Origin of the sequence: Ralstonia sp. 1138 (assembly GCF_040544795.1) — a bacterium.
Taxonomy (GTDB): domain Bacteria; phylum Pseudomonadota; class Gammaproteobacteria; order Burkholderiales; family Burkholderiaceae; genus Ralstonia; species Ralstonia flatus.
Genome location: NZ_JBEPKQ010000001.1, coordinates 968,860 through 1,428,986 on the forward strand (window position 1 = coordinate 968,860; position 460,127 = coordinate 1,428,986).

General features: G+C 65.0%; 406 protein-coding genes and 1 tRNA gene (1 of these 407 running past the window's edge). 170 read left to right on the plus strand and 237 right to left on the minus strand.

The window, feature by feature from the left end; translation table 11 throughout:
• The 7 genes from ABIC76_RS04205 to ABIC76_RS04235 all read right to left on the minus strand — a co-directional run.
• Positions 1-171 carry the 5' portion of a collagen-like triple helix repeat-containing protein gene (locus tag ABIC76_RS04205; RefSeq protein WP_354533079.1) on the minus strand. The gene continues 975 nt to the left of window position 1, outside the view, so 171 of the gene's 1,146 nt are visible here — the first part of the coding sequence; its start codon is at positions 169-171; the stop codon falls past the left edge of the window.
• Between the two features lie 302 nt (positions 172-473).
• On the minus strand, positions 474-2,045 hold the full coding sequence (locus ABIC76_RS04210) for a SulP family inorganic anion transporter (RefSeq protein WP_354533080.1): 1,572 nt from the start codon (positions 2,043-2,045) through the stop codon (positions 474-476).
• A 126-nt stretch (positions 2,046-2,171) separates the two neighbouring features.
• Positions 2,172-2,816 (minus strand): carbonic anhydrase, encoded by a 645-nt coding sequence (locus tag ABIC76_RS04215; protein ID WP_102065763.1) that lies wholly within the window; start codon positions 2,814-2,816, stop codon positions 2,172-2,174.
• Positions 2,817-3,200: 384 nt separating this feature from the next.
• On the minus strand, positions 3,201-5,237 hold the full coding sequence (locus ABIC76_RS04220; RefSeq protein ID WP_354533081.1) for a transglutaminase TgpA family protein: 2,037 nt from the start codon (positions 5,235-5,237) through the stop codon (positions 3,201-3,203).
• Positions 5,234-6,310, minus strand: coding sequence for a DUF58 domain-containing protein (locus tag ABIC76_RS04225; protein WP_354533082.1), 1,077 nt, complete (start codon positions 6,308-6,310; stop codon positions 5,234-5,236). Before ABIC76_RS04225 ends, ABIC76_RS04220 begins: the two co-directional genes overlap by 4 nt.
• 12 nt (positions 6,311-6,322) lie before the next feature.
• Entirely contained in the window at positions 6,323-7,285 is a 963-nt protein-coding gene (locus ABIC76_RS04230) for an AAA family ATPase (RefSeq protein ID WP_354533083.1), read from the minus strand.
• 93 nt (positions 7,286-7,378) lie between these two features.
• A complete protein-coding gene (locus ABIC76_RS04235; protein WP_354533084.1) occupies positions 7,379-8,056 on the minus strand; it encodes a TetR/AcrR family transcriptional regulator in 678 nt (225 codons plus the stop codon).
• Between the two features lie 185 nt (positions 8,057-8,241).
• Here ABIC76_RS04235 and ABIC76_RS04240 point away from each other — a divergent pair, with 185 nt between their 5' ends.
• A complete protein-coding gene (locus tag ABIC76_RS04240; RefSeq protein ID WP_027679547.1) occupies positions 8,242-9,540 on the plus strand; it encodes an MFS transporter in 1,299 nt (432 codons plus the stop codon).
• 4 nt (positions 9,541-9,544) lie between these two features.
• Here ABIC76_RS04240 and modA read toward each other — a convergent pair whose 3' ends face one another.
• The 4 genes from modA to ABIC76_RS04260 all read right to left on the minus strand — a co-directional run bounded on the left by modA (position 9,545) and on the right by ABIC76_RS04260 (position 12,606).
• Positions 9,545-10,318 carry a molybdate ABC transporter substrate-binding protein gene (gene modA, locus ABIC76_RS04245; protein WP_102065758.1) on the minus strand — a complete coding sequence of 258 codons (774 nt, stop codon included), beginning with the start codon at positions 10,316-10,318 and terminating at the stop codon, positions 9,545-9,547.
• 104 nt (positions 10,319-10,422) lie between these two features.
• Entirely contained in the window at positions 10,423-11,301 is an 879-nt protein-coding gene (locus ABIC76_RS04250; protein ID WP_354533085.1) for a LysR family transcriptional regulator, read from the minus strand.
• A 50-nt stretch (positions 11,302-11,351) separates the two neighbouring features.
• Positions 11,352-11,786 carry a VOC family protein gene (locus ABIC76_RS04255; protein ID WP_009240267.1) on the minus strand — a complete coding sequence of 145 codons (435 nt, stop codon included), beginning with the start codon at positions 11,784-11,786 and terminating at the stop codon, positions 11,352-11,354.
• A gap of 241 nt (positions 11,787-12,027) precedes the next feature.
• Positions 12,028-12,606 carry a GNAT family N-acetyltransferase gene (locus ABIC76_RS04260; RefSeq protein ID WP_102065756.1) on the minus strand — a complete coding sequence of 193 codons (579 nt, stop codon included), beginning with the start codon at positions 12,604-12,606 and terminating at the stop codon, positions 12,028-12,030.
• A gap of 134 nt (positions 12,607-12,740) precedes the next feature.
• Here ABIC76_RS04260 and ABIC76_RS04265 point away from each other — a divergent pair, with 134 nt between their 5' ends.
• The 6 genes from ABIC76_RS04265 (at position 12,741) to ABIC76_RS04290 (ending at position 17,767) form a co-directional block, all read left to right on the plus strand.
• Positions 12,741-13,283, plus strand: coding sequence for a winged helix-turn-helix transcriptional regulator (locus ABIC76_RS04265; protein ID WP_102065755.1), 543 nt, complete (start codon positions 12,741-12,743; stop codon positions 13,281-13,283).
• A gap of 170 nt (positions 13,284-13,453) precedes the next feature.
• The gene (locus tag ABIC76_RS04270) at positions 13,454-14,290 is read left to right on the plus strand and encodes a GntR family transcriptional regulator (RefSeq protein ID WP_102065754.1); all 837 of its coding nucleotides are present in this window, start codon (positions 13,454-13,456) and stop codon (positions 14,288-14,290) included.
• A 100-nt stretch (positions 14,291-14,390) separates the two neighbouring features.
• The gene (locus ABIC76_RS04275) at positions 14,391-15,605 is read left to right on the plus strand and encodes an MFS transporter (RefSeq protein WP_102065753.1); all 1,215 of its coding nucleotides are present in this window, start codon (positions 14,391-14,393) and stop codon (positions 15,603-15,605) included.
• A 79-nt stretch (positions 15,606-15,684) separates the two neighbouring features.
• Positions 15,685-15,984 (plus strand): type II toxin-antitoxin system RelE/ParE family toxin, encoded by a 300-nt coding sequence (locus tag ABIC76_RS04280; RefSeq protein WP_027679555.1) that lies wholly within the window; start codon positions 15,685-15,687, stop codon positions 15,982-15,984.
• A 2-nt stretch (positions 15,985-15,986) separates the two neighbouring features.
• Positions 15,987-16,289: an addiction module antidote protein gene (locus ABIC76_RS04285; RefSeq protein WP_037026632.1), complete on the plus strand. Its 303-nt coding sequence runs from the start codon at positions 15,987-15,989 to the stop codon at positions 16,287-16,289.
• A 173-nt stretch (positions 16,290-16,462) separates the two neighbouring features.
• Positions 16,463-17,767 carry an MFS family transporter gene (locus ABIC76_RS04290; RefSeq protein WP_354533086.1) on the plus strand — a complete coding sequence of 435 codons (1,305 nt, stop codon included), beginning with the start codon at positions 16,463-16,465 and terminating at the stop codon, positions 17,765-17,767.
• 91 nt (positions 17,768-17,858) lie between these two features.
• On the opposite strand, the gene ABIC76_RS04295 is transcribed toward ABIC76_RS04290, so the two are convergent.
• The 3 genes from ABIC76_RS04295 to ABIC76_RS04305 form a co-directional block, all read right to left on the minus strand.
• Positions 17,859-20,453, minus strand: coding sequence for a 2-oxoglutarate dehydrogenase E1 component (locus ABIC76_RS04295; protein WP_502947833.1), 2,595 nt, complete (start codon positions 20,451-20,453; stop codon positions 17,859-17,861).
• Between the two features lie 259 nt (positions 20,454-20,712).
• Positions 20,713-22,332: a methyl-accepting chemotaxis protein gene (locus tag ABIC76_RS04300; RefSeq protein ID WP_354533087.1), complete on the minus strand. Its 1,620-nt coding sequence runs from the start codon at positions 22,330-22,332 to the stop codon at positions 20,713-20,715.
• A 25-nt stretch (positions 22,333-22,357) separates the two neighbouring features.
• Positions 22,358-22,531 (minus strand): hypothetical protein, encoded by a 174-nt coding sequence (locus tag ABIC76_RS04305; RefSeq protein ID WP_354533088.1) that lies wholly within the window; start codon positions 22,529-22,531, stop codon positions 22,358-22,360.
• A gap of 649 nt (positions 22,532-23,180) precedes the next feature.
• Between ABIC76_RS04305 and ABIC76_RS04310 the strand changes: the two genes are divergently transcribed.
• Entirely contained in the window at positions 23,181-23,918 is a 738-nt protein-coding gene (locus ABIC76_RS04310; protein ID WP_354533089.1) for a response regulator transcription factor, read from the plus strand.
• Between the two features lie 308 nt (positions 23,919-24,226).
• Here ABIC76_RS04310 and ABIC76_RS04315 read toward each other — a convergent pair whose 3' ends face one another.
• The 3 genes from ABIC76_RS04315 to ABIC76_RS04325 form a co-directional block, all read right to left on the minus strand.
• The gene (locus tag ABIC76_RS04315) at positions 24,227-24,595 is read right to left on the minus strand and encodes a hypothetical protein (RefSeq protein ID WP_354533090.1); all 369 of its coding nucleotides are present in this window, start codon (positions 24,593-24,595) and stop codon (positions 24,227-24,229) included.
• A gap of 589 nt (positions 24,596-25,184) precedes the next feature.
• Positions 25,185-26,012 (minus strand): phosphate/phosphite/phosphonate ABC transporter substrate-binding protein, encoded by an 828-nt coding sequence (locus ABIC76_RS04320; RefSeq protein ID WP_354533091.1) that lies wholly within the window; start codon positions 26,010-26,012, stop codon positions 25,185-25,187.
• A complete protein-coding gene (locus ABIC76_RS04325) occupies positions 25,999-26,973 on the minus strand; it encodes a fatty acid desaturase (protein ID WP_354533092.1) in 975 nt (324 codons plus the stop codon). Before ABIC76_RS04325 ends, ABIC76_RS04320 begins: the two co-directional genes overlap by 14 nt.
• 303 nt (positions 26,974-27,276) lie before the next feature.
• Here ABIC76_RS04325 and ABIC76_RS04330 point away from each other — a divergent pair, with 303 nt between their 5' ends.
• Genes ABIC76_RS04330 through ABIC76_RS04355 form a run of 6 tightly spaced genes read left to right on the plus strand, consistent with a single transcriptional unit; the run spans position 27,277 to position 33,432 of the window.
• Entirely contained in the window at positions 27,277-28,446 is a 1,170-nt protein-coding gene (locus ABIC76_RS04330; protein ID WP_502947834.1) for an ABC transporter substrate-binding protein, read from the plus strand.
• A gap of 19 nt (positions 28,447-28,465) precedes the next feature.
• Positions 28,466-30,304, plus strand: coding sequence for an ABC transporter permease (locus tag ABIC76_RS04335; protein ID WP_354533093.1), 1,839 nt, complete (start codon positions 28,466-28,468; stop codon positions 30,302-30,304).
• Between the two features lie 53 nt (positions 30,305-30,357).
• A complete protein-coding gene (locus tag ABIC76_RS04340) occupies positions 30,358-30,948 on the plus strand; it encodes an OsmC family protein (RefSeq protein WP_343547923.1) in 591 nt (196 codons plus the stop codon).
• Positions 30,932-31,786: an ABC transporter ATP-binding protein gene (locus tag ABIC76_RS04345; RefSeq protein WP_354533094.1), complete on the plus strand. Its 855-nt coding sequence runs from the start codon at positions 30,932-30,934 to the stop codon at positions 31,784-31,786. Before ABIC76_RS04340 ends, ABIC76_RS04345 begins: the two co-directional genes overlap by 17 nt.
• A gap of 2 nt (positions 31,787-31,788) precedes the next feature.
• On the plus strand, positions 31,789-32,541 hold the full coding sequence (locus ABIC76_RS04350) for an ABC transporter ATP-binding protein (protein ID WP_354533095.1): 753 nt from the start codon (positions 31,789-31,791) through the stop codon (positions 32,539-32,541).
• A gap of 39 nt (positions 32,542-32,580) precedes the next feature.
• Positions 32,581-33,432 carry a VOC family protein gene (locus ABIC76_RS04355; RefSeq protein WP_354533096.1) on the plus strand — a complete coding sequence of 284 codons (852 nt, stop codon included), beginning with the start codon at positions 32,581-32,583 and terminating at the stop codon, positions 33,430-33,432.
• A 106-nt stretch (positions 33,433-33,538) separates the two neighbouring features.
• On the opposite strand, the gene ABIC76_RS04360 is transcribed toward ABIC76_RS04355, so the two are convergent.
• The 5 genes from ABIC76_RS04360 to ABIC76_RS04380 form a co-directional block, all read right to left on the minus strand.
• Complete coding sequence (locus ABIC76_RS04360; RefSeq protein WP_354533097.1) at positions 33,539-34,513, minus strand: hydroxymethylglutaryl-CoA lyase; 975 nt, start codon at positions 34,511-34,513, stop codon at positions 33,539-33,541.
• Positions 34,510-35,742, minus strand: a complete 1,233-nt coding sequence (locus ABIC76_RS04365) for a CaiB/BaiF CoA transferase family protein (RefSeq protein ID WP_354533098.1) — start codon at positions 35,740-35,742, stop codon at positions 34,510-34,512. The genes ABIC76_RS04360 and ABIC76_RS04365 overlap by 4 nt, the downstream gene beginning before the upstream one ends.
• Before the next feature lie 9 nt (positions 35,743-35,751).
• Positions 35,752-37,056: an MFS transporter gene (locus ABIC76_RS04370; protein ID WP_354533540.1), complete on the minus strand. Its 1,305-nt coding sequence runs from the start codon at positions 37,054-37,056 to the stop codon at positions 35,752-35,754.
• A 199-nt stretch (positions 37,057-37,255) separates the two neighbouring features.
• The gene (locus tag ABIC76_RS04375) at positions 37,256-38,155 is read right to left on the minus strand and encodes a LysR substrate-binding domain-containing protein (protein WP_354533541.1); all 900 of its coding nucleotides are present in this window, start codon (positions 38,153-38,155) and stop codon (positions 37,256-37,258) included.
• 356 nt (positions 38,156-38,511) lie between these two features.
• The gene (locus ABIC76_RS04380; RefSeq protein ID WP_354533099.1) at positions 38,512-40,185 is read right to left on the minus strand and encodes a GMC family oxidoreductase; all 1,674 of its coding nucleotides are present in this window, start codon (positions 40,183-40,185) and stop codon (positions 38,512-38,514) included.
• A gap of 433 nt (positions 40,186-40,618) precedes the next feature.
• On the opposite strand from ABIC76_RS04380, the gene ABIC76_RS04385 reads away from it, so the two are divergent.
• From ABIC76_RS04385 to ABIC76_RS04395, 3 genes are all read left to right on the plus strand, one after another.
• The gene (locus ABIC76_RS04385) at positions 40,619-41,143 is read left to right on the plus strand and encodes a VOC family protein (protein ID WP_316898975.1); all 525 of its coding nucleotides are present in this window, start codon (positions 40,619-40,621) and stop codon (positions 41,141-41,143) included.
• Between the two features lie 67 nt (positions 41,144-41,210).
• Positions 41,211-41,987, plus strand: a complete 777-nt coding sequence (locus ABIC76_RS04390) for a class II aldolase/adducin family protein (protein ID WP_354533100.1) — start codon at positions 41,211-41,213, stop codon at positions 41,985-41,987.
• Positions 41,988-42,014: 27 nt separating this feature from the next.
• Complete coding sequence (locus tag ABIC76_RS04395; protein WP_502947847.1) at positions 42,015-43,559, plus strand: acetolactate synthase large subunit; 1,545 nt, start codon at positions 42,015-42,017, stop codon at positions 43,557-43,559.
• Here ABIC76_RS04395 and ABIC76_RS04400 read toward each other — a convergent pair.
• From ABIC76_RS04400 to ABIC76_RS04415, 4 genes are all read right to left on the minus strand, one after another.
• The gene (locus ABIC76_RS04400; RefSeq protein ID WP_392397947.1) at positions 43,512-43,913 is read right to left on the minus strand and encodes a serine dehydratase beta chain; all 402 of its coding nucleotides are present in this window, start codon (positions 43,911-43,913) and stop codon (positions 43,512-43,514) included. The two genes, ABIC76_RS04395 and ABIC76_RS04400, sit on opposite strands and share 48 nt — an antisense overlap.
• Positions 43,914-44,031: 118 nt before the next feature.
• Complete coding sequence (gene dsdA, locus ABIC76_RS04405; protein ID WP_260772871.1) at positions 44,032-45,390, minus strand: D-serine ammonia-lyase; 1,359 nt, start codon at positions 45,388-45,390, stop codon at positions 44,032-44,034.
• Positions 45,391-45,450: 60 nt separating this feature from the next.
• Entirely contained in the window at positions 45,451-46,821 is a 1,371-nt protein-coding gene (locus ABIC76_RS04410; protein WP_147214798.1) for an MFS transporter, read from the minus strand.
• A 189-nt stretch (positions 46,822-47,010) separates the two neighbouring features.
• Positions 47,011-47,886, minus strand: a complete 876-nt coding sequence (locus ABIC76_RS04415; RefSeq protein WP_147214797.1) for an alpha/beta fold hydrolase — start codon at positions 47,884-47,886, stop codon at positions 47,011-47,013.
• A 151-nt stretch (positions 47,887-48,037) separates the two neighbouring features.
• On the opposite strand from ABIC76_RS04415, the gene ABIC76_RS04420 reads away from it, so the two are divergent.
• Both ABIC76_RS04420 and ABIC76_RS04425 read left to right on the plus strand, forming a co-directional pair.
• Entirely contained in the window at positions 48,038-49,342 is a 1,305-nt protein-coding gene (locus tag ABIC76_RS04420; protein WP_186829269.1) for a protoporphyrinogen/coproporphyrinogen oxidase, read from the plus strand.
• Between the two features lie 50 nt (positions 49,343-49,392).
• The gene (locus ABIC76_RS04425; protein ID WP_222614253.1) at positions 49,393-50,130 is read left to right on the plus strand and encodes a TetR/AcrR family transcriptional regulator; all 738 of its coding nucleotides are present in this window, start codon (positions 49,393-49,395) and stop codon (positions 50,128-50,130) included.
• 147 nt (positions 50,131-50,277) lie between these two features.
• Here ABIC76_RS04425 and ABIC76_RS04430 read toward each other — a convergent pair whose 3' ends face one another.
• The 14 genes from ABIC76_RS04430 to ABIC76_RS04495 all read right to left on the minus strand — a co-directional run bounded on the left by ABIC76_RS04430 (position 50,278) and on the right by ABIC76_RS04495 (position 67,895).
• On the minus strand, positions 50,278-51,732 hold the full coding sequence (locus tag ABIC76_RS04430) for an aldehyde dehydrogenase family protein (RefSeq protein WP_354533102.1): 1,455 nt from the start codon (positions 51,730-51,732) through the stop codon (positions 50,278-50,280).
• A 28-nt stretch (positions 51,733-51,760) separates the two neighbouring features.
• Positions 51,761-52,762: a WD40/YVTN/BNR-like repeat-containing protein gene (locus ABIC76_RS04435; RefSeq protein WP_147214794.1), complete on the minus strand. Its 1,002-nt coding sequence runs from the start codon at positions 52,760-52,762 to the stop codon at positions 51,761-51,763.
• Positions 52,763-52,778: 16 nt separating this feature from the next.
• Positions 52,779-55,178 carry an efflux RND transporter permease subunit gene (locus ABIC76_RS04440; RefSeq protein ID WP_392397908.1) on the minus strand — a complete coding sequence of 800 codons (2,400 nt, stop codon included), beginning with the start codon at positions 55,176-55,178 and terminating at the stop codon, positions 52,779-52,781.
• Between the two features lie 7 nt (positions 55,179-55,185).
• Positions 55,186-56,892 carry a DUF1302 domain-containing protein gene (locus ABIC76_RS04445; protein ID WP_354533103.1) on the minus strand — a complete coding sequence of 569 codons (1,707 nt, stop codon included), beginning with the start codon at positions 56,890-56,892 and terminating at the stop codon, positions 55,186-55,188.
• 17 nt (positions 56,893-56,909) lie between these two features.
• Entirely contained in the window at positions 56,910-58,256 is a 1,347-nt protein-coding gene (locus ABIC76_RS04450) for a DUF1329 domain-containing protein (RefSeq protein ID WP_354533542.1), read from the minus strand.
• A gap of 1,001 nt (positions 58,257-59,257) precedes the next feature.
• Complete coding sequence (locus tag ABIC76_RS04455; RefSeq protein WP_354533104.1) at positions 59,258-60,157, minus strand: alpha/beta fold hydrolase; 900 nt, start codon at positions 60,155-60,157, stop codon at positions 59,258-59,260.
• 70 nt (positions 60,158-60,227) lie between these two features.
• Complete coding sequence (locus ABIC76_RS04460) at positions 60,228-61,109, minus strand: alpha/beta fold hydrolase (RefSeq protein WP_260800691.1); 882 nt, start codon at positions 61,107-61,109, stop codon at positions 60,228-60,230.
• A 109-nt stretch (positions 61,110-61,218) separates the two neighbouring features.
• On the minus strand, positions 61,219-62,016 hold the full coding sequence (locus ABIC76_RS04465; RefSeq protein ID WP_354533105.1) for a substrate-binding domain-containing protein: 798 nt from the start codon (positions 62,014-62,016) through the stop codon (positions 61,219-61,221).
• Positions 62,017-62,062: 46 nt separating this feature from the next.
• On the minus strand, positions 62,063-63,004 hold the full coding sequence (locus ABIC76_RS04470) for an SMP-30/gluconolactonase/LRE family protein (RefSeq protein WP_147214790.1): 942 nt from the start codon (positions 63,002-63,004) through the stop codon (positions 62,063-62,065).
• On the minus strand, positions 63,001-64,302 hold the full coding sequence (locus ABIC76_RS04475; protein ID WP_354533106.1) for an MFS transporter: 1,302 nt from the start codon (positions 64,300-64,302) through the stop codon (positions 63,001-63,003). The genes ABIC76_RS04470 and ABIC76_RS04475 overlap by 4 nt, the downstream gene beginning before the upstream one ends.
• A gap of 9 nt (positions 64,303-64,311) precedes the next feature.
• Complete coding sequence (locus tag ABIC76_RS04480) at positions 64,312-65,133, minus strand: amidohydrolase family protein (RefSeq protein ID WP_354533107.1); 822 nt, start codon at positions 65,131-65,133, stop codon at positions 64,312-64,314.
• A gap of 2 nt (positions 65,134-65,135) precedes the next feature.
• On the minus strand, positions 65,136-65,969 hold the full coding sequence (locus ABIC76_RS04485; protein WP_354533108.1) for an SDR family NAD(P)-dependent oxidoreductase: 834 nt from the start codon (positions 65,967-65,969) through the stop codon (positions 65,136-65,138).
• Between the two features lie 26 nt (positions 65,970-65,995).
• Positions 65,996-66,559, minus strand: coding sequence for a carboxymuconolactone decarboxylase family protein (locus tag ABIC76_RS04490; RefSeq protein ID WP_354533109.1), 564 nt, complete (start codon positions 66,557-66,559; stop codon positions 65,996-65,998).
• 19 nt (positions 66,560-66,578) lie between these two features.
• The gene (locus ABIC76_RS04495) at positions 66,579-67,895 is read right to left on the minus strand and encodes a cation:dicarboxylate symporter family transporter (RefSeq protein ID WP_316898996.1); all 1,317 of its coding nucleotides are present in this window, start codon (positions 67,893-67,895) and stop codon (positions 66,579-66,581) included.
• A gap of 248 nt (positions 67,896-68,143) precedes the next feature.
• On the opposite strand from ABIC76_RS04495, the gene ABIC76_RS04500 reads away from it, so the two are divergent.
• A complete protein-coding gene (locus ABIC76_RS04500) occupies positions 68,144-69,085 on the plus strand; it encodes a LysR family transcriptional regulator (RefSeq protein WP_147214784.1) in 942 nt (313 codons plus the stop codon).
• Positions 69,086-69,446: 361 nt separating this feature from the next.
• Here the strand turns inward: ABIC76_RS04500 and ABIC76_RS04505 are convergent, their stop codons facing one another.
• The 10 genes from ABIC76_RS04505 to ABIC76_RS04550 all read right to left on the minus strand — a co-directional run bounded on the left by ABIC76_RS04505 (position 69,447) and on the right by ABIC76_RS04550 (position 79,163).
• A complete protein-coding gene (locus ABIC76_RS04505) occupies positions 69,447-69,839 on the minus strand; it encodes a RidA family protein (RefSeq protein ID WP_147214783.1) in 393 nt (130 codons plus the stop codon).
• Between the two features lie 22 nt (positions 69,840-69,861).
• Complete coding sequence (locus tag ABIC76_RS04510) at positions 69,862-70,287, minus strand: acyl-CoA thioesterase (RefSeq protein WP_316898998.1); 426 nt, start codon at positions 70,285-70,287, stop codon at positions 69,862-69,864.
• Positions 70,284-71,900, minus strand: coding sequence for an AMP-binding protein (locus ABIC76_RS04515; RefSeq protein ID WP_354533110.1), 1,617 nt, complete (start codon positions 71,898-71,900; stop codon positions 70,284-70,286). The genes ABIC76_RS04510 and ABIC76_RS04515 overlap by 4 nt, the downstream gene beginning before the upstream one ends.
• 31 nt (positions 71,901-71,931) lie before the next feature.
• A complete protein-coding gene (locus tag ABIC76_RS04520; RefSeq protein ID WP_354533111.1) occupies positions 71,932-73,107 on the minus strand; it encodes an acyl-CoA dehydrogenase family protein in 1,176 nt (391 codons plus the stop codon).
• A 1-nt stretch (position 73,108) separates the two neighbouring features.
• On the minus strand, positions 73,109-73,969 hold the full coding sequence (locus tag ABIC76_RS04525) for an enoyl-CoA hydratase family protein (RefSeq protein WP_316890955.1): 861 nt from the start codon (positions 73,967-73,969) through the stop codon (positions 73,109-73,111).
• A 17-nt stretch (positions 73,970-73,986) separates the two neighbouring features.
• Positions 73,987-74,571, minus strand: coding sequence for a MarR family winged helix-turn-helix transcriptional regulator (locus ABIC76_RS04530; protein WP_316890379.1), 585 nt, complete (start codon positions 74,569-74,571; stop codon positions 73,987-73,989).
• Positions 74,568-75,350, minus strand: a complete 783-nt coding sequence (locus ABIC76_RS04535; protein WP_354533112.1) for an SDR family NAD(P)-dependent oxidoreductase — start codon at positions 75,348-75,350, stop codon at positions 74,568-74,570. The genes ABIC76_RS04530 and ABIC76_RS04535 overlap by 4 nt, the downstream gene beginning before the upstream one ends.
• Before the next feature lies 1 nt (position 75,351).
• Positions 75,352-77,730 carry a bifunctional salicylyl-CoA 5-hydroxylase/oxidoreductase gene (locus ABIC76_RS04540; protein WP_354533113.1) on the minus strand — a complete coding sequence of 793 codons (2,379 nt, stop codon included), beginning with the start codon at positions 77,728-77,730 and terminating at the stop codon, positions 75,352-75,354.
• A 137-nt stretch (positions 77,731-77,867) separates the two neighbouring features.
• The gene (locus ABIC76_RS04545; protein WP_354533114.1) at positions 77,868-78,683 is read right to left on the minus strand and encodes a dienelactone hydrolase family protein; all 816 of its coding nucleotides are present in this window, start codon (positions 78,681-78,683) and stop codon (positions 77,868-77,870) included.
• A gap of 27 nt (positions 78,684-78,710) precedes the next feature.
• Complete coding sequence (locus tag ABIC76_RS04550; RefSeq protein WP_354533115.1) at positions 78,711-79,163, minus strand: tautomerase family protein; 453 nt, start codon at positions 79,161-79,163, stop codon at positions 78,711-78,713.
• Between the two features lie 97 nt (positions 79,164-79,260).
• On the opposite strand from ABIC76_RS04550, the gene ABIC76_RS04555 reads away from it, so the two are divergent.
• A complete protein-coding gene (locus ABIC76_RS04555) occupies positions 79,261-80,232 on the plus strand; it encodes a GlxA family transcriptional regulator (RefSeq protein ID WP_354533116.1) in 972 nt (323 codons plus the stop codon).
• Between the two features lie 110 nt (positions 80,233-80,342).
• Positions 80,343-81,032, plus strand: coding sequence for a DUF2076 domain-containing protein (locus ABIC76_RS04560; RefSeq protein WP_354533117.1), 690 nt, complete (start codon positions 80,343-80,345; stop codon positions 81,030-81,032).
• A gap of 667 nt (positions 81,033-81,699) precedes the next feature.
• Here ABIC76_RS04560 and ABIC76_RS04565 read toward each other — a convergent pair.
• The gene (locus tag ABIC76_RS04565) at positions 81,700-84,087 is read right to left on the minus strand and encodes a hybrid sensor histidine kinase/response regulator (protein WP_354533118.1); all 2,388 of its coding nucleotides are present in this window, start codon (positions 84,085-84,087) and stop codon (positions 81,700-81,702) included.
• A gap of 262 nt (positions 84,088-84,349) precedes the next feature.
• Between ABIC76_RS04565 and ABIC76_RS04570 the strand changes: the two genes are divergently transcribed.
• Positions 84,350-85,471 carry an ATP-binding protein gene (locus ABIC76_RS04570; protein ID WP_354533543.1) on the plus strand — a complete coding sequence of 374 codons (1,122 nt, stop codon included), beginning with the start codon at positions 84,350-84,352 and terminating at the stop codon, positions 85,469-85,471.
• 94 nt (positions 85,472-85,565) lie between these two features.
• On the opposite strand, the gene mctP is transcribed toward ABIC76_RS04570, so the two are convergent.
• From mctP to ABIC76_RS04590, 4 genes are all read right to left on the minus strand, one after another.
• Positions 85,566-87,074 carry a monocarboxylate uptake permease MctP gene (gene mctP, locus ABIC76_RS04575; protein ID WP_354533544.1) on the minus strand — a complete coding sequence of 503 codons (1,509 nt, stop codon included), beginning with the start codon at positions 87,072-87,074 and terminating at the stop codon, positions 85,566-85,568.
• The gene (locus ABIC76_RS04580; RefSeq protein ID WP_027679584.1) at positions 87,074-87,253 is read right to left on the minus strand and encodes a DUF3311 domain-containing protein; all 180 of its coding nucleotides are present in this window, start codon (positions 87,251-87,253) and stop codon (positions 87,074-87,076) included. The genes mctP and ABIC76_RS04580 overlap by 1 nt, the downstream gene beginning before the upstream one ends.
• Positions 87,254-87,678: 425 nt before the next feature.
• Positions 87,679-90,792 (minus strand): autotransporter family protein, encoded by a 3,114-nt coding sequence (locus tag ABIC76_RS04585; RefSeq protein ID WP_354533119.1) that lies wholly within the window; start codon positions 90,790-90,792, stop codon positions 87,679-87,681.
• An 817-nt stretch (positions 90,793-91,609) separates the two neighbouring features.
• On the minus strand, positions 91,610-92,971 hold the full coding sequence (locus ABIC76_RS04590) for an MFS transporter (RefSeq protein WP_354533120.1): 1,362 nt from the start codon (positions 92,969-92,971) through the stop codon (positions 91,610-91,612).
• Between the two features lie 149 nt (positions 92,972-93,120).
• On the opposite strand from ABIC76_RS04590, the gene ABIC76_RS04595 reads away from it, so the two are divergent.
• Positions 93,121-93,846 (plus strand): ArsR/SmtB family transcription factor, encoded by a 726-nt coding sequence (locus ABIC76_RS04595; RefSeq protein WP_354533121.1) that lies wholly within the window; start codon positions 93,121-93,123, stop codon positions 93,844-93,846.
• A gap of 13 nt (positions 93,847-93,859) precedes the next feature.
• Here the strand turns inward: ABIC76_RS04595 and blaOXA are convergent, their stop codons facing one another.
• Positions 93,860-94,687 (minus strand): OXA-22 family class D beta-lactamase, encoded by an 828-nt coding sequence (blaOXA, locus tag ABIC76_RS04600; protein WP_354533122.1) that lies wholly within the window; start codon positions 94,685-94,687, stop codon positions 93,860-93,862.
• 178 nt (positions 94,688-94,865) lie between these two features.
• Between blaOXA and ABIC76_RS04605 the strand changes: the two genes are divergently transcribed.
• Positions 94,866-94,950, plus strand: a tRNA-Leu gene (locus ABIC76_RS04605).
• 135 nt (positions 94,951-95,085) lie between these two features.
• Here ABIC76_RS04605 and ABIC76_RS04610 read toward each other — a convergent pair.
• On the minus strand, positions 95,086-96,678 hold the full coding sequence (locus ABIC76_RS04610; RefSeq protein ID WP_502947835.1) for a sensor domain-containing diguanylate cyclase: 1,593 nt from the start codon (positions 96,676-96,678) through the stop codon (positions 95,086-95,088).
• A 398-nt stretch (positions 96,679-97,076) separates the two neighbouring features.
• Here ABIC76_RS04610 and ABIC76_RS04615 point away from each other — a divergent pair, with 398 nt between their 5' ends.
• On the plus strand, positions 97,077-97,964 hold the full coding sequence (locus ABIC76_RS04615) for a glycosyl hydrolase family 18 protein (protein WP_354533123.1): 888 nt from the start codon (positions 97,077-97,079) through the stop codon (positions 97,962-97,964).
• An 82-nt stretch (positions 97,965-98,046) separates the two neighbouring features.
• Here ABIC76_RS04615 and ABIC76_RS04620 read toward each other — a convergent pair whose 3' ends face one another.
• From ABIC76_RS04620 to ABIC76_RS04640, 5 genes are all read right to left on the minus strand, one after another.
• The gene (locus ABIC76_RS04620; protein ID WP_354533124.1) at positions 98,047-99,321 is read right to left on the minus strand and encodes a glycosyltransferase family 2 protein; all 1,275 of its coding nucleotides are present in this window, start codon (positions 99,319-99,321) and stop codon (positions 98,047-98,049) included.
• A complete protein-coding gene (locus tag ABIC76_RS04625; RefSeq protein ID WP_354533125.1) occupies positions 99,315-100,022 on the minus strand; it encodes a glycoside hydrolase family 16 protein in 708 nt (235 codons plus the stop codon). The genes ABIC76_RS04620 and ABIC76_RS04625 overlap by 7 nt, the downstream gene beginning before the upstream one ends.
• Before the next feature lie 58 nt (positions 100,023-100,080).
• A complete protein-coding gene (locus ABIC76_RS04630) occupies positions 100,081-101,154 on the minus strand; it encodes a hypothetical protein (RefSeq protein ID WP_354533126.1) in 1,074 nt (357 codons plus the stop codon).
• Positions 101,155-101,223: 69 nt separating this feature from the next.
• Complete coding sequence (locus tag ABIC76_RS04635) at positions 101,224-102,282, minus strand: hypothetical protein (protein WP_354533127.1); 1,059 nt, start codon at positions 102,280-102,282, stop codon at positions 101,224-101,226.
• Between the two features lie 69 nt (positions 102,283-102,351).
• A complete protein-coding gene (locus tag ABIC76_RS04640) occupies positions 102,352-103,722 on the minus strand; it encodes a nucleotide sugar dehydrogenase (protein WP_354533128.1) in 1,371 nt (456 codons plus the stop codon).
• A gap of 415 nt (positions 103,723-104,137) precedes the next feature.
• Between ABIC76_RS04640 and ABIC76_RS04645 the strand changes: the two genes are divergently transcribed.
• Positions 104,138-104,845: a response regulator transcription factor gene (locus tag ABIC76_RS04645; protein WP_354533129.1), complete on the plus strand. Its 708-nt coding sequence runs from the start codon at positions 104,138-104,140 to the stop codon at positions 104,843-104,845.
• A 130-nt stretch (positions 104,846-104,975) separates the two neighbouring features.
• Positions 104,976-106,907 carry a sensor histidine kinase gene (locus tag ABIC76_RS04650; RefSeq protein ID WP_354533130.1) on the plus strand — a complete coding sequence of 644 codons (1,932 nt, stop codon included), beginning with the start codon at positions 104,976-104,978 and terminating at the stop codon, positions 106,905-106,907.
• Between the two features lie 173 nt (positions 106,908-107,080).
• On the opposite strand, the gene cysC is transcribed toward ABIC76_RS04650, so the two are convergent.
• The 5 genes from cysC to pip all read right to left on the minus strand — a co-directional run bounded on the left by cysC (position 107,081) and on the right by pip (position 111,715).
• Complete coding sequence (gene cysC / locus ABIC76_RS04655; RefSeq protein ID WP_354533131.1) at positions 107,081-107,620, minus strand: adenylyl-sulfate kinase; 540 nt, start codon at positions 107,618-107,620, stop codon at positions 107,081-107,083.
• A gap of 301 nt (positions 107,621-107,921) precedes the next feature.
• Positions 107,922-109,070 (minus strand): DSD1 family PLP-dependent enzyme, encoded by a 1,149-nt coding sequence (locus ABIC76_RS04660; protein WP_354533132.1) that lies wholly within the window; start codon positions 109,068-109,070, stop codon positions 107,922-107,924.
• Positions 109,071-109,080: 10 nt separating this feature from the next.
• A complete protein-coding gene (locus tag ABIC76_RS04665; RefSeq protein ID WP_502947836.1) occupies positions 109,081-109,776 on the minus strand; it encodes an HAD family hydrolase in 696 nt (231 codons plus the stop codon).
• A 76-nt stretch (positions 109,777-109,852) separates the two neighbouring features.
• On the minus strand, positions 109,853-110,758 hold the full coding sequence (locus ABIC76_RS04670; protein ID WP_354533133.1) for a LysR family transcriptional regulator: 906 nt from the start codon (positions 110,756-110,758) through the stop codon (positions 109,853-109,855).
• A 3-nt stretch (positions 110,759-110,761) separates the two neighbouring features.
• Entirely contained in the window at positions 110,762-111,715 is a 954-nt protein-coding gene (pip, locus tag ABIC76_RS04675) for a prolyl aminopeptidase (RefSeq protein ID WP_354533134.1), read from the minus strand.
• Positions 111,716-111,834: 119 nt separating this feature from the next.
• Between pip and ABIC76_RS04680 the strand changes: the two genes are divergently transcribed.
• From ABIC76_RS04680 to ABIC76_RS04690, 3 genes are all read left to right on the plus strand, one after another.
• A complete protein-coding gene (locus tag ABIC76_RS04680; RefSeq protein ID WP_354533135.1) occupies positions 111,835-112,464 on the plus strand; it encodes a TetR/AcrR family transcriptional regulator in 630 nt (209 codons plus the stop codon).
• A complete protein-coding gene (locus ABIC76_RS04685) occupies positions 112,464-114,992 on the plus strand; it encodes a PEP/pyruvate-binding domain-containing protein (RefSeq protein WP_354533136.1) in 2,529 nt (842 codons plus the stop codon). Before ABIC76_RS04680 ends, ABIC76_RS04685 begins: the two co-directional genes overlap by 1 nt.
• 123 nt (positions 114,993-115,115) lie before the next feature.
• Positions 115,116-115,262 (plus strand): hypothetical protein, encoded by a 147-nt coding sequence (locus ABIC76_RS04690; protein WP_180815217.1) that lies wholly within the window; start codon positions 115,116-115,118, stop codon positions 115,260-115,262.
• An 84-nt stretch (positions 115,263-115,346) separates the two neighbouring features.
• Here ABIC76_RS04690 and ABIC76_RS04695 read toward each other — a convergent pair whose 3' ends face one another.
• The 5 genes from ABIC76_RS04695 to ABIC76_RS04715 form a co-directional block, all read right to left on the minus strand.
• A complete protein-coding gene (locus ABIC76_RS04695) occupies positions 115,347-116,033 on the minus strand; it encodes a Fe2+-dependent dioxygenase (protein WP_027679602.1) in 687 nt (228 codons plus the stop codon).
• Positions 116,034-116,081: 48 nt separating this feature from the next.
• Positions 116,082-118,310 carry a TonB-dependent receptor gene (locus ABIC76_RS04700; protein WP_343547862.1) on the minus strand — a complete coding sequence of 743 codons (2,229 nt, stop codon included), beginning with the start codon at positions 118,308-118,310 and terminating at the stop codon, positions 116,082-116,084.
• 284 nt (positions 118,311-118,594) lie between these two features.
• The gene (locus ABIC76_RS04705) at positions 118,595-119,998 is read right to left on the minus strand and encodes a ClcB-like voltage-gated chloride channel protein (protein WP_354533137.1); all 1,404 of its coding nucleotides are present in this window, start codon (positions 119,996-119,998) and stop codon (positions 118,595-118,597) included.
• A 52-nt stretch (positions 119,999-120,050) separates the two neighbouring features.
• The gene (locus ABIC76_RS04710) at positions 120,051-120,368 is read right to left on the minus strand and encodes a YciI family protein (RefSeq protein WP_027679605.1); all 318 of its coding nucleotides are present in this window, start codon (positions 120,366-120,368) and stop codon (positions 120,051-120,053) included.
• Between the two features lie 127 nt (positions 120,369-120,495).
• Positions 120,496-121,494 (minus strand): quinone oxidoreductase family protein, encoded by a 999-nt coding sequence (locus ABIC76_RS04715; RefSeq protein WP_354533138.1) that lies wholly within the window; start codon positions 121,492-121,494, stop codon positions 120,496-120,498.
• A 204-nt stretch (positions 121,495-121,698) separates the two neighbouring features.
• On the opposite strand from ABIC76_RS04715, the gene ABIC76_RS04720 reads away from it, so the two are divergent.
• Complete coding sequence (locus ABIC76_RS04720) at positions 121,699-122,571, plus strand: LysR family transcriptional regulator (RefSeq protein WP_343547931.1); 873 nt, start codon at positions 121,699-121,701, stop codon at positions 122,569-122,571.
• Between the two features lie 108 nt (positions 122,572-122,679).
• Here the strand turns inward: ABIC76_RS04720 and ABIC76_RS04725 are convergent, their stop codons facing one another.
• From ABIC76_RS04725 to ABIC76_RS04755, 7 genes are all read right to left on the minus strand, one after another.
• A complete protein-coding gene (locus ABIC76_RS04725; RefSeq protein WP_004632384.1) occupies positions 122,680-123,405 on the minus strand; it encodes an ABC transporter ATP-binding protein in 726 nt (241 codons plus the stop codon).
• On the minus strand, positions 123,402-124,181 hold the full coding sequence (locus tag ABIC76_RS04730) for an ABC transporter ATP-binding protein (RefSeq protein ID WP_354533139.1): 780 nt from the start codon (positions 124,179-124,181) through the stop codon (positions 123,402-123,404). The genes ABIC76_RS04725 and ABIC76_RS04730 overlap by 4 nt, the downstream gene beginning before the upstream one ends.
• A gap of 7 nt (positions 124,182-124,188) precedes the next feature.
• Entirely contained in the window at positions 124,189-125,097 is a 909-nt protein-coding gene (locus ABIC76_RS04735; RefSeq protein ID WP_009240221.1) for a branched-chain amino acid ABC transporter permease, read from the minus strand.
• Between the two features lie 10 nt (positions 125,098-125,107).
• Positions 125,108-125,989: a branched-chain amino acid ABC transporter permease gene (locus tag ABIC76_RS04740; RefSeq protein WP_065859402.1), complete on the minus strand. Its 882-nt coding sequence runs from the start codon at positions 125,987-125,989 to the stop codon at positions 125,108-125,110.
• A gap of 130 nt (positions 125,990-126,119) precedes the next feature.
• A complete protein-coding gene (locus ABIC76_RS04745) occupies positions 126,120-127,280 on the minus strand; it encodes an ABC transporter substrate-binding protein (RefSeq protein WP_027679611.1) in 1,161 nt (386 codons plus the stop codon).
• A 445-nt stretch (positions 127,281-127,725) separates the two neighbouring features.
• Entirely contained in the window at positions 127,726-130,407 is a 2,682-nt protein-coding gene (locus ABIC76_RS04750) for a PAS domain-containing protein (RefSeq protein WP_354533140.1), read from the minus strand.
• Positions 130,408-130,515: 108 nt separating this feature from the next.
• Positions 130,516-130,956, minus strand: a complete 441-nt coding sequence (locus ABIC76_RS04755; RefSeq protein ID WP_354533141.1) for a surface-adhesin E family protein — start codon at positions 130,954-130,956, stop codon at positions 130,516-130,518.
• 123 nt (positions 130,957-131,079) lie between these two features.
• Here ABIC76_RS04755 and ABIC76_RS04760 point away from each other — a divergent pair, with 123 nt between their 5' ends.
• Complete coding sequence (locus ABIC76_RS04760; RefSeq protein WP_354533142.1) at positions 131,080-131,880, plus strand: YhfC family intramembrane metalloprotease; 801 nt, start codon at positions 131,080-131,082, stop codon at positions 131,878-131,880.
• Here the strand turns inward: ABIC76_RS04760 and ABIC76_RS04765 are convergent.
• The 7 genes from ABIC76_RS04765 to ABIC76_RS04795 form a co-directional block, all read right to left on the minus strand.
• Positions 131,877-133,235 (minus strand): sigma-54-dependent transcriptional regulator, encoded by a 1,359-nt coding sequence (locus ABIC76_RS04765; RefSeq protein ID WP_354533143.1) that lies wholly within the window; start codon positions 133,233-133,235, stop codon positions 131,877-131,879. The two genes, ABIC76_RS04760 and ABIC76_RS04765, sit on opposite strands and share 4 nt — an antisense overlap.
• On the minus strand, positions 133,232-135,148 hold the full coding sequence (locus tag ABIC76_RS04770; protein ID WP_354533144.1) for a sensor histidine kinase: 1,917 nt from the start codon (positions 135,146-135,148) through the stop codon (positions 133,232-133,234). The genes ABIC76_RS04765 and ABIC76_RS04770 overlap by 4 nt, the downstream gene beginning before the upstream one ends.
• A 3-nt stretch (positions 135,149-135,151) precedes the next feature.
• A complete protein-coding gene (locus ABIC76_RS04775; protein WP_354533145.1) occupies positions 135,152-136,492 on the minus strand; it encodes an MFS transporter in 1,341 nt (446 codons plus the stop codon).
• A 291-nt stretch (positions 136,493-136,783) separates the two neighbouring features.
• On the minus strand, positions 136,784-137,734 hold the full coding sequence (galU, locus tag ABIC76_RS04780; protein WP_354533146.1) for a UTP--glucose-1-phosphate uridylyltransferase GalU: 951 nt from the start codon (positions 137,732-137,734) through the stop codon (positions 136,784-136,786).
• 267 nt (positions 137,735-138,001) lie between these two features.
• Entirely contained in the window at positions 138,002-138,820 is an 819-nt protein-coding gene (locus tag ABIC76_RS04785; RefSeq protein ID WP_354533147.1) for a DNA-binding protein, read from the minus strand.
• 316 nt (positions 138,821-139,136) lie between these two features.
• Positions 139,137-140,147, minus strand: a complete 1,011-nt coding sequence (locus tag ABIC76_RS04790; RefSeq protein WP_102065654.1) for a ParB/RepB/Spo0J family partition protein — start codon at positions 140,145-140,147, stop codon at positions 139,137-139,139.
• The gene (locus tag ABIC76_RS04795; protein WP_027679620.1) at positions 140,144-140,812 is read right to left on the minus strand and encodes an AAA family ATPase; all 669 of its coding nucleotides are present in this window, start codon (positions 140,810-140,812) and stop codon (positions 140,144-140,146) included. The genes ABIC76_RS04790 and ABIC76_RS04795 overlap by 4 nt, the downstream gene beginning before the upstream one ends.
• A gap of 415 nt (positions 140,813-141,227) precedes the next feature.
• Here ABIC76_RS04795 and ABIC76_RS04800 point away from each other — a divergent pair, with 415 nt between their 5' ends.
• Positions 141,228-141,431 (plus strand): cold-shock protein, encoded by a 204-nt coding sequence (locus ABIC76_RS04800; RefSeq protein WP_004632415.1) that lies wholly within the window; start codon positions 141,228-141,230, stop codon positions 141,429-141,431.
• A gap of 78 nt (positions 141,432-141,509) precedes the next feature.
• Here the strand turns inward: ABIC76_RS04800 and ABIC76_RS04805 are convergent, their stop codons facing one another.
• On the minus strand, positions 141,510-142,586 hold the full coding sequence (locus ABIC76_RS04805; protein WP_009240208.1) for a replication protein RepA: 1,077 nt from the start codon (positions 142,584-142,586) through the stop codon (positions 141,510-141,512).
• A gap of 1,438 nt (positions 142,587-144,024) precedes the next feature.
• Here ABIC76_RS04805 and ABIC76_RS04810 point away from each other — a divergent pair.
• Positions 144,025-145,329: an NCS2 family permease gene (locus ABIC76_RS04810; RefSeq protein WP_027679621.1), complete on the plus strand. Its 1,305-nt coding sequence runs from the start codon at positions 144,025-144,027 to the stop codon at positions 145,327-145,329.
• Positions 145,330-145,621: 292 nt separating this feature from the next.
• On the opposite strand, the gene ABIC76_RS04815 is transcribed toward ABIC76_RS04810, so the two are convergent.
• Positions 145,622-146,884, minus strand: coding sequence for a site-specific integrase (locus ABIC76_RS04815; protein ID WP_354533148.1), 1,263 nt, complete (start codon positions 146,882-146,884; stop codon positions 145,622-145,624).
• Positions 146,885-147,180: 296 nt separating this feature from the next.
• On the opposite strand from ABIC76_RS04815, the gene ABIC76_RS04820 reads away from it, so the two are divergent.
• From ABIC76_RS04820 to ABIC76_RS04830, 3 genes are all read left to right on the plus strand, one after another.
• Positions 147,181-147,963 (plus strand): DUF4397 domain-containing protein, encoded by a 783-nt coding sequence (locus ABIC76_RS04820; protein WP_102065653.1) that lies wholly within the window; start codon positions 147,181-147,183, stop codon positions 147,961-147,963.
• A gap of 89 nt (positions 147,964-148,052) precedes the next feature.
• Entirely contained in the window at positions 148,053-150,470 is a 2,418-nt protein-coding gene (locus ABIC76_RS04825) for a hybrid sensor histidine kinase/response regulator (protein WP_354533149.1), read from the plus strand.
• A gap of 53 nt (positions 150,471-150,523) precedes the next feature.
• A complete protein-coding gene (locus ABIC76_RS04830; protein ID WP_354533150.1) occupies positions 150,524-151,780 on the plus strand; it encodes an AI-2E family transporter in 1,257 nt (418 codons plus the stop codon).
• 62 nt (positions 151,781-151,842) lie between these two features.
• On the opposite strand, the gene ABIC76_RS04835 is transcribed toward ABIC76_RS04830, so the two are convergent.
• Positions 151,843-152,007: a hypothetical protein gene (locus tag ABIC76_RS04835; protein WP_354533151.1), complete on the minus strand. Its 165-nt coding sequence runs from the start codon at positions 152,005-152,007 to the stop codon at positions 151,843-151,845.
• On the opposite strand from ABIC76_RS04835, the gene ABIC76_RS04840 reads away from it, so the two are divergent.
• Genes ABIC76_RS04840 through ABIC76_RS04850 form a run of 3 tightly spaced genes read left to right on the plus strand, consistent with a single transcriptional unit; the run spans position 152,006 to position 154,131 of the window.
• Positions 152,006-152,437: a hypothetical protein gene (locus tag ABIC76_RS04840; RefSeq protein ID WP_354533152.1), complete on the plus strand. Its 432-nt coding sequence runs from the start codon at positions 152,006-152,008 to the stop codon at positions 152,435-152,437. The two genes, ABIC76_RS04835 and ABIC76_RS04840, sit on opposite strands and share 2 nt — an antisense overlap.
• A gap of 7 nt (positions 152,438-152,444) precedes the next feature.
• Positions 152,445-153,617 carry a glycosyltransferase family 4 protein gene (locus ABIC76_RS04845; RefSeq protein WP_354533154.1) on the plus strand — a complete coding sequence of 391 codons (1,173 nt, stop codon included), beginning with the start codon at positions 152,445-152,447 and terminating at the stop codon, positions 153,615-153,617.
• Complete coding sequence (locus ABIC76_RS04850; protein WP_027679628.1) at positions 153,595-154,131, plus strand: phosphatase PAP2 family protein; 537 nt, start codon at positions 153,595-153,597, stop codon at positions 154,129-154,131. The genes ABIC76_RS04845 and ABIC76_RS04850 overlap by 23 nt, the downstream gene beginning before the upstream one ends.
• Before the next feature lie 9 nt (positions 154,132-154,140).
• On the opposite strand, the gene ABIC76_RS04855 is transcribed toward ABIC76_RS04850, so the two are convergent.
• From ABIC76_RS04855 to ABIC76_RS04865, 3 genes are read right to left on the minus strand one after another with little or no spacing between them, the layout of a single operon-like run.
• Positions 154,141-154,935, minus strand: coding sequence for a DUF2334 domain-containing protein (locus ABIC76_RS04855; RefSeq protein ID WP_316882527.1), 795 nt, complete (start codon positions 154,933-154,935; stop codon positions 154,141-154,143).
• A gap of 20 nt (positions 154,936-154,955) precedes the next feature.
• Positions 154,956-156,170 carry a glycosyltransferase gene (locus tag ABIC76_RS04860; RefSeq protein WP_354533155.1) on the minus strand — a complete coding sequence of 405 codons (1,215 nt, stop codon included), beginning with the start codon at positions 156,168-156,170 and terminating at the stop codon, positions 154,956-154,958.
• A 5-nt stretch (positions 156,171-156,175) separates the two neighbouring features.
• Positions 156,176-157,678, minus strand: a complete 1,503-nt coding sequence (locus ABIC76_RS04865) for an RNA polymerase factor sigma-54 (RefSeq protein WP_102065646.1) — start codon at positions 157,676-157,678, stop codon at positions 156,176-156,178.
• Positions 157,679-157,999: 321 nt separating this feature from the next.
• On the opposite strand from ABIC76_RS04865, the gene ABIC76_RS04870 reads away from it, so the two are divergent.
• Together ABIC76_RS04870 and ABIC76_RS04875 are read left to right on the plus strand one after the other, a co-directional pair.
• Positions 158,000-158,398, plus strand: coding sequence for a hypothetical protein (locus tag ABIC76_RS04870; protein ID WP_354533156.1), 399 nt, complete (start codon positions 158,000-158,002; stop codon positions 158,396-158,398).
• Between the two features lie 22 nt (positions 158,399-158,420).
• Positions 158,421-158,567, plus strand: a complete 147-nt coding sequence (locus ABIC76_RS04875) for a hypothetical protein (RefSeq protein WP_180815215.1) — start codon at positions 158,421-158,423, stop codon at positions 158,565-158,567.
• A gap of 60 nt (positions 158,568-158,627) precedes the next feature.
• Here ABIC76_RS04875 and ABIC76_RS04880 read toward each other — a convergent pair whose 3' ends face one another.
• Positions 158,628-159,731: a sigma-54 interaction domain-containing protein gene (locus tag ABIC76_RS04880; RefSeq protein ID WP_354533157.1), complete on the minus strand. Its 1,104-nt coding sequence runs from the start codon at positions 159,729-159,731 to the stop codon at positions 158,628-158,630.
• A gap of 536 nt (positions 159,732-160,267) precedes the next feature.
• Between ABIC76_RS04880 and ABIC76_RS04885 the strand changes: the two genes are divergently transcribed.
• From ABIC76_RS04885 to ABIC76_RS04900, 4 genes are all read left to right on the plus strand, one after another.
• Positions 160,268-161,674, plus strand: a complete 1,407-nt coding sequence (locus tag ABIC76_RS04885; protein WP_027679633.1) for a sigma-54-dependent transcriptional regulator — start codon at positions 160,268-160,270, stop codon at positions 161,672-161,674.
• Between the two features lie 90 nt (positions 161,675-161,764).
• Entirely contained in the window at positions 161,765-161,932 is a 168-nt protein-coding gene (locus tag ABIC76_RS04890) for a DUF1328 domain-containing protein (RefSeq protein WP_004632450.1), read from the plus strand.
• A 69-nt stretch (positions 161,933-162,001) separates the two neighbouring features.
• A complete protein-coding gene (locus ABIC76_RS04895) occupies positions 162,002-162,307 on the plus strand; it encodes a hypothetical protein (protein WP_027679634.1) in 306 nt (101 codons plus the stop codon).
• 120 nt (positions 162,308-162,427) lie between these two features.
• Positions 162,428-163,438, plus strand: a complete 1,011-nt coding sequence (locus ABIC76_RS04900; RefSeq protein ID WP_354533158.1) for a YihY/virulence factor BrkB family protein — start codon at positions 162,428-162,430, stop codon at positions 163,436-163,438.
• A gap of 10 nt (positions 163,439-163,448) precedes the next feature.
• Here the strand turns inward: ABIC76_RS04900 and ABIC76_RS04905 are convergent, their stop codons facing one another.
• Both ABIC76_RS04905 and ABIC76_RS04910 read right to left on the minus strand, forming a co-directional pair.
• Entirely contained in the window at positions 163,449-163,772 is a 324-nt protein-coding gene (locus ABIC76_RS04905; protein ID WP_102065640.1) for a hypothetical protein, read from the minus strand.
• A gap of 134 nt (positions 163,773-163,906) precedes the next feature.
• Positions 163,907-164,134, minus strand: a complete 228-nt coding sequence (locus ABIC76_RS04910) for a hypothetical protein (RefSeq protein WP_102065639.1) — start codon at positions 164,132-164,134, stop codon at positions 163,907-163,909.
• A gap of 373 nt (positions 164,135-164,507) precedes the next feature.
• On the opposite strand from ABIC76_RS04910, the gene ABIC76_RS04915 reads away from it, so the two are divergent.
• Positions 164,508-166,103 (plus strand): peptide chain release factor 3, encoded by a 1,596-nt coding sequence (locus ABIC76_RS04915; RefSeq protein WP_004632461.1) that lies wholly within the window; start codon positions 164,508-164,510, stop codon positions 166,101-166,103.
• Between the two features lie 42 nt (positions 166,104-166,145).
• On the opposite strand, the gene ABIC76_RS04920 is transcribed toward ABIC76_RS04915, so the two are convergent.
• From ABIC76_RS04920 to mdcA, 10 genes are all read right to left on the minus strand, one after another.
• Entirely contained in the window at positions 166,146-166,640 is a 495-nt protein-coding gene (locus tag ABIC76_RS04920) for a hypothetical protein (RefSeq protein ID WP_354533159.1), read from the minus strand.
• A gap of 79 nt (positions 166,641-166,719) precedes the next feature.
• Positions 166,720-167,655, minus strand: a complete 936-nt coding sequence (gene mdcH / locus ABIC76_RS04925) for a malonate decarboxylase subunit epsilon (RefSeq protein WP_354533160.1) — start codon at positions 167,653-167,655, stop codon at positions 166,720-166,722.
• The gene (locus tag ABIC76_RS04930; RefSeq protein ID WP_354533161.1) at positions 167,652-168,287 is read right to left on the minus strand and encodes a malonate decarboxylase holo-ACP synthase; all 636 of its coding nucleotides are present in this window, start codon (positions 168,285-168,287) and stop codon (positions 167,652-167,654) included. Before ABIC76_RS04930 ends, mdcH begins: the two co-directional genes overlap by 4 nt.
• Entirely contained in the window at positions 168,284-169,048 is a 765-nt protein-coding gene (madM, locus tag ABIC76_RS04935) for a malonate transporter subunit MadM (protein ID WP_354533162.1), read from the minus strand. Before madM ends, ABIC76_RS04930 begins: the two co-directional genes overlap by 4 nt.
• 11 nt (positions 169,049-169,059) lie before the next feature.
• Positions 169,060-169,467, minus strand: a complete 408-nt coding sequence (madL, locus tag ABIC76_RS04940) for a malonate transporter subunit MadL (protein ID WP_354533163.1) — start codon at positions 169,465-169,467, stop codon at positions 169,060-169,062.
• Between the two features lie 369 nt (positions 169,468-169,836).
• Entirely contained in the window at positions 169,837-170,667 is an 831-nt protein-coding gene (gene mdcE / locus ABIC76_RS04945; RefSeq protein WP_354533164.1) for a biotin-independent malonate decarboxylase subunit gamma, read from the minus strand.
• Positions 170,664-171,509 carry a biotin-independent malonate decarboxylase subunit beta gene (locus tag ABIC76_RS04950; RefSeq protein WP_206273831.1) on the minus strand — a complete coding sequence of 282 codons (846 nt, stop codon included), beginning with the start codon at positions 171,507-171,509 and terminating at the stop codon, positions 170,664-170,666. Before ABIC76_RS04950 ends, mdcE begins: the two co-directional genes overlap by 4 nt.
• Before the next feature lie 9 nt (positions 171,510-171,518).
• Complete coding sequence (locus ABIC76_RS04955; RefSeq protein ID WP_354533165.1) at positions 171,519-171,824, minus strand: malonate decarboxylase subunit delta; 306 nt, start codon at positions 171,822-171,824, stop codon at positions 171,519-171,521.
• A complete protein-coding gene (locus ABIC76_RS04960) occupies positions 171,811-172,740 on the minus strand; it encodes a triphosphoribosyl-dephospho-CoA synthase (protein ID WP_354533166.1) in 930 nt (309 codons plus the stop codon). The genes ABIC76_RS04955 and ABIC76_RS04960 overlap by 14 nt, the downstream gene beginning before the upstream one ends.
• The gene (gene mdcA, locus ABIC76_RS04965; RefSeq protein ID WP_354533167.1) at positions 172,740-174,428 is read right to left on the minus strand and encodes a malonate decarboxylase subunit alpha; all 1,689 of its coding nucleotides are present in this window, start codon (positions 174,426-174,428) and stop codon (positions 172,740-172,742) included. Before mdcA ends, ABIC76_RS04960 begins: the two co-directional genes overlap by 1 nt.
• Before the next feature lie 165 nt (positions 174,429-174,593).
• Here mdcA and ABIC76_RS04970 point away from each other — a divergent pair, with 165 nt between their 5' ends.
• Positions 174,594-175,499, plus strand: coding sequence for a LysR substrate-binding domain-containing protein (locus tag ABIC76_RS04970; protein WP_102065627.1), 906 nt, complete (start codon positions 174,594-174,596; stop codon positions 175,497-175,499).
• A 566-nt stretch (positions 175,500-176,065) separates the two neighbouring features.
• Here the strand turns inward: ABIC76_RS04970 and ABIC76_RS04975 are convergent.
• Positions 176,066-176,662 carry a J domain-containing protein gene (locus tag ABIC76_RS04975; RefSeq protein WP_354533547.1) on the minus strand — a complete coding sequence of 199 codons (597 nt, stop codon included), beginning with the start codon at positions 176,660-176,662 and terminating at the stop codon, positions 176,066-176,068.
• Between the two features lie 136 nt (positions 176,663-176,798).
• Here ABIC76_RS04975 and ABIC76_RS04980 point away from each other — a divergent pair, with 136 nt between their 5' ends.
• Positions 176,799-177,143 carry an ArsR/SmtB family transcription factor gene (locus ABIC76_RS04980; RefSeq protein WP_102065625.1) on the plus strand — a complete coding sequence of 115 codons (345 nt, stop codon included), beginning with the start codon at positions 176,799-176,801 and terminating at the stop codon, positions 177,141-177,143.
• Complete coding sequence (locus tag ABIC76_RS04985; protein WP_102065624.1) at positions 177,133-177,651, plus strand: SRPBCC family protein; 519 nt, start codon at positions 177,133-177,135, stop codon at positions 177,649-177,651. The genes ABIC76_RS04980 and ABIC76_RS04985 overlap by 11 nt, the downstream gene beginning before the upstream one ends.
• Positions 177,652-177,721: 70 nt before the next feature.
• Here the strand turns inward: ABIC76_RS04985 and ABIC76_RS04990 are convergent, their stop codons facing one another.
• Positions 177,722-178,099, minus strand: coding sequence for a cupredoxin domain-containing protein (locus ABIC76_RS04990; RefSeq protein ID WP_102065623.1), 378 nt, complete (start codon positions 178,097-178,099; stop codon positions 177,722-177,724).
• Position 178,100: 1 nt separating this feature from the next.
• Positions 178,101-179,060 carry a metallophosphoesterase family protein gene (locus ABIC76_RS04995; RefSeq protein ID WP_354533168.1) on the minus strand — a complete coding sequence of 320 codons (960 nt, stop codon included), beginning with the start codon at positions 179,058-179,060 and terminating at the stop codon, positions 178,101-178,103.
• Positions 179,061-179,273: 213 nt separating this feature from the next.
• Here ABIC76_RS04995 and ABIC76_RS05000 point away from each other — a divergent pair, with 213 nt between their 5' ends.
• From ABIC76_RS05000 to ABIC76_RS05040, 9 genes are all read left to right on the plus strand, one after another.
• Complete coding sequence (locus ABIC76_RS05000) at positions 179,274-179,909, plus strand: RNA polymerase sigma factor (protein WP_027679655.1); 636 nt, start codon at positions 179,274-179,276, stop codon at positions 179,907-179,909.
• Positions 179,899-180,714, plus strand: coding sequence for an anti-sigma factor family protein (locus ABIC76_RS05005; protein ID WP_354533169.1), 816 nt, complete (start codon positions 179,899-179,901; stop codon positions 180,712-180,714). The genes ABIC76_RS05000 and ABIC76_RS05005 overlap by 11 nt, the downstream gene beginning before the upstream one ends.
• A gap of 228 nt (positions 180,715-180,942) precedes the next feature.
• Positions 180,943-182,619 carry a methyl-accepting chemotaxis protein gene (locus ABIC76_RS05010; protein WP_354533170.1) on the plus strand — a complete coding sequence of 559 codons (1,677 nt, stop codon included), beginning with the start codon at positions 180,943-180,945 and terminating at the stop codon, positions 182,617-182,619.
• 48 nt (positions 182,620-182,667) lie between these two features.
• A complete protein-coding gene (locus ABIC76_RS05015; protein ID WP_102065619.1) occupies positions 182,668-183,132 on the plus strand; it encodes a chemotaxis protein CheW in 465 nt (154 codons plus the stop codon).
• Positions 183,133-183,137: 5 nt separating this feature from the next.
• Entirely contained in the window at positions 183,138-184,592 is a 1,455-nt protein-coding gene (locus ABIC76_RS05020) for a CheR family methyltransferase (protein WP_354533171.1), read from the plus strand.
• Entirely contained in the window at positions 184,573-185,274 is a 702-nt protein-coding gene (locus ABIC76_RS05025) for a chemotaxis protein CheW (RefSeq protein ID WP_354533172.1), read from the plus strand. The genes ABIC76_RS05020 and ABIC76_RS05025 overlap by 20 nt, the downstream gene beginning before the upstream one ends.
• Entirely contained in the window at positions 185,271-187,601 is a 2,331-nt protein-coding gene (locus tag ABIC76_RS05030) for a hybrid sensor histidine kinase/response regulator (RefSeq protein WP_354533173.1), read from the plus strand. The genes ABIC76_RS05025 and ABIC76_RS05030 overlap by 4 nt, the downstream gene beginning before the upstream one ends.
• Positions 187,598-188,602 carry a chemotaxis response regulator protein-glutamate methylesterase gene (locus tag ABIC76_RS05035; protein ID WP_354533174.1) on the plus strand — a complete coding sequence of 335 codons (1,005 nt, stop codon included), beginning with the start codon at positions 187,598-187,600 and terminating at the stop codon, positions 188,600-188,602. The genes ABIC76_RS05030 and ABIC76_RS05035 overlap by 4 nt, the downstream gene beginning before the upstream one ends.
• 49 nt (positions 188,603-188,651) lie before the next feature.
• Positions 188,652-189,767 carry a diguanylate cyclase domain-containing protein gene (locus ABIC76_RS05040; RefSeq protein WP_354533175.1) on the plus strand — a complete coding sequence of 372 codons (1,116 nt, stop codon included), beginning with the start codon at positions 188,652-188,654 and terminating at the stop codon, positions 189,765-189,767.
• Positions 189,768-189,829: 62 nt separating this feature from the next.
• Here the strand turns inward: ABIC76_RS05040 and ABIC76_RS05045 are convergent, their stop codons facing one another.
• The 4 genes from ABIC76_RS05045 to ABIC76_RS05060 all read right to left on the minus strand — a co-directional run bounded on the left by ABIC76_RS05045 (position 189,830) and on the right by ABIC76_RS05060 (position 197,272).
• Positions 189,830-192,499, minus strand: coding sequence for a bifunctional diguanylate cyclase/phosphodiesterase (locus tag ABIC76_RS05045; RefSeq protein WP_354533176.1), 2,670 nt, complete (start codon positions 192,497-192,499; stop codon positions 189,830-189,832).
• 257 nt (positions 192,500-192,756) lie between these two features.
• Positions 192,757-194,883, minus strand: a complete 2,127-nt coding sequence (locus tag ABIC76_RS05050) for a 3-hydroxyacyl-CoA dehydrogenase NAD-binding domain-containing protein (protein ID WP_354533177.1) — start codon at positions 194,881-194,883, stop codon at positions 192,757-192,759.
• A 13-nt stretch (positions 194,884-194,896) separates the two neighbouring features.
• Positions 194,897-196,102: an acetyl-CoA C-acetyltransferase gene (locus ABIC76_RS05055; RefSeq protein ID WP_354533178.1), complete on the minus strand. Its 1,206-nt coding sequence runs from the start codon at positions 196,100-196,102 to the stop codon at positions 194,897-194,899.
• Positions 196,103-196,129: 27 nt separating this feature from the next.
• Entirely contained in the window at positions 196,130-197,272 is a 1,143-nt protein-coding gene (locus ABIC76_RS05060) for an acyl-CoA dehydrogenase family protein (protein ID WP_343548803.1), read from the minus strand.
• Positions 197,273-197,360: 88 nt separating this feature from the next.
• On the opposite strand from ABIC76_RS05060, the gene ABIC76_RS05065 reads away from it, so the two are divergent.
• On the plus strand, positions 197,361-198,380 hold the full coding sequence (locus tag ABIC76_RS05065; protein WP_354533548.1) for a GlxA family transcriptional regulator: 1,020 nt from the start codon (positions 197,361-197,363) through the stop codon (positions 198,378-198,380).
• A 4-nt stretch (positions 198,381-198,384) separates the two neighbouring features.
• On the opposite strand, the gene ABIC76_RS05070 is transcribed toward ABIC76_RS05065, so the two are convergent.
• The 9 genes from ABIC76_RS05070 to ABIC76_RS05110 all read right to left on the minus strand — a co-directional run bounded on the left by ABIC76_RS05070 (position 198,385) and on the right by ABIC76_RS05110 (position 206,035).
• Positions 198,385-198,519: a hypothetical protein gene (locus ABIC76_RS05070; protein WP_004632518.1), complete on the minus strand. Its 135-nt coding sequence runs from the start codon at positions 198,517-198,519 to the stop codon at positions 198,385-198,387.
• A gap of 47 nt (positions 198,520-198,566) precedes the next feature.
• Positions 198,567-198,959, minus strand: coding sequence for a tautomerase family protein (locus ABIC76_RS05075; protein ID WP_102065609.1), 393 nt, complete (start codon positions 198,957-198,959; stop codon positions 198,567-198,569).
• A 55-nt stretch (positions 198,960-199,014) separates the two neighbouring features.
• Positions 199,015-199,431 carry a MarR family winged helix-turn-helix transcriptional regulator gene (locus tag ABIC76_RS05080; RefSeq protein ID WP_027679670.1) on the minus strand — a complete coding sequence of 139 codons (417 nt, stop codon included), beginning with the start codon at positions 199,429-199,431 and terminating at the stop codon, positions 199,015-199,017.
• Positions 199,432-200,039: 608 nt separating this feature from the next.
• Entirely contained in the window at positions 200,040-202,226 is a 2,187-nt protein-coding gene (locus ABIC76_RS05085) for a TonB-dependent siderophore receptor (RefSeq protein ID WP_354533179.1), read from the minus strand.
• A gap of 117 nt (positions 202,227-202,343) precedes the next feature.
• Positions 202,344-203,966: a PepSY-associated TM helix domain-containing protein gene (locus tag ABIC76_RS05090; RefSeq protein ID WP_354533180.1), complete on the minus strand. Its 1,623-nt coding sequence runs from the start codon at positions 203,964-203,966 to the stop codon at positions 202,344-202,346.
• Between the two features lie 7 nt (positions 203,967-203,973).
• The gene (locus ABIC76_RS05095) at positions 203,974-204,240 is read right to left on the minus strand and encodes a hypothetical protein (RefSeq protein WP_102065605.1); all 267 of its coding nucleotides are present in this window, start codon (positions 204,238-204,240) and stop codon (positions 203,974-203,976) included.
• Positions 204,237-204,521: a hypothetical protein gene (locus ABIC76_RS05100; RefSeq protein ID WP_354533182.1), complete on the minus strand. Its 285-nt coding sequence runs from the start codon at positions 204,519-204,521 to the stop codon at positions 204,237-204,239. Before ABIC76_RS05100 ends, ABIC76_RS05095 begins: the two co-directional genes overlap by 4 nt.
• Positions 204,522-204,656: 135 nt before the next feature.
• The gene (locus ABIC76_RS05105) at positions 204,657-205,244 is read right to left on the minus strand and encodes a 2-hydroxychromene-2-carboxylate isomerase (RefSeq protein WP_354533183.1); all 588 of its coding nucleotides are present in this window, start codon (positions 205,242-205,244) and stop codon (positions 204,657-204,659) included.
• 56 nt (positions 205,245-205,300) lie between these two features.
• On the minus strand, positions 205,301-206,035 hold the full coding sequence (locus tag ABIC76_RS05110; RefSeq protein ID WP_354533184.1) for an SDR family oxidoreductase: 735 nt from the start codon (positions 206,033-206,035) through the stop codon (positions 205,301-205,303).
• Positions 206,036-206,126: 91 nt separating this feature from the next.
• Here ABIC76_RS05110 and ABIC76_RS05115 point away from each other — a divergent pair, with 91 nt between their 5' ends.
• Positions 206,127-206,702, plus strand: a complete 576-nt coding sequence (locus ABIC76_RS05115) for a TetR/AcrR family transcriptional regulator (protein ID WP_354533185.1) — start codon at positions 206,127-206,129, stop codon at positions 206,700-206,702.
• 13 nt (positions 206,703-206,715) lie between these two features.
• Here ABIC76_RS05115 and ABIC76_RS05120 read toward each other — a convergent pair whose 3' ends face one another.
• Both ABIC76_RS05120 and ABIC76_RS05125 read right to left on the minus strand, forming a co-directional pair.
• Positions 206,716-207,225: a hypothetical protein gene (locus ABIC76_RS05120; RefSeq protein ID WP_257878128.1), complete on the minus strand. Its 510-nt coding sequence runs from the start codon at positions 207,223-207,225 to the stop codon at positions 206,716-206,718.
• Positions 207,222-207,755, minus strand: a complete 534-nt coding sequence (locus ABIC76_RS05125; protein WP_428984909.1) for a hypothetical protein — start codon at positions 207,753-207,755, stop codon at positions 207,222-207,224. The genes ABIC76_RS05120 and ABIC76_RS05125 overlap by 4 nt, the downstream gene beginning before the upstream one ends.
• 214 nt (positions 207,756-207,969) lie before the next feature.
• On the opposite strand from ABIC76_RS05125, the gene ABIC76_RS05130 reads away from it, so the two are divergent.
• The gene (locus tag ABIC76_RS05130) at positions 207,970-208,395 is read left to right on the plus strand and encodes a MarR family winged helix-turn-helix transcriptional regulator (RefSeq protein ID WP_354533549.1); all 426 of its coding nucleotides are present in this window, start codon (positions 207,970-207,972) and stop codon (positions 208,393-208,395) included.
• A gap of 66 nt (positions 208,396-208,461) precedes the next feature.
• Positions 208,462-209,160 carry an SDR family oxidoreductase gene (locus tag ABIC76_RS05135; protein ID WP_354533186.1) on the plus strand — a complete coding sequence of 233 codons (699 nt, stop codon included), beginning with the start codon at positions 208,462-208,464 and terminating at the stop codon, positions 209,158-209,160.
• Here the strand turns inward: ABIC76_RS05135 and ABIC76_RS05140 are convergent.
• Positions 209,145-209,984, minus strand: coding sequence for an AraC family transcriptional regulator (locus ABIC76_RS05140; protein WP_354533187.1), 840 nt, complete (start codon positions 209,982-209,984; stop codon positions 209,145-209,147). The genes ABIC76_RS05135 and ABIC76_RS05140 overlap by 16 nt on opposite strands.
• Before the next feature lie 98 nt (positions 209,985-210,082).
• On the opposite strand from ABIC76_RS05140, the gene ABIC76_RS05145 reads away from it, so the two are divergent.
• From ABIC76_RS05145 to ABIC76_RS05155, 3 genes are all read left to right on the plus strand, one after another.
• Positions 210,083-210,976: a DMT family transporter gene (locus ABIC76_RS05145; protein WP_354533188.1), complete on the plus strand. Its 894-nt coding sequence runs from the start codon at positions 210,083-210,085 to the stop codon at positions 210,974-210,976.
• A gap of 113 nt (positions 210,977-211,089) precedes the next feature.
• On the plus strand, positions 211,090-212,130 hold the full coding sequence (locus ABIC76_RS05150; RefSeq protein WP_354533189.1) for a LacI family DNA-binding transcriptional regulator: 1,041 nt from the start codon (positions 211,090-211,092) through the stop codon (positions 212,128-212,130).
• A gap of 434 nt (positions 212,131-212,564) precedes the next feature.
• Complete coding sequence (locus ABIC76_RS05155; protein WP_354533190.1) at positions 212,565-213,806, plus strand: GumC domain-containing protein; 1,242 nt, start codon at positions 212,565-212,567, stop codon at positions 213,804-213,806.
• Positions 213,807-213,862: 56 nt separating this feature from the next.
• Here the strand turns inward: ABIC76_RS05155 and ABIC76_RS05160 are convergent, their stop codons facing one another.
• The 5 genes from ABIC76_RS05160 to ABIC76_RS05180 all read right to left on the minus strand — a co-directional run bounded on the left by ABIC76_RS05160 (position 213,863) and on the right by ABIC76_RS05180 (position 220,124).
• Positions 213,863-214,789 carry an NAD-dependent epimerase/dehydratase family protein gene (locus ABIC76_RS05160; protein ID WP_354533191.1) on the minus strand — a complete coding sequence of 309 codons (927 nt, stop codon included), beginning with the start codon at positions 214,787-214,789 and terminating at the stop codon, positions 213,863-213,865.
• A gap of 138 nt (positions 214,790-214,927) precedes the next feature.
• Positions 214,928-216,130, minus strand: a complete 1,203-nt coding sequence (locus ABIC76_RS05165) for a sugar ABC transporter permease (RefSeq protein WP_102065595.1) — start codon at positions 216,128-216,130, stop codon at positions 214,928-214,930.
• 6 nt (positions 216,131-216,136) lie between these two features.
• Positions 216,137-217,684 carry a xylose ABC transporter ATP-binding protein gene (locus tag ABIC76_RS05170; RefSeq protein WP_354533192.1) on the minus strand — a complete coding sequence of 516 codons (1,548 nt, stop codon included), beginning with the start codon at positions 217,682-217,684 and terminating at the stop codon, positions 216,137-216,139.
• 42 nt (positions 217,685-217,726) lie between these two features.
• The gene (xylF, locus tag ABIC76_RS05175) at positions 217,727-218,737 is read right to left on the minus strand and encodes a D-xylose ABC transporter substrate-binding protein (RefSeq protein WP_102065594.1); all 1,011 of its coding nucleotides are present in this window, start codon (positions 218,735-218,737) and stop codon (positions 217,727-217,729) included.
• 31 nt (positions 218,738-218,768) lie between these two features.
• Complete coding sequence (locus tag ABIC76_RS05180; protein WP_027679690.1) at positions 218,769-220,124, minus strand: carbohydrate porin; 1,356 nt, start codon at positions 220,122-220,124, stop codon at positions 218,769-218,771.
• 298 nt (positions 220,125-220,422) lie between these two features.
• On the opposite strand from ABIC76_RS05180, the gene cynS reads away from it, so the two are divergent.
• Positions 220,423-220,866 (plus strand): cyanase, encoded by a 444-nt coding sequence (gene cynS / locus ABIC76_RS05185; protein WP_027679691.1) that lies wholly within the window; start codon positions 220,423-220,425, stop codon positions 220,864-220,866.
• 4 nt (positions 220,867-220,870) lie between these two features.
• Here the strand turns inward: cynS and ABIC76_RS05190 are convergent, their stop codons facing one another.
• Complete coding sequence (locus tag ABIC76_RS05190; protein ID WP_102065592.1) at positions 220,871-221,728, minus strand: FadR/GntR family transcriptional regulator; 858 nt, start codon at positions 221,726-221,728, stop codon at positions 220,871-220,873.
• 192 nt (positions 221,729-221,920) lie between these two features.
• On the opposite strand from ABIC76_RS05190, the gene ABIC76_RS05195 reads away from it, so the two are divergent.
• From ABIC76_RS05195 to ABIC76_RS05230, 8 genes are all read left to right on the plus strand, one after another.
• The gene (locus ABIC76_RS05195) at positions 221,921-222,073 is read left to right on the plus strand and encodes a hypothetical protein (RefSeq protein WP_304540374.1); all 153 of its coding nucleotides are present in this window, start codon (positions 221,921-221,923) and stop codon (positions 222,071-222,073) included.
• A 10-nt stretch (positions 222,074-222,083) separates the two neighbouring features.
• Positions 222,084-223,283 (plus strand): ABC transporter substrate-binding protein, encoded by a 1,200-nt coding sequence (locus ABIC76_RS05200; protein WP_102065591.1) that lies wholly within the window; start codon positions 222,084-222,086, stop codon positions 223,281-223,283.
• Positions 223,284-223,367: 84 nt separating this feature from the next.
• Complete coding sequence (locus ABIC76_RS05205) at positions 223,368-224,225, plus strand: branched-chain amino acid ABC transporter permease (protein WP_009240143.1); 858 nt, start codon at positions 223,368-223,370, stop codon at positions 224,223-224,225.
• Positions 224,225-225,193, plus strand: a complete 969-nt coding sequence (locus tag ABIC76_RS05210) for a branched-chain amino acid ABC transporter permease (RefSeq protein ID WP_045218988.1) — start codon at positions 224,225-224,227, stop codon at positions 225,191-225,193. The genes ABIC76_RS05205 and ABIC76_RS05210 overlap by 1 nt, the downstream gene beginning before the upstream one ends.
• A complete protein-coding gene (locus tag ABIC76_RS05215) occupies positions 225,190-225,960 on the plus strand; it encodes an ABC transporter ATP-binding protein (RefSeq protein WP_354533193.1) in 771 nt (256 codons plus the stop codon). Before ABIC76_RS05210 ends, ABIC76_RS05215 begins: the two co-directional genes overlap by 4 nt.
• Positions 225,957-226,673: an ABC transporter ATP-binding protein gene (locus ABIC76_RS05220; RefSeq protein WP_045218983.1), complete on the plus strand. Its 717-nt coding sequence runs from the start codon at positions 225,957-225,959 to the stop codon at positions 226,671-226,673. Before ABIC76_RS05215 ends, ABIC76_RS05220 begins: the two co-directional genes overlap by 4 nt.
• Positions 226,674-226,684: 11 nt before the next feature.
• The gene (locus ABIC76_RS05225; protein ID WP_354533194.1) at positions 226,685-227,938 is read left to right on the plus strand and encodes a Zn-dependent hydrolase; all 1,254 of its coding nucleotides are present in this window, start codon (positions 226,685-226,687) and stop codon (positions 227,936-227,938) included.
• A gap of 19 nt (positions 227,939-227,957) precedes the next feature.
• On the plus strand, positions 227,958-229,433 hold the full coding sequence (locus ABIC76_RS05230) for a M81 family metallopeptidase (RefSeq protein ID WP_354533196.1): 1,476 nt from the start codon (positions 227,958-227,960) through the stop codon (positions 229,431-229,433).
• Here the strand turns inward: ABIC76_RS05230 and ABIC76_RS05235 are convergent.
• Both ABIC76_RS05235 and ABIC76_RS05240 read right to left on the minus strand, forming a co-directional pair.
• Complete coding sequence (locus ABIC76_RS05235; protein ID WP_354533197.1) at positions 229,364-230,563, minus strand: cupin domain-containing protein; 1,200 nt, start codon at positions 230,561-230,563, stop codon at positions 229,364-229,366. The genes ABIC76_RS05230 and ABIC76_RS05235 overlap by 70 nt on opposite strands.
• A gap of 89 nt (positions 230,564-230,652) precedes the next feature.
• Positions 230,653-232,008: a polyhydroxyalkanoate depolymerase gene (locus ABIC76_RS05240; protein WP_354533198.1), complete on the minus strand. Its 1,356-nt coding sequence runs from the start codon at positions 232,006-232,008 to the stop codon at positions 230,653-230,655.
• A gap of 256 nt (positions 232,009-232,264) precedes the next feature.
• On the opposite strand from ABIC76_RS05240, the gene ABIC76_RS05245 reads away from it, so the two are divergent.
• Positions 232,265-232,924: a glutathione S-transferase family protein gene (locus ABIC76_RS05245; protein ID WP_354533199.1), complete on the plus strand. Its 660-nt coding sequence runs from the start codon at positions 232,265-232,267 to the stop codon at positions 232,922-232,924.
• Between the two features lie 49 nt (positions 232,925-232,973).
• On the opposite strand, the gene ABIC76_RS05250 is transcribed toward ABIC76_RS05245, so the two are convergent.
• From ABIC76_RS05250 to ABIC76_RS05260, 3 genes are all read right to left on the minus strand, one after another.
• A complete protein-coding gene (locus tag ABIC76_RS05250) occupies positions 232,974-234,227 on the minus strand; it encodes an NAD(P)/FAD-dependent oxidoreductase (RefSeq protein ID WP_354533200.1) in 1,254 nt (417 codons plus the stop codon).
• Between the two features lie 13 nt (positions 234,228-234,240).
• Entirely contained in the window at positions 234,241-234,597 is a 357-nt protein-coding gene (locus ABIC76_RS05255; RefSeq protein WP_343548831.1) for a RidA family protein, read from the minus strand.
• Between the two features lie 61 nt (positions 234,598-234,658).
• Positions 234,659-236,251, minus strand: coding sequence for an N-acyl-D-amino-acid deacylase family protein (locus ABIC76_RS05260; protein ID WP_354533201.1), 1,593 nt, complete (start codon positions 236,249-236,251; stop codon positions 234,659-234,661).
• Positions 236,252-236,595: 344 nt separating this feature from the next.
• On the opposite strand from ABIC76_RS05260, the gene ABIC76_RS05265 reads away from it, so the two are divergent.
• Entirely contained in the window at positions 236,596-237,525 is a 930-nt protein-coding gene (locus ABIC76_RS05265; protein ID WP_354533203.1) for a hypothetical protein, read from the plus strand.
• Between the two features lie 3 nt (positions 237,526-237,528).
• Here ABIC76_RS05265 and ABIC76_RS05270 read toward each other — a convergent pair whose 3' ends face one another.
• From ABIC76_RS05270 to ABIC76_RS05285, 4 genes are all read right to left on the minus strand, one after another.
• Positions 237,529-238,992 carry an efflux transporter outer membrane subunit gene (locus ABIC76_RS05270; RefSeq protein ID WP_354533550.1) on the minus strand — a complete coding sequence of 488 codons (1,464 nt, stop codon included), beginning with the start codon at positions 238,990-238,992 and terminating at the stop codon, positions 237,529-237,531.
• Entirely contained in the window at positions 238,992-240,311 is a 1,320-nt protein-coding gene (locus tag ABIC76_RS05275; RefSeq protein ID WP_354533204.1) for an efflux RND transporter periplasmic adaptor subunit, read from the minus strand. The genes ABIC76_RS05270 and ABIC76_RS05275 overlap by 1 nt, the downstream gene beginning before the upstream one ends.
• The gene (locus ABIC76_RS05280; RefSeq protein ID WP_102065579.1) at positions 240,304-243,510 is read right to left on the minus strand and encodes an efflux RND transporter permease subunit; all 3,207 of its coding nucleotides are present in this window, start codon (positions 243,508-243,510) and stop codon (positions 240,304-240,306) included. The genes ABIC76_RS05275 and ABIC76_RS05280 overlap by 8 nt, the downstream gene beginning before the upstream one ends.
• 171 nt (positions 243,511-243,681) lie before the next feature.
• Positions 243,682-244,155, minus strand: a complete 474-nt coding sequence (locus ABIC76_RS05285; protein ID WP_102065578.1) for a MarR family winged helix-turn-helix transcriptional regulator — start codon at positions 244,153-244,155, stop codon at positions 243,682-243,684.
• Positions 244,156-244,342: 187 nt separating this feature from the next.
• Here ABIC76_RS05285 and ABIC76_RS05290 point away from each other — a divergent pair, with 187 nt between their 5' ends.
• The 6 genes from ABIC76_RS05290 (at position 244,343) to ABIC76_RS05315 (ending at position 252,974) form a co-directional block, all read left to right on the plus strand.
• Positions 244,343-245,176, plus strand: coding sequence for a p-hydroxycinnamoyl CoA hydratase/lyase (locus tag ABIC76_RS05290; RefSeq protein ID WP_027679713.1), 834 nt, complete (start codon positions 244,343-244,345; stop codon positions 245,174-245,176).
• Positions 245,177-245,214: 38 nt separating this feature from the next.
• Positions 245,215-246,678, plus strand: coding sequence for an aldehyde dehydrogenase (locus ABIC76_RS05295; RefSeq protein WP_354533205.1), 1,464 nt, complete (start codon positions 245,215-245,217; stop codon positions 246,676-246,678).
• A gap of 81 nt (positions 246,679-246,759) precedes the next feature.
• Positions 246,760-248,664, plus strand: coding sequence for a feruloyl-CoA synthase (locus ABIC76_RS05300; RefSeq protein ID WP_354533551.1), 1,905 nt, complete (start codon positions 246,760-246,762; stop codon positions 248,662-248,664).
• Between the two features lie 60 nt (positions 248,665-248,724).
• Entirely contained in the window at positions 248,725-250,473 is a 1,749-nt protein-coding gene (locus ABIC76_RS05305; protein ID WP_354533206.1) for a tannase/feruloyl esterase family alpha/beta hydrolase, read from the plus strand.
• 29 nt (positions 250,474-250,502) lie between these two features.
• Positions 250,503-251,723: a 3-(3-hydroxy-phenyl)propionate transporter MhpT gene (gene mhpT, locus ABIC76_RS05310; protein ID WP_354533207.1), complete on the plus strand. Its 1,221-nt coding sequence runs from the start codon at positions 250,503-250,505 to the stop codon at positions 251,721-251,723.
• A gap of 114 nt (positions 251,724-251,837) precedes the next feature.
• Positions 251,838-252,974, plus strand: coding sequence for a porin (locus ABIC76_RS05315; RefSeq protein WP_354533208.1), 1,137 nt, complete (start codon positions 251,838-251,840; stop codon positions 252,972-252,974).
• A gap of 21 nt (positions 252,975-252,995) precedes the next feature.
• Here the strand turns inward: ABIC76_RS05315 and ABIC76_RS05320 are convergent, their stop codons facing one another.
• Positions 252,996-253,856 carry an SDR family oxidoreductase gene (locus ABIC76_RS05320; protein WP_354533209.1) on the minus strand — a complete coding sequence of 287 codons (861 nt, stop codon included), beginning with the start codon at positions 253,854-253,856 and terminating at the stop codon, positions 252,996-252,998.
• Positions 253,857-254,013: 157 nt separating this feature from the next.
• Between ABIC76_RS05320 and ABIC76_RS05325 the strand changes: the two genes are divergently transcribed.
• From ABIC76_RS05325 to ABIC76_RS05350, 6 genes are all read left to right on the plus strand, one after another.
• Entirely contained in the window at positions 254,014-254,505 is a 492-nt protein-coding gene (locus ABIC76_RS05325; protein WP_027679720.1) for a DUF421 domain-containing protein, read from the plus strand.
• Between the two features lie 34 nt (positions 254,506-254,539).
• Positions 254,540-254,806 carry a hypothetical protein gene (locus ABIC76_RS05330; RefSeq protein ID WP_354533210.1) on the plus strand — a complete coding sequence of 89 codons (267 nt, stop codon included), beginning with the start codon at positions 254,540-254,542 and terminating at the stop codon, positions 254,804-254,806.
• Between the two features lie 7 nt (positions 254,807-254,813).
• Entirely contained in the window at positions 254,814-256,085 is a 1,272-nt protein-coding gene (locus ABIC76_RS05335; RefSeq protein WP_102065570.1) for an Nramp family divalent metal transporter, read from the plus strand.
• A 96-nt stretch (positions 256,086-256,181) separates the two neighbouring features.
• Entirely contained in the window at positions 256,182-257,453 is a 1,272-nt protein-coding gene (locus ABIC76_RS05340) for a zinc-dependent alcohol dehydrogenase (RefSeq protein ID WP_354533211.1), read from the plus strand.
• A complete protein-coding gene (locus ABIC76_RS05345) occupies positions 257,450-258,172 on the plus strand; it encodes a PIG-L deacetylase family protein (RefSeq protein ID WP_354533212.1) in 723 nt (240 codons plus the stop codon). Before ABIC76_RS05340 ends, ABIC76_RS05345 begins: the two co-directional genes overlap by 4 nt.
• Positions 258,156-259,079, plus strand: coding sequence for a glycosyltransferase family 2 protein (locus ABIC76_RS05350; RefSeq protein ID WP_354533213.1), 924 nt, complete (start codon positions 258,156-258,158; stop codon positions 259,077-259,079). The genes ABIC76_RS05345 and ABIC76_RS05350 overlap by 17 nt, the downstream gene beginning before the upstream one ends.
• A gap of 39 nt (positions 259,080-259,118) precedes the next feature.
• On the opposite strand, the gene ABIC76_RS05355 is transcribed toward ABIC76_RS05350, so the two are convergent.
• The 11 genes from ABIC76_RS05355 to ABIC76_RS05405 all read right to left on the minus strand — a co-directional run bounded on the left by ABIC76_RS05355 (position 259,119) and on the right by ABIC76_RS05405 (position 273,022).
• Positions 259,119-260,141: a UDP-glucuronic acid decarboxylase family protein gene (locus tag ABIC76_RS05355; protein WP_027679725.1), complete on the minus strand. Its 1,023-nt coding sequence runs from the start codon at positions 260,139-260,141 to the stop codon at positions 259,119-259,121.
• On the minus strand, positions 260,138-261,130 hold the full coding sequence (locus tag ABIC76_RS05360; protein ID WP_354533214.1) for a glycosyltransferase: 993 nt from the start codon (positions 261,128-261,130) through the stop codon (positions 260,138-260,140). The genes ABIC76_RS05355 and ABIC76_RS05360 overlap by 4 nt, the downstream gene beginning before the upstream one ends.
• Positions 261,127-262,272, minus strand: a complete 1,146-nt coding sequence (locus tag ABIC76_RS05365; RefSeq protein ID WP_354533215.1) for a glycosyltransferase family 9 protein — start codon at positions 262,270-262,272, stop codon at positions 261,127-261,129. Before ABIC76_RS05365 ends, ABIC76_RS05360 begins: the two co-directional genes overlap by 4 nt.
• The gene (locus tag ABIC76_RS05370) at positions 262,269-263,321 is read right to left on the minus strand and encodes a glycosyltransferase family 2 protein (protein WP_354533216.1); all 1,053 of its coding nucleotides are present in this window, start codon (positions 263,319-263,321) and stop codon (positions 262,269-262,271) included. Before ABIC76_RS05370 ends, ABIC76_RS05365 begins: the two co-directional genes overlap by 4 nt.
• Positions 263,318-265,144 carry a carbamoyltransferase family protein gene (locus ABIC76_RS05375; RefSeq protein WP_354533217.1) on the minus strand — a complete coding sequence of 609 codons (1,827 nt, stop codon included), beginning with the start codon at positions 265,142-265,144 and terminating at the stop codon, positions 263,318-263,320. The genes ABIC76_RS05370 and ABIC76_RS05375 overlap by 4 nt, the downstream gene beginning before the upstream one ends.
• A 52-nt stretch (positions 265,145-265,196) precedes the next feature.
• On the minus strand, positions 265,197-266,408 hold the full coding sequence (waaF, locus tag ABIC76_RS05380) for a lipopolysaccharide heptosyltransferase II (RefSeq protein ID WP_354533218.1): 1,212 nt from the start codon (positions 266,406-266,408) through the stop codon (positions 265,197-265,199).
• Positions 266,405-267,082, minus strand: a complete 678-nt coding sequence (locus ABIC76_RS05385; RefSeq protein WP_354533219.1) for a D-glycero-alpha-D-manno-heptose-1,7-bisphosphate 7-phosphatase — start codon at positions 267,080-267,082, stop codon at positions 266,405-266,407. Before ABIC76_RS05385 ends, waaF begins: the two co-directional genes overlap by 4 nt.
• Complete coding sequence (locus ABIC76_RS05390) at positions 267,073-267,834, minus strand: SDR family oxidoreductase (protein ID WP_354533220.1); 762 nt, start codon at positions 267,832-267,834, stop codon at positions 267,073-267,075. Before ABIC76_RS05390 ends, ABIC76_RS05385 begins: the two co-directional genes overlap by 10 nt.
• Positions 267,835-267,872: 38 nt before the next feature.
• On the minus strand, positions 267,873-269,186 hold the full coding sequence (locus ABIC76_RS05395) for a glycosyltransferase (RefSeq protein ID WP_354533221.1): 1,314 nt from the start codon (positions 269,184-269,186) through the stop codon (positions 267,873-267,875).
• Between the two features lie 345 nt (positions 269,187-269,531).
• Positions 269,532-270,101 (minus strand): hypothetical protein, encoded by a 570-nt coding sequence (locus ABIC76_RS05400; protein WP_502947837.1) that lies wholly within the window; start codon positions 270,099-270,101, stop codon positions 269,532-269,534.
• Between the two features lie 2 nt (positions 270,102-270,103).
• Complete coding sequence (locus tag ABIC76_RS05405) at positions 270,104-273,022, minus strand: ABC transporter transmembrane domain-containing protein (protein WP_354533222.1); 2,919 nt, start codon at positions 273,020-273,022, stop codon at positions 270,104-270,106.
• A gap of 230 nt (positions 273,023-273,252) precedes the next feature.
• On the opposite strand from ABIC76_RS05405, the gene ABIC76_RS05410 reads away from it, so the two are divergent.
• Complete coding sequence (locus ABIC76_RS05410; protein ID WP_354533223.1) at positions 273,253-274,488, plus strand: cystathionine gamma-synthase family protein; 1,236 nt, start codon at positions 273,253-273,255, stop codon at positions 274,486-274,488.
• Between the two features lie 18 nt (positions 274,489-274,506).
• Here ABIC76_RS05410 and ABIC76_RS05415 read toward each other — a convergent pair whose 3' ends face one another.
• The 7 genes from ABIC76_RS05415 to ABIC76_RS05445 all read right to left on the minus strand — a co-directional run bounded on the left by ABIC76_RS05415 (position 274,507) and on the right by ABIC76_RS05445 (position 280,415).
• Entirely contained in the window at positions 274,507-274,833 is a 327-nt protein-coding gene (locus ABIC76_RS05415) for a cytochrome C oxidase subunit IV family protein (RefSeq protein ID WP_102065557.1), read from the minus strand.
• Positions 274,834-274,841: 8 nt separating this feature from the next.
• Positions 274,842-275,540 (minus strand): heme-copper oxidase subunit III family protein, encoded by a 699-nt coding sequence (locus ABIC76_RS05420; RefSeq protein ID WP_354533224.1) that lies wholly within the window; start codon positions 275,538-275,540, stop codon positions 274,842-274,844.
• The gene (locus ABIC76_RS05425; protein WP_354533225.1) at positions 275,537-276,148 is read right to left on the minus strand and encodes a cytochrome c oxidase subunit 3; all 612 of its coding nucleotides are present in this window, start codon (positions 276,146-276,148) and stop codon (positions 275,537-275,539) included. Before ABIC76_RS05425 ends, ABIC76_RS05420 begins: the two co-directional genes overlap by 4 nt.
• Positions 276,145-277,941: a cytochrome c oxidase subunit I gene (gene ctaD / locus ABIC76_RS05430; protein ID WP_354533226.1), complete on the minus strand. Its 1,797-nt coding sequence runs from the start codon at positions 277,939-277,941 to the stop codon at positions 276,145-276,147. Before ctaD ends, ABIC76_RS05425 begins: the two co-directional genes overlap by 4 nt.
• 12 nt (positions 277,942-277,953) lie before the next feature.
• Positions 277,954-279,111, minus strand: coding sequence for a cytochrome c oxidase subunit II (locus ABIC76_RS05435; RefSeq protein WP_354533227.1), 1,158 nt, complete (start codon positions 279,109-279,111; stop codon positions 277,954-277,956).
• A gap of 234 nt (positions 279,112-279,345) precedes the next feature.
• On the minus strand, positions 279,346-279,858 hold the full coding sequence (locus ABIC76_RS05440; protein WP_102065552.1) for a hypothetical protein: 513 nt from the start codon (positions 279,856-279,858) through the stop codon (positions 279,346-279,348).
• Positions 279,859-279,956: 98 nt separating this feature from the next.
• Positions 279,957-280,415: a DUF3293 domain-containing protein gene (locus ABIC76_RS05445; RefSeq protein WP_102065551.1), complete on the minus strand. Its 459-nt coding sequence runs from the start codon at positions 280,413-280,415 to the stop codon at positions 279,957-279,959.
• Positions 280,416-280,552: 137 nt separating this feature from the next.
• Here ABIC76_RS05445 and ABIC76_RS05450 point away from each other — a divergent pair, with 137 nt between their 5' ends.
• Positions 280,553-281,008 carry a universal stress protein gene (locus ABIC76_RS05450; RefSeq protein ID WP_102065550.1) on the plus strand — a complete coding sequence of 152 codons (456 nt, stop codon included), beginning with the start codon at positions 280,553-280,555 and terminating at the stop codon, positions 281,006-281,008.
• 105 nt (positions 281,009-281,113) lie between these two features.
• On the plus strand, positions 281,114-281,812 hold the full coding sequence (locus ABIC76_RS05455) for a YceH family protein (RefSeq protein ID WP_354533228.1): 699 nt from the start codon (positions 281,114-281,116) through the stop codon (positions 281,810-281,812).
• A gap of 48 nt (positions 281,813-281,860) precedes the next feature.
• Here the strand turns inward: ABIC76_RS05455 and edd are convergent, their stop codons facing one another.
• Positions 281,861-283,690, minus strand: a complete 1,830-nt coding sequence (edd, locus tag ABIC76_RS05460) for a phosphogluconate dehydratase (protein ID WP_102065548.1) — start codon at positions 283,688-283,690, stop codon at positions 281,861-281,863.
• 321 nt (positions 283,691-284,011) lie between these two features.
• On the opposite strand from edd, the gene zwf reads away from it, so the two are divergent.
• From zwf to ABIC76_RS05475, 3 genes are read left to right on the plus strand one after another with little or no spacing between them, the layout of a single operon-like run.
• Positions 284,012-285,481, plus strand: coding sequence for a glucose-6-phosphate dehydrogenase (zwf, locus tag ABIC76_RS05465; RefSeq protein WP_332395415.1), 1,470 nt, complete (start codon positions 284,012-284,014; stop codon positions 285,479-285,481).
• Entirely contained in the window at positions 285,481-286,185 is a 705-nt protein-coding gene (gene pgl, locus ABIC76_RS05470; RefSeq protein WP_354533229.1) for a 6-phosphogluconolactonase, read from the plus strand. Before zwf ends, pgl begins: the two co-directional genes overlap by 1 nt.
• Positions 286,166-287,230: a glucokinase gene (locus ABIC76_RS05475; protein WP_354533230.1), complete on the plus strand. Its 1,065-nt coding sequence runs from the start codon at positions 286,166-286,168 to the stop codon at positions 287,228-287,230. The genes pgl and ABIC76_RS05475 overlap by 20 nt, the downstream gene beginning before the upstream one ends.
• A 25-nt stretch (positions 287,231-287,255) precedes the next feature.
• On the opposite strand, the gene ABIC76_RS05480 is transcribed toward ABIC76_RS05475, so the two are convergent.
• A complete protein-coding gene (locus tag ABIC76_RS05480) occupies positions 287,256-288,089 on the minus strand; it encodes a MurR/RpiR family transcriptional regulator (RefSeq protein WP_354533231.1) in 834 nt (277 codons plus the stop codon).
• Positions 288,090-288,304: 215 nt separating this feature from the next.
• Between ABIC76_RS05480 and ABIC76_RS05485 the strand changes: the two genes are divergently transcribed.
• The 4 genes from ABIC76_RS05485 (at position 288,305) to ABIC76_RS05500 (ending at position 293,808) form a co-directional block, all read left to right on the plus strand.
• A complete protein-coding gene (locus ABIC76_RS05485; RefSeq protein WP_502947838.1) occupies positions 288,305-290,029 on the plus strand; it encodes a S53 family peptidase in 1,725 nt (574 codons plus the stop codon).
• Between the two features lie 95 nt (positions 290,030-290,124).
• Entirely contained in the window at positions 290,125-290,859 is a 735-nt protein-coding gene (locus ABIC76_RS05490; RefSeq protein WP_354533232.1) for a response regulator transcription factor, read from the plus strand.
• Positions 290,860-290,862: 3 nt separating this feature from the next.
• Positions 290,863-292,179 carry a sensor histidine kinase gene (locus ABIC76_RS05495; RefSeq protein ID WP_354533233.1) on the plus strand — a complete coding sequence of 439 codons (1,317 nt, stop codon included), beginning with the start codon at positions 290,863-290,865 and terminating at the stop codon, positions 292,177-292,179.
• A 147-nt stretch (positions 292,180-292,326) separates the two neighbouring features.
• The gene (locus ABIC76_RS05500) at positions 292,327-293,808 is read left to right on the plus strand and encodes a DegQ family serine endoprotease (protein WP_102065542.1); all 1,482 of its coding nucleotides are present in this window, start codon (positions 292,327-292,329) and stop codon (positions 293,806-293,808) included.
• Positions 293,809-293,825: 17 nt separating this feature from the next.
• Here the strand turns inward: ABIC76_RS05500 and ABIC76_RS05505 are convergent, their stop codons facing one another.
• From ABIC76_RS05505 to ABIC76_RS05515, 3 genes are read right to left on the minus strand one after another with little or no spacing between them, the layout of a single operon-like run.
• A complete protein-coding gene (locus ABIC76_RS05505; protein ID WP_354533234.1) occupies positions 293,826-295,061 on the minus strand; it encodes an L-dopachrome tautomerase-related protein in 1,236 nt (411 codons plus the stop codon).
• Between the two features lie 35 nt (positions 295,062-295,096).
• Positions 295,097-295,891 (minus strand): SDR family NAD(P)-dependent oxidoreductase, encoded by a 795-nt coding sequence (locus tag ABIC76_RS05510; RefSeq protein ID WP_354533235.1) that lies wholly within the window; start codon positions 295,889-295,891, stop codon positions 295,097-295,099.
• 42 nt (positions 295,892-295,933) lie between these two features.
• A complete protein-coding gene (locus tag ABIC76_RS05515; protein WP_354533236.1) occupies positions 295,934-296,644 on the minus strand; it encodes a type 1 glutamine amidotransferase domain-containing protein in 711 nt (236 codons plus the stop codon).
• A 101-nt stretch (positions 296,645-296,745) separates the two neighbouring features.
• On the opposite strand from ABIC76_RS05515, the gene ABIC76_RS05520 reads away from it, so the two are divergent.
• Complete coding sequence (locus tag ABIC76_RS05520; protein ID WP_096746320.1) at positions 296,746-297,660, plus strand: LysR family transcriptional regulator; 915 nt, start codon at positions 296,746-296,748, stop codon at positions 297,658-297,660.
• Positions 297,661-297,691: 31 nt separating this feature from the next.
• Here the strand turns inward: ABIC76_RS05520 and ABIC76_RS05525 are convergent, their stop codons facing one another.
• Positions 297,692-298,270 (minus strand): chorismate mutase, encoded by a 579-nt coding sequence (locus ABIC76_RS05525; RefSeq protein WP_502947839.1) that lies wholly within the window; start codon positions 298,268-298,270, stop codon positions 297,692-297,694.
• 208 nt (positions 298,271-298,478) lie between these two features.
• On the opposite strand from ABIC76_RS05525, the gene ABIC76_RS05530 reads away from it, so the two are divergent.
• Positions 298,479-298,829, plus strand: coding sequence for a hypothetical protein (locus ABIC76_RS05530; protein ID WP_027679755.1), 351 nt, complete (start codon positions 298,479-298,481; stop codon positions 298,827-298,829).
• Positions 298,830-298,899: 70 nt separating this feature from the next.
• Positions 298,900-299,226, plus strand: coding sequence for a hypothetical protein (locus tag ABIC76_RS05535; RefSeq protein ID WP_354533237.1), 327 nt, complete (start codon positions 298,900-298,902; stop codon positions 299,224-299,226).
• A gap of 64 nt (positions 299,227-299,290) precedes the next feature.
• Here ABIC76_RS05535 and ABIC76_RS05540 read toward each other — a convergent pair whose 3' ends face one another.
• The gene (locus tag ABIC76_RS05540) at positions 299,291-299,908 is read right to left on the minus strand and encodes an HAD hydrolase-like protein (RefSeq protein ID WP_354533238.1); all 618 of its coding nucleotides are present in this window, start codon (positions 299,906-299,908) and stop codon (positions 299,291-299,293) included.
• A 151-nt stretch (positions 299,909-300,059) separates the two neighbouring features.
• Here ABIC76_RS05540 and ABIC76_RS05545 point away from each other — a divergent pair, with 151 nt between their 5' ends.
• The 5 genes from ABIC76_RS05545 (at position 300,060) to ABIC76_RS05565 (ending at position 303,859) form a co-directional block, all read left to right on the plus strand.
• Positions 300,060-300,620: a dihydrofolate reductase family protein gene (locus tag ABIC76_RS05545; RefSeq protein ID WP_354533239.1), complete on the plus strand. Its 561-nt coding sequence runs from the start codon at positions 300,060-300,062 to the stop codon at positions 300,618-300,620.
• A 199-nt stretch (positions 300,621-300,819) separates the two neighbouring features.
• Entirely contained in the window at positions 300,820-302,433 is a 1,614-nt protein-coding gene (treA, locus tag ABIC76_RS05550) for an alpha,alpha-trehalase TreA (protein ID WP_354533240.1), read from the plus strand.
• 35 nt (positions 302,434-302,468) lie between these two features.
• A complete protein-coding gene (locus ABIC76_RS05555) occupies positions 302,469-302,732 on the plus strand; it encodes a DUF2164 domain-containing protein (protein WP_102065536.1) in 264 nt (87 codons plus the stop codon).
• Between the two features lie 45 nt (positions 302,733-302,777).
• Positions 302,778-303,173, plus strand: coding sequence for a 2OG-Fe(II) oxygenase (locus tag ABIC76_RS05560; RefSeq protein WP_354533241.1), 396 nt, complete (start codon positions 302,778-302,780; stop codon positions 303,171-303,173).
• A complete protein-coding gene (locus tag ABIC76_RS05565) occupies positions 303,170-303,859 on the plus strand; it encodes a Crp/Fnr family transcriptional regulator (RefSeq protein WP_354533242.1) in 690 nt (229 codons plus the stop codon). The genes ABIC76_RS05560 and ABIC76_RS05565 overlap by 4 nt, the downstream gene beginning before the upstream one ends.
• Here the strand turns inward: ABIC76_RS05565 and ABIC76_RS05570 are convergent.
• The 3 genes from ABIC76_RS05570 to ABIC76_RS05580 form a co-directional block, all read right to left on the minus strand.
• Complete coding sequence (locus ABIC76_RS05570; RefSeq protein WP_354533243.1) at positions 303,856-304,869, minus strand: 2-dehydropantoate 2-reductase; 1,014 nt, start codon at positions 304,867-304,869, stop codon at positions 303,856-303,858. The two genes, ABIC76_RS05565 and ABIC76_RS05570, sit on opposite strands and share 4 nt — an antisense overlap.
• 27 nt (positions 304,870-304,896) lie before the next feature.
• Positions 304,897-306,522: an alkaline phosphatase D family protein gene (locus ABIC76_RS05575; protein WP_354533244.1), complete on the minus strand. Its 1,626-nt coding sequence runs from the start codon at positions 306,520-306,522 to the stop codon at positions 304,897-304,899.
• Between the two features lie 238 nt (positions 306,523-306,760).
• Positions 306,761-308,179 (minus strand): discoidin domain-containing protein, encoded by a 1,419-nt coding sequence (locus ABIC76_RS05580; RefSeq protein ID WP_354533245.1) that lies wholly within the window; start codon positions 308,177-308,179, stop codon positions 306,761-306,763.
• Between the two features lie 942 nt (positions 308,180-309,121).
• Here ABIC76_RS05580 and ABIC76_RS05585 point away from each other — a divergent pair.
• Complete coding sequence (locus ABIC76_RS05585) at positions 309,122-309,874, plus strand: autoinducer binding domain-containing protein (protein WP_354533246.1); 753 nt, start codon at positions 309,122-309,124, stop codon at positions 309,872-309,874.
• 16 nt (positions 309,875-309,890) lie between these two features.
• Here ABIC76_RS05585 and ABIC76_RS05590 read toward each other — a convergent pair whose 3' ends face one another.
• Positions 309,891-311,675, minus strand: a complete 1,785-nt coding sequence (locus tag ABIC76_RS05590) for a phosphodiesterase (RefSeq protein ID WP_354533247.1) — start codon at positions 311,673-311,675, stop codon at positions 309,891-309,893.
• Positions 311,676-311,932: 257 nt separating this feature from the next.
• Here ABIC76_RS05590 and ABIC76_RS05595 point away from each other — a divergent pair, with 257 nt between their 5' ends.
• On the plus strand, positions 311,933-312,961 hold the full coding sequence (locus ABIC76_RS05595; RefSeq protein ID WP_354533248.1) for a MerR family transcriptional regulator: 1,029 nt from the start codon (positions 311,933-311,935) through the stop codon (positions 312,959-312,961).
• A gap of 99 nt (positions 312,962-313,060) precedes the next feature.
• Here the strand turns inward: ABIC76_RS05595 and ABIC76_RS05600 are convergent, their stop codons facing one another.
• From ABIC76_RS05600 to urtA, 8 genes are all read right to left on the minus strand, one after another.
• Positions 313,061-313,360, minus strand: a complete 300-nt coding sequence (locus ABIC76_RS05600) for an FmdB family zinc ribbon protein (RefSeq protein ID WP_092970957.1) — start codon at positions 313,358-313,360, stop codon at positions 313,061-313,063.
• 66 nt (positions 313,361-313,426) lie between these two features.
• A complete protein-coding gene (fmdA, locus tag ABIC76_RS05605; RefSeq protein WP_027679769.1) occupies positions 313,427-314,608 on the minus strand; it encodes a formamidase in 1,182 nt (393 codons plus the stop codon).
• A 26-nt stretch (positions 314,609-314,634) separates the two neighbouring features.
• Complete coding sequence (locus tag ABIC76_RS05610; RefSeq protein ID WP_092970959.1) at positions 314,635-315,657, minus strand: aliphatic amidase; 1,023 nt, start codon at positions 315,655-315,657, stop codon at positions 314,635-314,637.
• A 25-nt stretch (positions 315,658-315,682) separates the two neighbouring features.
• A complete protein-coding gene (urtE, locus tag ABIC76_RS05615; RefSeq protein ID WP_027679771.1) occupies positions 315,683-316,372 on the minus strand; it encodes an urea ABC transporter ATP-binding subunit UrtE in 690 nt (229 codons plus the stop codon).
• 15 nt (positions 316,373-316,387) lie between these two features.
• Positions 316,388-317,149: an urea ABC transporter ATP-binding protein UrtD gene (urtD, locus tag ABIC76_RS05620; protein ID WP_027679772.1), complete on the minus strand. Its 762-nt coding sequence runs from the start codon at positions 317,147-317,149 to the stop codon at positions 316,388-316,390.
• A 14-nt stretch (positions 317,150-317,163) separates the two neighbouring features.
• Complete coding sequence (gene urtC / locus ABIC76_RS05625; RefSeq protein WP_354533249.1) at positions 317,164-318,300, minus strand: urea ABC transporter permease subunit UrtC; 1,137 nt, start codon at positions 318,298-318,300, stop codon at positions 317,164-317,166.
• 10 nt (positions 318,301-318,310) lie between these two features.
• Positions 318,311-319,228, minus strand: coding sequence for an urea ABC transporter permease subunit UrtB (gene urtB / locus ABIC76_RS05630; RefSeq protein WP_027679773.1), 918 nt, complete (start codon positions 319,226-319,228; stop codon positions 318,311-318,313).
• Between the two features lie 87 nt (positions 319,229-319,315).
• Complete coding sequence (gene urtA / locus ABIC76_RS05635) at positions 319,316-320,551, minus strand: urea ABC transporter substrate-binding protein (protein ID WP_027679774.1); 1,236 nt, start codon at positions 320,549-320,551, stop codon at positions 319,316-319,318.
• A 263-nt stretch (positions 320,552-320,814) separates the two neighbouring features.
• Between urtA and ABIC76_RS05640 the strand changes: the two genes are divergently transcribed.
• Positions 320,815-324,213: a hybrid sensor histidine kinase/response regulator gene (locus tag ABIC76_RS05640; RefSeq protein ID WP_354533250.1), complete on the plus strand. Its 3,399-nt coding sequence runs from the start codon at positions 320,815-320,817 to the stop codon at positions 324,211-324,213.
• Positions 324,194-325,180 carry a response regulator gene (locus ABIC76_RS05645; protein WP_354533251.1) on the plus strand — a complete coding sequence of 329 codons (987 nt, stop codon included), beginning with the start codon at positions 324,194-324,196 and terminating at the stop codon, positions 325,178-325,180. The genes ABIC76_RS05640 and ABIC76_RS05645 overlap by 20 nt, the downstream gene beginning before the upstream one ends.
• 46 nt (positions 325,181-325,226) lie before the next feature.
• Here the strand turns inward: ABIC76_RS05645 and ABIC76_RS05650 are convergent, their stop codons facing one another.
• The 5 genes from ABIC76_RS05650 to ABIC76_RS05670 all read right to left on the minus strand — a co-directional run bounded on the left by ABIC76_RS05650 (position 325,227) and on the right by ABIC76_RS05670 (position 330,544).
• Positions 325,227-326,120: an MBL fold metallo-hydrolase gene (locus ABIC76_RS05650; RefSeq protein ID WP_354533252.1), complete on the minus strand. Its 894-nt coding sequence runs from the start codon at positions 326,118-326,120 to the stop codon at positions 325,227-325,229.
• Between the two features lie 16 nt (positions 326,121-326,136).
• Positions 326,137-327,498: an MFS transporter gene (locus ABIC76_RS05655; protein WP_354533253.1), complete on the minus strand. Its 1,362-nt coding sequence runs from the start codon at positions 327,496-327,498 to the stop codon at positions 326,137-326,139.
• 49 nt (positions 327,499-327,547) lie between these two features.
• Positions 327,548-328,564, minus strand: coding sequence for a succinylglutamate desuccinylase/aspartoacylase family protein (locus tag ABIC76_RS05660; protein ID WP_354533254.1), 1,017 nt, complete (start codon positions 328,562-328,564; stop codon positions 327,548-327,550).
• A gap of 118 nt (positions 328,565-328,682) precedes the next feature.
• Positions 328,683-329,558 (minus strand): LysR family transcriptional regulator, encoded by an 876-nt coding sequence (locus ABIC76_RS05665; RefSeq protein ID WP_354533255.1) that lies wholly within the window; start codon positions 329,556-329,558, stop codon positions 328,683-328,685.
• A gap of 101 nt (positions 329,559-329,659) precedes the next feature.
• Positions 329,660-330,544, minus strand: a complete 885-nt coding sequence (locus tag ABIC76_RS05670) for an aldo/keto reductase family oxidoreductase (protein WP_354533256.1) — start codon at positions 330,542-330,544, stop codon at positions 329,660-329,662.
• 116 nt (positions 330,545-330,660) lie between these two features.
• Between ABIC76_RS05670 and ABIC76_RS05675 the strand changes: the two genes are divergently transcribed.
• The 3 genes from ABIC76_RS05675 to ABIC76_RS05685 all read left to right on the plus strand — a co-directional run bounded on the left by ABIC76_RS05675 (position 330,661) and on the right by ABIC76_RS05685 (position 333,867).
• Positions 330,661-331,563: a LysR family transcriptional regulator gene (locus tag ABIC76_RS05675; RefSeq protein ID WP_354533257.1), complete on the plus strand. Its 903-nt coding sequence runs from the start codon at positions 330,661-330,663 to the stop codon at positions 331,561-331,563.
• Positions 331,564-331,759: 196 nt separating this feature from the next.
• Positions 331,760-332,740 carry an ABC transporter substrate-binding protein gene (locus ABIC76_RS05680; RefSeq protein WP_354533258.1) on the plus strand — a complete coding sequence of 327 codons (981 nt, stop codon included), beginning with the start codon at positions 331,760-331,762 and terminating at the stop codon, positions 332,738-332,740.
• Between the two features lie 116 nt (positions 332,741-332,856).
• Positions 332,857-333,867, plus strand: a complete 1,011-nt coding sequence (locus tag ABIC76_RS05685) for a VOC family protein (protein WP_354533259.1) — start codon at positions 332,857-332,859, stop codon at positions 333,865-333,867.
• Between the two features lie 16 nt (positions 333,868-333,883).
• On the opposite strand, the gene ABIC76_RS05690 is transcribed toward ABIC76_RS05685, so the two are convergent.
• Positions 333,884-334,723: a DUF4349 domain-containing protein gene (locus tag ABIC76_RS05690; RefSeq protein WP_180815210.1), complete on the minus strand. Its 840-nt coding sequence runs from the start codon at positions 334,721-334,723 to the stop codon at positions 333,884-333,886.
• A 157-nt stretch (positions 334,724-334,880) separates the two neighbouring features.
• Positions 334,881-336,527: an APC family permease gene (locus tag ABIC76_RS05695; protein ID WP_354533260.1), complete on the minus strand. Its 1,647-nt coding sequence runs from the start codon at positions 336,525-336,527 to the stop codon at positions 334,881-334,883.
• A 361-nt stretch (positions 336,528-336,888) separates the two neighbouring features.
• Between ABIC76_RS05695 and ABIC76_RS05700 the strand changes: the two genes are divergently transcribed.
• Positions 336,889-338,229 (plus strand): MATE family efflux transporter, encoded by a 1,341-nt coding sequence (locus ABIC76_RS05700; protein ID WP_354533261.1) that lies wholly within the window; start codon positions 336,889-336,891, stop codon positions 338,227-338,229.
• A 63-nt stretch (positions 338,230-338,292) separates the two neighbouring features.
• On the opposite strand, the gene ABIC76_RS05705 is transcribed toward ABIC76_RS05700, so the two are convergent.
• The 3 genes from ABIC76_RS05705 to ABIC76_RS05715 all read right to left on the minus strand — a co-directional run bounded on the left by ABIC76_RS05705 (position 338,293) and on the right by ABIC76_RS05715 (position 339,596).
• A complete protein-coding gene (locus ABIC76_RS05705; RefSeq protein ID WP_102065511.1) occupies positions 338,293-338,580 on the minus strand; it encodes a helix-turn-helix domain-containing protein in 288 nt (95 codons plus the stop codon).
• Entirely contained in the window at positions 338,567-338,899 is a 333-nt protein-coding gene (locus ABIC76_RS05710; RefSeq protein ID WP_354533263.1) for a type II toxin-antitoxin system RelE/ParE family toxin, read from the minus strand. The genes ABIC76_RS05705 and ABIC76_RS05710 overlap by 14 nt, the downstream gene beginning before the upstream one ends.
• A gap of 100 nt (positions 338,900-338,999) precedes the next feature.
• On the minus strand, positions 339,000-339,596 hold the full coding sequence (locus tag ABIC76_RS05715; RefSeq protein ID WP_009240078.1) for a helix-turn-helix domain-containing protein: 597 nt from the start codon (positions 339,594-339,596) through the stop codon (positions 339,000-339,002).
• 87 nt (positions 339,597-339,683) lie between these two features.
• Here ABIC76_RS05715 and kbl point away from each other — a divergent pair, with 87 nt between their 5' ends.
• From kbl to ABIC76_RS05765, 10 genes are all read left to right on the plus strand, one after another.
• Positions 339,684-340,928, plus strand: a complete 1,245-nt coding sequence (kbl, locus tag ABIC76_RS05720) for a glycine C-acetyltransferase (RefSeq protein WP_354533264.1) — start codon at positions 339,684-339,686, stop codon at positions 340,926-340,928.
• A complete protein-coding gene (locus tag ABIC76_RS05725) occupies positions 340,928-341,911 on the plus strand; it encodes an NAD-dependent epimerase/dehydratase family protein (protein WP_354533265.1) in 984 nt (327 codons plus the stop codon). The genes kbl and ABIC76_RS05725 overlap by 1 nt, the downstream gene beginning before the upstream one ends.
• Positions 341,912-341,993: 82 nt before the next feature.
• Positions 341,994-342,263 (plus strand): hypothetical protein, encoded by a 270-nt coding sequence (locus tag ABIC76_RS05730; RefSeq protein ID WP_316882683.1) that lies wholly within the window; start codon positions 341,994-341,996, stop codon positions 342,261-342,263.
• 587 nt (positions 342,264-342,850) lie between these two features.
• Positions 342,851-343,861 carry a LuxR C-terminal-related transcriptional regulator gene (locus ABIC76_RS05735; RefSeq protein WP_102065507.1) on the plus strand — a complete coding sequence of 337 codons (1,011 nt, stop codon included), beginning with the start codon at positions 342,851-342,853 and terminating at the stop codon, positions 343,859-343,861.
• 73 nt (positions 343,862-343,934) lie between these two features.
• Positions 343,935-346,400 (plus strand): poly-beta-1,6 N-acetyl-D-glucosamine export porin PgaA, encoded by a 2,466-nt coding sequence (gene pgaA, locus ABIC76_RS05740; RefSeq protein ID WP_354533266.1) that lies wholly within the window; start codon positions 343,935-343,937, stop codon positions 346,398-346,400.
• Positions 346,401-346,450: 50 nt separating this feature from the next.
• Positions 346,451-348,601: a poly-beta-1,6-N-acetyl-D-glucosamine N-deacetylase PgaB gene (gene pgaB, locus ABIC76_RS05745; protein WP_354533556.1), complete on the plus strand. Its 2,151-nt coding sequence runs from the start codon at positions 346,451-346,453 to the stop codon at positions 348,599-348,601.
• A 1-nt stretch (position 348,602) separates the two neighbouring features.
• Complete coding sequence (pgaC, locus tag ABIC76_RS05750) at positions 348,603-349,889, plus strand: poly-beta-1,6-N-acetyl-D-glucosamine synthase (protein WP_037026670.1); 1,287 nt, start codon at positions 348,603-348,605, stop codon at positions 349,887-349,889.
• A complete protein-coding gene (locus ABIC76_RS05755) occupies positions 349,886-350,893 on the plus strand; it encodes a PgaD family protein (RefSeq protein WP_102065505.1) in 1,008 nt (335 codons plus the stop codon). Before pgaC ends, ABIC76_RS05755 begins: the two co-directional genes overlap by 4 nt.
• 381 nt (positions 350,894-351,274) lie before the next feature.
• Positions 351,275-351,505 carry a hypothetical protein gene (locus ABIC76_RS05760; RefSeq protein WP_027679794.1) on the plus strand — a complete coding sequence of 77 codons (231 nt, stop codon included), beginning with the start codon at positions 351,275-351,277 and terminating at the stop codon, positions 351,503-351,505.
• A 238-nt stretch (positions 351,506-351,743) separates the two neighbouring features.
• The gene (locus tag ABIC76_RS05765) at positions 351,744-352,028 is read left to right on the plus strand and encodes a hypothetical protein (protein ID WP_354533267.1); all 285 of its coding nucleotides are present in this window, start codon (positions 351,744-351,746) and stop codon (positions 352,026-352,028) included.
• A gap of 108 nt (positions 352,029-352,136) precedes the next feature.
• On the opposite strand, the gene ABIC76_RS05770 is transcribed toward ABIC76_RS05765, so the two are convergent.
• Entirely contained in the window at positions 352,137-352,331 is a 195-nt protein-coding gene (locus ABIC76_RS05770; protein ID WP_027679796.1) for a hypothetical protein, read from the minus strand.
• 184 nt (positions 352,332-352,515) lie between these two features.
• Here ABIC76_RS05770 and ABIC76_RS05775 point away from each other — a divergent pair, with 184 nt between their 5' ends.
• Positions 352,516-353,499 carry an SDR family oxidoreductase gene (locus ABIC76_RS05775; protein WP_502947848.1) on the plus strand — a complete coding sequence of 328 codons (984 nt, stop codon included), beginning with the start codon at positions 352,516-352,518 and terminating at the stop codon, positions 353,497-353,499.
• Positions 353,500-353,517: 18 nt separating this feature from the next.
• On the opposite strand, the gene ABIC76_RS05780 is transcribed toward ABIC76_RS05775, so the two are convergent.
• The gene (locus ABIC76_RS05780; protein ID WP_354533269.1) at positions 353,518-353,901 is read right to left on the minus strand and encodes a hypothetical protein; all 384 of its coding nucleotides are present in this window, start codon (positions 353,899-353,901) and stop codon (positions 353,518-353,520) included.
• A 58-nt stretch (positions 353,902-353,959) separates the two neighbouring features.
• On the minus strand, positions 353,960-354,592 hold the full coding sequence (locus ABIC76_RS05785; protein ID WP_354533271.1) for a UdgX family uracil-DNA binding protein: 633 nt from the start codon (positions 354,590-354,592) through the stop codon (positions 353,960-353,962).
• A 127-nt stretch (positions 354,593-354,719) separates the two neighbouring features.
• Between ABIC76_RS05785 and ABIC76_RS05790 the strand changes: the two genes are divergently transcribed.
• Together ABIC76_RS05790 and ABIC76_RS05795 are read left to right on the plus strand one after the other, a co-directional pair.
• Positions 354,720-355,295 (plus strand): diguanylate cyclase, encoded by a 576-nt coding sequence (locus ABIC76_RS05790; RefSeq protein ID WP_354533272.1) that lies wholly within the window; start codon positions 354,720-354,722, stop codon positions 355,293-355,295.
• A 17-nt stretch (positions 355,296-355,312) separates the two neighbouring features.
• On the plus strand, positions 355,313-356,563 hold the full coding sequence (locus ABIC76_RS05795) for a phosphatidylserine decarboxylase family protein (protein WP_354533274.1): 1,251 nt from the start codon (positions 355,313-355,315) through the stop codon (positions 356,561-356,563).
• Positions 356,564-356,572: 9 nt separating this feature from the next.
• On the opposite strand, the gene ABIC76_RS05800 is transcribed toward ABIC76_RS05795, so the two are convergent.
• The 3 genes from ABIC76_RS05800 to ABIC76_RS05810 form a co-directional block, all read right to left on the minus strand.
• Entirely contained in the window at positions 356,573-361,495 is a 4,923-nt protein-coding gene (locus ABIC76_RS05800; protein WP_354533276.1) for an NAD-glutamate dehydrogenase, read from the minus strand.
• 159 nt (positions 361,496-361,654) lie between these two features.
• Entirely contained in the window at positions 361,655-361,984 is a 330-nt protein-coding gene (locus ABIC76_RS05805) for a DUF2322 family protein (protein ID WP_102065499.1), read from the minus strand.
• Between the two features lie 77 nt (positions 361,985-362,061).
• Positions 362,062-362,454 (minus strand): DUF1801 domain-containing protein, encoded by a 393-nt coding sequence (locus ABIC76_RS05810; RefSeq protein WP_354533277.1) that lies wholly within the window; start codon positions 362,452-362,454, stop codon positions 362,062-362,064.
• A 473-nt stretch (positions 362,455-362,927) separates the two neighbouring features.
• Here ABIC76_RS05810 and ABIC76_RS05815 point away from each other — a divergent pair, with 473 nt between their 5' ends.
• From ABIC76_RS05815 to ABIC76_RS05835, 5 genes are all read left to right on the plus strand, one after another.
• Positions 362,928-365,312: an ATP-binding protein gene (locus ABIC76_RS05815; protein ID WP_354533278.1), complete on the plus strand. Its 2,385-nt coding sequence runs from the start codon at positions 362,928-362,930 to the stop codon at positions 365,310-365,312.
• Positions 365,312-366,028 (plus strand): methyl-accepting chemotaxis protein, encoded by a 717-nt coding sequence (locus ABIC76_RS05820; protein WP_354533279.1) that lies wholly within the window; start codon positions 365,312-365,314, stop codon positions 366,026-366,028. Before ABIC76_RS05815 ends, ABIC76_RS05820 begins: the two co-directional genes overlap by 1 nt.
• Positions 366,029-366,039: 11 nt before the next feature.
• Positions 366,040-366,573 carry a hypothetical protein gene (locus tag ABIC76_RS05825; RefSeq protein ID WP_354533280.1) on the plus strand — a complete coding sequence of 178 codons (534 nt, stop codon included), beginning with the start codon at positions 366,040-366,042 and terminating at the stop codon, positions 366,571-366,573.
• Between the two features lie 32 nt (positions 366,574-366,605).
• Positions 366,606-366,971 carry a response regulator gene (locus ABIC76_RS05830; RefSeq protein ID WP_004631346.1) on the plus strand — a complete coding sequence of 122 codons (366 nt, stop codon included), beginning with the start codon at positions 366,606-366,608 and terminating at the stop codon, positions 366,969-366,971.
• A gap of 117 nt (positions 366,972-367,088) precedes the next feature.
• Complete coding sequence (locus tag ABIC76_RS05835) at positions 367,089-367,421, plus strand: hypothetical protein (RefSeq protein ID WP_027679808.1); 333 nt, start codon at positions 367,089-367,091, stop codon at positions 367,419-367,421.
• Between the two features lie 12 nt (positions 367,422-367,433).
• On the opposite strand, the gene ABIC76_RS05840 is transcribed toward ABIC76_RS05835, so the two are convergent.
• From ABIC76_RS05840 to ABIC76_RS05850, 3 genes are all read right to left on the minus strand, one after another.
• Complete coding sequence (locus ABIC76_RS05840; RefSeq protein WP_354533281.1) at positions 367,434-368,294, minus strand: class I SAM-dependent methyltransferase; 861 nt, start codon at positions 368,292-368,294, stop codon at positions 367,434-367,436.
• Positions 368,295-368,330: 36 nt separating this feature from the next.
• Positions 368,331-368,996, minus strand: a complete 666-nt coding sequence (locus ABIC76_RS05845; RefSeq protein ID WP_354533282.1) for a glutathione S-transferase — start codon at positions 368,994-368,996, stop codon at positions 368,331-368,333.
• Between the two features lie 64 nt (positions 368,997-369,060).
• On the minus strand, positions 369,061-370,023 hold the full coding sequence (locus tag ABIC76_RS05850; protein WP_102065493.1) for a GlxA family transcriptional regulator: 963 nt from the start codon (positions 370,021-370,023) through the stop codon (positions 369,061-369,063).
• A gap of 89 nt (positions 370,024-370,112) precedes the next feature.
• On the opposite strand from ABIC76_RS05850, the gene ABIC76_RS05855 reads away from it, so the two are divergent.
• The 5 genes from ABIC76_RS05855 to ABIC76_RS05875 all read left to right on the plus strand — a co-directional run bounded on the left by ABIC76_RS05855 (position 370,113) and on the right by ABIC76_RS05875 (position 376,722).
• Positions 370,113-371,372 (plus strand): MFS transporter, encoded by a 1,260-nt coding sequence (locus ABIC76_RS05855; protein WP_354533283.1) that lies wholly within the window; start codon positions 370,113-370,115, stop codon positions 371,370-371,372.
• A 105-nt stretch (positions 371,373-371,477) separates the two neighbouring features.
• The gene (locus ABIC76_RS05860; protein ID WP_354533284.1) at positions 371,478-372,884 is read left to right on the plus strand and encodes an alkaline phosphatase family protein; all 1,407 of its coding nucleotides are present in this window, start codon (positions 371,478-371,480) and stop codon (positions 372,882-372,884) included.
• The gene (locus ABIC76_RS05865) at positions 372,881-373,393 is read left to right on the plus strand and encodes a GNAT family N-acetyltransferase (RefSeq protein WP_354533285.1); all 513 of its coding nucleotides are present in this window, start codon (positions 372,881-372,883) and stop codon (positions 373,391-373,393) included. The genes ABIC76_RS05860 and ABIC76_RS05865 overlap by 4 nt, the downstream gene beginning before the upstream one ends.
• 154 nt (positions 373,394-373,547) lie before the next feature.
• The gene (locus ABIC76_RS05870) at positions 373,548-375,095 is read left to right on the plus strand and encodes a methyl-accepting chemotaxis protein (protein ID WP_354533286.1); all 1,548 of its coding nucleotides are present in this window, start codon (positions 373,548-373,550) and stop codon (positions 375,093-375,095) included.
• A gap of 190 nt (positions 375,096-375,285) precedes the next feature.
• On the plus strand, positions 375,286-376,722 hold the full coding sequence (locus tag ABIC76_RS05875; RefSeq protein WP_354533287.1) for a M20/M25/M40 family metallo-hydrolase: 1,437 nt from the start codon (positions 375,286-375,288) through the stop codon (positions 376,720-376,722).
• 328 nt (positions 376,723-377,050) lie between these two features.
• Here the strand turns inward: ABIC76_RS05875 and ABIC76_RS05880 are convergent, their stop codons facing one another.
• Together ABIC76_RS05880 and ABIC76_RS05885 are read right to left on the minus strand one after the other, a co-directional pair.
• Positions 377,051-377,824, minus strand: a complete 774-nt coding sequence (locus tag ABIC76_RS05880; protein ID WP_354533288.1) for an SDR family NAD(P)-dependent oxidoreductase — start codon at positions 377,822-377,824, stop codon at positions 377,051-377,053.
• Between the two features lie 117 nt (positions 377,825-377,941).
• The gene (locus tag ABIC76_RS05885) at positions 377,942-378,523 is read right to left on the minus strand and encodes a CGNR zinc finger domain-containing protein (protein ID WP_354533289.1); all 582 of its coding nucleotides are present in this window, start codon (positions 378,521-378,523) and stop codon (positions 377,942-377,944) included.
• A gap of 148 nt (positions 378,524-378,671) precedes the next feature.
• On the opposite strand from ABIC76_RS05885, the gene ABIC76_RS05890 reads away from it, so the two are divergent.
• Together ABIC76_RS05890 and ABIC76_RS05895 are read left to right on the plus strand one after the other, a co-directional pair.
• Positions 378,672-379,742, plus strand: coding sequence for an NAD(P)H-dependent flavin oxidoreductase (locus tag ABIC76_RS05890; protein WP_354533290.1), 1,071 nt, complete (start codon positions 378,672-378,674; stop codon positions 379,740-379,742).
• Positions 379,743-379,915: 173 nt separating this feature from the next.
• Positions 379,916-380,824 carry an alpha/beta fold hydrolase gene (locus ABIC76_RS05895; protein WP_354533291.1) on the plus strand — a complete coding sequence of 303 codons (909 nt, stop codon included), beginning with the start codon at positions 379,916-379,918 and terminating at the stop codon, positions 380,822-380,824.
• A gap of 9 nt (positions 380,825-380,833) precedes the next feature.
• Here ABIC76_RS05895 and ABIC76_RS05900 read toward each other — a convergent pair whose 3' ends face one another.
• Positions 380,834-381,751, minus strand: coding sequence for a LysR substrate-binding domain-containing protein (locus tag ABIC76_RS05900; protein ID WP_354533292.1), 918 nt, complete (start codon positions 381,749-381,751; stop codon positions 380,834-380,836).
• Positions 381,752-381,875: 124 nt separating this feature from the next.
• Here ABIC76_RS05900 and ABIC76_RS05905 point away from each other — a divergent pair, with 124 nt between their 5' ends.
• Complete coding sequence (locus ABIC76_RS05905) at positions 381,876-383,141, plus strand: serine hydrolase domain-containing protein (protein WP_354533293.1); 1,266 nt, start codon at positions 381,876-381,878, stop codon at positions 383,139-383,141.
• Between the two features lie 60 nt (positions 383,142-383,201).
• Here ABIC76_RS05905 and amaB read toward each other — a convergent pair whose 3' ends face one another.
• The 8 genes from amaB to ABIC76_RS05945 all read right to left on the minus strand — a co-directional run bounded on the left by amaB (position 383,202) and on the right by ABIC76_RS05945 (position 391,512).
• Positions 383,202-384,734, minus strand: coding sequence for an L-piperidine-6-carboxylate dehydrogenase (gene amaB / locus ABIC76_RS05910; protein ID WP_354533294.1), 1,533 nt, complete (start codon positions 384,732-384,734; stop codon positions 383,202-383,204).
• A gap of 67 nt (positions 384,735-384,801) precedes the next feature.
• Positions 384,802-385,866 carry an ABC transporter substrate-binding protein gene (locus ABIC76_RS05915; protein WP_051530925.1) on the minus strand — a complete coding sequence of 355 codons (1,065 nt, stop codon included), beginning with the start codon at positions 385,864-385,866 and terminating at the stop codon, positions 384,802-384,804.
• A 26-nt stretch (positions 385,867-385,892) separates the two neighbouring features.
• Complete coding sequence (locus tag ABIC76_RS05920) at positions 385,893-387,026, minus strand: NAD(P)/FAD-dependent oxidoreductase (protein WP_354533295.1); 1,134 nt, start codon at positions 387,024-387,026, stop codon at positions 385,893-385,895.
• Positions 387,019-388,449: an FAD/NAD(P)-dependent oxidoreductase gene (locus ABIC76_RS05925; RefSeq protein ID WP_354533296.1), complete on the minus strand. Its 1,431-nt coding sequence runs from the start codon at positions 388,447-388,449 to the stop codon at positions 387,019-387,021. The genes ABIC76_RS05920 and ABIC76_RS05925 overlap by 8 nt, the downstream gene beginning before the upstream one ends.
• Complete coding sequence (locus tag ABIC76_RS05930) at positions 388,449-388,775, minus strand: (2Fe-2S)-binding protein (RefSeq protein ID WP_102065479.1); 327 nt, start codon at positions 388,773-388,775, stop codon at positions 388,449-388,451. Before ABIC76_RS05930 ends, ABIC76_RS05925 begins: the two co-directional genes overlap by 1 nt.
• Before the next feature lie 13 nt (positions 388,776-388,788).
• Positions 388,789-389,583: an ABC transporter permease gene (locus tag ABIC76_RS05935; RefSeq protein ID WP_027679828.1), complete on the minus strand. Its 795-nt coding sequence runs from the start codon at positions 389,581-389,583 to the stop codon at positions 388,789-388,791.
• Between the two features lie 10 nt (positions 389,584-389,593).
• On the minus strand, positions 389,594-390,451 hold the full coding sequence (locus ABIC76_RS05940) for an ABC transporter permease (RefSeq protein WP_354533297.1): 858 nt from the start codon (positions 390,449-390,451) through the stop codon (positions 389,594-389,596).
• Positions 390,448-391,512 carry an ABC transporter ATP-binding protein gene (locus ABIC76_RS05945; RefSeq protein ID WP_354533298.1) on the minus strand — a complete coding sequence of 355 codons (1,065 nt, stop codon included), beginning with the start codon at positions 391,510-391,512 and terminating at the stop codon, positions 390,448-390,450. Before ABIC76_RS05945 ends, ABIC76_RS05940 begins: the two co-directional genes overlap by 4 nt.
• Before the next feature lie 187 nt (positions 391,513-391,699).
• Between ABIC76_RS05945 and ABIC76_RS05950 the strand changes: the two genes are divergently transcribed.
• Positions 391,700-392,542 (plus strand): IclR family transcriptional regulator, encoded by an 843-nt coding sequence (locus ABIC76_RS05950; RefSeq protein ID WP_354533299.1) that lies wholly within the window; start codon positions 391,700-391,702, stop codon positions 392,540-392,542.
• Here ABIC76_RS05950 and ABIC76_RS05955 read toward each other — a convergent pair.
• The 3 genes from ABIC76_RS05955 to hglS are packed head-to-tail and all read right to left on the minus strand — an operon-like array spanning position 392,527 to position 396,661.
• Positions 392,527-393,966: an FAD-binding oxidoreductase gene (locus ABIC76_RS05955; RefSeq protein ID WP_354533300.1), complete on the minus strand. Its 1,440-nt coding sequence runs from the start codon at positions 393,964-393,966 to the stop codon at positions 392,527-392,529. The genes ABIC76_RS05950 and ABIC76_RS05955 overlap by 16 nt on opposite strands.
• 38 nt (positions 393,967-394,004) lie before the next feature.
• The gene (locus ABIC76_RS05960; protein WP_354533301.1) at positions 394,005-395,255 is read right to left on the minus strand and encodes an aminotransferase-like domain-containing protein; all 1,251 of its coding nucleotides are present in this window, start codon (positions 395,253-395,255) and stop codon (positions 394,005-394,007) included.
• Positions 395,252-396,661, minus strand: coding sequence for a 2-oxoadipate dioxygenase/decarboxylase HglS (gene hglS / locus ABIC76_RS05965; RefSeq protein WP_354533302.1), 1,410 nt, complete (start codon positions 396,659-396,661; stop codon positions 395,252-395,254). The genes ABIC76_RS05960 and hglS overlap by 4 nt, the downstream gene beginning before the upstream one ends.
• A gap of 134 nt (positions 396,662-396,795) precedes the next feature.
• Here hglS and gcvA point away from each other — a divergent pair, with 134 nt between their 5' ends.
• The gene (gene gcvA, locus ABIC76_RS05970; protein ID WP_354533303.1) at positions 396,796-397,716 is read left to right on the plus strand and encodes a transcriptional regulator GcvA; all 921 of its coding nucleotides are present in this window, start codon (positions 396,796-396,798) and stop codon (positions 397,714-397,716) included.
• A gap of 136 nt (positions 397,717-397,852) precedes the next feature.
• Here gcvA and ABIC76_RS05975 read toward each other — a convergent pair whose 3' ends face one another.
• Positions 397,853-398,755: a LysR family transcriptional regulator gene (locus ABIC76_RS05975; protein ID WP_354533304.1), complete on the minus strand. Its 903-nt coding sequence runs from the start codon at positions 398,753-398,755 to the stop codon at positions 397,853-397,855.
• A 179-nt stretch (positions 398,756-398,934) separates the two neighbouring features.
• Here ABIC76_RS05975 and ABIC76_RS05980 point away from each other — a divergent pair, with 179 nt between their 5' ends.
• Positions 398,935-399,486 carry a carboxymuconolactone decarboxylase family protein gene (locus tag ABIC76_RS05980; RefSeq protein WP_354533305.1) on the plus strand — a complete coding sequence of 184 codons (552 nt, stop codon included), beginning with the start codon at positions 398,935-398,937 and terminating at the stop codon, positions 399,484-399,486.
• 70 nt (positions 399,487-399,556) lie between these two features.
• Positions 399,557-400,189, plus strand: coding sequence for a pyridoxamine 5'-phosphate oxidase family protein (locus tag ABIC76_RS05985; protein ID WP_354533306.1), 633 nt, complete (start codon positions 399,557-399,559; stop codon positions 400,187-400,189).
• A gap of 27 nt (positions 400,190-400,216) precedes the next feature.
• Here the strand turns inward: ABIC76_RS05985 and ABIC76_RS05990 are convergent, their stop codons facing one another.
• The 3 genes from ABIC76_RS05990 to ABIC76_RS06000 form a co-directional block, all read right to left on the minus strand.
• On the minus strand, positions 400,217-401,692 hold the full coding sequence (locus tag ABIC76_RS05990; RefSeq protein WP_354533307.1) for an MFS transporter: 1,476 nt from the start codon (positions 401,690-401,692) through the stop codon (positions 400,217-400,219).
• A 48-nt stretch (positions 401,693-401,740) separates the two neighbouring features.
• A complete protein-coding gene (locus ABIC76_RS05995; protein WP_354533308.1) occupies positions 401,741-402,337 on the minus strand; it encodes a TetR/AcrR family transcriptional regulator in 597 nt (198 codons plus the stop codon).
• 88 nt (positions 402,338-402,425) lie between these two features.
• Complete coding sequence (locus ABIC76_RS06000; RefSeq protein WP_354533309.1) at positions 402,426-402,737, minus strand: GNAT family N-acetyltransferase; 312 nt, start codon at positions 402,735-402,737, stop codon at positions 402,426-402,428.
• Between the two features lie 43 nt (positions 402,738-402,780).
• On the opposite strand from ABIC76_RS06000, the gene ABIC76_RS06005 reads away from it, so the two are divergent.
• Together ABIC76_RS06005 and ABIC76_RS06010 are read left to right on the plus strand one after the other, a co-directional pair.
• Positions 402,781-403,005, plus strand: coding sequence for a hypothetical protein (locus ABIC76_RS06005; protein WP_354533310.1), 225 nt, complete (start codon positions 402,781-402,783; stop codon positions 403,003-403,005).
• Positions 403,006-403,103: 98 nt separating this feature from the next.
• Positions 403,104-403,640 carry a PadR family transcriptional regulator gene (locus tag ABIC76_RS06010; protein WP_354533311.1) on the plus strand — a complete coding sequence of 179 codons (537 nt, stop codon included), beginning with the start codon at positions 403,104-403,106 and terminating at the stop codon, positions 403,638-403,640.
• A 3-nt stretch (positions 403,641-403,643) separates the two neighbouring features.
• Here the strand turns inward: ABIC76_RS06010 and ABIC76_RS06015 are convergent, their stop codons facing one another.
• The 7 genes from ABIC76_RS06015 to ABIC76_RS06045 all read right to left on the minus strand — a co-directional run bounded on the left by ABIC76_RS06015 (position 403,644) and on the right by ABIC76_RS06045 (position 409,722).
• On the minus strand, positions 403,644-404,648 hold the full coding sequence (locus tag ABIC76_RS06015; protein WP_354533312.1) for an NAD(P)H-dependent flavin oxidoreductase: 1,005 nt from the start codon (positions 404,646-404,648) through the stop codon (positions 403,644-403,646).
• A 48-nt stretch (positions 404,649-404,696) separates the two neighbouring features.
• Positions 404,697-405,140: a nuclear transport factor 2 family protein gene (locus tag ABIC76_RS06020; RefSeq protein ID WP_354533313.1), complete on the minus strand. Its 444-nt coding sequence runs from the start codon at positions 405,138-405,140 to the stop codon at positions 404,697-404,699.
• Positions 405,141-405,255: 115 nt separating this feature from the next.
• Complete coding sequence (locus ABIC76_RS06025; RefSeq protein ID WP_354533315.1) at positions 405,256-405,723, minus strand: universal stress protein; 468 nt, start codon at positions 405,721-405,723, stop codon at positions 405,256-405,258.
• Positions 405,724-405,815: 92 nt separating this feature from the next.
• On the minus strand, positions 405,816-406,715 hold the full coding sequence (locus tag ABIC76_RS06030; protein WP_027679839.1) for a LysR family transcriptional regulator: 900 nt from the start codon (positions 406,713-406,715) through the stop codon (positions 405,816-405,818).
• A gap of 26 nt (positions 406,716-406,741) precedes the next feature.
• On the minus strand, positions 406,742-407,062 hold the full coding sequence (locus ABIC76_RS06035; RefSeq protein WP_354533316.1) for an AtuA-related protein: 321 nt from the start codon (positions 407,060-407,062) through the stop codon (positions 406,742-406,744).
• A 1-nt stretch (position 407,063) separates the two neighbouring features.
• Positions 407,064-408,419 (minus strand): acyclic terpene utilization AtuA family protein, encoded by a 1,356-nt coding sequence (locus ABIC76_RS06040; RefSeq protein ID WP_354533317.1) that lies wholly within the window; start codon positions 408,417-408,419, stop codon positions 407,064-407,066.
• 4 nt (positions 408,420-408,423) lie between these two features.
• Positions 408,424-409,722 carry a CitMHS family transporter gene (locus ABIC76_RS06045; RefSeq protein ID WP_354533318.1) on the minus strand — a complete coding sequence of 433 codons (1,299 nt, stop codon included), beginning with the start codon at positions 409,720-409,722 and terminating at the stop codon, positions 408,424-408,426.
• A 196-nt stretch (positions 409,723-409,918) separates the two neighbouring features.
• On the opposite strand from ABIC76_RS06045, the gene ABIC76_RS06050 reads away from it, so the two are divergent.
• A complete protein-coding gene (locus ABIC76_RS06050; RefSeq protein ID WP_354533320.1) occupies positions 409,919-410,467 on the plus strand; it encodes an RBBP9/YdeN family alpha/beta hydrolase in 549 nt (182 codons plus the stop codon).
• A gap of 56 nt (positions 410,468-410,523) precedes the next feature.
• Positions 410,524-412,911, plus strand: a complete 2,388-nt coding sequence (locus ABIC76_RS06055) for a heavy metal translocating P-type ATPase (protein ID WP_354533321.1) — start codon at positions 410,524-410,526, stop codon at positions 412,909-412,911.
• Positions 412,912-412,941: 30 nt separating this feature from the next.
• Here ABIC76_RS06055 and ABIC76_RS06060 read toward each other — a convergent pair whose 3' ends face one another.
• The 4 genes from ABIC76_RS06060 to leuA form a co-directional block, all read right to left on the minus strand.
• A complete protein-coding gene (locus ABIC76_RS06060) occupies positions 412,942-414,570 on the minus strand; it encodes a mucoidy inhibitor MuiA family protein (protein WP_354533322.1) in 1,629 nt (542 codons plus the stop codon).
• Positions 414,571-414,658: 88 nt separating this feature from the next.
• Positions 414,659-415,135 carry a Cd(II)/Pb(II)-responsive transcriptional regulator gene (cadR, locus tag ABIC76_RS06065; protein WP_102065455.1) on the minus strand — a complete coding sequence of 159 codons (477 nt, stop codon included), beginning with the start codon at positions 415,133-415,135 and terminating at the stop codon, positions 414,659-414,661.
• Positions 415,136-415,151: 16 nt separating this feature from the next.
• Positions 415,152-415,538, minus strand: coding sequence for a four-helix bundle copper-binding protein (locus tag ABIC76_RS06070; protein WP_354533323.1), 387 nt, complete (start codon positions 415,536-415,538; stop codon positions 415,152-415,154).
• A gap of 127 nt (positions 415,539-415,665) precedes the next feature.
• Positions 415,666-417,378 carry a 2-isopropylmalate synthase gene (gene leuA, locus ABIC76_RS06075; RefSeq protein ID WP_354533324.1) on the minus strand — a complete coding sequence of 571 codons (1,713 nt, stop codon included), beginning with the start codon at positions 417,376-417,378 and terminating at the stop codon, positions 415,666-415,668.
• Positions 417,379-418,005: 627 nt separating this feature from the next.
• Between leuA and ABIC76_RS06080 the strand changes: the two genes are divergently transcribed.
• The 6 genes from ABIC76_RS06080 to ABIC76_RS06105 all read left to right on the plus strand — a co-directional run bounded on the left by ABIC76_RS06080 (position 418,006) and on the right by ABIC76_RS06105 (position 424,103).
• Positions 418,006-418,464, plus strand: coding sequence for a (2Fe-2S)-binding protein (locus ABIC76_RS06080; protein WP_004631388.1), 459 nt, complete (start codon positions 418,006-418,008; stop codon positions 418,462-418,464).
• 20 nt (positions 418,465-418,484) lie between these two features.
• Positions 418,485-420,728 (plus strand): xanthine dehydrogenase family protein molybdopterin-binding subunit, encoded by a 2,244-nt coding sequence (locus tag ABIC76_RS06085; protein WP_354533325.1) that lies wholly within the window; start codon positions 418,485-418,487, stop codon positions 420,726-420,728.
• 142 nt (positions 420,729-420,870) lie between these two features.
• On the plus strand, positions 420,871-421,305 hold the full coding sequence (locus tag ABIC76_RS06090) for an organic hydroperoxide resistance protein (protein ID WP_027679850.1): 435 nt from the start codon (positions 420,871-420,873) through the stop codon (positions 421,303-421,305).
• Positions 421,305-421,901, plus strand: coding sequence for a nucleotidyltransferase family protein (locus tag ABIC76_RS06095; RefSeq protein WP_354533326.1), 597 nt, complete (start codon positions 421,305-421,307; stop codon positions 421,899-421,901). Before ABIC76_RS06090 ends, ABIC76_RS06095 begins: the two co-directional genes overlap by 1 nt.
• A gap of 152 nt (positions 421,902-422,053) precedes the next feature.
• Positions 422,054-422,950, plus strand: coding sequence for a LysR family transcriptional regulator (locus tag ABIC76_RS06100; RefSeq protein ID WP_354533327.1), 897 nt, complete (start codon positions 422,054-422,056; stop codon positions 422,948-422,950).
• Positions 422,951-423,110: 160 nt separating this feature from the next.
• Positions 423,111-424,103, plus strand: a complete 993-nt coding sequence (locus ABIC76_RS06105) for an AI-2E family transporter (protein ID WP_502947849.1) — start codon at positions 423,111-423,113, stop codon at positions 424,101-424,103.
• A gap of 33 nt (positions 424,104-424,136) precedes the next feature.
• Here the strand turns inward: ABIC76_RS06105 and ABIC76_RS06110 are convergent, their stop codons facing one another.
• Positions 424,137-424,853: a TetR/AcrR family transcriptional regulator gene (locus ABIC76_RS06110; RefSeq protein ID WP_354533329.1), complete on the minus strand. Its 717-nt coding sequence runs from the start codon at positions 424,851-424,853 to the stop codon at positions 424,137-424,139.
• Positions 424,854-425,215: 362 nt separating this feature from the next.
• Here ABIC76_RS06110 and ABIC76_RS06115 point away from each other — a divergent pair, with 362 nt between their 5' ends.
• From ABIC76_RS06115 to ABIC76_RS06140, 6 genes are all read left to right on the plus strand, one after another.
• Positions 425,216-426,382, plus strand: a complete 1,167-nt coding sequence (locus ABIC76_RS06115; RefSeq protein WP_354533330.1) for an efflux RND transporter periplasmic adaptor subunit — start codon at positions 425,216-425,218, stop codon at positions 426,380-426,382.
• On the plus strand, positions 426,379-429,546 hold the full coding sequence (locus tag ABIC76_RS06120; protein ID WP_354533331.1) for an efflux RND transporter permease subunit: 3,168 nt from the start codon (positions 426,379-426,381) through the stop codon (positions 429,544-429,546). Before ABIC76_RS06115 ends, ABIC76_RS06120 begins: the two co-directional genes overlap by 4 nt.
• 2 nt (positions 429,547-429,548) lie before the next feature.
• Positions 429,549-431,012 (plus strand): efflux transporter outer membrane subunit, encoded by a 1,464-nt coding sequence (locus ABIC76_RS06125; protein WP_354533332.1) that lies wholly within the window; start codon positions 429,549-429,551, stop codon positions 431,010-431,012.
• An 87-nt stretch (positions 431,013-431,099) separates the two neighbouring features.
• Entirely contained in the window at positions 431,100-432,428 is a 1,329-nt protein-coding gene (locus ABIC76_RS06130; protein ID WP_354533333.1) for a paraquat-inducible protein A, read from the plus strand.
• A 47-nt stretch (positions 432,429-432,475) separates the two neighbouring features.
• On the plus strand, positions 432,476-434,071 hold the full coding sequence (locus ABIC76_RS06135) for a PqiB family protein (RefSeq protein ID WP_354533334.1): 1,596 nt from the start codon (positions 432,476-432,478) through the stop codon (positions 434,069-434,071).
• Positions 434,072-434,166: 95 nt separating this feature from the next.
• Positions 434,167-434,742, plus strand: a complete 576-nt coding sequence (locus tag ABIC76_RS06140) for a PqiC family protein (protein WP_354533335.1) — start codon at positions 434,167-434,169, stop codon at positions 434,740-434,742.
• Between the two features lie 43 nt (positions 434,743-434,785).
• Here ABIC76_RS06140 and ABIC76_RS06145 read toward each other — a convergent pair whose 3' ends face one another.
• Positions 434,786-435,541, minus strand: a complete 756-nt coding sequence (locus ABIC76_RS06145; protein WP_354533336.1) for a TetR/AcrR family transcriptional regulator — start codon at positions 435,539-435,541, stop codon at positions 434,786-434,788.
• A 78-nt stretch (positions 435,542-435,619) separates the two neighbouring features.
• Between ABIC76_RS06145 and ABIC76_RS06150 the strand changes: the two genes are divergently transcribed.
• From ABIC76_RS06150 to ABIC76_RS06170, 5 genes are all read left to right on the plus strand, one after another.
• Positions 435,620-437,380, plus strand: coding sequence for a bifunctional 3-(3-hydroxy-phenyl)propionate/3-hydroxycinnamic acid hydroxylase (locus ABIC76_RS06150; RefSeq protein ID WP_354533337.1), 1,761 nt, complete (start codon positions 435,620-435,622; stop codon positions 437,378-437,380).
• A gap of 9 nt (positions 437,381-437,389) precedes the next feature.
• Positions 437,390-438,460: a VOC family protein gene (locus ABIC76_RS06155; RefSeq protein WP_354533338.1), complete on the plus strand. Its 1,071-nt coding sequence runs from the start codon at positions 437,390-437,392 to the stop codon at positions 438,458-438,460.
• A 48-nt stretch (positions 438,461-438,508) separates the two neighbouring features.
• Positions 438,509-439,462: a fumarylacetoacetate hydrolase family protein gene (locus tag ABIC76_RS06160; RefSeq protein ID WP_354533339.1), complete on the plus strand. Its 954-nt coding sequence runs from the start codon at positions 438,509-438,511 to the stop codon at positions 439,460-439,462.
• A 5-nt stretch (positions 439,463-439,467) separates the two neighbouring features.
• The gene (locus tag ABIC76_RS06165; protein ID WP_354533340.1) at positions 439,468-441,408 is read left to right on the plus strand and encodes an acyl-CoA synthetase; all 1,941 of its coding nucleotides are present in this window, start codon (positions 439,468-439,470) and stop codon (positions 441,406-441,408) included.
• A gap of 165 nt (positions 441,409-441,573) precedes the next feature.
• On the plus strand, positions 441,574-442,299 hold the full coding sequence (locus ABIC76_RS06170) for an OmpW/AlkL family protein (RefSeq protein WP_354533341.1): 726 nt from the start codon (positions 441,574-441,576) through the stop codon (positions 442,297-442,299).
• Between the two features lie 159 nt (positions 442,300-442,458).
• Here ABIC76_RS06170 and ABIC76_RS06175 read toward each other — a convergent pair whose 3' ends face one another.
• From ABIC76_RS06175 to ABIC76_RS06215, 9 genes are all read right to left on the minus strand, one after another.
• Positions 442,459-443,196 carry a response regulator transcription factor gene (locus ABIC76_RS06175; RefSeq protein ID WP_102065438.1) on the minus strand — a complete coding sequence of 246 codons (738 nt, stop codon included), beginning with the start codon at positions 443,194-443,196 and terminating at the stop codon, positions 442,459-442,461.
• 88 nt (positions 443,197-443,284) lie between these two features.
• Positions 443,285-444,070, minus strand: coding sequence for a winged helix-turn-helix domain-containing protein (locus ABIC76_RS06180; protein WP_354533342.1), 786 nt, complete (start codon positions 444,068-444,070; stop codon positions 443,285-443,287).
• 145 nt (positions 444,071-444,215) lie between these two features.
• Positions 444,216-445,232: a fimbrial protein gene (locus tag ABIC76_RS06185; RefSeq protein ID WP_354533343.1), complete on the minus strand. Its 1,017-nt coding sequence runs from the start codon at positions 445,230-445,232 to the stop codon at positions 444,216-444,218.
• The gene (locus ABIC76_RS06190; protein ID WP_354533557.1) at positions 445,229-445,912 is read right to left on the minus strand and encodes a fimbrial biogenesis chaperone; all 684 of its coding nucleotides are present in this window, start codon (positions 445,910-445,912) and stop codon (positions 445,229-445,231) included. Before ABIC76_RS06190 ends, ABIC76_RS06185 begins: the two co-directional genes overlap by 4 nt.
• A 50-nt stretch (positions 445,913-445,962) precedes the next feature.
• A complete protein-coding gene (locus tag ABIC76_RS06195) occupies positions 445,963-448,404 on the minus strand; it encodes a fimbria/pilus outer membrane usher protein (protein WP_354533344.1) in 2,442 nt (813 codons plus the stop codon).
• A 136-nt stretch (positions 448,405-448,540) separates the two neighbouring features.
• Positions 448,541-449,059, minus strand: a complete 519-nt coding sequence (locus tag ABIC76_RS06200; protein ID WP_102065434.1) for a fimbrial protein — start codon at positions 449,057-449,059, stop codon at positions 448,541-448,543.
• Positions 449,060-449,193: 134 nt separating this feature from the next.
• Complete coding sequence (locus ABIC76_RS06205) at positions 449,194-449,937, minus strand: response regulator (protein ID WP_354533345.1); 744 nt, start codon at positions 449,935-449,937, stop codon at positions 449,194-449,196.
• Between the two features lie 62 nt (positions 449,938-449,999).
• Positions 450,000-453,140: a YadA-like family protein gene (locus tag ABIC76_RS06210; RefSeq protein WP_354533346.1), complete on the minus strand. Its 3,141-nt coding sequence runs from the start codon at positions 453,138-453,140 to the stop codon at positions 450,000-450,002.
• A 157-nt stretch (positions 453,141-453,297) separates the two neighbouring features.
• On the minus strand, positions 453,298-453,975 hold the full coding sequence (locus ABIC76_RS06215; protein ID WP_354533348.1) for a response regulator: 678 nt from the start codon (positions 453,973-453,975) through the stop codon (positions 453,298-453,300).
• A gap of 426 nt (positions 453,976-454,401) precedes the next feature.
• On the opposite strand from ABIC76_RS06215, the gene ABIC76_RS06220 reads away from it, so the two are divergent.
• A complete protein-coding gene (locus tag ABIC76_RS06220) occupies positions 454,402-457,776 on the plus strand; it encodes a hybrid sensor histidine kinase/response regulator (RefSeq protein ID WP_354533349.1) in 3,375 nt (1,124 codons plus the stop codon).
• A gap of 94 nt (positions 457,777-457,870) precedes the next feature.
• On the opposite strand, the gene ABIC76_RS06225 is transcribed toward ABIC76_RS06220, so the two are convergent.
• A complete protein-coding gene (locus ABIC76_RS06225) occupies positions 457,871-459,034 on the minus strand; it encodes a GGDEF domain-containing protein (protein ID WP_354533350.1) in 1,164 nt (387 codons plus the stop codon).
• Between the two features lie 350 nt (positions 459,035-459,384).
• Between ABIC76_RS06225 and ABIC76_RS06230 the strand changes: the two genes are divergently transcribed.
• Together ABIC76_RS06230 and ABIC76_RS06235 are read left to right on the plus strand one after the other, a co-directional pair.
• Positions 459,385-459,666, plus strand: a complete 282-nt coding sequence (locus ABIC76_RS06230) for a hypothetical protein (RefSeq protein WP_354533351.1) — start codon at positions 459,385-459,387, stop codon at positions 459,664-459,666.
• A 248-nt stretch (positions 459,667-459,914) separates the two neighbouring features.
• Positions 459,915-460,118, plus strand: coding sequence for a YMGG-like glycine zipper-containing protein (locus ABIC76_RS06235; RefSeq protein ID WP_027679852.1), 204 nt, complete (start codon positions 459,915-459,917; stop codon positions 460,116-460,118).
• Positions 460,119-460,127 lie beyond the last annotated feature (9 nt).

Genomic DNA, 460,127 nt, shown 5'->3' on the forward strand with positions numbered 1-460,127 from the left:
CGTGCCGCCCGAGCCGTTGGATCCGGAGCCACCGCCGCCGTTGTTGGCCGAACTGCCGCCGCTGCCGGTCGTGCCGCTCATGTCGCCCGAGCCCGAGCTGGCGCAGCCGCCCAGCACAAGCAGGCCGGCCAAGGCCGCCGAAACCAGGGTCCCTCGTTGCAATGTCTTCATGTCTGCCTCCCGTTTCAAATATGCGCTTGATAATGCGCGGCCTTGCCCTACTCGGTGTTTATCGGTGTGCCTGCCGATTAACTGGATAGCACGTTCAAATTAAGTCTATTAACGGAAGCAGTGTCAATTGCAAACATTGTCAAACGCCAAAATCCCGCATGATGACGCGAATCTGCGTCAAGAGATTGCCGCAGCAGGAAGCGCCACACAGGCGCAAACGTTCGCGCGTTGAAAAATTTTCCGATTATGTTTTGAAGCCTTGCTCCAAATTACCCAAAATGAGTTAAATCCATGGGCTGGCGTTATCTTGCGGCCGTTCTTAAAAATGGCAGACGCGGCATTGAAAGACCGGGGGTGCGCTGCGGCACGGTCGCATCAAAGTGATGGCGTTCGATGACGATGCCGCGAGCGGGCGCTGCCTCGATGAAGTGCTCGACCATCTCGCGCACGTCAGGGTCGATGTAATCCGCGCGGGCGGCGTCGACGATGAGCGTGGCGTGATCGGGCACCTGCGCCAGATAGCGCTTGAGCGGCACCTTGCCCATGAACGACACATCCTTGCGGAAGGTCAGCAGGAAGTGGTCGTGATGGCGCGCCATGACAATCGTGCGGCGCAGGTTGGCGCGAATCGCCAGCGCGATGCTCAGCGCAATGCCGATCACGATGCCGAACAGCAAGTCCGTCAGCAGCACGCCGACGATGGTGGCGATGAACGGCGCAAAGCGGTCCCAGCCCTGCCGCGCCACCGCCACGAAGAGCGACGGCTTGGCCAGCTTGTAGCCGGTGAAGATGAGGATGGTGGCCAGGCACGCCAGCGGAATCAGGTTGACAATGGCGGTCAGCGCAAACACGCTCGCCAGCAGCAGCGCGCCATGCACGACGGCCGACCAGCGGCTCTGCGCGCCCGCGTGCACGTTGGCGGAACTGCGCACGATGACGGAGGTGATAGGCAGCCCGCCCAGCAGGCCCGCCACCAGGTTGCCCACGCCTTGCGCCTTCAGCTCGCGGTCCGGCGATGCAGCCCGCTTCTTCGGGTCGATCTGCTCAACGGCCTCCAGGCATAGCAGCGTCTCGAGGCTGGCCACGATGGCCAATGCCACGGCCACACGCCAGACATCCGGATTGCCCAGCGCCCCGAGCGTTGGCGACTCCAGCGCATCGAGGAACGCCCCGAACGACGCGAGCGACGGCAGATCGACGCGATGTTCGGCCGGCACGGCGATGCCGGGCGCCACGCCTTCCAGGAGCAATGTCACGCCAATGCCAAGTGCCACCACGACGAGCGGTGAAGGCAGCGCGCGGACCACTGTGAAACGCCGCAGCATCGGGGTGTCCCACCCGATGAGCACGGCTGCCGACAGCAGCGCCACCAACAGTGCCGCCACGGACATCGGGCCTACCGGCGTGGCGATCATGCCCGCACCCGTCGCGCTGGCCGCGCCGTCGGCCCCTGCCAGCCCGAGCGCGAGCGGCACCTGCTTGATGATCAGCAGCAGCCCGATCGCCGCCAGCATGCCCTTGATGACCGACGACGGCACATACGCCGCAAAGCGCCCGGCGCGCAGCATGCCGAACACAAACTGCAGCGCGCCCGCCAGCGCCACGGCGACCAGAAACGCCGAGAAGCCGCCCAGCTTGGCAATGCCATCCACGACGATCACGACGAGGCCGGCCGCCGGGCCGCTCACGCTCAGTTGCGAGCCACTGAGCAGCGCCACCACCAGGCCGCCGATCATGCCGGAAAGCAGCCCCGCGAGCGGGTCGACGCCCGACGCATTGGCAATGCCCAGGCACAGCGGCAGGGCAACAAAGAACACGATGAGCCCGGCGAGCAGGTCGCGCGGGAAGAAAGCCGGTGAAGTTGGTGTCTGCATGGTCATTGGAGTTGTATGCACTGCGCACGCGCGAACGCCTGCCTGCGGGCGGGGGCACCGCCGGCATGCGTGAGGAGAGAAAACGTCGGGAAACGGCGGCGGCCGGAAGGGCTACCGCCGATTGGGTTAAGCGATGGCCTCGGCCGGCATCAGAATGTCGCCGCGGGTGGCGTGTTCTGCGTCGGGGTCGCCCGAAGCCAGTACGCGGATATGCCCGTCGGCCAGGCCGAAGATCCATCCGTGCACGCGCGGCGGTCGCTCGGCCTCGCGGACGATGGGGCTCTCGCGCAGACAGCGCACCTGTTCGAGCACGTTGAGTTCGGCCAGGCGATTGACGCGCGCGTCCAGATCGGGCACGGCATCGAGTTCTGCACGGTGGTGCCCCGCCAGCGCGCACAGCGGCGCAATGCGGCGCGCCACGTGCGGCAGTCCGTCGGGCGGCGGCAGCAGCGATGCACGGACGCCGCCGCAGCCGTCATGCCCGCATACGATCACGTGCGCGACCTTTAGCACGCGCACCGCATATTCCAGCACGCTCATCGTGTTGTCGTCCGCCGGGCAAACGAGATTGGCGATATTGCGATGAACGAATAAATCGCCCGGATTGGAATGGGTAATGGTTTCAGCGGGCACGCGGCTATCTGCGCAGCCGATCCATAACACTTGCGGTTGCTGGCCTTGGGCCAAACGCGAAAAGAATTCCGGGTCGCGTGCAGCGGTTTCATGCGCCCACGCGACATTCTCGACAAGCATGCGTTTCGGTCGATGCATTGGTATGGCTCCTGCGGAATCTGCGAAGCCGCTGCAAGCCGGAAACCCAGTTGGGATTGGCGTTTTCGGCAACGTTGCAGTGCAGCGGAAACGTTACGAAAACCATCGTATGAGAAAGGTTCCCGCAGTGCCAGTGCGGGCATCCGCGTTAAACCGGATCGAATATGCACCGATAATGCGCATGCCCTGCGTAATTGTGTCGCACCGATTATCTTCAATCGGGAAAGTGCGTGCAGTTATTGCATGGGCCGAGTTATCTATCCGAAATATTTAAACCTCGGATCGGAAAATATTCCATCACAGGTGAATGACCGACGCGCTCGATAAACCGCCGGGGCGCCCGCTTTTGGGGCACGTTCTTTAAGCCGATTAACAGCTTGGCGTTCAGCTCAGCCGAACTTGCGCAACGGCTTCGCGCCATTGCGTGAACCGCCGGGCACGCGCCTGTGCGTCGCCGTCGTCGCGGCCGTAACGCAAGGCGACATAGCCGGCGGCGGCATTGCGCAATGCCTGCGCCGCTTGTGGAAACTGCGCGGCAGCGCGCTCGGCGTAGGCCATCGGCCCCTCCGCCGGCCCACGCGTGCACCCATGCCGCGCGAGCCGATCACACAGGCGCTGCCACTGGGCTTGCACCGGGTCCGGCTTGGGCTTGCGCTGCTGCCACAGAAGCGGCAGCGCAGCGAGCAGGAACAGACCCGACACGCCCCACAGCACCGCGCGGGGGTCCGCTGCGTCCAGCCCCAGCCACGCGAACAGGCGTGCCTGGCGGTTGCGGTCGTAGCCGAGCACCCAGCTGTTCCAGCCACTGACAAGGCCATCCAGCCCCCAACGCACGCTGCGCAGCCAGCTGGGTTCTTCGGCACGGCGCGAACGGAATTCACTGGCAGGCACCGCGGCGGCCAGGCCGCGTTCAACGCGTTGCGGCGCGACGGCTGCAGTCGGGTCTACACGCACCCAGCCGCGTCCGTCGAGCCATACCTCGGCCCAGGCATGCGCATCGGACTGGCGCACGATGATGTCGCCGCTGACGGCATTCACCTCGCCGCCGAGGTAGCCCACCACCACACGCGCCGGCACGCCCGCCGCGCGCATCAGGAAGACGAAGCTGCCCGCGTAGTGTTCGCAGAAGCCGCGGTGCGTGCGGAAGAGGAAATCGTCGATCTGCTGATCCCGCAGCGGCTCGGGTTCAAGCGTGTAGGCAAACGGTGCGCGGCCGAACAGCTTGAGCGCAGCCGATACGCGCTCAGGCGGCGGCAGCGCTGCCCATTGCGCCGCCAGTGCGCGCGCCTGAGGGTTGCCCGCCGGCAATGCCAGCGCCATCTGCTGCGTCAGCGGATCGAGCGTGGCCGCGTCGTCCGCGCGATTGCGCCCAGGCAACCGCGAGCGCGCGTGATAGCGCACGCGCTGGTCGAGCGGTTGCGTGCTGATGAACTCGCCGTCGACGCTGCGGCCGGTGCCGTCGCGTGCCTCGATCGACTGGCCGCGATCGAGCGCAAACAGCCAGCGCTGGCGCGTCGGTTCTAGCGTGATGTTGTAGTCGAACACACCGGGCGCACCGCCGATTGCGTCCGCAGAATTGGGTACGCTTTCCGGCGCGGGACGTTGCCGCATCGATGCAGCCGTCCACGTCTGGCCATCGAAACGCCACAGCACCATGCCGCGCCAGTAGAGCGTGTCGACCGGTGGCGGCGCGCCGACAAAATCGACGCGGAAGGCCAGATCGTCCGAGAGGATCAACTGGCCGACGGAGCCGGGCGCCATGCGGTCGGACAGGCCGCTGACGGCGGTGTCAGCGGTTTGCGGCAGGCGCCATAGCGGATGATCCAGACGCGGAAACAACAGGAACAACACCGCCGCGCACGGCAAACCCATGAGCACCAGGCGCGCCAGCACACGCGCCGGCGACACCCGCGCACGCGCCTGCGGGTGCAGCAGCAACAGCCAGTTGCGCAGCAGCAGCGCCACGGTCCCCAGCATGGTCGCGGCCAGCCAGGGCGGCTGGTCAAACAGCACCTGCGAGAGCAACAGGAAACAGCACAGCTGCGTAACCAACACACCGTTGCGCACCGTGTGCGATTCCATCAGCTTGAGCACGAGAAACGCGCCCAGCAGCGCCACCGACAAGTCCCGCCCGATGTTTCCGCCGGTACGCATGGCGAGTGCCAGCGTCACGACAAGCGTGGCCACGCCCGTCAGCCCCAACACCCACTTGCCGGGCAACGGCGCACGCCGCACCCACAACAGCGCGCGCCAGAGCAGCAGCACGCCAAACACGGCACACGTGACAAGCGGCAGCGCACGCAGCAGCGGCGCGAGCACGACGGCAAGCTGCGCAATCAGCCAGCCGTGTTCGCGATGAGTCAGCGCGCGGGCGGAGCCGAAGGCGGCTGCTTCGGTACCGATGGTGCCGATCGTCGTCATGCGGCTTCGCCTTCCGGCATCGCAGGCTTGCCCCACAACGCCAACGCACGCAGACACGCATCCCGATGCGCGACACCGCGCGCCGGGCCAATGACAACGCCTGGCAGGCTCAGCGTGTATTCGGGCTCATCGCCGGCGCGCGCGTGCTCGGCGGCCAGCACCCAGGCGCACAGCCGCGACAGGCGTTGTTCCACGTTCATCGACGGCGGCAGCGCTTCCCACGCGAGCACGCATTGCGCGTGACGCACTTGCTGGCCGGTGCGGCTCATCCAGGTGTCCAGCCGTGCGCTGTGTTTCCAGGCAATGCTGCGCAGCGCGTCGCCGGGGCGATAGGTGCGCAGCTGGTCTGCAGCTTCTTCGACATGGGTGCGCGCGGCGCGCGTGTCGTCTTCGTCGCCAGGGTCGGGCGCAAAGCTCGCGGGCAGCGGCGGCGCTGACGGTTCCGGCGCGGGATAGACGAGCACGGTCAGCGGCGCATCGGCATAGCTCCACGCGCGAAACAGGCCGAGCGGAAAACGCGTCGACACCGTCAGGCGCGGCAGCTTGAACCAGCCGCGCGGCTGATCGGCGAAAGACAGCGCGGCCACGATGGCGTCCTGCGCGTCGAGCGAGGTTTCCACGGCAGCGGCTTGCGCGGCGCTCACATCCAACCCCACGCGTGCCCACGGGGTGACGTTGGCCAACGCCACACCCACATTCAACGCATGCCCGGCAAACACGGCTTCGCCCGCCGCGCCGCGCACTTCCAGATCGACGAGGTTGCGATGCGTCTGCCACATGGCGGACGCCGCCACACCGGCCAGCACGAACGTCAGCAGAAAACCCAGGCTCACGTTGTAGTTGAGCGAAGTCAGCAGCATCACGACCAGCAGCAGCGCAAAGCCGCCGCCGGCCGCGGTGGGGAGGATGTAGACGTGATTGCGGTCCAGGCGGATGCGGCCTTCGCGTGGGGTACGCGGCCGCTGCAGAAAGCGTTGCACGCGCGCCCCCACAAAGCGCACGCCGGGAAGCACCGCCAGCCCAGCGCCGAGCAGACGCAACGGCGCGAGCAGCAGAGAACGCAATCGCGCCATGGCGCCGCCTACTTAGGGAATGGCGACCGTATCGAGCAGCCGCTGCGCCAGCGCGGTCGCCGACAGCGTGCCGCCCGTCGGCAGCAGGCGATGCGACGCCACGGCCTTGAACACGGCTTGCACGTCTTCGGGCAACACGGCATCGCGGCCGTCGATGAGCGCCCAGGCGCGCGCCGCAGCCAGCAACGCCAACCCCGCACGCGGCGACAGGCCCATCTGCACCTGCGCATCGGTGCGGGTGGCGTTCACGAGCGCGAGCACGTAGTCGACCAGCGCCGGCGCCACGTGGACGGCATCGGCGGCCGTCTGCAGCGCAACGACTTGCGCAGCGGTCAGCACGGCTTCGATGTCCTGCGGCGCACCGCCGCCCAGATACAGCGCGCGCTCCGAGCTTTGGTCGGGATAGCCCAGCGACAGCCGCATCGTAAAGCGGTCCAGCTGCGACTCGGGCAGCGGATGCGTGCCGATCTGGTTCAGCGGGTTCTGCGTGGCGATCACGAAGAACGGCTCGGGCAGCGGATACGTCGCCCCATCATGCGTGACCTGCCCTTCGGCCATCGCTTCGAGCAGCGCGCTTTGCGCCTTGGGCGTGGCGCGGTTGATTTCATCCGCCAGCACGACCTGCGCGAACAGCGGCCCCGGGTGGAATTCGAAGGCACCCTTTTCCTTCACGTAGATCGACACGCCGATCAGGTCGGTCGGCAGCAAGTCGCTCGTGAACTGCACGCGCTGATATTGCAGGCCGAGCGTGCGGGCCAGCGCATGCGCGAGCGTGGTCTTGCCTACGCCCGGCAGGTCTTCCAGCAGCAGATGGCCGCGTGCCAGCAGACACGCCAGCGCCAAACGGATCTGCAGCGGCTTGCCCAGCACGATGCGATCGAGCGCGCGCTGCGCCTGCGACAACGCGGCGGGCAAGGTCAGCGGCGTGGCGGGCGCCGTACGAACGGGAGAAAGCGGGACTTGGTTGGGCGTCATCGAGGTGCAGCCGAGGCAACAATGCCAGCGAGTGTAGCGGCATCGCACGACACCCGCGCGCCCATGTCTTGTCTGCGTGAGCGCGCTACAACATCAGTCCGGTTTGCGCGCGGGGATAGCCGCATCGAGCAACACGCGTGCCGTGCGCGGCAGACTCCTGATGAGGCGCGGTGCATCGGCGCCAAAGGTCTGGCTGGCCGTATAGCCGCCTTCGATCAGGAAAGCGAGATCGTCGGCCAGCGCATCGGGGTCGGTCGCGCCGGCGGCCTGGGCGCGGTCCCGCAGGCGGGCGAGCAGCAGCGCCTTGTTGCGCTGGACAAACTGCCGCGCCGGATGCGTCATGTCCGGAAACTCCGCCGCCACATTCACAAACGGGCAGCCCCGGTAGCCGGGGCGTGAGGCGCGTTCGGATACGTCGATGAAGAACTGCAGCAGTTGCGCGCGCGCATCGTCGGGATGCTTGGCCACGCTGGCGTTGAAGTAACCCCAGAAGCTCTCGTCGCTGCGCTCCAGGTACGCGATGACGAGATCGTCCTTCGACTTGAACTGCCGGTACAGGCTCATCTTGTTGACGCCGGCCTTCTCCACCACGGCTTCTACGCCAACAGCCCGCACGCCTTCGTAGTAAAACAGTTGACGGGCCGCCTCGAGCAGGCTGGCGTGCGCGTCCTCACCGCTGATGCGGCGCGGTGTCGGCTTGGGTTGATCAACGGTGTCAGCGGTGGAGACGGTGGAAAGTGCGCGGGGTCCGCGACGGGCAGCGGTGGCCATGGTGATACTCCTGCAGGCGCGGCCGGAGGCAAACCCCCAGCCACGCCGGTGTCATTCGAATGCTGCTTGACATGTTACCGAGCGGTACCTACTATCGCAACCACGTTGTTACCGACCGGTAACGAATGCGATATTGTTGCCCCCACAAGAATCGAATCGAACGAATCGAACGAATCGGACACCTCATGCAGCGACTTGCCCGCCTCATCGCCCCACGTTTCCACTACAGCTGGCTTGCGCTCGCGGTGGTGTTCCTGATCCTGCTGTGCGCCGCCGGCACGCGCGCCACGCCCAGCGTGATGATGCTGCCGCTCGAGCACGAATTCGGCTGGAGCCGCAGCACGATCTCGCTGGCCATCTCGATCGGTATTGCGCTGTATGGGCTGACCGGGCCGTTCGCGGCGGCATCGATGCAGTATTTCGGCATCCGCCCGACGGTGCTCGGCGCGCTGGCGGTGCTGGTGGCGGGCACGGCACTGTCGGCGATGATGCATGAGCCGTGGCAGATGGTGCTCCTGTGGGGCGTGATGGTGGGCGGCGGCACGGGCGTGGCGGCCATCACCCTGGGCGCGACGGTGGTCAACCGCTGGTTCACGTCGCATCGCGGCCTGGCCATGGGCATCCTGACGGCCAGCTCGGCCACGGGGCAGCTCGTGTTCCTGCCGATGATGGCGGCGGTGGTCGAGCATTACGGCTGGCGCCCGGTGGTGCTGATCGTGGCCAGCGTACTCGCGCTGCTGCTGCCGGTCGTATGGCTGCTGCTGCCGGAATCGCCCAAGAGCGTGGGCCTGCGCACGTATGGCGAACCCGCCGATGCGCCGGAAGCCGATCACGGCCCGCGCGCGAACCCGATCACCCTGGCCATGCAGACACTGGTGCAGGCAGCCCGCAAGCGCGATTTCTGGCTGCTGTTTGCGAGCTTCTTCATCTGCGGCGCGAGCACCAACGGCTACATCGGCACGCACTTCATCGCCATGTGCGCAGACCACGGGTTCTCTGAAGTGAAGGGCGCAAGCCTGCTTGCTGCAATGGGGATCTTCGATCTGGTCGGCACCACGCTGTCGGGCTGGCTGTCCGACCGCTACAACAGCCGTGTGCTGCTGTTCTGGTACTACGGCCTGCGCGGGCTGTCGCTGATCTACCTGCCGTATGCGTTCGGCTTCGAGTTCTTCGGCCTGCCGGTGTTCGCCGTCTTCTACGGCCTGGATTGGATTGCCACCGTGCCGCCCACCGTGCGCCTGACCAACGACGTGTTCGGCAAGGCCGCCGCGCCCATCGTGTTTGGATGGATCGTCGCGGGGCACCAATTGGGCGCGGCATTCGCCACGCTGGGTGCGGGCATGATGCGCGCCTCGCTGGGCAACTACACGCTTGCCTCGATGATCTCGGGTGGGCTGTGCGTGGCCGGCGCCTTCCTGGTGCTGCGCATTCACCGCACGCCCAAGAAGGACGCCGAGCGCGCTGGCCAACCCGCCACGGCGTGAGTGATTACGGCTTCAGGAAACCGTATTTACCCAGCACCGCCTGGCCCGCCGGCGACAGCACGTAGGCCACAAAGTCAGCCGCCTGCTGCGGCTGCTTCGTGCCGGACGTCACGGCGATCGGGTAGGTGAGCGGCACGTTCAGCGGCACGGGGCTCGCCACCTTCACCTTGTCGGCGGCGATGGCGGCATCGGTGGAGAACACCAGGCCGGCCTCGACCTCGCCGCGCGACACATAATCCAGCGCCTGGCGCACGTTCTGCGCCAGCACCGCCTTGGCCTCCACCGGCTCCCACAGCTTGGCCGCTTCCAGCGCACGCTTGGCATAGCGGCCCACCGGCACCGACGCCGGATTGCCGATCGCCACGCGCTTCACATCTGGCCTCGTCAGATCGCCCAGCGCATGTACGGGCACCGTACCGGCGGCCGGCACGATCAGCACCAGCTGGTTGGCGACAAAGTCGTGGCGCGTCTCCGTCTTGATGACTTTCTCCGCTGCGGCCTTGTTCATCGCTTCCTGGTCGGCGGAGGCAAACACGTCAGCCGGGGCGCCCTTCACGATCTGCTGCATCAGCACATCCGACGCGCCGAAGTTGAGCACGACCTTGGTGTCCGGATGCAGCGCTTCGTACTGCTGGGCGATGGTTTTGAATGCGTTGGTCAGGCTGGCGGCAGCGGAGACAACGAGGTCCGCCGCCCGTGCTGGCGCTGCAAAACCCAGCGACAACGCAGCGACCAAGCCAATGGCGCGCACGTGCGCACGAACCGAGAAACGTTGCATGAAAGACCCGGAAGTGGATGAATGACCGGGCGTAATATACGAGTCGATATAACGCTTGGTCAACGCGCAACGTGAATGCCGGATATCACGCACTGACCATGGCTTCAGGTGCGTTCGGCGCGTGCGGCTTCGTCAATGCAGTCGGCAAGCCGCCCCGCAATGGGCTGGCGGCTATGGCGGGGGCGCTCGATCAGACCGATCTCGCGGTAGAACGTGGCGTCACCGAGGCTGACGGCGCGCGTGCCGGGTGGCCAGGCGGCTTGTGCGGTGGTCTGCGGGGCCAATGCCACGCCCTGCCCGCGCGCCACGAGTTGCGTCATGCCTTGCAGCTCGTCGAGTTCGATTACGTCGTGCGGGGTGATGCGCTGGTCGCGCAGGAACTGGTCGACGCGGCGGCCGCCGAACGAGCGGCGGTCATAGCGGATGAACGGTTGATGGGCGAGCAGCGCGCGCCAGTCGTCACCGGGCACGGCGGCAGGCACGAGCAGCACGAAGGGCTCGGCCACCAGCGTGCGCCATTCCAGATCGGCCGGTACCGCAAACGGCGGACGGATCAGCACCGCGAGGTCGATCTCGCCGGCATCCACCAAGCCGAGCAGATCCAGCGAGACACCCGGCACGATGCGCGCACGGCAGTGCGGGAATTCGCTGCGAAACTGCACCAGCGCATCCACCAGGAACGACGTCTGCACTGAGGCAATCGCGCCGATGCGCACCAGGCCGCGCTGCTCGTTGCCGCCGGCCTGGTCGCCCAGACGGTCATACAGCGTGACGATGTGTTCGGCCAAGGCCAACGTATCGCGCCCGGCGGCATTGAGCGTGGCCGAGCGGCCCGTGCGATCGAAGAGTTGAAAGCCGAGCGATGCTTCCAGCCGCTGGATCTGCGCGCTCACCGCCGACTGCGTGAGGCCGATGCGCTCGCCCGCGCCCGCAAACGTGCCATGCCGGGCGACGGCAATGAAAGTCTTGAGTTCTCGAAGCATGGGGCGCGCGGGTCCGTGAAGAAGCGCAAGGATACGCGCGCCGCGCCGCCTTACTTGGCAAACAGCGATGCCATGTTGGCAAACGCCTTGATCTCCATGGCGTTGCCCGACGGATCAAGGAAGAACATCGTGGCCTGCTCGCCCACTTCGCCCTTGAAGCGGATATGCGGCTCGATGATGAACTCGATGCCGGCGGCGCGCAGCTTGTCGGCAGCGGCTTCCCACTCGGGCATGGAGAGCACCACGCCGAAGTGGCGCACGGGCACGTTGTCGCCGTCGACGGCGCTGGTCTTGCGGTGGCCGATTTCATCGGGCGCGAGATGGGCGACGATCTGGTGGCCGTAGAAATTGAAATCCACCCAATCCGGCGAGCTGCGGCCTTCAGGGCAGCCGAGGATGCCGCCGTAAAAGGCGCGGGCCGCGGCGATGTCGTGCACGGGAAAGGCGAGGTGGAACGGGGCAAGCACAGGCGTGACGTTGCTCATGTGGGGGCGCGGGCTGGGATGAGTTGGAAGCAGGCAGCACCGGCACGCAGCGGGGGGGCCGCTTACGCACCGGGCCACGCGAATGAGTCTATGCGCATCCACTCATGCACAAAAGCGATGTTTTTTTGCGCTGAGCAACATTAAATTTGATGAATCCGGCAAAAAAGAAGCCGCCCAACGGCGGCGAAAGAGACACACGGTAAGCGCACCTGCATCGCGTGCAGGCGCGCGAAGACGGATATCAGGCGAAGGCGAACGGCGTCACGGCCATTTCGGCCTGGGCGAGCGGCAGGCGCACGGTGCAGACCGTGGCGTCGCCCGGCACATTGGCCACGCGGAAACCCGCGTCGCGCGCCAGGCTGATCATGCGGCGGTTGATGGACAACACCTCGCCGAAGACCTCTCGCGCGCCGGACACCCGCGCTGCGCGGATCAGCGTGGCAAACAGGCGTCGCCCGACGCCCTTGCCCTGCCACGCGTCGGCCACCAGGATGGCGAACTCGGCCACGCCGTCTTCCACGACGAAGCGGCCGTCGGCGATCAGGTCTTCGCCGGTGCCGTCGGGGCGCGCAACGCTCACGACCAGGGCCATGTGGTTCACGTAATCGATCTGGGTATAGGCGGCGAGCATCTCGTCGGTCAGCCGGCCGCCGCCCACGAGGAAGCGCGCATAGCGCGACTCGGACGACAGTCCCTCGACCAGGGCGGCCTCAAGCGGGGCGTCTTGCGGCAGAATCGGGCGCACGGTGGCGATGGAGCCGTCGTGCATGGTCCAGCGGTCGATCCATTCGGCGGGGTAACGGTGGATGGTGTAAAGCATGGGGATCTCCTCACGCGATGGATCGTTGTTATCGGCCGCCAGCACGGGATCGCCGTCTGACTTTCTAATTTGAAGCTAGATTAGCAGAAACCCTGACTTTTGCAAGTAAAGTCAGAATTGACTATGCTTTTGTCATGAGAATTCCGGAACCCTTCCCCGTCCCAGCTGCATCCGAGGTCGTGACATCGATGGAAGAGCCCTGCTCGATTGCGGCGGCCGTATCGATCGTCGGCGAGAAATGGACGCTGCTCGTGCTGCGCGAGGCGTTTTCGGGCGTGACGCGGTTTGATGAGTTTTTGCGCCGCACGGGGTGCTCGTCGGCGATCCTGTCGTCGCGGCTCAAGGCGCTGGTGGCGTACGGCATCCTGCGGCGCGTGCCGTACCAGGAGCCGGGCGACCGCGTGCGCGACGCCTATCGGCTGACACGGGCGGGCGTCGACCTGCTGCCCGCCATCGTTGCGCTCATGCAATGGGGCGACCGCTACCTCACGCCCGATGGCGAAGGCCCCATGTTGTTGCGCGACCGGGAAAGCGGCACGCCGATCCACGTCGCGCTGGTCAATGCGCTGGGCGAGCCGGTTGCGCCCAAGAACTCGATGCGCGAGCGCAATCCGCGTTATGGCCAGGGGCAAAAGCCCGCCGCCACGGCCACGGATACGCCGCCGGCCAACGGGTAACACACAACTTTACAGGCCCGGCAAAACCCCCTATCGTCGCGGATGAATGGGCAAACGGCCGCGTACGACCCGGCTTTCCGACGCATCCGCGCCTATGTGCCATCGCCTGATGGCCGCCCCTCCCGACTTCGCCCTCGACCACGCTGCTCACGCCCGGAACCACGACTGCCATGCCTGATGCCGTGGTACCGCTCTACCACCAGATCTACGTCGTCCTGCGCCAACAGATTCTTGAGGGCCGGTTCAGCGACGGCCCGATGCCGGGCGAGATCGAGCTGGCTCGCCAATTCGGCGCCTCGCGGGTCACGATGCGGCGCGTGTTCGACTACCTCGTCAAGGAAGGTCTGGTGCGCCGCCATCGCGGCATGGGCACGTTTGTCGTCAAACCCGATGACCCGGTGACGATGGGCGGCGGCGCCCAGACGCTGCTGCAGAACATCATCGACGTGGGCGAGCGCACCTCCGCCGTCGTCGTCGAATTTGAAGACGTGCTGGCCCCGCCCGAGGAGGCCAAATGCCTGGAAATCCCGCCCGGCACGCCAATCAAGAAACTCGTGCGTGTGCGCCACCTGGAAGACACGCCCATGGCACTCATCACCACATGGCTGCCGCTGGACGTGACGAGCAAGCTCACGCTCGACCGCCTGGCGAACCAGTCGCTGCTGCGGCTGATCGAGGGCTCGGGCGTGCGGATCGATCGTGCATCGCAGGTGGTGTCTGCACGGTTGGCCGATGTGGCGACCGCGCAGTATCTGGATGTGTCGGTGGGGGCGCCGCTGCTGTCCGTCCAGCGCATCGTGCGTGAGATGAGCGGGCGCCCCGTGCAGCTGCTGCAGGGTCTCTACCGGCCCGACCGTTACGAATACCGCATGGAGCTGTCGCGCGTGGGCGAAGATCGCGCCCGCCTGTGGATCGACAACGCCGGCCACGATGTACAGGGCGGTCACAGCGAAGACGTGGAAGAGGCGCCCACCTCGGCCGCATCCCCGGCCGGCCAGCGCGCCTGACACCACCCACAGCAAGGTTATTGGCCCTCAGCAGGCGCAGAGGAAAGTTGTTAGCATCGCCGCTTCGCTGCGATGCAGCAATCTCCTCCATGAGGTTCCCATGTCGACCTCGCCTGCGTCTCAAACGCCCGCCACTGCCACCGCCGCACCTGACACCAAAGGGCTGATCCGCCTGCTGACCGCCGGTGCAGGCATCAGCGTGGCGTGCATCTACCTGAACCACCCGCTCCTGGGCCTGATCGGCCGCGACCTCGCCATCGCACCGCACGCATTGGGCGTGCTGCCCACGCTGACGGCGGCGGGCTATGCCAGCGGCATCTTTTTCTTCGGCCCGCTGGGCGACCGCTACGACCGCCGCATCGTCATCCTCTGGAAGGCGGTGCTGCTCACGTTGGCGCTCGTCGCCAGTTGCCTCGCGCCGAATCTGCCACTGCTGGCGGCGGCCGGCTTTGCAGTGGGGCTCTCCGCCACCATCGCGCAGGACTTCGTGCCCAGCGCTGCCGCCATCAGCACCGACCACAATCGCAATCGCAACATCGGCACGGTCATGACGGGGCTGTTGATCGGCATCGTCAGCTCGCGCGTGTTCAGCGGCATCGTGGCGGACCACTTCGGCTGGCGCGCGGCCTTTGGCATATCCGCAGTGGCGATCGTCGGGCTGGCGATTGCCGTGCGCGCCGCGCACTTTGGTGTGGCGCCTCCCGCCAGCATGCGGCAGCCGTACCTTGTGCTGCTGCGCTCGCTCGGCACGCTGTTCGCCCAGCACCCGCGGCTGCGCGCGTCGGCCATCACGCAGGCGTTCATCGGCATTGCGTTCTCGGGCTTCTGGTCAACCGTGGCGTTGCATCTGACGGGTACGCTCGGGCTGTCGACGGGGCAAGCCGGGCTGCTTGGCTTTGCCGGTGCCGCAGGCGCGCTGGGTGCGAGCATTGCCGGGCGATTGTCGGGCCGCGTTGCGCCGGGCCACATCGTTGCAGGCGGCGCGTTGCTCATGGCGGTGACGTTTGCGGCGATGGCGTTGTTCCCGCAATCGCTCATCGCCATCGTGATCGGCACGCTTGTCTTTGACGTGGGCGTGCAGGCGGCGCTGGTCTCGCACCAGACGATCATCTATGCATTGGCACCCGAAGCCCGCAGCCGCATCAACGCGGTGTTCATGACGGCGCTGTTTATCGGCATGTCGTTAGGCGCGTATGGCGCGAGCCTAGCGTGGACGAACGGCCGCTGGACCGGCCTGATGGCGTTCTGCACGGCGGCGGCGCTGGTGGCGCTCGGGTTGCGCGTGATGTTCAACGCGCGGCAGGGGGCGCGGTAACAAATCCGCTCGGCATTGCGGCTGTGACCATTTGTGAACTATAGTTTACAGATCGAAGTGCGATCCTTAGCATCCCCGCATGCTGACGATCCGCACTACCAACGCTTTCGACACCTGGTTTTCGAAGCTGCGTGACAAGACTGCGCAGCGCCGTATCCAGGTACGCATCGACCGCTTACAGCTGGGTCATCCGGGTGATGTGAAGCCTGTCCGAGCGGGTGTCAGTGAGCTACGCATCAATCACGGCCCCGGCTACCGGGTGTATTTCGCCCAGCGTGGCGCAGTGCTGATCATCCTGTTATGTGGCGGTGACAAGTCGACACAGGAAGCCGACATCCGACGCGCGATTGAGTTGTCGCGCCATCTCGACGTGGAGTGACCATGCCTACCGACAAACCCGTCAAAACTCGCCCGTGGGACTCCGCTGAGCATCTCAAGACCGAAGCCGACATGGCCGCCTATCTGGACGCGTGCCTGGAGGAAGCGGCCGACGACCCCGCATTCATCACGCATGCGTTGGGCGTAGTGGCCCGAGCGCGCGGCATGACGCAACTCGCTCGTGACACCGGCATGACGCGCGAAGGGCTGTACAAGGCCTTGTCCGAAGAAGGCAACCCGAGCTTTGCCACGGTGCTCAAAGTCATGCGTGCGTTGGGTATCCGCTTGCATGCGGTCGCGGTGTAAAAGGCTGGGGCGTACCCGTTTCTGCGTGACCGCTACACGCCTGCCGCACGCCTGACGCAACACACCATCTCACCCATCGGGGCAACTCCGGGGCGCGACAACCTGCGACATGTCGCTACAATTCTGAGGATCAGCTTAGGCTGCCCACAGAACAAACACACCGAGACGCCCTCATGGATAGCACTGCCACCCCGCATGCGGTTGACCCGCACGACACACGTCGCCGCATCTTCGCCATCGTCGGCGCGTCGTCGGGCAACCTCGTCGAATGGTTCGACTTTTACGTCTACGCGTTCAGCTCGCTGTACTTTGCGCCGGCGTTCTTCCCAAGCGGTGATCGCACGACGCAACTGTTGAACACCGCGGGCGTGTTTGCGGCGGGCTTCCTGATGCGGCCCATCGGGGGCTGGCTCTTCGGCCGCATTGCCGACAGGCACGGCCGACGCACAGCGATGATGATCTCCGTCCTGATGATGTGCGGCGGCTCGCTGCTGATCGCGGTGCTGCCGACGTATGCGCAGATCGGTGCACTGGCCCCGTTCCTGCTGCTCGTGGCGCGGCTGTTCCAGGGCCTTTCGGTGGGCGGGGAATACGGCACCAGCGCGACCTACATGAGCGAGGTGGCATTGCAGGGCCGGCGCGGCTTCTTTGCCTCGTTCCAGTATGTGACGCTGATCGGCGGCCAACTGTGCGCCGTCCTCGTACTCGTCATCCTGCAGCAACTGCTGACGACGGCCGAGCTGAAAGCCTGGGGCTGGCGCATTCCGTTTGTGGTGGGCGCCCTCACGGCGCTGATCGCCCTGTACCTGCGCAAGTCGCTGCACGAAACGCAGACGACCTCCGCGCGCAAGGCGGAGCACGCCGGCACGATCCGCGGCGCGTGGCAGCACAAGGGCGCGTTCCTGCGCGTGATCGGCTTTACCGCCGGCGGCTCGCTGATCTTCTACACGTTCACGACGTACATGCAGAAATACCTCGTCAACACGGCGCACATGGAGACCAAGACCGCCTCCAACGTGATGACGGGCGCGCTGTTCGTCTACATGATCCTGCAGCCCGTATTTGGTGCGCTGTCCGACCGCATCGGCCGCCGCAATTCAATGCTGCTGTTCGGCGCCCTTTCGGTGCTTGGCACCGTGCCGCTCATGAAGGCGCTGGCCACGGTGTCCACGCCCCTCGCCGCCTTCGGCCTCATCACGCTGGCGCTGGCCATCGTCAGTTTCTATACGTCGATCAGCGGCCTGATCAAGGCCGAGATGTTCCCGCCCGAAGTGCGCGCGATGGGCGTGGGCCTGTCGTATGCAATTGCGAATGCGGTGTTCGGCGGTTCGGCGGAATACGTGGCGCTGTGGTTCAAGCAAGCCGGCAGTGAATCGACGTTTTATTGGTACGTGACGGCGCTGTGCGCGGTGTCCTTCATCGTGACGTACTTCATGCCCGATCCGAGCAAGGAAGGGTATCTGCGCCACGAGCCGTAATCGCGGCCAGGCGTTTCAACCACAAGCCCATACCGCGACCACCGATGTCCCAGACGGCGGTCGCGGTCGAGCTTCCTGCATCAGCTTCCGATTAGCGCAACGTGCCCAGCGCGGCCGCCACCAGGCGACGCTGCTCGGCCTGATGCGCGCGCACCGACGCATGCGCGCCCGATGGCGTCGGGGTGCGGCACACACTGGCCAGTCGGCTGCGCTCCGGAACACACGCCTCCAACGCTTCACGCACGAAGCGCCATGCGCCCTGGTTGGCATCCTCCTCCTGCGCCCAAACGATTTCCTTCAGGTTCGGGAATGCCGCCAACGCAGCGGCGAGCGCCTCCTCCGGAAAGGGGTAGAGCTGCTCCACGCGGACAAGCGCCACATCCGTACGAGCCTCCCGCTCGCGCTGCGCCTGCAGTTCGTAGAAGAACTTGCCGCTGCACAGCACCACCCGCGTGACGGTTTGCCTGGCGACCACCGAGGCATCCGCCAGCACCGGCATGAAGCACCCGTCGATCAGGTCCTGCACGCACGAATGCGATCGCCCGTTGCCATGGAGCTGCGTCTTCGGAGACATGACGATCAGCGGCTTGGGCGTTGCCAGCGCGGCTTGCTCGCGCAGCAGGTGGAACCATTGGCCCGATGTCGACGGCATGACCACGCGCATGTTGTCATCCGCGCAAAGCTGGAGAAAACGCCCCAGGAATCCGTTGGAATGCTCCGGCCCGACGCCTTCGTGGCCGTGCGGCAGCAACACGGCCAACGCAGACTGGTAGCCCCACTTGTATTCGCCAGAAGCGATGTACTGGTCGATGAAGACCTGCGCACCGTTGACGAAGTCGCCAAACTGGGCCTCCCACAACGTCAGCCGCGACCGGGTCTGCACGCTGTAGCCGTATTCGAAGCCCAACGCCGCTTCTTCCGACAACGGCGAGTTGACGATGTCGAACGTGCCCTGGCACGGCGCCACGTGCTGCAACGGAACGTACCGTCGGCCTTCGTCGGACAGCGTTGCCTGGGAATGCCACACCGCGTGCCGATGCATGAACGTGCCGCGCCCGACGTCCATGCCGGACAACCGGATGCTGTGCCCGTCTTCCAGCAGCGTGGCATGGGCCAGGTTTTCAGCCAGGCACCAGTCGACCGTATGCGCGCCGCTCGATACCGCCGTGCGCCAGCGCTCGCACAATCCGCGTACGACATCGTGCAGCAGCACGCCGTCGGGCGGCGTGGTGAGCGTCTGCGTCAATGCCTGCACGCGGTGCAATGACAACGGCTGCAACTGGCGGCGCGCCGCACCGTGCGGCAGCGAAGCGTCGGCTTCACCCCGGGCAGCGCCGGGGCCCGCGTGCAAATCGCGCACGGCCGCGTCACGCAGATCTGCCAACCGGGCTGGTTCCGCGCTGGCCGCGTGATACAGCTCCGTGACGGTCGGATGCGCGGCAATGGCCGCGTGCAGCGCGGGCTGTGTCACGGCGGGCGTGTCGTGCTCCGAATGCCCAAGGCGGCGATAGCCGATCAGATCGATGACGATGTCGGCGCCATGCTCCATGCGGTACGCAATGGCAATCCGAGCGGCACGCATGACGGCTTCGGGGTCGTCAGCGTTGACGTGCAGCACCGGCGCGTCAACCATGCGCGTCACGTCGCTGCAGTAGTCGTGCGCACGCACGTCCATCACGTTGGGTGTCGTGAAGCCGATCTGGTTGTTGACGATCACGTGCACGACGCCGCCTGCCGTGTAGCCGCTGCGGCGGGTCAGGTTCAGTGTCTCCATGACAACGCCTTGCCCGGCGAACGCCGCATCGCCATGCACCATCACGGGCAGGCACGGTGTGCCGGGGTGCTCGTCCACATGCGCGCGCGCCATGCCGCACACGACGGGGTACACGCTCTGCAGATGCGATGGGTTGGGCGCCAGCACCAGCGCCACCTCGTCGCCGCCCACCATCCGGCGCGCCCGTCCACCAAGGTGATACGGCAGGTCCCGCTGGGTGAATGCAATGTCCGAATCCGGATCGAGCCGATCGAGCATGCCGCGCGCCCCAAACCCCATCACATTGACGAGCGTATTCAGGCGCCCACGATGCGGCATGCCGAGAAACACCTGCCGCACGCCATGGCCGGCACCTTCCTCCACCAGCGTATCGAGCAGCGGCACCAGGCTCTCGCAGCCCTCCAGGGAGAACCGCTTGGCATGCGCGAACGTGCCGCCGACAAGACGCTCCCACATCTCCGCCGCCACCAGCCGGCGCAGCAGCGAGCGCTTCTGGTCAGGTGCGAGCGGCGGTGCCAGCAGTTCCGCTTCCATGCGCGCGTAGAGCCATGCGCGGCGTTGGCGCTTGCGCACGCTGCTGCAATCGAGGCCGATGGCGCCGCAGTACACGCGCCTGAGCTGCCATTCGAGTTCCTGCATCGTCGTCGCGGTGGGCAGAACCGCGTTGGCGGCATCGCGCTTCTGCGCCGGGTCGAGGCCATGAAACCGCAGGCGAAGCTCGGGCACGTCGGGCAGGGGCACGCGTGCGAGCGGGTCCAGCCGCGCGCGCCGATGCCCGTGCTCGCGATAGGCGTCGATCAACTGGGTGACAGGGGTGAGTGGGAGCGCCGTGGCAGGGCCGGCCGGCGCATTGGACAGGTCAAACCCTGCGGCCGGACCCGGGTCGGCCATTTGAGGAGCGTGCGAGGACATGGTTGTTCAGGAGATAAGAGACACCGTGGGTGGGTCCCGCCATCGGCACGCCGGCGCACCCGCGCGCGCAATCCTCCAACCAGCACAGCGGTTGCGCAGCAGACACCTGTTCGGCAAATGGCGGGACCGTTCGAAACGCCAAAGCAAAGCGCTACGTCGATTCCTTCTGTAACGAGCCGCCTGGCGACGACCCGTGCCTCCTCCGTTGGACTGCTGACTGCAACATCACTGCGACAACAACTGCGAATGACAAACGTGTCTAAGCGCGCGCCCAGCCAGCTTGCGCCAGCGTGGCCGTCCCGCTCTGTGCGCCATGCGCATGACCCGACATGTCGCCATGCAGCTTGAACGCGCTGACCATGTCGGCCAGCTGATCGGCCTGGTCCTGCAGCGCCTGTGCCGAGGTCGCGCCTTCCTCGACCAGCGAGGCGTTTTCCTGCGTGACCTTGTCCATCTGCGTGATGGCCTCGTTGATCTGCTCGATGCCTTCGCTCTGCTCGCGGCTTGAAGCGCTGATCTCGGCAACGATGTTGGTCACGTTCTGGATACCGGCCACCACGTCGCGGATGATCTGGCCGGCCTCTTCCACCTTGGCGGTGCCGGTGCCGACGTGGTTGACCGAATCTTCGATCAGCGCCTTGATCTCCTTGGCCGCTGCGGCACTGCGCTGCGCAAGGTTGCGCACCTCGCCCGCCACCACGGCAAAGCCGCGGCCCTGCTCACCGGCGCGCGCAGCTTCCACTGCGGCGTTCAGTGCCAGGATGTTGGTCTGGAACGCGATGCTGTCGATCACACCGATGATGTCGACGATCTTGCGTGACGACGCGTTGATGGTGCTCATGGTCTCGATCGCCTCGCCCACGGCATCGCCGCCCTTGGTCGCCACCAGCGAGGCATTGGATGCCAGGCGGCTCGCTTCCTGCGCGTTGTCAGCGTTCTGCTTGACGGTGGAGGTGAGCTGCTCCATGGCCGCCGCCGTTTCTTCCAGCGAGCTGGCTTGCTGCTCGGTGCGGCTGGACAGATCGATGTTGCCGCTCGCCACCTCGCGCGATGCACGCGCGATGGTGTCCGTCCCGCCACGCACACGACCGACGATGCCGTGCAGGTTGTCGGTCATGCGCTTGAGCGCGGTCAGCAGGCGCCCGATCTCGTCTTGCGCGCCGACCTCAAGACGGTGCGTCAGATCGCCCTGCGCCACGGCTTCGGCCAGGTGCAGCGCACGGTTGATCGGCCCGGTGATCGTGCGGGTGATGAACGCGCCTGTGGCAATGGCAAGCAAGGTCGCCAGCACGGCAAGCACGATCATCTGGATCTTCGCGTTGGCCCCTTGCTCGGCGGCTTCGCCGACGTCGTGCTCCATCTCGCTGGCCTGGCGGTCCACCATCTTGTCGACCAGCACGTAGTACTGGTCTTGCAGGCGGCTCATGTCACCCTGGTACAGAACGCGTGCGTCTTCGGGCTTGTTGGCGTCGATCAACTCAAAGAACTTGCGCACACTGACACCGTAAGCGGAACGCGCGTCGAACTGTTCCTTGAAGAGCGCCTTGCCCGCATCGGTCGTGAGCATCTTCTCCAGGCGCCCATACGCCTGCCCGTTGGCCTGGCGGATGGCTGCGTAGTCGCTCATGTACTTCGCTTTCTGGTCGGCCGACGTGGCCAGCAGCAGATTGCTGAGAATGCCGTTGGCCTTGTAGCCGTTGTTCTTGATCTGGTTGCTCAGGGCGATCAGCGAATAGCGCTCGCTGACGATCCGGCCCATCTTCGTGTTGTTGTCGTCCAGCCGTTGGATGCCGACGGCGGCGGTCCCGATCAGCAGCGCCACGACAAGCGCGAACGCTGCACCAAGGCGCACCCCGATCTTCATATCCGAGATTCTCATTTGCTTCATTCCTGTTTCAGCGGCGTCAGAGAGAGACGTCATGACCTGGCGATGTACGCAGGTGCATGCGTTGAAGCAGGAGCATCTTGAAGACAGGTGCGGCTGTCGTTGACCGATCTTCAAAGCCGTCGCGCTGCAAGATTGCCCAGGCTGCTTTGACCGGAAATGACGGCACGGCAAAAGGATTCTTGAATGCCATGCCGGGGCAGCCTCGCGCTTCAAACCTGTGCACTCGGCGAGAGAGGTCCGTGCTGATCTTGAGCTGGGTGGCGCCAGTATTGGCCTGGCGGCACATCGGCGCGAAACGAAGAGAAGGAACGCGCACCAAATTCGCGCTTTTGTGAATCGTGACGGCGCAAAAACTTCCGATCTGAAATTATTTTAATTCTCGTATACGGACCGAAATTGAGCTGCCCAGTGTGCTGCCACGCGCGTTGGCTCCATGCTCAGCGGGCGCGCATCGCGCGTGCTGGAAAAGCGGGCCGTCACACGGAAGCAGTCAGCAGACGAACATCCTGCAGCTACGTGCTCCGCAGAAGAGGAAGGCACACGCAAACGCGCAGCGACCGCGCGGCCCGCCGAAGACCGGTTCATGAGGTTGTCAGATACGCGAGGCGACTGATGATTCGCGGGTTTCTTTATGCGCTTTTGCGCAAATACGTTTCATGAGATGCGGATTGACATGTTCAATTGACAATTGCACAGTCAACAAAAACGCAATCAGATCTAAACGTGATTTCACTCTTTATAGGGATGTGTGAGCAAATTGTGAACGTTATGCTTGGCCCCAGTTTGAAGCGCCGTCTGCAACGATTTCTTCAGCGCGATGGCTTGAAGGGGGAAGCATCATGAAGTTCGCCATATTGACCTCAAACCCATCCAGCTTTACCTACGTGGCAAGCTGCCTGTCCAGCCAGGACACGGAATGCGTCCGCTTTGACGACGCCCTGGGGCTGCTGCGTGCGCGCCGCACAGAAACGTTTGACCTGCTGATGATCGACGCGCAGCACTTCCGTACAGCCGGGCAGCTCGTGCTTTCGTGGCGCGAGTGCAATGCCGACATGCGCTGGCCCACCCTGGTGTTCGGCCAGTTTGCAGACCGCGGCGACATGGCCTCGGCCTTCGACGCGGGCGTGGACGACGTGTTGAGCGGTCACTTCACCGCAGAAGAGCTGCAAGCCCGCGTGCAACGGGCGCTGCGCCGCGCCGCGCCAGTGCGCCAGAACGCCGGCATGCACGTCGTGGTGGGGCCGTATCGCCTGTGCCGGCTGACCCGCACGGCCACGGTCAACAGCATCCCGGTTCGCATGACGGCGCGGGAGTTTGCGACGGCATGGCTGCTGTTCTCCTCGCCGGGTTCGTTCCTGTCGCGTCAGCAGATCGCGTCAGCCGTGTGGGGCGCAGACGCCAGCATCGTGGAGCGCTCGATCGAGCAGCACATCTACAAGCTGCGCAAGAAGCTTCAGTTCGGCCCCGAGACCGGCGTGGAACTCAAGACGGTGTACGCACGCGGCTACCAACTCGCGGTGCAAGCCGCCGGCAACGGGCCGGCAGACGCACCGCCGCCCTCCAGCCTGGCCGCTTAAACGACCTTTTTGCGCAAACGATTGCGGTTCGAAAGGGCGCGTCTCGCTCACGGCAATGGTTCGAGTGGTTCTTAATAAAAACACTCAAGGCATAGGCATTGAGCGCTCGCATTAATAAATGCAGCGCTTGTTTAAAAAAACATTGCCTTGTTAATTGTTATCGCGTTAAGGATGTCCTGCGGGGAAATTCACCGCGCATTGCTCCTACGCGCAACCCCTTCGGATTCATTGCGTGTCTACAAAGGCATGGGGGGCATTCTCGAAAAACCTGGCATTCCCGCCCGTCACGGGAATGCGTCAATCTGTTGTTATTGGCTGTAGCCACGCCGCTCGATGGCGGCTAATACATTCCACGTCTGCGGATCGACGTCGCGGCCCCCGAGCGACATCGACACGTAGGCATCAATCGCATCCACAAAGCCTTTGATGAATGTCGGCGGGAACGCGTGTGCAGAGAGGTGTTGAAGCTCTGCCCGCAGCATGCCCGGTCGGCATTGGCCGTGGGAGCGCATGGCGGTGCGTATCCGCTTGAGATACGCCTGCGCTGCCATTGCGCCGTTCAGGTAAGTGCGATTTTTGGTGAGCGTGCCTGTGTCAGACGACGTGGGCGCGTGCGTGGGCAGTTCGGGTGGAGATGGATGAGACGCGGGGCGGTGCCCGCTTTCGACAGGTGGCATGTCGGCCTCTCTAAGTTGCAGTGGAGGCACGCCATTCGTCGCCAGACGAGGGGTGGCGGGCCTGACGGCGGGGCTGGCGAACCGGCCCTTAGAGAACGACCGGCAGACCCGAAGGTCTCCCCGCCCGGCCCGCCATAAACAACACAAGCGAGCAAGAGCGGACCATCGCTTGCGCGATAGCCTCTCTAAGAACTGCTAAACAGGTCGCCAAACCCGGCTGCCGTTGGTGCGGCAGCGGGGGGATTATAGCGATGGGAGCCGCTTGCAACTTCTGATTCTGTGCACGGAGCCTCCGGGCTCTAGTGGGCGGGCGCGCACCGTACATCCTGGCCCAATGCGGGCGGCGATTGAACCGGCGATTCCAGCCGAGCTGCTTGGCTTGAGCAGTTTGGCAACGGCCCGATGACGGCCGAGGTCCAAAACTGGCTATCGGAGGTCGAGATTTTTTGAGCTTGGACTGCGGAAGGCGAGTCGTCGAAGCTCGCGCTGGGGCCCCAGAGGCCCGAGCTTGACGGTTGAAGGTCCACGGTCGGACCTTAGGGGCCCGTCATCGGCAGTGGCTGGCTCGACCTCGATCCTTCCGGAAACGTCACCCCAGTTCCCCATACCCACGCATGCGCGCCTCGCGTGCCATCACGGCGATGGGCCGGTAGTGCGCCAACGTGGTCGGCACGATGTCTTCCAGGCGGAGCCTCGAGCGCAAGCCGGCGTCTTCGTGCAAGGCTTGGCGCATCGCGTTCCTCACGCGCTGCACCAGCGTGTCGCCCGCGCGGCGTGAGGCGATGAAGGGCAGGCCGGCCACATGCCGTGTCGAGCCGATCTGCCGCAGCCCCGCAACCAGGTCCGGCCTGTGCTCTGCGGCAAAGGCGAGCGTCACGCAGTCGATCGCGGCAACGTCGGCTTCGTCATCGGCAACCGCCGCCAGCGACCGCAAGTGCGAGCCCGTGTGCACGACGGCCCCGAAAAACCGCGCGCCGCGCACCAGCGGCGCAACGGCGTGGCGCAGCGCGTTCATGCCGCTGTGCGAATCGGGGCTGTTGCAGGCTACGCGTGCGCCCCGGCACGCGGCCAGGGTGGCGGGGCCATCTTTGGCGCGGACCACGATTGCACTGCTGTAGGCTTCCTGCTGGCAGCCGGGCACCATAAAGCGCGGGGTGCCGATCAACTGCACCCGCGACGCCAACCCGCGAATCAACGGGTAGCCGCAGGTTTGCGACAGCAACACGTCGTCGCGCCGCCAGAATGCGTGCAGCGCTTCGGGGCTTTCGCCGGGGTCCACGGTGTCCAGCATCACGGGCGACGTGCCACGGCCCAGCGCTTGCGCTGTCCGCTCGATCAGCGTGGCCCAGTCGTCCCGCAACGACGCAGAGACGTTGTACATCGGGAGGGCCGCCACCCAGCGCTCACGCTTCGCCATATTCGCGATATTCCCCAGGACCATGGAACAGCGGATGCGCAACGGGCGCCGCTACGCGCAGCGCATAGCGGATCAGCCATTCCCGATAACCGCGGACATGGAAGCCACCGTTGCGCGCGAGGTAGTCGTCGGCGCGGCGCCGGTAGACCCATGCCAACGCAAACCACGGTACGCAAGGCAGGTCGTGGTGCACCAGGTGGTAGTTGTTGTTGAGAAACAGCAAGCGCCACATCAGGCCGGCGTCGTTGATGACACTGCGGGTGGCGTGGGAATCGGCCGGGCGATGCTCCTGGAACGAGCGGATCGCCGCCAATGACAGCGCCGGATAGGCCACGCCCAGCAGCATGAGCCAGGCGGGCAGGCCGCAGGCCGTCTGCAGCCAGACGAGCAGCGCCGCGACGGCAAGCAGGTGGGCCGCCCACATCGGCGCGTCGCGCCAGTCGCCCGAGCGCAGCGTTGCGAGAGCATCCGCCGCAATGGTGAAGATCGAGAACGCGGGCTGCAGCAACATGCGCCCCGCCAGCGTGTTACGCACGGCATACAGCTTGCGCATGGCCGGGCTGGCGGCGTGCCAGTCGACGGCGAAGAGGAAGTAGCTCTCCGGATCGGTGTCGGGATGCGTGAGTTCAGCCTCGTGGTGCTGCAGATGCAGGCGCCGGTACAGGCCATATGGCAGCCAGATGCCGAGCGGCGCGGCGCCAAGCAGGGCATTGAGCCACGGCAGGCGCGTCGGGTGGCCATGCAGCAGCTCGTGCTGCAACGACAGGTACCACGTGGTGCATAGCGTCAGCAGCACGCACGCCAGCGGCAAACCGAGTTGCCGCACATGCGTGGCAACGCCAAACCAGGTCGCATAGACCGTGGCGATCAGCAACCACGTCGGCAGCTCCGTGCGCCACAGCCAGTGACGGGCGGCCTGCGCCAACTCCGTGCGCTGTCGGTCGTCAAGATAAATGGCCATGCGTGCAGGCTTGCGTTGTGGAACGAAAGCACAGCATACGGGCCGGCCCCGCACCACTGGAACGAAGGATTGCCGATAACGACATGTGGCAGTCAGCCGCTAGCGCACATGGCGTTCAGGGCCTTCTTTGCGCCGCATGCAGCGCCGTGACGCAAAGCTCGCATCTGCTGGTCGATGCGCTTTGCAGCCCGGTCGCTGCAACGCAAGTGCGCGAATATGCATGCTCCCAATCCTTCGTTGGCACGCGTGCACCGGCAGCCCATAGTGATTGCTTCTCGAGTGCAATGAGCGATGGAGCAAACGATGTCTGTGCTGCTTGGATGGCGACGCTGGGTGGTTCGCGCAATGTGGGTGGCGGCAGCCGGTGCTGCCGGACAGGCCGTGGCGGCACCGGCCTCGGGCGAGCCCCTGTACTTTGGCGTGTCCGGCCCGCTGACCGGCCAGAACGCGCAGTACGGCGCGCAATGGAAGGCCGGCTTTGACCTGGCGCTGGAGCAGATCAACGCTGCCGGCGGCATCCACGGGCGACCGCTGCAGTATGTGTTTGAAGACAGCCAGAGCGACCCGCGCCAGGCCGTCGCCATTGCGCAGAAGTTTGTGAACGACCGCCGCATCCTCATCGAACTGGGCGACTTCTCCAGCCCAGCGTCGATGGCGGCCTCGCCGATTTACCAGCGCGCAGGGCTCGTGCAACTGGGCTTTACCAACTCGCACCCGGACTTCACCAAGGGCGGCGATTTCATCTGGAGCCCGTCGGTCAGCCAGGCCGATGCTCAACCGCTGCTGGCTGATCTGGCCGTCAAGACCGAAGGCTTCAAGCGCGTGGCCGTGCTCTACCTGAACACCGACTGGGGCCGCACCAGCAAGGATGTATTCGTGACGGCCGCCAAGCAACGCGGCGCGCAGGTGGTGGCCACCGAGGGCTATCAGTCCGACGAGAAGGATTTCCGCTCCACGCTCGTGCGCGTGCGCGACGCCAAACCCGACGGCATCGTGCTGATCTCGTACTACGCAGACGGCGCGCTCATCGCCGGGCAGTTGCGGGCTACGGGCATCCAGTTGCCGATCGTGGCGGCCAGCTCGGTGTATTCGCCCAAGTTCCTGGAGCTGGGCGCGACGGCCGTCAACGGCGTGGCCACCAACACCACGTTCTTCCCCGACGAGCCGCGGCCCGAGGTGCAGACCTTCGTCAAGCAGTTCCGCGCCAAGTACCAGCGCGACCCCGACGCCTTCAATGCCTTTGCCTACGACGCCGTCATCCTGGCCGCCGAAGCGCTGAAGGCGGGCGGCACCGACCGCCGCGCCATCCGCGATGCCCTGCCCAAGCTGCGCGACGTGCCCAGCGTGGTGTTCGGCCGCGCCACGTTCGACCCGGCCACGCGCCGCGTGCTGGGCGTGCGCAGCGTCAACGTGGTGGTCAAGGACGGCAAGTGGACGCTGCTCGATCGCAAAACCACGGTCGCCGCGCAATAACGGGGCGGATGAATCGAAGATGGAATCGCTGCTGCATGGGGCGTGGCTCGACTACACGGTCAACGGGCTCGTCGTCGGGAATATCTATGCGTTGCTGGCAGTGGGGCTGGCGCTGATCTTCGGCGTCTCGCACCTGATCAACTTTGCGCATGGCTCGGTCTATACGGTCGGCGCCTTCATCGGCTGGTTTGCCATCACGCACCTGCATGCGCCGCTGTGGGTGACGATCGCGCTGGTGATCGTCGGCTCGGCGCTGCTGGGCATGGGCATCGAGCGTGTCGGGTTGCGCCCGCTGGCAAATGCACCGCGCATTGCACCGCTGCTGGCCACCATCGGTTTGAGCTACGTGATCGATCAGGTCGTCCAGTTGCTGGCCGGGCCAGACCCACGTGCGCTGCCGAACCCCTTGCCCGACTGGCGCTTCGCGCTGGGCGGCGGCAACATCGGTGCGCTGGACGTGCTGATCGCGGCGCTCGGCCTGGCCAGTGCGACGGTCCTGTTTGTATTTCTGCGCTACACGCGGCTGGGTTGGGCCGTGCGCGCCACCGCGCAGGACCGTGATGCCGCGCGGCAGATAGGCGTGAGCACGCACGCGGTCAACCAGGCCGTGTTTGCCATCGCCTCTGCGCTGGGTGGGCTGAGCGGGCTGCTGGTCGGCATGTACTACAACAACATCAGCCCCGCGATGAGCTTTCAGGCCACGCTCAAGGGCGTGGTGGCGGTCGTGATCGGCGGTGTGGGCAATGTGCCCGGGGCGATTGCGGGCAGCCTGCTGCTCGGCCTGACCGAGAGCTACGGCGTCGCCCTGTTCGGTACGCCGTATCGCAACCTGTTCGCCTTCTTGCTGCTGGTGGGCGTGCTGGTGTGGCGGCCGAATGGCCTGTTCGCGCGCAAACCCGCGCTGCCGCCCGAACCGCTGACGGGCACGTTCATCGCACCGAGCCGCCCGATCAACGTGCCGCGTTGGGTGTGGCCCGTGGCAATTGCCGTGCTGGCCGTGGTGCCGCTGACCGGCGTGTCGTCGTATGTCGTGCAGGTACTGACCAACGCATGGCTCTACGCGCTGCTGGCGTTGTCGCTCACGCTGGTGGCGGGCACGGCCGGGCAGATCTCGCTTGGGCATGCGGGCTTGCTGGCCATCGGGGCCTATGCCTCGGCGCTGCTGGCCATCGATGCCCAGGTGCCCGTGCTGCTTGCCGTGCTGCTGGCCGGCGTGGTGACTGCCGCGCTCGGCACGCTGCTGGTGCTGCCGGCGTTCCGCTTGCGGGGGCACTACGTGTCGATCGCCACCCTCGGCATCGGTGAGATCATCGCGCTCGTCATCCTCAACTGGGAAAGCGTCACGCGCGGTCCGATCGGCGTGGCGGGGATTCCACCGTTGGCGGCCGGCAACTTCGCGCTCGACTCCGCCGCGGCGTTCTACTGGGTGGGCCTGGCTGCCGTGGTGGCACTGGGGCTGCTGCAGCGGCGCCTGCTGGGCACGCACCTGGGCCGCACCCTGCGCGCGATCCGCGAAGACGACGTCGCAGCGCGCGCCTACGGCGTCTCGCCCGCACGCTACAAGGCGCTGGCCTTTGGAGTGGGCGGCTTCCTGGCGGGCGTTGCCGGTGCCCTGACCGCGCATCTCTACAGCTACATCAACCACGAGACCTTCGGCTCGCCGATCTCCATCCTGGCGCTGACCATGGTGATCCTCGGCGGCCTGGGCAGCGTGGCGGGGGCGGTGATCGGCGCGGTGGCGCTTGTCGGCCTGCCTGAACTGTTTCGCGTCACGGCCGAGTACCGCATCCTGATCGTCGGCCTCACGCTTCTGCTGCTGGTCCGCTTCCGCCCCCAAGGCTTGCTGGGGACGGTCTGACCCGCCGTATCACACCACTCGGCACCACTGCGCACCACTCACACGAGGACCCCATGAGCACGCTCAACGATTACCTGATCGAAAAACGCGCGGCCGTACTGGCACGCGAAGCACGCATTGCGTCCGGCGCCTTTGAACCGGTGCGTCTGGCTGCCAGCGTCAGCGCTGAAGGCCGCAGCGGCGTGCGCCGCGTACGCATTCGCGAGCACCAGATCATCAGCGACAGCCCGCCGGACTTTGCCGGCTACAACCTGGGGGCCAGCTCTCCGGAACAGCAACTCGGCGTGCTGGGCTCGTGCGTGACGCATATCTTCCTGATCCAGGCCGCGCAGCATGAAGTGCCGATCGATTCACTGGAAGTGGAAGTCACGGGCCAGATCGACGCCCGCGCCGGTCATCCGGGCTACGAGCACGTTCCGGTGTATCCGCACGACATCGGCTACACGGTGCACATCGCTTCGCCCGCATCGCGCGAGCAGCTCGACGCGCTGTTCGAAGCGGTCGAGCGTACCTGCCCGATCCTGAACCTGCTCAAGCATCCGCAAACCATCCGGGCCACGCTGCAGCACACGCGCACGGGCGGCGCCGACGGCTCGACTGACAGCGCGACCGACCCGCAGGCAGACCATGCCGTCCCGGCTTGAACTACGCGGCGTCACGCGGCGCTTCGGCGGGTTGACAGCGGTCGACGGCATCGACCTCGACGTGGCCGACGGCGAGGTCGTCAGCCTGATCGGCCCGAATGGCGCAGGCAAGACCACGCTGTTCAACCTCATCACCGGCGTCGACACGCCCGATGCGGGCACGGTGCGCGTGGACGGTGCCAGCACCACCGGCTGGCGCGCCGAGCAGCTTGCTGCCGCCGGCGTGGCACGCACGTTTCAGCACGGCCGCGTGTTCGGCAACCTGAGCGTGCTCGACAACGTGCTGATCGGCGCGCACACGCAGCTGCGCGCAGTGCGGCCGCGGTGGCCGGTGATCGGTCCACTGGCCGAACTGGTGCTGGCGCTGTGGCGGCCAGCACGCGTGCGCGATGAGGAAGCCGCACTCCACCAACAGGCGCGCGACATCCTCGCGCTCTTTGGCGAGCGCCTGCTGCCGCGTCTGCATCAACCGACGTACACGCTGTCATACGCCAACCGCCGCCGCGTGGAGATTGCCCGCGCGCTTGCCGCACGCCCGCGCCTGCTGCTGCTCGACGAACCCACCGCCGGCATGAACGAAAGCGAAACTGCCGAGATGCAGCACATCATTGCCGCACTCAAGGCACAGGGCCAGACCATCCTGTTGATCGAGCACAAGCTCGAACTCGTGATGCAACTCTCGGACCGCGTGATCGCCATGGACAACGGCCGCAAGATCGCCGAAGGCCGGCCCGAGGCCGTGCGCAACGATCCCGCCGTCATCGAAGCCTATCTCGGCCACCGCAGCGTGGGAGCGTTGGACACATCGGCCGCCGGTCCCACCGCCCTGGCCGCATGACCATGACGACATCCATCGCCACGCCTCCCCCGCTGCTGCGGTTTGCCGGTATCCACACGCACTACGGCCCGGCCCAGGTGCATTTCGACGTGAACCTGGAGGTGCGGCCCGGCCAGATCGTCAGCCTGCTGGGCGGCAACGCCAGCGGCAAGTCCACCTCGATGAAGCTGATCCTCGGCCTGCACAAGCCGACCGCCGGCGACGTGCAGATCGATGGGGTGTCGACGCTCAAGCTCTCGACGCCGCAGATCATCCGCCTGGGCGTGGCGTCGGTGCCCGAAGCCCGCCGGTTGTTCGGGGCCATGACGGTGCGCGAGAATCTGCTGATGGGCGCCTTCACGCGCAACCCGCGCCGCGAACGCACCGCCATCGCAGAAGACTACGAGCGCATGCTCGCACTCTTCCCGCGCGTGAAAGAACGCCTGCATGCGCTGGCCGGCACGCTATCGGGCGGCGAGCAGCAGATGGTGGCGATGGCCCGCGCGTTGATGGGGCGCCCGCGCCTGATCTGCATGGACGAGCCGACCATGGGCCTGTCGCCGCGCTATGTCGACCATGTGCTGGACCTCATCGCACAGGTCAACGCCACCGGCGTGTCGGTCTTCATGGTGGAGCAGAACGCCAGCCTCGCCCTGCGCATCGCCCACCATGGCTACGTCCTGCAAAACGGACGTATCGTGCTGTCTGGCCCGGCGCGCGACCTGTTGCACGATGCACGCATCCGCAGCGCCTACCTCGGCGGTGAGGCCGCCTGACGCCGGACACCACTCGCATCCCTTCGAACCGGAACCACCATGAGCCTGACCCTGGACCACATCGTCATCCGCGTGAATGATCTGGAGCGCGTCATTGCCGACTACACGGCGCTGGGCTTCACCGTGCAGCGCGGCGGCACGCATGCCGACGGCGTCACGCACAACGCGCTGGTCGGTTTTGCCGATGGCAGCTACCTGGAGCTGATCGCCTTCCTGCAACCCGCGCCCGAGCGCCGCTGGTGGTGGCTCGGCGAGCGGCATGGCGAAGGCTATGTCGACTTTGCCCTGCTGCCGCACAACGTGGGCGCCGTGGTCGATGCCGCGCGTGCGCGTGGTCTCGACTACGAAGGCCCGCTGCCCGGCGGCCGTCTGCGCCCCGACGGCGCCCAGCTCGTCTGGGAACTCGGCCGCCCTGCCACCCCCGATCTGCCCTTCCTGTGCGGCGACGTGACCCCGCGCCACCTGCGCGTGCGCGAAGGCGAGGTGCGCGAGCATGCCAACGGCGTACAGGGCATCGCTTCAGTCACGGTGGTGGTTCGGGATATTGAAACGAGTCTGGCGCGATATCGCGCCCTGCTCGGATCGATACAGGTGCCGGCCCCGGTAACGTTGGCCGGCGTGGGCATCGCCTCGGCGGTGGTGCCGGTGGGTGACGCGGCCGTGGTGCTGGTCAGCCCGTTGCCGGATAGCCAGTTGCCTGCCGCGCTGGATCTGGAGCATCACCTCGTTACCCGCGGTGAAGGCGTCCTGGGGCTGACGCTGTCGAGCACCGTCGCGACAACGGCATCGCTGCCCGTGGAACAGACGCACGGCGCGCGGATTTCGGTGCGTCCGACTGCCGGCGCGCGGCACGCAGCAGAGGGTGCATTGGCGGAGGCGACGCTCGTCTGATTCCGGTGGGGACAGCGCTTGTTGTAAGGGTTCGTCGCTGATGCCGCCAACGCCTGCAACGGAGAGCGTTATCGGAGCAGACGGAAGCAACACGCGGACTATCTTGTCAAACTCGCGCATCTGCTCGCGCTCGTATCGCCTCGAGGTCGTGCGGAGCGGGATGCAGTTGAAGCCGTTGTCCGGCTTTAGCGATCTGACTCGGCGTGTCGTGTCCGACCAGCGCAGGAAGGCGACGCGATACCGCCACCAGACCAGCCAGGTTGACTCCTGTGTCGTAGCCCATCAGTTCAAGCGCATGCACGGTATCTTCGGTACAGATGTTACCGGTGGCCCCTGGCGCGTACGGACAGCCGCCAATGCCCCCCAGTGAAGCGTCGAAGCTCTCTGCGCCGGCATCGATTGCCGCCAGCACATTCGCGAGCCCCATGCCTCTGGTGTTATGGAAGTGCAGCGTCAACGCCGCATCGGCCCATCGTTCACGGAACGCTCGCACAAGCGTGTTCACCTGCGTGGGATATCCCATGCCGGTGGTATCGCACAGCGTGATGCTGTCGGCGCCCAACTGCTCCTGAAAGCGGCCCACCCAGTCGAGCACGGTTGCCATCTCGACTTCGCCTTCCATCGGACAGCCGAATGCACATGAGAGCGAAACGTTGACGCGAACGCCAGCCCTGCGAGCCAGTGCAGCCACTTCCTGCAGCCCGCCAAACGACTGCTCACGGGTCATGCGCAAATTTGCGAGGTTGTGCGTTTCGGTGGCCGACATGACAAGGTTCACCTCATCCGCCCCACAGTCGATCGCACGCTCGGCACGCCGTACGTTCGGCACGAGCGCGCTGTACACCGTGCCCGGCACGCGACGAATGCCTTTCATCACGGCCTCTGCGTCAGCCAGGACGGGAATGGCCTTGGGGGAAACGAATCCAGTAACTTCGATCTTGGCCAGGCCCAACGAGGACAGCGCGTCGATCAGCGCAATCTTCTCTTCCGTGGGTACAAAGGTGCATTCGGCCTGCAATCCATCCCGCGGGCCGACCTCCTGGATGCGGATGCGGCGGCGATTCCCGTTCCAGGCAGTCATGCGATGACTCCCTTGTTCCGCAGCACGTCGATCTGATCATCGGCGATACCGAGTTCTCGCAACACCGCAGTCGTGTCCTCTCCCAATCGCGGCGCAGCGGTGCGAACGGTGCCCGGTGTGCCCTCCAATTTCGGGACCACGCCCGGCACTTCCAACGTGTCCCCTTCACGGGTGCGCTGCGAGAGGATCATGTCTCGTGCACGGTAGTGGGGGTCTTCAACGATGTCCTTGGCGGTATAGACTTTCCCGGCCGGTACGCGCGCTTCAGCCAGCAGGTGCAACGCCTCTTCGACCGTTCGCAATGCCGTCCAGCTGCCAATGGCGCCATCCAGTTCTTCAACCCGGGCGACACGGCCCGCATTATTGGCAAAGGCAGGATCGTCCGCGAGATCAGTGCGCCCGATGGTGTGCATCAGGCGCTTGAAGATGCTGTCACCATTGCCGGCGATCAGGATGTAGCCGTCCACACACCGATAGGCATTTGACGGTGCGATGCCTGGCAAGGCGCTCCCCGCAGGCTCTCGCACGGCACCAAACGCGCTGTACTCCGGGATCAGACTTTCCATGACGTTGAGCACAGCCTCGTTCAGGGCCACGTCGATGACCTGGCCCTTGCCGCCGTTCACTTTGCGGTGGTACAGCGCCGTTAGAATGCCGATCGTGCCGTGCAACGCGGCGAGCGTGTCGCCAATGGAGATACCGCACCGCACAGGTATGCGACCCGGCTCGCCGGTGAGATGACGCAGTCCGCCCATGGCTTCGCCAATGGCGCCGAACCCGGGCAAGTCACGGTATGGCCCCGTCTGCCCGTAGCCAGAGATACGCAACATCACCAGGCCCGGGTTCAGTTCCGACAGCACATCCCAACCGAGCCCCCAGCTTTCCAGCGTGCCGGGGCGGAAATTCTCAATGAGCACATCGGCTGAAGCAATCAGTTCTCGCGCAATCTCTTGCGCTTCCGGGTTGCGCAAGTCGAGCGCCACCGAACGCTTGTTTCGGGACTGCACCTGCCACCATACGGAGGTGCCGTCCTTCAGCATGCGCCAGTTGCGCAGGGGGTCGCCCGCGCCGGGTGGCTCGATCTTGATCACCTCGGCGCCGAACTCACCGAGCGTCTTGCCGGCAAAAGGCCCGGCGATCAATTGCCCCATCTCGATAACGCGCACCCCTTGAAGTGCCATGGGAGCGCGATCGATTCCGTTACCGGGTTGCACGTGTTGCTGTTCCATCTCTCTGCCTCAGTCTTTTGCGCGCAGCTGGGCTGGCATCGCGAACGTCAGGATGGCCGCACACACAAGCCCGAGGCCGCCAATCAGGTAGAGCGCCGGCGTGGTGCTGCCCGCCATGTCCTTGATGCGTCCGACGACCACCGGACTCACGATCCCGCCCAGCTGGCCCAGCGTGTTGATCAGGGCAATGCCGGCTGCTGCCCCGGCCCCAGCGACGAGCTTGGGCGGCAGTGCCCAGAACGCGGGAATGGCGGCCACTAGGCCCGCGCCCATCATGGCGAGGGCCAGGACCAGCATGGCGGTCTGCTTGTCGAAAATGCCGGCGCAGAAGAATCCCACCGAAGCCAGCAGCATCAGCCCAATCACGAACTTGCGGCGCTCACCCGTACGGTCGGACACACGGCCCACGACGACCATGGTGAGCGCCCCGCACAGGTATGGCACAGCCGTCAGCAGACCGATGGTGGTGGGGTTGGTGATTCCAGACGTGCGAATCATGTGCGGCGCCCAGAAGTTCAGGCCGTACGAACTCACCTGGATCAGGAAGTAGATCAGGCCGAGCATGAGGAAACCCGGCGTCTTCAACGCACCGATCAGCGAGTGGCCGGCAATGTCGCGGTTCTGCCGCGCGATGTTGGCGCTCAGGAGCGCACGCTCCTCCGGCGCAAGCCAGCGGGCATCTTCAATACGGTCCTTGAGTACCTTGAAGACGATGTAACCAAGCACCACGCACGGCAGCCCGCCCACCAGGAACAACCAGTGCCAGCCGCGCATGGCAAGCACACCGTCCATGTGTGAAAGCACCAGGCCCGATGCAGGCGCCCCGAGCAGCCCCGCAAAAGCAGATGCCAGGAACAGCATGGACGTCATCCGGCCGCGGTAAGCCGCCGGGAACCAGATCGTCAGGTAGTACAGCACGCCCGGAGCAAAACCTGCCTCCATCGCACCAATCAGGAAGCGCAGCCCATAGAACTGCCATTCCGTTTGCACAAACGCCATCAGCGCGGTGGCAATGCCCCACGAAACCATAATGCGGGCAATCCACCGCCGGGCGCCCACCTTGTACAGCATGAGGTTGCTCGGCACCTCGAACAGCACATAGCCCACGACGAACAGCCCGGCGCCGAGCCCGTATGCCGTGTCGCTCAGACCCAGATCGGTCTGCAATGAAAACTTGGCAAAGCTGATGTTGATGCGATCAAAGAAGGCGAACAGATAACACACCATGATCAGCGGCATGACGCGCCACGCGATCTTGCTGACGATGCGCGCTTCGTCGATTTGCGTCGGTGGTGTGGCCGCCTGAAGCGGCATGGTTTCCGTGCCAGCCATCGTTGTCTCCTGTGGATGCCGATATCAGGCGACGGGGCGCTCACATGGGTGAGGCTGCCAACCTGCATCGTTGTGGTGCGCTCTGAATGGCGCGTGCAGGCATTCTGGTTGCGGCGGGGCCGCGGCAGAAGAACAAATGCGAGAACCGAGCTTTCACGAAACGCGAAAGCAGCCTTGGAAGCTAAGGGGTGCTCGATCTCAGATGGTCGATCAATGTGCGGACGTGGCGTGGCACCGCATTGATGTCACGCAGGCCCAACAACAGGCTTCGCTGGGCCCAGTCATCTTTGAGCGTGATCTGGCGCAACTGCATTGAGCGCACCAGCTCACGCACGGCCTGCAAGGGCAGCACGGCGACACCCATCCCGGCGGCGACCATCTGGCACATTGCGTCGAAGCTTCGCACGCGAATGCGCAGCTTGAGGCGGCGCCCCATGGCCTCGGTTTCGGTCTGTAAGCGTTCGGCCAGCGACGTCCCCTCTGACAAGCTGACAAAGTCGTAGTCGAGGGCTTCCGCCAAATGAAGTTCTCTGCGACGGCTGAGCGGATGGTGCTTGGGCACGACCAGCCCGAGATGGTCTTCGCGGTAATCCAGACACTGCAGGCCGAGCGTCGGCGTACGGTCCGCAAAGATGCCGACGTCAGCGCGGCCGTCTAGCACCGCCAGGACAATATCGCTGCTGTTCTTCTCTTCCAGCTCGATCCGGATGCCCGGATTCGCCTGCGTGAAAGCGGCCAGTTGCTGAGGGAGGAATTGCGTCACCGCAGAGGTATTCGCCCAGAGCCGCACAACGCCGACGATGCCGGAGGTGAAGTCCGACAGCTCGGCTGCAAGCAGATCGACGTCCGCGAGGATGCGCTGCGCATGGCGGTAGAGCGCCTGGCCAGCCACTGTGAGCGTCACGCCCCGCGAATGGCGTTCCAACAGCGACGCGCCCACTCCGACCTCCAGATCGGAAATGCGCTTGCTCGCAGCGCCGACCGCCAGATGCGCCAATGCGGCCGCCTTGCTGATGCTGCCGGTGCGTGCCACTAAAGCGAACAGCGATAGAGAAACAAAATCGATGCGGTGTGGGTTGATCATGGCAGCAGATTGGTGGGCGTTGCTCAGCGGATGGTATAGCTAGGTTAATGGCATCCGCTGCTGCATCGCTAGATAACGGCAGACAAAAAAGGCTGTACCAAAATCGCGTGTAAGGCATTGATTCTGCTGGCCTGCTTCCACCTTGGCGAAAAGAAAAGTCTGTACCAAGCAGACTCATCGACAGACAAGCAAGAGACACAAAATCTGGCCAACCACATGGCGCCTAGTTGGCCAGACTTTTTATCGTCGACCACGGGCTCGACGTCTGGACAGCCCGTTTTCCGCTGTGGCTATGCGCCGAGGCAGCTGCACTTCACTGCCGGGGGCATCCCAAGTACGGCCGGCCCGCTCGCCTAGGCGGGGACACGCGCTTCGGCGATCGTTTCCGCAGCTGCCGACAAACCAGCCGCTGTCTCGACGCCTTGCCACATCGCAGCTGCCTTCGCGGCCATCATCATGATCGGCACATTAGGGTTAGCCGGAACGAGAGTCGGCATGACAGACGCATCCACAACACTCAGCCCTTCTAGCCCGCGTACGTTCAAATCTGGATCGACCACTGCATCGTCGTCGCTTCCCATTGGGCAAGTGCTGGCAGGGTGAAACTGTTGGCTCGCATTGGCGCGGATGAATGCGTCAATTTCAGCGTCAGTACTGAGCGCGCCAACTGGCATGACCGGCTCGCCACGAAACGCGTCCAACTCCGGTGCGTTGACGATTGCCCAGGTTTGCTTGAAACCTTCCCGCAGGGCCTCAATGTCCTGCGGAGCCGACAAGGAGTTGTAGAACACACGAGGCCGATCAGCCGGATCCGCAGATTTGAGCAGGATCTCGCCCCTGCTCCGTTGGCCCACCAGCTGCGTGCGAGTCACGAGGCAATCCTGATAACGCCGCTTGATGCCCGGAAACCATGTGTCGGCATAGGCCGGCGGCATCTGCAAGTACAGCTGCAGGTCTGGCATCGACAGGTTCTGCTGCGATTTGATGAAGCCGATGATGACGCCCGGAAGCCTCGACGACGGCCCGCTACGTAGCAGCACCGCTCGCAGCATGTTCACCGCGGCCTTGTCGAACCGGAGGGATTTCTGAAATGGACTGGGCTGTTTCCGTTTCCACATCATCGGGAACGCTAAATGGTCTTGCAGGTTCTTCCCCACCGGCAGATCGATGATTGGACTGATTCCCATCGATTGCAGATGATCCGCTGGTCCCACACCCGACAGCATCAGCAAATGCGGTGTATTGATGGCCCCGAGGCAAAGGACTGTCCGCCGAGAGTAGACCTGCTCTCGCGCGCCGCTCCGCACATATTCGACACCGATGGCGCGTCTTCCTTCGAACAACACCTTGGTCGCCATCGCTCCGGTCAGAACGGTGAGATTGGGGCGCCCCAGAACCGGATGCAGAAAGGCTTTTGCTGAAGACGAGCGTCGGCCCCCTTTGATGGTGTATTGCAGAACCCCGAATCCCTCAGGTTGGTCGCCGTTGTGATCTTGCGAGATGGGATAGCCCAGTGAACGAATGGCGTCGAACCACGCCGGTGCGATGGGATCATCGATCGGTGGGGTCAGCGCCCCGAGTTCGCCGGCCCCACCTCGCCATGCATTCTCGCCGCCATCCCAAGCTTCACACTGCTTGAAGTAGGGCAGGACGTCCTTGTAGCACCAACCCGGCGCACCTTCATCCGCCCACGCATCATAGGTAGCGGGATGTCCACGCGTGTGTGCCATGTAGTTGATCGACGAACCGCCACCGATCACCCTGCCGTGCGGAATATCGTTTCTTCGACCCCCGAGCCCGGGATCTGGCTCTGACACATCCGACCACCGATATAGGTTGTTGGCTGTCATGTGAACGATGCCTACGGGCAATCCGATCATCGGATCGCGATCCCATTCGCCCGCCTCCAAGAGCAATACACGCACATTTGGATCTGCCGTCAGCCGGTTGGCCAATACGCATCCCGCCGATCCGGCGCCGACGATGACAATGTCGAAAGACTTGTCGATGTGGTCTTTGTGGCCCACTACGAATCCTCCTGCAAACCGCTCACTGGCTCGTGTATTTGAGAGATGGGTCGAAGCTGCCACCGCAGACCGGCAGTCGTTGCCTCTCTTTGCATCCCGCGACGTCGCGCAATAGCGCCTCCCCGGTTGAAAGGAGTTTGCGCATAAATCCGATCTTAGTCAATTATTTAAGTGAGCTGGGCAACAGATACCTCAACACGTCCACGCACCGTCCGCCGGTTCTGCCAGCGTTGCCTACCGTTAAATTTGCGCATCTTGCGACCTAACTGAAGCGCCATGTCTGATATTTGTACGGTACTACGCAGCGCCTAGGGGCTATCCCGGAGCCCTCCCGAGTCTAGTTGCCTCTTGTGCGAAGTGCTGATATAACTCGACTAACGCCGGCTTTTTGAGGCCGTGCAGCACATTGGAGTACCTCACACAGGAGTCCGCAATGTTGATCGGCAAGTTGGGCCCCGTCATGCAAGTCGCCTATGTAGTCGACGACGTTGATGCGGCCATCGCGCTCTGGAACAAACTCGGCATCGGGCCATTCTTTGTCTCCCGACACATTCAGTACGCGGAGCAGACATATCGAGGCCAGCACACCGAATGCGACATCACGGCCGCGTTTGCGTACTCGGGCGACCTGCAGATCGAATTGGTCGAACAACACAACGCGGCGCCCTCCGCCTTTGCGGATTTTCAAAATCGGTACGGTGCCGGCGTACAGCACGTTGGGTTGTTGTCCAACGACATAGCGGCTGACACCGCCACCCTTGCCGATCAAGGGTTCTCACCCCTGCATCGCACGCTCTCTTCCATTGGCGTTGAAACCGTCTTCTTCGAGCCCCCGTTGCTTGGCGGCACAGTCCTGGAATTGATCCAGGCGAGCCCCCTGATCACGGAAGGATTCGCCCAGATGAAAGCGGCAGCCCAAGCATGGGACGGCACGGGTCCCTCTGTCATTGAGTTCTAAGCACACCTACCCACCCATCGTCATGACGACCGACGGGCCCTTGTGCGACTTTTGGAGAATTTGAACGATGCTAAAAATCGGCGATACCGCTTACCCCTCCTTGAAGGGCAAGGTCTCGGATGACGAATGGAACATTCGGGTACAAACAGCTGCGTTGTTCCGCCTCATTCCTTTCATGGGGTGGGATGACCTTTCCATGCAATTGGTCTCGGCACGCGTAGGGGACGACTTTCTCGTCGCCCCATCGGGATTGCTGTTCGAAGAAGTCACTGCGTCCAGTCTCGTCAAAATCAATCTGGAAGGCGATGTCGTCTCGGAAAGCCCATTCGGCCCTGTTCAAAACGCGTGGTACCCCATGCGGGCCGTACATGAGGCTAGGCCGGACGCAAACTTCGTGATCCACTCCCACGACGACATCATTGCTGCGGTGGCCTGCAATGCTGATGGCCTATTGCCGATCTCTCAGTCCGCAGCCTTCGCGATTGCAGACGGCTTGGCCTATCACGACTACGAAGGCGTCGAAACATACGAAGAACGCATACCTTCTTTGCAGCGGTCCCTCGGCGCCAACAATAACGCTGCGATCCTGCGTAACCACGGACTTCTGACGCTGGGGTACGAAGCAAAACATGCCTTCATGCGGCACTACAACATCCGCAAGGCCTGCCGCATTCAGTTGCTGGCGAACAGTGCGAAACATGGGGAATTGATCCGCTTTCCGCAGTCTCTTCTCGATGAGTTCCGCCATGAACTCATGCGTGTTGGTCAAGCTGACGGCACGATGGATCCATGGCCTGGAATGCTGCGTAAGCTCACCAAGTTGGATCCGAGCTTCACGGACTAAAGGCGCCGCAGAATGCAAAAGATTCAGATCAATGGCGCTCAGTCGCTGATTCAGACGCTCGTCAACTGTGATGTCGATGTGTGTTTTGGCAACCCAGGTACGTCGGAGATGCATTTCGTGGCCGCGTTGGATTCTGCGCCGACCATGCGAAGCGTCCTCTGCTTGTTCGAGGGCGTGGCCACCGGCGCAGCCGACGGCTATGGCCGTCTTTCCGGCAAGCCTGCGGCAACCTTGTTGCACCTCGGCCCGGGGCTGGCGAACGGCCTGGCCAATCTGCATAACGCGCGCCGGGCGAACACGCCCATCGTCAATATCGTCGGCGATCACGCGACGTACCATCTTCAGTACGATGCGCTGCTGACGTCGGATATCGTCGGTTTTGCTCGACCGGTGTCCTCCTGGATTCACGAGTCGAAATCGGCGAAGACAGTGGCGGCCGATACCGCCCGCGCCGTGCAGGCTGCACGATCGGCTCCAGGATGCATTTCGACACTGATTCTTCCTGCTGATACCGCGTGGGACGAGGCTGAGCGGCCTGCGGATCCGCTGCCTCACCGCGGGCCTGAACCTGTATCAGCCGCCGCCGTCGAGGCTGCCGCCGCGCTTCTGCGCAATGGCAAGAAGACGGCACTCACTTTGCGCGCGAATGCACTGTATGGGGCAGGTCTCGAAGCCGCAGGACGCATCCAGGCGGCCAGCGGCGCACGCCTTCTCTGCGATACCTTCGCCCCGCATACGGAACTCGGCGCCGGACGCGTACCAGTCGAACGTATTCCCTATTTCGCGGAGCAGATCGTCAGCTTCCTCGAAGGGACGGAACAGATCATTCTCGTGGGTAGCAAGCCGCCGGTCTCGTTCTTCGCCTACCCGGGAAAATCAAGCTGGTGCACACCCAAGGGATGCCACCTGAGTTACCTGGCACACCCGCATGAAGATGCTTGCGGCGCCCTCGCAGCTTTGGCCGACACATTGGGCGCACCACCACAGGCAGCGAAGCGCGTCCCGCTCCAATTGCCTGATATGCCTAGCGGGAACCTGACGCCTTTGGCAATCGCGCAGATCATGGCGAACCTGACGCCTGAACACGCGATCTTCGCTGACGAATCAGCCACGAGCGGCCTTGCGCTGTTGAGCACCATGGCCACCGGCCGGCCGCATACCCATCTTCCGTTGACTGGCGGCTCCATCGGCGACGGCCTGCCCGTTGCCGTTGGCGCAGCGATCGCAGCGCCGAATCGCAAGGTGGTCTGCCCGCACGGAGATGGAGGCGCTGCCTACACCATGCAAGCGCTATGGACAATGGCTCGCGAGAATCTGGATATCACGGTTGTCATTTATGCCAACCGCTCCTATGGAATCCTGAACATCGAACTGCAGCGCGTCGGCGTACAGGAGACCGGGCAGAAGGCGCTATCGATGCTGGATCTTCACAACCCCGAAATGAACTGGACCAAGATTGCCCAAGGCATGGGCGTGGAAGCGTCCCGGGCGACCACCGCAGAGGAGTTTGCGGACCTGTATCGCTCAGCCATGCAGCAACGAGGTCCTAGGCTTATCGAAGCGATGATCTAGGGCTGCGGTGAACGGGGCGCGTTCCTCTGCGGATTTGAGACCCACCAGAGATGCAGCCGCTAACGCGGCGCATCCCTGTTGCGATTCACGCCAATCTTGCTGGCGCTCTGACACATGCCAGCACCGCGTCTTCAGATCCCGGTAACGGTCTCCTCTGGGGTCTTTCAATGCCGTGTCAGCACGGCATTTTTTTCGCCTCGTATTGGGAAGCATTGGTTGGGTGGCGTCAGGGCCAATGGTGTCAGACACCTCCCCCTTCAGGCCGAGGATGACGCTGCGATCGGTGCCGTGGCCCTTGTCGGTGGCGCCGAGCGAGCCGTACAGCTCAACGCGCACGCTGGCCACTTGCGGCATCAACACGCCGGCTTAGATCGCCGTGGCGAACACCAGCGCCACACACATCTGCCCGACGGTGTGCGAACTGGATCGGTCAATGCCGATCTCCTAAATCAATGCACCACTACCGTCCTTCTCAGCACGCTCTTGCCTGCAACCGCTGTTTGCTGATTGCGCCGCGTTCAAAAAAGGCTTGGTATTCGTTGTCGGGTACGAACAGCCCGCCTGTCGTCCAAATGACGTGTGTGGAGTTCGCTACGTACTGATTGAGACCGTGGCGCTCCAGGTACTCGGTCCCCTCACCTGGCGACGTTACCCATCGTGGACCGTCAAAGCCGGCCGCCGCAGACGGCTCGATCCGAAGAGACTCCGTCACTGCAGCCGTATGGACATGCTGGAAGAGCCGCTCATCGTCTACAGTGAAAACGCCTCCCAACGCAGTCCGCATGGTAGAGACCGCACGCGCGGACGCACGCGGAACCGCTAACCCGTCCGCCTCGGTTTGGTTGTCCAAGCCGATGTCGTACACAGCAGGGTTGCTCCCACTTGGGTCAAGCATAGAAAGAAGAAAGCATGGCGACGCCACAGGTTCGGCAAAGAAGCAATGCACATGCGGTCCAAAAACATGAGCAAGACCAAACGCGATGCCAGATGGTGCGCCACCAACGCCGCAAGGCAGATACACAAACAACGGATGCCGTTCATCAACGACAACCCCGGAGGCATGCAGTTGACTCTTCAGACCTAACGCAGCTGCGCTGTAACCCAGGAACAGCGACAGGGAATCCTCATCATCAACAAAGTACGACTTCGCATCGCACTCCGCTTGACGTCGGCCCGCTGCCACCGCAGCCGCATAGTCCCCCTCGTGTTCAACCACCGCGACGTTCCGCTTGCGCAATCGGTCCTTTTTCCATTGTTTGGCGTCAGCAGACATGTGCACCGTTGCCTTGAACCCCAGCGCGGACGCAATCACACCGATGCTCAATCCCAGATTGCCGGTCGAACCAACCGACACCTGATATTGGCCAAGGAATGCCCGCGCTTCGGGATCCAGGAGGCCGGCAAGGTCACCTTCGGAAGCAAAACCATGAGCGACAGCGAGATGCTCTGCTAACTCCAGGACTTCGTGGATGCCGCCTCGCGCCTTGATCGATCCGGCAACAGGTAACCCATGATCTGCCTTCACAAATACATGACCTGCAAAAGGCGGCAAGCCGAGTGCCTCTTGCAGAAAGCTGGCTCGAATCAATGGTGATTCGATGACTCCACCGGTGGCCTCCAGTTCGGGAAACAACTGAAGCAGCACGTGCCTGAAATTTGCAAAGCGGTTTGCGGCTTCAGTGACATCGGCCATGCCGATCATTCGCTCTCCCCATGAGCATACGGGCATCCCGTCATGGGAACGATTCGGGTTCGTCCACAACTGCGGTCTACGCGCCTCCAGCGCAGCGATCGCGTCAGCGGAGGCGAGTGTCAGATGCATCCTGTCCATGGAAAACAAACTCTTAGAGGGAAGGAAAACCAGATGGGAGCGTTCTCGTCCGCAAGAACGCTAAGAAACAGAAGGTTGCTCGCTATGCAGCTCCACGGGAGCAGGCGCGACGATGCGAGAGTCAAAAGCCCTGTAGAACCAGATTACGACCAGAGCTAGAGCATTCACGACCAAGGGAATCACCGAGACGGCTAGACGTATTGACCAGATTGCCGAGTGCGGTTGTTCGACGAAACCCTCTTGTGTCTCCACCAAGCCGGACAGAGCGAACAAGCCTCCGGCAACCAACGCGCCCAATGCAAATCCCAGTTTTTCGCCGGCGACGAACACCCCGCTCAGCACCGCCTCCGACTGCGGCGCGTCACTCCGGCTGTCTCCATGCTTGATGCAGTCCGCCAACATCGAATAGGCAAACACCTGAATTCCGCCTTCACTCATCCCCAAGATGGTTGCAATGGCCAACACAAATGGCACGGGGGTCGTTGGATGGACCATCAGGTACCCAAGGGCTGCGGTGCCAGCGACAACAAGTGCCACCGCGAACGATCCGAATTTGCCGACAAGCTTGCCGAGATACACAAACAGCGGAATCGCCGCGACAGACGCCCCGAAGGTCAGAAAGAAGAGAAGGGACAGGAAATCGGCGTCTCGATGCAGCACGTAAGTGACGAAGTACGCCAAGGTTGCCCCAAGCACTCCGCTCCCAATGACGTGGAGAACATAGGAAAAAAGTAGCAACAATAATGGACGGTTGTTGACCAGGGCACCCCAAATCTCGGCTTTCGTCAGGTGCGGAGCGTCCACATGTCGGGCTGGCTCCTTGGAAGTGAAGAACGTCGTCATCACGCTCACCGCCATGACGCTCCCCATCACGATACCCATCGCCAGATATCCGGACCGACCTCCCCCAAATTTCTCAACGATCAATGGAGCCCCAGCGCCCGCTAGCACGCAGCCCAGCATGGAGTACACGGCGCGATAGGAGTTGAGCGTTGTACCGTCGTGGTAGCCCGTCGCGATCTCGCTGTTCAACGCGCAATAGGGCACCAGGAAGGATGAATAGCAGAACGTGCAGATACTGAAGACCCCCGCCACAAAGCAAGCCGAGGCCAGCGGCGAACTGAACGGCGCTCCCCAGATGAAGGAGAATGCCGGCAGGATCGTCAACCCGGCGAACAGAATGAAGGGACGCCGACGGCCAAGCGACGTTGACGTTCTGTCGGACATGCCGCCCACCACCGGACTCGAAATCAGATCTACGATTTTCGGCAGAACTGCAGCCAGCGTGGCGACACCCACGGAGATGCCCAGGATGTTCGTCATGTAGAACATCAGCAAGATGCTCGGCGTGACGGAGTAGATTCCGCTGGACAGATCTCCGATGGTGTAGATCGGATACCTGACCAGACGCGATGCTTTCGGCTTGTCCATGGTGCACAACGCTATGCCGTGGTTAGGGTGCCGCGGGGTGACCGGCTGTCTCCGCCCGAAGCTGTGTCAAGCGGCTCCATAAGAGCCGACGCTTCTACATCCGTTCCTCTGCCAGAGAGGTATTTCACGGCGGCTGGCCGGCCGAGGCAACAATCGCCTCGAGTCGACGCATCGACCGTAGCAACACTTTCAGCGTTGTGAAGCGCGCTGTAGCAATGCCTCAATTGCTGCCAACGATTCGGGCTCGTCCAGAAGGGGAGGATGCCCGCGGCCTTCGACCGTTGTCAGCACGGTGTCGGCGTGAGCCTCCACCATGCGCTCAGCGCAGTCAGCCGTAAAGAAATCCGAGGTCGCTCCGCGAAGAAGCGCCACTGGCACGCCGCGCGTCGCGAGAAACTGCGGCCATAGATCTGGCCTTTCGGCCTTCATCCGTTGCGCATCGGCAAGCGAGCGAAGGTCGAAGTCCCGGGCATATCTGCCAGGAGCCACCTCTCGATAGGCTCGCAGCATCAAATCCACCCAGCGCTCTTCGGCAAGATCCGGGTACGTCTTGCTGAAGTGCAGCTTCACGCGATCCACTGCCTCATCAAAGCCGAAGTCCGATGCGTCGACGTTGTCCGCCATTCTTTTGGCAGACTGCTCCACGACTTCGGCGCCGAGGTCGTTCAGAACGATACCTGACACGCGCGTCCCGCTCTCTCCCGCCATATCCATCGCGATGATGCCCCCAAGAGCAACGCCCAATACCGCAACCGGGCCAATGTCGAGATGGTCCAGCAGATCTTTGACGTCCCGCATGACCAGATCGTAGTGATAGTCCTTGGGGTCGCTGTACCGCGTAGAGAAACCCCGCCCGCGGAGATCCGGGGCCACCACACGGACACCCTTGGCCGCGAACGTCTTTCCCAATTCGCAGAAGTCGCGGGAGTTCCGCATGAACCCGTGCAAACACAATAGCGGCACAGAAGACGCGGGGCGCGCCGGGACGAAATCTCTATAGAAAAGCTTCGCTCCCGTAGACGTTACAAACCACGCCTCTTTGCCGTTCTCGACACTTCCGTCCATGGCAGTTCCCCTAGCATGCGTCCCGCCCACCTCGGGCGATCGTTGGTGTCAAACATTGATCCAAAAGCTGACGTTAGTCAAGTTTTATCGTACACTGGGATCCACAAGGGGTCATCGCGCCCCGTTCTCACGACGACGTCATCTCACGTACATGAAAGACACCACCATCGTTATCGGCGCAGGCATCACCGGCCTCACAGCGGCGCACACATTGAAGGAAGCAGGTCGAGATGTTGTCGTCTTGGAGGCGTCAAACCGCCCCGGCGGGCGAATCGTCCGCCTGACAAGAAAAGGGGATGCAGCAGAAGGCGGAGCGCAAGGCATTCATTCCAACTACAGAGAAATGCTCAAGCTGGTGAACTCCTATGGGTTGTCCCAAGACCTGATGCCCCAATCGAACGTCCAAGCCGGTTATTTGGATCGCCGGGGCAATATCCAATTTCCGCAAGGGAACTTGGGGCTTGCCAAGCTGCTGGGCCTGCGGGGAACATTGGATCTCACGTGGTTTACGATCCGGTATCTTGCCATGTCGAAACGATTTTCGTTCTTTGAAACAGAGAAAGACATTCCGGAATACGACAATGTTTCGGCTGCGGACGCGTTTTCTTGGGCCGGCAGCAACTTTAAGGATTTTGTGCTCCGCCCCGCAGCCCATGGAATGGCAAATACAACGGCCGAGCATACGAATCTATATCACACGCTCAATCTCATAAAGATGTTTGGCACATCCAAAGTCATGACGCTGCGCACAGGCAATGTCACACTTGCCGAACGGATGGCCAAACGGGTCAATGTGCAATATGAAACGGCGGTATCAAAGATCCTCACGAATCGAGGCAAGGTCGAAGGCGTCCTTCTTGAAAACGGAACCACACTAAGTGCAAAGCACGTTATCGTCGCATGCTCCATCGATCGGGCTGCCGAGCTCGTCCCCGATGGTATGCAGACAGCAAAAGAGTTTCTGTCTTCATTCCCAAATGCCCCTTTCTCGCTGGTGTACTTTTTCCTTGATCGCCCTCTCCAAACAGAGGCGTTCGTGTACATGGGGCACGCCTACCGGGATACCGTCTTTAACATGGCTTTGAATCACACGGTCAAGACTCCGCACCTGGTGCCAAGTGGCAAGGGGATCATTTCCGCATGGCCTTGCTATCCCGATGCAGCGCGTCTCGCCCAGCAAAGTGAGTCAGACCTGATCATCCAAGCGTTACGCGACGTGGAGGCCTTCTTCCCAGGGATTTCTCAATGGGTTGATGAGGCACGCGTGCAGCGGCATACGTGGGGTGTTGGCCGCTTCGCTCCGGGCCAGCATGCTAAGATTCTCGCGTTCAAGAAGGAGGCTGAATCGTTTGACGGGATTTCATTCGCCGGCAACGATTACGATGGTGTCCACATGGAATCCGGCGTCCGTGGTGGCCTACGTGCAGCAGAACGAGCGCTGAAAGGCAATAAATAAAACGCTGACCCGTCGCTGAGCGCCTTTAATCTACAGAGGATTCACCCAGAGTGTCAGGATCAAAAATCACGCCTCCCGACGATGAACCGGTGCGCCAAAAGGCTTCGCACCGAAAAGGACGCACCGCAGAGGTGCGGCGATCCCCTCGCGTGCCAACTCAAGAGCGAAGCAGGCGCAGATATCAAGCGATTATCGAGGCAACCGAACATTTGCTGCAAACCGCAAATATCGAAGATATTAGTCTCTACGATATTGGAAAGCAGTCCAAGATAGCGCCCGCCTCTGTGCATTACCTGTTCAATACGGTCACCGCAATCCATATTGAGTTAAACAAGATATACAACGAGCGGCTAACTGCCATCGTTCTGGAGCAGAGCAAGCGCCAGGCTGCCAAAAAGAACCCAAGCTGGCAAGATTGGGTTAAAGCTGTGATGGCGGATGCCCGTGATGTGCTCAACAACAATCGAGCCATGAGTGAAATCATGTTGGGGCCAACATTGCATCGCCAAAGTCGGATTAACAACCTGATGCACAATAAAACATTCGGGCAGGCTTCGCTCGAGGTAATGCGGGAAGCCTATGTCATGCCGGAAATCCCAAATCTGGAACGCTACTTCATGTTCTCTACAGAACTCGGGGAGGCGTTGTGGTCGGGCTCTTATTCCGCCCGGGGCGAGATAGACGACGAAACGTTCGCGGAGTCTGTTCGGGCCACGCTCGCGTATCTGAGATGCTTCCTGCCGGAAACCCTGGTTCTAAAAGAGCGTCAAGCAGAAAGCGCAGCGTAGGCCGCAATCTGGAGCCTCGACGAGCAACAACTCTCGGCTCGTAAGCTGACGATTAATCGATTTACATCAGATTTTTCGCTCCCTATCCATTGACTTGAGCCATGCTGGGAAGCGCGGGCGCCCCGGACCGTGCTTCCCTCGCCGCAGTCAGTTGCCGGTTGCACCCATGATCGACTTTGTTTCTAGAAACTCGTCGATCCCAGCCGCACCCCACTCTCGGCCGTTTCCGGATTGTTTGTATCCGCCAAACGGCGCAATGGGATCCACCCCAGCCCCGTTGAGGTGCACCATGCCAGTACGCATCCGCCGCGCCACGCGCTGCGCCTCGTCAACATCCGGACCGTAAACGTAGCCCGATAAGCCGTAGATCGAGTCGTTGGCGATAGCAACCGCCTCTTCCTCATCGCGATATGGAATGACGACGAGGACGGGTCCGAAGATTTCTTCCTGTGCGATACGGAACATGTTGTGCGGGACTGTGAAGACCGTGGGCGCAACGTAGAAGCCTCGGTCAGTGCCTTCCACCGTGCTCAAACCACCGCTCACCAGCGTGGCGCCTTCATCCAGTCCCACTTGAATCATTTCGCGGACCTTAAGAAACTGCCGCCGGTTGGCGATGGGGCCCATGGTCGTGCTCGGGTCCATGGGGTCACCCACCACAATGCGTTTGCACGCCTCCACCGCTATCGCTTGCACTTCTGCAAGGCGGTGCGCAGGTACCAGCATGCGTGAAGGCGCCGTGCATGTCTGACCGGAGTTGCTCATCATGCTGAGCACCCCGTGTGTGACAGCGGTCGGGAAATCGGCTCCATCAAGAAGGATGTTGGCCGACTTCCCACCAAGCTCGAGAGACACACGTTTGACGGTATCTGCTGCGGCCTTGGTCACCTGTGCACCGGCGCTTGTCGAACCGGTCAACGAGACCATATCGACCAGTGGATGCGAGGCAAGTACCTGGCCGAGGCGACCGCCTTCTCCCTGGACCATATTGAAGACGCCGGGAGGAACGCCAGCCTCCTCCAGGATTTCCGCAAACAGCACTGAGGAGTAAGGAGCGTTCTGGCTGGGCTTCAGAACGATGGTGCAACCTGCTACCAAGGCTGGGGCGACTTTGCAGGCGACCTGGTTCATCGGCCAGTTCCACGGCGTGATCATGGCGCACACACCGACCGGCTCTTTGACCACGCGCGTGGACGGCAACTGAACCTCAAAGGCATGCGCCTTCGCGACGGCTGCCGTCGCACGGAAATGCATCATGCCTGCGGGGGCTTGTGCAGGCATCGACAGCGCATGGAGGGGCGCTCCCATTTCCAACGTGATGGCACGCGCCATGTCGTCCATCCGCCGTTCATATATGTCGGCAATGCGCTCCAGGAGCGCGATGCGTTCAGCAAGCGGCGTCTGAGAATAGGCGGGAAATGCATCGTACGCAGCCTGAATCGCGAATACAGCGTCAGCTTCGTCTCCGAAGACAAAACTGCCCGATACCTCTTCTGTCGCGGGATTGATCACATCGTGATGGCGGCCGCCACCGCTCGGCGGTACCCAACGGCCGTTGATGAAGGCGCATTGAAGATGCGCTGAGTCTTTTCCAATGGTCACGCGTTGTCTCCTTGCCGAATGCGTCGGCTTAGTTCTGGTTTTGGGGCTTTGCGGCGGGGTCCTGTACGACGCCTCGTTGCGAGAACATCAGCCATTTCCCCGGCCCCGTGGGCAATGCCGCCGTCAGCGGTGCGCCGCCGGCACGGATCGATTCGGTGAAAGTCCGACCACCGTCATGGCTTTGGGCCGCGAAGCCATCGAGGCCGACGACCATCACGTCGCCGTTTCTGGCCGCGATGGATGTGATGGAGCTGGCGGCTTTCAAAGGTATTCGCGTCCAGCTCCGGCCGCCGTCTTCGCTGCGCATCAACGTTCCGCGCTGGCCGCCGACTAGCAGCACGCCGCCGTCCAGCATCGCCCCGCACCACAGAGAGCCGTTGTAGCCGGTGTCGAGGTATTCCCATGTCCTGCCATAGTCGACCGAGTGCAGAACCTGGCCCTTCTCTGCAGTCGCATATATGCCCCCCTTTCCGTCGGGAAAGAGGCCAAGCAAGTTGAAGTCAGACTTGGTGCCCGCTTTGGGATTCACGCGCTGCTCTGTCCAGGTGGCACCGCCGTCCTGCGTCACCAGCACGAGCGACCACAACCCCACTGCAACGCCACGCTGTGGATCGAAGAAATGCACCGCAAAGAGGGGGCGATCCTCCTCGGTGCTCAACCGTTGAATTCGCCATGTTTCACCACCATCGGTGGTGGCAAGGATCACCCCCCAGTGGCCCACGGCCCATCCTGTTCTCGGACCGGCAAAGCTGACGCTCGTCAGAACTGAACTCACCGGCACCTGCTGTGCCTGGTGGAAAGAGGCACCTCCATCATCGGACAGCAACACGACGCCGTTGGCGCCCACGCTGACCAGACGGTCGCCCGCCCACGCCGCACCTAGCACCGGAGACTGTGTCGCGATGGGAGATTTCGCTGCGGGAATCGGAACCAATTTTTCGGATTGGGATGCAGCATTGGCAACCACGGCCAGTACAGGCGCCGCAGCAATGACGAAGGCTCGAAGGATGCGCGAATGAAGGATCTTCATGGTTCGTCTCCCCACATCAATGCGCCAGGAGGCCCGGCGCACGCGCGGGGCCGCGGCGTGGGAATAGCCGTTCCAGCCAAACCGCAAAAGCAGGAAGAACGGTCATCGCCATCACCATATTGACCAGGAACATGAACGCGAGCAGCTTGCCCATGTCGGCTTGGAACTTCAGTGCGGAGAACGACCACGTTGCCACCCCAACAGCCAGCGTCAGTGCCGTAAAGATCGTGGCTGTGCCGACCTCCAGAATCGAGTGCTCCAGCGCCTTGACGATACCCACTCCATTGGCCAGATGGAGTTGCAGGCGGTTATAGATGTAGAACGCGTAGTCGACGCCGATACCCACCGCAAGCACCATCACAGGAAGCGTGCCCACGGTCAGGCCGATCTCAAGCTCTTTCATGAACCAGTAGCCGATAAACGTGCCGATCGTGAGCGGGAGACAACAGGCCAGTACGGCGCGAACGTCCCGATAAGCGAGGAAAACCAGCAGGACGATCGTGGCATACACGTACAGCATCATGGGGAGTTCGCTGTGCTCGATCACTTCGTTCGTTGCCGCCAAGACGCCCGCGTTGCCTGAGGCAAGCCGGATCGTGACGCCGGGGAGTTTCTCCGTGTCGCGGAATGTCTTCACCGCGGCGATCACGCGATTGATCGTGGTGGCTTTGTGATCGGAGAGATAGATATGCACCGCACTCATGCTGCAATCCTTGCGCATGATTCCGGGAAGCCGCCCCACTTCTACGGCCATCGCCGCGTAATTCGCGGGATCAATGGGCGTCGCGGACATCTTCGGATTTCCTTCGTTGTAGCCTTCGTTGTATTGGCGAAGCAGCGACGAAAAGGACGTAATGGACAACACTCCATTTACGGGCTGCATTGCCCAGACGAACCGGTCCTGGTATGTGGCAATCTGGACGTTCTCGCACGAGGTGGGCGGCGCCTGAAAGACGACCGTGAGCCAGTCCAGCCCGATGTCGTAGTTGGTGGCGATCGAAACAGCGTCTCGGTTGAATCGGGCGTCTGCACGCAACTCCGGCGCGCCCGCCTGCAACGTACCGACCACGCGATCCCGGCTCTGCCAGGCCGCCGTGGCAAACACGCCGGCCGCGATGACAAGAACGAGTGCTGCATTTCGGGGAACCGCAACGCGTGCCAGGACATGCAGCCAACGTGCACGTTGTACCGCCCTCGCTTCCATGCTTTTGGCATACGCAGCGTCCACCTGAAGCATCGATGCCGCAAGGGGAAGCATGACCAGGTTCGTGATGATCTTGTACGCAACGCCAAGCGATGCCGTGATGGCCAATTCGCGCACCATCGGGATCGGGACAAGAACCAGTGTGGCGAAGGAAACGAACGCGGTGATGAGCGCAAGCGTTCCGGGCACCAGAAGACCACTGAAACTCGAGCGCGCAGCGCGGTCCACAGACTTGCCGTGAGAGATCTCTCGAACGATGAAGTTGATCTGCTGAACACCATGCGAGACGCCGATGGCGAACACGAGGAAGGGCACCAGCACACCCAACGGATCGAGCCCGTACCCCAGCAAATACAAGGTGCCGAACTGCCAGATCAGTGAAAAGAGCGAGCAACTCAGTGGCAATATCGTCAAGCGAATCGATCGGCAGTACCAATACACAGCCAAGGCGGTCAGCAACAGCGCCATCAAGCAGAACTGCAGGACGGCGGCAGCGCCCTCAGCGATGTCACCAATCTGTTTGGCGAAGCCGATGATCTGGATCTCGTACTTGTCGTCCTCGAACTTCTTGCGCAGCTCAGACTCCAGCATCCTGTCGAACGACACATAGTCGATACGCTTACCGCTGGCGTTCACCTCGTTCAGGTCGGCGGTCACCATGGCACTCGTCTGGTCTCGCGAGACCAGGCTGCCGACAAAGCCCCCCTGCGCCGTCGACCGAGAGATATTGCCGATGGCTGTCGCATCCAAGCGGTCCGGGGTGACCGTTCCGGGGATGAGTGGGTCTGCCCGGAAGCCTTCCTCCGTGATTTCATTGACGAAGGAATTCGGCGTCCACAAAGACTGGACGCTGCTGCGCGACACATAAGGCAGAAACGTGACGGCCTGCGTGACGTCGTAAAGACGCTTCAAGCCTTCCGTCGTCCAAATGGTCCCGGTCTTGGCTTTGACGACGACCGTCAGGCGGTTTGCGCCCAACAAGTCATCGCGGTATTCGTTGAACGTGGCGATATATTCGTGCCCCACCGGGAGCTGCTTCTCGAAGCCAGCATCCATTCGGAGCTTGACTGCAAACCATCCCATCGCAACGGTGAAAGCGATGAGCAATCCAAGCACAAGTCGCCTGTGGCCGAATAACGTGTGCTCGAGCATGTTTAGGGTCCGGACGAGCGCGCTGGAACGCGCCGACTCGGCAACAGGCGACGACTTCATGGTTACCTCAGAAATTGCGGGATGCGACGATGCCGAAGAAGTCTCGGTCACGTAACGGGTTCTTGAGCGGGTTGGTCGAACCCATGAACCTTGTGTAGTTCAGGCCGATCTGCCAGTTGGCCGGGTTTTGTACAAAGTTGACGTACAGGTTCATCGAGCTCACACCTCGCACGAACTGCGCATTGATGTTGGGGGTCTGGCCAAAGAGTCCGTATCGGAAGTACACGCCTGGATTGACCTGCCAGCCCTGCACCAGTGTCCCGTCATACACCCAGTTGAAGTCGACATTGATGCCGCCGGAGTACTTCGTTCCGGCCGAACTGCCGGGGCTGTTGAGCGCACCCGTGGCAAAGAGATCGTTGAATTCGTTACCCCACAGCAAACCACCAGCCGCAATAGGTGACCCTCCGTAGCTCTTATGGAGGCCCGGGTAGGCGATCACGACCGTTTCGGTGGTGAGCGTGGCCGTTTGCGCTCCCAAGAGATTCAAGAGCGTGCCTGCGTTTCCTGGCTGAAGTGCATAGAGCGAAGTCAGGTGCCACTGAAAGCGTTTTTCGTCGACCCAGCAATTACCCCCCTGGGCCACGCAACCACTCGCCGGATTGAGCGGCACAGCATCCCGAGGCCGGAAGGAGAGCTCCGTTCCAATGGCCATGTCGCCCACCGGAAAATTGGCGCTGACACCAAACATGTGGCGGTTTTCCGGATACTTGAAAACGGTAGCGCCGTCAGCAGCGAGAGACGTCTGGGGTAGCTTGTCGTGATACGCGATCGCGTAGACCCCAAGATTGATGTCCGTTCCGTCCGGTTGATAGCGTGCGGCAAAGCCAAACTGACCGCCGTTCTTGGGACGCGCTTCTCGCACACCGTAAGCACTCTCGCCCGCTCCGATGATGGACGAGGACCAGTAGCTACCTACCGGAGGCAAGTAGCTCTTGTTCCAGTTGCTCTGGACGTACCCCTCCACATTGACCCCATGCCCGAGGCCTGAGGCAACACTAAGGATTGGGGCAGGCAGAACAAATTCCTTGACCTGTGCACCTGGCTGAGACGCCCGGTTGATATCGATGGCGTTCGTCGCATTGATGCCGCCGATCTCGAAAATGCTCTCGCCCCAACTGATCACTTGATTGCCGACGCGAACTCGCGCCTGCTGATCACCGACACTGGACTGCTTGCTGACCCAAAGATCGAGCAACCGAGCCTTGAAGCGAATATTGCTGCGAGCATCCGATGCAAGCCCGCCACTGATATCGGGAGGAGAAGCGGCAAGCGCGTCCTGTCCGCTGGTTGCTCCAGTAGTGCGCGTGCCCGCGTAGTCGTACACCCAGGAGCCGCGGGCCATGAACGCTAGCCCCTCTGTCGGCATCTTCAACAGCAACTCATGGCTACCCTTGAGGTACGCCGTATAGGCATTGCCTTTGTTGTAGTTGATGTTGCCTTGGTCGCTAAGGCCGCTGATCTGCCCCAGACTGCCACCGCCCGTGCGGGCCCCGGTGGCTGCGTCATAAGTCGGCGACACGAGGTTTTCGCTTTGCGATGCCGTGCGAACACCAACACCTGCGGAGACTGTCGAATCGAGGCTCCCCTGGATCGTGTCGTTAGAGAACGTAAAGGCGTTCGCCCCCGTGCAACCCAACGCAATGAGCGCTGAAACCGCTCCACGCACGGCAGCACCACGCTCCTGAGAGCGAGCGAAAGAGAGATTTTTCATTGTCGACGTCCTCTCTTTCAACGCTCGCTCAACGCGCGAAGGTTTTCAGCGTTGTAGAAGCTCGCCTTGAAGTGCGGATCGCCGGAGCCATCCACGATCCATTTCGCATCTTTTCCTGCCGCGAGCATCGACCCGTCGACAACGTAGCGGCCATCATTCAGGTTGTATTGCGCAAAGACGAGAGACATACAGGCTCCCGTTTCATACACGGGAATCGAATACCCCTCCCGCACCTTGGAGATTTTGCCTTGGGCGTCATAGTCCACCGCACCAGCAAGACCCCAGCTATCTTCGTCGATGTAGAACAGACGCTTAGGCGCGGAATGCCGGACACCTTGTTTGACCGTCGCCTCTACCACCCAGACACGGTGGAGCTCATAGCGCCGATACGCAGGGTTAATGAAGTCCGGCTGATAGGCGTCTTCGTACTTGGCCGTGAAGTCGTACATCCCGAGCGCGTTGTACGGAATGAGCATCTCCTTCTTGCCAATCAGCTTCCAGTCGAACCGATCCAGAAGACCAGAGAAGACGTACGCCTCGTCGATGTTGTACTGGTTGTCGAAGCCGATCTGCGGTGCATCGTAGGCATAGGTCGGCATCCGGCGCGTCCGACGTTGCCCCGGGAAGTAGTAGAAGACTTCCGCCGGTTTGGCGGCATACGCAGTAAACATTGCGCCCTGGCCGGCCAGGGCCACAGGCGACTTGTACGTGAAGTAGTTCATCGCCTCGACCTGGCCCGCGGCAGAAAACGTCGTGCCGCCCTTCACGCCCCAGGGGAAGTAGAGCCACGTGTCGGATACAAATTTCAGGCCATCGCCAGAGCTTCCCTTTCGCGGCGACGTCATCGTAATCTGGTCTCGGAACTCGATGCCAACGCCGCGGTAGCCCAGCTTGGCGTTCCACATCGCTTCGGCGCCCGTCTTAGGATGCGGAAACGGGAACCCAGGAAGATACGCATCGGCCAATGCAGTGCCGTCTGGACTCATCTTGGCGAAGCCGATGTTCTTCTTGGTGTTCTCCGCCACAAAGTCGGGCATACCGCAGGTTCGACGCGTCGGATACACCGGCATGGTGTATCCCTTGGTTTGCTTGATCAGCGCGACCTGGCCAGGATTCAGCTTGTCGGCATACTGGTCGACGTTGCTCGCATCGATGACGTACAGCGGCTTGTCAGATTTGTACTTGAAGAAATCCAGTCGGCGCTTGCCAGGACTCCATCCATTCTCCAGCGCCCCCGGCGCGGTCCATGCAGGAATGCCGCTGGACGTCCCGGCCTTTTCCGCGCCAGCAGGCGTCAGATCAGCCGTCTGTGCTATTGCCGGGTACGCCGCCGCCGAGAAGAGCGCAGCAAGCAGGGAAGGCATGGTGACCTTTTTGATAGCAGCAAACGGCTGCAGCGGCTGGGTAGTCCTGGCAATCACAACACTCTCCTCGAGAATTTGCGCCCCCCTCAACGACTCAGTCAGAGCCGTATCGAAAGCGATCGTCAGATGGATGGCAAGAAATTCGGATGCACCGCAAAGCTGATGTAAAGCGAATTTAGCAGCGGCACGGGCGCCTATCAAGCAGGGTTTATGCCAGTGTTGCGCGGTAAATGTTGAGCTTCCTCGACATGGCCGGAGAATGGTTCGCCACCAACATCTGACTTATATTGACTTAACAAGACGATCCGGAAGCAAACGCACGTACTCTCCCCTTGTTGGTGCAGCGGCCCGCTTCTGCCCTGCCGGAGGGCAAATTAAGACGCCATCTTGTGCGCACTGTCTTAGTCAGGGATGCGACGGGTGCTTGCCGTGACGCTCAAAGAGCCTCTCGCATAGCGGATACGTCCACCGTTGTATTTCCCGGCAAGCACGTGCTCGCCGAATGCGGTGGCAAGGTCGCGTAGCACCGTTGTTAGCGCACGCCGACAGGCCCGTGAACTTAATGCCGCTACCGAAAGGGAGGAATAGAACTTTCGGGGGCGAACCGGTTGTCAGTCTTATGTTTGCCGACTGCACTGCCACGGTTCGCGTGGTACCCAGACACTGCCGCATATGTCGATAGTCATCGACCGTCGCATTCAACGGCAGCGATGCCTCTTCATCCAACAAGGGAAAGCGGCGGCTAGAAATGGGGGTGTGAATCGCAAGCCAATGCCGGGCCGATGGAGGAGAGCCGATGGACGCCAGAGGATGTTGGAAATGCGTCTGGACACTCTGCGTTGACGCCCTTTTCCAGCCTCAACCTGCCGACCCAAAGAGCTGAGATGCCCGGAGGATGGCGCGACAACTCTGACCCGCAATGTTGGTCGCGTCTAAATAGCGTCGACAGTCATCCTGGAGGCAAGTCACGCGGCCTGCCTCCACATGACAGGCAACCGCGACTACTGCTTGGTTGGCTCTGCGTACACGCGCTTCGCAAACGCGGCGATCGCGTCCGCCATCGCCTTGGGCTGTTCCGGCGCAAAGGCGTGACCTGCGTTGGGCACCACAACCACCGTGACACGATCACCCAGCATCGATTTCAGCACCTGCGAGAACCGGCGCGGCGCCACTGCGTCGTGTTCTGCCTGCAAGTCCAGGATCGGCGCGTTCCCCGCCGCAAAGTACGCATCGACCGGCGTCACGTTGCGGGCATGGGACTCCGCCTCATGCGTCTCTTCGTGCCAACCATCGAGCCAGACGCGGGGGTCGTTGCCGGGCGCAAAGAAGGCTTTCCGCAGGTATTCCAGCCGCTGCTCTTCCGACAGATGCATGTCACCTGCGCCATCGATAGCCTTGCGCATCTCCGCGTTGATGGGTTTCTCGTTCGAGCCAGGCGGTACCTTGCCGGCGGAAGCTGCCACCAGAACCACGCCACGCACCAGCTCGGGGCGATCCACCGCCACCATGCGCGCCGGGAAGTTACCCCAGGCGTGGCCCACCACCACAGCCGGCCCCTGCTTCTCGTGCTCGATCACTGCAGCCACATCTGCGGCAAAGGCATGCATGTCCAGATTCGCCATCGGCCCCTTGCTCTGGCCAATGCCACGCGGCTCCGGGCGCAACACGCGGAAGCCGTCGGCGACGAGCCGGTCTGCCACCTGGTCGTAATCGCGCCCCGAACGGCCTAGCGACGGCAGGATGACGATCAACGGCCCCTTGCCCTGCCGCATCACCTCGATCTGCACGTTGCTGTACTTGACCAGTTCACGATCAATCTGACCTGCATCCGTTGCTGCCAGTGCAGAGAAGGAAAGCATGGCCGCAGCCAATGCGGTACAGCCGTACTTGATCAGTTTCATGATGTTCTCCTTGGTGTCGATAGACATGCCGGGCTGATGTGCAGGCATGCGTGTTGTTGTGTTGACGGAATCAGGACGCGCCCGCATAGACACGTCGGGCGAAGCTGGCAATGGCGCGGCTCATCGCTGCGGGTTGCTCAGGCGCCATGGCGTGCCCGGCATTGGGAATCACCTCCACGGTCACGCGGTTGCCCAGCATGGGCTTGAACACGTTGGGTACGACCACCGCGTCGTACTGCGCCTGGAGATCGAGCATGGGCACCGTGCCGCCGGCAAAGTACGCATCCACAGGTGTGACGTTGCGGGCGTGGGCCTGTGCATGGTGGGTATCGGGGTACCACCCACCCACCCACGGCTTGGGATCATGACCGGGAGCGAAGAACGCCTGGCGCAGATATTCCAGACGCTTTGCCTCGGGCAGCGCGAGGTTGCCGGAGCCATCAATCGCTTCGCGCAGCCGGCCGTAAGGCTTCTCGTTGGAACCCGGCGGCAGCTTGCCGGCGGAGGCTGCCGCCATGACGAGACCGCGCACCAGGTCTGGCCGATCCACCGCCAGCATGCGCGCCGGCTGGCTGCCCCAGGCATGCCCCACCACGACAACGGGCCCTGTCTTTTCCTGATCGAGCACGGCGGCAACGTCGGCCGCAAACGCATGCATGTCGAGATTCGCCATCGGCCCCTTGCTTTGGCCGATGCCGCGCGGTTGCGGCCGCAGGACACGCAGCCCATCGGCGGCAAGCAGGCGGGCCACCTCGTCGTAGTCTTCAGCGCCGCGCCCCAGCGACGGCAGGATGACAACGGTCGGCCCACTTCCTTGGCTCAGGGTTTCGATCTGCACTTCGCCATGGCGCACGAGCTTTCGCTGCACGTCTGGACTGGTTTGCGCTGATGTGGCGCAGGCGGACATCATCAGAGTCAATGCGGCGCCAAGTAGGCATTTCTGCAACGTCATGGAGTCTCCTTTTTTCGGGACATGGCCCGGTTGTTATTGTTTCGGGCAACAGTGGCCCCTCGCGGCTGGAAACCAACCGCGATGCATCAGACAACGGCAACGAATCAGGCTATTTGGCGGAAATCGGGTCAAGCCCCGTCTGGACCAGCTTGGCAGCAACTTCCGGCGAGCGCAGATACGTGATGAGACCTTCGGCGGCCTTGCGTTCCTTGGCATCCTTTGCCACGGCAACAGCGATCACGCTCGTCTTCTGCACCTCGGCGGGCAGCGGGCCCACATACTGGATGCCGTCGAATGCGCGTAACTCGCTGATCTGCTGCAAGCCCAGATCGGCCTCGCCGCGCTCCAGGGCCGAGCCGACCAGCTCCTTGCCACGGATCAGCACGCTCTTGGCTTTCATCTGCTCGGCAATCCCGAGACGCTCGAACAGCGTGCCGGTGATGTAGGTGCCGCTCGCCCCTTCGGAAAATGCCACCGACTTGGCCGCCAGCAACGTTTGGCGCAGATCGTCGACGGTCTGAATATTCGGCTTGGGCAAGCCCTTGCGCACTGCAACGCCAACGCCTGACGCCACGAGATCAACGCGCGACTCCGGAATGAAGCGCCCTTGCTTTACTTGGTCCGTCAAGGCGGCGCCGATCATGAAGCAGACGTCCATCGGCTCGCCGTTCTTGATGCGCATCGGCAAGGCATCTGGCGAGCTGCCATAGGACGGGCCCCACGCAATGATCAGATGGTTGCCCGACTGCCGCTCGTACGCCGGTATGACTTTCTCGAACGCTGCGTGCAACGCACCGGTGGCCAGCACGTGGATATCGGCGGCCCAGACCGCACCCGTTGCGGCGATCAACGGCACTGCGCACAGCGTACGCGCCGCAAACCGGCGCACTCTGGATTGGAACGGCATGTCTTGTCTCCTAAGTCGTTCTCGTTTGATTTTTGGTGTTGCAGAACTAAACCGCCCCGCGTGTGTTCACGTACAGGGCATAGAGCGATGTGGTGGACGCCATGAAAAGGCGGTTGAGGTGCCGCCCGCCAAAGCACAGGTTCGCGCAGCGCTCCGGCAGTGCGATGTGGCCGATCGCGGTGCCGTCGGGGGCAAACACCCGCACGCCATCAAGCTCTGCGGTGCCGGTGCCCCAGCCGCACCACAGGTTCCCATGCACGTCGACGCGAAAACCGTCCGGAGCCCCGTCCGCGGCATCGATCAGCACACGGCGGTCGCCCAGCGTTTTGCCGTCGACCACATCGAATGCGAGAATCTCGCGCGGCCGTGCGCGCGATGCCACCACGTAAAGCGTCCGCTCATCCGGTGAGAACGCCAGCCCGTTGGGTCCGAGCACATCGTCCGCAACGCAATCCAATCGTCCATCGCGCGGGTCGATCCGATAGATGCTTGCTGGCAACTGCGGCTTGGCAATCTGGCCCATGTAGTCGCTCACCAGGCCGAACGGCGGATCGGTAAACCACACCGCGCCGTCACTTGCGACGACCACGTCGTTCGGAGAATTGAGCGGCTTGCCATCGAACTCGCTGGCCAGCACGATGATGCTGCCGTCGTATTCGGTGCGCGTAACGCGGCGTTGCCCATGCTCGCAGGCAATCAGCCTGCCCTGCCGGTCGCGTGTCAGGCCGTTGGCCTTGTCGGAGGGCGTGCGGTATGCCGCCACCGCGCCGGACGCATCGTCCCAGCGCAGGATGCGATCGTTGGGCAGATCGGTCCAATAGAGCGCCCCGGCGTCGCCAAACCAGACGGGGCCTTCCGCCCAGCGGCAGCCGGTCCACAGGCGCTCGACCTTGGCGTGCGGCAAGCGGTAGTGCTCGAAGCGCGGGTCGAGAATGCGCACGGCAGGGTCAGGCGTGCGCAGGCTGGGTTGCCACCAGTCGTTGCTCATCGCTGGCCCTCCTTGACGCGGCTCAGCAGCACCAGAGAAAGCAGCGTTGCCAGCACCAGCATCGCGCCCATGCCGATCAGCCCGGCCTTGAACGAGCCCGTGGCGTCTTTCAGCCAGCCCACCATGTACGGGCCAAACAACCCGCCAAGGCTACCCACGGAGTTGATGAAAGCGAGGCCGCCCGCTGCAGCCTGCTTGTCCAGGAACGTTGCCGGAATGCTGTAGAAGCACGTGCGCACGGATGACAACCCCACCACGGCCACCGTCAAGCCGAGCATGGCGGGCACCAGCGCATCAGACGCCACCGATGCAAAGAAGCCCAGCGCCGCCACCGCACAGGTGATCACCAGGTGCAAAACGTAGCGCTGCGTGCGCGCCACCACGCGTGCCCAGACCAGCATGACCAGGGCGCCGACGACGTAAGGCAGCGCCGTGGCAAAGCCCACCTGCGTGTTCGACAGGTGATGCGTCTTCAGGATGGTCGGCATCCACACGCCAATGCCCAGAATGCCGATGATGTAGCTGAACAGAATGGCCGTGAGCAGCCAGACGCGTGCGTCTTTGAGCGCCGGTCCGAGACGATGCTCAACCGCTGCGCTGCGCTCCCGTTCGATGGCCGACGCCAGTGCGGCGCGCTCCTCTGCCGTAAGCCAGGCGGCGTTATCGGGGCGATCGGTCAGCATGCGCAGGCAAAGCAGGCCGAGCACACAGGCCGGCAGCCCCTGCAGGATGAACAGCCACTGCCAGCCATGCAGCCCCAGCCAACCGTCCAGCTCCAGCATCGATACCGACAGCGGCCCACTGAATACCGACGAAAGCGGGATCGCAGCGAGAAACCAGCCCATCATGCGCGTGCGATAGCGCGACGGAAACCACAGGGTGAGATAGAAGATGACGCCAGGAAAGAACCCGGCCTCGCCAATGCCGGCGAGCAGGCGGATCGCCGCATAGCTGTTGGGCCCAACGGCCAAGCTTGTGCCTGCAGCAAACAGGCCCCACGTGATCATGATCCGCGCCAGCCAGCGACGTGCGCCATAGCGATACAGCGCCAGGTTGCTCGGCACCTCGAACAGGCAATAGCCCACGTAGAAGATGCCGGCAGCCAGACCAAACTGCGCGGCGCTCAAGCCCAGGTCGCGGTTCATGGTCAGCGCCGCGAAGCCGACGTTGGTCCGATCGAGGTAGTTGACGAAGTACGCGATTGCCAACAGCGGCACGAGGCGCCAGGCAGCCTTGCGACAGGCGCTTTGTTCAGCAGACTGCCCTACCTGGGCGGCATCGATAAACGTGGCTTGCATGGCGATGCCTCAGAAATAGAGTCGTTGCGGGTTATGAACGAGCACAGCTTCGGCAGCGTCGGCGCCGCAGGCTTCCTGCACGAACGCGAGCAGACTGCTGTCGTCGGGCACGTCGCCCTTGATGTTGGGATGCGGCCAGTCCGTGCCCCAGATGGATCGCTCGGGTGCCCCTTGCACCAAGCGCCTCATCAGCGGCAATGCTGCCTCCCACGGCGGTGCCGCGCCTTGCATGACGCGGTCGACCCCAGACAACTTGATCCACCGCTTGTCATTGCGCAGATGACGCTCCAGCTCGCGCATGGCAGCTTCGTCCAGCGGGCGCGTCGCATCCTGACGGGCCATGTGGTCGATCACCAGCGGCACATTCAGGTCTTCCCACGCGTGGAGCACCGGCAGAAGCTGATCCAGTTGTCCATGCAGCAGCACGTGCCAACCCATGGGCCCGACGCGCTCGGCAAGTTCGCGCAAGCGGCCCAGATCACGGTCGCCCGGCAGGTGACCCATGAAGTTGAAGCGGATGCCGCGCACGCCGCCTTCGTGCAACTCGCGCAGGGCGTCATCACTCGTGGTGTGGTCGACCAGCGCGACGCCTCGGTAGCGCCCTTGCGTCATGGCCAGCGCGGCCAGTAGCGCACGGTGATCGGACTGGTAGCACGCCGCCTGCACCAGCACGCCGTGCGTGACACCCAGTTGCTCATGCAGCGCAAGCAGTTGCGTCATCGGGGCTTCCGCCGGGCGATACGACGCATCGGCCGGCAGCGGAAAGGCATCCCAGGGCCCATAGATGTGCGTATGGCAGTCCCACACGCCGCCGTTCAGTTCGCCTTGCATGATCAGTCGCACCGCGCCGTCATGCCGCCGTCGACCACGACTTCGGTACCTGTAATAAAGCGCGCCTCGTCCGAAGCGAGGAACAGCGCGGCATGCGCGGTATCACGCCCGTCGCCCATGAAGCCGAGCGGAATGCGGGCAAGGCGGCTTTCCAGCAGCTTGTCGACATCGCCGCCCGAGCGCTGGCCGGCGAGGCGCACTTCCACCATAGGCGTATGCAATTGCCCCGGCACCACGGTGTTCACGCGAATGCCCTTCTTGGCGTATTCAACGGCCACGACCTTGGAAAGCTGGATCACACCGGCCTTGCAAGCCGCGTAGGCCACCTGCGCCGAGCCCGTCCAGCGGATGCCGGAAGTCGATGCCGTATTGACGATGGCGCCACTGCCCTGCGCTTCCATCACGGGCAGCACGTGCTTGCAGGTCAGATAGACGCTCTTGAGGTTGAAAGCGACCTGCGCATCCCACTTGTCTTCCGACAACGCCACAGGGCCGCCAGCAGCAGAGCCACCAACGTTGTTCACCAGGATATCGACGCGGCCGTGTTGCTCCACGCAGGCATCGACCATGCCTTTGACGGCTGTGGTGTCGGTCACGTCGCAGGTGTACGGCGTGACCTCACCACCGGCCTCGCGCACGCGGCGCAGCGTTTCCTCCATGGCCTCAAGGCTCTTGTCGACGGCGAATACGCGCGCCCCCGCCATCGCAAACAGCACCGCTACGGCGCGGCCGTTACCCCAGCCCGGGCCGACGCAGCCTGCGCCGGTCACGATGGCCACCTTACCTGCCAGACGGCCCGCGGCCGTGGCTTGTTCAAAGTCGGTCGTTGCTTGCACAGTGAATTCCTTGTTGCTTGTTGCTGTTACATCGACAGTTGCGTCGGCAGTTCCGGCGTCGCACCGGCCGGCGCGGGCACGTTGAATGCCTTGATGGTCATAGAGATGAGCGTGTAGTAGCCGGCAATGCCGACCAGATCGACCACACCGTTCTGGCCGATGGCGTCCACCAATTCGGCGTACAGGCCGTCGTCCACTTCGCGCCTGGCATGCAGCTGTGTGAGGAACGCGAAGACGAGCGCCTCGTCGCGCTGCTCGAACGCCGGGTTCATGCCGTCGCGAATGGCGTCGATCACCGCCGGCGATACGCCGGCTTCCAATGCGAACGGCTTGTGCGCGGCCCATTCGTATTCCGCCAACCAGTAGCGGCCCATGAACAGGATGGCCAGTTCGGACAGGCGCGGCGGCAGGCTGCTGTCGTAGCGGCAATAGCGTCCGAGCGCCTGTGCGCGGTCGGCCAGCAGGGGGCGATGCAGCCAGACGGCCAGCGGGCCGCGCACACCCTTGCGGGGGCCATTGGCAATGGCGTCGTAGACGGCGCGCTGGTCTGCGTCCAGCGCATCGGGATTGAGGGCGGCAATGCGTTGCATGTTGGTGTTGCTCAGTGACTTAGTGGGTCAGCGCGTCGTGCGCCACCGCAGCTTGTGTGGCGGGCTTCTGCAGCTTGAGGAGAGAAGAACGGGCCTGCCCGCCGGTTTCGCGATGGAAGGCCTCGGCATCGAATGCACCTTCCCAGCGGGCGATGGCGAAGACCGCAATGGTGTTGCCGACCACGTTGACGAGCGCAGTGGCGATCGCCATGACGCGGTCGATGCCGAACAGCAGGCCCAGACCCGCCACCGGCAGCGAACGCACCGATTGCAGCGTGGCTGCCAGCTTGACGAACGCGCCGCCGGCAACCGTGGTGCCACCCTTGGAGGTCAGGCTCAGGATGGCAAGCAAACCCAGTTGCTGCCACAGCGAGAACGGTGTGTCAGTCGCCTGCGCAATGAAGCCCACGGCGATGGCCATGTAGATCGACGTGCCGTCGAGGTTGAAGCTGTAGCCGGCGGGCAGCACAAAGCCGACCACGGCTTCATCGCAGCCTGCGCGTTGCAGCTTCTCCACCAGACGCGGGAAGGCCACTTCGCTCGATGCTGTGCCGAAGATCAGCAGCATCTCGTCGCGAATCAGCTTGAGCACGCTGAAGTACGGCAGGCCGATCATCCAGCTGATCGAGCTGAGCACGCCAAACACGAACAGCAGCGAGGCGGCGTAATAGAGCACGATCACCTTGAGCAGATACAGCAGCGTCACGCCGCCATAGCTGCCCACCGCCGCGGCCATGGCGCCAAATGCGCCGAGCGGTGCCAGCTTCATGATGAAGCCGAGCATGCGGAACAGCACCTTCTGCGCTTCGTCCATGCCGCGCAGCAGGACCGAGTCCGGACCTACCGAGAGGTTCAGCGCCAAACCGGCGAGGATGGAAATGATCAGCACCTGCACGATGTCGCCCTTGGCGAAGGCATCCACCAGCGTGTGCGGAATCAGGCTGAGCAGGTAATTGACGGCCGAGATGCCGCCAGCATTGCTGGTGGCCTTCACCGCATCAGCGCTTTCTGCGAGGTTGGTGGCGTGCAGTCCCACGCCGGGTTCGAACACGTTGACGAGCACAAAACCCAGCACCATGGCCACCGTGCTGACCACCTCGAAGTACACCAGCGACTTCACGCCCATACGGCCCAGCATGCGCAGGTCTCGCACGTGTGCCAGGCCCTGCACCAGCGTGCAGAAGATGATCGGGGCCAGCATCATCTTCAGCAGCGCGATGAACGCCTGCCCGATGGGCTTCATGGCAACGGCCCACTGCGGCGCGGCGATGCCGAGGACGACCGCACACGCCAGGCCGATCAAGACCTGCACGTGCAGCTTCTTCAGATGTTTCATGGTGTCTCCTGCGTCCAGTCGTTCAGTGCTCTGCGGCGAGAAGACGACGCAAGCTTGCTGGACTTGTATTGCTAGAAAGGCGGTCGTTGGGGACGTGAACGCCGCTGGCCGTATGGCCTAAGGGCGAGCCGTCTCCTGTACGCGTTGGTAACTTGTTATTTATAGGAAGCATAGATTGACGGTCTTTTCTTGACAAAGACCATGTGGACATACAAAGCTATGCCAACACGGCATATCTCGAAGCAAGCATGGACATCCGCGAACTCAAGAGCTTCATCCGCGTGGCGCGTGCCGGCAGTTTCAGCCGCGCAGCCGCCGAGCTGTACATCGCGCAACCGGCGCTAAGCCGACAGATCGCAAAACTGGAGGCGGAGATTGGTGTGCCGCTGCTGGTTCGGCATGGCCGCGGCGTCCGGCTTACCTCGGCGGGGTCGCGTCTGCTGGAGCGGGCGGAAATGATCACGCACCTGCTCAGCGAAACCAGCGAAGACGTTCGCGCCAGCGCGGATGAGGAGCGCGGGCATCTGGCCGTTGGCCTGCCGCCGACCATGGGTGCTCTGATCGGCGCCGATCTCGTCCAGGCCTTCCGGGCGCAGTGGCCCAGGGTGTCGTTGCATGTGCGTGAAGGCCTGAGCAGCTCGCTGCAGGAGTGGGTGCTGGATCGGCGCGTTGACCTTGCCGTCGTCTACAACCAGCCGCCGCTGGATGCATTCCACGTGCGCCCGTTATTCAGCGAACCCATGATCCTGGTGGGGCCGCCCGGTTCAGAGGCCGATCAGCGCGAATACCAGATCCGCGACTTGGCCAGCATTCCGTTGATCCTGCCGGGCCTGCCGCACAGCAATCGGCGCCTGGTCGAACAGGCGGCCATCCAGCACGGTGTGCGGCTGCGCGTCGCGCTGGAAGTCGACAGCGTGTCGCTGACCAAACAACTGGTAAAGGCCGGCGCTGGCTATTCGATCCTGACCTACATCGCGATCAAGGAGGAGATCGCACGCGGTGAACTCGTGGCGCATCGCATCGGCCGGCCCGGCATCCGTTCGAGCGTGGCGATCACGACCTTGCGCGAGAATCCCCCTTCCCGCTTTGCCGCTGCCTGGACCGCTCTGCTGCAAGACAGGCTCAAGCAGTTCATTGCGTCGGAATCGTGGAAGGCAGATGTGGTCTGGCCTGACGATCGGGCTCGTTAGCCGCTGGCCGCTCTGAAACGACAATGGCAAGAGTTCATTGACCAATCTGCGCGGCTCTTTCTTGAGGATCATGAAAGATATCGCCAGGGGATCGCCCAAGGGGGCCGATACCTCATCTCGTCGGGGCAGCGAGCGGCCGTACCGCACTCGTCCTGAATGCTGCCGCCGGCACCGTATCCGACTGGTAAGGACGCGGAACTGCAGAGCGCAGACTGACATATGCACGTCACTGCTCCCAAACCTTGCCCGGATCGGACTGCGCCAATCGCGGACTGGCGCCAATAGTTGCCAACCCCGCAGTTGGACCAGACTACTTTGTTCAGGTACGGACTTTTGTCTCCCCTCACCGGTTCGAAAAAAACTAATCCGGCACCACCGCCGTCACCTCAATCTCCACCTTGGCCCGGTCTTCGACCAGCGCCGTCACCTCTACGGCCGTCATCGCAATACTGAAGCTGCCGATCAGCTCGCGGAACGCCTTGCCGATCTCGGGGTAGGCCGCCACGTAGGCCTTCTTGTCGGTTACGTACCACGTCATGCGCACGATGTGCTCGGGCTTGGCGTCGCCGGCGGCCAGCACCTCGACGATGTTCTGCAGCGCCTGGCGGACCTGACCGGCCAGGTCATCCGTGTGGAACACGCCCTGCGCATCCCAGCCGATCATGCCGGCCACGAACACCATGCGTCCGCGTGCGGACACACCGTTGGCATAGCCCTTCGGACGCGGCCAGTTGGGAGGGAGGAGTACTTCCATGATGCAATTCCTTCTAGTTCTATTACGACTGCAGTTGAACGCTCGCCTCGATCGCCTGCCGCACATCAGGCGGCATCGGCATCGCGCGATGCGTATTGAGATCGGTAAATACCAGCACCTGCTGCGAGCGTACGCGCTGTTCGTCGCCGGCCCAGCAATCCAGGCCCAACGTGAGCGACGCATTGCCCAGCCGCTCCAGCTTCAGCTTGAACTGCACGTCGTCGCCCATGCGGCTGATGGCGCTGAACTCGCAATGCAGCTTGACGATGGGCAGGCCGATGCGGCGCGGGCCCAGCATTTGCGCATACGAAACGCCCAAGCCATCGGTAAACCAGTCTTCGACCAGGCCATTGAACAGCACAAGGTACTGCGGAAAGTAGACGATGCCGGCCGGGTCGCAGTGTGCAAAGCGGATGCGCGCGGCGCGCTCGAAGTGGTAGTCACTCATGATTTGTCGTGTTCGCGCAGGCGGTAGCGCAGCAGCTTGCCGACTTCACTGCGCGGCAGGCTCGCGCGGAACTCGATGGCGCGCGGATACTTGTACGGGGCCACGGTCTGCTTCACGAAGTCCTGCAGTGTCTTGACCATCTCCGGCCCCGCCGTGTGGCCCGGGTGCAATACAACGAAGGCTTTGACGATCTGCCCGCGCTCTTCATCGGGCTCGCCGATCACGCCGCACTCGGCCACCGCCGGATGCTGCATCAGCGCGTCTTCCACCTCGGGCGCAGCGATGTTGTAGCCGGACGAGATGATCATGTCGTCGGTGCGCGAGTGGTAGTGGAAGTAGCCTTCCTCGTCCATCACATAGGCATCGCCCGTGAGGTTCCAGCCGTTGCGCACGTAGGCGCGCTGGCGGTCATCGGCCAGGTAGCGGCAGCCGGTCGGGCCCTGCACAGCCAGGCGGCCCACGGTGCCCGGCGGCACGGGGTTGCCGGCATCATCCACAACGCGCGCGACATAGCCCGGGACGGCCTTGCCGGTGGCGCCGGGGCGCACGTCGGCATCGGCGGCGGAGATGAAGATATGCAGCATCTCGGTCGCGCCAATGCCGTCAATCAATTCGATGCCGGTAGCGCTCTTCCACAGCGTGCGCGTGGCCACCGGCAGCGCTTCGCCGGCCGACACGCAGCGGCGCAGCGGCGTGGCGCGCAACTCGTCTCCGCGCGCCGCGATGTTGCGATACGTGGTGGGCGCGGTGAACAGCACCGTCGCGCCAAACGTGCGGATGCCATCCACCAGATCGTTCGGCGATGCCTTCTCCAGCAGCACGGTCGATGCACCCACGCTCATCGGAAACAGCAGCAGGCCGCCGAGGCCAAACGTAAACGCCATCGGCGGGCTGCCGATGAAGATGTCGTCCGCGCGCGGCTTGAGCACATGCGGCGGCCAGCACGCGCAAATGGCGAGGATGTCCCGATGAAAATGCATCGTCGCTTTCGGCACGCCCGTCGTGCCCGACGTGAAGGCGAGCAGGCACGTGTCATCTGCCGCCGTATCGACATTGGTGAAAGTGGCCGGCTGGCGTGCCATGGCAGCCTCCAGCCCTTCCGGCGTGGCATCGTGAAAGCACAGCATCTGCACGGGCGTGGCGGCTTGCGAGACCGCATCGCGCAACTCGTCGACGAGCCGCGCATCGCACAGCGCGAAGCCGATCTCGCCCTTGCCCAGGATTTGGCCCAGCTCTTTGGCGCGCAGCAGCGGCATGGTCGTCACCGCAATGGCGCCCACTTTCATCACGGCAAACCAGCACGCGGCGAGCATCGGGCTGTTGGGCGAGCGCAGCAGCACGCGGTTGCCCGGCACAACGCGCATCTCATTGACCAGCACGTTGGCGATGCGGTTAGCGTGCGCCTGCAGATCCGCATACGTCCAGCGGATGCCGGGCGCCTGGATGCAGAGGCGGCCGCCCTCGCCTGCGGCAACGCGGCGGTCGAGCAATTCGGTTGCGCAGTTGAGCTGCGGCGGAAACTGCAGCGCCGGCAGGTCGAAGCGATACACCGGTTGCAGCTCCGCCGGCGGCAGGCGGTCGCGGGCGAAGGTGTCGATATGGGCGCTGGGCATGGCGAGCTCTCCGTCTCTGGGCTGGGCAGTGTCAGTGCGCTGCAGGCGTGGCCGCACGCAGCAGTTCGCGCGCGATGATCAGTTGCTGCACTTCCGTCGCGCCTTCGTAGATCCGCAGCGAGCGGATCTCGCGGTACAGGCGCTCGACCGGCTGCTCGCTCACCACGCCCAGGCCACCCCACATCTGCACGGCGGCGTCGATCACCTGCTGCGCGTTCTCGGTGGCGGTCAACTTGGCCATGGCAGCCTCGCGCGTCACGTTGCGGCCCTGGTCGCGCTGCCACGCGGCGCGGTACGTCAGCAGCGCGGCGCTGTCGATGGCGGTGGCCATTTGTGCGAGCTTGGCCTGCGTGAGCTGGAAATCGGCAAGTACGCCGCTGAACATCTTGCGGCTGGTGGCGCGCGCCAGCGCTTCGTCCAGCGCGCGGCGCGCAAACCCCAGCGCGGCTGCCGCCACCGACGTGCGGAACACATCGAGCGTTCGCATCGCCACCTTGAAGCCCTCGCCTGCCGCGCCCACACGCTGGCTGGCCGGAATGCGGCAGTTGGTAAAGCGCAGGCGCGCCAGCGGGTGCGGCGCAATCACGTCGATGCGCTCCGCAATCTCAAAGCCCGGCGTACCGGCTTCGACGATGAACGCGCTGATGCCGCGCGAGCCCGGCGCCTCGCCGGTGCGGGCAAACACGACGTAGAAGTCTGCGATGCCACCGTTGGAAATCCACGTCTTCTCGCCGTCGAGCACGTAGTCGGTGCCGTCTTCACGCGCGGCGCAGGCCATGGCGGCCACATCGGAGCCGGCATCCGGTTCGGACAGCGCAAATGCGGCGATGGCCTCGCCGCGCGCGACCTTCGTCAGATAGCGTTCGCGCTGCTCGGGCGTGCCGTGCAACGAGATGGCGCCCGAGCCCAGCCCCTGCATCGCAAAGGCAAAGTCGGCCAGGCCGGAATAGCGCGCCAGCGTCTCGCGGATCAGGCAGATGGCGCGCGTGTCGATGGTCTCGGCCGCGCCGCCGTGTGCCGTGCCGCCCACGGCGTGGCGCAGCCAGCCGGCCTGGCCGAGCGATTTGACCAACGCACGGCATTCGGCGTCCACATCGGGGCCGTGGTCGTGCGGGATGTGCTTCGTGGCCCAGGCGTCGAGTTCGGCTTCGAGCTGGCGGTGTTTGTCGTCAAAGAAGGGCCACTGCAGATAGTCTTTGTCGCTCATCTCAGTTCCCCTCGAACACCGGTTTCTGCTTGGCGACAAACGCGTGATACGCGCGCGAGAAGTCTTCGGTCAGCATGCAGATGGCCTGCGCCTGCGCCTCGGCTTCAATGGCCTGCTCGATCGTCATCGTCCATTCCTGGTGCAGCATCGTCTTGGTGATGCCGTTGGCAAAGGTCGGGCCCGCGGCCAGGTCGGCAGCCAGGGCTTGCGCTTGGCTCAGCACCTCGGCTGGTTCGCACAGGCGGTTGAAGAAGCCCCAGCGCTCGCCCTCTTCGCCGCTCATCGAGCGGCCGGTGTAGAGCAGTTCGCTCGCGCGGCCCTGCCCGATGATGCGCGGCAGGATCGCGCAGGCGCCCATGTCGCAGCCGGCCAGGCCAACGCGGTTGAAGAGGAACGCTGTCGTGCTGCGCGCCGTGCCCAGGCGCAAGTCGGAAGACATCGCCAGGATCGCGCCCGCGCCCGCGCACACGCCGTCAATTGCCGCGACAATCGGCTGCGGGCACGCGCGCATCGTCTTCACCAGTTCGCCCGTCATGCGCGTAAACATCAGCAGCTCGGGCGCCTTCAGTTGCACCAGCGGGCCGATGATTTCGTGCACATCGCCGCCGGAGCAGAAGTTGTCGCCCGCGCCGGCCAGCACGATGGCCTTGACGTCATCCGCCCACTTGAGCTGATGAAACAGGTCACGCAGCTCGGCATACGAATCGAACGTGAGCGGGTTCTTGCGCTCGGGCCGGTTGAGCGTGATGGTGGCAACGCCGCCTTCCACGCTCCACAGAAAGTGCTTGGCTTGATAGCCCGCCAGCGGTCGGCGGTTGCCGGCCAGCAAGGCCGGGTCCATATGGTGATTCGGGTCGGTCATGGTTGGGTCGGGTTCGTTCAAGGTTGATCTTCGCGGGCGTCCAGCTCTTGCTCGCGCTGCGCGAGGTGGACGCGCAGGTGGCCGAGCTGCGCATACAGCGCGTCTTTGTTGGCCATGCCAAGGCCGTCGAACATCTCGATCAGCCAGCGTTCGTGCTCGGCGGCCATCTCGGCAAAGTGGCGGCGGCCGGCGTCGGTCAGCAACACGCGAAAGGACCGGCGATCATCCGGATCCGCCTCGCGTTTGACAAGCCCTTCCTTCTCCAGCTGGTCGGTCAGGCCGGTGACGTTGCCGCCGGTCACCATCAGGTAGCGCGACAGCACGTTCATGCGCAGTCCGTCCGGGTGACGATCGAGTTGCGCCAGATAGTCGAAGCGCGGCAGCGTGGTGTTGAAGCGCGTGCGCAGGCGCTGGCGGATCTGCTGTTCGATCTGCGTGCTGCATGCCAGGAGGCGCAGCCAGATCTTGACGTCCATGTGATCATCCACATGCGCACGGGCTTCCAGGCCGATACGTTCGTCGCCCAGCGCATGCACGACGGCGTGGTGGCCTGAGGCGCGCGTGGCGAGTGCGGTTTTGCGCCGGGTGCGTTCGTTGCTCACATTACCTCCCCGCCGGATACCGAGATGGCCTGCCCCGTGATTGACGACGCGCCTTCGGAGCACAGCCACACCACGGCGTTCGCCACTTCGTCGGGCGCGATCAGCCGACCCTGCGGGTTGCCCTTCACCAGCTCGGCGCGGGCCTCTTCCGCGCTGCGTCCGGTACGGGCAACGATACGATCGATGCTCTCGCGCACGATGTCGGTTTCCGTATAGCCGGGGCAGACTGCGTTGACAGTGACGCCGCGCGCCGCAAGCTCCAGCGCCAGCGAGCGCGTGAGCCCGATCACCCCATGCTTGGCCGCCACATACGCCGACACATACGCATAACCGCGCTGCCCCGCCGTGCTGGCAATGTTGACGATGCGGCCGCGGCCCGAGGCTTGCACATCGGCCAGCGCCGCCTGCGTGCACAGGAACGTGCCCGTCAGATTGACGGCCAGCATGCGCTGCCATTGGTCCAGCGTGGTCTTGGCAAACGGCGCACTCTCGGCTTGGCCCGCGTTGTTGACCAGGATGGAGATGGGGCCGAGCCCGGCGCGTGCGGATTCGAACGCCGCCGACACACTCGCCTCGTCGGTCACGTCGCACGTCACGACTTGCGCGCGGGCGCTGTCGGGCAACGTCTTGGCAGTGGCCTGCAGCACATCGGCGTTGCGGCCCATCAGCGTGAGCGTGGCGCCATGCGCCGCGAGTTGCGCGGCAATCGCAGCGCCTATCCCGCGCCCTGCGCCGGTAACAACGGCGTGGTGCCCGGTGAGCATCGCAGGTGTCGCCATCTCAAACCCCCTGCATGCGGTTGGCCTGCTCCAGCGGAGACAAACCCGCGGCCTGCGCCGCCATCGCGCGTTCGCGCTCCAGGTTGCGCTCCAGCTGCAGCTTGCCTGCGCGGTATTGCTTGGGCCACGGCATGTCGAGGTAGCCGATGCGCGCGGCTTCATTCAGCGTCCAGGCCGGGTTGGCCAGGTGCGGGCGCGCCACGGCGCACAGGTCGGCACGGCCCGCGGCGATGATGCTGTTGACGTGGTCCGCCTCGGAGATGGCGCCCACCGCGATGGTGGCGATGCCCGCCTCGTTGCGCACGCGGTCGGCAAACGGCGTCTGGAACATGCGGCCGTACACGGGCTGTTCCTTCTTGCTGACCTGGCCCGACGAACAATCGATCATGTCCGCACCTGCGGCCTTGAAGACGCGCGCGATTTCCACCGCATCGTCCGGCGTGATGCCGCCCTCCACCCAGTCGTGCGCGGAAATGCGCACCGACATCGGCTTGTTGCTCGGCCATACTTCACGCACTGCGTGGAAGACTTCGAGCGGAAAGCGCAGCCGGTTCTCCAGCGAGCCGCCATATTCGTCATTGCGCTGATTCGTCAACGGCGAGATGAACGACGACAGCAGATAGCCGTGCGCGCAGTGCAGCTCCAGCCAGTCGAACCCGGCTTCCGCCGCCAGCCTTGCGGCGTGGACAAAGTCTTCACGCACGCGGTCCATGTCGTCGCGCGTCATGGCCCGCGACCACTGGCTGACGCCATCCAGATACTGCTGGGGCGATGCGGAAATCAGCGGCCAGTTCTGCCCGTCTTCCAGCGGCAGATCGATGCCTTCCCACGCCACGCGCGTCGAGCCCTTGGCACCGGCATGACCGAGCTGGATGCCGAGCTTCGCATCGCTGTTGGCATGCACGAACTGCACGATGCGCGCCCAGCCGTCGCGCTGGTCGGTGTTCCACAAACCCGGGCAGCCCGGGGTGATGCGCGCATCGGGCGACACACAGGTCATCTCGACCATCACCAGGCCGGCACCGCCCATGGCGCGCGCGCCCAGGTGAACGAGGTGGTAATCCGCCGGCTGGCCGTCTTCGCACGAGTACTGCGCCATGGGCGACACCACCACGCGGTTCTTGAGCGTGACGCCGCGCACCGTGAAGGGCGTGAACATCGGCGGCACCGGGCCGTGCTGCGGCCCGCGCTGGGCGCCAGCTTGTTCAGCAATCCAGTCTTCAAACTGTTCGAGATAGCGCTTGTCGCGCTGGCGCAGGTTTTCGTGGCTGATGCGCTGGCTGCGCGTGAGCAGCGAATACGCAAACTGCTCGGTCGGCAGGTTGGCGTAGCGCGCGACGTTTTCGAACCATTCCGTCGAATTGCGCGCCGCGTTCTGGATGCGCAGGACTTCCACGCTGCGCACCGCCTCGTAGTGCTCAAGCGCGGCACGCAAATCGCCAGGGTGCTGGCCGATGCTGCGCGCCAGTTCAATCGAATCTTCCAGCGCCAGCTTGGTGCCGGAGCCGATCGAGAAATGCGCCGTGTGCGCGGCGTCGCCCATCAGCACGACCGGCGTGCCGTGCGTGTTGGTATGCACCCAATGCCGGCACACCACGCGCGGAAAGCGAATCCACTGCGCAGAGCCCCGCAGGTGCGTGGCGTTGGAAATCAGCTTGTTGCCATCGAGGTACTTGGCGAAGAGCCGCTCGCAGTACGCGATGGCCTCTTCCTTCTCCATGGTCTCCAGCCCGGCGGCGCGCCATACCTCTTCAGGTGCCTCGACGATGAAGGTGGAGGTTTCGTCGTCAAAGCGGTACGCATGCGCCTGGAACCAGCCGTGCTCGGTCTCTTCAAACGCAAACGTGAAGGCCTCGAACAGCTTGTGCGTGCCCAGCCAGACAAAGCGGCAGCGGCGCGTGTCGATATCGGGTTGATACGTGGCGGCGTACTTGGTGCGGATGCGGCTGTTCAGGCCATCGCTGGCGATGATGAGGTCGGCATCGGCATAGGCCGTGTCGTTTTCCAAATCCTGATCTTGCACATCGGTTTCAAAGACGAGCTTGACGCCCTCTTCCTCACAGCGCGCCTGCAGGATGTTCAGCAGGCGCTTGCGCCCGATACCGCAGAAGCCGTGGCCGCCCGACCGCACGACCTGCCCGCGGATGTGGACTTCAATGTCGTCCCAGTGGTTGAAGGCGTCGAGGATCTGCGCGGCGCTCTTGGCGTCGGCGCGCTGCAGGTTGCCCAGCGTCTGGTCGGAGAACACCACGCCCCAGCCGAACGTGTCATACGGGCGGTTGCGCTCCACCACGGTGATGTCGTGCGACGGGTCCTGCAGCTTCATCAGCAGGGCAAAGTACAGGCCGGCCGGCCCACCACCAATACAGACAATCTTCATGACAACGGCTCCGCATTTGATGCGGTATTACCTTAGTCATGAATAGTTTAGTTGTAAAGCAATTTGCTCAGACGATGCCCCCGGGGTTTACACCGAACCGGGCGGCGCCGGGCTCACACCCGCATGTGAGCCCCCACTCAGCCCAGACGCTGCCGGAAGAACGCCAGAATCTCGTCGCGGGCGGCCAACGTGGGCTCGCCGGCCGCGTCGATCAGGTGGGCAGTCACCACGCTGTGCGGACAAGGCACATGCTGGGCAAAGAACGGCGGCGGATTCGGGTGCGCAGCGCTGTCGGGCAGCACGCGCGCCACAAAGCGCTGGCCCAGCGCCTGCGCATACGCAGCAAAGCGCTCGGCACGGCAGAAACGATCACCCTCAAAGCGGTAGGCCAGCACGGTCAGGTCTTCCTGCTCCAACCGCTGGCGCACGGCGGCCGCATCCTCGGGTGCGATCTCGATCCCGCTGGGCGCGTTCAGCGGCAAGGACGGCTGACACAGCACCGGCGCCAGCATGGCCGGCTCCAGCATCATCGTCAGCGCGAAATTGCCGGTGAAGCACATGCCGATGGCACCCACGCCAGGGCCGCCGCACTCCGCATGGGCCTGCCGCGCCAGGGCGCGCAGCCATTGCGTGACGGGGCTCGACTGGTTGGCGGCAAAGGCACGGAACTCCGCGCTCACGCACGCGTGGCGGAACACCTCCGCACCCGCCTCCGCCTCGGGCACCGCGCCATCGCGCCCGAACAACGACGGCATGTAGACCGTCAGCCCCGCATCGCGCACCCAGCGCGCAAACCGCGCCACGTGCGGGCTGATGCCCGGCATCTCGGCCATGACGATCACGCCCGGGCCGGTGCCTGCCACGTACACGGTCTTGGTGATGCCATCCAGGGTGATCTGGCGGCGCGTGAAGTCTTCCAGGCTGTCATCCTGCTGCGTGTGCTGGCTTGTCATGCGTGGGCTCCGTTGGAAGGGCCTGGCTCAGGCGACGAGATGCTGAAGATGCGCATAACCGGCCGCCCTGGCGAAATCGGGCAGCGTCCACAGCGCGCCGTTCACACCCCACGTACCGTCGGCCACGTCATGCACCATCACGGAGGTCACCACGCGCCGCGCATCATCGGCTGGCAACGCCTGCGCAAACGCCTCATGCATCTGCTGGACGAAGCGCGCGCGCGCAGCACCATCCAGCACACCGGCCGGCACATGGGCGACGGCCAGGCACGGCACCATTTGCGTTGTCACGTCCACCCCGCCGCACCACCAGGAGGCGGCCGGCACCTCTTCCACCGTCACCCAGATCGTGGCGCGCCGGCGCGGATCATCGGGAATCTGCTCGGCCTGCGCGGCCGCCTCGGTGATGCGGCGTGCAAGCGTCGCGCGCGCGTCGCTGTCAAAGGTGTTGGCAGGAATCTTGACGAGGATATTCGGCATGTGGGCACTCGTGAGCGTCGTTGACATGCCTGCATTGAACCCGCGCAGCCGCTAGACTGGCAGTGTCGATTTCGACATCTTTCGGGCAACTTCGGTCATGGCGGATTTCACCATCCTCGTACTCTCCGGCGCCTACGCCACCAGCGTGGCGGCCACACTCGACATCCTGCAGGCCGCGTCGACACTCGCCCCGCGTGTGAAGGCGCCGCGTCCAACGTGGCGTGTACTGTCAGCCGACGCGCCCAGCGTGCAGCTCAGCAACGGCATGCAGGTGGAAACTACCGCCCTGCCAAAACGCCCGCGCCCCGATGGCAGCACCTGGATCGTGCCGGGCGTGGGCCTAGACCATGCCGGTGTGATCGCCACGCGCCTGGCGCAGGACGATGCGCAGCGAGCAGTGCGCGCCGTGGCCGCGCAAGTCGCATCGGGCGGGCAGGTGGCGGCATCGTGCTCGGCGGTGTTTGTGTTGCAGGCGGCCGGCGTGTTGCCGGGGCGATGCGTCACCACGTCCTGGTGGCTGGCCCCGACGCTGCAGCAGTGGGAACCCGCATGCACGGTCGACGCAGATCGCATGGTGTGCGCCGACGGCCCGATTACCACCGCTGGCGCCGCCTTTGCGCAGACCGACCTGATGCTGCATCTGCTGCGCACGCGCTTTGGCGTGGCGCTGGCCGATGCCGTGGGCCGTGTGCTGCTGATCGACGGCCGCCACGCGCAAGCGCCGTTTGTGGTGCCCGCCATGCTGGCCAACGGCAACGCGCTGATTGCGCAGCTGGTGGCGCGCATTGAAGCCGCCCTGCCCAACCCGCCGAGCGTGCAGGCGCTGGCCGACGAGCTGGCCATGTCGCAACGCACGCTGTCACGGCACGTGCGGGAGGCCACCGGCAGAAGCACCCTCGCCCTGGTGCAGAGCGTGCGCCTGAACCGCGCCCGCATGCTGATCGAATCAAGCCGCATGACCATCGACCGCGTGGCCGAAGCCGTCGGCTACGAAGACGCCACTGCGCTGCGGCGCCTGATGCGCAAGGTGTCGGGCACCAACCCCAGCCAATATCGCCCGGCCGCCTAGGGGCTTCGGGTTACAGGCCGTTACACAAGAAGCTGCCGCGCTTTAATTTTCGTTTAAGACTTGACGCCTAACTTGGTCACGTCGCACCCACCCAGACAGGAACACACACCATGTCCCCGCAAGAACAGCAAGCGCTGGAAAACTTCCTGGCCCAACTGACGCAGGCGCGCGCCGGGGCCAAGGACCCGCAGGCCGAAGCCCGCATCCTCGACGCCGTCGCCCGCCAGCCGGACGCGGCCTATCTGCTCGTGCAGCGCGCCATGCTGCTCGACCAGGCGCTGGCATCTGCGCAGGCGCAGATCGCCTCTCTGCAGAACCAGTTGCAGGCGGCGCAAGTCGGCCGCGGCGCATCGTTCATGGATTCGGCCAACAACTGGGGCAGCCACGCCGGCAACCCGGCGCCCGCGCCTGCATACACCCAGCAGCAGGCCGCGCCCGTGCAGATGCCGCAGATGCAGCCGCAGGCCCAGCCGGCGCCAGCGCAACCGGCGCGCTCGGGCTTCTTCAGCGGCGGCCTGGGCAGCACGCTCGGCAGCGTCGCGACCACCGCAGCCGGCGTGGCCGGCGGCGCGCTGCTGTTCCAGGGCATCGAGAACATGTTCCATCACAACAGCGGCGGTGGCGGCTTCTTCGGCCAGCAGCCGGTGATGGGTGGCGCCACGGAAACCGTCATCAACAACTACTACGACAGCGACAGCGGCACGACCAACACGGCGTCGCGCGATGACAGCCTTGGGCTGATCGACGACAGCGACCTGGGCGGTGGTGATTATTCGGATGACGATTCGCTGTTCAGCTAGTCGTTGCAGCGCAGGGAGGGCGCGCTAGCGTCGTCTTCTCAATCCGGAGGAAGCGTCCGTCGGGGCCGCGCTTTGCGAAGTCAGGGCGGCGGGCCCGACAGCGGAGGTGGAAAATTGACACCCAAGGAAGCCAGCCAACCCGAAGGCTGCTCCGCCCGGCCCGCCCTTGATGGCGCGAATGCCTGCCGGCGGGCTGCGGTTGGCGCGGCAGGGGCGGGATTATAGCGATGGGGCTCGCAGCGCAGGTCTGATTTTGCGGAGCGTCACGCCAAATGCTCCACGCCTCACCCCCAGACACCCAAGCTCGACACTCAGACACCCAAGCGCCAAGCCCGAAGCCCCGCACTCGACCCTCAAACACTCGATCTCGACCCTCCGAGCGTCGAGCATCACCGTCAGACCCTCGCGCTCCACAGTCTGCCCCTCGCGCTCGGCTCTTCGAGCTTCAAATTTTCGACCTCGGAGAGCCGCGTTTCAGCCTCCGACAGTCGATCGCCACGGTTAGAGGGTCGCGCTCCACAGTTTGACCCTGGCGCGCGGCTCTCGGAGGTCGAAAATTTCGAGCTAAAAGACCGGCGTTCCACGGTCTGAGTGCCGTGCGTGGCCATCAGACTGCGGAACACGGGCCTTTGAGGTCCAAACGCCGCGCTCAAACCACCACGCTCGGCTAGGTATTGGTGGCCGCCCGCTCTCGCGCCATCATCGATTGCAGGGCGTGCTGCAGCTGATCGAGCGTGTAAGGCTTACGCAGCGCCGTCCACCTGAACGCAAAGCGGTCGTGATCGGGGATGGGGTTGCCGGAGGCGAAGATCACCCGCAGTTCCGGTTGCAGTACGAACGCCCGCTGCGCGAGTTCGACGCCGGACATGTCCGGCATGACTACGTCCGTGAACAGAACGTCGAAGGCCCCTGCCTTCAGGGCTTCGAGTGCTTGCGTGCCGCTGGCCGCCTGTTGCGGCGTGATCCCAATGATCATCAGCAGCTCGCACACCGCACCACGCAATGAAGCGTCGTCTTCCACCACAAGGACGCGCAGGCGCGCAGGCTCCCATACCGCGCCCGTGTCGAGCTTGGGCTGCGCAATTTCTTCATCGCGTCGCGTTGCCTCCACTGCATCGTTTCCGAGCACCTGGCGAAGCTTGAATGCAAGCTGCTGGCGGCTGTACGGCTTGCTCAGCAACTCGACACCCGGATCAAGCCGCCCGCCGTGCACGATAGCGTTCTGCGTGTAGCCGGACGTGTACAGCACCTTCAGCGCGGGCAGCGTCTGCAACGCCCTGCGCACCATCTCCGTACTGCGCACGGCACCGGGCATGACCACGTCTGTGAAGAGCAGGTCGATATGCACGCCGCTCTCGATCACGGCCAGCGCCTGCTCGGCATTGTTGGCCTTGAGTACGGCGTAGCCGAGGCCGCTCAACAGATCGACCACGGTCTCGCGAACCTTTGCGTCGTCTTCCACAACGAGGACCGTCTCGTTGCCGTGCTTGAGCCCGCCAGCCTTCGCGCGCAGGGGCTCGACCGCCGTGCCGGTGGAACGGGGCAGATAGACGCGCACCGTCGTGCCCTCGCCGACCTCGCTGTAGAGCCGGATATGGCCGCCGCTTTGTTTGACGAAACCGTAGGCCATGCTGAGCCCCAAGCCGGTGCCCTCGCCTTCGCGCTTGGTGCTGAAGAACGGGTCGAAGGCGCGCTCCATGACGTCCGGGCTCATGCCGGTGCCGGTGTCCGTCACAGCCAGCATGACGTACTGCCCCGCCGGCACGTCGGGCAGCGCGACGACATAGTCGTCATCGAGCGTGGCGTTGGAGAGTTCGAGCGTGAGCCTGCCGCCGTCCGGCATCGCATCCCGCGCATTGATTGCAAGGTTCAGGATGACGTTTTCCAGTTGATGCGGATCGACGGCGGTATTCCACAGTCCGCCCGCCACCACCGATTCGATCTCGATCGCCTCGCCCAGCGCACGCCGCAGCAGATCGTCCATGGCGCGCAGCTGCCGCGCGGGGTTGATCACGACAGGTGCAAGTGGCTGCTGGCGGCCAAAGGCGAGCAACTGGGCGGCGAGCTTGGCACCCCGGTCGACGGCGTCGATGGCGTTGCCCAACCGCTCGGCGCTCCAGGCATCCCGCCCATGCCGGCTTTCGAGCAGTTCGAGGTTGCCGCGCAGCACCTGCAGCACGTTGTTGAAATCGTGCGCAACGCCGCCCGTGAGCTTGCCCAGGGCCTCCATCTTCTGGGCCTGGAACAGCGCTCTTTGCGTTTGCTCCAGTTGCTCGCTGGCGCGCCGCCGTTCCGTGATGTCGCGCGTGACCTTTGCGAAGCCGACCAGTTCGCCATATTCGTAGATGGCATCGATGATGACGTGCGCGAAGAAGCGGCTTCCGTCGCGCCGCACGCGCCAGCCTTCGGCTTCAAAGCGCCCGTCGCGCCGGGCGGTCTCCAGGCCACGGAACGGCACGCCGGCTGCAACATCCTCGGGCGTATAGAACCGTGAGAAATGGGAGCCGATGATCTCGTCCTCGGCATAGCCCTTGATGCGCCGCGCGCCGGCATTCCAGCTTGTGATGTGCCCATCGGGCGACAGCATGAAGATGGCGTAGTCCGTCACGCCCTGCACCAGCAGGCGGAAGCTCCGCTCGCTTTTGAGCACGGCGTCGTGGGCGGCCTTCTTCTCGCTCATGTCGCTGATCACGGTCCCGAACCCGACCAACGTGTTGTGGCTGTCGCGTAGGGCCGTCATGGCGACATTCGCCCAGAACGGCGTACCGTCCTTGCGCATACGCCACCCCTCCTCGACATGCCGTCCTGTCTCGGTGGCGACATGAAGTGCGGCCTCCGGCGCACCCGACACGCGATCCTCCGGCGGATACAACAGTGCGAGGGGCTGGCCGATAATCTCGTCGGACCGATAGCCCTGCATGCGTTCGCCGCCGGGGTTCCATGTCGCCACAACGCCGGCGAGCGAGAGGGCAAAGACGGCGAAATCCGAGGTGGATTCGGCCCATAACCCCAGCCATGCAAAACGTAGCTCAGAAGACAAAAGATCGTGGTTCATTGGCGTGGTCATTTTGGGGGCGTGATACTGCAGGCATGTCGGCGCAGCGCAGCAATTCATGGACGGCATCCGCATCTTGATGGAAACGCGGCCAACATGCGACCCGGGCATCACCCGTTGCGCGGGCATGATTGGTAAAAGGCGCGCAGTTTGCATACCTTGGAGCCAAAACCGCAGCATCGACCGTTCCCGCAGGACGTGCGATGACAGGGCACACGAGACGGCTCCGCGTCCATGGCTTTCGCAACCGGCAAGGAAACCCATGAACCTCTCCGACTTCATTGAGGCAAACCTGCCCGGCCTCATCGACGACTGGACGGAATACGCGCGCAAGATCAACGGCGGCCGAACCCGTCTCTCCGAACCCCAGCTACGCAACTCGGCGCGGGATCTTCTCCTGCGCATCGCTGCCGATATGCGCGAGGGGCAGTCGCCTCAAGAGCAGCAAGCCAAATCGTGGGGTGACCGCGCACCGTCGGAATCGGGCTTCAATGAAGCCGCCCACGAGCATGCCGACGACCGCCACTCGCACGGTTTCGACATCAACGATCTGGTGGCCGAATACCGCGCCCTGCGCGCCAGCGTGCTGCGCCGGTGGCAGCAGGATCCGCAGGCTCACGCCCTGGCGCTGCAGGAGATGATCCGCTTCAACGAGGCCATCGACCAGATGCTTGCAGAATCGGTACGCCAGCATGCCAAGCAGACCGAGCGCATGCGCGACCTGTTTGCCGGCGTGCTGGCCCACGACCTGCGCTCGCCGCTCGGCGCGATCCTGGCGTCTGCAGAAACCCTGCTGCACGACGATGGCCTGTCTTCGCGCAGCGTCCGGGCGGTCGCCTTCATCCAGCGCGGTGCGATGCGCGTGCAACAAATGATCGACGACCTGCTCATCTTTACACGCACGCGCCTGGGCGATTTCCTGCCTACGAGATTCAGTAGCCAGGATATGGGGCGACTGTGCAGCGACGCCATCGACGAAGTGTGTGCGTCGTACCCCGACGCGCAGATCGACCTGCGCCTGGCCGGCGAACTGCGTGGCAAATGGGACGGCAGCCGGATCGGCCAGCTGCTGGTCAATCTGTTGGCCAACGCGGTGCGCTACGGGACGGGGCGCGTCGGTATCGAGGCGGCCGGGCGCGACGGGCAGATGACGATTGCCGTTTCCAACGAGGGCAACCCCATCCCGCCTTCTGCCTTTCCCACCCTGTTCGACCCGCTCACCCGCGCGCAGCGGCCGGACCAGAGCGGAAGCGCCGCTGGCATCGGGCTTGGCCTGTACATCTGCCGCTGCATCGTGCAGGCGCATCACGGGACGATCGATGTGCAGTCATCAGAACACGGCACGACGTTCACTGTACGGATTCCTCTTTCGGTGACGGCTTGACCGTTGCCGGTCGCCCAGCCTGAAAAAAAAGCCGGCACCCTGAGGTACCGGCCGTTTCTCTTCCTGGTTCGCTTTTCGCGAATGGCAGCGTCGATCAGCCCGCTTGACGCAGGGCCGCCGTTTCCTGCCCGCGCTTGCCCATCAGCAACTGCACCACCACCGCAACGATGATGTTGAAGGCCAGTGCGGCCAGGCCCGTGTAGACGGTGTACTTGTCTGCGCCAATCACGAAGGTGTGCACAGGCTTGATGCCGTCGGAGAAGGCCAGCCAGCTGCCGGCAATCATGCCCGCTGCCCAGCCGGCCAGCAGCGCCGGTGCCCGGAAGCGGTTCGAGATGTTGAACAACCCGAACACCACCGACGGGAAGGTCTGCACGATCCACACGCCGCCCAGCAGCTGCAGGTCCAGCGCGAACTTGGTCGGCAGGAACAGGATGAACACCAGCGCGCCCGCCTTGACGATCAGCGAGATCACCTTGGCCACCTTTTCCTCACCGGCGTGCGAGAGGTCCGGGGCCACGTAGGGCTTCCAGAAGTTGCGCGTGAACAGGTTGGCCGCACCAATCGACATGACCGCCGCCGGCACCAGCGCACCAATGGCGATGGCCGAGAACGCAAAGCCCGTGAACCAGCTCGGGAACAGTGCGTTGAACAGCGCGGGCACCACGTCGTTGTTGTTGGTGACCTTGATGCCTGCGGCGTAGGCCATGAAGCCCAGCAGCGCAATCAGGCCCAGCAGCACGGTGTAGGCCGGCAGGAAGACGGCGTTCTTGCGGATGGTGTCTGCACTGCGCGCGGCAAAGATGCCCGTGAGCGTATGCGGATACATGAACGCCGCCAGCGCCGAGCCAATCGCCAGCGTGGCGAACGGCAGGAACTGCGCAGGCTTGAGCGTCAGGCCCGTGGCGCCGCCCTTGATGGCAAACGCGTCGTGCGCATTGGCGAACACTGCACCGTAGCCGCCCAGCTTGGCCGGCACCAGCACCACCGCCACCAGCACCACGATGTAGATCATGATGTCTTTGACGAAAGCGATGAGCGCAGGCGCCCGCAGGCCAGCGGAATACGTGTACAGCGCCAGGATGATGAACGCCGCCGCCAGCGGCAGCTCGCCCGTCAAGCCCAGCGCCTTGATCACGACTTCCATGCCGATGAGCTGCAGAGCGATGTAGGGCATCGTCGCCACCACGCCCGTGAGTGCCACCGCAAACTCCAGCGCCCGCGAGCCGTAACGGCCGTACACGGCATCGGCCGCCGTGACGTGGCCGTTGGCATGCGCCACCTTCCACAGCTTGGGCATGATCAGGAAGACGATCGGGTACACCAGGATCGTGTACGGCAGCGCGAAGAAGCCATACGCGCCCACCGCATACACGAGTGCCGGCACGGCGATGACGGTGTAGGCGGTGTAAAAATCGCCGCCCACCAGGAACCACGTGATCCAGGTGCCGAAGTTGCGGCCGCCCAGGCCCCACTCTTCAATGTGGGCGCCCTTGTCGGAATTGCCGCGCTGCCAGCGCGAGGCGATGAAGCCCAGCACCGTGACCAGCGCGAAGAAGAAGATGAAGACGCTGAGCGCCGTCCAGTTGATCTGTCCGTCCATCATTCTTCTCCTTTGCTCTGACCGTTCTTGAAGACGATCCAGATCAGCAGCGAGGTGAGCGGCACCCACAGGAACTGGTACCAGTAGAAGAACGGAAAGCCGAACAGCGCAGGCGTTTCCTGGTTGTAGAACGGCACCCACAGCAGGCCGATGAAAGGCAGTGCGAGCAAGAACTTCATGGGTTGTCTCCTAGTTCGGGGACTTCGGATGTTGTTTTGAACCGGTGAGGTGCCACGCCCGATGCGTGACCAGACGGATGTCTGACGGTGTGCTTTCCGTCTTTGTTGTTATCCGGCGCACTGTGAGCGCGCGCCCTCCGGAGAACCATCCGCACCTGTACGCAGCAGCCACACGTAGTACTACGCAGTAAGCGTAGACTTTTCGCATGAAATAACCAATCGCTAAGGTGGGCGCGGGTTTCCTAGGGTTTTCACGAATTCCTGTCACGACAGACATTGTTTGGCCGCATGCGCCAACCCCGCAAGCGGCCACGGTGGCGCATGGCACCAAGCACAACGGGGAGCCGCAGTGGCTCCCCGTTGGTTGTTGTGGCGCAGCATAAGCCCTGGCGTGCTCAGGGTCTCTGCAGGATGCTGCTGCCGGCTTACCAGTTCCAGCGCATGCCGAGCTTGCCGTCGTAGCCGTGCAGGCGGCCATCCGAGCTGATCTGGTAGCCCACGCTGGCATAGAACGATGCCGTGCGCGTGAACTGCGCCGTCACGCCGGCCTGCAGGTCGAGCACGGTGGCGGGCATGCTGGATGTGAACGGCACCCAGCCGTTGGCCGACGAGAACGACGTCGTGCTCGTGCCGTGAAACTCCTGCCACACGCTCGCTCGGAACCACGTCGAGCGCGGGCGCTCAGGCGTGTCGCCCCAGTCTTTCACCACGCGCACGCCCACGCGCCCCTGCAGCGATTGCGCCTTGCCAAAGTTCACCTGCGCGGCTGGGTCGGTGCCATCGGCCAAGCCGATGCGCTGGTAGATCAGTTGCGCCTGCGGCTCGATGCGCCAGCGGTTTTCCAGCGCAATCGGGTAGCCCGTTTCCAGCGACAACGCATAGCCCAGGCCATGCGAGGTCAGCCCGGCCATGCGCGCGGGCGATGCCTTGACGTCGTAGCGCGTGCCCTGCGCGACCGCATCGACATACCAGTCGTTCGGGCCGAAGTGCGTCCAGTACACGCCGACGGCCGTGGCGTTGATGCCGTTGCTGCCGGCGTTGGCGCCATCCGCGTGCGTGACGTCACCGGTGATGCGACCGGTGGAGAACATCACGCCGGCGTGGTCGCGGCTGTTGTCGGCGTTCTGCGCGCGGTACAGGTCGCCGCCGAGCTGCACGGCCGCGAGCTGGTAATCGAAGGCCGGGCCGTCAACACCGTAGATGCCGCCGTCCGACATGCGGCTGCCCTTCTGGCCAATCACGCGCGCCCAGGCGCCGTTGAACGCCTTGCTGCCGTCTTTGCCGGCATTGGGCACACCGGTGCGTAGCAAGGTCTCATCGCCCACACGCTCGTGCAGCGTGTCGAGCATCGCGCGGCTGACCATGAGCGCCATCGACGGCACGGCGGTGTACAGCGAGACCTCCGGGCGGTAGTTCGGCACCTCGCGCACGGGCGGCGTCACCGGATTGACCGTGTTGTTGTTCGGGTCGGTCGTCTCGATGGGCGTGCGCGGGTCTGGGTTCGGGTTCGGGTTCGGGTTCGGATTCGGATTTGGCGTGGGGTCGGGCTCCGTCGTCTGGCGAGTCGAACGCAGGTACCAGCTGTCGGCCGAGTTTGTGCCGCCACGGTGCAGCGTGTATTCGTACGGGCCGGCCACCACCGGCGCAGCCAGCGTAAAGGCCCCCGCCTGCGTGGTCGCGCCGTTCACGGCCGCGATCACCTGGATGCCGTTGCCCGTGGTCTGTGCGCCCGCGCCGCCCACGTTGGTCACACGCACGCCGGTGTTGCCTGCGGCGCCGCCACCTGACAGCACGAGGCGGTCGGTCGGCGAGTTGTCTGCGCCCAACTGCGTGTTCAAGGCCAGCGTGCCGCCTGCGCCCATGAAGCTGCCATTGACGGCCAGCGTGTTGCCCACACCGGCACCGCCCACCTGCATGAGGCCCGTGTTGAACAGCGCGCCGTTGATGGTGAACGTGCCCGTGCCGGCGCCCGCGAGTGCCGGCACTGCATCGGCCACGGCCAGCGTGCCGTCGTTGCGCACGCTGCCGCGTGCGCTGCCAAAGCCGCCCAGCGTGGCGCCGCCCTTGACCAGCGTCGAACCCGCCAACGAAGCATTCGCATGCGCGGCATCGCCCACCACCAGCGTGCCGGCCGCCACCGTCGTGCCGCCGCCGACACTGTTGGCGCCGTTCAAGGTCAGCACACCGCTGCCAAGCTTGGTCAAAGCGCCGCTGCCGGTGATGCCTTGAGACAGCGTCGACGTAAAGCCTTGCGTATCGATCGTGCCGCCGCCCGCGTTGAGCGTGACGGCGCGCGTGGCCGCCAGATCGACGTTCTGCGAGAGCTGCAGCGTGCCGCCGTCAAACGACACCCCGCCCGTGATCGCGCCCAGCGCGTTGTCGGCGCCGATGGCAACCGTGCCGCCGTTGATGCGCGTGCCGCCGGCATACGTGTTGCCGCCGGTTGCAGTGGGCGCCAGCGTGAGCGTGCCTGCGCCCGTTTTTTCAACAGCGCCCGTGCCCGAAATCAACCCCGTGAAGGTGCCTGCGTCCGGCTGGTCAAAGCGAACGAGGCCGTTGTTGACGATGGTGGGCATCAGGCTCTGCGCACGCCCCTGCAGCGTGCCCGCCGCATCCACGGTGATGTTGCCGGTGTAGGCGGCGTTGTTGCCGGTGAGGACGAGCGTGCCCTCCTGCACGGTGGCGTTCTTCACACCGCTCACGGTGCCGGTCAGCGTCCAGGTGCCGGTGTCGTTCTTGACGAGCGTCTGGAAGTTGCTGATGTTGCCGGGCAAGGCACTGTCGCCGGTGCCGCTCAGGTACAGGGTGTTGGCCCCGCCACCGCCGTTGAAGTTGCCCGTGATGGTCGAGCCGGTGTACAGGCGCAAGGTGTCGTTGCCCCCCGCAAACACGAGGTTGCCGACCACCCGGCCCTTGTTGGTGAAATCCACGCTGGCATTGCCCGCGCTGCCGATCACGTTACCGTTTGCCTGAATGACGCCGGTCTCGTTGTTGATGATCGTGTTGCTGCCGGTGAGGTTGTCGAACCAGATGGCCGCGGCGGTGCTCGAGCGGATCGTGCCGTTGTTGATGACGGTATTGCCCGCACCCATCACGTTGACGGCCTCGCCGTTCTGCTGACGGCCGTTGGACAGCACGCTGCCGCCCTGGTCCACCGTGAGCGTGCCGTTGCTGCGGAATTCGATCGTGTTGTTGCCGGTGCCGAACAGGCCCGGTCCGCTGGTCGCGTTGTTGCTGACCGTTGCACCGTTTTGTACGCGAACGTTGGCGTTGTCGCGCAGGCTGATGGCGTTGGCACTGCCTACATTGATCGTGCTGCCCGTCTGAACCGTGACCGTGCGGTTGTCTTCAGCAGCGTTGTTGCCGGTGCCGACGGTCTGTGACCACGGGTTGGGGCCAGTGGCGTCGCACGTGGTAGTGGCGCCGGAGGTGACACATGCAGCCTTGGCCGCAATGGCGAACAGCGTCAGAGGCGACGCGACCAGCGCCATGGAAAGCATGCGTTGCCGCTCACGGCGGCGTTGAGATGTCGTCGGCATATTGATTTCCCGTGCCCGCATGCCGCCGACGACATCTCCGTACACCGCATCAAGCTGGACCTACCGCGCTGGACCCGACACACAAAGCTCCGCCCGCGGAGCAGGCACCGCTCCGAGAAACAATGGTGGATGGATGGAAAAACGAACTTCCCCGTTCGTTGCCGCCTTTCACCGGGCCACAGGTGCGCGTCCGGTCGGGCTTCGGGCTGCTCTATCGGCGGCTCCGGCCCCGCAAACGATTCAGCTGCAGCGTCCCGTCAGGACGTGCATGGCGACAGTGCCTTCGTTGCTGGGGGCATTGTCTGCGGATGACATGCGGCGAAGTTCAACAAATGCAAATGCCTGCTCAGGCAATGCCTTGCTCGAGAAACGGCGGCCGGCCAGCAACATACCGGCTTGAGATTCGACGGATCAATACGGAATGGGAATGAGCATGCATGCAATTCGCCCAGAAAAGACGCCGGCCTTTTCACTCAAATTTTTTGGCTTGATCTTTAATTGATCGACAGATTTCAATGACCCGAATCAGTCAAAAGGAAATCGTTTGCCAACCACCTGTAGACGCCCTGTTTGTAAGGAGAAACCCGTAATACGATTTATATTCAAGCACACGTTTCTTTAGAGCAAACATTCAAAATCACATGGTGTTTTGATTTTGTTTTCAATCCGGTCAAAGAATGCATGTAAGGTGGTTCTGTCTTACACATTCACATCCCACTTAGCCCGGCAATCCCCTCGCCGGGTATTTTTTTGGGCGCTATATCAGATGGCTTCGGGGGCGATGATCCGCCGTAAAACGCAGGACATTGCAAAGCCCTCAGCGGCGGTCAGCACCATGCCGCCATGCCACGACAGCGCATGCAAGTTGCACCGCGCCACCGCACAGCATCGCCACACGCAAACCCGGTGCGCCGCTGCCGCATACGGCATACACCGCGCCCAGGATCGCCACGCCCAGCGTCGCCCCGCTCATGCGGGCCACGTTCACCAGCGCCGACGCCGTGCCGGATCGCTCCGGGCCCACGGCACCCACGGCTGCGCCCATCAACGGCCCGGTGGCAAAGCCCATGCCGAGCCCTGTGAGCGCCAGCCCGATGGCCGCCGGCACGATCGATGCCACGCCGGCAAACGCGCCCAATGTGAGCAATCCCAACGCGATGATGCCCACCCCACCCGCAGTGGCCAGCCGCACGCCATGGCGGCGCGCCACCGTGCCGGACAGAGGCGATACCGCCATGAAGACCAGCGCCATCGGCATCAGCGCAATGCCCGCGCCAATGACGCTGAAGCGCCCGGTGCTCTGCCACATGAGCGGCAGCAGGAAGAGCGCGCCGTACATGCCGAACGTCATGCCGGCCGTGGCGACGATGGCGCCGCGAAACGCGCGCACGCGAAAGAGTTCCAGCGGCACCAGCGCCTCGCTGCCGTGGCGTGCCTCTACGCGGATGAACCACGCCAGCGCGATGAGGGCCACGGCCAGCACAGTCGCCGCCACGGTGGGTGCCTGATGCGCTTCGATGGCGGCGAAGGCGAGCCCGCCCAGCGTGATGGCGCCCAACACCTGCGCCAGCGCATCGAAACGGCGATGCGCGGCGTCGGACGATTCCGGCACGAAACGCACAGCCAAGGCCATGATGGCCACGCTCACCGGCACTACCACCCAGAACACCGCGCGCCAGCCGAAGTGCGTGACCAGCACGCCGCCGGCCGTCGGCCCGATCGCCATGGCCAGGCCGTTGCACGCCGCCCAGACACCCAGCGCATGCGCACGTTCGCGCGCGTCGCGCCACACCACCCGCAAGATCGCCAGCGATGCCGGCAGCAGCAGCGAAGCGCCCACGCCCGCCATCGCCCGCGCGCCGATCAGCCACCCGATCGACGGCGCCAGCGCGCACAGCACCGATGCCACCGAGAACACCGCCGCACCCGATACAAACGCGCGCCGCCGGCCGTACAGATCGGCCAGCAAGCCGCCGCTGAGCAGCAGCGCGGCATAGGCGAGGTTGTAGGCGTCGATCACCCACTGCAGCGGGCCGACCGCCGCGTGGAAGAACTGGCCGATCGGGCGCACGGCCAGGTTGACGACGGCGGTGTCGATCTGCGCGACCAGCACGGCCATCGACAGCACGCACAGCACCAGACGCTTATGTGTCGCGGTGTTGGCATGCGTTGGTTGCATCGTGAATCCGTCCATCTCGGGGCCTTCTGCTTTTGGCTTGAGCAAGCGATGGCGCAGCGTAGTGCGGGCAGACCCCGCAACGCTTCGATGCGTGTCGAAACATCGGGGCGCGCGGCTCCCTAGAATGGCCTCATGACGAGGAGCCCGACATGTCGCATCCGAACAGCTTTTCCGGCACGGCCTTCCTGATTGCCGACCCGGCGCGGGCGGCCATGCTGACGGCGTTGCTCGATGGGCGCGCGCTGCCGGCGGGCGAGCTGGCGCATGCTGCCGGCGTCACGGCGCAGACGGCCAGCACGCACCTGGCCAAGCTGCTAGACGGTGGTTTGCTGGTGGTGGAAACCGAGGGGCGGCACAAGTACTTCCGGTTGGCCGGTGCCCATGTGGCCCAAGCGTTGGAACACCTGGCGGCCATCACGCCGGCAGCGGCCGTGCGCCGCGCCACACCCAGCCCGAAGGCGCGTGAGCTTGGCTTTTGCCGCTGCTGCTACGACCACCTTGCGGGGCAGGTGGGCGTGGCCGTCACGCAGGCCCTGCAATCACGCGGTTACCTGCTGCCGATGCCCGACAAGCAATACGAGATCACGCCTGCGGGCGTCATGTGGTTTGGCGATGTTGGGCTCGACGTGCGCACCATTCGCCCGACGCGCCGCGGGCTGGCGCGGCAATGCCTGGACTGGACGGAGCGCACGCATCACCTGGCGGGTCCGCTGGGCGTGCAGTTCCTGCGTCGCCTGTGCGATGTCGGCTGGATGCTGCGCGCACGCGATTCACGCGCGGTGCTGGTCACGCCCAAGGGCTGGCAAGAGCTGCATCAGCGCCTGGGCGTGGATGAGGCAAAGGTGCGCAGCCAGGCCGAGCACCGTCATGCATGAATGACATCGTTGGTCAGTGCCCGGCAAAGGCCAGCACTTCCGGCAGGCGCGCAAGCAGCGCGTCGCGGGAGCGGATGCCGCCCGATGTCGGCTCAACCTTGTCGTCCTGGATCAGGTTGGCAAACACGTAGGTCTTGTCACCCTTCTTGGCCCAGCCGACAAACCAGCCGTAAGCGTGCGCCTGGTCCCACGTGCCGTCGGGCGACGTATTGCCCGGCGCCGGGCCGGCGGTGCCCGTCTTGCCCTGCACGGCCCAACCGCCCGGCACCTGCCAGGTCTGCACGGTACGGTCGACCAACTCGTAGGTGCGCGCAGACACCGGCAACTGCCGGTTGACGATCCTGCGCATGAAGCCGACTTGCTCCTCCGGCGAGATCTTCAGCGACGAGGTGATCCACGAGCGGTCCATGCCGTTGTTCTTACCCGGGTCGCCGCTCACGTCCATGTTGCCGTAGTCGAGCTTGCGCACGTAGGCCTGGAACGTCTGCGCGCCCATCGCATGCGTAATGCGCTGCGAATACCAGACCACCGAGTACTTGAGCCACAGCGCCGGATCGATCGGCTGGTGCCAGGCTTCGCCGCCCCAGTCAGGGTCGCCGCGCCTGAAGTGCTCGACCGGAGTGTGCTCGTCTTTGAGGAAGCCGTGGTCGAAGCCCATGACGGCCAGTGCAAGCTTGAAGGTAGAAGCGGGGGTCACGCGCTCGTCGCACTTGCCTTCGTGCAAGACAGCCTTGCCCGTGGCGGCATCGGCCACGATCGTGCAGATCGGGTGCTCGGCATGGGCAAACGTCGCAAGCGCGGCAAGCAGGGCGCCGGTAGCGGCGTGGCGGAGTTTCATCATCGATCAACCTCATGTTGGGGAGAATGCGAACAACTGGGCGGCAGCGTAGCAGCGGGGCGCCGTCCTGCTGACCGCCACACCCGTAACGGCTGTAACGCCGGCGCGGCCGTGGAATAGCCGAGCAGAAAAGAAGGGCTTGCAAATTTTTCGGGGGCCGGTAGAATGCGCCGCTCACCTAGCCCAGGTGGCGGAATTGGTAGACGCACTAGTTTCAGGTACTAGCGGGTAACTCCGTGGAGGTTCGAGTCCTCTCCTGGGCACCAAGACACAGTCCCGAGCAGTTCAGGGGCGACAAAAAACCCGCGTGGCGAAGAGCCTCGCGGGTTTTTTGTTGTGCGGACGGATTCAGCGCGGGGCAGGGGTTGCGCGCCGCCCGGAGGCAGCGCGGGCGTGCACGACTAGGCCGCCATCAACTTTGACTGCGCCACCCGGTTCCGGCCCGTCGCCTTTGCGTCGTACAGAGCTTCGTCGGCCGCACGGATAACGGCCGACATGTCAACGTCCTGTTCCGGTGTCCACGCGGCCGCGCCAATGCTGGCGGTGACCCGGCCATACTCGCTGGCCCTGTGCTCGATGGCGAGGTTGGCAATCGCCACGCGTATCTTTTCGGCAATGGAGGCCGCGCCCTCTGGCGACGTATCGGGCAAAACCACCACGAATTCTTCGCCGCCATACCGTGCGGCACTGTCTGACGGATGGCGAATATTGTCGCCAATGCATTTCGCGACGGCCGCCAGGGCATCGTCGCCGGCTTGGTGTCCGTAGGTGTCGTTGTACATCTTGAAGCGGTCGATATCGACGAACAGCAGGGACAGCACGCTGCGCGTTCGCTTGGCGCGACGCCATTCCTGATCGAGGATTTCACCCAGGGTGCGACGGTTGTTCAGCCCCGTCAGCCCATCGGTGCGCGCCAGCATGGCCAGCTCCGATTCCGCGCGCATGCGGCGCCGCAGCTGCGCCGCGAAGGCGAAGGACAGTCCGATGAAGCCCAGCGCGAGCGCGGCCATCAACGACGCGATGGTCAGCGCGCGATGCTGCCAGGCCGCGTAAATGTCGGCGTGGGCTTCCGCCACCATGATGATGAGCGGCAGGTTGGGCAGGTTCTTGAAGTAATACAGACGCTCGACGCCATCGAGGGTCGATATGTCCGAAAAACTGCCCTCCGGCGCCAACAGGAACTGCTTGAAGGTACTTGCGTTGCGGATGTTCCGCCCAATCACCTTCACATCGTAGGGCTGCCGCATGACCATCGTGCCGTCTCGCGCAATCAACGCCACCGATCCGTGCGGCCCGAGAGACAGCGCGGCAAACAGCTTGTGGAAATACTCGAGCTGGATGGCAATCAGGACCACGCCCGCAAATGAGCCATCCGGCCGCGAAAGCCGCCGGCTCAGCGGGATGCTGGGCGCCCCATCCCGCAAACGCGACGCGTAGGGATCGCCAACGTACAGCCCGACGTTCGGATTGTCGCGATGCACTTTGAAGTATTGGCGGTCGGAGAAGTTGGCTTTGCGCGGCACATCGCCGGCGGAGTCGATGACGATGTTGCCCTCGGCGTCCAGCACGAGCATCGAGCCCAGATACGTTGCCGTTGCAGCGCGGTCGAACAACGCGAAGCCGCGCAGCCGGGGGGACGCGTTCATCACTTCAGGATCGTTCACGCCATCGACGACGGCCTGGAGCGACAGCGCATAGAGTTCGAAATTTCTTTCGATGTCGCGCTCCGCCAGCAAGGCGAGGTTGCGCGAAGTCTCGGTGGCGCGGGCCATCGCGTCCAGCCGGCTCTGATACAGCACCACCGCGCAGATCACCACCATCGACAGCGCGATGACGACCCCCGCCGCCACGATGGCATGGGGTGTCGTCACCTTGCGGTGATCCCAATGGGAAAAAAGCCAGCGAAGTCGATTGGTCTTGTGATTGCCCTTCACCGTGATCGCCATATTCGTGTGCTCTTGTCGGGAAAACCGCAAAACGCGCGAATACATCAATGCCACCCTCGCCGTGGCCGACCTGACGCCGCAATGGCCGCCGCAGACCCGTCAGAAACAGTCTAGAAGATCGATGATCCTCCGTGCCGGACAGCCGATTCAAACACCTGACTTCAACACTGCCCTAGGCGATATGGCTGAGACGTTGACGTCTCAAGGTTCCAGGCGGTGGACCGATAAGCCCGGAGAGAACATAAAAAAGAACGGGGTTTCACATGAAAGTTGTCGGTTTCCTCAGCGCGGCGTGCGTCGCACTTATGCTTTCCGGATGCGGGGGCGGCGACGGCGGCGGAAGTGCGACAACTGCCGGCACGCAGTCAGCACCTTCAGCACCCTCTGCACCGGGCAAAGTTGTACTGGCTTACGCTGTGAATACACCCGCATCGCTCACCTCTGCCATGAGCAACACGACTCCCGTGAATGCGGTGTCGATCGATGTCCTGCAGGTTTCTGCCTCCGGCAGCCTGACCGGCACACTTCCCATCAATCTCCTGGCCAGCAATCAGGCAGCAGGCAAGGCCTCCTACGCGTGCATCATCGTCGCTCATGGCTCGTCCGGGATCGACCCTGACATCGCCCATGCCGCGCTGGTGACAAACCGGTCCGCTACGCTGCAGAACATCGTTGCGTTGGCGCGCACGCAAAGTCTCACCGGAATCAACCTTGATTTTGAAGGGCTCTATCCGGCCGACCGTGCCGCCTACAGCAGTTTTGTGGCGGAGCTGGCATCTCAACTACATCAGATCCCAGCCAGGCTCGTCGTAAGCGTCCCGCCGAAGCTCACCGACTCGACCACAAACACATGGGCATGGCCCTACGACTATGCAGCGCTTGGCCAATCGGTCGATTTTCTGCAGGTGATGACCTATGACCAGCACTACAGTCGGAGCGCCCCTGGACCCGTTGCAAGCATCTCGTGGATGCAATCTGCGCTGCAATACGCCACGAGCGTGGTACCCGCCGGCAAGATCCTGCTCGGACTTCCTGCCTACGGCTATGACTGGAACCAGACCACCAATACCGGCGTATCGGTGTCATTCAAGGACATGCCGGCTATGCTAAGCGCCACCAAGGCGGTGGCTCAATGGGACGCAGCTACGCTGTCCGCACACATCAACTATGTCGCGTCGGACGGCAGCGCTCACGTCGTCTGGTACGAAACGAGCCAGGGCATCCAGGCCAAAGCCCATCTGGCCAATACCTTGAGCCTGGCCGGGGTGTCAGTTTGGGTGCTGGGAAGCGAAGATTCGAGCTTTTGGGCTGGCGTGTCTGCTGGACTGCAGTAAATCTCCTCTGCGACGCAGCGCCGACGCATCGCGGACTGCGTGCCGCGCTGGCGCCGCTCCGAAGAGCGACCTCCACACTCGGCTACGCCGCAAGCTGCCCTCCACCTGAATTGGCCAGCTCTTCCGTAGCCCGCATCTGCGGAACAGGTTGGTGCGGTTGCGCTACCCCACGGGTGCCCCATTCCCCAACGTCTTGCGTGCACAACGCCAGAATCGACAAGAAGAACATGTCGAGCACCATCCAAACACCGGCGATGGACACTGACAGGGCACTGACATGCTGCTCCGGGTTATGGCGCCGGGCGTAAAGACCGAAGGCATATCCCGTTGCGACGTACGACGCCATGCCGAGCGCAACGTGCGAGGCCATACTGACGAGTGAACTCGAGACCAAGCTGCCAATCATCACCATCGGCCACAGCACAAGCGACGCGCATTGCACCAGCACGTAGACCGCCGTCACCGGGTGCAGAACCTTCACCATTGCATTAAATCGCCTCAGCATCCAGAACAGGTTGCGGAAAGTGCTGCGCCTCCAACGCAACTGCTGCATGAAGAACTGCCGCGAGTTGTTCGGGACTGCCGTCCAGCACTGCGCCTCGATATTGCAGTACGTCTTTAAACCGCGCAGCAGGAGCTGCAGCGTCATAAAGCTGTCTTCCCCGTCCCGCACCCCGATGCCGAACCAGGCTCGCGCCTTGATCTCCGGCTCAATGGCAAGCAAGTGTTCGCGCCGCACGGCGAAGAAACAACCGGAAATGCAGAGCACATTCCGCGTCCAGTTCTGCCACATCTTCGCAATGTGGAACACGTAGTAGTAGAGCAACGTCTGACAGCGCGTGAGCCAGTTCTCGTTGGGATTGCTGATGCCGATTCTGCCTCCGACGGCACCGATCTCAGGGTCCGCGAAACATGCGGTGACCTCCGAGATGGCATTGCAGTCAAAGATGGCATCGGAGTCGATGCAGACGATGATGTCTCCGCTAGCATACGAAAGGGCGTTCAGTAGCGTGTGGTGTTTGCCAACGTTCACCGGGTTGCGCAGTGCGCGCACACGCGGCCAGTTCGAGGCAGCCCTCTCGAGCCACATATGGGTATCGTCGATGGAGCAGTCATCAACGGCGATCACCTCGAGCCGTTCGGGCGGGTAGTTGCTTGCCATCAGGCTTTCTATCGTCTTGAGAACATGCTGTCCCTCATTGAAGGCAGGCAACAGCACGCTCACCGACGGCTGGAACGTGTAGTCCTTGTAGACGAAAGTGGATCGAAGACCGATACGCGCCAAGAGGGCGAAGACGAAATTGATGGCCATCATCAATAACGGTAGGGCTGACATCACTTCAAGCAGAACTACCATTCACGCACCTTCATTGATTTGATGACGAACTCGACCTCCCGGCCATCCACCGGAGCCGGCTGCCGAAATAGCCAAAGATTGAAACGCAGCGTCTGCGGCTGCGACGCGACATCACCTTCAAGATGAGCTTCCGTGGCGCCTTGCAGGCTGGATGTCCACCGAACGCTGCCCGGCAACCACTGGATACCAAACTGCGCATGGTTCGCTTGATCAGCCACGCGCATTGGCAGGTGCCAACTGCCTGGCCGACTCCTGTACCAGGCGGTGTAATGCACTTGCGGGCCACCGGGACGTCCCCAACGGGCAACTTCGATATCGATCTCGTTTGTGCCGTCCGGACCAACATCCGGAGATGGATAGAAGAAGATACCCAGCACCACGTTCGCGTCGATGGTGCCGATCGGTCCTGTCACCTCGAATTGGTAGGTACCGAAACGAAACTGCTCGAGCGAAATGATCTCCGCACAACTGAAGACACCTGAGGGCATCCGGATCAGTTTCAGGTGAAGTTGCCCTGCCGCATCCACCCATACGCCGTCCGCATTCCAACGCTGAGTCGCACACGGCCCACCTTGCTCCGTCCTGACACGCCACTTCATGCCCGCCCAGTCGATGGTGTGAACCTGCGCCATCACCACTGAAACATGAAGGGCAAATGACAACGCCACGCAGAGGGGGTGCAGCAGGTGGCGAGCACGCATGTAGATTGCACACATACCATCTCGCACGCGTTCAATACACCACGCCCTGACGCGGGTTTCATCGGCCCTCATCAAAGGCCTCGGCCAGCAACGTCAAACGATCGGTCGCAAGGTTCTGCTCCATCTTTGCGAGCGCAAGGTCGACGCGCAGCAAAGCGCGCATGCGAACGGCCTCGGCGGTGTCAATCGCTTGTATACGCTCAGACTCGTCCGCAATGCGCTTGACGTCTGCGGCGAGCCTTTGCAATGCGCTGCGCTCGAGCTGCATCCGCTCCGCCACCGTCTGCAGCAGCACACTGACTTGTTTATTCAGTTCATCGTTCTGCTCGCGGCGCAACGCAATGAGAGAACGCGATGCCTCATCGAGCTGTCCGCCGTAAGCATGGGCGTTCAGGTTGTATGTGAAAGACATGGATGCATAGGGCTTTGCACCGGGAGCGCTCGCGGTCGTGCTCCCAAGGACGGGCTTCTGCATCCCGACGATGAGCACCACGTCCCATGCCTGCAGCCGCTGCTTTCTGTTCAACACCTCCTGCAGGGTCGCGGTCACGGCTTCAACCTTGCCAAGAGTCGAAACTGGATCGAGGCGCCGTACAGGGGGGATAGAGGGATTCGCCGCATCCTGCTGTGCGAGCCGATACTGGGAATAGAGTTGCTGACGTTGCTGATCGAGCGAGAAAACGTCGGCCAGAGTTGCGTTACCGGCGCGCCGACGGCGCTGCGTTTGTGCGATCTCGTCGTCCAGAATGGCAAGCACTTCACCGATCATGTGCGCCCGACGCCCGGCAATACGCTGGTCAATGGCGGCGAGTTGGTACTTCAACACGCGTTGCAGGTCTGTGGTGTACGCATACAGCTCGCACTCAAGATTGCCCGCGTCAACTGCCGCAGCGCCTTGCAGATGCTTTGAGATGCTCTTCGACACGCCCACAACAGCTTGCTTCTCTGACGGGCTGACATCAGATTGCCCGAAGCGTCCAACGGCGTTGAAGCCCGCCGCCAATGTCCGCTCGGCTTCCGCCTGGGCGCGCACATATTGGCAGTACGCCGCCTTCTCCACGCCGGTATCCTCTTGTGCCAGCCCCGGCCGCGCAATCAGGGAAAAGAGCAGTAATGTCGCTGCGTACTTCATCGATTCGTCCTTGCACTTCGAATATTCCCCGGCGTCTCAACACTCACTTCCAGCCCCGCCCCGCAGCAGTCAAAGTAGCAGCGGCTTAAATGAAAGAAAAACCACTGAGGACTCACTGGCCTCTCGTTCTTCGAAGTCGATTTCCGCGAACTTGCCGCGTATGTCGGTTTTGAACAGTGGATGGCGCGCGTACTCCTCCGCCTCGTACACTTCGACCACCTTTCCGACCTTGCGGCACAGCAGAACCTGCAGCATGCAGTCGAACACGGGCGCACCAACCTTGGCGGCACTCACGTTGTCATAGGGAACGAAAACGACAGGAACACTTGTGGTCAACGCTCGGTAGTAGGGCGATCGCTTGGCGGTCTGTAGCACCCGCTCGCCCTCTTTTACCGTCGCCTCGAGCTGATGAATTGCCTCCTTCGCTGTACCGGCATCTACTGATGCCTGGGCGATGGCGATCTTGATCTGCGCATCGCTGGTCAGCGATTGCAGTGCAGTCAGTGACGCGGCGCCACTCTGGGTCAGGGTATTGCTGGCCGCCGAGGCCTGGGAGGCTTGCGTCGTCAGAAGAACAGTCTGCACTTGCGAATCGGTCAAGGCATTCTGCGCGGTACGCATGTCCATGCGTCGTCGGGCCACTTCGTCCTTGGTAATGAGACCAGCCGAAAGCTCAGCGTCGAGCGACGCCAACATCGGACGCGCTTCGTCCACTGCCTGTCGAGTCTGGTCAATGTCCATGCGCTTCTGCCGTAGCACCCCTTGCAGAGAAGCGTTGACGCTCGCAAGTGCCTTCGCCTCGAAGCGCTGTGCCCGGGCGAATTGAGCGCTAAGAGACTGCAGTTGGGTAACCTGGTCCTCGATCGCCTGGTACTTACGGATCGCGGTATTCAGCTCTACGCGGTTCTTCAGCAACGACGCCTCTAACGCTGCAACGTCCGGCTGGAAAGCCAGCACCTTGGATTGCGTCGGCGACAAAACCAGTGGCGCTGCCCAGTTTCGGTCTACGCCGTAGAAGAGCATCAGGAATAGATAGGACAGTATGCCGACCATCACGACGATCAAAACCGAGGTCATGACGATGCGATAGGTCGAGATGATTCCCTTCTGGAAGAGATTGAATTGCATGGCTTGAGGCGATGCTGGCCCAATGCAGGTACATCGCAAAATTTTGAGAACGAACGCGGACGAATCAACTCAAGGCCGCCACAGCACAGCCCGGTCCGGGCAGGCATCCCGATCCAGCACCGCCTTGAGATCGCTCACCACGAAGGGCGAGCCGGGCCGGGCGAGCGACTCCACCAGCGCCCAGCCGCCCTCGCGGTACTCCGTGTGCGGCACGGCCAGCACGATGGCGTCGGCCGCTTTGGCATCGGCCAGCCGCGTGAGGCGGAAGCCGTACTCGTGCGCAACCTCGTTGCTGTCCGCCAACGGGTCGATCACCTGCGTGCGGATGCCCAGCGCGCCGAGCTTCTTCACGATGTCGGCCACCTTGGAGTTGCGGATGTCGGGCACGTCTTCCTTGAACGTAGTGCCGAGGATGGTGACGAGCGTGTGCGGCCCGAGCAGATGGCACTGCGTCATGCGACGCATGAGCTGGTCCACCACGAACTGCGACATGCTGTCGTTCGTCTCGCGCGCGGCCAGGATGAGGCTCGCGTTGAACCCGCACGATGCCGCCTTGTGCGTCAGGTAATACGGATCGACCGAGATGCAGTGCCCGCCCACCAGCCCGGGGCGGAAATCCAGGAAGTTCCACTTGCTGCGCGCGGCGGCCAGCACGTCGTGCGTGTCCACGCCGAGTGCAGCCAGCAGTTGCGACACCTCGTTCATCAGCGCGATATTCACGTCGCGCTGCGTGTTCTCCAGCACCTTGGCCGCCTCGGCCACCTTGATGCTCTTGGCGGGATGCACCTGCGTGACGGCGCCGTACAGGCTGACCAGCGCCTGGAGGGTTTCGGGTGTGTCCCCGGCCACGATCTTGGTCATCGTGGTGAGCGTGTGCACGCGGTCGCCCGGGTTGATGCGCTCGGGCGAATAACCGACGTGGAAATCCTTCAGATGCTTCAGGCCGCTGTGGCGCTCCAGCAGCGGGATGCAGATTTCTTCGGTCACGCCGGGGTAGACGGTGCTTTCGTACACCACGACCGCGCCGCGCTTCATGTGCTTGCCCACCGAGATGGACGCCTGCATCACGGGGTTGAGATCCGGCACGCGGGCCTGGTCGACGGGCGTGGGCACCGTCACGACAATCACGTCGGCCTGGCCGAGCACCGTGGCGTCCGTGGTGAAGCGCGCGCCGGACTCAAGCAGCTCGTTGCCGGTCAGTTCGTTGGTGCGATCGCGCCCTTCGGTCAGCTCGGCCACGCGCGTGGCGTCAATGTCGAGGCCCGACACGGCGAAGTGTTTCGAGAAGGCCACCGCCAGTGGCGCACCTACGTAACCCAGACCCACCACCGCAATCCTGACCGTGGCCGGCTCGACCGCCGGCGCTACCGGATCCGGCCAGCGCGGCGCCGGCTTGATGAACAGATTTTCTGCAAACGTCGACTCGCCACCCCGTGACATTGGCCGCTCCCCTCGTTGAATCCGATCGGCTACCCGTGGGCCGATCCGTTGTGATGGCTCACGCAGACGCAGTTCCGGCGGCGGCTGGTGACCATTTTTATGAGGCCATTTCTGCAAAGTGCGTGCCATGCGCGGTTGCAACATCACCTAAACCAGATGAAAACGTTGCCGCACAAGGCGATGCGGGGCAGACAAAGTGTCGGAATAGTCAGCAGAAAATGCTTCTCAAGTCGCTTGAAAACGTTTCGCGTTACGTAACATCCGCACACGCAAACCATGCGCACAGCGGAAACAATCACGGAATTCGCATAATGCACCGCACCATGCAGCCGCACGCTGGCACAACGACGAGGGCCCAGCTGTAGCGCAAATGCGCTACACGGGTGGCCGACCAGCGACCGTACAATCGACGATCATGCAATCCGTCCGTACCGGCTCCGAGCCGCATCCCATCCACGTCGCGATCGTCGAAGACGACCCCGGCTTCAGCGAGGCGCTCGGCCGCGCGGTTCAGGCTGCGTCCGACATGCGGCTGGCCGGCATTGCCATGTCACGTGCAGATGGCCTTGCCCTGCTGCAAGGCCCGCCCGCGGATGTTTTGCTGGTGGACCTCGGCCTGCCGGATGGCTCCGGGATTGACGTGATCCGCGCGGCGGCGCAGTTGTGGCCAAGCTGCAGCATCATGGTGAGCACCAACTTTGGCGACGAGACGCACGTCATGCGTTCGATCGAAGCGGGCGCCGCGGGCTACCTGCTCAAGGACAGCTCGCCCGCCCGGATGGCGGAAGAAATTCGCAGCCTGGCAAGCGGCGGCAGCCCGATCAGCCCGATCATTGCGCGGCAGATTCTGGCGCGCTTCCAGCAAGGTTCAGCGGGCACCGCCACGCGCCCGGAACCGGAGCCGGCCGCTGCCGAGTCGTCGGCACCGCTGCTGTCGGCACGCGAGAAGGAAGTCCTGGACTACATCACCAAGGGCTTCACGACGCAGGAAATCGCCAAGCTGATGGAGCTGTCGCACTTCACGGTGCGCAGCTTCGTGCGGCGCATCTACAGCAAGCTGAAAGTGACGTCCAAAGCGGAAGCCATTTACGAAGCGAGGAATCTCGGGCTGCTGTCCGAATAGGTCGCATCGCGAGCGGGGCTGAGCGGCATCGCGTGATGTTGCCCCCCGTGAGCAGGGGTTCCCAAGCTGCGCCCGAACCCATCTCATAATGGCCCGTCCATTTCTTCGAGCGTTGCGACACGCGCGTTGCATGAGAACCCGTCCTGCGTCCCTCTTTGCCAAAGCGGTGTTCGTTTTCTCGCTGACGTTGCTGGTGATCGTCGGCGTGTTCTACGCGGACGCGGGCAGCGGTCCGTCATCGGCCGAGAGCCTGCACCTCACGCAGGCCGATTGGCAGACCACGGATGGATCGGGCTTTCAGGCGCCGCCGCCCACCGTCGACAGCGCATCGTTGCCGAACGCCGGGCAGCACACCGCGCTGCCATATGCGCCGCCCATTGCGCTGCTGCGCCAGGCCGGCGCGAAGGCGCAGTCCGGGGTCGTCCATACGACCTGGATCAGGATCGCGGTACCCGCATCGCCCCAGCATTCGGGGCCGCTGGCGCTCTACGGTGTCCGCATCAAGACCGACGGCACCATCGCCGTGTACGTCAACGGCCGGCTCGTGCACCGGGCGCAGGAACGGGGGCCGCTGTGGAACAGCACGCGCACGCCGCTGTGGGTGGCGCTGGACGCGCCGGGCGACGACGCGCCCGTGCGCGAGGTTCTGCTGCGGCTGGAACACACGCAGCGCACGCAGGTGGCCGTATCGTCGCTATGGCTGGGCCCGATGGATGCGTTGAAGAGTCGCTACAACGTCCGCCAATGGCTGCAGCAGGAGCTGCCGGCCGTGTTGAGCGCAGCCTTCCTCGCCATCGGCGTCTTTGCGTTGTTCGTCTGGTTTCGGCGCGGCCACGAAACCGCCTATCTGCTGTTCTTCAACCTGGCTGTCACTTCGTTCCTGCGCGGGCTGCATTTCTACGTGGCGCAGCCGATTGCCAACGACTGGTTTGCCTGGCTGACCGTCAATTCGCTGCTGTGGCTCGTGCTGGTGGTGCACTTCTTCCTGCGCCAACTGCATGGGCGGCCGCTCGTGTGGTTCACGCGCACGCTGGTCATGGTGACCGTCGCGATCGGCGTGCTGACGCTGCCGATGCTGGCCGTACTGCCCAACACGCCCAAGGTGACGCCGTTGATCTACCCGATTGCGGCCCTCATGGGCGCCGCCGTTGGCGCGGCCGGCGTGGCCAACGCGTGGCGCCGTTCCAACGAAGGGGTGATGGTGGCCATTGGCGTTGGCATCTGCACATTGCTCGGCGTGACCGACTGGCTGCTGCAGAACAATTTCAGCAGCCCGGAAGGCTGGTACTTCGGGGCATACACCAACGCCATCACGTTCGGCATTTTCGGCACGCTGATGTACCGGCGCTACGTCAACGCCATTAGTGAAGTCGAACAGGCCAACGCCAACCTTGCCCAGCGCCTGAAAGCGCGCGAGGCCGAACTCGAAGTCAGCCATCAGAAGCTGCGCGAAGCCGAGCGGCAGCGCGCCATCAGCGCGGAACGCCAGCGCCTGATGCAGGACATGCACGACGGGCTGGGCGCATCGCTCATCAGCGCGATCCGCTCGGTGGAACGCGGAGCCCTGAGCGAGGTGGATCTTTCGCACATCCTGAAGGGCTGCCTGGACGATCTGAAACTGACCATCGATTCGATGGAGCCGGTCGAGGCCGACTTGCTGCTGTTGCTCGCCACCCTGCGCTTTCGGCTTGAGCCGCGGCTGGACGGCACCGGCATCGCACTGCTGTGGGAGGTCAAAAAGCTGCCGACGCTGCCGTGGCTCGACCCGTCCAGCGCGCTGCATATCCTGCGCATCGTGCAGGAGTGCATTGCCAACATCCTGCATCACACGCGCGCCAGCGAAATCCGCGTCGGTACCGCTGCCGATCTGGATGGCGTGCGCGTCATCATCGAAGACAACGGCCAGGGGTTCGACGTGGACCGTGCCTTGCGCGACGGCAAAGGGCATGGCCTGCGCAATCAGCAGCGCCGCGCGCAGGCGTTGGATGGTTCGGTGGACTGGGCGTCAGGACCTGGCGGGACGCGTTTTACGCTGTGGCTCCCGCTGGAGCGCAGCGCCTGACGTACCGGCACCATGGCTGTCAGGCGCGCACTGCTGTTCCCGCTATGCAGTGCGCGCCGCAGCTCTCCCCCGTTTTGACTGATGCTGTGCTCTTTTTTTTTTCTTGAAGCCGTCGCAGCATAGCGACGCACGGTCGATTCGTCTGTGGAACAAATGCGTTACATGGCCCCGCATCAAGCCGCAACGGCTTCCTGCATCCCCAGCAGGGCCAATGCCTGTGCAACACACTCGTCAACGGATTGCACGCCGGTATCCACCATCAACTGTGGATGTAACGGCGGCTCGTAGGGTTCTCCAACGCCCGTGAGGTTGGCGATCGTGCCGGCTCGGGCCATGCGATACAAACCCTTCGGGTCGCGCGATTCACACACTGCTAGCGGTGTCGCGACATGCACCTCGAAAAAGCGTGACGCGCCCACGATCTGTCGCGCGCGCTCCCGGTCTTCTCGGTATGGCGAGATGAGCGCGGCAACGGCCCACGTCCCGGTGTTGTTCATCTGCGCGCACCACTGCGCCACGCGGCGCGCGTGTTCGCTGCGATCCACGCGCGAGAAACCAAGGTCGGCGCAGAGCTGCTGACGCAAGGCTCCGCCATCGAGTACGCGACACGGCAGGCCGCGCGACGTCAGCGTCGCGGCCACGGCCAGCGCCAAGGTGGTTTTGCCGGCGGCGCTCAGGCCGGTCAGCCAGAGTGTGGAAGGTGTGGGTTGCATGTCATGTAGCCTGCCGCAGAGGCGCCATCGCGCTGCCACGGGGGGTTCAACTGGCCTGGTGCAACCCAGTATACGAACGCTATACAGCGCCGCTCTGTAGAACAAATGTGCTACAGCGCGCAGCCGGACGGTGCATTTACAATTCCGACACCTTGCCGCTGACGGCGCTGGTTCCGAGTCGCTCCCCGGCCTATCGGACGCGTCAGAGGCGACTGAGGCACATTCGGTCGATTGGATTCAAGCAAAAGGCCCGCGGTATTCCTGCGGGCCTTTTGCTTTTTCGACATGCCGGGCGGACGACTCACCAGCCGTGGAACCGTGCCCACGTCTGCACCGCACCCCGCGACGACACCGCCTGGTATTCCGGGAACTGCGCACCCGTGGCGCACGCATGGTTCGGCAGCACACGCAGCTTCGTGCCGACCGGGAAACGCGCCACAAGGTCGTCACGCACCGAGCCATCGCTGGCCGCCAGAATGCCGTGCTCCTGGTTCGCGCCGATCAACGTAAGCCCCTCGAGCGGCGTGCCGTCGAGCGCGCACGGCTGCCCATAGCCAAAATCATGCGACTGCTTGGCCGTGCCACGGTCACGGCTCATCGCCATCCATCCGGCGTCGACAATCACCCAGCCTTTGTCGGGCTGATGGCCGATCACGGTGGTCAGCACGCTCAGCGCGATTTCGTCCATCGCGCACACGCCCACGTTGTGCATGACCAGATCAAAGAACACATAGACGCCGGCGCGCACCTCCGTCACGCCTTCGAGGTGTTCGGTGGCCAACGCCGTGGGGGTGGAACCCACGCTCACCGCTGCGCAGGGCACGCCGGCTTCGCGCAGGCGCTGCGCCGCGCGCACGCAACCGGCACGCTCCTGCTCGGCCAGGGCCGCCAGCGCGGCGCGGTCGCTCAGGTCGTAGCTGGAGCCGGCATGCGTCATGACCCCGCCCACGTCGATGCCGCCATCCTTCAGGATGCGGCCGACTTCCAGCAATGCATCCTGCTCGGGCGTGATGCCGGAGCGGTGGCCATCGGTGTCGACTTCGATCCAGACTTCGCAGCGCTCGCCGTGCGTGCGGGCGTAGTCGACCACGGCGTGGGCCGCCTCTGCGTTGTCGACCACGAGCTTGAGATCGCAGCCTCGCTTGCGCAGCGCCATCGCGCGCGGCAACTTGGTGGCCACAATGCCGACCGCGTAGAGGATGTCCTTGATGCCGGCGGCAAAGAAGGCCTCGGCCTCCTTCAGCGTGGAGACGGTAATGCCCTGCGCGCCGGCCGCCGCCTGCGCGCGCACCACGTCGAGGCACTTGGTGGTCTTCACATGCGGGCGGAATTTCACGCCCAGCGCGTTCATGCGGTGCTGCATGCGGGCGATGTTGTGCTGCATGCGCGGCAGGTCGATCAACGCTGCGGGCGTGTCGATGGTGTCAATCACGTGTGTGTCGGTGGTCATGGTTGCATCCTCATGCGGCAAAACGGCGGGCCCAGGGCAGCAGGTCGTCCAGCGTGGGCGACGTGATTTCCGGCAGCTGAGCACCCGGCACCGGCGTCAGCCCGATGCGGTTGTGCCAGTACGTGCGCAGGCCGACCCCCGCCGTGCCGAACATGTCGTAGCTGGAACCCGCAACAAATGCCGCGTCGGCCGCCTCCACGCCAAGCTGTTCGAGCGCCATGCGATACGGCTTCGGGTCAGGCTTGTACACACCGGCCTGCTCGGCCGTGATGACGACATCCCAGGTGACAGGCAGCAGCGCCGCGGCCTGCCGGCCCAGCCGCTCCGAGCAGTTGGTGACCACGGCCAGCTTGCAGTGCGGCTGGAGTTCAGCCAGCGCCTGCGCAGCGCCGCTCCACGGTGTGAGCTGCTGCCAATTGGCTTCCAGCGCTTCGGGCGCGGAAGCCGGCAAGCCGACGTTCTGCGCGGCCTGCCGCACCATCGCTTCGTAAGGAACGTACGTGCCGCAGCCGTACGTCAGCCGCAGATACTCGGCGCGCCACGTGCGGCCCGCCTGCTCGGAGCCGGCGGCGCGGTTCCACAGCGACCACGAATCGAGCAGCGCGGTCAGCAGATCGAAGAGGATGGCCTTGGGATAGCCGGAGTCGGGAGAAACGGTAGAGGCGGTGGAAGCGTTCACGCTGGTGACCTGCAAATCGGTGGACATCGATGCAACCGATTGTAGGCACCGCACGCCGGCTTTCGGTGAAGCCAGCTTGAATCAAAGATTCAGTGGCGCTACATCAAGCGCGCCAGGGCGGCTGCGGCTTGAAACGGCTTTGCAGCGCCTGCATGAAGTGACGCGTACGTTGCGGCAACCCTGCGCGGTTGTGGGTGAGGGCGATCACGTTGGCATCCGGCGCCTTCCAGCCGGGCAGCAACCGCACGAGGCGGCCTGCGCGCAGGTCGTCGGCGACGTCCCATTCCGAGCGCAGGATCACGCCGCGCCCTTCGCACGCCCACTGGCGGATGACATCGCCATCGTTGCAGATGAGTTGCCTGGGCACGCGCACGCTGCGGCTCGTGCGGCCTTTGCTGAAGTGCCAGAGCGACACGTCTTCCTTGTTCTCGCGCAGCACGATGCAAGGCAGCGCGGCAAGGTCATCGGGCGTTTCCGGCAAGCCGAAGCGCTTCACAAACGCGGGTGACGCGCAGACGAAGCGCGCGTTCGGCGCAATCGCATGGCCGACCAGGTTCGACACCTGCAGCGCGCCGATATGCACCACCACATCAAAGCGGTCCGCCGCTTCGACAAGAGGCGCATCGGAGAGCGCCAATTCGATGTCGACATCAGGATGCTGCTGCTGAAAATCCGCAATGACGGGGGCCACGTAGCGTCGCCCAAACCCCAGCGGGGCATTCACCTTGAGCGTACCCACCAGGCCGCCCCGGCGTGTGTGCAAATCTTCCGACAGCGCGTCGAGCTGGCGGATCAGCTCCGCCCCACGCTCGCACAGCAGCGCGCCCTCTTGCGTAAAGCGCAGGCTGCGCGCGGTGCGATCGACCAGCCGTGTGCCCAGCTTTTTCTCCAGCTGCTGCAGGCGCTGCGACACGGCCGACGGCGTCAGATCCAACGCGCGCGCCGTCGCCACCAGGCTGCCGTTGTCCTGGATGGCGAGCAGGAAACGCAGGTCGGCGGAATCCGTCATGAATTACTTACCGGCAAAGCGGTCCGTTGCGGCCAGCAGCTGATCGAGAATGCCCGGTTCGGACCACGCATGGCCGGCCCCTTCGATCAGGTGGAAGTCCGAATCCGGCCACGCCTGATGCAGCGCATACGCATAGCGCGCGGGGCATGGCATGTCGTAGCGGCCATGCACGATCACACCGGGAATGCCCGCCAGCCTATGCGCCTCGCGCAGCAGCTGGCCCTCTTCCAGCCAGCACTGGTGCGTGAAGTAGTGGTTCTCCAGCCGCGCGAAGGCCAGGGCGAAATGGTCGTCGGCGTGCTTCGCGCTGTTGGCGGGGTCGGGCAGCAGCGTGATGGTCTCGCCTTCCCACACGCTCCACGCGCGGGCGGCTTCGATTTGCCTGGAGGTGTCGTTGCCGGTCAGCACCTTGCGATAGGCGGCAATCATGTCGCCGCGCTCGGCCTCGGGAATGGGCGCCTGGAAGCGTGCCCATTTCTCGGGAAACATCTCCGACACGCCGTACTGGTAATACCAGCGCAGCTCGGCTTGCGTGACGGTGTAGATACCACGCAGCACCAGTTCGCTCACATGCTGCGGATACTTCTGCGCGTAAGCGAGCGCCAACGTCGAGCCCCACGAGCCGCCGAAGACAAGCCAACGTTCCGCACCGGCAATTGCGCGCAGGCGTTCGATATCGGCCACAAGGTGCCACGTCGTGTTGGCCTCCAGGCCCGCATGCGGCGTTGATCGCCCGCAGCCGCGCTGGTCGAACAGCATCACGTCGTAGCGTGCCGGATCGAACACGCGGCGGTGGTCCGCCGAAACACCACCGCCCGGCCCGCCGTGCAGGAACACCGCGGGCTTGGCGCCGGGCGTGCCGACGCGCTCGTAATAGATCGTGTGGCCATCGCCCACGTCCAGCATGCCGGTTTCATACGGTTCGATTGGGGGATACAGCGTGCGCAGTGCAGACATGGTCGGTCCTGTCGAAAGGTTGCCGGAAGAATGGGCTGATTCTACAGACGGGTTTCCGCTTGCACATATTTTTGAACGACGTATAAAATTGCACGTCGTTTAATAATAGCGAGCCCACCATGTCGTCCAGTCCGTCCCCCATCGAAGCCGGCCGCCGCGAACGCAAGCGCACCCAGACGCTGGACCACCTGGCGGCCACGGCGTTTTCCCTGTTCGAGCAGCACGGTTACGACGCCGTGACGATGGAGCAGATTGCTGCGCAGGCCGATGTGTCCAAGGGCACGCTGTACAACCACTTTCCAGTCAAGGAAGCCCTGCTGGCGCACCAGTTCCACGCCGAGCTTGCGGCGGGCGGCGCGCAATTGCGTACGCAGATCGAGGCGCAGCCGGACTTCGCCTCGCGCCTGGCGGTGCTGCTGTCCGCCTCGGCCGATTGGTGCACCGTGCGCCGGCCCTATCTAGCCGCGTATTTCCGCTACCGTTTTGCCAGCGCCGACCTGGCTGCCCGCAACCGTGACGCAGACAAGCGCAGCGGGCTCGAAGCGGTGTTCATGGCACTCATCAACGCCGCACAGCGCTCAGGGGAACTCGACACGCGGCTCGATGCGGAGCACCTCGCGGCGCTCTTCGAGTATTTGTACCTGGGCGCGCTGATGCGCTGGCTTGCACGTCCGGACACCGACCTGCACGCGGGTTTCTCCGCCGTCATCGACCTGTTCCTGCACGGCATGGCCCGCAAGGAGGCGTGATGAACCCGCTCGTGCTCGATTGGCCGGCTGCGGCCGCGGCTGGCGCCGCAGTGGCCGGCGGCAAGGGCTGGCAGCTTGGACGGATGGCGATGCTCGGCGTGCCGGTGCCCGATGGTTTCGTGCTGGCCGCAGATGCCAGCCGCGGGCGCAGTCGCGGAGATGCCGTGCCCGGCGCCGTGCTGGCTGCCATCACCGAAGCGCTGACGGCGCGCGGCTGGCAGAACACGCCGCTGGCTGTGCGTTCGTCCGCGCCGCAGGAGGATTCCGCGCAACGCTCGTTCGCGGGCATTCATGAGACACGCCTGAACGTCGTCGGTGCGCAGGCGCTGGCGGACGCGGTGCGCGCCGTGTGGGACTCTGCGCACGCACCGCAGGCGCTGGCATACCGCGAGCGCTTTGGCATCGACACCACCGACCTGGCGATGGCCTTGGTCATCATGCCGATGCTGCCAGCAATGGCCGCAGGCATCGCCTTCACGGGCGACCCGCTCACAGGCCGCGATGACCACATCGTCATCAACGCGCACTGGGGCCTGGGCGAAGCGCTGGTGGGCGGCCACGCCGACGGCGACGTCGACCGGCTGGAAGTGGCGCCGCAAGACGACACGCTGCGCGTGATCGAACGCCAGATCGGCACCAAGCGCCGCTTGACGCGCGCGCTGGCCGAAGGCGGCACGGCACTCGCCGACACCGCGACAGAAGACGCCCGCCGTGCCGTGCTGGACGACGCGCAGCTCATCGCCTTGGCCACGGTTGCACGCGACACGGCCCGCGCGCTCGACTTTGCCCGGCCCCGCTACGACATCGAATGGGTGTGGGACGGGCAGCGCTTCTGGATCGTGCAGGCGCGCCCGATCACCACGGCCGCCCGCTCCACCTACCCCGCCCTGCAAACCCAACCGACGTTCTGGACGCGCGGCAACACGCGCGAGATGTTTCCCACACCGCTGTCGCCCATCGACTGGTCGCTGTACGGCCATGCGGCCAACCGGATGCTGACGCTGGCGTACTCGCTGGCGGGCTACGCGCTGCTGCCGGGCCTGGAGCGCGCCAGGCTCTTCGGCGGCCACGTGTATCTCGATGTTTCGTTGATGCAGTGGGAGGCGTTTGACGCGTTCGGCATTGCGCCCGATGCCATCAACCGCATGCTGGGCGGCACGCAGCCCGAGATTGCGCTGCCCCGCACCACATGGCCGCAGCGGCTGGCGCGCGGCGCACGGCTCGTGCGATATCTATTGAGAGCAGGCGCGGCGCGCCGCCATGCGCAGAGCGATCTGAACCGGGCCCGCAAGCAAGCCGCGCAATGGCGTGAAGACGCATGGCCAGAAACAACCGCCGAGCTGGCCACCTGCCTGCGCGAGCGCTTCAACATTGCCCGCCGCGCAGACAGCCTGTTCTTCCTGCAGGGCTCGGCGGGCGGCGCCGTTTCGGGGCTGGTCGACGTGATCGAAAAACAGTGCCCCGGCGACGGCCATGCGCTGGCCGCCGCGCTCATGGCGGGCGCGGAACCGAGCGTCACCGCGCAGCAGAGCTACGACCTGATGGCGCTGGCACAAACGGCCGCCGCCGACATCGAAGCGCTCGCCTGGCTTCGCGCCGGCAAACGTATCGGTGCGCAATGGGTGCAGCAACTGCCGCCGCACAGCCCCTTCCGCCAGCATTTCAGTGCGTTTCTGGAGCGCTACGGCCACCGCGCCATTGAAGAGAGCTACTTCCGCCACCCGCGCTGGCGCGAGCAGCCGGACTATTTGCTGGACCTCGTAGTTGGCCTGATCGGCAGCGATGCGCGCGCCGTGCGGCAGCGGCAACAGGCGGCGTCCGAGCGTGCGTGGGTGCGCCTGCCGTTCTGGCTGCGGCCGATCGTGCGCGGCATGCTCAAGAGTGCCGTGCGCGACAGCAACCAGCGCGAAGCGGCGCGCAGCGCGCTGGTGGCGTATCTGGAGGCGTTGCGCATCGGCCTGCTGAAGCTGGCTGACGGGCTTGTCGGCGAGGAAGGACTCGATGCGCCGGAAGACATTTTCAACCTGACGCTGGACGAATGCGTGGCCGCGGGCACCGGCGCGTTGCCGCTGCGCTTTGCCGCCCAGCGTGCGCGTGAACGCCGCCAGCAGTTGAACGATTGGGCGGCGGTGCAAGAGTCAGACATCGTCACCGAACACGGCGACGCGCCCGTCGCTTCCACTGCGCCAATCGCTCTCTCCGGAGAGACCTGGACCGGCACGGCGGTGGGCGCGGGCTCGGCACAGGGGCTGGCACGGCTGGTCGACCACGCTGCCGCCGGCACGGCGCTGCAAGCGGGCGACATCCTGATCGCGCCCAGCACCGACCCGGCTTGGACGCCGCTGTTCCTGAAGGCCGGCGCGCTCGTCATGGAAACCGGCGGCTACCTGTCGCACGGCGCCATCGTGGCGCGCGAGTTCGGGATTCCGGCGGTGGTCAACGTGCCCGGCATTCGGGCCCGGTTGAACGACGGCGAGGCGATCCGGGTGGATGGCAACGCCGGCACGGTCAGCAGAGTGGCGGGCTAGCCACATCGATGTGGCGATCGAGCGACACTGTCCAATGCAGTTTGCTGCGCCGCAATATCGAGACTAAAATCCGGGTATTCCCTACTAGGGTTATCCCTAAATCAGTCCGGAGAAGGCATCCCCATGAACACCGTCGCTCTCAAAGCCGCCCGCACCTCCCGTTTCGCCCGTTTCTGGCAAATCGTGCGCCGTGAAGCCCGCCGCGCCGTTGCGCTGCACGTAGAAAGCTGCGGCATGATGGCCGAGCTGTATCGCCGTTCGGGCCACTGAGCCGAATCAGCCTTGTGAGCCCCATCGCGCGGCGCTCATGAACATTGCGCCGCGCCATCCCTGGTGCGGCGGGGCACGCTCAGATCAGGTCTCGCTCCACTGCCGCATCAGGTTGTGATACACCCCGATCAGCGTGCGGCGCGCGGTGGCATCGGCGTCGGTCTGGTTGAGCGTCTGGATGGCGTTGTCCAGGTCGAACAGCATGGCGCGCTGCGCGTCGTCGCGAATCAGGCTCTGGATCCAGAAGAAGCTCGCCACGCGCACCCCGCGTGTGATGGGCGTCACCTGATGCAGGCTCGTTGCCGGATAGATGACCAGGTCACCGGCATTGAGCTTGACGCTGTGCATGCCGTAGGTGTCTTCGATCTGCAGTTCGCCGCCGTCATAGCTGGCGGGGTCTGACAGAAACAGCGTGGCCGAGATATCGGTACGCAGCTTTGTGCCGTTGTGCGGGTGGATGCGCACACTGCCATCGACGTGCGCGCCGAAGGTCATGCCCTCGCCGTAGCGGTTGAACATCGGCGGGTACACCACGTTGGGCAACGCCGCGCTGATGAAGCGCGGGTGCCGCTCCAGCACGCTCAGGATGAGCTGCTGGCACTGCAGGGCCACTTCCGCGCCCTCATCGATCTGCTGGTTGACCTTGACCGGCGCCCCCGAATATCCGGCCGACACGCGGCCATCCACCCAGGCGTCGCCCGCGTTGTCGAGCAGATCGCGCAGTGCAGCCACCTGCGCGGCGTTGAAGACGTTCGGAATGCAGACAAGCATGGCGCTCGAAGGAAACGGGGATGCGGCCGAGGGCCCATCCCCCAACCATTACATCCGATACACCACCGACAGCATCGCCGCACGGCCGGTGCCCGGCACGGCGCGGCCGCCATCGGACGGAATCAGCGCATCGTAATACGTCTTGTTGAACACGTTGAACAGGTTCAGACGCACGTCGTATTTGGGCTGGTGGTAGGCCAGCATCGCGTCCCAGCGCACGAAGCCGCCCACCTGCACCGTGTCGGTGTTGTTGGCATAGCGCTGCGACATGTAGAACGCGCCTGCGCCCACTTCCCAGTTCGGCAGGAAGGCGTAGCTCGTCCACACCGTCGCGGCGTGCTTGGGTGTGTTGGCCGGCGTCATGCCCTGCGTGCCCGCGGCGATGCCGTTGACGATCTGCGCATCCAGGTACGTATAGCCCGCGAAGATCTGCAGCTTGTCGGTGACGTGGCCCGTCGCACCCAGGCGCGCACCGCGCACGCGGATCTTGCCGGCCGAGGTGTACGTCGTGCTGTCGATCTGCGTGCGGGCGTTGTCCTTGGTGATCTGGAACAGCGCCGAGCTGACCGACAGGTCGCCGTTGAGCAGATCCCACTTGCCGCCGGCCTCATACGACTTGTTCTTCTCCGGGTCCAACCCCTGCTGGCCCGTGGTGCCTACGAGTTGTTCCAATGACGGGTTGAACGACGTGCCGTACGACACGTAGTACGACTGCCAGTCCGTCGGCTGCCAGATGCCGCCCAGCCGTGTGCTGACAAAGTTCACGGTCTGCTGCGCGTACGGCAGCGCAGTGATCTTGGCCGACGCCGGCGTGTTCGCCGAATTCAGCGAATTCGAAATGCTCGCCACGTAGCGGTCATAGCGCAGGCCGGCGACGGCCTTCCATTGCTTGGTGAATTCGATCGAATCGTTGAAGTACGCCGCTACCGTGTTGGCCGAGCCGCCCTGCAGGTTGCCCAGGCTCGACGGCGTGCTCGCCGGCGACGTGGTGTAGCTCGGGCTGACCAGCGGCTCGCACGAGACAAAGCCGCTCGTCATGCTCGACTGCGCCAGCGGCGTACCGTTGCACGAACCGTTGCGATAGTAATTCTGGTTGTCGTAGCCGTCGTGGCCGAACTCGGTGCCGACCAGCAGCGTGTGCTTGACCGAACCCGTATCGAACTTAGCCGTCAGCTCGGTCTGGTTGAACAACGAGTAGTCACGGATGCGGCGGTCGTGGCTTTGCAGACGCACCGACAGCGCCGACAACGGCAGATTGCTGTTGGTCAGCGCCGTGAACACGCCCGACGAATTGACCGTACCCACCGCGTTGGGCGCTGTCTCGCGCGCGTCGGTCTGCACGTAGTTGAACTGCGTCTGGTTGCGCAGCCGCAGGTTGGGCGAGAACTTGTGATCGATATTGGCCGAGAACGACGCCACGTCCTGCGTGGTGCGGTCGTCGGTGTAGCCGTAGTACGTCTTGGGGCTGACGTTGACCGGGTGGCCGTTGAGGTTCGGCAGGCCGTAATCGGGCATGTCGCGGTTGTGCTGCAGCAACGCGGACAGCGTCACCTCGGTCGGTGTGCCGATGCCGAAACGCCACGACGGCGCGATGCCGAAATCCTGCGCGGTCATCTCGTCGCGCGTGCTCGTCTTGCCGTTCTGCGCCATCGCGGCGATGCGGAAGGCCGAAGTGTCCGACGTCGGCGTGTTGACGTCGGCGGTGGCGCGCACGAGGCCGTTGGTGGTGACCGAACCGGTGATTTCCGTGGCGGCCTTCAGCTTCGGCTTCTTCGTCACCTGGTTGATGACGCCGCCCGTCGAACCGCGGCCGAACAGCATCGACGACGGACCCATCAACACTTCCACCGAATCGAGGGCGAACAGGTCACGGTAGTACTGGCCGCGATCCCGGAAGCCATCAAGGTAGATATCGGTACGCGCCGAGAAACCGTTCAGGTTGATGTTGTTGCCGATCTGCCCGCCTTCGGCCGCACCGATGGTGATGCCCGGCACGTTGCGCAATGCATCGGCCAGCGAGCTGCCGCCTTGCGCGTCAGTCAGCGCCTTGGGCACGACCGTCACCGATTGCGGCACATCGCGCAGGTTCTCGGGCAGCTTCGAGATGGAGCTTTTGGCGGCGTTGTAGTCGTCGCGCGGGGCAGCGCCCTTTACAACGGCTTCCGGCAACGTGGCGGTGGCGGGTGCCTGCGCAAGCGTGGCTTGCTGGGCAAGGGCGACGGTGGGCGTGGCAAACAAAGCCAACAGGGCGCTGGCGACGGGCGTGCGGCGGTTCATTGCGTGGTTTCTCCGGCGGCGCTCTTCTATTGAGTGCCAGCCGGGACGGAACGCCCTCCTGCGCCCGTGCCGCCGTGCACGAGAGCGCACTACGTATTGCGGACGCAAATATAAATGATAACGATTCGCAACAGCAACAAATTGTCGCAGTATCTTCTAAAAGTTCCCGAAAACGCACACCAAAAAGCAACTTATCGGTCGCTTTTGCTTCGATTTAGCTGACAAGGCAAGCTTGTCGCCTCGCAATATTTATGACGAGGCGATCGATCAGCGCTAAAGCGTACCTATTTCTGCGTGCCGTCTGATGGCCCTGGAAGGTGCGCGGCATCGTCGCCAGCGTCCTGACGATTACGCGCCAGCGCACGCGCATACACGGACGGCGCGCCCGCTGCATGGGCCGTCACATAGCCGGTAATGCAGGCCAGCATGAGCGGCAGTACCACTTGGTACGACAGCGTCATCTCGAAGATCATCAGGATCGACATGAGCGGCGCGTGCGTGGTGGCGGCCAGCAGCGCGCCCATGCCGACCACGGCGTAACTGACCGGCACCGGCGCCGCATCCGGCAGCAGCGCGTGCATGCCTGTGCCATACAGCAAACCCAATGCGGCGCCGCAGAACAGCGTGGGCGTAAACACACCGCCCACGGCGCCCGACCCTGCGCTCGACGCCGTCGCCACCAACTTGCAGATCAGCACCAGCGCCACCGTCTGCCACAGCCATGGCTCGTGCAGGAAGCCATTGACCACGCTGTAGCCGTTACCCCAGACCTCGGGCACGCCAGTGGACAGCGCACCAACGATCAACCCGCCGGCGGCCAGGCGCAACGTGAGCGGCAGCCTGGTGCGTGCAAACGCATCGCGCGCGCGGTCGATCAAACCGAGCAGCAGCGGCCCCGCCATCCCCGCGGCCAGACCCAGGCCCAGATACGTCAGCACTTCCCAGCCGGAAACGAAATCGAAGTGCGGCATCTCGTACACGGCCCCGTAGCCAAAGAATTGGCGCACGACGATGTCAGCGGTGACCGCCGCCACCAGCAGCGGCCCAAGCGTCGCCGTGGTGATGACACCAAACACGATTTCGCAGACGAACACGGCACCCGAGATGGGCGCGTTGTAGGCAGACGTGATGCCGGCAGCGGCACCGCAGGCGACCAGCAGACGCAATTGCTCCACTAGCACGGCGGTCCAGTGCCGTAAGACACGACCGACCAGCGAGCCGCACATTGCCGCCAGCTGCACCATCGGCCCTTCACGTCCGATCGATGCGCCGCTGGCCACCGAGCACAACGACGACGCACTGCGTACCAGACTCTGCCGTGCGCTCAGCACGCCATCGCCCACCGCAATGGCTTCCATATAGTCTTCAGCGCCTTTTCGCGGAATCCACTTGAGGCCCACCTGCAGGGTGATACCGGCCAGCAGTCCACCCACGGTCGGCACCAGCAGGCGCGCCCACCAAGGCAGCGCCCGCGCCGTGGCCACCAACCCCTGGTCCGTGCCCGAGAGCCACCATTGCAGTTGACGCAGGCATTCGCGAAACAGGATCGTCGACAAGGCGCCCGCGCAGCCGATCAGCCCCGCGATCACGAACACCAGATGCTCGCGACCGAAGGGCAGTCGGGCAATCGCGCGCCGCCACCATGGCTGGCGCGGCATATCCGGTTGAGGCGGCGGCGTGTCGGTCATGTCGATTCACATCAGGACAGGTCGACATGATAGCGACGGCGCCGCACCGGCTTTAAGTCGATGTCGCGACCACGGCGTCTGGCAACCATGCCTGCGGTGTGTCTGCGCTGCGACGATTCGGGCCCCACGTAATGACGCGCACCTGCACGAGGTTTTCGATCACGAAAGGATCGCGCGCGACGATGGCGTCGATCTCTTCGCGGGATTCGGCACGCGCCAGGATCCCGCCACCTTCACGCGGGAAGAACGGCCCCGACATCAGGAAGTGGCCGCTTGCATAGTGGGCGTCCAGATGCGCGCGGTGCGCAGGCAGCACACGATCGAGCGCTTCAAGCGGTGCGGTGTAGTTGAAAAGAATCAGGTACAGCATGCGATGGCTCCTTATGGGATGAGGTAACACCTTCGAAACGCGAGACCCGGCAGCGTGAAACAACCACGCGCAGTGTCCCGCAGAAATGGGTACGCTTTGCGCGGAGACCCTTCGCCGCGCAGGGTTCTCAAGGGCGCAAGAGCAACGCCCCGACGGTCTGTCCGGCCTCCAGTGCAGTGTGGGCGGCAGCGGCGTCTTCGAGAGCATAGGTACCGCCCACCGGCACGCGCACGCCATCGAGCATGCGCTGCAAGGCGGCCTGCGCCCCGGTCCGGTAGTTCGACAGATCGGCCATGTAGCGGATGACACCCGGCCGCGCCAGCGCAATGGATCGCGATGGCCCGAGCGCTGCAAGATCGACGGCATTCGTCTGGGCGTTGCCGACATCGCCTGCTTGTCCGATGCTCGCCACCATGCCGAAGGGCCGCGTCACCGCCAACGAGGTCTGCAGCATGGCACCGCCGATGCCGTCGACCACGTAGTCGACGCCTTCCCCGCCGGTGAGCTCGAGCACGGCTTCGCGCACATCTTGCTGGCGATGCAGCACGACGTGGTCCGCGCCGTGGCCGATGGCGACGGCGGCCTTCGCTTCGCTGCCCACTGTGCCGATCACGCGCGCCCCCTGACGTTTGGCCCACTGCACCAGCAACGCGCCCAGGCCACCGGCCGCCGCATGCACGAGCAGCGTATCGCCGGCGCGCACCTGCCGTACCCGCGTCAGCAGCATGTGTGCGGTGATGCCGCGGACCAACGTAGCTGCCACCGTTTCGTCGTCCAGCGCATCGGGCAAGGCAATCGCCCGCTCGGCCGGAATGTTGCGATGGCTGGCGTAACCGCCGGGCGCGCCGTCCATCAGGCCGGCCCAGGCCACGCGCTGCCCAACGACAAAGCCGCGCACATCCGGACCCAAAGCTTCCACGACGCCGACGCCTTCCACTCCCAGCACCGCCGGAAACGCCGCCACTGGATACAAGCCAGTACGGTGATACACGTCGACAAAGTTCACGCCGATGGCCGTGTGCCGCACCGTCAACGCATTCGGCGCAGGCGGCGGCAACATCAGGCTGGCGGGCCGCAAACCCAATGCTGGTCCGGGTTCACGGAGTTGGATCACCTTGGCATGCATGGCAGAAGTCCTCGCAGAAATGGGTACGCTTTTGGATTCGTCGATGACGGGTACTGCGTTCGTCACGTTGTGAAACAAGCGTAATCCGTTCAGAATCGCCCGGGAATTCACAAAAACCGATCAGCTTCTGTGCAAAAAAGCCCAGGTCGGCCAAAAAATGCGCGCGCCTTGGCGCGTGCGGCAGCGGCCGAACCTTCTTCTTCGTTGCAGTGGGATGACGTGCGCTACTTTCTCGTGCTCGCGCGCGAGGGCAGCCTGTCGGCTGCCGCGCGGCGACTGGCGGTGGAACACACCACGGTGGCGCGGCGCGCAGACGCACTGGAGCAATCGCTGGGCGTGCGCCTGTTCGACCGCCTGCCGCGCGGCTGGCGCCTGACCGCCGAAGGTAACGCGCTGGCCGAGCGCGCTGAACGCATGGAGCAGGAAGCGGCCGGCTTTGCACGTGCCGCAGCAGGCGCGGGCAGTTTGCGCGGGACGGTGCGTATCTCTGCGCCGCCCACGGTGGCCAGCCACATCATCGCGCCCAACCTGGCGACGCTGCGCCGTCAATGGCCCGGCATCGACCTCGTGCTGTTGGGTGAAAAACGCAACGCCAACCTGATGGCGCACGAGGCCGACCTGGCAGTGCGCTTGTCGCGCCCAACCTCATCGGCCCTGGCGACACGGCCGCTGGGCGACCTCGGCTACGGTCTGTACGCCACCGCAGAAGTGCTCGCTCGCCCCGAATCCGAATGGGAATTCATCGGCTACGACGAAAACCTGCGTCACGTGCCGCAGCAGCGCTGGCTGGACAACTACGCAGGCGAGCGTCGCGTGGTCTTGCGTTGCAGCGATCTGGCTGCGATGCACCAGGCGGCACTGGCCGGGCTCGGTGTCGCGGCTCTGCCTCACCTGCTCGGCGCGCCCGCAGAAACGGGTACGCTTTTGCGCCGATTGCCCGTCGACGACCCCGCGCTGCATCGAGAAATCTGGTTGGTGATTCATCCCGACGTTCGACGATCACCGCGCGTGCGGGCCGTAGCCGACGCATTGATCGCGCTGTTCGAGGCACAGCGACACGTTTTGGCGGGGAATTGAACGTACGCAGAAACGGGTACGCTTTGGGATGAAAATGAACCGCAAACCCAATGGATATGCGGTTCTTGCGCCTCGGCAATGTTGCATGCCGAGGCGCGTCCGAAACACTCAGCCGCCCAGATAGGCTTCGAGCACGCGCGGATTGCCCAGCAGGTTTTTGCCGCTGTCCGCCAGCACGATTTCGCCGGTTTCCAATACGTAGCCGTGTTGCGCGATCTTCAGTGCCTGGCGCACGTTCTGCTCGACCAGGAAAATCGTCAGGCCTTCGGCGTTGATGGTGCGCAGGATGCGGAAGATCTCCTGCACGATGATCGGCGCGAGGCCCATCGACGGTTCATCCAGCAGCAGCACGCGCGGGCGCGCCATCAACGCTCGGCCGATGGCCAGCATCTGCTGCTCGCCGCCCGACAGGTTGCCGGCCAGACCGTCGATGCGCTCTTTCAGGCGTGGGAACAGGTGGAATACGCGCTCCAGGTCGGAGGCGATCTGGCCCTTGTCCTTGCGCGTGTAGGCGCCCAGCTCCAGGTTTTCGCGCACGGTCATCGTGGTGAGCGTGGCGCGCCCTTCGGCCACCTGCACGATGCCGCGTTCCACACGCTTGTGGGCCGACCACTGCGTGACGTCTTCGCCTTCGAACAGGATCTGGCCGCGCACATCACCCTGCGACTTCGGGATCAGACCCGAGAGCGCCAGCAGCGTGGTCGATTTGCCCGCACCGTTTGCGCCCACCAGCGAGGTGATCTCGCCAGCCTTGAGCGCAAAGTCGATGCCCTTGACGGCCGCGATGTGCCCGTACGACACATCCAGCCCTTTGACTTCGAGCAACGTGGTCATGCCGTTGCCTCCTCTGCTTCGTCGTCATCGCGGCCCAGGTACGCCTCGATGACTTGCGGATCGTTGCGGATCGCCTCGGGCGGCCCTTCGGCGATGATGCGGCCGAAGTTCAGCACCGCAATGCGCTCGCACAGGCCCATCACAAAGCGCATGTCGTGCTCGATCATGAAGATCGTGTAGCCGCGCGCCTTGATGTTCTCGATCTCGGCCATCAGGTCGACCTTCTCGCCGGTGTTCATGCCGGCGACGGGCTCGTCGAGCAGCAACAGCTTGGGCTCGGTCGCCAACGCCCGCGCCAGTTCGAGCTTGCGCTGGTCGCCGTACGAGAGGTTGTCGGCAATGTCATGGGCCTTGTGGTCGAGCTTGACCCACGAGAGCAGCTCCAGCGCCCGGTCACGCGCGCGCCGCTCGGCCGCGCGGTACTTCGGCAGCGAGAGCAGCAGGCCCGGCGCACCGTAGTCCAGGTGCCGGTGCATGCCGACCACGACGTTTTCCAGCAGCGTCATCTCCTTGAAGATGCGGATGTTCTGGAACGTGCGAGCGATGCCCATCTGCGTGATCTCGTGCGGCTTCTTGCCGACGAGATTCTCGCCGTTGAACGTGAGCGAGCCACCGGTGGGTGCCAGCAGGCCCGTGATCAGATTGAACACCGTCGTCTTGCCGGCGCCGTTCGGGCCGATCAAACCGAAGATGCTGCCTTGCGGCACTTCAATGTTGACGTCCTGCAAGACCGACAGGCCGCCAAAGCGCTTGGAAATGGAGGTGAGTTTGAGCATGGCGGCCTCAGTGCGATTCATTGGAGGCAGCCGGGGTGGCGCCCGTGCCAGGCATGGTGCCGCCGCGCTTGATGCCGAACCAGCGCGCGAAACGCGCCGGATCCCAGATGCCCTTGGGCAGGAACAGCACAATCACCATCAGGATCACGCCGTTGACGACCAGGCGGAAATCCTTGAACGCACGCAGCAACTCCGGCAGCAGCGACAGGATCAGGCTGCCGAGCACCGGGCCCGTCAGGCCGTTCGTGCCGCCCAAAATCGTCATCGTCAGAATTTCGACGCCGCGGTCGAAGCCGAATTCGTTCGGGCCGATGAAGAACGTGAGGTGCGCGTTCAGTGCACCGGCCAGCCCGGCGATGGCCGCACCCAGCGTGAAGGCCAACAGCTTGGTGCCGGCCACGTTGATGCCCATGAGCCCTGCAGCGGTTTCGTCTTCCTTGATGGCCTCGAATGCGCGGCCCACCTTCGAGCGACGCATGCGCGCCAGCACGAATAGCGTCGCCAACACGGCCACCGCCACATGCCACCACTCGGTCAATTGCGGAATGCCGTTCAGGCCCAGCGCGCCGCCGGTCCAGTTCTCGGTGTTCAGGATCAGCACGCGCACGACCTCACCGAAGCCCAGCGTGGCCATGGCCAGATACACGCCCGAAAGACGCAGCGTCGGCCGCCCGATGACAACGGCCACCACGGCCGGCGCCGCCATACCGCCGAGCAGCGCAACGGAAAACGGCATCTCGGCGTTCATCGTCAGCAGCGCCGCCGTGTAGGCGCCGATGCCCATGAAAGCCGCATTCGCCATCGCCAGCAGGCCGCACGACAGCGTCAGGTAAATGGACAGCGCCAGCAATGCATTGATGCCCAGCGTGAGCACCAGGTTGCTGTAGACCGACCAGAAGTTGTCGAACCATTCCATGTCGGTCTCCTTAGGCCTTGCGTTCCAGCACCTTGCCGAACAGCCCTTGCGGCCGCACCAGCAGGATCAGGAACAGCAGACCGAACGCCACCGCGTCGCGCATGGTCGAGCCGATGTAGGCCACCGACAGCACCTCGGCAAACCCGAGGAACAGCCCGCCCAGCATCGCGCCGCGAATATCGCCCAGGCCGCCCAGGATGATGACCGCGATGCCCTTGTGCAGCATCGGCTGGCCCATCAGCGGGAAGACGGCGTTGGAGTACAGGCCGATCAGCACGCCCGACAACCCGCCCAGCGCGGCCGCTGCAAACGAGGTCAGCAGGAACAGCCCTTCGACATTGATACCCAGCAGCGCGGCGGCTTTCGGCGACTCCGCAATCGCGCGCAGCGCGCGGCCGAGTTGCGTGCGCTTGAGCAGCAGCATGAGCGCGGCCATCAGTGCGAACGACAGCACGATGATGCTCAGCTCCAGCGGGGTGAGGTGGATGCCGCCCAGATCCAGCGAGGCATCCGAGACGAGCCCGGCCGGGAAGCGCAGGTTTTCGGCCCCGAACACGCCCTGCATGGCGTTGTTGATGGCGATGCCCGCGCCGATGGTGGCAATCATCGGGATCAGGTGCGGCGCGTTGCGGCGGCGCAGGGGGCGCAGCAGCAGCACGTCGATGACGAGGCCGGCCACGCCGCTCACCACAAAGCCGACGGCCAGTGCCGCCCACAGCGGCAGCTCGAAATGGAGAACGACCTGCAGCGCCGCATAGGCACCGAGCATGAAGACCGCGCCGTGCGACAGGTTGATCACGCCCAGGATGCCGAAAACCAGCGTGAACCCCAGGGCGAACAACGCATACACGCACCCGAGCGACAGCGCATTGACGAGTTGCTGTTCCAGCATGATGAATCAGAGTGAGGTGCGGCCGAACGGGACCAAGGCAGTCACCGGGCAGCCACAAAAAAAGCGATGGGGCGTAGGTTTAGCTACGCCCCGCCTGTCTCGTTCAAAGGGTTTCAACGAGAACCGAAGATTACTTCTCGATCGTGTACTTGCCGTTCTTCGTCACGCTCACGATCGGCGTCTGCACGGCGTCGTAGCCGGCCGGCTTGCCACGCGCGGTGACCTGGCGGAAGGCAAACGCGCCCGTCGCGCCGGTGTGCTTGACGGCCGGCAGTGCATCGCGGATCGCCTTGCGGTCGGCTTCGAGGTTGCCGCTGAACTTGACCGTCTTCAGCGCCTTGCTCGCGATGTACATGGCGTCATACGCCTGCGCCGCAAACTGATCCGGCGCTGCCTTGTACTTGGTGGTGTAGGCGGTGATGAACTTGCTGTTCTCGGGCGTGTGGTTTTCGATCGACCACGGGCTGCCCACCCACAGGTTGTCGGATTTGTCCTTGGCGAGATCGAATACCTTGACCGAGTTCATGCCGTTGCCGCCGATGACCGGCACGTTCAGGCCAAGCTGGCGCGCCTGCACCATGATCGGACCGCCTTCGGCAATCAGCGCCGACAGCACGATCGCATCCGGGTTCGTTGCCTTGATCTTGGTGAGCTGGGCCTTGAAGTCCACGTCGCCCTTGGCGAAGGTCTCGGTGGTCGTGACCGGAATCTTCAGGTCTTCGAGCGCCTTCTTGAAGTTGTCGTAGCCGCTCTTGGTGAAGACGTCGTCGTTGCCGTACAGCACGGCAACCTTCTTCACGCCGGCCTTCTTCACAACGGTCTGGATGGTGGCCGGCAGCACATCGGCTTCGGTCACGGAATTGCGGAAGACGAAATCGCCGATGCTGGTGATGCCGTCTGCGGTGTTGGAGGTGCCGAAGGCCACCGTCTTGGCAGCCTGCGCGATCGGGTCAGCCGCCTGGGCCGAGTTGGACAGCGTGGGGCCGAACACCATCGCCACCTTGTCCTGGAAGATCAGCTTCTTGAAGACGTTGATGGCCTCTTCCTTCTTGCCCTGCTCGTCTTCGATCACCAGCGCGATCTTGCTGCCGTTGATGCCGCCTGCAGCGTTGATCTCATCAGCCGCCAGCTGGAAGCCGTTGCGGATGGCCACGCCGTATTGGGCTGCACCGCCCGACAGCGCTTCGGCCACACCGATCTTGATGTCCTGGGCCGCGAATGTCGTGCCCGTTGCGATTGCCGCCCCCGCAGCCACTGCCGTCAACAGCAGCCGTTTGATCATTTTTTGCATGCGAACCTGCTCCTTGTGTGTCCGTCGCGATTGCTTGAATGCGATGCGTCTCGAAGATGCGCTGGCCCAACACCGTCGCTCCCCCGCATGCGCCCTGCATCGCGTCCGGACGCTCGCCTGCCGGTTTTGCGCCACGCATGACAACGTTGGCGAAACGGCGGAGGACCTGCCGGGCGAGCGATGCCGGATCGGGCATGCGCGCACCGAAAGTGCGTCGGAGTGTGAAGCGAAGGCGCCATGGGTGCAGCGCTCTTGTGCGACGCGCCGGGGTGGCCGGCGCGTGCAGTCAGTCGCGGGACTTTACCGGAAAGCGCACGACCGTGCGATAGGGGATTGTCCGCCGCCCGGCCTGGGGGGCCGATGTTGCGCTGCAATATTGCCTGCGCAATCCTGTCGGATCGGCGCCGAGCGTACCCGTTTCTGCGTGCGGTGCGGCGCTGCGAAATCAGCCCGTCGACAGTTCGTCGGCGCTGACGAACAATCCCTTGCCGCGCGATTTGGCTTCGTATAACGCCTCGTCGGCGGCTTCGAAGACGGCGCTCTGCGCCAACGTGCGCGCGTCGAAAGTCGCGATCCCGATGCTCGCACCGACCTGCACCATCGCCTCGCGCAAGCGAAACGGCTTGTTGCATGCGGAGAGGATATTGCCCGCAACCGTCTTTGCGTCGTCCGGGTGCGACAGGTGCTCGAGGATGACGGCGAACTCGTCACCGCCAAAGCGCGCCACGCCGTCGTACGGGCGTACGGCACGCGCCAGGCGCTGTGCGAAGGTCCGCAGCAGCGCATCGCCAACGGCATGTCCGTGCGTGTCGTTGACGACCTTGAAGCCGTCGAGGTCGACCAACAGCAGCGCGCCGGTGGATCCGGTCACGCGCGCCTGGTCGAGCGCCGCCAGCAAACGCTCTTCAAAGCCAGCACGGTTGGCCAGGCCCGTGAGGTGATCTGTGGTGGTCAGCGCGCGCAGGCGCAGCTCCTGTTTCTTGCGCTCCGTGATGTCGAGCGTGACGGAATGCACGCCGGCCACGCGGCCTTGCGCGTCGAACTGCGGAAGGTAGCTGACCTCTTCGCAGCGGTACAGATCGCGCCCGCGGAGTTCGCGCTCGAAGACCATCGTCTCGCCGCGCAGCGCACGCCGCAACGCATCACGAAGGAGGCTGTAAGCGTCGTCGCCCACGACTTCACGCAGCGTCTGTCCGAGCATGCTCGCGGCTGAGCGTCCGTAGGCTTTCTCGTAGGCGGCATTCAGGAAGCGGAAGCGCTCGTCGGTGTCGATGAAGGCCACCAGCGCAGGCAGCGCATCCGTCACGGTCTGCAGCGTTTCGCGGCTGCGCTGCAGCGCTTCCTTCGCGGCCTTGTCCTGCGTGATGTCCCGCATGACCGACGAGAAGTACTCCATGTGCCCGGCGGGATCGCGGTGCGCGATGATCATGTGGTTGATCGGCACGACCTGACCTTCGGCCCCACGCACAGTGGTTTCGCCAATCCAGACGCCATCGCGCGCAGCTGCCGGCACGGCCACCTCGCGCAGCCAGCCCATCGTCTCGGGCGGGTAGAAGTCTGCAACGGTCAGGCCTTCGAGATTGGCGTCCAGCGGAATGCCGGCGAAGCGGCGGCCGGCCGGATTCATGTACGTGACGTTGCCCTGGATGTCGCTCTGCGCGACAAAGTCGGTGGTCGAATCGAGGATCTTGGTCAGCACGCGCGATGCCTGCTGCGCACGCGCCCGGACGGTGATGTCTTCCATGGCCCCGACGTGGCCGATCACCTCACCGTCCACCCGCACCGGTGCCGTCGTAACAACGAGCAAGCGCTCGCCCTGACCCGGCACGATCACGCGCTGCTCGGCGTGGTAGCCGGCCCCGCGCGCGACCGCATCGCGCCAGCCGGCCATGATGGCATCGCGGTCGTCAGGATGCAGCCGCGCGAGCCACACGTCGGCCAGCGCCTCTTCGTGCGTGGCGCCGAGCAGGCGTCGATACGCCTCGTTGGTATAGACGGTCCGGCCGTCCGCATCCGAGCGAAACAGCCCGAGCGGCGAGGCGTCGTTCACGGCTTCCAGTTCTGCGCGCTGCCGGACGACCTCGCCCATCAGCCTGTGGAACGCCGTCGACACCGCGTCGATTTCTGCCGAGGCGCCGCCCAGCTCAAGCGGCGGCGCATTGCGCAAATCCGTGTCGGAGAGCTGCGTCATGGCGGCGTGCAGCCGGCCGAGCGGGCGCAGCAGCCACAGCATCGCCGCCCACACCGACACGCCGATCAACGCCGCCAGCACCAGGAGCGACCAGCGAAAACGCTGGCGCATGAGGAAAAGCTGGCGGTTGGCCTCGGCGCCGGGCAACACGGCAGCGAGCGTCCAGCCGGCGGCGATGATGTCTTGCGTGGTCGCCACGTCGCCGCCGCGCTCGGGCAGCACATCAGGGTCCGCACGGAAGGCTGCGGCGGCCACCGGATCGGCATCGAGCGGTGCAAGCGTCTTGCCGGCCTCGGGGTGCACGATATAGACCGCGTTCTCACCTCGCGTGGCCAGATAGACATGCCCCGTCTGGCCCACCCGCATGTCGCGAAGGTCGCCCAGAAAGTTCGGCTTGAGCAGGTACAGCGAGGCGCCGATCAACCCGACGAGATTGCCGTCCCGATCATGCACGGGCGCGGCCATGATGACGATGGGCTCGCCGCCCACGCGGTTGCGCAGCGGTGCGGAGATGGTCGGCTGGTCGACCACCATGACCTGTCTGAAGTAGTCCCGATCCGAAATGTCGATGCCGACCACGCTCGCGCGGCGCGTTGAGGTCGTCGTCACCTTGCCGTCAGCCGAGGCCAGGAACACGCCGTCGAACAGGCCGCTGGCCGGCTGGATGGACTGGTAGAACGCGGCTTCCTCCGCCGGGGAGTTGAACCGCACGCTGCGCATCTGCTGCGCGGTGCGCTCGAGCACGCCCAGATACGTGTCCAGCCGCTGCTTGAGGTCTTCCGCCGCTTCTTTGACGAGGGCCGTCTGCTGCACCTTGATCTGCGCCATCACCTCGCGGCGGATCGGCTCGCGTTGCGACCAGCCGAACAGGCTCACCACCGTCACGCTGATGACGGTCGCCATGATGGCCGCCTGCGACTTCAGGGTCAGTTTCATCGGACGGTCGGCTGGCACCGGCGCCCCTCGCGGCCGGCGTCTTGTTGTAGTGGGAGGGCAGACACCATAGTGCGCTGCCCGCCGGTCATTGTCGAGCCGCCGTGGCGTCTAGCGGCGGCCGCAGACGTAAGCGGCCGAGCGCGCCGCCAGCGTCCCGGAGCGGATGCGCATCCAGTGCGCGCCGGCCGCGGTATCGGTATCGAGCGTGGCGCCGTCTGGGCCGCGGACGACGTAGTCGACCAAGCGGATGCGCTGGCGGTGGCAATCGATCTCCTGGCGCGAGAGGATGACCGTGCCCGGCCGGTAGCGGGCGCCGTGGGCGCGGCGTTCGCTGCGCTTGAGCACGGTGCGCGCCAAAAATGTCTTGTGACCTGTGCGGCTGGAGCGCAGCGACGTGCGGTCGATGGAAGCCACAACGGAGGTGGTCGTCAGGTACTCGTGCCAGCGGGCGGCCTCGGCAGACGCCGTCATGCCGAAAGCGCCGACGCCGACACCACATATCCAGATCCACCGCCACATCATGCGTTTCACGACCGTCCGTCCTGCCATATCAAAAGCCAACAAGCGGCACTGCTGCCGCAGGCACGTATTGTAACAATCGATCCGCAAGACTCGCGCCTGGCCCCTCAGGTAGCATGCGGCCCAATTCGATCGCTCCAACCGCCATCCGCCATGCCCACCGTTGCCTTGTCTGCCCTCGTTTCCCACGCCGCCGCGGCCTTGCTGATCGCCAGCGTGCCGGTCGTCGCGTGGTTCTGGCTGCGGCGGCGCTTTGACCTGGCGTGGCGCGACATCGGTGTGGGCGCAGCCGTGTTCGTCGTGTTTGCGCTGATGCTGGAGCGCACGCTGCACCTGTATCTGCTGCAACTCAATCCGACGACGGCGCATTGGCTGCGCATGCCTGCGCTGTTCGTCATCTACGGCGCGCTGATGGCCGGCGTGTTCGAGGAAAGCGGCCGCTGGCTCGGCCTGCGCTTTCTCGTGCGCAAGCCCGGAGGCGCCGCGACACCCGTGGCCTACGCGCTCGGGCACGCCGGCATCGAGGCCTGGCTGGTCGGTGCGGCATCGCAGGCGCAGATGGTGATGTTCGGCATTGCCGCCAACCGGGGCGAGCTGGAATCGCGTCTAGCCGCCAGCGGCGCCGAGGCCATGACGGGGACGATTCACGCCATGCTCGCGCAGCTCTCGCCGTGGCTCGCGCTCGGTGCAATCAGCGAACGCGTTGCAGCGATGCTGATCCAGTTCACGCTCACGCTGGTCGTGTGGCACGCGGTGCGCCAGCGGCGTTTTGTGATCGTCGTGCTGGCGGTCCTGCTGCATGCGCTGGCGGACTTGCCGGCTGCGCTGTACCAGGTGCATGTGCTGCCCCTGGCGGTGACCGAGGCGATCTACGCGGTGGCCGCCGTGCTGCTGGCAGCAACGTGCTGGCCCCCGCAGGGCGGCCGCAGGATCGGCGAATCTTCGCTGCGCTAACTGCTGCGGAACCGGTCCGGCTCGATGCCGTGCCGGTTGAGCTTGTCGTACAGCGTCTTGCGCGGCACGGCCAGCAAATCCGCCGCCCGCGCAACGTTCCCCTCCGTGGCGCGCAGCGCTTCCTCGATGGTGGCGCGTTCGACTGCCATCATGCGTCCGGCCAGGGAATGCTGGCTCGCTTCGGACGCCACCAGGCCATCGTCCAATCCGAGGCAAAAGCGCTCGGCCACGTTCTTCAGTTCACGCACGTTGCCGGGCCAGTCGTGGTGCTGCCAGCGCATCATGTCCTGGGCAGACCAATCAGGCGCGGGGCGCTCGTAGCGCACTGCGGCCTGTTGCAGAAAGTGCGCCATCAGCAGGGGAATGTCTTCCGCACGCTGACGTAGCGCAGGCAGCGCAATCGATACGACATTCAAGCGGTAATACAGGTCCGCACGGAACTGGCCGTGATCGGATGCCTCCTTCAAGTCGACCTTGGCAGCGGCCACCACACGGCAATTGACTGGCACGCTGGCGTTGCTGCCCAGCCGCTCGATGCTGCGCTCCTGCAGCGCGCGCAGCAGCTTGGCCTGCAGCGCCAGCGGCATCGATTCGATTTCATCCAGGAACAGCGTGCCGCCATCCGCGTATTCCATCTTGCCGATGCGGCGGCGGTTGGCCCCCGTGAAGGCGCCGGCTTCGTGGCCGAACATCTCGCTCTCGAACACGGATTCTGGCAAGGCCGCGCAGTTGAGTGCGACGAACGGGCCGCGACGTCGGCTGCCTTCGTGAATGGCGCGCGCGAGCACTTCCTTGCCCGAGCCGGTCTCGCCCGTGACGAGGATGTCCGCATCGGTCGGTGCCAGTGCGGTGACGAGCCGGCGCACGTTCTGCATGACGGCGCTCTGCCCGATCAACGGGTACGCCTGCCGGCCCTGCAGCGCTTCGCGCAAACGCAGGTTTTCGGACGTGAGCCGGCGTTTTTCCAACGCGCGCCGCACCACGTCGACGAGGCGCTCGGAGTGGAACGGCTTTTCCATGAAGTCGTAGGCGCCGGCGCGCATGGCCGCCACCGCCATCGTCACATCGCCATGACCGGTGATGAGAATGACCGGCAACTGGCGGTCGTGCTGCAGCATTTCGCGCAGCACGGCCAGGCCGTCGCGGCCGGGCAGGCGCACGTCGGTGACGACCACGGCCGGCGTTTGCGCGGCAAGCCCAGCCAGCGCACTCTCGGCATCGGCAAAGGACTGCACCGGCACATCGGCCAGCGAGAGTGCCTGCTCGCAGCCCAGGCGCACGACGTCATCGTCTTCGATCAGGAAGACGGGCGCGTGGTCGATGGGGGAAGGATCGGGCATGCCGTGTTCAGTCATGTGGGTTTCACAACGCGTTCAAGCTCGATGATGAATTCTGCGCCCGGCGTGCCGTCAGCGGCATTGCGACCTTCGAGCCGGCCGCCAAAGTCTTCGATGATCGCCAGCGAAATCGCCAGTCCGAGCCCCAGGCCCTGACCGTCGTCCTTGGTGGTGAAGAACGGCTCAAACAGGCGCGGCAACACATCGGCGGGAATGCCCGGGCCGAAGTCGCGCACGGTGATGCGTACCCATTTCTCGATGGGTTCGACACTCACGCGCACGATCGCCGATTCGGCTGCGGGTGCCTCGGCGGTGGCGTCGATGGCGTTGCGAATGAGGTTGACGAGCACCTGCTCGAGCCGCACGGCATTGGCCCAGACAGCAAGGTCTGCCGGCACCGGTTCGATCACCACGGTCACGCCGGCCTGCCGGCGACGCGTCTCGATCAGCATCAGCGCCTGGCGGATGGCTTCGTCCACCGACACCGCTGCGCGTGCCGCATCGCCCTTGCGCGAGAACGCCTTGATGTGTGAAACGATGCGCCCCATGCGTTCGGCAAGTTGGCTGATGTGCGTGAGGTTGCCGCGCACCTCGTCGATGCGGCCGCGCTCGGCAAGCTGGTTGGCGTTGTCGGACAGCGTGGTGAGTGCGGTAAGCGGCTGGTTGAGTTCGTGCGTGATGCCGGCGGCCATCTGGCCAAGCACGGCGAGCTTGCCGGCCTGCACGGCGGCATCGCGCGTTTCGCGCAGGATGCGTTGCGCAGCGTCGAGCGCCTCGACCTTGCCGGCGAGCGCTGTGTTGGCGGACGTCAACTCGGCAGTGCGCTGGGCGATGCGGGCTTCCAGGTCGCGCTGGACTTCGCGCAGCGCGGCGCGCGCGCGGTGCTGCTCTTCGCGCCGGCGCTGGCGCAAACGCAAAGCGACGAGCACGGCAAAGATGAGCGCCATCGCAAATGCGGCGCTCGCCCCGGCCACGAGCGCGGTGCGCTGCTCGTCGCGCGGGTCGATCAGCACGGCGACCTGCCAGCCGAGCAGGCCCACCGGGCGGTACTGCACACGCAGTGTCGATACCGATTTTCCGGGCAACGCCACGCGCACAGTCTGCGGCGGCTGGTCCGCAGAAAAGGGTACGCTCGCGCCTTGCCCGTCATTCATGCCGAGCGGTGTGAGGATGTGCGGCGCGTATTGGCGCGTCGCGTCGAGTGCGGCGCGCTGGTCCGCGTTCAAGGTGCCGAGCGTGCGGTACTTCCACTCCGGTACGGACGACAGGAAGATCACCCCGTGGCGATCCACCAGCAGCACCGTATCGCCACTGCGCGACAACGTGGCCTCGAACGCATCGAGGTTGACCTTGACTACCACCACGCCGATGGGCGTGTTGCCTTCGCGCACGGGCGCGGCGACGAAATAGCCGGTCTCGCCCGTGGTGTTGCCCACGCCGTAGAAGCGACCGAGCCCTTCGCGCATGGCTTCGACAAAGTACGGGCGGAATGCGTAGTTCTGGCCGACGAACGAGGTCGGCAAGTCCCAGTTGCTGGCGGCAATCGTGAGACCCGTCTTATTGATCAGGTGAGCGGCGGCCAGGTCGGTGGCCGCCTGGACTTCTTTCAGGTAGGCGTTGGCTGCACGGCGCGGAACGGCGTCGCTGGCCTCCGGGTTCTCCAGAAGCGCGACGTGCAGCACGTGCTCCAACGCAGCCAGCCTCGGCAGCGATTCATAGCGCGCCAGCGTGCTGCGCAGGTTCTGCGCGTAGAAGGTCGTGCGCTGGCCGGCCTCTTCGGCACGCGTGGCAACGTAGCGTTGCAGGGCGATGGCGTAAGCGCCCCAACCCGCCGCCGCGCAGCACGCCGCCATGGCCAGCGCGACGGCCACGCGCCACCCTCGCCCGCGTGCGGGTGGGGCAAGGTCGGCGTGGCCGTCGGTTGGCGACATGGGTCAATGTTCGATGCGGGAATGCTTGCGAGTATCGCGCATGAACACGTACACCAACAGCGACAGGAAGATGGTGCCCGTCACGTACCAATAGAACAGCGACTCGTGGCCCGCCTGCTTGAGCCACAGCGCGATGTACTCCGCCGTGCCGCCAAAGATCGACACCGTAAGCGCATACGGCAGACCCACGCCCAGCGCACGGACTTCTGCGGGGAACAGCTCCGCCTTCACCACCGCGTTGATCGACGTGTAGCCCGAGACGATCACCAGCGCCGCCATGATCAGGAAGAACGCCGTCCACACGTTGGTGGTCTGGCTGATGCCGGTCATGATCGGCACGGTGAAGAGCGTACCCAGCACGCCAAAGGCAATGAGGATCGGACGACGGCCGATGCGGTCGGACAACCCGCCCACGATCGGCTGCAGCATGGCGAAGAGCAGGAGCGTGGCGCCGGACACCAGCGTCGCCTGGTCCTTCGACAGACCGACCGTGTTGGCCAGGAACTTCTGCATGTAGATCGAGTACGTGTAGAACGCCACCGTACCGCCCATCGTCAGGCCCACGACCGTCGCGACGGCGCGCGGATGCTTGGCCAGCTCCGACAGCGTGCCGCGCTTCTTGTTGGCCTTCGCTGCGGTAAAGGACTGCGTTTCCTCCATGTGCGAGCGCATCCTCATCGCCACCAGCGCACACAGCGCGCCGATGAAGAACGGAATGCGCCAGCCCCACGCTTCCAGCTGCGCCGGCGACAGCACGAACTGCTGCAGCACGATCAGCAGCGCCAGCGCCGTCAGTTGGCCAGCGATGAGCGTGACGTACTGGAAGCTCGAATAGAAACCGCGGTTTTCCTTGTTGGCGACTTCGCTCAGATACGTGGCCGAGGTGCCATATTCCCCGCCAACCGAGAGCCCCTGCAGCAGCCGCGCCAGCACGAGCAGCACCGGCGCCGCAACGCCGATCGTCGCGTAGCTCGGTGTGAGCGCGATGATGAGCGAGCCGGCGCACATGAGCACCACCGAGAAGAACAGCGCGCGCTTGCGGCCGTACCGATCGGCGTAGATGCCCATCAGCCAACCGCCCACCGGACGCGCCAGAAAGCCCACCGCAAACACCGCCGCGGTATTGAGCAGCTGCGCGGTCTGGTCACCCTTGGGGAAGAACGACTTGGCAAAGTACAGCGCAAACGCCGAGTAGACATACCAGTCGTACCACTCGACCAGGTTGCCGACCGAACCGGAAAAGATGGAACGCAGACGGCGGCGAACATCTGCGGGAGTGTCTTTGGTGGGGGCGTGCGTGGGCGACAACTCGCCCGTGACCGCGCCAGCCTGAGGCTGCGTCATGGTGTCTCCTTGGAGCGTTGGCGGCGACCTTTGCTTGTGACATGTCGGCACACTTGGCTGCGTGCGCGACGTCGGAGCGGTCCGCCGGTTTATGGGTGATCGCTCTTACTCAAGAAGCATTCCATGCGAAAAGCAGACGCGCCGATGCGCCGCAAATGCCCATGACACAAGGCTTTGCGGGAAATCGACGGAACAGGGGACGACGGGAGGAGTGTGCGGTTTCTCAGAATCGACCGGGGCAACCTGTGCGGAAACCCGCACGACCGATTCTGAGAAAGGGAGAGGCGAGGCTCAGGCGGCCACGCTCAGCGGAATGGTGTCACGGACCAACGAATCCATCTCGGCAGAAACATCCTGATGTGTTTGGGCCAGGCCCAGGCGGTCATGCAAGTACGCCTCGAAGTCAGCACGCACTTCCGGATGGCGCAGTGCAAACTCGACGGTGGCCTGCAGGTAACCGAACTTGCTGCCGCAATCGAAACGCTGACCACGGTAGCGATAAGCCAGGATCTGCTCTTCAGCCAGCAGGCTCTGGATGGCGTCGGTCAATTGCAATTCGCCGCCGGCACCCGGCTTCAAATTGCGCAGATGATCGAAGATGCGCGGGGTCAGGATGTAGCGGCCGACCACGCCCAGGTTGGACGGTGCGTCCTTCGGTGCCGGCTTCTCGACGATGCCGTCGAGCTTGACGAGGCGGTCATCCCATTCACGGCCCGCCACCACGCCATACGAACGCGAGGCTTCCGGCGCAATCGTTTCGACGCCCACGATGGAGCAGCGGTAGTGATCGTAAAGCTCCGTCATCTGCTGCATGACGGGCGGCTGGTTGTCCAGCAGGTCATCGGCCAGGATCACGGCGAAGGGTTCGTCGCGTACCAGTTTCTGCGCGCACAGCACCGCGTGGCCGAGGCCCAGCGTCTCGGGCTGGCGCACATAGAAACACTCGACGCCGGCCGGCTTGATGGACTGCACCATCTCCAGCAGCGCCTGCTTGTTCTTGGCCGCCAGTTCGGTTTCGAGTTCGTACGCCTTGTCGAAATGATCTTCGATCGCCCGCTTGGCGCGGCCCGTGATGAAGATCATTTCCGTGATACCCGCAGCGGCCGCCTCCTCCACCGCATATTGGATCAGCGGTTTATCGACGATGGGCAGCATCTCTTTCGGGCTGGCCTTGGTGGCGGGGAGAAAGCGCGTACCGAGCCCCGCCACGGGAAACACGGCCTTGGTGATCTTCTCGTTCATGACAACTCCATTGGTGGGACGTAGCGTCATGAGCAAGTCATATGCCAGTGCCCGCCAACGCCTTGGAGCTTTGGCTTGCGCGTGTTTTGAGGCAGAGCGAGGCGGCTTACTGCCTCTGGCTCGACGCCTTTCCTACAACGGGTTGCAACTCCGTCACACGCACTTTCAGCGCCGAAAGTTGAAAAGCGTACCCAATTCTGCGTGCCTGTCTTTGGGATATTGACCCTGTGCAGACCAGTAAGCGCCCGCTAACCGCGCATCGGAACATCAGGAAGATGGTTTGACCCAGCCGCGCGAGACCGGCGCTGCGCGCTCTGCCGTCCGCCGATAGGCGTCGATCTGGGCGTTCAGCTGAGCGACTTCCGCCTCGAGCGTGCGGATGCGCTGGCGCAGTTGATCGGCTTCGTTTTGCGTCTGCTGACGCACCGCATCGTTCTGCAGGCGCAGAAAGCGTTCCGTACCCGCCAGTGCGCTGGCCGCGCCCTCGAGGCGAGTGACGGTTTCCATGGTCTGCTCAAGGCGCTCGAGCGTTGCATCCGTCAACTTGGGCGGCACGGCCGGCGCCGTCGCGAGCGCCTCGCCAAGACGTCGCTCCAAGTCGGCCATGGCGGCCTGCAACTGCCGATTGCGGGCGGCTTCGTGCTCGAGCGCGCGCTCCGCGACCTCGGCGCGAATGCGCGCTTCCATCCATTCGGCGCCTGCACCGGGGGCGCCAATGGCGCGTGAGGCGATGCGATTACGCTCGTCGCGCGCAGAAAGCGTACCCGTTTCTGCGTGCAATGGAATCGGCCACGGCTCCACTGCATCTGCCGCGGCGACGCTATTTGCGGCCGGATTGCGGCCGTGCGCCCGATCCACGGCTTTCTGCAGCGTCGTATTGCTCGGACGTCGGCGTACGCCTGCCTCCGCCAACCACTGCACATATCGTCGAACGCCATAAATGCGGCGCGTCACCGCTTGAACGGCTTCGATGACCTCGTCCAGGAATACCGCGTTGTCATGCGGGAAGGCAATATCCAGCCGCTGGATCGCTTCAACGATCCGCTGCTGCTGCTCTGCAGAGAAATGGAGTCCGGGTCGCGCCATGGGGTTAATCAGGTGTATTTGTAGTGTACATGAAGGGTTAAAAACATCAAAGTACTTACGCAACACGTCATTATTTGAATATAGCTACTTTGTATTTGTAGTACCGTTCTACAATGGAAACGGCCTCCGTAGCCCACCGAACAGACCTTTCCGCAACGATTTGGCGAGGCGCGAGGCAGCTGGGGGCGTTATGAGCGGGGCGCCGCACAGAGAACGCAGAAACGGGTACGCCCCGGGCGCTGTGCCCTCCAGCGCAAGAAAAAGGGGGAAAAAAAAAGCGCCCTTGCGGGCGCTCTTCAGCATGTCTGGGGGAGAACTACAGTAGAGCGACGTCCAAGCCAAACCGGCTTTTCAGCGCTTCAACCAGCGATTCGCGTGCACCACGATCCCCCAGCTTGACATCGAGCATGACGCGTCCGGAGTCCCATTCCTTGATTGTGCCGAGTAGATCACCTTCAGCGCTACGGATCTTGTACTGGCGGCTGACTTCCTTCACCTTGCGAGTGCGTCCTTCCTGAGCCACCTTGCGGATCTGCTCCACATCGCGGCTCGACAGCCCTTCTTCCAAGACACGGTGTACCAACTCCCGCGTGCGGTCTTCGCCGGCGCTCTTGAAGTACAGGGTCAACTCATAACCGGTGGCGATGCCGATTCCGGCCGGCCGCTCCTTCATCACTTCGAGCACGGACTCCGGCAGCTTCAGCAAGGCGAGGGTCTTGTTGACCGTGCCGGCAGATACGCCGGTAATTTCACAAATATCTTCTTCTTTTTTAACTTTTCCTTCGTCCAGTAGCTGCCGCCAAGCGATCGCGTTGTCCAGTACGGACTGGCCGGAGCGCTGCTCGTTGAGGACGAAGGAGAGACGGTAGAAATCGATGTCGGACAGGCCGTCTTCGATGAAGCAGTCCATCTCGGCCTTGCCGGCGGCAGCCAAGGCGCGCTTACGGTAGTGGCCGTCGATCAGGACGTACCAGCCCGGGCGCGCTGGGTCTGGAGCCGCCAACCCCGGCGTCTGCTGGCCGTGCGTGGCGATGGAGGCAGCGCGCTCCTGAACGATCTGCGGATCGTAGATGCGGCGAGCATTGAGCGGATTTTCCTGCAGTCGCTCCAGAGGAACCTTGATGACGCGGCGTTCGGAAGCATTCGAAGCGGCCGGACTTTCAGCGCTGAAAGCAGGAGCGGGCGCCGGTTGCCCCAACAGGCCGCGCGGGTGCGATGTAATGGCTTTTTCTGCCAACGCAAAGCGATCCACCGGTGCCGCCTTGGTCTTCTCGGCGGCAATGCCGGCCAGCATGCCGTCCTTGAGCGATTTCAACTTCGCGCTCATACACGTTCCTCCTGCAACAACTGCAACACCTCGTCGATCAAGATATCGACTTCATTAATCGCTTCCCGGGCGCCGGACACACCGTGCACCGTGGCACCGATCGCCTGGCACTCCCGAAATGCCGAGCGGGAACCGATCATGGAATCCATCAAAGGAATATCACCATCATCACCAAGAATTTCAATTGCTTGCTTGGCGAGCGAGACACGCCGCTGGACCATGTTCGCCAGCACACGAATACGCAGCGTCTCATTGGTGACCTGAGCCTGCTGGGCCAGGGCTTTGGCGGCCACGGCCGCCCACAGATCAGGCGGGGACGGCACCACGGGGATGAGCGCAATGTCGGAGATCAACAACGCGCTGGACGACGACGGCGAGTGAACCGCCGGGGGACAATCCACAACGATGTAATCGTAGTCCGCCACAAATTTGCGGACCTCGCGATGCATGGCGCCTCCAGAAGGCGCCAGACCGATGACCGAAGCCGGGAAGGGCTTCTCTTCCGGAGCTTGGGCGGCCCATCGGGTGGCGGTTCCTTGCTCATCCATGTCGACGAGCAGCGTTTTATTACCGCGCAAACCGAGGGTGCCTGCGATATGCATGCTGACCGTGGTCTTGCCGCAGCCGCCCTTCTGATTGAATACCGTTACGATCTTGGCGCTCACTGGCCCTCCACTTTCAGCGCTGAAAGTCAGCAGCGCTCATCTTAGGGAAGACGGCATGAAAACACAAGATCGATAAAATTCAATTCATACAAATTTCATCGAAAAGACGGCGCACAGGAAGCGCGGGACAGGCGGTTTTCAATTCACTTAAATTGAGATGTAAATGCGGTCTTTAGCGCATAACTACATGCATTCAACCCCGCATTTACAGGCTTCCTAGGTGTTTACCAGTGAGATGCGTAAAAGCGACATTTCGGAAAAATGCCGCCCATCGACACTCTGCCCCAAACTCGTTATGATGCTTAGACAGTCGTCTGAAGACTTTGTCTACGCAAGATTCGGAATCAGCCGGTTCTTCGTGCGATGTCCGGATCGGCTGGACGACGTGTTTTTTGTTTTTTAAAGGAATTTTTGCATGGCCACGGGTACTGTCAAATGGTTTAACGAAACCAAAGGCTTCGGCTTCATCACTCCGGACGGCGGCGGCGCAGATCTGTTCGCGCACTTCTCCGAAATTCAGGGTTCGGGCTTCAAGACCCTGAAGGACGGCCAGAAGGTCACCTTCGAGGTGAAGCAAGGCCCGAAGGGTCTGCAAGCCTCGGCGATCAAGCCGGAATAAGTTTCAGGCTGATCGCCTGAGATGAAAAAAGGGGAGCTTCTGCTCCCCTTTCTTTTTGCCTGTCACACCCGCAGAGCTTCAGGCCAATTTCCGCACGCTGGTACGCGAAGGCTGCAGAATCAGCGCCTTGGAAGAGTCGGCATCCACCTTGGCGTCCGGATAGACAACCAGTACATCCTTCAGCGCCTTGCGGAACAGTGCACGGAATTTCCGCTCGCTTTCGGTCTCGGTACCGAACTGCATCTGCAGTGCTTCCCAAGGAATCTCTGTACGCTTCTGGATCGTAAAGAAGCGGTAGGTGAGCCACGAATACACATCCAGTGCAAACGGCGACTGCTTGAGCGCCTTCAATGCACGCATGTCTACCGGCACCGGCCGATTCACCAGCTCGTTGAAGAACGGCTCGGACAGCACCACAAAGCTCTCGAACATCGAACCTTGACCCGGCTGCATCGGATCCCACCAGGTCGACAGTTGATCGGCCAGCAGGTAACCGATGCGATCGATCGATAGCGGTTCCTGGTTCTGATTCTGGCTGCTCGGTGCCGACTTGTTCTGCACGATGGCAATCGTGGCCGAGAACAGACGAATCATCTGCTGGCGCACCAACGTCATGGTGCCCCGCTTGCCACCGGTGGCCATCGGGATGCCCAAGTTGTACATGAACTCGGACAACGAGTTACCCAGCGAAATGCGTCGATCTTCCACCGTACCCTGGAACTCGCCGCGCTTTTTCTTGGCCATGATCTCCTTGCCGATCCAGGCCAGCATCAGGCGCGGATACGAGCCATAGGGATAGCCGAAGGAGACGGTTTCAGAGACGATGCGCTGCCGCCCGTTGCTGGCCCGCTCCGAACGCTGCTGCGTGAAGTAGCCTGGCTGGATCATCAGCGAGATGTTGCCGCTGGAACGCGTCCAGACGGGCGGCGCACCTTTGGGCGCGCGATAGGGGAGGGTGACCTGCACGCTCGCGCGGCTAAGAAACCCGACCTCGCCGCTTTGCCAGGCGTCTTCGCGTTCCATTGCCTGCGCCTCGTCGAACAGACGCTGAAATTTCTCCGGCGCGGCAATGACTTGCCCTCCCGAGGGGACGATGATGCGGCCGGGCGAATCGTCGTCCGGTTTCCCATTGGGTGTGAGGCGTTTGGTGACCATGGTGGGCAAGATTTGTTCAGAGCCTTTGTACTAAAACGCCTTCGGCTTGTCACGCAGAATTGGGTACGTTTTCTGAATTTTGCTCGTTGTCGCGGGAAGGGCATCGGTGGGCAACCGTCAAGGTTGTCCACGGAAGACCTTTCCTCACTACAAGCCATATATACCTTCTACGTTTACTACAGGTAAACCGTATACGCGGCCCGCAAACCCTTGCCAATGCTGGGTCCAGCGGGGTAAACCGAACCAGATTCTGCGAAGGTGCGAACCAGATTCTGCGCGATGGCGTACCCGCTTCTGCGCGAAACCGTACCCGCTTCTGCGCAACGGGCGTACCGGAATCTGCGGGGACAACATCGTGTTGTCCACAGTGTTATCCACAGAAAACCGGCGCGCGCCGGCTCAATTCGATGCGTTTTTGCGGCTGCGTACCCGTTTCTGCGCTCGAATCGTCGATTTTTGAAGCCCAGGGCGCCTGATCACCACTAAAGCGAACCTGTTTCTGCGTACGCGAGCGCAATTTCAGCGTGCCTGTGCGTACCCGAATCTGCGTGCGCAATCGTTTCTGTCATTTCCGTGCTTCTTTTCTTTGCAAGGTCTACCTTGAAAGCAAGTACACGCTTCGGAAGCGCCATCCCGGTTTTCATGCGTACCCGTTTCTGCGCCGATCCTTTGGGCGGTCCGCACACGGATACGTCGCTCCGGGCTTTAGGTCCGCGGGAAGAATCAGAACTTTCATCGCTGAAACCTGGGGGGCAGGACGTGGCTTGCCGCGACTCCGGGCCCTTGACCGCAGGCCACCGTACCTGTTTCTGCGGGTAAAAAGCCTTATCAGCCAAGGGCTTGGCGTGGCAGTCTGCAAAAGTAGCGTACCTGTTTCTGCGTAAGCGTTCGCAGAAACAGGTACGCCCAAATTCGGGCCTTTACGCAGAAACGGGTTCGCGTTGGGCCATGGGCGGAACGCAATCGAGCGCAGAAACGGGTACGGACCAGCCCTCCCCCGATCCGCAGAAACGGGTACGCCGTCGCTTTGTCATCCTGCACGCGCGGATATTCGGAAGTGTGTACCCGTTTCTGCGAAGGCACGCGCAGAAATGGGTACGCCAATCGCTGCGCAGGCGGCGTCGTTCCGGGCTTTCGCAGAAACGGGTACGGTTGCTTGAGAGGCGTCGACCTCCCGTGGCCCAGGCGGCGCGCTACCCCGGGGCGTGCACGCCCATGGGGTTTCGGGCATGATGCGCATCCCGCGCGCCGGCCTGGCACTTGGCTGGCGCGTTTTCCATCATTCGATTCGCATGAACCGTATTTCGACCGTGCCGCCTGCGGGCGCCGGAATCTTGCTAAGAGTAGCCTCGCCCCATGGCGGGCGTGCATCGGGGGAGCGGAGCGCAGGACAGCGCCAGCCAGCGATGACACTTCGCAACAAGAGGAGACAACCTGAATGACCTGGATTGCGCGCACTTTCAAGCTTGAGGAACACCAGACCAACGTCCGCACGGAAGTGCTCGCGGGGCTGACAACGTTCCTCACGATGGCGTACATCATCTTCGTCAACCCGAACATCCTGGCCGACGCCGGCATGCCGCACGACGCAGTGTTTGTCGCCACCTGCATTGCCGCGGCGATCGGCACCATCATCATGGGGATGTACGCGAACTACCCGATCGCGATGGCGCCGGGCATGGGCCTGAACGCCTACTTTGCGTACGCGGTGGTCAAGGGGATGGGCTTTACGTGGCAGGCGGCGCTGGGCGCGGTGTTCATTTCCGGCTGCCTGTTCCTGCTGGTGAGCGTGTTCCGCATCCGCGAGATGATCGTCAACGGCATCCCGCACTCGATTCGGGTGGCGATCACGGCCGGCATCGGGCTGTTCCTGGGCATCGTGTCGCTGCGGGGCGCAGGGCTGATCGTCGGAAATCCGGCGACGCTCGTGACGCTGGGCGATGTGCACCAGCCGTCGGTCATCCTGGCGGTGATCGGTTTCTTCGTGATCGTGGCGCTGGACCACCTGCGCGTGAAGGGCGCCATCCTGATCGGTATTCTGGCCGTGACGGCCGCGAGCTTCTTCTTTGCCGGCAATACGTTCCACGGTGTGGTGTCGATGCCGCCGTCGCTTGCGCCCACGCTGATGCAGCTCGACATCATGGGTGCGCTTTCGGTGGGCATCCTGAACGTCGTGCTCGTGTTCTTCCTGGTGGAGTTGTTTGACGCGACCGGCACGCTGATGGGCGTGGCCAACCGCGCGGGCCTGCTCAAGCAAGGCAAGATGGATCGCCTGAACAAGGCGCTGCTGGCGGACAGCACGGCCATCATGGCGGGCTCGCTGCTCGGCACGTCGTCGACCACCGCCTATATCGAAAGCGCTTCGGGTGTGCAGGCGGGCGGCCGAACGGGGCTGACTGCGCTGACGGTGGCCGCGCTCTTCCTGCTGTGTCTGTTCTTCTCGCCGCTGGCGGGCGTGGTGCCGGCCTATGCGACGGCGCCCGCGCTGCTGTATGTGTCGTGCCTGATGTTGCGCGAGCTGGTCGACCTGAACTGGGAAGACACCACCGAAGCCGTGCCGGCGGTGCTGACGGCCCTGATGATGCCGTTCACGTATTCGATCGCCAATGGCGTTGCGTTCGGCTTCATCACCTACGCGGGCCTGAAGCTGTTCACCGGGCGCATGCGCGAGGTGCCGGTCATCGTGTGGATCATTTCCGCGGTGTTCCTGTTCCGCTTCTTCTATCTGTCCGGCGGGCACTGAGCGCCAAGGTCTTCAAGCGGGTCACAACGAACGCGGACTTTCGGGTCCGCGTTTTTCTTTGGAGCAGCATTTGCGCCGAAGCGTACCCGTTTCTGCGTGCGATTGCGCAGGCGAGCGTACCCGTTTCTGCGTGCTGCCGTCGACGATTCAATGGCAAAGCGTACCCAATTCTGCGGACGAGGTAAGCGACAACTGTCGCGCAAATCGCGCCGACATTTGGTGTCGACAATGCGTTGATACGGCACCCACGCAAGCAGGGCGTACCCGTTTCTGCGCGATGTGTGGAGGAATGTCAGGCGGACGGCACGGCCAGTTTGCGGGCGGCGTCGGCAATGCTGGCGGCCAGATCGGCTTCGCGCGCGCGCACGGCAGCGCTCGGCAGCGCCGCAAGGCCGAGCGCGTGCGCAATGTTGGCTGCCGGCTCACCGGTGGCAAGCCGCTCGCGCAAATGGGCCCCGCGCACGCTGCGCAGCGACGCATTCTCGAGGCGCACCGCTGCGTCGGCGTGGCCGATGGCGCGGGCGTATTCAGCCGCTTCGCCCAGCATGGCCTTGACGATCAGCAGCAGTTGCGAACGCGAGGCGATGCCCTTGCGTTCGCCGAAGTCGCGGCGCAGGGCGGGCGAGTCGATGATGGTGCCGTCTGCACGTCGCGGCGAACGCTTGCGCACCGACAGCAGCAGCGGCGTGGCCTCGTCGGGCAGCGGCAGTGGCGACAGGCCGAAGGCCGTGCGGTACTCACGCAGCGCAGACATCAGCGCATCGCATGGCAGCCAGCGCTGCGCGCGGCCCGTACCGACCGCCAGAAGCCAGACCGACGCCGGCAGCTGTGCCTCGGCTGTCGCGTGCGCAGCCGGCACGGCGTGCAGCGCCACGTCGCCCATCCGCGCGCTCACCAGTTCCGACACACGCATGCCCGCCTGGGCGAGCAGGACGGCGAGAAAGTGGTCGCGCGCCTGGCGCAGGCGCGCTTCCCGGCCAAGGGCCACGCGCGCCCGCACGGCGTCGATCACCAATGCCATATCCGACGCGCCGAGTGCGGTGTCCACGTCGGACGTTGCGAGCGCTCTGGGCGCGGGCGCATTCGGCACCGGCACGGTAATGACGATCGCATCGTCATCGAGAAACGGGTTCGCGCGCAGATAGCCCGCGCGAAGCAGCCAGCCGCAGAGGTTCGCCGCGATGATGCTGCTTTGCCGCGCGGAACGTGCCGAGAGCGGACCCCGCAGCGGCGTCCAGTTGGCATCGTCGCGTTCGGTGCCGCGCGTGCTGACAGCCCAAGCAGGCGGTTCTTGCAAAAAGCGCAGATAGGCGGATGCGTCGTCGCGCTGCCAGCTTGCGATCGGCTTACCGATTGTGCGCGCATACCAGCACACGCGCTCGGCTTCCACGCGGTACTGCGACAGCGTGGAGGCACTCACCGCGCGCGCGCCCGAAGCCCGTGCCGCAAGCCACGCCTGCACGCGTTCGCGCTCTTGGGCGAATGCCTGCAGAGCAGCCTGGGAAGCGGTGTTATCGGGACGAGGCGCGGCGTCGGCGGGGCGCGGTTCGGGCATGCGAAGCGGGTGTGGCGCACAAAGAAAAAACAGATCGCGCAAGTATAGCGATCCGTACTCGTAGCCGACCGCACGCGCCGATTCGAGGAAGTCTTCAAGCGCGCTGGGCACGCGCCATGCTCAATGCGGGAACGTCGCTTCGTGTGTCGGACGCCTCCGACAAAACGATCGGAACCGGTTCGATAGGCGCGCGGAATGTGCGCGTTTATCTTCAGCTCCGCAAGTCGACAACAACGACCATGGGCGTGCGATGGTTGCGGCCCGATTCATGAAAAGACTCTCCTCCGAGGTGCAAGATGAAGATACAGATCAGGAAGATCGTCGCCGTGTTGGCGTTGGGTTCGTTGGGTGTATTGGCAGGGTGCGGTGGCGGTGACGACGACATCGGGCAGATCATCGGCACCAGCGCTCCGCAGTACCGCACGGTGCACGCGAACCCGTTCATCGGCAACGTCGATTTCGGGGTGAACGGCACCACGAAGATCTCCAATGTCGCGTTCAAGAACGTCAGCAACTACTTCGGCATCGACGCGACAGCCAGCACGGGCACGGTGTCGAACACGGGCAGCAGTACGCCGCTGGCCTCAACGGGATTCACGCCAGCCAACGGCCACCGCTATACGGCGCTGGCCATCGTGGGCGCCAACGGTTCGGCCACGAGCCTCGCGCTCATCGATGATCCGTACAACAAGTCGATCCTGTCGGACAAGGCGCGCGTGCGTGCCTTCAACGCTTCGTACAACGCGCCCAACGTCGACGTCTACGTGACCGCGCCGAATGTGGACCTTTCCGCCGTCGCGCCGACCATGAGCGGTGCATCGTACGGCGGCGCGTCTCCGGCCAGCACGCAGGATTCGATCTACGTCGATGGCGGCACGTATCAGGTGCGCGTGGCAACGGCGGGTACGAAGAACATCATCTTCACCTCGCAGCCGTTCAGCCTGGGCAACAACGCCGACTGGCTGATCACCACATTGCCGGCGGGGGGCGTGGGCGCCGTCACGCCGAACGCGATTCGCGTGCTCGTGGCCCAAGCCAATGGCGCCTCGCAGACGGCGTCCGAATTGCCCTCGCAGTAACGTCGCTGAACGCCCTATGATGCGGTGCTACGGCACCGCATTTTTTTCGACGGCGGCCTCAGGAATGAAAACTGCTAACGAAGGGCGCAATGAGTGAATCCGTAACGGGCTGGTCGGCACCCGTGCGCGCAGCGCGCGAGACGCGTACTGCACTGGCCGCCACGAAGCAGGTTGATGTGTTCTGGGTAGACGATCCGTTGACGGGAACACGTTTGCACGTGAGCGCCGGTGCGCAGACGTGGGGCGTGCAGGCCGACGCCTTGTGTGGTGTGCGCGACCGCTGGCTTGCCCATGTGCATCCGGATGACCATGTCGCGCTGCGTGCCGCCTGGGACGCCCTGGCGCACGGGCAGGCGTTTGCGATCGAATACCGCTTGCTTGGCTCCGCTGACGGCGAGGTACGCGAATACCGCGTCCGCGAACGCGGCTACCTCATGCCTCGCCTCGACGGTGTCCCTGCCCACGCCGTGGGCCTGGTTGAAGACGTCACGCAGGGCCAGCAGACCCTGGCCGCGCTCGCCGAGTCGGAATTCCAATTGCAATGGCTGACCGAAAGCGTGCCGTTTCCGCTCGTGCAGATCGACCCCGAGCACCGCGTGCGCTTTGCCAACCGGGCTTACGCACAGCGCCTTGGCTTCCGGTCTGAGGACGTGCTGGGGCGCCATCTGCGCGAGCTGATGGGCGAGGCTGCCTATGCCCGCGTCCTGTCGCACCTGAACGATGCCTTCTCGGGGCAGCGCGTCGAATTCGAAATGGAGTTGCCGTATCCGGCCAGTGTGGGCCGTCGTTTCGTGCATGCCGCGTATTCGCCGCAGCGTGGTCCGGACGGCCGCGTGCAGGCGCTCGTCTGCGTGGTGGAAGACATTACCGAACGCAAGGACGCCGAGCACGAGCGCTTTCGCCATCAGCGCGAATTCGTGACGCTGGTCGAGAACGCACCCGACGTGATCGCGCGGCTCGATCGAGAACTGCGCTGCGTATATGTCAATCGCGCCGTCACCGAAGCGTTTGGCGTGACGCCTGCCGTGATGATCGGCAAGACGCTGGCGGCCTCGCCGCTCTCGGCTGACGTTGCACATCCGCTGGAGGATGCGGCGCGCCGCGCCTTCGCCGCAGGCGAGGAGCAGACGCTCGCGCTGCATTTGGACGTGCAGGCCGGGCGTCCGCGCATTGCGCACTACAACGCGCGTGTCATTCCGGAAGCCGATCGGAGCGGCGCGATGGAATCGGCGCTGCTGATCGTCTACGACGTGACCGAGCGTACCGAGGCCGAGCGCGAGCGCGACGCGCTGTTGCTGCGCGAACAGGCCGCGCGCGCCCAGGCGGAAGCCGCCGCGCTGGCCCGCGACCAGTTCCTGGCGGTGGTGTCGCATGAACTGCGATCGCCGCTCAACGGCATTCAGAATTGGGCGTACGTCTTGGAGAGCCAGGTGGCCGGCGGCGCGCCCCTCATGCAGCGCGCGCTGGCGGGCATCAAGACCGGCGTCGAGCAGCAGGTGCGCCTGATCGAAGACCTGCTGGACGCCACGCGCGTGATGAGCGGCAAGCTGCGTCTGACGCGCGAACCGTTCGTGCTGCGCGCCGCCCTGGAGGGCGCGCTCAACAGCGTGCACGCGCTGGCGGCCGACCGCCGCATCACGTTGCACACCACCATCGATGTGAATGAACACGAGATCGACGGCGATGCCGATCGTGTCGAGCAGATCGTATGGAACCTCCTGACCAACGCCATCAAGTTCACGCAGGAGGGCGGTGACGTCTGGCTGTCGGCCGATCTGTTGGGCGAGGTCGCGCGCATTGTTGTGCGCGATAACGGTCGCGGGATTGCACCGGCCTTCTTGCCGTATCTGTTTGATCCGTTCCGGCAGGCCGATGGTGCGCACACGCGGCGCACAGGCGGGCTCGGGCTGGGGCTGGCGTTGGTCAAGCGGCTGACCGAACTGCACGGCGGCCGCGTGTATGCGCGCAGCGAAGGCCATCAGCATGGCGCGACATTTACCGTGTACCTGCCGCTGCATGCCGGCGCGGATCTCATTACGCCGCTGGCCGAAGACCCCGAGCGCACGGGGCCGTTGCCGTCACTGGCGGGCCTGCGTGTGCTGCTTGTCGACGATCAGCAGGATGCGCGCGACGCGCTGGCCACGCTGCTTACGCAGGTTGGTGCGGAAGTCGGCAGCGTGGGCTCTGGCCACGAGACGATGGCGCTGCTCGATGTCTGGGCTGCACGCGGTGAGGCAGGGCGTCCGCAGGCGGTGGTGTGCGACATCGCGCTGCCCGATGAAGACGGCTATGCGATCCTGCAGAGAATCCGCGCGTGGGAACACGAGCATCTGCCCGCGGGCGCAGCGCCGATGGTCGCCATCGCGCTGACCGCCTTTGCACAGCCGCATGATCGTGCGCGGGCGCTGGCCACCGGGTTCCAGGAACACCTCATCAAGCCCGTATCGCCGTACGACCTCGTGCGTACGCTGCGCACCCTTGCGATGTCGGTTTCGACGGCATCGTAGTCGGCCCGGGGGCACAACTTTTGCGCAGAGAACGGTGAACCACTTTCTCTGCCATGCCAGCCGACCCGACGCCCCCCTCCGCCACGTCCGAACCGCTGCACGCCGGCCTGCTTGATGGGCTGCGGCAGCCTGCATGGCGCGTGGCGATGGTGCTCGTCGCCATTGGCGGCACGCTGGTGTTTCTGCAATGGGCGCGCGCGTTTCTGGTGCCGTTCACTTTGGGCGTGGTGCTCGCATTTGCGTTGAATCCGGTGGTGGTGTGGTTGCGGCGCTGCCATGTGCCGCGCCCCATCGCTGCAGGCATCGTGGTACTGGGCCTGTGGATCGGTGGTGCGGTGCTCGTCTTTGGGATGCAAGACGGGGTGTCCGCCATGGCCGATCGACTGCCCGTAGCGGTTGAGCGCATGGCGCAGGCGGTCGACGGTATGCGTGGGCACATGGGCGGCGCGTTCGACAAGGTACGTCAGGCGACGGTCGCGCTCGAGCATGCCGCCGAAGGCGTGCAGGGCAAACCGGCGCCCGCGCCCGCCAGGCGTTCAGCGACAGCCGCACCCGCCGAGCCGCCCGCGACGCAGCCGGTGCTTCCGTTGCGCGAGTTTCTATGGACCGGCTCCGCCAATCTGTTCGCGCTGGCGGGGCAACTGGTCGTTGTCTCGTTTCTCGTCTACTTCCTGCTCGCTTCCGGCCAGGCGCTCAAGCGCAAATGGGTGCGCGCGGTGGGCACCACATTGAGCGAGAAGAAACGTGCGGTGCGCATGATGGCGGTCATCGGCACGCAGATCCAGTATTCGCTGCTGGTGCTGTTTGCGACCAACATCGTGCTGGGCATCCTCACCACGGTGGCTTTTGTGCTGCTGGGCATGGAGGACGCGGCGGTCTGGGGGCTGGCGACCGCCGTGCTGCACTTCGTGCCGTATCTCGGTTCAGTGGTGATTGCCGTGGCCAGCGGCATTGGCGCCTACCTCCAGATGGGTGCATGGTCGGATGCGCTTGTCGTGGCAGGTGTCACGCTGCTGCTGGCCACGCTGGTCGGCACGCTGCTCGTGACGTGGCTGCAGAGCCGGGCGTCCAAGCTCGATCCTTGCGTCGTCTACATCGGCCTGCTGCTGTGGGGCTGGCTCTGGGGCCTGTGGGGCTTGCTGCTCGGAACGTCGATCACGGCGATGATCAAGGTCGTATGCGATCACGTCGACCGGCTGCGGCCGCTGGGTACGCTGCTCGGCACGACCGACGCGCCGGCCGGCGTATCGCAGCGGTTGCTCGATCGACTGCGAGGCCACCATACGCGACGCTCGCCACGCGTGCGCTGATTCCTTCTGGATCACCTTGCGCAGCAAGCGTTACAAGCGCGCATGTAACCCTTACGCAACCATCACACCACGACGCAAGCCAACACGTCGGTGCGCTGCAGCGTGTTCATCGCGCCGTTGTGTAGCGGTGGTGCCGGTCTTGTCGGCAGCGTGGCGCACAGATGCGTTGCGGGCACGTCGGTTGCGGTGCGCAAGGCATTCAGATCACGTCCGCAGGAGGGCGCCATGAACCGACCCCGCCCCGCCTTATGCGGCCCCCATCAGCGCGGCGAACGTCCGGCGGGCACGACCCCGCCGCGTGCGGCCGGCGCGGGCCAAAACATCCAAAGCATCGACAAGATGCATGGCGACGCCGAGCACGACGAGCCGGCGTCGAGCGCGGCCGAGCGGCTGCCGCACGAGCGCGACCAGCATCTTGAAGAGCAGCGTTCCGAACCGCGCAGCAGTGCCAAGCAGGCCGCGCGCGACATCGAAAGCGGGCAGCTCGACACCGATCTGCACAACACCCCGGGCGTCGAGCGCGTCGTGCGCGATCGTCATGCGGCCAACCGCGACGATGGCGATCGCAAGGTCGCCAACCGCAGCGCAGACGATCTTGCTCACAAGCGTGGGCAGACGGGCGCCCCGTCGCACCGCCGCGAAGAAGACAACGGTTGATCGATCCATGCGCATTGCTTATGTGACCGAAACCTGGCCGCCGGAGCTGAACGGCGTGTCGCTCACGGCCGCACGCACCGTGGCGTTCCTGCAGACGCGCGGGCACGACGTGATGCTGGTGCGTCCGCGCCAAAGCGCCATCGACGCCGGCAAGCCTGCACTTGCAGACGACACGTTGCGCGTGCCCGGCGTGCCGATTCCGTTGTATCCCGATTTGCGCATGGGCTTGCCCGCACGCCGGCGTTTGCTTCGGGCCTGGAGCACCTATCGGCCCGATCTGGTGCACGTGGCCACGGAAGGGCCGCTCGGCTGGTCTGCCATTCGGGCCGCGCGGCAACTCGCCGTGCCCGTCACGTCGGATTTCAGAACGCGCTTTGACGAGTACGGCCGCCACTACGCGTGGGAAGGCGCCGTGACGTTGGTGCGCGCGTATCTCCGCGCCTTTCACAATCGCACCGACCGCACCTTCGTCCCCACGCGCGAATTGCAGCGGCAGTTGAGCGACCTTGATTTCGAGCGCCTGACCGTCAGCACGCGCGGCGTCGATGCACACCGCTTCACACCGCAGGCCCGCAGCGATGCAGTGCGCACGCAGTGGGGCGTCGCGGCCGATACACCGGTCGTGCTGACGGTCGGACGTTTGGCGTTGGAAAAGAACCTGGGTGTCGCACTCGATGCGTTTGATGCTGTGCGCGAACGCGTGCCGCACGCTCGCCTCGTCATGGTGGGCGATGGTCCGCAGCGCAACGCACTGCGCAGGCGCTGCCCCGATGCCATCTTTGCCGGCACCCAGCATGGCGAAGCACTGGCAGCGCACTACGCATCTGCGGACCTGTTTCTCTTTCCCAGCGTGACGGAGACCTTCGGCAACGTGGTGGTCGAGGCCATGGCAAGCGGCCTGCCCGTGGTGGCCTTCGACACCGCTGCGGCGGGCATGCACGTGCGCAGCGACGAAAACGGCTTGCTCGCGCGCGTTGGTGATACGGCGTCTTTTGCGCGGCATGCCGTCACCCTGGCCACGGATGCCGGCCTGCGGCAACGCCTGGGCCAGGCAGCCCGCGCCACGGCGCAGACGCTAGATTGGCCGCGCGTGCTCGAGCGCTTTGAAGACGCGCTCGTCGCCGTGCACGATGCAGCCACCAACGGGGAGGCCTACCATGGCGACCCACGCCTGGCCTGACTGGAAGCGCTGGCGCGAGCGTGATCGGCAGCTCGCCGTGGCGCTCAACCATGTGGCCGGCAATGCGTCGGCGATGCGTTTCTATCGCGGTGTCAGCCGCCTTGGCGACGGCATGCTCTGGTATGCGTTGATGGCGGCGTTGCCCGTGGTGGGCGGTGAAGCGGGCTGGGAATGCGCCAAGCAGATGGGCCTCACGGGGCTGCTCTCGCTCATTATCTACATCGTGCTCAAGCGCGGTGTATGCCGTCCGCGACCGTATCTTTCCTGCGAAGAAATCCACCTGTGCGGGCGCGTGCTCGATCAGTTCAGTTTTCCATCGGGCCACACGCTGCATGCCGTGTCGTTCAGCATCGTGATGGCGGCGTATTACCCCCGCATGGCGCTGGCGCTCGTGCCATTCACGCTGATGGTTGCCCTTTCTCGCGTCGTGCTCGGCCTGCATTACCCGAGCGACGTGCTCGCGGGCGCCGGGCTTGGGATGCTGATCGGCGGATTGTCGGTGTGGCTGTTCTAAGGCCCGCGCTCAGTACGACGTTTGCGCCTGCCCGGTGACGGTGGTTTCCGGGCCGCCCATCCAGGCCTGCGCCAACACCTGCGCAAAGCCATTCTTGGTGACGGGCGTGCGCGTCTCCAGGCATGCCGCAAGCAACTCCTGCCAATGGCGAATGACATCGGGATGGGCCGCGTCGGCCGGATGCAATCCCAGGCGCAGCAGCGGTGCATCCGCGTGCCGTTGTGCCAGCCAGCGCAGGTAATAGCGCGACACCAGCCGGCGCGCCGGCGAGCGAACGCTATACGTCAGGCACGGCGCCTTGAGCGGGCGGCGTGGGTGCAGCAAGTAAAAGCGCTGCAGCGTGGTCGTGTAGCGCAGTGGCAGCCCATCGAGCGCTTCCCAGGTGGCCGGGTTCATCAGCCACGCCGGCGCGACAAAGCCATGCAGCGGCCAGCCGTTGGCAGCAAACCAGGCTGCGCCGGCTTCGATGCGCGCACGCGCCGCTGCCAGTGGAATCGCAGAGAACTCGCCTTCACCCGCCGTGTAGCGCGTGCGGATCAGCTGCTGGATCAGGCCGCCGGGGGGCTGGTCGTCCAGATGCGCATAGCCGTGCAGCACAAGTTCATCGCCCTCGGCCAGGCATTCGCTCATCACGCGGCAAAAGCGCTCGCTGTTGCGAGCGGTCGGGCCGCGATAGAAGTTCGGAATGACGAGCAGCGATTTGGGTACGCGCGCCACCTCGTCCAATGCAGAGAGCAACACCTTGCACGCAGGCCAGGTGGCCGGCGTGACATCGTGCATGGCGAGGATGAGATAGCGCGACATGATGGACAGATCGGTGTGGACTACCGGCCGCGCGATGCACGCACGCGTTCGCGAGCCGGCGGGAGTGTTGTTTCAGCGGCGGTGCCAGTCTGGCGGCCGAGTAGAGCGAGATAGCGGTGCAGCAGCTGCGGCAACACGGTCCGCCAGTCGTATTGCATGGCATGGCGGCGCGCGGCGTGCGCGAGCGTCACCGGGTCTCGTTGGCGCAGCGCATGGAGGGCCTGTGCAAAATCGTCAGCGACGCAGCGTGGCACGGCATAGCCGACGTGCTCGTCCACCAGCTCGCTCAAGCCCCCGGCTGCGCATGTGACGACGGGCACGCCGCTCGCCATCGCTTCCAGCGCGACGAGGCCGAAGGTCTCCTGATCGCCCGCATGCACAAAGACATCGGCGCTCGCCATGGCGGCGGCCAGGTGCGCCGCATCACCTTCATAAGCAAGCGCGCGCACGTGCCTGCCACGCGGAGGCGTCGGGCCCGAGCCGATGGTGACGAGCACGCTACCGTCGTCGAGCTTGTCCACCGCGTCGCTCAGCACGTGCAAGTTCTTCTCGGGCGCATAGCGGCCGACGTACAACAGCACGCGGGCATCGCGCGGCAGGTTCAACTGTTCGCGCCAGCGCAGCGAGCGCCGTGCGGGGTGGAACAGGCGCGTGTCCACGCCCAGCGGCTGCAGTTCAATGCGCTGCACGCCCAGGTCGGCCACCTTCTGCGCGATGTAGCGGCTGGGCACGAAGACCGTATCGAAGTGCGGATACAGCTTGCGGGCATAGGCCGCTGCCGCCAGTTCCGCGGGTGGACCGCCCAGCCGGCGGAAGAACGCAGGCAAGTCGGAGTGATAGAACGCCGCCACCGGCACCTGCAACCGCGCGCCGGCATGTACCGCCGCCCACGACAACCGATATGGGTCGCCGGCTTCGATCAGGTCCGGCGACAACGCACACAGTGCACGTACGGCAGGCCCGGTGCGCAGCGGAATGCGATAGCCGTGCGAGAGCGGCAGCGGCACGCCGGGCACCACGGCGATCTCGTTGCTGGCATCGTCGGCCGTGCCAGGCACGACAAGCGTGTGCCGCCAGTGCGTGGAGCGCAGAAAGTCGTGCTTGGCGCGCAGGTAGCGTTTGACGCCACCGCTTTCCGCTGCCCAGAACATCGTCACGTCCGCCAGATGCAACGAGGCGGCCGTGGCATCGCCGTCGTGGCGATGCGGGTAGTGATCGGTGGGCAGCTTGCGCACGGTGGTCAGACCTGGCGGCGCATTTCGGCGGGCGCAATGCGCATGAGGCCGCGATACTTGGCGACGGTGCGCCGCGCAACGATCACGCCCTGCTCGGCCAGCATCTTCGCGAGCGACACATCGGAGAGCGGTGCGTCCGCGTCTTCGGCTTCGATCATCTCCTTGAGCAGCGCCCGCACGGAGGCCGCCGAGCATGCGCCGCCCGTGTCGGTCGCCAGCTGGCGCGAGAAGAAGTACTTGAATTCGAAGATGCCGCGCGGCGTGGCCATGTACTTGTTGCCGGTGGCGCGCGAGATGGTCGATTCGTGCAGGCCCAGTTCTTCGGCCACATCACGCAGCACCAGCGGTTTCATGGCGACCTCGCCGTATTCGAGGAAGTGCTTCTGGTGCGCGACGATCGCCTCGGCCACGCGCTGGATGGTGGCAAAGCGCTGCTGGGCGTTGCGGATCAGCCAGCGCGCCTCCTGCAGCTGATGCGCCAGCGGTGTGCGATGGTGACCGCGCGTCTGCGCAAACAGCTCGGCGTACACCTTGTTGATGCGCGCGCATGGGGCCACCGCCGGATTCGTCAGCGCGATCCATTTGCCCTTGATCTTGGTGACGATCACGTCCGGCACGATGTAGCCGGCATGCGCCTGCGAGAAGCGCAGCCCCGGGCGCGGGTCCAGCATGCGGATCAATGCGCAGGCATCGCGCAGCTCGTCTTCCGTACACCCCAGCGCCCGACGCATCTGCGTGAATTCGCGCTTGGCCAGACGCGGCAGGTGACTGCGTACGATGTCCTGTGCGATTTCCTGGATGCGTTCTTCGGCTTCGGTGTCAGCGGGGCGCGCTTCGATCTGCAGGCGCAGGCATTCGGCAAGGTCGCGCGCAGCCACGCCCGGCGGATCCAGGCTCTGTACGAGCGCCAGCGCAATCTGCATTTCCTTCTCGGTCGGCGGCGGTTCCACCGGCGCCAGCGGGATCAGTTCGGAAAGCAGCTGGCGCAGGTAGCCGTCGTCGTCCAGCGCTTCGATCACTGTCTGTGCGACCAGGCAGTCGCGCTCAGACAGGCGATAGCTGCGCAGCTCCTGATGCAGATGCTCGCGCAGGCTCGGCGTGGAGTGCACCCATTCGCCGATGTCGCTGTCTTCACCGTCGCCGTGGTGGGCGCCGCCGTGGCTGTAGTAGGTGCTGAAGTCGGTGGGAAAGTCTTCCGATGCGGCCAGCGTGGCGTCGGTCTCGATGGCGCTGGTGGTGGTTTCCAGCGGGGCATCGTCGACAGGCGTGTGGTCGGCCGCGGCGCCGTCCAGATCGGCAGACGTAGCAATGTCGCCGGTGCGCGCGACATCAGGCTGCGCACCTGCTTCTTGCTCGACTTCTTCCAGGAACGGATTGCTTGCGAGCGCTTCTTGCATTTCCTGCGCAAATTCGGTTGCAGACAACTGCAGCAGCTTGACGGACTGCTGCAGCCGCGGCGTTAGCGCGAGATGCTGCTTCGCACGCATTTCCAGAGCGGCCTTGACCATTCGCCTTGCCTCCGTTGGTGAGTGGGCGTCGACATTGCCGTCGACAGGTCACCGCATCGATGCAAAGGGTATGCCATGTCAACAAACCCAGTCGCCACAAGGCTTTACGGGCGGCTGGCACGCCGGTTTCTACATGGTCATGTCGTTTTTATATGCGCAGTATTGCCGGCACATGACAGGGCGGGCGGGGCACGCGCTGCGACCGTCGAGCCCGATGGGTGGCACCGCGGGTACATGCGTTGCTGCGGGAGGAGACGGGAGACGCGCCGCAGTGCGCTTCCATTGCCTTCCTATCGAGCATCACATCCCAGGAGAAACCACATGCGAACACGTTTCCTGAGCGCTGCGCTTGTCAGCGCGATTTTCAGCCTTGGTATGGGTACCGCGATCGCCCAGACGACGGCCGCCCCGGTCGACAACCAGGAATCCAGCAATCCGACCAAGGCGCCGGGCAAGCGCACCGACCCGCCGTCGTCAACGGCCGATCGTACGGCCAATACACCGATGGCCGGCAGCGAAGCGGCACCGGCCGCGGGCGGCAGCGATACCAGCAAGCCGGCGCACAAGAAGCATCGCCATCACAAGAAGTCCAGCTCCACCGTGCCGGGTGGTACCAACAGCGCGGGCGATATGTCCCACTCGGGCGTGCAGCACGGCGGCAATGACGCCGCCACGACGACCGGTAATTCCTACCCCGGCAGTTCCAAGCAAGGTCAGTAACGTTCAAAGGAAAGGGCTCGCCATGCCGATGACACTCACCACCGCCGTCCGCACGGGCCCGCGCGCCCGCGCGGAAACCGAACCGGCACCGCGCCGGCCTGCGCCCGAACCGCAGGAGCGCCGACGCCACGAGCATCCCGGCGAGCGCGCACACGCGCATCCGCGCTAAACCTCAGCGCGGATGCACGGGTACGGCGTTACTACGTTGAAGCGTGGAGAAGCGCCGCAGTCAGGCCGCCATGGCGGCGGCCGCGGTGCTTTGATAGAGGTCGAGACGGTTGTACAGCGTTTTCAGGCTCACGCCGAGCGTCTTGGCGGCCTGGCGCTTGTCGCCATGAAAGTGCTCGAGCGTCGCGAGGATCATCGCCCGTTGCGCATCCGCCAGTGTCACACCCACCGACAGGCTCAGCACACCTTCCTTGACTGTCGGGCGCGCCGGGCCGCGCGCCGGTGCGAGCGGCGTGGCCAGTTCGACGGTTTTCTCGCCGAGGATGTAGCCGCGCTGCACGGCGTTGCGCAGTTCACGCACATTGCCGGGCCAGGTCTGGCTGCGCAGGGCGGTCAGGGCCTGACGCGAGAACACCTTGTCGGTCTGGTGCGCGGCATTGAACTGGGCGAGAAAATGCAGGGCCAGTTCTTCGATGTCGTCGCCGCGATCGCGCAGCGGCGGCACCTGCAGCGGCACCACCGCCAGGCGGTACATCAGATCTTCGCGGAAGGCCCCTTCGCTGACCGCTTCAAGCAGGTTGCGGTTGGTGGCTGCAATGATGCGCGCGCGTGTCTGGATCGGCTCGGTACCGCCCACCCGCATGAACACGCCGGTTTCCAGCACGCGCAGCAGCTTCACCTGCATCTCGACCGGCATCTCGGTGATTTCATCGAGGAAGATCGTGCCGCCGCAGGCATGTTCGAAGTAGCCGATATGGCGCTGGGCGGCGCCGGTAAAGCTGCCCTTTTCGTGGCCGAACAGTTCCGATTCGATCAGGTTGGGCGAGATGGCGCCGCAGTTCACCGCGATGAAGGCTTGGTCAGCGCGCGGGCTCATGTCGTGCACCGTGCGCGCGATCAGCTCCTTGCCGGTTCCCGATTCGCCCATGATGAGCACGGTGGCAAGCGTGCCGGACACCTTGCCGATCTGGTCGTACAGCGCACGCATGACCGGCGAGCGGCCGTAGAGGTGGCCGAAATCCGGCTCGGCAACAGGTTGGGCAGGAGGCGTTTCAACGTCGGGCGCGACACGCTCGGCGTCGTCAAAGTCGGCCAGGGCAGGGGGATAGCTCAGGCGCCCGGCGGTCACGGCACGTTCGTCGGCGAAGGCTTCGCTCAAGGACATGGCTCCCTCGTGGTTGATCGCGACGGGGACGTCCTGGCGAGCGGCTGCATCTTCAGCGATGCAGTCTTCGGAAGGCTGGGTACGTCGTCATCCCGTCACATTGTGTTGAAAAGTTGAGCCATTATCAGGGCCGCCGAAGCGCGTTGTATGTCGGGCATGCGCTGACGTTTCTTCCATCCTGTCGGCGAAACGCTGACAAGAAACGGGCCTGAGACGCAGATGCCGCGCGGCTTTCACATTTTCATGCGGCGAGAAGTGTCCATTTCGGCCCGAGGGTGGCGGCGCGCCGACCATCTCAACTATGCTGACTGCTACGTAGTTCCGGGACGGCCGCTCGAGTGATGTATTCGATCCATTTCTTGCACGTGCGCGTGTAAAAATTACCGGCGCCCCGCGCCGATGTGGGTTTTGAAGCGCGATTGCGTAGGTTGTATTGGATGGAATACTTTTTGCACCTGCCGCCGGTTCTGCAGCCAGGCGCACCGTCGCGCCATGCATGACCGCCGGCACATGCCGGCTCATCCAACCACATTGAGATGCCACATATCCTGATTGTCGAAGACGATGCCAACGCGCGCGCTGCTCTGGGTGAGCTGGTGGGTGCCGAGGGCTTCACCACCGCGCTGGCCGGGTCGCTGCGCGATGCGCGCATTCAGATGTCGCGTCACAGCCCCGATGCCGTGCTAATCGATCTTGTCCTGCCTGACGGCAACGGCATGGATCTGATGGAAGACATCGCGCCGCATTCCGGCACCGAGATCATCGTCATGACGGGCCACGCCAGCGTGGAAACCGCCGTCGAGGCGCTGCGCATGGGCGCGGCCGACTACCTCGTCAAGCCGGTCAACTTCCAACGTTTGAAATCGGTCCTGGCGCGGATTCCACGCCCGGGCGATCTTAAAGCCGAGATCGGCAATCTGCGGGGCGAGCTGCGGCGCCTGGGCCTTTTCGGCCAGATGCTCGGCAACTCGACAGCAATGCAGACGCTGTACGACCAGGTCAGCCGCGTGGCGCCCACCGAGGCGACTGTGCTGCTCATCGGCGAGTCGGGCACAGGCAAGGAGCTGGCCGCGCAGACTATTCACGACCTCAGCCTGCGTCGCAAGCAGCCGTTCCTGCCGGTCAACTGCGGCGCCATTTCGCCCAACCTGATCGAGTCGGAAATGTTCGGCCACGAGCGCGGCAGCTTCACGGGCGCGGATCGCCAGCACAAGGGCTACTTCGAACGCGCCAACGGCGGCACGCTGTTCCTCGATGAAATTACCGAGATGCCGATCGAGCTGCAGGTGAAGCTGCTGCGCGTGCTGGAAACCGGCGTGTTCATGCGCGTGGGCACCAACCGCGAGATCGACTCCGACGTGCGCGTGATTGCCGCCACCAACCGCGACCCCGAAGAGGCCGTGGCAGACGGCAAGCTGCGCGCCGACCTGTATCACCGCCTGAACGTGTTTCCGCTGCAATTGCCGCCGCTGCGCGAGCGCGGCAAGGATGTCGAGCTGCTGGCCCAGCATTTCCTCGACCAGCTCAACGCGCAGAGCAATACCAAGAAGGCATTCCTGCCGCCCGCCATGGAGACGCTGCGCAGCTACCACTGGCCGGGCAATGTGCGCGAACTGCGCAACTACGTGCAGCGCGCGTACATCCTGTCGGACGACGCCGGCATCGATACCGCCAACGTGCCGCTGCAGGTGTCGAGCACGCAGACCACGTCGGGTTCCACGCTGACGATTTCGGTCGGCACATCGCTGGCGAGCGCCGACAAGAAGCTCATTCTTGCCACGCTGGAGCAATGCGGGGGTGTGAAAAAGCGTGCGGCCGAGCTGCTCGGTATCAGCCTGAAGACGCTTTACAACCGGCTTGAGGAATACGGCAACAGCGGCGGTGAGGACGGCGGCGAGGGCAACAGCGCTGGTTCCGGCCGCGCGCATGCCACCGAGGCATAACCCGACCTCCTGGCGCGGTACGCGGCTTGCTGATCCCGTGGGGTATCCGCCCCATGGCGGCAAGCTCACTCAACTGCACAGGAGGTCACCATGCTGCGTTATGCAGTCGTCTTTTTCATCATCGCCCTGATTGCGGCCGTGCTCGGGTTTGGCGGCATCGCTGCCGGCGCAGCGAGCATTGCCAAGATTCTGTTCATGATTTTCGTGGTGCTGTTTGTGGTCAGCCTCATCTGGGGTCTGGTCGCGGGCAGAGGATGACGCCGGGATGATGCGCACAGCTTTCAACCCGGCTCTCACGATGCCATGCAACTCCAGGAGCGCTGACTGATGGAACCGTCTCAAACCAACCCCTTTCCGAAATCGGATGCCAACGGCAACCTCATCCGCGGCGACGTGGCGCAAGCCGCCGAGCGTGTGAAGGCGACCACCGCACAGGCCATCGACCGCACTGCCGACGCTGCGGCCACCGCGCTCGACGAGGCCGCTGCCAAGCGCGAGCAACTGCGCGCTTCCCAGCAGCGCCTGATGAGCGATGCGGCCGAATGCATGCGGTCGCATCCGCTTGCGACGATTGGCCTCGCGTTCGGCGCGGGCTTTCTCATCAGCCGGCTGTTGGGCGGCGGTAACGACTGAGGGCGAAAGCCTTCCTTTGACGGCGGCCACGGTCGCGCGCTTGCGCGCGCGCCGTGCGCTGACTAGGCTCAAGGTCCAGGCCGGCATTGCGCTGGCCGCATCGCTTTGCAAGGAACCTCCATGCGCCTGGCTGCCTGCTTCGACCGTGCCCTGCTCAAGCGATCTGCCCAGGTGCTGATCGGGGCAGTGCAGCAGTGGTCTGCGCATCGCGCCGCGAGCAAGGGCGCGGCGTTGTCGTTCTACACGTTGTTCTCGATGGCGCCGGTGCTGGTGCTCGTGATCTCCATTGCGGGCTTGTTCTTCGGCGAACAGGCCGCGCGCGGCGAAATCTTTGGGCAGATCGAAGGGCTGGTCGGCGCGCAGGGTGCTTCCGCTGTGGAAGCCGTGCTTGCAGCAACCCGGCGCTCGGGCAACGGCCTGTTCGCCGCTGTCACTGCCGTCGCGCTGTTGTTGGTGGGCGCCACCACCGCGTTCTCCGAACTCAAGGACAGCCTCGATGAACTTTGGGACGTGCCGCCACGCCAGCAGCCCGGGCTGTGGGGCCTGCTGCATTCACGTCTGTTGTCCTTTAGCCTGATCCTCGTGCTGGCGTTTCTGCTGCTGGTGTCGCTCACCATCAACGCGGCGCTGGCGGTGGTGGAGCGCTTCTGGGGCGCCTTGTGGTCAGGCTCCACTTCGGGCATTGCGCTGCTGGTGGCAGAAGTGGTGTCGTCGGCGTTTTCGTTTGCCGTCGTGGCGCTGCTGTTCGGCACCATCTTCAAAATGCTGCCGGAGACGCGCGTGGCGTGGCGCGACGTCGCCCTCGGTGCTGTCGTGACGGCGCTGCTCTTCACGCTGGGCAAGCACCTCATCGGCCTGTATCTCGGCAACAGCGCGGTGGCATCGTCTTACGGGGCGGCAGGGTCGGTGGTGGCGCTGATGCTGTGGATCTACTACTCGGCGCAGATCTTCTTCTTTGGCGCGCTGGTCACGCGGCAATATGCGTTGCAGTTCGGCAGCCGCCAGCACGAAGCGGCGGGCCGGGCCCATGCCGCCGCGCAGGCGGCATTGCTCAACCCGGCGCTGGCGGCCAACCTGTCCAATGGAGCGACGACAGGCAGCACCGCCAGCGCCCCGCGCGACGGGCGCTAGGGCGCCCCGCTCAATCCCGGGTCAGCTGCTCCAGCAGCATCCCCGCCACAAACGCCAAGCCGACCGTAATGACCGGATGCTGACGCACGGAGCCGCTCGCCTGCTCCGAGACATTCGCGTGCAAGTTCTTCAATTGTTCAGTGCGTTTGTCGAACTGCGTGAGCGCCGTGGAAAGGACGCTCGCGAGCCGGTCGATCCCCTCGGCGGTCGCGTCTTTCACGCGCTGTGCGGTGTGGTCGATCTGCGGATGCAGCGTGGTGACGGTGGCACCGTTGGTGCCGTTCGCGCCGTTCGTGCCATTACTGCCGGGCGACTTCGGGTTCAGTTCGGTCATGTGGGCCTCCTGAGCTGGGTAACGTCACCTCGTGACAAGCAACCGCCATGCCCCGACGTTGCCAACGAACGTTGCGCGATGCCAAAAGAAAAGGGCCACGACTGTGGCCCTCGACACGGTGAGGAACTGCGCGGCTAGCCGACCGTCACCACGGTCTTGCGCACGGCCCAGATTTCAGCCTGCAGGGCCAGTGCGGCGAGTGCCTGCAGACTGTTCTGCGGCAAAGCCTTGATCCGTTTGCGCCGATTGGCGGCACGCTGCTGACGCGCCGCGCGCACGCTTTGTTCATCGAGTTGCCACGCCTTGCGGGTGGTCTCGAGGATGCGTTGCACTGCCGGATCGACAGGGATTCGACTACGCACGATGTTGGACTCCTTGCTTCTTTGCTTCTTTCAATGTCGCGGCGTACCCAAGGGCGGGTTTCGCGACGGACTCCACAATACGGGAGCTTCATGACAACTTCGATAACATCCGCTCCGAAAGGGTTGTCAGTGCATTCCCACAACGGGTTGGTCTCCTCCGTCCGGGGGACGGTTCCTAGGGAGTTTCCCGCGCTTGCGGCCCGGATCAGTTGATCCTAAGCAAGGGCGCCGATCGCGTACAATCTCGGCTGCCCCGGATTGACAACGCCGTTCGGGCAGTCCATCGGCCGCCGGGATGACCCGCCAGCCAGCGCACTTGCCACGTGCGCGACCCTCCGCATTTTTTCACTCCTTCCCTTTCGGTTTTTTGCCCGTGAGTACGCTGCAGCAGGAGATCCGGCGCCGCCGGACGTTCGCCATCATTGCCCACCCGGATGCGGGTAAAACCACGCTGACCGAGAAACTGCTGTGGTTCGGCGGCGCCATCCAGATGGCCGGCGCCGTGCGCGCACGCAAAGCCAACCGCCACGCCACCTCCGACTGGATGGAGATGGAAAAGCAGCGCGGCATCTCCGTCACGTCGTCGGTGATGCAATTCCCGTACCGAAACGAGGGCGGCGACTACATCGTCAACCTGCTCGACACCCCCGGCCACGAAGACTTCTCGGAAGACACGTACCGCACGCTCACGGCCGTCGACTCCGCCGTGATGGTGATCGACTCCGTCAACGGCGTGGAAGCGCAGACCATCAAGCTGCTCAACGTCTGCCGGCTGCGCAGCACGCCCATCCTCACGTTCATCAACAAGCTCGACCGCGAAGGCCGTGCGCCCATCGAGCTGCTCGATGAAATCGAAAGCGTGCTGCAGATCCAGTGCGCCCCGATGACGTGGCCCATCGGCATGGGCAAGTCGTTCAAGGGCGTGTATCACCTGGTCAACGACACGGTGCAGCTGTTCGACCCGAACGCCGACAGCGAGAAGGGCGCCACCGCCGGCCTGATCCAAGGTCTGGACAACCCGGAGCTGGATCGCGTGCTGGGCTCGCAGGCGGAAGAACTGCGCATTGACATCGAACTCGTGCGCGGTGCATCGCACACGTTCGACAAAGAGGCGTTCCTGGCCGGCAAGCAATGCCCGGTGTATTTCGGTTCGGCAGTGAACAACTTCGGCGTGCAGTCGCTGCTCGATGCACTGGTCGACCAATCGCCCGAGCCGCTGGCGCGCCCCACCGAAACGCGCGAAGTCAAGCCGATGGAAGAGAAGTTCACCGGCTTCGTCTTCAAGATCCAGGCCAACATGGACCCGAAGCATCGTGACCGCATCGCGTTTGTGCGCGTGTGCTCGGGCCGCTTCGAGCGCGGCATGAAGCTGCTGCAGGTGTCGACCGGCAAGACGGTCGCCATCAACAACGCCATCACGTTCATGGCGCAGGACCGCAATACCACGGAAGAGGCCTTCGCCGGCGACATCATCGGCGTGCCCAACCACGGCACGATCCGCTTGGGTGATGCCTTCACGGAAGGCGAGGCGCTCAAGTTCACGGGTATCCCGTCGTTTGCGCCGGAGTTCTTCCGTCGCGCGCGCCTGAACAACCCGCTGCGCCTGAAGCAACTGCAGAAGGGTTTGCAGCAACTGGCCGAAGAAGGCGCCACGCAGATGTTCCGCCCGCTGGCATCGAACGACCTCGTGCTGGGCGCCGTGGGTATCCTGCAGTTCGACGTGGTTGCGCACCGCCTGGAGCACGAATACGGCGTCGATGCCATCTTCGAACCGCACGAATGCTCCACGGCCCGCTGGCTGCGCGGCAAGCAGGAAGATATCGACAAGCTGATCGACAAGGCCGGCCACAACGTGGCGCTGGATGGTGCCGGCGATTACGTGTACCTGGCGCCGAGCCAGGTCAATCTGCGCCTGACGCAGGAGCGCTTTCCGGACATCCAGTTCATGGAAACGCGGGAAATCGTCTGAGCGGCGATGGGCAAAAAGAAACGGGGCCATGTGCCCCGTTTTTTATTGACCTGTTCGGCGTGACACCGGGCAAACCGCTTCAAGCTGGCGGGCGCCGGTGTCGGCGTTCCGCGGTGAGAGCCGCAGAAGCTGCAGAGGCTGCGGGTCTGCGCCGGCCACTTTGACCGTGATCGGCTTGCCTGTATGGAACAACGCGTAGAAGCGCGCCCGCGGCTTCACGTCACCCACGGCATACGCTTCCATGTCGGACACTTCAAGGCGCGCCGGAATCGTTAAGCGCAGAGGGCCGGAAGCGAATTGGATGCGGAGGGCCGTTCCGTTTTGCCCCGGTTGCGCACTCGTGGATACCGCAACGTGGAGCCGCCCGTCCTCGCAGTTGGCGTAGAAGCTCAAGCCATCGGTTTCATAGCCGCCATACGTCAATGACTGTGCGACGTAGTACCAGCTTGCGAGTTCTTCTTCGGCGGTTCCCGTGGTGGCCGCCAACGCGGAGGTGGCGAACAAGGTGGCGATCGCGGCAATGGACAGGACGCGCAATTCGGGGCCTCTCACGAGCGATGAAATCCGGCGCGCAACGATGCCGGAATGCCGCTGAAAAGTCCATGGGGCAGACAATTCAAGGGCCGTCCCCGCGGCGTTGTCGCTGTATCCGCACCCGCACCGCGTCCAGGCCGGCGCCCGCATCCAACACGGCCTCTGCGGCAAACACACCCTGCGCCAGGCGCGCCAGAGCGCCGCCACCCGGCACCTCCACCGCCATGCTTGCGCCGCGTTCCAGCGCATGCCGCAGCGTGTCGTGCCACAACACCGGCCGCGCCATGTTCCACGCCAGGTCTTCGACGATGAGATTGGCACGGAACAGCGCACGCGCGCGGCTGCTGCTGACGTAGGTGATCTGTGGCGCGTGGGCGGTGGCCTTTGCCGCGGCGGCCGCAAGCTCGGCGGCTTGCGTGTCCAGCAACGGGCAGTGAGACGGCACCGCCATGCACAACCGCGTCGCTTTCGATGCGCCGTGGGACAGCGCACGCTCGGCGACCTGCGCGAGCGCTGCGTCGTTGCCGGCCACGACGATCTGCCGTTCCGCATTCACGTTGGCGACATAGGCCGGCGTGGCGGTCGCGTTGACTTGCGCAACGATGCCGCTGACCTCCGGTTCGGCGAGGCCGATGATGGCGACCATGCCGTAACCGCTTGGGTAAGCGTCTTCCATGAGCTGAGCCCGCAGGCGCACCAGGCGTAACGCATCGCTGAACTCGAGCACGCCCGCGACAACCGCCGCAGGCCACGCGCCAATGGACAGGCCCGCCACCATGTCCGGTCCTGCGTCGTGTCGAGTCAGCGTGCGGGCGACGGCCACGCCGGCAATCAAGAGACAAAGCTGTACGGCCACCGTCGACCGCAACGCCTCTGCGGTATCGAGCGTGAGCGGATCGACGCCGAGTACGTCGCCGGCTTCGGTCAACGTCTGCGCAACAGCCGGGTCATCAGGCAGCGCATGCAGCATGCCCGCGCGCTGGCTGCCCTGGCCGGGAAACATGAACAGGATGCTCATGCCGCGTCGCTCCATGGGTCTGCGACGAGCCGGGGGCCGTGGTCGGTCTTGAGCAACGTTTGATGCGGCGACGCCAGCCAGTCGCGTAACGCGAAGCCGCCGTAGCCGGTGTCGATCTGCAAATCGACGCGGCACTCGGTATCGCTCAACAGGCGGACGAGCTGATCGCGTTGCGCAGTCGACGGGGCACGCGGCATGCGCACAACGAGATCGAGATCGCTCTCCGCATGCAGCGCAGGCAGCCCGCTGGCGAGCGCAAAGCCGGCGCCGCCTGTCGGCCCCCACGCCCAGCCGAGTGCGTTGAGTCCTGGCGTCAGCGCGCGCAAGGTGCGCAGCGCCGCGAATGGCGCGTCGTGTGCGATGGAGGCCGCTTTGGTTGCCAGCGCCTCGGGCGAGACGACACGCGTGATGCTGTGGGCAGCTGCCGTCGCCGCGCAGCGTTCATGCCGTGCGCCACCGCGCAGGCCGACCGGGACGGAGCCATCGGTGCCGCGCGGTGCGCGTCGCACCACGACTGGCGCGCCTTGTCGGCAGGCCGTGATGGCCCAGTCCGGCAAGGGCGCGCCATCCGTCGCCACGGGTGTTTCAGACACCCACAGCAAATCGTGCGCGCGCAGCGGCGTGGGTGTCATCGCAGCAGCGCTTGTGTGGCCAGGAACAGGATCGACGGTCCGAGCAGGCAGCCGAGGCCTGTATGGAACGTCGCCACGAGCGAGCCGTACGGCACCAGCCGCCGATCCGTGGCGGCCAGGCCCGCCGACACCCCGCTGACCGTACCCGCCAATCCGCCGAACACCATGGCCGCGCGCGGGTTGTTCAGGCCGAGCGCCTTGGCCGCGAACGGCGTGCCGACCATCACCAGGATTGCCTTGACGAGGCCCGTCGCAATCGACAGCGCCATCACATCGGAGGTGGCGCCCAGCGCCGCACCAGTCACCGGCCCGACGATGTACGTGACCGCACCCGCGCCGATGGTGGTGACGCTCACCGGATCGGTGTAACCGAAGGCGTAGGCAACGCAGGCGCCGACAATGAACGGCAGTACCGTTCCCAGCAGCAGCGAGATGGCGCCGATCATGCCGGCCTTGCGTGCCTCGGTCACCTGCACTTCAAAGGCCGTCGCCACGATGGCGAAATCGCGCAGCATGGCGCCGCCCATCAGGCCGATCCCGCCGAACAGTTTCAGGTCTGCCAGGCCACGCTCGCCGCCGGTCTGCATGCCGCCCCAATAGGCAAGCACGAGCCCGATCATGATGGCGATGGCCGAGCCGTGCACGCGCCCGAACGTCAGCTTCTTGGACAACCACATCGACAGACCCATGACGATGCCGACCAGCGCGAACGCCGCGACCAGCCCGTTGTGCTGCAGAACTTTCTCTAGCATTGACAGCATGGTGCGGCTCCTTAGGCGCGGGCTTGTTCGGATTCAGGCAGTGGCGGCAGGGGTTGTCGGTTTTCTACCTTGCCTGTGCGGTTGATGACCGCGATGCACGCACCGCACACGATCACCGCGCCGATGGCACCGAGCAACGCAACGGGGCCGCCGCGCAGTGCCGTGACGACGTTCTGCGTGGCTGCCATGGCCACCACTACGGGGATGTACATCGCGCCCCAGAACGAGACGCCCGCCTCGGTGGCGGCGGGCATCAGGCCGCGCTTGTGCAGGTAGAGCCGCGCGAAGATCAGCAGCAGCATGGCGATGCCCACGCCGCCCACGTTGGCCTTCACGCCGATGGCCTGGCCGAGCAGGTCGCCCAGGAAGAGGCCGGCGATATGACAGAGCGCCAGCAGGGTTGTACCGTAGATGATCACGTCTTTGTCTCCTGAAGGAACGGCGATGGGTCGCCTGTTGTGGTGTTTGGGTGATCGAGGGTTGAGGACTGGTTGTTTTTGCGTTGATTGCGTTGACTGCGTTGGTGGTGCATTCCTTGTTTCATCCCCTGCCGGGGCTGACTTACTTTCTTTGTCTTGCCAAAGAAAGTAAGCAAAGAAAGGCGCGCCCGAGATGGCGAAAGACTCCTTGAATTTCTGTCGCAGGGAGGGAGAGGAGGCAAACTCGCTTCGCTCAAACAGCCTCCTCTCTTTTTCCTCCCTGCAACAGAAATTCAAGGCGCCATCTAGGGCAGGTACGGCCAAACCGTCGAGGCGCATGTGTTGGCGCCGCGATGTGTCTACGGTTCGTTATGCGCCTTCTGGCTGGGCGTTCCATTGCTCGCGCAGGCGTTTGCGGACTTCCGACGATGCGTTGCGCAGCGGTGCGCCCAGGCGGCTTTCCAGGCCGCGCGATGGGTCGGCTGTGATGTCGGCCAGTGCTGCGGCGAGTGCGGTCTGCACGGTGTCGACGTCGCTGGCGTCGGGCGCGTCGGCGGATCGCACCTTCAGCAGTTTCCACAGCAACCCGAGCGACGCGAAGCTGGCGATGTCGTATGCCATGGGCGGAATCTCTTGTGCGAGGCGTTCCAGGTCGGCGACGGAGCGCAGCGTTACGCGCGCGGCTGCGGCCTTGCCCATTGCGTGCACCATCACGTCGGCGTCGTCCAGGGCGAGCAGGCGGTTGGCCTGGTAGCCGTGCGCGAGCAATGCGCCCGACATGGCGCGGCCGACGATGAGGCCGATGACGGGGTGGCCGGCCAGGCGTGCGGCAGCGTAGGCGTCCGCCGCTGCAGCCAGCGCGAGGTGGATGCCGTAGGCCTCCTCGCGGCGGCCGTAGGCCTGGCTTGCCACATCGATGACGGCGACGATGGCACGCTTCTTTTCCTGCGCGGCATCTGCAGTCATGACATCGCGCACGGCACGCGCGAGCTGCCAGCCTTCGACGAGGCCGACTTCACCGTTGCGTGCGCGAGGGAAGCGGTTCTCGGCGTCGGGCACGACGGCGATGTAGCGCGCGGGCTGGCCCGCGAGCGCGGCATCGACGACTTGCAGCGTGCTGCCGTAACCCGGCACCGGTGTGCCGACGGCGAGCGCGCGCATCCAGGTTGCGCCGCGCGTGGAAAGTTCGTTCTGGCTCATGCGACGTCCTTTGCGTAGTGCGCGCGTACATCTTCTGCCGTGGCTTGGCGCGACGTGTCGACAGCGGCGAGTTGTGCGAGGTAGTGGTCGATCTGCTCGCTGCGCTGGCGCGCGGGTGCGCCGGCACGCAGCCACTCGATCACCTGCGCGCGGATCGTGACGGAATCGTCTTCGATGCAGACATCGGCCAAGCCGGTGGCGGCGCGTTGTTCGCCTCCGGTGAGGCTCCAGATGAAGGGACGATCGCGCGAGTCGTATTCGTCGATGCCGGCTTCCTGCTCGATGACCTGCGGGCCGTTCAGGCCGAGGCGCGCTTCACGCGTCATCAGCAGGTAGCTGCACAGGCCCGCGGCGATGCTCATGCCGCCAAAGCAGCCGACCACGCCTGCGGTGATGCCGATCACCGGCCCGTACTCGCGCAGCGCACGGATGCCGGCATGGATTTCAGCAATGGCGGCCAGGCCCAGGTTGGCTTCCTGCAGCCGCACGCCGCCCGTTTCGAAGACAATCACGGCGCGTGTGGGAATGCCGTTGCGGTTGTCTTCCACCGCCAGCTCCAGCGCGCCGGCAATCTTGGCGCCGGACACTTCGCCCATGCTGCCGCCCTGGAAGGCGCCCTCAATGGCGAGCACCACCGCGGGCTGCCCGCCCAGTGTGCCGCGCGCGACGACGACGCCATCATCGGCCTGCGTGACGATGCCCTGACGCGGTAGCCACGGCGAGGTCAATTGTTCGAACGGATCCAGCAGCTCTCGGAAGGTGCCGGGGTCGAGCAGCGCAATGGCGCGTCGGCGCGCATCACGTTCGATAAAGCTGTCGCGTTCAATCGGATTGCGTGACATGGCGTCTCCTTATGACTCGAGCGCGTTAAGCGATTCAAGCGCCTGCTCAAGCCGCAACCGCACCACGGCCGGTGTCGCGCCGAAGTCGTTGATGATGATCTTGGCCGCCGGCCACGCGTGCGAGCCGAACACACGCGCAAGCTGCGCCTGCCACGTCGCGCTCATGCCATTGACGGACGTGGTGATGGCCACGTCGATCTGGCCGGCGTTGCCCGGCGTCAACAACACTTCGAGGTCGCCCGAGCCGACCACGCCGGCGTATGCACGGCGCCCAGCGGGTGCGCCGCCGGTGAACTGAAAATCAAGCTGCTCCATGTTCGGTTTCCTGATGAGCGGATTCGATGTCGGACATTGCGTGTGGCGTTGCCGGCAGGCGATCAAGGAACAGCGCCGCGGCCAGCAGGTCGGCGGCGCCGCCCGGTGATACGTGCAGGGCCAGCATGTCGTGTTCGAGCGAGCGGAATGCGCGTCGGCCCTGCGGTGTTGCAAGGCCGCCTTCTGCACGCACGGCGGCCGCGCCCGCTTGCACAACGCGCAGTGCTTGGGCGCCGCCGCGTGCGAGCACGCAGGTGTCGTCCAGCGCGGCCATGACGGCGAGCAATGCATCCACGCGGGCGTGGTCTTCACGGATGCCGGCCGCACGCGCTTCGCGCAGCGCAGGTAGCGCCACCTTGATCACGTGCGGGAAGCCGGCGCAGGCCTGGCCCTTGGCACCGCCGACGCCGTAGTCGTTGCAGGCGCGCTCGCCTTTGTGGCCAGTCGAGACGGGGGCAAAGCGGTCGGGAATGTTTGCCAGGCGCGCGGCGCGGCCCGCAACTGCGGCTGCGCTCAATGCATGCGGCGCTTGTGCGGCTGCCGTGACCAGCAGACCAAGCGCCCAGATGGCGCCGCGGTGCGTGTTGACGCCGCCGGTGGCCTCGAGCATGGCCGCTTCGCCTTCGCGCCCCAGGCGGCCGATGCGCTCGCGCAGGGCGAGTTGTGCACCGGCCTGCATTTCGATTTGCGCGCCGGCCAGCGCCATGGCTTCAAACGCGGGGCGCAGCGTCTGCGCGGAATGCACCATCAGCGTCCAGTCCAGATCGTGATGCGCGCCGTTGCCGCGCACATCCACCAGGCCGGGTTTGGGCGACAGCGTCACCTCGTCGATGAGGGCAGATTCGACCAGCGCGGCCAATCGCTTCGCGCGTGCTTTCGGGCTGGCCGGCAGGGGCCGTTGCAATGTCTTTTCCATTACCAGCTCCGGAAGCGTGCGGGCGGGTCGTACAGGCCGCCGGACCATTCGACCAGGTCGGCGATGCTCTTGGCGGCGAGCAGCTCGCGGCTGGCATCGCTGCGGCGCACGTCGAGGTCTTCGGGCAGCGCGATCAGGCCGTCGCGGCGCATCTGTTCGGTCTTGGATGGGTCATGCCGCAGGCCGATCGACGTGACACCCGCCACCGCCGCAATCATGGCGCGCCGCTCTTCCAGCGAACGTGCCTTGTAGAGATACGCAATGCCGTCTTCGGTCAGCAGGTGGGTGACGTCGTCGCCGTAGATCATGATGGGCGCGAGCGGCATGCCGCTTTGCTTCGCCACGGCCACTGCATCCAGCGTGTCGACAAAGGTGGGCTTGCCGCCTTCCTGGAACGTTTCGACCATCTGTACGACGAGCTTCTTGCCGCGCTCGAGCATCGTCACCGGTTCGGTCATGTCGAGCCACGCGGGCGTGGCGTGACGGCGGCCGCGCGGGTCGTGGCCCATGTTGGGCGCGCCGCCAAAGCCGGCCAGCCGCCCGCGCGTGACGGTGGACGAATGCCCGTCGCCATCCACCTGCAGCGTCGCGCCAATGAAGAGGTCCACCGCATATTGGCCGGCGAGCTGGCACAGCATGCGGTTCGAGCGCAGCGAGCCGTCACGCCCGGTGAAGAACACATCAGGACGCGCGGCCACGTAGCGCTCCATGCCCAGTTCGGTGCCGAAGCAGTGCACGCTTTCCACCCAGCCGGATTCGATGGCGGGGATCAGCGTCGGATGCGGATTCAGCGTCCAGTTGCGGCAGATCTTGCCCTTTAGGCCCAGGCGCTCGCCGTAGGTCGGCAGGATCAGCTCGATGGCGGCCGTGTTGAAGCCGATGCCGTGGTTGAGCGACTGCACGTTGTGCCGCTGGTAGATGCCGCGAATCGCCATCATCGCCATCAGCACGTGCACAGGCTTGATGAGGCGCGGGTCGCGCGTGAAGAGCGGCTCGATGTAGAACGGCTTGTCGGCCTGCACGATGAAGTCGACCCACGAGCCGGGAATGTCGACGCGCGGCAGGTCGGCCGGGTCATCGACGATCTCGTTGACCTGCACGATGACGATGCCGTCGGAAAACGCCGTGGGCTCGACCAGCGCGGGCGTGTCTTCGGTGCTCGGGCCGGTGTAGATGTTGCCGTCGCGATCGGCCTTGAAGCCGGCCACCAGCGACACATTCGGAATCAGATCCACCACCAGCCGTGCATACAGCTCGATGTAGGTGTGGATGGCGCCCACTTCCAGCAGCCCGTCGGCCAGCAACTGGCTGATGCGCAGGCTCTGCGGCCCCGCAAACGAGAAGTCGAGTTTGTGCGCGATGCCGGCTTCGAAAATGTCGAGGTGTTCGGCGCGGCTCACGCTCGGCATGATCATGTGCAGATCGTGCAGGCGCTCCGGGTTCACCTTGGCGAGTGAGCGCGAGAGGAAATCCGCCTGTTTCTGGTTGTTGCCTTCCAGCACGACGCGGTCGCCTGGGGCGAGCAGCGCTTCGAGTGCGGCGACGATGTCGCCGGTGGGAATGACCTTGCCGTTGGCAATGCGGCGCGCTGCAGTCAGGTGGCGTTCTTTTTCGTCGCGCCGCCGGCGCCATTGCGGCGGGATGGGTGCGTGGACCCCGTTTGCCGATTGGTTGGGCATCGGTTGCATTGGGTGGCGTCTCCAGCCTTGATTGATTTGATGCCCTGTACCGTAGGCTGTAAAAAGGTGCACTTCAATCAACCTAGGCGCGATTTCATTAACTTGAAGTTAATGAAACAATGGCCGATTCTGATAGCAGCGCGCCTGCAGAACGCGCTCGGAGGAGCCCCTGCCATGGCAATCGATGAAGACATCACCCTGAAGAAGCTGGAGGTCTTCCAGTCGTTCATGACGCTGGGCAACATGGCCCGCGTGTCGGAGGCGCTGGGGCAAAGCACGGTGAGCGTGCACCGCGCGCTGCATTCGCTGGAAGAGGGTTTGCGCTGCCCGCTGTTCAAACGCGATGGGCGCAAGCTGATTCCGCTGTCGACCGCCTACGTGTTTGCCGAACACGTGGAGCGCATCCTGGCCGAGTGCGAAGCCGGTGTGCGCCGCACGCGCGAAGCTGCGGGCTTTTCGTCAACGACGCTGAAGATCGGCGGGCTCTATTCGATGACGGTGGGCACGTTGCCGCGCATCTTTGCAGGCCTGAAAACGCGCCGCTCCGCACTCGACATCGAACTCACCCTCGGCTCGAACCGCAGCCTGCTCGCCAAGCTGGAAGACGGGCAACTCGACGCCATCGTCATCGCGCTGGGCGAGCCGCTGCGCAATCCCGATCTGCTGACCGTGCCGATGTTCGACGATGAGATTCTGTTTGCCGCACCGCTCGCCTCGCCGTACGCAGCATCGGCCGAGATCGATCTGCAAACCGTGCGCAGCGAAAAGTTCGTCGCACTCGGCGACGACTTTGCGACGTACCACGACTTCATGGCGGCGTTCGACAAGGCCGGCTTTGCCCCGCAGATCGCGCTGCGCGTGGGCGACATCTTCTCGCTCATGAACCTCGTGAGCGGCGGTATCGGGTATGCGCTGCTGCCGCGCCGTGTGGCCGATTTCAGCCCCAAGGTGCAGCTGATTCCGCTGGCCGCGCGCTATGCGATCAGCCAGCACATCGTGCTGGTGATGCAGCGCAATCGGGAACGCGATCCGAATCTGTTGGCGCTGTCGGCGGAGTGTCGGTTGTTGGGGGCGAGATAGCGCCGGTGTAAGGGCGGGCGAGCCCAGACAAGCCCCGGCGCCGACGCTGCAACATCGGCACCCGCAGGCGGGATGCGCCTGGGTCGCCCATCAAGTCAGCGTTGTTGCTTGGCGTGTTCCGGCGTATCTGTCGCGCTTGTAGCGCACGCGTTGCCGGCAGCGTTGCGGTTGAACACCGCGCGTGAACGGGTGACGTGAGAGATCGAGCGGGTCACGGCATTCCTCTTCATGTGATGAACGGAAGCGCGCCCAACCCTTGGGAGGGGTGGGCGAGCACAGGCAGGTTTGGAACACCGAGACATAACGATCGGCACGGCCGAAGCCGTACAAGCCTGGCTCGCCCAATGAGGGAGACGAAGCCAAGCCATAGCGGTTGAGGACAAGCACCTATGCTCGGCGCTTGCCCGTTATGTCCGAGGGTTCCAAGCCTCGATCGCTTTCTCTATGGCACGGAAAACGATGGCGCAGAGTGTACCGATGGCTGCTTCGTCTGAGCAGGGGCGAAACTATAAATCAGAATTCGCCTACGTTCGGCCGACGCATGGCCGACTTGCCGGCGTTATTGCCTATTGCCGCAGACCAAACAACCCCTGCCAGAACGACTCGAACGCACGCCGCGGCGATGCAGACTCGTCGACTTTGGAAGCGGGTGCGTCTTCAGGTGTCGGCGCAGGCTGTGCGTCGGACACCTCCGTTGCAGGTTCGGGCGAGCGCCGTGCTTCCTGCAAGGCCCACACGCTGTCGGCAATGCGCGCGGCGAGTTCTGCATCGCAATCCCTGCCGAGCAGCACGCCGAACAGGACGTCGCGATTGTGGCCGGCGTCGGCAAAGCGCATCGCGATCGCCACCATTTTTTCGTAGTGTTCCTGCGCGAGGCGTTCGCGCTCGCGTTGCGCTTCTCGCTCCTGTGCTTCGTGTGCCTCACGCTCCGCTTGCCAGCGTTGCATTTCCTGCGCGAAGACCTCGTCGTAGACGCGCCGCTGCTCAGCGTCGGAGAGGATGGCGTAGGCCTCGCGGATTTCCTGGAACGCCGCATAGGCCTCGGCTTCGCGGCCGGGGTTGCGATCGGGGTGCCACTTCATTGCGGCGCGGCGGTAAGCGCGCTTGATTTCGTCCAGGGTCGCGTCCGGCTGCACGCCGAGGGTCGCGTAGATGGTCGTCATGTGCGGTGTGGCGGCTGCCGGGGGGAGGGTCATCCTAGCATGGGTATGTGGACACTTTTGCGGGCCAATGTCGCGCATCAACACGCGTCGTTGAGCGCGCTTGCATCGACGGACTCTGAAGCGTATAGTTAGCCAAATGGATAACAATGGAATTGCGCTAGACGCGGTATTTCACGCGCTTTCGGACCCAACGCGCAGGGCGGTTATTCAACGGCTCGGCGAAGGGCCCGCGACGGTCAGTGAACTGGCAGGGCCATTCGACATGGCGCTGCCGTCGTTCATGAAGCACATGCGGGTGCTGGAAGGCGTCGGGCTGGTCCGCTCGGAAAAGAGCGGCCGAATCCGGACGTGCATGCTCGAGCGCAAGAAGCTGGCCGCTGCCGAGCGCTGGTTTGAGCAACAGCACGCGATCTGGGCAAGCAGGTACGGCAATCTGGACAACCTCTTAGAGAAACTCCAAGGAGAAGGCAATGAAGGCTGATCTTCGGTTTGATTTCGTGGTCGACATGCAAAAGAGCAGCCTCACGGTGAGGCGAGAGTTCGCGGCGAAGCGCCAGCTTGTGTGGGATTGCCATACGAAGCGCGAACTGCTCGATCAGTGGTTTGCGCCCAAGCCGCTGACCACCAAGACCAAGCATATGGAATTCAAAGAGGGTGGCTACTGGCACTACGCCATGATCACCCCCGATGGACAGTCGTTCTGGAGCCGTCAGGACTATCAGAAGATCAACCCGATCGACGGCTATTCGGTCCTTGATGCCTTTTCTGATGAAGACGGCGCCGTGAATCCGGATCTGCCCCGCGCCCGCTGGGAAGTCACCTTTGCCGATGCGAACGAACGCACCCTCGTGACGACCGTGGTGTTGTACAACTCGCCGGAGGATGTGCAGAAGGTCATCGACATGGGTATGAAGGACGGCATGACCTCCACCCTGGAGCGACTCGACGAACTGCTGCTGACCTTGGCCGAGCGCGACGCGCTGGCCTAAGACCGCGCTCGCAGATGAAGACGCCCCGACCTGTTCGGGGCGTTTTGCGTTGGGTATGCGGCGCTGCGCTTCAGGTGACGGTCAGCGTTCCATTCATCGTCTCGTGGCCCGAGCCGCAGAAGATGTCGCACAGGAAATCGAACGTGCCGGTCTTGTCGGGTGTGAGCGCCAGCCGCACGGTCTGCCCCGGCACCACATCGGCCCGTACGTTGAAATCCGGAATCGAAAAACCCATCAGGATGTCCTGCCCGGTCAGTTCGAACACGACCGGCACGCCGCGCTTGAGCGTGATCTTGTCGGGCGTGAACGTGAACTTGCGCGCGTGCACGCGGATGACCACCGGGCCCTCGCCGTGCGCAATGCAGGCGAGGGCTGCGCCTGCCGCGAGCACGGTGAACTGACGCAGCGCCAGGCGGCGCTTGGGGTTGTGTGCGATGAAGGCGCGCATGTCAGGTGGTCTCCGGGGTTTTGGTGGCGGTGGCTTCGCTGGTGGGTTGGATCGGCTGCTCGGCCAGCGCCCAGGTGGCGGCGTCCTGCTTGCCGTGCTCCGCGATGGTGCGCCAGCCCAGGCCGCGATACGGGGCGGCGGCATCCCAAGGGATCGGGTTGCGTTTTGCCTGCGAGCCCGGCGCGGGCGGTGCGGGCAGCGGGAACATCAGCGAGCGCGCTGAGTGGTGCGCGATGTGCCCGGTCATGTGGTGATGCTCCTGGTGGATGTGGCCGTAGAACACCGTCACGTTGGGGTGCGGCATCAGCAAGTCGATGACCTGCTGGCCGTCGCGCGTGGCCCAATCCCATTGCGGGTACAGATCGAACAGCGGCCGGTGCGTGAACACGACGATGGGCGTGTGCGCCGGCACGGAGCGCACATCCGCCGCCAGCCACGCGAGCTGTGCATCGCCCACGCGCGCGGACGGGTCCGACACGTTGTCGATGGAGATGAAGTGCACGCCCTTGTGATCGAACGAATAATGCGTGCGGCCGAAGAGTTCGATATAGGCCTCGCCGTTGTCGAGCGAGGCGTCGTGCTCGCCCGGCATGTAATGCACCACCGGCACCTTGATCCGCGCGGCAATGTCGCGAAACTCGGCCAGACGCTTGCGGCGCTCGGCGGGGTCGTCGCTGATGTGGCTGAGGTCGCCCGTGAAGATGACGAAATCCGGCGCCGGCGACAGGGCGTTGACCGCCGCAATCGCCTTGGGCAGCGTGCCTTGCGAATCCGGGTTGGAGGCGCCCTTGAAGCCCCAGTGCGTATCGGATAACTGCACGAAATAGAAATCATCTGGCTTGGCGCCGGCGGCGCGCGTGGTGGCCGCCATCGCTTGCCAGCCGGGCAGGCCGGATGCGTACACCAGACCGCCGACCGCGGCCAGTTGCAGGAACTGGCGTCGTCCGGGTTGCTTGCTCATGGGTGTCCCCTGCAATAGATGGCTGAGTTTGGGAAACGGGCCCAGCGCGATGGAATTGGAAATGGAGAAGCGCCGGTCCTGCCTGTCATACCGGCCGGCGTGCGCGCGTATTCCACGAGATTCGCGTTTTCACAAAATTTCTTCGGGGCGGGAATAAACTGGATTGCACCCAGGTATACGGAGGTCAACCGCCTCCAGGCCGCCATGCCCGACCTGCCCGACTTGCCGGACCCCACGCCCGATCTGCCCACCGATGCGCAGCGCTTTGCGCAGGCGGTGTTGCCGCATGTCGATGCTGCCTACAACCTGGCGCGCTGGCTTTCGGGCGACGCGCAAGACGCCGACGACATCGTCCAGGAAGCCTGCCTGCGCGCATTCCGGCTGTTCGGCGGGTTTCGCGGCGGCGATGGCCGCCCGTGGCTGCTCGCCATCGTGCGCAACACGTGGTTCTCGGAGTGCGCGCGCCGCAAGCAGGCGCCAGCCCAGCCGTGGGACGACGATGCAGCAGCAGGACAGGCGCACGACGACAGCGCCAGCTACGGCATCGACCCTGCCGCGCTGCTCGCCCGCATCGACGATGTGCGCCGCGTCCATGTCGCGCTGGCGCAATTGCCGGTGCCGTATCGCGAGGTGCTTGTTCTGCGTGAACTGGAAGACCTGCCGTACCGCGACATTGCCGCCGTGGTCGATGCGCCCATCGGCACGGTCATGTCGCGGCTGGCACGTGCGCGGCAGCAGCTCGCACGCTTATTGACGGAAGACACCGCGCCACCGCGCACCAATGTGACGCCCATCCGCGCATCGGGCGGCATGGGAAACAGCACCAAGGAGGCCCGCCATGAACTGTGACGACATCCGCGCGCTGCTGGCCGCCCGCGCCGATGGCGAACTCGGTGCGGCCGACAGCCTGCGCATGGAAGCGCATCTGGGCACGTGTGCCGCTTGCACCGACATCGCAGCGCGCCACGATGGCGTGGTGCGAGCGCTGCGCCAGGGGCTGCGTGCGCCGGCGCTGTACATGAAGGCGCCGGCGGGTTTGAACGAGCGGGTGTTGCGCGCCGTGCAGGCCGAAGCCGGTGCGCGGCCCGAACCCGCTGCCACGCGCGCGCCGCGCCGGGCGGAATCGTCACGGCAGCGGCTGGCCCACTGGCTGATCACGCCATCGCTTGGGCTGGGCCTGGGGGCGGGCGCGCTGGCGGCGGTGGCGCTCGGGGTGGGCGTTCTCGTCGGGCGGCCCGATACCGAGGCGCTCACCGCGCACGACATCACGGCCAGCCATGTGCGGGCGCTGCTGGGTGCGCGCGAGACTGATGTCCTGTCATCGGATCGTCATACCGTCAAGCCGTGGTTCAACGGTCGCATCGACTACGCGCCGCCCGTCACCGACCTTGCCGCACGCGGTTTCCCGCTGATCGGTGGACGGCTCGATTACATCGACGGGCGTCCGGTTGCGGTGCTGGTCTACCGCGCGTCGCAGCATCCCGTCGACTTGTACGTACGCCCCGAGGCCGGCAGCGACACCGAGCCGGCGGTGCGTACCGAACGCGGCTATCAGCTCGTCGTCTGGCGCAGCGCCGGCATGGGCTACTGGGCCATCACCGATGCGTCTGCGGACGTGGCGCAAGCGTTTGCGCTGGCCGTGCGCGGGGGGTGAGGCCAGACACCGGGCGGCACGCGTGTGCGCGCGGGTGCTCAACAGGTCGTGCTTTGATGTTGACAGGGCACGGGCTTACCCTCGTATTGGCGCCAAATCACAAAGGTTTCGGTTCCGGTGACCGATACGTTCCTTTACCATTCTCAACAGTTCTGTATGGCGGCTTTGCGCCGCTTCCACGCGTTTCTCGCTGCTGTCTTCTCTTTTGGCTTCTTGTAGGTTTCAAACATGGTCTCTGCGACGCCCCGCATCAGCAACGCAACCCTGTCAGGCATGCTTCGCGGCGGCCGCTTCTCGCTTGGCAACCGCATCGTCTTCAGCTTCGGTGTGCTGTTCGTGCTGATGGTGATCATGGCGGTGGTTTCCTACGCGCGTTTGCGTGCGATCGATCAGGAAGCCCTGAGCCTCGAGCGTGATTCCGTTCCGGGGCTGTATCTGTCGACATCGCTGCGGGCGACCACGCGCAACAGCCACGCGATGCTGGAGCGCGCGCTGTTTGTGGATGACACCCCCGAGCTTGCCAATCGCGATTTCGAGCGCGCCGCACAAATCGTGCGTGACCTCGACAAACACTCGGCCGACTACGAAAGCACCATCTACCGCGACGACGACCGCCAGCGCTTCCGCGTCTATCGGGCAGCCGTCGACAAGTACCTGCCGATGTTCAACGAGGCGATGCAGCTCGCCCGTACGTCCAAGCCGGCAGCGCAGGCCGTCGCCAAGCGCGCCGTGCCGGTCTGGGAGGAAGCCACGGTGCTGGCCGACAAGCTCGTTGCCGACAACCGGGCCGTGGCCGATGAGTCGGCCCGCCAGATCCGTGCGTCCGTGCAAAGCACCGAGGTGACGCTGGCCGTGGCGCTGGGCGTGGTGCTGCTTGCCGCGCTGGTGCTGGGCTATGCGCTGTTCAAGGCCATCACGGTGCCGATGGCGCGTGTGGTGGATGCGCACGACGACATGCGCACCGGCGACCTGTCCGGCCGGCTCGACCTGCGCCGCAACGATGAATTCGGCACGCTGGAAGAAGGCTTCAACCGCATGGCTGAAGAGCTGGCGAGCCTGGTATCGCAAGCGCAGAAGTCTTCGCTGCAGGTGACGACGTCCGTGGCCGAGATTGCCGCGACCTCCAAGGAACAGCAGGCCACCGCCGCCGAAACGGCCGCGACCACCACCGAGATCGGCGCCACGTCGCGCGAGATCTTTGCCACCTCCCGCGACCTGCTGCGCACCATGAACGAGGTGTCGAGCGTGGCCGAGCAGTCGGCCACCCTGGCCGGCGCCAGCCAGAGCGGCCTGACCCGCATGGAAGACACCATGCGCGGCGTGATGGAAGCGGCGGGTTCGGTCAACGCCAAGCTGGCCATCCTCAACGAGAAGGCGACCAACATCAACCAGGTGGTCTCCACCATCACCAAGGTGGCCGACCAGACCAACCTGCTGTCGCTCAACGCCGCCATCGAGGCCGAGAAGGCCGGCGAGTACGGCCGCGGCTTTGCGGTGGTCGCCACGGAAATCCGCCGGTTGGCCGACCAGACGGCGGTGGCCACGTACGACATCGAACAGACGGTCAAGGAAATCCAATCGGCCGTATCCGCCGGCGTGATGGGCATGGACAAGTTCTCGGAAGAGGTGCGGCGCGGCATGCGCGACGTGCAGCAGGTCGGCACGCAGCTCTCGCAGATCATTACCGAAGTACAGACGCTCGCCCCGCGCTTCCAGATGGTGAACGAAGGCATGCAGACGCAGGCCACCGGCGCCGAGCAGATTACGCAGGCGCTGTCGCAGCTGTCGGAAGCCGCACAGCAGACGGCGGAATCGCTGCGCCAGTCGTCGCAGGCCATTGATGACCTGACGCTGGTGGCCAACCAGCTTCGTACCGGCGTGTCGCGTTTCAAGATCGAAGCCTGATCCGACGCGCGTGCGCATTGAGGTGTTTTTGCCGTAGCGAGAATCGCCATGCTTTACCTCCTGTTCCAACTCGATGGCGACCGCTATGCGCTGAACGTGGCGCAGATTGCTGAAGTGCTGCCGCTGGCCGCCACCAAGTCGATTCCCGGTGCGCCTGCGTGGGTGGCGGGCGTGATCGAGCGGCATGGCTCGCCTGTGCCGGTGATCGACTTGCCGCAACTTGCGTTGGGCCGCCCGGCGCGGCCGCTGCGCTCCACGCGTCTGGCGCTGGTGCGCTATGAAGCCGATGTCCGGGGTGATGACGCACCGCTCCTCGGCCTGATGCTCGAGCATGCAACGCACACACGCCGCATCGACGATGCGCGCTTTGCCGACAGCGGTGTCGCGACGCCCAACGCACGCTGGCTCGGCCCCGTGGCAAGCCTGGACGACGGTTTCGTGCAACGCGTGGATACCGAGGCGATGCTGGACGCGGACGTGCGTGCGCTGCTGTTTCCAGCGGCCGTCGGCTGAGCATCATGGTGGCCGTCGACCCCCGCTTTGAAGCCTGGCTCTCACATGAGACCGGCATTGACGCGCCCTCGCTCGGCACGAACGCGCTGGAGCGCGCTGTGCTGGACCGCACGCGCGCCATGCTGGCCGCGCGCGGCATGCCCGACACGGTGGACGCGGTGGATGCCGCAGCGCTCGACGCGTACTGGCTGCGCCTGAACACCGCGCCCGACGAACGGCAGGCCCTGATCGAAGCGCTGGTAGTGCCTGAGACGTGGTTCTTCCGAGACCGCGAGGCCTTTGTCACGCTGGCCCGCATGGTGGGCGAAAAGCTCGCGCGCGAGCCGATGCGAGTCCTGCGCATCCTGAGCGCGCCATGCTCGACCGGCGAAGAGCCGTATTCCGCAGCGATGGCGTTGCTCGATGCCGGCATCGACCCCGCCCGCTTCACCATCGACGCGATCGACATCAGCACGCGCGCCATCGAACAGGCCCGGCGTGCTGTGTACGGGCGCAATGCCTTCCGTGGGCATCCGCTGACCTTCCGCGACCGGCATTTCACTGAAGCCGCCGGCGGCTGGCAATTGAGCGACACCGTGCGTGGGCTGGTGCGATTTGCCCAAGGCAATCTGTCCGACGCGCCGGCCGATGACACGCGCTACGACTTCATCTTCTGCCGCAACGTACTGATCTACTTCCACCGCGATGCGCAGGACCAGGCGATTCGCCGGCTCGATTCGCAACTGGCGGAAGACGGCATGATCTTCGTCGGCCCCGCTGAAACCGGCCTGATGATGCGCCATGCCATGACTTCAGCGCGGATTCCGTTGGCGTTTGCGTTTCAACGCACGGCAGCGGGAGAGACCGGTGCGCGGGCGCCGCTGCCGTTCCGTTTGCCGTTGCCGCCGGAGCCCGCCGCTTCTGCGGTCGGGTTGCCCGGCGTGGCGTTGCCGTCGGTGCCGGTGCGGCCGGTGGCGGCGCGCGTGCCTGCCCCATCCCGGCCGAGCCCGGCGCCCAGCCTCGCGACACGCCCGCTGGCGCACCCGTTGGCACGCCCCTTACTGCCCACCATTCCCGAGATTGAAGCCGTGCTGGGTGAGCCCCCCACGGTGGCGGAAGCGCGGCGGCTGGCCGACGCCGGCAATCTTGACGAAGCCGAGCGCGTGGCGCTGGAGATCGCCAACCTGCGCGCGCCGGAAGCCGATACGTTCTACCTGCTCGGCCTGATTGCCGATGCGCGCGGCCGCCATGCCGATGCTGGCGATTTCTACCGCAAGGCGCTGTACCTGGAACCTGCCCACTACGAAGCGCTGACCCATCTTGCCGCGCTGCTCGACGTGGCGGGCGATACCGTGGCTGCACGCCAGCTCATGCTGCGTGCGGAGCGCGCGCTGGCGCGTCAGGGCAAGACACCTTCCGCATCATCCGAATCCGGAACACCGGAGCACACACGAGGAACGCATGGCGCACGTCGTCCATGACCACGCGGGCGTCACCACGCTCGTTGATGACTGCTGGAACCGCATCGGCACGCGCGGCGATCAATCCTGCCCGCGCCTGGCCGAGTATTCGCGCTGCCTGAATTGCCCCATCTTTGAAGAGGGGGCCGCGGCGCTGCTCGATCGCGCACTGAGCGACGCCGACCTGGAAGCCGCCGCGCAGGCGCATCGCACGGCCGTGCCGCTGCGGGCGTTGGAGCACGCCGGTGCAGAGTTAGCTGTGCTTGTTTTCCGCATCGCCGACGAATGGCTCGCGCTGCCGGCCGCGGCGCTGCGGCAGATCGATACGCCGCGCGCCATCCACACGTTGCCGCATCGGCGTAACCGGGTGGTGCTGGGGCTGGTCAACATTCGCGGGGCGCTGACGGTGGCGGTGTCGCTGGGCGAGCTGCTGGGGCTGGATCGTACGGGCAGCAAATACGCCGGGCGCAACGGCTACGCGCGGCTGCTCGTGGCTGCGCACCACGACGAGCCCGCCGTCTTTCCCGTGGACGAGGTGGAGGGCGTGCTGCGCTTTCCGGCCACTGCGCTGCTGCCGGTGCCGTCCACACTCACGCACGCCACCACGGCGCACGCACGCGGCGTGCTGGCGTGGCGCGATGTCACCATCGGCCTGCTCGACACCGATCGCGTGTTCGATTCGATTGCCCGGAGCCTGCGATGAGCGTGGATGACGATCTGGGACGCCAATCGCTGCTGGCCCTGTTCCATGAGGAGGCGCAGACGCAGACGCGTGTGCTTTCCACCGGCCTGCTGACGCTGGAGCGCACGCCCACCGATGCCGCGGCGCTGGAAGCCTGCATGCGCGCCGCACATTCGCTCAAGGGCGCTGCGCGCATCGTTGGCCTGCAGGACGGTGTGGACGTTGCGCACCGCATGGAGGAGTGGTTCGTGGCAGCACAGCGCGCCACGCTCGTGCTGACCGCCGCGCATATCGACGTGCTGTTGCGCGGCACGGATCTATTGCTGCGCGTCGGCCAGCCCGGTACCGCAGGCCAGCTGCCGCGCGCCGAAGTGGAAGCCGTACTGGCTGCGTTTTCCGCGCCGGAGCGTGCGGCCGCTGCGCCCGCCGCTACAACGTTTGCCGACCCTGACGCGGCCGCAGAAGACGCCACCATGAAGGCGGCGATGGCGTTGTTGAACGCCGAGGTGGCCGCTTTGTCGGCTCCGCCCGTGCCAGCGCCCGAGCCCGCCGCGCCTGCACCGCATCGTGCACCCATCGGCACCACGCGCGATCCGCACCGCATGCTGCGCGTGCGTGCCGACAACCTCGACCGTCTGCTCAGCCTGTCGGGCGAATCGCTGGTTGAATCCCGCTGGCTCAAACCGTTCGGTGAATCGATGCTGCGCGTCAAACGCAGCCACCGCGCGGCCACGCTGGCGCTCGACGCGCTCTACGAAACGCTGGTCGAACGGCTCGACCGGCACGCCGACGCCGACACGCACGCAGCGCTCAACGATGTGCGGCAGATGCTCGGCCACATGCAGCAGACGCTGGGCGAGCATATCGACGATCTGGACCGGTTCGACCGGCGCAGCACGCATCTTGCGCAGCAGTTGTACGACGAGGCCCTGCAATGCCGGATGCGGCCCTTCGGGGATGCCACGCACGCCTATCCGCGTGTGGTGCGCGACCTCGCGCGCTCCCTGGGCAAGCAGGTGCGCTTCAACATCGTCGGCGAGGCCACGCAGGTCGACCGCGACATCCTCGACATGCTCGATGCCCCGCTGGGCCACCTGCTGCGCAACGCCGTCGACCATGGTGTGGAAGCGCCGCAGGCCCGTGAGGCGCAGGGCAAGTCGGCGGAAGCCGCCATTACGCTGGAAGCGCGCCACAGCGCCGGCAAGCTGCTGATTACCGTGGCGGATGATGGCGCCGGCATCGACCTGGAAGCGGTGCGTGCGGCGGTGGTGCGGCGCGGTCTGTCCGATGCCGATACCGCAAGCCGCCTGTCGGATCACGAGTTGCTCGACTTCCTCCTGCTGCCCGGTTTCTCGATGCGCGAGCAGGTGACGGATGTGTCCGGCCGTGGTGTCGGGCTCGATGCCGTGCACGAGATGGTCAAGGCGGTGCGCGGCACCGTTCGCATCCACAACGAGCCGGGGCGCGGCACGCGCTTCATGCTGCAGTTGCCGCTCACGCTGTCCGTCATCCGCAGCCTGCTGGTGGATGTGGGCGGCGAAGCCTATGCGTTTCCGCTGGCTTACGTGCGGCGCACGCTCGAGCTGGCCCGCCCCGAGATCGACATGCTCGAAGGGCAGCAGCATTTCAGCTTCGAAGGCCGCCCGGTGGGGTTGGTGACGGCGCATCAATTGCTCGGCACGCAGCCGCCGGGCGAAGCGCGCGACAGCGTGCCGGTGGTGGTCATTGGCGAAGGCGCCGAAACCTACGGCATTGCCGTCGATCGCTTCCTGGGGGAACGCATGCTGGTGGTCCAGCCGCTGGATGCGCGGCTGGGCAAGGTGCGCGACATCGCCGCCGGTGCATTGATGGAGAACGGCGATGCGGTGCTGATCGTCGATGTGGACGATCTGCTGCGTTCGGTCGACAAGCTCGTCCGCGGAGGCCAACTGGACAAGGTGCAGCGCGCGCAGGGCGTGGCCGTGCAGCAGCGCAAGCACGTGCTGGTGGTGGACGATTCGCTGACGGTGCGCGAGCTGGAGCGCAAGCTGTTGGAAAAGCGCGGCTATGCGGTCACCGTGGCGGTGGATGGCATGGACGGTTGGAACGCCTTGCGCGGCGCCGACTTCGACCTCGTCGTGACCGACATCGACATGCCGCGCATGGACGGCATCGAGTTGGTCACGCTCATCAAGCGCGACGCTGCGCTCAAGGCGCTGCCGGTGATGGTGGTGTCGTACAAGGACCGCGAGGAAGATCGCCGCCGCGGCCTGGATGCCGGCGCGGACTACTACCTCGCCAAAGGCAGTTTCCACGATGAAGCACTGCTCGACGCAGTGCGCGACCTGATTGGAGAAGCGCGGACATGAATATCGGCATCGTCAACGATATGCCGCTGGCGGTGGAAGCCATGCGTCGGACGATCGCGCGCAGGCCCGAGCACCGCGTGCTGTGGGTGGCGACCGACGGGGCGCAGGCGGTGGAGTTTTGCGCCGCGCAACCGCCTGACGTGGTGCTGATGGACCTGATCATGCCGCGCTTTGACGGCGTGGAAGCGACCCGCCGCATCATGGCGTCGCGCAACCCGTGCCCGATCCTGGTGGTGACCAGCAGCGTGGGTGCCAACGCGTGGCGGGTGTACGAGGCGATGGGCGCCGGGGCGCTCGATGCCGTGGACACGCCCACGCTGGGGGGCCCGGATGCCGATGCCAACCACCCGTTGCTGACCAAGATCGACCAGATTGGCCGCCTGCTGGAAAAGCCCGTTGCGCCGCGGCCGCGTGTGGGCACGCCGGGGCGCGACGGCGCGGTGCCGCTGGTGGCCATCGGCGCTTCCGCCGGCGGGCCCACGGCGCTGGCGACCGTGCTGGGCAAGCTGCCGGCCGACTTTGCGGCGGGCATTGCCGTGATCCAGCACGTTGACCAGGCGTTCGCAGCGGGGATGGCCGAATGGCTGAACGGCCAGACTGCGCTGACGGTGCGCGTGGCCGCGGAAGGCGACCGGCCGCGCGCGGGCGAGGTGCTGCTCGCGGCCACCAACGACCACATGCATGTGCTGCCCGGCGGCACCTTCGGCTACACGCCGGATCCGGCCGGCACGCCGTATCGGCCGTCGGTGGATGTGTTCTTCCACAGCGTGGTCGAGCACTGGCGGGGTAACGCCATCGGCGTGCTGCTTACGGGCATGGGCCGCGACGGCGCCATCGGCCTCAAGGCCATGCGCGCCAAGGGTTATCACACCATCGCGCAGGACGCGGCGACCAGCGCGGTGTACGGCATGCCCAAGGCGGCGGCCGCGCTGGATGCGGCGCGCGCCATCCTGCCGCTCGACCGCATCGCCGACGAACTCATCACGCTCGTGCGCGCATGAAGCACGCAGGGGCCATCACACATACATAACCAGAAACGGGGAGCATCACATGACCAACCACCCAACCGAGATGCCGGATGATCCGGACGGTCCGGACGAAACCAAGCCCATCCCCGCAGCGGAAGCGGCGCTGGAAGCCGCACGCGCGCTGCTGCGTACGCCGGCCGCCGCCGATGTTCCGGTGATGGTGCTGCTGGTGGACGATCAGGCCATCGTGGCCGAGGCCATTCGTCAGGCCCTGGCCGGTGAAGACCGCATCGATTTCCACTACTGCGCGCGCTCGGACGAGGCGATGATCGCCGCCATCCAGACCCGCCCCACCGTCATCCTGCAAGACCTGGTGATGCCCGGCACCGACGGCCTGACGCTGGTGCGCGACTACCGTGCCAATCCGGTGCTGCGCGACGTGCCCATCATCGTGCTGTCGACCAAGGAAGAGCCGGTCATCAAGAGCGCCGCGTTTGCCGCCGGTGCCAACGATTACCTCGTCAAGCTGCCGGACCGCATCGAACTGCTGGCGCGCATCCGCTATCACTCGCGCTCGTTCGTCAACCTGCTGCAACGCGACGAGGCCTACCGCGCGTTGCGCCAGTCGCAGCAGCAGTTGCTGGAGGCCAATCTCGAACTGCGCCGCCTGACGAATTCCGATGGCCTGACGGGGCTTGCCAATCGCCGCTACCTCGACGAATACCTGAGCGCGGAATGGCGGCGCGGCGCACGCGAGGGCACAACGCTCTCGTTCCTGATGATCGATGTCGACAACTTCAAGCTCTATAACGACACCTATGGCCACGTGGCCGGAGACGAGGTGCTCAAGCGTATCGGCAGCACGGTGGAAGCATGCCTTGGCCGACCCGGCGATCTGGCGGCGCGGTTCGGCGGAGAGGAATTTGCCGTCGTGCTGCCCGGGAACAGCGCCCAGGGCCTGTCGCTGCTGGCCGAAAAGATTCGCAGCGCGATCGAGACCCTGCAGGTGCCGCACATGCATTCGTCCACGGGCGGATACGTGACGGTCAGTATCGGCGGCGCGGTGGTGACGCCGGTGCACGACGTTCCGACCACCACGCTCATCGAAGCCGCAGACCTGGCGCTGTATCAGGCCAAGCACGAAGGCAAGAACCGCGCGGTGATTGGCGAAGGCGCAGGCGGGGCCCGCGGTATCTAGCGGTGCTGACCACCGCCAATGTGGCGGCCTGCGAATGATCGAAACGTGCCGCCCCGCGCCGCCTAGGTTTCCGCGAGCTGGCCGTTGAGCACAAACGCTTCAAACGCAGCGGGCGGCACCGGCGGGCAGAAGAGATGACCCTGGCCGTAATCGCAACCGGCCGCCACCAGGATCGCCTTCTGCTCCTCGGTTTCGATGCCCTCCGCAATCACCTTGATGTGTAGCGCGTGGGCCATGCTGACGATGGCGCTGCACAGCGCGATGTCCTTCGGGTCGTGTGCGAGGCTGCGGACGAAGGACTGGTCGATCTTGATGTAGTTGATGTCGAAGCGCTTGAGGTACGACAGCGACGAATAGCCCGTGCCGAAATCGTCGAGTGCGATGTCGACACCCGCGCGCCTGAACTCGTGCAGGTGCTCGACCACCTCGTCGCTGTCGGCCATCAACGAGCCTTCGGTAATTTCAACGACCAGGCTGTGCGGCGGAAGGCCTCGACGCTCCACCACCTTCGGCCAGGACTCGGTGCTCGACTGGTGCGCGCGAAACTCCAGCGGCGATTTGTTGACCGACACCTGCAGCGTGTTGTCGAGCGTGGCGTGCCACTGCACGAGCTGATCCAGCGCCTGGTTCAGCACCCACTTGCCGATGTCGACGATCAACCCGCTGTCTTCGGCCACCGGAATGAAATCCGCCGGATCGATCTCGCCCCGCACGGGGTGCGTCCAGCGGATCAGCGCTTCTGCCTTGCGCACCTTGCCCGTCAGCAGATCGACGATCGGTTGATAGTGCACCGCAAGCTGGCCCTGCGTGAGCGCGACGCGCAAATCGCTGGTCACGCGCAGGCGTTCCTGTTCAGCGCGCTGCAATGCGGGGGTAAAGACGGCCCATTGATTGCGCCCCGCGCTCTTCGCCGCAAACATGGCCTGGTCTGCACGCACGAGCAACGATTCCGCGCTGTCGGCATCGCGCGGGTACAGCGCCACGCCAATGCTGGCCGACACTTCCACGCTTTCTTCGCCAAGCTGCAACGGCGCCGCAATGCGTGCGAGCAGCGCGCGGATGATGGGCGTGGCCGCGCCGGCATCGGGCAGGTCGGGCAGGATGATGGTGAATTCGTCGCCCGCCAGCCGCGCGACCGTATCGGTGCCGCGTACGATGGCCGAGATGCGTCGCGCGATTTCCTTCAGCAGGACGTCGCCCTGGTCGTGGCCGAGCGTGTCGTTCACTTCCTTGAAGCGGTCCAGATCGATGAACAGCAGCGCCAGTTGCGTCGACGCCTGGCGCGCACGCGCGATTTCCTGGCGCAGGCGGTTGTAGAACATGTGCCGGTTGGGCAACTCAGTGAGCGCGTCGAAGTTGGCCTGCCGCCAGATGACCTCTTCGGCGCGCTTCTTCTCCGTCATGTCGTGGATGAGCGCAACGCGGCGCGGCTCGCCCAGCGCGCTGTCGGCGAACGTGTCGACGGTCAGCAGCGCGGGGAACTCGCTGCCGTCCTTGCGGCGGATCAGGTATTCGCCGCTCCACGAGCCCCGGGTCGAGACGCCCTCGCGCATGGCGTCGATCACGGCGCCGTCATTGCATTCGGAGCGGATCGCGTCGCTGGATTGGCCCTTGAATTCCTGCGCCGTATAGCCCGTGGTGACGGTGAAGGCCGGGTTCACGTCGACCACCTGCCCGTCGAGCGTCGTCACCATCATCGCTTCGCTGCTCGACGCATACACCAAGGACGCCAGGCGCATCTCTTCAAGGTGCCGTCTGCGCTCGGCGCCCTGGTAGCGGAGCGTGAAATACAGCAGGGCGAGCAGCAACGTGGACGCGGCCGCCTCGACCAGTGCGGTGCGTCGATAACCGTCGTAAGGCGCCAGCACCGAGGCCACCGACTCGCCCACCAAGAAGTACAAGCCGATCTCGGGAACATGGTGATAGCCGATGATGCGTTCCACACCATCGGTGCCCGACACCACGCGGTAGTTGCCGGTTTCCAGCGCGCCGGGCTGGTTGAATTGGCGGCGGCGCGGCGGCTTTTCGATACCCGCGGTCGGGTTCGGCACGCGGGCCAGGATCTGCCCGGACTCGCGGATGATCGTGGCCGCGCCGTCCTTGCCGATCGCGAGCGTGTTGGCAAAGCTGGCGAACTGTTCCGGGCTGACCGACACGACCACCACGCCGGCAAACTGCCCGGCCTTGAGGATGGGCCGCGTGAACTGGATCGACCACTTTTTCGAGACCTTGCCCTGCACCGGGTCGCTGATGAACAGCACGTCGCGGCCGCCCGATTCCTTGTGTACGCGAAAGTGCTCGCGCTGGCTGAGGTCGATGCGGTCCGTCACGGGGCCGATGCTGGAATAGAGCAGCATCCCGTTCTCGTCGATCACGGCCACCTGGAACGTCAGGTCGCGCACAATTTCTTGCCGCTCGCGGATGACCTGCTCGAAGACTTCGCGGCCGGCCAGCCAGCTCGCGCGCAGATCGAGCAGGAACTCCGACACGCGCCGCGCGCTGCCCAGCGAGTACTCGCCAAACGCCTGCGCTTCGACCTGCGTGCGCGCCTGGGCATCGCCCGTCAGCCGGTCGCGTTCCTGGGTGAGCTGATGGAATGTGAACGACCAGATGAACAGCAAGGCCACCACGGCACCGATATTGAGCGGCGACAACAGTTCGCGCCGCCATCCTTGCCGCGGCGAGGTGTCTGTCGTGCTACCAGAAGAGGCCTTTGATTGCTCCGCGGGCATCCCCACTCCAGCGTTTGCGTGTCCAGTAGTTTCAGGCACGCGCGCGGCGCGCCTGGTGTCGGCAGTGTCATGTGCCTCTCACTCTATATCGGAGCGGACCACATGTGTCTGAACCCGACCGACGAGGCAGGCCAACTGGAGCGCAATCGTTTGCTGGGGTGAAGGAGGACCCGGACTTACCCTTGGTTGTTGTTTAGGCCGCGCAACGCGGGTGGAAAGCGTTGCGCCGCGCGCGCGCGTTCGCGCGGCGCTCGGGGTCAGCGCTCGTAAAACGCGGTGTGTTTGTCTGCCATGTCGCGCAGCAGGGCTGGCGGGGCGAAGCGGCGGCCGTGCTGCGCCGCCAGGCGATCGCACAGCTCAACAAATGCGGCGACGCCCACCCGGTGGATGTGCGAAACCGGCCCGCCGCGGAATGCCGGGAACCCCCAGCCGAGCAGCGCGCCCACATCGGCATCGCGCGGATCGGTCACCACGCGTTCATCTAGGCATCGCGCCGTTTCCACTGCCTGCACGGTGATGAGGCGATCGATCAGCGTCTGCACGTCGGGCTGCACGGCGGCGTTGGGGTATTCGGTCGCCAGCCCGGGCCACAGCATCTTCTTGCCGCCTTCCGGATAGTCGTAGAAGCCGCGGCCCGCCTTGCGCCCGATGCGGCCCAGCGCGACCATGCGCTCGGCCACGGCTTCGCCCGGGCGCTCGATGTAGGCAACGCCCAGGTCGGCGCGGGTCTGCTGGTTGACCTTGTGGATCAGTTCGCTGGAAACCTCGTCGATCAGTGCAAGCGGCCCCACCGGCATGCCGGCCAGCAGCCCGGCGTTTTCGATGAGCGCAGGGGCGACCCCTTCGGCGAGCATCGCCAGGCCCTCGAGCACGTACGTCGAAAACACGCGGCTCGTATAAAAGCCGCGGCTGTCATTGACGACGATGGGCGTCATGCCGATGGCCTTGACGTAATCGAGCGCCTGCGCAAGCGTCGCCCGCGTGGTCTGCCGCGCGACGATCACCTCCACCAGCGGCATCTTGTCGACCGGCGAGAAGAAATGCAGCCCGATGAAATTGCCTGGGCGCTGACTCGCTTCTGCCAGACCGGTAATCGGCAGCGTCGATGTGTTGGACGCGAAGATGGCATCGGGCGACAGCACGGCCTCGGCCTGGCGGGTCACGTCGGCCTTGATGTCGCGCTGCTCGAACACGGCTTCAACGACGAGCCCCGCGCCGTCCAGGTCGGCGTAGGACGTGGTCGGCTGGATGCGCGCGAGCAGCGCTTCGGCCTGGTCGGCATGCAGACGGCCGCGCTGTACCTGTTTCTCGACGAGCTTGCGTGAATAGTCTTTACCGCGTTCGGCGGCTTCCTGCGTGGTGTCGAGCAGCACGACCGGCAACCCTGCCTTGGCGGTGACGTAGGCGATGCCGGCGCCCATCATGCCGGCGCCCAGCACGCCGATCTTGGCGTAGCGACGCGCGGGCACATCGGCCGGGCGCGCGGCCAGTTTGTTGGCGGCGTTCAGGCTGAAGAAGAGGGTCCGGATCATCGCCCGTGCCTCGGGTGACAACACCGCCTGCACGAAGTAGCGCGCCTCGGTCTTGAGGCCCGTATCGAGATCGGTGATGAGCCCTTCATACACGCACGACAGGATGCTCGCCGCGGCCGGATAGTTGCCGTAGGTCTTCTGCCGCAGCATGGCGTTGGCCGCGGTGAAGAGCTGCTGCACGGCGGGGCTGGCGATGCCGCCGCCGGGCACCTTGTAGCCCTTGACGTCCCACGGCTGCTGCGCGCGGGTCTGGCCTTCGCCGAGCAGCCACGTGCGCGCGGCATCGGCCTCGTCGCCCGCATTGACGACCGCGTCGACAATGCCGAGCTTGAGCGCGTCTGCCGCCTTGATGCGCTTGCCTTCAAGCAGCATCGGCAGCGCCTTCTGCACGCCAATCAAGCGCGGCAGACGCTGCGTGCCGCCGCCGCCCGGCAAGAGACCGAGCGTGACTTCGGGCAGGCCGAAGCGCGCGCGGGCGTTGTCGGCGGCCACGCGGTAGTGGCAGGCGAGCGCAATCTCCAGCCCGCCGCCCAGCGTTGAGCCCGGCAGCGCGGCGGCCACCGGCTTGCCGCACGTTTCCAGTTTGCGCAGCATGCGGTGCAGTTCGCACGTGCGTTCAAACAACGTGGCGGCGTCGTCGCTGGCCTGCAGCCATTCGAGGTCGCCGCCGGCAATGAAATCCGCCTTGGCGGAGGTGACGAGAATGCCCTTGACGCTCGCATCTGCGCATGCGCGATCGATGGCGGCAAAGAAGGCGGCGCAGGTTTCGCCGTTGAGCACGTTCTGCGCACGGCCCGGCTGGTTCCACGTGAGCGTGGCGATGCCGTCGGTGTCGATGGTGATGTCGATCATGTCAGCACGCTCCTTAAACGCGTTCGATGATGGTGGCGGTGCCCATGCCGGCGCCCACGCACAGCGTGGCAAGCCCCGTGCTCGCGCCACGCCGTTCCAGCTCGTCGAGCAGCGTGCCGAGAATCATGGCGCCCGTGGCGCCGAGCGGATGGCCCATCGCAATGGCGCCGCCGTTGACGTTGATGCGGTCATGCGGCACGGCCAGCACCTCCATGAAGCGCAGCACGACGGAGGCGAAGGCTTCGTTCAGTTCGTACAGGTCGATGTCGGCCGCCGACATGCCCGCGCGCTTGAGTGCCTTCTCGGCTGCATAGGAGGGGCCGGTCAACATGATCGACGGCTCCGAGCCGATGCTCGCAAAGCTGCGGATGCGCGCACGCGGTTTGAGGCCCGCGCGCTTGCCGGCCTCGCGGCTGCCGATCAGCACGGCTGCGGCGCCATCGACAATGCCCGAGCTGTTGCCCGCGTGGTGCACGTGTTCGATGCGTTCGAGTTCGGGATAGCGCTGGCGGATCACCGCGTCAAAGCCGTATTGCTCGCCCAATTCCGCAAACGAGGGTTTGAGCTGCGCGAGTGTGTCGACGGTGGTCTGCGGGCGGATCATCTCGTCGCGGTCGAGGATGGTCAGGCCGTTCTGGTCGCGCACCGGCACGATCGAACCTGTGAACCAGCCAGCCGTGCTGGCCGCATGCGCACGGTGGTGGCTCTCGGCGGCGTAGGCGTCGACGTCATGGCGGCTGTAGCCCCACTTGGTGGCGATGGTGTCGGCCGACACGCCTTGCGGCACGAAGTACAGCGGGATGGCCGCGGCCGGGTCCACAGGCCATGCGCCGCCGCTGGCACCCATCGGCACGCGCGACATGCTCTCCACGCCGCCGCCGATGGCGAAGTCGCTCTGCCCGGCCATCACCTGCGCAGCGGCCATGTTGCAGGCCTCCAGGCCCGAGGCGCAGAAGCGGTTGATCTGCACGCCGGCCGTCGTCTCGGCATAGCCGGCGGACAGGACTGCCACGCGGCCGATGCACGCGCCTTGTTCGCCGACCGGTTCCACGCAGCCGAGCACGACGTCGTCCACCAATGCCGTGTCGAGCTGGTTGCGGTCTCGGATGGCACGCAGGGCGGTTGCGGCCAGGCGCAGCGGCGTGACACCGTGCAGGCTGCCGTCCTTCTTGCCCTTGCCGCGCGGGGTGCGAACGGCGTCGTAGATATAGGCTTCCATAGCGTTGCGTCCTGAAGGTCGTGCTCGTTAAAGGGTGCGGGCGATCAGCTCTTTCATGATCTCGTTGGTGCCGCCGTAGATCTGCTGCACGCGTGAATCGGCCCAAGCGCGGGCGATGGGGTATTCCCACATGTAGCCGTAACCGCCGTGCAGTTGCACGCAGCGGTCCATCACCTTGAATTGCAGGTCGGTGGTCCAGTACTTGGCCATCGATGCGGTGGCGGCGTCGAGCTTGCCGGCCAGCTTGAGCGCGATGCACTGGTCGACGAACACACGGCCGATCTGCACTTCGGTTTTCAGTTCCGCCAGCGCGTGGCGCGCGGTCTGAAAATCGAGGATGGACTTGCCGAAGGCCTGGCGCTCGCGCACGTAGCGAAGCGTCCATTCGAGCGCGCCCTCGGCCGAAGCGATGGCACCGATGGCGATCTGCAGGCGCTCCCACGGCAGTTCCTGCATCAGGTAGGCAAAACCGCGATGCTCTTCGCCGAGCAGGTTGGCGGCAGGCACGCGCACGTTGTCAAAGAACAGCTCGGCGGTGTCCTGCGCCTTCATGCCGACCTTCTTCAGTCGCTTGCCCTTGCTGAAGCCGTCCATGCTGGTGTCGACCACGAAGAGGCTCGTGCCCTTGGCGCCGCCTTCCGGCGTGGTGCGGGCCACCACGATCACCACGTCCGCGTGCCAGCCGTTGGTGATGAAGATCTTTGATCCGTTGAGCACGTAATGGCTGCCGTCGCTGCTGCGCGTGGCGGTGGTGCGCACGCCTTGCAGGTCGGAGCCGGCGCCCGGTTCGGTCATGGCAATCGCGCCGATCATCTCCGCGCTCGCCAGCTTGGGCAGGTAGTGCTGCTTCAGCGCCTCGCTGCCGTAGTGCAGCAGATACGGCGCGACGATTTCGGAGTGCAGGCCGAAGCCCAGGCCCGTGGCGCCCGCACGGGCAATCTCTTCGATCAGCACCGTGCTGTAGCGGATATCGGCACCGGCGCCGCCATAGGCCTCGGGCATGCTGGCGCAGTGGTAGCCAGCGGCAGCGGCCTTTTCCCAGATGGCGCGGTCGACGTAGCCTTGGTCTTCCCAGCGCTCGTGGTGGGGCAGGACTTCGGCGTCGATGAAGCGGCGGACGGATTCACGGAAGGTGTCGTGTTCAGCGTCGAACAGCGTACGGGCAATCATGGCGGCTCCAGAATGGGCGGCGGATGGGTTGCCGTATTTCAACAAGGCCGCGACAATTCCGGTTGATCCGGATCGCCACTTTCTTGATATGAAGCGCCAGCCGAAAGCTGCCTCCAAACGCGCCGGTCTGCACGCGCGGGCGCGTATCGCCATCCTGCTGCCGCCGCGCCTGTTTGCGGGTTACGTGTTTCTGACCCAGGAGATGTTGCTGGTGGCGGGCACCATGCAGGCGCGCAGCGTGGATGTGATGGGCAGCCGGCTCTTCGATATCGATGTGTTGTCAGCCGATGGGGCGGCCGTCCGAAGCTTTGGCGATATGCCTGTGCCCGCCACCGCCGCGTTGACCGATGCGCCCTACGACGTCGTGATCGTGCCCGCACAGTTCGCCCCGGCGGCGACATTGGATGCGGAAGAAGCGCGCCTCGCCGACTGGCTGCGCAGGCGCTATGAGGCCGGCGCCCTGGTCGTCGGCATGAACGCGGCGCCGCTGTTCGCCAAGGCTGGGTTGCTGGATGGTTGTAGAGCGACGGGGCTGGCGAGCGAGCGCGCCTGGTTTGCACGGCATTTTCCCCACGTGCATTACACGCCCGACCGGCCGCTTGCGGTGGATGGCCGCATCATCACCGTCAGCGGCATCAACCCCGCAGTCGACGCCTGCGCGTACGTCATCGATCACTGCCGCGGGGCCGGCGCATCGCGGCGGATGCTGCGCACGGCGCTCACGCAATCCCTGCCGTCATACGAACACATGGCCGTGTGGACGGCACAGTTCAAGCGCCACGGCGATGCGGCCATGCTCGCCATCCAGGACATCGTCGAACGGGAACTGGCAGCGCCCCCAACGCTGGCGGAGCTGGCCGCCCAGGCAGCGATGAGCGAGCGCAGCTTGACGCGCCGCTTTGCCGCCGCCACCGGCAGCAACCTGCGGCGCTACGTGGCGACGCTGCGGTTGGAGCTGGCCGCGTTTCTGCTGCGAACGGGCCGGCAGTCGCTCGATCACATTGCCGATGAATGCGGCTACGGCAGCGTCAGCGCACTGAGCCGCGCGTTTTCTGCCGGCCGCGGTTGCAGTCCGCTGCAATATCGAGCGCAGCACCGCACCCGCTGAAGCTTCATGGACGCAGCAGATCGAAGCCGGCCAGCAACACCACGCCCGAGAGCGCGGTCAGCGGCAACGAATGTTGGCCAAAGTACAGCAACGCGGCGGCCAGCCAACTGGCAGCGAAGAATGCGCTCATGCGGTTCATGATGTCACCTGATCGTTGTTGGGTTGGGAGCGGTGCGGCCGGCACATTCACGCGTGCTGGTAGCGGTACTCCTGGGTCTTGCCGCCGTAGCCGTAAGCCGCAGCGCGAACGTCCTGCACATAGATATAGCTCTCTTCGTGCAGATTGCCGAGCAGCTCGGAAAAGGCCGTGAACGCCGCGGCGATGTACTGCGCCTTTTCCGCCTTGGTATTCGTTTCGTCCGTCACCTTGATGTCGAAATAGACGCTGTTCTTGCCTTGTGCGGCCAGCGTCTGCCCGCCGACGATCCAGTCTTCCGGGTCGACATAGTCGATGGCAATGGCCGTGACCTTCGGGTCCTTGCCGAGGATGCGGGAGGTGAGTTCCAGCAAGGTGCTGGCGATTTTCTGCGTCATTTCTGCAGAACGTTTGGCGCTGACTTTGACGTTGAGGATGGGCATGATGGTTTCTCCTGTTAGTTAGCAATGCAACTACATGGCCAAAAAAAATGGACGCTCATGTCAGGGTGGAGCGCACACCTCGGATCTTCGTCACCGTATCGGTGAATTCGGTACTGCCCAGCACGCGCTTCAACCTTGCGGTGACGGCGCCGCTGGCCTCGTTCAACGCCGCACCGATCTTGACGGCTTCCGGCGTCGGGAAAATGGCGGTCTCGCGGCCGTCGGCTTCCGTCTTGCGACGTTCGATCAGGCCCTTGCTTTCCAGCCCATCCAGCGCGCGCGTTGCCGTGGGGCGCGTGACGGACATGGCTTCCGACAACTCGCTTTGCAGCATGCCCGGGCGGTCGACGATCGCACGGAGCATGAAGCCTTGCGGCGGCGTGAGATCGAACGGCGCAAAGGCGTCTGCCCAGACGCGGTCGAGCTTGCGGGCCAGGGCGGTGGTGTTGAAGTAGAGGCAGTGGTCGAACATGGTGAGGTGGATGGTAGGGGATGATGGTTAGATATGCAACTTGTTTTTTGTGTGTGTTGGTGGTCCACCTCTGTTTCGTTCCCTGCCGGGACCGACCTACTTTTCTTTGTCTTGCCAAAGAAAAGTAGGCAAAAGAAAGGCGCGCCCGAGATGGCGACCCATTCCTTGGATTTGTGTCGCGGGAAGGGAGGGGAGGCAAACTCGCTGCGCTCAAACAGGCCTCCCCTCTTTATCCTTCCCGCAACAAAAATCCAAGGCGCCATCAAGGGCTCAACGTCAAAGGAAAAAGGCCAACCCATCGCGAGGGGGGCCTTTGTCGTTTGGGCTTGCGCTGCGATGGTTTTGCCTTTGACTTTCCCTGCCCTATGCGGCGCCTTGAATTTCTGTTGCAAGGAGGAAAAAGAGGGGAGGCCTGTCTGAGCGCAGCGAGTTTGCCTCCCCTCCCTCCTTGCGACATAAATTCAAGGAGGGGGTCGCCGCATCGGGCGCGCATTTCTTTGCTTACTTTCTTTGGGCAAGACCAAAGAAAGTGAGTCAGCCCCGGCAGGGGATGAAACAAGGGGCGCACCAACAACACCAGAACAAAAACAGAAACAAAAACAAAAAAATCAAAAATAAACCGTAGCACTAGCCCTAAACGTCCGCGGCGCCCCCTGCACCAGAATGAACCCCCAACTCGGCAACCAGTACTTCTCATTCGTCAGGTTGTCGACGTTGAACCGCAGCGTCACCGGCTTGCCGCCCACCTTGGTCGAATACCGCGCCCCCACATCAAACGTGTGATACCCCGGCACGATGTTGCTGTTATCCGCCTCAAGCGCCGCGTTGCCGACGTACTGCCCACCTGCCGACAGCACGAGCCCGGGCACCGGCGGCACGGCATATTCCACATAGGCCGTCGCCTTGAAGCGCGGCGACCCGTAGGCGCGCTTGCCCAGCACGGAGGCATCGGACTCCGTGTTCTCGGAGTTCATGAACAGCACCCCGCCCAGCAGCGTCCAGTCACGCGCGAGCTTGCCGCGTGCGCTCAGTTCGAGCCCGCGATAACGCGTCATGCCGTCTTGCGTATAGACGTTGTCCGGCCGCAGATACGCCAGCCCGCGCTGCACTTGGAACAGCGCCGCGCCGAATGTCCAGTCGTGCAGTTCAGCCTTGGCGCCCACCTCGATCTGCTTGCTCTTGAGCGGCCCGAATACCGTGCCGGCGTTGAGTGCGGTGATCGGTGCGGTGGCGCCGGCTTCAAGCGATTCCACATAGCTGGTGTACAGCGTCACCGGCTGCACGGGTTTGAACATCACCGCCAGCGTGGGCGTGATCGGCTCGCGGGTGTATTTGGCCGAGGTGCTGCCGTCGGTGTTGTAGCCGGTCTGGTTGAAACGCGTATAGCGCAACCCGCCAAGCACCGACCAGTGCTCGTTGAACTTGGCCGTGTCGCTCGCGAAGACGGACGTCTGGTCGATCCGGGACGTGCGAGCCAGACCGTCGGACGCGGGCACCCGCATCGGTGTCGCCCCCGACGACACGAACGCCGACGTGTCGTACAGGTTGCCCGTGCCGAGCAGCGTGGAAGCAAAACCGCCCGTGGCTTGCGTGAGACTCTGCCACGAGGTGCCGAAGACGAGTTCATGTTCGATCGGACCTGTGCGCACCTTGCCGTTGGCCATGACCTGCGCCTGGCTGTACTGGTAGCGCTGGTATGAGCTGTACTGCAGCTCGCTGAAGTTGCCCGCGTTGTCCGTTAACTGGATCGCGCTGTCGGCATTGCCTCGGTTTTGCTGCGTGTAGCGATAGGCGGCGCGCACGTTCCAATCTGGCGTGGCGGCCCAGTTCAGTTCGGTGCCGACGGATTTGATCTCGGTCTCGTAATACGACCCGCGCGACGACACCCGTTGGCTGCCGTCAATGGCGCGCGGCGTGCGCACGAACTCCGTGACCGGCACGCCAAAATCCTGGCCGGGGATGATGCCGTAGTAGGCGCCCTGCACGTTGCGCTGCATGTACAGGCCGTCGAACGACCACTGCAGATCGGGCGTGATGCGCGCATCGAGCGCGAGCGATGCGGAGTCGCGCTTGATATGGCCGCCGTCGACAAAGGTGTCGCCTTCTTCATGCACCACACCCAGGCGCGCGCCCAGGGCCTTGGTCGGGCCGACGCGTCCGCCCACATCGAGCGATTCCTTCAGTGTGCCGCCGCTGGTAAAGCCGAACGTGGCGCTGCCGCCAAAGGTGTTGGTCGGGCGTTTGGTCACGAAGTTGGCAATGCCGCCGGGGGTGCCGAAGCCGTACATGAAACCCGATAACCCCTTGAGCAGCTCCACGCGTTCGAAGTGTTCGAGCGGCACATCGCTGCCCCAGTTGGGGACGGCCAGGCCGTCGACCTTGTAGCCCTCCAGCAGGTCGAGCTGCAAGCCGCGGATGGTGATGTTCGATGCCTCGCCGATGTAGCCGTCGTTGTTGGCGGTGACTGCCGGATCGCCCTTGAAGACCTCGCCGATGGTCTGCGCCTGACGGTTCTGGATCAGCTCCTGCGTGGCAACGTTGATGGTGAACGGCGTATCGAGTATGGCCTTGTCGCCCAGTGCGCCGGTGCTGGCCTGCTTCGCACCATAGGCCGCCGATTTGCCGGCGGTGACTTGCGTGGCAGGCAGGTCGACCTGCGTGGTGCTCTGCTGCGCGTAGGCCGATGCGCCTGCGCCCATGGCGGCAAAAGCCAGTGCGAGCCTGCGTACGAGGGGCGTTGGGCGAAGGCGGTTGATGGAACGGCGTGAAGCGGGTGGTAAAGCGGCGGCTCGCATGATCAGCTCCCCTGAATCAATGTTGTGTGCAGGCGTGCGCAGTCCCGTGCGTGCCGGCGAGCGGCATGCGCGAGTCCTGTGCGGGTGGTTGTGGTTTTTTGGTGGCGGCGTGTAGAGCTACGGCTCTCTGGCGACGCTCGGATGCAGGTCGTTGCCCACGCGCGATTCGCGCACCGGTATGGCCCAGACGGAATCGGGCGCACCGTGGCGCGCCCGGCGCAGCGTTGCGCGCGCAAGGCCGACAAAGCCGCACGCGAGCGCCAGTGCGCCCAGGTCGAAACCGGCCACCATCCAGTCGCCGCGCGCCATCGTGCGCAGCAGGTGGTCGCCGGTCACGACGGCGTTGGTGACGGGCGCAAGCACCGCCGCGATGGCCGCAGCGCTCAGCAGTTCGACGGCGCCGCGTGCGGGCGGCCGCAGCATCGCCCACGCAATCGCCGCGAAGAACACGGTGTAGTACGTCACGCCCGCCGAACGCTCCGGCCACAGCAGCGCGGCGGGGAACGTCGCCATCACGCCAACGCAGCATCCGATGCACACGCCCACCGTGGCGCGGGCCAGCAGTTGATGCAGACGCGGTTGTTCGGCCTTGCGCTGCTTGCGGCGCGATTCGATCCACAGCAGGTTGCCCGAGTAGAAGACGAAGGCCCCCGCGAGGCCCATCACCAGATAGGCGAGACGCAAGGCGATGTCGCCGTACGTGCCGAAGTGCAGGCCGTAGACGAGGCTGTAGAGGGCGTGATTGGTGTCGCGCGCATCGGGCGTCTGGTTGCCGACGAGCTTGCCGCTGTTGGGCTGGTCGGCCGCTGCGTGAATTGCCACCGAGCCGTAGTCGCCGACCGCGCGCGTGCTGCTGCCGCGTAGTTCCGCCACGGCATTCGCATCGCCAATCTGCTGGTAGTGGATCGACTTGACGGTGAAATTCGGGCCGGCCGCCTCGCGTGCACGGGCCAGCAGCTGCTCGGCCGGCAGCATGGGCGCGGCGCGCTTGGCGGCCATCACCGTGCCCGCCGCCGTGGTTACACGCGGCACTGCGTCGAACAGCTTGCCGTTGAGCGCCACGGTGTTGAATACGGTCATCAGCACGATGCTCAGACACAGCACCGGCGCAGTGATCGCAAAGATCAGGTGGAAGGGCAGGCTGAACAGCCCGAGCACGTTGTGCATGTCCATCCAGAAGCGCTTGAGATTGCGCCCCGGGCGTACGGCCAGCAGATCCTTCTTCAGGCGCGGCAGGTGCAGCAGCACGCCCGAAATGAGCGCCACGCCGTAGAGCACCGAGATCACGCCCATGAAGTACATGCCCGGCTCCTCCAGCCCCAGCGAGTAGTGCAGCCGGTTCAGGAAATTGGCCAGCTCGCCCTTGGAGGGTTCGATCGACAGGTCTTTCGGCGAGGTCTTGCCGGCCGCCAGCCCACTGCCGGTCGTCATTTGCCAATCGCCCTTGCTGTTCTGCCAATACGCAGAGAATTCCGGCTCGCCCTCGTTCGGGAAGATGACGTACGCGCTGGCCGCCGCCGCCGGATGCGTGCGCACCAGCGCGTTCACGAAGTGGTCGATATCGGCAGGGGTGGTGGCAACGGCCGCATGGTCGGCGCGCAGCGGGTTCTGCCACGCATGCAGCTCTTCATGGAATACGGTGAGCGCACCGGCAAAGAACGCGATGAACAGCGCCCAGCCCGCCATCAGGCCCACCCAGGTATGCAGCGTCTGATACAGACGTAAGGTCGTCGATTTCATGGCGAGGTCAGGCCACCATCAGGCGCGGCAGCCACAGCACGCCGAATGACACGGCATTGGCGGCCGCGAGCACGCCCCACGCACGGGCGCTGGTCGGAAACAACACGCTCACGCTGATGATCACCGCCCACAGCGGCAGGCAGACGAGCAGTGCCCCGATGACGCCGCTTTCCCAGCCCCCCGGCAGCCACAGGATCGCCAGCGTGCACAGCGCAATCGACAGCGGCAGGCCCAGCACGGCACCGGCCAGCCACTTGGTGCCCATGCCGCTCATGACGGCGTCTCGCTGCTTGCGCGCCGTTGATGCGTCCACGCGCCGAACATGGGCCACAGCGACAAGGCCCCCGTGACCACCAGCGCCACGGCGATAACCGCCCCTGCCCAGCCGAGCACATCGTTCCACAGCACCACGGCGATGACCGAGAGCACACCGGCGATGCCGCACAGCAAGCGCCCGCGCAGGCGCGAGGCCGGTGCGAGCAACACTTGGTTGGGCGCGGCCGCATACAGGCAGCCCGCTGCAAGCAGCCCGAGCAGGAGGGCAATACCGTGCATGGCAGTGCTCAATTTAACTAAGAACACAAATGATAATGATTCGTATTAAAAATACAAGACGAGGCAGCATGACCTCGTAAGCGAAGGGGAGATGGGAGGTGCATGCGGCGGCCCTCATCGCCGCACGCCAGATTGTCAGGACAGCGCTGCCTCGACGAAGTGCAGGCGATCCTGCCCCCAGAACATCTCGTCGCCGACAAAGAACGTGGGCGCGCCAAACACGCCGCGCGCCACCGCTTCCTCGGTCGTTTTGCGCAGAGCCTGCTTGATGCGGTCGTCCCGCATAAGCTCCAGCATCAGCGCCGGGGAGATGCCTGCCGCTTCCAGCACCGCAGCCAGCTCCTGCAGATCGCCAAGATTGCGCGGATGCTCGAACATCGCGCTGAAGATGGCGGCGAGGTAGCGGTGGAATTCCGCGTCGCTGCGCAGTTGCATGCCGACCGCACCGCGCATCAATTGCAGCGTGTTGATCGGAAAGTGCGGGTTCTGCTGGATCGGCACACCAAAGTGTTTCGCCCAGCGCTCCAGATCCACATTGGAGTAGTGGCCCTTGGCGGGAATCGTCGCCGGGCTGCTGTTGCCTGTGGCCTGAAATACGCCGCCCAGCAGCATCGGACGCCAGACGATCTCCGCGCCCGTGGCCTGCGCGATCTTCGGCAACTGGTGATAGGCCAGGTAGCTGTAAGGGCTGCCGACATCGAAGAAGAATTCGACCTGCTTCATGTGTGTGTCTCCTGGTGTTGTGATGTTGTGATGTTGCGCTGGGTTGGAGCGGGTGCCTACCAACGCTCGATCCAGGGCCGCAGGTCGAGTTCATGCGTCCACGCGTCGCGCGGCTGCGTGTGCAGATACCAGTAGTTTTCGGCGATGTGCTCGGGGTTGAGGATGCCGTCCTGGTCTTTCAGCGCGTAGCGCTCCGGAAAGTTGTCGCGGATGAACGCGGTGTCGATGGCGCCGTCGACCACCACATGCGCCACGTGTATCCCCTTCGGGCCCAGCTCGCGCGCCATGCTCTGGGCCAGCGCGCGCAACGCATGCTTGGCGCCCGCAAACGCCGCAAAGTTGGCCGCGCCGCGCATGCCGGCCGTCGCACCCGTGAAAAGGATCGTGCCGCGCCCGCGCGTGACCATGCGCCTGGCCACTTCGCGCCCCGCCAGGAAACCCGAGAAACACGCCATCTCCCAGATCTTGAAGTACTTGCGCGCGGTCTCTTCCAGGATGCTGCTCGGTACGTTGGCGCCAATGTTGAAGACCATCACTTCGATGGGCCCGACGTCGCGTTCGATGTCGTCGACGAGCTTGATGACGTCGTCTTCCTTGCGCGCGTCGGATGCGAAGCCCTGCGCCTGCCCGCCTTCCGCGCGGATCGCCTCGACCAGCGGCTGGAGCTTGTCAGCCGAGCGGCGCGTGACGCAGGCGATGTAGCCCTCGCGCGCAAAGCGTCTGGCGATGGCGCCGCCCGTGGCGTCTCCGGCGCCGATGACGAGCGCCGCCTTGTTGTTGCTTGTCTCCATGTCCACCTCGTTTATAAAATAACGATCGTTACGGAAAACAAAATTATGCTACTGGTTGCATAGTGTCAAGCGGGAACGTGCAGGGGAAAACATGCGATACCAGCCCGGTCACAAGGAAGAAAAGCGCAAGGCGCTCCTGAAGGCCACCGGCCGCAAGGTCAAGGAGAACGGCTTTGCCGCGACCGGCGTCGACGCGCTCGCGCAGGCGGCTGGCATGACCAGCGGCGCGTTCTACAGCCACTTCGGCTCCAAGTCGGATTGGCTCAAGGCGTTGATCGAGGCCGAACTGGCCTCCAGCCGGGAGATGTGGGCCGGCAATCCCCATGACACCGCTGAAGATTGGCTGCGCTTCGAACTGGACCGCTACCTGTGCCTCGCCCACGTCAAGCATCCCGAGGCCGGCTGCGCCGTGCCCGGCCTTGCCGCGGAGATCGCCCGCGCCGACGCGTCAGTCCGCGCGCTGTATCAGGAAGAGATGCGCAAGGGGCACGCGATCCTCGCGCAGCGTCTGGGGGACGACGATGCTGCGTGGGCGATGATTGCGCAGCTGGTGGGTGCCATCCATATCGCGCGGGCCATGCCTGACGAGGCCATGCAGCGCATGATCGTGGAGGCGAGCAAGCGGTTTCTGCAGGACGCCGTGACGCGCCTTGCCGCCAAGTCCTGACGGACGATCGACGCTACTGCAGGTTGCCCCAGCGCGGCACGGCGGGCTCGGCGTTGGCCCATTGCCATGTGCTGCCGTTCTGACACGCGTAAATCGTGTAGCCGGCCCCCGGCGCGTTCTTGGGCGCGAGCGCTTCCTGAACGGTGAGCACCGCTTCGCGGCACGTGGCCAGCGGTGTCGTGAACGTGCGCACGAGTACGACCTGGCCGTGCGCCTTGGTGAAACCCATCATGCGTTCGAGCGACCAGTTGAGCGAAGGCGTGCTGTCACTCAACCGCCCGACGGCCATGGCGAGGGCATCCTGCTCGCTGGCGGCCCATTTGCGCGTCGCATATTTGATGGATGCATCGGTCGCGGCGTTGACCGATACCGCCACGCCATAGGCCACCGCAGGGTTGCCCGTGACGGTGCCGGTGGCCACGCCCGCTGCGGCGCCGGTCAACGGCCCGACCGACGAGCAGCCTGCCATCAAGCCACCCACCATGCCCGCACACGCTGCGACAAGCCAGCGCCCGCGGCTCATTGCAGCGATCCCCATCGCGCCGTGGCGGGTTCCGCCGTCGCCCACTTCCATTGCTTGCCGTCATGGCAGATCGACGCGACGAAGAAGTCGACCTTCGCCGCACCGTCTTCAACGCCGTCCACGGTGAAGAGGATTTCCTTGCAGTTGACGAGCGGCCCGTTGATCGAACGCGTGACCACGACACGACCGTGTTCATCGGGCTCCAGGGGAATGCGGTGCTTGATCTGCCAGTTGCCGACGGTGTTGTCGGCCAGCGCCCCGGCGATCTGCGCGATGTGGTCTTGGGTTTCGGTGTGGACCACGCGCTGGCTGTGTTGCAATGCGGCCCGTGCGCCGGCTTGTACGCCCAGGCCGATGCCGGTGGCCACGGCCGCATTGTCGGTCACCTTGGCGGCGAGGGCTGCACCGCCGATACCGGCCGCGGTGGTGGTGCCTTCCGACATCAGCGAACTGCAGCCGCTGAGTGCCAACGTGCTCAGGGCGAGCGCGCTGCCCAGCATCCGGGCAGATGCGAACCGTGGTGTGCGCATGTGTGGACTTCCAAATCTGCAACAGAGCGAATTCTAAAGGACACAGCGGCCCGCAAACGGCGATGCGGCGCGGTTTCTCACAATTGTTTTGAGTTGTGCCGCGCTCGCATTCAGCTGCTTGTCAGCGACGCACACAGCCTTCTGCTGGTTTGAACCGATATCGTGCGATATGGAATCGCTTGACATGTGCATATGCACTGATAAACTGCAGCGCATGTCGCAGTTGCCTGAAACCCCCAAGTGCACCGCGCTCGCCGTCCGTCAGGCGGCGCGTTATGTCACGCAGCTTTACGACCGCCATCTGGGCGAGGTCGGACTCACGTCGTCGCAGTTTTCGGTGCTCGTCGCAATTGCCACGGCCGCCGCTGAACCGACGATGGCGTCGGTGGCCGAAGCCTTGGTGATGGATCGAACCACCCTCGTGCGCGCACTGCAACCGATGCAGCGCGATGGCTTGCTCGTCCAGAAGGCCGCATCCACAGGACGTGCGACGGCGTTGCATTTGACGCCGCGGGGGCTGGCGCTGCTCAAAGCCGCCGAGACGCATTGGCGGGCGGCGCAGCAGGAGATTGACGACAAATTCGGGGCTGAGCGGGCCAGCGCGCTTCGCGAAGCGCTGTTTGCCCTCACCATGGCTTGAACCCGCGCCGGGCAACGGCGCATTTTTTTGCAGTAAAACTGTGCATATGCACACATGGAGATCGACATGGATATCAGAGGCAAGACCATTCTTGTGACGGGCGCCAATCGTGGCTTGGGAAGGCAGTTCACGCAGGCGCTGCTGGCCGCCGGTGCGGCCAAGGTCTACGCGGGTGCCCGCGACCCGCAGTCCGTCACGCAGCCTGGCGTAGAGGCCGTGCGCCTCGACGTAACCGACGCGGAGTCGATCGCCGCCGCAGCAGCAGCGCTGACGGACGTGGATGTGGTCATCAATAACGCAGGCATCATGCAGCCGGCGTCCTTGCTTGCCTCCGGCGACATCGGCGCGATCCACAAGATCTTCGACGTGAACGTGTGGGGCCTGCTGGCTGTCACGCAGGCGTTTGCGCCGGTGCTCAAGCGCAACGGCGGCGGCGTCGTTGTCAATGTGCTGTCGGTACTGAGCTGGGTGGCGCTGCCGGGCAGTGGGGCCTACAGCGCATCGAAAGCCGCGGCCTGGGCGCTCACCAATGGCTTGCGGCACGAGCTGCGCAGCCAGGGGACGCGCGTGGTCGGTGTGCACCCGGCCTACATCGATACCGACATGACAGCGGGCGTGACTGCACCGAAGTCGACCCCCGAGCAGGTCGTTGCGGAAGTGCTGCGCGCACTCGCGGACGGCCGCGACGAGGTGCTCGTCGATGACGTTGGCCGCAACGTGAAGCAATCGCTTTCGAGCGCAGCGCCCGCTTACCTCGCGGCCTGATTGGTGACGTGCATGGCGGGGCGTTCGGTCTCGCCGCACATCTGCCGTCGATAGCGTTCGGGCGAGAACCCGACCTGCTTGCGGAACATCGCAATGAACGCCGACGGTGCTCCGTAGCCGAGCGCGAGCGCAATGTCCTGCACCGATCGATCTTCCTTGAGCCACACCAGCGCCCGCAGCAGGCGCACGCGGTTGCGCCATTGCACGAAGCTCATGCCGAGTTCGGTCTGGAAGCGGCGCGCAAGGGTTCGTTCGGTGCTGTGCACGCGCTCCGCCCATTGCTGCAGCGTGGTGGTGTCGGCCGGGTCCAGGCGGATGGCTTGCAGGATGGGCTCCAACTGGCGGTCGGTGCTGTCGGGCAGGTAGCTGTCGGCGTGGCCCGCACGCACCAACGTTTCGACCAGCAATTCGAACTGGCGCAAGTCCCACTCGTCAGCCATGGCGGTGACGCGGCGCGTGGCGAAGTCTTCGAACAGCGCACGCACCAGCGGCGTTTGCGGAATCAGGCAGGCCACGGGCGGCAGCCGCTGCGCGAGTGGCTCGGCCATGTAAACCGAAAGGAAATCCGTCGCCTGCCGGATCGATGCCGAATGCGGCCGGTTGGCCGGCACCCAGATCACGTATTCGGCAGGCGCCGTCAGACGGCGGCCATCGACCACCACCTCCATCAAACCGAGGCTGATTCGATTGATCTGGCCCCACGGGTGCGTGTGCGGCTCGATATCGGTTTCGGGCTCGAAATGGTCGTAGCGAAAGTAGAACGGAGCGCCCTTCGGCACGCGCAGATCGGCTTCGCGGTAGGCGGTGTACGGGGTGTCGGCCACGGTTGTCGCGTTCGAGGGGTGAGGTTGTCTGGTTTGCAGTATATGCTTTGAACCGGACATGACTACACTGCGGTCTTCCAGTGCTCGAGGAGGCCGCTGTGCCTGTGCTGTATCCCTTGCTGGCGGTGCTGATCTGGGCCGCCAACACGATCGTGTCGAAAGCCGCGGCCGGCGTTGTGGACCCGGCGGCCATTTCGTTCTACCGGTGGTTGCTGGCGGCCGCCGTGCTCACGCCGTTTTGCGCGCGGCCGCTATGGCGCCAGCGTCGTGCCGTGTTGGCCCGGTGGCGTCCCTTTGCGGTGCTCGCGCTGCTGGGCATGGTGATGTACCAGTGCCTGGCGTATTACGCCGCGCACAGCACGAGCGCGACCAACATGGGCGTGATCGGCGCCCTGATCCCGATGCTGGGGCTGACCCTGAACGTGGTGGTATTTCGTCAGCCGGTCGGGGCGCAGGCCGTGACCGGCGTGGTGGTGTCGCTCCTGGGCGTGCTGTATCTGCTGGGGCGCGGCGAGCCGGCCAACCTGTTCGACGGCGGCATCAACCATGGCGACGTACTCGTGCTTGCCGGCGCCACGGCCTACGCGCTCTACAACATCCTCTATCGCCGTTGGGCGCTGCCGTTCGGGCAGTGGATCAACCTGTACGTCCAGGTGCTCATGGCCGTCGTCATGCTCGTGCCGGTGGCCATGACGGCGCACAGCCTGGCCGTGCCCGCCAAGGGCATCGGGCTGGTGGTGTTTGCGGGTATTGCCTCGTCCATCGTCGCGTCGTATCTGTGGATGCAGGGGCTCAAGCGCATCGGCAGCGAACGCACGGCGGTGTTGATGAACCTGATGCCCGTCTTCACGGCCGGCATGGCTGCGGTGATGCTGGGCGAAACGGTGCACGGCTATCACTGGATCGGCGGCGGCCTCGTCCTGCTGGGCGTGAGCCTGGCGCAAGGCATCGTCCGGCTGCCGATGGGCCGTTCGGGATTGAGCGCCCGTTAGTTTTTTTCGGCCGCGCCGCGTGGGGGTTGGCGGTAAAATCGAACACGTTGGCGGGCGCATGATGGCGCCCGTTCCGTGTTTCAGAACCACATTCGCCAGACCATCGCCAGACCATGAAGCGCAACGCCGGAGCCGTCACTGTCGATGATGTTGCCGCGCATGCGGGCGTGTCCATCAAGACCGTCTCCCGCGTGCTGAACCACGAGCCGAACATCAGCGAGAAGACGCGTGCGAAGGTGGTCGAGGCGATGCAGACGCTCGACTACCGGCCCAACCCGGCTGCGCGGCGACTGGCCAGCAAGCGCGCCGACATCATCGCGCTGGTCTACGACAACCCCTCCGACAACTACATCGTCAACATCCAGCACGGCGCGCTCGAAGCCTGCCAGGCGCTCGATTACAGCCTGCTGCTCACGCCGTGCAACTACCGCGATCCGAACCTCGCCGACCAGATCATCCAGAGTGCGCGCCAGCGTGCCCTGGCCGGCATCATCCTGACGCCGCCGGTGTCGGACGTGCCGTCGCTGATCACGGCGCTGGATGAAGCCGGTATCGACTACGTGCGCCTGGCCCCTGCCGATCGCGAGCACAAGGGGTTGTCCGTCAACACCGAAGACCGCGCCGCCGCGCGCGACATGACGCTGCACCTCATCGGGCTCGGCCACCGTCGCATCGGTTTCGTGGTGTGCGACCCCGCCCACGGCGCGGCGTATCAGCGCGTATTCGGCTATCGCGATGCGATGGCGCAGGCCGGCATCGAAGTCGACGAACGGCTGGTCGAGCAGGGCGAGCACTCGTTCGAATCGGGCGTCGCCTGCGCTGAGCGGCTGCTGTCTTGCGAGCCGCGCCCGACCGCCATCTTTGCCGGCAACGACGACATGGCCGCCGGCGTGCTCCGGGTGGCCCAGGCACGCGGCATCAAGGTGCCGGAAGAACTCTCCATTTGCGGCTACGACGACACGCCGCTCTCACGCCAGCTCTGGCCGGCGCTCACCACCGTGCGCCAGCCGATCCAGGCGATGGCGCATGCGGCTGTGGAACAACTCATCGCAATTCATCGCCCGCACCTGCCGGGGCTGAAGCCGCATTCGGTGCACGAGAATTTGCAGTATGAGCTGGTGATTCGGGAATCGACCTGCGCGCCGGCGCTTTAAGGCGGGGCCCTCTTCCGTTGAAGAAGGCATGGCATCTTGTGCTTGGGTATGCACATCCCTTGTTTCTCCACATTCCCCACTAGTCAACCCACACTCTGAAGGGTGGTGGCCGAAGGTTCGAGCCATTATCGTAAGGCGCCCGGATTTTGCCCGTCCGTACTCTCGCGGCGCTTGAAGTTTGACGCGGAACTGTCGAAAATCGCTATGTTGACTGGGCAATCATCTGATGTTGGGTGTCAAATGGGGTTTAGTTTCACCTATTTCACATTTGAGTTTGCCCGGTTCACTAAGCGGTAATAATTTTTGCTGCTTCATAGTAAGCAGCGATAGGCATCCGACCCATAGCGCCCAGCGTAATCAATCGGAAGGCGCATTAAGTGATCTATGATGCACTTATATGCAAGTGATCGGCAATTTTTAGGACGGGAGAGGTAATGAAGAACATTAATCCGGCGGCGTATGATGGTGGCGAGCTATTTGATTTTGATTTGCAAGCCTTCGTTGCGCGCTGCTGGAAGCTACGGCGGCAGATCATTTTGCTTGCGGCCATATTTTCCGCATTGATTTTTGCGCTCTCATTTTGGATGGGCCGTCAGTATTCCAGCGAAGGGTTCATGCGTGCACCGCGTAAATTTGCGGAATACAACGTGCAGAAGGCAGCGTTCTGGGATCGCGACACGCTGCGCCGCTATCTCGAAGAAAACAAGAAACTCGACGATGCAAACGGTCAGTATTTGCTCGGCAATCTAAGCGAAGGATTTGTCCAGGCACATCTACAGGCGGTTCTCCCGTTGTCGAAAGATGATCTGCGTTACGTGACCGACGCGAAAGGGGTCCTCGACGCTGTTGGCATTCTAGGGTTCTCGATCACGTTCAAGGATCGAGTGGCGGAGAACGCGCAGGCGCGTGTTCAACTGATGGGCGACTACATCAAGGACACCATGCTGAGCGAAGATCTGATGGATACGATCTACACCAAAGCGGGGGAAGCCAAGGCGAAGAGGCAACAGATCGACAACCTGATTATCCAGAAGAGGTTGGCTTTGGCCCAGGCCTCGAGCCGGCTCGAAGCGGCCCGTCTGATCGCAGGCAAGTACCCCGAAGCATCGAAGATGGAAGCGCGCCAATTGCTGTCGACCGGCAGCGACAACAGTGCGTCGCGTTATCTGTCTCCAATGGCACAGCTCGTTGGCATCGAGACCGAAATTGCTGACCTGAAATCGCAACTCACGTTGCTGGAACGCGACGCAGAGCAGAATGCGCTGCGTAGCGAATTCTACGAACGCATTGACCAAGGCACCCGACAGGCTAAGACCGGGAGCGCGTTGCTGGCCGAGTTCGTGAAGACGGCCCAGGCCGTGTTTGCTGGCAAAGACCTCAAAGACGACAAGACGCGCGAGATCTATAACCAGTTCATGGTGATTGCCGAGCAGATGCGCAACAAGCACATCTCAGAGGCGCGCTTTGTTTCGGGCCCAACGTTGCCGGAATACCGTTCGGGGCTGAGTTCGCTTGCTCTGGCGCTGCTTTCGCTGATCGGCGGTGTCCTGCTCGCGAGCCTGATTGTGCTGTTGGTTGACAAGGTTCGGACATCCAGCGGCGTTCAGGGTAACGCTGCCCTGGATGAAGGCGTTGGATCAGAAGAAGACAGTTTGCGGCCGGTTCGCATCGCTTGATTTTCCTGCGCCCCACGCAAAGGCCCGGCTGATTGCCGGGCCTTTTGCATGGAGCGCTATTGCGTTACGTTGATCAACGCATACAAATCATCCTGCGGCTCATACCCCAGCAGCTCACGCCCGGTCTCCAGACCCCAATCCATTCCACGGTTGTTCGACACGCCGTTCACGACGATAGCCGGTGCCGGCCAGCGCGCCGGGTCGGCTGTGACAGAGCACAGGAAAAGTCGGCGCAGATCCCCATTCGATAGCCACATGTTGCGGAACCAGCGCAGTGCGACGCGGCTGGCTTCGTCGGGCAACTCGGTCGGCACAGGCGTGTCGGCGGTGCCGGAATAGTTGATGTCGTTGGGGTCGTTCTCGTCGGGCAGGGCCCAGCCGATGCGCAGCGACACGATCGACAGCTTGCCGCCATTGGCCTTTGAGACGGCGCCTACAGCGTTGCACAGACGTTCGCCCATGGCCTTGGATGTTCCGTAGGCCAGTGAGTAGACGTCTTCCGTGCCGTTATTCCAGCGCGTGCCTGGAGCAGGGGCCAACTCTGCGGTGAGTTTGCCGGGGCCGATGGTGCCGGCCAGGGGTTGGTCCTTGTATGCGCCCATCGCGTGGTTGGACGAGGCAAACACGAAGCGGCGCACACCGTGCGTGGCCGCGGCCTGCAGCACGTTGAGCGTCATGCCGTACGAGGCCAGCGCCTGTTCCCACGTTGCGTCCGGCGTGGAGTGGATGGCGGCCAGGTGGATGACCGCATCGACGTTGCCGAGCAGCTCCGTCCATGCGCCATCGGCTTGCGTGAGGTCGGCCTTGACCCATTGAAAACGTTCGGCCGCTTGCGGCGAAAACTCGACGTTCTGGGCAACCCAGTCGACGCCGATGATGGACGTGCACCACGGGGCGGAGGCCAGGGCCTCGACGACCTTGCGGCCCAGGTTGCCGGCCACGCCGGTCACAAGAACGCGAGCAGGGGTTTGGTAGTCAGCCACGATGTCGAATTCCGTTCGGGATGAGGAGAAAAAAGGACGGTCGGCGGCCGGCGCTGCAACGTCGCGCGCCGCCGTGTCGTTCCGGATCAGGGAGGGGGGGGCCGGATGGGCCCTGGAGTGATGTGGAGCGAGTCGCCGTCAGCCCCGATTGGAGCCCGACAGCACGTCGATCAGCACCGCGACAACCAGCACCACGCCCTTGACGATCATCTGCCATGAGGCGTCGACGTTCATCTGCTGCATGCCGTTGTCGAGGCTGGCCATGACGAGCGCGCCGATCAGTGCGCCGTACACGGTGCCCGAGCCGCCGCGCATCGACGTGCCGCCGATGAAGCAGGCGGAGATGGCATCCAGTTCGCCGCCCACACCGGCGGAGGGCGATCCCGCGGCCGAACGCGCGGTGGTGATGATGCCCGCGAAGGCGCACATCAGGCCCATCAGCACGAACACCAGCAGCTTGACGCGGCCGACGTTCACGCCGGACAGGCGTGTGGCCTCCATGTTGCCGCCCACCGCATAGACGTGACGGCCGAAGACCGTTTGTGTCGCGACGTACGAGAAGATGGCCAGCAGCACGAGCAGGATCAGCACCGGCAGCGGCACGCCGCTGGCCTGGTTGAGTACTGCGACAAAGCCGAACGAGGCGGCAGCGATGGCCAGGAGCTTCAGCCCGTCGGCCCACATCGGCGTGAGCGAGAGCGACAGGCGTGCGCGCTCCCGACGGCGGCGCACGGTCAGCACAATCGAACCCGCCACGATCACAGCCGCCAGCGACCACGCCAGCCATGCCGGCACGAAGCTCTGCGCGAGGTTGCCGAGGTCATCGGGCACCGGGGCGATGGTCACGCTGTCGGTGCTCCACTGCAGCAGGCCGCGGAACGCCAGCATGCCGCCCAGGCCGACGATGAACGACGGCACGCGCAGCTTGGTCGTGATGAAACCGTTGACCACGCCAATGGCCGCGCCTGCAACGAGCACCGTCCCCACGGCCAACCACGTGTTCCAGCCCAGGTTGACGGTGAGGATGGCGACCAACCCGCCCAGCAAGCCAAGCAGCGAGCCGACGGAAAGATCGATTTCCCCCGCGATGATGACGAACACCATGCCGCAGGCCAGCATGCCCGTCACCGACATCTGCAGAAACAGGTTGGAAATGCTGTTCGGCTTGAGGAAAGTGCCGTTGGTCTGGAAGTAGAAGAAGACCCAGATGAGCGCCACGGCCAGCAGGAGCGCAAGCACCTTGTAGCGCACGAACAATTGCTGGATGGCGCGGCCGTCCAGGCGCGGGCCGCCACTGCCACCGTTCTGACGGGCGAGTTGGGATTGCAGGATATTGGACATGGCAATTCAAGCCGCTTGGCGGCCGGGTTCAGCGTTGATTGCAGCAGCCAGGATGCGCTCCTGGGTGAGGCCTTGGTTGACGAAGTCGCCGCGCAGCTGGCCTTCGCCCATGACCAGGACACGATCGCTCATGCCCAGGATTTCCGGCATCTCGGACGAGACCATGATGATGGCGACGCCGCTGGCGGCCAGGTCCGCAATCATCTTGTAGATGTCGTACTTGGAGCCGACGTCGACGCCCCGCGTCGGTTCGTCGAGGATCAGCACCTTCGGCATCGCCAGCACCATCTTCGTGACCACGGCCTTCTGCTGGTTGCCGCCGGAGAGACTGGCAATCGCCAGCGCCGGGCTGGCGGTCTTGATGCGCAGGCGTTTGATTTCGCGGTCGACGGTGGTGAGTTCGGCGCCCTTGTCGACGCGCAAGCCACGCGCGTATTGCGCCAGCGTGGCGAGCGTGATGTTCTCGCCCACGGCCATCAGCGGGACGATGCCGTGACGCTTGCGGTCTTCGGGTACGAGGCAGATGCCGGCGGCGATTGCATCCGCCGGTGAGCCGACCTTGACGGGCTTGCCCTCCATGAGGATCTCGGCGCTGGAGCGGCCGGGGTATGCGCAGAACAGCGCAGACACCATTTCCGTGCGCCCCGCGCCGACGAGGCCCGCCACGCCGAGAATCTCGCCGCGACGCACGGCAAAACTCACGCCGTCGGTGCGCTTGCGGTTGGGGTTGGTGACATCCCAGCAAGTGACGTTGCGGGCTTCCATCACCACTTCGCCCACCGTGTGTTCCACCTTCGGGAACAGCGACGTCATTTCGCGTCCGACCATCATCGTGATGATGTTGTCGATGGTCATGTCGGCGGCGGGGCGCGTGCCGATGTGCTTGCCGTCGCGGATGACGGTGACGGTGTCGCACACGCGCTTGACTTCATCGAGCTTGTGCGAGATGTACACGCACGCCACGCCGCTGCGCTTGAGGTCGTCGATGATGGACAGCAGCACCTCGATTTCCTTGGCGGACAGCGACGAGGTCGGCTCGTCCAGGATCAGCAGGCGCGCGTTCTTGGCGAGCGCCTTGGCAATCTCGAAAAGCTGCTGGTGGCCGCTGCCGTAGTTCATCACGGGCGCGGCCACGTTCACGTCGGTCAGGCGCAGGCGGGCGAGGAGTTCTTCCGCCTTGGCGTGCATGGCGTCGTAGTCCATGCGGCCCCCCGGCTTGGTGATCTCGTTGCCGAGGAAGATGTTCTCCGTGACGGAGAGCTGCTGCACCAGCATCAGTTCCTGATGGATGATGACGATGCCGGCGCGCTCGCTGTCGCGCACGGAATGCGCGCGCAGCGGCTCACCGTCCCACAGGATCTCGCCTTCGAAGGTGCCGTAGGGATAGACCCCCGACAGCACCTTCATGAGGGTCGATTTCCCGGCGCCGTTCTCCCCGCACAAACCGACGCACTCGCCCGGCTTCACTGCCAGGCTGACGCCGTCGAGCGCGCGCACACCGGAGAACGACTTCACGATGTTGCGCATCTCGAACAGGGTGCCGTTACTGCTCATGGCGTTCTCCTACTGACTACGACTAACCACTGCATCGGCGGCTTACTTGCCGAAGATCTGCTGATGCGTATAGAAGCCATCCTTGACGACGGTGCTGTCCAGGTTGTCCTTGGTCAGCAGCGTCGGGGTCAGCAGCACGGTGTCGACATCCTTCTTGCCGTTGTTCAGCTTGGTGTTGAACTTCGGCGCCGTGCCCTTCACGAGGTCGACGGCCATCTCGGCGGCGGTGGCGGCGATCTGCTTGATCGGCTTGTACACCGTCATGGCCTGCGTGCCTTCGGCCACGCGCTTCACGGCGGCCAAGTCGGCGTCCTGGCCCGACACCGGCACCTTGCCCGCCAGCTTCTGGCGTGCCAGCGCCTGGATCGCGCCGCCGGCCGTGCCGTCGTTGGAGGCCACGATGCCCTGGATGTTGTTGTTGTTCGCGGTCAGCGCGTTCTCGACAATGTTCTGCGCCTTGGAGGGGTCCCACTCCGGCGTCCACTGCTCACCGACGATCTTGATGTCGCCCTTGTCGACGTACGGCTTGAGCACCTTCATCTGGCCTTCGCGCAGCAGGCGTGCGTTGTTGTCGGTCGCGGCGCCGCCCAGCAGGAAGTAATTGCCCTTCGGTGCGAGCTTGACCACGCCCTGCGCCTGCAGCTCGCCCACCTTCACGTTGTCGAAGGTCACGTAGCCGTCGATGTCGGCGTTCAGGATCAGGCGGTCATACGACACCACCTTGATGCCTTTCTTCTTGGCGCTGGCAATGGCGTTGCCCAGCACCTTGGAGTTGAAGGGCACGATCACGAGCACGTCGACGTTCTGGGCGATCAGGTTTTCGATCTGGGCGATCTGCTTGGCTTCGTTGGCGTTGGCCGACTGCACGTTGACGGTCGCGCCCAGCTTCTTGGCCGATTCGACGAAGTAATCGCGGTCGTGCGTCCAGCGCTCCACGCGCAGGTCGTCGATCGAGAAGCCGATGACCGGCGCTTCCTTGCTGGCATGGGCCGCGGTGGCGGCGAAGGTCAGGACCGCCGCAGCGGCGAGGGTATTCAGTACGCGGGAAATCATGAAAGGTCTCCTAGTGTGCGCAAGTGCGTTCTTAGAACGTGACGCCGGTCTTCAGGCCGACGACGAAGGCATTCTTGTTTTGCGAAGTGCCGCCCGGATGAAGGATGTACTGCAGATTAGGACGGAAGTACACAGACTTCACCGGCGACCAGCTGTAATACAGCTCGCTCACGTATTCGTAGCCGTCACCCACCACGGTATTGGCGCCGGTGCGGGCATTCGTCTGACGGACAAAGTCGGCATAGCGGCCGTTATTGTGCGTGGCACCCACGGCAAAGCCGACGGTGTCGGACAGGCGATCGAACGGTCCCTTGTACTGCACGCCCACCGAGATCTGGTGATCGGTCTGCGCCGTGTTGCGATCGGCCTGCGAGAAGTTCAGGAACACCGTGGCGCCGCGTCCGTCGGGCGCACCCGTGATCTGCTGCTGCAGGTTCAGGTAGACGCCGTACTGGCCGTTGCGCTGCTTGGCGTCCAGGCCGGTGATGCCGCGGGCGTTGCCGTTCACGTCTTCGTACAGGTCTTTGCCGTTCGAGGTGTTGTACCAGACGCCTGCGCGGTACGTGCCCGGGCGGCCCTCGATGGTGGGCATCCAGCCGAATTCCAGCGGAATCAGCGCGCCGGTGGTGCCGCCGGGGTTGTTCAGCTTCCAGCCGTTGCGGCGGGCCCAGCCGTCATCCACGTAGTTCGGGTTGACCTGGTACACGCCGATCTGCGCATAGGTTTCGGCCGAGGTGTGCACCTTGGCGCGTGCGCCCCACTGGCTGGTCGGCCAGTTCACCCAGTAGCCGCCCACCAGGTTGCCCGGCTGCGAGCCGCAGAACGTCAGGTTCTGGAAATCGCACGAGAACGAGAAGAAGTCTTCACCCACCGTCACGCGGCCTGCCTTGATTTCCAGGCGGTCGTTGAGCAGCTTCTGGTTCAGCCAGAACTGCGTCAGGTGCCAGGTCTGGCCGCGGCCATAGACTTCCTGGATCAGCATGTTGTTGCCGATGTTCGCGTCGCTGCCGAGGTTGCGGCCGTTGCGATCGGTGACGGTGGCCTGGAACGTGGCGCCCTGCCAGCCGACAAGTTTCTGCAGATCCAGCGCCGTACCGATGACCCATTGATCGGTGTAGCGCGTGAGATGTTCGGTACCGCCGCTGAAGTTGTGCGCAACTTCGCTGCCGTAACCGAGGTTGAAGGTCACGCCCTGTTCGGCCAGACGGGTGCGCAAGCCACCCCAGTCGCCGGTCAGATACGGGCTGGTGGTGATGTCATACGCGTGGGCACTGCCTGCGCCCAGCGCGAGTACGGCGGCTGCAATGGCCGACGCGCCGACGCGTTGACCAAAGCGCGTGTTGCGGGATTGACGACGTGCGGCCGGACGTGCGGCTTCAAGCTCCATGGACTGTCTCCTGATATTGGACCGACTGCCATGCATGACAGCGGTGTCAGCGTTCTCTTCGGAATCGTGTGGCGTGCCGACGGACGCAAGAATGGCCACAATTGACAGCGCTGTCAATCTCGGGGTTTGCCCTAGTTCGAGACCTATCCGCAACGCGTTGAAACGGTTGCCGGACGGATGTTGCGATGCGGAAATTTTTACATCGGGCGCAAGCGTCGCCACGGGCGCCGCGTTGCATGCATGGCATCGACCTTGCTCATGCTGCGCGCCGTTTCCTCAACCCACCGGAGGTGCCGATATGCAACGCGAAGATGTGACGGAAATGATCGTCCTGCAGAAGATCAAGAAGCAGTTGAGCTGGGCCCAGTTGGCCGAGGTGATCGGCCACAGCAAGGAGTGGAGCACTGCTGCGTTGCTCGGTCAGATGACGTTGACCGAAGCACAGGCCAAGGCCGTGGGCGCGGCATTGGATTTGTCGGAAGAGGCCGTCGCGCTGCTGCAGGTGCCGCCGTACAAAGGCTCGCTGCCGACGGCCGTGCCGACGGATCCGCTGATCTACCGCTTCTACGAACTCATCAGCGTGTACGGCACGACATTCAAGGCGCTGATCCACGAAGAGTTTGGCGACGGCATCATGAGCGCCATCGACTTCAACATGGATCTCCAGCGCGAGCCCGACCCCAAGGGCGATCGCGTGCGCATCGTCATGAGCGGCAAGTTCCTGCCCTACAAGACTTACTGAACCGTCACGCGCGGTCTTCGCTGTGGTCGCTGTGGTCGTGATCGTCGTGATCGTCGATCAGCGGCCGATGGCGGCGCGGCATCTCTGAGTCGAGCACGAGGCGGCCGTGCACGCGGCCCTTCATGCGCGTGACGTGATGCGTGCAGTCGTCCATGTGCGTACTCATGAGTTCACGCACGGTGTCGGCGTCGCGCGCGCGGGCCGCATCCAGAATCTGCCGGTGGAACTTCACGTTGGAGGCGCCGAACTTCGCGTGGTCCTTCGGCGAGGTTTCGTTGCCGAACACCACAAGCTGCCGAATCATCTCGTTGATCAGCTCGCAGCAGAACCGCAGCATCGGATTGGGATTGGCCGCGGCCAGGATGTCGTGAAAGCTCAGGTCTTCCTGGCGCTGGTCCAGCGGCGCCGCGGCTTTGGTCGACGCTGGGTCGCACAGGTCGATGGTGTGCTCGAGCGCCCGGAAATCGTCTTCGGTCAGATGCGGCACCGCGCCCGCGGCAAGTTCAGGCTCAAGCAGGCACCGCACGGTGTAGACGTCTGCAATGCCGATGTCTTTGAAGAACAGATAGTTCTGCATGAGCTGGAACGTGCGGTCCAACGGCACCTCAACGATGGTGCCGCCGCCGGCGGGCCCCGTGCTCACACTCACCAACCCCTGCACCTCCAACGACTTGAGCGCTTCGCGGATGGTCCCCTTGCTGACCCCGAAGGTCTCTTGCAGCTTGACCTCCTGCGGGAGCTTGTCTCCGGGCTTGAGGTTGCGCTGCGTGATCAGCCGCTTGAGTTCTTCGGCAACGAGGTCGGCGCGCTTTTGCTTGCGGATGCCGATCGACGCCGTCTTGCCTGCTCCGAGTGTGGCCATGGATGTCCGTTCCTTGTAGCGCGCATTCTAACTGCGGGGCCGCGTCGTGCCGACTGGCCAGCGTGGTGCATGTGTGCCCCGCAATCGTGCGTGCGCACCGGTTTTCCACATCGTCGTGCGGGGCGGCCGTGTCGCACACCTTGGAGTAAACACCGACGCCTTTGCCGTTGACGCATCGCCGATGCGGCTTCTATGATGATTTCGCCTATTTATCATAACAAATATAAAAAACTGGTCTGGTTCTTGCTCGACGTGATGGTCGGCGAAAACCTCGCCGGTCAAGGCCAGGAGGAAGCTGCCGCCGGTGGTGGCTCCGAGCGCTGTTCTGTATTCACACGAACTTGAGGAGTGCGCTTTGAATCGTCGAGATTTGCTCAAACTGGCGGCGCTGTCCGCCGTGCCCACGTCGCTGCTGCAGGCCCGTTCTGCGTGGGCTGCCGACGCCATCGAACTGGGCTGTCCGGTGCCGATGTCCGGCCCGTTTGCCGCCAACGGCAAATTCGCCGACCTGGGCATGAAACTGGCCGTGGAGCAGTACGGCAAGGTGCTGGGCCGCCCGTTGGCGTACAGCGTGCTCGACACCGAAGGCAAGCCGGCCACGGCCGTGCGCAAGGTCCAGGAACTCGCACAGCAGAAGAACGCGCGCTACTTCGCGGGCGGCATCCTGTCGTCCGAATCGCTGGCGATGGGCAAGGAGGCGGAGAAGTTCGGCGGGGTGTTCATCACCACCGCGGGCGCCGATGAAATTACCGGCAAGGACTGCAACCGGGCGACCTTCCGTTGGTCGGTGCCCACATACGGCGCCATCGAGCGCACCGTGCGCCCGCTGATCGAATCGATGCCCAAGGCCAAGCGCTGGTACACCATCACGCCGCAATACGTGTTTGGCGACGGGTTGCTGTCGGCGGCCAAGAACATCTTCAAGGAAAAGGGCATCGAGCATGTGGGCAACAGCTATCACGCGCTCACCGAGAAGGAATTCAGCGGCTACCTGACCAACGCGATGGCTGCCAAGCCCGACGTGCTGCTGATTCTGAACTTCGGCTCGCAATCGTCCGACACGCTGCGCCAGGCGGTGAGCTTCGGCATGAAGAAGAACACGACGATCCTGGTGGCGTGGGCGTCCGGCCTGGAGCAGTTCGAATCGCTCGGCGCCGACCTGTGCGACGGCGTGTACTTCGGCGCGCAGTACTGGCACGACGTCGATACGCCCGCCAACCGCGATCTGGTCAAGCGCACGCAGGCCGCGTTCAAGACCAACCCCAACTACAGCCTCGCCGGCTCCTACACCTGCACCAAGATCCTGCTCGACGCGATGGCCAAGGCCGGCAGCGCCGATCCGAAGGCCGTGATTGCCGCGCTGCAGGGTATGAAGTACGACGGCCTGACGGGCCCCGAAGAAATTCGCGCGGCCGACCACCAGGTGCTCAAGAACTACTACCTGCTCAAGGGCAAGCCCAAGAACCGCATGAAGGACAAGGACGACTTCGCCGAAGTGGTCGCCGTCGGCAAGGCCTTCCTGCCGGTCGAACAGACGCAGTGCAAGCTGGCCTGAGGGTCTGATCTGCGGCACGCCCGGCTGGCTTCAGCTGTTGAAGCACGGGCGCTTGTCTTCCTGAGTGCCATTTCGGTCAACGCAATGAACGTCTACCTGCTCCAGGTCGTCAACGGCGTGGGGATCGGCATGCTCTACTTCCTGCTGGCGGTGGGGCTGTCGATCATCTTCGGGCTGTTGCGCTTCGTCAATTTCGCCCACGGCGCGTTTTATGCGCTAGGCGCGTATCTCTGCTTCCAGGCCCTGCAGATGGGCATGGATTTCTGGCTGGCGCTCGTGCTCGCGCCCATCGTCATCGGCGCGCTGGCGTGGGTGACGGAGAAAGTGCTGCTGCGCCACGTCTATGCACAGGCGCACGAATTCCACATCCTCGTCACCGTGGGCCTGGCCCTGGTCGTGCAGGAACTCATCATCGTGGCGTGGGGGCCGCTGGGCGTCGATGTACCGGCGCCCGATGCCTTGCAGGGCGTGGTGATGTGGGGCGATTTCGTCTACCCAAAATACCGCCTGTTCGTCATCGGTTTTACCGCCGTGCTGGCGCTTGCGCTGTGGTGGCTGCTGGAGGGCACGCGCCTGGGCAGCGCGGTGCGTGCGGGCAGTGAATCGACCGAGATGGTCTCGCTGCTCGGCATCAACGTGTTCCGCCTGTTCAGCTTGATGTTTGCACTGGGCGCGGCGACGGCAGCGGTGGCCGGTGTGCTGGCTGCGCCCATTCGCGGCGCGGAACCCTTCATGGGCGTGGAGGCCCTCGGCGTCGCCTTCGTGGTTGTGGTGGTGGGCGGCATGGGCAGCTTTGCGGGAGCGCTGGTCGGCGGCCTGCTGGTCGGCATCGTGCAGAGCCTGATGAGCACGCTGTGGCCCGAGGGCGCGCGGCTGATGATCTACGTGGCGATGGCGGCCGTGCTGCTGCTGCGCCCGCACGGCCTGCTGGGGAGGGGATGATGCAAGCCGCATTCCATGGAATTTCGCGTCATCGCTTCTGGTGGCTGGCGCTGGGCGTGACGTTGCTGCTGCCGCTGGTGCTGAGGTCCGGCACATTGGCCACCGAAGTGCTCGTCTACGCGATGGCCGTGATGGCCTGCAACGTGCTGCTCGGCTACACGGGGCTGCTGTCGTTCGGGCAAGGGATCTTCTTCGGGCTCGGCAGCTACGCCGCGGGCATCGGCCTCACACAACTGGCGCTGCCGATGCCGGTGGCGCTTGTTCTGGCCGTGGTGGTGGGCGCGGTCGTGGCGGCGGTGGTCGGCTGGTTTGCCATCCGCCAGCGCGGCACGTACTTCGTCATGCTGACGCTGGCTTTCTCGCAGATGTTCTATTTCCTGGCCTACACCACGCCGTCGCTCACAGGCGGCGACAACGGCCTGCTCGACATTCCGCGTCCGGCATTTGCAGCGTCGCCGTGGGCGTTCTACGCGTTTGTCGCGGTGCTGTTCCTCGTCGTGTTCTTCCTCGTGCAGCGCGTGACGGAATCGGTGTTTGGCCGCACGCTGCTGGCCATTCGCGACAACGAAGAACGTGCGCTCGCCGTCGGCTACAACGTGCGCGCCTTCAAGCTGCTCGCGTTTGTCATCTCCGGTGCGGTGACGGGACTGGCGGGCGCCCTGCACGCCATGCTCACGGGCATCGCGCCGCTGGCCAATATCGACTACCACGTCAGCGAGATGATTCTGGTGATGACCGTTATCGGTGGCACGGGCAACGTGTTTGCCTCGGTGTTGGGCGCCGCGTTCTATGTGTTGCTGTCGGACTGGCTCTCGAGCCTGTGGCCGCGCTGGCTGATGCTGCTGGGCTTCCTCTTGATTGCGGTGAGCCTCTTCATGCAGCGCGGGCTGTTCGGGCTCGGGCAGAAGCTGTGGCAGCGCGTGCGCGCGCCGCGTCACGCACCGGCGGTGCAGGAGGAACGCGCATGACCACCACGCCCATCCTCCAGGCCACCGGCATCGTCAAGCAGTACGGCAAGTTCACCGCACTGGGCGGGGTCGATTTGCGCGTGATGCCCGGCACGGTCCACTCCGTCATCGGCCCGAACGGCGCGGGCAAGACCACGCTGTTCCACATGCTCACGGGTACGCGCATGATCACCAGCGGCACCATCATCTTCGATGGCCACGACGTGACGCGTGAAGCCGACTACCAGCGCGTGCAGCGCGGCATCGCACGTTCGTTCCAGGTGACGAGCCTGTTCCCGAGCCTGTCCGTGCGCGAGAACCTGCGCCTGGCCGCACTCGGCACCACGCCGCGTCGCGCCATGCACGGCTGGCGCCTGCCGCAGGGCGATCTGGCCTGCATCGATACGGTCGACCGCGTGCTCGATCGGCTCGAACTGCCGCGCCTGGCCGACACGCCGGCCGCCGCCCTTTCGCACGGACAGCAGCGGCGGCTGGAAGTCGGCATGGCACTGGCGGCCAACCCGCGCGCGATCTTTCTCGACGAGCCGACCTCCGGCATGGGCGTGGACGACCTGCCCGCCATGAAGGCGCTCATCCGCGGCTTGGCGCAGGACCACACGGTCGTGCTGATCGAACACAACATGGACATCGTGATGGACATCTCCGACACGATCACCGTCATGCAGCAGGGCAAGGTGCTCATGGAGGGCTCGCCCGACGCCGTGCGGTCGGACCCGCGCGTGCGCGCCGCGTATCTCGGCAACATGATCACGGGAGGCAAGAAATGACGACGACGGCGATTCTCGACGTTGCAGACCTCCACGGCTATTACGGCAAGAGCCACGTGCTGCAGGGCGTGGCGCTCACGGTGGGCGAGGGCGAACTCGTGACGCTGCTCGGCCGCAATGGCGCCGGAAAATCGACCACCCTGAAGACGATTGCCGGCGTGGTGACGCCGCGTGGCGGGCAGGTGCGCTTTCGCGGCAAGGACATCGCTGGGCAGCCGCCGCATCGCATTGCCGCGCAGGGCCTGTGCCTGGTGCCGGAGCATCGCGGCATCTTCAAGCTGCTGACGGTAGAAGAGAACCTCAAGCTCGGCGCGCGGCGGGATTCTCCGTGGCAGCTGGCCGACATCTACCGCATCTTCCCGCGCCTGCATGAGCGGCGGCGCAACGGCGGTGCCAACCTCTCCGGCGGCGAGCAGCAGATGCTGGCCATCGGCCGCGCGCTGATGAACCATCCGCGTCTGCTGATGCTCGACGAGCCGGTCGAAGGTCTGGCGCCCGTCATCGTGGAAGAGATCGTCGCGCAGCTGAAGGTCATCAAGCAGGCGGGCGTATCCATCCTGCTCGTCGAACAGAACCTCGAAGTCTGCACGCAGCTTGCCGATCGCCACGTGATCATCGAACAGGGCCGCGTGGTCTACACCGGCACCAACGAAGCCTTCCGCGCCGACGACGCCATCAAGGACCGCTACCTTGGCGTCGGCCTGGCCGCTTAAACGGACACATCATGACGACCACCCAACTCGACACCACGTTGCGCATCAACGGCGCGCGCCTGTGGGACACGCTCATGCAGCAGGCGCGCATCGGCGCCACGCCCAAGGGCGGCGTGCGCCGCCTGGCGCTGACCGATCTCGATCGGCAAGGCCGCGATTTCTTTGTGGCACAGGCCGAAGCCGCGGGCTGCACCGTGCGCGTGGACGCCATCGGCAACCTGTTCGCGCGCCGGCCTGGGCGCAACAACGCGCTACCGCCCGTCATGACCGGCAGCCATATCGACACGCAGCCGACCGGCGGCAAGTTCGACGGCAACTACGGCGTGTTCGCGGGCATCGAGGTCGTGCGCGCGCTCAACGATGCGGGCATCGAAACGGAAGCGCCCATCGAAGTGGCCGTGTGGACCAACGAAGAGGGTTCGCGCTTTGTGCCGGTGATGATGGGCTCCGGCGCGTTCATCGGCGAGTTTGCGCTGGACGCCGTGCTGGCCGCGCAGGACCGCGACGGCGTGGCTGTGGGCGAGGCGCTGCGCAGTATCGGCTACGCGGGGACCGAACCTGTCGGCGGCCGCCCCGTCGGTGCCTACTTCGAAGCGCATATCGAACAAGGGCCGGTGCTGGAGGCGCACGCCACGACCATCGGCGTGGTGACGGGCGCACTCGGCCAGCGGTGGTACGACGTGGTCTTGACCGGCATGGAAGCGCACGCCGGCCCCACGCCGATGGAGCTGCGCCGCGATGCGTTGCTGCCCGCTGCAGAACTCGTCGGCATTGCCAACCGCATCGCGCTCGAGCGCCCGCCGCATGCGCGCGCCACGGTGGGCTGCCTGAGCGTGCATCCGGATTCGCGCAACGTAATTCCGGGCCAGGTATCGATGACGATCGACTTTCGCGCGGCCGACGACGCGGTGTTGTCCGACATGGATGCGGCACTGCATGAGGCGGTGGCGGAGTTGCGCACACGCAGCGGCATCGACATCGCATTGCGCCAGGTCGTCTACTTCCCGCCGCAGCCGTTTGACGCCACGCTGGTGAACGCGGTGCGCAGCGGCGCGCGGCAGTTGGGGTTGTCGGAGATGGACGTGATCAGCGGCGCAGGCCATGACGCGGTCTATCTGGCGCGCGTGGCCCCCACCGCGATGATCTTCGTGCCGTGCAAGGACGGCATCAGCCACAACGAGATCGAAGACGCCCGCCCCGAACATCTGGAAGCCGGGGCCAACGTGCTGCTGCACGCAATGCTGCAGGCCGCTGGCCGCGTTTGACACAACCCCCCGACCGCCCATGCGCATCCTGATCGCCCGCTTCAATCACGAGACGAATACGTTCTCGCCGGTGCCGACGCCACTGGCATCGTTCCATCCGCACTATGGCGCCGACGCGTACCGTGCCGCCAAGGGCACGCGCACGGCGGCCGGTGCGTTCATCGATCTGGCGGAGGCGGCGGGCGCGGAAATCGTCGTGCCCGTCGTGGCCGGAGCGAACCCCAGCGGACGCGTCGCTGCCGAGGCGTACACCACGCTGTGCGACGCCATCGTCGCGGCGGCGCCGGGGTGCGATGCGCTGTTGCTCGACCTGCACGGCGCGATGGTCGCGGAGAACAGCGACGACGGCGAAGGCGATCTGCTCGAACGCCTCCGTGCGGTGGTGCCCGATGTGCCGATTGCCGTCGCGCTCGACTTGCACGGCAATCTCACGCAGAAGTTCATTGACTTGGCCGACATCGCCGTCAGTTTCAAGACGTATCCGCACGTTGACATGTACGAAACCGGCGAGCACGCCGGCCGCCTGCTGTTCGACAAGCTGGCCGGCCGCGCGAACCCCGTGCTCGCGTGGCGCCGCCTGCCGCTGGTCACGCACACCCTGCGCAGCCGCACCGACGAAGGCGCGATGTACCGCGCCGTGGCGCTCGCCAAACAGGCCGAGAACGACGGCATGCTGGCCGTGTCGGTCCTGGCCGGATTCGGGCTGGCGGACATTGCCGCGCCGTGCCTTTCCGTCGTGGTGGTCGGCAATGGCGACAAACATGCCGCCGACGCTGCAGCGCAACGCATTGCCGATGCCATCTGGGCCGATCGCGAAGGGTTCGTCTACCGCTACGAGCCGCTGACCGAATCGATCGCGCGCGCGGCCAAGTTGGCCGATGCCCCGGGCAGCGGCCCCGTGCTGCTGCTCGACCACGGCGACAACTGCATGTCGGGCGGCACGTGCGATGACATGCACGTCCTGCACGAAGCGTTGCGGCAAGGCTTGAGCGGCATCGCTGTCGGGCCGGTGTGCGACCCGGAAGCCGTCGCGGCGATGATCGAGGCGGGCGAGGGTGCCACGGTCACGCTGCCGGTGGGCGACAAGGTGCCGCTCGTGCAGCTCGGCATCTACCCCGTGCCGCGTGCGCTGACGGGCAGGGTTGTCGCCATCAGCAACGGCGAATACACCATCACGGGGCCCACCTACACGGGCCAGCGCATCCGCATGGGGCGAACGGCGCTGCTCGACATCGGCGCCGCGCAGATCGTCGTCACGGAGACGCCGCAGGAGCATTGGGACCTCGGCATCTTCACGCACATCGGCGTGGACCCGCATGCCGCGCGCTTCGTGCTGTTGAAGTCGCGCATGTATTGCCGGCCCGTGTTCGTGCCCATTGCCAGGGCCGTGGTGGAGTGCGACGGCGGCGGCGTGACGAGTTCGGACTACACCCGCTTTCCGTTTGCCACGCTCAAGCGGCCCGTGTTCCCGTTGGATGCCGCGACGGTTTCGTAGAGATACCCGACCGGCTTACCTTCGGTCCGTTGCGGGCGCGTCTCCGTCCTGTTGATGATGCGGCCCGCCAGGCCGTCGATCTCGTCGCATTGCGCGCGCGTCCAGCTGCGCAGCTTTTCGATGTTGCTCAGCAGGCCGAGACGGAGGATCTGCGTGTCTTCGCCCATGCCGACGAGCCTGACCGAATGCTGCCCTGCCGTCACCACGTCGCCGGCGGCCAGCTCAAGCGTATTGCCCGTGCTGTCCTTGAATTCGGCCGTGCCGCGAATGACGCGGTAGATGACCACCTCGCCTTTCGAGAAGGACGCCGCGTCCACTGCCCCTGCTTGGCTCTTGGGGAGGCTCGACTGGCCGCGCGGATCGGTGGCAATGATGTGTCCCGTCACAAGCTCGCCGCTGGGTGCTTCGATGCCGGTGTCGCGCACGTAGACCGGTCCGGGCGATCGGATGGAGTCGCCGGCCAGCGGCTTGTAGAGCGCATGCAACTCCAGCGGGTCTTGCACCCAGAAGTCGGCGCCGGCCGGCCGGTCATGCGCCGGATGGCTCCAGGCGATGCGCGGCGTCTCGGCTTCGTCGATCAGCGCAGACGGCACAATCGTCGGGTTGGGAAACGTCGTCGGATCGGTGATGAACGCTTCGAGAAACTTGCCCGAGCACCCCATGGAAAGTGCGTCGGGCACCACGGTTTGCGGCGTGCTCAGGTTGTCTTCGGTCGACAGGCCCGACCACGTGTAGAAAAGCTGCCGGTGCACGATCGCGCTTTGCAGGATCACCGAGCCCGGGCCGACGTAATGCAGCCGGCCATCGTAGTCGAACGTAAATACGCCCGAGGTGACCAGCACGAACTGAAACGCGCCCGGCGGCAGATGCAGATGGAAATCGGTCGGGCCGGTGTCTTCCAGGTAGATCGGCCGGTTGGTGGCGACCTCATGCAGCAGGAAGGCTTCGTTGTTGGCGGCAAAGCCTTCGTCGGCGCGGCTGTACAGCGCCTGCGGGCGATAGGTCGCTTCGTACCTGGCATCCTGGCGGCGATCGACCGCAACGAAGTCGCCTGTATTGAGGCGGATGGGATTGCCGCCCGGATGCAACAGGCTCGAAGCGCGTTGGAACGCCGTGGTGTGAGTGTTCATCGCAACCCTCCGTGAATCGATCAACATCGATGGAGAATGACCCGCCCCCGCTTCGATACTCGCCCTGCTGAATGACGCCTCGCTGACAGTCAGTGCGTGAGCGCCATCTTGCGCGAGCGTCGGCGGGTGACGGCCTGGCTCGACGCTCGCGCATCGAGCAGCGCCCGCAGTGTGACGCGGTGCGCGTTGTCTTCGTCACTGGCGGTGGTGCTGGTGTCGAAGGGCTCGTTGTCGTGGATGGTGGCGCGCACGATCGGGTAGATCTGCTTTTCCCACTTGCTGCCGTTGAACACGCCGTAGTGGCCCGCACCGGCCTGCACATGGTGCGTCTTCAGATAGGGCGGCAGCCCTGAGCACAGATCCTGCGCAGCAACGGTCTGCCCGACCGCGCAGATGTCGTCTTTCTCGCCTTCGACCGTCAGCAGCGCGGTGCGATGGATCGCCGCCGGCTCGACCAGCCGGCCGCCGACCGTCAATTCGCCGCGCGGCAGTGCGTATTGCTGAAACACCTTCTCGACCGTTTCCAGATAGAACTCGGCGGTGAGGTCGCACGTGGCGAGATATTCGTCGTAGAAGGCGCGGATCGTGTCGGCCTTGGCAGGGTCGCCCTTGGCGCGCTGGTAATACATCTCTTCAAACGACTGCACGTGGCGCTCTGAATTCATCGACATGAACGCGCTCAACTGCACGAAGCCCGGATACACGCGGCGCTGCTCGCCAGCAAAGCCGGGCGGCACGACGCCGATCAGGTTCTTCTCGAACCATTCGATCGGCTTGCTGTTGGCTAACTCATTGACGGCGGTGGGGCCGACGCGGCAATCGATGGGACCGGCCATGAGCGTGAGGCTAGCGGGCTGCGCGGGGTCGTTGTCGGCGGCCAGGAGCGAGACTGCCGACAGTGCGGCCACGGTCGGCTGGCAGATGGCCAGCACGTGTGCGTCGGGGCCGATGTGGCGGATGAAATCGATCAGGTGGCCGACGTATTCATCAAAGCCGAAGCGCCCGGCTGACACCGGAATGTCGCGCGCGTTGTGCCAGTCCGTCACGTACACGTCGTGATCGGCCAGCATCGTGCGCAGCGTGCCGCGCAGCAGCGTGGCGAAGTGCCCGGACAAGGGCGCGGCAACCAGCACGCGCGGTTGCGGCGTGGGCGTGGTCTTGCGGAAGTGCACGAGGGTGCCGAACGGCGTTTGCATCGCGGTCTCTTCCACGATCGGCACCACGCGGCCGTCGACCTCGACGCTGTCGATACCGAACGATGGGCGGCGGTGCGTGATCGCGCTGCACTCCAGCAGTTCGAGCCACGCATCCACTGCCCGGGCAGTGGGATGCTCGGTCGACTGTGGCCACTGCGCCATCGCCAGCCGCGAGAACGAGGCCCATGCACGCGCGGGCCGCAGGCATTCGGTCAGCCACTGGTAGAGGGGATACGCGAGCAGGTTCATGGCAGCTTCCGTGATGGCGTCGCAAGACACGTCAAGGCCGGTGGAACGAAGCAGGCAATACATGTGCCAACTCACATGCCGGTGGGCGCCAAACCGCATCCGCGCTGATGATGACTGGCACAGGCTTTGCGCGGCATCCACGCGGGGTGCGGCGTGGCACGCGTCCTTGCAGCGGGCGGGTGCAACCAGCGCACCGGCAAGGTGCCTGCCGCTGGTCATGCACCTGATTGGAAAACGGGGACAACCGGGGACCGATATGAAATCCGTCGACCTGACAACGCTGACGATCAGCAGTCGCAACTATTCGTCGTGGTCGATGCGCGGCTGGCTGCTGGCCAAGCTCAGCGGCCTGCCATTCGAGACGGTGAGCGTGCCCATCGACGCCTCATCGCGCGCGGAATTGCTGCTGCTGTCGCCGTCGATCCTGGTGCCGTGCCTCACGCACGAAGGCCGCAAGGTGTGGGACGTGCTGGCGATTGCCGAATACCTCAACGAACTCTCGCCCGAGGCCAAGCTGCTACCCGCCGACCGACATGCCCGCGCGCATTGCCGCGCGATCTGCGGCGAGATGCATTCGGGCTTCAGCGCGCTGCGCTCGGCACTGCCGATGAACCTGCGCGCACATTTTCCGAACTTCCGCATCTGGTCCCGCGCGCAGCACGACATCGAACGCATCACGCTCATCTGGCGCGAATGCCTCGCCCAGTACGGCGGCCCCTGGCTGTTTGGCGACATCAGCATGGCCGACGCGATGTATGCGCCAGTCGTCATGCGATTCCTGACCTACGACGTCAAGCTCGATCCGGAAATCGCCGAGTACTGCATGCGCGTGCTTGAACACCCGCACGTCGCCGAATGGATTGCCGGGGCGAAGGCTGAGCAGGCAGATATCGATGAGCTTGATATGGAGTTCTAGGGCGGGCACGGGCCGCAGCGCTGCGCGACGGTGACCTGCCGATCAAGTCCTAGCGTGCTGCATCCCAGAACCGCTGTGCACGGAACGGGCGAACATCCACAGCCGGTGTTTCGCCCATCATCATTTCCGCAATTAATCGCCCGGTAATCGGCCCCAGCGTCAGGCCGTGGTGTGCATGGCCGAACGCGAACCACATGTTTGCGTGGTGCGGCGCCGGTCCGATGATCGGCAGCATGTCGGGCGTGCAGGGGCGTGCGCCCATCCAGGGTTCCGCATCCACACGTTCGGCCAGCGGAAAGAGCTTGCGCGCGACGGGCTCGACGGCGTTGAGCTGCACGGGCGTCTTCGGTGCATCGCGGTGGGCGAGTTCCGCGCCCGTCGTCAGCCGGATGCCGCGCGCCATCGGTGCCAGCACATAACCGCCGTCCGCGTCGAGCACGGGATGGTTCAACTGCGCACCTTGCGCGGGCGCGTAATGCATGTGGTACCCGCGTTTGACGGCCAGCGGCAGGCTGTAGCCCAGGCGCGAGGTGATGACGTCTGCCCAGGGACCCATGGCGATGACGACGTTGTCTGCGCGCAGCTCGCCTTCCTTGGTTTGCAACAGCCACGGGGCGTTGGGCGTGAGCGTGTTGGCATCGGCTTCAAACAGGCGGCCGCCGAGTTGCTCGAAATACCTTGCGTAGGCCGTGACCAGCGCGTTCGGGTCGCTCACGGAATCCGCTTCTGTATAGCGCAGGCCGCCCAGGAGCGCTGTGTCGAGATGCGGTTCAACGCTGCGTAGGCGCGCCGGGTCAAGCGCTTCAAAGGCGACGCCGTATTCGCGTTGCCAGCGCTCGACGTTGCGCGTTTCCTTGTCTTGCGTGGCGGCATTGCGGAAGACCTTGATCCAGCCGCTGGGCCGGATCAGATGCGTGGCGCCGGCGGCTTCGGCCAGCGCGCGGTGCTCGCTCACGCTGTGCGCGATCAGCGGCGCATACGCACGCGCAATCGCCGCGTGCCGCGTGGGGTGCGAGTTGCGCCAGTACTGCCAGAGAAACGGCAGCAACCGGGGCAGGTCGCCAGGGTGGTAATGCACGTCCGCCGACGTGTTGCCCGCATAACGCAACAACGTCGACAGGTCGCGCGGAAACGCATACGGATACACACCCTCGCGCTGAATCAGCCCGGCATTGCCGAACGACGTCTCAAAGCCGGGCGCACGGCGGTCCACCAGGGCGACGGCGCGCCCGCGTTTCTGCAGATGCACCGCCACCGACACGCCGACAATGCCGGCGCCCAGCACAAGGGTGTCAAAGCGCATGGCGATCGGCTCCTCAGCCCTTGGCCAGCGCCGTGACGGCGATTTCCACATCGATGCCCGGGCGCATCAGGCCCGACTGCACGCAGGCGCGCGTAGGCGCGTGGCCGGCCGGCACCCACGCTTCCCACGCGGCGTTCAGCTCGGCGAAGTGCTTGGCGTCGGTCAGCCAGATGTTGGCGGAGATCAGACGCGTCTTGTCGACACCCGCTTCAGCCAGCAGGGCGTCGATGCGCGCGAGGATGTTGTTGGTCTGCTCCGTGATCGACTTGAAGTCGACGTCAGGCACTTGGCCGGCCAGATGCACGATGCCGTTGGCGATCACGATCTGGCTCATGCGGGCGTTGGTGTGGAAGCGTTGGATGTCGGTCATGTCGATTCGGATGTGGATACAAAAAAAGCGAAAGAAGCGTCGATGGTAGCGCTCCTGGGCGTCACTTGCGCAGCGCCCGCCCCGCCAGCACATCCGGCACCGCCTTGCCATCGGCCACAGCCACCGCACCGTTGACGAGCACCCAGCGCACGCCCACGGGCGGCAGCCCAGGCTGTTCATAGCTGGCGCGGTCGGCGTAGGCGGCGGGGTCGAAGACGACCAGATCGGCAAACTTGCCCGCCTGCACGGTGCCGCGGTCCTTGATGCCGAAGATGTCGGCCGTGCGGGCGCTGGCCTGGCGGATGGCAAACGGCAGTGTCATCACGTGCTTGCGCGTGACGTATTCGCCGATGCGGCGTGCGAAGGTGCCGGCTTCGCGCGGGTGTCCGGCGATGCCGTCGGAGCCGCCCACGACGAAGTCCTGCTTCATGAACGCTTCCAGGTCGGCATCGCTCATGTTGAACGACACGATGTTCGTGCCGCCGCGCTGGATCACGCTGATGGCCGCATCGACGGGGCTCACGCCGAGCTTCTTGCCCAGCGCCTCGAGCGACTGGCCGTTGTATTCAGGGTTGGCGGAGATCAGCACCTGCGCCGCTGGCCCGTTGCGCTGTCGCATGGCCTTTTCCATGTCGGTGGCGATGCGCGCGCGCGTGGCCGGGTCTTCCAGCCGCTTGAGCAGCGCGTCGTTGCCGCCGTCGCGCGCCCAGCCCGGCACCAGCGCCGGAATGATGTGCGTGCTCGACGCCGTGTACGGATACTGGCTTGCCGATACGTTCATGCCGTTGGCCTGCGCCTGCCGTATCAGGCTGATGATCTCGGCGCTCTTGCCCCACGAATCCACGCCCAGCGCCTTGATGTGCGAGATGTGGATCGGGATGCCCGACTGCTGGCCGATGTCCAACGCCTCCTTCACGGCGTTGACGAGGCCGGTGCGAAAGTTGCCCTCGTCGCGCAGGTGTGTGTCATAGATGCCGCCACGCGCCGCCACGGTCTTGGCCAGCGCCACCACCTCGTCGGTTTTGGCGAACACGCCTGGCGTATAGACCAGGCCCGTCGACATGCCGAATGCGCCGTCGCGCATGCCGTCTTCCATCAGGCCTTGCATGGTCTTGAGTTCATCAGTGGTGGGTGCGCGCGCCACGTCGCCCATCACGCGGTGGCGCACGGCGTTGTGGCCCACGAGCATGGCCACGTTGGTGCCGATGCGGTTGGCGTCCAGCGCCTTGAGCGTCGGCCCGATGCGGTCGAGATCCGGCCCGTCGCCTTCGAGCACGATGCCGTCGTTGCCGATCACCACCGTCGTCACGCCTTGCAGCAGGTACGGCAGGTTCTGGCGCCGGTCTTTGGAGATGAGGTTGTGATAGGCGTGCGTATGCGGATCGATAAAGCCCGGCGCCACCACCAGCCCGCGCGCGTCGAGCACCGTTTTTGCCGGCACGCCCGTGGCGGAGGGCTGCACCAGCACGATGCGGTCATTGCGGATGCCCACGTCGGCCACGAAGGGCGCGCCGCCACTGCCGTCGACCACCGTGCCGTTGCGGATCAGGATATCGACCGGTTCAGGCTCAGGCGCGGCACGGGCCGGACCAGCGAGCGCAAGGCTCAGGGTGAGGGCGGACAGCAGGCACTGCGGCAGACGGTGTGGGCGCATATCGGCTTCCTTGTGGTTTGCAGCGAGTGTAAGGAGCCTCGTCGCACACATCGCATGCAAATGGTTCCGACCGGTATGCGCAGCGGACATGCGGGCCGTTACCGGCGAATGCGCCCACATAAGGCGCCGATACAACACTCAGTGATTTCAACATCTGATTTAAGAACAACTAATCACCCGCAATCCCTTGTCGGCATTGGGTCGGCCCAGGCATTGACGACAATGTGCGGCCGCCCCCACTCTAGAGGGGGGCACCTGCTTTGCCCCGATGACACAATCGCCGAAATTCAGAAGTCCATGCCGCGCCCCGGCGCGCCGCGTGGCGGACCCGGATGAGGAGCTTCATGCAAGGAAGTTGGATTGCGATATCGGCGGCGCGTGCGCGGGCGCATCGGCTGTATGGCGTTCGCGGCTGGCTGGTGACGCTGCTGTGGCTGAACACGCTGCCCGCGCTGGTGGTGGTGCTGGCGATGGCCATGGTGCTGATGTCGGGCGAGACGGGCGATGGCGCGGCGCGGTCGCTGCCGGCGCTGGCGGGGCTGGCGTTTCCCTTGGGGCTGGTGGTTGTGGCGTTCTTGCGTGTGCGCTGGTTTCCGTGGGTCTGGCTGGGATATTGCCTGCTGCAGTTGGCCGCCACGCTGGGCATGAGCGGTGGGATCAAGGCGTGGGCCGTGCAGGCATCCGGCGCCACGTCGGCGGGATGGCCGCTTGCGCTGTTGCTGGCGGCGGAGGTGTTGGTGCCGATTGGAACGCTCGCGTATCTCGCCCGCTCCCGCCGCGTGCGCGTGACGTATCGGCACGAGGTGCGCGCGAGCGATCCGGCCGCCGCACCGGCCGTGTTCGACAGGCTGAACCCGAACGAAACGCCGTCTGACGCCACCGACCATGCGCGCGAACGCGCTGCGCTGCGCCGCGTGACGCAGGAACTCAGTTCCGGCGTGCTCGACACGCAAACCTGGATGCACGTGATGCGCCATCACGCCGAGGCCACCGATGGGGCGCGCACCACGGCGTATGTGCGGGCGCGCATGGCTGTGCTGTGTCCGCCGGCGCATGTGCATCCGCCGCTCGTGCGCACACTCGCATCGGGTTTGGGCGCGCTGCTGGTCAGCCTGTTCGCAGCGGCTGCGTTGATGGCCGCAGTGATTGCGGTGGCGATGAGCGTGCCGGGCGATGCGACCGCGCTGCTTGAGTTGCTCGTTGCCGTGGCGCTGGCGTTGAGCTGGCTGGCCGGGCTGTTTGTGGGCGCGCGCTTCCTGCGCGCCGTTGCCTGAGGCTTAACGGTTGGCCATTGGTATGGACGTGGGCGGGGCCATCACGTGGTTCCAGTCGCCGCCCACCGCCTTGACGAGAAACACGCTCGTCGTCATCTGCTGGCCGAGAATCTGCACCGCCGTGCGCTGGTTGTTCAACAGCGACTGCTGCGCGGTGATCACGTCCAACGACGTTGCCAGGCCGCCCTCATAGCGCGCGCTGGCAATGTCGTAGACCTTGCGGGCGCTTTCCACGGCATGGCGCGCCTGGCTTGCGGCACGGTCCAGCGATTGCAGTCCGGCCAGACCATCTTCGACTTCCTGCAGCGCGCCCAGCACCGTCTGGCGGTAGTTCGCGATCGCACCTTGGTAAGCCGCGTTGGCAATGTCCACACGCGCCCGCGTGCGGCCGGCGTCAAACACCGTCTGGGCGATCTGCGTGCCGAACGACCACAGCAGCGTCGGCGCAGAAAATAGCAGCGCCAGATCGCGGCTTTCCCAACCGGCGCCGCCGTTGAGCATCACGCTCGGGAAGAACGCAGCGCGCGCCACGCCGACTTGCGCGTTGGCAGCAGCGGCCCCGCGTTCAGCGGCCGCCACGTCGGGGCGGCGCTCGATCACGTCGGACGGCAGTGCTACCGGAATCTGTGGCGCCGTGCCCTTGAGCGGGTTCGGGTCGAGATGGAACGCAGGCGCCGGTGTGCCGACCAAAGTGGCCAGCGCGTGTTCGTACTGCGCGCGTTGCTTGGTCAGCAGTTCGGCCTGCGTGGCGGTGCTGTCGACGAGCGCCTGTTGCTGCGCCAGGTCGAGCCCCGATGCCACACCGTCCTGATGCCGTGAGGTGACGAAATCCAGCGCCTTGCGCTGCAGCGCCAGCCCTTCCTGCACCACGGCGATTTCCGCATCGGTTTCGCGCAGGTTGTACCAGGTGGTGGCCACCTGCGCTGCCAGCAGCAGGCGGAAATTCTCGGCATTGGCGCCGGCCTGCTCTTCACTCGCCGCCGCGTTGGCGACAGTGTTGCGCACGCGGCCGAACAGATCGGCTTCGTAACTCACGTCGGCGCGCACCACGAAATCGCTCTGCACGGTCGACATGGTCGGACTGTTGTACGACGAGAGCGGCCGCTCCGACGACGTGCGCGTACGCGTGTCGTTGTTGGTGGCCGTGATGGTCGGCAGCAGGCTGGCACGCGCCACGCGCGTCTGCGCCTGTGCCTGCTCCAGGTTCGACAGCGCAACCTTCAGCGATTGGTTTTCTTGCAGCGCCTTTGTGATCAGCCTGTCGAGCTGTGGATCGTTGAAGCGCTGCCACCACGGGCCTTTGGGCGTTGCATCGGCGGGCTGCGCGGCGCGCCACGGTGCTTCGGTCTGCCAGTGCGCCGGCAGATCCATGGCCGGGCGCTCGTACGTCGGCGCCAGCGAGCAACCGGCCAGCGAGACGATCAGCGAGGCCGCCAGCGCGGCAGAGCGCAACCGCGGTCGACCCATCATGATGCGCGCGGCGCCGATGCCGCCGGTGCCGAAGCGGGCGCTGGCGTGACGATGGTTACCGCCTCGCCTTGCTCGATGGAATCGGCCGGGTTGAGGATCAGCGCGTCGTTGGGCTTGAGGCCCGAGACGATCTCCACCGTGCGGCCGTAGTCCCGCCCGATGATGACGGGGCGCAGGTCGACGCGGCCGTTTTCTGCGATGGCGATGCGCGGGCCCTCCTTGCGGAAGAGCAGCGTGTTCGTCGGCACGAGGTAGGTGCCCTGCGCGCTGGCGCTCGCGCTCGCACTATCGCCGGACGATTTGCCCTTGATGGCGACCTGCACATACGCACCCGGCAGCAGGCGGCCCTCCTTGTTGGGCAGCTGTACTTCCACCTGCATGGTGCGCGTGGTGGTGTCGATGGCACCCGACGCGCGCGAGATGGTGCCGTGGAAGGTCTGACCGGGCAGCTCCGACAGCGTGACAGCCACGTCCTGTCCGACCTTCACCTGCTGCGAATACGCCTGCGGCACATAGAGATAGATGCGCAGCGGATCGGTTTGCGCGAGCGTGAACAGCTCGCGGTTGGCGCCCGCATTGCCGGCATTGACCAGCGTGCCGACATCGACGTTGCGCTTGGTCACCACACCCGCAAACGGTGCCACCACGCGGCGGAAGCCTTGCAGCTCCTGCAGGCGGCGCACGTTGGCTTCGGCGGCGGCCAGATCGGCCTGGGCCTGGTTGGCGGCGCTGGTGCGCTCGTCCAGTTCCTGTTGCGAGACGGCGTCTTTCTGGCGCAGGTTCTGCCAGCGCGTGAGCGACGTTTGCGCCAGCGCCTTGCGTGCGGCGGCCTGGTTGCGTGTGGCTTGCGCCTGGTTCAGTTCCTGGTCGACTTCGGGCGTGTCGAGCAGCGCCAGCACTTCGCCCTTGTCCACATGGGCGCCGATGTCCTTGAACCAGCGCAGCACGTAGCCGCTGGTGCGGGCATAGATGGGCGATTCAACGTAGCCCTGCAGCGTGCCCGGCAGCGTCAGTTCGCGGCTGGCGTTGGCCGGTTTGGGCGCAGTGGTGGTGACGTAGCGGCTGGTCTGCGCGCTCACCTGACGCTCCAGCGCATGCGCGTTGTAGTAGCGGCTGACCAGCGTGCGGGCAGCGCCCAGCGCCAGCAGAACCGCCACGACGATCACGACCCAGCGTGCGCGGCGCATGGCCGGCGCGCGGTCCACCTGTTCGATCGGGTCGACGGTGACGACGTGGTGCGGCGGGCCGTCCGCGAGGTGTCCCGCATGCGCCCCGGAATGCGCCCCAGGATGGGCACTGGATGTTTGCTCAGACATGTCCTTCGCTTCCCCGCAAATCGTCACTACGCCGGGCGGCGCGCCGCTGCAATCTGTTGTGCACGCTGGCAAACACCACCGGAACAAAGAAAAGGGTCGAGACGGTCGCGAACAGCAGACCGCCGATCACCGCGCGCCCCAGCGGCGCGTTCTGTTCTGCACCTTCGCCCAGGCCCAACGCCATCGGCACCATGCCGATGATCATCGCCAGCGCCGTCATCAACACCGGACGCAGGCGGGTGGCGCCGGCTTCGAGCGCCGCCTGCACCGGCGCAATGCCTTCAGCCAATCGCTCGCGCGCGAACGAAATCAACAGAATCGAGTTGGCGGTCGCCACGCCCATCGTCATGATCGCCCCCGTGAGCGATGGCACCGACAGCGTCGTTCCCGTCACGAACAGCATCCATGCAATGCCGGCCAGCGCCGCGGGCAGGGCGGTCACGATGATGAGCGGATCGATCCACGACTGGAAGTTCACCACGATCAGCAGGTACACCAGCACGATCGCCATGACGAGCCCGACGCCCAGGCCAAGGAACGACGATTCCATCGTGTTGACCTGACCGCGCACCGTGACCTGCGCGCCGCGTGGCAGCTTCGGTCGGATGTCGTCGACGGCCTTCTGCACTTCCTTGGCGACGGCGCCCAGGTCGCGGCCCTGCACGGCGGCATAGACGTCCACCACCGGCGTGATGTCGTAGTGCGACACCACTTGAGGCTGCACCGCGGGGCTCACCTGCACGAGGTTGCCCAGCAACTGCGGCCCGCCTGCCTGTGCAGCGCCACCGCGCGAGCTTGCCACCGGCGTGCGCAGCAGTGCGTCGAGCGAATCGACGCGGTACTGCGGGCTGGTGACGGCCACCTGGTACACCACACCGTTGATCGGGTTGAGCCAGAACGTGGGCGAGGTCTGGAAGCTCGAGCTGAGCGACACGAGCAGGTTCTGCGCCACATCGCGCCCTTCCAGACCGACCTGCTGGATGCGCGTGCGATCCATGTTCAGGGCGAGCGTAGGCTGATCGAAACGCTGGTGCACATGCGTATCCACCGCGCCCGGAATCTGCTTGATGCGGTTGGCCAGGATGCCCGCAAGCTGCTGGTTGGTCGCCACGTCGGCGCCGGAGAACTGCACGTCGATGGCCGACGGCAAGCCGAAGTTCAGGATCTGGCTGACGATGTCTGCAGGCTGGAACGCGAACTCCACACCGGGGAAGCGTTTGGGCAGTTCCTCGCGCAGGCGGCGGATGTATTCCGCGCTGGGTTTGCGTTCGCCCTCGTGCAGGGCAATCAGGATTTCACCGTCGAGCGTGCCGATGGTGCCCGCGTTGCTGTACGACAGGTTGATCCCCGAGTTCGGCACGCCCAGGTTGTCGAGGATGGTCGACAGCTCCTGCTTGGGAATGATCTCGCGAATGGCGGTTTCCACTTCGTCAGCCAGCCGTGCGGTTTCTTCAATCCGCAGGCCCGACGGCGCGCGCATGTGCAGGCGGATCTGGCCGGCATCCACATCCGGGAAGAAGTCGCGCCCGAGCACGAGGTACAGGGCGCACGACGCTACGCAGAAGCCCAGGAACGACAGTGCGAACACGCGGCGGTATTCCAGCAGCCCGCCGAGGATGGCGGCGTAGTTGCCGCGCATGTGTTCGAACTGCGTGTTGAATGCCCGGTAGATGCGGCCGAAGGTGCCCGGTTTTGCATCGGCTTTCCGGGCGTCTTGCGTGTGGCCGGTCATGAGCATCATCACCAGCGTCGGCACCAGCGTGCGCGAAAGCACGTACGACGCGAGCATTGCAAAGATCACCGCTTCGGCCATCGGCACGAACAGGTAGCGCGCCACGCCCGTGAGGAAGAACATCGGCACGAAGACGATGCAGATGCAGAGGGTCGACACGAAGGCCGGCACGGCGATCTCGGCGGCGCCGTCCAGGATGGCGGTGATCGGCTCCTTGCCTTCGTGCAGGTGGCGCTCGATGTTCTCGATGGTGACGGTGGCGTCGTCCACGAGAATCCCGACCGCGAGCGCCAGGCCGCCCAGCGTCATCAGGTTGATGGTCTCGCCGATCAGGTGCAGCACGATGATCGACGACAGGATCGACAGCGGAATCGATACCGCAATGATGGCCGTGCTGCGCCAGTTGCCCAGGAACAGCAGGATCATCGCGGCCGTCAGGCATGCGGCGATCAGCGCCTCGCGGATCACGCCTTCAATGGCCGCCTTCACGAACAGCGACTGGTCGAACAGCGGCGTGATCTTCAGGTCTTGCGGCAACACGGCGGCCGCGGCCGGCAGGAGCTTGTAGATGTTGTTGACGATATCGAGCGTCGATGCGCCGCCGTTCTTCAGGATGGAGAGCAGCACGCCGCGCTGGCCGTCCTGACGCACCACATTCGTCTGCGGCGAGAAGCCGTCGCGCACATTGGCCACGTCACCCAGATAGAGCGTGGCGCCGTTGCTCGTCTTGACCGGAATCGCGTTGAGCGCCGCAATGCTGCCCGGCGTGCCGTTGAGCGTGACGCCGTATTCGGTGGCGTCGATCTTTTGCGTGCCGGCCGGCAGGATGAGGTTCTGCGCGCCCACGGCGTTGACGATATCCACGGGCGTCAGGCCCTGGGCCAGCAGCTTCTGCGTGTCTAGGTCGACCGTGATCTGCCGGCTCTTGCCGCCATACGGGAACGGCACGGCAATGCCCGGCACCGTGATCAGGCGCGGGCGCAGGAAGTTCACCGCCGCATCGTTGAGTTCCTGCTCCGAGAGCGTGTTGCTCGACAGCCCCAGTTGCAGGATCGGAATGCTCGACGCCGAGTACTTGATCACCAGCGGCGGCGTGGTGCCCGGCGGCAACTGCCGCACCTGCGCCTGCGTGCTCGCCACGATCTGCGCGAGCGCCGTCTGGATGTTGGCGTTGGGCTGGAAGAAGACCTTGATGATCGACACGCCGCCCAACGATTGCGACTCGATGTGCTCGATGTCGTTGACGGTGGTCGTCAGGCTGCGCTCCGTGACCGACACGATGCGGTCGGCCATTTCCTTGGCGGGCAGCCCGTTGTAGTTCCAGATGATGCTGGCGACCGGAATGTCGATTTCCGGAAAGATGTCCGTCGGCGTACGCATGAGCGTAAACGGCGTCGCCAGCAGGATCAGCAGGGCGAGGACGATGAACGTCAGCGGCCTTCGCAGCGCGAGTTGGACAATCCACATGGAGGCGTTTCAGAACCGCGGTGCGTTGATGGAGGGCGACGGTTGTTCGATCCGGCCCGACAGGCAGGGACCAACCATTCTAGCGCCGGGGGCCGTCGATCAATATGTCGCTTTGATCTGACTTTATTACATTGCATAACGGCAACTGCCGTGGCAACTGAAGGGCCCCGCTCAGCGCAGATTGCGCCCGCATTGCAGCAGCAGATCGTGCAGCAAAGCCGCGTGCGCGGCGTCGATTCCCTGCAGCATTTCCTGCTCGAGCCGGCTGACGGCCTCGTCGCACAGCGCCAGCAAGGCGAGCGCTTCGTCCGTCAACCCGAGCATGACGATGCGGCCGTGCGTTGGATCGGGCGTGCGCGTCACCCAGCCACGCGCTTCCATCGCCTTCACCACTTCATTGGCCGACTGCGGCGACATGAACGAGCGCTCCGCCAGTTGCGCGTTCGACAGGCTGCCGCGCGCGTGCAGCACAGACAGCGCCGTGAATTGCGGCACCGTGAGCCCGTGCGGGGTCAGCACCTCGCCCAGGCGGCGCTTGACGATGCGATCGGTGCGGCCGATCAGGTAGGGCAGTCGTGCAGACGTTGCGGGTGCGCCGTCTTGTGCGGGCTGAGGTGTGTTGCGTTTGGTTCGTGTGGCCGCCATGGATGTGAGTGGGTGTGCACCTATGCAGATGCGCACATTCTGCTACGTGTCGTTCGGGTCAGGGTTTACGGCAATGATAATCTCCTTGTTATATCAGGCTACCTGATATTAAATTGGCACCAAGCTGAGACGCGCCGCACACAAGACGGTGGGCGTCTCAAGCAGCCGACAGATCAAGGAGACGGAAATGGCTGATTACCAAGGGCGCTGGCAAACCGTGGACGTAAAGGTGGACCAGGGCATTGCATGGGTGACGTTCAACCGCCCGGAGAAGCGCAATGCCATGAGCCCGACGCTCAACTCGGACATGATCCAGGTGCTCGAAGCGCTGGAGCTGGATGCCGATGCCAAGGTGCTGGTACTGACCGGCGCGGGCGATGCATGGACGGCCGGCATGGATTTGAAGGAGTACTTCCGCGAAGTCGACGCCGGCCCGGAAATCCTGCAGGAGAAGATCCGGCGCGATGCCTGCCAGTGGCAATGGAAGCTGCTGCGCATGTATGCCAAGCCGACCATCGCGATGGTCAACGGTTGGTGCTTCGGCGGCGGGTTCTCGCCGCTGGTGGCGTGTGATCTGGCGATTGCGGCGGACGAGGCCACCTTCGGTCTGTCGGAAATCAACTGGGGCATTCCGCCGGGCAACCTCGTCAGCAAGGCGATGGCCGATACCGTGGGCCACCGCCAGGCGCTCTACTACATCATGACCGGCGAGACCTTCACCGGTCAGCAGGCCGCCGCCATGGGCCTCGTCAACGAGAGCGTGCCGCGTGCCCACCTGCGTGCGCGCACCGTGGCACTGGCCGAGAAGCTGCTGGAGAAGAACCCCGTGGTGCTGCGTGCCGCCAAGCACGGCTTCAAGCGCAGCCGCGAGCTGACATGGGAGCAGAACGAGGATTACCTGTACGCCAAGCTCGACCAGGCTACGCTGCGCGATCCGGAGGGCGGCCGCGAGCAGGGCCTCAAGCAGTTCCTGGACGACAAGTCGATCAAGCCGGGCCTGCAAGCCTACAAGCGCGCCTGATCTGGCCCGCTCACGCCAACGCCCCCGGAGACGAACCCATGCCTGAGGTGACTCAGCTTGTGACCCTGCTGATCGGCGGTGAAAGCCGGCCAGCTGCCAACGGTGCCACCTTCGAGCGCCGCAACCCCGTCAACGACGCGGTCGCATCGCGCGCGGCGGCAGCCACGCTAGAAGATGCGGACGCCGCTGTGCAGGCCGCCGCTGATGCGTTCCCCGCGTGGGCGGCCTTGGCGCCGGGCGAGCGCCGCAAGCGGCTGCTGAAGGCCGCCGACTTGATGGACCAGCACACCGACGCCTTCATCCGCGCCGGCGCGGCGGAGACCGGCGCCAGCCCCAACTGGATCGGCTTCAACGTCATGCTGGCGGCCAACATGCTGCGCGAAGCCGCTTCCATGACCACGCAGATCGACGGCAGCGTGATCCCCTCGGATGTGCCGGGCAACTTTGCGATGGCCGTGCGCCAGCCGTGCGGTGTGGTGCTCGGCATCGCACCGTGGAATGCGCCGGTGATCCTCGGCACGCGCGCGCTGGCAATGCCGCTGGCATGCGGCAACACGGTCGTGCTCAAGGCGTCGGAACTGTGCCCGGGCGTGCATCGGCTGATCGGCACCGTGCTGCAGGAGGCGGGCCTGGGCGATGGCGTGGTCAACGTGGTGACCAACGCGCCGGCCGATGCCGCCCAGGTGGTGGAGCGCCTGATCGCGCATCCGGCCGTGCGCCGCGTGAACTTCACGGGCTCGACGCATGTGGGGCGCATCATTGCGCAGCACGCGGCGCGGCACCTGAAGCCTGCGCTGCTGGAGCTGGGCGGCAAGGCGCCGGTGCTGGTGCTGGACGATGCCGACCTGGATGCCGCCGTGGAAGCAATTGCGTTTGGCGCATTCTTCAACCAGGGGCAGATCTGCATGTCGACCGAACGCGTGATCGTCGATCGCAAGATTGCCGATGCCCTCGTCGACAAGCTGGCCGCCAAGGCGCGCACGCTGCGCGCAGGTGACCCGACCGACGCGACCGCGCAACTGGGCGCGATGGTGAGCGTAGATGCGGCCCGGCGCGTGCAGGCGCTGGTGGAAGACGCCCGCGCGCACGGCGCTGCGCTGCCCGTCGGCTTGCATATGGATGGCGCCATCGTGCAGCCCGCCATCGTGGATGGTGTGACACCCGCCATGCGGCTGTACAACGAGGAATCGTTCGGCCCCGTGGTAACCGTGGCGCGCGTGGATGGCGATGAAGAGGCGATTCGCCTGGCCAATGACAGCGAATACGGCTTGTCGGCCGCCGTGTTCAGCCGCGATGTGTCGCGCGCCATGCGGGTCGCGCAGCGTATCGAATCGGGCATCTGCCACATCAACGGCCCCACCGTGCACGACGAGGCGCAGATGCCGTTTGGCGGCGTGAAGAGCAGCGGCTACGGCCGGTTTGGCGGCAAGGCGTCGATTGCCGAATTTACCGAGCTGCGCTGGATCACCTTGCAGAATACGCCGCGCCACTATCCGATTTAACCGATCTGAAGTTCGGCAGCCGCCCACCACAACCATAAAACGGGCGGCGCATTCAGGAGACAAGACGTGAATCACGTCGAAATGCAGGCTCAGGGCCCGCAGGTTCAAACCGGGCATCACACGCCGCCCCCGGCAGGTGTGCCCGATCACCCCTACAGGCAGGTTGCCGTGAGCGATGCGCCTGCGCGTTGCGAGACGGACGCGCGCGACGGCGGTGTCTGGCACGTGCGTAATACCGAAGCGCTGGCGGAACATCCGGCGCGCATGACCGACTGTCTGGTCGCGGGCGCGCAGCGCCACCCGGATCGCGTGCTGGCTGCACGTCGCGGGCCGGACGGCGCATGGATCAAGCTGACCTACCGCGAGATGCTGGTGCGCGCACGCGCCATCGGTCAGGCATTGCTGGATCGCGGCGTCTCCACCGAGCGCCCGCTGGCGATTCTGTCCGGCAACGATCTTGAGCACTTGCAGCTGGCGCTCGGCGCCATGTGGGCGGGTGTGCCCTACGCGCCGGTGTCGCCGCCGTATGCATTGGTGTCGACGGATTTCGGCAAGCTGCGCCACGTGTTTGACGTGCTGACGCCGGGGCTCGTCTATGCCGCCGATGGCGCGGCCTTTGCCAACGCCATCAGCGCGGTGGTGCCGCCCGGCGTGGAGGTCATCACGCGCGACGGCGTATTGCCCGGGCGCAGCGCCACCGCCTTCGACACGCTGCTGCACACGCCCGTGACCACGGCAGACGCCGCGCAGGCCGCAACCGGCCCCGATACGCTGGTCAAGGTGCTGTTCACCTCCGGCTCGACGCGCGCGCCCAAGGCCGTGCCGACCACGCACCGCATGCTGTGCAGCAATCAGCAGATGCTGCGCCAGACCATTCCCGAATTCGCCAAGGAGCCGCCGGTGCTGGTGGATTGGCTGCCCTGGAATCACACGTTCGGCGGCAGCCACAACGTCGGCATCGTGCTCTACAACGGCGGCACGCTATACATCGACGACGGCCGGCCCGTGCCCGGCAAATTCGACGAGACCCTGCGCAACCTGCACGAGATCGCACCCACCGCGTATTTCAACGTGCCCAAGGGGTGGGAAGAACTCGCGCTGGCGCTGGAGCGGGACCCGGCGCTGCGCGAGACCTTCTTCTCCCGCGTGAAGCTCTACTTCTTTGGCGGTGCAGGACTGTCGCAAGAAGCCTGGGACCGGCTGGAGCGCGTGACCGGCCAGCACTGCGGCGAACGCATCCGCATCATGGCCGGCCTGGGCATGACAGAGACGTCGCCGTGCTGCCTGTTCACGACCCGGCCGATCATGCGTTCCGGCTATGTCGGCACGCCGGCGCCGGGCTGCGAACTCAAGCTCGTGCCCGTGGGCGACAAGCTGGAGGCGCGCTTTCGCGGGCCGCACGTCATGCGTGGCTACTGGCGCCTGGGCGAAGAGCCTGCCGCACCGGTCTTCGATGAAGACGGCTACTACTGCAGCGGCGACGCGCTGCGTTTCTACGACGCGGACCACCCCGAAAAAGGCCTCGTCTTCGATGGCCGCATCGCGGAGGACTTCAAGCTCAGCTCCGGCACGTTCGTCAGCGTGGGCCCGTTGCGCGCACGTGTGATCGCCGCAGGCGCGCCGTATGTGCAGGACGTGGTGATTGCCGGCATGAACCGTGACGACATCGGCTTGCTGGTGTTCCCGCAGGTGGAGCGATGCCGGCGGCTGTCTGGCCTGCCGCCAAGCGCCAGCGCAGCCGAAGTGTTGGCCGCCCCCGCCGTGCGCGCCGCATTTGCCGCACTGCTGCACGAACTGAACGCCACGGCCACCGGCAGCGCGACGCGCGTGGCGCGGCTGCTGTTGCTCGATGTGCCGCCATCGCTCGACCGCGGCGAGATCACCGACAAGGGCACGCTCAACCAGCGCGCCGTGCTGGCCCACCGCGCCGAGCAGGTCGACACGCTGTATCGCGATGGCGATCCCGCGGTGATTCGCGCGGGCTGATTCCAACGCAGCACGACACCCAACCGGCAAAGACCGGTTCATCCACCCAGGAGGAGACTCATGAAGACCGTCATGTCACGGGGCATGGCGCTGGCCGCGCTCGCCCTCACGCTGAGCTGCGCCGGCTGCAACGACGACAGCACCAGCGACGCATCGTCGTCGCAAGCATCGCAGCTGCCGCAGCTTTCGCCTGCCACGGGTTTGAATCTCGCCGCCGCGTGCGAGAGCTTTGCCGGCAAGCTGAGTTTTGCCAACACCAGCATCACCGCCATCTCGACTGTGGCCGCTGGCACGTTGAGCGTGGGCGGCAACGCCGTGCCCGAGCACTGCCTGATCACCGGCACCATGAACACGCGTGTGAGCCCGGTGGACGGCAAGACCTACGCCATTGGTTTCGAGATGCGTCTGCCCAAGGCATGGAACGGTCGCTTCTACTACCAGGCCAACGGCGGGCTCGATGGCGCGGTGGCCACGGCGCTCGGCGCGTTGGGCGGTGGCCCGGTCAGCAGTGCGCTGGGCTCCGGGTTTGCCGTCATCAGTTCGGATGCGGGGCACAACGGTAGCCAGGTGCCGCTGTTCGGGCGCGACTCGCAGGCGCGTCTGGATTACGGCTACAACGCTGTTGCCACGCTCACGCCGATGGCCAAGTCGATGATCGCGCAGGTGTACGGCAAGGAGCCGGACCGCAGCTACTTTGGCGGGTGCTCCAACGGCGGGCGCCATGCGATGGTGGCCGCCGCGCGTTCGGCCAATGCATATGACGGCATCGTGGCCGGCGACCCGGGCTTCCACCTGCCCAAGGCGGCCATCAACGAGGTCTACAGCGCGCAGCAGCTCGCGACGGTGGCGACCGCCAACACCAGCGCGGGCTTCCCAGACATCACCACGTCCCTGAGCGCGGCGGAGCGCGCCATGGTCGCCAGCCACGTACTCGCCAAGTGCGACGCATTGGACGGCACGACCGACGGCATGATCAACAACCTCAAGGCGTGCCAGACCGCCTTCAGCCTCGCCAGCGATGTGCCGACCTGCACCGGCGCCCGTGACGGCACGTGCCTGACCGCCGCGCAGAAAACCGTGATGGCCAACCTGTTTGCCGGCGCGCGCAACAGTGCGGGGCAGGCGTTGTACTCGGGCTTTTCGTTTGATGCGGGCATCAGCGGCAGCAACTGGGCGGCGTGGAAGCAGGGCAACTCGATCCAGCTGGATCCTGCAGCGCTGGCGTTCGTGTTTACGACCACGCCGCAGCCGGCGTCGGCCATCACGTCACTCACCGCGTATGGCCTGGCGTTCAACATGGACACCGACGCGCCGAAGATCTTCGCGACAGACGCCACGTACACCGAATCGGCGTGGTCGTTCATGACGCCGCCGGATGAAACCAACCTCGGCACGCTCAAGGGGCGCGGCGCCAAGCTGATGGTCTATCACGGCACGAGCGATCCGGTGTTCTCGTCCGACGACACGACCGACTGGTACCAGCGCCTGGCCGCAGCCAACGGCGGCGATGCCAGCAACTTCGCGCGCTTCTATCCGGTGCCTGGCATGAACCACTGCGCGGGCGGGCCGACTGCCGACCAGTTCGACATGCTCACGCCGCTGGTGGCCTGGGTGGAACGCGGCGTGGCGCCCGACAGCGTGGTCGCCACCGCACGCGGCCCCGCCAACGCCGTGCCGAATGCCGAAGTGCCCAGCGACTGGAATGCCGCCGGCCACGACCGCACGCGCCCGCTGTGCGCCTACCCGAAGATCGCGCGCTACACGGGCACCGGCAGCATCAACGACGCCTCGAGCTTCAGTTGCCAATGACGGCCGCCCAACATCCGGAAGGAGATGCCATGCAAACCACCACCACGACGTTGAGCCGGGAGACCGTTGGCGCCGGCGTCGCCATGACGCTCGGGCTGTGCTTCATCGTTGCGCTGCTTGAGGGGCTCGATCTGCAATCCATCGGCGTGGCTGCGCCGCGCATGGCGCGCGAGTTCGGCCTGTCGGTCGGGCAGATGGGCCTTGCATTCAGCGCCGGCACGTTCGGCCTGTTGCCGGGCGCCATGCTGGGCGGCCGGCTGGCCGATCGCATCGGCCGCAAGCGCGTGCTGATCCTGGCGACGGCGCTGTTCGGCATCTTTTCGATCGCCACCGCGCACGTGTGGGATTTCAACAGCCTGTTGGCAATCCGCGTGGCCACCGGCATCGGCCTGGGGGCCGCCATGCCCAACCTGATCGCGCTGTGTGCCGAAGCGGTACCCGCACGCCTGCGCAACACCGCCGTGAGCGTCATGTATTGCGGCATCCCGTTTGGAGGTGCCATCGCCGCGGTGGTCGGCATGTTGAGCGCCGGCGATTCCGGCTGGCGCCACATCTTCTACGTGGGCGGCTTCGGCCCGCTGGTGGTGGTGCCGCTGCTGCTGACGCTGCAGGAATCGCGCCGATTCGACAGCGCGCAGCGGGGCGCCATCCAGCCGCCTCCGGTGTCATGGGCGCTGTTCGGCGAGCGCCGGATGGCGGCCACGCTGTTCCTGTGGGTCAGCTATTTCTTCACGCTGATCGTGCTGTATTTCCTGCTTAACTGGCTGCCTTCGCTGATGGCCGCGCAGGGGCTGAGCCGGCCGCAGGTGGGCATGGTGCAGATCCTGTTCAACATCGGCGGCGGTGCGGGCGCGCTGGGCATCGGCATGCTGATGGATGCGGCACGCCCGCGCTGGGTGGTGTCGGGCATGTATGTCGGCATCATCGCGGCGCTGTCGTTGCTGGCTGCGGCAGGCGGCATGGCATCGATGTCGGCCGGCGCCTTCATGGCCGGGCTGTTCGTGATCGGCGCACAGTCGGTGCTGTATGCGCTGGCGGCGGCGTACTACCCGACCGTGGTGCGCGGCACCGGCGTGGGCGCTGCGGTGGCGGTGGGCCGGTTGGGCTCGATCGCCGGGCCGCTGCTGGCCGGTCAACTGCTGGCGATGGGGCAGCACGCCACCACCATCATCGGTGCCAGCATCCCGGTCACCATCATCGCGGCGCTGGCTGCATTGCTGTTGCTCAAGCGGCCGCGCGTGCAGGACTGACACGGCCGTCCTGTTTCTTGCGCCGTCCGGTCGGCGGCGTATTCCACCTATTCCAAACTGCCGGCCCGCCAGACATGGGGGGCGGGACCGGCTCGACCCTAGGAGGGGCCCCACATGCAAACCACCACCTTGCGCACGCGCTGTCTCGTGCTGGCCGCGGCCACGTGCGCACTCGCCAGCGGCGCGGCCAACGCGCAGAGCGTCACGCTCTACGGCCTGATCGATACCGGCATCGAATACGTGAGCCATGCCAATACCAACGGCAATGGCCTCACGCGCATCCCATCGGTCACGGGCACGCTGCCCTCGCGCTGGGGCCTGCGCGGCGCTGAAGACCTGGGCAACGGCATGAAGGCCGTGTTCACGCTGGAAAGCGGTTTCAACACCGACACCGGCACTTCCGGCCAGGGCGGACGCCTGTTCGGCCGGCAGGCGTGGGTTGGGCTGGCCAGCGATTACGGCACCGTCACGCTGGGCCGGCAGTACAGCATGGTGTTTCTGTCGCTGGCCGATGCAGACATCCTCGGCCCCAGCCAGTACGCTATCGGGTCACTCGATGCGTACATTCCAAACGCCCGCACGGACAACACCATCGCCTACAAAGGCACCTTCAGCGGCCTGACGGTGGGTGCTACGTATTCGTTCGGGCGTGACGCGGCGGGCGGTGTGCCGGCCTCCGGCACCTGCGCGGGCGAGGTGGCGGGCAATGCATCGGCATGCCGTGCCATGTCGGCCATGGTGAAGTACGACGCGGCCACCTTTGGCGTGGCCGGCGCTTATGAAGAGCAGCGCGGCGGCACTGGCGCCACCGCATCCTTCTTCAACGGCAGCGCGCCCATTGCGCTCACCGATGCGGGCGACAAAGACCGCCGCATCGTCGCCAACGGCTATGTGAAGCTCGGCAACGCCAAGCTTGGCGTGGGCTGGATCGGTCGCCACGTGCAAGCTGTTGCCGGCGATGTCCGTTCCAACCTCTACTTCGTCAACGGCAGCTATCCACTCACGGGTGCGCTCACGCTGGACGCGGGCCTGATCCGACTGATCAATGCCGACCAGAGCCGCAGCGCGACGATGGCCGTGCTGCGCGGCGTGTATGCGCTGTCGAAACGCACGGCGCTCTATGCGCAGACCGGCTATCTGTGGAACAGCGCCAACGCGCAGTATTCCGTCAGCGGCGGCGGTGGTGGAACCACGCCGGGCAAGGGCGTGAACCAGCTTGGCGCGATGGTGGGGATGCGGACGGCGTTTTGATGCGGCGGGGGGGCGGCACCGTCATCCGTTGACGATCTCCCCCCCATTCGGATGCAGCGTCTGCCCCGTCATGTAGCTCGCATCGGCAGACGCCAGAAAGATGTAGCACGGCGCGACTTCATCCGGCTGGCCGGCCCGCCCCAGCGGTTCGTTGCTGCCGAATTTGGCGACGTGCTCGGCGTCGAAAGTAGACGGGATCAGCGGTGTCCAGATCGGCCCCGGCGCCACGGCATTCACCAGGATGCCCTTGTCCGCCACCTGCTGCGCCAGCGAGCGCGTGAACGCCACGATCGCCCCCTTGGTGGCGGCGTAGTCCACCAGGTGGCCGCTGCCGCGAAACGCCGTCACTGACGTCGTTGTGATGATGCGCGCGCCTTCATGCAGGTGCGGCAGCGCGGCCCGGATCAAATAGAACATCGCAAAGACGTTCGTGCGGAACGTGCGCTCCAGCTGCGCCGCATCGATGTCGGCCAGGCTCTGCTGCGGGTGCTGTTCGGCCGCATTGCTCACCACGATGTCGATCTTGCCGAAGGTCGCGACCGCCTGCGTGATGACCGCGCGGGCGTGCGCTTCGTCGCCCAGGTCGCCGGCAATGGCTTCGCAGCGGCGGCCGGTCGCGCGGACGAGGCGGCAGGTCTGGTTGGCGTCGTCGTGTTCGTCCAGGTAGGCGATGAGCACATCTGCGCCTTCCTTGGCAAAGCCGATGGCGACCGCACGGCCGATGCCGCTGTCGCCGCCGGTGACGATGGCCACCTTGTCTGTGAGCTTGCCGCTGCCGACGTAATTTTCCATCTCGGATTGCGGGCGGGGCGTCATGTTGCCTTCGGTGCCGGGCTGGCGGTCTTGGTGCTGTGGCGGTTGCTGTTGGGGCTGGTCGGGCATGGTCGGCTCGCTATGAAAGGGTGGAGATACCGGCTTTCAGCACGCGCCATGCCATTGCGCGCGAATGTGATGCGAGGGCGAAATCTCAGGTGCATGCCCGGAGGCACGCGGCTTGCTCAGTGGTGGAAAAGACTTCACATCCACCACGGGAGACGCCATGGACACGCTGCTGTTCCTCTTTGGCGAAGGCAAGGATCTCAACCCCCTGCAAACCGCGATGCGCGCGGTGGTGGTGTTCGCCATCGGGCTGGCGCTGGTGCGCCTCTCTGGCCGGCGCTCATTCGGGCAGCGTGCACCCTTCGACTTTGTGGTGGCCGTGTTGCTCGGGGCGACGTTGAGCCGCGCGATTGTCGGCGCGTCGCCTTTTGTAGCAACGATATCGGCGTCACTCGCGCTGGTGGCCGTGCACCGGCTGTTGGGATGGGCGTGCGTGCGGCTGCCCCAGCTCGAACGGTTCATCGCGGGCCGCGAACGCGAGGTCTATCGCGAAGGCCGTTTCAACCAGGGCGAGATGGATGCGGCACTCATCACCGTGGGCGATGTGCAGGAGAGCGTGCGCCAGACCTTGGGCTCGCGCACGCTGGACGATGTGGAGGCCGCCATTCTGGAGCGCAACGGACAGGTCAGCCTGATCCGCAAGCGCCGCTAATTTTTCACACCTGCATACCACTCCGGAGCCAACCATGCGAGACAAGCAACAGAAGGAAAACCGGGACGCCGAACAGCGTCAGGCCGATTGGGAACAGGCCGAGTCGCACCGCAAACCGGACGACCGGCCGGCCAATGCGGAAGCGGGCCGCCCCGGCAGCACGGCACCGAAGCCGCAGAGCCAGCACGAGACCCTGCGCCGCATGCGCCAGGGCGAGGTGCCGCCGGGCATCACGCGCGACAAGCTGCACGACCCCGGCGAACAGACGCCCGACGCGCCGCCCGCCGACAACCGCAGCTGAGCCCAGCGTGCCGGCCGCAGACGACACCCCGTGGTACCGCCGGCTGGGGCCCGGCTTCATCACTGGCGCGGCAGATGACGACCCCAGTGGGATCGCCACGTACGCGCAGGCCGGCGCACAGATGGGTACCGGCATGCTGTGGACGCTACTGCTGACGCTGCCGCTCATGATTTCCATCCAACTGGTCAGTGCGCGCCTGGGGCGTGTGTCCGGCCGGGGCGTGGTGGCCAATATCCGGCAGCATCACTCGCCGTGGCTCGCGTATGCGTTCGTGGCGCTGGTCACGGTGGCGAACATCATCAACGTCGGCGCGGACATTGCGGCCATGGGCGACAGCGTGCGGTTGCTCCTGGGTGGCTCTACCGCGTGGTATGCGTGCCTGTTTGCCGTGTTCACGCTTGTGCTGCAAGTCTGGATGCCGTATCGGCGGTATGCGCGCTATCTGCAATGGGTGGCACTGTCGCTGCTGGCGTACGTGGCCACGGCATTTGTCGTGAAGGTGGACTGGCCGCACGCGCTGCACGACACCGTGGTCCCGCAGCTGCATTGGTCGAAAGACTATGCAATGACGCTCGTCGCGGTGTTTGGCACCACGATCAGCCCGTATCTATTTGTCTGGCAGGCAGCGGGGGAGGTCGAAGAAACACGCCTGGCCGAAGACGAAGCGCCGCTCAAGAAGGCCCCGTGGCAGGCGAAGGACCAGTTCGCCCGCATCCGCATCGACACCACGGTCGGGATGGTCGTGTCGGCGCTCATCGCTTTCTGCATCATGCTGACGGCCGCGTATGCGCTGCACACGCACGGCGTCACGCAAATCGAAACGTGCGCGCAGGCCGCCGAGGCGCTCAAGCCGGTGGCCGGCCGCTTTGCGCAGATGCTGTTTGCCGTGGGCGTGATCGGCACCGGATTGTTGGCGGTGCCGGTGCTGGCGGGCTCTGCCGCCTATGCCGCTGCCGAGGCCTTCAAGTGGCATAGCAGCCTGGAGGCCAAGGTGCACCACGCGCCCAAGTTCTACCTGTTCCTGACGCTGGTGATGGCGGCCGCCATGGTGATGGTGTTCCTGCCCATCGAGCCCTTCAAGTTGCTGTACTGGTCCGCCGTGCTCAACGGCGTGGCCGCCACGCCGGTCATGGTGATGCTGCAGTTGATGTCGCGCCGCAAGGCGGTGATGGGGCCGTTTCGCAGCTCGCCGCTGCTGCATGGCACGGCTTGGGTGGCGACGCTGTGCATGTGCGCCAGCACATTGCTGTTCTTCGTGCTGGCTGCGCGAGGGTCCTGAAAAACATCGTGGCCTGCCGCGCAGGCACCGGGGTTGCGTGTCTTGGGCGAAACCGCGCTTCGGCGCGGTGTCCTGTTCACCAATCAGGGGTCAATCATGAAAGCTGTTGTATTTCACGGCATCGGCGACATTCGTCTGGAAGACGTGCCCGAGCCGACACTGCGCGAGCCCACCGACGCCATCGTGCGCCTCACGGCCAGCGCCATCTGCGGGACGGATCTGCACTTCGTGCGCGGCACCATGGCCGATGTGAAGGAGGGGCGCATTCTCGGCCACGAAGGCGTGGGCGTGGTGGAAGCGCTGGGCGACGATGTGCGCAATCTGTCGGTGGGCGATCGGGTGGTGATTCCGTCCACCATTGCATGCGGCGCGTGCGCATATTGCCGTGCCGGTTACACGGCGCAATGTGACGTGGCGAATCCGCATGGGCACTTGGCCGGCACGTCGTTCTACGGCGGCCCGGAAGAAGCCGGCGGGTTCGACGGCCTGCAGGCGGAAAAGGCGCGTGTACCGTTTGCGCACGTCAACCTCGTCAAGCTGCCCGACGAGGTGTCGGACGACCAGGCCATTCTGCTGTCGGACATCTTTCCCACCGGCTACTTCGGCGCCGATCTGGCCAACATCAAGCCAGGCCATACCGTTGCCGTGTTCGGTGCAGGGCCGGTGGGGCAGTTCGTGATCGCCTCGGCCAAGCTGATGGGCGCGGGGCGCATCTTTGCGGTGGACCACCTGCCGGACCGGCTCGACATGGCGCGCGCCCAGGGGGCCGAGGTGATCGATTTCGAAAGCGAAGACCCCGTGCAGGCGTTGCGCCGGCTCACCGGCGGCATTGGCGTGGATTGCGCCATCGATGCCGTGGGCGTGGACGCGCAGCATGCCGACCACGGCCCAGCCCGCCCCGACGACAAGACGGCCGAAGCGTTTGCCGCCGAGCGCAAAGCCACAACGCCGCAAGCGCGCGGCACGGGTGCCGTTTCCGATGCCAACGAGAACGCACCGTGGCAAGCCGGCGACGCGCCCTCGCAAGCGTTGCGCTGGGCCGTCGAAGGCCTGGCCAAGGCGGGCACGCTGTCGATCATCGGCGTGTACCCGCCCAACGACACGACGTTCCCGATCGGCATGGCAATGAACAAGAATCTCACCATCCGCATGGGCAACTGCAACCATCGTCGCTATCTGCCCAAGCTGGTCGAGCTGGTGCGCACGGGCGCGATCGATCCGGCGACCGTGTTGTCCGTGCGCGAGCCGATGGCGGCGGCGCTCGATGCCTACCGCGCCTTCGACACGCGCGAGCCCGGCTGGATGAAGGTCAAGCTCGATCCGCAAGCTACTGATGGCGCTCGCACGCCCCGCGCCTCGCGCGCATGAGCCGGGCGCTGCACGATCGCGTCGCTGGGCTCGGGCCGGTGCTGGTGATCTCACCGCACTTTGACGACGCGATCTTCTCGTGTGGTGCGTTGCTCGCCGCGCATCACGGCAGTCGCACGGTCACGGTATTTGGTGGCGCACCGGAAACGCCGGTCTCCACGGCATGGGACCGGGAAGCGGGCTTTGCCGATTCCAACCAGGCGTTGGCCGCGCGCCGGCTGGAAGACGCGCAGGCGCACGCGCAGGTCAGCGCCACGGTGCATCACCTCGATTTTTGCGACAGCCAGTACGGGCAGACGCCCTCCGTGGCCGAACTGGAGCGTGCGCTCTACCGCCTGGTGGAAAGGCGCGCGGCAGACGCGGTGTTCGTGCCGCTGGGGCTGTTCCACAGCGACCACGTACTCGTGCACGAAGCGGCGTTGCTGTTGCTGCGCAAGCTGCCGCAGCAGCTGTGGATCGGTTACGAGGACGCGCTGTACCGGCGGGGGCGCGGTGCCGTGCAGGACCGCATCGTTGCACTGGCCGCGCAGGACATCGTGGCCACGCCGGTGTCGCCCGTCACGGCCGTCGATGGCCGTCAGAAACGGCGCGCTGTGGCCTGTTACGTGAGCCAGCTGCGCGCCTTCGGCCCCGGCGGCGTGGAAGACCTGCACCAGCCCGAACGTTTCTGGCTGTTGGAACCCAAGCAAGGAGAACCCGATCATGCAACCGCTGGATGACGCCCGCAGGGCGCAGGCACCGTGTTCCATCGTCGTGCTGACGTACAACCGTGCAGCCACCGTGCTTGAAACGCTGGGCAAACTCGTCGCCCTCGATGAGCCGTGGCCCATCGTGGTGGTGGACAACGGCTCGACCGACGGCACTGCCGACCAGATCGCCGCGCGCTTTCCCGACATCACACTCGTGCGTGTGCCGCGCAACTACGGCGCGGCGGGTCGCAACTTTGGCGTGGCCTCCGTCGACACGCCGTACGTTGCCTTCTGTGATGACGACACCGCGTGGCTGCCGGGCTCCGTGGCACGCGCGGTGGATGTGCTGCAGCGGTATCCGTCGGTGGGCGTGGTGGCGGCGCACGTGGTGGTCGGCCCCACGCGGCGTGACGACACTGCGTGCGAGCCCATGGCCACCAGCACGCTGCCTTCCGACGGCTTGCCCGGCCCGGCGTTGCTTGGCTTCATGGCCGGCGCCTGCGTGGTCCGCACGCGCGCCTTTACCGAGGCCGGCGGCTACCGGCGCGACCTCTTTATCGGCGGTGAAGAAAGCGTGCTCGCGCTTGACCTGGTCGACGCGGGCTGGCGCATCGTCTACTGCCGGGAGGTGGTCACCCATCACAACCCATCGCCGGTGCGTGATGTGACGCAGCGGCGTGCGCTGCTGGCGCGCAACGAGTTGCTGAGCGCCTGGCTGCGGTTGCCGCTGGATCTCGCCTGGCGGGTGACGGGCCGCGCCATCCGCGCGATGGCCGAACAGGGCGTGCTGGCGGAAGCATTGCCCGCCGCCTTGGTGCGCTTGCCGCGCACCTTGCTGCACCGGCATACCGTGCAGCCGGCTACGGTGGCGCTGTGGCGGCAGATGGATGCCGACCGCCAGCGCCGCCGCGCCATCCCCACACTGTCGATCGGTTAAGCCGGTCGGAGAGAAACGCCCGCCAAGGCCGGCCGAACGTCACGCCAATGCGGGCATCGGCGCCAGGAAGAACTGCTGCCGGAAATACTCCACCGTACGCGCCAGCCCGACTTCAAGTGCCGTGCGCGGTTCCCAGCCGAGCGCTTCCCGGGCCAGCGTGATGTCGGGGCAGCGCTGCGTCGGGTCGTCCTGCGGCAGCGGGTGGAAGACGAGTTCCGACGTCGAGCGCGTGCAAGCCACAATCTGCCGCGCGATATCGAGCATGCTCATTTCCACGGGGTTGCCCACGTTGACCGGTCCGGAAAAATCCGGCGGCGTGTTCATCAAGCGCACCAGCGCGTCGATGAGATCGTCCACGTAGCAGAAGGCGCGTGTCTGGCGGCCGTCGCCGTAGAGCGTGATCGGGTCGCCGGCCAAGGCCTGCATGATGAAGTTGGAGACGACACGCCCGTCGTTCGGGTGCATGCGCGGGCCATACGTATTGAAGATGCGCGCGACCTTGACGTCCAGGCCATGCTGGCGGCGGTAGTCCATGAACAGGGTCTCGGCGCAACGCTTGCCTTCGTCGTAGCACGAGCGCACGCCGATCGGATTGACATTGCCCCAGTAGCGCTCGGTCTGCGGATGCTCATGCGGGTCGCCGTACACCTCGCTGGTGGAGGCCTGCAGGATGCGCGCGCCCACCCGCTTGGCCAGCCCCAGCATATTGATCGCACCGTGCACGCTTGTCTTGGTGGTCTGCACCGGGTCGTGCTGGTAGTGGATGGGCGAGGCGGGGCAGGCCAGGTTGTAGATGTCGTCCACTTCCACATACAGCGGGAAGGTCACGTCGTGGCGCAGCACCTCGAAGCGCGGGTGGCCCAGCAGGTGGGCGATGTTGCGCTTGGTGCCGGTGTAGAAGTTGTCGACGCACAGCACATCGTGCCCGTCGCGCAGCAGGCGGTCGCACAGGTGCGAGCCGAGAAAGCCCGCGCCGCCCGTGACCAGCACGCGGCGCTGGTCGCGCCAGTGGTGGTGCGGCTCGGGGTGGCCGGGGTGGTGTGCGTCTCCGTGGTGTCTCATGCCGCCTCCTTCCTGTTTTCCATGACGGTGGCAAACGCGTCCAGCCAATCGGCGACGAAGCGGTCGATGCCGAAACGCGTGCGGGCCGTCTCGCGCGCCGCGTCGCCCCAGCGGCGGGCCAGGGCGGGATCGCGCAGCAGCGTCTGCATGACGCCCGCCAGCGCATCCGGGCTGGTGTCGACGTAGCCGTTGTGGCCGTTGCGAATGACCGTGCTCATCTCCGTGGTGGCCAGGCCGACGATCGGCATGCCGATGGTCATCGCTTCCACCACGGCCAGGCCCAGGCTGGTGTAGCGGATGGGGTTGAAGAAGAAGCGGTAGCGCGCGCAGAAGGCGGGCAGGTCGAGGTTGCCGACTTCGCCGATCCCGCCCGCGGCTTCCGCGCCCATGCCAACCAGATCAAGCGGCACGTGCTGGCGCAGCGACTGAAATACGTCGGCTCCCAACCGGCGCCCGCGCTTGTGCAGATGGTTCACGACCACAATGCCGCGCTCCAGCTCGCCGGTGTAGCTCGCCGGCACGGGCAAGTGCACGCCGTGTTCGATCACGCGTGCGGGCGTGATGCCGCTGTCCCACATCAATGCGTTGAACGGCGTCACATGCACCAGCAGCACGTTCGGGTCTTGCACCCAGTGCCGTGTGTTGGTGGGGTGTTCCTGCGGCGGATCGTGTTCGAGATAGATCGTCGGCAGCGCCCGCTGCGCCGCACTGAGCACCGACAGGCGATCGTTTTCCCAATGCGCGCGCGATTGATACAGCACCGCATCGAAGTGCTGCCCGGCAACGGCATCGAACGGCACCTCGTGCACGTTGTCACCCCAGGGCAGCACGCCGACCTTGCCCGCATAACCGGGCGGCACGCGGCCCGAGGCATCGGGCGGCCGCGTCACCAGATAGAAGTCGTGCGGCACTTGCGACAGGTAGTACAGGTAATTGCCGTGCACGTGCCACGTCAGGATGCGCAGGCGTTGTCGCGTAGGGTGGTTCATGAGGTCGAATTCTCGATCGTGTGCGATGCGGTGGGAGCGTCGGCGGCTTGCGGCGCATGCGATGCGCGCAGGTGCAGATCGGGGTCGAACAGCGCGGCATACGCGGCGTCGAGCACTTCGTGCACCGTCACATCGCGCGCGCATTCGTGCCCGGTGGGGCACGTCCAGTGCATGCAGGGCCGGCACGGCGGGCGCGCGGCCAGCACGCGGTGCAGCGTCCGGTCTGCTGGCGCCCAGCGCTCCACGTCGCTGCCGCAGGCAATGACGAGGCTGGGCGCGCGCACCGCGGCCGCCACGTGCGACACGCCGGTGTCGTTGCAGATCAGCAGGCGCGCCAGCCGCAGCAGTGCAGCGAGCCCGCCAAGCGAGGTTTGCCCGACCACCGAGGCCGCACGCTGGCGCATGTGGCTGCGGACCTCTTCAACGAGCGCCGCCTCCGAAGGCGCACCAGTGATCACCACATGAAAACCGCTGACGATGAGCGTGTCGGCCACCGCAGCAAAGCGCTCGGGCCACCAGCGCCGCGTGGGCATGCGGGCGCCGGGGTGCAGGCAGACAAGGCGGTCGCGGTCCAGCGCGTGGTGGCGCAGCAGGGCAAGCGCTTCGGCATAGTCGTCGCGCATGAGCGGAAAGTCCGGCGTGGCCGGCACGGCCGGCGCCCCCAGGTGATTGAGCAACGCCAGCAGGCGCTGCGCCTCAGGCAACTGCGTCGGCCACGGGAGCAACCCCGGATCCGGCTGCCGCGGGATCACGCCATTCGGTTGAAACCCGAACACATGGTGCGCACCAAACTGCCGGACCACCTCAGTCGATTGCGGTCCACTGCCGTGCAGCTGGATGGCGACATCCAGGCAGCGTGCCCGCATGCCGGCATAGAACGCGTGTGTCGCCTCCGCGTCGGCAGGCCCGGCTTCCGGAAAGCCGTCGCCGCCCGGGAACGCGACAAAGTCGTCGAGCAGATCGGCATAGCGCTCCTGGAACTGGCGCGCCCACGGCAGGCCCACGAGTGTGATATGCGCCTGGGGCGCGGCCGCCCGCAGCGCGTGCAGGGCGGGCACGGCGCACAGCATGTCGCCGAGTTGCAAGGCGCGAAAGACGGCAATGCGGCGCGCGCCGCGCAAAAGTTCAGCAGCGGGCGTCATAGGAACCAGACCCGGAAATGCCATGCCCCGCGCAGGCGCCAGTACAGCGCGAGCGGCGGGATGGCGATGGATGTCCAAAACATTTCCAGCACGTGCCGCGCGGTGTGTGCGGTGCCGCGCAGCCGCATGGCGGTGAAGCGCAGCGTGAGTGCCAGCCAGACCACGGCGGCCGCAGCGGCCACCCAGGGCAGGTGTGCGGCCAGCGCGGCCACTGCAACCACCACGGCCGCTCCCACACCGTAGTAATGCCACGGCGGCACCGGCCGGATGCGCGTGCGGTAGAGCCTGGGGTGCTTCTTGTAGAGCAGCGCGTCGTAAAACACCTTGCGCTGCTGCGACACGCTCACGCCCCACGGCGCCGGCCGCACGGGGTGATGCATCAGGGCGCGCGGCGCCTGCACGATGCGCCCCCCTGCATCGAGAATGCGGAACTGCAGGTCGGAATCTTCCCGCCACGCGAGCCGGAAGCGCTCGTCAAAGCCGCCGACGCGCTCCAGCATCGCACGCCGTACAAAGCAGTTGGCGGTGACGAATTCGGCGCGGGTGAGGCCGCTGGCATCGCGCTCGTAGTCCGTCGGACGCTCGGGCAACGGCATGCGGACGGCGCCGGTGGCGGCGTCGGGCGGCCCGCCGTTCTCAGCACCGGCAACGCTGTCGGCGGTGGTCATGACGCGCCAGCCTTCCGCCAGCCACGTCGGCGCCGGAATGGTGTCGTCGTCGGTGAAGGCGATGATGTCGCCGGTGGCGGCGCGCCAGCCGCGGTTGCGTGCGGCGGCGGGGCCTTGCGTTTCGCGCACGGGCACGTACTGCACGCGCCAGCCGGGGGACGCTGCGGCAAAGCCCTCCACGACCGCGCGGGTGGCGTCGTCCGGGCCGTCGTCGGCAACGACCAGTTCCAGCCGGTGCGCGTCGAACGTCTGTGCCCGCAGGCCGTCCAGGCAGCGTTGCAGCATCTGCGGCCGTCGCCATGTCGCAATCACGACGGACATGGCTGGCGCCCCTTGCACGGGGGTCACCGACGACACGTCAAACGGCATCGGCTGGTTCATGCGACCCCCGCCAAGCCGGGCACGCGCCGCAGCCCGTCGACATTGCGTACGGCGCCGTCTTCCTGGGTCTGCGATTGCTCCGGGCGCAGGGCCGTCTTGCGCAGCAGGAACGGCCCGATCACCAGCGCGTCGAGCGGCGATGTCCAGAACGACTCCACCGCATCGCGCGGGCTGCAGACCATGGGCTCGCCGCGCGTATTGAACGACGTGTTCACCAGGATCGGCACGCCGGTGCGCCGCTCGAACGCGGCCAGCAGGTCGTAGTACAGCGGGTGCTGGCGCCGGTTGACGGTCTGCACGCGTGCGGTGCCGTCGACGTGGCGCACGGCCGGGATCTGCGTGGCCCGGTCTTCGCGCACGTCGAAGATGAACAGCATGAACGGCGCGGCCTGCGCACCGACAAACCAGTCAGCGGCGCGTTCTTCCATCACCACCGGTGCGACGGGGCGGAAGTCCTCGCGATCCTTGATCTCGTTCAGCCGCGCCTGCATGTCGGCGGGGATGGGCGAGGCGAGGATGGACCGCGCACCCAGTGCGCGCGGGCCGAACTCCATGCGCCCCTGGAACCAGCCGATCACCTGGCCCTGCGCCAGCAGCTCCGCGGTCTGCTCGGCAATGTTGTCCAGACGCTCGAACGGCAGCTTCGACCACGTCAGGAATTGCTCGATCTCTTCATCGGCATACGACGGGCCGAGATAGGCGTGGTCCATCTTCCACAGGCGCTGCTTGTTGCCGCGCGCCTGGTAATCCGTCCACAGCGCGGCACCGAGCGACGTGCCGGCGTCGCCGGCTGCCGGCTGCACCCAGACGTTTTCGAACGGGCCCCGGTCGCGGATGCGCGCGTTCATCACGCAGTTGAGCGCCACGCCGCCGGCCATGGCCAGGTTGCGTGCGCCGGTGGCCTGATGCAGCCATTGGCTCATCGTCAGCACCGTCTCTTCCAGCACCTGCTGGAGCGAACGGGCGATGTCAAAGTGGCGCGGTTCCATCGGGCCGCCACGCTGCCGCGCCGGGCCGAAGCGCTCTTCCAGGCGCAGCGGTGCCACGGTGTAGCGGCCGTCGGGGTCAACGCGCACCATTTCGTGGAATGCGTCGACATAACGGGGCTCCCCATACGACGCCAGCGCCATCACCTTGTATTCGTCGGACGAACGCAGAAAGCCCAGATAGTCCGTCACTTCTTCATAGAGCAGGCCGAGGGAGTGCGGCAGGTCTACCTGCTGCAGGCGTGTGTATTCGCCGTTGCGGAAGAGGCCGTAGGAAGTGGTCGCGCGCTCGCCGCGTCCGTCCATCGTGAGCACGGCACAGTCGTCGTAGGGCGCTGCCAGGAATGCGCTGGCCTCGTGCGCCAGGTGGTGCTCGACAAACGACCAGCGGAACGGCCCGGTGTGCTTCACGTTGGTGAAGCGCGCCCGCAGATGATGCGGCGCGCCGTCGGCCAGCTGGCGCGGGGCGTTCAGCACGTACGACAGAAACAGCGGATCCCACGGCGCCGCGCCGGGCGGCAGATCCATCTGCGCCGACGGTTGCAGCGGCAGCGCGATATGCGTCTGCGCCTGCAGGTCGGACAGCAAGGCCGGGTCGAGCGAGTAGGCGACCTGATCCACGCGCGCCAAGTCGATGCCGGCCTCGGCCAGGCAGTAATCGATGGCGTGATACGGCAGCTGCCAGGTGGAAAACGGCACCGGCCGCTTGGCGTGCTTGACGTGCGTGAAGCGTTCGTCTTCAGCGGCGGCAATCACCACACCGTCACGCACCAGCGTGGCGGAGGAGTCGTGATACGCCGCGTTGATGCCGAGGGTGTAGAGCGGTTTGGCTTCCATGCAGGGCTCCATCAGTCGGTTCAGTCAATACAGGTCAGGGTCATGGGCAAACTCAAGCGACCGGCGTCGGCGCGTTCGACGCCGCTAGCGCAGAGGCAGCGGGTGCGGGCCACAACACCTGCGCCACGCGCGACGACTGCCATAGCGGGTGCGCCGCCGCGATGACTTCTTCTTCCGTCACGCCGGTCAGACACGCCTGATGGCCGAGCGGGCACACGCTGCGGTAGCAATAGCGGCACGGCACCTGATGCGACAGCACCGCGTGCGGCACGGCCCACGGCGTGTGCTGGGGATTCGTCAGCGCGTAGAGATCGACCACCGGTGTTTGCGTGGCCGCCGCCAGATGCACGGGGCCGCTGTTGTTGGACACCAGCAGCGCTGCACCTTCAATCAGCGCAGCCAGTTCGCCCAGCGTGAGCGCCCCCGCGAGGTTCAGCACGCGCTGCCCCGCAATCAGCCCGGGCAGGCACACCTGCTGCACGAGTTCCGCTTCAGCCGGCGCACCGGTCACCAGCACCGGACACCCATAGCGGTTTGCCAGCGTGCACGCGATGTGCGCGAAGCGATCGGGCGGATAGCGTCGCGACGCCGCAGTCGCACCCGGATGCAGGACGATCCACGGTGCATCCGTGGTGATGCCGCGCTCGGCCAACTTGGCGCGCACGGCATCGCGATCCGCCGCGCGTACGTTGAAGCGCAGCCGATGCGGCAGATGTGCGGCCACGTCGGTCACGTGCTGCACGAGGTCCAACTGGCGGCGCACCTCGTGGCGCACGTCGCCGGGTGCGGTGGCGGCAATGCGCGCGTCGGGGTCGGCAATCCAGTCGGTCAGCAGCGCGTACGGGTTCTCGCGGCAGTGCGCGAGGCGCAGCGGAATGCCCGCCAGAAAGCACAACATGGCGGCCGGCAACGGGTTTTGCGTGTGCACGGTAAAGATGACGGCCGCGTCGAATGCGCCGTCGCGCAAGGTGTCGACCAGCGCGCGGGTCTGCTCGGCGTCTGCCGCGTTGGCGTGCTTGGCCCACGGCACATCGCAGACGATCACGTCGTCGATGTCGGACAGGTGCGGGGCCGCCGTGGCGCCCGATCGCGAGGTCAGCAACGTGAGATGACGGCTCGCGCCGCGCGCGTGTTCGTCGGCCTTGAGCGCATGAAAGGCCGGCGTGGTCATCACCACGTCGCCCAGGTTGTCCGGCCGCACGCACAGGATGCGGCTCGCGTTGGCCCACACCGCGCGGCGCTCGGGAATGCCAGCCGCGATCATGCGACTGCCCTCAGGTGGTGCGCGGACGATGTGGGCGACGTGGCCGATGTGGGCGCCGTGTGCGAACCGCGCGAAACGTGCGAAAGGTGCCGCGCCTGCTGCGCAATCACGATGGCGGCAGCCTCGTCAAAGCGGCCGACGATGTAGTCCGGCACGCGCAGGGGCCCCGGCTGCCACCGGGTCTCGTTGCCGTTGGCAATGAGGATGGTCTGGCAGCCCGCGCGGCGGCCCGCTTCCACATCGTTGAGGATGTCGCCGATCATCCACGAGCCTTCCAGCGCGAGGCCGTGCGCGGCAGCGGCCTGGCGCAACATGCCATCGCCGGGCTTGCGGCAGGCGCAATGGATGCTGCCGTCGGCGGTCGGCGCATGCGGGCAGAAGTAGAAGCCGCCCAGCGTGGCCCCGTGCAGCGCAAACAGCTCGCGCAGCCGCGTGGCCACGCCTTCCAGCGCATGCTCAGCAAAGTAGCCCAGCGCTACGCCGGGCTGGTTGCTCACCACGATGAGCGGCAGGCCGGTGGCGGCCAGCATGCGCAGGCCTTCGCCCGCGCCGGGCGCCAACGCAATGCGCGCCGGGTCGACGTTGTAGGGCACGTCTTCCAGCAACGTGCCGTCCTTGTCGAGAAAGATGGCCGGGCTCGGCTGCGGCCTCATCGGCTCGCGCATCAGGGCCATGACGTCTCCCGCATCGGCAGCACCATCACTTCCGGAATGACGGTCTCGGGAGGCTGCAGCAGCACGAAGCGCACGGCGGCGGCCACGTTGGCGGGGTCCTGCAGGTTGTTCACGTCGATGTCCGGAAAGCGGTCCAGCAGGAACGGCGTGCGCATGCCGCCGGCAATCACGGCAGAGACCTTGATGCCGTGCGGGCGCAGCTCGGCATGCAGCGCATGCGACAAGCCCAGCAGCCCCCACTTGGTGGCGTGGTAGACCGACGCATTCGGCCACGCACGCCGCGATGCGGTGGACGCGATGTTGACGATGGCGCCGCTTGCGCGCTTGCGCATCAGCACGCTGGCGTGCTTGGCCAGCAGGAACGGGCCGCGCAGGTTCGTGCGCACCACGCGGTCCCAGTCTTCGACGTTCAGTTCGTCAATGGGCAGCGTGATATCGATGGCCGCGTTGTTGATGACGGCATCCACGCGGCCAAAGCGGTCGACCACTTCATCGAGCGCGCTGCGCACGGCGGCTTCGTTGCCCACGTCCAGCGCAATGGCGTGCGACTGGCTCCCTTCGGCGATCAGCTCGGCGGCGGTGCGGTCAGCGGTGCCGGCATCGTAGTCGGTGGCGACCACCGTCGCCCCGTCGGCAGACAGCACGCGGCTGATGGCGGCGCCCAGCCCGCGCCCCGCGCCGGTCACGATGATGACCTTGTCGCGCAGCGTCGGTGTGGTGTTGGGATTGGAGTTCAAATCGGTCTGGGTCATGGCGGCGTGAAGATGGATGGGTGGGAAAGACAATCAGGTCAGGCCGCAAGCCCCGCCAGCGCCGCAGCGTTGGTGGCGGGCGTGGCATCGGTCATGCGGCCCAGGGCGCGCGCGCGCGTGTCGATGGCCTTGAGGTAGGCGCGCTCGAGTTGCCCTGCGACGCCAAGCCACGTGTAGAGCATGCGGGCGCGCACGAGCCCGGCCTGGCCGAGTTCGCGGCACAGCTCAGGCTGTTGAATCAGTTGCAGCAGGCGCGCGGCCAGGGCCTGCGGGTCCTTTGGCGGGACGAGGAAACCGGTGCGCTCGTGCCGCACGGTCGAGCGGATGCCGCCCACGTCTGCGCCGATCACCGCGCGCCCGCACGCCATGGCTTCCACCGGTGTGATGCCGAACGGCTCGTACCAGGGCGTGCTGACGAAGACATCACAAGCGCTGTACCAGGTGCGCAGATCGGCGCGGCCGCGCTTGCCAACAAAGATGGTCTGTGCACTCACACCGGCGCGTTCGGCAATGCCCTGCAGGCGGCCGAGTTCCGGTGTGGCGGCCACATCGGGCACGACGGTGTTGCCGCCCACCACGTACAGGCGCACGCGCTTGCGCGCGTCGGGCGGCAGCTTGCCGATGGCCTCGATGACGTTGTCTACGCCCTTGCGCGCCACCATGCGGCCCAGTTGCAGCACGACAAACGCATCAACCGGCACGCCCAGGCGGCGTCGCACTTCGGCGCGGTCGATGGGTGCAAATTCAGCCGCATCGAAGCCGCAGGGCACCACGTCGATCTGCTCGGCGCGGGCGCGGTACAGCGTTTCCAGGTCGGCCTGGTCCTGCGGGCATTCGGCAATGACGCGATCGGCCCGCTGCACCAGCATCTCTTCAATCGCGAAGCGCGCATCGGGAAAGCCGTCGGCGCTGCCCTGGTGCAGCCGGCGCACGCGACCCAGCGCGTGGAAGGTCATGACCAGCGGCAGGTGCAACCGTGTGGACGCTGCGAGCGATGCCAGGCCCGACATGAAGAAGTTGGCATGGATGACGTCGTAGCCGTCGCCGCTGGCCTGGGCGCGCGCGCAGTGGTTCAACAGGTGGCGGCCAAAGGCATGCATGTGCGGTAGCAGCGCTTCCTTGGGCAGCACGGCAGCGGGCCCGGCCGGCACGTGGACGACACGGCATCCGTTGTCGAACGGCACCACCTCCGGATCCCACGGACGCTCGCGGCGCGTGAAGACATCGACACGATGGCCCAGCCGTGCAAGCTGGCGCGCGACATGGCGCACGTAGACGTTCTGTCCGCCGCAGTCGACACCGCCCAAGTCGGCGAGTGGCGATGCGTGTTCACTGACCATGGCGATGCGCATGTCGTTTCTCCTCTTATCGTCGCGGCCTGTGTGGTGAGGTGTTCGGAAGCCACGTGCGAAGACCCTCAGCAGCCGGCGTGCCATGGCGCGCAACCTTGTGTCGCAGGGCGTTCCAATGAGGAGGGATGAGCCGGGCCCGGGAAGCGCGTTTCGCTTGTCCGGACAAGCGTTTGCGGGATGTGAAGCTCGGAGTGGCGCGCCGGTCGTGCGCGCAGTGCACCCGCCGTGGCGCCGCGCGCTTGAACGTGCGGCTGTTGGGGGACCGCGCAATTCTTACGCGGCGTACAAGGAGAAACGGCGCGACGACGGCATCACGCTTGTCACGCCGCGCGTGAAGGGGCGGTGTCAGGCGAGCCGCAGGGTGCTGTCCGTGGCGGCGGCGGCTTGTTTGGCGATGGCGCGTAGGCACGCTGCCACCACGTGTGCAAAGGCCTCGTCATAGAACGGTAGCGCGCCGCTCACGCCCACAACGATGCCGTCTAACACTGCGCTGCCCCACAGGTTGGTGTCGCCGGCGCGCAGCACGTGCGGGCGCAAGGCCTGCAGCGCATGCGTGCTCATGCCGTGCTGCCAAGCCAGCCGCGCCTTGGCGCGCGCGTAAGCGGCGTAGTCCGCATCCCATTGCGCGCGGTCGCCCACCGAGTATTCGTAGAGCACGGCTTCATCAAAGGCGCACTCTGCCGGCGAGCGTGCGGGGTCCATCACCACGATGTGCAGGAAGCCGCTGTCGCCCACTTCCTGTGGACGCGTCATCGCCTGCGTGATGAGCGGCAGTGCCATCTCCACGGCACGGCGCGCGGCGTCTGCGCCGGCAAAGTGAGAGGTGATCTGTTGCGGTGGCTTCTGCGGTGCCTGCGGTTGCTGTGGTTGCAGCGTTTCCTGTGTGGAGGCGGAAGGATCGAAATCGGCCAGCATGTTTATGGAGACTCCTGGGCTGATTGGAGAGAAACGGAGGCGTGCGATTCACGCGCGGGCGCGCGTCGCGCGCGGATGACGCTGAGGATGGCGGTGACGAGTTCGCCGTGTTCGGTGGGCTTGGCCAGGTGCAGCTGGAAGCCGGCCAGCAGGGCGCGCGTGCGATCTTCCGGGCGGTCGTAGCCGGAGAGCGCGACGGCGGGCAGGCGCGCGTCGAGCGGCATGTCGCGCTCGCTCTCCAGCAGGCGCACGTTGCGCAGCAGCGCGTAGCCGTCTTCGTCGTCGCCGAGCGCGATGTCGGAGACCAGCACATCGGGCCACGAGTTGCTTGGCGCCGCGCGCAAGGCCGCGAGGGCGGGCTTAGCAGCGCCATACGCAGTGACGGTGGCGCCGTAGTCTTCCAATAGCAGCTGCAGGATTTCGCGGGCGTCTTCCTGGTCGTCGACGATGAGCACGTGCACGCCAGACAGCGCATCCGGCGGCGGCAGCGCAGTGCGCTCGGCCCGCGGCGCCTTCGGCGCGGCGGTGGGCGCGGCCTCGCCCGGCGCGACCTGAAGCGGCGCCACCGCGCGGATCGGGAAGTCCATCACATACGTGGTGCCGTCACCGTGGGGCAGCGGCACGACGGCAAAGCGCCCGCCGTGCTGTTCCACCACCGAGCGGATCCACAACGGGTCAAGTGTGGCTGCAGGCGCGGCGGCCGTGTCCTGCGCGGTTGCTGCCAGCGCGGTGTCGAACGCGCGCGGCTCCTGCCGCAACGGCGCGAGCGGTTCCACTGGGTCCAGCACGTCGAACGGCGCGGGCGCTGGCGGGGTCGCCGTGGGCCCGAAGGCCGACAGGGCGGCGTCGGGCTCCATCTCGGCGGGCGTGTGTGACGCGGTGGGAATGGCAGCAGCCGCCACCGCCGGTATGGCAATCGTGTCGGTCACGCGCAACTGCGCCATGCCTTCCACGCGCTCCAGCACGATCTCGATGCGGCTGCCCGGGTGGCTGGCCAGCACGGCGTGGCTCAGCACGTCGCCGACGATGCCTTGCAGGCGGCTCGGGTCGCCCGTGATGCTCGGCGTTTCCGAGCGGATGACGGAATACACGGTGATGCGGCGTGCGTCGATCGCCTCGCGCAGGCCGTCGAGCACGCTTACCACCAACGCCACAAGGTTGATCGGCTGCTGTGCGAGCCGGTGCTGCGCCTGCTCCAGGTCGGACTGCTGGCGCTGGAGCGTCCAGAGCTGGGCGTAGACGCCGTTGGCCGCCAGCAGGTCGGTATGGCGGCCGCGCTCGACAATGCGGCCTTTTTCCAGCACGACGATTTCGTGCGCGTCCACTACCGTGGAGAGACGGTGCGCAATCACCAGCGTCGTGCGGTGTGCCGAGAGGCGATCCAGCTCGCGCTGGATGGCGCGTTCGGAGCGGGTGTCGAGCGCCGACGTCGCTTCGTCGAAGATCAGGATCGACGGGTTCTTCAGCAGCGCCCGCGCAATGGCAATGCGCTGTTTTTCACCGCCCGACAGCTTGAGCCCGCGCTCGCCCACCATGGTCTGGTAACCCTCGGGCAGCGCGGCGATGAAGTCGTGCACATAGGCCGCGCGCGCCGCCTCGATCACCTCGGCCATCGTCGCGCCTTCGCGCCCGTAGGCAATGTTGTAGGCGATCGTGTCGTTGAAGAGGATGGTGTCTTGCGGGACGATGCCGATCGCGCGCCGCACGCTGTCTTGCGTGACCACGCGGAGGTCTTGCCCATCGATGGACACGCGCCCCGCCCACGGGTCGTAAAAGCGCAGCAGCAGCCGCGCCAGCGTCGACTTGCCCGAGCCGCTGCCGCCCACCACCGCCACCGTGTGCCCGGCCGGAATGTGCAGCGACAGGTCGTGCAGGATGGGCCGTGTGTTCTCGTAGCCGAAATCCACGTGGTCGAACTGCACCTCGCCCTGCGTCACGCGCAGCGGTGCGCCGTTGGGCAGGTCCACCACGTCGGCCCGCTGTTCAAGCAGTTGGAACAGGCGCTCTGCGTTGATGGCGGCGTCTTTCGCCTCGCGGAACATGAAGCCCAGCGCGTTGAGCGGCAGGCACACCTGGATGATGTACGCGTTGATCAGTACGAGATCGCCCACCGAGAGCACACCGCGCGTCACGTCCTGACCGGCCAGCAGCATGACGGTCGCTACACCGGCGGCAATCACGCCGCTTTGCGACACATGCAGCAATGACAACGCACGCTGGTTGGCGACCGCCGTCTCGATGCGCTGGCGGAGGATGTCGCGGTAGCGGTGGGCCTCGAAACGCTCGCTGGTATACACCTTCACGGCTTCGTGGTTGAGCATGCTGTCGAGCAGCCGGCTGCCCGCCATCGAGTCGAACTCGTTCATCTGCCGCTGCAGGCGCACGCGGCGCCGCGTGAGCAGCACGGTGGCGGTGCAATAAGCCGCAAACGTGGCCAGGATGGTGACGAGATACCACCCGCTGTAGCGGCTCATCATGATGATGAGCACGGAGCCGATCTCCACCATGGTCGGCAGGATCGTGAACAGCGCGACACCCAGCAAAAACTCGATGCCGGTGGTGCCGCGCTCCACATCGCGGATCAGCCCGCCGGTCTGCCGGCTTGCATGAAAGCGCGGCCCGAGCTGGTGCAGGTGCTCGAACGCCTGCGCCATGAAGCCCGCCACCGTGGGCTGCGACACGCGCGAGAACACCATGTCGCGCAGCTCGCCGAACAGCGTGCCGCCAAAGCGCAATACCGCATAAGCCAGCAGCAGGAAGGCCGGAAACACGCGCGCCCGCGTGGCGTCGCCAAAGCCGTCGACAATCCACTTGAGCACGATCGGCACGCCCACCGCGCACAGCTTGGCCAGCACCAGCAGCCCCACGGCCACCAGCACGCGCTTGCGGTAGCGCCAGATGGCGCGCCACAACGCGCCCACGATCCGCTGCTGCAGGCTCGATGCCTCAGCAGGATGGGGAGGAGGGGAGGATGCAGGAGATGGGCTCGTCACCAGGCGTGGAATCCGGTCGGTCTTGCAACGCGAGGTGCGACGCAAGCCATGTTCCACGCCCGCTCCGGCTCTACTGCCCAGGTGGCCCCGGAATCGCGCGATAATGCAGGACTTTCTTGCCGTTTCCCGCTGTTTCCTGCCTTTCTGCTGCCCCCGCCATGACCGGACTCACCACCGCCCTCCTGCACGCCGACCGCGAAGCCGGCGTCGAGCACTACGCCATCCACAAGCCGCTGCATACGTCCACCACGTACGGCTATGCCGATACGCGCGAGCTGATCGACGTGTTCCAGGGCAAGCCCGGCTACACCTACGCCCGCCAGGGCAACCCGACCACGGCCGCACTCGAGGCCAAGATCGCGATGATGGAGAACGGTGTGGCGGCTGCGTGCTTTGCGACCGGCATGGCGGCCATCATGGCGGTGTTTTCGACCATGCTGCGCGCCGGCGACCACGTGGTCTCCAGCGCCTTCCTGTTCGGCAACACCAACAGCGTGTTCGAAACGCTGCGCAACCTCGGCGTGGAAGTGACGTTCGTCGATGCCACATCGGCCCATGCGGTGGCCGATGCGGTACAGCCGAATACGCGCCTTGTCTTCGTGGAGACCATTGCCAACCCGCGCACCCAGGTGGCGGATCTGAAGGGCATTGGCGATATCTGCAAGGCACGCGGCCTGATTTACGTTGTCGACAGCACGATGACCTCGCCATGGCTGTTCCGCGCGCGCGAGGCGCAGGCGAGCCTCGTGGTGCATTCGCTGTCCAAGTACATCGGCGGGCACGGCAACGCGCTGGGCGGCGCGGTGGTGGATACGGGCCTGTTCGACTGGGCGGCGTATCCGAACATCTACCCGGCCTACCGCAAGGCCAAGCCGGAAATGCAGGGCATCCAGCAGATCCGCAAGAAGGGCCTGCGCGACCAGGGCGCGACCTTGATTGCCGATGCCGCGCACCGTATTGCCGTGGGCGCCGAAACGATGGCCCTGCGCGTGGACCGCACCTGCAGCAACGCGCTGGCGCTGGCCCGCACGCTGGCCGCGCACCCGAAGGTGGCACGTGTGTACTACCCCGGCCTGCCGGAGCACCCCCAGCACGCCCGCGCCACCGAGCTGTTCCGCCACTACGGCGGCCTGCTCAGCTTTGAGCTGGTGGACGGTGCTGATTACGTCGACATGCTCGACCACCTGCGCTACGCCGTGCGCGCCACGCACCTGGGCGATACGCGCACGCTGGTGATTCCGGTGGCGCCCACCATCTACTGGGAAATGGGCGCCGAGCGCCGCGCGTCGATGGGCATTGCCGATTCGCTCGTGCGCGTGTCGGTCGGCATTGAGGATGAGGACGACCTGGTGGCCGATTTCACGCAGGCGCTGGACGCTACGGCCGTTGCTTGACGGCGAGCGCAACGGCGCTCAATGAAAGAAGAGGAGGCGCATGCCGAAGGTGTGATGCGCTTCCGCCGCCATCAGCACCATCAGCACGAGCAACGCCAGCGGCGGCAGCAGGATCGCGTACACCAGGGCCAGGCGCTCCCACATCATGTGCATGAACACCGAGACGATCAGCCCGGCCTTGGCGATCATGAACACGATGATGAGCGTCCAGCGCATGAGCCCCTGCACGTGGAAATAATCGACGAGGTACGACATCGTGCTCAGCACGAACAACAGGCCCCAGATCTTCAGGTAGAGGCCGATGGGGTGTTGCTGCCCGTGGGCAGAGGGTTCCGTGTGGTCCATGGCAGGCCTCACCACAGGTAGAACAACGCAAAGATGAACACCCAGACGAGATCGACGAAGTGCCAGTAGAGGCCCGCGATCTCCACGATCTGGAAGTTGCCGTGTTCGGCAAAGCCCGGCTGCAGGATCTTGCGCGCGACCAGCAACAGGTAGATCACGCCACACGTCACGTGAAAGCCGTGGAAGCCGGTGATCATGAAAAAGCACGCGCCAAACTGCGCCGCGCCCAGCGGGTTGCCCCACGGGCGGATGCCTTCGTGCACGATCAGCTTGGTCCACTCGAACGCCTGCATCGACACGAACGCCGCGCCCAGGATGGCGGTTGCCAGCATGAGCAGCGCCGCCCGCTTTGCCTCGCGCCGGTAGCCGAAGTTCACCGCCATGGCCATGGTGCCGCTGCTGCTGATGAGTACGAACGTCATGATGGCGATCAGCAGGAGCGGCACTTCCACGCCGCCCACCGACAGCCCGAACACCTTGGACGGGTCGGGCCACGGCACGGTGGTCGACATGCGCACCGTCATGTAGCCGACCAGGAAGCTGCTGAAGACGAACGTGTCCGACAGCAGGAAGAACCACATCATGGCCTTGCCCCACGGCACCTTGAAGGTTTCGCGGTCGGCCGACCAGTCGTTGACGATGCCGGGCCAGCCTTTGGCGGCGTCTGCCGAGACTGACGGTTCGGTTGGAAGCGTGGAGTGGCTCATGGCGTGGCTCCATACAGCGGCCCGCAGATGGCGCTGACGAATGCGGGCGTGATCCACCACATCGCGGCCAGCAGCACGAGCCAGACGGCCAGCAGGAAGTGCCAGTACGTCGCGCAGAGGGAAACGGCCCGCCGGGTGCGATCGACGTTCCTGTGCAGGCGCGCGACCGTCACCGCCCAGACGACCAGGCCACCGATGACATGCGCCGCATGCAGGCCCGTGAACACATACAGAAAGCTGTTGGATGGGTTGACCGCCACGCCTTGCCCGGTGGCGGACAGTTGCTGCCACGCTGCCCATTGGCCGAACACGAACAGTGCGGCAAGCGCGCCACCCGCGAGCAGCCAGATCGTGCGGCGCGTGTCGGTTCTCCGTGCAAGTTCCATGGCGACGCTCGCCAGTGCCAGCACGCCGGTGTTCCACCACAGCAGCGCCGGGTGGGGAACCGGCATCCAGTCGGGCTCGCGCATGCGCATGGCATAGGCGAGGATCAGCAGCGAGAACAGCGTCGTCACCACGGCCATGAAGACGCGCAGGCCAATGTGCCCAGCGTGCGGCGGCAATGCAGGCGATGTGTCGGGCGCGAAGTGGCGGGGCAGGGTCGTCATGTGCGCACCCCGCTGGCATGGAGCGGGATTCCCGGCTGCGCCTCCGCCTCCACTCCCATGTCGGGGGTGCCGGTGGGCGGTTCGTTCTGCGGCACGAAGTCATCCGCTCGGCCGGGCGGGCTGTACTCGTATGCCCACCGGTAGACCACCGGCAGCGTCGGCCCCCAGTTGCCGTGCCCGGGCGGTGTTTGCGGCGTCTGCCATTCGAGCGTGGTGGCCCGCCACGGGTTGGCCTCGGCCTTCCTACCGCGCACGAGGCTCCACGCCAGGTTGAAGAGGAACAGCAGCTGCGCCAAGCCCACGACGATGGCGATGACGGTGATGAACGTGTTCAGCGTCTGTGCGGACGGCGGGATGAAGCTGTAACCCTCATACGCGTAATACCGGCGCGGCATGCCGAGCACACCCAGGTAGTGCATCGGAAAGTAGATCAGGTACGTGCCGACGAAGGTGATCCAGAAATGCGCGCGGCCCAGCGTGTCGTTCAGCATGCGGCCCGTCACTTTCGGGTACCAGTGATAGAGCCCACCGAACACCACCAGGATCGGCGACACGCCCATCACCATGTGAAAGTGCGCGACGACGAAATACGTGTTGGACAGCGGAATGTCCACGCTGACGTTGCCGAGGAACAGCCCCGTCAGGCCGCCGATGACGAACGTGCTGATGAAGCCGATGGCAAACAGCATCGGTACGGTCAGGTGGATGTCGCCGCGCCAGAGCGTGAGCACCCAGTTGTAGACCTTCAGCGCGGTCGGGATGGCGATGATGAGCGTGGTGGTGGCAAAGAAGAACCCGAAGTACGGGTTCATGCCCGACACGAACATGTGGTGCGCCCACACGACGAACGACAGCACACCGATGATGAGGATGGCCCACACCATCATCCGGTAGCCGAAGATGTTCTTGCGCGCGTGCGTGCTGATGAGGTCGGACACGATGCCAAAGGCGGGCAGCGCGACGATGTAGACCTCGGGGTGGCCGAAGAACCAGAACAGGTGCTGGAACAGCAGCGGGCTGCCGCCGGCATGCTGGAGTGTTTGTCCCATCGACACCACCGCCGGCATGAAGAAGCTGGTGCCCAGCGTCTTGTCGAGCAGCATCATGATGGCCGACACGAACAGTGCCGGAAACGCCAGCAGCGCCAGCACGGTGGCCGTAAAGATGCCCCACACCGTGAGCGGCATGCGCATGAGCGTCATGCCGCGCGTGCGCGCCTGCAGCGTGGTGGTCACGTAGTTGAGCCCGCCCATGGTGGCCGCCACGATAAAGATGGCGAGCGACACCAGCATCAGCACGATGCCCCATTCGGTGCCGGGTGTTCCGGGGAGGATCGCCTGCGGCGGATACAGCGTCCAGCCTGCGCCGGTGGGCCCGCCCGGTACGAAGAAGCTGGCCACCAGCACCAGCACGGCCAGCAGGTAGACCCAGTAGCTGAGCATGTTCAGGAACGGAAACACCATGTCGCGCGCGCCCAGCATCAGCGGGATCAGGTAGTTGCCGAAGCCGCCCAGGAACAGCGCCGTCAGCAGGTAGATCACCATGATCATCCCGTGCATCGTGACGAACTGGTAGTAGTGGTTGGCGTCGATGAAGGCGAACTTGCCCGGAAACCCAAGCTGCAGCCGCATCAGGTTCGACAGCACGAGCCCCACCAGCCCGATGGCGATGGCCGTGAGCGAATACTGCACCGCGATGACCTTGTGGTCCTGGCTCCAGACGTAGCGCGTCCAGAAGCTCTGCGGTGCGTGATCGTGGCCGGTGGACGCGGGGTCGGTGTGTGCGTAGGACATGGCGTCTCCTCGCTACGGTTTTGCCGTGGTCGATGCGGCATCGCCACCTTGCGCCTGGATGTACGCAACCAGCGCTGCGAGTTCCTGCTCGCTCAGGTCGAACGACGGCATGATCGGCGCGAAGCCTTTGACTACGCGCGCCTTCGGGTCGCGGATGAACGCACGCAGGTACGCCTCGTCGACGTGTGCGGTGCTGCCGTCGGCCATGGTTTCAGTCTTGCCGTAGAGCCCTTTCCACGTGGGGCCGACGCGCGGGCTGCCGTCGACGCTGTGGCAGGCAACGCAGCCCTTGGACTGGGCGAGCGTCTGGCCCTGCTCGGCCAATGCCTGGGCGCTTCCGCCAGCGGCGGCGGGGGCTGCCTGCACCTTGGCCTTCTGGCGCTGCTCGAAGGTGGTCTGCTGCGCGAGCCAGCGTGCGAACGACGCTTCGTCTTCCACGACCACCACCCCGCGCATGTTGGCGTGTCCGATGCCGCAGAGCTGCGCGCACAGGATGTCGTAACGCCCCGCCTTGGTGGGCGTGAACCAGAACGTGGTGATCATGCCCGGCACCATGTTCATGCGGGCGCGGAACGGCGGCACGTAAAAGTCGTGCAGCACATCGCGCGAGCGCGCCAGCACCTGGATCGGGCGATTGATCGGCAGGTGCAGCTCAGGCGTTTCGATCAGGTAGTTGTCGCGGCCGTTCGGGTCAGCCGGGTTCAAGCCGAACGGGTTGTCGTTGCTCATGTAGCGCACGTCGGTCGTGCCGAGCTTGCCGCCGGGGCCTGCAAAGCGGAAGCGCCATTGCCACTGCTGGCCGAGTACTTCCATCTGCAGGGCGTTGGGCGGCGGGCGGACGTAATCCGCATAGACGAAGAGGCCGGGTGCGAGCAGCGCGGCCACACCCACGGTGGTGATACCGATCAGCCACCATTCCAGGCGCTTGTTGTGCGGCTCGTAGGCGGCCCGCTGGCTGGGCTGGCCGTTGCGATGGCGATAGCGCAGGAGCGCTGCCACGACGAAGAGGTTGATGGCGACAAACAGCACGCCGGTGATGACGATGGTGATCGTCAGCGTGTCGTCCATGCGCACCCAGTTGGAGGCGATCGGGGTGATCCACCACGGGCTGGCAAAGTGAAACCCCACCGCCAGCACGACGATCAGCACGAGCGCAATCGCAAGGGCCATGGGCACCTCCCGGCGAGGGACTCCCTCAACACGCTACAGACAGGCTAGGTCGCGCACCCCGATCGTGCAAGGCAACGTAAGGACGAGGCGCACCCCGCGTATGGATCGCGCCGACGCGCCCTCTGCATGCTGCGCCGCAATGCAAAACGGCCGCCTCCGGCATGGGTTGCCCGAGGCGGCCGCCTCCTGATGGCGCCACTCAGCTTGCGGCGCCGCAGGAAAAAGGTGGGTGTGTCAGTGCATGGGTTTGGGCATGGGCCGCTCCAGCATGCCGTACGTGATCGCCGTCACGACGCCAAACAGCAGGTTGGCAAGCAACGGCCCCGAGCCGCGCTCCGACACGAACCACGGGAACACGGCAGTCATGCCGTAGAAGTTGACCACGTACGCCACGATCCCGAAGACCACGCCGATGGCCGCGAGCATGCCGGGACTGGAGTCGAAGTGGAACGGCGCGATGATGGCCGCGAGGATCATCCCCATCAGGGCGCCCAGCACGAAGTGCAGGACGAGCGCCGTCCCCACGATGCTGAAGCTGAACAGGGACATCTCTTCCAGCGCGCCGCGGCCCATGACCATGGCTGCGATCTTGTGGGTCGGGCGCCAGGGGCTTTCATTGAGCACCATGGTCGACCAGAAGAATTCCAGCACGATGACCAGCGCGCCGCCCACGATGCCGGCCACGCTGGCGGCCAGCCAGTCGGGCATGCGGCGCTCCCAATGATGCGATTGCATGTGCAGTTCCATACGAACCTCCTGCTGATGTATCTACGCCCGCACTTAGGAATCGGAAGCGCCACTTGCGGTGCTGCAAAGCGCTGTGCGCCCAGTGCCCCTGTGCAGAATCAGTCTGGCAGATACGGGTGCCAACGCAAGGTACAAAAACCCTGCGCATCGCACAGCACGACGGCGTTCTGCTCGAACGTGAGCATCAGGGTGTCGGCGATGGCCGGGTCATCGATGAACAGGAGCAGACTCGGCTCGGGCGACCACGTGTTCGCGGGCGCCTCTTCCGGCGCCCCGCCTTCACCCGAGAGCCAGGCCATGCCCCGTGCGGTGGCCCAGGCAAGCAGCTCGGCCTGGCGCGCAGCGTTTTCTTCGGCGGACACCGCGCGCGAGAAAGGCTGGTGCGCCGTCACGAACACGGCCCACGGCGCATCGGCTTGCGCGAGCATCGCCGCCACGCACGGGTTGATGGCGTCGACGCGCAGCAGGACATCACCTTGCGGCGCGCTTACGCGATACCGGGCGGTGCGGTAGGCGGCAATCAATTCGGGTGTCGGCGCGGGCGGATGGCGGTGCATTGTTGCGTCGCATGGTCGCGGCCATCTGATTTGGCGCAACGCAAACGGGTGGTCGATGTCACAGAATAGCGTGTGGGTGGCCCAAGCGCCGCCCCGGCACAGTCTTCCGACAACCACTCTCCTGCGAGGCTCGAACCATGTACAAGAAAATCCTGGTCGCCATTGATGGCAGCGAAACCAGCAAGCTGGCCCTGGCCGAGGCCGTGCGCCTTGCCAAGGCGTTCCAGAGCACCATCCGCGCGGTCTATATCGTCGACAGCCCGGCCATGCTGTTCGACGTCGGCTATTACGACCCGACCGAGCTGCGCAAGTCGTTCATCGAAGCCGGCACCGCGTTGCTGGCCGACACCGCCGCCACGCTCACCTCCGCAGGCTTGCAGCAGGAAACGGTGCTGGTGGAAACCCAAAGTGTTGGCGAGGATGTGGCGGGTGCCCTGCAGGGCGAAGCGGTGCGCAGCGGCGCCGATGTGGTGGTGATCGGCACGCACGGCCGCCGTGGGCTGGCGCATGCGATGTTGGGCAGCGTGGCCGAAAAGTTCATCCGTCAGGCAACCACGCCGGTGTTGCTGGTGCGCGGTCCCGCCAAGGGCTGAGCCTCGGTTATTGTTGCGCAGGCAGGGCCGCTTGCCTGCGCGCGGCGGATATGATGTCGGCGTTCGAATTTGCCCCAACCCAAGCGTATCCGTCGCCGCCCCATCATGAATATCCAATCCGACGCTCCGCAGCGTCGCGCCATCCGTACCCTGACCGCGCTTGAAGGCCGCGTGCTGGGCGTCCTGGTCGAGAAGCAGCACACGGTGCCCGACACCTATCCGCTCACGCTGAACGCGCTGGCCGCCGGCTGCAATCAGAAGACCGCACGCGCGCCGGTCATGTCGGTGACCGAAGCCGAGATCCTCACCGCCATCGACGGGTTGAAATCGCTCAGCCTTGTCATGGAAGGCAGCAGCAGCCGCGTGCCGCGCTTCGAGCACAACATGAACCGCGTGCTGGGTGTGCCGAGCCAGTCCATCGCGTTGCTCACGGTGCTGCTGCTGCGCGGTCCGCAGACGGCGGCCGAGCTGCGACTGAACGCAGCGCGGTTCCATGCCTTTGCCGACATCTCGTCCGTTGAGGCGTTTCTGGACGAACTGGCAGAGCACGATCCGCCCTATGTCGTGAAGCTGCCGCGCATGCCGGGCGAGCGGGAAAGCCGCTGGATGCACTTGCTGTGCGGTGAAGTTACGCAGGCCGAGATTCGGCAGCCAGGCGCCGCTGACGAGTCGATCGCGCCGTCCGAGTTCGAGGCGCTGAAAGCGGAGCAGAAGCAGTTGGCCGACAAGGTGGCCAGGCTGCAGGCACTTGTCGAGCAGATGGCCGGTGAGCTGGGCATCTCGATCGACAAGTCGATGCTGTAAACGCAATCGGCCCCGGCGTTGCACCGGGGCCGATTGATCGTCTTCGGTTTACGCGCCGGCCGATACGAACAACGTGCAGGCGCCTTCTTCCGCGGCCGACACATTGCGGCGGAAGCCCGAGAACAAATCCCGCCCAACGCCTGCGTGGTAGTGCGACAGGTCCGGCGCGGTGACCTCGCGGGCGTTCCACTCCGCCTCCGGCACGCGCACTTGCAGCGTGCCCGCTTCCGCATCCAGCACGACGATGTCGCCATCGCGCACACGCGCGAGCGGCCCGCCGTTGAGCGCTTCCGGCGTGATGTGGATGGCGGCCGGCACCTTGCCCGACGCGCCCGACATGCGGCCGTCCGTCACCAGCGCGACCTTGAACCCGCGCTCCTGCAGCACCGAGAGCGTCGGCGTGAGCTTGTGCAGCTCGGGCATGCCGTTGGCAGCCGGGCCCTGATACGGCAGCACGGCCACGAAATCGCGCTCCAGTTCCCCGGCCTTGAACGCGTTGATCAGATCGTCCTGCGCGAGGAAGACGCGTGCCGGCGCTTCCACAAAACGATGTTCCGGCTTGACCGCCGACACCTTGATGACCGAGCGCCCGATGTTGCCGTCGAGCACGCGCAGGCCGCCGTCCGGCGAGAACGGCTCGGCCACGCCGCGCACGATGTTGGTGTCGAGCGAGGCAGCCGCGCCATCGCGCCAAACCAGCTTGTCGCCTTCCAGGAAGGGCTCTTGCGCATGACGGCGCAGGCCCTTGCCCATGATCGTCGTCACATCGTCGTGCAGCAGGCCGGCGTCGAGGAGTTCGCGAATCACGATGGACAGACCGCCTGCCGCCTGGAATTCGTTCACGTCGGCCTTGCCGTTCGGGTAGACACGCGCCAGCAGCGGAATCACGCCCGACAGATCGTTGAAGTCGTCCCACGTGAGCAGGATGCCGGCCGCACGCGCCATCGCCACCAGGTGCAGCGTGTGGTTGGTCGAGCCGCCCGTGGCCAGCAGGCCGACGATGCCGTTGACGAAGGCGCGCTCATCCAGCACGTCGGCAATGGGGGTGTACTGGTCGCCGCTGAAGACGAGCTTGAGCGCCTGGCGCGCCGATTCACGCGTGAGCGCTTCGCGCAGCGGCGTGTTCGGGTTGATGAAGGCGGTGCCCGGCAGGTGCAGGCCCATCACCTCCATCAGCATCTGGTTGGAGTTGGCCGTGCCGTAGAACGTGCACGTGCCCGGGCCGTGGTACGACTTGGATTCGGCTTCCAGCAGGTCGGCGCGTGAGAGCTTGCCCTCGGCGTACAGCTGGCGCGTGCGAGCCTTTTCATCGTTGCTGATGCCGGTGGTCATGGGGCCGGCCGGCACGAATACGGCGGGCAGGTGGCCGAACGACAGCGCACCGATCACCAGCCCCGGCACGATCTTGTCGCACACGCCCAGGTACAGCGCCGCGTCGAACATCTGGTGCGACAGCGCCACGGCCGTCGACAAGGCAATCGTGTCGCGCGAGAACAGCGACAGCTCCATCCCGTCCTGCCCCTGCGTTACGCCATCGCACATGGCTGGCACGCCGCCGGCAAACTGCGCGGTGCCGCCGGCCTCCAGCGCGGCCTGCTTGAGCCACGCCGGAAACGCCTCCAGCGGCTGATGCGCCGACAGCATGTCGTTGTAGGCGGAGACAATGCCGAGGTTCGGCCGCTCCAGCGCTTTCAGGCGGATCTTCGCTTCGCCCGGCATGGCCGCAAAGCCGTGCGCGAGGTTCGTACACGAGAGCAGCGTACGCTCGACCTTGCGGCCGGCATTCTTGCGGGTCACGTCCAGATAGGCCTGGCGCGGGCCGCGGCTGCGGTCGATGATGCGTTGGGTGACGGCGGCCAGAGTGCGGTGCAGGGCCATGCGGGTTCTCCTGGAGGGGGTAGGTCCGGGCGGGACGGAATGCTGTAATTTTCCTACAAATGCGTCGGATGTGGTGCAGGGTTTTCCACAGGTACCGAATGCGATGCCGCGCCATTGACGCGGGCGAGCACGCGAATTGCGTGCCAGAAGGCACGCCAGAGGCCATGCTTCGGCGTAAAAGATTTGCCGGAAACGCTTGCCCGGGCAGTTTCACGAACGCCTTGCTTGCGATGTAGTAATACTACAAAATGAGTTGAAAACACGTGGCTTTGCTAGTCAGCTAGGCTAGCCTAATCGATGGCTCACACACAGGAGATGACGATGTCGGTGCCCGCATTCGACATGGTGTTGTTCGGCGGTACGGGCGATCTTGCCCGCCGCAAGCTGATTCCGGCCTTGTTCGATGCGCATCAGGGCGGCGAACTGCACTCGCGCGGGCGGATCTTCGCCATCGGCACGCAGCCGCTGGAGACTGCCGGCTACCTCGCCCTGCTGGAGCGCGAAACGCGCCCGACCATGCGCCTGTACTCCGGCGCGCCCGTCTCCGACGACGCCTGGGCCTCGTTTGCCGAGCGCATCGTCTACCAGCAGGTCGACGCCCGCAAACCCGAACAGTTCGACGGGCTGGCCGCCGCGCTGGGCGAAGACCGTGCGCCAGTGACGGTGTGCTACCTGGCCACGGCGCCGGGCTTCTTCATCGACATCTGCAAGCAGCTCGCCCGCGTCGGGCTGAATACGCCGAATGTGCGGCTGGTACTGGAAAAGCCGCTGGGCACGGATCTCGCGTCAAACGAGCGCATCAACTCCGCCGTGGCTGAGTTCTTTGCCGAAGACCAAATCTACCGGATCGACCATTACCTCGGGAAAGAATCCGTCCAGAACCTGATGGCGATCCGCTTCGGCAACGCGCTGTTCGAGCCGCTGTGGCGCCGCGAGTGGATCAAGGATGTGCAGATCACGATTGCCGAGCAGCTTGGCGTGGAAAAGCGCGGCGATTTCTACGACGGTGTTGGCGCGCTGCGCGACATGGTGCAGAACCACCTGCTGCAACTGCTGTGTATCGTCGCCATGGAACCGCCGTCGAGCCTGTCGCAAGACGCCATCCGCGACGAAAAGCTGAAGATCTTGAAAGCGCTCAAGCCGATCCCGCTGCAAGAGGTGCCAGAGAAGACCGTGCGCGGCCAGTACCAGGAGGGCGCCATCGCGGGGCAGCCGGTGCAGGGCTATCTGCACGAGCAGGGCATTCCGCCGGACAGCCGCACGGAAACCTTCGTCGCCATCAAGGCCGAGATTGCCAACTGGCGCTGGGCCGGCGTGCCGTTCTACCTGCGCACCGGCAAGCGTATGCCGCAACGGCTGGCGGAGATCGTGGTGCGCTTTCACGACGTGCCGCATGCGCTGTTCCCCAAACCGCTGATCCAGTTTCCGGAAAACCGTCTCGTCATTCGCCTGCAGCCGGAAGAGAGCATCCGACTGCAGTTCCTGACCAAGACGCCGGGCGCGGCACTGGGCCTGCAGCCGTCCACGCTGGACCTGGACTTTACCGACCACGGCGGCGTGCGCCACGCGGGCGCGTATGAGCGTCTGCTGATGGATGCCGTCAACGGCAAGCTCGGCCTGTTCGTGCGCCGCGATGAGCAGGCCGAAGCCTGGCGCTGGGTCGAGCCGATCATCGAGGCGTGGAACGAAGCGCGCATTCCGCCCAAGGGCTACACCGCGGGCAGCTGGGGCCCGGCGGCGTCGAGCGCGCTGCTCTCGCGCGACAACGCCGCGTGGCACGAGGAGATGTAATGGCGATGCGCTGGCACGCAGTTCCGGAGGCCGCCGCGCAGGTGCAAGCGCTGGCAGCGTCCATTGCGAACACGCTCACGCATGTGATCGAGGAGCAGGGCAGTGCGTGCCTGGCCGTCTCGGGCGGGCGTTCGCCCATTGCGCTGTTTGCCGCGCTGCGCGTGTTGCCGCTGCGCTGGGCCGACGTGTCGATCACGCTGGTCGACGAGCGTGCCGTGCCGCCCGAGCATGCCGACAGCAACGCGCGGCTCGTCCGCGAGCACCTCTTGCAGGATGCAGCGGCGGCGGCGCGCTTCTTTCCGCTGGTGTTGTCGCCGCATGTGCATGGCGAATCGGTTGACGTGGATGCATGCGTGGCGACCGCCAACGATCCGTTTCAGCAACCCGACGTAGTGATTCTTGGCATGGGCGACGACGGGCATACCGCATCGTTGTTTCCCGACGCGCCCGAATTGGACGAGGGCATCGATCGCACGCATGCGCCGGCGTATCTGCCGGTACGCCCGGGCGCCGCGCCGCATCGGCGCATCAGCCTGAATCTGTCTGCGCTGTGTGCGGCGCGGCGGCTGTTTCTCTCGATCTCGGGGCCGGTCAAGCGCGGTGTGTTCGACGAAGCCGCGCGAGGCGTGGCACAGCGTGCGCTGCCGGTGAGCTATGTCATTCATCAGCGGGAGGTGCCGCTCGATGTCTATTGGACTGCATGACGTGAACGCGGGCAGCGCGGCCGAGCTGGCCGACACCTTGGCCTACCCGCGGCTGGTGGCCGACGTGGGCGGCACCAACGTACGCTTCGCGCTGGAGATGGCGCCCATGCGCCTGGCCCACATCGGTGTGCTGGCCGGCGATGATTACCCGTCGCTCGAAGCGGCCATGCGCGCGTACCTGGCATCGCTGCCGCCGGAAATTGCAACTGCTGGCGTGCGCCATGCCGCCATCGGCATCGCCAATCCGGTGCTGGGCGACCAGATCCGCATGACCAACCGCGACTGGGCGTTTTCGATCGAGGCGATGCGCCAGTCGCTGGGCTTCGACACCTTCGTCGTGCTCAACGACTTCGCGGCGCTGGCGCACGCGTTGCCCTATCTGCCCGCTGAAGAACTGGAGCAGGTGGGCGGCGGTGCCAGCATGGCCGATGCACCGCGCGCGCTGCTGGGCGCCGGCACGGGGTTGGGCGTGGCATCGCTGCTGCCGACGCCGGAAGGCCGCTACATTGCCGTGGCCGGCGAGGGCGGTCATGTCGCTTTCCCGCCGATGAACGACGAGGAAGCCGTCATCTGGCGCTTCGCGCGTGAGCGCTTCGGCCATGTGTCGGCCGAGCGGCTGATCTCCGGGATGGGCCTGGAACTGATCTACGAGGCGCTAGGTGCGTGCTTCGATCTCTGGCAGCAAGGCCCGACGTTGCGCCGCGCCGCCGACATCACCGCCATCGCCCTCGGCGAGATGGAAGACGACGCCGGCGACCACGCACGCTGTCGATACGCGGTCGATACGTTCTGCGCGTTTCTCGGCACCATCGCGGCCAACCTGGCGGTCACGCTGGGTGCGCGCGGGGGCGTGTACATCGGCGGCGGCATCGTCCCGCGTCTGGGGCCGGCGTTTGCCAACTCGCCGTTCCGGCGGCGTTTTGAAGACAAGGGCCGCTTTTCGGCCTATGTGGCCTCGATGCCGGTGTACGTGATTCATTCACCGTACCCGGGGCTGATCGGCCTCTGCGCTGCCATGGACCACGCGGTGGCGCAGGGACACTGACGCCGCGTTGGCGTTGGGGTTGGGGTTACTCGGGTTGATCGGCATGCTGGAGTGCGCTGCCCTTGCGCAGCGCCACTTCCAGCACCAGCGCGTCCAGCAGCGCCAAGTGCAACAGACGCGCGACCATCGAGCGGTCGGCCACGGCATCGTCCACGCCGGCGGGTAGCACCACATCGGCAAGGGCCGCGAGCGGGCTGCCGGGCGCTGTGACGGCAATCACGCGCACGCCGAGTTCACGCACACGCTCCACCGCTGTCTGCAGTTCGGGCAACGCGCCCGATTTTGAAATGGCGATCACCACGTCGCCCGCCTGCAGCACGTTCAACGACATCGACACCAGATACGGATCGCTATACGCATTCGCGGGAATGCCGTAGCGGAAGAACTTCGTCTGCGCATCGAGCGCCACCACGCCGGAGCTGCCGAAGCCGTACAGGTCGATGCGGTGCGCGCTGTCAACCAGTGCCACCGCCGCATCGAGCGTGCGGGGGTCGAATCGATCTTGCAGCGTAGTGAGCGCATCAATGGCGTTCTGCAGCACGCGCGTGCCCGAGGGCGACACGATGCGTGCCGGTGCGGCATCGCGGGCGACGTTGCCTTGCGCGAGCCGCAGCTTGAAATCCGACAGGCCATGGCAGCCCATCGAGCGGCAGAAGCGGATGACGGTCGGCTGGCTGACGCCGGCCTCACGCGCGATGGCAGCCACCGGCAGGCTCAGCACCGTGCCGGGCTGGCGCAGCACCCAGTCGGCCACCTGGCGTTCGGCCGGAGAGAGCGACGGGCGCGCCGCGCGAATGCGCTCGCGCAGGTCGATCGGTGCATCGGGTGTGGTGGAGGAAGTGGCTTGCTGGGCGCTCATCTGCGCGCGGGTTCGAATGGCGGATCGCATCACGATAAAGGCAAGCGCACCCGTGCGCAACCGCCCGGCGAGGGGTTGCTAGATGCAGTGCGCTCCGACTGCAACTGACAGTTTTTGCACTGTTGCCAGGCGAGCGCGTTGGCTACGGTGAACGACGCCCACGTCGTCACAAGCGGCGTGGTCCTGCAACGTCGTACTCCTCAAAAGGACATCCGATGCTCCGTACTGCTCTCCCCATGCAGCGTTTTTCCACCCTGTGCCGCCATCTGGCGTATGCCTGGCCGCTGGTGTTCGCGGCCGGGCCGCTGCATGCCGCCACCGATTGGGTCGACACCCACACCAAGGCGTTCGTGACTGGCCCGCAACTCATGGCGCGCGGTGCAACCAACGAGGTCGCACCCGGCCAGACCACCGATGTGCTGGTCAGCCTCAAACTGCGCAACGAGGCCACGCTGAAGGCGCTGGCACACGATGTGAACGACCCGCGCAGCCCACGCTACCGCAAGTACCTGACCAGCGAACAGTTCCTCGCCGACCACGCGCCCACGCAGGCGCAGGTGGACGCCGTGGTGGGCTATCTGCGGCAGAACGGTTTTATCGATATCGATGTCGCGCCCAACCGGCTGCTGGTGTCGGCGCGCGGTACGGCCGGCACGGTCAAGGCGGCGTTCAACACGCCGCTGGTGCATTACCAGCTGGCCGGCCGCAGCGGGTTTGCGAACAGCGGCAAGGCGCAGGTGCCGCGTGCGCTGGGCGGTATCGTCGGCTCGGTGCTGGGCCTGCAGAACGTGGCGCGCGCGCGACCGCTGCTGCGTGTGGGCGATGTGGCCGAAGCGCGCACGCTGGCGGCGGGCACCGCGACGGGGCATTACCCGAGGGAGTTCCCGGCGCTGTATGGCGCGACCGGCGTGCCGACGGCGGCGGGCACCACCGTGGGCGTCATCACCATCGGCGGTGTATCGCAAACATTGCGTGACCTGCGCACGTTCACGAGCAACAACGGCTACGCCGCGGTGTCCACCACCACGATCAAGACGAATGGCACCAGCGGCAACTACACCGATGACCAGGAAGGCCAGGGCGAGTGGAACCTCGACAGCCAGTCCATCGTGGGTGCGGCCGGCGGCGCGGTCGGCAAGCTGGCTTTCTACATGGCCGATCTGAACGCGCCGGGCAACACGGGCCTGACCAAGGCGTTCAACAAGGCGGTGACCGACAACACGGCCAAGATCATCAACGTGTCGCTCGGCTGGTGTGAGAACGACGCCAGCGCCGACGGCACGCTCGATGCCGAAGAGGCCATCTTTACCACGGCCGCCGCGCAGGGGCAGACGTTCTCCGTGTCTTCCGGCGACGAGGGTGTCTACGAGTGCAACAACCGCGGCTATCCGGATGGCGGCAACTACAGCGTGTCGTGGCCGGCATCGTCGCCGCACGTGCTGGCCATTGGCGGCACCACGCTCTACACGAGCGGATCGAGCTTCGCCAGCGAGACCGTGTGGAACGAGGGCCTCGACGGCAACGGCAAGCTGTGGGCCACGGGCGGCGGCATCAGCCAGATCCTGCCGGCACCGAGCTGGCAGGGCGGCAATGCGCGGCTATTGCCCGATGTGTCGTTCGACGCGGCGCAAAGCACCGGTGCCTACATCTACAACTACGGGCAGCTGCAGCAGATTGGCGGCACGAGTCTGGCATCGCCCATCTTCGTCGGCTTCTGGGCGCGGCTGCTGGCAGCCAACGGCAACCTGGGCTTTCCGGCGGCGCGCCTGTACAGCGCCATTCCGGCCAACGCGTCGCTGCTGCGCTATGACGTGGTCTCGGGCAACAACGGCTACCAGGGCTACGGTTACAGCGCCGCCAAGGGCTGGGACTACCCGACGGGTTGGGGCAGCCTGAACATCGGCGCGTTGAACCAGTTGATCAAATCGGGCGGATTCTGATGCGGAGGTGAGTTGGCGGGCGGTTTCGCACAAAGCGCGAGCCGCCCGCGCGGCGGTTCTACAATGAGCCTTCCCCGGCTTATTTTTGATTCGTCATGCGCGTACTGCTCGTGGAAGACGACGACATGATCGGCGACAGCGTGCGCAAGGGTTTGCGCCACGACGGTTTCGCCATCGATTGGGTGCGCGACGGCGAGGCTGCCGTGCATGCCGTGACCGCCCCCGGTGCCGCGGGTGCGGAACCGGGCACCACCATGTTCGACCTCATGCTGCTCGACCTCGGCCTGCCAAAGCGCGACGGGCTCGACGTGGTGCGCGAGGTGCGCCAGCGCGGCATCGCCATCCCCATCCTGATCCTGACCGCGCGCGATGCGGTGGCCGACCGCGTGGCCGGTCTCAATGCCGGCGCGGACGACTACCTCGTCAAACCCTTCGACCTGCAGGAACTGGCTGCCCGCATGCACGCGTTGCTGCGCAGACAGGGCGGCCGTGCCGATCCGCTCATGCGCCACGGCGAGGTGCTGCTCAACCCCGTGACCCGCGAAGTGCTGCGCGCGGGTGTGCCGGTCAAGCTGTCGGGCCGCGAGTTTGCGGTGCTGCATGCGCTGCTCGCGCGGCCGGGCAGGGTGTGGTCGATCGCACAGCTGCAGGACAACCTCTACGGCTGGGATGAAGAGGTCGGCAGCAACACGGTCGAGGTCTACATCCATGCGCTGCGCAAGAAGCTCGGCAGCCATTTCATCCAGAACATCCGCGGCGTGGGGTATGTGATTCCACGTGAGGCGCCGACGTCGCCTGCGGAACCTGCCGGCGGTGACGCGCACCAATAACCCATGCAATCGATCCGTAAAACCCTGCTGTGGTGGCTGGCCGGCGGCCTGCTGGCGGGCATCGTCATCGCCACCGGCCTGATCTACGCGCAGGCGCGCCAGGAAGCCAACGCGCTGTTCGACTACCAGATGCAGCAGGTGGCGGCCGCGCTGCCGAGCCAGTGGATCGACCCGCCGCCCCCGGCGCTCGCGGGCATTGCGCGTGACGACGACGTCGTGATCCGCATCTGGGACGGCACAGGCCGCAGCCTATATCTCTCGCACGCGCGTCCCAATCTGCCGGACCAGGCCGAGTTGGGCTTTTCCGACGCGAATACGCCCGAGGGCCCTTGGCGCATCTACAGCGTCGCCTTCGGGCCTGCCGTGGTGCAGATCGCCCAGCCTTACAGTGCGCGGCACGAGGTGGCGGCGCGCATGGCGTTGCGCACGGTGGCGCCGTTGCTGATCCTGTTGCCGCTGCTGGGCTGGATCGTCTGGCTGGCGGTCGGGCGCGGGTTGGCGCCGCTGGGCTCGGTGGCCAAGCAGGTGCAGGCGCGCGATGCGGCCGCGCTGTCGCCGTTGCCCACGCACGATTTGCCTGACGAGATTCGCCCGCTGACAAACGCATTGAACGATCTGCTGGCGCGACTCGGCACCGCACTGGCACACCAGCGCGCGTTCGTCGCCGACGCTGCCCATGCGCTGCGCACGCCACTGGCTGCGCTCAAGCTGCAGTTGCAGGTGGCCGACCGCGCCGAGAACGAAGACGAACGCCGCGCCGCGCATGCCGATCTGCATCGCGGTGTGGAACGCATGATCCGTCTTGTTGGCCAGTTGCTGACACTCGCGCGGCAGGAGCCGGGCGCTGCCGATCCGCAGCGTGCAACGGTTGCGCTCGACGCCGTGGCGGCCGACGTGCTTGCCGAGCTATCGCCAGCGGCAGTGCAAAAGCGCATTGACCTTGGGATCGCGGTGGAGTCCCAACCGGCATCCGTCATCGGCAATGCCGATGCGCTGCGTGTGCTGCTGGTCAATCTGGTCGACAACGCATTGAAGTACTGCCCAGCCGGTGCGCGCGTCGATGTGTCGACCGCGCATACGCCAGACGGTGGCGCGCAGCTCGTGGTCGAAGACAACGGCCCGGGCATCCCCGCCGACGAACGCGAACGCGTGTTGGATCGTTTCTATCGGCCTGCGCAAGCGCCCACCGGCGGCAGCGGCCTGGGGCTCGCCATCGTTCGTGAAATCGCCCAGGCGCACGACGCGACCCTCGCACTGGAAGCGCGTGAAGGCGGCGGCTTGCGCGTGGTGTTGCGCTTTCCCTTCAAGGCCAACGCGTAGAAACACTTTGTTTCATGTGATGTCGGTGTGCGGCGCCGACCTTTAAGTCTCGATTAAGTCTGCCCGCCTACGATGCCCTCAACCGATGGGCACGGCAGGCGACTCCGCAGGCCGTGACCCTCGCGCTCAGCAAGAGAGGACACGACAATGACGCGTCAAACCCTGGCACGCAGTGCGGCTGGCCTGGCCGCTGTGGTCGCCGTTGCAGGCGGCTATGCCTATCTTCAGAAAGACATGATTTCGCGCGCGGTGGCGGCGCCCGTGGCCACCGCGACGGCAACGACCGCCCCTGCTTCCGGTGCGGCTCCGGTGGCCGTGGCCGCGCCGATGGATTTCTCCGGCATCGTCGACCGTTACGGCCCTGCCGTCGTCAACATCAGCACCACGGCGCGCGCGCAGCGCACCAGCATGCAAGGCCTGCCGCCCGGCATGAGCCCCGACGATCCGTTCTCCGAATTCTTCAAGCGGTTCATGCCGCAGATGCCGCAACAGCGTGGCGACCAGATCGTGCGCGGTCTGGGCTCCGGCTTCATCGTCTCGGCCGATGGGCTGATCCTGACCAACGCCCACGTGGTCGATGGCGCGCAAGAGGTCAACGTCAAGCTGACTGACCGCCGCGAGTTCAAGGCCAAGGTGCTCGGCGTCGACAAGCAATCCGACGTGGCAGTGCTGCGCATCTCGGCCAAGAACCTGCCGGTGGTGCAGATCGGCAGCCCCGCCAACACCAAGGTGGGCGAGCCCGTGCTGGCGATCGGTTCGCCGTACGGTTTCGAGAACACCGTCACGGCGGGCATCGTGAGCGCCAAGTCGCGCTCGCTGCCGGATGACACCTATGTGCCGTTCATCCAGACCGACGTGGCCGTGAACCCCGGCAACTCGGGCGGCCCGCTGTTCAACCAGCGCGGCGAGGTGATCGGCATCAACTCGCAGATCTACAGCCAGACCGGCGGCTACCAGGGCCTGTCGTTTGCCGTGCCGATCGACGTGGCGATGAAGGTGGAGCAGCAGCTTGTGTCCACCGGCAAGGTCACGCGCGGCCGCCTGGGCATTGCGGTGCAGGAAGTCGATCAGTCGCTGGCCGATTCCTTCAACCTGCCCAAGCCCGAAGGCGCCCTGGTCAACTCGGTGGAAGACGGCGGCCCGGCAGCCAAGGCCGGCCTGCAACCCGGCGATGTGATCCTGCAGATTGGCGATGCGCGGATTGATCGATCGGGCGATCTGCCCGAGCAGGTGGCCGACATCAAGCCGGGCTCTACCGTGCCGCTGCAGATCATCCGCCAGGGCAAACCGACCACCCTGACGGTGACCATCGGCGCCGCCAAGGACGCGAAGGTGGCATCCAGCGAAAAGGCGGCACCCGACCAAGGCCGCCTGGGCCTGGCGGTGCGCCCGCTGCAACCGGAAGAAAAGCGTCAGAACGGTTTGCCCGGCGGCCTGGTAGTGATGGACGTGACCGGCCCGTCGGCCAAGGTCGGCATCCAGCCGGGCGACGTGATCCTGTCGCTCAACGGCACGCCGGTGTCGTCGGTGCAGGAGCTTCGTACCCTCGTCGACCGGGCCGGCAAGCATGTCGCATTGCTCGTACAGCGTGACGACACGAAGATCTTTGTGCCGGTGGACCTGGGCTGACGCGGCCTGCTGACGACCTACTTTGACATGCCGCCCTGGCCGGAAGGGCGTAACGGCAGACGCCAGAGGTCGTAACGCTCTTCGCCGGCCTTGACCATGCCCGCAAAATGCAGGTTCAGGCGGCTGGCAGTCACCACCAGAGCACCGTCAGGAGCGATCGTCGGCGTATCGGGCCAGGAGACGCCTTCATCGGTCGCTATCGCTGCCATCGTCCTCGTGGCAGGGTCGTACCGCACGATGCCGTTGCGTGTGACGTCGGTGATGTACAGCCGGCCGTCGTCGCTGGTGACAATGCCATCCGTGTTGCCGCCTACGTCGCCAAGGTCTTGCACGGCGGCGGCGACCTCCGCGCGATTGGCCTTCGGGTTGCGAAGCACGTGTGTGGCAATCGCATGCGCGTGCCGGCCCGTGGTGACCGTCCAATACAGCGTGCGGGCATCGGGCGAGAGCGCGATGCCGTTGATGCCCAGGACCAGCGGCTTGCCCGGCCAGACTTCCGTGCCGTGCGACATGACCGTGGCGCCCGGTTCGGGCATCAGGCTCGGATGCCGATCCAGCAGGCGGCGCGCATGGCCCGATGTGAAATCCACGACGATCAGCGCCGCCTGGTTGGCGGGTGCACTGCGCAGGCCGCTGTCCGACACGTAGGCGACCTTGCGGGCTTCATCGACGACGATGTCATTGAGGAAGCTCGCCTTGCGGTCTGCCACGGCATCGAGGCCGATACGCTTGACCAGGCGGCCGGTGTCGAGGGCATACACCATGATCTTCTGCGCGCCTGCGGGGGCTTCGTTCTCGCCGGCCACGAAGCCCTGGTCCAGCGCCCACAGCCAGCCGTTGCGCCGATCGATGTAGAAGCCGAGCACGTTGCGAAGGTGCTGGTCCGGCGCACCGGCCACGGCATTGCCCTCGGTGGACGGAAACGCCGTCAGCCGTGCCGGCCCCGAGGCGGTGCGGGTGTCCAGCACGCTCAACGTGGCCGGCGCATCCGCAGACACCAGCCGTGGCGTGCTGACAAACGCGCGTCCTTGCGCGTCGAAGTGGATGCCTGCAATCGGTGCGTTGACCGAGCCTGCATCGGCTGCGGCGTTGCCCTCGTCGTCGGCAGCGGCCCAGGTCACGCCCGTATAGCTGCGCCAGCGTTCAAGCGATGCACGCTCGGCCGCCTGCGCGGGCTGCACCGCCGCGGCGGCCGTGCTGCAGGCGACCGCTGCCAGCAGCGCGGCAGCCAGGGTGAGGCGATAGCGATTCATATTCGATATCCAGGAATGGGTGGGCGCGGGGGCGTTCAAAGAATCGAGCGGAAGCTGCCGCCTTCTACGCGCACCGCCGCACCGTTGGAGGCCGCGCCCAAGGGGCTCGCAAGCAACGCCACCATGGCCGCCACTTCATCTGCCTCGATCATCCGGGCGATCAATGAACTGGGGCGGTACGTCTGGAAGAAATGCGCCTCGATCTGTGCGTCGGTCATGGCGGGGCGCGGCGCGGTCTGGCGCAGGTACTCGACGATGCCGTCCGAGCGGGTCGCCGCAGGCAGCACGCTGTTGACCGTGACGCCGGTGCCCTTCGTCAATTCGGCCATGCCGCGCGACACCGCCAGCTGCGCAGACTTGGTCACGCCGTAGTGCACCATGTCCGGCGGCGTGAATGCGCCGACCTCGGTGGAGATGAAGATCACCCGTCCCCAGTTCCGTTCCAGCATGCCGGCAAAGTAATGGCGCGACAGGCGCACGCCTGACATGACGTTGATCTCGAACATCTGGCGCCAGTCTTCGTCGCTGATTTCTGCGAAGGCCTTGGCTTCGTACATGCCCAGGTTGTTCACCAGAATGTCTGCGTCCGGCTGCGCTTGTATGACCGCGGCGGCGCCCTCAGCCGTGCTCAAGTCGGCGATGACTGGCGTGAGCTGGGCGCCCGGCACGGCGGCAACGATGTCCGCGATGGCGGTATCCAGCTTGTCGCGGTTGCGGCCGGTCATGGTGACGGCCACGCCTTCATTGGCCAGGGTGCGGGCGATTGCCAAGCCGATACCGGCCGTGGCCCCCGTCACGATGGCGGTTTTTCCCTTCAACTGCAGATCCATCTCTTGTTTTCCTTGTGAGTGAGTGCGCTGTGGCGCGTGGTGTCATTGCTGGCCGTGCGGGCGAAGCAGGAGGTCGCGCATGGCCGCACCCACGCCCGCGGCGGACTGCGGGTTCTGGCCGGTGACGAGGCGCCCGTCCACGACAACGTTGGCCGTCCAGTCCGGCGCGGGGTGGTGCGTTGCGCCGCGCTGCACCAGCGTGCTGGCGAGCAGGAAGGGCACCACGTGGTCGAGTTGAACCGCGCGCTCTTCGTGGTTGGTAAAGGCGCTGACGTTCTTGCCTGCCACGAGGTAGGCACCGTCGCCGAGCTTGACGTTGACGAGTGCCGCGGGGCCGTGGCAGACGGCACCCACCACACCGCCCGCCTCGTAAATTGCCCGCGTGACGCGCGACACGGCGGGGCTGTCCGGGAAGTCCCACATCGCCCCATGGCCGCCGGCAAAGAAGATGGCCGAATACCTGCTCGGCTCGACGTCGCCCAGGCGCCGGGTCTGGCGGACGGCGCTGCGGAAGGCCGTGTCGTTCCAGTAGCGGACGTTGACGGGATCGTTCAGGTCGAGGCCGTCCACCGGCGGCTCGCCGCCCTCGATCGAAGCGAACTCCACGGCAATGCCGGCGTCCTGGAGTTCCGCCAGCGGGTGCGTGACTTCGCCCAGGTAATAGCCGGTCGGCTCGCCCGTGCTCCCCTTGGTTCCGTGGCTGGTGAGCACGAAGAGGACGGGCCGGATGGCGGGGTGAGTGTGCATGTGCATGGTCTGACTCCTGGCTTGCATGGGTTGGACCACACTGTATTGCTGACCCACATGGCGATAAACTGCCGGCACTGACAATCATTTGTTCTTCAAGAGACAAAATGGGCCGGAAGTTTGATTACCTGGGCGATGTCGAAGCGTTCCTGGCGGTCGCCGAACACGGGTCGTTTACGGCGGGAGCGGTGGCGCTGTCGACCACGCCGTCGGTGCTGAGCCGTGCCGTCACCCGGCTCGAGGCGCGCCTCGGCAACCAGCTGCTGCGCCGGACCACGCGCCGCATCGGGCTGACCGATGCGGGCAGGCAGTATCTGGAGCAGGCACGCGCCGCCTTTACGCTGCTCGACGAGGCCGAGCGCGAGGCCCAGGGGGAGGAGGGCGAACTCAAGGGCCGTGTGCGGCTGAGCGTGCCGACCACGTACGGGCACTATCGCCTGCCGCCGTTGCTGGCCCGGTTTGCCCAGAAGCACCCCCGCGTCCGTGTCGAACTGAACATCACGAACCGAAATGTCGACCTCGTTGCCGAGGGGTTTGACCTGGCCATCCGGCTAGGCCATCTGCCCGACAGCGGGTTGGTAGCGCGCAAGCTGGAAGATGCGGCGTTGTGCCTGGTGGCTTCGCCGGGTTACCTGCGGCGCTCAGGCTGGCCCCAAAGCCTGGATGCGCTCCAGCAACACGTCTGTCTGCCGTTCGTGATGCCGAGTACCGGCCGCATCGCGCCGTGGGTGTTCAAGGATGGGGGGCAGGATGTCGAATGGCTGCCGCCCTCCACGCTTCAGGTTTCAGGCGACGTGTTGGGCGTCGTGTCGCTGGCGGCGCAGGGCGTGGGCATCTGCCAGAGCTACGACTTCATCGTCCGCCAGCAGCTCGAGCAGGGCAGCCTGGTTGAACTGCTGCCGGCGCTACGTGGGCGGACACGTCCCTTCTCGGTCGTCTACGCGCCGCATCGCAGGCAATCCGCTGCGACACGTGCGCTGATCGATCTGCTGACATCGGGCGACCCGCATCGCGGCGCCTGAATGGATGCGCGACGGACGCCGGCGCGCGGGCTCACTGCTTGACGCACAGCCGCGCGGTCGCACGATCCAATGCAATGCGATGCAGGCTGTCGAGCGACTTCTCATACGCGACACGGCCGATTTCATTCGCCACCTGCACGGGGCAATCGGCTTGGCTGCGCGCCGCGGCGGCACCGCGCAACGCTTGCAGGATGGATTTCTGCAGTGCGTCCAGCTTGGGCCGGATCACATCCGGCAGGCTCTGCCGCTGCGCGGTGGGCGCGGCACCGGCCCGTCGCCAGTCGTTCAGAAGGGCGTACTGGACTTCCTTGTTCGCCTCGATCTGGTCTGTGAAGACATCGCTCACGTCGGCTGCGGCCAGGCCGTAGGCCGGCGCCTCCGCCGAGACATTGGCGATGACCTTGGCTTCGCGCGCCGGGTCGTAGACGGACTGGCCGCTGTCCCATTTGCTCAGCGCGACCTGGTCGGCGGTGACGAGGCGATCGGCGAGATGGCGCAGCAACGGCGCGAAGGCGCTGTCCTGCGCGTGAACCGGAGCGACGCAGCTTGCCGCCAGCAGCAGGCCGCAAGCGATTCGGGGTGTCATCAACGTGTTAAAGGCGTTCTTCATGCTGGGTAGCGGTCGATTGCCGCGCGTCTCGGGACGGGGAGCGGCCATCATACCGAAGCGCGAAGTGTGCGGCGTGCGCAGCGTTGTTCCGATGCCCGCCGCTAGGCCATTTGCACGTGCCGTCTGCCATAAACCCAGGTATCATGCGGGCTACGCGCCGTTTTTGTCTGCAAAGCCTGCGGCGGCGCGGCTAGCTGAGCATACGACGATGGATTTCTACCCCGATCTGGAAGGTTTGCCGCTGTTCGCCAAACCCGCTTTCGGCTGGGAGGAACCCGTGTCGGCATCGACAGCCGAAACGCCCCCCGCCAAACCCCGCCGCCTGCGCCGATGGCGCGGCCCGATCACGCATTGGGAACGCGGCTACCGCTCCCATTACTACCGTGACAAGCGCGGCAAGAAGCTCGGTGAAATCCACCTGAGCCCACGCGGTCAGGCACCGTTGCTTTACCGCTGGCTGGCCGGCACGCTGTCGGGCATCGAGGGGTCGCTCACGCACGCGCGCATGCGGGTGGAGGAAGCGATCGGGTTCGGGATGCGCCAGATGGCCCTGTTCTGAGCCAAAAGCCTGGCGCATCGCCAGGCACGGCCGATGCGTCAATTTTGGGTTCACCACGAGGAGAACCCCCATGCCGACTATCGTCCGCATCTTCACAGACCATGCCGCTGCCGAGGCAGCCCGCCAAGCCGTGTTGAACACCGGCCTCACGCTGGAGCGCGTCGCGCTGTCGCACCAGGGTGACGAGGCAGGTGCCTTGTGCGGCAACTTCCTCTGCGGCGACTACGAGCCCGGCGGCGAAAACGCCGAGACCTACGAGCGCAAATTCCAGAACGTCGTGATCGGCGGGCGTTTCCTGCTGACCATCGACGCCGAGCCTTCGGAGGTGGATGCCGCCGAAGCAGCGCTGCACTCCACCGGCGGGCGCTCCGTCGACGACTTGGGCCCGCAGCGCTGAGGGCGGGGCGGCGGCGCCGGAGTGCAGCGATCGCACGGGACTGCCGCGAGCGCTGCGGCCGCTGCTACAAGGCCAGCAAATCCTCCGGCCGGCCGAGTAGCGGCGCCCCGGCGTGTCGCTGCAACGCGTCTGGCGCCGTGTATCCCCAGGCCACTCCCCGGAACGCAATGCCTGCGGCGCGCGCTGCATCGGCGTCGCGCATTTCGTCACCCACATACAGCACGTCTTCCGGGCGCACGCGCGTCGAGGCCGTGAGCGCCGCCAGCTTGCGCGCCTTGCCGAATACCGAGATGCCGCAGCTGTAGTGGTGGACCCACCGTGTTGCCGGGCCCAGCACGGCCCGCACGTTGTCCTCGGCATTGGATGTGGCGATGGCCAGACGCACACCACGCCCTGCGAGTGCTTCCAGCGTTTCGGCAACGCCGTCGAACAGCTGGGTTTGAGCGATACGCTCGCGCATCTGCTGGCGCATCTCGAGGGTGATGGCGGGGGCCTTCCACACCGGCACATTCAGCAGGCGCATGACGTCGCGCGCCGATGCTCCGCGCGCCTGCGCCAGCCGGGCACCTTCGAGCCGGTGGAATCCGTGTTTCGTCGCTGCCGCATTCAGTGCATCAACGAACGCGTCGAAGGAGTCGGCCAGTGTGCCGTCAAAGTCGAAGGCGATGAGTCGGTAGGGCATCCGTGTCGGTGTGAGAAAAGGCGGGCGCCGATTGTAGCGGCCAAGCATGCGCTTGTGCGACGGCGTCCGTTGCACCTCAGCCGATCTAAAACTTGCGCGCTGCCGATCCCGTAGCATTGCGTTCCCTCAAACAACAACGAGAGCGCATGCCATGTCCAAGACCCAGTACTACGCCGCCACCACCCTGGACGGCTTCATCGCCACGACGGATCACTCGCTCGATTGGCTGATGCAGTTTGGCTCGCTGGAAGGCACAAGCTACGACAGCTTCATTCGCGACGTCGGCGCGCTGGCGATGGGTGCGTCCACCTACGAATGGCTGCTGCGCGAACTGGCCAAACCCGGCCCGGCCGGCGAAGCCCAGCCATGGCCTTACGTTCAGCCTGCGTGGGTCTTCACATCGCGCACGCTGCCGGCGGTGCCAGGTGCGGACATCCGCTTCGTGCGGGGCGACGTGCAGCCCGTGCATCGCGACATGCTGGCCGCAGCCGCCGGGCGCAATCTCTGGATCGTGGGTGGCGGTGAACTCGCCGGCAGGTTTCTCGATGCGGGGCTGCTGGACGAACTGATCGTGCAGGTGATGCCCGTCACGCTGGGCACGGGCCTGCCGCTGTTGCCGCGCCGCATCGTGCAGCCTGCGCTCAAGCTCACTTCCGCCGTGCCCTACAAGAACACGTTCGTCGAGATGCGCTACGAGGTCGTGCGCGGCTAGCGCGGTCTGGCGCCGCACGGTCGAATGGGTGACCGAAGTATCGCGGCGCCTCAGCAAGTTGCTTGCCCGCAGAGCTTGATATGGCGCCATTTCTAGCGCTTCCGTACGCGGCCGCTTTGCGCAAAAGCTGTCGATTTGACAACGCTGTCGGCGTCTCCTTTTCTGGACTGGCTTTCCGTCAACCAGGCAGGAGACGACGATGCATCGACAGGCTCACTTTTTGATCCGGCGCCGTGTGGCGAACGTTGCCGCATGGCTGGCGTTCGGTTTGGCGGCCTCGTCCGCGTTGGCCGATGTGGGCGTGGGCGCCGCGCTGCCGCCGTCGCCCGACAAGCTCTACGGCGACTTGTTCGTGGCGGTGCAGACCGCGCAGGTGTATCCGGACCAGAAGACGTTTGTCGATGCGGTGCCCAAGGCCGCGCCCGCGGTCATCCTGCAGGCGTATCAGGCGCAGAAGAACGTGCCGGGCTTCTCGCTCAAGGCGTTTGTCGACCAGTACTTCACGCCGCCGGTCGATACGCCCGTGACGCCACCCGCGGGGCAGTCCTTGCGCGCGCATATCAACTGGCTGTGGCCCGCGCTCACGCGCACAACGACCACCGCGCCCGACAACAGCTCGCTCATTCCCCTCCCCAAGCCGTACGTGGTGCCCGGCGGCCGCTTCCGCGAGGGCTATTACTGGGATACCTACTTCACCATGCTCGGCCTGCAGGAGGCCGGCCGAGAAGACCTGGTCGACAACATGCTCGACAACTTCGCCTATGCCATCGACCAGTTCGGCCACATCCCGAACGGCAATCGCACGTACTACCTGAGCCGTTCGCAGCCGCCGTTCTTTGCGTTGATGGTGGAGCTGGCTGCGCAGAAGGAGGGCGACGCGGCGCTCAAGCGCTACCTGCCGCAACTGCGCAAGGAGTATGCGTACTGGATGCGCGGCGCGGCCACCACGCCTGGCGGACAGGCGAGCAGCAACGTCGTCGTCATGCGCGACGGCACTGTGCTCAACCGCTACTGGGACGACCAGGACACCCCGCGCCCCGAGTCCTATCTGCAAGACGTGACCACCGCGCAGCAAACACCCGCACGCCCCGCCAACCAGATCTGGCGCGACCTGCGCGCGGCCGCCGAAAGCGGCTGGGATTTCAGCTCGCGCTGGTTTGGCGATAACGCCACGCTGGGCACCATCCGCACGACGTCGATCGTGCCGGTGGATCTGAACAGCCTGATGTTCCAGCTTGAGAAGACGATCGCGCGTGGCTGTACAGCAGCGCGCGATTTCGCGTGCACGGTCGAATACTCCGTGCGCGCCGGAAAACGCGCCGTCGCCATCGAGCGCTACCTGTGGCACCCCGCCGGCTACTACGCCGATTACGACTGGCAGCTCGGCCGCGTGCGCGACAACAAGTCCGCCGCGATGACGTATCCGCTGTTTGTGGGTGCCGCGCGCCCCGACCGCGCGTGGAAGACATTGCAATGGACGCAGCAGGCGCTGCTGCAGGTGGGCGGGTTGTCGACCACCACCTTCAAGACCGGCCAGCAGTGGGATGCGCCGAACGGCTGGGCGCCGCTGCAATGGATCGCGTTGCGCGGCGCGCAGCGATACGGCTGGCAGCCGCTTGCCCAGGCGATCGGCGAGCGCTTTCTCGGCAGCGTCGAGCAGCTCTATGCCAGCCAGCAGAAGCTCGTCGAGAAATACATCGTCGATGGAACGGGTACCGGCGGTGGCGGCGGTGAGTATCCGTTGCAGGACGGCTTCGGCTGGACGAACGGCGTCACCCTCAAGCTGCTGGATGCGTATGGCCGCGGGCAGTAAGCTGGTGGCCTTGTCCGCCACCGCGAGCCCTGTGCATGCCCATCGAACTTGACCGCGACGTCCGCGAAGAGGCCGTCCAATCCATCCAGCGCTACTTCACCGAGCAGTTGGACGAGCGCATCGGCAACATCCAGGCCGGTGCGCTGCTCGGTTTCTTTCTTGAAGAGATCGGCCCCGCGGTCTACAACCTCGCCGTGCAGGAGGTGCAGGAACGTCTGCAGACGCGCGTGGCCGAGCTGGACTACGAGTGCCACCAGGAGCCGTTCGGGTACTGGAAGAAATTCGACAAGCGCCGATAGTTCCCGGCTACCATGCCCGGATTCCATTCCGGTCGCGTCGTTTCCATGTCTTCCTTGCGCGCATTCTTCAGCACCGCCTTTCGCTGGCAGCGCGGCCGCCAGGGCACGGGCTACGACAAGATGCTGCTGGCCACCGCGCCGTGGCCCATCCCGTTCGACAGCTACCTGATCCGCTATCCGGACGGTTCGGAAATTCCACCGCATACCGACCCCGTCACCAACGGCCGGCACTATCGGCTGAACATCGTGCTGAAGTCGCCACGCGCGGGCGGCGAGTTTGTCTGCGCGAAGCCGATCTTCCAGACACGGCGCATCAAGCTGTTCCGCCCCGACGCGTGTGAGCACAGCGTGACGCGCGTGGTGGGCGGCAGCCGGTATGTGTTGTCGGTGGGTTGGGTGTTAGGGCGCCGAGGCTCAGTGCGGGAAACCAAATCGCGATGAACGCATTTGCCGCCAACCCCTGGTTCCGGAGCCTCCCTCCGCACGCTGCCGACGCGTTGCTCGAAGCGACGGTGCCGGTGCGCATCGGCGCGGGAGCATTTCTCTTTCGCCAAGGCGATCCGATGGACGCCGGTTCGCATGCGTTCTTTGGCGTGGCGAGCGGTGCGCTCAAGCTTTCCGTCTTCAATGCCGAGGGCGACGAGGCGATCCTCACGTTGGTGGAGCCGGGGAACTGGTTTGGCGGGGTGTCGACGCTCGATCAGCAACCGCGCGGGCATTGCGCAATCGCGCTCGAAGATTCGGACGTGCTGGCCGTGAGCGTGGCGCAATTTGAAGCACTGATGCGCGATGCCGCATTTGCCGGCGCAATCGCTCGGCTGGTGGCGACGCGCTTGCGGCTGGCGTATGGCTCGCTGGCGAGTGCGGCGTTGCATGGTACGCGGGCGCGCGTGGCGCGGCGTATCGCTTCACTCGCGCACGGCGATGTGTCGCAATCGGCAGAGGGGCGCGCGAGCATCTCGACCTCGCAAGACGCGTTGGCGATGATGCTCGGCATCAGCCGGCAGACGCTCAGCAAGGAGCTGCAGGCGCTGGTGAAGCTCGGTGCGATCCGCCTGCGCTATGGCCACATCGAGATTCAGGACATGGCGCAGTTGCTGGCTGCAAGCGAAGCCGGCACCGACTAACCTGCGGCCCGCAACTCTGCCAGGAGATCGTCGCCCGACCAGCTCGGGCGTGTAGCGACGGATTCGGCGGTATGCACCAGCGCACACAGTTGCGCATTCACCGGCGCGCGTTGCCCGAGGCGCTCTGCCAAACGCACCACTTCGCCGTTGATCCAGTCGACTTCGGTCATGCGCCCGGCGGCCAGATCGTCGGACATGGATGAACGCGCGAGCGGATCCATGGCGAGCATCTTGCCGGCCAGCCGCGCAAACACGGCATCGGGCGTGGCGAGCAGGCGTGGAATCCAAGCGGGCGGTATCGGCGTCAGCTTGGCAGGCCGGATGCCCGCGCGCGCCAGCAGCCGGAGTGCTTCCGTTTGTGCCAGCGCCAGGCAGCGCCGGTACGCACGCTGCGACAGCTCTTCCTTCAGCGGCCGGTTGGCCAGCGCGTTGATGGCGTTGTTCAGGTTGAGCAGCAGCTTGGCCCATTGCACGGCTGCCATGTCGGTGCGTTCCGTGAGCGGCAGACCCGCGCGGCGGAAGTCATCGAGAAACGGTTGCAGCGCGGGGGATGCCGCCACTTCCAATTCACCGGCCGTGCCCTGATGAAAGGCGCCGGGGCCAGGCTGCATCACGTTGAAGGGCACCATGCCGGCCAGCACGGTCTGCTGCGGCAGCGCGGCGCGCAGGATATCGGCATTGCGCAGACCGTTCTGAAAGCTGATGACGATAGCGCCCGCGCGCAGCACGGGCTTCAGTTCATCGGCGACGGATTGCGTGGCAGCGGATTTGACGGTCACCAGCACGAGATCGGCATCGGCGGCGGCAGTGGGCTCGGTTGTGTAGCGCACATCGGCTGCCGGCACCTGCCAGCGGCCGTCGCGGTAGTCCGTCAGGGTGAGGCCATGCGCGCTCAGTTCGTTGCCGATGCGTGCGCGGCCCACGAGCGCAACATCGGCACCGGCCGCCAGCAGACGGCCACCCACGTAACAGCCGATCGAGCCGGCCCCCACGATGCAGATCTTCGCCATGCGTCTCCTTGTTGTTGTGCTGGCGCGTCACGCCAGGCGCGGCACCTCGTACACCAGGGCCGGCTGCAGCGTATCGATGGCGTCCACCGGCTCGGGCGGGCGCCACATGAACAGCGAGAACGTCATCTTCTCGGGCGTCACGTCGATGATGGTAAAGCCGTTTTTCTCTGTTGGGCGCAACGCTTCGTGCATGGCGACCGACAACGCAGGCGTGGTTTCGATGCTGCGGAATGCCGAAGGGAAGGCGAGGTCGCCGGTGCCGAGCGTGCCGGTCATGACCGTGTGCACGGGCTGTGCGAAGGCGAGGTCTGCGGAGCGCGACATCGACCCGGCTGCCGATGCATGGAAGTCGCCCTGCACGATGACGGCCGCGCGCTGTTTCTGCTGGGCAAGCGCAGCCACCAGGCGCTGGTGCTGTGCATGCCAGCCGCTCTGCCAGCCAGCTTTAGGCTCGTTGGCGACGAGGCGGCCGGTCTTCCTGTCGAGCAGGTCCGGATACCAGTCGCCCAGCTTGCCGGACGAATACGCAAACGGCAGGGAAGGTACGTGGAAGAAGTGCGCGGTGTCCTCAGCACGGGTGCGCGCGACGAGCCAGTCTTCCACCCATTGCGGGACCACGCGTGCGTGCACGCCCTTGTTGTCGAGAAAGCGCCGGCAGTCGTACAGCACAGCTTCGAGCAACGCGCCGTAGCGTAGCGTGCCGAAGGCGCTGTTGGTGTCGCTGGGCATGCCGGCCTTGTCGCCACCGGGCAGCCACACGGGGCGGTTGGCGTCGGGCAGGAACTCCGGGTAGTAGCGCCGCTGTGTCAGCTCTGCCCCCACTAGGCCGTAAGGCTCCGGCGGCAAGGTGGCGACCTTGTCGTCGAACTCGTCGTTCTCGAAGGTGTCGTGGTCATCGGTCAGGAAATACGCGGGCGTGGAGCGCAGCGTGGTGCCGTACAGGCCGCTGATCTGGTAGTCGCACACGCGCGTGAAGATGGCTTCGTTCTTCGGGTGCGACATCGGTACCGACGTGTCGAGCGCGCCACCAAACTTCGCCCACATCAGTTCGCGCACCTGGCGTGCGAACGGCTTGTTCTGCGAGGTCTGCAGATCCCAGTAGATGTGGTCGCCATTGGCGATGACGGTGTCGGGCGCAAACGACATGCCGCGCGCCAGCAGGCGGCGGCGTGCGTTCATGTCGAGCCATGCGGTCTTGCCGGCCAAGGGCGGGCCGTCATAACCGCCGGCGCAGGTATAGGCGAGGATGCGCAGTCGCGCGGGCGTCGCATCCGGTGCCGGAAAGGTGCGCAGCGGCCAGGCGTCGGCCAGCGGCTTGCCGGCCGCATCGACAATGCGCAGCGTGTATTGCGTGGCAGGCTGCAGACCGCGCACGTCGAAGCGCCAGAAGCGGCCGGCGGCATCGGTCTGCTCGCCGGCGACGCGCTTGCCGTTGACCACCAGCCACGGCGCACGCGCAAGCGGTGCCTGAAACGACGCCTTGATGAGAAAGCGGTTGTGGCTGGCTGCAGGGATCAGGTGCGCGAGCTGGCCGGCATGCCAGTTGGCGTCGGCGGCATGCGCGGCGGCCTGTGCGTTTTCCGGCAGGGTTACGCCCAGCGCGCCCAGGCCAGCGACGGCGGTGCCCAGCGTCAGGAAATCGCGCCGGCTCATGCCGTGCGGGGGACTGTTCGGTGGTGTGCGGGAGGGCATCGTCATCCTCTGGCGTGGTGCGGAGACGCCATCGTGCCGAGCCGTGCCCAGGCTGAATGTTCAGCTTTTGACAATCTAGGGGTAGGTCCCGATGCGTGCCGGTCATCGACCGCGTGACCAATGACAAACGCCCCGATGGCCGAAGCCATCGGGGCGTTGTCATGTCAGGCGATGCTGATGCTGATGCGGATACCGCGGCTTAGTAGCCCCACACCTGCATTTCGTCCAGCGAGTAGCCCCACTGCGTGGCTCGCTGCGTGCCGTACATGCGCACATAGCGGCCGCTGCCCTTGAGGTTCGCCAGCGATGCATGGCCCCACGAAGCACCGCTCGACGTCGAGTAGATGTTCGTCCACGTCACGCCATCGTTCGAGGTCTGGATGTAGTACACCTTGGCGCCTGCATCCCAGTACAGGTCGACGCCGGTGATGGTGCGGGTCGAGCCCAGATCGACCATCAGCCATTGCGCGCCGGCCACGCCTTCCACCGAATCCCAGCGCGTGTTGGTCGTATTGCCGTCGAACGCGTAGGCCGGGCCCAGGCTGGCGCTGTAGCTGGACGACGCGCTGGCCGGCTTGCCCTGCGAGAGCAGCGTCACCGCCTGCGCAGCGGCCGTCGGCGTGCCGGCGTAGTAGTTGGAACCAAGCTTCGCCTTGGTCGTGTCGGAGTTCACACCAAACTGCGACAGGCTCCAGCGCTGGCCCGTGCTCGCGTCGCCCAGGTAGAGCTGGTAGCCGCCGGCGCTCGTCGACGAGAAGAACACGTAGTTCGTGTTGTTCACGGGCGACGGATCGGAGTTGTTGCTGTTGCAGTCGTTGAGCGTGAGCTGGTTGGGCGTGTCGCTCGGATTGACCTTGGTGTAGATCTGGTCGGCCTGGCTCGTGGCGTCGTGCCAGCGGGCGTAGAAGACGGTGCCGTCGGCGCGCACGATCGGGTAGTACGTTGCCAGGCCCGCCGGCGTGTCGAACGCCACCTTGGTGGTGCTGCCCACGGTCTGCTTGTACAGGCCCATGCCCGAGCCGGTGCCGGTGGTGTAGAAGACCGCCGTGCCGTCCGGCGTTGCATACGGCATGGAGTTTTCCAGCGTCGGTGCCGTGCGCGTCAGGTTCACCGTGGAAGTGAAGACCGGGCCCGAGCTGGTGTACGACAGCGCGGCCTGGATGACATCGCCGTTCTGCTTGAAGAGCAGCGATTTGCCGTCGGTGCTGAACTTCGGGTCTTCGTTGCGCGTCTGGCCGGTGCTGTTGGTCAGGTTGATCGGCATGCTGGTCGAGCCGACTTGCCAGAAGAACACGTTCCACGCGTTGTTGGTGATGCCCATGAAGGCGATCCACTTGCCGTCGGGGCTGAACACGGCGTTCATCGGGTCCTTGATGCCCCAGGCCGCCTTCGACACCTGTTGCAGCGTGCGGGCAGAAAAGTCGTAGATGAAGATCTGGCTCGTGCCGTCGCCGTAGCTGACGTAGCTGTGATACGCGAGCTTGCCGGTCAGGCTGGCCGGGAAGGTGGTGTTGGATTGCGTGGGCGGATTGGCAACGCAGTTGGCCTGGGCGCCGGCGGAGAACAAGCCGAGTGCGGCCGTGGCGACAAGGCCAAGAGACATCAGAGTGGAGCGCATGAAACGGGACTTCCTAAACAAGTGGGTCAGTGGGGCGGGGCAACCGCCGCATTAAGTCCGCGTCACTTTTCTGAATTTGGGCAAAGCTCCGCCAATTCCGGAGAAACCGGATTTGAAAAAGCGCCACAAACCGGGGGAGTGACGAGGATGGAGACGCGCCAAAAAACCCTGTTGCTTCGTACCGTCGTGTTTCTTGTCGGGGTCTCGACTACATCGAGAGGGCGAGTCGCGGACCAGACTGTAAGGGTTTCGCTGACACTGTGAAACCCCAATAAGAAAGCCGTTCTTGCCCTAATTCTTTGCCGTGGGGGCAAATCGGCACACGTGCGTGTAAATCTGACACGTCAATTTTTCCGGACGTTGATTAGCCTGCACGTACATCGTCGTTATTGTTATTTTTACTGCGGCGTTTTGCCGCATGACGGCGGTGCAATCCTTGCTGGCTGTCGCGTTCTCGCACCACGCCAATGTGGCGTCGGCGCATGCTTTGCGGCGTATTCGGCACTGCGTTCCCTGCATGCGTGCGGAGGCGCACCTCTCGAAGAAGACCGCGCCATGATGGACGCCGATCATACGAATTCCGCCTACGTAGCTCTGTAAGAAAAGACACCTCGCCGTAGAAGAATTGCAATGATGGCCGCAGGCATGCCGCGCATAGGCGGAATATTTAAATACTGGTTGAGTATTTGCGTAAAGCAGATTGGATTATCAATTTATTTATTTCTGTGTTTCGGCATTCCGGTATTCGAGAAACTCTACTAATTGCCTTCACCATGCGCGGCATGCAATTCGTTTCGGATTATGTATAGTTCGAGCACGCCAACGATGGCCCTCAGCAAAACGCAAGACTGATCAGGCTTTCCATCCCTTTGGAAATCAGGAGAGCTGCTGAGCGGGAGGAGTCGGCATGGCGACTCAGCGTGTGTTCTGGAGGCCGATGGGATGGGCGCTCACAACCAATTGCCGCATGACCACGCGACATCCTGGCGTGCGGCGTTGCTGCGCGAGTTGAACGCCTTGCGCGATGCCGATGCGGTATTCCGCTGCCTGCAACCGGCCGTGGCGCTGCTCGGTTTCGACTATTACGCTTACGCCCTGCGCGGTGCGCTCCCGATTACGCGCTTTAACACCATCACGTGGAGCACGTATCCGGAGCCGTGGCGCGAGCACTATCGCGCGCGTGGCTATGCCGCCATCGACCCCGTGCTGCAGCACGGGCAGCGCTGCGTCAAGCCAATGCTGTGGTCCAGCATCGCCAGCGCGGATGCGCCGTTCTGGACCGACGCGCGCCAGCACGGGCTCAATCATGGGTGGTCACACACCATCCGCGATCACATCGGCATCTTCGGTACCTTCAGCCTGGTGCGTCGCGCCGGGCCCATCACCGAAGACGAACTGGCTGCCTGCGAGCCCGAAATGATCTGGCTGAGCCAGCGCGCACACGCGAGCATCAGCGTGCTGATGGCCAACAAGGTCTTGCCGGATGCCGCCACACGCCTGAAAGACGTCGAGCGCCAGATGCTGCATTGGACGGCCGAAGGCAAGACGGTGGCGGAAGTTGCGGCCATCCTGGAGATGACCGAGCGCAACGTGAACTTTCACCTCCGCAACGCCATCACCAAGCTCAACGCCGCCAACAAGACGCATGCCGTAGTGAAGGCTGCGTTGCTCGGGCTGATCCCGGCGATGCTGTAGCGCGGGCCCGGCGGTGTCAGGCCATGACCCGCATGGAAGGGCTTGGGCGCATGGCTTCCAGATAGAAACCGTTGTCGCTTTGCTTGGCGCGCCGTTTGGCGAGGGCCGCGGCTGTGCCGATGTCGTCGCTGTTGTGGGCCGCGCCCGGGTGCACATGCAGAGCGCCAACCGCCATCGTCACGAAGCGGAAGAAGGCCGGCAGGCCCTTGCGGTCTTCAGCATGGATGCCGCCCGCCGCGCGGTCAGCGGGCGTGTACATGGCGAGTGCGTTGGCATTGAACGCGGCCATTGCCTGCGTGATGCGCGCCTGCCAGTCGGCGCTCTGGAACAGGATCAGGAAATCGTCGCCGCCCACATGGCCGAGAAAATCGCGCGTGGGCTCGCAGGCGGTGGCCAATACGGCAGCGGCCATCTTCAGCATCTCGTCGCCTTGCCAATAGCCGTACTGGTCGTTGAAGGGCTTGAAGTGGTTCAGGTCCACATAGCAGGCATAGAACTCTGCGTGCGCTTCCAGCAAACGTTCAATGTGCAGGTTCAGCGGAATGTTGCCCGGCAGGAATGTGAGCGGATTGGCATAGCGGGCGGCCTCGATGCGGATTTCGGTCACGGTGCGCACCAGCTCCTCGCCCGTGCCCAGGCCCAGGTAGCGGCCGTGCTCCGTGATGATGAAACCGTCGGTCAGGTAGCGCTGGTCGTCGCTCATCAGCAGCGCCGACATGTCTTCCAGCGAGGCGGATTTCTCTACCAGCACCGGCTGCCGGTTCGCAAACGCCAATGCCGGTTTCTTGCCGTACAGCTCGCGGTGATACGGCATCGCATAGCGGTCGATGAATGCACGGCGCGCGATGAGCGCGAGCGGGCGTTCGTCTTCGTCGAGCAGCGCCACGGCGTGCAGATCGGGGTGGCGGTTGAACAGGTGCAGTACGTCGTCGTTGCTGCTGCGCAAGGGCAGCGTGGGGGCGACGCGCAGCAGCTTGCTGGCCGTGATGGCGCGCCAGCCCACGCGCACGGCCTGCGGAAACACCGCAATCTGCGAAGACTGCAGAACGCGCGCCGCCTGGCTCGACATGTCGCTCGCGGGCTTGTCCTGCGGGCGCGCAAGAAAGAACCCCTGGCCAAAACGGATGCCCAGGTCGCGCACCACGCCCAGTTCGTCTTCTGTTTCCAGCCCTTCGGCAATGATGCTGGTGGCGCCGCCCTTGAGCGTCTGTTGCAGCGTGCGCGCCATGTCCAGCTTGGCCGGATGCTTGGCAATGTCACGCAGGAAATACTTGTCGAGCTTGATGAAGTCGGGCGTGAGTTCGATCAGCAGGTTCAGATTGGCATTGCCGGTGCCGAAATCGTCCAGCGCGCATTGCAGCCCAAAGTCGCGTGCCACCGACAGGGCGTCGGCAAAGCTGGCCAGGTCGTCGATGGGCGTCTGCTCGGTCAGCTCGATGACAATGCGCGACGGATGCAGGTCGTGGTCGGCAATCGCATGCAGCAGGCGGGCGTGATCCTGCAGCAACTGGCGCACGCCTTGCGCGCTGAAGTTGAGGAACAGCTTGCCCGGCAGGCGCAGGGCCGAGAAATTGGCAATGGCCAGACGCGCGGCAGTGGTCTCCAGGGCGATCGTGCCTGCCGTGTCCGAGGCTGCGGCAAACAGTGCCGCTGGCGACTCCATGGCCGAGCCCACCGGCCCGCGCAGCAGCGCTTCATAGCCGAGCACCTCGGTGGTCGAGAGGCGGAAGATCGGTTGGAACACCGTGCGCAGCATCTCGGGCGCAATGCCCGCGGGCAAGGGAAGCGGTGAGAAAGTCATGACGTTGGCGGCAGACGCAAGATCGGACATTCCGCTAAACGACCCGCTGAACACAGAGTTGAATGAACTTTTTGTGACGCACGCAGCGGTGCGGGTTCGCGGGGCATGTTCCCCACCACAGAGGGGGCGTGGTTCAGAATGCAGGATGCGCCTGCGTCTTCATGGGGCGCTGCCTATTGCCGTCCATTCACGCCGTGCTTGACCCTCACATTGTGTGAGGTCCTAGCCTGTGTCCAAGCCAGAAGACAGGAGCCACCATGTTGTTGAAAGTGGGCGATCTCGCCAAACGCTGCGGCCTCTCGGTGCGCATGCTGCATCACTACGACACCATCGGCCTGCTCACGCCTTCGGCCCGCTCCGACAGCGGTTACCGGCTGTACGACAAGGCTGACGTCGCCCGTCTGCACAAGATCCAGGCGTTGCGGCGCTTTGGCATGTCGCTGGCCGATGTCGGGGCTTTCCTGGCCAATCCGGACATCCCCTTCACCACGATCGTGGAACGGCAGATCGCGATGCTCGATCAGCAGATCACGCAGGCCAGCGTGCTGCGCGATCGGCTGTCGCGGCTGCACGGCCAGCTCGTGCGCGAGGAGGAGCCCGAATTGACCGAGTGGCTCACAACCTTGGAATGGATGACCATGTACGACAAATATCTCTCGCAGGAAGAACGTGCCCGCGCCGAACGCATGGATGCCGATACGGCGCGTCATGAGCGATGGGCGGTGCTGGTGTCGACCGTGCAGGACGCGATGACGCGCCAGGTGGCCTCACGCAGCAGCGAGGCGCAGGCCCTCGCCAGGCAATGGATGGCGCTGCTCGCACAGGACGCGGCGCTCGACCCGATCCTCTCGGCCAAGCTGCACAAAATGCACATCAACGAACCGGCGTTGCAGGAGCGCACCGGCATCAGCCTGGAGATGCTCGACTTCATCATGGAGGCGGCCAACGAAAGCAAGCTGGCGATCTATGCGAAGTATCTGTCGGCGCAAGAGCTGCAGTTCATGCGCGAGAACTTCGGCAAGCGTGCCAACGAGTGGCCGACCTTGGTCGCAGAGGTGCGGCAGCATCTGGCCAAGGGCACGCCGGCGCATGCGCCCGCCATGCAGCAGCTCGCGCGCCATTGGATCGAGTTGTTCCGCTCGTATGTGGGAGACGATCCGCAGACGCAGGCGAAGGTGCGCCTGGCGATGGAGCGGGAGCCCGAACTATCCGCCAGCCCGTGGATGGGCCCGGACCTGATCGCCTATGTGCGTGAGGCGATGGAGGGTTTGAAGGCCGCAGCGTAAGCCCGGCTCGCGCGACCCGGGGCGTCTGCCGGTCACGCAAGCGCCTTGGTGCGCGTTGTTGTGCGTGCAACAGACCACCTCAGGCGCCAGCGTCTGGGCTCACACGCCGCAGATCGAACAGTGCTTTCCGCCGCAGACATGGAGGACGCTGTTGCGGCGGCCGGAGCCACCCGCGCTGCCCGGCCCCGTAATCGGTTTGCCCGCCAACTGCTCATGCAGCGAACTGGGTTGCCAGCGTGAAACTGACTTCAATGCAACGCGCCCACCGGTCGGCATTGGCGCGGCGGGCGTGTCTTCGTCGCAATAGGGGCAGGGTGTGGGCGCGTGCAGTTTCGCAGCCGGAATCAGCCGTTCGAAAATGCCGTCGCAAGCGGTACAGCGGATGTCGTATAGCGGCATGCATGCCTCCGTTACCGCGCCGGCCGCAGCGGTGCCGCCATGGCCGGCGCGTATTGGTCATCAACGTCAAGCGGGCTTGCGGCCCCAGTGCGACTTGTCGTTCAGCATGCCCTTGGGGGTGATGTCCTGATCGAAGATCGCCGTGGGGATCGACACCGTGCACGCGCAGTTCGGGATGTCGACAATGCCGCCAATGCGGCCCTCCACCGGCGCGGCCGTCAGCAGCATGTAGGCCTGGCTGGCGGTGAAGCCGAAGTGCGTGAGGTAGTCGATGGCCTTCAGGCACGCCTGCCGATACGCGACGGTGGCATCCAGGTAGTAGTTGGTGCCGTTTTCCACGCTGATGCCCTCGAAGGTCAGCCACTGGTCGTAGCGCGGCTTGACGGGGCTGGGCATGAAGATCGGCGCGCTCAGGTTGTACTTCGCCATGCCGCCCTTGATGAGGTCGAACCCGACGCGCGTGGCGCCGTCCATTTCGATCGCGCCGCAGAAGCCGATTTCGCCGTCGCCCTGGGAGAAATGCAGGTCGCCCATCGAGAAGCCGGCGCCCTTGACGTACACCGGGAAGAAGATGCGGGTGCCGATCGACAGATCCTTGATGTCGGTGTTGCCCCCGTGCTCGCGTGGCGGCACCGTGCGCGCGGCCTCGCCTGCCATGCGATCGAATTCCGCGCCGGACACGCCGCGCAGCACGGCGGTGCGCGGGTCGGGCGGCTGGGCCAGGCCCTTGGCGGCCAGCGGTGCTTCACGGCGGTTCCATTCATCCAGCAGTTCGCGGGAGGGCAGGCAGCCCATCAGCCCCGGGTGCGTGAGGCCGGCCAGCCGGACGCCGGGAATATGGCGTGACGTGGCATAGACGCCTTTCAAGTCCCAGATGGCCTTGTCGGCATCGGGAAAATAATCTGCCAGGAAGCCGCCGCCGTTGGATTTCGCGAACACGCCCGAAAAGCCGATCGGTGTGACGGGCTTGATGTCGAGCAGGTCCACCACGAGCAGGTCGCCGGGCTCCGCGCCTTCAATGTAGAAGGGCCCTGTGAGCGGATGTGCGCGCGTCAGGTCGACATTGCGCACATCGTCGACCTTGTCGTCGTCACGGATCTGCGCGTCGAGAAAATCCAGCGATTCGATGATGATCTCTTCGCCGGGCTTGACCTTGGAAAGGAACGGGATGTCCGGATGCCAGCGGTTGTGGCCGAGTTCGGCCTGCTCTGCCAGCGGCTTGCCGGGCTGAATCTTGAAATGCTGCATGGTGGTTTCTCCTCAGGGAAGTGGCGTCAGGCGTGGGGGATGCCATCGATGGGGCATTCGGGCGTGCCGGCGGTGCGGCGGGTGAGGGCCTCGACCTGGGCGCGCGCGGCGGCCGGATCGTTCACCCAGGTCTTGTAGAAATCGAAGGGGCAGGCGGCCACGCCTTCCGGTGCTTCTCCGGAGTTGATGGTGCCGGTGTAGCCGCGGTGCAGCAGCTTATAAAGATGGTTTTGCGATTGCAGGTGCTTGCGCGCATCGCGGATCAGCCCGACCGACAGCTCGGCGTACTGGATGCCCATCTCTTCGGTGCCGCATTCGCCCAGCGTGCGGCCGTCGAATCCGACGATGGCCGAATGCCCGAAGTACGAATACACGCCGTCGAAGCCGGCCGCGTTGGCGACCGCCACGTAGACGTTGTTCATCCACGCCATGGCCTTGGACACCATCACCTGCTGCTCCTTGGCTGGGTACATGTATCCCTGGCAGCGGACGATCAGTTCGGCGCCCTTCATCGCGCAGTCGCGCCAGATCTCGGGGTAGTTGCCGTCGTCGCAGATGATCAGGCTGATCTTCAGGCCCTTGGGGCCTTCCGATACGTAGGTGCACCCGCCGGGGTACCACCCCTCGATGGGGCACCACGGCATGATCTTGCGGTACTTCTGCACGATTTCACCCTGGTCGTTCATCAGGATGAGCGTGTTGTAGGGCGCCTTGTTGGGGTGGTCTTCATGACGCTCGCCGGTGAGCGAGAACACGCCCCACACCTTCGCCTCGCGGCATGCCGCGGCAAAAATGGCGGTCTCGTCGCCGGGGATGGTGGCCGCGGTCTCGTACATTTCCGCAGCGTCGTACATGATCCCGTGCGTGGAGTATTCGGGAAACACCACGAGGTCCAGCCCCGGCAGACCTTGCTTCATGCCGACCAGCATCCGGCCGATGTTGCGCGCGTTCTCCAGCACCTCGGCGCGCGTGTGCAGGCGCGGCATCTTGTAGTTGACGACGGCCACGCCAACGCAGTCCTGGCTGCTTGAAATGTCCCCGTGACGCATGCTTGCTCCTATGGTGTGAGGTGAGTCAAACCGAGAGGTATCGGCTGATGGTGGCGGCATCGACCTTGTCGCGCGTTTCTTCGTAGACGAAGCGCCCTTTGTCGATGACGAGAAAGCGGTCGGCGATATCGAGGGTGAAGCTGAGCACCTGTTCCGACACGACGATGGTGAGCTGGCGGAGCTTGCGGATCTCCTTCAGCGCCCGTGCGATGTCCTTGATGATCGATGGCTGGATGCCCTCGGTTGGCTCGTCCAGCAGCAAGACCTTCGGGTTGGTGGCCAGTGCACGGGCAATGGCGAGCTGCTGTTGCTGGCCGCCCGACAGGTTCCCGCTCTTGCGCCCGCGCATGTCGTACAGCACGGGGAACAGCGCATACAGTTCGTCCGGCACGCGCCCGCCCGCAGAGGCCGGCAGGCCGGTCTGGATGTTCTCCAGCACGGTCATGCTCGAGAACATCATGCGACCCTGCGGCACGTAAGCGATGCCGCGCGCCACGCGCTGGAACGAGGGCAGGGCCGTCAGTTCCTGGCCATCGATCGACACGCTGCCCGAGCGCGTCGGAAGAATGCCCATCAGGGTCTTGAACAGCGTGGTCTTGCCCATGCCGTTGCGGCCCATCACGGCCACGATCTCCTGCGGCGCCACCTGCAGGTTCAGGGCATGGAGCACCTGGCTCTGGCCGTATCCGGAAACGAGGTCGGTCACGTTGAACATGTGCGGCTCCGGGGCTCAATGGCCCAGATAGACTTCAATGACTTTCGGGTCGGCCTGCACCGCATCCATGCTGCCTTCGGCCAGCACCTTGCCCTGGTGCAGCACGGTCACGCGGTGGGCGATGCTCTTGACGAACTCCATGTCGTGCTCGATGACGAGCACCGAGCGCCCCTGGCTGATGCGGCCGAGCAGCTCCGCTGTCTTCTCGCGTTCCGACACGCTCATGCCGGCCACGGGTTCATCGAGCATCACGAGTTCGGGCTCCTGCATGAGCAGCATGCCGATTTCAAGCCACTGCTTTTGCCCGTGCGAGAGCAGGTCCGCCTGCTGGTGCAGCAGCTCGTGAAGGAAGATGTCGCGGGCCACGGCTTCCACGCGTTCCACCACGTCGGGCGTGCGGCGGAACGCGAGTGCGCCGAGCACCTTGCGCCCGCGCGGGAACGACATCTCCAGGTTCTCGAACACCGTCAGGTTTTCGTAGATGGAGGGCGTCTGGAACTTGCGGCCGACGCCCGAGCGCACGATGTCGTGCTCGCGCATCTTTGTCAGCTCCAGGTTGTTGAAGCGGATGCTGCCGGAGGTGGCGCGCGTCTTTCCGCAGATCAGGTCCAGCACCGTGGTCTTGCCCGCGCCGTTGGGGCCGATCACCACGCGCACTTCGTTGCGGTCGACATACAGGTTCAGGCTGTCCACCGCCTTGAAGCCATCGAACGACACCGTCAGGTCTTCGATCGCCAGCACGGGCTTGGGCATTTCCACGCCGATCGGTTGGGTCATGGTGGTCTCCGGGTTTAGCCTTGTGCGGTGGCGCCGGGCGCCGGTTTTGCCGCCGCGCGGCGGCCTTGCAGCAGCCGTGCGATCCATCTGCGGCCGTGGCTGTCGTACAGGCCGGCCAGGCCGTTGGGGAAGTACATGACCACGGCGATGAACAGGCCGCCCATCAGGAACAGCCACAGCTGCGGGAAGGACTCGGAGAAATACGTCTTGCCGAAATTGACGAGCAGCGTGCCGTACACCGCGCCCAGCAGCGAGAGGCGTCCGCCCACCGCGGCGTAGATCACCATCTCGATCGACGGCACAATGCCGACGAACGACGGCGACATGAAACCCACCTGCAGCGTGAACATCGCCCCGCCGATGGCCGACATGGCCGCCGCCACGCAGAACACGAACACCTTGAAGCTGGCGACGTCGTAACCGGAGAAGCGCACGCGCTCTTCCTTGTCGCGCATCGCCATCAGCAGGCGGCCGAGTTTGGAGCGCAGGATGAAGCGGCCGAGCACGATGCAGCCCACCAGCAGGCCGGCGGTGACGAAGTACAGGATCAGCTTGGCGGAGTCGGTGCGGATGTCCCAGCCGAGCAGCGTCTTCAGGTCGGTGATGCCGTTGACGCCGCCCGTCCAGCCCTGCTGCCCGATGATGAGGATCGACAGGATCGCCGCGATGGCCTGCGTGACGATGGAGAAATACACATCGCCCACGCGCCGCTTGAACATGGCGATGCCGATCAGCAACGCAAGCAGCGTGGGCACCAGCACCACTGCAACCACCGCGAAGCCGAAGTGGCGGAACGGCTCCCAGAACAACGGCAGGGCGGTCAACTGGTTCCAATCCATGAAGTCGGGAATGCCGGGCGTCGACTGGATCTTGGTGCTGACCGGGTCGGAGGCTTCCAGCTTGAGGAACATCGCCATGCAATAGCCGCCGAGCCCGAAGAACACGCCCTGGCCGAGGCTCAGGATGCCGCCGTAGCCCCAGCACAGCACCAGGCCCACGGCCACGAAGGCGTAGCTGAGGTACTTGCCGATCAGGTTCAGGCGGAACACGTCAAACGCCAGCGGCATGACGACGAAGATGACGGCGCAGAGGACGGCCAGGCCGAGCCAATCGCGCCTGCGCTCTAGCCATGAATGAAGCGTGGGGTTCATGTCGGACTCCTTATTTGCGGACCTTGACCGAGAACAGCCCCTGGGGCCGCATCATCAGGATCAGGATCACGGCCGAGAGCGTCAGCACCTTCGCCATCGAGCCTGTGAGGAAGAACTCGGTGGTCGATTGCGTCTGGGCGATGGTGAAAGCCGACGCGATGGTGCCCAGCAGGCTTTGCGCGCCGCCGAACACCACCACCAGGAAGGTGTCCACGATGTACAGCGACCCCGAAGTCGGGCCGGTCGAACCGATGGTGGTAAATGCGGCGCCCGCCACCCCCGCCACGCCGCAACCCAGTGCGAAGGTCATGCGGTCGACGCGCCGCGTGTCGATGCCGACCGCACCGCTCATCACGCGGTTCTGCACCGTGGCACGCACCTGCAGGCCCCAGCGCGAGCGGAACAGCAGCAGGAACAGCGCACCGGTCAGCAGCGTGGTCAGCGCCATCACGAAGAGGCCGTTGATGGGGATATCGATGCCGCCGCCGGGCGAGAACGATCCCATCAGCCAGTCGGGCAGCGCGGGGCTGACTTCCTTGGCGCCGAAGATGGAGCGGAACGCCTGCTGCATGGCCAGGCTCAGGCCCCAGGTGGCGAGCAGTGTGTCGAGCGGGCGGTTGTAAAGCCGCGAGATCATCAACCGCTCGACTGCGTAACCGATGGCCGCTGCCAGGACGAACGACAGCACCACGGCCGCGAAGAAGTAGTAAGGCTGCAGTGCCGGCGCGTAGCTGGCGGTAAGCGTCGACAGCAGGTACGTGGTGTAGGCGCCGATGGTGAGGAACTCGCCATGGGCCATGTTGATCACGCCCATCTGCCCAAAGATGATGGCCAGGCCCAGTGCCATCAGCAGCAGCACGCAGAAGAACGACAGGCCGTTGAAGCCCTGCATGGCGAAGATCGCCCCGAATTCCGACAACGAGGTCATGGCGGCTCCACGAAGACGATGGATGCGGTGGGAAGCGGTCCGTCCGGCTTGCAAACCCTGCTACGGCCGGACCGCGTCTGCGGCGGGTTACTGGTAACCCTTCGGGAACGGATTCGGTTCGATCAGACCGGACTCGTAGACCACCTTGAACTGGCCATCCGTCTGCACTTGCCCGATGCGCGTCTTGCTCCACAGGTGGTGGTTGGCGTGCACCTTCACGTAGCCTTCCGGCGCGGTGTTCAGCTCGATGCCGGGCGAGGCCGCGACCACCTTGTCGACGTCAAAACTGCCGGCCTTTTCCACCGCCGCCTTCCACAGCCACGGGCCGAGGTAAGCCGCCTGCGTGACGTCGCCGATGACGGCCTTGGCGCCGTACTTGGCCTTGAAGGCCTCGACGAATTTCTTGTTGTTGGGGTTGTCCAGGCTCTGGAAGTACTTCATGGAGGCGTAGAAGCCGGCCATGTTCTCGCCGCCGATACCGAGCAGTTCATCCTCCGTGACGGACAGCGTCAGCAGTGTCTGCTTGTCGGCGGTCACGCCCGCTGCCTTCATCTGCTTGTAGAAGGCCACGTTGGAGCCGCCCACCACGGCAGCGAAAATCACGTCGGGCTTCTTCAGCTTCATCTTGTTGATCAGCGAGCCGAACTGCGTGTTGCCCAGCGGGTAGTACTCCTCGCCGACCACCTCGCCGTGCAGCACGTTTTCGATGTGCTTGCGCGCGATCTTCATCGACGTGCGCGGCCAGATGTAGTCGGAGCCGACCAGGTAGAACGTCTTGGCCTTCTTCTCCTTGGCCACCCAATCCAGCCCGGCCAGGATCTGCTGCGTGGCTTCCTGCCCGGTGTAGATCACGTTCTTGGATTGTTCGAGGCCCTCGTAGAACGTGGGGTAGTACAGCAGGCCGTTGTCTTTCTCGAACACCGGCAGCACGGCCTTGCGCGAGGCCGAAGTCCAGCAGCCGAACACGGTGGCGACACGGTCAGCTTCGAGCAGCTTCTTCGCCTTCTCGGCAAAGGTCGGCCAGTCCGACGCGCCGTCCTCCTGGATGATCTTGATCTTGCGGCCCAGGACGCCGCCCGCGGCGTTGATCTGGTCGATGGCCAGGCGCTCTGCCTGGATCGACCCGGTCTCGCTGATCGCCATGGTGCCGGTGGCCGAATGCAGTTGGCCCACGGTGACCTCGGTGTCGGTCACGGCAAGCTTGGTGGCATTGACCTTGGCGGTCGGGTACGACTGCGCGAGCGCGGCGAGCGGCGCTGCCAGCAGAGGCGTGACGGCAAGACACAAGGCGAGGCGCCGAAGGCGCGAGGGGTGGCGTGACATCGTGGTTTCTCCCGGTTGCGGATGGTGATCGTTGTGAACAGGCATGGAGGCAAGCCTAGGCGGGGGCCCCGATTGCCGGAATACGTCAACCGACGTACAGCGCAGCCGCATTGCACGGCGCAGCCATCTGCAATCAGGAACACAGCGACATCACAGGGGTGAACCGGCCGAGTGCGAGGGCGGAACGGAACTTGCATCGCCCGCCGCGCCTACTCGCCTAGAGCACGAAGCTCAGGCGCGGTTCACCGAAACGGGGAGCGTTCGTGCACCAATCCGGCACCCAGCGCATCGTCAAGATCCGTCGTGACTACAACACGTGGGTCGCCGACGAGACGCTGGAAGACTACGCATTGCGCTACACGCCGCGCGGATTCCGCAAATGGTCGGAATTCCGCGTGGCCAATACCGCGCTGGGAGCCACGTCGTTCCTGGCGCTGGAGGCCATTGGCGGCTCGCTCGCCATCAATTACGGCTTTACCAACGCGTTCTGGGCGATCGTCGTGGTGAGCGTGCTGATCTTCCTGACCGGCCTGCCGATCAGCTATTACGCAGCGCGCTTCGGCGTCGACATGGATTTGCTCACGCGCGGCGCCGGCTTCGGTTACATCGGCTCGACGGTCACCTCGCTCGTGTATGCCACCTTCACGTTCATCTTCCTGGCGCTGGAGGCGGCCATCATGGCGCTGGCCGTGCAGCTTTACGTCGGGCTACCGCTGCCTATTGCCTATGTGCTGTGTTCGCTGGTGATCATCCCCTTGGTGACGCATGGCATCACGGCCATCAACAAGCTGCAGAGCTGGACGCAGGTGCTGTGGCTGGTGTTGCTGGTGCTGCCTTACGCAGCGGTGCTGCTGCGCAATCCACGTGCGTTTGCCGATTGGCCGAGCTTTGGCGGCCTGTCGGAATCGGGGCGCGATTTCAACTTGCTCGCCTTTGGCGCCGGCTGCACCGTGGCCTTTGCGCTGATCGTGCAGATCGGCGAGCAGGTCGACTACCTGCGCTTCCTGCCCGAGAAGACGCGCGCCAACCGCGGCAAGTGGTGGCTGGCACTGCTGGCGGCCGGGCCCGGTTGGGTGGTGCCTGGCGCGCTGAAAATGCTGGGCGGCTCCTTTCTGGTCTTCCTCGCCGTTCAGCACGAGGTGGGCACGGCGCGCGCCGTGGAGCCCACGCAGATGTACCTGGTGGCCTATCAGTACGTGTTCGGCTCGCCTGCATTGGCGATGGCGGCCATGGCGTTGTTCGTGGTGGTGTCGCAGATCAAGATCAACGTCACCAACGCCTACGCCGGTTCGCTGGCATGGTCCAACTTCTTTGCGCGCCTCACGCACAGTCATCCGGGCCGCGTGGTGTGGCTCGTCTTCAACGTGCTCATCGCACTGCTGCTGATGGAGCTGGGCGTGTTCGAGGCGCTGAGCGAAGTGCTGGCGCTGTACGCCAACGTCGCCATCGCCTGGATCGGCGCGCTGGTGGCGGACCTCGTCATCAACAAGCCGTTGGGATACAGCCCCGCACATATCGAGTTCAAGCGCGCTTACCTGTACGACGTCAATCCGGTTGGCGTGGGCGCCATGCTGATTGCCTCGGTGGTCGCGACGCTGGCTCACCTCGGGTTGTTCGGTGCCGTGACCGAAGCGCTGTCGCCGTTCGTCGCATTGGGCATGGCGTTCCTTTGCGCGCCGCTCATCGCCGTGGCCACGCGCGGGCGGTTCTACCTCGCCCGCAAGGTGCACGCCCCCGCTGACGCCGAACATGCGCACGCCGGCGCCATGCGCTGCGTCATCTGCGAGAACGTGTTCGAGCGAGAAGACATGGCGCATTGCCCCGCCTATGCCGGCAGCATCTGCTCGCTGTGCTGCTCGCTGGACGCGCGCTGCGGCGATGCCTGCAAGCCGCACGGCCGACTGTCTGCGCAAATCGCACAGGCTTGGCGGCATTGGTTTCCAAACACTGAACTGCCGCGACTGCACGTGCGTGTGGCGCAGTACGCCGCCGTGCTGCTGATCGTGCTGGGCCTGTTGGCAGGCGTACTGACGCTGATCTACTACCAGACCGCCGTCACGCTGAGCGCGGACCAATCGCCGTTGCAATTGCTGGCGCGCGGTTACATCAAGGCGTTCTTTGCGCTGGCGCTGGTCGGCTGCGTGGGCGCATGGTGGCTGGTGCTCGCCAAGGAAAGTCGCAAGGTCGCGCAGGAAGAGTCCAACCGCCAGACCATGCTGCTGATGCGCGAGATCGAAGCGCACCGCAAGACCGACGCCATGCTGCAGCAGGCCAAGCAAGCCGCGGAGTCTGCCAACCGGGCCAAGAGCCGCTACGTGACGGGCTTGAGCCATGAACTGCGCACGCCGCTCAACAGCATCCTCGGCTATGCGCAACTGCTGATGCGCGATCCGTCGATGGAACCGGCGCGCCGCGAGGGCCTTGCCACCATCTTCCGCAGCGGCGAGCACTTGCTGGCCCTGGTCGATGGGCTGCTGGACGTGGCACGCATCGAGGCCGGCAAGCTGCAACTCGACGTGAGCCAGGTGGCGTTTCCGGCGTTCCTCACGCAGATCGAGGCGATGATGGAACCGCATGCCTCGGAAAAAGGACTGGCCTTCCGCATGGAGCATGTGGGCCGCATTCCCGACGCGGTGCGCATGGACGAGAAGCGCGTGCGCCAGATCCTGATCAATCTGCTGGGCAACGCGGTGCGGTTTACCGAGAGCGGCACGGTGTCGTTGCGTGTGGCCTACGCGCGTGAGCTTGCGACCTTCGAAATTCTCGATACCGGCATCGGCATTGCCTCGGACGAACTCGAACGCATCTTCCTGCCGTTCGAACGCGGCGCTGCAGCGCACGCGCAGGACAACGGCGCCGGCCTCGGCTTGACCATCTGCCGCATGCTGACCACGCTGATGGGCGGCCAGCTGAGCGTGGACAGTGTGCCCGGCGAGGGCACGCGTTTTACCGTGCGGTTGTTCCTGCCGGAGGTGCGCGAGCCCCGCGCGGTCGACCGCATCCGCCATGTCAGCGGCTATCGTGGTGTGCGGCGGACCGTGCTGGTGGTGGATGACCAACGCGAGCAGCGCCGTATCGTGGTGGGCGCGCTCGCGCCGCTGGGCTTCACGCTCGTCGAAGCCGCCAGCGGGCCTGAGGCGATGCGCCAGCTCGGCGCGTTGCAGGTCGACCTGATCGTGATGGATGTCTCGATGCCATCGATGGACGGCTTCGAGGCCAGCCGGCTGATCCGCAAGCAGGCACTCAGTGTGGCGCCGATCCTGGTGTTGTCGGCCAATGCGTTTGCCGGTGACCGCGCACGCGGTGCCGCCGCCGGCTGCGACGACTACCTTGCCAAGCCTGTCCACCTGCCGCATCTGCTCGACAAAGTGGGCGAGCTGCTCAACCTCGAATGGATCGTCGACAGCGAAGCAGGTGCGGAAGCGCCGCCGCCGGCACGCTCGCACGCGCCGCTGCCGGCCGAGCTGGTCGCACAGTTGCGGCCGTTGCTCGAGATCGGTTACATCCGCGGGCTCATCGAATTGCTGGACGAAGCCGAACATCGCCATCCTGACCTTGCCGGCGCGCTGCAACCTGTGCGATCGGCCGCGCGGCGCTTCCGATTGACTGAACTGGATAGGTTGCTCAAAGGAGCCCCTTCAGATGAACACAGCGTGGATTGACCATGGCGGCGCGGCGGCGCTGCATCTGCCAACGGCTCCGGAGACGATCGGTGCGGCCGCTGGGGGTTCCGGCGTCGTGCTCATCGTCGACGATACGCCGGACAATCTGGCGTTGCTGTCCGATGCGCTCGACGCCGTCGGCTACACCGTGCTGGTGGCGCTGGACGGCCCCAGCGCGCTCGATCGCATCGAGCGTCTGACGCCCGACATCATCCTGCTGGACGCCGTCATGCCCGGCATCAGCGGCTTCGAAACCTGCGAGCACATCAAGGCCAATGCGCGGCACGCGCAGATTCCCGTGATCTTCATGACGGGGCTGACGGAGAGCGAGCATGTTGTGCGCGGCTTCCGCGCCGGCGGCATCGACTACATCACCAAGCCCATCCGCCCCGAAGAGGTGCTTGCGCGCGTCGCCGCGCATCTGGAGCGCGCCCGTGCGCACCGGCAGGCAGACGAAATCGTTGGCCTGGGCGGCCGTGCGGCGCTGGTCGCCGATGTGCATGGCGCGATCCACTGGCGCAGCTCGCGGGTCGCGCCGCTGTTTGCGCGCTTCTATCCGGACCACGGCGACATGCAGCGGCTGCCGCCGGTATTGCAGCAGTGGCTGGCGCAGAGCGTGCGGCCCGTCGGCCTACCCGAAGCCGGCCGGATGGCGGAAGACGGCGAGGGCGTGCGGCTGGTGGCAAGGCTGGCTGGGCCCGCGCCGCACGGCGCGTGGGTCATCCAGTTGGAAGAGCACGACGACCGCAAGGTGAGCGATCGCCTTTGCGCAAGGTTTCGTCTGACCGCGCGCGAGGCCGAGGTGCTGCTGTGGATTTCACGCGGCAAGACCAACCGCGACATCGGCGACATCCTCGGTATGCGCCCGCGTACCGTCAACAAGCATCTCGAGCACATCTTCGAGAAGCTTGGTGTGGAAACGCGTGCGGCTGCTGCTGCGCTGGCTTTGCAGGCTCAGCCGGGTTGAGCATCCGTCGGGCTGTGCCGGCTTTGTGGCGGGCACGCTTGTAGCGCTAGCCCTGCCCACGCACGTAGCGCCATTCGAAACCGTCTCCTGAACGCTGCACCTTGCCCGCGGACGTTTCCGGAAAATGGGCGGCGAAGACCGTCGCGTCGGTTTCAGCTGCCCGGTCCAAGAGCCAGCGCCGCGACTCGCGCGCCTGCGCCTGATCGAAGCAGAACACCGAGTTCCACGCCGGCTGGTACACCTGGATCGCGCTGTGCATGACGTCGCCGGAGAAGAGCGCCGTTTCGCCACACGATCGCACCTCGATCGCCATATGGCCAAAGCTGTGCCCGAACGTGGGCACGAAGCGGATGCCGTCAAGAATCTCTTCGCCCGCGTCGCGCACCGCGCGGGCCTGCCCGGCTTCAATCAGCGGCAGCACGCTGTCTTCAAACACCATCCGCCGCGGCTGGCCTTCCGGCATCGCGAAGAAGTCCTGCTCGCGCTGGCCCAACACATAGGTCGCGTTGGGAAAGACGGGCACCCATCGCCCGTCCTGCCAATGCGTGTTCCAGCCGACATGGTCGACATGCAGGTGCGTCAGCAGCACGTAGTCGACGTGTTCCGGCTGGAAACCCGCGGCCGCAAACCGCTCCAGCACGGGATTGTCGAGCCGATCGAACAACGCGTTGAACGGCCGCGACTTGCCGTTGCCGATGCCGGTATCGACCACGATGGTGAGCCCGTTGGCCTGCACCACCCACAGATGGGTTTTCAGCGGTATCCGGCGGTTGGTCAGGTCGACGCTGGCCGTGGCAAATCGCGCTTCGAGCGTGCGGCCCGTCTCTTCGGTCCAGAGCGGAAAGAGCCGTTCGGGCGTCAGCGCAAAGTCGGTCTCGTCGACGCGGGTGATGGTTGCCGCGCCAACGCGATGGACAGGGGAGGCGGATTTCACCGGCATGACGGGTCTCCGAAAATCATTTGCGGCTGGCAGGCGGCACCCGCCGCGTTGCGATGGTGTAAAGCACCGCGCTGGCAAGCGCAGACAAACCACCGACCAGCGCTAGCGCCATGCCCAAGCTGGTGCCAGTTTGCCCCAGGCGCTCGTTCAGGTAACCGACCGACAGCGGCCCGACGCCTCCGCTGATCGCGTTGGTCATGAACACCAGCAAGGCGAGCGACCGGCCGCGCATGCGGTTTGGCATGGCGATTTGCAGCGGCACGGGCGCCAGGCCCATCGCAATGCTGGCGGCAAACGCGCAGGCGCCGTAAAGCACCACGGCCACGCCGCTCTCACCCACCAGCGGCATCGCGATGGCCGCTGGCACCAAGATCGCAACAGCGCAGGCCGAGAAGGCCAATACGCGCCGCAAGGCCGTCTCGTCAGTCACGCGCGTGGCCAGCATGCCGGCGCACGCGACCCCGAGCATGCCACCGATCATGTAAGCGGGCGCCGCCATCTGGCCGACCACATTGGGCGCGAGATGAAACCGGCGCATCAGCAGTGTCGGAAACCATGCAGCGTGCGAATAGAACAGCGTGATGAGCGCGACATACGCGGCAAAGTACGCCAGGCAGAAGCGATTGCGCACGAACAGCTCGCTCAGCACGTCCTTGAGCGATGGCACCTCGTCTTCGGCGCGCGCGGCGTGGGCCTGCACTTCGCGCCGCTGCGGCTCGCGCACGGTGAGGGCGACGAGCGCAGCCAGCACGAGCCCTGGCAGGCCCACCGCAATGAACACCGCTTGCCACGGCGCGATGTCGTGCGCCGCCAGCCAGGCGCTTCCGCTGCCGGCCGCGGCCGCTGACAACAGCATGCCGCCGCCAAACAGCGCCAGGCCGCCGCCCACGTACGGCCCCAGCATGAAGACGCTGCTGGCACGCGCGACGCGGCGCGGCGCAAAGATGTCGCTGAAGATCGACAGTGCAGCGGGGCTTAACGCCGCTTCGGCAATGGCGGTGCCGGCACGCGCCACGAGCAGCTCCGGAAAGTTCGTCGCGAACCCGCATGCGGTCGTCGAGATCGCCCAGATGGCGATGCACGCTGCGATCAACTTGACGCGATTGGCCCGGTCGACAAGTCGCGCGACAAACACGCCCGCCGTCGCATAGCACATCGTGAAAGAGAAGCCTTGCAGCAAGCCGATCTGCGTGTCGCTCAGCGCAAGCGACTGTTTGATCGGCTGCACGAGGATGCTGACGACCTGCCGGTCCAGGTACGAGAAGGCAAAGCACACAAAGAACAGCAGGACGATGTAGACAGGGTGGCCGACATTGCCGGCCACACGCAGCGGCGCAACGTCGTCGGGCGGCTCCGTTGAAAGGGTCTGGGTACGCATCGTGGTCTCCGTATTGTTATGGGGCGAGGTCAACCGAATGGCTGCCCGCTCAGTCGAGATGGGCTTCCGAGGCGAGCAGGGCGATGCAGTCGCCCGGCTCCACGCGTGCAAACGTGCGCATGCACATGACCGTGCCGTCGCCGCGGAACGTGATGCTCTCGGGGGCCGCCCAGGGGCGGTGGGGGTCGAAAAGGCGCCCCGCCAGTTGACCGGCGCGGACTTGGTCGCCCAGCGCGAAGGTCGGCTCGAAGACGCCCGCATGCGGTGCATACACGTAGTGGCGCGCACCCTCCACGCGCAGAAAGCGTGTCGGTTTCGGCGCTAAAACCGCTGGCTCCGGCATCACGCCAAGCCGATGCAGCACGCGCTGCAGGCCGGCTTCGACGATCGCGAGGTTGCCGGCGTCGCAGCCGGCATGGCCGCCAAACTCTCCGCAGAAGAACAGCTTGCCGTGGCGTTCGGCGGCAGCGGCGAAGGTCCGGTCTTCGCCAAGCAGATCCATGATCATGGTGTGCGGTGCGCCAAAGTCGCGCACCAGGTCCAGGTACAGCGCGCGTTGTTCACCGTGCGCCGGCGGGGACGCCAGCAGCGTTGGCAGGTGATCGAACGATGCGCCGCCCGCATGAAGGTCGATCACGACATCTGCGCGCGGCAGCAGTTCGGTCTCGACATAGTGCGCAATCATTTCGGTCGGCTGCCCGTTGCGCGCACCGGGAAACATGCGGTTCAGGTTGCCTCGGTCGATGGGGGACGTGCGCGAGCCGTTGAGGAAGGCCGGGAAATTCAGCCCCGGAATCACGATCAGGCGGCCGCGCGTCGCCATGGACGGCAGCCGCTGCAGCAGCTTCATCAGGGCGACGGGGCCTTCGTATTCGTCTCCATGATTTCCGCCAGTCAGCAGCACAGTCGGGCCGGTCCCTTCGCCGGCATTGCACACCGCAATGGGGATCGGAATATGCCCGTAGGCGGAGCGGTCATGTGACCACGGCAGGCGCAGCGTTCCGGTCTGGAAGCCGACGCGTTCGAAGTCGATGTCGGTGGCGATGAGCGAGGCAGACGTTGTCATGGCGGCAAGCGTGAAGACGAGGTGTCTTCACTATCGCCGACGCCGGAAAGCGCGGCCAATGCCGATTTCTGCGGCGGCCGATGCCTTGCAGGCATCGCGCTCGGAACGCGCCCGGGGGCTACTGCAGCTGCGCGATAAAACGCTGGAGTGCCGCGTTGGTGTGCGCCGAAAGGAAACAGAATTCCAGCGGCAGCGGCACCGACAGATCGCGCAGTTCGACAAAGCGCACGCGGGCCGGTGGCCGATGACGATTGGCGGCGTTGACGATGGCCGCGCCCATGCCGGCAGATACAAGCGACAGGATGGCGGTTTCCGTCGATGCTTCCTGGCGGATATCGAGCGTGAGTCCGCGTTCGGCACAGGCTGACAGGAGCCGGTCGTAGTAGGCGGGATAAATGCGGCGCGGAAACGCGACGAACGGCGTGCCGGCAAGCTCGCTGGCGAGGACCGCGTCCTCGCTGCCAAGAGACCACGACTGCGGCACCGCCAGCACGACGTTCTGTTGCAGCACGGGCACGCCGGCGATGCCCTGCGGCAACGTGCCGAGGCGGTAACAGAAGCCGCCGTCGAGCTGGCCCGCTGCAATCGCCTCAAATTGCTCCGGCGTATTCATGGGTGTGAGTTCGAGCGCGACGTCGGGCGCGGTCTGCTGGAAGGCGCTGAATGCCTGCGAGACGATGCCGATCCACGCGGCGTTCTCGACAAAGCCGAGCCGCAGTTGGCCATGCACGCCATCTGCAATGCGCCGCGCCAGGCGGTTTGCTGCATCGACGCGTGTGAGGATGTCGCGCGCTTCATCAAGGTATGCAGTGCCTGCCGCCGTCAGCTTCAGGCCGCGTGGCGTGCGCTCGAACAGCGCTGCGCCGATGGCGTCTTCAAGGTCCTGGATCTGGCGCGAGATGGCCGGCTGCGTGACGTGCAACTGCTCCGAAGCGGCCCGCACGCTGCGCAGCTCGGCCACAGCGATGAAATACCGAAGATGCCGAAGCTCCATGATGGTCCCGCGCAGTCAGGTCGTCGGCAATGATAGTGCAGCACCTGAGCAGAATCGACCGGTGCTGCTGCTGACATTGCGCGGCGGCGCCATGCACAGAATCACGCCGCCAGGTGCGAGGCATGTGCGACGGTGTCGAGTTCGCGCATCGCGTCTTGCGGCAACGTCATCGCCGCCGCGCCCACGTTCTCGCGCAGGTGGGCGACCGACGAGGTGCCCGGGATCACCAGGATGTTCGGCGACCGGTGCAGCAGCCAGGCGAGTGCGGTCTGCATCGGTGTTGCACCCAGCCGCGCTGCGACAGCGTTGAGCGTGGACGACTGCAGCGGGCTGAACCCGCCCAACGGGAAGTACGGGACATACGCAATGCCGTCGCGGGCCAGTGCGTCGATCAGCGCGTCGTCGTGTCTGTGGGCGAGGTTGTAGTGGTTCTGCACGCAGACGATCTCGCAGATCCGCCGTCCTTCTGCGATCTGGTTGGCCGTGACATTGCTCAGCCCGATATGCCGCACCAGCCCCTGCCGTTGCAGTTCGGCCAGGGCCGTGAGAGGCGCCTCGATCGACCCTTCGGCGGGGCCGTGCGTGTCGAACATGATCCGCAGATTCACCACGTCCAGCACATCCAGGCCGAGGTTGCGCAGGTTGTCGTGCACTGCTTCGGTCAGCGCCTGCGCAGAAAACGCCGGCAGCCACGCACCCTTCGCATCACGCCGGGCACCGATCTTGGTGACGATGAGCAGGTCGTCGCGATACGGATGCAAGGCTTCGCGGATCAACTGGTTCGTGACGTGCGGGCCGTAGAAATCGCTTGTGTCGATATGGTTGACACCCGAGGACACCGCCTCGCGCAATACGGCAAGCGCCGCGTCGCGATCCTTGGGCGGGCCGAAGACGCCGGGGCCTGCGAGCTGCATGGCGCCATAGCCGAGACGATGCACCGGGTGGCCGCCGATGGAAAACGTGCCGGACTGAATGATGAGAGACATGGTCACACTCCTGTGTCGAGGATCGACGAAAAAAAAGGGCATGACGGCAGAGTAGGCGCAACCTCTTTGCGCGATAAGGGGACATAATCCGCACGGGTTGTGCGAAAAGGCGAACAATGAAAGTCGATCTGGGTGACCTGAATGCCTTCGTGGCGGTGGCGCAGGCCAAGGGCTTCCGCGAAGGCGCAAGGCTGATGGGCGCGAGCGCATCCGGGCTGAGCGAGGCGGTGCGGCGGTTGGAGACGCAACTCGGTGTGCGCCTGCTGAACCGCACGACGCGCAGCGTCTCACCCACTGAAGCGGGGCAGCGTCTGCTGAGTCGCCTGCGCCCCGCCTTGAGCGAGGTGGAAGCCGCGCTCGATGTCGTCAACAGCTTTCGCGAAAGGCCTGCCGGCACGCTCAAGCTCAATGTGCCGATGAGCGCCGCGCGGCTGGTGCTTCCCGCCATCATCCCGGGCTTTCTCGACGCCTATCCCGAGATACAGCTGGAGGTCGTGGCCGAAGAGCGCTTTGTCGACATCCTGGCTGCAGGTTTCGACGCGGGCATTCGCTACGACGAGCGGCTCGAACAGGACATGATCGCCGTGCCGATTGGCCCGCGGTCCCAGCGGTTTGCAACGGCAGCGGCACCCGGCTATCTCGATCGACGCGGCCGGCCCGGTCATCCGCGCGACCTGCTCGGCCACGCCTGCCTGCGCGGCAAGTTTGCAAGCGGTGCGATGCCGCCGTGGGAATACGAGCGCGATGGTGAAGTGGTTCGGGTGGAACCGTCGGGCCCGCTGCTCGTCCGCATTGGCGGCGCGACCGATCTTGTCGTGGACGCGGCCTTGGCCGGCGTGGGCGTTGTTCATCTGTATGAAGACTGGCTGCGTCCCCACCTGGCGAGCGGTGCGCTCGAGCCCGTGCTGGAGGATTGGTGGCGGCCGTTCCCGGGGCCGTATCTCTACTATCCCGGGCGGCGCCTTGTTCCGGCGCCCCTCAGGGCGTTCATCGATTTCATCAAGGCCGCTTCCGACTAGGACGGCGCCTGCCGTCGCGCAGCAGCATCGCCTGAGGGCTCGCGCCCCAGCGCTGCCTGGGCAACGAGGTTCCATCGAGTTTCCGTGATGGACTCGTAGGACGCGCGCGCCGTTTGCACAATCCACGTAGTACGCGGTGGCAGTCGCGGCTCGCACACTGGGGCCGTTGTCCACTTGGCCATCGGCCGTTCGCACCATGCAGCACGTTCGCCTCATGCTCGAGTACTTTCACCCGTGGACGAATGCTGCCGGGTTTTACCTCGCGCGCGCCAAGGGCTGGTTTGCGCGTGCGGGGCTGGACGTGGAAATCGTCGTGCGAGACGACGCCCGAGGCGACACGCTCGATCATGTCATGCGTGGCGATGTGCATTTGGGCGTATGCCCGACCCGGCGCGTGCTGGCCCGTTTCGAGACGGGCGAGCCGGTCTGCGGTGTGGCCGCCGTCAACCAGCGCAGCCTCGAGGCCATCCATTCGATACGCGGGCGCGGCATCACCCGCCCGCGCGATCTCTGTGGGCGCCGTGTGGCGCTCAACCCCACGGTGCGTGCGCGCGCCTTGCTGGCCGACATCGTTCGCGCAGATGGCGGCGATCCCGATGCCGTGAAGCTGGTCGACGCCGGTGTGCGTGAGCTGACCTTCGATGAACTGCGTGACGGCGCGGCCGATGCGAGCTTCGGCAGCTACTGGGCGTGGGAAGGCGTGATGCCTTCCACCTTGCCCGATGCGCACCGCCAGGTCTGGCCGATCGACGAGATCGGCGCGCCGTCGTATCACAGCTACCTGCTGGCTGCGGATGCCCGCTGGCTGGCGCGGAACGCGGGCGTGGTCAGCGGTTTGCTGACAGCCGCCTCGCGCGGGTTTGCCGCAGCCCATGCAGATCCAGCCAGCGCACTGCCGCTGTTCGAGCGCGTGATCCCGTATTTCCCGCGCACCACGATTGCCCGATCGTTGCGCGCCGTGTCGGCCACGTGGCTGAGGGATGGCGTCTGGGGCCGGCACGATGCCTCGCTCATGTCGGGCTACGCCGCGTGGCTGGCGCGGCACGGCATCGTCCGCCGGCCGCATGCATGGTCGGCCGCGGTGACGGATGCGTTCCTGCCGCCGCGCGCCACGCGCGTCCCCGAGAAGCCGTGCCTGCAGGCACCACCGGGCGCATTGGCATACGCCGGCCCGTAGTTGTCGGGTGCGATCGCGTTCCGATACTGAAGCGGCGGGCGGTTTCCCCAAGCGTTTTCATTCATCCCCCACCCCCATCACCCAGGACGACGCCTGCACGGCGTCAGGAGACGGTCATGACACTAGCGTCAGTGGCATCGGTATCGGTCAGCGGCCCGAGCTGGTCCCGCGATTTCCTGCGCACGCTGCAGGCCCCCGCGAGCGGCGTGGGGCGGGTGGGCGGCGATGCGTGGTTGCGGGTCGAGCCAGGTCGCGCCACGGCGCCGCGTCCCGACGAAATCGTCGTCAATGACGTGATGTTCGGGGTCGATGACGTTGCCGTCGCGCATGGGCGCGCCGTGCGTGCAGGCGCTGCCGATCTGGCACCGCCGCACTGGGGCCTCGTGTCTACGCCGCAAGGGGAGCGTCCTGTGCGTATGGCACGCGTGGGCGGTATCGGCCATGTCACGCACACGTTGGTCGAGCGCGAACCTGCCGCCGGCGATGCCGCCTTCGATGCAACGCAGGGGCTTGACCACCTCGCGCTGTGCCTGCCTTGCGGCACCATGGGCGCAACGGTTGCGCGTTACGAAGCGGGCTTTGGCTTGCATGTCACGCAAACCGAGCATATCCAGACGCGCAGCCTCGGCATGATCAACACGGTGCTGCAGAACGCCAGCGGCAGCGTGAAGCTCGTGCTGTCGATGCCCACAGCCAGCAGCCAGACGACGCAACTGCACCGCTTTGTCGACGTGCACGGCGGTGCGGGCATCCAGCACGTGGCGCTGCGTGTGCCCGCACTGCTGGCGCACAGCCTGGCGCTCAAACGCCACGAGGTGAACTTCGCGGGCTCCATGCCGGAAGTGTTTGACGCCATGCTGGCGCGCATCGGGCACTGCCCGGTCCCGCGCGATGCTGCGCTGGCCCTCGGCATCATGGCCGACCGCGATGCCGACGGCCTGCTGTTGCAGTCCTTCCTGGCGCCGTCGCGCACGGCGGAGCCGGTGTTCTTCTTCGAACTGATCGAGCGCCAAGGTGCGCGTGGGTTTGGGGCGGCCAACATCCGCGCCCTGTTCGAGGCGGTGGAGCGTGTGCAAGGTGCCGCCGCGGCGGTGGGCGAGCCACAAAGTCAACCCGCCACGGTCTAGCACCACGCGCGATGGCTCACTGCGTCGTCTTGCGCTGGCGCCATTTGCGCCGCAGCTTGATGAACAGGGCCACCACGATCGACAGAACGATCGCCCACGGCAATAGATAAGCCACCGCTTCAATCACGCTCGCGCTGGCTCGCACCAGCGAAGGCAGGAATTCGCGGAACGCATTGCCGATGGGCGCCCACAGGCTGCGCGCTGCCGTCTGCCGCGTGCTCAGGTCGATCGACAGCACCTCGCGGTTCACGCGGTCCATCAGATGGGTGTTCTGACCGGTGGCCGCCTCCAGCTCCGATTGTGTTTCCGCCAGCTTTTCTGCGATCAGGATGAGGTCTTCCACCTTGGTCGCCTTGCGCTGCAGGTCGAGCAGGCTCGCACGGTAGTTCTTCAGCATCTCCAGGCGCTTGCCGACTTCGGCAATCGGCTGGCCGAGGTCGTCTACGTGGGTGCCCTGGCTGACGACCCCACCGCTGTCCGCCAGGCGTTTGCGCATGGCACGCACGCCCTCCGGGCTGGCGCGCAGATTCAGATGGGCGGTACCGCCGCGCTGGTCCCGCTCGAGCTGGATGCTGGCATCCATGACCGTGCAGTGCCACGTGGCTTCGTTCACGCAGGCGTCCTGCAGTTCGCGGTACAGGCGCTCGAGCTGCGGCGCGTCGACCTCCAATGAGACGCGGTGTTCGTAGGCGAGAAAGCGCTGCTCGGCGCGATCGGCCATCTTGGCGCTTTCCGCAGCTACGGGCGCGGCAGCCATCATCGCGGGCGATGCACCGCCGCCTGGGCCGGATTCTTCTTTCTTGCTGCAAGCGCTCAGGGACAGCGCGATCAGGATCAGGCCGAGGAGTCGAGTCATGGGCAAATGAAACGGCGTTGGGTTGTACGCAAAGTCCGGGGGATTGCGGCGCAGTCTAGCGCACACAGCTGAGCAGGTGCCCCGGAGCGCGCAGGCAAGAAAAAACGCCCGCCGGCAGAACCGGTCGGGCGTTTTTTTCCAGCGTGCGACTGGGGTGTCAGACGCCTTGCGGGACTTCGCGTGCGGCGCGCTTGCGGTCACGCACTTCGGTTTCTTCATGCACGCTGTCCACCTCGTCCAGGTAGCGCGTGTGCCAGCCGCTGGCCACGCCCCAGTGGTAGAAGAACAGCGAAAGCACTGCGACGATGCCCATGTCCCAGCCGTAGGGGATGTAGCCGTGGCCGCCGAACTCCGTGCTGCCGCAGTACGACAGCGCGGCGATGGTCGGCAGGTAGGCGATCATCCACCACGCGCCCTTCAGTTCCGTCTTGAAGTCGGGCCAGCCGGCCTTGGCCTGGTAGTAGAAGTACACGGGCAGCGCCACCAGCATCAGCACGATGATCTCGCCGGTCAGCGGCCACTTGGCCCAGTACAGGATGAGCGATGCACACACAAACGCGAACGGCGCGATGAGCGAGAGCCCCGGCAGACGCAGCGGGCGATGCAATTGCGGCGACGTGCGGCGCAGCGACATCACGCTGATCGGGCCGGTCAGGTACGAAATGACCGTCGCCACCGAGATGACCGCCGCCAGCGCACCCCAGCCGCGGAAGAAGAACAGGAAGATGAACGACACCGCCAGGTTGAACCACATGGCCGGGCGCGACACGCCAAACAGCGGGTGCACGCGACCGAAGATCGCCGGCATGGTGTTGTTGCGCTCCATCGCGTAGATCATGCGCGTGGTGGTGGCCATGTACGTGCTGCCGGTGCCCGAGGGGCTCACGAACGCATCGATGTACAAAACGATGGCGAGCCAGTTCAGGTTCAGCGCAATCGCCAGCTGGGCGAACGGCGAGTGGTAGTCGATGCCGTGCCAGCCGTTGACGAGCGACTCAGGCGGCACCGCGCCCAGGAAGGCCACCTGCAGCGCCACGTAGATCACCGCGGCCAGCAGGATCGAACCGATCACCGCGATGGGCACGTTGCGGCCCGGGTTGCGCGCCTCGCCCGCCAGGTTGATCGGGCTCTGGAAGCCGTTGAATGCGAACACGATGCCGCTGGTGGCAATGGCGGTCAGCACCGCAGACCAGCCGTACGGCGCAAAGCCCTGTCCTGCCGAAGCGGCGCCCGTGCCGGTGCCGAAGTTGCCCGGGTGGAAGCCCGCTGCAACCAGCGCCACCGCCGTTGCGGCCGGAATGATGAACTTGAAGATCGTGATGGCGTTGTTCGCCTTGGCAAACACCTTCACGCCCCAGTAGTTCAGCAGGAAGTACACCACGACGAGCACTGCCGACAGCACCAGCCCGGGCGGCGTCAGCTCACCGTGCTGGAAGAGCGACTGTGCCCAGGGCCAGGGCCAACTGCTCATGTACTGGATGGAAGCCTCGGCCTCGATGGGGATGACGGTGACGATGGCGATCCAGTTGGCCCAGGCCGCCACGAAACCCACCAGCGAGCCATGCGAGTAGCGCGCATAGCGGACCATGCCGCCCGATTCCGGGAACATCGCGCCCAGTTCGGCATACGTCAGGGCAATGGCGAGGATGACGACGGCGCCGATGACCCAGGTGAAGATGGCAGCGGGGCCCGCGACCTTTGCCGCGTGGCCGGCGCCAAACAGCCAGCCGGAGCCGATGATCGAGCCCAAGCCGGTCAACATCAATGCCCAGGCGCCGAGATTGCGTTGTACGTTTTTTTCCAAGAGGAGTCTCCGCCCCGGCGAGTCGGAAGTTCGACAGGGCACCGCGGTTTGCTTACCAGTCCGCTTAGTTCTACCGAGGCGACGCTGTTTGGGCGCCGCCCGCCGTCCTATGTGGTGGGTGTCACCAGCCCAGGACATGCGTGTGCTGGCTGACGCGTAGCATCAACCGCACCCGTCCGGCCGCGATGAAAGGCAGAACACGATGTCTGTCTTCCGGGGGGATTCGCGTATAGTCATCGACGACGTTGTGCGGGGTGCCGCACTTGCCGCCCGATTCCGGAGCCCGCAATGGGGCGCAATGATAGCGAAATCGTGAGCGGTTGCACCGCCTTTTTCATCCTTCCGCGCAGTTTTTGTCCCCATGGAGTCCTCTTTCGCCACTTCGGTTGCACCTGCGTCACGTGCGCAGTGGCACCGGCGCGTGCTGATGCTGGCGTTTCCCATCGTGCTGGCCAACCTGACGCAGCCGATCCTCTCGGCGGTGGATACGGCCGTGGCGGGGCACTTGCCCGGGCCGGAATACATCGGCGGCGTGGCGCTGGGCGGGGTCTTCTTCAACTTCGTGTTCTGGGGGTTTGGCTTCCTGCGCATGGGCACCACGGGGCTGGTGTCGCAGGCGCACGGCGCGGGCGACACGCAGGCGTTGCGAGCGAGCGTGGTGCGCGCGCTGCTGCTGGCCTTCGCCATTGGAGCGGCATTGCTGGTGCTGCAGGTGCCGGCCATTCGCATCACGCTGGCGCTTCTCGGCGCGAGCGAATCCGTCACCCGCATGGCCGAGGTGTATTGCCACACGCGCATCTGGTCGGCGCCGTTTGCGCTGGCCAACTACGTCGTGCTGGGCACGCTGCTCGGGCGCCAGCAGGTGCGGCGCGCGCTGCTGCTGCAGGTGTTCATCAACGCCGTCAACATGGTCGCGGTGCTGACCCTGGTATTGGGCGCTGGCATGGGTGTCGCCGGTATTGGCGCCGCAACGGCGCTGGCCGACATTGCCGGGTTTGGGTTGGGCATGTTGCTGCTCTGGCTGCAACGGCCGATGGGGTTGCCGCCGCTCACCCGCACCGAACTGCTCGCACGCGACGCATGGCGCCGCCTGATGGGGCTGAACACCGACATCTTCCTGCGCACGCTGTGCCTCCTGGCCGCCTTCGGCTGGTTTGCGCATGCGGGCGCCAAGCAGGGCGATGTGGTGCTGGCCGCCAACGCGTTGCTGCTCAATTTCCTGACCTTCATGGCCTACGGGCTGGACGGCTTTGCGCACGCGGCCGAAGCGCTGGTGGGCGCCGCCCTAGGTGCGCGGGACCGCGCTGCGCTGCGCATGGCGGTTCGCGTGTCGACGTTCTGGTCGGTGCTCGGCGCGGGGCTCTTTGCGGCCGTGTACGCGCTGGCGGGTGCCGGCATCATCGGCGTGCTGACCGATCAGCCTGCCGTGCGCGAAGCCGCACGTCAGTATCTGGTGTGGGCGGCGCTGCTGCCGGTCGTGTCGGTATGGGGCTTCCAGTTTGACGGCGTGTTCATCGGCGCGACGCGCACGCGTGAACTGCTGGTGACGATGGCCGTGGCGGCCGCCGCGTTCTGGGGCTTGTCAATCACGCTGCAACCGCTGTGGGGCAACCACGGCCTGTGGTTGTCGATGCTGGGCTTCATGGCGCTGCGCGGGCTGATGCTTGGCATGCTGCTGCCGCGCGTGTGGCGCGCGCCTTAGTTGCATGTGGCAGCAGCTTAGGGAGTGAACCGGGCTGCGCTTGTATAGCTGGGGGATGGCTTGTCAGATCAAGTGGATCTCCAAGCGCTTCCCAAGTGCCGCCGCGTACTTGCGTAACGTATCGAGCGAGGGCGAATGCTGCCCAGACGCGATAGCCCGTTCCAGCCGGGTCACGGCTGGTGCCTTTGTGCCCATGCGCTCGGCAACCTGCGCCTGGGTCAGACCGGCGGCGGCACGGGCCGTCAGCATTTCATCCAGCAAGGCAAATTCCTCACGGTTGAGCCGTTCATATTCGGCCCGAACTTCAGGGTCTGCCAGAGCTTGTGCCCGCATCTGCTTATACGTCTTCATGTTTGATCTCCTGCAGCCGCTTGCGTGCGGTGGCGAGTTCATTGGTCGGGGTCTTCTGGGTCTTCTTCACAAAGCTGTGCACGATCACGATGCGCCGATCGATGATTGCGCAATAGATCACGCGGGCAATCCCTTCGGCGCCTTTCAAGCGCATCTCGAACAACCCATCCTTCATTGCCTTGGTGTGTGGCTCACCCAGATGCGGGCCGTGTTCGATCATCCGGTCGGCAAGTGCCAGGAAGCGGGCGTACAGCGTTTTCGGAAGAGTTTCGATGCTGCGCTGTACGCGCTCGCTGTAAAACAGGATGTCGTAGGGCATGCACGGAATAATAACATATTTGTTATTTCTGCCTCGCCCGAACGAGGTCTAGAAGCGCAAAAGGAAAGGGTTTAGGGCGGGGGTATCGCCTATACCTCGCCTACTGCGCGTATTCCACCACCAGCAACGCCGTCGCCACCGTCTTGCCGGCGTTCGAGATGGCGTGCTGCACATCCACCGGATAGCGCGCCGATTCCCCATGCCGCACCTTCTTCTCGCTCGGGCCGGATTGCACCGTCACCGTGCCGCTCAGCACGGAGATGTGCTCCTTCGAGCCCAGCTCGTGCGGCTCTGACGCCAGCACGCCGCCGGGCTGGATTGCCAGTTCATACCATTCAAAGCGCGCCGCGAGGTCAACGGGGCCAAGAATCTTCAATTCGCACTTGCCATCCGGGCTTTTGATGACTGGGATGGAGTGAGCGGGGATGACCGTCACTGCGGGCGCCGCATCGGCCGCGCCTTCGGGCGAGAGGAAATCCGCCAGCCCGACGCCGAGCGCGGTGGCCAGGCGCCACAGCACCGCGACGGTCGGGTTGGCCAGGTTGCGCTCGACCTGCGAGAGCATGGATTTGGACACGCCCGCGCGGCGCGACAGTTCATCGAGCGACAGCTTGCGCGCCTGGCGCAGTGTCTGCAGTTTTGCGCCAACGGCCGGTGGGCCATCAGTGAGGGCATCGGTGGCGGGGGCTTGTGCCATCGGTTGGTATCTTGTAAATTGAACGAATTATTCGATATATCGAACTTGTTCGATTTATCGATCAACGCAGTCTACAGGAGCAGCACCATGGGGACAACGCAAGCCAACGCTTCCGCCGACGCCACCGGGGCCACCGACGCCACCGACGCCTTCTACGCGCACATCCGCCGCGAGCTGGAGGCGATCGAGGAGGCCGGCCTCTACAAGACCGAGCGGATCATCACCACGCCGCAGGGCGCCGTGATCCGCACGGCTGACGGCAAGGAGGTCATCAACCTCTGCGCCAACAACTACCTCGGCCTGTCGTCGCACCCGGCGGTGCTGAAGGCCGCGCACGAGGCGCTTGACACGCACGGCTTTGGCCTCAGCTCGGTGCGCTTCATCTGCGGCACGCAGGAGCTGCACAAGACGCTGGAAGCGCGGCTGGCGAAGTTTCTCGGCACGGAAGACACCATCCTCTACGGCTCGGCGTTCGATGCCAATGGCGGGCTGTTCGAAACGCTGCTCGGCGCGGAAGACGCCGTCATCAGCGATGAACTGAACCACGCATCGATCATCGACGGCATCCGCCTGTGCAAGGCGCAGCGCTATCGCTACAAGCACAACGATCTGAACGATCTGCGCGCGCAATTGCAGGCCGCCGACGCGGCGGGCGCTCGCTTCAAGCTGGTGTTTACCGACGGCGTGTTCTCGATGGACGGCACCATCGCGCGGCTGGATGAGATCCGCGCCATCTGCGATGAATTCGGCGCGTTGCTGGGCATTGACGAGTGCCATGCCACGGGCTTTCTCGGCAAGCGCGGCCGCGGGTCGCACGAGCATCGCGGCGTGTTCGGCAAGATCGACGTCATCACCGGCACGCTGGGCAAGGGCCTGGGCGGTGCGTCGGGCGGCTTCACGAGCGCGCGCAAGGAAGTGGTGGCACTGCTGCGCCAGCGTTCGCGGCCGTATCTGTTCTCGAACACGGTGGCGCCGTCCATTGTCGGGGCGACCATCAAGGTGCTCGACCTGCTGGAAGCCGACACCGCGCTGCGCGACAAGCTGGAAGACAGCGCGCTGTATTTCCGCCGCAAGATCGTCGAACTGGGTTTCGATATCAAGCCGGGCGACCATCCGATCGTGCCGATCATGGTGTACGACGCGCAAAAGGCGCAGGCGCTGTCCAAGCGTCTGCTGGAGCTGGGCGTGTACGTGGTCGGCTTCTTCTATCCGGTCGTGCCGAAGGGGCAGGCGCGCATCCGCGTGCAGATCAGCGCGGTGCACGAGCGTGCGCAACTCGATGCGGCGCTCAAGGCATTTGAAACCGCCGGCAAGGAACTGGGGATCATCTGATGAGCACCGGTACGAGCGGTAATGTTGGAACGGCGCCGCGCATCCTCATCATCGGCGCCAACGGGCAATTGGGAACGGAACTGGCCGTCGCGCTGGCAGAGCGCCACGGCAACGGCAACGTTGTGACGAGCGACATGGTGCCCCGCGGCCGCCACCCGCAGATTCGCCACGAAACACTGGATGTGACCGATCGCGGCCAGTTACGCGAGATCATCGAGCGCCACGGCATCACGCAGATCTATCACCTGGCGGCGGCGCTGTCGGCGGCCGCAGAGCAGTCGCCCACGTGGGGCTGGGCGCTCAATATGAATGGCCTGCTGAACGTGCTGGAAGCCGCGCGCAATCATCAGCTCGAGCGCATCTTCTGGCCCAGCTCGATTGCCGCGTTTGGGCCCACGACGCCCGCAGACAACACGCCGCAGAGCACGATCATGGAGCCCAAGACGGTCTACGGTATCTCCAAGCTGGCGGGCGAGGGCTGGTGCCGCTGGTATTTCGAGCACCACGGTGTGGACGTGCGCAGCCTGCGCTATCCGGGTCTGATCTCATACAAGACCGCACCGGGCGGCGGCACGACGGACTACGCCATCGACATCTTCCATTCCGCCGTGAAAGGCGAGCGCTATACGTGCTTCCTTGAGCACGACGAGGCGCTCCCCATGATGTATATGCCCGATGCCGTGCGCGCGACCATCGAGTTGATGGAGGCCCCCGCCGAGCGCATTACCGAGCGTGGCAGCTACAACCTGGCCGGCGTGAGCTTTACGCCGGAGCAGCTGACGGCGGAAATCCGCCGGCATCGTCCGTCGTTCGAGGTGGCCTACGCGCCGGATTTCCGTCAGGCGATTGCCGCCAGCTGGCCCAACTCCATCGACGATTCGGTCGCCCGACGCGATTGGGGCTGGAAGCCCGAATACGGCGTGGCGGAGATGACGACCGACATGCTGCAGAACCTCGCGCACTTGGCCGCGCACCCCGCCTAGGCAGTTTCAGTCAGGGAAATTACGGGCATTGCACGGCGCTGTTTTCCGTTTCGCTTCGATCGGTTGTGTTCAACAATGCAGCATGGCCATCACTTCTCGTCCCTGCCGCATGCCTTGTTCGACGCCCGACCCCGCGCCGCGCCATCGCGACGATCCGCCCGCCAAGCGCACATGGTGGGTGCCGGTGCTGCGCATGTCGGTGGCTGCGGCCGTGGTGGCGGCGATTCCGCACACTTCGATCCAGCTGCCGTTTGCCGACGGCGCCTGGATGCTGCATACGGCTGCCGGCCTCATCTTCATGGTGGGCGCCATCGACAGCCTGTTCCTCTTTGCCATGCGCCATAAGCCCTGAAGGCGGCGCATCGGTCATCTCCCGCCGGCGGCGTCGCTCGATATGTGGCGCCCGCCGCGCTCGCTCGGTAAGTTTTAAAACAGGTTGTAAAAACGTTCAGTGGACAGCCGACGGCATGACGGCATCAGTCGTCACACCCCGCGAATTCGTAACTGAACCGTTACAGAAATGAATCAATTTGCGGCGCTGCACCAATCGATGCAGCTGCCCGATGATCCTTTGCCACAGCGGCTTTCCCCCCTGTTTCCCGCACCGCCATTTGTGCCGCAAGTGTAAGCAGATGTTGCGCTGCACGGAGGTGGCCCAATGCTTGCTCTATGTGGTGCGGTCACTCTGTATGTGCAAGGCAGTTCCGCCACATGCAGAACACGTTTTTCCAAATAAGCGAATCCGGAACCGGATTGGTCCCCACGATCACACGGTCCCCACGGCATTCGCACTTCGCTTCTCCACAGCCGGCACATCGCCGGTGGCAGGGCGCTTCTCTCGGACGGTCCCGGGGTTTCGACGGTCATGTGCGTGCTCGCCCGCAGCGGCTGGCCTGCGCGCGCCTGACCGGAATCGCTTCACAAGAAAACGAGGAAACCATGAAAGCAGTCCTGCTGGAGAATCATCCGTTGCTGCGAGCCGGACTTGCGCAGTTGCTCGCGCATCCGACCCTTGGTCTGGAGGTCGTCGCCCCGGCATTGCCTGCCGGCGTCCCCGGTGAATTGCCTGCTTGCGATGAACGCGCCGACCTGCTCGTCATCGGTCTGGACGAGGCCAATGGGCCGTTCGACCCGGGCCAGTTCGCCGCCCAATTGCGCGAAGCCATCGACGCGAGCGAGGCCAGCCATGTGGTGCTGCTGGCCGCCAGCCTGTCTGCTGAAGAAGCGCACGTCGCCATGACGTGCGGTGTGGACGCCTATTGCGCCAAATCGCAATCGCCCGAAGTCTTGCTCGCCACGTTGCGGCTCGTGCTGGCGGGTGGCCAGTCCTATCCGGCGCTGATGCCGCGTGCCGCGAGTGCGGCGCTGCCGATGCTCTCGCTGGATGCATCGGAGGCGGCGCAGCGGCTCAATGTTTCGCTGCGCCAGTACGAAGTGCTGGTGCTCCTGTCGCGCGGCCACTCGGTCAAGGGCGTTGGCCGCCTGCTGGGCATTTCGGAAGCCACCGTCAAGACGCACGCCTGCACGCTGTATCGACGCCTGAACGTGCGCAACAAGAGCGAAGCGGTGTATGCCGCCATGCGCCTGGGCATTCCGCTGGAGTTGCAGGGCGGGGCTGCCGCCACCACCAGCGCTGCATCTGCGCAGACATCGGTCCAGGTGTCTGGCGATGCGCAAGACGCCGACGTGTTCGTGCATACCGCAGCACGCACACCGACTCCGCTCCAGGCCGGCGCACGGCCCCGGGACGCGGTCATGGCGTCTTCCTCCCCCCAGACGGGGGCGGTCGGCCGGACCACCGCATCGGTGTCCGCATCGGCCGCTGAACTGGGCGCTGAGTCTCGCTGGGCCGCCATGACGCGCGCCTTCGGGGGCGTGACCAGCGTGACGCCCGCCAAGCCGATGCGCGCCCCGGTGCGCACCGCCAACGGGACGGCTCGCCTCGGCTGACTCGGCCCAGGCAGCTCTTCATGCAATGCGGATGACGTGCGCCCGCACGCCCCGCTCACTTGACACGACAACAATGACAACCCACGAGCCAATTTCCTCGAGCCTGCCGGCCGCACGCAGCGGCGCGGCTGCGGCATGGCATCCACGCCGCTGCGCAATTGCTGCCGCCACCGTTATGGTGGTCGGCACGGCGCCGATGATCGCGCACGCCGCGATCGACGATGCTTCGAACGCCGCCACGCGGCGCCTGATCGACACCCAGTTGGGCGACGCGGCGGCCAAGGGCCCGACCACGTTTGCCTCCACCACCGTCATCGGCGGCGGTGACGATCTGCCGGCGTCGCCGGCCGGCACGCTGCTGGTGGCGCAACAGGCCGTGCCGCCCGCCGATTCGCCCGTGACGGCATCCCCGGCAGCCACTTCGCCCGCCACCGCGGCGCCGACGCCGGCTGTTGAGGCAGCGCCCTCGGCGCCTCCGCCCGCACCGCAGTCGCCCACGGTGATCCTGCCCCCGGGCACGCCTTCGCCCGATGCAGCTGCACCGGCCCCGGTCGCGCCTTCAGGCCCGCGTGCACAAGGCCCGGGCGCGCTGGAACCGCTGCAGGTGTCGCCGGAAGCGGCCAATGCCGCGGCCACGCACGCCGCCGGCAACGCCCCCGACAACGCGCCCGTCGGCCCGATGCCGACCGACCGCCAGGCCTTCCACGATGAAGTCATGCGCGAATCGCGCGAGGGCGCGGCCACGCTGGCGCAAGAGCACCTGCGCCAGCACCCCGACTGGTTCAAGGAAGCCGAGTCATGGCATGTGGACCATGCCGCCGCTGCACAGCGCATCCGCTGGGGGCGTCAGCAGTTGAAGGTCATCAACGGGCCGGAACGTTTCGTCATCATCGATCAGGCAGTGGCCGAGATCGAGGCGCTGCTCAAGAAGGTGCCCGATACGCCCGAGAACGCGGAGTTCCGCCAGGAAATCGTGGCGGATGAAGTGGTGGCACTGTCCTCACGCGGGCGCATGAAGGATGCCGTCAAGCGCTACGAAGCCATGTCGCAGACCGGCAAGGTGCCCGCGTACACACGCGTTGCTGCGGGCGACGCGTATGCATATCTCGACACGCCGGACAAGGCCGCAGCGGCGTATGCGCAAGCGCTCAAGGATGCGAGCCCGGGCGAGATCGAAACGGGAGACGTCCAGGAAGGCCTCTTCTACGCCATGCTCGATACGGGCCGCTTTGAAGACGCCCGCGCGCTGCTCGACAAGATGAAGGCCGACAACCCGGAATACGTGCGCCTGGCGCCGGAAGCCGGCACGCCCAATCCCGATTACTCGCGCATCAAGCGCCTGGAAGCGCAGTACCTGATCCTGACGGGCCGCACGCACCAGGGCATTGCCGAGCTGGACAAATGGCGCCACGAAGCACCGTTTGCCGCATCGCTCGTCAGCGCACGTGCCGACGGTGCGATGGTGCAGACCGAGCCGTATCGCTCGCGCGAGATGTACAAGACCGCACTGGCCGAACACCCGGATGACTTGAGCGTGGTGGCCGGCTATGGCCGCGCATCGTTGGCGGTGGACGATCTGAAGACCGCCAAGGATGTCGCCAACGGGCTGGATGAGCGCTTTCCCGAGAACGGCTCGGTGCGTGCGCTGCGCAAGGACCTGGATGTCTACCAGAGCCCGCAGCTCATCATCGAATCCACGGCGGACAAGGGCAATTCGGTGTTCGCCAATAACGAATTCGGCGTCAGCACCAAGGCCTACAGCGGGCCGTTTGCCGATCACTATCGCCTGTTCTTCCACAACTTTGCCGGCCGCGCGCAGTTTGACGGCGCCACGCAAAGCCGCGTGCGCAACGGCGCAGGCCTGCAGTGGTTCGACACCGGCGTGGAAGTGAACGGCGAGGTGCACCAGTCTGTTGGGGCGGCCGGCAAGACCGGCGGCACCCTGGATGCAACGTGGATCCCGAGCGACCACTGGAAGGTGTCGGGCCTGGTCACCACCGATGACCTGGAGGTGCCCTACAAGGCGTACCAGGTGGGTGTGACCGGCAAGACCTTGAGCGGCAACGTGCGCTACACGTGGGATGAAACGCGTTACGCATCCCTGACGTACGGTGTGTCGCGCTACTCCGACGACAACCTCCGCCAGCGCTGGGCCGCAAACTTCTACCAGCAGGTGTTCACCTCGCCGCGCCACACGGTCGGCGTGCTGCTCGGCGCCGATACCAGCAACAACACCATGACGGGCCTGAACTACTTCAGCCCGTCACGCGACTACAGCGGCACGGCCACCGCCATCTGGTCATGGACGCCATGGCGCTACGCCGACAAGTCGTTCACCCAGCGCCTGTACCTGACCGGCGGCGTGTACAACCAGCAGTCGTTCGGCAACAGCCCGATGATGGAAGCGCGGCTCGAACATGTCTGGCAGATCAATCGCAAGACGCAGGTTTCCTATGGCATCGGCTTTGGCCGCCATCGTTACGACGGCCAGCCCGAGAACCGCAAGTTCCTGTACCTGAACCTCAACATTCCGCTGTGATGCCCATGCAAGCTCTCCGACAACCGTCATTGCGACGATTCATCGCCTGGATGGCATTGACCTTTGCGCTGGCCATCGTGGCTGCCGTTCGCCCTGCCGGCGCCGTCCAGGTGGACTTCCTGCCCAAGCCCGATCCGGACGACGGCAAGACCTTCCGCGTGCTGTGCTTTCACGACATCCGCGACAACCTGCGCGCCAGCTTCGAGACGCTGCCCGACGGGTTTGCCGTCGACACCAAGATGCTGACGAACATGTTCAGCTGGATCCAGGCCAACGGCTATCACCCCGTCACGCTCGCGCAGATCGACGAGGCGCGCCGTGGCGGCAAGCCGCTGCCCAAGCGTCCGATCCTGCTGACGTTCGACGATGGCTACGAGAGCCATTACACGAAGGTTTTCCCGCTGCTCAAGCAGTTCCGCTTCCCGGCCGTGTTCGGCCTAGTGACGGAATGGACCAACGCGCCGCCGGGGGCAAAGATCAAGCTGTCGAACACGCAGATCGTCGACCGCGATTTCTTCATGAACTGGAACCAGATCCGCGAGATGCAGGCTTCGGGCCTGGTCGAGTTCGCCACGCACACGCACGACATGCACCACGGTGCCCTCGGCAACCCCCAGGGCAACGAGATGCCGACTGCGACCACGCATGAGTATCTGCCCAAGCTCGGCCGCTACGAGACCGACGACGAGTATCGCAAGCGCGTGCGGGCCGACCTGCAGCGCAGCGTCGACATCATCCAGAAAAATCTCGGCACCAAGGTGCAGACGGTGGTGTGGCCGTATGGCGCCCACAACCTGATGGCTGACCAGGAGGCCGCCAACGTGGGCCTGAAGTACATGCTCACGCTCGAGCCGGGTCCGAACACGCCGGATGTGCCGCTCACTGCCATCCGCCGCAGCCTGATGGGCTACGACACAAACACGGGCGACCTCGAGCGCTCGCTGCGCGAGCCCGTGACGCACCACGGCATGATCAACCCCGTGCAGCGCGTGGTGCATGTCGACATGGATTACATCTACGACCCGGACCCGAAGCAGCAGGAGGCCAACCTCGGCAAGTTGATCGACCGCATCAAGGACCTCGCACCGCGCGTGGTCTACCTGCAGGCCTTTGCAGACCCGAAGGGCAACGGCGCCGTGGACGCGGTGTACTTCCCGAACCGCCACATGCCGATGCGGGCGGACCTGTTCTCGCGCGTGTCGTGGCAGTTGAAGACGCGGGCGAAGGTGGAGGTGTACGCCTGGCTGCCGATGCTGTCGTACAAACTGCCGGCCAACAATCCGGCGGCCACGCACCTGGTGCAGTCGGTGGCCGGTGCGCCGCAGAAGCCGGGCACGGTCAAGCCGCCGCGGCTGTCGCCGTTCGATCCGCAGGCGCGCCAGATGATTCGCGACATCTATGAAGACCTGGCAAAGAACGCGACCATCGACGGCATCCTGTTCCACGACGACGGCGTGCTCGACGACTACGAAGATGCCAGCCCCGCTGCGCTCAAGGCCTACGAGGCCATGGGCCTGCCCGGTGACATCAACCAGATTCGCCAGTCGCCCGAGTTGATGCAGAAGTGGTCGCGGGCCAAGACGGCTGCGCTGATCTCGTTCTCGAAAGAGCTGATCTCGGTGGCGCAGGGCTATCAGAACGGCCGCGACATGCTGACCGCGCGCAACATCTTTGCGGGCCCGGTGCTCGATCCGAAGGCTGAAACGTGGACGGCGCAGAACTATGACGACTTCCTGGAGGCGTACGACTACGTGGCGCTCGAAGCCATGCCGTACATGGAAGAAGCCAAGGATCCGAAGGACTGGATGAAGAAGCTGACGGCCGCCGTGGCCAAGCACAAGGACGGCCTGAAGAAGACGATCTTCGAGCTGCAGGCAGTGGACTGGCGCAACCAGGACAAGCCGATCCCGTCGACCGAACTGCGTGATCAGATGCGCGCGCTGCGCTCGGCCGGTGCGCTCAACTACGGCTACTACCCCGATGACTTCATTGCCGGTCGGCCCGATACCGAGGTGCTGCGCGAGGTGATGTCGCTCAAGACCTATATCGAGACACGCAAGCCGGTGGGCGGCGACAAGGGCAGCGTTGAAAAGCTCAACAGCTCGTCGCTGCCGCAGAGCGCGCCGCCGAATGCCGGCGTGGACAGGAAACCCGCGACCACCGAAGCCGCAACGTCGTCCAACACCAAGGCGGGAGGCTGACATGGAAGTGGACTTCCTTCTGGCCAAGCGCTGGATCTCCGACTTCGTCTTCTACTACCCGTTTTTCATGTCGTATTTCTGGATGATCGGCGGGCTGCTGCACTACTTCCTGCTCGAACGGGGAACGGAGCACGTGCGGCACCCGCTGGCACTGCTGGGGGTGAAGAGCTACCCCAAGGTGTCGATCATCGTCCCTTGCTACAACGAAGAGGCGAACGTGCGGGAGGTGATCAGCCACCTCGCGCGCATGCGGTATCCGAACTACGACATCATCGCCGTGAATGACGGCAGCTCCGACCGCACGGGCGAGCGGCTGAACGAACTGGCTGCGGAGTATCCACAGTTGGTGGTGATTCACCAGTCGTCCAACCAGGGCAAGGCGATCGGCCTCACCACCGCTGCACAGGTGACCGATGCCGAGTACCTGATGTGCATCGACGGCGATTCGATTCTCGACGTGGATGCGATTGCCTGGATGATCCGCCACCTGATGGAAAACCCGACCATCGGTGCGGTGACCGGCAACCCGCGCATCCGCACGCGATCGACGTTGCTGGGGCGCATGCAGGTGGGCGAGTTCTCGTCGATCGTGGGGCTCATCAAGCGGACGCAACAGATTTACGGGCGCCTGCTGACGGTGTCGGGCGTGGTCGTGATGTTCCGCAAGCACGCCATCGAGGATGTCGGTTACTGGAGCAACGACATGCTCACCGAGGACATCGACATCAGCTGGAAGCTGCAGGTGGGCGGCTGGATGATCCGCTACGAGCCGCGCGCGCTGTCGTGGATCCTGATGCCCGAGACCTTCCGCGGCCTGTACAAGCAGCGCCTGCGCTGGGCCAAGGGCGGCATCCAGGCGCTGATCAAATACGCGCCGGCGATGGCGAGCCTGCGGCAGTCGATGATGTGGCCGATCTTCTTCGAGTACGCCCTCTCGGTCGTGTGGGCGTACAACATGCTCATCGTCATCACGTGGTCGATGGTCAGCTTCTTCGTCGACTTGCCCCCCGAGTGGCGCATGGAAGCGCTGCCACGGTGGCACGGCACGCTGCTGTTCATCACGTGCGTGCTGCAGTTGCTGATCGGCTGCTTCATCGACCGCCGCTACGACGACAACATCCTGCGCTACTTCATCGACACGGTCTGGTATCCGGTTGCGTTCTGGATCCTGAACCTCGTCACCACGGTGGTCGGCTTTCCGGCCGTCGCCTTCCAGCGTACGCGTGCCCGTGCCCGCTGGACCAGCCCTGACCGGGGCATCCAACAACAACAGGGGAATTCGCCATGACCATGCTCGTCATTGATGTTTCGCGAAACTCGATCCGACAGTCGTTCTCGGACAAGGGTGTCGTCGGTACCTTGCACCACGTACTGTGGTTCCGCATCTTCCGGCCAGTGCTCGTGATCTCGATCTGGGGCTTGCTGGGTCTGTATGTGGGCTACTCCATCAGCAGCGTGGGCCCCAGCGGCCTGCCGTTCGAGCAACTGCGCATGTACGGCAACATCATCGCGGGCATGGGCGGCGTGCTCGTGGTGTGGATGATCCTGTCGCGCATGGACCGTGCGGTCCGCCGCAAGATCGCGCGTGCGCCGGTAGCACGGCCAGTCTCCGGTGGTGCCTCGGCGCGCGCCTCGCGTGGGACGCCGCATGCGCGGCAGCCTGCGTGGCAACGTCCGCGCAACACGCGCTTGCTGGTGGTCGACCACGACGATGATGGCGACATCACGCACGTGCGCTCGTGGCAGGAATGGGCGGGCCGCCCGGCACCTGCCGGTACCGCCACGCCGCCCACGCCGTTCACCCGCAGCCCGGAATACGACCCAGAAGAGCCGGTGCTCGGCTCCCGTCCTGTCGGCGAGGCGATCGTGCTCGAGAACCTCGATCGCGAAGAGCCGTCGCTGGCAGGTTCGGACGCACCTGCCCAGCCGCCGCGTGACATCGCGAAGGCCGTGGATGCGATCACGGCCGATGCAGCGGGCTTCCATCGCTTCGGCTACCGCGGCCGTCTGGGCCGCAGCGACTGGGTCGAGCCGACCCCGCACGAATCGGCTGCGCAGACGTATGCGATGCGCCCTGGCATGGCCCGCCACTACGGCAGCGTGACGGCCGTCGTGCATGGCCGTGCTGCAGTGCAGGCAGCGGACCGCGCGACGGAACACCACCGCACGTTGCATGCATTTGGTGCGCATGCACAAGTGGAGGACCCGTACGCGCGACTGCAACGCGTCGAGCGCATCGACCCGCTGCACGGCTTCGGCCGCCGCGGCAACATCGTCGCTAACGACGCGTAACGTTGGCTTCCAGCACGGTGCTAGGCGCCCCGGTGACGTGAGTCCCCGGGGCGCCTTCTTTTGCGCAATTGACTTAGCGCAAACGGACGAGGGCGGACTTTTCTGCAATGCGCAATCGTTGCCGCCCGTGCGCTGCACCGCACGGCAAACGGTTGGCGCGGGGGCCTCGGCGGTGGGGCGCGCGATGACGACGGAAGAAACGCTCCATTGCCCTCTTGAATGCCGCCGCGCGGGTGCCTATGCTGGCTTCTCCTGCAAGCCCAGTTGCTCTCTCCCGGTGTTCTCGGCGGCTCTTGCAGTGCTCATGGTGTCAGTAAAAACCAAGCCCACCCACCGTCACGGATTGCGTGCCGTGGCCCACAAGACAAGCTGGAGCCGACTGTGCTGAGTCCCCATGAATTTGCCGTCCTGCTTCTCGTCAACGACGGTGCCGAATCCGACGACCTCGACCGCGCCGATGTCGAAGCGCTCATCGAACGACAGCTCGTGACGCTGGAGCGCCGCGGCCCGGATCACTGCTATGCCCGGGTGACCCTCCAGGGTTACGTTCTGCTCAAGGCATCCGGACACGTTCGCAACGGCGGCCGCCGCGCGGTGGCCGTGTCCCACTAGACGATCCTTCCTCATCGCAGTGCACGCGGTCGCTGCCTGGGCGTGAGTCCGGGCGTCCGCGTGACGTCAGCGCGGTCGATACAAACAGAAACACACTGCCCGTGGCGCAGGCGCGGCGTATGCGCGCCTGCGCGCGCCCAGGGGACGGCTTCTTGCTGAATTGCAGATGCCCATCCGCAGATTCGACGCATCCGCGTCAGCGGGTAGGCCTGCATGACAACTCAAGAGGAGCCACCCCATGAAGAAGAAACACACCCTGCTTGCGGCGCTGTTTGCGCTGACCGGTACCGTTGCCCTTGCGCAGCCCATGCCGCCGCCGCATCCCGAAGATCACGACCGCGATCACGACCACGAACGTGCGGAACGCATGGAACGCGAGCGACACATGGAGCGCCGCGAGGAGCACCGTGAACTCCGTGCCGAGCACCGTGGTATCAAGCGTGACCGCGAAGCCCTGCGACACCGCGAACACGAGGCACGCGAGCGCGCACATGAAGTCCATGAAGACATGGAACATCGCTGATACAGCGTGACCGACTGGACGCCCGACCGCGAATACGGCAAAGCCCGCGCGGGTCGGGCGTCATTCTGATGCTGCGTTATCCGACACTGCTTGCGTTCCGCTCAGTCGTCAGCCTCCGCCAATCCCCTGAATGATCTTGCCGCTGCCCTCGCACGACGGGCACGGGCTGCCGTCGTCGCGCTGGCCCGTTCCGTTGCACTCTGGGCAGACCGCTTCGCCGCTGCCGGGCGCGCCTGGTGCTGCTTCGTCGCCGGGCGCGGCCGGTGCGGGCGGTGTGCCGGGAATGGGGTTTTCGTTGTTCACGTGTCCTCCTGTCGGGCGGGTGTGTGAGGAGGCGGGCGCAGAAATCGTGCCGCTCTCAAACCCTTCGCGAACGGGAATCGCCCTTGCTTGATGCAGCGTTCAGGCGGGCCGGTGTTCGGCCTGCTCCCCGATCAAGGAGCCGCTCGTGGCAGACGACGATTTCTTCAAGGCGCGCCGCAAGGTCATGCAAGGCGCGACCGCAGCACTGGCAGCGGCGGTGACAACGCCGGCACTGGCGCAATCCCAATCGCAGCCCGGCGCCGCAGCCGGCAGCGCCCCCGCCAAGAGCGGCGTGCAGGACCCGCGCCCGCTGTACCCCCATCCCCCGTTTCCGGTGCAGTCGCAGCCGTGGCCAGGCCTGGCTGCGCGCATGACGCCGCGGCCCGATCACGGAGAACGCAGCTACCGGGGCAGCGGGCGCCTTACGGGGCGACGGGCGCTCATCACGGGCGGCGATTCGGGCATCGGCCGCGCGGCGGCCATCGCTTTTGCGCGCGAGGGGGCGGACGTCGCCATCAACTATCTGCCGCAGGAAGAGGAAGACGCACGCGAAGTGGTGGAGCTGATTCGCGCGGCGGGGCGCAAGGCCGTGGCGCTGCCGGGCGACATCCGCGACGAAGCGTTTTGCAAATCGCTGGTCGACAAGGCGGTCAGCGCACTGGGCGGCTTGGACATCCTCGTCAACAACGCGGGGCGGCAGCAGAGCCACGATTCCATCCTCGACATCACGACGGATGCATTCGACTGGACGCTCAAGACGAACGTCTACGCGCTCTTCTGGATCACCAAAGCGGCTATCCCGCACATGCCGGCCGGCGCGGCCATCATCAATACGGCGTCGGTCAACGCATACGATCCTTCGGAAAACCTGCTGGACTATGCGTGCACGAAGGCCGCGATCGCCAACTTTACAAAGGGGCTGGCCAAGCAGATGGCCAAACGCGGCATTCGCGTGAACGCCGTGGCGCCAGGCCCGTTCTGGACGCCCCTGCAAGTGAGCGGCGGACAGACGGAAGCCAACCTCAAGGAGTTCGGTGCGAAAACGCCCATGGGCCGCCCGGGCCAGCCGGCGGAAATCGCCACCGTCTATGTGCAGCTGGCCAGCAGCGAGTCCAGCTATGTGACGGGTCAGGTCTACGGCGCCTCCGGCGGCAGCGGCCAGCCCTGAGTGCCTGCCCGCCGACGGTCAAGGGTGCGTTGCCGGAATGTTGGGCGGGCTGGCCGGCGGACGCTCGCGCCCCTGCGGGCTGCCGCCCGTGGATTGGTCCTTGACCACGTTGCCATTCCTGTCCTGATGCGACGTGGAACCCGTGCGCGGTACGTATTCGCCGGAAGGGTTGGCGCTGTCGTTGCGCGTGCGGTTGCGCGTGGCATCGCGGCCCGTGGCGCTGTCGGTCCGGCTCGTGGTGCCGGTGGCGGTGGTGCTGTCTGCGCGGGCTGCGGGTGCGTTGTCGCTGCTGCCGGATTGGCCGCCCGTGGCCTGCGCGAACACCGCGCCGCTGGCGAGTGACACGAACATGGCTGCCGCCGCGCACAGCGCACGTGCCGGATAGGTAGTGCGGTTCATCATCGTCCTCTCGTGAAGTGTCAATGTCGGTTCCACCGACGCAACTCACGCGCCCGTGCTGCTATTTGCCCGCGGCAAGCCGCCGTGCGTGTTTGAGTGCAGTCACGATGTCGAGATAGGCGTGTTCCCGTGCGGCGGGGTCCGGGGCGCGAAGTGCGTAAGACGGATGCCATGTCGCGAGTACCATACGGCCGTCATGGCGGACGGGCTTGTTGAAGTGGTCTTGCAGGCGCGCATGTGCATCGTCGAGCAGCGCCTTCAACGCAGTCGCACCCAGCGCGACGACCACCGCCGGCGCTTCCTGCTGCAGTTCGCGCTCGAGCCAATACATGCAGGCCTGCACCTCCCGCTGGCCCGGCGTCTTGTGCAGGCGCCGCTTGCCGCGCAACTCCCATTTGAAGTGCTTGACCGCGTTGGTGATGAAGACGTCGTCGCGCGGGATGCCGGCGTCTTCCAGTGCGCGGTCGAGCAGCTTGCCGGCGGGGCCCACAAACGGTTTGCCCGCCAGGTCTTCGCCGTCGCCCGGCTGCTCGCCGACGAGCATGATGCGCGCCCGTCGCTTGCCTTCACCCGGTACGGCCTGCGTGGCGTGGCGCCAGAGGTGGCACCGCCGGCACGCGTCGAGCGACGCCGGCTGCTGGGTCGGGTCGGTGTCGTCTTCTTCTGGTGGAGGGGCGGCGGGCGGCTTTTTCATGGGCAGATCCGGCTGCGCAAGCTGCAGCAACGTCGATGCCACCACTCGTGCCACTGCCGCTGGAACGCCGGTTGCGTGGGCAGTCGGCCTGCCAGACATGTCGCGCAATCTTCGCTGGAGCCGGCCCATGCAAGAGCCATTTGAGTCGTACCTGATGTACTTCCTGATTCCGCTATGGGTGGCGGCCGGGGTGGCCGACTGGTGCTGCCATCGCGCCACGCGCATTGAAAGAACCTCCGGCGCCAAGGAGTCGATGCTGCACCTGCTGATGCTTGCCGAAATGGGCGTGCCGGTGCTGGCAGCGTTGTTCCTGCGGATCAACGCGCTGGTGCTCGTGGCGATGGCGGTCGCCTATGTCGTGCATCAGGCGACCGCCATGTGGGACGTCAGCTATGCCGTGGCCCATCGCACCGTGAAGCCATTCGAGCAGCACGTGCACAGCTTCCTGGAGATGATCCCGCTGATGGCGTTGTCCGTTGTCGCGCTGCTGCACTGGGACGAGGTGCTCGGCCTGTTCGGTATGGGGTCTGCGTCGCCCGATTTTTCGCTGCGCTGGAAAGATCCGCCGCTGCCGTGGGGCTATGTCGCGACCGTCTTGCTGGTTTTCGTGGTGCTGGAGCTGCTGCCGTATGCGGAGGAGCTGGTGCGTTGCCTGCGGCAGCGGCGCGCTCCGCCTCTGGTTGCCGGGCAGCGGCGCGTTTAAGGAGGAAGGAGGTCTTGTTGAAAGCTGCATCGAATGTTCCGTTGGACCGGCGCCGCCGGCTGGGCAACTGGCTGCCCGAAGGCGAAGCGCAGTTGGCCGCATTTCGCACCGAGCTGGTCGCGCAAGCGCTGTCACGCCCTTCGAAGACGCCCCTGGTGGCGGCTGTGCGCGCGCTCGCCAACCTGATCGATAGCGAGCCCGTATTGCGCATGCACCTCGCACGCGCCATCGACGAAGCGCGGGACCAGGGATACGAACTCGGCTACAAGGACAGCACGGAACTGCTGCTCGCCATCGACCACATCGTCACGTGCGCACCGCGCTTCAGCGAGAAGACGCTGGTGATCTGTCCGCTCAACGCGCTGCTCGACTGGCCGATGTGCATGCCTTCCGGCTACGCGCTGTTCCGTGATCGGCGCATCAACGATGCATTGAAGGCGGTGCTCAATGGCTGGAGCGCCTTTCTCAGCGGCCCGCATTCGCGGGCCTACCTGAACACGAACGAGCCGGACGGCTGGTTCAGCGCCGAAGCGACGCGCCGCGTCGGCATGGATCAGTTTCTGTGCGATCCGTCGCTGCCGTATTCGGGCTTTACCTCGTGGAACGACTTCTTCACGCGCCGCTTTCGTGCCGGCATGCGGCCGGTCTCAGGCGAAGACGACAACAAGATCATCGTCAGCGCGTGCGAGGCCGCACCCTACAACATCAGCCACGACGCACGCTATGAAGACGCCTTCTGGATCAAGTCACAGCCGTATTCATTGCGTGACATCTTCGGATCCAGCAAGGCGCATCTGGCAGAGCGGTTTGCCGGCGGCAGCGTGTACCAGGCGTTCCTGAGCGCCTACAACTACCACCGCTGGCATGCGCCCGTTTCCGGCACCATCGTCGACACCTATCACGTGGAGGGTACGTACTACTCGTGTGTGGAATCGGAAGGCACCGACCCGGAAGGGCTGAACGATTCGCAAGGCTACAGCGCCGCCGTGGCCGCGCGCGCGATCATCACCATCGCCTGCGACGACCCGGCGATCGGCACCGTGGGCTGCGTCTTCATCGGCATGGCCGAGGTGTCGTCGTGCATGATCGACGTCACGCCCGGCCAGCATGTCTGCAAGGGCGAGGAGCTGGGCTTCTTCCAGTACGGCGGGTCGACGTACTGCCTGTTCTTCGAACCGGGCGTGGTGGATACATTCTTCGTGCAGCCGCCGTTTTCGCACGACACGCCGCCCGTGCGCGTCAATGCCGCGCTGGCGCGTGCCCGGTAGCGGATCGCATCAGGCATCGACCTCGGCCAGGGCCTTGAGGCCGACGGAGAGCATCGCCAGGTCGGCCGAGCCCGCTGCAACCTGATCGGCAATCACACGGTTGTAGCGTGCCAGCGCTTCCTGGCGCGTCGTTCGCCATGCGTCGATCAGGGCATCCGCGCTCGCGCCGGGGGCTGCGCCATGCAGCACCGATTGCGTGAGACGGCGCCGCAGCTGCCCCAGCTCTTCGAGCAACGTGGCGCGTGCCAGCATCTGCCAATGCGTTTGCGTCGGCAGGCCGAGGATGCCGCCTTGCAGCCACCCGTAACCGAGCGGTTGGTCGAGCGCAAAGTACACGCGCGCGGCGAGCCGCGCATCACAGCCGCCAGCAGCAGCCACTTCGGCAATGTCGAGCAACGACACGCGCGCCGGCACGCCGGTCGCCACGCGCGCCAGCGTGTCGGGCACACCGGCTTCGCCAAAGCTCTGCCGCTGTTGCGCGGCGGCCAGCGCAGTTTCCTCGGTTTGCAGCGTGTCGATTTCGGGGGCGAGCGCATCCACCCCCGCCCGGAAATGTTCCACCGCGGCCGGCACGTCCGCCACCCGGCGCCGCAGGAACCACAGCGTGGCGCGCTCATGCAATTGCGCCAGCGAGGTGAACAGGGCTGTTTGCGTTTCGTGCGGCACCTTCGCGTCCAGGGCATCGACGTCTTCCCACAGCGCATCGAGCCGATAGACGGCACGGGCAACGAGGCTGGCCCACACCACGGCAAGCGGTTCGGCGCCGGTTTCTTCCGCCATCCGGTGCACGAACGTCACGCCGGCGCGGTTGACGAGCGCGTTGGCGTGCATCGTCGCCAGAATCTCGCGCCGCAGCGTGTGGCGGGGGATCGACGTGGCGCAGCGCGTGTGCAGCGGCCGTGGAAAGTACGCCGGCAAGCCATCGGCCACGAAAGGCTGATCGGGCAGGTCGCTGCCCAGCAGCACGTCGTACAGCCACATCTTGCTGTAGGCCATCAGCACCGCGCGTTCGGGCGTGGTCAGCCCGCCGCCGCTGGCCCGGCGGACGTCGATCTCTTCATCGGCAGGCAAAAACTCGATCGCGCGGTTCAGCCGACCGCTGCGCTCCAGATGCCGCATCAGCCGTGCTTCTGGGTCGAGCCACAACGCCGTGCGTGTGCGCGCAAGTGACAGCGCCTGCGTCTGGAAGTAGTTGTCGCGCAGCACCAGTTCGCCCACCTCGTCGGTCATCTCGGCCAGCAGCGTGTTGCGCTGCTTGAGCGTCATCTCGCCGTCGGCCACCACCAGGCCGAGCAGAATCTTGATGTTGACCTCGTGGTCGGAGCAGTCCACCCCGGCCGAGTTGTCGATGGCGTCGGTATTGATGCGCCCGCCATGCTGCGCGTATTCGATGCGGCCGAGTTGCGTGCAGCCGAGGTTGCCGCCCTCGGCCACGACCTTGCAGCGCAGCTCGGCGCCGTTCACGCGCAGGCCATCGTTGGCGCGGTCGCCCACCTGGGCATGCGTTTCGGTGCTGGCCTTGATGTACGTGCCGATGCCGCCGTTGTAGAGCAGATCGGCGGGTGCCTTGAGGATGGCGTGCAGCAGGTCGTTCGGCGCCATCTCGGTGGCCGTTACGTCGAGCATGGCACGCACCTCGGGCGTAAGCGCAATCGACTTGACCGTGCGCGGGAAGATGCCGCCGCCCGGGCTGATCAGCGCCCGGTCGTAATCGGCCCAGCTTGAGCGCGGCAGGTTGAACAGCCGCTCGCGCTCCGCAAAGCTCGCGGCCGCGTCGGGCGACGGGTCGAGAAAGATGTGGCGATGATCGAACGCCGCCAGCAGGCGGATATGGCGCGAGAGCAGCATGCCGTTGCCGAACACATCGCCCGACATGTCGCCCACGCCCACGACGGTGAAGTCCTGCGTCTGCGTATCGACGCCCATCTCGCTGAAGTGCCGCTTGACCGATTCCCATGCGCCGCGCGCGGTGATGGCCATCTTCTTGTGGTCGTAGCCCACCGAGCCGCCGGAGGCGAAGGCATCGCCCAGCCAGAAGCCGTATTCGGCCGAGATGGCGTTGGCGTAATCGGAGAACGTGGCCGTGCCCTTGTCGGCGGCGACGACAAGGTAAGGGTCGTCTTCGTCGTAGCGCACGACATCGGGCGGCGGCACGACGCGGCCGTCGACGTAGTTGTCGGTCAGGTCAAGCAGCCCGCGCAGGAAGGTCTGGTAGCACGCCACGCCCTCGGCCAGATAGGCATCGCGGTCGCTGGCCGGCGGCGGTTGCTTGACGACAAAGCCGCCCTTGGAACCGACGGGCACGATGACCGTGTTCTTCACCATCTGCGCCTTGACCAGCCCCAGCACCTCGGTGCGGAAATCCTCACGCCGGTCAGACCAGCGCAGCCCGCCCCGCGCGACCTTGCCACCGCGCAGGTGCACGCCTTCCACGCGCGGCGAGTACACCCAGATCTCGAACATCGGCTTGGGCTCGGGCAGGCCGGGCACGCGCGTCGGGTCGAACTTGAACGACAGATAGGGCTTGGGCTGCTCCTGCCCGGCATCCGGCAGGCTCTGGAAGTAGTTCGTGCGCAGCGTGGCTTCCAGCACGCCCAGGAACTGCCGCAGGATGCGGTCTTCATCGAGGTTAGGTACGTCTTCGAGCGCCTCGTCGATCTGCTTGCGCAGCGTTTCAGCCGCACGCGAGCGCTCGGCCTCGGCCAGTGCGGGGTCGAATCGCACCAGGAACAGTCGCACCAGCGCACGCGCAATCGACGGATTGCCGTTCAGCGCGCTCTCCATATACGCGTTGCTGAAGGTCGAACCGATCTGGCGGATGTAGCGCGCATACGCACGCAGGATGCGCACCTCGCGCCAGGTCAGGCCGGCCTGCAGCACAAGGCGGTTGAGATCGTCGTTCTCCAACTCGCCGGTCCAGATGCGCGCGAAGGCGTCTTCAAAGCGTGCGCGGGCTTCGTCGAGATCGACTTCGCTGCCGTCGATGGTCTCCATGCCGAAGTCATGCATCCAGATCGGGGCGGCGTCGGCGGGTTCGATGCAGTAGGGGCGCTCCTCGTTCACGCGCACGCCGAGGTGCTCGAGCATCGGCAGGCTGTGCGACAGCGATGTCGGCTGTCCGGCGCGGTAGATCTTGAAACGCAGCGCACCGGGCGGCGCTTCGAGCGGCCGGTAGAGCTGCATGGTCAGCACGTTGTCCGCGGCGTTGGCGCCGAGCAGCGGCTCCATCAGTTCGATGTCGCGCACGGCAAGGCGGGCGGCGTAGTCTTCGCGGAAGCCGGCGGGAAACGCGCCCGCATAGCGGCGCAGCAGGCGGTTGCCGCGCTCTTCGCCGCCACGTTCGAGCAGCGCGTCGGCCAGGTCGTCCTGCCAGCGCCGCGCCGCCTGCACGATGCGGTCTTCCAGCTCGGCCACGTCAACGTCGGGCACGTTGCCGGGTTGCGTGCGCACCGTGATGTGGATGCGCGCCAGCATCGACTCCGACAACTGCGGCGTGAACTCCACCGCGGTGCCGTGATACGCCGCCTGCAGCAGGCTTTGGATGCGCACGCGCAGGTCGGTGTTGAACTTCTCGCGGGGCACGAACACGAGGCACGACACGAAGCGGTCAAACGGATCCCGGCGTACGAACAGGCGCGTGCGCTGCCGCTCCTGCAAACGCAGGATGCCCAGGGCGATGTCGTGCAGCGCTTCGGCGTCCATCTGGAACAGCTCGTCGCGCGGATATTGCTCCAGGATCGTCACCAGCGTCTTGGCCAGGTGCCCGTCGGGAAGAAAGCCTGTGCGCCGGATGACGTCGGCCACCTTGCGACGCACGAGCGGAATGTCTTCGGCCGGCACCATGTAGACGTTCGACGTGTACATCCCCAGGAAACGCCGTTGCCCGCAGACGCGGCCCTGGGCGTCGAACAGTTTGATGCCGATGTAGTCGAGATAGCCGGGCCGGTGCACGGTTGCCCGCGAATTGGCCTTGGTGAGGAAGATGGGCTCGGGCGCGTCGATGAACCTGGCTGCGCCGGGTGCCAGGCGCGTGGTGTCCGGCGTGGAGGTGTCGCGCAGCGTTTCCCGCAGCACACCCAGGCCCGTGCCCGGTATGCCGCGCAGGTAATGGCCGTCGTCTTGCGTGATCAGTTCGTAATCACGGTAGCCAAGGAAGGTGAAATGGCGCTCGAGCATCCAGCTCAGGAACGCCTGCGTTTCGGCAATCTCGGCGCGTTCCACGTCGGCCGTGGAGGGCTGGGCTGCGCGTACGGCCAACGCATCGATGGCGGCGTGGACGGCGGCCTGCATGGGCTTCCAGTCTTCCACCGCGGCACGCACGTCGCCCAGCACACGCATCAGGCCGTCGTGCAACGCCTGCAGGCGTTCCGGCTCGGAGAACCGGTCAACCTCGATGTGGATGGTCGACTCGAAGCGCGCCACGCCGTGGGTTTCCCTGTCCGCATCGGCGGGCGTGTCAGGCATGTCGCCCGATAGGGCCGCCGGGCGCTGTACGCCGCCGCCGGCCGAGACCGCCACGCGCATCCCGGCTGCGTCGCGCTGTACGCGATAGACCGGGTGGAAGGCGGAATGCAGCGCCAGCCCTTGCCGGTTGATCTCCATGGTCACGGAGTCGAACAGGAACGGCATGTCGTCGTTGACGATCTCGACGACCGTGTGACTGCAGTACCAGCCGTGCTGCTCGAGGCTCGGGTTGTAGACGCGAACGCGCGGTTGTCCCGACACGAATTTCTGGCCCAGTTGCCAGTGCGCCATCGCCGCGCCGTAGAGATCGGCCACGCTGCGCGAGATCACGTCTTCGGGGTCTGCCAGACCGTAGTAGTGCCGCAGGAACGGCTCGAACAGGTCGGCAATATCGGGCGCGCGAACGCGCGCCAGGGCCACTGCATCCGCCATGTGCTGGCGGACCTTGTCTTCGTGCTGGGCAGACATGAGGCGGCTCCCGAAGAAGGGCTGCCTCATGCTACGCCGCGTGCCCATGGCTGGCAATCAGCGTCCGCGGCGCTCCACTTTGTTGATGCGGCTGTGTGCAGTGCAGCGAGAAAACGGGTGGTTCACCCCCGACTTGCTGCCGGCATCAGCGATGCATCATCAGGCTTTCACGACGTTGATGCGCAGCGCCGGCCCACCGGCCGCGATGGCCAGCAGGCGGTCGACATTCGGGTGGGCGCCGGGGCGGTTGCGCGCGTCGATGGTGTGCTCGGCAAACACGGCCAGGCCGTGCTCGGCGGCCTTGGCATCGAGCTGGCCGAACGTCTGCTGCAGGTAGTGGTACACCGCCACCGAACCTTGCTTGCCCGGCTTGTTTTCGATGTCGGCGACCACGGCACCCTGGCCGTCGACCAGATCGATGCGCTCGATGCCGTCAATGGCCGGCAGTTGGGCGAGGTTGTCCTTGAATACGTGGGTCGGTTGAATCACTGCGGTTGCTCCGTTGGTTGATCAGGCGGGCCGTATGTTAACGGCTCCGGCCCGACGCGCGCGAGCTTGCCTGTGTTTCAACGCTTGGCGCCGGCCTTGTTCACGGCGATGGCCGCCTGGATGAGCGCCTTCAACGCTTTCTCGTTCACCTTGTCGCCCTCGCGGAAATCGATGGCGCGGCGCGTGTTGCCGTCCAGGCTGGAATTGAACAGGCCAGAAGGGTCAGGCACGGAGGCGCCCTTGGCAAACGTCATCTTGACGGTCTGCTTGTAGGCTTCGCCGGTGCAGATCAGGCCGTGGTGTGACCACACGGGCACGCTCCATTTCCATTCCTCCACCACGTCGGGATCGGCCGCGCGGATGACGGCGCGCAGGCGGGCAAGCATGTCGCCCCGCCAGTCGTTCAGCTCTGCAATGCGTGCGTCGATCAGCTCGGACGCGGGTGCGGTGTCCTGCGTGCTTTTCTTCACGGATGTCTGCCTCCAGGTTGACCCAGCAGACCATTCTGGCAGGAACACAGGCCGGCAGCCAGCCGGCACTCAGGTGAGGGGAACCGCGCCGGCCGTTGAATGGAAACTTAGAAATGCCTTTTTGCCGTATTTGAAATCGCGGTAAAAAATTTCCGGCGGAAATTAAAACGGAAATAAAGCGGCGGCAAGTAAACGGCGAGCTGCCAAATAACTTTAGCGCGCTTTTTTAAATTCCCCACTTGAGTGGGGTGCTAAGAGGGCGTGCGCTGCGCTTTTTTCGCAAATCCAGGCCCCATGCGGGCGTGAAGCGTCATGTCAGCTTGCATCCATGCCATGTCGCAATGCCCCGACGAGCCAGATGGCGGTCATCGAACGTTCATCTTTCGACTTCAATAATTGCGCCTCCGATGTTTAGGCAAGCATATTGAATGACCCCCTTCTTTCAGGGGGTGGTTGAATCGAGAGAATTTCAAATGACCATTCGTCATCGCATTACATTGCTGGTGGTGCTGATGTTTGTCGCGCTGGCGGCCATCGGCGGATACGCGGTCTACCAGACCCGCGGCAGCGCGGCTGAAGTGCGCCAGGTGACGGAAGGCGTGGTGCCGAGCGCGCTGGCGTCGGCGGACCTTGTCTCGCTCGTCAAGGACGTGCAGCTGGCGACGATGGTGTTGGTGTATGCGCCTGACGCCAACATCGTCGCGCAGGCCAAGGACGATCTCAAGGCGAAAGAAGCCGCCCTGCGCGCAGCGTTGGACGTGCAGGCCAAGCGCGCCAACAGCCACGCGCAGGAAGGCCTGGTTGCGCAGGCCAAGGAAAGTGTCGACAGCTACGTCGAGGCGATCCAGCAGACCACCGACATGAAGCTTGCGGGCAAGGACGAACTGGCGCAGGCCTTCCTGTTTGCCAACGTGGCCAGCTACCGCGACGTGCTCGAAAAGATTGTCGAGACGCTGCGCATCGAGAAGAACCGCGAAAAGGACGAAGCCATTGCGGGCCTGAACGGCAAGCTTGCGAGCACGGGCACCACCATCGGCGTGGTGAGCGGCGTGGCCGTTGTGCTGCTCACCGCCATCGGCATGCTGCTGTATCGGCAGATCACCCGGCCGCTGACGCGCATGCAGGCCGAGATGAGCGAGATTGCCGCCAGCCAGGACTTCACGCGCCGGGTGCCGGTGGGCCGCATGGACGAGATCGGCCATTCGGTCGTCGCGTTCAACCAGATGATCGAGAAGATCCAGGAGAACGCCGCGCTGCTCAAGCAGAAGACGGCCGACATCCAGGCGATGCTGCAGAACATGCAGCAGGGCATCCTGACCGTGGTCGAGGGCGGCGTGGTGCACGAGGAGTATTCGGTCTACCTCGAATCGATCTTTGAGACGCAGGCAATCGCCGGCCGCGGGCTGATGGAGCTGATCTTCGCCGATACCGGCCTGGGCGCCGATACGCTGTCGCAGGTGGAAGCGGCGGTCGATGCGTGCCTGGGCCAGGACATCATCAACTTCGCGTTCAACCAGCATCTGCTGGCGAGCGAGGTGGACAAGCGCATGCCGGACGGGCGCACGAAGACGCTCGACCTGTCGTGGTCGGCCATCACCGATGAGAGCGACACCATCCTGCGCCTGATGCTGTGCGTGCGCGATGTGACGGAGCTGCGCAAGCTGGCGGCCGAAGCCAGCGAGCAGCGCCGCAACCTGGAGATGATTGGCGAGATCCTGGCGGTGAGCCAGGAGAAGTTCCAGCACTTCATCGACAGCTCCACGACCTTCGTGCACGAGAACGAACGGATCATCCGCCAGTATTCGCAGGCGGACAGCGCGGCCATTGCGGCGCTGTTCCGCAACATGCACACCATCAAGGGCAATGCGCGCACGTACAACCTGCAGCACCTGACCAACGTGGTGCACGAGACCGAGCAGACCTACCACGCGCTGCGCGAATCGGACAGCGCGCACGCTTGGGACCAGGACTGGCTGATGGAGGAGCTGACGCGCGTGCGCGAAGCCATTGAAAACTACGCCCGCCTCAACGAGGTGAAGCTGGGCCGCAAGGGCGATGCGTCGCCAGGCCAAGCCATGCAGGCAGCGCCGGACGTGACGACGCGCATCCAGGAAAGCTTGCGCCTGCTGGAATCGGCCAACCCGGCCAGCCTGCATGAACTCGCGGCGATGCGCGAATCCGTCCATCAACAGCTGCGGCTGCTGGGCAGTGAGACGGTAGATGCGCTGTTGTCCGGCGCGCTGCAATCGCTGCCATCGCTGGCGCAGGAGCTGGGCAAGGAGCCCGTGGCGGTGCGCATCGACGACAACGGCTACCGCGTGCGCACGGAGGCCCGCGGCATCCTGCAAAACGTGTTCACGCACCTGCTGCGCAACTCGATCGACCACGGCATCGAACCCGCTGACGAGCGCATCGCGCACGGCAAGCCGGCGGCCGGCACGATCGACATTGAAGTCGGTGTGGACCAGGGCATGCTGCAGATCACGCTGTGCGACGACGGCCGCGGCCTCGCGCTCGACCGCATCCGCAGCATCGCCGTGGAGCGCGGCTGGATCGGTGCAGACCAACACGCCAGCGACGAAGACATCGCGCAGTACATCTTCCGCCCCGGCTTCTCGACCGCCGACAAGGTGACGGAAGTGTCCGGGCGCGGCGTCGGCATGGATGCCGTGCAGGCGTTTCTCCAGCGCGAGCAGGGCCGTATCGAACTGCGCTTTACCGACGACCGCAAGGGCGCCGCATTCCGTCAGTTCCAGACGGTCGTGTGCCTGCCGGAACGCTTTGCGGTCGACAGCGTGAACGCGACGCTGAGCGCACCACCTGCGGTACGCGTGGATCTCGACAAGGAAGCATCGTGATGGGGACGATTGTTCTGGGTTTCATCGCTGGCGGCGTGGTGGCTGGCGTGCTGGTGTGGCTGATCCGTCAGCGGAACGTGAATGCGATGACGCGCGCCTTGAGCAATGCCGATCGCCGCATCGCCGATCTGTCGGCCGATCTTGCGAAGTACGCCGCGCAGTTGGAAACGGGTGAGCGTGAAGTGGCCGCACTGGAAACCACCGTGGCCCAGATGCGCGAGGCTGCTGCCGACCAACTGGAAGTCATCGAGCAACTGCGTACCGAGTTGCAGTCGGCGACCGCAGCCAAGGAGCAATGGGCGGCCCGCGCCCGGCAGATTGCCGAAGAAGCGGCGCGCCTGCGCGGCCTGGCGTTGACGTTCGAACGCTGGCACGAGCAGATGATCTCGCTCATGGAGCAGAACCACGACATGCACGCGAAGAACCAGGAGCTGCAGTCCATCGTGCGGCATGTGGTGATCGTCTCGCTCAACGCGTCCATCGAGGCGGCGCGTGCGGGCACGGCGGGGCGCGGTTTTGCCGTGGTGGCCAGCGAGGTGCGCGCGCTGGCCGCACGTTCGGAAGAGCTGTCGAAGAGCTATCGCAACAGCCTGCACCTGAACGACCTGACCACCACCGCCACGTTCCAGGACATCCAGGCGGGCGGCAAGATGATCACCGCGTCGCTGTCGAGCGTCGAGGCGCTGGCCAGCCAGTTTCAACACCAGCTTCACTAGGCAGGCCCGACGTGATCCGCAGCAACGCACAAGAGAGTTTCGATCGCATCTTCCGCAAGGCCGCGCGTACACGGCTTGTGCGGCAGACGGGCGACACATGTCATATCGACACCGCCGCAGAAGGCGACACGCTGAGCGGAGACGAGGCCCTGATCCTCACCATCTCGTCCATCGCCTTCCGCCTGCTGCTGGTGCTGCGCTTTGATGCCTCCGAGGCCACGCGCGCGTATTTCATGGGCGACGGCGTCGGGCGTTCCTTTGAAGAGGCACGCCTGGAAATCGGCAACCTCTGCTGTGGCGCCGTGAACCAGGAACTGCTACAGGTGTTTCCCGACCTGGGCATGTCCACGCCTTATGTGGTGAGCGCGCGCTGCCTGCCGTATCTGGACGTGCTCAAGCCCGGCTACGTGGCTGCGTACGCGGTGACCATCAACGACGCCGTGCGCGTGGGCGCCACGGTGTGCGTGTGTGCCCATGCGCCGCTGGACTTTGTGGCCGATGTCAGCGACGAAGTGGAATCCGGTGGCGAGCTGGAATTGTTTTGATTGGAAAGAGTGAGAGCGAGGAAAGAATAGTCATGAGCAAGATTCTGGTTGTCGACGATTCGAGCACCGTGCGCGACGAGGTGGCAGGCTTTCTGAAGAAGCACGGCCTGGCGGTCGACACGGCAGTGGACGGCAAGGACGGTCTGGCGAAGATCAAGGCCAACCCGGGCGTCAAACTCGTCATCAGCGACGTGAACATGCCCAACATGGATGGTCTGACCATGGTCGAAAAGGTGCGCGGCGAGCTGGGCAACAAGACCGTCAACGTCATCATGCTCACCACCGAAAGCAGCCCTGCCATGAAAGACCGCGGCAAGGCTGCAGGCGTGAAGGGCTGGATCGTCAAGCCGTTCAAGGGCGATGCCGTGCTTGAGACGTTCAAGAAGCTGGCGAGCTGAAACGCCGTCAGCACAGCCGGGTGCGCGATGGTCGACCCGGTGCGAGAGGGCATGGCGCCCGAGCGATTTTGGAGCCAAACTTGCTTGCCTGAAGCTCGTTTGGCCGAGGGAGCCATCATGCAAGAGCTCGCCTTTCGCACCCTGCTGTATCGCTACTTCTTCTTCGGCTGGCTGTTCAAGGATGCCAGCCGCGGCAACCTGTTCGAACGGTCGGCGGCATGGCGTTTCAACCAGGCGCACGCGCACTGGCTGCTGGCGTATATGCGGCGCTGGCTGTGGTGCGGGTTGCTGTGCTACGCACTCGGCGGCGTGCTCGAGCTTGGGCTCAAGACGCCGGGCCTCTCGGTGCTGTTCTATGTGCCGAGCGCGCTGAGTGTGCCGGTCAACGTCGTCATCGTGGTGTTGTGGATCGGCCTGAAGGCGTTGCCTGGGCCGCTGCGTGACCGGTAGGCATTTGCGCGTCTAGACCGTCGCCAGCAACAGTTCCTCTGCATTGCGCGGCGGGCGCAGGCCATCGGCCCGGCCGGCGAAGTAGCGCTCCGTCAACATGTCTGCCGAGATGTGCTGGGCATCGCGAAAACCGTTTTCGCGCGCCAGGGCGAGCATCTCTGGCGGCGTAAAGAAGCTGATGAACGGTGTGCCGCTTGCGCGTGCGCCTTTTTCCGCCATCTCGAGGCCGGGGCGGACGTCCGGGTCGGCCATCTCGAGCGGCAGCAGGAACGTCATTGCCAGCATCGAGCCCGGCGCCAGCGACGCCACCTCCCGCAACGTGGCCGCATTGGCTTCCTTCGATAGATACATGCTCACGCCCGTGGAGACCACGATCGCCGGCCGGCTCGCATCAAACCCGGCCGCAACGAGCGCCTCCTGCCAGGATTCGCGCGCCTCGAAATCCACCGGCACGAAGCGCAGCCATTGTGGAACGCCAAAGCCCAGTTCTGCCAAACGTTGGCGCTTCCAGGCTTGCGGGCCCGGCTGATCGACTTCAAACACCGCCATGCGCGATGCCACATCGGGCCGGCGTTGCGCAAAGCTGTCCAGCCCCGCGCCAAGAATCACATACTGGCTCAGGCCACGACCTGCTTGCTCGATGACGAGGTCTTCGATAAAGCGCGCCCGCGCCACGATGGACGCGCGAAACGGCCGTGTGAACTGCGGGTCCATGTCGCCGCGTTGTTGCCAGCCGGGTTCCGGGGCGAGCAGCTTCAAACCCACCTCGTCTTCCAGCACGTGCGGCGGTGCATCGCTGTGCACGTGCAAGGCGCGCCACAACGCGACGCGCGCTGCGGTGCTGTCGGGGGATGCTGTCTGTGGGTCGTTCATTGCACACACGCCTCCATTGTTGGACCGTCGGTCCGGTCAGTCGGGATGCCGATACTCGGGAAACACGGCAACGGCCTGCACGGGCTGCTTCGTCATGCAGACCTCGAACAGGCGGCTGGCGAGCCACTCGGCCAGCCAGGCTTGTACGGCGGGCAGGGGCTGGCCGGCAAACCAGTCCGGTTCCACCGCAGCAAACTGCCGCACGAACGGGAAGATCGCCAGATCGGTCGCGCACGGCGTCGCGCCGCCCAGATAGCGTTGCGCCAGCAATCGGGATTCCAGCGGTATCAGCAGCGCTTCCATTGCCCGGGCACGGGCCGTCTCGCGCGGCGCGGTTTCTTGCGGATAGCGATCGGGGTATTTGTAGCGATCGAGCTGGCGCTTGAACTCGCCGTCGTTGGTGCGCAGCAGCGCGAGGTTCTCGTCGGATTGCGCGCGGCTCCACCAGCCTTGTGGGTCGCGTGCTTCGAAGGCCCACTGCATGATGTCGAGGCTCTCTTCCAGCACGCTGCCGTCGGCCAAACGCAAGACGGGAACGGTCCCTTTTGGGGACAGCGCCAGCAGTTCGGCAGGCTTGTCGCGCATGACGATCTCGTAGGTCTGGAAGCGTCGATTGGCTTGCAGCATCGCCAGGCGCGCACGCATGGCGTAGGGGCAGCGGCGATAGCTGTAGAGCAGGGGCAGGGCTGGATTGTCGGACATCGGTACGAATGCGGGGCTACGGATTTCAGGCGCGTCAGGGTAGCGGATTCATGGGCGCGGCGTCCTAGGCGGCCAGACGCGTGTGCCCCGACCGCCCCGAGCGCCGCACCGATTGCGGCGGCTGCCCGAATACGCGAATGAACGCACGCCGCATGCGTTCGGGGTCGGCAAAGCCCACGGCGCGCGCGATGTGTTCCAGCGATTCATCGCCGGCTTCCACGCGCGGCCGGGCAGTTTCCGCACGGAGTTTTTCGATCGCTTTGGCGGGCGTCTGGCCGGTCTCTGCCACGAAGGCGCGGTCGAACTGGCGGCGGCTCAGGTGAGCCACTTCGGCAAGCCTGTCGACGTCCAGCGCTTCGTGCAGGTGTTCGCGCGCGTAGCCCAGCGCACGCGCGATGCGGCTCGATGCCGGGTCCAGCTCCAGCAAGGTCGAGAACTGCGATTGCCCGCCGGGCCGCCGGTGATAGACCACCAGCTCGCGGGCCACGGCGCGCGACACGTCGACGCCCAGGTCTTCCTCGATGAGCGCCAGCGCCAGGTCGATGCCCGACGAGATGCCGGCCGACGTCCACACCGGCCCGTCGTGGATGAAGATGTGGTCGCTCTGCACCTGCACGCGCGGATAGCGCCGCTGCAGCAGTGCTGCCATGCGCCAATGCGTGGTGGCGCGGCGGCCATCGAGCAGGCCTGCCGCCGCCAGCGCAAACGCGCCGGAGCACACGCTCGTCATGCGTCGTGAGTGTGCTGCCGCTTCCCGCACGAAAGCGATCAACCGCGGTGAGAACGCGTCTTCACGCGGGCCATTGCCGCCCGAAATGATCAACGTATCGAAGGCCGGATCGTCCAGCCCCTGCGTTTGCATGACCAGGCCGGGCGCGCTTTGCACCTGTGCGCCGCCTTCGGACAGCACGTCGATCCGGTACGCCGGCTGGGGTGCCAGGCGGTTCGCCACGTCAAAGGCCGTCAGCGGGCCGGTGAAATCGAGCAGGCTGCAGCCCGGAAACACCAAAAAGCCGATTCTGCGCATGATGTCTTGAAATGAGGGATTAACGTCATTTAGGCCTGATGTTGCTCCGCCAGACTGCTGCTGTCAAACGCATTTCTGGAGAGACGATCATGACAACCGCGATGTGCTTGCCGGCCACGTCGACGCCCGTGTCGCGCCACCACCGCTGGAAGGTGCTGGGCGTGGGGGTGGCGGCCAATGCGAGTTTTTCGGCCGCGTTTTCGGGCATCCCGACGACGGCCGTGTTCATCCGCTCGGCGTATCACCTGGGCAATGCGGAGCTGGGCGTGGCGCTGGGCGCGCTGGGGCTGGGCATCGCCATCAGCGAGCTGCCGTGGGGCTTGCTGACCGACCGCTGGGGCGATCGCACGGTGCTGCTGGCGGGGCTAGGGCTGACCGCGCTGGCGCTGTTCGTGATGGCATGTTGCGTGGTGCCGCTGCATGGCAACGTGCCGCCGCTTGCGTGGCTGGTGGGCAGCATGCTGAGCGTCGGCCTGCTGGGCGGCAGCGTGAACGGATCGAGCGGCCGCGCGGTCATGGGCTGGTTTCGCGAAGGCGAGCGCGGATTGGCCATGAGCATCCGCCAGACCGCCGTACCGCTGGGCGGCGGCATTGGGGCGCTGGTGCTGCCGAGCCTGGCCGCGCACGCCGGGTTTGCCGCCGTGTACGGCGTGCTGGCAGCGGCGTGTGCATTGACTGCAGCGCTGACGTGGCTGTGGGTGCATGACGCGCCGGACATGGTGAATGCCGTTGCGCAAGCAGCCACGCCGGGCAGCACTGGCCCGCTGCGCGATCCAACGCTGTTGCGCATGGCGCTGGCGATCGGGCTGCTGTGCGTGCCGCAAGGGGCCGTCGTTGCGTTCGCCACGGTGTTCCTGCGCGACTTTGCGCATGCCAATGTGCTGACGCTCAGCCTGACCATGGCCGCGGTGCAGGGCGGGGCGGCCGTCATGCGCGTGTGGAGCGGCCGCTGGACCGACCGCCACGGCAATCGCCGCGCTTATCTGCTCGCGTGTGCGCGGTTGAGCGTCGCGCTGTTCGTCGTGCTGGCCGGCGTGGCGTGGATGACCTCGGCGCTGTCGGTCGATCTATCGGTCATGCGGGTGGCGCTGGTGGCGGCCGTGGTGGCGGGCGGCATCTGCGTATCAGCGTGGCATGGCGTGGGCTATACGGAACTTGCCACGCTGGCCGGTGCTCAGCGCGCAGGTACGGCGCTGGGGCTTGGCAATACAGGCGCGTTTGCCGCGCTGGGGCTCACGTCGCTGTGTCTGCCGCAGGTGCTGGCGTGGTCGTCGTGGCCGGTGGTGTGGCTCGTGGCGGCGGGCAGCGCGCTGATTGCGTGGCGAGTACTGCCGGCGCAGCGTCCATAGGCGCACGCAGCGCCAATCCCCTCGTTTCTTCCTATAGTGAGCCGCAGGGCGCCGCCCGGCGCGGCCCCGCAAAACGAAGCAACGCAATGAAACGAGGGGGCCACCATGGCAGGCTTGGGCGCAATCGACCACGTGGTCGTGCTGATGTTGGAGAACCGGTCGTTCGACAACCTGTTCGGCACGCTGTATTCAAAGAGCGCGGAGTTCGACGGCCTGTCGGGCGAAGAGACCAACCCCGACGGCGGTGGCCAGCCGATCCGCGTATGGACGACGCCCGCGCCGGCCAACGTGATGACGCTGCCCAATCCCGACCCGGGCGAACTCTTCACCGACATCAACCAGCAGCTCTTCGGCCAGCAGATGCCGCTGGGGCAGACGCCCACCATGCAGGGCTTCACCACCAACTACGCCAAGAACGGTGGCGACCCGCGCGACATCATGCATTTCTTCACGTCGGACCAACTGCCCGCGCTCAGCACGCTGGCACGCAATTACGCCGTGTGCGATGCGTGGTTTGCCTCGGCGCCGTGCCAGACGTGGCCCAACCGGTTCTTTGTCCACACCGGCACCGCGCACGGTTATCCGAACAACTCGCCGGTGCATTTTCCGTACTTGATGCCGACGCTGTTCAACGCGCTCGACGGCGTCGTGCCCGACGACTGGGCCGTCTATTACCACGACTTCGCGCAGTCGCTCACGCTCACGCGGCTGTGGCTGCATCTGGACCACTTCCACCTGTTCGACGATTTTCTCGACGATGCGTCCAGCGGCAAGCTGCCTTCGTACAGCTTTATCGAGCCCCGCTACTTTGCCGATCTCGACTGGCCCAACGATATGCATCCGCCGCACGATGTCGGCTACGGCGATGCTCTCGTCGCGCAGGTGTACAACGCGCTGCGCAGTTCGCCGCAGTGGCATCAGATCCTGCTCGTCATCACTTTCGATGAGCACGGTGGCTGCTTCGACCACGTGCCGCCGCCTGCCGTGGTGCCGCCCAGCCCGCCGCAGCCTGGGCAGCTTTTCGCGTTCGACCGGCTGGGCGTGCGCGTGCCGGCGGTGGTGGTGTCGCCGTGGATTCCCAAGGGCACGATCTTCCGGTCGCCCGTGGCGCAGCCGTATGATCACACCGCCATCATCAAGACACTGCGCATGCGCTACAACATCCGGACTCCGCTCACCGCCCGCGACGCCAGCGCACCCGACCTCGGCCACGTGCTCGAATTGAGCGCGCCCGATGACGACCGCGAGCCCGTCGTGGCCCGTGTCATGGCCGCGAACCCAGCCGGTTTGCAGGCCGCCCGCAACGCCCCGCTCAACGACTTCCAATGGGCCATGCACGAGTCGGCGTCGATGCTGGCGCCGCTGGGCACCGGCATCAGCATTGACGACCACGTGCGCAACCTGTCGACCGATCAGCAGCCGCCGGTGCCGGCTGCGCAGAATGCCCAGCAGGCGGCGCAGCACATCAAGGACGTGCTGGCATCGATGGATCTGCCGCACGCGGGGCAATGATCTTGAACGCACCGCTTCCGCATCCGCCCGTCGTCATACGCGCTTTCCGACCTGGCGATGAGCCGCTCCTGCACGCTGTCTTTCACTCCGCCGTGCACGGCATCGCCGCCCGCCGGTACACGCCCGAACAATGTGAAGCCTGGGCCCCGACCGACTACGACGTCGCCCAATGGAATGAGCGTATCCGCCGCATCCAACCCTTCGTGGCGGAACTCGACGGGCAGCCTGTCGCTTATGCCGATTTGCAGGCGAACGGCTATATCGATCACTTCTTCGTATCAGCCGCGCATGCGCGACGAGGCATCGGCCAACAACTCATGCATCACATCCTGGAGCTGGCGGCGCAGCGTGAGGTGTCGCGCATGCAAGCGCATGTGAGCTTGAGCGCCGAGCCGTTCTTTGCCCGCAATGGGTTTCGCGTGGTCGTACGCCAGACGGTGACGGTGCGCGGTGTTCCGCTGGATAACGCGTTGATGGAGCGAGAGCAGGCCAAACGTTTCACCGGTTGAACGTGGGTGCAACAAGGGTGCCGTACCGCCCGTATATTCAGTACAAACCAGTAGATCTTGATTAAAGATTACGGACTACCTGTCGTTAGTTTGGCTAAGGTCGGCGCCCCCACCGGCAATCGCGACGCTCTATTCTTAGCAATCCACGGCAGATATGAAGACGCTCTCCATCAAGGCCCGGCTGGCGCTGGTCCTGTTTGTTCTGGCTGTATTCCTGGCGGGCGTCGGCGCGCTGGGGTTGTACGGCAACATGCGCTCCAACAACGCGCTCAAGGAAACCTATTCGAACCAGCTCGCATCCACGCGTGCGCTGGGCCAGGCGATTTCGCGGCTGGTGCAAGCCCGTACGGCGCTGGATCGTGCCGTCTATGAGACGAATGATGGCAAGATCGCCGACCTCGTGAAGGCCGCTCGCGAGCAGATCAAGGCCAGCGACGACGGCTGGAATGCCTACAACGCTCTGCCGTTTGCCACGCCTGAAGAGGAGCAGACCGCTGGCGAGGCCAAGCGCCTGCGCGATGCCTTCTTCAACGAGGGTATGAAGCCTGCGCTGGCTGCGTTCGATAGTCACGACTACGCCACCGCCCGCCCGCTGGTGCTCGACAAGTTGTACGAACTGTTCGTCCCGTATGCCGTCAAGGCCGACCGCCTGAACGCCATCCAGGCAGACATCGCCGCGACGGCTTACGGCAATGCCCAGTCGTTCTTCAGCGGTCTGGTGTGGGCGTTCATCATCGTGATTGCCGTGGGCATCGCGCTGGCCGCCGGTTGCTATCTCGTGTTGTCGCGCGCCATCTCGCGCCCGCTTGCAGAGATGCTCGTGCACTTCCATGAAATCTCGGGTGGCAACCTGACCACCGACATCCGCATCCACTCGCGTGACGAGATGGGCCTGCTGATGGAGGGCCTGCAGCAGATGCAGGCCAAGCTGAAGGAAACCGTGGTGACGGTGCGTCGCGGTAGCGAGTCGATTGCGTCGGCCACGCAGCAGATCGCCGCGGGCAACACCAACCTGTCGCAGCGCACGGAAGAGCAGGCCAGCTCGCTGGAAGAAACCGCATCGAGCATGGAAGAGCTGACCAGCATCGTGAAGCAGAACGCCGACAACGCGCGTCAGGCGAGCACGCTGGCCGTCAACGCCTCCGAGATTGCCGTGCAGGGCGGTGCCGTGGTGCAGGACGTGGTGACCACCATGGGCGAGATCAGCGAATCGTCGCGCAAGATCACCGACATCATCGCCGTGATCGAAGGCATTGCGTTCCAGACCAACATCCTGGCGCTCAACGCCGCGGTGGAAGCGGCGCGTGCCGGTGAACAGGGCCGCGGCTTTGCCGTCGTAGCCGGTGAAGTGCGTACGCTGGCGCAGCGCAGCGCAGGTGCCGCCAAGGAAATCAAATCGTTGATCGAAGATTCGGCCACGCGTGTGGAATCCGGTTCGACGCTGGTGGCACGCGCGGGCAAGACGATGGAAGAGATCGTCGTGGCCGTGAAGCGCGTGACCGACATCATGGGCGAGATCAGCGCGGGCTCGGCCGAGCAGAGCACCGGCATCGAGCAGATCAACGAAGCCGTCACGCAGATGGACGACGTGACGCAGCAGAACGCTGCGCTGGTTGAAGAAGCCGCGGCCGCTGCGCAGGCGCTGGAAGAACAGGCGGATGAGTTGCGTCGCGCGGTGGCGGTGTTCCGCGTGGCGATGTAAAGCACGTTCCTGATGGGTTGCCCCGGCAGCGAAATGGCTGCCGCGGCGCTACACTGCGGGGTCGGCCTTCGGGTCGGCCCCGCTTTGTTTTATGCGGTGCACTCAGAAGCCGCTCATGGCCTTGCTGTGCCCCTCGAGCCGTTCGCCGCGCGCCATGAGCCGGTTCACATAACGATTATCCGGAGGTGTCATGCGTTTCCAGTGTCGTCGTGTTCCCATTCGCGTCTTGGTGTCTGCTGCCGTATTGGCATGCAGCGCCGGCGCGTTCGCTCAGAGCATTCCCGCCAGCAAGCCCGCGCCCACCACGCTCACGCCCGAGCAGCAGCGCTATCACGACATCTATAAGGAGCTGGTCGAGATCAACACGACGCATTCGGCCGGTGACACGACCCAGGCTGCGCGGGCGATGGAAAAGCGCCTGCGCGATGCCGGCTTTGCTGCCGCCGACATGCAGGTGCTCGAACCCTTCCCGAAGAAGGGCAACCTCGTGCTGCGCTGGAAGGGTTCCGGTGCCAAAAAGCCGATGCTGCTGCTGGCCCATATCGACGTGGTGGAAGCCAAGCGCGAAGACTGGAAGACCGATCCGTTCAAGCTGCAGGAGACCGACGGCTACTTCACCGCACGCGGCGCAATCGACGACAAGGCGATGGCCTCGGCCTTCGTGTCGGTGCTGGGGCAGCTGAAACAGGAAGGCTTCAAGCCGTCGCGCGACATCATCCTGGCGTTGACCACCGACGAGGAGCGCGGCGATGTGCCGACCAACGGCGCGTACTGGATCGTCAACAACAAGCCGGAGCTGGTGAAAGCCGAATTCGGCATCAATGAAGGCGGTGGCGGCGAGCTGCGCAACGGCAAGCCGGTGCTGCACCGCATTCAGGTGGCCGAGAAGATGTACACGACGTATGAGCTGGAAGTGCGCGACGTGGGCGGACACAGTTCGGTACCGACGAAGACGAACCCGATCTATGCATTGTCGGCGGCGCTGGATCGACTGGGGGCGTATCAGTTTCCGGTCAGGCTGGCTGACGTGACGCAGACGTACTTCGCACGCAGCGCGCCGCTGGCCACGGGGCAACTGGCGGACGACATGCGTTCGGTCGGCACCGGCAAGCCGGACCAGGCCGCGATCGATCGGCTCTCGGCCATTCCGTTCTACAACGCGCAGTTGCGCACGACGTGCGTGGCGACCATGGTCAACGCCGGCCATGCCGAAAACGCGTTGCCGCAATCGGCCAAGGCCACCGTCAATTGCCGCATCCTGCCGCACGATGATCCGGCGGATATCGATCGTCAGCTGAAGCAGGTGATCGGCAACGAGAAGATCAGCGTGCGCTACGTCAACAAGCCGCTGGCGAGCCCGGCGTCGCCGCTCAATGGTGACTTGGTGAAGACGGTGGAAGCGCTGACGCAGCAGATGTGGAATGTGCCGGTCATTCCTGCCATGAGTACGGGTGCGACGGACAGCCGGTTCATGCGCAATGCCGGCATTCCGATGTATGGCGTGTCGGGGTTGTTTACCGAGCCGGCCGACCTGCGCACGCATGGTCTGGATGAGCGTATCGAGATTGCGCGGTTGTATGACGGGCGGGAGTTTCTTTATCGGCTTGTGAAGCAGTTGGCTGAGTAAATGGCTGGGCGCTGCGCTCGTGTTCTTTTTTTGCGGGCGCAGCTTGGTGGTGTGGGTTTATTGGTGGGTTTCGGCCCCTGGCGGGGCCGACTTACTTTCTTTGTCTTGCCAAAGAAAGGTAAGCAAAGAAAGGCGCGCCCGAGATGGCGACTTCCCCTTGGATTTTCGTCACGGGGAGGGAGGGGAGGCAAACTCGCTGCGCTCAGACAGCCTCCCCTCTTTATCCTCCCCGCGACAAAAATCCAAGGCGCCATCTAGGGCAGGGTACGGCCACACCGTCTGGGTGCCGGGGTTGGCGGCGTTGCACGCGTTTTGGCTGGCTGCTTTCTCAGATGAAGCCGCCGTCGGTCATCAAGGTGCGGCCGGTGATCCAGCGGGCGTCGTCCGAGGCGAGGAAGGCGATGGCGTCGGCGATGTCTTCCGGCTCGGCCAAGCGGCCCATCGGGGTTGATTCGCGCATGCGCGCTTTCACTTCATCGGGAATCGGGGCGGTCATGTCGGTGCGCGTGAGGGCGGGAGCCACGGCATTGACGGTGATGTTGCGCGGCCCCAGTTCTACGGCAAACGCGTGGGTGAGGGCGCTGACGGCGGCCTTGCTTGCCGCATACACCGCCAGCCCTGCGCGGGGCCGGTACACCAGGCTGGAAGACACGTTCACGATATGTCCGCCGCGCGCCGGCACATGCGGCAGCACCGCTTGCGTGACGAGAATCGTCGAGAACGCATTGGTGCGGAACTGCGCGTCGAACGATGCGAGGTCGATGCTGCCGACCGGCTGGTTTTCCAGAATGCCGGCATTGTTGACGAGGATGTCGATGGCGCCGAAGGCTTCGCGCACGGTGCTCACCATTGCGTCGACGGACGCGGCGTCGCCCACGTCGGCTTGCACGGCAATGGCTTGTGCGCCGGTGCCGCGGATGCTATTGACCACCGCGTCGGCTTCTGCGGCGTTGCTCCGATAGACCACGGCCACGCGCGCGCCGTCGGCGGCCAGTCGATGCGCGACGGCGGCGCCGATGCCGCGTGATCCTCCGGTGACGATGGCGGTGCGGCCTGCCAGGCGTTGCGCGTTCGTGGATGGGGTGGCTTGCTTTGCGGACATGCTGTTCTCCTGAATGGGTGCGATGTTTCGGGAGAACAGGTTACGAACCCGCTGGCTTGTGCGCAGCCCGTTTGGCCGCGACGCGGCGTTCCAGCAGTGGAACGACCGAGGCTGCGATCAGCCCTGCTGGCGTTTGCGGTATTCCGCCACCTTATGCCGGTTGCCGCAGACGGCCATGCTGCACCAGCGGCGCTTGTGCGACTTGGTGCGGTCGTAAAACCACAGCGTGCATTCGGGGTGTTCGCACACGCGCACGAGCTGGAAATCGCCTTCGGCGAGCAGATGCGCGGCGGCTTCCGCCAGCGGCGCCAGACATTGCTCGACCGAATCGGTGGGGCGCAGGCGCTCGACGCGCGGGATGCCGTTTTCCCAGACCAACACGGGGTGGCTTGGCGCCTGCCGCAGGAACACATTGAGCGCATCGGCGCTGGCAGCGCGGCCCGACTTGCGTGCTTCCACCAAGGTGCGAATCACTTCGCGCAGGTGCCGCGCCACGGCCAGCAGGACGCCCAGCGGATAGCGGCCCGCCACGGGCTCGGCGAGCCAGCCGGCGCGCATCAGCCAATCGGAGACATCGACGTCGTTCTGCCAGAAATCGTGCGGCTGGCCGTTGACGTTGGCCACGGTGTTGAGCATGTCCAGCACCGGATCGTCGGCGATCAGCAGGGGAGCATCGGCGGCAGCAGCGGGTGCGGGCATGGCGATTTTCAAAAAGGCGGTGGGTTGAATTGTAACCAATTTAATGAGCTATGCCAGTTACTTGTTGCGCATGCGTTTCAACGGATCCGTCCGGTGAAAAGCCCATCGCATTACCATGTGTCATCCAAGTAACTCGCCGGAGACGATCATGAGCGCATGGCCCGATGCACGCGTGCTGGAGTTGTTCAACATCGAAGTGCCCATCGTGTTGGGGCCGATGGCGGGGGTGGCCGGCGTAGAGCTGGCGATTGCCGTGGCGCGGGGCGGGGGCCTGGGTTCGCTGCCGTGCGCGATGCTCAACGTCGAGCAGATCCGCCAGCAGGTCGAGCAGTTCCGGGCGGCCGTGCGCGGCCCCATCAACCTGAACTTCTTCTGTCACACGCCGCCGCAGCCGGACCCCGAGCGCGATGCCAAATGGCGTGCCCATCTGGCGCCGTACTACGCAGAGTTCGGTATCGACTTGAATGCGCAAGCGCCGGCCGTCAACCGCGCGCCGTTCGATGAAGCGACCTGCGCACTGGTGGAGGAATTGAAGCCGGAGGTGGTGAGTTTTCACTTCGGATTGCCCGCGCCGGAATTGCAGGCCCGTGTGAAGGCCGCGGGGGCGAAGGTCATCTCCGCCGCCACCACCGTGGAAGAGGCGCGCTGGCTGGAAGCACGTGGCGTAGACGCCATCATCGCCATGGGCAACGAGGCGGGCGGCCATCGCGGCATGTTCCTCGCCAAGACGATCGAATCGCAGGTGGGTACCTTCGCACTGGTGCCGCAGGTGGCCGATGCGGTGAAGGTGCCGATCATTGCAGCGGGCGGTATCGGCGATGCGCGCGGTGTGGTGGCGGCGTTGGCGCTGGGTGCAGCGGCCGTGCAGATCGGCACCGCCTACATGCTGTCGCCGGAGGCCAAGACATCGGCCATTCATCGCGCGGCGCTCAAGCAGGCAACGGACGCCGACACCGCGCTCACCAATTTGTTTACCGGCCGACCGGCGCGCGGCATCGTCAACCGGCTGATGCGCGAGATCGGCCCGATGAGCCCGTTTGCGCCGGCCTTTCCGACAGCCGGCGGCGCGTTGGCGCCGCTGCGCGCCAAGACGGAGCCGACCGGCTCAGGCGATTTCATCAATCTGTGGTCGGGCCAGGCCGGCCAACTGGCCACGGAAGACTCGGCCGAAGCCATCACCCGTCGCATTGCCGCCCAGGCGCTCGAGCGGCTTACCTGAGTTTTTCTGCTGCATTGTTTCCCGCGCGGGCACGCCAGACGGCGTGCCCGTTTTGTTTCGCATCACAAATCGGCATGTGAGCGATGGTAAAATTTCATGTAACTTGGAAAGTAGCGTTTATGTGGTTACGATGGTTTCGTCGCTTTTTCTCGAAACCCATTCGGAGCCTTGCCATGAATGCCCCCACCCGAACCGGTGACCTGGTTGTCGATGCGTATGCCCCCACCGCCGTGCGCCATCGCACGATCGATGTTGAAGGTGTGCGTGTGTTCTATCGGGAGGCCGGGCCGGCCGATGCGCCCACCGTGCTGTTGTTGCACGGCTTTCCGAGCGCATCGCATATGTTCCGCAACCTGATTCCGCAGTTGGCTGAGCGCTATCGCGTGGTGGCGCCGGACTTTCCCGGCTTTGGCCTGACGCAGGTGCCGAGCGGTTTCCGCTACACGTTCGACAACCTCGCGCATGTGGTCGACGGCTTCACGCAGGCGATCGGCCTGTCGCGGTACGCAATCTACGTGTTCGACTACGGCGCGCCGGTGGGCTGGCGCCTGGCGATGGCGCATCCGGAGCGCATCAGCGCCATCGTCACGCAGAACGGCAACGGCTATGAGGAAGGGCTGGGCAAAGGTCCGTGGGCGCCAATCAAGGCGTATTGGAACAACCCCGACGAAGCGCATCGCCGCGAGCTGCAGGCAATCGTTTCAGACGAGATGACGCAGTGGCAATACCTGGACGGCGTGCCCGACCCGACGCGCGTGGCGCCGGATGGTTACCTGCTGGATCAATATTTCCTGCGCCGTCCGGGCCAGCTCGACATCCAGATGGATCTGTTCCTGGACTACGCGAGCAACGTGGCGCTGTATCCGGCGCTGCATAGGTATTTCCGCGCGCATCGCCCGCCGCTGCTGGCGGTGTGGGGTCGCAATGACACCATCTTCATTCCGCCGGGCGCAGAGGCCTTCAGGCGCGACCTGCCGGATGCGGAGATCCACTTTGTCGACAGCGGCCACTTTGCGCTCGAGACGCACCATGCGGAAATCGGCGCGCGCATGCTCGCGTTCCTTGGTCGCGTAGTGCAGTAAGGCGCAGCATCAAGGCATCGGCTGCATGGTGGCTTCGGCGGCAAAGCGCTCGCGCAGGAACGCCACCAGCGCCTTCACTGAAGGCGGCACGCCTGCGCGCGACGGATAGAGCGCGTGCAGGTCGGCCGGTTCAGGCGTCCAGCCGCGCAGCACCCTGCGCAGTTGGCCGCCGCCAAGCGCCGCATGGCAGCAATGCTGCGGGAGGATGGTGAGGCCGAGGCCGGCGATGGCGGCTTCGCGCAGGGCGATGATGTTGTCGCTGGCAAAGCGCGGGCGAATCGGCAGCGACAGCCGATGGCCGCGCGCATCCTGCAGCACCCAATCGCGGCTGCGGGTGAGCGAGCCCTGCCCCAGGCAGGGAAAGTTTTCCAGCGCGGCGGGCGTGTCCGGCTCGCCCACACGCGCAATCAACGCGGGGCTGGCCACCAGCACGCGCGGCGAGACCACCAGATGCCGCGCCACCACATCGCGCGAGGGCAGCGGCCCCGTGGCCGCGCGGATCGCCACATCAATGCGCTGCTCGATCAGGTCGACATAGGTATTGGACAAGTCCAGCTCGATGCGCAGCTTCGGATGCGCATCGGCAAATTCGGCCAGCCAACCCGCCAGCAGCGTTTCTGCCAGCAACGGCGAGGTGCCGACGCGCAGCACGCCGGCCGGTTCGCTGCGTGCCGCACCGGCCAGCGCTTCAATGGCGGCCGACGCATCGGCCATATCGCGCGCATGCCGGTACACCGCCTCGCCAACCGGCGTGACCGATACGCGATGGCTGGAGCGCTGCAGCAGCCGCGTGCCGAGCTGCATTTCAAGCTCGGCAATGCGCCGGCTCAGGCGCGACTTGGGGATGCCCGTGGCGCGCTCGGCAGCGGAAAAGCCACCGGCTTCCACCACGCGCGTGAAGAGGTACAGGTCGTCGAAACGCTTCATATCGGGACGGGGTTGCGGTCGAACCGCATTGAAGCATAGGCGCTGTACAGTGTCGCTGGGCGGCTGCGCGCGTCAACCGCGGCGCGGGCCGGATCAGGGTCTGGCATCAATGCAAGGAGAAGGCATGGACAGGCAAGGCACGCAAACGCAGGGGATGTCCCGCGATCGGCTCGATCGCGTCGAGCGCTTCATCGATGACGCCTACATTGCGACCGGCAAGCTGCCCGGTACGCTCACTCAGGTGTGGCGGCGCGGCGAGCTGGCGTTGAACTCCGTGCTGGGTTGGGCCGACCGCGAGCGCCAGGTGCCGCTGGCTGAAGACTCGATCTTCCGCATCTATTCGATGACCAAGCCGATCACGTCGGTGGCGTTCATGATGCTGGTGGAGGAATGCAAGGTCGCGCTGGACGATCCGGTCAGCAAATTCATCCCTGCATGGAAAAATCTGGGTGTGCACATCGGCGGCTTCATGGAAAGTTTCCAGTCGCGCCCGGTCAAGCGCCCGATGCGCATGGTCGACCTGCTGCGCCACACCTCGGGCCTGACCTACGGCTTCCACCAGAACACCAACGTCGATGCGGCGTATCGGCGGCTGAAACTGGGTGACGTCGTCACCGGTGGCACGCTCGACGAGATGATCGAGAAGCTGGCCGGCGTGCCGCTGGAGTTCTCGCCCGGTGAGGCGTGGAACTACTCCGTTTCCACCGATGTGCTCGGCTACCTTGTCGGCAAGATCAGCGGCATCCCGTTCGAGACATTCCTGAAGGAGCGGATTTTCGATCCGCTGGGCATGGTCGATACGGCCTTCCATGTGCCGGAGGAGAAGGCGTCACGCTTCTGCGCGTGTTATGCCGTGGGCGCACTTGGCACAAACGCGGTGTCCGATCGTGCACCGGTCTTGCAGGACGATCCACGCACCAGTCCGTACCTGAAGCCGCCCAGTTTCATCTCGGGCGGCGGTGGCTTGCTCTCGACGGCGGCCGACTACCTGCGCTTTTCGCGCATGCTCCTGCAGGGCGGTGAGCTGGACGGCGTGCGTCTGCTGGGGCCCAAAACGGTGGCGCTGATGACTGCCAACCATCTGCCGGGCGGGGCCGACATGTCGAGCCTGTCGCCGCATTCGATGTTCAGCGAGGCCGCGTATGACGGCGTCGGATTCGGCTTGGGCTTCGCCACCACGATCTCGCAGGCCGCTACGTTGATTCCCGGCAGCACAGGCGATTTCTTCTGGGGCGGCGCGGCCGGCACCTTCTTCTGGGTGGACCCGCAGGAAGACCTGATCGGCCTGTTCCTGACGCAGGTGCTGCCTTCGTCTGCCTACCCTGTGCGGCGGCAATTGCGCACGCTGGTCTACAGCGCGATCACGGATGTGGGTGGCGCGACGCGGTGAGGACCAGGGCGGCGGAGCATCGCGCGCCGCCGCCCGAACATCACATCGATCAGACGCGGATCAAACGTCGAATCGAACGCCCTGCGCCAGCGGCAGCGCGCCGCTGTAGTTGACGGTGTTGGTGGCGCGGCGCATGTAGCCCTTCCACGCGTCCGAGCCGGATTCCCGGCCGCCGCCGGTTTCCTTCTCGCCGCCGAATGCGCCGCCGATCTCGGCGCCCGACGTGCCGATGTTGACGTTGGCGATGCCGCAGTCGCTGCCCGCCGACGACATGAAGCGTTCGGCGTCGCTCAGGTTGGCCGTGAAGATCGCAGACGACAGGCCCTGCGGCACGCCGTTCTGGATCGCGATGGCCTGCTCGGTGTCGCCGTCGTACGTCACGACATAGAGGATCGGTGCGAAGGTTTCGCTTTCCATCACCTTGGTCGGCTTCGGCATCTTGACCAGCGCAGGACGGACGTACCAGGCGTCGGCGCCGAGGTCTTCACGCACGCGCTCGCCGCCCAGCACTTCGCCGCCTTCGGCGCGGGCCTGCGCGAGTGCCTGCTGCATGCCCTCGAAGGCGGCCTGGTCGATCAACGGGCCCACCAGCGTGCCGTCAGCCAGCGGGTCGCCAATCGCAATGCTCTGGTAGATCTTTTCCAGGCGAGCCAGCAGCGTGTCGGCCACCGAGCGGTGCACGATCAGGCGACGCAACGACGTGCAGCGTTGGCCCGCTGTGCCGACGGCGGCAAACGTGATGGCGCGCGCCGCCAGTTCCAGATCGGCCGTCGGCGTGACGATCATCGCGTTGTTGCCGCCCAGCTCCAGGATGGAGCGGCCGAAGCGCTCCGCTACCTTCACGCCCACCTGGCGGCCCATGCGCGTCGAGCCCGTGGCGCTGACCACCGGCACCAGGTGGCTGGCGACCAGCGCTTCGCCCACGTCGCGCCCGCCGATCAGCAGTTGGCTCAGTCCGGCAGGAATGGCGCCCGGCTTCTCTGCATTGAACGCGTCGACCACCTGCTGCATCAGGTGGTGGCATGCAATGGCGGTGAGGGGCGTTTTCTCCGACGGCTTCCACACGATGGCGTTGCCGCACACCAGGGCGAGCGCGGCGTTCCACGACCACACCGCCACCGGAAAGTTGAACGCCGAAATGATGCCCACCACGCCCATCGGATGCCACGTTTCCATCATCCGGTGCCCAGGGCGCTCGCTGGCGATCGTCAGGCCATGCAGTTGACGCGACAGGCCGACGGCGAAGTCGCAGATGTCGATCATCTCCTGCACTTCGCCCAGTCCCTCGGAGGTGATCTTGCCCGCCTCCAGCGACACCAGTTCGCCCAGCGCCGCCTTGTGCGTGCGCAGCACCTCGCCCAGGCGGCGCACGAGTTCGCCGCGCACGGGTGCCGGCACGATGCGCCATGCCAGATACGCCTGATGCGCGCTCTGGATGGCAGCCTCGGCCTCGCCGGCGGTGTGCGATTTCACGGTCGCCAATACCGTGCCGTCGCGCGGGGCGCGGCTCGCCCATTCGGAGCCTTCATAGGCCTTCAGGTCCAGGCCGAGGGCCTTCAGTACGGCCTGCAATCGTGTTCGTGAATCTGACATGGCGTGAATCCTTGCTCTTCTCTCGTGTTCAATCGAAAAACTGTTGCGATGCGGTGATGCGTGAGGCTCAACGCTCGACGATGCGGTTCCAGCGCTTGCTCCACTCGGGACGCTCGGCGTTGATCACGTCCCAGTCCAGCGCAACGGCCGTCTTCAGGATGGTGTTCATCTTGTTCTGCTCTTCCGCCGCCTTGCCCTTGAGCGGGGCCTTGGGGTTGACTGGATTGTAGGAGCCGTTTTCCATGGCGAGCGCCTGGGCTTCGGGGCTGATCAGGTAGTCCGCCAGCTTCTGCGCCAGCTCGGCATCCGGATTGTTGGCCAGCACGCACTGCGCCGTCAGCAGAACGACAGCGCCTTCCTTGGGCGCGACGAATTCCATCGGGATGCCCTTGGACTTCATCAGCTCCACCTGCGTGAGCGTGTACGGGAACAGCGCCGCATCGCCGGCCTGCATCATCTCCACCACCTTCGAAGAGTTGGGGATGTACTCGACCACGTTCGGGCCGATGGTGGTCGGCCATGCCTTGAAGGCGGGGTCGACGTTCTTTTCCGTGCCGCCCTTCATGCGGTTGAACATCAGGAAGGCATCGAGCCCGAACGACGAAGCCGGCATGGATTGCACGACCACCTTGCCCTTGTATTTCGGGTCAGCCAGGTCGCCCCACGAGGTGGGCGGCGTCCAGCCCTTGTCGGCAAAGATTTTGGTGCTGTAGGCCAGGCCCGTCAGGCCCATCGACAAGCCGACCGCGTAGTCCCCCTTCAGATGCGCAATGGCGGGCACCGCCGACAGGTTGGCCGAGGGCTTGAGCTTTTCGCACAGCCCCATGCCGATCGCGCGGAACATGACACCGTCGTCCAGCGTCATCACGTGCATCTGTGCCTTGCCTTTGGTGGCTTGCGCCTTGGCGAGGATGTCGGTCGAGGTGCCGGGCACGACGACGACCTTGACGTTGTTGGCCTTCTCGAACGGCGGGAATACGAACTGCGTGTAGGTGCGTTCCATGTTGCCGCCGTTCATGCCGATGTACAGCGTCTTGGTGTCGGCGTGGGCGGCGCCCGCGGCGAGCAGGGCCATGCCGGCAGCCGCAGCAATGACGGACGTGAACGAGGTTTTCGCGTGTTTCACAAGCATGGTGATCTCCTGGGGCATCAAGTGCATCAAGCTGCGGGTGGCAGAAAGCGTTGGATGGAAAAGGGCTCGATCGGCGTGGTAGTGCGGCCTTCGGCAATCAGCTCGGCCATGACATCGCCCACGCCGGGGCCGAGCTGGAAGCCGGCGCCGGCAAAGCCGAACGCGTGGAACAGGCCGGGGCGGCGGGCACTGGGGCCAATCACGGGCTGGTCGTCGGGCAGGTTGCCTTCGGTGCCGCTCCAGGTGCGGATGATGTGGGCGCCTGTGAGTTGCGGCAGCAGCGCCGCCAGTTGCGGCAGCTGGCGCAGGATCGCCACGTGCGACGAGCGTGCGCGCTGGTCGTCCAGCACGTAGCCGCGCCCGCCGCCGAATACCACATTGCCGCGCCGCACCTGACGGCAGTAGATGCCGCCGCCTTCCACGCCCAGGCTCCAGGGCAGGAAGAACGGCAGCGGCTCGGTCACGCCCATGGTGGGCGGGATGGTGAACATCGGCACGGGCTCGCCCCATTGCGCGGCAAATTGCGCTGCCCAGGCCCCGGCGCAGTTGACCAGCGCAGAGGCTTTGACCTCCAGATCACGGTCATGCTGGCGCGCATGGACGACGAAGCGCGCGCCATCGTGCTCGACCGATTGCACTGGCGCGTGCTCGCGCACATCGGCGCCGGCAGCCTGCGCGGCGCGAGCGAACGCGGGCGACAGCAGGCGCGGATTGGCCTGTCCGTCTTCCGGGCACAGCGAGCCGCCGACGATCTGTTCGCCGCCCATCGGAAAATACTTTTGCAGCGCAGCCCGGCCCTCGATGAGCTTCAGCCCAAGGCCAAACCCCTCGCTGCGCGCCGCATAGCCCGCCAGCGATTCCATGTCGGCCACGCTGCGCGCGATCTTGAAGTGCCCGCTGCGCTCGTACTCGGCCTCGGTGCCGATCAGCTCGGTCAGGCGCCCCCAGATCTGGTGCGAACGCTGGGCCAGCGGCAGTTGCTCGATGGAGCGTCCCTGGCGCCGCACACCGCCAAAATTGACGCCGCTGGAGCGCGAGCCGCACAGGTCGCGCTCGAGCAGGGTGACGGCCAGCCCCCGCCGCCGCAGGAACAGCGCCGTCGCGCTGCCCATGATGCCGCCGCCGATGATGGCCACGTCGCATGCAAGCTGCTCACGCATGGTGGTCCTCCGGTTCGATCACCTCGGTCACATCCAGCGGCAGCGGCTTGATCGGTGCCTGCCCGCGCAGTCGCCCCACCTTTTCCAGTGGAACGGACTGCGCGTGCGCCAGGATTTCCGCTGCCGACGCGCCGCACATCCGGCCCTGGCAGCGGCCCATGCCGACCCGGCAAAGCGCCTTCAGGCGGTTCAGTTCGTGCACGCCGCATTCGGCGGCCGTCTGGCGCAGGGTGCCCGCGGTAACGTTTTCGCAGCGGCACACCACCAGGTCGTTGCTGGCGTGCGCGGCCCAGTCATCGGGAAACGGGAAGGCGACTTCCAGCGCGTGGCGGAACCGCTCGATCTTCTGCAGGCGCTGGCGCAGCGCGTCCAAACGATCAGCATCGACGGTGATTTGCCGATCCTGCAACAGCGCGAGCGCGGCCAGTTCACCGGAGTACTCGGCTGCGTCGGCGCCCATGATGCCCGCGCCGTCGCCCGCCAGATACACGCCCGCGACGGAGCTGCGCCGCATCGCATCGATGCGCGGTACATGGCAGCGGTGCAGCGCAGAAAACTCAAACGCGCAGCCGAGCAGATCGGCGAGTTGCGTTTCGGGCCGCAGCGCGTAGCCCATGCCCACAGCGGAGCACGCGGTGCGCTGCTCGCGGCCGGCGCTGTCTTGCCACACGAGCTGTTCGACCGCCGCATCGCCCTCGGCGCGCAGCAATCGCACGCCGTGGTGCATGGGAATGCCGTGCAGCTTGAGCCAGCCGACCAGCGCCAACCCCTTGGCCATGACGGCGAGCTGGCCGAGCATGGCCGGTGCCGCCTTGTAGCGCGCGGAGGCCGGTGCGGTGTCGAGCACCGCCACGACATTCGCGCCGGCCTTCGCGTACTGGCAGGCCACCAGATACAGCAGCGGGCCGGTGCCGGCAAACACCACGGCATCGCCAATCGCACAGCCCTGGTATTTGAGCGCGACTTGCGCGCCGCCCAGCGTATAGACGCCGGGCAGCGTCCAGCCCGGGATGGGCAGCACGCGGTCCGTGGCGCCGGTCGCGACGATCACATCGCGCCACGGCAGGCTGCTGACCGCGCGCGTGGGCACGTGCAGCAGGTCGAGCAGATCGGGCTGCGCATTCCAGACCAGGGTCTGCGGGTGGTAATCGATCTGCGGTTGGAGGCGGTCGAATGTGGCGTGTATTGCCTGCGCACGTTCGGCTTCGGTGCCGTACAGATCTGCGGCGCTCCGGGCGAAGCCTTCCGGCTGGCGGCGATAGATCTGGCCGCCCGAGCGCGGCGCTTCATCCAGCACGATGGGTTTGAGGCCGTGCGCCAGCAGCGTCTGCGCCGCACGCACACCTGCCGGCCCGGCACCGATGATGACGGGCTGCAGGTCCGCTTGCGACTGCCGCTGCAGCGTGGGGGCGGATTGCGTCATCACGCGGCTCCCTCGTTGTCGGCCGGCTGCGTGCAGATGTGCATGCCCGGTTCGATCATGGTCTGGCAGGCGCGCAGCGATTTGCCGTCGGCCAGACGCACCCAGCAGTCCTGGCATGCGCCCATCAAGCAGAAGCCGGCGCGCGGCTGCTGGCTGAATTCATTGATGCGCAGCTGGCGTGTGTGCGTGAGCACGGCGGTCAGGACGGTGTCCCCGGCGAGGGCTTCAGCGGGCTGGCCGTCCAGCACGAAGGCCACCGCGGGCCGGTTGCGCTCTTTGAGGCGCTGGAGCTGCGCGCGGGCAGAGCGGTTTGCAGGAGCATTCATCGTGATCTCTGTCTCAATGCTTGCCGATCAGGATTCGGTCGAGGCCGTAGACCTTGTCCAGCAGCAGCATCAGCGCGAGCGTGAGGAAGACGATCAGCGCCGAGACGGCGGCCATCATCGGGTCGAGCGATTCCGTGGCGTACATGTACATGCGCACCGGCAGCGTGACGGTGGCGGGAGACACCACGAAGATCGACATCGTCAGTTCATCAAAGCTGTTGATGAAGGCCAGCAGCCAGCCGCCCGTGATGCCCGGCAGGATCATCGGCAGCGTCATGCGGCGGAACACCGTCAAGCTGCTTGCGCCCAGCGAATAGGCGGCGTGCTCGACCGAGTGGTCAAAGCCCACCAGCGCCGCCATCACCAGCCGCATCGTGTACGGCGTGACGATCAGCGCGTGCGCGAAGATCAGCCAGCCGAAGCTGCCTTGCCCGCCCACCAGCGAGAACATGCGCAGCAGCGCCACGCCCAGCACAAGGTGCGGAATGATCAGCGGCGACAGAAACACGCCTTGCAGATACTGCAGCCCCGGCGCGCGATAGCGCACGATGGCCATGGCCGCCGGCACCGCCAGCGCGGTCGACAGCGTGGCCGCCGCCAGGCCCAGCCAGAGGCTGTTCCAGAACGACTGCACGAAGTCGGGGTGATGCAGCACCTGGTCGAACCAGCGCAGCGAGAAATGGCTGGTGGGCAGCGTGAGCGTTTCTTCAGGCGTGAAGGCGACGATGCAGACGATCACGAGCGGTGCCAGCATGAAGGTGATGACGAGCGCGTTGAAGATGAGCGCGAGCGGTCCGTTCTTTTGCATGTGCGCTCCTTCAGCCCAACGTCTTCTTGTAGCGGCCTTCGATCATGCGGTTCCAGCCCAGCATGATGACGAGGTTGGCCGCCAGCAGGATCAGCGCGATGGCTGCGCCCAGCGGCCAGTTCAGTTCATTCAGGTATTCGTCGTAGATGAGCGTGGCGACCATCTTCACGCGGCGCCCGCCGAGCAGCCCCGGAATGGCGAATGAACTGGCGGCCAGGCCGAACACGATCAGGCTGCCCGACAGAATGCCCGGCATGACCTGCGGCAGCACGACGCGGCGCAACGTGGTGAAGTGCGATGCGGACAATGACAGCGCGGCGTTCTCCACCCACGGGTCGAGCTTTTGCAGTGACGTCCACACCGGAATCACCATGAACGGCAGCATCACGTGCACCAGCGCAATCACCACGGCCGTCTCGTTGTACAGCAGCTTGACCGGGCCGATGCCGACCGCCTTGAGCACTGCGTTGATCAGGCCTTCGGGCCCGAGCAGCATGCTCCAGCCGAATGCGCGCACCACGACCGAGATCAGCAGCGGCGCCAGGATGATGAGCAGGAAAATCGAGCGCCAGGGCTTGCGCATCCGGCTCAGGATGTAGGCCTCGGGCGCGCCGATCAGGATGCAGATCAGCGTCACGAGCGCCGAGACGCGCAGCGTGCGCCAGAAGATTTCGTAGTAGTACGGGTCTTGCACCACGTGCAGGTAGTGCGCAAACGTGAAGGTGCCCGCAATCGGGCCCTTGTCGGCGTCGAACGCGTTGAACGACAGCATCACGCTCAGCGCGAGGGGCACGAACAACATCACGCCGAAGAGCGCCAGCGCCGGGCCGGTCATGCTCCACGGCACCCAGATCGGTCTGCGGCTCATGCTGCGGTCCCCTCGGTACCGATCACGCGCACATAGCGGTCTTCCCAATCCACGCCGACGGTCTGGCCCACTTCGCGCGGGGCGTCGCCATCGTTCACGGCAGAGACGAGCATCGCGCCAAGCGGCGTGTCGACGGTGTACATCCACTGATTGCCGAGGAAGAAGCGTTCGGTCACGCGGCCTTCGCAGCGGCCGGTGCCGTCGGCGTTGCACGTCATTTTTTCGGGGCGCAGCGCCAACACGACCTTGCTGGCCGCCGGCGTGCCAGGCGGCAGTGCCAGTTGCACGGTGCCGACCGTTGCGCGGCGTTCGCCATCGGCACCGGCCACCACTGCCGCATGCAGCAGGTTGGCCTTGCCGACAAACGTCGAGATGAACGCGTTGCGCGGGTGTTCGTACACCGCCAGCGGCGTATCCACCTGCGTAATGCGGCCCGCTTCCATGACGACGACGCGGTCGCTGATCGACATGGCTTCGGCCTGGTCATGCGTGACCATGATGGTGGTCGTGCCGACCTTGCGCTGGATTTCACGCAGCTCGAACTGCATCTCTTCGCGCAGCTTGGCGTCCAGGTTCGACAGCGGCTCGTCCAGCAGCAGCACCGGCGGCTTGATGACCAGCGCGCGTGCCAGGGCCACGCGCTGGCGCTGTCCGCCCGACAGCTCGCGCGGGTAGCGGTCGATATGTTTGTCCAGATGCACGAGCGCCAGCGCTTCCATGGCGCGCTCGCGGCGTTCCGTTGCCGGGCACTTGCGCATCTCCAGCCCGAACTCCACGTTCTCGCGCACCGTCATGTGCGGAAACAGCGCGTAGGTCTGGAACACGATCCCCAGGCCGCGCGCGTTGGCCTTGGCGCGGGTGATGTCCTTGCCGTCCAGCTCGATCGAGCCCTCGGTCACCTCTGCGAAGCCCGCAATCATCTGCAGCGTGGTCGTCTTGCCGCAGCCGGACGGGCCCAGCAGCGAGACGAATTCGCCCTTGTGCACGTTCAGGTTGAAGTCCTGGACGACCCGGAGGTCGCCGTACTGCTTGGAGACATGGTTCAGGCGCAGAAAACTCATCGGTGATCCTTTGCGACCGGAGGCGTCGCCAGACTCTTCCAATTGAACAATATGGATATGCTATTGCAACAGGTGTGCCAAAACATCGATTTCGCCTAGGTGTATACGCTGTAGTTGGAATTTTTCTCGTATTTATTCCGTTCATCGGAATACAATCGATCAACCAAATTCAGTCCATTCCAGCTTTATGTCCGTAGATTCCGACGACGACGCGCATCAGCGCAGCGCCATGCACCGCACCTTCCAGATCCTGCGCACCATGGCGGAGCAGCAGCACCAAGGTGTGCGCGTCACCTACCTGGCCAAGACGCTGGGAATGACGCCTGCCACCACACACCGCCTGCTGCAGGGGCTGACGCAGGAAGGCATGGTCGAGCAGGATCAGCAGAACAAGCTGTACCGTCTGAGCCTGGATCTCTTCTGTCTGGCGGCCCAGGCGGGCGCGGTGAACGACTTGCGCTCCGTCGCCCGGCCGGCGCTGCTGCGGCTGAATGCCAGCCTGGGCGACACGGTGCTGCTGCTGGTGCGCTCGGGCTTCGATGCGGTATGCCTGGACCGCGTGGAAGGGCAGTACCCCATTCGCACCTTCACCGGCGATGTGGGCGGTCGGATCGAACTCGGCGTCGGCCAGGGCGCGCTGGTGATCCTCGCGCACCTGCCGGACGCCGAGCAGGAAGAAGTGCTGCGCTACAACCTGCCGCGCATCCGGCACTACAACGTGTACGACGAGGTCTACCTGCGCTCCGAGGTCAGGAAGGCCCGCGAGCGCGGCTACAGCGCCAAGACGGACGGGCTGCTCGAAGGCATGGCCGGTATTGCCGTGCCCGTGTTCGATCGCAATGGCAACGTCGTTGCCGCGCTTTCCGTGGGTACGCTCGCCAATCGCCTGAGCGCCGATCGCCTGCCCATCGTCTACGACATGCTGCTGCGCGAGGCCAATCGCCTCACCACGCAGATCAATCCGTTCGATCCGACGCTGCGCCGCCCGATGCAGTCGATGGCCGTGAGCGATACCTATCGCGCCATCTGACCCGGCGGCCGTTCGAGCACGCGTCCCGGGTTCAGCAGGCATTGCGGGTCGAGCGCCTGTTTGATGGTGCGCATCAAGTGCAGGGCCACCGGCGCCTTGTAGTGCGGAAGGTGGTCGCGCTTGAGCGCGCCGATGCCGTGCTCGGCGGAGATCGAACCGCCAAAGCGGTGGACGGACTGGTACACCGCATCGCCAATCGCAGCCTCATGCGCGGCCACGAACGCCGCAGCGTCCGCCCCGGCCGGCGGCTGCACGTTGTAGTGCAGATTGCCGTCGCCCAGGTGCCCGAAGTTGATGAGCCGCAGCCCCGGCGCCAGCACCTGCAGTTGCGCATCGGTCTGCGCCACGAACTCAGGAATGCGCGAGATCGGCACCGAGACATCGTGTTTGATGTTGGGCCCTTCGGCCGCCTGGGCCAGGGTGATGCTCTCGCGGATGTGCCACAGGTCGTGCGCCTGCCGTATGTTTTCGGCGATGATCGCGTCGGTCACGATGCCGTCTTCCATCGCGGTTTCCAGCAGGTGTTCGAACTGCGCCCGGGCATGCGCCTCCGATTCACTGTCGGACGCTTCCAGCAGCACGCACCACATCGTTTCGCGCCACATCGGCACGCGCAACTGCGGATAGTGCGTGTCGACCAGCCTGAGCCCTTCCTGGCTCATCACCTCAAAACCCGTGAGCGCCGCAGACAGATGCCGGTGCGACAACGCCAGCAATGACGTGGCGGCTTGCAGCGAAGGCACCGCGGCCCACGCCGTCAATTGCGCGGCCGGTTGCGGATACAGCCGCAGCGTGGCTGCCGTGATGATGCCCAGCGTGCCCTCGCTGCCGATGAACAGATTGCGCAGGTCATAGCCGGTGTTGTCCTTGCGCAGGCCTTGCAGGTTTTCCCAGACCTGGCCGTCGGCCAGCACGACTTCCAGCCCCAGGCACAGCTCGCGCGCATTGCCATAGCGCAGCACCTGCGTGCCGCCCGCATTGGTCGCCAGGTTGCCGCCGATGGTGCAACTGCCTTCCGCACCCAGGCTCAGCGGGAACAGCATGCCGGCCTCGCTTGCCACGTCCTGCAGCGACTGCAGCACGCAACCGGCGTCCACCGTCATCGTCATGTTGGCGGCGTCGATGGCGCGCACGGTCTGCATGCGGCGCAGGCTCAGGATGATTTGCTCGCCGCTGGCATCGGGCACCGAGCCTTCCACCAGCCCTGTATTGCCGCCCTGCGGCACGATGGACACACCGGCTTGTGCGCACGCGCGTACGACCGCAGCCACGTCGGCCGTGCAGCCGGGCCGCACCACGCACAGCGCCTTGCCGCGCACGCGCTGACGCCAATCGGATTCGTATTCGGCGCAGTCGTCGCCGGTCAGAACATTGGCGGCCCCCACGATGTCGCGCAAGGCCGGAATCAGGTTGTCGGGTGTCATGGCTATTGCGATGAAGGTGGTCTCTGTCTGAGGAGGCGTCAACGCATGGCCAGCGCCACGGCCGCCGCCAGCCGCTGCACGGCCTGTTCGATCTGCGGCACCTCGGGCGCGGCGAACGACAGGCGCATGGTGTGGAGCTGCGCGTTGTCCGGGTAGAACGCCTTGCCGGGCACATAGAGCACCTGCTGCGACACGGCGGCATCGAAGAGCGCCTGCGGGTCGATCGACCGGGCGAACGTGGCCCAGACAAACATGCCGCCCGCCGGCGCGGCGCACTGCACTCGGCCATCCAGCTGCGTGGCGATGCCTTGCACCAGCGCCTGCATGCGCCGCTGATATTCGACGCGTGCGCGTTGCACCGTGGCCGGATAGCGGCCGCTTTCCAGATAGCGCGCCGCCACCATCTGCGCCAGCGGAGACGTGCACAAATCCACTGTCTGCTTGGCGATGGCGCAGCGGCGGAGCAGGCTGGCATCGGCCAGCATCCAGCCGATCCGCAGCGCAGGTGCGACGGTCTTGGACAGGCTGGAGAGATACACCACGGGGTTCGTGCCGCCGACGGCCAGCCGGTCCCCCACTGCGCGCAGCGTGGGTGGCATGGCAGCGGCGTCGCCCTCTGCCGTATCAAAGCGCAGCTCGCCGTAGGGATCGTCTTCCACCACCCAGAAGCCGTGCGCGCAGGCCAGTTGCACCAGGGCTTCGCGCCGCTGGGCGGCCAGCAGCGTGCCGCGTGGGTTGGAAAAATTCGGGACGGTGTAGAGCAGCTTGGGGCGCTGCGTGGCAGGCAGTTGATGCAGCAGGTCGGCCAGTGCATCGGTCTGCAGGCCGTGCTCGTCCATCGGTACAGGCACGATGCGGGCCTGCGCCAGGCGCAGGGCCTGCAGCGAGGCGGGGTAGGCGGGCACTTCCACCAGCACCGTATCCCCCGGTTCGATCAACACCCGCACCAGCAGGTCGAAGGCTTGCTGCGAGCCGGTGGTGACCATCACCTGTTCGGCGCTGGCCTGGATGCCGCGCGCTTCCATCAATGCGGCGAGGGCTGCGCGGAGGACGGGGAGCCCTTCAGTCGCGCCGTACTGCAAGGCCTGCGCATCGCCCGTCGTGGCTTGGGCAGCGGCGTGCGCCAGGCCTTCAGCGTCGAACAGGCTGGGCGACGGGTAACCGCCCGCCAGCGAGATCATCCCCGGCTGGCTAAGGTACGGAAACAGTTCACGGATGGGCGAGCCGGCGGGGTTTGCAAACGGGGCGGCAAAGCCCGGCATGGCGGCAGGCGTGTGCGGGCCGGTCATGCAGCGTCCACCACGGGCGTGCCGCGCAGCACGGCATGCACCTGATCGATGGAGCGCTGCTGCGCGGCTTCATACAGCGCGATTTCGTCATGCACGCGCGCGCCCAGCGCTGCTTCGAAGGCCTGCTGCGCGGCGTGGGCCTGATACTGCTTCTGCTCTTCGCCGCCCAGGTTGGACTGGAAGATGCCGGCCGCGCTGACCGGCAAGAAGTCTTCATACGTGATGGGGTCGGCCTGCACCCAGCCCTTGGCCAGGAGTTCATCCAACGACAAATCGGCTGCCGTGCCTGCGTCGGCCTGTGCACGGCCCGACGGCGTAAGCGTGTAGCGATAGAACGCCAGCCCTTGCGCACGCAGCGCGTCATGGCTGTCGGGAAAGGCGCGGAACGCCTGTGCCAATCGGCTTCCGTAGTTGGGTGCAGCATTGCCGGCATTGCCCATGCTGCGCACCTCGGCCAGCAGTTGGTCATACAGCGCGCGACCGGTGCGCGTGAGGGCCACGCCGCGCTGCTCGATTTCGCCAAAGCGCGCCGTGTGGGCGCCTGCATCGTCGGTAAAGCGCACCGCTTCCTGCAGCGCCTTGAAGCTGGTCTGGCGCAGCAGGATGGGGCAGTCGCGGCGCGGCGGGCCTTCCACCACATCCTTGGCATCCATGCCGCGTGTGGGCATGGCGGCCTGGGCGGCGTCGATGTCGAGCGTGCGCGGTGTCAGGTGGTTGATGTGCGGGCCGCGGAAGCACACGACGTCGGCCACAAGACGGTGCGCGGCTTGCAGCGCGCGATACGTCCCGGCGTCGACCGTAGCGGTGCTGTGCCAGCGGAAGGTCTCGAGCGCCTCGCGTACGAACGTGTCGGCATCTGCGTCGGCCAGGCCGCCGTCGGCTTCGCATTGGGCAATCAATTCCAGCACGCGCGGCGTAAAAATCTGCCGGCGCGCCAGGATGGCGGCGGCCTTCTCACGCAGGGCGGCGTCGGCAATCAACTCAAGCCGCAGCAGCGAGGTGAACACGCGAAACGGGTTGGCCAGCAACGCGGCGTCGGTCACTGGGCGGAACGCCGTCGAATGCACGGGCACGCCGGCCACCGACAGATCGTAGTAACCCACCGGTTCCATCCCCATGACGGCAAACAGCCTGCGCAGCGTGGCCAGCTCGGCGGCCGTGCCGACGCGGATGGCGCCGTGGCGCTCGATATCCAGCCGCTCCAGTTCGCCCGACTGCGCCATCTGCGCGCGCAGCGCGGACTGAGCGTCCAGCGTGCGCGCGTTGATGTCTGCCACCAACTCGACCAGCGTGCCGTATTGCGGCACCTCCTCCCGGTACATGGCCGACATGGCCCGCGAAAAGCGCGAGCGGATTTCATTGGCGTGGATGAAGTTCGACGCGGGAAGTTGATGCGAAGCGCTCATGACTGAGTTGGATTGGGCAGGGGTGAAGCGATGCTAGGTTGGCCAAGAAGCGGCGGTCAAACGATAATCCGGCCTGAGGTCATTCCAAATTAGAATGACCTGGCGACTTCGCACCGCACAATTTCAGCGCTTCCATGTTCCTGTCTCGCCGCTTTCTGCCGCCGATGTCCCTGCTATGCGCGTTCGAGGCCGCTGCGCGCCACCAAAGCTTCACGGCTGCTGCCGCCGAGCTGCACCTTACGCAAAGTGCCGTCAGTCGCCAGATCCGTGCGCTGGAAGAGCGACTGGGCGCAGAACTTTTCGTGCGCGAACGCCAGACCGTGCGGCTGAGCGCGGCGGGCCAGGCGTATGCCGAGGAGGTCCGCAGCGCGTTGATGCGCATCTCCAGCGCCACGGTCGGGTTTCGTACCAACCCGCAGGGCGGCAGCCTGAATCTGGCCATCCTGCCGACCTTCGGCACCCGCTGGCTGGCGCCGCGCCTGCCGGCGTTTTTTGACGCGCACCCCGGCATCACCATCAACCTGACGACGCGGCTGTCGCAGTTCGACTTTCAGCTGGAGGCGGTGGATGCCGCCATCCATTTCGGTACGCCGCACTGGCCGGGAGCCGAGCTGGCCTTGCTGATGAGCGAAACCGTCGTGCCCGCCTGCAGCCCGGCGCTGCTGGCCCGTTACGACTTTGCGCAGCCGCGCGATCTGCTGCATGCGCCGCTGTTGCATCTGGCCTCGCGCCCCGATGCCTGGCCGCGCTGGCTGGCGAGCCATCAGGTGGCGGGTGCAGAACCCCAAGGCATGCTGTTCGACCAATTTGCCACCGCCGCGCAAGCGGCAGTGGCGGGGCTGGGCGTGGCGTTACTGCCGCGTTTCCTGATCACCCATGAGCTGCAGCAAGGTGATTTGGTGCGGGCATTGCCGCATGTGCCTGAGATGGAAAGTGCCGAGCGTTACTACCTTGCCTGGCCGACGAGCCGTGCCGACTATCCGCCGCTCCAGGCGCTGCGGACATGGTTGGTCAAGGCGGCACAAGACTTTATGCCGACGCAGGGTGGGCAGTGAGGTGCGGTGTTTTCCAGGAGCGGGAGAAATGCAAACGTTCGGCGGCAGATCCAACGGTTCGTGACTTCGCCGAAGGCTTCCGGTTGGTGACGAACAGCCCCGCCTCAATCCAATCCAAAATCCGCACCGTCGGCGGCTAGATTCCCGTGCACCGCTGCCGCAACCGAGGGACGAGAAAATCCAAAAACGCACGCAGCTTGATTGGCAGCGGTTTTTGACCGGCGTGCATGACGTGCACCGGTAGCGGCGGCGGCTCGAAGCGCTGCAGCACGATGCGCAGCAAACCTTGCGAAACGGCATCGGCGACTTGATACGAAAGCACGCGCGTGAGCCCGACGCCCGCGGCCGCAGCGGCGATGGCCGCTTCCGCGGTGTTGACGACGAGCCGTGAATGGACCTCCACGTTCGTTGCTTTGGTTGTGCGTGATGGGAACGTCCACATTTGCGCGGCGTCCAGGGCGTTGAACGTCACGCACGTATGCGACTTCAGCCGCGCCGGGGTTGCGGGCACGCCATGCGCGTCGAGATACGCGGGGCTTGCGCAGACGACCCGGCGAACCTCGCCGACTCGCGTGGCCACCATGCTGCTGTCGGGCAGGGACCCAATCCGCACCGCCGCATCGACGTGCTCCTCAAGTAAGTGAATGCTGCGATCGACCAGCGAAAGCCGAACGTCGATCTGCGGGTACACGGCCAGAAATTCGGCAATCAGCGGCGTGACGTGCAAGCGGCCGAATACGACTGGCGCGGTGACCGACAGCTCGCCGCGGGGGGTGGCGTATTCACCCGTGGCAGCGCGCTCCGCTTCATCGATCTCCCCCAGAATCTTGCGGCAGGCTGCAACATAGGACGCACCCGCTTCGGTCAAGGAGAGCTGCCGCGTGGTGCGAATCAACAGGCGCGTCGCCAAATGCGATTCCAATTCGCTGATCTTGCGACTGACTGTCGTCAGCGGCATGCCGAGATGCCGTGCCGCAGCGGAAAAGCTGCCTGCGTCGGTCACTGACAGCAGCACCTGCATCGCTTCGAGCCGGTCCATAGCGCGGGCGGGAATGGTTGTTTTGGAAGCGGCGCCTGTGTGGCTCAGGTGCCCGGGAAATGCACGAGAACTCTACCATCCAACGGAAGAATCATTCCCGTTTTTCGCCCATTATCCTGTGGGGCGGGAAACCCTACATTACGGGTGTCGCTGTTCAACCCGCTTGAAAGGAAATTTCCATGTCCCGTATTCCGACCCCCATTACGATCGCCGATGCGCCCGTTGCATCCCGCCCGCTACTCCAGGCCGTCGAACAACAGTTGGGCGTGGTGCCGAATCTGTTTCGCATGGTGGCGAACAGTCCGGCAGCGCTCGAAGGCTATCTAGCCCTGTCGGGCGCACTTGCGAAGGGCAAGCTGTCCGCACAGACGCGCGAACGGATCGCCCTCGCCATCGCGGAAGTCAACGGCTGCGATTACTGCTTGTCCGCTCACGCTTATCTCGCGAAGAACGTCGCGAAACTCGATGATGCAGAGATCGCCGCGAACCGGCACGGCAAGTCGAACGACGCGAAGGCCGATGCCGCCGTGCGGTTTGCGGTGCTTGTCGCCCAGCGGCGCGGGCGTGTCACTGACGTCGAATTGGCAGCCATCAAGGTGGCCGGCTACACCGACGCCGACATCATCGAGATCGTGGAGAACGTTGCGCTGAACGTCTGGACGAACTACATCAACGTCGTCGCCGAGACGGAAATCGACTTCCCTGTGGTGAGCGCCGAAGCGCTCGCCTGAGCAAGCATCACCAGACGCGGAGAGCACGGACATACCGTCAGTGGTTCCCGCTTTGCATGGAGCAGCGGCCATGAATCAGAAGGCATATCCCAGTGATATTGCGTTCACGTCCACCGTGAAGGCGATGCAGACGCAGCACGGCTCGCGCGAGCTTTACGCGGGCGTGGAGCAGGGCAGGGGCTGGCACACGACGATCACGCCCGACTGTGCCGCGTTCATCCAAGAACAGACCAGCGTCTTTTTGGCAACGGCCAATGCGGCGGGACAGCCGTATATCCAGCATCGCGGGGGGCCACGAGGCTTTCTGCACGTGCTCGATGCAAAGACGATAGCCTTCGCAGACTTCGCTGGAAACCGGCAGTTCATTACGTTGGGCAACCTTGCCGACAATCCGAAGGCGTATTTCTTCATGATCGACTACGCTCGCCGCCGCAGAATCAAATTCTGGGGAACGGCGGCGGTGTCGGAAGACGCGCAACTGCTCGAACGGCTTGCAGACAAGGACTACAAGGCAAAGCCCGAGCGCGTCATCGTGTTCACGGTCGAGGCCTGGGACATGAACTGCCCGCAGCACATCCCGCAGCGATTCGATGCGGACGACGTGCGCAAGGTCTTGGAAGAGAAGGACGAGCGCATCCGTCGGCTGGAAGAGGAAGTACGTGAACTGCGAGGGCAGGCGGCACGCGCCGGTGCGCAGGAATGACGACGCGCCGGCCGTTTTCCCTGGCCATCACGAGCGCGTACCACTCGGGCTAGATGCACGAGGCGCTCGGCTTGTGCCAGGCGCGGCGGGCGCTCGTGCCAGCGAGATGCCAAGCGCGGCGCCCAAGGCGAGGAACAACGCCATCGACAGAAGCGCGACGACGAACGCGTGCGCAATGGCGGCCGGATCCTGGCGCGTGCCGAGGACCGTATAGAAAATGCCGCCGATGATTGCGACGCTGAGCGACGTGCTGACCTGCAGCGTCGAACTGGCGATGCCGGCGATCATGCCGGAAAGCGCCGGTGCGACGCGCCCGGTCACCATGCGCATCAGCGTGGGCAGCGCGAGGCCCTGTCCGAAACCGATGACGAACAGCGCGGCGGCGAGCGGTACGGGTGCGAGCGGCATCCCGATCGGCGTGGCATCGATCAACCATGCGAGGCCGACGAGCCCCACGACCTCGAGCCCGATGCCGAACGGGTTGACGTAGGCGCCGATGAGTCGTGCACAGAACGGCGTCGACAACGGGCCGAGCAGGAACCCTAAGCCGAACGGCAGGAATACGAGGCCTGCGCTCAGCGCGTCGACATGCAATGCATTCTGCAGATACACCGAGAACAGCAGGAAGAACGCGCCGATCGCGTATAGCAGCAGCGCGATCAGCAAGGCCCGTCCCAGCCCCGGCGCACGCAGCGCGGCCGGATCGAGCAGCGGGGCGCCTCCGCGGCTGCCCAGCCTGCGCTCGTAGCGCCAGAAGAACCCGGCCAGCGCCGGCACCGCGATCAGCGACACCCATGCCCATACGGGCCAGCCTGCTTCGCGTCCCTCGATGAGCGGCACGATCAGCGCGCCCAGCGTCAGCATCGACAGCGCGGTGCCGCCGAGGTCGAGCTTGCGCGCATGCTGCGCACGCGTTTCCTTCAATAGCGGAACGCCGAACAGCACGACCAGAACCGCCAGCGGCAGGTTGACGAGGAAGATCGTGCGCCAACCCAGATTCAACAGATTCAGCGAGATCAGGACGCCGCCCAGCGCCTGGCCGACCACGGCGGCGAGGCCGAACACCGCGCCATACAAGCTGAGCGCGCGCGGCTTTTCCGCTTCAGGGAAGATCGCCTGAATCGAAGCGAGCGCCTGCGGCGCCATGATCGCGGCTGTCACGCCTTGCAACGCGCGACCGACGATGAGCGTCCATGGCGAGTTCGCAAAGCCGCACAGCATCGAGGCAGTCGCAAATCCGATCAGCCCGATAAAGAACATGCGGCCTCGGCCGAACAGGTCGCCCAACCGCCCGCCGGTGATCAGCGTCACGGCGTACAGGCCGGCATATGACGAAATGACCAGTTGCTCAGCCGATGAAGAGGCCCCAAGGTCCGTGCGGATCGACGGCAGCGCGACGTTGATGATGAAGAAGTCGAGCGGTGGCAGGAAGGCGCCGACGAGCAGGATGGAAAACATGGCCCAGCGGCGCGGGTCGGGTGAGGCGGGATCATTTCGTAGCATGGACCACTCCCATACGGAACCAATCGATTCCAAATTGAGTAAAAAAATTCAGTCGAGGAGGCGCATCGTGCGGTCGACCAGCGCGAGCATGTCGTGCTCGGGCACGCCGGTTTTCCCCAGCACGCGCATGCCTTCGACTTGGCAGACGAGCAAACGCGCCAGCACCTGCTCGTCCTGCTCGGAAATTTCACCGCTCGCTTGCCCGCGGACGATCGCGCCCGCATAGAGCTGCTGCAGACGCCGGAACATGCGCCCCGTGCGCTCCGCGACATCCGCGTCGCGCGCGGCCAGTTCGGTGGTCATCGCGACCGCAAGACACCCCCGCCGACCTTCCTCGCCGACGGACAGGCGCGCATAGCGCAATAGCGAGTCGCGAATTGCGTCCTTCACGGGGCCGGGTTGCGAGAGGATGTCCGCGGTCGCCTTGAGCCCGTCGGCCATGTACAAGTCGAGCGCCGCCAGCAGCAACGCCTTCTTGTCGCCGAATGCCTTGTAGAGGCTGCCGCGCGACAAGCCGGTGCCGGCCATCAAGTCGGGCAGGGACGCGCCTTCATATCCGCGGTCCCAAAAAACATCCATGGCGTCGCGCACGGCATCGCCGAGTTCGAATTCGCGGGGGCGGCCCACGCCAGCCGAATTAGCCATCGATCCGTTGCGCAAACGATGCGGTGTTTGAAAGTGGAATCGATTATATGGACCGATCGGTTCCGATGTCAATGACGGGCTCGCGGTGTCAGCTGAGATCGAGGCGGAAGAAGAGCGAATTGCGGTCGGGGTAGTCGTACTTCACCGGCACCTCGCTCTGCGGGATCTCCCGAAATCCATTTGCCTTGTAGAAGGCATGAGAGCGCGTTGCGAGCGATGGTGTGTCGAGCACGATAGTGACCATGCCAGACGCGCGAGCAAACGCGATGAGGGCGCCAAACAACTTCGCTGCGCACTGCGTTTGTTTGCCTCGGTAATCGGCCAGCGCAAACAGCTTTTTCAGAATGCCGATGCCATTCGGCTTTGCCTGCAAGCCAATTGGTGCCGACGACTCGGCCATCCTGCGCGAGGGCCACCCAGAATTGTCCGCCTGGCGCGACGTAATGCGTCTCGATGTCCAAGAGGTCGGGTTGGTCCTCAAGCGAAATTCCCACGTTGAACTCAACGTTTTGCACATAGAGGATGGTGTCGATGACTTGCTGCTGTTGCGTTGCATTGAAGATCTCGACGGTGACACTGCCGGCGTGCGCGGCTGCTTCGGACATACGGTGACTCCACGAATTCAGGTCAGGGCGATTGCCGTTCAAAACGCCATTGCCAGTCGGTGATTGTATTGCGAACAAACACCGTGATTCCGTGGGAAAAAATCTTCCACGAAGCCGGTATTCTGCATTTAGAATCAACGGCTTACATAAAACATTCCATCATGTCCATCCAACACGCGCTGCTGACATCCCTGCTGGAAAAGCCCTCGTCGGGCTACGAGCTTGCACGACGCTTTGACAAGTCGATGGGTTATTTCTGGAGCGCTACGCATCAGCAGATCTACCGCGAACTCGGCCGCATGGCCGAAGCGGGCTGGGTGAGCGTGGAGGAAGAGGAAGATGGCCGCAAGAAGACCTACACCGTTCTGCCGCCGGGCCGGGACGAACTCGCGCGCTGGGTGCTGGAGCCGACCGTGTCGTCGGACAACCGCGAAGAAGTGCTGGTGAAGCTGCGCGCCGACGCCGTGATCGGCCCGCTCGGTTTTGGCGACGAGATGCAGCGCCTGATCGAGCAGCACCGCGCGCGGCTGAACACCTTCCGCGAAATCGAGCAGCGCGATTTTGCGCGGCCCGATCTCACGCGTGCGCAGCAGTTGCAGCATGCGGTGCTTCAACGCGGCATCGTTTACGAAGAAGGCTGGCTCGCGTGGGCAGACGATGTGCTGCCGTTGCTGGAGCCAGCCTCAGTGACCGCTTAAGAATTAAGCCGTTGCCGTGCTGCCGGCCGCGGTGCGCAGCGCTTCGATGTTGTTCAGGCGACGGCGCGCCACTTCGAACTCCTCGGCAAAGCGCTTGACGAGTTCCGCTGCCGGCACCACGCGCTTGACCGCGCCCACGCCCTGGCCCGCGCCCCAGATGTCCTTCCATGCCTTGGCCTTGGCGCCGCCGCCCGAGCCGAAGTTCATCTTGCTCGGGTCCGATTCCGGCAGCGCGTTCGGGTCCAGCCCGGCGCTCTCGATGCTTTTGCGCAGGTAGTTGCCGTGCACACCCGTGAAGAGGTTCGTGTAGACGATGTCGGTGGCGTTGGATTCGACGATGGCCTGCTTGTAGCCTTCCACCGCGTTGGCTTCTTCCGTGGCGATGAAGGCCGAGCCGACATAGGCCAGGTCTGCGCCCGCCGCCAGCGCCGCCAGGATGGCGTTGCCGTTGGCGATAGCGCCCGACAGCAACAGCGGGCCATCGAACCACTCACGAATTTCATGGATCAGCGCAAACGGCGAGGTCGTGCCCGCATGGCCGCCCGCGCCCGCCGCCACGGCGATCAGGCCATCCGCACCCTTGTCGATCGCCTTCTTGGCGAACGTGTTGTTGATCACGTCGTGCAGCACGATGCCGCCGTAGCTGTGCACCGCGCGGTTCACGTCTTCACGCGCGCCCAGCGACGTGATGACGATGGGCACCTTGTACTTCACGCACAACTCCAGGTCGTGCTCCAGGCGGTCGTTCGACTTGTGCACGATCTGGTTGACGGCAAACGGCGCCGACGGCTTGTCGGGGTGCTGCGCGTCGTATTCGGCCAGCTCCGTGGTGATGCGCTGCAGCCAGGTTTCCAGCAGTTCGGCCGGGCGGGCATTGAGCGCCGGGAACGAGCCGACCACGCCCGCCTTGCACTGCGCGATCACGAGGTCTGGGTTGGAAATGATGAACAGCGGCGAGCCCACCACGGGCACGGACAGGCGGTTTTGCAGGATCGGCGGCAGCGACATGGCAGTCTCCGTTGGAATCGTTATGAATGAGGTGACGAGGTGAGGGGATCAGGCTTCGGCCTTGAGCAGCGCGATCTTGTCGCCCAGCTTGGCGCCCATGGCCGCGCCGAGCGCCTGAAGGCCGGTGGCCGGACGGACCATGACTTCAAACTCGACGATCTTGCCCTCGGCATTGAAGCGGACCATGTCGATGCCCTTGAGGGCCTTGCCGCTCACGTTCGCGCTGAATTCGAGCACCACGCTGGCGCCGTCGTCGGTGCCAAAGCTGCGGTGGTATTTGAAGTCTTCAAAGACAGTGTTGACGGTGCGCAGCACCAGCGTGGTGGCCGTGCGGCCCGGATAAGGCGTGTGCGCAACCGGCGAGCGGAAGACCACTTCGTCGGCGAACAGGCGGTCGAGATCGTCCATGTTGCCGCTCTCGAGCATCGCGTGCCAGGCCTCGAGCGTGGCCTGCGCGGGGGCGTTCAGTGTGTGGGGAATCGGCTGCGGCATGCTGGCTCCTGGGCAGAAAGTGCAACGGATTGCATCAACGTGGCATGCAACATAGCACAGTCAACTTTCTCTATGCAACAAGTTGCATAGTGGAGCCATTCGACTTCAGAGGATGTCAGTCGGCAGCGTTCGCGGGGTGCTGTGCACGCACCACGATGACGGTGCGGTGCGACAGGCGCGCCGTGCGCTCGGCCACGCTGCCCAGCAGAAGGCGCGCGAGCCCGTGCTTGCCGTGCGAGCCCACCACGATGGTGTCGGCCTGCCATCGCTCGGCCTCGTGTTCGAGAGCGTGGCCGATGTCGTCGTCGGTGGCGTCGAGCATCAGGATGCCCGTTTCAGCAGCGGTGCCGTCAGCGTCGAACAGGCGCTGCAATTCGACCAGCGAGGCGCTGGCTGTGCGGTGTGCCTCTTCGCGCAACTTGTCGACGCTGTAGATTTCGCGCGACTCCGGCATGGCCGGCGAGCCGATCGCCCAGACGACGCGGACCCGGCCGTTGAATGCGCGGGCCAGGGCCGCAGCTTCCTCCACCGCGAGGTGGGACTCATGGGTGCCGTCGAAGGCGGCAAGAATGCGTTGATGCATGGGGCGCTCCGCGGAATCGGAATGGGAATGCCTCACTGTAGCAGCGCAGGTGGGCGATGCTGCACCCCGGATGTGCCCGGGGTTGCGCGTCGTCAAACGGGAGTTGTCGTGCGCGCTGGGTGCGCCAGCAGCAAGTCGAGCAGCCCTTGCGCCGCCACCGACAGACTGCGCCCGTCGCGCCGGATGACATACAGCGTGCGCACCAACCCGGGCAGCGGCAGCGGCCGCACCACCAGCTCGGGCAGCCGGAACTGGAACAGCGCCAACGCCGGAATGACGGTGATGCCCAGGTTGGCCGCCACCAGCGCGGCCGCCGTGGCCAGGTGCTCGACTTCCATGCCGCTGCGCAGCTTGGTCGGGTGCAGCGCCGCATCCAGGTATTGCCGGATGCTCGTGTTGCGCGCGAGGTGGATGAACGGCGTATCGACAAGATCGCCCACGGCCAGGGCCCGCTTGCGCGCCAACGGGTGCGCCTCGTGGCAGACGAGATGGAAGTCGTCCGCGCAGAACGGTTGTGCGGCCAAGCCCGCCATGTCGGCGCCCATGGCCGCGATGGCGAAGTCCGCCGCTCCGCGCCGGACCATGTCGATGCATGAGTCGGACAGTTGATCGTGCAGCGCCAGCTGAATGCCCGGATGCTGCGCGGAGAACGCGGCCAGCACGCCCGGCAGGATGCCCGCCGCAATCGACGGCAGCGCGGCCACCGTCACGCGCCCGGTGCGGGCTGCGGCGCGATCGCGCAGCTCGGAGAACGTCGCCTCGAAATCGGCTAGCAGGCGCAGGGCCGATTCGGCAAAGGCTTCGCCCTCCGGAGTCAATTCGACATGGCGCGTATTGCGGTCGAACAGGCGCACGCCGGCGTCGGCCTCCAGGTTCTGGATCAGCGCGCTGAAGGCCGATTGCGACAAGTGGCACGTCTGTGCCGCCTGCGTGAAGTTCTTGTGCTCGCGCAGCGCGGCAAAGGCGCGGAGCTGCTTGACGGAGAGGTTCATGGCGATGCCGGGCGTGGTGCGCCAGCTTAGCCTGGAATCTCCAGCGTGAGCAGCGCGCTGGACAGCGACTTGCCATGCGCGTCCAGCGCCAGCGAGCGCGTCACGCCACCGGCCAGCGCCCCGTGCAGCACGAAGTTCAGCGCGCCCAGCTGCGGCAGCACGTAGCGCTCGACCTTGCCGTGGACGAGGTCAGCGAAATGCGCGCGCACGCGTTCGACCGTGACGTGTTGTTCGAGCACGGCAAAGTCTTCGGCGCATTCCGGACGAAGCGCGATGACGGAAATGCATGAGATATCGCCCTTGTCGCCGGCGCGGGTGTGGGCGAGGTCGCGGAGGGTGCGGGGCATGTCAGCTCTCCAGAATGTGCACGGCGTGCGGGGCCAGTTCTGCGGGAATCAACGTCGACGCCACGGCGATGATTTCGCGCGCGTTTTTCGTTGCGCCGCCGCCGCCGGACGGGCCGCAGGTCAGCAGTGTTTCGACTTCGTTGCCGATGCGGACGGCTTCGGCCATCGATTCAGTGCGCGCCGCCACGCGCACGCGCACTTCGTACGGTTCGGCATCGGTGCGCGAAAGGGCCGCGCCGTGCAGCGCATCTACGCCAATCAGCTCGAAGCGCGTTTCCGTCATCTGCACGCCGGTAAGCGCCAGCCGCTCGCGCACGATGTCGAGTGCCAGCTTGCCGCGCGCTACCGCGTTGGGGCCGGCATAGCTGATCTGGCCTTCGCCGATATAGCTGTCGAGATAGCCGATGGAGACCTTCAATTGCCCGGTGCGCGGCGTGCCGGTGGCGCCTTCAATAACGACGCGGTCTTTGCCGTCGGCGTGCATGCGCACGTTGGAGAAGTCCGCCACCACATCCGGCGTGAGGTAACGCGCCGGGTCGTGGATTTCGTACAGCAGCTGCTCCTTGCACGTGGCTTCGGTGACGAGACCGCCGGCTGTGGCGACTTTGGTGATGCGCACCGAGCCGTCTTCACCGACTTCGCCAATGGGGAAGCCCAGACGAGCGAGGCCGGGTACGTCCTTGATGCCGGGGTCGGCAAAGTAGCCGCCTGTGATTTGCCCCGCGCATTCCAGCAGATGGCCGGCCAGCGTGCCGCAGCCCAGGCGGTGCCAGTCGTCCATGCGCCATCCAAACGCGTGGATGAGCGGCCCAAGCGCCAGCGCCGGATCGGCCACGCGCCCGGTGATCACGACATCCGCGCCCTGCGCCAGCGCATCGACAATGCCCTGCGCGCCGAGGTACGCATTGGCCGAAACCATGCGCGCGTGCAGCGATGCGACCGGTGCGCCGCCATCCATGAGCGTGAAGTCGTGGCCGCGGGTTTGCAGCAGGTCGAACACATCGTCGCCGGTGACGGCCGCCACACGCAGCTTGAGGCCGAGTTCGCGGGCGATGTCGCGCGTGCGCTCAGCCGCCGCCTGCGGGTTGGCCGCGCCCATGTTGGTGACGATGCGGATGCCGCGCGCCGCGCATACCGGCAGCACGGCACGCATGCGCGCTTCGAGCAGCGGGTCGTAGCCATGCGACGGGTCTTTGCGACGCACCTGCTGTGCGAGCGCAATGGTGCGCTCGGCCAGGCATTCGAACATCAGCACGTCGATGTCGCCATGCTCTGCGAGTTCCAGCGCCGGCTCGATGCGGTCGCCCGAATAACCGGCGCCGCCGCCGATGCGCAGTGTTTTCAACGCGGTCTTCATGCCATCACCACGGAAGCACGCCCAGCACCACGGCCACTGCGGTCATCAGCAGCGAGGCACCGAACAGAAAAGGGATCGAGAATTTCTGATGGTCGGCCAGCTCGATGCCGCACAGGCCCACCACGAGGAAGGTCGCCGGTGTGAGCGGGCTCACCGGGAAGCCGGTGGTCATCTGGCCGAGCACGGCGGCCTGCGCCACATGCACGGGCGCTACCCCCAGCATCTTCGACGCTTCGGCCACGACGGGTAGCACACCGAAGTAGAACGAATCCGGATCGAACAGCAGCGACAGCGGCATCGACAGCACGCCCAGCACCACCGGAATGTGGTGCGCCATGGCGGGCGGAATGAAATCGACCGCCGTCTTCGCCATCGCCGTGAGCATGCCGGACTTGCTCATGATGCCCGTGAACACGCCGGCGGCCAGCAGAATGCTCGCCATCATCAATGCGGCCTTGGCGTGGGCGTCCACGCGCTGGCGTTGCTGATCGACGTTCGGGTAGTTGATCAGCAGCGCGGCCACGACGCCCAGCATGAACATCACCACCGGGTCGACCTTGCCGCTCACCATCACACCCATCACGACGACGGTGAGGAGAAGGTTGATCCAGAAATTGCGCGGGCGGCGCAGCGCCTGTTCCGCATCTGACAGCGGGCGCGCGACGACCTGCGCGCCACCGGCGTGATGGGCGAGGCCCAGGCGTCTTTCTTCCCGCTTGCCCAGCAGCCATGCGCACGCAAACACGAAAGCGAGCCCCGCAATCTGCACCGGGATCAGCGGGTTGAAGATGTCTGTCACGGGCATGTGCAGCGAGGCGGATGCGCGGATCATAGGCCCCGTCCACGGCAGGAAGTTCACGCCGCACGCCATCGACGTCACGCACGCCAGGATGCGGCGGTCCATGCCTAGCCGGTCGTACAGCGGCAGCATGGCCGGAATGGTGATCAGGAACGCCACCGCGCCCGAGCCGTCCAGGTGAATCAGCAGCGCCAGCAGCGCCGAGCCGACCACGATGCGTGGCGGGCGGCTGCCCACCGTGCGCAGGATGCGGTCGATGATCGGGTCGAGCATGCCGGCGTCCGTCACGATGCCGAAGTACAGGATGGCGAAGATGAACATCCCCGCGACGGGCGCGACGTCCTTGATGCCGCCGATGATGAACTTGCTGGTGTTCAGCCCGAAGCCGCCTACAAGCGCGGCGATGACGGGAATGGCGATGAGCGCGACCAGCGGCGACATGCGTTTCGTCAGGATGACGACAAACAGCGCCACGATGGTCAGCAGCCCGAGCAGTGCGAGCATGGTCTCCTCCGAGTTTTTGGATTCGGAATCCCTGTTGGCGGGATTTCAGAGCGACTCTAGAAGTTGGCGATCTGCCTGTGAAACAGAATATTTGGATCGATTATGCGGATTTGCCGATGAGTGATGCCGACGCCGCCCGCCAAATCGCGGCAGAATGTTCTGCATTCCAATCCAACCTTCCACTGACGGAGCCACCGTGAGCGCTACCCCCACCGTCCTCATCCTGCCGGGCTGGCAGAACTCCGGCCCGGCGCATTGGCAATCGCGCTGGGAGCGCGCGCATGGGGACCGCCGTGTCGAACAGCGCGACTGGTTTGTCCCGAAGCGGGCGGACTGGGTCGCTGCGCTGGAGGCTGAAGTCAGCGCTGCGCCGGGCGATGTCGTGTTGGTGGCGCACAGTCTGGGTTGCGTGCTGACGGCACATTGGGCGGCCACTTCCGCCCGTGCGGTGCGCGTGCGCGGCGCCTTGCTGGTCGCGCCTCCGCAGCTCGATCGTGCCGACATGCCGCCGGAGCTGGCGGACTTTCGGCCCATTCCGCAGCAGCGGCTGCCGTTTCCCGCCGTGCTTGTTTTCAGCACCAACGACCCGTTCAGCGACGCCGCCTGGAGCCACGCCCAAGCCCAAGCGTGGGGTGCGGAGCCCGTCGACATCGGGGCGCGCGGCCATATCAATGCCGAATCGGGTTTGGGCGACTGGCCGGAAGCCCGCGCCATCGTCGCCAAGTGGACGAAAGACCTCATTTGAGGTCGCCGGAATGCAGGGCTTGACCCTGAAGCTTCTTTAGGGTTTTGAATGGAGGCATGAAACCCGATCTCGCCTCCGCCCTGCCTATCCACGACCACGCCAAGCCGGAAGCCTCCGGCTGCGGCGGTTGCTGCGGTCATGCGCAACCGGTCGCCAGTGACGTCGCTGAACACGCCCATGACCATGACCATGGCCATCATGATCACGGCCATGCCCACCACGATCATGATCACGGCCACGCGCCGGTAGCGGCTGCCCCCGTTGACGCCGCCGCACGTGCAGCCGCCACCGGCCGCACCGTCGTGCGCATCGAACAGATGGATTGCCCGACCGAAGAGCGCATGATCCGCGCCAAGCTGGGCAGTGCAGATGGCGTCGTCGCGCTGGATTTCAATTTGCTCGAGCGTCATCTCACCATCCACCACACCGTTGACGATGTGGCGCCCTTCCTGGAAGCGCTGCGCGCCATCGGCATGGACGGCGAGGTGCTCGAGCAGCGCGATCGCCTGGCCGCCACACCCGCTGAGCCGACCCGCATCTCGCGCCGCACGTGGCTGCTCGGCATCGGTGGCGTGACCGCATTCGGCGCCGAGGCCATCGCCTGGTCGCTCGGCGATCACGCGTGGCCGGTGCTGGGGCTGGCGTTAGCCTCCATTGCATTGGCCGGCGGCCCGACGCTGCGCAAGGGCTGGATTGCCGTGCGCGCGCTCACGTTCAACATCAACTTCCTGATGGCGGTGGCCGTCATCGGCGCGCTGCTGATCGGCAAGTGGGCCGAAGCGGCCATGGTGATCTTCCTATTTGCAGTGGCAGAAGCCATCGAGGCGCGCGCGCTGGTGCGGGCCCGCGATGCCGTGCGCGCCCTGACGGCCATCGCACCGGACACCGCAGAGTTGGCCGATGGCGCGGGCGGCTGGCGCGATGCGGCGGTCGACAGCGTTGCCGTCGGCGCGCGCCTGCGTGTGCGTACCGGCAGCCGCGTGCCCGTCGACGCGCGCATCGTGAGCGGCCGCGCCGCGGTGGACGAATCGCCCGTCACCGGCGAAAGCCTGCCGGTGGAAAAAACCGTTGGCGACACCATCCTTGCCGGCACGATCGTCACCGACGGCGTGGTGGAGGCGCAAGCCATGGCGTTGGCTGCGGACAGCACGCTGGCGCGTATCGCGGGGGCCATCCAGCAAGCACAGTCGCAGCGCGCGCCCACGCAGCGCTTTGTCGACAAGTTCTCTTCCATCTACACGCCCGCGATGATGTTGCTGGCGCTCGCAGTGGCCGTCATCGGCCCGCTCGTCACCGCCGACGGTTGGCTGGCGTGGACATATCGCGCGCTCGTGCTGCTGGTGATCGCGTGCCCGTGCGCGCTGGTGATCTCCACGCCGGTCACGGTCGTCAGCGGCCTAGCCGCCGCTGCACGCCGCGGTATTGTAGTCAAGGGCGGTGTGTATCTGGAAAGCGGCCGGCGCCTGCGCGCGCTGGCTCTGGACAAGACCGGTACGCTCACCGCAGGCCGCCCGGTGCTGGATGCGGTGATGTTGCCCGACGGCACACGCCGCGCCGTCGCGGATCTGAACGCCGCGACCGACGCGACGCAATTGCGTGCATTGGCAGTGGCCGCAGCGCTCGATGCCAACACCACGCACCCGATTGCCGTGGCCATCGTGCAGGCCGCTGCCGCGCATGGCGCGGTCGACGCGAATGCCGTGGAAGACCTGTCGGTGCTGCCGGGCCGTGGTGTGGCGGGCACGCTGGGCGGCGTACGTTGGCATCTGGGCAACGCGGCGCTCGTCGCAGAGCGTGGCTTCGACACCTCTGCCTGGCGTGCCGCTGCCGAGTCGCTGCAAGCCGAAGGCATGTCTGCCGTCACGCTGTGCGATGCGAACGGCGCCGTGGCGCTCTTCGGCGTGCGCGACCGCGAGCGCCCCGAAAGCGCCGAGGCCATCGCCGCATTGCGCGCGCTGGACGTGACGCCCGTCATGCTCACCGGCGACGACCGCCGCGCCGCACAGGCCATCGCCAAGACGGTCGGCATCGACACCGTGCACGCAGAGCAGCTGCCTGCCGACAAGCAACGCGTGGTGGGCGAGCTGGCCGCGCAACACGGCTTCGTCGGCATGGTCGGCGACGGTATCAACGACGCCCCGGCGCTGGCGCGCGCCGACATCGGTTTCGCCATGGGCGCCGCCGGCACGGCCACCGCGCTGGAAGCCGCCGACGTGGCCATCATGGACGACGACCCGCGCAAGCTCGCCAGCTTTATCCGCATCAGCCGTCGCACGGTGGCCGTGCTGCGTCAGAACATCGTGCTGGCGCTGGGCATCAAGGCGGTATTCCTGGCGCTGGCCGTGATGGGCGACGCAACGCTGTGGATGGCGATCTTTGCCGATGTGGGCGCGAGCCTGCTGGTGGTGTTCAACGGGCTGCGGGTGATGCGCACGCGCGTCTGACCTGTCGGCGCGCGTGCGGGAACGACGCGATCAGCGCAGCCCTGTAATCCGCGCATCCTTCGGATAGGTGATGAGGTAGTCAGCCGAGAAGCGCGCGCTCTCGCCGGCCGGAATGGTCTGCTCCCACGCGATCACGCCGGCGCGGCGTTCCCAGTTGCGCTTGGCAGGCTCCGGCGTGAAGGTCGAGCGCACCTTGATATCGTCGGACTGGCTGACCGGCGTGGCCTCCAAAATCTGCACGTCGATGGCGTCGCGGTGGCGGTTGCGTACGGTGTAGAGCGCCGCCAACTGGCGCTCGTTGCGGTTGTCCAGCAGGCCCACGCTGCGCTGGAAGGTCTTCGGCGTTTCCACCACCACGCTGACCAGATCATCGCGGCCAAATGGCAGCGTGACCTTCTGGTCTTCGCCGGCCGGATTCCACTGCGTGCTGCCGACCACCGCGCCATCGCGGCGCAACTGCATGTTGCCGGCGGGCCAGATGCCTTGCGGGCGGTCCACCGTGGCGACCAGGTAGGCGGTGGCGTCCATGCGCGGCGTGCTGCGCGCCGCCAGCTTTGCGGGCAGCGTTTCGCTGGCCAACGTGAGCGTGACCTTCTGGGCGTCGGAGGGCAGTTCGGCTGCGCCTTGCACGTCGAACTCCGTAGCAAACGCGGTCTGGACGGCATTCACTTCGAACAGCGGTTCGGCATCGGCCTCACGCTGTTCATTGTTCCGGCCGAATCTGGCCTTGGGCGCCGGCGCCATCGCTGCGGGTGCGGCGGGATAGGGCATGGCCTGCGGCGGCGGTTGAATATCCAATTGCCACGCATATGGTTCCGGCCCGCGTGGCGTGTTGCGCGGCTGGCCGGTCGACAGGCGCAGACGCACGCCGCGCCAGTCCTCGCCGGTGGATTGCGCAAGCGTGGCTTGCCGCTCGACCACAACGTTCGAACGTACCGAATCCACGCTCGCCTGATACGCCGGGCGCCAGCCCGCACGCGATGTCTGATAGCTCACGCGCAACTCACCGCCGCGCGGTGCCGCCACGGCAATGCGCACGGTGCGCAGCGTACTGGACGCCGAGCCGTGCGTGCGTTGCAGCGCGTCAAGCTGCGCCTTCAGTTCTGCATCGCGCTTCTTCAGTTGTTCCTGGCGGGTGAAGACGTCTTGCGCATTACGGGCCAGCGCGTCGGTGGCGCGGCCCAGCGTGGAAAAATCGGTGGCCGGCGCGCGGCCATCGCCGCCCGTGCGTTCGCTCACGGCCTTCAGGTAGCTGGCCGACAGCGCGTTCGCCTGGATCTGCACGCCAAGCGCGGCACGCTGGTCTTCGAGCGCGCGGATCTGGGTGTCCAGCGCCGTTCTGGCGCAGCCGCTGCCCTCGCTGGGAACGCTTTCCACGCGGACATCACCCACGCGGATGCTGCTGTCGCCTTCCACGCGCAGACTGTCGGCGTCGAACGTCATGGGCAGGCAGGCCAGCTCTACGCTGCGGGCGCCCGGCGCGACCGTGGCCGTGCGCACGACGGTGGCGCTATCCGGATACAACGTGACATCGGTGATGCGCGAAGGCGTCGCTGCCTGCGCCATGACAGCCGCGGCAGACGCGATGGCGCCAAGCGCTGCGCATGCCATGCGTTGTCGATGCTGGAATCGTGCTGCTGCAGCCGGTTTCGTCTTCATCCGCCCCACCCACGTGTCGTGAAATGCGGCGAGTATCGCACGTCAAAGCGCACGTCAAAGTGACGTGCCCCGCAGGGGAAAAGACCGTTCAGCGATGCACGCCGCGAATATGCCGGTGCGCGTGTTCGCCCTCGCCATGTTCGTGGCTGTGGCCTTGATGAGGGGCGGCGACGGGTTCCTCGTGCAGCGATTGCAGCACGCCGCATTCGGCCACGGACGCGGCCGTCGTGCAGCGTTGCCCGATCGCCTCGATCTGGCCTTTGAGATCGGTCAGCTCGGCGATGCGCGCTTCAACGTGGCGCAGGTGCTCGTCCAGCAGGTTGTTGATTTCTTCGCAGGACGCCTGCGGATTGGCCTGCAGCTCGAGCAGCCGGCGGATTTCAGTGTGCGCCATGTCGAGCGACCGGCACTTCGCAATGAAGGCCAACTGCTCGACATGCTCAGGCGTGTAGACGCGGTAGTTGTTGGCGGCGCGCGCAGCCGGGGGCAGCAGGCCCTGCGCTTCATAGAAGCGAATGGTCTCGATGCTGATGCCCGTGCGCTGGGCGAGTTCGCCAATTTTCATACGCGTTGAAAAAGAGTCAGAAGACAGTCGGCTCGGCGGTGATGGCTTCGACGCCGGCGACTTTCAGGCAGGCGTCCAAGCAGGCGCGGCAGGCCGTTGCACAGGCGCTGCAATGGCCTTGGCCGTGATGATCGCATTCTTCGGCACACTGGGAGCAGATCTCGGCGCAGTCTTCCAGGAGCAGTTCTGCAAATTCGCTGTTGCGCTCGAGGAATTTGCGCGTCAGAGCGCAGTATTCCGCGCAGTCCGTGCACACGCTGATGCAGCGCGCCATGGCTTCAGCGTGGCCGTTCTTGCCGGATTCCGTCGCGCAGTGAGTGCAAGCGGCCTCGCATGCCTGCAGCGCCTGGATCACACTGGCAAAACGCTTGGCATTCTCTTTCGCGGTCGGACGAGTGGTCATGTCGGTTCTCCTGTGGCAGTGGATGTGCACGCGCGCGCGCTTGGGAAGGGATGCGCCCGGGCGTGGCCCGAGCGTCATCTCTCCAATTTAGCAACTCGCGCTCCACTGCGTGAGCCCGACTTGTGCTTTATACCGCTTCTGCCTCGCTCTTGCCGCTGCGCAGCATGCCGTTGCCGGCACGTGCAATCAGGCGATTGACGCCGCCCACCACGGCGCGGATCGACGCTGTCGTGAGATTGGCATCCACGCCCACGCCGAATACGCTGCCCGCCACGCCCGGCGCGGCCATTTCGGCAAACGCGATGGCATCGGCATTGGCGCCCTGGCCGAGCGCGCGCTCTTCGTAGTGATGGATCGACACCGGTGCCGTCAGCACGTGCGACAGCGCATGTACCAGCGCATCGAGTGGTCCGTTGCCGGTGCCTTCGCAGATGTGCTCGCGGTCGGCGATGTTGACCACCAGGCGGATGTGCTGGCTGCCGTCATCGCGCTCGGTCAGGCGGTGGGATACGTAGCCGATCGCGCCATCGCCGCGCAGATAGGTCTGCTGGAAGAGCGCCCAGATGTCGGCGCCCGTCGCTTCGCGGCCGCTCTCGTCGGTCAACTGCTGCACGGTGCTGCTGAACTCCACCTGCAGGCGGCGCGGCATGGCCACGCCATAGCCGGATTCCAGCAGATAGGCGATGCCGCCCTTGCCGGACTGGCTGTTCACGCGAATGATCGAGTCATACGTGCGGCCCACGTCGGCGGGGTCGATCGGCAGGTAGGGCATTTCCCACAGCGCATCGGGCTTCTGCACGGCAAAGCCCTTCTTGATCGCATCCTGGTGCGAGCCCGAGAACGCCGTGAACACCAGGTCGCCCACGTACGGATGGCGCGGATGCACGGGCAGTTGCGTGCAGTCTTCGCAGGTCCGTGCCACGTCATTGATGTGCGAGAAATCCAGCTCCGGATCCACGCCCTGCGAATACAGGTTCAACGCAAGCGTGACGAGATCCACGTTGCCGGTGCGCTCGCCGTTGCCGAACAGGCAGCCTTCCACGCGATCGGCGCCGGCCATCACGGCCAGTTCAGCCGCTGCCACGGCAGTGCCGCGGTCATTGTGCGGATGCACGGAGAGGATGATCGAATCGCGGCGCGCCAGGTTGCGATGCATCCATTCGATCTGGTCGGCGTAGATGTTTGGCGTGGCCATCTCCACCGTGGCAGGCAGGTTGAAGATGATCTTGTGCTCGGGCGTGGGCTCCCAGACTTCGGTCACCGCGTTGCAGACCTCCAGCGCAAAGTCCAGCTCGGTGCCGCTGAAGACTTCGGGGCTGTACTGATACGTCCACTGGGTTTCGGGCATCGTTTCCGCAATCTCGCGGATCAGCTTGGCGCTTTGCACGGCAATGCGCTTGACGCCTTCGCGGTCGGTGTTGAACACCGTGCGGCGGAACACCGGCGCGGTCGCGTTGTAGACGTGGATGATGGCGCGTTTGGCGCCGCGCAGCGATTCCATCGTGCGGCGGATCAGGTCTTCGCGGGCCTGCGTGAGCACTTCGATGGCCACGCCGTCGGGGATGTGTCCGCCCTCGATCAGCTCGCGGACAAAATCAAAATCGGTTTGGGAGGCAGCGGGGAAAGCGGCTTCGATTTCCTTGAAGCCGATCTGCACGAGCATCTTGAACATGCGCATCTTGCGCTCGGCGTTCATGGGCTCGAACAGCGCCTGGTTGCCGTCGCGCAGGTCCGTGCTCATCCAGATCGGGGCACGGGTGATCGTCTTGTTGGGCCAGGTGCGATCGGCGAGGGCGATGGCGGGGAAGGGGCGGTACTTGGTGGCGGGGTTCTTCAACATGGTGAGTGCGTCCTGTGAGATCGAGATCGGTTTCGTACAACGGGGACGGCCGCGCGGGCAGCGTCCGGGGTGGCCGGAATCGGGTTCGGGAGGTGGCGGCCAGACAGCCACGGGCGCGTGGTCTGGCAACCGGTCGGTAGTCGTAGCGAAAGCGGGATCGAGGCGGGCATGAGAAAGCTCCAACGATTCGGCGCACGGACTGCGCCACACACAAGGCCCGTCGCCGCTCAGGGCACGGACCGGTCAAACACCGGAACGAGGGGGAAAGAGAGGTCTACGCGCTTACACGCGTAGTAGAGAAGCGGATAGCAGACCGCGCACGCACGAGAGGGTGCGGGCAGGAGCGGTACGGAGGGTGGTCTGCTGAGAATGCATTTGGCGATAGTGATGGGGAGGGTGGGGTGTTGTCAAGCTGCCTGGGCGGATTCCGGACGGTTTTTTGGGGCACATGAAACACCAGATCCGGAGCCGACGAAAACGTGTGCAGCCCGCTAGAAGCCATGTGATGTGGCGCCAGCAGAACCCATCCGAACCTGCTTTAATACACCCCGTCCATGCCGCCAGCCCGCTATATCAAGGGGTTTATAACGGCAAGACTCCCTCACGCCCCACAAGGAGAATCCCACAATGGTCACGTTGAACATCAACGGCAAACCGGTGGAAGTTGATGCCGATCCGTCGACGCCGCTGCTCTGGGCGTTGCGCGACAACCTCGGCCTGACCGGCACGAAATTCGGATGCGGCGTCGCATCGTGCGGCGCCTGCACGGTGCACCTGAACGGCCAGCCCACGCGCAGCTGCGTGCTGCCGATTTCTGCGGTGGCCGGCCAGCAGATCACCACGTCGGAACACATCGCCGATGACAAGGTCGGCAAGGCCGTGCTCGACGCCTGGGTCAAGCACGACGTGGCGCAATGCGGCTACTGCCAGAGCGGCCAGATGATGAGCGCGGTGGGTTTGCTGCGCACCAAGAAGAAGCCGACCGACGCCGACATCGACAGCGCGATGGCCGGCAACCTCTGCCGCTGCGCGACGTACCAACGCATTCGCGCGGCCATTCACGACGCAGCGAAGTCGCTGGCCTGAGCCCCACCGGAGAATTCACGATGCGTATTCGAAATCTTGAAGCGCTGGCCGGTGGCGGCGCGCAACATCAACCGGCGTCAGCGGATGCCGGGTCGGCAACGCTTGACCGACGCAGCTTTCTGAAGCTCACGACGCTGGCCGGCGGCGGCCTGGCGTTGGGCGTGGTGCCGGCGTTTGCGGGCGCGCAGGACGCGAAGGCCAAGCCGCCCTCGCCGCCGCAGGCATTCATCATCATTGCGCCGGACAACACCGTCACCGTGGCGGTGAACCGGCTGGAATTCGGTCAGGGTGTGCACACGGCATTGCCGATGGCGCTGGCCGAAGAACTCGACGTCGATTGGCGCAATGTGCGCGGCATGTTGGCGCCGGCGGGCGATCCGTACAAGGACCCGGGCTTCGGCATCCAGATGACGGGCGGCTCGACGGCGCTGAATCACTCGTTCCAGCAATACCGCGAGCTGGGCGGTCGCGCGCGTGCCATGTTGATCTCGGCAGCGGCCGAGCGCTGGAAGGTTGACCCGTCGACATGCCGCACCGCCAATGGCGTGGTCACGTCGGGCAGCCACCGCGCCACGTATGGCGAGCTTGCTCAGGCCGCGATGGCGCTGCCGGTGCCGGCGCAGGTCACGCTGAAGAACCCGTCGCAGTTCCGCATTGTCGGCAAGCCCACGCCGCGCCTCGATGCGCGCGCAAAGCTCGACAGCTCGCTCAAGTTTGGTCTGGACACGCGCTTGCCCAACATGAAGGTCGCCGTGCTGGCCCGCCCGCCGCGTTTTGGCGGCAAGGTGGCCAAGTACGACGCGGCGGCGGCCAAGGCGGTGAAGGGCGTGGTCGATGTGCTGCAGATTCCGACCGACCGGGGCGGCACGGGCGTTGCCGTCATCGCCGACGGATATTGGCCGGCCAAGCAGGGCCGCGACGCGCTGCAGGTCACGTGGGAAGACGCCGGCTCGACGGTGTCCACGCCGGCCTTGATGGCGGAGTACAAGAAGCTCGCCGGCCAGCCCGGCACCGTGGCCAAGGCCGCGGACATGAGCGCCATCCAATCCGCCGCAACGCGGATCCAGGCGGACTACGAGTTTCCTTACCTCGCGCACGCGCCAATGGAGCCGCTGAACTGCACGATCGATCTGCAGAAAGACGGCGGCAAGACCACGGGCGCGAAGGTGTGGGTCGGCTCGCAGTTCCAGACCATCGATCAGGGCGCGATTGCCAAGGTGCTCGGCGTGTCGCCCGAAAAGATCGAGCTGAATACGATGATGGCGGGCGGTGGCTTTGGCCGGCGCGCGATCACCACGTCGGACTACGTGGTGGAAGCCGCCAACGTGGCGAAGGCCTATGCGGCCGCCGGACACAACGGCCCCGTCAAGGTGATCTGGAGCCGCGAAGACGACATCCGCGGCGGCTATTACCGCCCGATGCATCTGCACCGCGTCAATGTGGGCGTGGACAGCGGCGGCAAGGTCGTCGGCTGGGACCACGTGATCGTCGGTCAGTCGATCCTCAAGGGCACGCCGTTCGAGGCCTTCATGGTCAAGAACGGGGTGGACGAAACCATGGTCGAGGGCGTGATCGAAAACGACTACGGCTTCCCGATGCAGCTGACGGTGCACCATCCGGACGTGAACGTGCCGGTGCTGTGGTGGCGTTCCGTGGGCCACACGCATACGGCCTACGTGATGGAAACGATGGTCGACGAGGTGGCGCATGCGGCCAAGCAGGATCCGGTCGCTTTCCGTCTCGCGCGCTTTACCGGCAAGGAGCATGAACGCCATCGTGCGGCGCTGCAGCTGGCTGTCGACAAGTCCGGCTACGGTAAGCGCAAGCTGCCCAAGGGTCAGGCCTGGGGCGTGGCGGTGCATGCCTCGTTCGAGTCGGTGGTGGCGTATGTGGTGGAGGTGTCGGTCGACCAGGGCAAGCCGCGCGTGCATCGTGTCACCGCAGGCGTGCATGCCAACCGCGTGGTCAACCCGATGGGCGCCGAAGCGCAGATTCAGGGCGCCTGCGTGTTCGGCCTGGCGATGATCCAGCCGGGCTTTGCCATCGACATCGAAAACGGTGCCACCAAGAACAGCAATTTCACCGACTTCCCGCCCGTGCGCATGCCGGACGCGCCGCCGGTGAACGTGTTCTTCGTGCCGTCGGAAGACAACCCGACCGGGCTGGGCGAGCCCGGCACGCCGCCGATTGCACCGGCGGTTGCCAACGCGCTGTTCACGTTGACCGGCAAGCGTCAGCGCAAGCTGCCGTTCGACACGGTGTAGTTGTCATCATCGCGTGATGAAATGGAAGCCGGCATGCAGTCCTGTGTGCCGGCTTTCTTGTTCTTGCAGCCTCGTATCCCCCAGTTTTGCGGACCGATTCTTGCGTCCGCGATTGCGTTGTTCACCCCCGGAGGAGCATGTCATGGCATTGAATATCCTGTACACCGCCCACGCCAAGGCCACAGGCGGCCGCAACGGCCACACGCAAACCGAAGACGGCCAGGTCTCGCACGACCTGTCGGTGCCCAAGGCCATGGGCGGCCCCGGCAAGCCGAATACCACCACGCCCGAAGACCTGTTTGCCGCCGGCTATGCCGCGTGCTTCGGTTCGGCGTGCGACTTTGTCGCCAAGAGCATGCTCAAGCTCAATCCGAGCAACATCGAGATCCACTGCGATGTGGGGATCGGCACGCGCGATGAAGGCGGTTTCGGCCTGAAGGTCGGATTGACGGCGCGGATCAGCGGGCTATCGCAAGCCGATGCCGAGAAGCTGGTGGCCCAGGCGCATCAGGTGTGCCCGTATTCGAACGCCACGCGCAACAACGTGGAAGTCACCCTCAAGACCGAGGTGGTCTGATGCTGCAGCGGCCTGTTGTTGGCGTGTTGCTGGCCGCGGGCCGCGGCAGCCGGTTTGATGCGGCGGGCGTGGCCAACAAGCTGCTTGCCCCGCTGCCCGATGGAACGCCCGTGGCGGTGCGGGCCGCGCGGCACCTGATGCTGGCAGTGCCCGACGTGGTGGCAGTGGTGCCCGCCGCTGCCACACATGGCGCGCAGGTCGATCAACTGGCCGCACTGCTGGCCCAGGCCGGTTGCGAGGTCTTGCGCTGCCCCGACGCTGCACGTGGCATGGGCGCCAGCCTGGCTGCCGGCGTAGCCGCGCGCCCGCAAGCCGGCGGGTGGATCATTGCCCTGGCCGACATGCCGTGGATCGCCCCTGACACCATCACCCAGATCGCCAACGCAGTGGACCCACGCCGTTGCGTGGCGCCCTTTCATGCCGGCCAGCGGGGCCACCCGATCGGCTTCGGCGCCGACTTCTTCTTGGGCCTGACATCGCTCGACGGCGACGAGGGCGCGCGGCGGCTGATTGATCCTGCCAAGCTCATCCGCATCGAGACGGATGACGCCGGCATCGTGCGCGATGTCGACACGCCGGCCGATCTCGCCCGCTGATGACAGGCGCTTCGTCGTAGTCTCCGGAGCCTCATAATCCATAAATCATCATAGTTGACAATAATATCAACTATGACTAGATTAAGCATGCTCGCGGCGAAGCCGGGCCGTCATCGGCTGAGTGCTGCCTGCGAGCCATGTTTGAGGTGCTTATGGATCATTTCGAGAGCCTGCGACTCTTTCGTACGATCGTTGAGGTCAGGAATTTCAGGCGAGCAGGGCAGATGCTCGGGGTGTCGCCGTCTGTCGTTTCCCGGGCGATGACGTCCCTGGAAGAGCGGCTTGGGGCGCGCCTGTTCCACCGTTCGCCAAAGCAGTTCTCGCTGACGGACGCGGCGCACCGGCTTTATGACGGATGCTGCCGCGTGCTCGACGATCTGGACTGCCTTGAATCCGATGCACGCAGCCAGGGGCACCTGCCGGTCGGCGTGCTGCGGCTCGTCGCTCATACCACGGCAACGTCGGCGTGGCTGGCCCCGCTGGTCGCGTCCTTCAAGCGGCAACACCCAAACCTCATGGTGGATGTGACGTTGGCGGAGGGCGTTGTCGACCTTGCGACCGAGGGCTACGACATCGGCCTGGTCTTGCCGTTCATGCTGGCAACGGATCTGGCGGTGACGCGCATGCTGCAGCGCTTGCCATTGGCCATCGTGGCGGCACCCGACTACCTGGATTCGCATGTGCACCCGCGTCACCCGGTCGATCTGTCGGACCACGTTTTCGTGACGGTGCCCCCTTCGGTGCATAAGCCCGTCGTGACGTTCCGCGCAGAGGGGGCGCCGCTCATGGTTCCACTGCAGTATGAAATCACGTCGAACAACGCCGCCTTCAACCGTGAAGTCGTGCTGGCCGGACTCGGCATGGGGCTGTTGCCATTGGCCTTGGTTGAAGACGATCTGCGCGAAGGGCGCCTCGTCCGGTTGCTTGGCGAACATGAAATCCTGGATACCGCAGCGGAGGTTCGCCTCGCTTACATGAGCCGATCGATGGTTCCCGCCAGGGTCCGCGCATTCATCGACCACGCCGTCGCGTATTTTGAGGAGAAGTGAGGTGCGGGTTCCTTCTCCTCGGCCAGGCACCGCTGCCCTGTGCGAACGGTGCAATGTCCATCATCGGGGTAGCGCACGTCTATCCAAAACGCTGGTGTCTGCTTTGATACGGCGCCAGGCCTGGCTGTGGGGCCTTGTCGCGCTTGCCATCGGTGTTCTGATGTGGGCGCTGCGGCCGGTGCTGACGCCGTTCCTGCTCGGCGCGCTGATTGCATACATGCTGCAACCCGGGGTGGAGTGGCTGGCGCGTCATCGCGTGCCCCGCTGGCTGGCTGCGTTGGCGATGATCCTCTGCTTTGCGGCGATGGCCGCGCTGCTCGTCACGCTGATGTTCGCGGTGGTCCAGACCGAAGGTCCGCAACTCCAGGCCAAGATTCCCGTGCTGCTTGCCAATCTCAATGCATGGCTGCAGCCCAAGCTGGCCGTTCTGGGGCTTGCTGTCGACCTGGACTTGGCGCATCTGCCCGGTCTGCTGGCCGGACCGAGCCATGGTGGCGATGGCGCTTCCGCCGCTGCCCTCTGGCAATACCTGCGCACAAGCGGCCACGCAATGTTGACCGTGGTCGGCAACCTGGTGCTGGTCCCGCTGGTGCTGTTCTATCTGCTTTACGACCGCCACCAGATGTTTCGGCGCATGGAAAGCCTGGTCCCCCGTCGGTGGCTGGCCACGACGCGAGCATTCGTGATCGACATCGACCGCATGCTGTCGCAATACCTGCGCGGGCAGCTTCTGGTGATGGTCGTGCTGGCCGCGTTCTACCCGATCGCGCTGGCGCTGGCTGGCTTCGACATTGCCCTGCCGCTGGGCTTGTTCACGGGGCTGGCGGTGTTCATTCCTTATGTCGGATTTGCGGCTGGCCTTGCGCTTGCCGTGTTGGCCGCCGTGCTGCAGTTTGGCGATCTGTACGGTCTCGGCGCCGTGGCCGTGGTGTATGGCCTGGGTCAGATCCTGGAGAACGTCTTCCTCACGCCGCGCCTGATTGGCGAGCGCATTGGCTTGCACCCATTGGCGGTGATCTTTGCATTGCTGGCCTTTGGCCACCTGTTCGGATTCTTTGGCGTGCTGCTGGCGTTGCCTGCCAGTGCCATTCTTGCGGCCGCGCTGCGCGAACTGCGCCGCCGCTATCTGGCCAGCGACCTCTATCAAGCCTGATCGATGTGCGCCCTCGCCAGGCAGCGCGAGGGCTCACACAGCGACTGCCGCGTCACCGTCGCTGACCGCCGGCAGCGGCAGTTGCGCAATTCTTTCTGCTTCAGCACGCTTGACGCCCAGTGCCTGGAGCACGAAGACGGCCGCACGTTCGGCCAAATGCTCGACGCGCATCGAAGCGGCCTGACGGCTGCGTCCAGGAACGGCCGAGGCCGCTGCAAAGTGCAGTTCGGCCGCAACACCCGCCAGCACCGTTCCAATCACGGAAACCACGCTGGTCAGCGGATCGGTCACCACGAACCGCTTGGCAGCAAGCCCGCGCTTGCTGTCGCGCAGCAGGCGCAAGCCCAGGCCGCGCGTCAGGGCGCGTGTAGACACGCCTTCGCGTATCAGCAGCCGGCCCCAGACCGGTTCGCGCTGCGCTCGCAGCAACGTGTGACGGACCGAGATGGCGATGACTTCGGCCGGATCGGTCAGGCCATGCGCAATGCCATCCAGCTTGTCGGCAAAGTCTTCAAACGCCCAGTCGATCACGGCGGCAAAGAGCCCTTCCTTCGATTCGAAGTGGTTGTAGAACGAACCGAAGCCCACATCGGCGGCTTCGGTGATCTCGTTGATGGCGACGCGCTCAATGTTTCTTTCGGACAACAGCAACAACGCCGCATGAAGCAGCCGTGCCCGTGTTTCCTGTTTGCGCCGTGTGCCGCGCCGCTCGCGGCAGCCTTCTGCCACGTGATTCGTGAGGTTCCGCATAGGGGTCTGGAATGGTGTTCTCATCCGCGATGATAGTGTCTCACGTCATAGTTGACAATATTATCAGTTATGAGTTTAATGTCGAAATGTAGGGTCGATCAGGGTGATGCGCCCTGAGTTAGGACGCGGTGATGGGGCAAGCCCGCAGGCGAAAAGGCCAGAGAGCCGTCCGCCGCTGCTAGCCAGCTGAATGCAGCCATGCGCCGAGAAGTGGTTCCTGAACGCCGTGGAGACAGGCGACTCGCGTACCCGACATCCGAGTTCCGTGACGCATGGCCCGAGAGCCGATCGCGCAGAAGAGGCGCGGCTCCTGGGTGTGCGTTACCCATTGTTCGTTAGGCCATCACTTGCTTGGAATCATCGTGAAACATCCCGGTCGTCATGCGCAAACGACAGCGCGCCCCCACCTGTCCGTCGTCGGGCGCTCCAAACGTGCGCCCCTTGTCATTGCTGCCTGCTGCGCTGTACTGCTCGCGGGCTGTCACCACAGCGAAACTCTGGTCAGCGCGCCCAAACCGGTCGTTGCGCTGACGCTGCACCCGGACGGCAACGCCGTTGCCAACACACTGCCGGGGCAGGTGCAGGCGCGGTACTCCACGCCGCTGTCGTTCCGGGTGGCCGGCAAAGTGGTCGAGCGCCGCGTGCGCATCGGCGATACCGTCAAGCAAGGGCAGGTGCTGGCGATGCTCGATCAGGCTGACTTGCGCAACGACCTCGCCAACGCACGGGCGCAGCTGGAAGCTGCTGAACATCGTCTCGTCTATGCCAAGCAACAGCTTGACCGCGACCGTGCGCAATCGCAGGCGAACCTGATTGCGCCGGCGCAGATGGAGCAGACGCAGGACGCCTACGCATCCGCGCTTGCGCAACGCGATTCGGCGCGGGCACAGGCCGCACTCGTTGGTGATCGCCTGCGCTACGCGACGCTGGTGGCAGACCACGATGGCGTCATCACGTCAGAGGACGCCGACACCGGGCAGAACGTCCAGGCAGGCCAATCGGTCTATCACCTCGATTGGACGGGCGACGTCGACATCGTTTGCGATGCACCGGAGAGTGCGCTGTCCTCGCTGACCGTCGGAAGCAAGGCTCGCGTGAGCCTTCCCGCCGCGCCTTCGGAGAGCTTCGAGGCGCGTGTGCGCGAGGTCTCGCCGACGGCCGATCCGCAAAGCCGGACGTGGCGCGTCAAGCTGTCGCTCGTGGCGCCGAACGCGGCGGTGCGCATGGGCATGACCGCCACGATCGCGTTCGACGCCAGGGGCGACGCGGGCGCCGCGCGTCCGTTCAAGTTGCCGGTCACCGCGCTCTTTCATCGCGGAGAAGAACCCGCAGTCTGGGTGGTGCGCGCCAACACCGATACCTTGGAGCTGCGCCCCGTCACCATCGCGCGTTACGACGAGCGCAGCGTGCTGGTCGCTTCCGGCCTGCGCGACGGCGATCGCGTTGTCATGCAGGGCGTGCACGCCGTGAACGCCGGCCAACATGTGCAAGTGGTTGCCCCGCTGCACCCTGAGGACTTCGCATCATGAGCGCCGACGATCGCGAAACCGTGCAAGGCACGGCGCCGGCTGCGGCGTCTGCATCTCAGGTGGACGAAGGCGGCTTCAACCTGTCGGCATGGGCGCTGCGCCACCAACAGCTGGTGATCTTCCTGATTGGGCTGGCCACGCTTTTTGGCGTGATTGGCTACACGCATCTCGCGCAGTCTGAAGATCCGCCGTTCACGTTCCGGACGATGGTGATCCAGACGTACTGGCCCGGCGCCACCGCGCGCGAAGTCCAGGAGCAGATCACCGACCGCATCGGGCGCCAGCTCCAGGCGGCGCCGTATGTCGACAACATCAAGAGCTATTCGCGCCCCGGCGAGTCGATGATCTTCTTCGCCATGAAGGACTCGGCTCCCGTGAAGGACGTGCCCGAAACCTGGTACCAGGTGAGAAAGAAAGTGGGCGACATCCGCGCGACATTGCCCAAGGGCACGGTCGGGCCGTTCTTCAACGATGAGTTCGGCGATGTCTACACCAATATCTACGCGCTGGAAGGCGATGGCTTCTCGCCAGCGCAGCTGCACGACTATGCAGACAAGCTGCGGACCGTTCTGCTGCGCGTGCCCGGTGTCGCCAAGGTGGACTACTTCGGCGATCCGGCCCAGCACGTCTTCATCGAAATCTCGAACGCGCAGCTGACCCGGCTCGCCATCACGCCGCAGCAGATCGCACAGGCCATCGACGCACAGAACACCGTGGCACCGGTCGGCACGATCACGACCGCCGATGACCGCGTCTTCGTGCGGCCGACCGTCGCGTTCAAGGATGTGCAGGCGCTGGCCGACATGCTGATCACCGTGAACAAGCGGACCTTCCGGCTGCGCGACATCGCCAAGATCACGCGCGGCTATGACGACCCGCCCGTGACGCAGATGCGCGCCAACGGTCATGCCGTGCTGGGCATTGGCGTGACGATGCAGAAGGGCGGCGATGTGATCGACCTCGGCAAGGCGCTCGACGCCACGGCAGGCGAACTGCAGGCGACGCTGCCTGCAGGGCTCAAGCTGTCTCCGATTTCCAGCATGCCGCACGCTGTCAAGCACTCCGTCGACGAATTCGTGCGGTCGGTTGGTGAGGCCGTGGCGATTGTTCTGGTGGTGAGCCTTGTGTCGCTGGGCTTGCGCACGGGCATGGTGGTGGTGATCTCCATCCCGATCGTGCTGGCGGTGACCGCACTGTGCATGCACATCTTCGGCATCGGGCTGGACAAGGTTTCACTCGGCACGCTGGTGCTGGCGTTGGGGCTGCTCGTGGACGACGCCATCATTGCCGTCGAGATGATGGCGGTGAAGCTCGAGCAGGGTTGGAGCCGCTTGCGCGCCGCTGCCTTTGCGTACTCAAGCACGGCTTTCCCGATGCTGACCGGCACGCTGGTGACGGTGTCCGGCTTCCTGCCGATCGCGCTCGCCAAGTCGAGCACGGGCGAGTACACGCGCTCGATTTTCGAGGTGTCGGCCATCTCGCTGATCGTGTCGTGGTTTGCAGCCGTGGTGCTGGTGCCACTGCTGGGCTATCACATGCTGCCCGAGCACAAGAACGGTGCCTCTGAACATGGTCATGAGCACGACATCTACAACACCGGCTTTTATCAGCGCCTGTCGGGGTGGATCGCGTTCTGCATCCAGCGCCGATGGGTGATCCTGGGCGTGACGGCCGTGCTGTTCGCACTCGCCATGGCGGCGTTCACGCGCGTGCCCCAGCAGTTCTTCCCGAACTCTGAGCGGCCCGAGTTGCTGGTGGACCTGCGCCTGCCCGAAGGCGCATCGATTGACGCCACGCTGCGCGAAGCAAAGCGCCTGGAGAAAGCGCTCGATGGTCGAAAGGAGATCGAACACTTTGTCGATTACGTCGGCACCGGCGCCCCGCGCTTCTATCTGCCGCTGGACCAGCAGCTTCAGCAGCCGAACTTTGCACAGTTCGTGATCACGGCCAAGAACGTTGAAGAACGCGACGCGCTCTCGCGCTGGCTCAACGCCACGCTCGAGAAGGATTTCTCCGGCGTGCGCACCCGTGTGGCCCAGCTTGAGAACGGCCCGCCCGTAGGCTTCCCGATCAAGTTCCGCGTGAGCGGCGACGACATCGCCACCGTGCGCAATATCGCTGACAAGGTCGCCGAGAAGGTCCGTGCCGACGCGCGCACGCAGAACGTGCAGTTCGACTGGGATGAACCGGCAGAACGTTCGATGTCGTTCGAGATCGACCAGATCAAGGCGCGCCAACTTGGCGTGACGTCGGAAGATGTCTCCAACTTCCTCGCCATGACGCTGTCCGGCTATACGGTCACGCAGTATCGCGAACGCGACAAGCTCATCAATGTCGACCTGCGGGCACCAAAGACGGAACGCGTCGACCCCGCCAGGCTGGCCGGCCTGGCCATGCCAACGCCCAACGGCCCCGTTCCGCTCGGCGCGCTGGGGCATGTGCAGAACAAGCTCGAGTACGGCGTGATCTGGGAGCGCGATCGCCAGCCGACCATCACGGTGCAGGCTGACGTGCGCGGCAACGCGCAGGGCATTGGCGTGACGCGTGACATCGATGCGGCCCTGTCTGCCGAACGCGCCAAGCTGCCGGTGGGCTATCGCATCCAGGTGGGCGGTGCAGTGGAAGAAAGCGTGAAGGGCCAGACGTCCATCAATGCCGAAATGCCGCTGATGATCATTGCCGTGCTGACGCTGCTGATGATCCAGCTCAAGAGCTTCTCGCGCACGTTCATCGTCGTGCTGACGGCACCGTTGGGTCTGATTGGCGTGGTGGCTGCGCTGTTGCTGTTCGGCAAGCCGTTCGGGTTCGTGGCGCTGCTCGGGGTGATCGCCATGTTCGGGATCATCATGCGCAACTCCGTGATCCTGGTGGACCAGATCGACCAGGACATCGCGGCCGGCCAGAAGCGCTTCGACGCCATCATCGGCGCAACGGTGCGGCGCTTCCGGCCCATCATGCTCACCGCCGCTGCCGCTGTGCTGGCGCTGATTCCGCTGCTGCGCTCGGGCTTCTTCGGGCCGATGGCCACCGCGCTGATGGGCGGCATCACCATCGCCACGGTACTGACCGTCTTCTTCCTGCCGGCGCTGTATGCCGCGTGTTTCAAGGTGCGCCCGGACGAACGGGACGTGCCCTCGGCCGCCACTGCAGCCCTGGAGAATTGATCATGAAACTCTCTCGTATGACGTATGCGCTTGCGGCAACGTCGGTGCTCGCTCTTACGGCGTGCTCCCTGGCGCCGACCGCCGTACCGCCCGCCACGCCGTCGCCGGACCATTACGGCGTGGCCACCCAGCCCGCCAAGACAGTGGAAGCAGCCGGCGTCGCCCAGCAGTTTGATGTGGGTGCTGCGCCCGTGCCGCAATGGTGGAAGCTCTATCGCTCCGATGCGCTGAACGCGCTGGTGGAAGAGGGGTTGCGCAACAACCCCACGCTGGCTGCAACGCAGAAGACCTTGTCCGTCGCGCAGGAGGAACTGCGTGCACAGGTGGGGGCGTCCACATTGCCGTCCCTCGACGCGGGGGCGCAGGTCGCGCGGCAGCGCACGCCCAACCTCACAGGCGTGGGACCTGATGCGCTGCGCTACAACGTGTTTGTCGGACAGCTGCAGGCGCACTACACCTTCGACCTGTTCGGTGCGACGCGCTATGCCAACGCCGCGAGCGCTGCGCGGGTGGATGTGCGTGGCTGCGAACTGGAGGCAGCACGGCGCGCCCTCGCCGCGAATATCGTCGGCGCCGTGATCAACGCGGCAGCGCTGGATCAGCAGATCGCATTGACGGAACGCCTCGTTGTGGTGGCAGACGCGACGGCGCGGGACGCCCAGCGGCGCTACGAGCTGGGAGCGCTCTCGCATGCGCAGGCGCTGGCATCGACGCAGAGCGCCGCGTCGCTGGCGGCGACGCTGCCGCAATTGCGTCAACAGCGTGCGGTGTCCGTTCACGCGTTGGCCGTATTGCTGGGCCGCACACCGGACGCGGCGCCCGCGGTGCCGGAGTTCAGCAGCCTTTCGCTGCCGAACCAGGTGCCAGTGGCGGTGCCGTCGCATCTGCTGCGGGCACGGCCGGATATCCGCGCCGCCGCCGCTGCAGTCAGGGCAGCCTCTGCAGACGCAGGCGAGGCAACCGCACAGCTGTTCCCAAGCCTGTCGCTCACAGCCTCGCTCGGTCGCGGTGGGTTGAGCTGGCCGGCATTGCTCTCAGGTGCAGGCGGCTTATGGGCGGTGGGCGCCGGGCTGTCGCAGCCGATCTTTCACGGCGGCGCGTTGATGGCCCACCGCCGGGCCACGCTGGAGCTGTATGACGCAACGGTCCTGCAATACAAGTCGGCTGTGTTGTCGGCATTTGAAAACGTTGCCGATACGCTCGCCGCGCTCGAGAACGATGCGCAGTCGCTCGCTTCAGCCGAAGTGGCGTCGACCGCAGCCCGCACCGCGTTCAACGAGACCGCATCGCGGCGCCGCCTTGGGGCGCTGCCCGCATCCGCGGAGCAGTCGAGCGAGCAGCAGTACCTGACTGCTCAGCTCGACACCGTGCGTGCGACCAGCCGGCGCATGAGCGACACGGCGGCATTGCTGCAGGCAATGGGCGAACTGCCCGCCAACACCGAGCAGACGATCGCCAAAGACTGATAGTGCCTTTGGTTAGGGCCGGCCTCCACGCCCCAAGCGTGGAGTGCCGCGCTTCGCCCCTAGTGCCAATTGGCTTAGTCCACGCCCATGGAATCCGCCCACCTGATTGCCTGTCATGAGTGCGACCGCATGTTTCGGCGGCCGCCACTGTCGGATGGTCTGAACGTCCGATGCTCACGTTGTGCGAGCGACCTCGGCAGCGCCCACAGCGCCCGCCCAACACTCGATTCCACCTCCGCACTGGCGGTTGCGGCGCTCATTACGCTGGTGATCGCGCAATGCTTCCCGATCATTGCGCTCAATGCCCAGGGCATGACGTCGCAAGCCACGTTGTTTGATGCGGTGTATTCGCTATGGGCAGGGCAAATGCGCGTGGTCGCTGCGGTCGTGTTGTTCACGACCACGCTGTTTCCGTCGATGGAACTGGTTGCGCTGCTCTACGTGTTGCTTCCCTTGCGCGCGGGGGCTGTGCCGCCAGGCTTTCGCCACGTCATCCGCTTCCTGCAATGGCTGCGGCCTTGGGGAATGATCGAAGTGTTCATGCTGGGCGTGCTCGTCACGACGGTGAAGATGATCAGCCTCGCGCGGGTGATTCCCGGTGCCGGTCTATTTGCATTCGGCGCGTTGACGGTGCTGCTGGCGCTTGTGTCGCGGTTCGACCCGCACAGGCTCTGGCATGCCTGCGACGAGATCAAGGCCGGGGATGGTGCAATGCCGTCTGCTGAAGTGCGAGCTGACTCGCCGCAGAACGAAGCCGTCGTGGCCGACCCGGTCAAGGGCGTCTGCGCAAAGCAGGTCGGGCTGGTGGCGTGCCACACATGCGGCAGCGTCCAACCGTTTCAGCGGGGCGAGGCACACCAGCGGTGCCATCGTTGCCATTCGATCCTGCACGAACGCCGCCCGGCCAGCGTTTCCCGGACAACCGCCTTGCTGCTTGCCGCTGCGCTGCTTTACATCCCCGCCAATCTGTTGCCGGTGATGCAAAGCACCTCGCTCGGCCGTTCGGAAGACGACACCATCCTGAGCGGCGTGGCGTACTTCTGGACCTCCGGCGATTGGGGGCTGGCCGCCGTCGTCTTCATTGCCAGCGTGGTGGTGCCGATGCTCAAGCTCGTCATTCTTGCGATGCTGGTATTCGCGGCACATCGGCGCTCCACGTGGCGTCCGCACGAAAGGACACGGCTCTATCGCCTTGTTGAACGCATCGGCCGGTGGTCGATGCTCGATGTGTTCGTCGTGGCGCTCACGGTTGCGCTGGTGCACTTCGGCTCCTTCACCGTCATCACGGCGGGCCCGGGTGCACTGGCCTTTGGCGCGGTGGTGATCCTAACCATGATCGCCTCCATGCAGTTCGACCCCCGGCTTATCTGGGATCCCATCCCCGACGAAGACACCGCCGCGCAAGACGGTTCCTGAACGAATCCTGCGCACCCACTTCGTCTGCTTCCTCTTCTTTGCAAGCAATGCGTCCTATCGATCTACCCCTTCCCGATATCACGCCGCCACGGCGCTGGCTTCCGTCCATGGTCTGGCTCGTGCCGCTGATTGCGGCATTGATCGGGCTTGCGCTGGTCGCCAAGACCATCGCCGAGAAAGGCCCCGCCGTCACCGTCACCTTTGCCAATGCCGAAGGCCTCGAGGCTGGCAAGACGAAGGTCAAGTACAAGGATGTCGAGATCGGCACGATTCAATCCATCTCGCTCACGCCGGATCTGAAGCGCGTGATGGTGAAGATTCAACTAGCCCGCGAAGCCGAGCGCTTTGCGGCCAAGGACACCCGGTTCTGGGTGGTTCGCCCGCGTGTGGGCGCGAGTGGCATATCCGGCCTGGGCACGTTGCTTTCCGGTGCGTATATCGGCGTGGATATTGGGCATTCCAAAGACAGCCAGACCCAGTTTGTTGGGCTGGAGAGTCCGCCATCCGTCACCACCGATCAGCAAGGGCGCCAGTTTTCGCTGCACGGCGATTCGCTCGGTTCGGTCGATATTGGTGCGCCGGTCTTCTATCGCCATCTGCAAGTGGGGCAGGTGGTGGGTTTTGCATTGGACAAGCAAGGCGGGGGCGTACAGGTGAAGGTATTCCTCAACGCCCCCTACGACAAATACGTCGGCACCAACACGCGCTGGTGGCATGCCAGCGGCGTAGACCTGCGACTTGATTCCAGCGGCTTGAAGCTGAATACGCAATCGCTGGCCACCGTCATCGTCGGCGGGCTGGCGTTCCAGTCGCCACCGGGTCAGGCGGATGGGCCACCGCCGCCGGACAGCACCGTGTTCCAGCTAGCATCCGATGAAGCGGACGCAATGCGCGAGCCCGACGGTACGCCGCTGACTGTCGTCATGCGGTTCAATCAGTCGCTGCGCGGCTTGTCCGTCGGCGCACCGGTGGACCTGCGCGGCATTGCGCTGGGCAACGTCACCGACATCGGCATCGAATACGACGAGGCTGGCAAAACATTCAGCATGCGCGTCACGATGGCGCTGTATCCGTCGCGGCTGAGCCGGCGCACCAACACCTCGCTGCCCGCGCCGGATACGCCGGGCGCTCATGAACTGCTGCAGCACTTGGTCATGCAGGGGCTGCGCGGGCAGCTGCGCATGGGCAACCTCCTGACGGGCCAGTTGTATGTGGCGCTCGACATGTTCCCCAAGGCGCCACGTGCGACGGTCGATGTCCACCGCTCGCCGGTCGAGTTGCCGACCGTGCCGAATTCGCTGGATGAGCTGCAGGTGCAGCTTGCCGACATCGCGAAGAAGCTCAACCAGGTGCCGTTCGACAAGATCGGCAACAACCTGAATGGCACGCTCGAAAATGCGAACCGGCTGTTCGGTCATCTCGATAAAGACGTCGTGCCGCAGGCGCGGGACACGCTGGCCTCTGCACAGCAGACCTTCAATGCGGCGCAGGCGACCTTGCGGCAGGACTCACCGCTCCAGTCGGACGTGCATGACGCGATGCAGGAACTGACGCGCACGCTTCAATCGGTCAATGCGCTGACGGACTATCTGGAGCGTCACCCGGAATCGCTGTTGTTTGGCAAAAAAGGAGATGCACGGTAATGGTGTCGTGGCTCCCAATTTGCCGCGTCGTTGCCGGCGTGGTTGTCTGCGCAGCGCTTGCATCATGCAGCTCGCCGCCGGAGCGCTTTCACAGCTTGCTGGGTGGTGATGCCGATAGCGTTGCGGTGGCCGCACGGGCACAGGCACCCGCACGCGCCTTTTTCGTTGATGTGGTGTCGGTGCGCGTTCCGCGGTCGGTGGCGGGCAGGCGGCTGGTCGTCCAGGCCGGTTCAGGGCAGGTCGACGTCCTGGAAATGGACCGCTGGGCGTCGCCCGTGGGCGATGAGATCCGTGCGGCGCTGTCGTCCGGGCTGGCGTTGCAGACCCGCGCGATGGATCTGCACGGTCTTCCCTACGATGGGAAAAGGCCGATCTACCGCGTGGCCGTGGATGTACAGCGGTTTGATGCATGGCGCGGCTCGCACGTCCTGATCGATGCCGTCTGGACGATTCGTGCTGCGGATGACCGTCAACTGCTGACATGCCACAGCGTCGTCCAGGAGGACGTCTCCGCTGGTATTGACGGCGTGGTAGAAGGCCATCGGCGCGCGCTGAAGGCGCTCGCTTCGCAGATGGCCGAAGCGGTGGTGGCTTACGCTGCCGAACCGTCAGAGGTCGCGCGATCGAAGCGAGATTGCCTGGATTCGGCGGCCAGTACCGTCGCCAAGTAAGGTCGTTCGCGTAGACGCCCGCGTTCCAACGCGGGCGCTCAGGTCAGCTTGCGCTGTCGGCTGTTTCCACAACGGGCAGCGGCCGGGCGGCCACTTTTTCGGCTTCAGCGCGTTTGAGCCCCAGCGTCTGCAGCAGCGCCGCCGCCGTGCGCTCGGGGAAATGGTCCCCAGAAAATCCCAGCTCCTTGACGACATCCGCGGCCGGCGCACCGGGCGCCAGAAAGTTGAGTTCGGCCGAGATGGCGGTCAGCACGGTGCCGCCGACCGACAGGAATCCGATGAACGGATCCACCACCACAAACCGCTTTGCCGCGATGCCGCGCTCGATATCGCGCAGCAGGCGCTGACCGAGGCCGTGCGTCAGCACGCGCGCCGAGAAGCCCTCGCGGATGAGAAAACGCCCCCACACCGGCTCGCGCCTCGCCCGGACCAGCGTGTGCCGTACCGACACGGAAATGATCTCGGCCGCGTCGGACAACCCTTCCGTCACCTTGTCGAGCGAATCGGCGAACTCTTCAAACACCGAGTTCACCAGCGCGGCGTAGACGGCTTCTTTCGATTCGAAGTGGTTGTAGAACGAGCCGAAACCGACGTCCGCGGCCTCGGTGATTTCGTTGATGGCAACGCCTTCCATGCCTCGTTCCGCCATGAGCCGGAGTGCGGCATCCAGCAGGCGCGCGCGCGTTTCCCGCTTGCGCCGCGCGCCCCGGGGCTCACGCTCTTCAGCGGCGGGCGCCGCAGGGGCGGGCGTCTTCGCAGCGGGGCGCTTCGGTGTTCGGCGAGTCTCGGTGGTGGCCATGGCGGTCTGCAGTGCTTGTTGTGGCTGGAATTATAGATTCGAATGTCGATATTGACAAAATCATCAGTGATGACTTTAATGTCAAAAAAGGTGACTAAAGCCTGGTCGAAACGTAGACAAAGAAACGGAGTAGCGGTGGAGACAAATGCACATGCGCGTGCCAGTTCACGCGCCACGGATGGCGCTCGCCCTCAAGCGGCTGGCGCGTTGCCAGCTGAGGTAGATGTCCTTGTGGTGGGGCTCGGCCCCGTGGGGGCCATGGTGGCGCACTTGCTGGCGCGCGACGGCGTGAGCGTGATGGCGATCGACAAGGCACCCGACATCTATATGGCCCCGCGTGCCATTGCGCTGGATAACGAAGCCTTGCGCATCCTGCAACAGGCCGGCATCGGGCAGAGCGATTTCGAAACGGTGGCCATTCCCCACGTCCGCATGCATTCGCCCTGGCTGGGCGAATTCGGGCGGGTCAACACGCTGGGCAGCCTGGATGGCCATCCGAAACTCGTCACGTTCTATCAGCCCGATCTGGAGCGCTGTCTGCGCGCACGCTTGGCCGCGCACGATGATGTGCATGTCGCGCTCGGCACCACGCTGCTCAGCCTCACGAATCAGCCGGACGGCGTACTCGCTTCGCTGGACATCGGCGGCGGGCAGGTGCGCCGGGTCCGCGCTCGCTACCTGGTGGGCGCAGACGGCGCAAGCTCGCTCGTGCGCCACCTGATCGGGCAGGAGTTCCGCGGTACCACGTATGCGGAGGACTGGCTCATTGTCGATGCGCGGCATGTGCCCAAGCCGATCGACCACGTTGAATTTCTCTGCGACCACCGGCGCCCCACGCCGCACATGGTCGCCCCAGGCGCGCGCGAGCGCTGGGAGTTCATGCTCCAGCCGGGCGAGCGCCGTGAAGAGATGGAGTCGGACAGCCGCATTCGCGAGCTGCTGGCGCCGTGGACGGACGTTGACAACATCACGATCGAACGCAAGGCGGTCTATCGCTTTCACGCCAGAACCGTCGACCGGTTCAGCGTTGGCCGGGTGTTCCTTGTTGGCGATGCGGCGCATATCACCCCGCCGTTTGTCGGCCAAGGGCTGGTCGCCGGACTGCGGGACGCCGCCAACCTGAGCTGGAAGCTGGCCTGGGTGCTGCAAGGGCGGGCCGATGCGCGGATTCTCGACACCTACGACGAAGAACGCCGCCCGCACGCGAAAGCCATGATCAATCTCGCGCGGTTCATGGGCAAGCTGGTGATGCCGCGCAGTGCGCCCATCGCGCTGCTGACGCACGGTCTGATGCGCTTGACGCGGCTGGTGCCCGGCCTGCGCTCGCAGTTTGAAGAGCTGCGCATCAAGCCGAAGAACGCGTTCAAGACCGGGCTGTTCGTAAAAGGATGTTCGTCGACCAAGCTGATGCGCGGCGGAGTGATTCCGCAAGGCTGGGTCAGGAATGCCGAGGGGCACACGTGTCTGAGCGACGACGTGCTCGGCCACGGTTACACGCTCGTCGGTTTCGGCTGCGACGCCCGCGCGGCGCTGGAGCCCGCAACGGCCGCCGCGTTCGAGCGCCTCGGCGGCACGTTCGTTCGGATCGCGCATCGCGGGCAGCCTCTGCACCGCGACGTGCCCAGCGTTTGGGAAGACCTCAACGGCACGTTCCTTCCCAACGCGGCGCCGGTGGGTTGGGCGGCCGTCGTGCGTCCGGATCGCACGGTCGCCCATGACGGGCCCGCTGCCGAGGCAGAGCGCCTCGTGTGCGAAAGCCTGGCGCTGCTGGGCGCCCAACCTGCGCCCATGCCCGCAGCGGACACCGCCGCTGATGTTGCTGCCGTTCAATCCGCCTGAGTGCCTGCCATGAAACTCACCACAGCACAGCCTGCACGCCATCCGCAGCCGACGACCAAGGCGTTGGGGCTGGCCTACCTGATGTTCGACCGGCCCGATCTCGAGCGCGCCGAGCGGTTCCTCAATGACTTTGGTCTCGTGACGGTTCAGCGCGACGAGGCGACATTGCTCTTGCGCGGCACCGGCCCGGCGCCGTTCTGCTATGTCGTGCGCAAGGCGCCAAAGGCCGCCTTTGCCGGCTTCGGGTTGCAGGTGGCCGGACGCGCCGCCTTGGATGCCCTGGCGAAACTACCCGGAGCCTCGACCGTGGAGCCCTCGGATTGGCCGGGTGGTGGCGATCGCGTGCGACTCCTCGATCCGTCCGGGTTTCGCGTCGACGCGATTGCCGGTCAGGCGCAGACAACCGAGCTGCCGCACCGTTCACCGTTGCCGCTCAACTCGGCAGACACCGCCGTGCGCATCAACGCAACACAGCGGCCACCCGTGGGTACGCCGGAGGTGCTTCGCCTCGGGCATGTCGTCCTGGAGCTGGCCGACTTTCAGGCGACCTGCGCCTGGTACACGCAGCACTTCGGTTTCATCCCGAGCGACGTGCAGGTGTTGCCCGACGGCTCGCCTGCGGTGGCATTCATGCGGCTGGATCTGGGCGATACGCCGGCCGACCACCACACGCTCGCGCTGGCGCAGGGCTTTGTGTCGAAGTACAGCCACAGCGCCTTCGAACTGATCGACGCCGATGCCGTGGGCATGGGCCACCGCATGCTGCGCGAGCAGGGATGGAAGCACGCCTGGGGGCTGGGCCGGCACATCCTCGGCAGCCAGATTTTCGACTACTGGCAAGACCCGTGGGGCGACAAGCACGAGCACTACTGCGACGGTGACTTGTTCACCGCCGATCTGCCCACCGGCATTCACCCCGTCAGCCGCGAGGCCATGTCGCAGTGGGGCCAGGCCATGCCGGCCAGCTTCACCAAGCCCAAGCTGACACCGACGGCCATTGCGGCCCTGATCCGCAACCTGCGGCGCAGCCCCGACCTGACGCTGCGCAAGCTGGTCACGCTTGCCCGGATCTTTGCCTGAGGCAGCACACGCCCGGTCAGTCGTCATCCATCCAACGCATCGTTCGCCATGTCCATCAATATCGTTCGCTTTGAGTACCAGGATCAGACCCAATGGGGCGTGATCCGCGATACCCGCATCACGCCCGTGCCCGGCACCTTTGCCACGACGGGCGACTTGGTTCGCAACACCACGTTTGCTGAGCTTGCTGCGCTGGGTGGGGAAGCCCTGCCCGTGTCGGCGGTGAAGCTGCAGTCTCCGGTCACGCGCAACCAGCAGTTCATCTGCCAGGGCGCGAACTACCGCCAGCACATGATCGAGTCCGGCATGGACCCGGACGTGAAGACGTACAACATGATCTTCACCAAGGCATCGAGCTGCATCGTCGCGGCCGACAGCGACGTGATCAAACCGAAGCGCGTGCAGTTTCTCGATTACGAGATCGAGCTTGGCCTGGTGATGCGCAAGGCGATGCATGGGCCAGTCGACGTGACGGACGACAACCTGCACGAATACGTGGCCGGCGCCGTGATCGTGAACGACTATTCCGCGCGCGACGTGCAGATCCCGCAGATGCAGTTCTACAAGGGCAAGTCGTTCCGTACGTTCGGGCCGGTGGGCCCGTGGCTCACGCTGCTGGAACCGCGCGAGATCCCGGCGCTCCGGAGTCTGCAGCTCAAGCTGACCGTCAACGACAAGCTGCGGCAGAACGACACAACAGCCAACCTGGTCTACGGCCCGGCCGAGACGCTGACCGAGCTGTCTCGCGTGCACGACCTGGAGCCGGGCGATTTGCTGGCGACGGGCACGCCTGCAGGCTGCGCCTTGTCCATTCCTTCTCCTGCCAAGCAGAAGGTGGCCGCGATGCTGCCCGAGAAGACGAAGTGGGAGATGTTCTTCAAAGTGCAGGCCGCTCGCCCTCAATACCTGAAGTCGGGCGACGTGGTGGAAGCACGCATCCACGCGTCGGACGGACGGATCGATCTGGGTGTGCAGCGCAATCGCATCGTTGCCGAGGAGTGAGCGCCATGTCCGGTTTTTCCAGCCTGCACGACGTGGAAGCCGCGGAAGCACAGGGTCTTCCGCCAGATCTTCCGTCGAGCACCTACGAAATGATCCGTCGCGGCGCCAGCTTGAATCCGGAGGCGCCAGCATTGAGCTTCTTCCTCAGCGTCAATGACCACCGCACCCCACAGACGTGGAGCTACGCAGCGCTTCTTGAACGCATCACGCAGACGGCCAATTTCTTCGACAGCATCGGCGTCAAGAAAGACAGCGTGATTGCGTTTGTGCTGCCCAACCTGCCGGAAACGCATTTCGTGATCTGGGGCGGGCAGGCTGCCGGCATTGTCGCGGCCTTCAATCCGCTGCTCGAAGGGCCCGCGCTGGCCGAACTGCTCAATGCCGCCGGTGCGTCGGTGCTGGTCACTCTGGCACCGTTTCCCGGCACCGATACGTGGGTCAAGCTGCAGCCGCACTTGCCCGCCATCAAGAGCCTGCGGCACCTGGTGCTGGTGAACCTGGCCGACCGCGTGCATGGTGCCGTGCAATGTGCCACGCAGATTCAAAAGAACGAAGCGCTGCGCTTGCTGGGCCCGCAGGGCGTGCATGGTGCTGTCCCGATGTCGGTGCGCATCCACGATTTCAAAAGCGCGATCCAGGCGCAGCGTGCAGACGGCCTGAACAGCCGGCGGCACATTGCTGCGCACGATGCGTCGTCGTACTTCTGCACCGGCGGCACCACGGGCTTGCCGAAGATTGCGATGCGCACGCATGGCAATGAAGTGGCCAACGCGTGGAGCACGGCGCAGGTGCTGGGCGAAGGCATCGGCCCCGGCAAGGTGGTGTTTTGCGGCTTGCCGCTGTTCCACGTCAACGGCGTTCTGGTGACCGGGCTACTGCCGTTTTCCAGGGGCGCGCATGTCTTGCTTGGCACGCCGCAAGGCTATCGCGGCGACGGCGTGATCCAGCGCTTCTGGGAGATCGTGGAGCACCACCGCGTGAACTTCTTCAGCGGCGTGCCGACGCTCTACGCTTCGCTACTGCAGGTGCCCGTTGGCGAGCGCGATGTGCGATCGCTCGAATACGGCCTCTGCGGCGCCGCGCCCATGCCGGTCGAAGTCTTTCGCCGCTTCCAGGAGCAGACCGGCATCAAGATTCTCGAAGGCTATGGGCTGACCGAAGCGACCTGCGTGAGCAGCGTCAACCCGCCCACGGGCGAGCGCCGTCTTGGCTCCATCGGCCTGCGCGTGCCCATGCAGCCGATGAAGACCGTCGTGCTGGACGAGGGTGGCGTGTACGTGCGGGATTGCGCGGTAGACGAGGTGGGCGTGGTGCTGGTGTCGGGCCCCAACGTCTTCTCGGGGTACCGCCAGGCGGAGCAGAACAAAGGGCTTTGGGTCGATACGGGCGATGGGCAGCAGTGGCTCAATACCGGCGACCTGGCTCGGCAGGACCAGCAAGGCTACTTCTGGCTCACGGGCCGCAAGAAGGAGCTGATCATCCGCGGCGGTCACAACATCGATCCGCTCACCATCGAAGCGCCGCTGCATCGTCACCCCGCCGTGCAGATTGCTGCCGCCGTCGGGCGCCCGGATGTGCATGCGGGCGAGTTGCCGGTTGCCTACGTGCAATTGCGCGCCGGTGCGTCCGCCACAGAAGCCGACCTGCTGGCCTTCCTGAAGGCGGAGATTGCCGAACGTGCTGCGCTGCCCCGACAGGTCAACATCATTGAAACGATGCCGCTGACCGCCGTGGGCAAGATCTTCAAGCCCGCACTGAAGCACCGCGAAACGCGTGAAGCCCTGTCTGCGGCACTTGAGGATGCGGGCATCGCGTTTGAGGCCCTGGAAGTGGTGGAGGACAAATCCAGGGGCCTCGTCGCATCGGTCAAGCTCGAAGCCTGCGCATCGATTGTTGCCGCCCGAGAAGTGCTTGGCCGCTTCCCATTTCCCTTTTCCGTCAATTGAAGTTGAAGCACGGATGTGCCGGCGTCCTGGCGCATCCAATCGAAGGAGGAATTCCTCGCCTGCCCGCCGACGCATCCAATGTCGCGTGAGCAGGTGAAGTGCCCCGCGCCGCATGACGGCGCATTCCAGCAGTTGCAGTGCCTACATTAAAAAAACGGAGACAACATGAAGACCACACGCGCGGCAATGCTCTTGTCGCTCGCGGCGACCTCGCTCGCCCATGCGCAGCCGGCAGGGCAGTGGGTCGTTAATGCGGGCTGGGTGCATCTCGCCCCTCAGGATTCCAGCCAACCGCTGACAGTGAATGCGCTCGGGCAATCGGCCGTGGTGCCCGGCAGCGGGTCCACGCTCGCCAACGCCAATACCTTTGCGCTTACCACACGGTATTTCGTCACTGATCATGTGGCCTTGGAAACGGTGTTCGGCATTCCACCCACCCTGCACCTGAGCGGAACCGGATCGCTCGCGCCCGTTGGAGAAATGGGTACGGCAAGGGCGTGGAGCCCGGCCGCGCAACTGCAATACCACTTTGGCGAACCGGATGCGCGCCACAGGCCGTATCTTGGCGCGGGACTGGCCTATGTCTGGTACCGGGATATCGAGTTGAGCCGGCCGCTGGCCACCGGGCAGATTCTGGCCTCGCCAACCACTGGCGCCATGTTGGTTGGCCCGACCACGGCATCGCTCAGCAAGTCGTTCGCCCCCATCGTCAATGCCGGGTTGACGTACAACCTCGACGCGCATTGGTCGATCGGCGCATCGGTCTCGTATATGTGGCTATCCACCAAGGCAACGCTGACGACGCAGGCGCCGGTGGGTACCGTGACAACGACCACGAAGGTGCGGATCAACCCGTTGGCGAGCTTTCTGTCGGTGGGGTATCGGTTCTAAAGCCGCGCGGTGTGAAGGGCGTACGGCGCGATCCATACGCATTCGCCCGCGAGACCAAAGTGTGGGAGCGCAGGAATGGGCCGGCGTCGACCTGTTACCCACCTTGAACTGGCGGTGCCTGCGGCATGGACGGTGCCAGCCTCCGGGATGCCCAGAATGCTATGCACGTAGGGCGTAGAGGTGCGTTGGGGCGAATCCTGCGGCGCTGTGGCTTGAGTAGCGCTCGAGCCGATAGCCGACGTTGTAGACCCCGCGCAGGACTACGCCATTGTCTTCATACAGCCCGAGTTTGGTCCGCAGCCGCGATACATGGGTATCAATGGTCCGCGTCATCAGTGGAACCGTGCGTCCCCAGGCCAAGGCAAAGATCTGGCTGCGTGACAGGGTGCGATCGATGTTGGTAAACAACAGCAGCGCAAGGCGGGTTTCTATGTCGGTCAGGTCGGCAGGCACACCGCGCACCCGGATCATGCGCCGCAAGGGCATGACGTCGAACGCACCCACGGTAAAGCTGGCCTGGTGCATGCGGGCGGGATAGACGCGTCGCAATAGCGCCGTGACGCGGGCCGAGAACGCCAGCGCGCCGGTGGGCATTTCCACATAGTCGTCTGCGCCACCGTCCAGCAGGCGGGCGATGGCGAGCTGGTCTGGCTTGCTGCCGTAGATCAAAGCCGGGACGCTCTGTAGAAGTCGGGAGCGCAGGAACGCCAGCGCGTCGAGAATGTCCGCATGGTCGGCGTTGTCATGCAAGACAACCAGATCGTACGAAGCCTGATGGAGGGTGCCGACAAGCGCTTCCAGCGTCGTCAATCGAACCACCTCGTGGCCGAGGTGCCTCAAGGTGCCTTCCACCCAGTCTCCGTCGTTCGATGCGGAATGGACAAGCGCGATGTGCATAGAAATTCCTGATGTGAATCGGGCGTGCTATCCGGAAGCCGCCAGCCGTTGGCGATGATGTCGACGGTGTCGATGTCGGCATGCCGAGTTACCGACCCAGAGTCAGCGCATCGCCTTCTCTGCCGGTGTATTGGAATGTCGCGCCATCGGTGGGTTCGAGGTCCTCAGCCGGAGAGAATCGATATCCACCGGATCGCACTGTCTGGACCCACCCTTCGGAGTGGGTGCCTTCGAGCGCCATGCGCAGCTTGCGTATATGCACATCCACCGTGCGTTTGCCGATGCAGAGGCAGTTGCCCCATACCTGCGCCAACAGTTCTTCTCGCGAGTGCACGCGCCGCGGGTTGGATACGAGAAAGCGCAGCAGCCGGAAGGCAATGGGGCTGAGCACAATCCTCCGGGGGCCGAGTTCGGTTTGCGCAGTTACGGAATGCGACATCGCGTGCAGTTGCAGGCTGTGCATGGGGGTTTCCAGCTCCGTTGCAACCCAGCCGCCGCGCCGCAGAAGCGCACGGATGCGGGCGTGCAGTTCACCCGGGTGATACTGTCCGCTCCAGACGTCATCGGCCCCGGCATCGAAGGCCAAGATACGTGCTGCTGATGTGTCATCGCGCACTGCGGCGATCATCGGCAGCCGGGCGGTGTGCGCATTGGAACGTAGAGACCGCAGGCCGCTCAGCGCTTCTTCATTGATTGCTCTGACTGAGAAGACTACGAGGTCGGCCTTTGCAGTGATGACCGCCGCGTGCACGCCTGCCGGGTCATCGACGTGCATTGTGTTGTAGTCGCCTTCGCGCAGCGCCGCTATCACGCGATCGAGCCACCAGCGATCGCGCCCGACGACGAGCGTCCGAACAGCCCATGCCTGATTCATCTTTGACCTCGAATGACGATCCGACGCGACCAAAAATAGGGTGCCATTTCAAGCACCGCAATTGGACGGATACGATTCCGCGCGGAGCCTTCCGTGCCGCGTTCTACGTAGGTGTGCATTGTTTTCACCGGACGTCGGCGCGCGCTCAGTCGTACAGAATCTGAACGGTGACCACGGCCGTGAAGGGCCCGATCTTCGGGGCACCAAGCGGCTTGAGCGTTGCTGTCATGGGCACGTCGATGTACGTGTCCGACGGCGAAAACGTAGCCAGCGAAAACGGCTCTCCGATCGGAAGCACCTTGCCGGTCCGGTCTTGGATGCTGATCCCGAAGTTGCTGTCAGCCGATGGCAACACCAGCCCATCGTGCAGCGGGTTCGATGTCTGGAAATAGCCATTGATCTTCACCGACGTTGTGCACTGCTGCTTGGTCAGTGCGAGGCTGAACGGCCGCGTCGGGGCTGTGGGGGAGAAGCCCGTCGGTGTGGCCTGTACCTGTCCGAAGTCGACAATGCCGGGCTCGGGTGCGACTGAGACATCGACGATGCACGGCGTAGGCTTCAGGTTCTCCAGACCGCTCAGGATGTATTGAAAGCTGGTATTGCAGCAGTTCAAGCCCCGTGCACCGTCGAACTGAAACACGGGATAGGTGTCCTGCGGCACGCCCGTCCACGTACCCCGCTTCCTGACGACGACTTGATAGGTAATGCTGACCGGCACCTTGGGGCACAGGCCTGCATCGAAATCCGCGGTGGTACACACGGGCACGATGTCGCCCGTCGGGACGCCGGTGCCCACTTGGTTGCTGGCGCCGAAGTGGTCGACGCCCTTGTAACGGATGCCGATCTCGAGCCCCCAGGCGGCGGGGTCCATGTTGGCGGGATTGGCGTAGAAGAAGACAGGGTCCTCCCACGACACGCCAGGACGCAGATCCTTGTAGCAATACCCGGTCGTGGTACGCGTGGGCGATATCCAGATGATGTAGCCGTCCGGTGCGTTTACCGGATACGTCTGAACGGAGCCGATCGGCTCGACAAACTTGTCGGCACCACCGGACGCGACGCACCGCATGGCCAGTGCCGATTGCGATTCGAGCACACAAGCCAATACAAGCATGGCGTGGAAAGCGAGCTTCGCCACGAACCGTTGACCAGACGTCCTCATGGCTGCACGCTCCGGCACGTTGCGCCGTCACAGGTGTATTTGACGGCGTTCTGCCCACCCCAGTCATTCATGTGAGAGACGTACAGCGTCGCCGGCAATGCGCCCGAGAAATCCACTTCAGCGGTGGCTTTGGGCGCGACCATGACCGCGTCGAACTTCAGCGTCTTTTTCTCTTCGCTTGCGGCAAGCTCGACCACCGTGATGTGAAGAGGCGTCGGGTTGTCGAGCACCAACTTATGGCGTGATGCGTCAAGCCGCAGCGTCATCGGCAAAGACGGATCGTCTTCGGGTTTGGGCTGCACACCCTTGGGCCGGTAGAACAGTTTGATCTTCGAATGCAATGCGATCTGGATCGCATTCTGCGCGTCCGTCTTGGGCGGAATCTCCCTCACGTTCAAATAGAAGACCGATTCCCGGTCGGTCGGCAGCATATCGCCGGGCAGCTTCACGATGCGGAGGATGTTGCGCTCGTTCGGCTCAATGCGCTGCAGCGGAGGCAGCACCATGAAGGGCGAGGTGATGCGCTTGCCGGCCGCGTCCTCGATCCAGGACTGGACCACATAGGGATATTTCTCGCTCTTGTTCGCTACGGTTAGGCTTTCCGATTGCGACTCGGCGTTGTAGATGATGCGTGTGCGATCCGGAACGACAGCGGCCTGCACCGGCGAGCAAAGCTGCATCAGTATGCTCAGGCCTGCGAAATACGAGATGGGGGCGAAAGCGATTCGAATCATGAAGGTTTCCTCTCAGAAATATCGGCGCCCGCCGCGCACGGCAGGGCAATGGGATCAGGGGTGAGCGTGAGTGCGGCCGGCATGCTGGCCACATCGCACAAGCGCTTGTCCGACTGCCTGACAGAGAGCACGGTGCCGGGGCGCACGCCGGCCAGATAAACGACACCGTGTTCGCCAACGATGCCCAGCTCCTTGCCGGTGCCCACGTCCACGACAGAAGCACCGAAAGGAACGGCCTTGCCTGCGGCGTCGGTGAGCGCGACAAGTACGTTGCTTCCGTGCGTTGTGTCGAAGCGCAGGAAGCCGATGGCGCCATCCGTCAGGACGACGCGCTGGACTGGGTTGTTCACCGTGGTCTCCAGCGACGTGCGCTTCGTGTTGATGCGCGCGTCGTAGATGTTGAATGGCGCGACGGAGCCGATCACGGCATAGCCGCGCGAGTCCGTCCGCGCCTGCGTTCCGGCAAAGGCCACGCCGGGTACGCCGTCTGCGGAGACGAGCAGACGGGTGTCGCCGTTCATCCCCATGGCGTGCGCGGCGACGCCATACCGGGTGGCGACCAGCGAGCCATCCAGTTCGAGCGATGCGGCGCGATAGGTATCGCCCGTGGCGGACGCCTGCGCGTTCACCTGGACGGTGCTGGTCTGCTTGCGCAGGTTTGCGGCGAGTGATGCGCGTCCGTCCGTGGTGCCGGTGTATGCGGCATAGCTCAACCCATGGTCATCGCTGCCTGAGTAGCCGGTACTGAAGTTCAGCCCGCCGCCGCTGGACGTTGTGACGCTGGACGATGCCACCTGCCGATGCCCCAGCGGGATCGTCAACGCAAGAAACACCTGGTTGCCGCCGCCCGCAAAGCCGCGTGTGTGGTACGCAGACAGGTTCAGCGATACGTTGTGCAGGGTGCCGAGCGATACCGTCCGGGCAAGCGTCAATCCGATGCGGTCGTCCGGCGTCCGATCCCAATAGCTGGTCCGGTCGTATGTCAGGAAGGTCGAAAGCATGCCAAGGCGCTTGGCCAACGAAACCGAAACGCGTTGACGGCTGCCAGCCAATCCGGCCGCAGTCGGGTCGCCGAAGAACTGCGGAAAGCTCGTGTACGTGCGGTCGGAGAATCGATAGCCGAAGAAGCGCAGATCCGAATCCAGGCTGTCGAAGTGCTTGGCGTAGTTGAATCGATAAGAGCGTCCGGTCTGCGTCTCGCCGCTCCACCACAGGTGGGCCCGCGCGTACGTTACGTCGGCAGAGACGGCGCCCAGTTTGCCGAGATTCTTGCCCGCGCCCAACGCAATGGAGCCGTATCCGGACGCGCCGATGCCACCGCCATACAGGGTCACTTCATGCGGCAGGCCATACGCCACTTCAGCAAAACCGAACACGGGCGTGATGCCGTTGCCGCCAAAGAGCCGGGGGGTGCCTGTTGCAGCCTTGTAGCGCAGCTCACCCTCGCGCGCGAGAAACGGGACCGCGGCTGTGGTGACGGTAAAACGCTGTTCCGTACCGTCTTCTTCCTGCACGGTCACATCGAGCGTGCCTTGCACATTTGCCGAAAAATCCTGTAACGAGAATGCGCCGGGCGGCACCCGTGTGGCATACAGCACGCGGCCCTGCTGCGAGACCGTCACCGTGGCGTAGGTGCGCGCCACGCCGGTAATGGGGGCTGCGTAGCCGCGCATGCCTGGCGGCAGCATGCGGTCATCGCTCTGCACGGCGGCGCCCGCCAGTGCAAAGGTGTCGAAGATGTCGGAGTTCAGGTAGGTCTGTCCGAGCGACACCGTCGAGCGGATCGTCGGTAGCGCCCGATATGCATACAGCCGGTTGAACTGGAATGTGTTGGACGACCCACCAAAATCGGAGGCCGAACCGGAAGCCAGCTGTGCCTGGTAGTCGCCCCGAAAGCGCCATGCGCCGGCGTTGGCACCCACCGTGCCGTAGCCTTGCAGCGTGGTCGTATGGCCCGACTGACTCTGCTGGGTGGTGCCGATGAGCCTGTAGTCGAGCATCGCTCCAGGGATGCCATCGCTCCAGCGTTGTGGCGGGACGTAATTCGCGTCGGCATATTCGAGCGCGGCCTGCGGGACTGAAATCAGCAATCGGCCCGCTGCCTTGTCATGTCGGACGACGGCGCCGTCGATGCTTGTGAGGTCAACGCACTTGCCATCCTTGGTGGTGCTCAGCGACTTTGCTACGGCTGGCTTCAAGTCGAACTGGCCGACCAGGGCCGCTGGCAGGCATGCCCGGCTGTTGTTGTCCGGTGCCGCCAAGAATTCAATCTGCTCTCGGGAAAGGAGCTGCCCATTGAACACAACGTCGAGCAGATAGGCGCCGGGCGGCGTGTAATCGGCGCGCGCGAATTGCGTCAGATCCACGTCGCTCGCTCCGTCGATGCTGAGGAACGAAGTATTGAATTCAGTGGCGCCGGCGTCTGCAGCCAACCACATGGCCGCAATGCTGGCGCAGAGGATCCGTTGCTTGAAGTTCACGTCTGAATGGGCCGGCGGTCTCTCCGGCGAGCAAGGAGGGGACAAGAAAAAGGGGGCTTGCGCCCCCTCTGCCGCTCAGGCTGAAAAGATCGCTTTACTGATAGCGCACCGTGAAGTTGGCGACCGAGTTGGCCAGGCCGGGGGTGACGGTGGCGGCGGTCGACTCGTACATCGCCGCGAACTGCACCGTGTTGTTGCCGTTGGACAGAACGACCGGTGCCTTTTGCTCGGCGCCGTTGTCCAGGTATTCACCGGAGGCGGTCTGCAGGCGTACGCCGACGTTGGCGGCGCTGCCCGTGGTTGCGAACAGGCCCGGGGTGACGGTGTCGGCCGTGCCGGTGAACGTGAAGTACGCGTTCTTGGCCGTGCTGGTGTCGCAGTCGGTCAACTGGATGTTGAAGGGCGTCGCTTGCGAGCGGTCGCCGAGCTTGCTGAACAGGTTGGCGGGCACCTGGCCCAGCGAGACGGTTTGGTCGAGCGTGTCACCGCTGATGCCGCAGGCGCCGGCGACGATCTCGCCTTTGAAGGTGATGGTGCCCGGGTTGCCGTTGCCAGCGGCAAATGCGGAGGCGGAGAGTGCCGCGATAACGGCGGCTGCAAATGCTTGTTTCATAGGAGTGGAGTCCTCGTTGTTGTCAGGGCCTGCACGGGATGTGCACGCAGGTTGATTATTGGAAATGCAGTCATTCAGGAACATCAGTCCAGTACGAAATGCGTCGCGATGTTTCGTTGTTGCAACCCAGGAAGTCAGTGGTTCGATGGCATAACCGGAGGCGTGGCAACGGGGTACGCCTCCGTCGTCTCCCAACCGAGTTCGAGGGCGTAGCGATAAAGGTCCGCATCACGATCGATGCCGAGCTTGCGCATGGCAGAGACCTTCTGTGAGCTGATGGTCTGTTTGCCGCGTTGCAGCCGTTGAGCAATCTGGCTAACGGACAGGCCCGACACGAACAGACGGATGACCTGCTCTTCGCGCGCAGTGAGCGCTGAGCGTTCCTTTCCACCGACACCGCGTGATCCATCAAGCGTTGCCTGCATGAGCGGTGACAGGTAGGTCCGCCCGCGCTCGACGCAGCGTATGGCCAGCGGGATATGCGACAACTCGTCCGCCTTGCTGACAAGGCCGTGGATGCCCGTTGCGGCGAGTCTCGGGAGGATGGCGCTGTTGTCGAGCATGGTCAGCACAACGATGCGGAGCAGCGGATAGCGACCCAACAGAAAGCCCATCAACGGAATGCCGTCGCCGTGGTCGCCGCCGGGCATGGCGTAGTCGCTCAGCAGGACGTCGCACGGATGGCGGTCCAGCAGTGCGACCAATTCACTGGAGTTGCACGCTGTTCCGACGATCTCCATGTCGCCGGATTCTTCAATGATGGCGGTGACGCCCGCGACAACGACAGGATGGTCGTCCGCGAGCACGACTCGGATTCGAGCGTTCATGGAATAGGGGTTGTTGCGGTGGAATGCGGAAAAAAGGCGGCGGTAGAACACCGCCGCCTTGTGGCGCAGACAGCTCGCTGGTCAGGCTGGCCTGAGCAGCGCGGCTGCCGGGCTTACCACTGGTACGAGACGCCTGCGCCGTAGGTGCTGCTCGAGCCGCTGATGCTGGCGCCGAACTTGGCCTTGATGCGATCGCTCAGGCGGGTGCTCACGCCGATGGCCGATGCGGTATAGCCCTCGTACGTCGCAACCCCAACGCCCACTGCAACTGTCTTGCCGGCGTCAGCGTCCGGGATCATCGTGAGCGCCGTGGCGCCTGCAATACCCGAGTAAGCCTTGCGCGACACATCACCCAGCGCCTGCTGCACCATGCCGACCTTCTGGTCGGTGTAGCTGTTGGCGCCCGACACGGCTGCGTCCATGCTGCGCTTGTTCACGGCATCGGTGCTCATGACGGCATCTGCCACATTCGCCACGACACGCTCGCTGCCGACCGAGCCGACCGACACCGTGTTGTCGCGGTCGGTGGTCGAACCCGCGCCAAGTGCCACGCTGTTGTCGTGCTTGGCAGCCGCGCCCGCGCCAATGGCGACCGCGGTGTTGCCGGTGGCGCTTGCCGTGTTGGCTTGGTCGCCCGTCGTCGCCACGTGCGCGTTGGACGCGCCGGTGGAAATCACCTTCTCGATTGTCGTCACACGATCGCCGGTCTGGCCGATCGATACCGCCAGCCCATTCAGTGCGTCGCCGACGGTGTTGTACGTCGTGTTGTTGAGCGTGTAGGTCGGTGCGACGAACGAGCCGTCCGGTGCGAAGCCCGCACCGCCGCCCAGCGAACCTGCCAGGCCGCGCAGTTGCCCCACGTTCGCAGCGTCCGTGTCGGCCATGCCGGCGCGCACATTGGACAGCAGCACTGGCGTACCGGCAGAGCCGAACGTCACAGAGGTGCGGTTCGAGCCGGCGTCGTACGTGACGGCGTCCAACGCGGTGCCGTTCTGGTCGATCAGGCCGGCTTGCTTGAGCTGACGCAGGTTCACGGCGTCGGTGTCGGCCGCACCGTCGGCCACGTTGTGCAACTGCACGGGGCCGCTTGCCTGCGTGCCGCCGAGCGTCACGCTGTTGTAGTTGGCCGTACCGTCGGCATGCAGGTCGTAGGTCACCGCTGCAAGCGTATTGCCGTTGTTGTCGATCAGGCCCGTCTTCTTGAGCTGGCTCACGTTCACTGCATCGGTATCCGTGCTGCCTTCGGCCACGCCGGTCAGACGGCGTGCGCCTGCGGTGCCCGTGAAGTCGACCACGGTGCCGTCGGTGCCGCCAGCCACGGTGATGTTGCGCGTGGCCGCATCCTGCTGCACCAGGCCGATCGAACCCTGCCCAAGCTGCTGCTGCAGGTTGAGGATGTTGGTTTCGTTGTTGGTGACGCGACCGTCCAGGTTCACGATGTTGTTCTGTGCCGTCTTCAGGCCGCTGTCGATGGCGTCGAGTGCCGTGCCGACATCGTGCTGCGTTCCGCCCTGCACGTTGTAGGTCGGGCCCGACACCACACCGGTGTTGGCGTCAATCTTTGCACCGCCACCCAGGCTCGCGATGACGGGCGTGAGCTGTTGAACGTTGACCGCGTCGGTCGCTTGGTTACCGTTGGCCACGTTGACGATCTGGCGCGTGCCATTGCCGCCCATGCCCCAGCCGACGGAGACCACGTTGTCGCGGTCGGCCACCGAGTTGGCCCCCAGGGCTACCGAGTTTTCGCCGGTGGCGCTCGCGTTCGAGCCGATCGCAACGCCATAGGAACCGGCGGCGACCTGGGCTTTGTCGCCCTTGTTGCTCCAGCCGTCTGCCTGGAAATACGCTGTATCCGTCGCGCTGGACTTGGCGATTTCCGTCCGCAGTTGCTGCACGCTCACCGCGTCGGTATCGGCCACGCCGCTGCTGATGTTGGCCAGCGTGCGGGTGTTGCCGTTCTTGTCTGCAAAGTTCACGCGCACGCCGTCGGTGGCGGCGCCAACGGTCAGGTCAGCGCCGGTTGCGGCTTGTTGCACGAGGCCGATCTGCCCGGAAGAGATCTGGTCGCCCAGCTGCGTCACGTTGTTGCTGACGTTCGTAATCTGATCGCCCAGCTGTGTGGCAGTCGTGTTCAGTTGGCGGACGTTGACTGCGTCCGTATCAGCGACCCCGTTGCTCACATTCGCCAGCGTGCGGGTATTGCCGCCCTTGTCGGCAAAATCCACGCGAGCACCATCGGTGGCAGCGCCGATTGTCAGGTCGGCACCAGGGCCGGATTGCTGCACGAGACCGATCTGACCATTCGAAATCTGGTCGCCCAGCTGCGTCAGGTTGTTGCTGACATTTGTGATCTGGTTGCCAAGCTGCGTGGCCGCGGTGTTCAGCTGGCCCACGTTGACGGCATCCGTAGTGGCCGTACCTGCGGCAAGGTTGGTGATCTGGCGCTGAGCCGTGCTGGAGCCGACAGACACCGTGTTGGCACGATCCGCGATGCTTGACTGGCCCAGTGCCACGCTGCCCGCAACAGCCGACGTGTTGGCACCCAGCGCCATGGCGTTGTCACCAGTGGTCTTGGCTGCCGAGCCGAGGGCAACCGATTTGTCACCGGCAACGGTGACGCTGCGGCCGAATGCCATCGAATCAACGCCTTGCGCGTTGGCGCTGTAACCGAGCGCGAAGGAATTGGTACCGGTCGCCTTAGCGGCACTGCCCACCGCTACGCTGGTGTCGCCCGTCGCAGACGAGTTGGTGCCAAGCGACAGCGCATTGCTTGCACTTGCTACCGCGTTCTGGCCAATGGCAGTTGCCCAGCCGCCGGTTGCTTTCGCGCCAGCACCGATGGCTTGCGACCAGCTGCTTGCCGTCGCATATGCTCCGATGGCGACACTGTTTGCGCCAGTCGTACTTGCATGGTCACCGATCGCCGTCGTCGCGCCAGCGGTCGAGGATGCGCTGTTGCCGATGATCGTGCTGCATGCGGAGCCCGGCAGATAACTGGAGTTACAACCGGCTGCGCTGCCGTCGGCGTTATCGCCAATGACCGTGTTGTTGGCATTGCCTTGCTGCGCGCCGTTACCGGCAACGTAGGCGAATGCCTGCGTCGCGCCCAGCCCCAGCGTGACGGCTGCGAGAGCGATTGCGTGACGGACCAGTGCGCGTTGGCCGCTGGACTTCGTGCGGCTCTTTGCGGTTTCGGATGCTGCCACCCACGTGCCGGTGGCGATGTTGAAGATGGTGCGATGCGTCTTGTTCATGGTGACTCCGTAGGTGTGTTGTTCCGACGGGTTCACTGTATTTTTTTGACGCAGTGCACACTATCTGACGAGTACTAAAACGCCCCGCATCCTGAACGGAGACGAGGCTTTTCGTACTTGTACGAGTTGCCGCGGCTCTGAGGGATGAGGGTGCCGCTCAGGCCTGCTCTTCACGGGATTGCGGCGTCGCTGCCGATACCAGGCCGGTCTCGATTGCGTACCGGAACAGGTCGACATCGCGTTCGATGCCGAGCTTGCGCATGGCCGTCGACTTCTGCGTGCTGACGGTCTGTTTGCTGCGGTGCAGGCGCTGTGCGATTTCGTTGACGGACAGACCGGAGACATACAAGCGAAGGACTTCGCTTTCCCTGCGGGTGAGGGTTTGCTCGCCGTCGCCTTGTACGCTCTTTGCAGCGTCCAGGGCTGCACGTGTGGTGGGGGAGAAATACGGCTGGCCCTGCATCGCCGCATGGACGGCAGGAATGATGTGTGAGAGATCGTCCGACTTGCTCAGAACGCCGTGCACGCCGGCCGCGGCAATGGCCGACAGAATGGCGGGGTTGTCCATCATGGTCAGCACGATCACCTTCATGGCCGGATACCGGCGCATGACGAACGAGATCAGGGGGATGCCGTCGCCGTATGCCCCGCCCGGCATGGAGTAATCCGTTACGAGCACATCGCACGCGTGCGTATCGAGAAAGGCGACCATCTCGGTAGAGCTTCGCGAGGTGCCGACAATCTCGATGCCGTGCGCGTTTTCGACGGCGACCTTCACCCCGAGAATGATCGCAGGATGATCGTCAGCAAGCAGCAGCCGAATACGCTCGTTCATGGAAATCCCCGGTGGTGCGTTGGTTTTGCGTTGGGATATGGCACCTAAGTCGGCTCTACGGCCTTTGCATCCCATTGCGCGATGAGCGCGCGTCTGCCATGCGGAGAGGCATACAGGAAGGCGTTGAGATGCAGTATAAAACGCCGTCGCTGTTCGCAGGGCAACTGCGCAAACGCCAGCAGTGCTTGTGCGGATTGCGATGAGATGGGTGCGAGGGACTGTGTCGGCGCAGCCAGTTTGGCATCCATGATGAACGGTCCAACGTTGCGGGAACGTTAATTCTCCGCGCCTTGTTGTGCGCCGGTAATAGGACATAGTCGAAATCGCTTCGGCACATAGGACAAGTACGAACTTTCGGGCTTGGATGCGCACAGCGCGCACGATTTCAATAAAGTAGTGGTTCGGCATCCCTACCACCTACAGATCATGACCACTGAAACGCAACCTTGGTATCGCCGGGTACCCCGTTTCAAAGAGCTTGGTGCACTGGGCCTCATGCAGCGCGGCATGTTGTTCGGTGGCGCGGTTGTCCTGTCGCTTGTGATGGTGGGCGTCGCCGGGCTCGCGACCTATGCAAAGGTTTCAAACTACATTGCCGCCGGGCGAGAGATTTTTCTCACGCACAAAGCGCTGCTGCTGATCGACGTTGAGACGAAGCAGGCAGCGCTGCAGCGCGGTGTGATCAACGCCGAGTTTCTCTGGAGCGAGCACCGCCCGGCGCGAGAGGCGCTGCTACGCGACTTCGGGATGCAAGGGGGCCGTGCCTATCTCAGGGCGAGTCCTGAGCTGGAAGCGCAGCTATCGATGGGCGATATCGAGCAGAAGCGCCCAGAGAGCTACAGCAACTACCTGGCATTCAGCGAGGAGCAGGCGTTTACCGCCAGCGCCAGTGCTCGGCAGCGCGGCAGGCCGTTGACCGGCTACTACTACTCTCCAGACGAACGCTTCATCACGATCATGCCGCCGCCGCGCTCGGGCGACCCGATGCGCGACGTCAAGGCACATTCCCTTGCTGAACTCATTCACCTGCTTGCAAAGGACGTCGGCGATCTGAACGACCCTGAAGTTGACCGCCGCCTGTTGGAAACGCGCAAGGTGACCTGGGTGGCGCCGCACGTCGACCCGTTTACCGGAGATAGCGTCTTCAAGCTTGTGCAGCCTGCCTTTGAAGGTGGCAAGCCTTTCATTGTCTTTGTCAGTGACCTGCCGGTGAAGGTGCTTGCGGACCGCCTTGCCCAGGCGCCTTATGACGGCAACATGCTGCTGTTATCCAAGAGCGGAGAGGTTCTGCTGGAGGGCATTGGCAGTAAAGCCACGTCGACGGAAGCCGCACGTGCCCTCACGACGAAGGTTGTGAAAGACCGCATGTGGGAGCGCGGGCTGGTACGGCCGGACAGCAGTTATCGCGACGGCATTTTCACCATCAGTGAGCCGCTCTCCGAAACCGGCTGGGTGTTGGTGTACACCTATTCGTGGCGAACGATTCTGAACGCGCTGCGTGAGCCGCTGCTTGCCTATGCGGCGGCGTTGTTCATCGTGCTGGCCGTGCTCTGGAGCTTTGTCCTGCTGTTTCACTACCGCGTGTTTCAGCCGGCGTACCGGCGGTCCTTGCGGGTGTTCGAAAGCGAAAACCTGAGCCGCACCATCATCGGCGCTGCGCCCGTCGGACTCAGTCTGGTGGCGCTCGACTCCGGCGCCCCGCTGTTGCAGAACGATGTCGCCGGCCAATATCGGGCAGGTGGGCAGCCTCTGCACAGGCGGCTCCTTGACGCCTACGGCGCCGGGCAGGCCAAAGCCGCCGCCGTCGTCAGTCAGGACATCGAAGTCGATGGTCCGGATGGCCGGCCGGCTGAACTGCACGTCGATCTTCTGCCCACCAAGTACCAGGGCGAGGATGCGTTGCTTTGCAGCTTTGTCGACATCACCTCGCGCAAGCAGACGCAGCGTGCGTTGGAAGATGCCCGCGCGGCGGCGGACGCTGCGAACCGCGCGAAGTCTTCGTTTCTGGCGATGATGAGCCACGAGATTCGTACGCCGCTGAACGCGATCCTGGGCAATCTCGAACTCATTCAGCGCGCACATGCGTTGCAGGGTGCGGAGCGAGACCGCCTGAATGTTGTGGCCGCATCGTCCCATACGCTGGTTGCGTTGATCGACGATATTCTCGATTTCTCAAAAATCGAAGCTGGCCAGATGCATCTGGAGTCCATCGCTTTTGACGCGGTGGAAGTGGTGGAATCCGTGATCGCGGTGTTTCTTCCGGTTGCCGAAGCGAAGGGGCTCGCGCTCTATTACGAGATCGACCCCGCCGTCGCACAACGTTATGTGGGCGACCCAACGCGCTTGCGACAGATCCTCAACAACTTGCTAAGCAATGCCATCAAGTTCACGCAGGCGGGGTCCGTCAGGGTTGGCGTGCAGTTGCTACGCACACAAGGCGGGCAGGCTCGACTCGCCTTCAGCGTGACGGACACCGGCATCGGTGTTTCGGCTGACAAGCAGGAAGCACTGTTCCAGCCGTTTGTGCAGGCGGACACTTCCATTACGCGCAAGTTTGGGGGCACTGGTCTGGGGCTGGCTTTATGCCGCCGGCTTGCAGAGCTGATGAGCGGCGCTGTGAGGGTAGAGAGTTCGCCGGGGCGCGGCTCAACATTTACGGTAGAGCTGGTGTTCGATGCGCCCACGGCATCCGAAAGCCCAATGCAGCTGCTCAAAGACCTGTCCGTATCGTTTCTGTGTGAGGACGAGACCTGGAAGCAGGCGCTTGTCCCGCATCTACAGGCCTCAGGTGCCAACGTGCGCGTGAGCGCGCGTCCCATCGACCTCGCGGGCGAGTGCGACGTACTGCTGATTCATCACAGCGGCGCACGTTGGCTTCTTGCCGATGAGGATGGGTTGGTCCGTCGTGCCCAGCGCGTCGTGGATGTGCTTGATGATGGTCCGCGCGAGCCTGTGACCGAGCACGGTCGAACCGTGGTGTCGAGCTATAGCCTGCGCAACCTGCTACAGGCGTTGCGCACGTCTGCACCAAAGATGCAGGCATTCGAAGAACAGCCTAGCGAGGCGGAGACCCAACCTCACGCAGCACTGCGTGTGCTGGTTGCAGAAGACAATCCGGTGAACCGTCTACTGCTGCGTGACCAACTGAAGACGCTCGGGCATGACGTCACACTCGCAGCAAGCGGCGGCGAAGCACTGGAGCGATTCAATGCCGCGCAGTACGACGTCGTGTTGACCGATCTGAGCATGCCCGGGATGGACGGGTTTGCCCTGTGCCGGACGCTACGGAATCAGGGTGCGACCGTGCCTGTGCTGGCAGTCACCGCGCATGCGAGTGCCGAAGAGCGGCTGGCATGCGAGTCTGCCGGGATGAACGATATGCTCATCAAGCCGTTGTCGATCGATGCGATTGCGCAAGCCTTGGCAGGTGTACCCAGGCCAAAGGCGCCAGTCATGCAAAACGCGGACTCCCAAACTGCTGTCGACGCTGTGCGCGAGGACATCAGACCGCTATCGGGGGAAATCTGGTCGGCATTGACCTCATCGTTCCGAACGTCTGCGAGTGAGGCGCGCGCGGCCGTGGAGGCATCGGACTATGGCCGAGCCGCCAAGTGTCTGCATTTCATCAAGGGAGGCTTTGCGGTCGTTGGCGAAGTTCCGCTTACGGAGGCATCACACGCGCTGGAAATGCTCTTGCGCAACGGCGGCGATCGCGACGCGATCTTGCAGCGGTTACACGACCTGGAGGAAGACGCGGAGCGGATGTTCGCTGAGCGGGAGCCGACGGCTCGGCCGATCTGAGGAAATCGATTTGGCCTGGATACCGCCGGTCAGTCATTCGGCGTGCCGAAATCCTTTGGCAGCATCAGCACACCGGCTTCGATGTGCCCGCCGTTCACAGTGTTTCGGTTTCCGGCTCGTCGGCCTCTGAAGCGATGATGATCTGGTTGCGTCCTTTTGCCTTGGCCATATAGAGCGCTGCATCCGCTCTAGCGAGGGTGGCCGCCAACGTATCTCCGGGCATGACGCATTCGACCCCTGCGCTGAAGGTGCATCGCACGCCTTCTCTTGGCGATTGCTCGACCGCGAGCCGCAGTTCGTCCATCACGGCTGCGGCAGCGGTCTTTTCGGCATCGACAAACACAATCGCAAATTCCTCACCACCGAGACGCCCGAAAAGGTGGCCCGGTTCCAGCCGCGTCGAAATAATCGACGTGACGTGCTTGAGGATGCGGTCACCCACCGCGTGGCCGAAGTCGTCGTTGACGGCTTTGAACTTGTCGATATCCAGAACGGCAATCGACAGCGGTTTCCCGCTTGCTACCGCTTTGTGAAGCAAGTCGCTTGCCCTTGCCATGAACGCTCGCCGCATCAGTACGCCCGTGAGTTCGTCAATATTCGCGAGCTGCTCCATCCTCCGGGCGAGCTGATCGTGCGCGAGCATCACCATGCCTGTCGATAGGCACGGCAGCGTGACGATTGCCAGTCCAAGAGAAAGAACGTTCCAGGCTGAGGGTTGGAGAAAAGGCGTTTGCGGCATACCAAAAGCGATGGCAATCGCGCGCGTGAGGTGGAATAGCGCGCCCAGATACGCGGCCGCAGCAACAAATCGATATGGGTAACGCGCGCCATCCGGGGGCGCGTGGCGCAAGGCCAAGGTTCCAACGGTGATCCGCCCATAGGCGAGGATCAGGGACAGAATGCCGATCCTTGCGGCGGTGTTTTGCGTTTGGGTCGTCAGGTAGACCAGCGCAGCGGCGGCCATGACGAACGCAAAGGTTTCGATCCGCCGCCCGGGGGCTTTGCCGAAGAACTGACGCATGCCGTGTACGAGCAACAGCACGGCGGTCAGCGTAATCAGTCCGGCGCAAAGTGTGACGGCCTGCTTGGGCGGGGTACCGGCAATCAATACCGAGGCGGATGCGATTGCCAATAGCCCATGAGCCAAACACCACCGAGCGATACCGGGCACCGCTGTCCGAAGCAGCGACCCCAGGATGGCGACGCTCATCATGCAAGACACCATCACGATACCTATCAGGACATCAGGATTGAGCATGAAATCGGGCGGATGGCAGGAATGGACGGCGCTAGTAGGCGTACGGGATCAATTGAAATTGCCGCCCGACTGAGCCAGATCGGCGGCTCGCACTGCTGTGAAAGGGATGGCGCTTAAATACCGCTGCGCAACGGGCGGGCCTCGCCGCGCAAGGATATTCGCCACAACATAGTCTTATCGGCGAATGTTTGGGCCTCTTAAGGCTCTTTTTCGGAAATATGCTGTGCCGCCCGGCGTGATTTGTTCGATTGCATCAGCGCAACGGAAGCGTATTTGCGGTTGTACTGCGCTGAAGCACCGACCCAGTGCCTACGATTGCGATACGACGGTCTGGACTTGGGCGAAGTGACATGACGGCAGTGAACGGGCGCGGCTACGTTGGCATCGCCGGGGCGACGGTCAATCCGTGCATGCCGAGCCGCAACGAATCGATCGCTTCGCAAGGACGCCGCCAGCCGCCCCCACTTGTCCACAGCAACGCGCACACCGCTTGCAAAACCCACCGCAACCAGTTGACGGAAAAGGGTTTGTTGCACGATGTAACAGCCTCGTCCGATGTGGATAACTTTGTGCGGGTGCACCGGTTTCATGTGATCTGCATGTTTGCCCAAACCCGTCAAGCCCTTTTGTGACTTGGGTCTTGGCAGAGCGGGCGGGTTATGCACAGAACATGTGGATAAGTCTGTGGGAAACACCATCCGAGCCGCGTGGCGACGGCTTTCGGTCGGCGCTGCTTGCGAATGCGGCACGGCTGCTCAGACGCCCCGGCGCTGCACATTGCAACGATTGATTACAACTTGAAACAGCATGTCGCGCACCCGGCGACCACACTCCCGGTACGCGATTGCTGATCGCGACCGACGCATTCAAGGAGAAAAACATGGTTCGGGTACTGACGATTCTGCTGGCCGGTGCCACCTTGCTGAGCGCAACCGGCTGTGCCGACATGACGGCACGTCAACGCAATACCGCCATCGGTGCGGGTGTGGGTGGGCTGGCCGGCGCTGCGCTGATTGGCGGCCCCGGTGCCACGCTGGGCGGTGCCGCACTGGGCGGCCTGGTGGGCAACGTGTCGACGCGTTGATTTCGGTTC

Coding starts and splice junctions, on each gene's coding strand:
- ABIC76_RS04695 (WP_027679602.1), bottom strand. CDS start 116,033: ATGCTTGTCTGCATTCCGAACGTCTTCAACGCCGCGCAGGTGGCTGCA.
- ABIC76_RS04255 (WP_009240267.1), bottom strand. CDS start 11,786: ATGAGCAACGTCACGCCTGTGCTTGCCCCGTTCCACCTCGCCTTTCCC.
- ABIC76_RS05870 (WP_354533286.1), top strand. CDS start 373,548: ATGAAGACGCTCTCCATCAAGGCCCGGCTGGCGCTGGTCCTGTTTGTT.
- ABIC76_RS04690 (WP_180815217.1), top strand. CDS start 115,116: ATGAACACCGTCGCTCTCAAAGCCGCCCGCACCTCCCGTTTCGCCCGT.
- ABIC76_RS04785 (WP_354533147.1), bottom strand. CDS start 138,820: ATGGCGCGACCCGGACTCCATTTCTCTGCAGAGCAGCAGCAGCGGATC.
- ABIC76_RS04420 (WP_186829269.1), top strand. CDS start 48,038: ATGAAAGACACCACCATCGTTATCGGCGCAGGCATCACCGGCCTCACA.
- ABIC76_RS05045 (WP_354533176.1), bottom strand. CDS start 192,499: ATGCCCGCGGAGCAATCAAAGGCCTCTTCTGGTAGCACGACAGACACC.
- ABIC76_RS06160 (WP_354533339.1), top strand. CDS start 438,509: ATGTCCATCAATATCGTTCGCTTTGAGTACCAGGATCAGACCCAATGG.
- ABIC76_RS05220 (WP_045218983.1), top strand. CDS start 225,957: ATGACGACGACGGCGATTCTCGACGTTGCAGACCTCCACGGCTATTAC.
- ABIC76_RS05580 (WP_354533245.1), bottom strand. CDS start 308,179: ATGCGCTCCACTCTGATGTCTCTTGGCCTTGTCGCCACGGCCGCACTC.
- mhpT (WP_354533207.1), top strand. CDS start 250,503: ATGCAAACCACCACCACGACGTTGAGCCGGGAGACCGTTGGCGCCGGC.
- ABIC76_RS04665 (WP_502947836.1), bottom strand. CDS start 109,776: ATGTCCACCGATTTGCAGGTCACCAGCGTGAACGCTTCCACCGCCTCT.
- ABIC76_RS06150 (WP_354533337.1), top strand. CDS start 435,620: ATGTCAAAAAAGGTGACTAAAGCCTGGTCGAAACGTAGACAAAGAAAC.
- ABIC76_RS06215 (WP_354533348.1), bottom strand. CDS start 453,975: ATGAACGAGCGTATTCGGCTGCTGCTTGCTGACGATCATCCTGCGATC.
- hglS (WP_354533302.1), bottom strand. CDS start 396,661: ATGAGCGCTTCGCATCAACTTCCCGCGTCGAACTTCATCCACGCCAAT.
- ABIC76_RS05395 (WP_354533221.1), bottom strand. CDS start 269,186: ATGCGCATCGCCATGGTCAGTGAACACGCATCGCCACTCGCCGACTTG.
- ABIC76_RS05565 (WP_354533242.1), top strand. CDS start 303,170: ATGAACGCATTTGCCGCCAACCCCTGGTTCCGGAGCCTCCCTCCGCAC.
- ABIC76_RS05930 (WP_102065479.1), bottom strand. CDS start 388,775: ATGAATGCTCCTGCAAACCGCTCTGCCCGCGCGCAGCTCCAGCGCCTC.
- ABIC76_RS06195 (WP_354533344.1), bottom strand. CDS start 448,404: ATGTGGTTGGCTGCAGACGCCGGCGCCACTGAATTCAATACTTCGTTC.
- ABIC76_RS05860 (WP_354533284.1), top strand. CDS start 371,478: ATGGCAGGCTTGGGCGCAATCGACCACGTGGTCGTGCTGATGTTGGAG.
- ABIC76_RS06085 (WP_354533325.1), top strand. CDS start 418,485: ATGCGTATTCGAAATCTTGAAGCGCTGGCCGGTGGCGGCGCGCAACAT.
- ABIC76_RS04905 (WP_102065640.1), bottom strand. CDS start 163,772: ATGACCGAACTGAACCCGAAGTCGCCCGGCAGTAATGGCACGAACGGC.
- ABIC76_RS06125 (WP_354533332.1), top strand. CDS start 429,549: ATGAAACTCTCTCGTATGACGTATGCGCTTGCGGCAACGTCGGTGCTC.
- ABIC76_RS04315 (WP_354533090.1), bottom strand. CDS start 24,595: ATGCCACCTGTCGAAAGCGGGCACCGCCCCGCGTCTCATCCATCTCCA.
- ABIC76_RS05920 (WP_354533295.1), bottom strand. CDS start 387,026: ATGCGTGAGCAGCTTGCATGCGACGTGGCCATCATCGGCGGCGGCATC.
- ABIC76_RS04830 (WP_354533150.1), top strand. CDS start 150,524: ATGCCAGCCGACCCGACGCCCCCCTCCGCCACGTCCGAACCGCTGCAC.
- ABIC76_RS06120 (WP_354533331.1), top strand. CDS start 426,379: ATGAGCGCCGACGATCGCGAAACCGTGCAAGGCACGGCGCCGGCTGCG.
- modA (WP_102065758.1), bottom strand. CDS start 10,318: ATGCAACGTTTCTCGGTTCGTGCGCACGTGCGCGCCATTGGCTTGGTC.
- ABIC76_RS04875 (WP_180815215.1), top strand. CDS start 158,421: ATGCCGATGACACTCACCACCGCCGTCCGCACGGGCCCGCGCGCCCGC.
- ABIC76_RS04360 (WP_354533097.1), bottom strand. CDS start 34,513: ATGACTGCCTGGAACGGGAATCGCCGCCGCATCCGCATCCAGGAGGTC.
- ABIC76_RS05935 (WP_027679828.1), bottom strand. CDS start 389,583: ATGCAAAAGAACGGACCGCTCGCGCTCATCTTCAACGCGCTCGTCATC.
- ABIC76_RS04625 (WP_354533125.1), bottom strand. CDS start 100,022: ATGCGTGCTCGCCACCTGCTGCACCCCCTCTGCGTGGCGTTGTCATTT.
- ABIC76_RS05385 (WP_354533219.1), bottom strand. CDS start 267,082: ATGGCCCTGATGCGCGAGCCGATGAGGCCGCAGCCGAGCCCGGCCATC.
- ABIC76_RS06235 (WP_027679852.1), top strand. CDS start 459,915: ATGGTTCGGGTACTGACGATTCTGCTGGCCGGTGCCACCTTGCTGAGC.
- ABIC76_RS04620 (WP_354533124.1), bottom strand. CDS start 99,321: ATGGTAGTTCTGCTTGAAGTGATGTCAGCCCTACCGTTATTGATGATG.
- ABIC76_RS04300 (WP_354533087.1), bottom strand. CDS start 22,332: ATGAGAATCTCGGATATGAAGATCGGGGTGCGCCTTGGTGCAGCGTTC.
- ABIC76_RS04590 (WP_354533120.1), bottom strand. CDS start 92,971: ATGCAACCAACGCATGCCAACACCGCGACACATAAGCGTCTGGTGCTG.
- ABIC76_RS05410 (WP_354533223.1), top strand. CDS start 273,253: ATGACCGGACTCACCACCGCCCTCCTGCACGCCGACCGCGAAGCCGGC.
- ABIC76_RS06020 (WP_354533313.1), bottom strand. CDS start 405,140: ATGCCGCAGCCGATTCCCCACACACTGAACGCCCCCGCGCAGGCCACG.
- ABIC76_RS05520 (WP_096746320.1), top strand. CDS start 296,746: ATGGGCCGGAAGTTTGATTACCTGGGCGATGTCGAAGCGTTCCTGGCG.
- ABIC76_RS04775 (WP_354533145.1), bottom strand. CDS start 136,492: ATGACGCAGCCTCAGGCTGGCGCGGTCACGGGCGAGTTGTCGCCCACG.
- ABIC76_RS05680 (WP_354533258.1), top strand. CDS start 331,760: ATGCAGCACGTTCGCCTCATGCTCGAGTACTTTCACCCGTGGACGAAT.
- ABIC76_RS05780 (WP_354533269.1), bottom strand. CDS start 353,901: ATGATGAACCGCACTACCTATCCGGCACGTGCGCTGTGCGCGGCGGCA.
- ABIC76_RS04570 (WP_354533543.1), top strand. CDS start 84,350: ATGAACCTCTCCGACTTCATTGAGGCAAACCTGCCCGGCCTCATCGAC.
- ABIC76_RS05960 (WP_354533301.1), bottom strand. CDS start 395,255: ATGACCGGCCCGCACACGCCTGCCGCCATGCCGGGCTTTGCCGCCCCG.
- ABIC76_RS05490 (WP_354533232.1), top strand. CDS start 290,125: ATGCGCGTACTGCTCGTGGAAGACGACGACATGATCGGCGACAGCGTG.
- ABIC76_RS05670 (WP_354533256.1), bottom strand. CDS start 330,544: ATGTCTCTCATCATTCAGTCCGGCACGTTTTCCATCGGCGGCCACCCG.
- ABIC76_RS05155 (WP_354533190.1), top strand. CDS start 212,565: ATGAAGAACATTAATCCGGCGGCGTATGATGGTGGCGAGCTATTTGAT.
- ABIC76_RS04585 (WP_354533119.1), bottom strand. CDS start 90,792: ATGCCGACGACATCTCAACGCCGCCGTGAGCGGCAACGCATGCTTTCC.
- ABIC76_RS04890 (WP_004632450.1), top strand. CDS start 161,765: ATGCTGCGTTATGCAGTCGTCTTTTTCATCATCGCCCTGATTGCGGCC.
- ABIC76_RS04735 (WP_009240221.1), bottom strand. CDS start 125,097: ATGGAATGGTTCGACAACTTCTGGTCGGTCTACAGCAACCTGGTGCTC.
- ABIC76_RS04480 (WP_354533107.1), bottom strand. CDS start 65,133: ATGCAAGGCGAACTGAACGGCGGCGTGTGGGACTGCCATACGCACATC.
- ABIC76_RS05890 (WP_354533290.1), top strand. CDS start 378,672: ATGAGCGCATGGCCCGATGCACGCGTGCTGGAGTTGTTCAACATCGAA.
- ABIC76_RS04750 (WP_354533140.1), bottom strand. CDS start 130,407: ATGAAACTGACCCTGAAGTCGCAGGCGGCCATCATGGCGACCGTCATC.
- ABIC76_RS04710 (WP_027679605.1), bottom strand. CDS start 120,368: ATGCTGTACCTGATTCTTTTCAACTACACCGCACCGCTTGAAGCGCTC.
- ABIC76_RS06040 (WP_354533317.1), bottom strand. CDS start 408,419: ATGAAGACCGCGTTGAAAACACTGCGCATCGGCGGCGGCGCCGGTTAT.
- ABIC76_RS05570 (WP_354533243.1), bottom strand. CDS start 304,869: ATGGCGAAGATCTGCATCGTGGGGGCCGGCTCGATCGGCTGTTACGTG.
- ABIC76_RS04565 (WP_354533118.1), bottom strand. CDS start 84,087: ATGAACCACGATCTTTTGTCTTCTGAGCTACGTTTTGCATGGCTGGGG.
- ABIC76_RS05950 (WP_354533299.1), top strand. CDS start 391,700: ATGTCCGTAGATTCCGACGACGACGCGCATCAGCGCAGCGCCATGCAC.
- ABIC76_RS05100 (WP_354533182.1), bottom strand. CDS start 204,521: ATGCACGGTATTGCCCTCCTGCTCGGGCTGCTTGCAGCGGGCTGCCTG.
- ABIC76_RS05475 (WP_354533230.1), top strand. CDS start 286,166: ATGTCTATTGGACTGCATGACGTGAACGCGGGCAGCGCGGCCGAGCTG.
- ABIC76_RS05985 (WP_354533306.1), top strand. CDS start 399,557: ATGAATCAGAAGGCATATCCCAGTGATATTGCGTTCACGTCCACCGTG.
- leuA (WP_354533324.1), bottom strand. CDS start 417,378: ATGTTGAAGAACCCCGCCACCAAGTACCGCCCCTTCCCCGCCATCGCC.
- ABIC76_RS05135 (WP_354533186.1), top strand. CDS start 208,462: ATGGATATCAGAGGCAAGACCATTCTTGTGACGGGCGCCAATCGTGGC.
- ABIC76_RS05560 (WP_354533241.1), top strand. CDS start 302,778: ATGTCTTCCTTGCGCGCATTCTTCAGCACCGCCTTTCGCTGGCAGCGC.
- ABIC76_RS04885 (WP_027679633.1), top strand. CDS start 160,268: ATGCCACATATCCTGATTGTCGAAGACGATGCCAACGCGCGCGCTGCT.
- ABIC76_RS06220 (WP_354533349.1), top strand. CDS start 454,402: ATGACCACTGAAACGCAACCTTGGTATCGCCGGGTACCCCGTTTCAAA.
- cynS (WP_027679691.1), top strand. CDS start 220,423: ATGCAACGCGAAGATGTGACGGAAATGATCGTCCTGCAGAAGATCAAG.
- ABIC76_RS04235 (WP_354533084.1), bottom strand. CDS start 8,056: ATGGCCACCGCTGCCCGTCGCGGACCCCGCGCACTTTCCACCGTCTCC.
- ABIC76_RS05360 (WP_354533214.1), bottom strand. CDS start 261,130: ATGAACCACCCTACGCGACAACGCCTGCGCATCCTGACGTGGCACGTG.
- urtC (WP_354533249.1), bottom strand. CDS start 318,300: ATGAACCCCACGCTTCATTCATGGCTAGAGCGCAGGCGCGATTGGCTC.
- ABIC76_RS04350 (WP_354533095.1), top strand. CDS start 31,789: ATGACGACATCCATCGCCACGCCTCCCCCGCTGCTGCGGTTTGCCGGT.
- ABIC76_RS05035 (WP_354533174.1), top strand. CDS start 187,598: ATGAATATCGGCATCGTCAACGATATGCCGCTGGCGGTGGAAGCCATG.
- ABIC76_RS04815 (WP_354533148.1), bottom strand. CDS start 146,884: ATGCCCGAACCGCGCCCCGCCGACGCCGCGCCTCGTCCCGATAACACC.
- ABIC76_RS05090 (WP_354533180.1), bottom strand. CDS start 203,966: ATGAAATCGACGACCTTACGTCTGTATCAGACGCTGCATACCTGGGTG.
- ABIC76_RS04490 (WP_354533109.1), bottom strand. CDS start 66,559: ATGCAACGCATTGCCGCCCTCAATCCCGATGCGCTGGACGCAGACCAG.
- ABIC76_RS05110 (WP_354533184.1), bottom strand. CDS start 206,035: ATGGAGACAAGCAACAACAAGGCGGCGCTCGTCATCGGCGCCGGAGAC.
- ABIC76_RS05285 (WP_102065578.1), bottom strand. CDS start 244,155: ATGGCGGCCACACGAACCAAACGCAACACACCTCAGCCCGCACAAGAC.
- ABIC76_RS04825 (WP_354533149.1), top strand. CDS start 148,053: ATGAGTGAATCCGTAACGGGCTGGTCGGCACCCGTGCGCGCAGCGCGC.
- ABIC76_RS05585 (WP_354533246.1), top strand. CDS start 309,122: ATGGGCGCTCACAACCAATTGCCGCATGACCACGCGACATCCTGGCGT.
- ABIC76_RS04390 (WP_354533100.1), top strand. CDS start 41,211: ATGCTAAAAATCGGCGATACCGCTTACCCCTCCTTGAAGGGCAAGGTC.
- ABIC76_RS05305 (WP_354533206.1), top strand. CDS start 248,725: ATGAAGACCGTCATGTCACGGGGCATGGCGCTGGCCGCGCTCGCCCTC.
- ABIC76_RS04250 (WP_354533085.1), bottom strand. CDS start 11,301: ATGCTTCGAGAACTCAAGACTTTCATTGCCGTCGCCCGGCATGGCACG.
- ABIC76_RS05885 (WP_354533289.1), bottom strand. CDS start 378,523: ATGCCCGCACCCGCTGCTGCCGCCGATGCTCCCCTGCTGATCGCCGAC.
- ABIC76_RS06230 (WP_354533351.1), top strand. CDS start 459,385: ATGACGGCAGTGAACGGGCGCGGCTACGTTGGCATCGCCGGGGCGACG.
- ABIC76_RS04310 (WP_354533089.1), top strand. CDS start 23,181: ATGAAGTTCGCCATATTGACCTCAAACCCATCCAGCTTTACCTACGTG.
- ABIC76_RS05535 (WP_354533237.1), top strand. CDS start 298,900: ATGCCGACTATCGTCCGCATCTTCACAGACCATGCCGCTGCCGAGGCA.
- ABIC76_RS05545 (WP_354533239.1), top strand. CDS start 300,060: ATGTCCAAGACCCAGTACTACGCCGCCACCACCCTGGACGGCTTCATC.
- ABIC76_RS05415 (WP_102065557.1), bottom strand. CDS start 274,833: ATGGACCACACGGAACCCTCTGCCCACGGGCAGCAACACCCCATCGGC.
- ABIC76_RS05725 (WP_354533265.1), top strand. CDS start 340,928: ATGAGCACCGGTACGAGCGGTAATGTTGGAACGGCGCCGCGCATCCTC.
- ABIC76_RS05010 (WP_354533170.1), top strand. CDS start 180,943: ATGGTCTCTGCGACGCCCCGCATCAGCAACGCAACCCTGTCAGGCATG.
- ABIC76_RS06060 (WP_354533322.1), bottom strand. CDS start 414,570: ATGAAGACGAAACCGGCTGCAGCAGCACGATTCCAGCATCGACAACGC.
- ABIC76_RS04215 (WP_102065763.1), bottom strand. CDS start 2,816: ATGCATCGACCGAAACGCATGCTTGTCGAGAATGTCGCGTGGGCGCAT.
- xylF (WP_102065594.1), bottom strand. CDS start 218,737: ATGATTTCCCGCGTACTGAATACCCTCGCCGCTGCGGCGGTCCTGACC.
- ABIC76_RS05975 (WP_354533304.1), bottom strand. CDS start 398,755: ATGGACCGGCTCGAAGCGATGCAGGTGCTGCTGTCAGTGACCGACGCA.
- ABIC76_RS04880 (WP_354533157.1), bottom strand. CDS start 159,731: ATGTCCTTGAGCGAAGCCTTCGCCGACGAACGTGCCGTGACCGCCGGG.
- ABIC76_RS05270 (WP_354533550.1), bottom strand. CDS start 238,992: ATGGGTCGACCGCGGTTGCGCTCTGCCGCGCTGGCGGCCTCGCTGATC.
- ABIC76_RS05055 (WP_354533178.1), bottom strand. CDS start 196,102: ATGGAAGCCTATATCTACGACGCCGTTCGCACCCCGCGCGGCAAGGGC.
- ABIC76_RS04385 (WP_316898975.1), top strand. CDS start 40,619: ATGTTGATCGGCAAGTTGGGCCCCGTCATGCAAGTCGCCTATGTAGTC.
- ABIC76_RS05600 (WP_092970957.1), bottom strand. CDS start 313,360: ATGCCGCTATACGACATCCGCTGTACCGCTTGCGACGGCATTTTCGAA.
- ABIC76_RS05300 (WP_354533551.1), top strand. CDS start 246,760: ATGCAGGCTCAGGGCCCGCAGGTTCAAACCGGGCATCACACGCCGCCC.
- ABIC76_RS04740 (WP_065859402.1), bottom strand. CDS start 125,989: ATGCTGGAACAGCAACTCGTCAATGCGCTGTCGCTCGGGTGCGTGTAT.
- mdcE (WP_354533164.1), bottom strand. CDS start 170,667: ATGAGCCAGAACGAACTTTCCACGCGCGGCGCAACCTGGATGCGCGCG.
- urtD (WP_027679772.1), bottom strand. CDS start 317,149: ATGACCCAACCGATCGGCGTGGAAATGCCCAAGCCCGTGCTGGCGATC.
- ABIC76_RS05840 (WP_354533281.1), bottom strand. CDS start 368,294: ATGAACGACCCACAGACAGCATCCCCCGACAGCACCGCAGCGCGCGTC.
- ABIC76_RS05425 (WP_354533225.1), bottom strand. CDS start 276,148: ATGACGACCCTGCCCCGCCACTTCGCGCCCGACACATCGCCTGCATTG.
- fmdA (WP_027679769.1), bottom strand. CDS start 314,608: ATGCAGCATTTCAAGATTCAGCCCGGCAAGCCGCTGGCAGAGCAGGCC.
- ABIC76_RS05710 (WP_354533263.1), bottom strand. CDS start 338,899: ATGCCCTACGACATCCTGTTTTACAGCGAGCGCGTACAGCGCAGCATC.
- ABIC76_RS05030 (WP_354533173.1), top strand. CDS start 185,271: ATGAGCGTGGATGACGATCTGGGACGCCAATCGCTGCTGGCCCTGTTC.
- ABIC76_RS04455 (WP_354533104.1), bottom strand. CDS start 60,157: ATGAAACTGATCAAGTACGGCTGTACCGCATTGGCTGCGGCCATGCTT.
- ABIC76_RS05900 (WP_354533292.1), bottom strand. CDS start 381,751: ATGAAGCGTTTCGACGACCTGTACCTCTTCACGCGCGTGGTGGAAGCC.
- ABIC76_RS04450 (WP_354533542.1), bottom strand. CDS start 58,256: ATGCCTTCCCTGCTTGCTGCGCTCTTCTCGGCGGCGGCGTACCCGGCA.
- ABIC76_RS06210 (WP_354533346.1), bottom strand. CDS start 453,140: ATGAACAAGACGCATCGCACCATCTTCAACATCGCCACCGGCACGTGG.
- ABIC76_RS05830 (WP_004631346.1), top strand. CDS start 366,606: ATGAGCAAGATTCTGGTTGTCGACGATTCGAGCACCGTGCGCGACGAG.
- ABIC76_RS04985 (WP_102065624.1), top strand. CDS start 177,133: ATGAAGGCTGATCTTCGGTTTGATTTCGTGGTCGACATGCAAAAGAGC.
- ABIC76_RS06010 (WP_354533311.1), top strand. CDS start 403,104: ATGTCCATCCAACACGCGCTGCTGACATCCCTGCTGGAAAAGCCCTCG.
- ABIC76_RS04515 (WP_354533110.1), bottom strand. CDS start 71,900: ATGCCCAGCGCCCATATCGACACCTTCGCCCGCGACCGCCTGCCGCCG.
- ABIC76_RS05445 (WP_102065551.1), bottom strand. CDS start 280,415: ATGCACCGCCATCCGCCCGCGCCGACACCCGAATTGATTGCCGCCTAC.
- ABIC76_RS06110 (WP_354533329.1), bottom strand. CDS start 424,853: ATGCGGAACCTCACGAATCACGTGGCAGAAGGCTGCCGCGAGCGGCGC.
- ABIC76_RS06055 (WP_354533321.1), top strand. CDS start 410,524: ATGAAACCCGATCTCGCCTCCGCCCTGCCTATCCACGACCACGCCAAG.
- pip (WP_354533134.1), bottom strand. CDS start 111,715: ATGTCTGCACTGCGCACGCTGTATCCCCCAATCGAACCGTATGAAACC.
- ABIC76_RS04260 (WP_102065756.1), bottom strand. CDS start 12,606: ATGCTTTACACCATCCACCGTTACCCCGCCGAATGGATCGACCGCTGG.
- ABIC76_RS05265 (WP_354533203.1), top strand. CDS start 236,596: ATGCAAGGAAGTTGGATTGCGATATCGGCGGCGCGTGCGCGGGCGCAT.
- galU (WP_354533146.1), bottom strand. CDS start 137,734: ATGAACGAGAAGATCACCAAGGCCGTGTTTCCCGTGGCGGGGCTCGGT.
- ABIC76_RS04640 (WP_354533128.1), bottom strand. CDS start 103,722: ATGTCACGGGGTGGCGAGTCGACGTTTGCAGAAAATCTGTTCATCAAG.
- mctP (WP_354533544.1), bottom strand. CDS start 87,074: ATGGACGGACAGATCAACTGGACGGCGCTCAGCGTCTTCATCTTCTTC.
- ABIC76_RS05085 (WP_354533179.1), bottom strand. CDS start 202,226: ATGCGAGCCGCCGCTTTACCACCCGCTTCACGCCGTTCCATCAACCGC.
- ABIC76_RS05850 (WP_102065493.1), bottom strand. CDS start 370,023: ATGCGCAGAATCGGCTTTTTGGTGTTTCCGGGCTGCAGCCTGCTCGAT.
- ABIC76_RS04505 (WP_147214783.1), bottom strand. CDS start 69,839: ATGGAAGTACTCCTCCCTCCCAACTGGCCGCGTCCGAAGGGCTATGCC.
- treA (WP_354533240.1), top strand. CDS start 300,820: ATGCATCGACAGGCTCACTTTTTGATCCGGCGCCGTGTGGCGAACGTT.
- ABIC76_RS05060 (WP_343548803.1), bottom strand. CDS start 197,272: ATGATTGCCCGTACGCTGTTCGACGCTGAACACGACACCTTCCGTGAA.
- ABIC76_RS05400 (WP_502947837.1), bottom strand. CDS start 270,101: ATGCTGGCCGATTTCGATCCTTCCGCCTCCACACAGGAAACGCTGCAA.
- ABIC76_RS04700 (WP_343547862.1), bottom strand. CDS start 118,310: ATGAACCGCCGCACGCCCGTCGCCAGCGCCCTGTTGGCTTTGTTTGCC.
- ABIC76_RS06005 (WP_354533310.1), top strand. CDS start 402,781: ATGCGTCTCGATGTCCAAGAGGTCGGGTTGGTCCTCAAGCGAAATTCC.
- ABIC76_RS05075 (WP_102065609.1), bottom strand. CDS start 198,959: ATGCCCATCCTCAACGTCAAAGTCAGCGCCAAACGTTCTGCAGAAATG.
- ABIC76_RS05480 (WP_354533231.1), bottom strand. CDS start 288,089: ATGAGCGCCCAGCAAGCCACTTCCTCCACCACACCCGATGCACCGATC.
- ABIC76_RS05165 (WP_102065595.1), bottom strand. CDS start 216,130: ATGTCCAATATCCTGCAATCCCAACTCGCCCGTCAGAACGGTGGCAGT.
- ABIC76_RS05590 (WP_354533247.1), bottom strand. CDS start 311,675: ATGACTTTCTCACCGCTTCCCTTGCCCGCGGGCATTGCGCCCGAGATG.
- ABIC76_RS05205 (WP_009240143.1), top strand. CDS start 223,368: ATGAACGTCTACCTGCTCCAGGTCGTCAACGGCGTGGGGATCGGCATG.
- ABIC76_RS05505 (WP_354533234.1), bottom strand. CDS start 295,061: ATGAATCGCTATCGCCTCACCCTGGCTGCCGCGCTGCTGGCAGCGGTC.
- ABIC76_RS05540 (WP_354533238.1), bottom strand. CDS start 299,908: ATGCCCTACCGACTCATCGCCTTCGACTTTGACGGCACACTGGCCGAC.
- ABIC76_RS05440 (WP_102065552.1), bottom strand. CDS start 279,858: ATGGAACTGCACATGCAATCGCATCATTGGGAGCGCCGCATGCCCGAC.
- ABIC76_RS04770 (WP_354533144.1), bottom strand. CDS start 135,148: ATGTCGCCAACCGACGGCCACGCCGACCTTGCCCCACCCGCACGCGGG.
- ABIC76_RS04660 (WP_354533132.1), bottom strand. CDS start 109,070: ATGACCACCGACACACACGTGATTGACACCATCGACACGCCCGCAGCG.
- ABIC76_RS05005 (WP_354533169.1), top strand. CDS start 179,899: ATGAACTGTGACGACATCCGCGCGCTGCTGGCCGCCCGCGCCGATGGC.
- ABIC76_RS04975 (WP_354533547.1), bottom strand. CDS start 176,662: ATGACGACCATCTACGCGACCCTCGGCGTGCAGCCGGACGCGACCCTG.
- ABIC76_RS04440 (WP_392397908.1), bottom strand. CDS start 55,178: ATGAAGTCGTCGCCTGTTGCCGAGTCGGCGCGTTCCAGCGCGCTCGTC.
- ABIC76_RS05730 (WP_316882683.1), top strand. CDS start 341,994: ATGGCCATCACTTCTCGTCCCTGCCGCATGCCTTGTTCGACGCCCGAC.
- ABIC76_RS05685 (WP_354533259.1), top strand. CDS start 332,857: ATGACACTAGCGTCAGTGGCATCGGTATCGGTCAGCGGCCCGAGCTGG.
- ABIC76_RS05995 (WP_354533308.1), bottom strand. CDS start 402,337: ATGGCTAATTCGGCTGGCGTGGGCCGCCCCCGCGAATTCGAACTCGGC.
- madM (WP_354533162.1), bottom strand. CDS start 169,048: ATGCTGTCAATGCTAGAGAAAGTTCTGCAGCACAACGGGCTGGTCGCG.
- ABIC76_RS05450 (WP_102065550.1), top strand. CDS start 280,553: ATGTACAAGAAAATCCTGGTCGCCATTGATGGCAGCGAAACCAGCAAG.
- ABIC76_RS05455 (WP_354533228.1), top strand. CDS start 281,114: ATGAATATCCAATCCGACGCTCCGCAGCGTCGCGCCATCCGTACCCTG.
- ABIC76_RS06070 (WP_354533323.1), bottom strand. CDS start 415,538: ATGACCACTCGTCCGACCGCGAAAGAGAATGCCAAGCGTTTTGCCAGT.
- ABIC76_RS05945 (WP_354533298.1), bottom strand. CDS start 391,512: ATGAGTTTTCTGCGCCTGAACCATGTCTCCAAGCAGTACGGCGACCTC.
- pgaA (WP_354533266.1), top strand. CDS start 343,935: ATGACAACCCACGAGCCAATTTCCTCGAGCCTGCCGGCCGCACGCAGC.
- ABIC76_RS04330 (WP_502947834.1), top strand. CDS start 27,277: ATGTCTGTGCTGCTTGGATGGCGACGCTGGGTGGTTCGCGCAATGTGG.
- ABIC76_RS04270 (WP_102065754.1), top strand. CDS start 13,454: ATGCCTGATGCCGTGGTACCGCTCTACCACCAGATCTACGTCGTCCTG.
- dsdA (WP_260772871.1), bottom strand. CDS start 45,390: ATGGACAGGATGCATCTGACACTCGCCTCCGCTGACGCGATCGCTGCG.
- ABIC76_RS04805 (WP_009240208.1), bottom strand. CDS start 142,586: ATGGTCACCAAACGCCTCACACCCAATGGGAAACCGGACGACGATTCG.
- ABIC76_RS05065 (WP_354533548.1), top strand. CDS start 197,361: ATGAAGCGCCAGCCGAAAGCTGCCTCCAAACGCGCCGGTCTGCACGCG.
- ABIC76_RS05125 (WP_428984909.1), bottom strand. CDS start 207,755: ATGCGCACACCACGGTTCGCATCTGCCCGGATGCTGGGCAGCGCGCTC.
- ABIC76_RS04210 (WP_354533080.1), bottom strand. CDS start 2,045: ATGCAGACACCAACTTCACCGGCTTTCTTCCCGCGCGACCTGCTCGCC.
- ABIC76_RS05235 (WP_354533197.1), bottom strand. CDS start 230,563: ATGAACACTCACACCACGGCGTTCCAACGCGCTTCGAGCCTGTTGCAT.
- ABIC76_RS04525 (WP_316890955.1), bottom strand. CDS start 73,969: ATGACCGACCCGAATCACCATATGGACCCGGCCTTGCTGGCCGGCAAC.
- ABIC76_RS04560 (WP_354533117.1), top strand. CDS start 80,343: ATGTCCCCGCAAGAACAGCAAGCGCTGGAAAACTTCCTGGCCCAACTG.
- ABIC76_RS05210 (WP_045218988.1), top strand. CDS start 224,225: ATGCAAGCCGCATTCCATGGAATTTCGCGTCATCGCTTCTGGTGGCTG.
- ABIC76_RS06080 (WP_004631388.1), top strand. CDS start 418,006: ATGGTCACGTTGAACATCAACGGCAAACCGGTGGAAGTTGATGCCGAT.
- ABIC76_RS06225 (WP_354533350.1), bottom strand. CDS start 459,034: ATGCTCAATCCTGATGTCCTGATAGGTATCGTGATGGTGTCTTGCATG.
- ABIC76_RS05330 (WP_354533210.1), top strand. CDS start 254,540: ATGCGAGACAAGCAACAGAAGGAAAACCGGGACGCCGAACAGCGTCAG.
- ABIC76_RS05895 (WP_354533291.1), top strand. CDS start 379,916: ATGAATGCCCCCACCCGAACCGGTGACCTGGTTGTCGATGCGTATGCC.
- ABIC76_RS04345 (WP_354533094.1), top strand. CDS start 30,932: ATGCCGTCCCGGCTTGAACTACGCGGCGTCACGCGGCGCTTCGGCGGG.
- blaOXA (WP_354533122.1), bottom strand. CDS start 94,687: ATGATGAAACTCCGCCACGCCGCTACCGGCGCCCTGCTTGCCGCGCTT.
- ABIC76_RS05070 (WP_004632518.1), bottom strand. CDS start 198,519: ATGAACCGCATGAGCGCATTCTTCGCTGCCAGTTGGCTGGCCGCCGCG.
- ABIC76_RS04900 (WP_354533158.1), top strand. CDS start 162,428: ATGCGCCTGGCTGCCTGCTTCGACCGTGCCCTGCTCAAGCGATCTGCC.
- ABIC76_RS05170 (WP_354533192.1), bottom strand. CDS start 217,684: ATGAGCAGTAACGGCACCCTGTTCGAGATGCGCAACATCGTGAAGTCG.
- ABIC76_RS05215 (WP_354533193.1), top strand. CDS start 225,190: ATGACCACCACGCCCATCCTCCAGGCCACCGGCATCGTCAAGCAGTAC.
- ABIC76_RS05610 (WP_092970959.1), bottom strand. CDS start 315,657: ATGCGTCACGGGGACATTTCAAGCAGCCAGGACTGCGTTGGCGTGGCC.
- ABIC76_RS04670 (WP_354533133.1), bottom strand. CDS start 110,758: ATGACGGATTCCGCCGACCTGCGTTTCCTGCTCGCCATCCAGGACAAC.
- ABIC76_RS05370 (WP_354533216.1), bottom strand. CDS start 263,321: ATGAACCAGCCGATGCCGTTTGACGTGTCGTCGGTGACCCCCGTGCAA.
- ABIC76_RS05115 (WP_354533185.1), top strand. CDS start 206,127: ATGCGATACCAGCCCGGTCACAAGGAAGAAAAGCGCAAGGCGCTCCTG.
- ABIC76_RS06095 (WP_354533326.1), top strand. CDS start 421,305: ATGCTGCAGCGGCCTGTTGTTGGCGTGTTGCTGGCCGCGGGCCGCGGC.
- ABIC76_RS04410 (WP_147214798.1), bottom strand. CDS start 46,821: ATGGACAAGCCGAAAGCATCGCGTCTGGTCAGGTATCCGATCTACACC.
- ABIC76_RS04445 (WP_354533103.1), bottom strand. CDS start 56,892: ATGAAAAATCTCTCTTTCGCTCGCTCTCAGGAGCGTGGTGCTGCCGTG.
- ABIC76_RS05325 (WP_027679720.1), top strand. CDS start 254,014: ATGGACACGCTGCTGTTCCTCTTTGGCGAAGGCAAGGATCTCAACCCC.
- ABIC76_RS06185 (WP_354533343.1), bottom strand. CDS start 445,232: ATGAGGACGTCTGGTCAACGGTTCGTGGCGAAGCTCGCTTTCCACGCC.
- ABIC76_RS05925 (WP_354533296.1), bottom strand. CDS start 388,449: ATGACGCAATCCGCCCCCACGCTGCAGCGGCAGTCGCAAGCGGACCTG.
- ABIC76_RS05275 (WP_354533204.1), bottom strand. CDS start 240,311: ATGTCTGAGCAAACATCCAGTGCCCATCCTGGGGCGCATTCCGGGGCG.
- ABIC76_RS05915 (WP_051530925.1), bottom strand. CDS start 385,866: ATGCTTGTGAAACACGCGAAAACCTCGTTCACGTCCGTCATTGCTGCG.
- ABIC76_RS04895 (WP_027679634.1), top strand. CDS start 162,002: ATGGAACCGTCTCAAACCAACCCCTTTCCGAAATCGGATGCCAACGGC.
- zwf (WP_332395415.1), top strand. CDS start 284,012: ATGTCGGTGCCCGCATTCGACATGGTGTTGTTCGGCGGTACGGGCGAT.
- ABIC76_RS04595 (WP_354533121.1), top strand. CDS start 93,121: ATGTCGCATCCGAACAGCTTTTCCGGCACGGCCTTCCTGATTGCCGAC.
- ABIC76_RS06035 (WP_354533316.1), bottom strand. CDS start 407,062: ATGCCCCGCACCCTCCGCGACCTCGCCCACACCCGCGCCGGCGACAAG.
- ABIC76_RS04950 (WP_206273831.1), bottom strand. CDS start 171,509: ATGTCACGCAATCCGATTGAACGCGACAGCTTTATCGAACGTGATGCG.
- ABIC76_RS05105 (WP_354533183.1), bottom strand. CDS start 205,244: ATGAAGCAGGTCGAATTCTTCTTCGATGTCGGCAGCCCTTACAGCTAC.
- ABIC76_RS05180 (WP_027679690.1), bottom strand. CDS start 220,124: ATGGAGCTTGAAGCCGCACGTCCGGCCGCACGTCGTCAATCCCGCAAC.
- ABIC76_RS04760 (WP_354533142.1), top strand. CDS start 131,080: ATGCCCACCGTTGCCTTGTCTGCCCTCGTTTCCCACGCCGCCGCGGCC.
- ABIC76_RS04835 (WP_354533151.1), bottom strand. CDS start 152,007: ATGGCGCCCTCCTGCGGACGTGATCTGAATGCCTTGCGCACCGCAACC.
- ABIC76_RS05190 (WP_102065592.1), bottom strand. CDS start 221,728: ATGGCCACACTCGGAGCAGGCAAGACGGCGTCGATCGGCATCCGCAAG.
- ABIC76_RS04280 (WP_027679555.1), top strand. CDS start 15,685: ATGCTGACGATCCGCACTACCAACGCTTTCGACACCTGGTTTTCGAAG.
- ABIC76_RS05665 (WP_354533255.1), bottom strand. CDS start 329,558: ATGGAGCTTCGGCATCTTCGGTATTTCATCGCTGTGGCCGAGCTGCGC.
- ABIC76_RS05835 (WP_027679808.1), top strand. CDS start 367,089: ATGCAAGAGCTCGCCTTTCGCACCCTGCTGTATCGCTACTTCTTCTTC.
- ABIC76_RS04295 (WP_502947833.1), bottom strand. CDS start 20,453: ATGTCCTCGCACGCTCCTCAAATGGCCGACCCGGGTCCGGCCGCAGGG.
- ABIC76_RS04855 (WP_316882527.1), bottom strand. CDS start 154,935: ATGTCGCGCTATCTCATCCTCGCCATGCACGATGTCACGCCGGCCACC.
- ABIC76_RS05150 (WP_354533189.1), top strand. CDS start 211,090: ATGAAGCGCAACGCCGGAGCCGTCACTGTCGATGATGTTGCCGCGCAT.
- ABIC76_RS05815 (WP_354533278.1), top strand. CDS start 362,928: ATGACCATTCGTCATCGCATTACATTGCTGGTGGTGCTGATGTTTGTC.
- ABIC76_RS05655 (WP_354533253.1), bottom strand. CDS start 327,498: ATGCGTACCCAGACCCTTTCAACGGAGCCGCCCGACGACGTTGCGCCG.
- ABIC76_RS04470 (WP_147214790.1), bottom strand. CDS start 63,004: ATGAGCAACGACTGGTGGCAACCCAGCCTGCGCACGCCTGACCCTGCC.
- ABIC76_RS05435 (WP_354533227.1), bottom strand. CDS start 279,111: ATGGCCCTTGCGATTGCGCTCGTGCTGATCGTCGTGCTGGCGGTGGGG.
- ABIC76_RS05025 (WP_354533172.1), top strand. CDS start 184,573: ATGGCGCACGTCGTCCATGACCACGCGGGCGTCACCACGCTCGTTGAT.
- ABIC76_RS04370 (WP_354533540.1), bottom strand. CDS start 37,056: ATGCCGCTTCAGGCGGCCACACCACCGACGCAAATCGACGAAGCGCGC.
- ABIC76_RS04730 (WP_354533139.1), bottom strand. CDS start 124,181: ATGCTCAAACTCACCTCCATTTCCAAGCGCTTTGGCGGCCTGTCGGTC.
- ABIC76_RS04870 (WP_354533156.1), top strand. CDS start 158,000: ATGCGAACACGTTTCCTGAGCGCTGCGCTTGTCAGCGCGATTTTCAGC.
- ABIC76_RS04265 (WP_102065755.1), top strand. CDS start 12,741: ATGAGAATTCCGGAACCCTTCCCCGTCCCAGCTGCATCCGAGGTCGTG.
- ABIC76_RS04630 (WP_354533126.1), bottom strand. CDS start 101,154: ATGAAGTACGCAGCGACATTACTGCTCTTTTCCCTGATTGCGCGGCCG.
- ABIC76_RS04545 (WP_354533114.1), bottom strand. CDS start 78,683: ATGACAAGCCAGCACACGCAGCAGGATGACAGCCTGGAAGACTTCACG.
- ABIC76_RS04820 (WP_102065653.1), top strand. CDS start 147,181: ATGAAGATACAGATCAGGAAGATCGTCGCCGTGTTGGCGTTGGGTTCG.
- ABIC76_RS06030 (WP_027679839.1), bottom strand. CDS start 406,715: ATGAACCTCTCCGTCAAGCAGCTCCGCGCCTTTGCCGCGCTGCGCGAG.
- mdcH (WP_354533160.1), bottom strand. CDS start 167,655: ATGAGCATCCTGTTCATGTTTCCCGGCCAGGGCAGCCAGCGCGCGGGC.
- waaF (WP_354533218.1), bottom strand. CDS start 266,408: ATGATCGCGGCTGGCATTCCCGAGCGCCGCGCGGTGTGGGCCAACGCG.
- ABIC76_RS04335 (WP_354533093.1), top strand. CDS start 28,466: ATGGAATCGCTGCTGCATGGGGCGTGGCTCGACTACACGGTCAACGGG.
- ABIC76_RS05715 (WP_009240078.1), bottom strand. CDS start 339,596: ATGGCACAAGCCCCCGCCACCGATGCCCTCACTGATGGCCCACCGGCC.
- ABIC76_RS05530 (WP_027679755.1), top strand. CDS start 298,479: ATGGATTTCTACCCCGATCTGGAAGGTTTGCCGCTGTTCGCCAAACCC.
- ABIC76_RS05260 (WP_354533201.1), bottom strand. CDS start 236,251: ATGCGCCCACACCGTCTGCCGCAGTGCCTGCTGTCCGCCCTCACCCTG.
- ABIC76_RS05485 (WP_502947838.1), top strand. CDS start 288,305: ATGCTCCGTACTGCTCTCCCCATGCAGCGTTTTTCCACCCTGTGCCGC.
- ABIC76_RS05280 (WP_102065579.1), bottom strand. CDS start 243,510: ATGTGGATTGTCCAACTCGCGCTGCGAAGGCCGCTGACGTTCATCGTC.
- ABIC76_RS05700 (WP_354533261.1), top strand. CDS start 336,889: ATGGAGTCCTCTTTCGCCACTTCGGTTGCACCTGCGTCACGTGCGCAG.
- ABIC76_RS05240 (WP_354533198.1), bottom strand. CDS start 232,008: ATGAACCTGCTCGCGTATCCCCTCTACCAGTGGCTGACCGAATGCCTG.
- ABIC76_RS05040 (WP_354533175.1), top strand. CDS start 188,652: ATGACCAACCACCCAACCGAGATGCCGGATGATCCGGACGGTCCGGAC.
- ABIC76_RS06105 (WP_502947849.1), top strand. CDS start 423,111: ATGTGGGCGCTGCGGCCGGTGCTGACGCCGTTCCTGCTCGGCGCGCTG.
- ABIC76_RS06045 (WP_354533318.1), bottom strand. CDS start 409,722: ATGCTCGCACTGCTCGGGCTGCTGACCATCGTGGCGCTGTTTGTCGTC.
- ABIC76_RS04990 (WP_102065623.1), bottom strand. CDS start 178,099: ATGCGCGCCTTCATCGCACACAACCCCAAGCGCCGCCTGGCGCTGCGT.
- ABIC76_RS04540 (WP_354533113.1), bottom strand. CDS start 77,730: ATGAAGATTGTCTGTATTGGTGGTGGGCCGGCCGGCCTGTACTTTGCC.
- ABIC76_RS05350 (WP_354533213.1), top strand. CDS start 258,156: ATGCAACCGCTGGATGACGCCCGCAGGGCGCAGGCACCGTGTTCCATC.
- ABIC76_RS06145 (WP_354533336.1), bottom strand. CDS start 435,541: ATGGCCACCACCGAGACTCGCCGAACACCGAAGCGCCCCGCTGCGAAG.
- ABIC76_RS04635 (WP_354533127.1), bottom strand. CDS start 102,282: ATGCAATTCAATCTCTTCCAGAAGGGAATCATCTCGACCTATCGCATC.
- ABIC76_RS05130 (WP_354533549.1), top strand. CDS start 207,970: ATGTCGCAGTTGCCTGAAACCCCCAAGTGCACCGCGCTCGCCGTCCGT.
- ABIC76_RS05020 (WP_354533171.1), top strand. CDS start 183,138: ATGGTGGCCGTCGACCCCCGCTTTGAAGCCTGGCTCTCACATGAGACC.
- ABIC76_RS05365 (WP_354533215.1), bottom strand. CDS start 262,272: ATGACGCCCGCTGCTGAACTTTTGCGCGGCGCGCGCCGCATTGCCGTC.
- ABIC76_RS05940 (WP_354533297.1), bottom strand. CDS start 390,451: ATGAGCCGCAGACCGATCTGGGTGCCGTGGAGCATGACCGGCCCGGCG.
- ABIC76_RS04970 (WP_102065627.1), top strand. CDS start 174,594: ATGGCAATCGATGAAGACATCACCCTGAAGAAGCTGGAGGTCTTCCAG.
- ABIC76_RS05495 (WP_354533233.1), top strand. CDS start 290,863: ATGCAATCGATCCGTAAAACCCTGCTGTGGTGGCTGGCCGGCGGCCTG.
- ABIC76_RS05855 (WP_354533283.1), top strand. CDS start 370,113: ATGACAACCGCGATGTGCTTGCCGGCCACGTCGACGCCCGTGTCGCGC.
- ABIC76_RS05510 (WP_354533235.1), bottom strand. CDS start 295,891: ATGGATCTGCAGTTGAAGGGAAAAACCGCCATCGTGACGGGGGCCACG.
- ABIC76_RS05120 (WP_257878128.1), bottom strand. CDS start 207,225: ATGAGCCGCGGGCGCTGGCTTGTCGCAGCGTGTGCGGGCATGGTGGGT.
- ABIC76_RS05645 (WP_354533251.1), top strand. CDS start 324,194: ATGAACACAGCGTGGATTGACCATGGCGGCGCGGCGGCGCTGCATCTG.
- ABIC76_RS04645 (WP_354533129.1), top strand. CDS start 104,138: ATGCAATCCGTCCGTACCGGCTCCGAGCCGCATCCCATCCACGTCGCG.
- ABIC76_RS06130 (WP_354533333.1), top strand. CDS start 431,100: ATGGAATCCGCCCACCTGATTGCCTGTCATGAGTGCGACCGCATGTTT.
- ABIC76_RS06155 (WP_354533338.1), top strand. CDS start 437,390: ATGAAACTCACCACAGCACAGCCTGCACGCCATCCGCAGCCGACGACC.
- ABIC76_RS06190 (WP_354533557.1), bottom strand. CDS start 445,912: ATGCAGCTTTGCTCGCCGGTGCAGGCCGCTGTCGTTCCGGATCGCACA.
- ABIC76_RS05390 (WP_354533220.1), bottom strand. CDS start 267,834: ATGACCCAGACCGATTTGAACTCCAATCCCAACACCACACCGACGCTG.
- ABIC76_RS05315 (WP_354533208.1), top strand. CDS start 251,838: ATGCAAACCACCACCTTGCGCACGCGCTGTCTCGTGCTGGCCGCGGCC.
- ABIC76_RS06175 (WP_102065438.1), bottom strand. CDS start 443,196: ATGCACATCGCGCTTGTCCATTCCGCATCGAACGACGGAGACTGGGTG.
- ABIC76_RS04415 (WP_147214797.1), bottom strand. CDS start 47,886: ATGGACGGAAGTGTCGAGAACGGCAAAGAGGCGTGGTTTGTAACGTCT.
- ABIC76_RS05345 (WP_354533212.1), top strand. CDS start 257,450: ATGAGCCGGGCGCTGCACGATCGCGTCGCTGGGCTCGGGCCGGTGCTG.
- ABIC76_RS04340 (WP_343547923.1), top strand. CDS start 30,358: ATGAGCACGCTCAACGATTACCTGATCGAAAAACGCGCGGCCGTACTG.
- ABIC76_RS04355 (WP_354533096.1), top strand. CDS start 32,581: ATGAGCCTGACCCTGGACCACATCGTCATCCGCGTGAATGATCTGGAG.
- ABIC76_RS04840 (WP_354533152.1), top strand. CDS start 152,006: ATGAACCGACCCCGCCCCGCCTTATGCGGCCCCCATCAGCGCGGCGAA.
- ABIC76_RS04845 (WP_354533154.1), top strand. CDS start 152,445: ATGCGCATTGCTTATGTGACCGAAACCTGGCCGCCGGAGCTGAACGGC.
- ABIC76_RS04435 (WP_147214794.1), bottom strand. CDS start 52,762: ATGAAGATCCTTCATTCGCGCATCCTTCGAGCCTTCGTCATTGCTGCG.
- ABIC76_RS04290 (WP_354533086.1), top strand. CDS start 16,463: ATGGATAGCACTGCCACCCCGCATGCGGTTGACCCGCACGACACACGT.
- gcvA (WP_354533303.1), top strand. CDS start 396,796: ATGTTCCTGTCTCGCCGCTTTCTGCCGCCGATGTCCCTGCTATGCGCG.
- ABIC76_RS05320 (WP_354533209.1), bottom strand. CDS start 253,856: ATGCCCGACCAGCCCCAACAGCAACCGCCACAGCACCAAGACCGCCAG.
- ABIC76_RS05250 (WP_354533200.1), bottom strand. CDS start 234,227: ATGCGCTTTGACACCCTTGTGCTGGGCGCCGGCATTGTCGGCGTGTCG.
- ABIC76_RS05790 (WP_354533272.1), top strand. CDS start 354,720: ATGCAAGAGCCATTTGAGTCGTACCTGATGTACTTCCTGATTCCGCTA.
- ABIC76_RS05525 (WP_502947839.1), bottom strand. CDS start 298,270: ATGAAGAACGCCTTTAACACGTTGATGACACCCCGAATCGCTTGCGGC.
- pgl (WP_354533229.1), top strand. CDS start 285,481: ATGGCGATGCGCTGGCACGCAGTTCCGGAGGCCGCCGCGCAGGTGCAA.
- ABIC76_RS06135 (WP_354533334.1), top strand. CDS start 432,476: ATGCGTCCTATCGATCTACCCCTTCCCGATATCACGCCGCCACGGCGC.
- ABIC76_RS05555 (WP_102065536.1), top strand. CDS start 302,469: ATGCCCATCGAACTTGACCGCGACGTCCGCGAAGAGGCCGTCCAATCC.
- ABIC76_RS05595 (WP_354533248.1), top strand. CDS start 311,933: ATGTTGTTGAAAGTGGGCGATCTCGCCAAACGCTGCGGCCTCTCGGTG.
- ABIC76_RS04930 (WP_354533161.1), bottom strand. CDS start 168,287: ATGACACCCACGCCGCTGCGCGCGCACGATTTGCTGTGGGTGTCTGAA.
- ABIC76_RS05800 (WP_354533276.1), bottom strand. CDS start 361,495: ATGTCTGCCCAGCACGAAGACAAGGTCCGCCAGCACATGGCGGATGCA.
- pgaB (WP_354533556.1), top strand. CDS start 346,451: ATGGCATTGACCTTTGCGCTGGCCATCGTGGCTGCCGTTCGCCCTGCC.
- ABIC76_RS04220 (WP_354533081.1), bottom strand. CDS start 5,237: ATGACGACGATCGGCACCATCGGTACCGAAGCAGCCGCCTTCGGCTCC.
- ABIC76_RS05375 (WP_354533217.1), bottom strand. CDS start 265,144: ATGGAAGCCAAACCGCTCTACACCCTCGGCATCAACGCGGCGTATCAC.
- ABIC76_RS05820 (WP_354533279.1), top strand. CDS start 365,312: ATGGGGACGATTGTTCTGGGTTTCATCGCTGGCGGCGTGGTGGCTGGC.
- ABIC76_RS05015 (WP_102065619.1), top strand. CDS start 182,668: ATGCTTTACCTCCTGTTCCAACTCGATGGCGACCGCTATGCGCTGAAC.
- ABIC76_RS04400 (WP_392397947.1), bottom strand. CDS start 43,913: ATGCCGCAAGTGGCCAGCGTGCGCGTTGAGCTGTACGGCTCGCTCGGC.
- edd (WP_102065548.1), bottom strand. CDS start 283,690: ATGGCCCTGCACCGCACTCTGGCCGCCGTCACCCAACGCATCATCGAC.
- ABIC76_RS04680 (WP_354533135.1), top strand. CDS start 111,835: ATGTCGTCCAGTCCGTCCCCCATCGAAGCCGGCCGCCGCGAACGCAAG.
- ABIC76_RS04810 (WP_027679621.1), top strand. CDS start 144,025: ATGACCTGGATTGCGCGCACTTTCAAGCTTGAGGAACACCAGACCAAC.
- ABIC76_RS05905 (WP_354533293.1), top strand. CDS start 381,876: ATGGACAGGCAAGGCACGCAAACGCAGGGGATGTCCCGCGATCGGCTC.
- ABIC76_RS05865 (WP_354533285.1), top strand. CDS start 372,881: ATGATCTTGAACGCACCGCTTCCGCATCCGCCCGTCGTCATACGCGCT.
- urtB (WP_027679773.1), bottom strand. CDS start 319,228: ATGACCTCGTTGTCGGAATTCGGGGCGATCTTCGCCATGCAGGGCTTC.
- ABIC76_RS05225 (WP_354533194.1), top strand. CDS start 226,685: ATGACGACCACCCAACTCGACACCACGTTGCGCATCAACGGCGCGCGC.
- ABIC76_RS05990 (WP_354533307.1), bottom strand. CDS start 401,692: ATGCTACGAAATGATCCCGCCTCACCCGACCCGCGCCGCTGGGCCATG.
- ABIC76_RS04715 (WP_354533138.1), bottom strand. CDS start 121,494: ATGCATGCCAAGGTGATCCAACTCCGTGAACCCGGACCAGCATTGGGT.
- ABIC76_RS05845 (WP_354533282.1), bottom strand. CDS start 368,996: ATGTCCGACAATCCAGCCCTGCCCCTGCTCTACAGCTATCGCCGCTGC.
- mdcA (WP_354533167.1), bottom strand. CDS start 174,428: ATGCAACCGATGCCCAACCAATCGGCAAACGGGGTCCACGCACCCATC.
- urtE (WP_027679771.1), bottom strand. CDS start 316,372: ATGTTCAACGTGACCGACCTCGTTTCCGGATACGGCCAGAGCCAGGTG.
- ABIC76_RS04495 (WP_316898996.1), bottom strand. CDS start 67,895: ATGAAACATCTGAAGAAGCTGCACGTGCAGGTCTTGATCGGCCTGGCG.
- ABIC76_RS05290 (WP_027679713.1), top strand. CDS start 244,343: ATGGCTGATTACCAAGGGCGCTGGCAAACCGTGGACGTAAAGGTGGAC.
- ABIC76_RS04285 (WP_037026632.1), top strand. CDS start 15,987: ATGCCTACCGACAAACCCGTCAAAACTCGCCCGTGGGACTCCGCTGAG.
- ABIC76_RS04765 (WP_354533143.1), bottom strand. CDS start 133,235: ATGACTGAACACGGCATGCCCGATCCTTCCCCCATCGACCACGCGCCC.
- ABIC76_RS05575 (WP_354533244.1), bottom strand. CDS start 306,522: ATGAGCCGGCGCGATTTCCTGACGCTGGGCACCGCCGTCGCTGGCCTG.
- ABIC76_RS06165 (WP_354533340.1), top strand. CDS start 439,468: ATGTCCGGTTTTTCCAGCCTGCACGACGTGGAAGCCGCGGAAGCACAG.
- ABIC76_RS06100 (WP_354533327.1), top strand. CDS start 422,054: ATGGATCATTTCGAGAGCCTGCGACTCTTTCGTACGATCGTTGAGGTC.
- ABIC76_RS05880 (WP_354533288.1), bottom strand. CDS start 377,824: ATGTCCGCAAAGCAAGCCACCCCATCCACGAACGCGCAACGCCTGGCA.
- ABIC76_RS05095 (WP_102065605.1), bottom strand. CDS start 204,240: ATGAGCGGCATGGGCACCAAGTGGCTGGCCGGTGCCGTGCTGGGCCTG.
- ABIC76_RS05195 (WP_304540374.1), top strand. CDS start 221,921: ATGATGATTTCGCCTATTTATCATAACAAATATAAAAAACTGGTCTGG.
- ABIC76_RS06200 (WP_102065434.1), bottom strand. CDS start 449,059: ATGAAACAAGCATTTGCAGCCGCCGTTATCGCGGCACTCTCCGCCTCC.
- ctaD (WP_354533226.1), bottom strand. CDS start 277,941: ATGTCCTACGCACACACCGACCCCGCGTCCACCGGCCACGATCACGCA.
- ABIC76_RS04580 (WP_027679584.1), bottom strand. CDS start 87,253: ATGAAGTTCTTGCTCGCACTGCCTTTCATCGGCCTGCTGTGGGTGCCG.
- ABIC76_RS04955 (WP_354533165.1), bottom strand. CDS start 171,824: ATGGAGCAGCTTGATTTTCAGTTCACCGGCGGCGCACCCGCTGGGCGC.
- ABIC76_RS05705 (WP_102065511.1), bottom strand. CDS start 338,580: ATGAAGACGTATAAGCAGATGCGGGCACAAGCTCTGGCAGACCCTGAA.
- ABIC76_RS04550 (WP_354533115.1), bottom strand. CDS start 79,163: ATGCCGAATATCCTCGTCAAGATTCCTGCCAACACCTTTGACAGCGAC.
- ABIC76_RS04520 (WP_354533111.1), bottom strand. CDS start 73,107: ATGAGCGACAAAGACTATCTGCAGTGGCCCTTCTTTGACGACAAACAC.
- ABIC76_RS05420 (WP_354533224.1), bottom strand. CDS start 275,540: ATGAGCCACTCCACGCTTCCAACCGAACCGTCAGTCTCGGCAGACGCC.
- ABIC76_RS04365 (WP_354533098.1), bottom strand. CDS start 35,742: ATGGAACAGCAACACGTGCAACCCGGTAACGGAATCGATCGCGCTCCC.
- ABIC76_RS05080 (WP_027679670.1), bottom strand. CDS start 199,431: ATGTTCGACCACTGCCTCTACTTCAACACCACCGCCCTGGCCCGCAAG.
- ABIC76_RS04865 (WP_102065646.1), bottom strand. CDS start 157,678: ATGGTCAAGGCCGCTCTGGAAATGCGTGCGAAGCAGCATCTCGCGCTA.
- ABIC76_RS04800 (WP_004632415.1), top strand. CDS start 141,228: ATGGCCACGGGTACTGTCAAATGGTTTAACGAAACCAAAGGCTTCGGC.
- cadR (WP_102065455.1), bottom strand. CDS start 415,135: ATGAAAATTGGCGAACTCGCCCAGCGCACGGGCATCAGCATCGAGACC.
- ABIC76_RS05775 (WP_502947848.1), top strand. CDS start 352,516: ATGCAAGGCGCGACCGCAGCACTGGCAGCGGCGGTGACAACGCCGGCA.
- kbl (WP_354533264.1), top strand. CDS start 339,684: ATGGGGACAACGCAAGCCAACGCTTCCGCCGACGCCACCGGGGCCACC.
- ABIC76_RS05690 (WP_180815210.1), bottom strand. CDS start 334,723: ATGACTCGACTCCTCGGCCTGATCCTGATCGCGCTGTCCCTGAGCGCT.
- ABIC76_RS04230 (WP_354533083.1), bottom strand. CDS start 7,285: ATGACGCCCAACCAAGTCCCGCTTTCTCCCGTTCGTACGGCGCCCGCC.
- ABIC76_RS05230 (WP_354533196.1), top strand. CDS start 227,958: ATGCGCATCCTGATCGCCCGCTTCAATCACGAGACGAATACGTTCTCG.
- ABIC76_RS05355 (WP_027679725.1), bottom strand. CDS start 260,141: ATGAGACACCACGGAGACGCACACCACCCCGGCCACCCCGAGCCGCAC.
- ABIC76_RS05675 (WP_354533257.1), top strand. CDS start 330,661: ATGAAAGTCGATCTGGGTGACCTGAATGCCTTCGTGGCGGTGGCGCAG.
- urtA (WP_027679774.1), bottom strand. CDS start 320,551: ATGTCACGCCACCCCTCGCGCCTTCGGCGCCTCGCCTTGTGTCTTGCC.
- ABIC76_RS04705 (WP_354533137.1), bottom strand. CDS start 119,998: ATGACCGACACGCCGCCGCCTCAACCGGATATGCCGCGCCAGCCATGG.
- ABIC76_RS05245 (WP_354533199.1), top strand. CDS start 232,265: ATGAAATCCGTCGACCTGACAACGCTGACGATCAGCAGTCGCAACTAT.
- ABIC76_RS04685 (WP_354533136.1), top strand. CDS start 112,464: ATGAACCCGCTCGTGCTCGATTGGCCGGCTGCGGCCGCGGCTGGCGCC.
- ABIC76_RS06000 (WP_354533309.1), bottom strand. CDS start 402,737: ATGGCCGAGTCGTCGGCACCAATTGGCTTGCAGGCAAAGCCGAATGGC.
- ABIC76_RS04725 (WP_004632384.1), bottom strand. CDS start 123,405: ATGACCACGTTGCTCGAAGTCAAAGGGCTGGATGTGTCGTACGGGCAC.
- ABIC76_RS04980 (WP_102065625.1), top strand. CDS start 176,799: ATGGATAACAATGGAATTGCGCTAGACGCGGTATTTCACGCGCTTTCG.
- ABIC76_RS05955 (WP_354533300.1), bottom strand. CDS start 393,966: ATGACACCCGACAACCTGATTCCGGCCTTGCGCGACATCGTGGGGGCC.
- ABIC76_RS05755 (WP_102065505.1), top strand. CDS start 349,886: ATGACCATGCTCGTCATTGATGTTTCGCGAAACTCGATCCGACAGTCG.
- ABIC76_RS05515 (WP_354533236.1), bottom strand. CDS start 296,644: ATGCACATGCACACTCACCCCGCCATCCGGCCCGTCCTCTTCGTGCTC.
- ABIC76_RS04850 (WP_027679628.1), top strand. CDS start 153,595: ATGGCGACCCACGCCTGGCCTGACTGGAAGCGCTGGCGCGAGCGTGAT.
- ABIC76_RS05875 (WP_354533287.1), top strand. CDS start 375,286: ATGCGTTTCCAGTGTCGTCGTGTTCCCATTCGCGTCTTGGTGTCTGCT.
- ABIC76_RS05650 (WP_354533252.1), bottom strand. CDS start 326,120: ATGCCGGTGAAATCCGCCTCCCCTGTCCATCGCGTTGGCGCGGCAACC.
- ABIC76_RS05255 (WP_343548831.1), bottom strand. CDS start 234,597: ATGACCGACATCCAACGCTTCCACACCAACGCCCGCATGAGCCAGATC.
- ABIC76_RS04755 (WP_354533141.1), bottom strand. CDS start 130,956: ATGGCAGGACGGACGGTCGTGAAACGCATGATGTGGCGGTGGATCTGG.
- ABIC76_RS04555 (WP_354533116.1), top strand. CDS start 79,261: ATGGCGGATTTCACCATCCTCGTACTCTCCGGCGCCTACGCCACCAGC.
- pgaC (WP_037026670.1), top strand. CDS start 348,603: ATGGAAGTGGACTTCCTTCTGGCCAAGCGCTGGATCTCCGACTTCGTC.
- ABIC76_RS05500 (WP_102065542.1), top strand. CDS start 292,327: ATGACGCGTCAAACCCTGGCACGCAGTGCGGCTGGCCTGGCCGCTGTG.
- amaB (WP_354533294.1), bottom strand. CDS start 384,734: ATGTCAGATTCACGAACACGATTGCAGGCCGTACTGAAGGCCCTCGGC.
- ABIC76_RS04325 (WP_354533092.1), bottom strand. CDS start 26,973: ATGGCCATTTATCTTGACGACCGACAGCGCACGGAGTTGGCGCAGGCC.
- ABIC76_RS04225 (WP_354533082.1), bottom strand. CDS start 6,310: ATGGCGCGATTGCGTTCTCTGCTGCTCGCGCCGTTGCGTCTGCTCGGC.
- ABIC76_RS05735 (WP_102065507.1), top strand. CDS start 342,851: ATGAAAGCAGTCCTGCTGGAGAATCATCCGTTGCTGCGAGCCGGACTT.
- ABIC76_RS04650 (WP_354533130.1), top strand. CDS start 104,976: ATGAGAACCCGTCCTGCGTCCCTCTTTGCCAAAGCGGTGTTCGTTTTC.
- ABIC76_RS04535 (WP_354533112.1), bottom strand. CDS start 75,350: ATGGCGACACCTGCGATGCTCACCGGGCACCACGCCGTTGTTACCGGC.
- ABIC76_RS05765 (WP_354533267.1), top strand. CDS start 351,744: ATGAAGAAGAAACACACCCTGCTTGCGGCGCTGTTTGCGCTGACCGGT.
- ABIC76_RS05050 (WP_354533177.1), bottom strand. CDS start 194,883: ATGATCGACATCACCATCGACACCGACGGCATCGCCACGCTCACGTGG.
- ABIC76_RS04460 (WP_260800691.1), bottom strand. CDS start 61,109: ATGACGTTGCAGAAATGCCTACTTGGCGCCGCATTGACTCTGATGATG.
- ABIC76_RS04995 (WP_354533168.1), bottom strand. CDS start 179,060: ATGAGCAAGCAACCCGGACGACGCCAGTTCCTGCAACTGGCCGCGGTC.
- ABIC76_RS04510 (WP_316898998.1), bottom strand. CDS start 70,287: ATGAGTGACTACCACTTCGAGCGCGCCGCGCGCATCCGCTTTGCACAC.
- ABIC76_RS05295 (WP_354533205.1), top strand. CDS start 245,215: ATGCCTGAGGTGACTCAGCTTGTGACCCTGCTGATCGGCGGTGAAAGC.
- ABIC76_RS04275 (WP_102065753.1), top strand. CDS start 14,391: ATGTCGACCTCGCCTGCGTCTCAAACGCCCGCCACTGCCACCGCCGCA.
- ABIC76_RS04790 (WP_102065654.1), bottom strand. CDS start 140,147: ATGAGCGCGAAGTTGAAATCGCTCAAGGACGGCATGCTGGCCGGCATT.
- ABIC76_RS04960 (WP_354533166.1), bottom strand. CDS start 172,740: ATGGAAAAGACATTGCAACGGCCCCTGCCGGCCAGCCCGAAAGCACGC.
- ABIC76_RS04465 (WP_354533105.1), bottom strand. CDS start 62,016: ATGCCGTTCCAATCCAGAGTGCGCCGGTTTGCGGCGCGTACGCTGTGC.
- ABIC76_RS06180 (WP_354533342.1), bottom strand. CDS start 444,070: ATGAATCAGGCATGGGCTGTTCGGACGCTCGTCGTCGGGCGCGATCGC.
- ABIC76_RS05785 (WP_354533271.1), bottom strand. CDS start 354,592: ATGAAAAAGCCGCCCGCCGCCCCTCCACCAGAAGAAGACGACACCGAC.
- ABIC76_RS06170 (WP_354533341.1), top strand. CDS start 441,574: ATGAAGACCACACGCGCGGCAATGCTCTTGTCGCTCGCGGCGACCTCG.
- ABIC76_RS04475 (WP_354533106.1), bottom strand. CDS start 64,302: ATGCAAGCCACGTTTATCGATGCCGCCCAGGTAGGGCAGTCTGCTGAA.
- ABIC76_RS04305 (WP_354533088.1), bottom strand. CDS start 22,531: ATGGCATTCAAGAATCCTTTTGCCGTGCCGTCATTTCCGGTCAAAGCA.
- ABIC76_RS06090 (WP_027679850.1), top strand. CDS start 420,871: ATGGCATTGAATATCCTGTACACCGCCCACGCCAAGGCCACAGGCGGC.
- ABIC76_RS04615 (WP_354533123.1), top strand. CDS start 97,077: ATGAGCAACACGACTCCCGTGAATGCGGTGTCGATCGATGTCCTGCAG.
- cysC (WP_354533131.1), bottom strand. CDS start 107,620: ATGCAACCCACACCTTCCACACTCTGGCTGACCGGCCTGAGCGCCGCC.
- ABIC76_RS05660 (WP_354533254.1), bottom strand. CDS start 328,564: ATGACAACGTCTGCCTCGCTCATCGCCACCGACATCGACTTCGAACGC.
- ABIC76_RS04745 (WP_027679611.1), bottom strand. CDS start 127,280: ATGCAAAAAATGATCAAACGGCTGCTGTTGACGGCAGTGGCTGCGGGG.
- ABIC76_RS04500 (WP_147214784.1), top strand. CDS start 68,144: ATGGACATCCGCGAACTCAAGAGCTTCATCCGCGTGGCGCGTGCCGGC.
- ABIC76_RS06025 (WP_354533315.1), bottom strand. CDS start 405,723: ATGCATCAACGCATTCTTGCCGCCTTCGACGGCACCCATGAGTCCCAC.
- ABIC76_RS04320 (WP_354533091.1), bottom strand. CDS start 26,012: ATGGCGAAGCGTGAGCGCTGGGTGGCGGCCCTCCCGATGTACAACGTC.
- ABIC76_RS05340 (WP_354533211.1), top strand. CDS start 256,182: ATGAAAGCTGTTGTATTTCACGGCATCGGCGACATTCGTCTGGAAGAC.
- ABIC76_RS05980 (WP_354533305.1), top strand. CDS start 398,935: ATGTCCCGTATTCCGACCCCCATTACGATCGCCGATGCGCCCGTTGCA.
- ABIC76_RS06015 (WP_354533312.1), bottom strand. CDS start 404,648: ATGTCGCTGCCGCCGATCCTGCAAAACCGCCTGTCCGTGCCCGTGGTG.
- ABIC76_RS04240 (WP_027679547.1), top strand. CDS start 8,242: ATGCAGCGACTTGCCCGCCTCATCGCCCCACGTTTCCACTACAGCTGG.